The 458,227-nt window shown below is 64.7% G+C and carries 419 protein-coding genes, 2 pseudogenes and 2 riboswitches (1 of these 423 cut by a window edge); of the genes and pseudogenes, 250 read left to right on the forward strand and 171 right to left on the reverse strand.

Going from position 1 to position 458,227, the window contains the following annotated elements; genetic code table 11:
- On the forward strand, positions 1-845 hold an 845-nt coding region (locus tag BM154_RS14525; RefSeq protein WP_074885395.1), incomplete at its 5' end, for a TRAP transporter large permease.
- A gap of 291 nt (positions 846-1,136) precedes the next feature.
- Positions 1,137-3,038, forward strand: a complete 1,902-nt coding sequence (locus BM154_RS14530) for a beta-ketoacyl synthase (RefSeq protein WP_074885398.1) — start codon at positions 1,137-1,139, stop codon at positions 3,036-3,038.
- A gap of 250 nt (positions 3,039-3,288) precedes the next feature.
- Here the strand turns inward: BM154_RS14530 and cysQ are convergent, their stop codons facing one another.
- Both cysQ and nudE read right to left on the reverse strand, forming a co-directional pair.
- Positions 3,289-4,107, reverse strand: coding sequence for a 3'(2'),5'-bisphosphate nucleotidase CysQ (cysQ, locus tag BM154_RS14535; RefSeq protein WP_074885401.1), 819 nt, complete (start codon positions 4,105-4,107; stop codon positions 3,289-3,291).
- Positions 4,104-4,670 (reverse strand): ADP compounds hydrolase NudE, encoded by a 567-nt coding sequence (nudE, locus tag BM154_RS14540; RefSeq protein ID WP_074885402.1) that lies wholly within the window; start codon positions 4,668-4,670, stop codon positions 4,104-4,106. The genes cysQ and nudE overlap by 4 nt, the downstream gene beginning before the upstream one ends.
- A gap of 133 nt (positions 4,671-4,803) precedes the next feature.
- Between nudE and yrfG the strand changes: the two genes are divergently transcribed.
- The 12 genes from yrfG (at position 4,804) to BM154_RS14600 (ending at position 20,014) form a co-directional block, all read left to right on the forward strand.
- On the forward strand, positions 4,804-5,463 hold the full coding sequence (yrfG, locus tag BM154_RS14545) for a GMP/IMP nucleotidase (protein ID WP_074885407.1): 660 nt from the start codon (positions 4,804-4,806) through the stop codon (positions 5,461-5,463).
- Positions 5,464-5,910: 447 nt separating this feature from the next.
- On the forward strand, positions 5,911-7,707 hold the full coding sequence (atzF, locus tag BM154_RS14550; RefSeq protein ID WP_208609451.1) for an allophanate hydrolase: 1,797 nt from the start codon (positions 5,911-5,913) through the stop codon (positions 7,705-7,707).
- A 72-nt stretch (positions 7,708-7,779) separates the two neighbouring features.
- Positions 7,780-11,409, forward strand: a complete 3,630-nt coding sequence (gene uca / locus BM154_RS14555) for an urea carboxylase (protein WP_074885412.1) — start codon at positions 7,780-7,782, stop codon at positions 11,407-11,409.
- A gap of 1 nt (position 11,410) precedes the next feature.
- Positions 11,411-12,133 carry a GntR family transcriptional regulator gene (locus tag BM154_RS14560; protein WP_074885415.1) on the forward strand — a complete coding sequence of 241 codons (723 nt, stop codon included), beginning with the start codon at positions 11,411-11,413 and terminating at the stop codon, positions 12,131-12,133.
- A 61-nt stretch (positions 12,134-12,194) separates the two neighbouring features.
- Positions 12,195-13,460 (forward strand): urea ABC transporter substrate-binding protein, encoded by a 1,266-nt coding sequence (gene urtA / locus BM154_RS14565; protein ID WP_074885419.1) that lies wholly within the window; start codon positions 12,195-12,197, stop codon positions 13,458-13,460.
- Between the two features lie 85 nt (positions 13,461-13,545).
- The gene (urtB, locus tag BM154_RS14570; protein WP_074885422.1) at positions 13,546-15,117 is read left to right on the forward strand and encodes an urea ABC transporter permease subunit UrtB; all 1,572 of its coding nucleotides are present in this window, start codon (positions 13,546-13,548) and stop codon (positions 15,115-15,117) included.
- 112 nt (positions 15,118-15,229) lie between these two features.
- Positions 15,230-16,318, forward strand: coding sequence for an urea ABC transporter permease subunit UrtC (gene urtC / locus BM154_RS14575; protein WP_074885425.1), 1,089 nt, complete (start codon positions 15,230-15,232; stop codon positions 16,316-16,318).
- On the forward strand, positions 16,315-17,154 hold the full coding sequence (gene urtD / locus BM154_RS14580) for an urea ABC transporter ATP-binding protein UrtD (RefSeq protein WP_074885428.1): 840 nt from the start codon (positions 16,315-16,317) through the stop codon (positions 17,152-17,154). Before urtC ends, urtD begins: the two co-directional genes overlap by 4 nt.
- A gap of 103 nt (positions 17,155-17,257) precedes the next feature.
- Positions 17,258-17,956 carry an urea ABC transporter ATP-binding subunit UrtE gene (gene urtE, locus BM154_RS14585; RefSeq protein WP_074887081.1) on the forward strand — a complete coding sequence of 233 codons (699 nt, stop codon included), beginning with the start codon at positions 17,258-17,260 and terminating at the stop codon, positions 17,954-17,956.
- 207 nt (positions 17,957-18,163) lie between these two features.
- On the forward strand, positions 18,164-18,925 hold the full coding sequence (locus BM154_RS14590) for an SDR family NAD(P)-dependent oxidoreductase (RefSeq protein WP_074885431.1): 762 nt from the start codon (positions 18,164-18,166) through the stop codon (positions 18,923-18,925).
- A gap of 46 nt (positions 18,926-18,971) precedes the next feature.
- The gene (locus tag BM154_RS14595; RefSeq protein ID WP_074885434.1) at positions 18,972-19,490 is read left to right on the forward strand and encodes a GNAT family N-acetyltransferase; all 519 of its coding nucleotides are present in this window, start codon (positions 18,972-18,974) and stop codon (positions 19,488-19,490) included.
- Complete coding sequence (locus BM154_RS14600; protein WP_074885438.1) at positions 19,487-20,014, forward strand: GNAT family N-acetyltransferase; 528 nt, start codon at positions 19,487-19,489, stop codon at positions 20,012-20,014. Before BM154_RS14595 ends, BM154_RS14600 begins: the two co-directional genes overlap by 4 nt.
- Here the strand turns inward: BM154_RS14600 and BM154_RS14605 are convergent.
- From BM154_RS14605 to BM154_RS14615, 3 genes are all read right to left on the reverse strand, one after another.
- Entirely contained in the window at positions 20,011-20,277 is a 267-nt protein-coding gene (locus tag BM154_RS14605) for a DksA/TraR family C4-type zinc finger protein (RefSeq protein ID WP_074885441.1), read from the reverse strand. The two genes, BM154_RS14600 and BM154_RS14605, sit on opposite strands and share 4 nt — an antisense overlap.
- 261 nt (positions 20,278-20,538) lie before the next feature.
- Entirely contained in the window at positions 20,539-21,402 is an 864-nt protein-coding gene (locus tag BM154_RS14610; RefSeq protein ID WP_074887084.1) for an isocitrate lyase/PEP mutase family protein, read from the reverse strand.
- 178 nt (positions 21,403-21,580) lie between these two features.
- Positions 21,581-22,333: a substrate-binding periplasmic protein gene (locus BM154_RS14615; protein ID WP_074885444.1), complete on the reverse strand. Its 753-nt coding sequence runs from the start codon at positions 22,331-22,333 to the stop codon at positions 21,581-21,583.
- A gap of 280 nt (positions 22,334-22,613) precedes the next feature.
- On the opposite strand from BM154_RS14615, the gene BM154_RS14620 reads away from it, so the two are divergent.
- The 8 genes from BM154_RS14620 (at position 22,614) to BM154_RS14655 (ending at position 29,618) form a co-directional block, all read left to right on the forward strand.
- The gene (locus BM154_RS14620) at positions 22,614-23,342 is read left to right on the forward strand and encodes a VC0807 family protein (RefSeq protein WP_074885447.1); all 729 of its coding nucleotides are present in this window, start codon (positions 22,614-22,616) and stop codon (positions 23,340-23,342) included.
- Positions 23,343-23,354: 12 nt separating this feature from the next.
- A complete protein-coding gene (locus BM154_RS14625; protein ID WP_074885450.1) occupies positions 23,355-23,795 on the forward strand; it encodes a YqaA family protein in 441 nt (146 codons plus the stop codon).
- A 211-nt stretch (positions 23,796-24,006) separates the two neighbouring features.
- On the forward strand, positions 24,007-24,960 hold the full coding sequence (locus BM154_RS14630) for a lysylphosphatidylglycerol synthase transmembrane domain-containing protein (RefSeq protein ID WP_074885453.1): 954 nt from the start codon (positions 24,007-24,009) through the stop codon (positions 24,958-24,960).
- Positions 24,961-25,027: 67 nt separating this feature from the next.
- Positions 25,028-26,293, forward strand: a complete 1,266-nt coding sequence (locus BM154_RS14635) for an Hsp70 family protein (protein WP_074885456.1) — start codon at positions 25,028-25,030, stop codon at positions 26,291-26,293.
- 78 nt (positions 26,294-26,371) lie between these two features.
- A complete protein-coding gene (locus BM154_RS14640) occupies positions 26,372-27,106 on the forward strand; it encodes a class I SAM-dependent methyltransferase (RefSeq protein WP_074885459.1) in 735 nt (244 codons plus the stop codon).
- A gap of 174 nt (positions 27,107-27,280) precedes the next feature.
- The gene (gene hslV / locus BM154_RS14645; RefSeq protein WP_074885462.1) at positions 27,281-27,817 is read left to right on the forward strand and encodes an ATP-dependent protease subunit HslV; all 537 of its coding nucleotides are present in this window, start codon (positions 27,281-27,283) and stop codon (positions 27,815-27,817) included.
- A 25-nt stretch (positions 27,818-27,842) separates the two neighbouring features.
- Positions 27,843-29,183, forward strand: a complete 1,341-nt coding sequence (hslU, locus tag BM154_RS14650) for an HslU--HslV peptidase ATPase subunit (RefSeq protein WP_074885465.1) — start codon at positions 27,843-27,845, stop codon at positions 29,181-29,183.
- A gap of 63 nt (positions 29,184-29,246) precedes the next feature.
- Positions 29,247-29,618 carry a gamma-butyrobetaine hydroxylase family protein gene (locus BM154_RS14655; RefSeq protein ID WP_074885468.1) on the forward strand — a complete coding sequence of 124 codons (372 nt, stop codon included), beginning with the start codon at positions 29,247-29,249 and terminating at the stop codon, positions 29,616-29,618.
- Positions 29,619-29,720: 102 nt separating this feature from the next.
- Here BM154_RS14655 and BM154_RS14660 read toward each other — a convergent pair whose 3' ends face one another.
- The 10 genes from BM154_RS14660 to BM154_RS14705 all read right to left on the reverse strand — a co-directional run bounded on the left by BM154_RS14660 (position 29,721) and on the right by BM154_RS14705 (position 38,929).
- Positions 29,721-30,512: a phasin family protein gene (locus tag BM154_RS14660; RefSeq protein WP_074885471.1), complete on the reverse strand. Its 792-nt coding sequence runs from the start codon at positions 30,510-30,512 to the stop codon at positions 29,721-29,723.
- A 45-nt stretch (positions 30,513-30,557) separates the two neighbouring features.
- The gene (locus BM154_RS24670; RefSeq protein WP_139225462.1) at positions 30,558-30,884 is read right to left on the reverse strand and encodes a phasin family protein; all 327 of its coding nucleotides are present in this window, start codon (positions 30,882-30,884) and stop codon (positions 30,558-30,560) included.
- 53 nt (positions 30,885-30,937) lie between these two features.
- Positions 30,938-31,984, reverse strand: a complete 1,047-nt coding sequence (locus tag BM154_RS14670) for an AlgP family protein (protein ID WP_074885477.1) — start codon at positions 31,982-31,984, stop codon at positions 30,938-30,940.
- Positions 31,985-32,133: 149 nt separating this feature from the next.
- On the reverse strand, positions 32,134-32,595 hold the full coding sequence (locus tag BM154_RS14675; protein ID WP_074885480.1) for an Rsd/AlgQ family anti-sigma factor: 462 nt from the start codon (positions 32,593-32,595) through the stop codon (positions 32,134-32,136).
- A 278-nt stretch (positions 32,596-32,873) separates the two neighbouring features.
- Positions 32,874-34,142 (reverse strand): heme biosynthesis HemY N-terminal domain-containing protein, encoded by a 1,269-nt coding sequence (locus tag BM154_RS14680; protein WP_074885482.1) that lies wholly within the window; start codon positions 34,140-34,142, stop codon positions 32,874-32,876.
- Positions 34,139-35,284 carry a uroporphyrinogen-III C-methyltransferase gene (locus BM154_RS14685; protein ID WP_074885485.1) on the reverse strand — a complete coding sequence of 382 codons (1,146 nt, stop codon included), beginning with the start codon at positions 35,282-35,284 and terminating at the stop codon, positions 34,139-34,141. The genes BM154_RS14680 and BM154_RS14685 overlap by 4 nt, the downstream gene beginning before the upstream one ends.
- A gap of 16 nt (positions 35,285-35,300) precedes the next feature.
- On the reverse strand, positions 35,301-36,074 hold the full coding sequence (locus tag BM154_RS14690) for a uroporphyrinogen-III synthase (RefSeq protein WP_074885488.1): 774 nt from the start codon (positions 36,072-36,074) through the stop codon (positions 35,301-35,303).
- A complete protein-coding gene (hemC, locus tag BM154_RS14695) occupies positions 36,071-37,009 on the reverse strand; it encodes a hydroxymethylbilane synthase (RefSeq protein ID WP_074885493.1) in 939 nt (312 codons plus the stop codon). The genes BM154_RS14690 and hemC overlap by 4 nt, the downstream gene beginning before the upstream one ends.
- A gap of 100 nt (positions 37,010-37,109) precedes the next feature.
- A complete protein-coding gene (locus BM154_RS14700) occupies positions 37,110-37,856 on the reverse strand; it encodes a LytR/AlgR family response regulator transcription factor (RefSeq protein ID WP_074885503.1) in 747 nt (248 codons plus the stop codon).
- Positions 37,853-38,929 carry a sensor histidine kinase gene (locus BM154_RS14705; protein WP_074885506.1) on the reverse strand — a complete coding sequence of 359 codons (1,077 nt, stop codon included), beginning with the start codon at positions 38,927-38,929 and terminating at the stop codon, positions 37,853-37,855. Before BM154_RS14705 ends, BM154_RS14700 begins: the two co-directional genes overlap by 4 nt.
- Before the next feature lie 219 nt (positions 38,930-39,148).
- On the opposite strand from BM154_RS14705, the gene argH reads away from it, so the two are divergent.
- From argH to BM154_RS14720, 3 genes are read left to right on the forward strand one after another with little or no spacing between them, the layout of a single operon-like run.
- A complete protein-coding gene (gene argH, locus BM154_RS14710; RefSeq protein WP_074887086.1) occupies positions 39,149-40,543 on the forward strand; it encodes an argininosuccinate lyase in 1,395 nt (464 codons plus the stop codon).
- Between the two features lie 35 nt (positions 40,544-40,578).
- Positions 40,579-40,821, forward strand: a complete 243-nt coding sequence (locus tag BM154_RS14715; RefSeq protein WP_074885508.1) for a hypothetical protein — start codon at positions 40,579-40,581, stop codon at positions 40,819-40,821.
- A gap of 19 nt (positions 40,822-40,840) precedes the next feature.
- On the forward strand, positions 40,841-41,320 hold the full coding sequence (locus BM154_RS14720; RefSeq protein WP_074885511.1) for a GNAT family N-acetyltransferase: 480 nt from the start codon (positions 40,841-40,843) through the stop codon (positions 41,318-41,320).
- Here the strand turns inward: BM154_RS14720 and BM154_RS14725 are convergent, their stop codons facing one another.
- The gene (locus BM154_RS14725) at positions 41,321-41,986 is read right to left on the reverse strand and encodes a glutathione S-transferase family protein (protein ID WP_074885514.1); all 666 of its coding nucleotides are present in this window, start codon (positions 41,984-41,986) and stop codon (positions 41,321-41,323) included. It abuts the gene before it with no gap.
- Between the two features lie 201 nt (positions 41,987-42,187).
- Here BM154_RS14725 and BM154_RS14730 point away from each other — a divergent pair, with 201 nt between their 5' ends.
- Positions 42,188-42,430, forward strand: coding sequence for a DUF4282 domain-containing protein (locus tag BM154_RS14730; RefSeq protein ID WP_074885520.1), 243 nt, complete (start codon positions 42,188-42,190; stop codon positions 42,428-42,430).
- A gap of 26 nt (positions 42,431-42,456) precedes the next feature.
- On the opposite strand, the gene BM154_RS14735 is transcribed toward BM154_RS14730, so the two are convergent.
- Complete coding sequence (locus BM154_RS14735) at positions 42,457-43,080, reverse strand: 2-dehydro-3-deoxy-6-phosphogalactonate aldolase (RefSeq protein WP_074885524.1); 624 nt, start codon at positions 43,078-43,080, stop codon at positions 42,457-42,459.
- 59 nt (positions 43,081-43,139) lie between these two features.
- Positions 43,140-43,913: an IclR family transcriptional regulator gene (locus tag BM154_RS14740; protein WP_074885526.1), complete on the reverse strand. Its 774-nt coding sequence runs from the start codon at positions 43,911-43,913 to the stop codon at positions 43,140-43,142.
- A gap of 161 nt (positions 43,914-44,074) precedes the next feature.
- Here BM154_RS14740 and BM154_RS14745 point away from each other — a divergent pair, with 161 nt between their 5' ends.
- The 8 genes from BM154_RS14745 to BM154_RS14780 all read left to right on the forward strand — a co-directional run bounded on the left by BM154_RS14745 (position 44,075) and on the right by BM154_RS14780 (position 56,861).
- Complete coding sequence (locus tag BM154_RS14745; protein WP_074885528.1) at positions 44,075-44,350, forward strand: hypothetical protein; 276 nt, start codon at positions 44,075-44,077, stop codon at positions 44,348-44,350.
- Positions 44,351-44,449: 99 nt separating this feature from the next.
- Positions 44,450-44,695, forward strand: coding sequence for a TIGR02647 family protein (locus tag BM154_RS14750; RefSeq protein ID WP_074885531.1), 246 nt, complete (start codon positions 44,450-44,452; stop codon positions 44,693-44,695).
- A 105-nt stretch (positions 44,696-44,800) separates the two neighbouring features.
- Positions 44,801-47,650 carry a class I adenylate cyclase gene (locus BM154_RS14755; protein WP_074885533.1) on the forward strand — a complete coding sequence of 950 codons (2,850 nt, stop codon included), beginning with the start codon at positions 44,801-44,803 and terminating at the stop codon, positions 47,648-47,650.
- Between the two features lie 77 nt (positions 47,651-47,727).
- A complete protein-coding gene (locus tag BM154_RS14760; protein ID WP_244157184.1) occupies positions 47,728-48,243 on the forward strand; it encodes a sigma-70 family RNA polymerase sigma factor in 516 nt (171 codons plus the stop codon).
- A gap of 90 nt (positions 48,244-48,333) precedes the next feature.
- Positions 48,334-49,320, forward strand: a complete 987-nt coding sequence (locus BM154_RS14765; protein WP_074885536.1) for a FecR family protein — start codon at positions 48,334-48,336, stop codon at positions 49,318-49,320.
- Positions 49,321-49,504: 184 nt separating this feature from the next.
- Complete coding sequence (locus BM154_RS14770) at positions 49,505-52,372, forward strand: TonB-dependent receptor plug domain-containing protein (RefSeq protein WP_167364694.1); 2,868 nt, start codon at positions 49,505-49,507, stop codon at positions 52,370-52,372.
- 14 nt (positions 52,373-52,386) lie between these two features.
- Positions 52,387-55,173, forward strand: a complete 2,787-nt coding sequence (locus BM154_RS14775; protein WP_074885539.1) for a M16 family metallopeptidase — start codon at positions 52,387-52,389, stop codon at positions 55,171-55,173.
- A complete protein-coding gene (locus tag BM154_RS14780; protein WP_074885541.1) occupies positions 55,170-56,861 on the forward strand; it encodes an ABC transporter ATP-binding protein/permease in 1,692 nt (563 codons plus the stop codon). The genes BM154_RS14775 and BM154_RS14780 overlap by 4 nt, the downstream gene beginning before the upstream one ends.
- An 82-nt stretch (positions 56,862-56,943) precedes the next feature.
- Here BM154_RS14780 and rnk read toward each other — a convergent pair whose 3' ends face one another.
- The 3 genes from rnk to cyaY all read right to left on the reverse strand — a co-directional run bounded on the left by rnk (position 56,944) and on the right by cyaY (position 57,995).
- Complete coding sequence (gene rnk, locus BM154_RS14785; protein WP_074885543.1) at positions 56,944-57,351, reverse strand: nucleoside diphosphate kinase regulator; 408 nt, start codon at positions 57,349-57,351, stop codon at positions 56,944-56,946.
- Between the two features lie 118 nt (positions 57,352-57,469).
- On the reverse strand, positions 57,470-57,673 hold the full coding sequence (locus BM154_RS14790; protein ID WP_074885546.1) for a DUF1289 domain-containing protein: 204 nt from the start codon (positions 57,671-57,673) through the stop codon (positions 57,470-57,472).
- The gene (gene cyaY / locus BM154_RS14795; protein ID WP_027903921.1) at positions 57,663-57,995 is read right to left on the reverse strand and encodes an iron donor protein CyaY; all 333 of its coding nucleotides are present in this window, start codon (positions 57,993-57,995) and stop codon (positions 57,663-57,665) included. The genes BM154_RS14790 and cyaY overlap by 11 nt, the downstream gene beginning before the upstream one ends.
- A gap of 181 nt (positions 57,996-58,176) precedes the next feature.
- Here cyaY and lptM point away from each other — a divergent pair, with 181 nt between their 5' ends.
- Genes lptM through BM154_RS14825 form a run of 6 tightly spaced genes read left to right on the forward strand, consistent with a single transcriptional unit; the run spans position 58,177 to position 62,736 of the window.
- Entirely contained in the window at positions 58,177-58,302 is a 126-nt protein-coding gene (gene lptM / locus BM154_RS14800; protein ID WP_074885553.1) for an LPS translocon maturation chaperone LptM, read from the forward strand.
- A 9-nt stretch (positions 58,303-58,311) separates the two neighbouring features.
- Complete coding sequence (lysA, locus tag BM154_RS14805; RefSeq protein ID WP_074885556.1) at positions 58,312-59,559, forward strand: diaminopimelate decarboxylase; 1,248 nt, start codon at positions 58,312-58,314, stop codon at positions 59,557-59,559.
- Positions 59,560-59,564: 5 nt separating this feature from the next.
- Positions 59,565-60,395 carry a diaminopimelate epimerase gene (gene dapF, locus BM154_RS14810; RefSeq protein WP_074885559.1) on the forward strand — a complete coding sequence of 277 codons (831 nt, stop codon included), beginning with the start codon at positions 59,565-59,567 and terminating at the stop codon, positions 60,393-60,395.
- Positions 60,392-61,087 carry a DUF484 family protein gene (locus BM154_RS14815; protein WP_074885564.1) on the forward strand — a complete coding sequence of 232 codons (696 nt, stop codon included), beginning with the start codon at positions 60,392-60,394 and terminating at the stop codon, positions 61,085-61,087. The genes dapF and BM154_RS14815 overlap by 4 nt, the downstream gene beginning before the upstream one ends.
- A 54-nt stretch (positions 61,088-61,141) precedes the next feature.
- Positions 61,142-62,041 (forward strand): tyrosine recombinase XerC, encoded by a 900-nt coding sequence (gene xerC / locus BM154_RS14820; RefSeq protein ID WP_139225463.1) that lies wholly within the window; start codon positions 61,142-61,144, stop codon positions 62,039-62,041.
- Positions 62,038-62,736 carry an HAD family hydrolase gene (locus tag BM154_RS14825; RefSeq protein ID WP_074885567.1) on the forward strand — a complete coding sequence of 233 codons (699 nt, stop codon included), beginning with the start codon at positions 62,038-62,040 and terminating at the stop codon, positions 62,734-62,736. Before xerC ends, BM154_RS14825 begins: the two co-directional genes overlap by 4 nt.
- 279 nt (positions 62,737-63,015) lie before the next feature.
- Here BM154_RS14825 and sutA read toward each other — a convergent pair whose 3' ends face one another.
- From sutA to glnK, 5 genes are all read right to left on the reverse strand, one after another.
- Positions 63,016-63,336, reverse strand: a complete 321-nt coding sequence (gene sutA / locus BM154_RS14830; protein WP_070885922.1) for a transcriptional regulator SutA — start codon at positions 63,334-63,336, stop codon at positions 63,016-63,018.
- A gap of 75 nt (positions 63,337-63,411) precedes the next feature.
- Entirely contained in the window at positions 63,412-63,837 is a 426-nt protein-coding gene (locus BM154_RS14835) for a secondary thiamine-phosphate synthase enzyme YjbQ (RefSeq protein WP_074885568.1), read from the reverse strand.
- Between the two features lie 132 nt (positions 63,838-63,969).
- Positions 63,970-65,223 (reverse strand): ammonium transporter, encoded by a 1,254-nt coding sequence (locus tag BM154_RS14840; RefSeq protein ID WP_074885571.1) that lies wholly within the window; start codon positions 65,221-65,223, stop codon positions 63,970-63,972.
- 118 nt (positions 65,224-65,341) lie between these two features.
- Positions 65,342-66,658, reverse strand: a complete 1,317-nt coding sequence (locus BM154_RS14845; protein WP_074885574.1) for an ammonium transporter — start codon at positions 66,656-66,658, stop codon at positions 65,342-65,344.
- Between the two features lie 40 nt (positions 66,659-66,698).
- A complete protein-coding gene (gene glnK / locus BM154_RS14850; protein ID WP_003096476.1) occupies positions 66,699-67,037 on the reverse strand; it encodes a P-II family nitrogen regulator in 339 nt (112 codons plus the stop codon).
- 390 nt (positions 67,038-67,427) lie between these two features.
- Here glnK and BM154_RS14855 point away from each other — a divergent pair, with 390 nt between their 5' ends.
- The 3 genes from BM154_RS14855 to BM154_RS14865 all read left to right on the forward strand — a co-directional run bounded on the left by BM154_RS14855 (position 67,428) and on the right by BM154_RS14865 (position 71,418).
- Positions 67,428-67,700: an accessory factor UbiK family protein gene (locus BM154_RS14855; protein WP_074885577.1), complete on the forward strand. Its 273-nt coding sequence runs from the start codon at positions 67,428-67,430 to the stop codon at positions 67,698-67,700.
- Between the two features lie 34 nt (positions 67,701-67,734).
- Entirely contained in the window at positions 67,735-69,225 is a 1,491-nt protein-coding gene (locus tag BM154_RS14860) for a YifB family Mg chelatase-like AAA ATPase (RefSeq protein WP_074885578.1), read from the forward strand.
- A gap of 219 nt (positions 69,226-69,444) precedes the next feature.
- Complete coding sequence (locus tag BM154_RS14865; protein WP_074885581.1) at positions 69,445-71,418, forward strand: BCCT family transporter; 1,974 nt, start codon at positions 69,445-69,447, stop codon at positions 71,416-71,418.
- Between the two features lie 207 nt (positions 71,419-71,625).
- Here BM154_RS14865 and BM154_RS14870 read toward each other — a convergent pair whose 3' ends face one another.
- The 7 genes from BM154_RS14870 to BM154_RS14900 form a co-directional block, all read right to left on the reverse strand.
- A complete protein-coding gene (locus BM154_RS14870) occupies positions 71,626-72,501 on the reverse strand; it encodes an ABC transporter permease subunit (RefSeq protein WP_074885583.1) in 876 nt (291 codons plus the stop codon).
- 82 nt (positions 72,502-72,583) lie between these two features.
- On the reverse strand, positions 72,584-73,492 hold the full coding sequence (locus BM154_RS14875) for an ABC transporter permease subunit (protein WP_074885586.1): 909 nt from the start codon (positions 73,490-73,492) through the stop codon (positions 72,584-72,586).
- Positions 73,489-74,643 carry a polyamine ABC transporter ATP-binding protein gene (gene potA, locus BM154_RS14880; RefSeq protein ID WP_074885589.1) on the reverse strand — a complete coding sequence of 385 codons (1,155 nt, stop codon included), beginning with the start codon at positions 74,641-74,643 and terminating at the stop codon, positions 73,489-73,491. Before potA ends, BM154_RS14875 begins: the two co-directional genes overlap by 4 nt.
- 55 nt (positions 74,644-74,698) lie before the next feature.
- On the reverse strand, positions 74,699-75,793 hold the full coding sequence (locus BM154_RS14885; RefSeq protein WP_074885591.1) for a polyamine ABC transporter substrate-binding protein: 1,095 nt from the start codon (positions 75,791-75,793) through the stop codon (positions 74,699-74,701).
- A 152-nt stretch (positions 75,794-75,945) separates the two neighbouring features.
- Positions 75,946-77,046 (reverse strand): polyamine ABC transporter substrate-binding protein, encoded by a 1,101-nt coding sequence (locus tag BM154_RS14890; protein WP_139225464.1) that lies wholly within the window; start codon positions 77,044-77,046, stop codon positions 75,946-75,948.
- Between the two features lie 167 nt (positions 77,047-77,213).
- On the reverse strand, positions 77,214-78,581 hold the full coding sequence (locus BM154_RS14895) for an aspartate aminotransferase family protein (RefSeq protein ID WP_074885594.1): 1,368 nt from the start codon (positions 78,579-78,581) through the stop codon (positions 77,214-77,216).
- Positions 78,582-78,636: 55 nt separating this feature from the next.
- On the reverse strand, positions 78,637-79,995 hold the full coding sequence (locus tag BM154_RS14900) for a glutamine synthetase family protein (RefSeq protein ID WP_074885596.1): 1,359 nt from the start codon (positions 79,993-79,995) through the stop codon (positions 78,637-78,639).
- 817 nt (positions 79,996-80,812) lie between these two features.
- Here BM154_RS14900 and BM154_RS14905 point away from each other — a divergent pair.
- The 5 genes from BM154_RS14905 to aguA all read left to right on the forward strand — a co-directional run bounded on the left by BM154_RS14905 (position 80,813) and on the right by aguA (position 86,248).
- Positions 80,813-82,192, forward strand: coding sequence for a glutamine synthetase family protein (locus BM154_RS14905; protein ID WP_074885598.1), 1,380 nt, complete (start codon positions 80,813-80,815; stop codon positions 82,190-82,192).
- A gap of 113 nt (positions 82,193-82,305) precedes the next feature.
- A complete protein-coding gene (locus tag BM154_RS14910; RefSeq protein ID WP_074885601.1) occupies positions 82,306-83,370 on the forward strand; it encodes a polyamine ABC transporter substrate-binding protein in 1,065 nt (354 codons plus the stop codon).
- Positions 83,371-83,994, forward strand: a complete 624-nt coding sequence (locus BM154_RS14915) for a TetR/AcrR family transcriptional regulator (RefSeq protein WP_074885604.1) — start codon at positions 83,371-83,373, stop codon at positions 83,992-83,994. It begins immediately after the preceding gene.
- 238 nt (positions 83,995-84,232) lie between these two features.
- Positions 84,233-85,111: an N-carbamoylputrescine amidase gene (gene aguB / locus BM154_RS14920; protein WP_074885609.1), complete on the forward strand. Its 879-nt coding sequence runs from the start codon at positions 84,233-84,235 to the stop codon at positions 85,109-85,111.
- A 30-nt stretch (positions 85,112-85,141) separates the two neighbouring features.
- Entirely contained in the window at positions 85,142-86,248 is a 1,107-nt protein-coding gene (aguA, locus tag BM154_RS14925) for an agmatine deiminase (RefSeq protein WP_074885611.1), read from the forward strand.
- Between the two features lie 91 nt (positions 86,249-86,339).
- Here the strand turns inward: aguA and BM154_RS14930 are convergent, their stop codons facing one another.
- The 3 genes from BM154_RS14930 to desA all read right to left on the reverse strand — a co-directional run bounded on the left by BM154_RS14930 (position 86,340) and on the right by desA (position 90,441).
- Positions 86,340-87,710: an OprD family porin gene (locus tag BM154_RS14930; RefSeq protein WP_074885614.1), complete on the reverse strand. Its 1,371-nt coding sequence runs from the start codon at positions 87,708-87,710 to the stop codon at positions 86,340-86,342.
- Positions 87,711-88,133: 423 nt separating this feature from the next.
- Positions 88,134-89,099 carry a GGDEF domain-containing protein gene (locus tag BM154_RS14935; protein ID WP_074885616.1) on the reverse strand — a complete coding sequence of 322 codons (966 nt, stop codon included), beginning with the start codon at positions 89,097-89,099 and terminating at the stop codon, positions 88,134-88,136.
- 157 nt (positions 89,100-89,256) lie between these two features.
- Positions 89,257-90,441, reverse strand: a complete 1,185-nt coding sequence (gene desA / locus BM154_RS14940) for a delta-9 fatty acid desaturase DesA (protein ID WP_074885617.1) — start codon at positions 90,439-90,441, stop codon at positions 89,257-89,259.
- A gap of 164 nt (positions 90,442-90,605) precedes the next feature.
- Here desA and BM154_RS14945 point away from each other — a divergent pair, with 164 nt between their 5' ends.
- Positions 90,606-92,867: a putative bifunctional diguanylate cyclase/phosphodiesterase gene (locus BM154_RS14945; RefSeq protein WP_074885619.1), complete on the forward strand. Its 2,262-nt coding sequence runs from the start codon at positions 90,606-90,608 to the stop codon at positions 92,865-92,867.
- A 25-nt stretch (positions 92,868-92,892) separates the two neighbouring features.
- On the opposite strand, the gene BM154_RS14950 is transcribed toward BM154_RS14945, so the two are convergent.
- Entirely contained in the window at positions 92,893-93,570 is a 678-nt protein-coding gene (locus BM154_RS14950; protein WP_074885621.1) for a glutathione S-transferase N-terminal domain-containing protein, read from the reverse strand.
- Between the two features lie 254 nt (positions 93,571-93,824).
- Between BM154_RS14950 and yccS the strand changes: the two genes are divergently transcribed.
- Together yccS and BM154_RS14960 are read left to right on the forward strand one after the other, a co-directional pair.
- Positions 93,825-96,026, forward strand: a complete 2,202-nt coding sequence (yccS, locus tag BM154_RS14955) for a YccS family putative transporter (RefSeq protein WP_074885624.1) — start codon at positions 93,825-93,827, stop codon at positions 96,024-96,026.
- On the forward strand, positions 96,019-96,501 hold the full coding sequence (locus BM154_RS14960) for a GreA/GreB family elongation factor (protein ID WP_074885627.1): 483 nt from the start codon (positions 96,019-96,021) through the stop codon (positions 96,499-96,501). Before yccS ends, BM154_RS14960 begins: the two co-directional genes overlap by 8 nt.
- Positions 96,502-96,516: 15 nt before the next feature.
- Here BM154_RS14960 and BM154_RS14965 read toward each other — a convergent pair whose 3' ends face one another.
- From BM154_RS14965 to tkt, 9 genes are all read right to left on the reverse strand, one after another.
- Positions 96,517-97,023, reverse strand: coding sequence for a M48 metallopeptidase family protein (locus BM154_RS14965; protein WP_074885630.1), 507 nt, complete (start codon positions 97,021-97,023; stop codon positions 96,517-96,519).
- A gap of 192 nt (positions 97,024-97,215) precedes the next feature.
- Complete coding sequence (locus tag BM154_RS14970) at positions 97,216-98,331, reverse strand: PQQ-dependent sugar dehydrogenase (protein ID WP_074885634.1); 1,116 nt, start codon at positions 98,329-98,331, stop codon at positions 97,216-97,218.
- Positions 98,328-98,774, reverse strand: coding sequence for a hypothetical protein (locus tag BM154_RS14975; RefSeq protein ID WP_074885637.1), 447 nt, complete (start codon positions 98,772-98,774; stop codon positions 98,328-98,330). The genes BM154_RS14970 and BM154_RS14975 overlap by 4 nt, the downstream gene beginning before the upstream one ends.
- A gap of 212 nt (positions 98,775-98,986) precedes the next feature.
- Entirely contained in the window at positions 98,987-100,051 is a 1,065-nt protein-coding gene (fba, locus tag BM154_RS14980; protein ID WP_074885640.1) for a class II fructose-bisphosphate aldolase, read from the reverse strand.
- Positions 100,052-100,150: 99 nt separating this feature from the next.
- Positions 100,151-100,480, reverse strand: coding sequence for an MliC family protein (locus BM154_RS14985; protein WP_074885643.1), 330 nt, complete (start codon positions 100,478-100,480; stop codon positions 100,151-100,153).
- A gap of 12 nt (positions 100,481-100,492) precedes the next feature.
- Positions 100,493-100,687, reverse strand: a complete 195-nt coding sequence (locus BM154_RS14990; protein ID WP_074885645.1) for a hypothetical protein — start codon at positions 100,685-100,687, stop codon at positions 100,493-100,495.
- Between the two features lie 118 nt (positions 100,688-100,805).
- Positions 100,806-101,975 (reverse strand): phosphoglycerate kinase, encoded by a 1,170-nt coding sequence (locus tag BM154_RS14995; protein WP_425272837.1) that lies wholly within the window; start codon positions 101,973-101,975, stop codon positions 100,806-100,808.
- A 4-nt stretch (positions 101,976-101,979) separates the two neighbouring features.
- Complete coding sequence (gene epd / locus BM154_RS15000) at positions 101,980-103,044, reverse strand: erythrose-4-phosphate dehydrogenase (protein ID WP_074885647.1); 1,065 nt, start codon at positions 103,042-103,044, stop codon at positions 101,980-101,982.
- A 115-nt stretch (positions 103,045-103,159) separates the two neighbouring features.
- Entirely contained in the window at positions 103,160-105,160 is a 2,001-nt protein-coding gene (gene tkt, locus BM154_RS15005) for a transketolase (protein ID WP_074885651.1), read from the reverse strand.
- Between the two features lie 241 nt (positions 105,161-105,401).
- Here tkt and BM154_RS15010 point away from each other — a divergent pair, with 241 nt between their 5' ends.
- The gene (locus BM154_RS15010; RefSeq protein WP_074885654.1) at positions 105,402-106,430 is read left to right on the forward strand and encodes an ArsR/SmtB family transcription factor; all 1,029 of its coding nucleotides are present in this window, start codon (positions 105,402-105,404) and stop codon (positions 106,428-106,430) included.
- Positions 106,427-107,617 carry a methionine adenosyltransferase gene (gene metK, locus BM154_RS15015; protein ID WP_074885657.1) on the forward strand — a complete coding sequence of 397 codons (1,191 nt, stop codon included), beginning with the start codon at positions 106,427-106,429 and terminating at the stop codon, positions 107,615-107,617. The genes BM154_RS15010 and metK overlap by 4 nt, the downstream gene beginning before the upstream one ends.
- A gap of 119 nt (positions 107,618-107,736) precedes the next feature.
- Here the strand turns inward: metK and BM154_RS15020 are convergent, their stop codons facing one another.
- Positions 107,737-108,063, reverse strand: coding sequence for a hypothetical protein (locus BM154_RS15020; protein ID WP_074885660.1), 327 nt, complete (start codon positions 108,061-108,063; stop codon positions 107,737-107,739).
- A 198-nt stretch (positions 108,064-108,261) separates the two neighbouring features.
- Here BM154_RS15020 and ligB point away from each other — a divergent pair, with 198 nt between their 5' ends.
- On the forward strand, positions 108,262-109,938 hold the full coding sequence (gene ligB / locus BM154_RS15025) for an NAD-dependent DNA ligase LigB (RefSeq protein ID WP_074885662.1): 1,677 nt from the start codon (positions 108,262-108,264) through the stop codon (positions 109,936-109,938).
- Between the two features lie 47 nt (positions 109,939-109,985).
- Here ligB and BM154_RS15030 read toward each other — a convergent pair whose 3' ends face one another.
- Positions 109,986-110,375, reverse strand: a complete 390-nt coding sequence (locus tag BM154_RS15030) for an acyl-CoA thioesterase (RefSeq protein ID WP_074887098.1) — start codon at positions 110,373-110,375, stop codon at positions 109,986-109,988.
- Positions 110,376-110,646: 271 nt separating this feature from the next.
- A riboswitch (S-adenosyl-L-homocysteine riboswitch) is annotated at positions 110,647-110,798 on the forward strand.
- Between the two features lie 88 nt (positions 110,799-110,886).
- Here BM154_RS15030 and ahcY point away from each other — a divergent pair.
- The 5 genes from ahcY to rhlE2 all read left to right on the forward strand — a co-directional run bounded on the left by ahcY (position 110,887) and on the right by rhlE2 (position 117,762).
- On the forward strand, positions 110,887-112,278 hold the full coding sequence (ahcY, locus tag BM154_RS15035; protein ID WP_074885665.1) for an adenosylhomocysteinase: 1,392 nt from the start codon (positions 110,887-110,889) through the stop codon (positions 112,276-112,278).
- Between the two features lie 55 nt (positions 112,279-112,333).
- Positions 112,334-113,176: a methylenetetrahydrofolate reductase [NAD(P)H] gene (gene metF, locus BM154_RS15040; RefSeq protein WP_074885668.1), complete on the forward strand. Its 843-nt coding sequence runs from the start codon at positions 112,334-112,336 to the stop codon at positions 113,174-113,176.
- A gap of 300 nt (positions 113,177-113,476) precedes the next feature.
- Positions 113,477-114,850 (forward strand): nucleotide 5'-monophosphate nucleosidase PpnN, encoded by a 1,374-nt coding sequence (ppnN, locus tag BM154_RS15045; protein ID WP_074885671.1) that lies wholly within the window; start codon positions 113,477-113,479, stop codon positions 114,848-114,850.
- A gap of 71 nt (positions 114,851-114,921) precedes the next feature.
- On the forward strand, positions 114,922-115,668 hold the full coding sequence (locus BM154_RS15050) for a siderophore-interacting protein (RefSeq protein ID WP_074885674.1): 747 nt from the start codon (positions 114,922-114,924) through the stop codon (positions 115,666-115,668).
- 243 nt (positions 115,669-115,911) lie between these two features.
- The gene (rhlE2, locus tag BM154_RS15055) at positions 115,912-117,762 is read left to right on the forward strand and encodes an RNA helicase RhlE2 (RefSeq protein WP_074885677.1); all 1,851 of its coding nucleotides are present in this window, start codon (positions 115,912-115,914) and stop codon (positions 117,760-117,762) included.
- 93 nt (positions 117,763-117,855) lie between these two features.
- On the opposite strand, the gene BM154_RS15060 is transcribed toward rhlE2, so the two are convergent.
- On the reverse strand, positions 117,856-118,434 hold the full coding sequence (locus BM154_RS15060) for a YceI family protein (RefSeq protein ID WP_074885679.1): 579 nt from the start codon (positions 118,432-118,434) through the stop codon (positions 117,856-117,858).
- A gap of 61 nt (positions 118,435-118,495) precedes the next feature.
- The gene (locus BM154_RS15065; protein ID WP_074885682.1) at positions 118,496-119,041 is read right to left on the reverse strand and encodes a cytochrome b; all 546 of its coding nucleotides are present in this window, start codon (positions 119,039-119,041) and stop codon (positions 118,496-118,498) included.
- 798 nt (positions 119,042-119,839) lie between these two features.
- On the opposite strand from BM154_RS15065, the gene BM154_RS15070 reads away from it, so the two are divergent.
- Positions 119,840-120,820, forward strand: a complete 981-nt coding sequence (locus tag BM154_RS15070) for a sterol desaturase family protein (RefSeq protein ID WP_074885685.1) — start codon at positions 119,840-119,842, stop codon at positions 120,818-120,820.
- A gap of 187 nt (positions 120,821-121,007) precedes the next feature.
- Positions 121,008-121,640, forward strand: a complete 633-nt coding sequence (locus BM154_RS15075) for a nitroreductase family protein (RefSeq protein WP_074885686.1) — start codon at positions 121,008-121,010, stop codon at positions 121,638-121,640.
- A 132-nt stretch (positions 121,641-121,772) separates the two neighbouring features.
- Here BM154_RS15075 and BM154_RS15080 read toward each other — a convergent pair whose 3' ends face one another.
- A complete protein-coding gene (locus BM154_RS15080; RefSeq protein WP_139225465.1) occupies positions 121,773-123,074 on the reverse strand; it encodes a helix-turn-helix domain-containing protein in 1,302 nt (433 codons plus the stop codon).
- A gap of 350 nt (positions 123,075-123,424) precedes the next feature.
- Here BM154_RS15080 and BM154_RS15090 point away from each other — a divergent pair, with 350 nt between their 5' ends.
- The 3 genes from BM154_RS15090 (at position 123,425) to BM154_RS15100 (ending at position 126,270) form a co-directional block, all read left to right on the forward strand.
- On the forward strand, positions 123,425-124,828 hold the full coding sequence (locus tag BM154_RS15090; protein WP_074885695.1) for an adenosylmethionine--8-amino-7-oxononanoate transaminase: 1,404 nt from the start codon (positions 123,425-123,427) through the stop codon (positions 124,826-124,828).
- Positions 124,829-124,911: 83 nt separating this feature from the next.
- On the forward strand, positions 124,912-125,631 hold the full coding sequence (locus BM154_RS15095) for a 16S rRNA (uracil(1498)-N(3))-methyltransferase (protein WP_074885698.1): 720 nt from the start codon (positions 124,912-124,914) through the stop codon (positions 125,629-125,631).
- 114 nt (positions 125,632-125,745) lie between these two features.
- On the forward strand, positions 125,746-126,270 hold the full coding sequence (locus BM154_RS15100; protein WP_074887103.1) for a cytochrome b: 525 nt from the start codon (positions 125,746-125,748) through the stop codon (positions 126,268-126,270).
- A 64-nt stretch (positions 126,271-126,334) separates the two neighbouring features.
- On the opposite strand, the gene BM154_RS15105 is transcribed toward BM154_RS15100, so the two are convergent.
- The 8 genes from BM154_RS15105 to pilG all read right to left on the reverse strand — a co-directional run bounded on the left by BM154_RS15105 (position 126,335) and on the right by pilG (position 139,834).
- Positions 126,335-126,805, reverse strand: coding sequence for a chemotaxis protein CheW (locus BM154_RS15105; RefSeq protein ID WP_074885701.1), 471 nt, complete (start codon positions 126,803-126,805; stop codon positions 126,335-126,337).
- Positions 126,806-126,817: 12 nt separating this feature from the next.
- A complete protein-coding gene (locus BM154_RS15110) occupies positions 126,818-127,876 on the reverse strand; it encodes a chemotaxis protein CheB (RefSeq protein ID WP_074887105.1) in 1,059 nt (352 codons plus the stop codon).
- On the reverse strand, positions 127,873-135,366 hold the full coding sequence (locus BM154_RS15115) for an Hpt domain-containing protein (RefSeq protein WP_074885706.1): 7,494 nt from the start codon (positions 135,364-135,366) through the stop codon (positions 127,873-127,875). The genes BM154_RS15110 and BM154_RS15115 overlap by 4 nt, the downstream gene beginning before the upstream one ends.
- A 14-nt stretch (positions 135,367-135,380) precedes the next feature.
- Positions 135,381-136,229 carry a protein-glutamate O-methyltransferase gene (locus tag BM154_RS15120; RefSeq protein WP_074885709.1) on the reverse strand — a complete coding sequence of 283 codons (849 nt, stop codon included), beginning with the start codon at positions 136,227-136,229 and terminating at the stop codon, positions 135,381-135,383.
- Positions 136,230-136,297: 68 nt separating this feature from the next.
- A complete protein-coding gene (locus BM154_RS15125; RefSeq protein WP_074885712.1) occupies positions 136,298-138,346 on the reverse strand; it encodes a methyl-accepting chemotaxis protein in 2,049 nt (682 codons plus the stop codon).
- 82 nt (positions 138,347-138,428) lie between these two features.
- A complete protein-coding gene (locus BM154_RS15130; RefSeq protein WP_074885715.1) occupies positions 138,429-138,968 on the reverse strand; it encodes a chemotaxis protein CheW in 540 nt (179 codons plus the stop codon).
- Positions 138,969-139,011: 43 nt separating this feature from the next.
- Positions 139,012-139,377 (reverse strand): twitching motility response regulator PilH, encoded by a 366-nt coding sequence (gene pilH / locus BM154_RS15135; protein ID WP_013789448.1) that lies wholly within the window; start codon positions 139,375-139,377, stop codon positions 139,012-139,014.
- A gap of 49 nt (positions 139,378-139,426) precedes the next feature.
- Positions 139,427-139,834: a twitching motility response regulator PilG gene (gene pilG, locus BM154_RS15140; RefSeq protein ID WP_074885718.1), complete on the reverse strand. Its 408-nt coding sequence runs from the start codon at positions 139,832-139,834 to the stop codon at positions 139,427-139,429.
- A gap of 228 nt (positions 139,835-140,062) precedes the next feature.
- On the opposite strand from pilG, the gene gshB reads away from it, so the two are divergent.
- The 7 genes from gshB to BM154_RS15175 all read left to right on the forward strand — a co-directional run bounded on the left by gshB (position 140,063) and on the right by BM154_RS15175 (position 145,929).
- Positions 140,063-141,025, forward strand: coding sequence for a glutathione synthase (gshB, locus tag BM154_RS15145; protein ID WP_074885721.1), 963 nt, complete (start codon positions 140,063-140,065; stop codon positions 141,023-141,025).
- A gap of 102 nt (positions 141,026-141,127) precedes the next feature.
- The gene (locus tag BM154_RS15150; protein ID WP_074885723.1) at positions 141,128-142,024 is read left to right on the forward strand and encodes an energy transducer TonB; all 897 of its coding nucleotides are present in this window, start codon (positions 141,128-141,130) and stop codon (positions 142,022-142,024) included.
- Between the two features lie 69 nt (positions 142,025-142,093).
- Positions 142,094-142,663 (forward strand): YqgE/AlgH family protein, encoded by a 570-nt coding sequence (locus tag BM154_RS15155; protein ID WP_074885726.1) that lies wholly within the window; start codon positions 142,094-142,096, stop codon positions 142,661-142,663.
- Positions 142,663-143,106: a Holliday junction resolvase RuvX gene (gene ruvX / locus BM154_RS15160; RefSeq protein WP_074885728.1), complete on the forward strand. Its 444-nt coding sequence runs from the start codon at positions 142,663-142,665 to the stop codon at positions 143,104-143,106. Before BM154_RS15155 ends, ruvX begins: the two co-directional genes overlap by 1 nt.
- 26 nt (positions 143,107-143,132) lie before the next feature.
- Positions 143,133-143,654: a bifunctional pyr operon transcriptional regulator/uracil phosphoribosyltransferase PyrR gene (gene pyrR / locus BM154_RS15165; protein WP_074885731.1), complete on the forward strand. Its 522-nt coding sequence runs from the start codon at positions 143,133-143,135 to the stop codon at positions 143,652-143,654.
- Positions 143,651-144,658, forward strand: a complete 1,008-nt coding sequence (locus tag BM154_RS15170; RefSeq protein WP_013789441.1) for an aspartate carbamoyltransferase catalytic subunit — start codon at positions 143,651-143,653, stop codon at positions 144,656-144,658. The genes pyrR and BM154_RS15170 overlap by 4 nt, the downstream gene beginning before the upstream one ends.
- Entirely contained in the window at positions 144,658-145,929 is a 1,272-nt protein-coding gene (locus BM154_RS15175) for a dihydroorotase (protein ID WP_074885734.1), read from the forward strand. The genes BM154_RS15170 and BM154_RS15175 overlap by 1 nt, the downstream gene beginning before the upstream one ends.
- Before the next feature lie 116 nt (positions 145,930-146,045).
- Here the strand turns inward: BM154_RS15175 and BM154_RS15180 are convergent, their stop codons facing one another.
- Entirely contained in the window at positions 146,046-146,444 is a 399-nt protein-coding gene (locus BM154_RS15180; RefSeq protein WP_074885737.1) for an NINE protein, read from the reverse strand.
- A 139-nt stretch (positions 146,445-146,583) separates the two neighbouring features.
- Here BM154_RS15180 and BM154_RS15185 point away from each other — a divergent pair, with 139 nt between their 5' ends.
- Together BM154_RS15185 and BM154_RS15190 are read left to right on the forward strand one after the other, a co-directional pair.
- A complete protein-coding gene (locus BM154_RS15185) occupies positions 146,584-147,795 on the forward strand; it encodes a putative DNA modification/repair radical SAM protein (protein ID WP_074885739.1) in 1,212 nt (403 codons plus the stop codon).
- A complete protein-coding gene (locus BM154_RS15190) occupies positions 147,795-148,652 on the forward strand; it encodes a TIGR03915 family putative DNA repair protein (RefSeq protein ID WP_074885742.1) in 858 nt (285 codons plus the stop codon). Before BM154_RS15185 ends, BM154_RS15190 begins: the two co-directional genes overlap by 1 nt.
- Before the next feature lie 90 nt (positions 148,653-148,742).
- Here the strand turns inward: BM154_RS15190 and BM154_RS15195 are convergent, their stop codons facing one another.
- Together BM154_RS15195 and BM154_RS15200 are read right to left on the reverse strand one after the other, a co-directional pair.
- The gene (locus BM154_RS15195) at positions 148,743-149,888 is read right to left on the reverse strand and encodes a PilT/PilU family type 4a pilus ATPase (RefSeq protein ID WP_074885745.1); all 1,146 of its coding nucleotides are present in this window, start codon (positions 149,886-149,888) and stop codon (positions 148,743-148,745) included.
- Between the two features lie 209 nt (positions 149,889-150,097).
- The gene (locus BM154_RS15200) at positions 150,098-151,132 is read right to left on the reverse strand and encodes a type IV pilus twitching motility protein PilT (RefSeq protein ID WP_070885862.1); all 1,035 of its coding nucleotides are present in this window, start codon (positions 151,130-151,132) and stop codon (positions 150,098-150,100) included.
- A 136-nt stretch (positions 151,133-151,268) separates the two neighbouring features.
- Between BM154_RS15200 and BM154_RS15205 the strand changes: the two genes are divergently transcribed.
- From BM154_RS15205 to BM154_RS15255, 11 genes are all read left to right on the forward strand, one after another.
- On the forward strand, positions 151,269-151,955 hold the full coding sequence (locus BM154_RS15205) for a YggS family pyridoxal phosphate-dependent enzyme (protein ID WP_074885749.1): 687 nt from the start codon (positions 151,269-151,271) through the stop codon (positions 151,953-151,955).
- 37 nt (positions 151,956-151,992) lie between these two features.
- Entirely contained in the window at positions 151,993-152,811 is an 819-nt protein-coding gene (gene proC / locus BM154_RS15210) for a pyrroline-5-carboxylate reductase (RefSeq protein WP_074885752.1), read from the forward strand.
- A gap of 11 nt (positions 152,812-152,822) precedes the next feature.
- Positions 152,823-153,413, forward strand: coding sequence for a YggT family protein (locus tag BM154_RS15215; RefSeq protein WP_074885755.1), 591 nt, complete (start codon positions 152,823-152,825; stop codon positions 153,411-153,413).
- 145 nt (positions 153,414-153,558) lie between these two features.
- Positions 153,559-153,855, forward strand: a complete 297-nt coding sequence (locus BM154_RS15220) for a DUF167 domain-containing protein (protein WP_074885758.1) — start codon at positions 153,559-153,561, stop codon at positions 153,853-153,855.
- A 108-nt stretch (positions 153,856-153,963) separates the two neighbouring features.
- Positions 153,964-155,946, forward strand: coding sequence for a dynamin-like GTPase family protein (locus BM154_RS15225; protein ID WP_074885761.1), 1,983 nt, complete (start codon positions 153,964-153,966; stop codon positions 155,944-155,946).
- A 121-nt stretch (positions 155,947-156,067) separates the two neighbouring features.
- Complete coding sequence (metX, locus tag BM154_RS15230; RefSeq protein WP_074885765.1) at positions 156,068-157,207, forward strand: homoserine O-succinyltransferase MetX; 1,140 nt, start codon at positions 156,068-156,070, stop codon at positions 157,205-157,207.
- Between the two features lie 2 nt (positions 157,208-157,209).
- Positions 157,210-157,830 (forward strand): methionine biosynthesis protein MetW, encoded by a 621-nt coding sequence (metW, locus tag BM154_RS15235; protein ID WP_074885767.1) that lies wholly within the window; start codon positions 157,210-157,212, stop codon positions 157,828-157,830.
- 8 nt (positions 157,831-157,838) lie between these two features.
- Positions 157,839-158,243 (forward strand): DUF4426 domain-containing protein, encoded by a 405-nt coding sequence (locus BM154_RS15240; RefSeq protein WP_139225466.1) that lies wholly within the window; start codon positions 157,839-157,841, stop codon positions 158,241-158,243.
- Positions 158,240-158,833, forward strand: a complete 594-nt coding sequence (gene rdgB / locus BM154_RS15245; RefSeq protein WP_074885769.1) for an RdgB/HAM1 family non-canonical purine NTP pyrophosphatase — start codon at positions 158,240-158,242, stop codon at positions 158,831-158,833. Before BM154_RS15240 ends, rdgB begins: the two co-directional genes overlap by 4 nt.
- 84 nt (positions 158,834-158,917) lie before the next feature.
- Positions 158,918-160,072 carry a radical SAM family heme chaperone HemW gene (hemW, locus tag BM154_RS15250; RefSeq protein ID WP_139225467.1) on the forward strand — a complete coding sequence of 385 codons (1,155 nt, stop codon included), beginning with the start codon at positions 158,918-158,920 and terminating at the stop codon, positions 160,070-160,072.
- 79 nt (positions 160,073-160,151) lie between these two features.
- Positions 160,152-160,475, forward strand: coding sequence for a DUF3392 domain-containing protein (locus BM154_RS15255; protein ID WP_070885853.1), 324 nt, complete (start codon positions 160,152-160,154; stop codon positions 160,473-160,475).
- A gap of 7 nt (positions 160,476-160,482) precedes the next feature.
- Here the strand turns inward: BM154_RS15255 and BM154_RS15260 are convergent, their stop codons facing one another.
- The 3 genes from BM154_RS15260 to rph all read right to left on the reverse strand — a co-directional run bounded on the left by BM154_RS15260 (position 160,483) and on the right by rph (position 162,734).
- Positions 160,483-161,481 carry a hypothetical protein gene (locus BM154_RS15260; RefSeq protein ID WP_074885772.1) on the reverse strand — a complete coding sequence of 333 codons (999 nt, stop codon included), beginning with the start codon at positions 161,479-161,481 and terminating at the stop codon, positions 160,483-160,485.
- Positions 161,482-161,613: 132 nt separating this feature from the next.
- Entirely contained in the window at positions 161,614-161,985 is a 372-nt protein-coding gene (locus BM154_RS15265) for a DUF4870 domain-containing protein (RefSeq protein ID WP_074885775.1), read from the reverse strand.
- A gap of 26 nt (positions 161,986-162,011) precedes the next feature.
- A complete protein-coding gene (rph, locus tag BM154_RS15270) occupies positions 162,012-162,734 on the reverse strand; it encodes a ribonuclease PH (protein ID WP_074885778.1) in 723 nt (240 codons plus the stop codon).
- A gap of 161 nt (positions 162,735-162,895) precedes the next feature.
- Here rph and BM154_RS15275 point away from each other — a divergent pair, with 161 nt between their 5' ends.
- The 5 genes from BM154_RS15275 to BM154_RS15295 all read left to right on the forward strand — a co-directional run bounded on the left by BM154_RS15275 (position 162,896) and on the right by BM154_RS15295 (position 167,649).
- The gene (locus tag BM154_RS15275; protein ID WP_074885782.1) at positions 162,896-163,759 is read left to right on the forward strand and encodes a YicC/YloC family endoribonuclease; all 864 of its coding nucleotides are present in this window, start codon (positions 162,896-162,898) and stop codon (positions 163,757-163,759) included.
- A 95-nt stretch (positions 163,760-163,854) separates the two neighbouring features.
- On the forward strand, positions 163,855-164,475 hold the full coding sequence (gene gmk, locus BM154_RS15280; protein WP_074885785.1) for a guanylate kinase: 621 nt from the start codon (positions 163,855-163,857) through the stop codon (positions 164,473-164,475).
- A gap of 178 nt (positions 164,476-164,653) precedes the next feature.
- The gene (gene rpoZ / locus BM154_RS15285; RefSeq protein WP_013789418.1) at positions 164,654-164,917 is read left to right on the forward strand and encodes a DNA-directed RNA polymerase subunit omega; all 264 of its coding nucleotides are present in this window, start codon (positions 164,654-164,656) and stop codon (positions 164,915-164,917) included.
- A gap of 60 nt (positions 164,918-164,977) precedes the next feature.
- On the forward strand, positions 164,978-167,086 hold the full coding sequence (gene spoT, locus BM154_RS15290; RefSeq protein ID WP_074885789.1) for a bifunctional GTP diphosphokinase/guanosine-3',5'-bis pyrophosphate 3'-pyrophosphohydrolase: 2,109 nt from the start codon (positions 164,978-164,980) through the stop codon (positions 167,084-167,086).
- A gap of 182 nt (positions 167,087-167,268) precedes the next feature.
- A complete protein-coding gene (locus BM154_RS15295; protein WP_013789416.1) occupies positions 167,269-167,649 on the forward strand; it encodes a RidA family protein in 381 nt (126 codons plus the stop codon).
- A 39-nt stretch (positions 167,650-167,688) separates the two neighbouring features.
- Here the strand turns inward: BM154_RS15295 and BM154_RS15300 are convergent, their stop codons facing one another.
- On the reverse strand, positions 167,689-168,546 hold the full coding sequence (locus BM154_RS15300; protein WP_074885792.1) for an SDR family oxidoreductase: 858 nt from the start codon (positions 168,544-168,546) through the stop codon (positions 167,689-167,691).
- A gap of 166 nt (positions 168,547-168,712) precedes the next feature.
- On the opposite strand from BM154_RS15300, the gene exbB reads away from it, so the two are divergent.
- The 6 genes from exbB to BM154_RS15330 all read left to right on the forward strand — a co-directional run bounded on the left by exbB (position 168,713) and on the right by BM154_RS15330 (position 175,678).
- Positions 168,713-169,846, forward strand: a complete 1,134-nt coding sequence (gene exbB, locus BM154_RS15305) for a tonB-system energizer ExbB (protein ID WP_074885795.1) — start codon at positions 168,713-168,715, stop codon at positions 169,844-169,846.
- Between the two features lie 4 nt (positions 169,847-169,850).
- Positions 169,851-170,279: a TonB system transport protein ExbD gene (gene exbD, locus BM154_RS15310; RefSeq protein WP_074885798.1), complete on the forward strand. Its 429-nt coding sequence runs from the start codon at positions 169,851-169,853 to the stop codon at positions 170,277-170,279.
- Complete coding sequence (locus BM154_RS15315) at positions 170,276-171,019, forward strand: energy transducer TonB (protein WP_074885801.1); 744 nt, start codon at positions 170,276-170,278, stop codon at positions 171,017-171,019. The genes exbD and BM154_RS15315 overlap by 4 nt, the downstream gene beginning before the upstream one ends.
- A 152-nt stretch (positions 171,020-171,171) precedes the next feature.
- The gene (locus BM154_RS15320) at positions 171,172-172,095 is read left to right on the forward strand and encodes a hydrogen peroxide-inducible genes activator (RefSeq protein WP_074885804.1); all 924 of its coding nucleotides are present in this window, start codon (positions 171,172-171,174) and stop codon (positions 172,093-172,095) included.
- An 8-nt stretch (positions 172,096-172,103) separates the two neighbouring features.
- Positions 172,104-174,179, forward strand: a complete 2,076-nt coding sequence (gene recG, locus BM154_RS15325; RefSeq protein WP_074885806.1) for an ATP-dependent DNA helicase RecG — start codon at positions 172,104-172,106, stop codon at positions 174,177-174,179.
- A 95-nt stretch (positions 174,180-174,274) separates the two neighbouring features.
- Complete coding sequence (locus tag BM154_RS15330; protein WP_074885809.1) at positions 174,275-175,678, forward strand: aminoacyl-tRNA deacylase and HDOD domain-containing protein; 1,404 nt, start codon at positions 174,275-174,277, stop codon at positions 175,676-175,678.
- Positions 175,679-175,718: 40 nt separating this feature from the next.
- On the opposite strand, the gene BM154_RS15335 is transcribed toward BM154_RS15330, so the two are convergent.
- The 4 genes from BM154_RS15335 to BM154_RS15350 form a co-directional block, all read right to left on the reverse strand.
- Positions 175,719-176,108: a helicase gene (locus BM154_RS15335; RefSeq protein WP_074885812.1), complete on the reverse strand. Its 390-nt coding sequence runs from the start codon at positions 176,106-176,108 to the stop codon at positions 175,719-175,721.
- A gap of 163 nt (positions 176,109-176,271) precedes the next feature.
- A complete protein-coding gene (locus BM154_RS15340; RefSeq protein ID WP_013789407.1) occupies positions 176,272-176,544 on the reverse strand; it encodes an HU family DNA-binding protein in 273 nt (90 codons plus the stop codon).
- A gap of 170 nt (positions 176,545-176,714) precedes the next feature.
- On the reverse strand, positions 176,715-177,863 hold the full coding sequence (locus BM154_RS15345) for an FAD-dependent oxidoreductase (RefSeq protein WP_074885815.1): 1,149 nt from the start codon (positions 177,861-177,863) through the stop codon (positions 176,715-176,717).
- A 38-nt stretch (positions 177,864-177,901) separates the two neighbouring features.
- Complete coding sequence (locus tag BM154_RS15350) at positions 177,902-178,069, reverse strand: rubredoxin (RefSeq protein WP_074885818.1); 168 nt, start codon at positions 178,067-178,069, stop codon at positions 177,902-177,904.
- A gap of 144 nt (positions 178,070-178,213) precedes the next feature.
- Here BM154_RS15350 and BM154_RS15355 point away from each other — a divergent pair, with 144 nt between their 5' ends.
- From BM154_RS15355 to BM154_RS15385, 7 genes are all read left to right on the forward strand, one after another.
- Entirely contained in the window at positions 178,214-178,756 is a 543-nt protein-coding gene (locus BM154_RS15355; protein ID WP_074885821.1) for a chorismate--pyruvate lyase family protein, read from the forward strand.
- Between the two features lie 66 nt (positions 178,757-178,822).
- Entirely contained in the window at positions 178,823-179,713 is an 891-nt protein-coding gene (gene ubiA, locus BM154_RS15360) for a 4-hydroxybenzoate octaprenyltransferase (RefSeq protein ID WP_074885824.1), read from the forward strand.
- Positions 179,714-179,809: 96 nt separating this feature from the next.
- Positions 179,810-180,499, forward strand: a complete 690-nt coding sequence (gene phoB, locus BM154_RS15365; RefSeq protein WP_070885833.1) for a phosphate regulon transcriptional regulator PhoB — start codon at positions 179,810-179,812, stop codon at positions 180,497-180,499.
- Positions 180,500-180,551: 52 nt separating this feature from the next.
- Positions 180,552-181,859 carry a phosphate regulon sensor histidine kinase PhoR gene (gene phoR / locus BM154_RS15370; RefSeq protein WP_074885827.1) on the forward strand — a complete coding sequence of 436 codons (1,308 nt, stop codon included), beginning with the start codon at positions 180,552-180,554 and terminating at the stop codon, positions 181,857-181,859.
- A gap of 69 nt (positions 181,860-181,928) precedes the next feature.
- Positions 181,929-183,269: a hemolysin family protein gene (locus tag BM154_RS15375; protein WP_074885829.1), complete on the forward strand. Its 1,341-nt coding sequence runs from the start codon at positions 181,929-181,931 to the stop codon at positions 183,267-183,269.
- Positions 183,270-183,491: 222 nt separating this feature from the next.
- Positions 183,492-184,250, forward strand: coding sequence for a porin family protein (locus BM154_RS15380; RefSeq protein ID WP_074885832.1), 759 nt, complete (start codon positions 183,492-183,494; stop codon positions 184,248-184,250).
- 131 nt (positions 184,251-184,381) lie between these two features.
- The gene (locus BM154_RS15385) at positions 184,382-185,125 is read left to right on the forward strand and encodes an endonuclease/exonuclease/phosphatase family protein (RefSeq protein ID WP_074885835.1); all 744 of its coding nucleotides are present in this window, start codon (positions 184,382-184,384) and stop codon (positions 185,123-185,125) included.
- 35 nt (positions 185,126-185,160) lie between these two features.
- Here the strand turns inward: BM154_RS15385 and BM154_RS15390 are convergent, their stop codons facing one another.
- From BM154_RS15390 to tagH, 17 genes are all read right to left on the reverse strand, one after another.
- Positions 185,161-186,057 carry a peptidoglycan DD-metalloendopeptidase family protein gene (locus BM154_RS15390; RefSeq protein ID WP_074885838.1) on the reverse strand — a complete coding sequence of 299 codons (897 nt, stop codon included), beginning with the start codon at positions 186,055-186,057 and terminating at the stop codon, positions 185,161-185,163.
- 159 nt (positions 186,058-186,216) lie between these two features.
- Complete coding sequence (locus BM154_RS15395) at positions 186,217-188,229, reverse strand: GGDEF domain-containing protein (RefSeq protein WP_074885841.1); 2,013 nt, start codon at positions 188,227-188,229, stop codon at positions 186,217-186,219.
- 2 nt (positions 188,230-188,231) lie between these two features.
- Positions 188,232-189,095: an endonuclease/exonuclease/phosphatase family protein gene (locus BM154_RS15400; RefSeq protein WP_074885844.1), complete on the reverse strand. Its 864-nt coding sequence runs from the start codon at positions 189,093-189,095 to the stop codon at positions 188,232-188,234.
- A gap of 22 nt (positions 189,096-189,117) precedes the next feature.
- Positions 189,118-189,747: a thiol:disulfide interchange protein DsbA/DsbL gene (locus BM154_RS15405; protein ID WP_074885847.1), complete on the reverse strand. Its 630-nt coding sequence runs from the start codon at positions 189,745-189,747 to the stop codon at positions 189,118-189,120.
- Positions 189,748-189,899: 152 nt separating this feature from the next.
- Positions 189,900-190,505 (reverse strand): c-type cytochrome, encoded by a 606-nt coding sequence (locus BM154_RS15410; protein WP_074885851.1) that lies wholly within the window; start codon positions 190,503-190,505, stop codon positions 189,900-189,902.
- A gap of 363 nt (positions 190,506-190,868) precedes the next feature.
- On the reverse strand, positions 190,869-191,747 hold the full coding sequence (tagQ, locus tag BM154_RS15415) for a type VI secretion system-associated lipoprotein TagQ (protein WP_074885854.1): 879 nt from the start codon (positions 191,745-191,747) through the stop codon (positions 190,869-190,871).
- Positions 191,748-191,897: 150 nt separating this feature from the next.
- Positions 191,898-193,598, reverse strand: a complete 1,701-nt coding sequence (locus BM154_RS15420; RefSeq protein ID WP_074885857.1) for a formylglycine-generating enzyme family protein — start codon at positions 193,596-193,598, stop codon at positions 191,898-191,900.
- The gene (locus tag BM154_RS15425; RefSeq protein WP_074885860.1) at positions 193,591-194,787 is read right to left on the reverse strand and encodes an FtsX-like permease family protein; all 1,197 of its coding nucleotides are present in this window, start codon (positions 194,785-194,787) and stop codon (positions 193,591-193,593) included. Before BM154_RS15425 ends, BM154_RS15420 begins: the two co-directional genes overlap by 8 nt.
- Complete coding sequence (locus tag BM154_RS15430) at positions 194,787-195,503, reverse strand: ABC transporter ATP-binding protein (RefSeq protein ID WP_074885863.1); 717 nt, start codon at positions 195,501-195,503, stop codon at positions 194,787-194,789. Before BM154_RS15430 ends, BM154_RS15425 begins: the two co-directional genes overlap by 1 nt.
- Positions 195,503-198,532 carry a serine/threonine-protein kinase gene (locus BM154_RS15435; protein ID WP_074885866.1) on the reverse strand — a complete coding sequence of 1,010 codons (3,030 nt, stop codon included), beginning with the start codon at positions 198,530-198,532 and terminating at the stop codon, positions 195,503-195,505. The genes BM154_RS15430 and BM154_RS15435 overlap by 1 nt, the downstream gene beginning before the upstream one ends.
- Before the next feature lie 83 nt (positions 198,533-198,615).
- Entirely contained in the window at positions 198,616-199,344 is a 729-nt protein-coding gene (locus BM154_RS15440) for a PP2C family protein-serine/threonine phosphatase (protein WP_074885869.1), read from the reverse strand.
- Positions 199,341-200,000 (reverse strand): type VI secretion system-associated protein TagF, encoded by a 660-nt coding sequence (gene tagF, locus BM154_RS15445; protein ID WP_074885872.1) that lies wholly within the window; start codon positions 199,998-200,000, stop codon positions 199,341-199,343. Before tagF ends, BM154_RS15440 begins: the two co-directional genes overlap by 4 nt.
- On the reverse strand, positions 199,997-203,515 hold the full coding sequence (tssM, locus tag BM154_RS15450) for a type VI secretion system membrane subunit TssM (protein WP_074885874.1): 3,519 nt from the start codon (positions 203,513-203,515) through the stop codon (positions 199,997-199,999). The genes tagF and tssM overlap by 4 nt, the downstream gene beginning before the upstream one ends.
- On the reverse strand, positions 203,512-204,861 hold the full coding sequence (locus BM154_RS15455) for a DotU family type VI secretion system protein (protein WP_074885877.1): 1,350 nt from the start codon (positions 204,859-204,861) through the stop codon (positions 203,512-203,514). The genes tssM and BM154_RS15455 overlap by 4 nt, the downstream gene beginning before the upstream one ends.
- Before the next feature lie 6 nt (positions 204,862-204,867).
- Complete coding sequence (gene tssK, locus BM154_RS15460; RefSeq protein WP_074885881.1) at positions 204,868-206,202, reverse strand: type VI secretion system baseplate subunit TssK; 1,335 nt, start codon at positions 206,200-206,202, stop codon at positions 204,868-204,870.
- 14 nt (positions 206,203-206,216) lie between these two features.
- A complete protein-coding gene (gene tssJ / locus BM154_RS15465; protein WP_074885884.1) occupies positions 206,217-206,684 on the reverse strand; it encodes a type VI secretion system lipoprotein TssJ in 468 nt (155 codons plus the stop codon).
- Between the two features lie 55 nt (positions 206,685-206,739).
- Positions 206,740-208,320 (reverse strand): type VI secretion system-associated FHA domain protein TagH, encoded by a 1,581-nt coding sequence (gene tagH, locus BM154_RS15470; protein WP_074885887.1) that lies wholly within the window; start codon positions 208,318-208,320, stop codon positions 206,740-206,742.
- A gap of 353 nt (positions 208,321-208,673) precedes the next feature.
- On the opposite strand from tagH, the gene tssA reads away from it, so the two are divergent.
- The 17 genes and pseudogenes from tssA (at position 208,674) to BM154_RS15555 (ending at position 228,796) form a co-directional block, all read left to right on the forward strand.
- Complete coding sequence (tssA, locus tag BM154_RS15475) at positions 208,674-209,711, forward strand: type VI secretion system protein TssA (RefSeq protein ID WP_074885890.1); 1,038 nt, start codon at positions 208,674-208,676, stop codon at positions 209,709-209,711.
- A gap of 87 nt (positions 209,712-209,798) precedes the next feature.
- On the forward strand, positions 209,799-210,317 hold the full coding sequence (tssB, locus tag BM154_RS15480; protein ID WP_073263152.1) for a type VI secretion system contractile sheath small subunit: 519 nt from the start codon (positions 209,799-209,801) through the stop codon (positions 210,315-210,317).
- A 12-nt stretch (positions 210,318-210,329) separates the two neighbouring features.
- Entirely contained in the window at positions 210,330-211,823 is a 1,494-nt protein-coding gene (gene tssC / locus BM154_RS15485) for a type VI secretion system contractile sheath large subunit (protein WP_027904019.1), read from the forward strand.
- Positions 211,824-211,896: 73 nt separating this feature from the next.
- A complete protein-coding gene (locus BM154_RS15490) occupies positions 211,897-212,385 on the forward strand; it encodes an Hcp family type VI secretion system effector (protein WP_074885894.1) in 489 nt (162 codons plus the stop codon).
- A 169-nt stretch (positions 212,386-212,554) separates the two neighbouring features.
- A complete protein-coding gene (locus BM154_RS15495) occupies positions 212,555-213,355 on the forward strand; it encodes a type VI secretion system accessory protein TagJ (protein WP_074885898.1) in 801 nt (266 codons plus the stop codon).
- Positions 213,343-213,858 carry a type VI secretion system baseplate subunit TssE gene (gene tssE, locus BM154_RS15500; RefSeq protein WP_074885901.1) on the forward strand — a complete coding sequence of 172 codons (516 nt, stop codon included), beginning with the start codon at positions 213,343-213,345 and terminating at the stop codon, positions 213,856-213,858. Before BM154_RS15495 ends, tssE begins: the two co-directional genes overlap by 13 nt.
- Complete coding sequence (gene tssF, locus BM154_RS15505) at positions 213,855-215,714, forward strand: type VI secretion system baseplate subunit TssF (RefSeq protein ID WP_074885904.1); 1,860 nt, start codon at positions 213,855-213,857, stop codon at positions 215,712-215,714. Before tssE ends, tssF begins: the two co-directional genes overlap by 4 nt.
- Positions 215,696-216,709, forward strand: a complete 1,014-nt coding sequence (gene tssG / locus BM154_RS15510) for a type VI secretion system baseplate subunit TssG (protein ID WP_074885907.1) — start codon at positions 215,696-215,698, stop codon at positions 216,707-216,709. Before tssF ends, tssG begins: the two co-directional genes overlap by 19 nt.
- An 11-nt stretch (positions 216,710-216,720) precedes the next feature.
- Positions 216,721-219,420 carry a type VI secretion system ATPase TssH gene (gene tssH, locus BM154_RS15515; RefSeq protein ID WP_074885910.1) on the forward strand — a complete coding sequence of 900 codons (2,700 nt, stop codon included), beginning with the start codon at positions 216,721-216,723 and terminating at the stop codon, positions 219,418-219,420.
- 25 nt (positions 219,421-219,445) lie between these two features.
- Positions 219,446-221,302: pseudogene (locus BM154_RS24440) on the forward strand (type VI secretion system Vgr family protein); the annotation flags it as partial.
- A gap of 853 nt (positions 221,303-222,155) precedes the next feature.
- The gene (locus BM154_RS15525) at positions 222,156-222,716 is read left to right on the forward strand and encodes a hypothetical protein (RefSeq protein WP_139225468.1); all 561 of its coding nucleotides are present in this window, start codon (positions 222,156-222,158) and stop codon (positions 222,714-222,716) included.
- A 21-nt stretch (positions 222,717-222,737) separates the two neighbouring features.
- Positions 222,738-223,850 (forward strand): DUF2169 family type VI secretion system accessory protein, encoded by a 1,113-nt coding sequence (locus BM154_RS15530; RefSeq protein WP_074885917.1) that lies wholly within the window; start codon positions 222,738-222,740, stop codon positions 223,848-223,850.
- Positions 223,840-225,525: a DUF4150 domain-containing protein gene (locus BM154_RS23945; protein WP_074885920.1), complete on the forward strand. Its 1,686-nt coding sequence runs from the start codon at positions 223,840-223,842 to the stop codon at positions 225,523-225,525. Before BM154_RS15530 ends, BM154_RS23945 begins: the two co-directional genes overlap by 11 nt.
- An 18-nt stretch (positions 225,526-225,543) precedes the next feature.
- Positions 225,544-226,299: a PoNe immunity protein domain-containing protein gene (locus BM154_RS15540; RefSeq protein ID WP_074885923.1), complete on the forward strand. Its 756-nt coding sequence runs from the start codon at positions 225,544-225,546 to the stop codon at positions 226,297-226,299.
- Positions 226,300-226,502: 203 nt separating this feature from the next.
- Entirely contained in the window at positions 226,503-227,051 is a 549-nt protein-coding gene (locus BM154_RS15545; RefSeq protein ID WP_074885926.1) for a hypothetical protein, read from the forward strand.
- A gap of 84 nt (positions 227,052-227,135) precedes the next feature.
- Positions 227,136-228,083 (forward strand): hypothetical protein, encoded by a 948-nt coding sequence (locus BM154_RS15550; RefSeq protein WP_074885929.1) that lies wholly within the window; start codon positions 227,136-227,138, stop codon positions 228,081-228,083.
- Between the two features lie 65 nt (positions 228,084-228,148).
- Positions 228,149-228,796, forward strand: coding sequence for an HAD family hydrolase (locus tag BM154_RS15555; RefSeq protein ID WP_074885931.1), 648 nt, complete (start codon positions 228,149-228,151; stop codon positions 228,794-228,796).
- A gap of 13 nt (positions 228,797-228,809) precedes the next feature.
- Here the strand turns inward: BM154_RS15555 and BM154_RS15560 are convergent, their stop codons facing one another.
- The gene (locus BM154_RS15560) at positions 228,810-229,061 is read right to left on the reverse strand and encodes a DUF1161 domain-containing protein (RefSeq protein ID WP_074885934.1); all 252 of its coding nucleotides are present in this window, start codon (positions 229,059-229,061) and stop codon (positions 228,810-228,812) included.
- A 34-nt stretch (positions 229,062-229,095) separates the two neighbouring features.
- Positions 229,096-230,172, reverse strand: coding sequence for an aminopeptidase (locus BM154_RS15565; protein WP_074887113.1), 1,077 nt, complete (start codon positions 230,170-230,172; stop codon positions 229,096-229,098).
- 104 nt (positions 230,173-230,276) lie between these two features.
- Between BM154_RS15565 and BM154_RS15570 the strand changes: the two genes are divergently transcribed.
- Positions 230,277-230,696 (forward strand): PA0061/PA0062 family lipoprotein, encoded by a 420-nt coding sequence (locus BM154_RS15570; protein WP_074885937.1) that lies wholly within the window; start codon positions 230,277-230,279, stop codon positions 230,694-230,696.
- 62 nt (positions 230,697-230,758) lie between these two features.
- On the opposite strand, the gene BM154_RS15575 is transcribed toward BM154_RS15570, so the two are convergent.
- The 4 genes from BM154_RS15575 to BM154_RS15590 form a co-directional block, all read right to left on the reverse strand.
- The gene (locus BM154_RS15575; RefSeq protein ID WP_074885940.1) at positions 230,759-231,184 is read right to left on the reverse strand and encodes an OsmC family protein; all 426 of its coding nucleotides are present in this window, start codon (positions 231,182-231,184) and stop codon (positions 230,759-230,761) included.
- Positions 231,185-231,271: 87 nt separating this feature from the next.
- Positions 231,272-232,267 carry an LLM class flavin-dependent oxidoreductase gene (locus tag BM154_RS15580; protein WP_074885943.1) on the reverse strand — a complete coding sequence of 332 codons (996 nt, stop codon included), beginning with the start codon at positions 232,265-232,267 and terminating at the stop codon, positions 231,272-231,274.
- Between the two features lie 160 nt (positions 232,268-232,427).
- Positions 232,428-232,649, reverse strand: a complete 222-nt coding sequence (locus BM154_RS15585; RefSeq protein ID WP_074885945.1) for a DUF1161 domain-containing protein — start codon at positions 232,647-232,649, stop codon at positions 232,428-232,430.
- Positions 232,650-232,762: 113 nt separating this feature from the next.
- The gene (locus BM154_RS15590; RefSeq protein WP_013789361.1) at positions 232,763-232,978 is read right to left on the reverse strand and encodes a dodecin; all 216 of its coding nucleotides are present in this window, start codon (positions 232,976-232,978) and stop codon (positions 232,763-232,765) included.
- 253 nt (positions 232,979-233,231) lie between these two features.
- Here BM154_RS15590 and BM154_RS15595 point away from each other — a divergent pair, with 253 nt between their 5' ends.
- The 3 genes from BM154_RS15595 (at position 233,232) to BM154_RS15605 (ending at position 237,329) form a co-directional block, all read left to right on the forward strand.
- Positions 233,232-233,747 carry a sigma-70 family RNA polymerase sigma factor gene (locus BM154_RS15595; protein WP_074885947.1) on the forward strand — a complete coding sequence of 172 codons (516 nt, stop codon included), beginning with the start codon at positions 233,232-233,234 and terminating at the stop codon, positions 233,745-233,747.
- A complete protein-coding gene (locus tag BM154_RS15600) occupies positions 233,744-234,703 on the forward strand; it encodes a FecR domain-containing protein (protein ID WP_074885950.1) in 960 nt (319 codons plus the stop codon). The genes BM154_RS15595 and BM154_RS15600 overlap by 4 nt, the downstream gene beginning before the upstream one ends.
- Before the next feature lie 142 nt (positions 234,704-234,845).
- Complete coding sequence (locus tag BM154_RS15605; RefSeq protein WP_083414587.1) at positions 234,846-237,329, forward strand: TonB-dependent siderophore receptor; 2,484 nt, start codon at positions 234,846-234,848, stop codon at positions 237,327-237,329.
- A gap of 109 nt (positions 237,330-237,438) precedes the next feature.
- Here BM154_RS15605 and BM154_RS15610 read toward each other — a convergent pair whose 3' ends face one another.
- Positions 237,439-238,422: an SMI1/KNR4 family protein gene (locus tag BM154_RS15610; protein WP_074885953.1), complete on the reverse strand. Its 984-nt coding sequence runs from the start codon at positions 238,420-238,422 to the stop codon at positions 237,439-237,441.
- A gap of 222 nt (positions 238,423-238,644) precedes the next feature.
- On the opposite strand from BM154_RS15610, the gene BM154_RS15615 reads away from it, so the two are divergent.
- Complete coding sequence (locus BM154_RS15615) at positions 238,645-240,018, forward strand: uracil-xanthine permease family protein (protein ID WP_074885957.1); 1,374 nt, start codon at positions 238,645-238,647, stop codon at positions 240,016-240,018.
- 62 nt (positions 240,019-240,080) lie between these two features.
- Here the strand turns inward: BM154_RS15615 and BM154_RS15620 are convergent, their stop codons facing one another.
- Positions 240,081-240,617 (reverse strand): dihydrofolate reductase, encoded by a 537-nt coding sequence (locus BM154_RS15620; protein ID WP_074885960.1) that lies wholly within the window; start codon positions 240,615-240,617, stop codon positions 240,081-240,083.
- 112 nt (positions 240,618-240,729) lie between these two features.
- Here BM154_RS15620 and BM154_RS15625 point away from each other — a divergent pair, with 112 nt between their 5' ends.
- From BM154_RS15625 to BM154_RS15645, 5 genes are all read left to right on the forward strand, one after another.
- Positions 240,730-241,836: a glycerophosphodiester phosphodiesterase gene (locus BM154_RS15625; RefSeq protein WP_074885963.1), complete on the forward strand. Its 1,107-nt coding sequence runs from the start codon at positions 240,730-240,732 to the stop codon at positions 241,834-241,836.
- A 68-nt stretch (positions 241,837-241,904) separates the two neighbouring features.
- Positions 241,905-243,281 carry a DUF2868 domain-containing protein gene (locus tag BM154_RS15630; RefSeq protein ID WP_074885967.1) on the forward strand — a complete coding sequence of 459 codons (1,377 nt, stop codon included), beginning with the start codon at positions 241,905-241,907 and terminating at the stop codon, positions 243,279-243,281.
- A 45-nt stretch (positions 243,282-243,326) separates the two neighbouring features.
- Positions 243,327-244,712 carry a GTPase/DUF3482 domain-containing protein gene (locus tag BM154_RS15635; RefSeq protein ID WP_074885970.1) on the forward strand — a complete coding sequence of 462 codons (1,386 nt, stop codon included), beginning with the start codon at positions 243,327-243,329 and terminating at the stop codon, positions 244,710-244,712.
- Complete coding sequence (locus BM154_RS15640) at positions 244,709-244,981, forward strand: hypothetical protein (protein WP_074885973.1); 273 nt, start codon at positions 244,709-244,711, stop codon at positions 244,979-244,981. Before BM154_RS15635 ends, BM154_RS15640 begins: the two co-directional genes overlap by 4 nt.
- Before the next feature lie 22 nt (positions 244,982-245,003).
- Complete coding sequence (locus tag BM154_RS15645; RefSeq protein ID WP_074885976.1) at positions 245,004-245,324, forward strand: cupin domain-containing protein; 321 nt, start codon at positions 245,004-245,006, stop codon at positions 245,322-245,324.
- 108 nt (positions 245,325-245,432) lie between these two features.
- Here BM154_RS15645 and BM154_RS15650 read toward each other — a convergent pair whose 3' ends face one another.
- On the reverse strand, positions 245,433-246,314 hold the full coding sequence (locus BM154_RS15650) for a DMT family transporter (RefSeq protein ID WP_074885978.1): 882 nt from the start codon (positions 246,312-246,314) through the stop codon (positions 245,433-245,435).
- A 90-nt stretch (positions 246,315-246,404) separates the two neighbouring features.
- On the opposite strand from BM154_RS15650, the gene BM154_RS15655 reads away from it, so the two are divergent.
- Together BM154_RS15655 and BM154_RS15660 are read left to right on the forward strand one after the other, a co-directional pair.
- Positions 246,405-247,328: a LysR family transcriptional regulator gene (locus BM154_RS15655; RefSeq protein ID WP_074885982.1), complete on the forward strand. Its 924-nt coding sequence runs from the start codon at positions 246,405-246,407 to the stop codon at positions 247,326-247,328.
- Positions 247,325-247,642: a hypothetical protein gene (locus BM154_RS15660; protein ID WP_074885985.1), complete on the forward strand. Its 318-nt coding sequence runs from the start codon at positions 247,325-247,327 to the stop codon at positions 247,640-247,642. Before BM154_RS15655 ends, BM154_RS15660 begins: the two co-directional genes overlap by 4 nt.
- Positions 247,643-247,737: 95 nt before the next feature.
- Here BM154_RS15660 and BM154_RS15665 read toward each other — a convergent pair whose 3' ends face one another.
- The 3 genes and pseudogenes from BM154_RS15665 to BM154_RS15675 all read right to left on the reverse strand — a co-directional run bounded on the left by BM154_RS15665 (position 247,738) and on the right by BM154_RS15675 (position 250,147).
- Positions 247,738-248,532: a thymidylate synthase gene (locus tag BM154_RS15665; RefSeq protein ID WP_074885987.1), complete on the reverse strand. Its 795-nt coding sequence runs from the start codon at positions 248,530-248,532 to the stop codon at positions 247,738-247,740.
- Positions 248,529-249,329 carry a prolipoprotein diacylglyceryl transferase gene (gene lgt / locus BM154_RS15670; RefSeq protein WP_074885990.1) on the reverse strand — a complete coding sequence of 267 codons (801 nt, stop codon included), beginning with the start codon at positions 249,327-249,329 and terminating at the stop codon, positions 248,529-248,531. The genes BM154_RS15665 and lgt overlap by 4 nt, the downstream gene beginning before the upstream one ends.
- 9 nt (positions 249,330-249,338) lie before the next feature.
- Positions 249,339-250,147: pseudogene (locus BM154_RS15675) on the reverse strand (sulfite exporter TauE/SafE family protein).
- Between BM154_RS15675 and BM154_RS15680 the strand changes: the two are divergent.
- Positions 250,146-250,610: a hypothetical protein gene (locus tag BM154_RS15680; protein WP_074885993.1), complete on the forward strand. Its 465-nt coding sequence runs from the start codon at positions 250,146-250,148 to the stop codon at positions 250,608-250,610. The pseudogene BM154_RS15675 and the gene BM154_RS15680 sit on opposite strands and share 2 nt — an antisense overlap.
- Entirely contained in the window at positions 250,601-251,347 is a 747-nt protein-coding gene (locus tag BM154_RS15685) for an NRDE family protein (RefSeq protein WP_074885995.1), read from the forward strand. The genes BM154_RS15680 and BM154_RS15685 overlap by 10 nt, the downstream gene beginning before the upstream one ends.
- Positions 251,348-251,464: 117 nt before the next feature.
- Here BM154_RS15685 and ptsP read toward each other — a convergent pair whose 3' ends face one another.
- On the reverse strand, positions 251,465-253,744 hold the full coding sequence (gene ptsP, locus BM154_RS15690; RefSeq protein ID WP_074885998.1) for a phosphoenolpyruvate--protein phosphotransferase: 2,280 nt from the start codon (positions 253,742-253,744) through the stop codon (positions 251,465-251,467).
- 12 nt (positions 253,745-253,756) lie between these two features.
- Complete coding sequence (locus BM154_RS15695; protein ID WP_013793353.1) at positions 253,757-254,236, reverse strand: RNA pyrophosphohydrolase; 480 nt, start codon at positions 254,234-254,236, stop codon at positions 253,757-253,759.
- A 165-nt stretch (positions 254,237-254,401) separates the two neighbouring features.
- Between BM154_RS15695 and BM154_RS15700 the strand changes: the two genes are divergently transcribed.
- A complete protein-coding gene (locus BM154_RS15700) occupies positions 254,402-255,055 on the forward strand; it encodes a histidinol-phosphatase (protein ID WP_074886001.1) in 654 nt (217 codons plus the stop codon).
- A gap of 64 nt (positions 255,056-255,119) precedes the next feature.
- On the opposite strand, the gene BM154_RS15705 is transcribed toward BM154_RS15700, so the two are convergent.
- The gene (locus BM154_RS15705) at positions 255,120-255,653 is read right to left on the reverse strand and encodes an SgcJ/EcaC family oxidoreductase (protein ID WP_074886006.1); all 534 of its coding nucleotides are present in this window, start codon (positions 255,651-255,653) and stop codon (positions 255,120-255,122) included.
- A gap of 159 nt (positions 255,654-255,812) precedes the next feature.
- Between BM154_RS15705 and BM154_RS15710 the strand changes: the two genes are divergently transcribed.
- Genes BM154_RS15710 through BM154_RS15725 form a run of 4 tightly spaced genes read left to right on the forward strand, consistent with a single transcriptional unit; the run spans position 255,813 to position 260,468 of the window.
- Complete coding sequence (locus BM154_RS15710) at positions 255,813-257,000, forward strand: sensor histidine kinase (RefSeq protein WP_074886009.1); 1,188 nt, start codon at positions 255,813-255,815, stop codon at positions 256,998-257,000.
- Complete coding sequence (locus tag BM154_RS15715; protein ID WP_074886012.1) at positions 256,997-257,677, forward strand: response regulator; 681 nt, start codon at positions 256,997-256,999, stop codon at positions 257,675-257,677. The genes BM154_RS15710 and BM154_RS15715 overlap by 4 nt, the downstream gene beginning before the upstream one ends.
- Positions 257,674-259,998, forward strand: coding sequence for an ATP-binding protein (locus BM154_RS15720; RefSeq protein ID WP_074886015.1), 2,325 nt, complete (start codon positions 257,674-257,676; stop codon positions 259,996-259,998). The genes BM154_RS15715 and BM154_RS15720 overlap by 4 nt, the downstream gene beginning before the upstream one ends.
- Positions 259,995-260,468 carry a response regulator gene (locus BM154_RS15725; RefSeq protein WP_073263255.1) on the forward strand — a complete coding sequence of 158 codons (474 nt, stop codon included), beginning with the start codon at positions 259,995-259,997 and terminating at the stop codon, positions 260,466-260,468. Before BM154_RS15720 ends, BM154_RS15725 begins: the two co-directional genes overlap by 4 nt.
- A gap of 7 nt (positions 260,469-260,475) precedes the next feature.
- On the opposite strand, the gene BM154_RS15730 is transcribed toward BM154_RS15725, so the two are convergent.
- Complete coding sequence (locus BM154_RS15730; RefSeq protein WP_074886017.1) at positions 260,476-260,916, reverse strand: DUF2269 family protein; 441 nt, start codon at positions 260,914-260,916, stop codon at positions 260,476-260,478.
- A 129-nt stretch (positions 260,917-261,045) separates the two neighbouring features.
- On the reverse strand, positions 261,046-262,560 hold the full coding sequence (gene ilvA, locus BM154_RS15735; protein WP_074887118.1) for a threonine ammonia-lyase, biosynthetic: 1,515 nt from the start codon (positions 262,558-262,560) through the stop codon (positions 261,046-261,048).
- A 391-nt stretch (positions 262,561-262,951) separates the two neighbouring features.
- Between ilvA and rpiA the strand changes: the two genes are divergently transcribed.
- Together rpiA and BM154_RS15745 are read left to right on the forward strand one after the other, a co-directional pair.
- Positions 262,952-263,623, forward strand: coding sequence for a ribose-5-phosphate isomerase RpiA (gene rpiA, locus BM154_RS15740; protein ID WP_074886020.1), 672 nt, complete (start codon positions 262,952-262,954; stop codon positions 263,621-263,623).
- A 238-nt stretch (positions 263,624-263,861) separates the two neighbouring features.
- Entirely contained in the window at positions 263,862-265,814 is a 1,953-nt protein-coding gene (locus tag BM154_RS15745; RefSeq protein WP_074886023.1) for an autotransporter domain-containing protein, read from the forward strand.
- A 108-nt stretch (positions 265,815-265,922) separates the two neighbouring features.
- Here BM154_RS15745 and BM154_RS15750 read toward each other — a convergent pair whose 3' ends face one another.
- The 5 genes from BM154_RS15750 to BM154_RS15770 all read right to left on the reverse strand — a co-directional run bounded on the left by BM154_RS15750 (position 265,923) and on the right by BM154_RS15770 (position 270,642).
- On the reverse strand, positions 265,923-266,837 hold the full coding sequence (locus BM154_RS15750; RefSeq protein WP_074886026.1) for an SdiA-regulated domain-containing protein: 915 nt from the start codon (positions 266,835-266,837) through the stop codon (positions 265,923-265,925).
- A gap of 106 nt (positions 266,838-266,943) precedes the next feature.
- Positions 266,944-267,864 carry an SdiA-regulated domain-containing protein gene (locus BM154_RS15755; RefSeq protein ID WP_074886029.1) on the reverse strand — a complete coding sequence of 307 codons (921 nt, stop codon included), beginning with the start codon at positions 267,862-267,864 and terminating at the stop codon, positions 266,944-266,946.
- 99 nt (positions 267,865-267,963) lie between these two features.
- Positions 267,964-268,311 carry a NirD/YgiW/YdeI family stress tolerance protein gene (locus BM154_RS15760; protein ID WP_074886032.1) on the reverse strand — a complete coding sequence of 116 codons (348 nt, stop codon included), beginning with the start codon at positions 268,309-268,311 and terminating at the stop codon, positions 267,964-267,966.
- A 241-nt stretch (positions 268,312-268,552) separates the two neighbouring features.
- Positions 268,553-269,218: a fumarylacetoacetate hydrolase family protein gene (locus BM154_RS15765; protein WP_074886035.1), complete on the reverse strand. Its 666-nt coding sequence runs from the start codon at positions 269,216-269,218 to the stop codon at positions 268,553-268,555.
- Positions 269,219-269,250: 32 nt separating this feature from the next.
- On the reverse strand, positions 269,251-270,642 hold the full coding sequence (locus BM154_RS15770) for an FAD-binding oxidoreductase (RefSeq protein ID WP_074886038.1): 1,392 nt from the start codon (positions 270,640-270,642) through the stop codon (positions 269,251-269,253).
- Between the two features lie 183 nt (positions 270,643-270,825).
- On the opposite strand from BM154_RS15770, the gene serA reads away from it, so the two are divergent.
- Positions 270,826-272,055, forward strand: a complete 1,230-nt coding sequence (serA, locus tag BM154_RS15775; protein WP_074886041.1) for a phosphoglycerate dehydrogenase — start codon at positions 270,826-270,828, stop codon at positions 272,053-272,055.
- 76 nt (positions 272,056-272,131) lie between these two features.
- On the opposite strand, the gene BM154_RS15780 is transcribed toward serA, so the two are convergent.
- Positions 272,132-272,755: a 2OG-Fe(II) oxygenase gene (locus BM154_RS15780; protein ID WP_074886044.1), complete on the reverse strand. Its 624-nt coding sequence runs from the start codon at positions 272,753-272,755 to the stop codon at positions 272,132-272,134.
- Positions 272,756-272,837: 82 nt separating this feature from the next.
- On the opposite strand from BM154_RS15780, the gene BM154_RS15785 reads away from it, so the two are divergent.
- On the forward strand, positions 272,838-273,569 hold the full coding sequence (locus BM154_RS15785; protein WP_074886047.1) for a DUF2059 domain-containing protein: 732 nt from the start codon (positions 272,838-272,840) through the stop codon (positions 273,567-273,569).
- A 2-nt stretch (positions 273,570-273,571) separates the two neighbouring features.
- Here BM154_RS15785 and bipL read toward each other — a convergent pair whose 3' ends face one another.
- Positions 273,572-274,504, reverse strand: coding sequence for a phospholipase BipL (bipL, locus tag BM154_RS15790; protein WP_074887121.1), 933 nt, complete (start codon positions 274,502-274,504; stop codon positions 273,572-273,574).
- 123 nt (positions 274,505-274,627) lie between these two features.
- On the opposite strand from bipL, the gene BM154_RS15795 reads away from it, so the two are divergent.
- Positions 274,628-275,203, forward strand: coding sequence for a DUF6436 domain-containing protein (locus BM154_RS15795; RefSeq protein ID WP_074887124.1), 576 nt, complete (start codon positions 274,628-274,630; stop codon positions 275,201-275,203).
- Positions 275,204-275,347: 144 nt separating this feature from the next.
- Positions 275,348-277,726 carry a penicillin acylase family protein gene (locus BM154_RS15800; protein WP_074886050.1) on the forward strand — a complete coding sequence of 793 codons (2,379 nt, stop codon included), beginning with the start codon at positions 275,348-275,350 and terminating at the stop codon, positions 277,724-277,726.
- Positions 277,727-277,788: 62 nt separating this feature from the next.
- On the opposite strand, the gene rpmG is transcribed toward BM154_RS15800, so the two are convergent.
- Entirely contained in the window at positions 277,789-277,944 is a 156-nt protein-coding gene (gene rpmG / locus BM154_RS15805; RefSeq protein ID WP_013793373.1) for a 50S ribosomal protein L33, read from the reverse strand.
- Between the two features lie 10 nt (positions 277,945-277,954).
- Positions 277,955-278,191, reverse strand: coding sequence for a 50S ribosomal protein L28 (gene rpmB / locus BM154_RS15810; RefSeq protein ID WP_042553582.1), 237 nt, complete (start codon positions 278,189-278,191; stop codon positions 277,955-277,957).
- A 377-nt stretch (positions 278,192-278,568) separates the two neighbouring features.
- On the opposite strand from rpmB, the gene BM154_RS15815 reads away from it, so the two are divergent.
- Both BM154_RS15815 and BM154_RS15820 read left to right on the forward strand, forming a co-directional pair.
- Positions 278,569-280,146, forward strand: a complete 1,578-nt coding sequence (locus tag BM154_RS15815) for an ABC transporter substrate-binding protein (protein ID WP_074886053.1) — start codon at positions 278,569-278,571, stop codon at positions 280,144-280,146.
- A 124-nt stretch (positions 280,147-280,270) separates the two neighbouring features.
- Positions 280,271-281,632: an esterase-like activity of phytase family protein gene (locus tag BM154_RS15820; protein ID WP_139225470.1), complete on the forward strand. Its 1,362-nt coding sequence runs from the start codon at positions 280,271-280,273 to the stop codon at positions 281,630-281,632.
- Between the two features lie 17 nt (positions 281,633-281,649).
- Here BM154_RS15820 and radC read toward each other — a convergent pair whose 3' ends face one another.
- Entirely contained in the window at positions 281,650-282,324 is a 675-nt protein-coding gene (radC, locus tag BM154_RS15825; RefSeq protein ID WP_074886057.1) for a RadC family protein, read from the reverse strand.
- A gap of 165 nt (positions 282,325-282,489) precedes the next feature.
- Between radC and coaBC the strand changes: the two genes are divergently transcribed.
- The 6 genes from coaBC (at position 282,490) to yihA (ending at position 289,467) form a co-directional block, all read left to right on the forward strand.
- The gene (coaBC, locus tag BM154_RS15830) at positions 282,490-283,698 is read left to right on the forward strand and encodes a bifunctional phosphopantothenoylcysteine decarboxylase/phosphopantothenate--cysteine ligase CoaBC (RefSeq protein ID WP_074886060.1); all 1,209 of its coding nucleotides are present in this window, start codon (positions 282,490-282,492) and stop codon (positions 283,696-283,698) included.
- A gap of 31 nt (positions 283,699-283,729) precedes the next feature.
- Complete coding sequence (gene dut, locus BM154_RS15835) at positions 283,730-284,185, forward strand: dUTP diphosphatase (RefSeq protein ID WP_074886063.1); 456 nt, start codon at positions 283,730-283,732, stop codon at positions 284,183-284,185.
- Between the two features lie 29 nt (positions 284,186-284,214).
- Positions 284,215-286,788: a phosphomannomutase/phosphoglucomutase gene (locus tag BM154_RS24605; protein WP_074886066.1), complete on the forward strand. Its 2,574-nt coding sequence runs from the start codon at positions 284,215-284,217 to the stop codon at positions 286,786-286,788.
- A gap of 22 nt (positions 286,789-286,810) precedes the next feature.
- Complete coding sequence (gene argB / locus BM154_RS15845; RefSeq protein WP_074886069.1) at positions 286,811-287,716, forward strand: acetylglutamate kinase; 906 nt, start codon at positions 286,811-286,813, stop codon at positions 287,714-287,716.
- A gap of 123 nt (positions 287,717-287,839) precedes the next feature.
- Complete coding sequence (locus tag BM154_RS15850; RefSeq protein WP_074886071.1) at positions 287,840-288,736, forward strand: D-hexose-6-phosphate mutarotase; 897 nt, start codon at positions 287,840-287,842, stop codon at positions 288,734-288,736.
- A gap of 83 nt (positions 288,737-288,819) precedes the next feature.
- Entirely contained in the window at positions 288,820-289,467 is a 648-nt protein-coding gene (gene yihA / locus BM154_RS15855) for a ribosome biogenesis GTP-binding protein YihA/YsxC (RefSeq protein WP_074886073.1), read from the forward strand.
- A 410-nt stretch (positions 289,468-289,877) separates the two neighbouring features.
- Here the strand turns inward: yihA and polA are convergent, their stop codons facing one another.
- Positions 289,878-292,718 carry a DNA polymerase I gene (gene polA / locus BM154_RS15860; RefSeq protein WP_074886076.1) on the reverse strand — a complete coding sequence of 947 codons (2,841 nt, stop codon included), beginning with the start codon at positions 292,716-292,718 and terminating at the stop codon, positions 289,878-289,880.
- A gap of 75 nt (positions 292,719-292,793) precedes the next feature.
- On the opposite strand from polA, the gene BM154_RS15865 reads away from it, so the two are divergent.
- The 3 genes from BM154_RS15865 (at position 292,794) to BM154_RS15875 (ending at position 294,875) form a co-directional block, all read left to right on the forward strand.
- A complete protein-coding gene (locus BM154_RS15865; RefSeq protein WP_074886079.1) occupies positions 292,794-293,078 on the forward strand; it encodes a DUF2782 domain-containing protein in 285 nt (94 codons plus the stop codon).
- A 12-nt stretch (positions 293,079-293,090) separates the two neighbouring features.
- Entirely contained in the window at positions 293,091-294,041 is a 951-nt protein-coding gene (locus tag BM154_RS15870; RefSeq protein ID WP_074886082.1) for a homoserine kinase, read from the forward strand.
- A gap of 165 nt (positions 294,042-294,206) precedes the next feature.
- Positions 294,207-294,875 (forward strand): TVP38/TMEM64 family protein, encoded by a 669-nt coding sequence (locus BM154_RS15875; protein ID WP_167364695.1) that lies wholly within the window; start codon positions 294,207-294,209, stop codon positions 294,873-294,875.
- A 56-nt stretch (positions 294,876-294,931) separates the two neighbouring features.
- Here the strand turns inward: BM154_RS15875 and znuA are convergent, their stop codons facing one another.
- Positions 294,932-295,897, reverse strand: a complete 966-nt coding sequence (znuA, locus tag BM154_RS15880; protein WP_074887130.1) for a zinc ABC transporter substrate-binding protein ZnuA — start codon at positions 295,895-295,897, stop codon at positions 294,932-294,934.
- A gap of 152 nt (positions 295,898-296,049) precedes the next feature.
- On the opposite strand from znuA, the gene BM154_RS15885 reads away from it, so the two are divergent.
- The 7 genes from BM154_RS15885 (at position 296,050) to BM154_RS15915 (ending at position 301,684) form a co-directional block, all read left to right on the forward strand.
- Positions 296,050-296,550 (forward strand): Fur family transcriptional regulator, encoded by a 501-nt coding sequence (locus BM154_RS15885; protein ID WP_074886088.1) that lies wholly within the window; start codon positions 296,050-296,052, stop codon positions 296,548-296,550.
- Positions 296,547-297,350 carry a zinc ABC transporter ATP-binding protein ZnuC gene (znuC, locus tag BM154_RS15890; protein ID WP_074886091.1) on the forward strand — a complete coding sequence of 268 codons (804 nt, stop codon included), beginning with the start codon at positions 296,547-296,549 and terminating at the stop codon, positions 297,348-297,350. Before BM154_RS15885 ends, znuC begins: the two co-directional genes overlap by 4 nt.
- The gene (znuB, locus tag BM154_RS15895; RefSeq protein WP_074886094.1) at positions 297,343-298,131 is read left to right on the forward strand and encodes a zinc ABC transporter permease subunit ZnuB; all 789 of its coding nucleotides are present in this window, start codon (positions 297,343-297,345) and stop codon (positions 298,129-298,131) included. Before znuC ends, znuB begins: the two co-directional genes overlap by 8 nt.
- An 85-nt stretch (positions 298,132-298,216) precedes the next feature.
- Entirely contained in the window at positions 298,217-299,044 is an 828-nt protein-coding gene (locus tag BM154_RS15900) for a hypothetical protein (RefSeq protein ID WP_074886097.1), read from the forward strand.
- Between the two features lie 133 nt (positions 299,045-299,177).
- Positions 299,178-300,182, forward strand: coding sequence for a methionine ABC transporter ATP-binding protein (locus BM154_RS15905; protein WP_074886099.1), 1,005 nt, complete (start codon positions 299,178-299,180; stop codon positions 300,180-300,182).
- Entirely contained in the window at positions 300,182-300,847 is a 666-nt protein-coding gene (locus BM154_RS15910; RefSeq protein WP_074886105.1) for a methionine ABC transporter permease, read from the forward strand. The genes BM154_RS15905 and BM154_RS15910 overlap by 1 nt, the downstream gene beginning before the upstream one ends.
- A 60-nt stretch (positions 300,848-300,907) precedes the next feature.
- Positions 300,908-301,684 (forward strand): MetQ/NlpA family ABC transporter substrate-binding protein, encoded by a 777-nt coding sequence (locus tag BM154_RS15915; RefSeq protein ID WP_074886108.1) that lies wholly within the window; start codon positions 300,908-300,910, stop codon positions 301,682-301,684.
- Between the two features lie 81 nt (positions 301,685-301,765).
- Here BM154_RS15915 and BM154_RS15920 read toward each other — a convergent pair whose 3' ends face one another.
- The gene (locus tag BM154_RS15920; RefSeq protein WP_074886111.1) at positions 301,766-302,197 is read right to left on the reverse strand and encodes a GFA family protein; all 432 of its coding nucleotides are present in this window, start codon (positions 302,195-302,197) and stop codon (positions 301,766-301,768) included.
- Entirely contained in the window at positions 302,194-303,090 is an 897-nt protein-coding gene (locus tag BM154_RS15925) for a LysR family transcriptional regulator (protein WP_074886114.1), read from the reverse strand. The genes BM154_RS15920 and BM154_RS15925 overlap by 4 nt, the downstream gene beginning before the upstream one ends.
- A gap of 96 nt (positions 303,091-303,186) precedes the next feature.
- On the opposite strand from BM154_RS15925, the gene BM154_RS15930 reads away from it, so the two are divergent.
- Positions 303,187-303,612, forward strand: a complete 426-nt coding sequence (locus BM154_RS15930; protein ID WP_074886117.1) for a VOC family protein — start codon at positions 303,187-303,189, stop codon at positions 303,610-303,612.
- A gap of 41 nt (positions 303,613-303,653) precedes the next feature.
- Here BM154_RS15930 and BM154_RS15935 read toward each other — a convergent pair whose 3' ends face one another.
- The 14 genes from BM154_RS15935 to BM154_RS16000 all read right to left on the reverse strand — a co-directional run bounded on the left by BM154_RS15935 (position 303,654) and on the right by BM154_RS16000 (position 320,895).
- Positions 303,654-304,283 carry an SCO family protein gene (locus tag BM154_RS15935; protein ID WP_074886120.1) on the reverse strand — a complete coding sequence of 210 codons (630 nt, stop codon included), beginning with the start codon at positions 304,281-304,283 and terminating at the stop codon, positions 303,654-303,656.
- Between the two features lie 181 nt (positions 304,284-304,464).
- The gene (locus BM154_RS15940; RefSeq protein WP_074886123.1) at positions 304,465-305,994 is read right to left on the reverse strand and encodes a SulP family inorganic anion transporter; all 1,530 of its coding nucleotides are present in this window, start codon (positions 305,992-305,994) and stop codon (positions 304,465-304,467) included.
- Positions 305,995-306,193: 199 nt separating this feature from the next.
- Positions 306,194-306,925 carry a carbonic anhydrase gene (locus BM154_RS15945; RefSeq protein ID WP_074886127.1) on the reverse strand — a complete coding sequence of 244 codons (732 nt, stop codon included), beginning with the start codon at positions 306,923-306,925 and terminating at the stop codon, positions 306,194-306,196.
- A 351-nt stretch (positions 306,926-307,276) separates the two neighbouring features.
- Positions 307,277-308,941 carry a glucose-6-phosphate isomerase gene (gene pgi / locus BM154_RS15950; RefSeq protein WP_074886130.1) on the reverse strand — a complete coding sequence of 555 codons (1,665 nt, stop codon included), beginning with the start codon at positions 308,939-308,941 and terminating at the stop codon, positions 307,277-307,279.
- A gap of 126 nt (positions 308,942-309,067) precedes the next feature.
- Positions 309,068-310,003, reverse strand: coding sequence for a carbohydrate kinase family protein (locus BM154_RS15955; protein WP_074886133.1), 936 nt, complete (start codon positions 310,001-310,003; stop codon positions 309,068-309,070).
- A gap of 70 nt (positions 310,004-310,073) precedes the next feature.
- Positions 310,074-311,558, reverse strand: a complete 1,485-nt coding sequence (xylB, locus tag BM154_RS15960; RefSeq protein WP_074886136.1) for a xylulokinase — start codon at positions 311,556-311,558, stop codon at positions 310,074-310,076.
- Positions 311,559-311,561: 3 nt separating this feature from the next.
- Positions 311,562-313,037, reverse strand: a complete 1,476-nt coding sequence (locus BM154_RS15965; protein ID WP_074886139.1) for a mannitol dehydrogenase family protein — start codon at positions 313,035-313,037, stop codon at positions 311,562-311,564.
- 17 nt (positions 313,038-313,054) lie between these two features.
- A complete protein-coding gene (locus BM154_RS15970; RefSeq protein ID WP_074886142.1) occupies positions 313,055-314,161 on the reverse strand; it encodes an ABC transporter ATP-binding protein in 1,107 nt (368 codons plus the stop codon).
- 18 nt (positions 314,162-314,179) lie between these two features.
- Positions 314,180-315,013 carry a carbohydrate ABC transporter permease gene (locus BM154_RS15975; protein ID WP_074886145.1) on the reverse strand — a complete coding sequence of 278 codons (834 nt, stop codon included), beginning with the start codon at positions 315,011-315,013 and terminating at the stop codon, positions 314,180-314,182.
- 10 nt (positions 315,014-315,023) lie between these two features.
- The gene (locus BM154_RS15980; RefSeq protein WP_074886148.1) at positions 315,024-315,956 is read right to left on the reverse strand and encodes a carbohydrate ABC transporter permease; all 933 of its coding nucleotides are present in this window, start codon (positions 315,954-315,956) and stop codon (positions 315,024-315,026) included.
- Between the two features lie 108 nt (positions 315,957-316,064).
- Positions 316,065-317,375 carry an ABC transporter substrate-binding protein gene (locus tag BM154_RS15985; RefSeq protein WP_074886150.1) on the reverse strand — a complete coding sequence of 437 codons (1,311 nt, stop codon included), beginning with the start codon at positions 317,373-317,375 and terminating at the stop codon, positions 316,065-316,067.
- A gap of 223 nt (positions 317,376-317,598) precedes the next feature.
- Complete coding sequence (locus BM154_RS15990) at positions 317,599-318,504, reverse strand: helix-turn-helix domain-containing protein (RefSeq protein ID WP_074886152.1); 906 nt, start codon at positions 318,502-318,504, stop codon at positions 317,599-317,601.
- A 326-nt stretch (positions 318,505-318,830) separates the two neighbouring features.
- Positions 318,831-319,553, reverse strand: coding sequence for a carbonic anhydrase (locus BM154_RS15995; RefSeq protein WP_074886154.1), 723 nt, complete (start codon positions 319,551-319,553; stop codon positions 318,831-318,833).
- Between the two features lie 280 nt (positions 319,554-319,833).
- On the reverse strand, positions 319,834-320,895 hold the full coding sequence (locus tag BM154_RS16000) for a PA0069 family radical SAM protein (RefSeq protein WP_074886156.1): 1,062 nt from the start codon (positions 320,893-320,895) through the stop codon (positions 319,834-319,836).
- 150 nt (positions 320,896-321,045) lie between these two features.
- Here BM154_RS16000 and BM154_RS16005 point away from each other — a divergent pair, with 150 nt between their 5' ends.
- The 4 genes from BM154_RS16005 to BM154_RS16020 are packed head-to-tail and all read left to right on the forward strand — an operon-like array spanning position 321,046 to position 327,221.
- Complete coding sequence (locus BM154_RS16005; protein ID WP_074886159.1) at positions 321,046-322,155, forward strand: efflux RND transporter periplasmic adaptor subunit; 1,110 nt, start codon at positions 321,046-321,048, stop codon at positions 322,153-322,155.
- Entirely contained in the window at positions 322,152-323,216 is a 1,065-nt protein-coding gene (locus tag BM154_RS16010) for an efflux RND transporter periplasmic adaptor subunit (protein ID WP_074886161.1), read from the forward strand. Before BM154_RS16005 ends, BM154_RS16010 begins: the two co-directional genes overlap by 4 nt.
- Positions 323,213-326,302: an efflux RND transporter permease subunit gene (locus BM154_RS16015; RefSeq protein ID WP_074886164.1), complete on the forward strand. Its 3,090-nt coding sequence runs from the start codon at positions 323,213-323,215 to the stop codon at positions 326,300-326,302. The genes BM154_RS16010 and BM154_RS16015 overlap by 4 nt, the downstream gene beginning before the upstream one ends.
- A 31-nt stretch (positions 326,303-326,333) precedes the next feature.
- Positions 326,334-327,221: a tetratricopeptide repeat protein gene (locus BM154_RS16020; RefSeq protein ID WP_074886167.1), complete on the forward strand. Its 888-nt coding sequence runs from the start codon at positions 326,334-326,336 to the stop codon at positions 327,219-327,221.
- Here BM154_RS16020 and BM154_RS16025 read toward each other — a convergent pair.
- Positions 327,202-328,965: a sigma-54-dependent Fis family transcriptional regulator gene (locus BM154_RS16025; protein ID WP_074886170.1), complete on the reverse strand. Its 1,764-nt coding sequence runs from the start codon at positions 328,963-328,965 to the stop codon at positions 327,202-327,204. The two genes, BM154_RS16020 and BM154_RS16025, sit on opposite strands and share 20 nt — an antisense overlap.
- Positions 328,966-329,221: 256 nt before the next feature.
- Here BM154_RS16025 and BM154_RS16030 point away from each other — a divergent pair, with 256 nt between their 5' ends.
- Genes BM154_RS16030 through BM154_RS16040 form a run of 3 tightly spaced genes read left to right on the forward strand, consistent with a single transcriptional unit; the run spans position 329,222 to position 332,514 of the window.
- Positions 329,222-330,712 carry a benzaldehyde dehydrogenase gene (locus tag BM154_RS16030; RefSeq protein WP_074886174.1) on the forward strand — a complete coding sequence of 497 codons (1,491 nt, stop codon included), beginning with the start codon at positions 329,222-329,224 and terminating at the stop codon, positions 330,710-330,712.
- A 31-nt stretch (positions 330,713-330,743) separates the two neighbouring features.
- Positions 330,744-331,508 carry a coniferyl-alcohol dehydrogenase gene (locus BM154_RS16035; protein ID WP_074886179.1) on the forward strand — a complete coding sequence of 255 codons (765 nt, stop codon included), beginning with the start codon at positions 330,744-330,746 and terminating at the stop codon, positions 331,506-331,508.
- Positions 331,509-331,566: 58 nt separating this feature from the next.
- On the forward strand, positions 331,567-332,514 hold the full coding sequence (locus BM154_RS16040; protein WP_074886181.1) for a SphA family protein: 948 nt from the start codon (positions 331,567-331,569) through the stop codon (positions 332,512-332,514).
- A 50-nt stretch (positions 332,515-332,564) separates the two neighbouring features.
- On the opposite strand, the gene BM154_RS16045 is transcribed toward BM154_RS16040, so the two are convergent.
- Positions 332,565-332,972, reverse strand: a complete 408-nt coding sequence (locus BM154_RS16045) for a DUF2388 domain-containing protein (protein WP_244157192.1) — start codon at positions 332,970-332,972, stop codon at positions 332,565-332,567.
- A complete protein-coding gene (locus tag BM154_RS16050) occupies positions 332,969-333,970 on the reverse strand; it encodes a bile acid:sodium symporter family protein (protein WP_074886185.1) in 1,002 nt (333 codons plus the stop codon). Before BM154_RS16050 ends, BM154_RS16045 begins: the two co-directional genes overlap by 4 nt.
- Before the next feature lie 98 nt (positions 333,971-334,068).
- On the opposite strand from BM154_RS16050, the gene BM154_RS16055 reads away from it, so the two are divergent.
- Positions 334,069-334,860, forward strand: coding sequence for an AraC family transcriptional regulator (locus BM154_RS16055; protein WP_074886188.1), 792 nt, complete (start codon positions 334,069-334,071; stop codon positions 334,858-334,860).
- A gap of 1 nt (position 334,861) precedes the next feature.
- On the opposite strand, the gene BM154_RS16060 is transcribed toward BM154_RS16055, so the two are convergent.
- The 3 genes from BM154_RS16060 to BM154_RS16070 all read right to left on the reverse strand — a co-directional run bounded on the left by BM154_RS16060 (position 334,862) and on the right by BM154_RS16070 (position 338,223).
- Positions 334,862-335,638, reverse strand: coding sequence for a DUF1835 domain-containing protein (locus tag BM154_RS16060; RefSeq protein ID WP_074886191.1), 777 nt, complete (start codon positions 335,636-335,638; stop codon positions 334,862-334,864).
- A gap of 19 nt (positions 335,639-335,657) precedes the next feature.
- Positions 335,658-336,731 (reverse strand): hypothetical protein, encoded by a 1,074-nt coding sequence (locus BM154_RS16065; RefSeq protein WP_074886194.1) that lies wholly within the window; start codon positions 336,729-336,731, stop codon positions 335,658-335,660.
- Positions 336,732-336,804: 73 nt separating this feature from the next.
- Entirely contained in the window at positions 336,805-338,223 is a 1,419-nt protein-coding gene (locus tag BM154_RS16070; protein ID WP_074886198.1) for an FAD-binding oxidoreductase, read from the reverse strand.
- Positions 338,224-338,861: 638 nt separating this feature from the next.
- On the opposite strand from BM154_RS16070, the gene BM154_RS16075 reads away from it, so the two are divergent.
- From BM154_RS16075 to BM154_RS16085, 3 genes are all read left to right on the forward strand, one after another.
- Positions 338,862-339,830, forward strand: coding sequence for a tripartite tricarboxylate transporter substrate binding protein (locus tag BM154_RS16075; protein WP_074886202.1), 969 nt, complete (start codon positions 338,862-338,864; stop codon positions 339,828-339,830).
- 61 nt (positions 339,831-339,891) lie between these two features.
- Positions 339,892-340,371 carry a tripartite tricarboxylate transporter TctB family protein gene (locus tag BM154_RS16080; protein ID WP_074886205.1) on the forward strand — a complete coding sequence of 160 codons (480 nt, stop codon included), beginning with the start codon at positions 339,892-339,894 and terminating at the stop codon, positions 340,369-340,371.
- 10 nt (positions 340,372-340,381) lie between these two features.
- Positions 340,382-341,908, forward strand: a complete 1,527-nt coding sequence (locus BM154_RS16085; protein WP_013793433.1) for a tripartite tricarboxylate transporter permease — start codon at positions 340,382-340,384, stop codon at positions 341,906-341,908.
- A gap of 63 nt (positions 341,909-341,971) precedes the next feature.
- Here BM154_RS16085 and BM154_RS16090 read toward each other — a convergent pair whose 3' ends face one another.
- Both BM154_RS16090 and prlC read right to left on the reverse strand, forming a co-directional pair.
- Positions 341,972-342,259 (reverse strand): YheV family putative zinc ribbon protein, encoded by a 288-nt coding sequence (locus BM154_RS16090; protein WP_074886208.1) that lies wholly within the window; start codon positions 342,257-342,259, stop codon positions 341,972-341,974.
- Positions 342,256-344,304 (reverse strand): oligopeptidase A, encoded by a 2,049-nt coding sequence (gene prlC / locus BM154_RS16095; protein WP_074886211.1) that lies wholly within the window; start codon positions 344,302-344,304, stop codon positions 342,256-342,258. The genes BM154_RS16090 and prlC overlap by 4 nt, the downstream gene beginning before the upstream one ends.
- 100 nt (positions 344,305-344,404) lie before the next feature.
- Between prlC and BM154_RS16100 the strand changes: the two genes are divergently transcribed.
- The 4 genes from BM154_RS16100 to BM154_RS16115 all read left to right on the forward strand — a co-directional run bounded on the left by BM154_RS16100 (position 344,405) and on the right by BM154_RS16115 (position 346,484).
- Positions 344,405-344,947 (forward strand): gamma carbonic anhydrase family protein, encoded by a 543-nt coding sequence (locus tag BM154_RS16100; protein ID WP_013793436.1) that lies wholly within the window; start codon positions 344,405-344,407, stop codon positions 344,945-344,947.
- Positions 344,948-345,035: 88 nt separating this feature from the next.
- On the forward strand, positions 345,036-345,506 hold the full coding sequence (parS, locus tag BM154_RS16105) for a type II RES/Xre toxin-antitoxin system antitoxin (RefSeq protein ID WP_074886214.1): 471 nt from the start codon (positions 345,036-345,038) through the stop codon (positions 345,504-345,506).
- Positions 345,506-345,967, forward strand: coding sequence for an RES family NAD+ phosphorylase (locus tag BM154_RS16110; protein WP_074886217.1), 462 nt, complete (start codon positions 345,506-345,508; stop codon positions 345,965-345,967). Before parS ends, BM154_RS16110 begins: the two co-directional genes overlap by 1 nt.
- Positions 345,968-345,986: 19 nt before the next feature.
- Entirely contained in the window at positions 345,987-346,484 is a 498-nt protein-coding gene (locus BM154_RS16115; RefSeq protein WP_074886220.1) for a GNAT family N-acetyltransferase, read from the forward strand.
- 388 nt (positions 346,485-346,872) lie between these two features.
- Here BM154_RS16115 and solA read toward each other — a convergent pair whose 3' ends face one another.
- Positions 346,873-348,039 carry an N-methyl-L-tryptophan oxidase gene (gene solA / locus BM154_RS16120; RefSeq protein ID WP_074886223.1) on the reverse strand — a complete coding sequence of 389 codons (1,167 nt, stop codon included), beginning with the start codon at positions 348,037-348,039 and terminating at the stop codon, positions 346,873-346,875.
- Between the two features lie 8 nt (positions 348,040-348,047).
- Positions 348,048-348,707 (reverse strand): HD domain-containing protein, encoded by a 660-nt coding sequence (locus BM154_RS16125; protein ID WP_074887135.1) that lies wholly within the window; start codon positions 348,705-348,707, stop codon positions 348,048-348,050.
- Positions 348,708-348,986: 279 nt separating this feature from the next.
- On the opposite strand from BM154_RS16125, the gene BM154_RS16130 reads away from it, so the two are divergent.
- The 9 genes from BM154_RS16130 to BM154_RS16175 all read left to right on the forward strand — a co-directional run bounded on the left by BM154_RS16130 (position 348,987) and on the right by BM154_RS16175 (position 359,094).
- Entirely contained in the window at positions 348,987-351,212 is a 2,226-nt protein-coding gene (locus BM154_RS16130) for a type VI secretion system Vgr family protein (protein WP_074886226.1), read from the forward strand.
- 25 nt (positions 351,213-351,237) lie between these two features.
- Positions 351,238-351,687: a DUF6484 domain-containing protein gene (locus BM154_RS16135; RefSeq protein ID WP_074886229.1), complete on the forward strand. Its 450-nt coding sequence runs from the start codon at positions 351,238-351,240 to the stop codon at positions 351,685-351,687.
- Positions 351,688-351,696: 9 nt separating this feature from the next.
- Positions 351,697-352,809 carry a DUF2169 family type VI secretion system accessory protein gene (locus tag BM154_RS16140; RefSeq protein ID WP_074886232.1) on the forward strand — a complete coding sequence of 371 codons (1,113 nt, stop codon included), beginning with the start codon at positions 351,697-351,699 and terminating at the stop codon, positions 352,807-352,809.
- Positions 352,806-353,843: a 3-oxoacyl-ACP synthase gene (locus tag BM154_RS16145; RefSeq protein WP_074886235.1), complete on the forward strand. Its 1,038-nt coding sequence runs from the start codon at positions 352,806-352,808 to the stop codon at positions 353,841-353,843. The genes BM154_RS16140 and BM154_RS16145 overlap by 4 nt, the downstream gene beginning before the upstream one ends.
- The gene (locus BM154_RS23590; RefSeq protein WP_083414590.1) at positions 353,843-355,051 is read left to right on the forward strand and encodes a PAAR-like domain-containing protein; all 1,209 of its coding nucleotides are present in this window, start codon (positions 353,843-353,845) and stop codon (positions 355,049-355,051) included. Before BM154_RS16145 ends, BM154_RS23590 begins: the two co-directional genes overlap by 1 nt.
- A 12-nt stretch (positions 355,052-355,063) precedes the next feature.
- Positions 355,064-355,969, forward strand: a complete 906-nt coding sequence (locus tag BM154_RS16160; protein WP_074886239.1) for a beta propeller repeat protein — start codon at positions 355,064-355,066, stop codon at positions 355,967-355,969.
- On the forward strand, positions 355,969-357,204 hold the full coding sequence (locus BM154_RS16165) for a TIGR02270 family protein (RefSeq protein ID WP_074886243.1): 1,236 nt from the start codon (positions 355,969-355,971) through the stop codon (positions 357,202-357,204). The genes BM154_RS16160 and BM154_RS16165 overlap by 1 nt, the downstream gene beginning before the upstream one ends.
- 232 nt (positions 357,205-357,436) lie before the next feature.
- The gene (locus BM154_RS16170; RefSeq protein WP_074886245.1) at positions 357,437-357,907 is read left to right on the forward strand and encodes a DUF6795 domain-containing protein; all 471 of its coding nucleotides are present in this window, start codon (positions 357,437-357,439) and stop codon (positions 357,905-357,907) included.
- A gap of 35 nt (positions 357,908-357,942) precedes the next feature.
- The gene (locus tag BM154_RS16175; protein ID WP_074886247.1) at positions 357,943-359,094 is read left to right on the forward strand and encodes a lipase family protein; all 1,152 of its coding nucleotides are present in this window, start codon (positions 357,943-357,945) and stop codon (positions 359,092-359,094) included.
- A gap of 37 nt (positions 359,095-359,131) precedes the next feature.
- Here BM154_RS16175 and BM154_RS16180 read toward each other — a convergent pair whose 3' ends face one another.
- From BM154_RS16180 to purE, 4 genes are all read right to left on the reverse strand, one after another.
- Positions 359,132-359,665 carry a DUF3299 domain-containing protein gene (locus BM154_RS16180; protein WP_074886249.1) on the reverse strand — a complete coding sequence of 178 codons (534 nt, stop codon included), beginning with the start codon at positions 359,663-359,665 and terminating at the stop codon, positions 359,132-359,134.
- 66 nt (positions 359,666-359,731) lie between these two features.
- On the reverse strand, positions 359,732-359,980 hold the full coding sequence (locus BM154_RS16185; RefSeq protein ID WP_070884944.1) for a GlsB/YeaQ/YmgE family stress response membrane protein: 249 nt from the start codon (positions 359,978-359,980) through the stop codon (positions 359,732-359,734).
- A 99-nt stretch (positions 359,981-360,079) separates the two neighbouring features.
- Complete coding sequence (locus BM154_RS16190; protein ID WP_074886253.1) at positions 360,080-361,165, reverse strand: 5-(carboxyamino)imidazole ribonucleotide synthase; 1,086 nt, start codon at positions 361,163-361,165, stop codon at positions 360,080-360,082.
- A complete protein-coding gene (gene purE, locus BM154_RS16195) occupies positions 361,165-361,656 on the reverse strand; it encodes a 5-(carboxyamino)imidazole ribonucleotide mutase (protein WP_073263433.1) in 492 nt (163 codons plus the stop codon). The genes BM154_RS16190 and purE overlap by 1 nt, the downstream gene beginning before the upstream one ends.
- Positions 361,657-361,907: 251 nt before the next feature.
- Between purE and adhP the strand changes: the two genes are divergently transcribed.
- From adhP to aauR, 9 genes are all read left to right on the forward strand, one after another.
- The gene (adhP, locus tag BM154_RS16200; protein ID WP_074886256.1) at positions 361,908-362,930 is read left to right on the forward strand and encodes an alcohol dehydrogenase AdhP; all 1,023 of its coding nucleotides are present in this window, start codon (positions 361,908-361,910) and stop codon (positions 362,928-362,930) included.
- Positions 362,931-363,018: 88 nt separating this feature from the next.
- The gene (locus tag BM154_RS16205; RefSeq protein WP_074886259.1) at positions 363,019-363,816 is read left to right on the forward strand and encodes a hypothetical protein; all 798 of its coding nucleotides are present in this window, start codon (positions 363,019-363,021) and stop codon (positions 363,814-363,816) included.
- 282 nt (positions 363,817-364,098) lie between these two features.
- Positions 364,099-365,007: a glutamate/aspartate ABC transporter substrate-binding protein gene (locus tag BM154_RS16210; RefSeq protein WP_074886262.1), complete on the forward strand. Its 909-nt coding sequence runs from the start codon at positions 364,099-364,101 to the stop codon at positions 365,005-365,007.
- Between the two features lie 173 nt (positions 365,008-365,180).
- Positions 365,181-365,927, forward strand: coding sequence for an amino acid ABC transporter permease (locus BM154_RS16215; protein ID WP_074886265.1), 747 nt, complete (start codon positions 365,181-365,183; stop codon positions 365,925-365,927).
- Positions 365,924-366,592 (forward strand): amino acid ABC transporter permease, encoded by a 669-nt coding sequence (locus BM154_RS16220; protein WP_177344592.1) that lies wholly within the window; start codon positions 365,924-365,926, stop codon positions 366,590-366,592. Before BM154_RS16215 ends, BM154_RS16220 begins: the two co-directional genes overlap by 4 nt.
- Positions 366,589-367,323 (forward strand): amino acid ABC transporter ATP-binding protein, encoded by a 735-nt coding sequence (locus tag BM154_RS16225; RefSeq protein WP_074886273.1) that lies wholly within the window; start codon positions 366,589-366,591, stop codon positions 367,321-367,323. Before BM154_RS16220 ends, BM154_RS16225 begins: the two co-directional genes overlap by 4 nt.
- 121 nt (positions 367,324-367,444) lie before the next feature.
- A complete protein-coding gene (ggt, locus tag BM154_RS16230) occupies positions 367,445-369,118 on the forward strand; it encodes a gamma-glutamyltransferase (RefSeq protein ID WP_074886276.1) in 1,674 nt (557 codons plus the stop codon).
- A 99-nt stretch (positions 369,119-369,217) separates the two neighbouring features.
- Positions 369,218-371,119, forward strand: coding sequence for a sensor histidine kinase (locus tag BM154_RS16235; protein WP_074886279.1), 1,902 nt, complete (start codon positions 369,218-369,220; stop codon positions 371,117-371,119).
- Entirely contained in the window at positions 371,112-372,434 is a 1,323-nt protein-coding gene (gene aauR / locus BM154_RS16240) for a two-component response regulator AauR (protein ID WP_074886282.1), read from the forward strand. The genes BM154_RS16235 and aauR overlap by 8 nt, the downstream gene beginning before the upstream one ends.
- A gap of 191 nt (positions 372,435-372,625) precedes the next feature.
- Here aauR and BM154_RS16245 read toward each other — a convergent pair whose 3' ends face one another.
- A complete protein-coding gene (locus tag BM154_RS16245) occupies positions 372,626-373,537 on the reverse strand; it encodes a LysR substrate-binding domain-containing protein (RefSeq protein ID WP_074886285.1) in 912 nt (303 codons plus the stop codon).
- Between the two features lie 177 nt (positions 373,538-373,714).
- Here BM154_RS16245 and BM154_RS16250 point away from each other — a divergent pair, with 177 nt between their 5' ends.
- The 3 genes from BM154_RS16250 (at position 373,715) to BM154_RS16260 (ending at position 377,002) form a co-directional block, all read left to right on the forward strand.
- A complete protein-coding gene (locus BM154_RS16250; protein WP_074886288.1) occupies positions 373,715-375,172 on the forward strand; it encodes an aspartate ammonia-lyase in 1,458 nt (485 codons plus the stop codon).
- 125 nt (positions 375,173-375,297) lie between these two features.
- Positions 375,298-376,065 carry a substrate-binding periplasmic protein gene (locus BM154_RS16255; protein WP_074886291.1) on the forward strand — a complete coding sequence of 256 codons (768 nt, stop codon included), beginning with the start codon at positions 375,298-375,300 and terminating at the stop codon, positions 376,063-376,065.
- 169 nt (positions 376,066-376,234) lie between these two features.
- Complete coding sequence (locus tag BM154_RS16260) at positions 376,235-377,002, forward strand: substrate-binding periplasmic protein (RefSeq protein ID WP_083414591.1); 768 nt, start codon at positions 376,235-376,237, stop codon at positions 377,000-377,002.
- A 606-nt stretch (positions 377,003-377,608) separates the two neighbouring features.
- On the opposite strand, the gene BM154_RS16270 is transcribed toward BM154_RS16260, so the two are convergent.
- On the reverse strand, positions 377,609-378,421 hold the full coding sequence (locus BM154_RS16270; protein ID WP_074886297.1) for a helix-turn-helix domain-containing protein: 813 nt from the start codon (positions 378,419-378,421) through the stop codon (positions 377,609-377,611).
- 165 nt (positions 378,422-378,586) lie between these two features.
- Between BM154_RS16270 and BM154_RS16275 the strand changes: the two genes are divergently transcribed.
- Together BM154_RS16275 and BM154_RS16280 are read left to right on the forward strand one after the other, a co-directional pair.
- Positions 378,587-380,035, forward strand: coding sequence for an alanine/glycine:cation symporter family protein (locus BM154_RS16275; protein ID WP_074886300.1), 1,449 nt, complete (start codon positions 378,587-378,589; stop codon positions 380,033-380,035).
- Positions 380,036-380,239: 204 nt separating this feature from the next.
- Complete coding sequence (locus BM154_RS16280; protein ID WP_074886301.1) at positions 380,240-381,229, forward strand: asparaginase; 990 nt, start codon at positions 380,240-380,242, stop codon at positions 381,227-381,229.
- Between the two features lie 38 nt (positions 381,230-381,267).
- On the opposite strand, the gene glsB is transcribed toward BM154_RS16280, so the two are convergent.
- Together glsB and BM154_RS16290 are read right to left on the reverse strand one after the other, a co-directional pair.
- Positions 381,268-382,176, reverse strand: coding sequence for a glutaminase B (gene glsB, locus BM154_RS16285; RefSeq protein ID WP_074886304.1), 909 nt, complete (start codon positions 382,174-382,176; stop codon positions 381,268-381,270).
- An 86-nt stretch (positions 382,177-382,262) separates the two neighbouring features.
- A complete protein-coding gene (locus BM154_RS16290) occupies positions 382,263-383,162 on the reverse strand; it encodes a homocysteine S-methyltransferase family protein (protein WP_074886307.1) in 900 nt (299 codons plus the stop codon).
- Between the two features lie 111 nt (positions 383,163-383,273).
- On the opposite strand from BM154_RS16290, the gene BM154_RS16295 reads away from it, so the two are divergent.
- The 9 genes from BM154_RS16295 to BM154_RS16335 all read left to right on the forward strand — a co-directional run bounded on the left by BM154_RS16295 (position 383,274) and on the right by BM154_RS16335 (position 391,510).
- Positions 383,274-384,095, forward strand: a complete 822-nt coding sequence (locus BM154_RS16295; protein ID WP_074886310.1) for an ABC transporter substrate-binding protein — start codon at positions 383,274-383,276, stop codon at positions 384,093-384,095.
- Complete coding sequence (locus BM154_RS16300; RefSeq protein WP_074886313.1) at positions 384,092-384,928, forward strand: amino acid ABC transporter permease; 837 nt, start codon at positions 384,092-384,094, stop codon at positions 384,926-384,928. The genes BM154_RS16295 and BM154_RS16300 overlap by 4 nt, the downstream gene beginning before the upstream one ends.
- Before the next feature lie 2 nt (positions 384,929-384,930).
- Positions 384,931-385,395, forward strand: a complete 465-nt coding sequence (locus BM154_RS16305) for a hypothetical protein (RefSeq protein WP_074886316.1) — start codon at positions 384,931-384,933, stop codon at positions 385,393-385,395.
- Between the two features lie 73 nt (positions 385,396-385,468).
- Positions 385,469-385,924, forward strand: coding sequence for a GNAT family N-acetyltransferase (locus BM154_RS16310; RefSeq protein ID WP_208609452.1), 456 nt, complete (start codon positions 385,469-385,471; stop codon positions 385,922-385,924).
- A gap of 57 nt (positions 385,925-385,981) precedes the next feature.
- Positions 385,982-386,428 (forward strand): Lrp/AsnC family transcriptional regulator, encoded by a 447-nt coding sequence (locus BM154_RS16315; RefSeq protein WP_074886319.1) that lies wholly within the window; start codon positions 385,982-385,984, stop codon positions 386,426-386,428.
- Between the two features lie 488 nt (positions 386,429-386,916).
- Positions 386,917-388,026, forward strand: a complete 1,110-nt coding sequence (locus BM154_RS16320) for a TRAP transporter substrate-binding protein (protein ID WP_074886322.1) — start codon at positions 386,917-386,919, stop codon at positions 388,024-388,026.
- On the forward strand, positions 388,023-388,541 hold the full coding sequence (locus tag BM154_RS16325) for a TRAP transporter small permease subunit (RefSeq protein WP_074886325.1): 519 nt from the start codon (positions 388,023-388,025) through the stop codon (positions 388,539-388,541). Before BM154_RS16320 ends, BM154_RS16325 begins: the two co-directional genes overlap by 4 nt.
- Entirely contained in the window at positions 388,538-389,863 is a 1,326-nt protein-coding gene (locus BM154_RS16330; RefSeq protein WP_074886329.1) for a TRAP transporter large permease, read from the forward strand. Before BM154_RS16325 ends, BM154_RS16330 begins: the two co-directional genes overlap by 4 nt.
- A 63-nt stretch (positions 389,864-389,926) precedes the next feature.
- Positions 389,927-391,510, forward strand: coding sequence for a gamma-glutamyltransferase family protein (locus BM154_RS16335; protein ID WP_074886332.1), 1,584 nt, complete (start codon positions 389,927-389,929; stop codon positions 391,508-391,510).
- 198 nt (positions 391,511-391,708) lie between these two features.
- Here the strand turns inward: BM154_RS16335 and BM154_RS16340 are convergent, their stop codons facing one another.
- From BM154_RS16340 to BM154_RS16360, 5 genes are all read right to left on the reverse strand, one after another.
- Positions 391,709-393,082, reverse strand: coding sequence for an alanine/glycine:cation symporter family protein (locus BM154_RS16340; RefSeq protein WP_208609453.1), 1,374 nt, complete (start codon positions 393,080-393,082; stop codon positions 391,709-391,711).
- A gap of 305 nt (positions 393,083-393,387) precedes the next feature.
- Positions 393,388-394,224, reverse strand: a complete 837-nt coding sequence (locus BM154_RS16345; RefSeq protein WP_074886336.1) for an alpha/beta hydrolase — start codon at positions 394,222-394,224, stop codon at positions 393,388-393,390.
- Positions 394,218-395,432 carry a YeeE/YedE family protein gene (locus tag BM154_RS16350; RefSeq protein ID WP_074886340.1) on the reverse strand — a complete coding sequence of 405 codons (1,215 nt, stop codon included), beginning with the start codon at positions 395,430-395,432 and terminating at the stop codon, positions 394,218-394,220. The genes BM154_RS16345 and BM154_RS16350 overlap by 7 nt, the downstream gene beginning before the upstream one ends.
- A gap of 824 nt (positions 395,433-396,256) precedes the next feature.
- Entirely contained in the window at positions 396,257-398,068 is a 1,812-nt protein-coding gene (gene oadA / locus BM154_RS16355; protein WP_074886343.1) for a sodium-extruding oxaloacetate decarboxylase subunit alpha, read from the reverse strand.
- A gap of 10 nt (positions 398,069-398,078) precedes the next feature.
- Positions 398,079-399,494, reverse strand: coding sequence for an acetyl-CoA carboxylase biotin carboxylase subunit (locus BM154_RS16360; RefSeq protein WP_074886346.1), 1,416 nt, complete (start codon positions 399,492-399,494; stop codon positions 398,079-398,081).
- A 187-nt stretch (positions 399,495-399,681) separates the two neighbouring features.
- Here BM154_RS16360 and BM154_RS16365 point away from each other — a divergent pair, with 187 nt between their 5' ends.
- Positions 399,682-400,632 (forward strand): LysR family transcriptional regulator, encoded by a 951-nt coding sequence (locus BM154_RS16365; protein ID WP_074887149.1) that lies wholly within the window; start codon positions 399,682-399,684, stop codon positions 400,630-400,632.
- Between the two features lie 45 nt (positions 400,633-400,677).
- Positions 400,678-401,349 (forward strand): GntR family transcriptional regulator, encoded by a 672-nt coding sequence (locus BM154_RS16370; protein WP_074886349.1) that lies wholly within the window; start codon positions 400,678-400,680, stop codon positions 401,347-401,349.
- A gap of 120 nt (positions 401,350-401,469) precedes the next feature.
- Here BM154_RS16370 and BM154_RS16375 read toward each other — a convergent pair whose 3' ends face one another.
- Positions 401,470-403,083: a L,D-transpeptidase family protein gene (locus BM154_RS16375; RefSeq protein WP_083414592.1), complete on the reverse strand. Its 1,614-nt coding sequence runs from the start codon at positions 403,081-403,083 to the stop codon at positions 401,470-401,472.
- 152 nt (positions 403,084-403,235) lie between these two features.
- On the opposite strand from BM154_RS16375, the gene BM154_RS16380 reads away from it, so the two are divergent.
- From BM154_RS16380 to BM154_RS16420, 9 genes are all read left to right on the forward strand, one after another.
- On the forward strand, positions 403,236-403,949 hold the full coding sequence (locus BM154_RS16380) for a murein L,D-transpeptidase catalytic domain family protein (protein ID WP_074886352.1): 714 nt from the start codon (positions 403,236-403,238) through the stop codon (positions 403,947-403,949).
- A 261-nt stretch (positions 403,950-404,210) separates the two neighbouring features.
- Positions 404,211-404,801, forward strand: a complete 591-nt coding sequence (locus tag BM154_RS16385) for an amino acid synthesis family protein (protein ID WP_074886356.1) — start codon at positions 404,211-404,213, stop codon at positions 404,799-404,801.
- A 13-nt stretch (positions 404,802-404,814) separates the two neighbouring features.
- A complete protein-coding gene (locus BM154_RS16390) occupies positions 404,815-405,648 on the forward strand; it encodes an alpha/beta fold hydrolase (RefSeq protein ID WP_074886359.1) in 834 nt (277 codons plus the stop codon).
- Positions 405,645-407,126, forward strand: coding sequence for an aldehyde dehydrogenase (locus BM154_RS16395; RefSeq protein ID WP_074886361.1), 1,482 nt, complete (start codon positions 405,645-405,647; stop codon positions 407,124-407,126). The genes BM154_RS16390 and BM154_RS16395 overlap by 4 nt, the downstream gene beginning before the upstream one ends.
- A gap of 20 nt (positions 407,127-407,146) precedes the next feature.
- Entirely contained in the window at positions 407,147-407,632 is a 486-nt protein-coding gene (locus BM154_RS16400) for a flavin reductase family protein (protein ID WP_074886364.1), read from the forward strand.
- A gap of 258 nt (positions 407,633-407,890) precedes the next feature.
- On the forward strand, positions 407,891-409,342 hold the full coding sequence (locus tag BM154_RS16405) for an NAD-dependent succinate-semialdehyde dehydrogenase (protein ID WP_074886367.1): 1,452 nt from the start codon (positions 407,891-407,893) through the stop codon (positions 409,340-409,342).
- 174 nt (positions 409,343-409,516) lie between these two features.
- Positions 409,517-409,915: a carboxymuconolactone decarboxylase family protein gene (locus BM154_RS16410; protein ID WP_013789224.1), complete on the forward strand. Its 399-nt coding sequence runs from the start codon at positions 409,517-409,519 to the stop codon at positions 409,913-409,915.
- 53 nt (positions 409,916-409,968) lie between these two features.
- Positions 409,969-410,718: a GntR family transcriptional regulator gene (locus tag BM154_RS16415; RefSeq protein ID WP_073263774.1), complete on the forward strand. Its 750-nt coding sequence runs from the start codon at positions 409,969-409,971 to the stop codon at positions 410,716-410,718.
- Between the two features lie 5 nt (positions 410,719-410,723).
- Positions 410,724-411,287, forward strand: coding sequence for an NUDIX hydrolase (locus tag BM154_RS16420; protein WP_074886370.1), 564 nt, complete (start codon positions 410,724-410,726; stop codon positions 411,285-411,287).
- Between the two features lie 481 nt (positions 411,288-411,768).
- On the opposite strand, the gene BM154_RS16430 is transcribed toward BM154_RS16420, so the two are convergent.
- Complete coding sequence (locus BM154_RS16430; protein WP_074886377.1) at positions 411,769-412,740, reverse strand: DMT family transporter; 972 nt, start codon at positions 412,738-412,740, stop codon at positions 411,769-411,771.
- Between the two features lie 103 nt (positions 412,741-412,843).
- On the opposite strand from BM154_RS16430, the gene BM154_RS16435 reads away from it, so the two are divergent.
- The 5 genes from BM154_RS16435 (at position 412,844) to BM154_RS16455 (ending at position 418,100) form a co-directional block, all read left to right on the forward strand.
- Entirely contained in the window at positions 412,844-413,737 is an 894-nt protein-coding gene (locus tag BM154_RS16435; protein WP_074886380.1) for a LysR family transcriptional regulator, read from the forward strand.
- Between the two features lie 183 nt (positions 413,738-413,920).
- A complete protein-coding gene (locus BM154_RS16440; RefSeq protein WP_074886383.1) occupies positions 413,921-414,634 on the forward strand; it encodes a GntR family transcriptional regulator in 714 nt (237 codons plus the stop codon).
- Complete coding sequence (locus BM154_RS16445) at positions 414,631-415,647, forward strand: ADP-ribosylglycohydrolase family protein (protein ID WP_074886386.1); 1,017 nt, start codon at positions 414,631-414,633, stop codon at positions 415,645-415,647. The genes BM154_RS16440 and BM154_RS16445 overlap by 4 nt, the downstream gene beginning before the upstream one ends.
- A gap of 67 nt (positions 415,648-415,714) precedes the next feature.
- Positions 415,715-417,178, forward strand: a complete 1,464-nt coding sequence (locus BM154_RS16450; protein WP_074886389.1) for a purine-cytosine permease family protein — start codon at positions 415,715-415,717, stop codon at positions 417,176-417,178.
- Positions 417,168-418,100, forward strand: coding sequence for a PfkB family carbohydrate kinase (locus BM154_RS16455; RefSeq protein ID WP_074886392.1), 933 nt, complete (start codon positions 417,168-417,170; stop codon positions 418,098-418,100). The genes BM154_RS16450 and BM154_RS16455 overlap by 11 nt, the downstream gene beginning before the upstream one ends.
- Before the next feature lie 62 nt (positions 418,101-418,162).
- Here BM154_RS16455 and BM154_RS16460 read toward each other — a convergent pair whose 3' ends face one another.
- Complete coding sequence (locus BM154_RS16460) at positions 418,163-418,456, reverse strand: DUF1330 domain-containing protein (RefSeq protein WP_074886394.1); 294 nt, start codon at positions 418,454-418,456, stop codon at positions 418,163-418,165.
- A gap of 74 nt (positions 418,457-418,530) precedes the next feature.
- On the opposite strand from BM154_RS16460, the gene ribBA reads away from it, so the two are divergent.
- The 17 genes from ribBA (at position 418,531) to BM154_RS16540 (ending at position 437,467) form a co-directional block, all read left to right on the forward strand.
- Positions 418,531-419,637, forward strand: coding sequence for a bifunctional 3,4-dihydroxy-2-butanone-4-phosphate synthase/GTP cyclohydrolase II (gene ribBA / locus BM154_RS16465; RefSeq protein ID WP_074886397.1), 1,107 nt, complete (start codon positions 418,531-418,533; stop codon positions 419,635-419,637).
- A 221-nt stretch (positions 419,638-419,858) separates the two neighbouring features.
- On the forward strand, positions 419,859-420,884 hold the full coding sequence (locus BM154_RS16470) for an ABC transporter substrate-binding protein (protein ID WP_074886400.1): 1,026 nt from the start codon (positions 419,859-419,861) through the stop codon (positions 420,882-420,884).
- Between the two features lies 1 nt (position 420,885).
- The gene (locus BM154_RS16475) at positions 420,886-421,794 is read left to right on the forward strand and encodes an ABC transporter permease (RefSeq protein WP_074886402.1); all 909 of its coding nucleotides are present in this window, start codon (positions 420,886-420,888) and stop codon (positions 421,792-421,794) included.
- A gap of 6 nt (positions 421,795-421,800) precedes the next feature.
- The gene (locus tag BM154_RS16480; protein WP_074886405.1) at positions 421,801-422,610 is read left to right on the forward strand and encodes an ABC transporter permease; all 810 of its coding nucleotides are present in this window, start codon (positions 421,801-421,803) and stop codon (positions 422,608-422,610) included.
- Positions 422,611-422,627: 17 nt separating this feature from the next.
- Positions 422,628-423,776 carry an ABC transporter ATP-binding protein gene (locus BM154_RS16485; RefSeq protein ID WP_074886408.1) on the forward strand — a complete coding sequence of 383 codons (1,149 nt, stop codon included), beginning with the start codon at positions 422,628-422,630 and terminating at the stop codon, positions 423,774-423,776.
- A gap of 339 nt (positions 423,777-424,115) precedes the next feature.
- On the forward strand, positions 424,116-424,262 hold the full coding sequence (locus BM154_RS23950) for a hypothetical protein (protein WP_208609455.1): 147 nt from the start codon (positions 424,116-424,118) through the stop codon (positions 424,260-424,262).
- A gap of 171 nt (positions 424,263-424,433) precedes the next feature.
- Positions 424,434-425,477 (forward strand): LLM class flavin-dependent oxidoreductase, encoded by a 1,044-nt coding sequence (locus tag BM154_RS16490; RefSeq protein ID WP_074886411.1) that lies wholly within the window; start codon positions 424,434-424,436, stop codon positions 425,475-425,477.
- A gap of 271 nt (positions 425,478-425,748) precedes the next feature.
- Entirely contained in the window at positions 425,749-427,143 is a 1,395-nt protein-coding gene (locus BM154_RS16495) for a purine-cytosine permease family protein (RefSeq protein WP_074886414.1), read from the forward strand.
- 170 nt (positions 427,144-427,313) lie between these two features.
- On the forward strand, positions 427,314-428,753 hold the full coding sequence (cls, locus tag BM154_RS16500) for a cardiolipin synthase (protein ID WP_074886417.1): 1,440 nt from the start codon (positions 427,314-427,316) through the stop codon (positions 428,751-428,753).
- Between the two features lie 282 nt (positions 428,754-429,035).
- The gene (dapA, locus tag BM154_RS16505; RefSeq protein WP_074886420.1) at positions 429,036-429,911 is read left to right on the forward strand and encodes a 4-hydroxy-tetrahydrodipicolinate synthase; all 876 of its coding nucleotides are present in this window, start codon (positions 429,036-429,038) and stop codon (positions 429,909-429,911) included.
- A gap of 14 nt (positions 429,912-429,925) precedes the next feature.
- Positions 429,926-431,086, forward strand: a complete 1,161-nt coding sequence (locus BM154_RS16510) for an iron-containing alcohol dehydrogenase (protein ID WP_074886422.1) — start codon at positions 429,926-429,928, stop codon at positions 431,084-431,086.
- On the forward strand, positions 431,083-432,330 hold the full coding sequence (locus tag BM154_RS16515) for a four-carbon acid sugar kinase family protein (RefSeq protein ID WP_074886425.1): 1,248 nt from the start codon (positions 431,083-431,085) through the stop codon (positions 432,328-432,330). The genes BM154_RS16510 and BM154_RS16515 overlap by 4 nt, the downstream gene beginning before the upstream one ends.
- Entirely contained in the window at positions 432,323-433,345 is a 1,023-nt protein-coding gene (gene pdxA / locus BM154_RS16520; RefSeq protein ID WP_074886427.1) for a 4-hydroxythreonine-4-phosphate dehydrogenase PdxA, read from the forward strand. The genes BM154_RS16515 and pdxA overlap by 8 nt, the downstream gene beginning before the upstream one ends.
- Before the next feature lie 51 nt (positions 433,346-433,396).
- Positions 433,397-434,809 carry a sodium:solute symporter family protein gene (locus BM154_RS16525; protein ID WP_074887152.1) on the forward strand — a complete coding sequence of 471 codons (1,413 nt, stop codon included), beginning with the start codon at positions 433,397-433,399 and terminating at the stop codon, positions 434,807-434,809.
- On the forward strand, positions 434,796-435,920 hold the full coding sequence (locus BM154_RS16530; RefSeq protein ID WP_074886430.1) for a sialidase family protein: 1,125 nt from the start codon (positions 434,796-434,798) through the stop codon (positions 435,918-435,920). The genes BM154_RS16525 and BM154_RS16530 overlap by 14 nt, the downstream gene beginning before the upstream one ends.
- A 46-nt stretch (positions 435,921-435,966) precedes the next feature.
- A complete protein-coding gene (locus tag BM154_RS16535; RefSeq protein ID WP_074886434.1) occupies positions 435,967-436,653 on the forward strand; it encodes an SDR family NAD(P)-dependent oxidoreductase in 687 nt (228 codons plus the stop codon).
- A 52-nt stretch (positions 436,654-436,705) separates the two neighbouring features.
- Positions 436,706-437,467 (forward strand): DeoR/GlpR family DNA-binding transcription regulator, encoded by a 762-nt coding sequence (locus BM154_RS16540; protein WP_074886438.1) that lies wholly within the window; start codon positions 436,706-436,708, stop codon positions 437,465-437,467.
- Between the two features lie 21 nt (positions 437,468-437,488).
- Here the strand turns inward: BM154_RS16540 and BM154_RS16545 are convergent, their stop codons facing one another.
- Together BM154_RS16545 and BM154_RS16550 are read right to left on the reverse strand one after the other, a co-directional pair.
- Complete coding sequence (locus tag BM154_RS16545) at positions 437,489-438,016, reverse strand: DUF3617 domain-containing protein (RefSeq protein WP_074886440.1); 528 nt, start codon at positions 438,014-438,016, stop codon at positions 437,489-437,491.
- An 83-nt stretch (positions 438,017-438,099) separates the two neighbouring features.
- Entirely contained in the window at positions 438,100-438,603 is a 504-nt protein-coding gene (locus BM154_RS16550; RefSeq protein WP_074886442.1) for a GNAT family N-acetyltransferase, read from the reverse strand.
- Positions 438,604-438,807: 204 nt separating this feature from the next.
- On the opposite strand from BM154_RS16550, the gene BM154_RS16555 reads away from it, so the two are divergent.
- Positions 438,808-439,623: an ion transporter gene (locus tag BM154_RS16555; RefSeq protein WP_074886445.1), complete on the forward strand. Its 816-nt coding sequence runs from the start codon at positions 438,808-438,810 to the stop codon at positions 439,621-439,623.
- A 108-nt stretch (positions 439,624-439,731) separates the two neighbouring features.
- Here BM154_RS16555 and BM154_RS16560 read toward each other — a convergent pair whose 3' ends face one another.
- From BM154_RS16560 to cbiE, 8 genes are all read right to left on the reverse strand, one after another.
- The gene (locus BM154_RS16560) at positions 439,732-440,121 is read right to left on the reverse strand and encodes a DUF1850 domain-containing protein (RefSeq protein ID WP_074886448.1); all 390 of its coding nucleotides are present in this window, start codon (positions 440,119-440,121) and stop codon (positions 439,732-439,734) included.
- Entirely contained in the window at positions 440,118-442,181 is a 2,064-nt protein-coding gene (locus BM154_RS16565) for a TRAP transporter permease (RefSeq protein ID WP_074886451.1), read from the reverse strand. The genes BM154_RS16560 and BM154_RS16565 overlap by 4 nt, the downstream gene beginning before the upstream one ends.
- Positions 442,182-442,293: 112 nt before the next feature.
- Positions 442,294-443,250 carry a TAXI family TRAP transporter solute-binding subunit gene (locus tag BM154_RS16570; protein WP_074886454.1) on the reverse strand — a complete coding sequence of 319 codons (957 nt, stop codon included), beginning with the start codon at positions 443,248-443,250 and terminating at the stop codon, positions 442,294-442,296.
- 396 nt (positions 443,251-443,646) lie between these two features.
- Complete coding sequence (locus BM154_RS16575) at positions 443,647-444,990, reverse strand: sigma-54-dependent transcriptional regulator (RefSeq protein ID WP_074886457.1); 1,344 nt, start codon at positions 444,988-444,990, stop codon at positions 443,647-443,649.
- 92 nt (positions 444,991-445,082) lie between these two features.
- Positions 445,083-446,831 (reverse strand): sensor histidine kinase, encoded by a 1,749-nt coding sequence (locus BM154_RS16580; protein WP_074886460.1) that lies wholly within the window; start codon positions 446,829-446,831, stop codon positions 445,083-445,085.
- 136 nt (positions 446,832-446,967) lie between these two features.
- Positions 446,968-447,678, reverse strand: a complete 711-nt coding sequence (locus tag BM154_RS16585) for a (2Fe-2S) ferredoxin domain-containing protein (protein ID WP_074886464.1) — start codon at positions 447,676-447,678, stop codon at positions 446,968-446,970.
- 174 nt (positions 447,679-447,852) lie between these two features.
- Positions 447,853-448,587, reverse strand: coding sequence for a cobalt-precorrin-6A reductase (locus BM154_RS16590; RefSeq protein ID WP_074886467.1), 735 nt, complete (start codon positions 448,585-448,587; stop codon positions 447,853-447,855).
- Positions 448,584-449,789: a precorrin-6y C5,15-methyltransferase (decarboxylating) subunit CbiE gene (gene cbiE, locus BM154_RS16595; protein WP_074886470.1), complete on the reverse strand. Its 1,206-nt coding sequence runs from the start codon at positions 449,787-449,789 to the stop codon at positions 448,584-448,586. Before cbiE ends, BM154_RS16590 begins: the two co-directional genes overlap by 4 nt.
- A 298-nt stretch (positions 449,790-450,087) precedes the next feature.
- Positions 450,088-450,436, forward strand: a riboswitch (cobalamin riboswitch).
- A 96-nt stretch (positions 450,437-450,532) separates the two neighbouring features.
- Here cbiE and cobG point away from each other — a divergent pair.
- From cobG to BM154_RS24675, 6 genes are all read left to right on the forward strand, one after another.
- Positions 450,533-451,888, forward strand: coding sequence for a precorrin-3B synthase (cobG, locus tag BM154_RS16600; RefSeq protein ID WP_074886473.1), 1,356 nt, complete (start codon positions 450,533-450,535; stop codon positions 451,886-451,888).
- Positions 451,885-452,517 carry a precorrin-8X methylmutase gene (locus BM154_RS16605; RefSeq protein ID WP_074886476.1) on the forward strand — a complete coding sequence of 211 codons (633 nt, stop codon included), beginning with the start codon at positions 451,885-451,887 and terminating at the stop codon, positions 452,515-452,517. Before cobG ends, BM154_RS16605 begins: the two co-directional genes overlap by 4 nt.
- Before the next feature lie 23 nt (positions 452,518-452,540).
- The gene (locus BM154_RS16610; RefSeq protein WP_074887155.1) at positions 452,541-453,293 is read left to right on the forward strand and encodes a precorrin-2 C(20)-methyltransferase; all 753 of its coding nucleotides are present in this window, start codon (positions 452,541-452,543) and stop codon (positions 453,291-453,293) included.
- Positions 453,294-453,465: 172 nt separating this feature from the next.
- Complete coding sequence (cobJ, locus tag BM154_RS16615; RefSeq protein ID WP_074886481.1) at positions 453,466-455,124, forward strand: precorrin-3B C(17)-methyltransferase; 1,659 nt, start codon at positions 453,466-453,468, stop codon at positions 455,122-455,124.
- A gap of 13 nt (positions 455,125-455,137) precedes the next feature.
- Entirely contained in the window at positions 455,138-455,467 is a 330-nt protein-coding gene (locus tag BM154_RS16620) for a low molecular weight protein tyrosine phosphatase family protein (RefSeq protein ID WP_074886485.1), read from the forward strand.
- 336 nt (positions 455,468-455,803) lie between these two features.
- Positions 455,804-456,010 (forward strand): hypothetical protein, encoded by a 207-nt coding sequence (locus BM154_RS24675; RefSeq protein WP_249042784.1) that lies wholly within the window; start codon positions 455,804-455,806, stop codon positions 456,008-456,010.
- Here BM154_RS24675 and BM154_RS16630 read toward each other — a convergent pair.
- From BM154_RS16630 to hemF, 3 genes are all read right to left on the reverse strand, one after another.
- Positions 456,003-457,007 carry an Ldh family oxidoreductase gene (locus tag BM154_RS16630; protein WP_074886488.1) on the reverse strand — a complete coding sequence of 335 codons (1,005 nt, stop codon included), beginning with the start codon at positions 457,005-457,007 and terminating at the stop codon, positions 456,003-456,005. The genes BM154_RS24675 and BM154_RS16630 overlap by 8 nt on opposite strands.
- A 129-nt stretch (positions 457,008-457,136) precedes the next feature.
- A complete protein-coding gene (gene aroE / locus BM154_RS16635) occupies positions 457,137-457,961 on the reverse strand; it encodes a shikimate dehydrogenase (RefSeq protein WP_074886489.1) in 825 nt (274 codons plus the stop codon).
- 58 nt (positions 457,962-458,019) lie between these two features.
- Positions 458,020-458,227, reverse strand: the 3' end of a protein-coding gene (hemF, locus tag BM154_RS16640; protein ID WP_074886493.1) for an oxygen-dependent coproporphyrinogen oxidase. The gene runs 713 nt beyond the window's last position; 208 of the gene's 921 nt are visible here — the last part of the coding sequence; its start codon lies off the right edge, out of view — the gene reads right to left on this strand; the stop codon is at positions 458,020-458,022.

Below are 458,227 nucleotides of genomic sequence, written 5' to 3' on the forward strand. Positions count from 1 at the left end.
TGGGCATCCTGATTCCGCCGTCGATCGTCATGGTGGTCTACGCCACCGCGACCGAAACCTCGGTAGGCAAGCTGTTCATGGCCGGCGTGGTGCCGGGGCTGCTGCTGGGCGTGTTCCTGATGATCACCATCTACATCATCGCCCGGGTGAAGAACATGCCGTCGCTGCCGCGTGCCTCGATGGCCGAGATCCTCACCGCCGGGCGCAAGGCCGGCTGGGGCCTGGCGCTGATCGTGATCATTCTCGGCGGTATCTACTCGGGCATGTTCACGCCGACCGAGGCCGCTGCGGTGGCCGCGGTGTACGCGGCGTTCGTGGCGATCTTCATCTACAAGGACATGACCGTCCGCGAGTGCCCGAAGGTGTTCATCGAGGCCGGCAAGCTGAGCGTGGTGCTGATGTTCATCATCGCCAACGCCATGCTGTTCGCCCACGTGCTGACCACCGAGCAGATCCCGCAGTCGATCACCGCCTGGGTCGTCGACCAGGGCTTTTCGCCCATCGAGTTCCTGATCGTGGTGAACATCGTGCTGCTGGTCGCCGGCACCTTCATGGAGCCGTCGGCGATCATCCTGATCCTGGCGCCGATCCTGTTCCCCATCGCCATGCAACTGGGCATCGACCCGATCCACCTGGGCATCATCATGGTGGTGAACATGGAGATCGGCCTGATCACCCCGCCGACCGGGCTCAACCTGTTCGTCACCTCGGCGGTCACCGGCATGCCGCTGACCCGCACGGTACGCGCCGTGTCGCCGTGGCTCTTGGTGATGCTGGCGTTCCTGATCCTGGTGACCTACGTGCCGTTCATTTCCCTGGGGCTGCCGAACTGGCTGGGTATGTAAGCGGCTTGTCTTGAAGTTCATCCCGTGACCCAGAAACCCGGCCCAGTGCCGGGTTTCTGCATTTCTGCCCACTGGCGCACTGCCGCCCCTCATCAGGGCCGTGCCGCGAACGTCGATAACGGGTAACCTTGTATCCAGTCGTGACTTGTGGGTCATGGATCGCGTCAGCATAGGCACCTGAAAAGTCATCATGGCGCCTCCTTTCGACAGGAGAGCGCGCCGCGCCTCGATCCGCTGACCCGGTACGCACTCGACCTGCGTGCCGATCTAAATAGTTTAAGGAGTGTCCGCGTGAAGTCTCGTTTGCCTGTGATCGTCGGTTTTGGTGGCTACAACGCCGCTGGCCGCAGCTCCTTCCACCACGGTTTCCGCCGTACGGTGATCGAATCGCTGGACGAGCAGGCACGTTGCGAAACGCTGGTCGGCCTGGCCGTGATGACCAAACTGGTGAGAGTGGTCGACGGCGCCTATCAGAGCCACGACGGTGAAGCGCTTTCGCCGGCACAAATCGCCAGCCGTTATGCCGAGCAGGTACTGGCCTCCACGCTGGTACGCCGCATCGAGAAACAGCACCTCGACCCCGACGCCGCCCACTGGCACAAGAGCATCGCTGTGGGTGGCGAGAACGGTAGCCTGACCTTCGTCAGCAGCCGCAAGCAACTGCCCGAGCCACTGCCGGCCAACTGGACGGTCGAGGAGCTGAACGGCAACGACGTGCGCGTCACCCTGCATGACAATTGTGAGTTCAAGGTCGACAGCTACCGCGCGCTACCGGTGAAATCCGCCGGCCAACTGCCGACCGGTTTCGAACCCGGCGAGCTGTACAACTCGCGTTTTCACCCACGCGGCCTGCAGATGGCCGTGGTTGGCGTGACCGATGCACTGCGCGCCACGGGCGTGCCATGGCAGACCATCGTCGACCATGTGGCGCCTGACGAGATCGCCGTGTTCGCCGGCAGCATCATGAGCCAGCTCGACGAGAACGGTTTCGGCGGCCTGATGCAGTCGCGCCTCAAGGGCCACCGCGTCAGCTCCAAGCAGTTGGCCCTGGGCCTGAACACCATGCCCGCCGACTTCATCAACGCCTACGTGCTGGGCAGCGTCGGCACCACCGGCAGCGTCACCGGCGCCTGTGCGACCTTCCTGTACAACCTGCAGAAAGGCATCGAGCAGATCAACGCTGGCAAGGCCCGCGTGGTGATCGTCGGCAACAGCGAAGCGCCGATCAACGCCGAGTGCATCGAGGGCTATGGCGCCATGGGCGCCCTGGCCACCGAAGACGGCCTGCGCCTGATCGAAGGAAAAGACGATGTCGATTTCCGCCGCGCCAGCCGCCCGTTCGGCGAAAACTGTGGCTTCACCCTGTCCGAAGCCTGCCAGTTCATCGTGCTGATGGACGACGAGCTGGCCCTGCAGCTGGGTGCCGACATCCACGGTGCCGCCACCGACGTGTTCATCAATGCCGACGGCTTCAAGAAATCCATTTCCGCGCCCGGCCCGGGCAACTACCTCACCGTCGCCAAGGCCGTCGCCGCCGCTGCCCAGCTGGTGGGTATCGACGCCGTGCGCCAGCGCAGCTTCGTGCATGCCCACGGCTCCAGCACCCCGGCCAACCGGGTTACCGAATCCGAACTGCTGGACCGCGTTGCCGCCGCCTTCGCCATCGACAGCTGGCCGGTAGCGGCGGTGAAAGCCTTCGTCGGCCACTCCCTGGCCACCGCCAGCGGCGACCAGGTGATCTCCGCCCTGGGCACCTTCAAGTACGGCATCATCCCTGGCATCAAGACCATCGATGAAGTTGCGCCGGACGTGCACCAGCAGCACCTGAGCATCAGCAACGCCGACCGCCACGACCAGCGCATGGACGTGTGCTTCATCAACTCCAAGGGTTTTGGCGGCAACAACGCCAGCGCCGTGGTGCTCGCTCCCCACGTGGTCGAGCGCATGCTGCGCAAGCGTCATGGCGAGGCCGCATTCGGCGCCTATCAGCAGCGCCGCGAACAGACCCGCGCCACCGCCCAGGCCTACGACGAGCAGGCGACCAAGGGGCAACTGGAGATCATCTACAACTTCGGCAACGACCTGATCGACGATACCGAGATCGCCATCGACGACGCGCAGATCAAGGTGCCGGGCTTCGCCCAGCCGCTCGTCTATAAACAGGATGATCGCTACAGCGACATGCTGGACTGAAAGGCTTTTTAAAAACTACCTGCGTTGCTATCGCTGCGTTAAAAACAGGCTGGATTGCCAGCCCAGTCGGAAAGCCGCTTGCGGCTAACGCGCTTTAGCGCGGCCCGAAGGGCGAGCGAAGCGAGTCATGCTCATGTACAACAGTACAGTCGCTCGCGACCCCGGCCGCTTCCTCGCCTGTTTTTGTGGGGGCGCCTAGCCCTTGCGCTAGCTGCCTCGGCTACGTTTTTAAATAGCCTTTAGCTGCTTATCAACCCAGCGCCTTTGCCTCGTCCACGATCAGCCCACGCCACTCGGCATCCGCCGGCAACGCCAGGAAGAACGGGTTGAGCAGCGACTCGCGGGCTTCATAGCGCAGCGGCTCGCCCTGCAGCGTCAGCACTACACCACCCGCGCCCTCCAGCACGCCCTGCGCCGCCGCGGTGTCCCACTGCGACGTAGGCGCCAGACGCGGGTAGAAGTCGGCGCTGCCTTCGGCCAGCTGGCAGAACTTCAGCGAGCTGCCGACACTGACCCGCTCGATATCACCGAAACGGGCCACCAGCGCGGCCAGCAACTGCTCCTGCAGGGCGCTGCCATGGCGACGGCTGGCGACCACCGTCAGGCCAGTAGCTGGCGCTTCGCGCATGCTGATCGCCTGCTGCTTACCCGGCTCGATACGCCAAGCGCCGAACGCGCGGCCGCCGTGATAGATCACGCCCGTGGCCGGAATGCCGACCACGCCGAACACCACCTCGCCGTGCTCGATCAACGCCACGTTGACGGTGAACTCTTCACTGTCGGCGATGAACTCCTTGGTGCCATCCAGCGGGTCGACCAGCCACCAGCGCGGCCAGCCGGCGCGCTCGCTCAGGGCGATATCGGCGTCTTCCTCTGACAGCACGGGAATGCTCGCATCCAGCGCCAGCAGACCCTCCGCCAGGATACGGTGCGCGGCCAGATCGGCAGCGGTAACCGGCGAGGCATCGGCTTTCTCGACCACCTCCACGCCCTGGCGCCAGAACGGCAGAATGGCCTCGCCGGCGCGCTGCACCAACTTCAGCACGCCAGGCAGCAACGGATGATTCATCGGCTCAGCTCCCCGCGCTGCTCCAGCAGGTCGCGCACCAGGTACAGGGCCGCCAGGGCGCGGCCCTCGCTGAACTGCGGATGCTGGATCAATGCGGACAGTTCGCGCAGGCTGACCTTGTCGACCCGCAAAGGCTCCGGCTCATCGCCGGGCAGGGTTTGCGGGTACAGATCGCGGGCCAACACCACCTGAATCTTCTGGCTCATATAGCCCGGCGACAGACTCAGCTCGGTGAGGTGCTCCAGCTTGCGCGCGCCGAAACCGGCCTCCTCCTGCAGCTCGCGGTTGGCCGCATCGAGCACGTCTTCATCGGGCTCGATCAGCCCCTTGGGCAGGGATATCTCGTACTCGCCGGTGCCGCCGCAATATTCCTCGACGAGCAATACATGCTCATCGTCGGCCATGGCCACGATCATCACCGCACCATGGCCGGTGCCGCGGCCGACCAGCCGCTCATAGGTGCGTTCGGCGCCGTTGCTGAAGCGCAATTGCACTTCCTCGACGCGGAACAGGCGGCTACTGGCGACGATTTCTCGGGCGATGACGGTGGGCTTCTGACGCATGGGTGAGTCCTGCTGCTGGGCTGACCGGAACGGTTATCATACCGCGCCTGCCCCGATTGTCTGCGCCCCCGGCGTAGCATTTGACGACCTGCGGGCACCTTGCAGCCATTTACCGTTTAGAGAGTTAGCCACCATGAACCTGCCCTGGTCCGATATCGACACCGTTTTGCTGGACATGGACGGCACCCTGCTGGACCTGCACTTCGACAACCACTTCTGGCTCGAGCACCTGCCGCAGCGCTACGCCGAACAGCATGGCGTGAGCCGCGCCCTGGCCGATGCCGAGCTGCAGCCACTGTTCACCGAGCATGCCGGCCAGCTGAACTGGTATTGCACGGATTTCTGGAGCCGCGAGCTGAAACTGTCGATCAAGGACCTCAAGCGCGAAGTCGCCGAGCTGATCGCCCTGCGCCCGGACGCCGACACCTTTCTCGCGGCCATCCGCCAGGCCGGCAAACAGGTGGTGATGATCACCAACGCCCACCGCGACTCGCTGTCGCTGAAGCTGGAGCGCATCGAACTGGCGCCCTACTTCGACCGCATGATCAGTTCCCACGACTATGGCTTCCCCAAGGAAGACCAGCAGTTCTGGTCGGCCCTGCAGCAGGACCTGGCCTTCGACCCGGCGCGCAGCCTGTTTATCGACGACAACCTGCCGATCCTGCGCAGCGCCGGGCGCTTTGGCGTGAAACACCTGCTGGCGGTGTACGAGCCGGACAGCCGCAAGGGCGTGAAGGATACCGAGGAGTTCGCGGCGGTGCGGGATTACCGGGATTTGCTGAACGGGCTGTAGATAGAACAGTGGTTACTGAAAGGCAGAAGCGGGCGGTTAGCAGTGCTTTTGTAGGAGAGGCTTCAGCCTCGATTGTGCCTGACTAGGCTTAAAGAGCTCGCGGCTAAAGCCCCTCCCACGAGGTCGCTGTATGTCCGATTTCTCCTTACTCCTGCCCCAGATGTAGGGTGGACAACGCTCTTTTTGTCCACCATCGTGATTGCAAGCCGGTGATGGGTGAAGCGTCAGCTACGCGCCCCGATCCACCCTACGAATGGCTGCTTCTTGCCTTACTCCTGCCCGAGCACCACACCGCACCAAAAGGCCTCGCCTGCGCCCCGCCGCGGTGCGAAAACAAGCCAAAACCTCACAATAGAAATATAAAACTCATATAAATCAATAAGTTAAAAACTGGCACCGCTATTGCTCTAGTGATTTCAACTTGGATACAAGATGGAATCTCAGCGCATGTCCCACGCCTCCCTCGCCTTCACCCTCGCCGACTGGCAACAGGCTTACCGTGACGCCGCCCAACCCGCCGAGTTGCTGCATGGTCTGCTTGCGTCGCTCGATACGGCCGACAACGCCTGGATCAGCCTCGCCAGCGCCGCGCAGCTCGACGCGCAGTTAGGCGACCTGCAGGCGCTGCTCGACCAGGCCGAAGGCCAGCAGAGCAAGCTGCCACTCTACGGCGTGCCCTTCGCCATCAAGGACAATATCGACGCTGCCGGCTGGGCCACTACGGCCGCCTGCCCGGAATTCGCCTACGCGGCCGAAACCGACGCCACAGTGGTCGCTCGCCTGCGCGCTGCCGGGGCTATCCTGATCGGCAAGACCAACCTCGATCAGTTCGCCACCGGCCTGGTCGGCACCCGCTCGCCCCATGGCGCGGTGGTCAACAGCTTCAATGCCGATTACGTCAGCGGCGGCTCCAGCTCCGGTTCGGCCAGCGTGGTGGCCCGCGGCCTGGTGCCGTTCTCCCTGGGCACCGACACCGCCGGCTCGGGCCGCGTACCGGCAGGCTTCAACAATATCGTCGGGCTCAAGCCGACCAAGGGCTGGCTGCCCAACACCGGCCTGGTGCCGGCGTGCCGCACCGTCGACTGCATTTCGATCTTCGCCCTGACGGTGGGCGACGCCGAAACCGTGGCCGGCATCGCCGGTGGCTACGACGCCGCCGATGCCTACTCAAGGCAAAACCCCAACAGCGCGCCGGTCGGCATGAAAGCCGCACCGAGCTTCGCCGTGCCGGACAGCCTGGAGTTCTTTGGCGACACCCTGACCCAGGCCGTGTTCGAGCAGGCGCTGGAGCAGCTGAAAAGCCTTGGCGTGACGCTCAAGACCATCGACTTCAGCCCGTTCCGTCAACTGGCCGAACAGCTCTATTACGGCCCCTGGGTCGCCGAGCGCACGGTTGCGGTAGAAGGTGTCGACCCGGCACATATCGACCCGGTGGTACGCGGCATCGTCGAGAACGGCCACCGGTACAGCGCCTGCGACGCCTACAAGGCCGAGTACCTGCGCGCCGAACTGAGTCGCACCATCAACGACGCGCTGACCGGCTTCGATGCGCTGGTGGTGCCGACTTCGCCGACCATTCGCAGCCTCGCCGAAATGCAGCAGGAGCCGGTGCTGTTCAACAGCCAGTTCGGCACCTACACCAACTTCACCAACCTCGCCGACCTTTCCGCCCTGGCACTGCCGGCCGGCCTGCGCGGCGACGGCCTGCCCGCCGGCATCACCCTGCTCGCCCCGGCCTGGCACGACCGCGCCCTGGCGGCCTTCGGCAATCGCTGGCAGGCCAGCCTGGAGCTGCCACTGGGCGCCACCGGCCGTGCCCTGCCGCCGCAAACCGCTGCCACGGCAATACCGGCTGGCAGCGTACGGGTCGCGGTGGTGGGCGCGCACCTGACCGGCATGCCGCTGAACTTCCAGCTGACCACCCGCGACGCGGTGCTGGTCGAGCAGACCCTGACCTCGCCGCACTACCGCCTCTATGCCCTGGCCGGCACCGTACCGCCGAAACCGGGCCTGGCGCGCAGCAGCGACGGTACCTCGATCATCGTCGAGCTGTGGGACATCCCCCTGGCGCGCTTTGGCGAGTTCGTCGCCGAGATCCCCGCACCGCTGGGCATCGGCAACCTGACCCTGGCCGACGGGCGCAGCGTGAAGGGCTTTATCTGCGAGCCCTGGGCCCTGAGTGACGCCCGCGACATCACCAGCTTCGGCGGTTGGCGCGCCTTTATCGCCAGCACCAAGAAGTGAGCAGCGCCCTCTCCAGCAAAGGAGAGGGCGCGACCAAAGACCTGCCGCCGAATTTGCCTGGAGAAGCAACCCATGTTCCATACCGTACTGATCGCCAACCGTGGCGAGATCGCCGTCCGCGCCATCCGAACCCTCAAGCGCCTGGGTGTGAAGAGCGTGGCGGTGTATTCCGATGCCGACCACAATGCCCAGCACGTGCGTGATGCCGACGTGGCCGTGGCCCTGGGCGGCGACAAGGCCGCCGACAGCTACCTGCGTATCGACAAGATTCTCGCCGCCGCCCGAGAAACCGGCGCCCAGGCGATCTATCCCGGTTACGGTTTCCTGTCGGAGAGCGCCGAGTTCGCCGAGGCGTGCGAGAGCGCCGGCATCGCCTTCGTCGGCCCGACGCCCGCTCAGATCCGCGAATTCGGCCTCAAGCACCGCGCCCGTGAACTGGCCGCCGAGGCCCAGGTGCCAATGGCGCCCGGCACCGGCCTGCTGCACAGCCTCGACGACGCCCTGGCTGCCGCCGAAGGCATCGGCTACCCGATCATGCTCAAGACCACCGCCGGTGGCGGCGGTATCGGCCTGACCCGCTGCGCCGATGCCGTGGCCCTGGCCAGCGCCTACGACAGCGTCAAGCGCATGGGCGAGCAGTTCTTCAGTGACGCCGGCGTTTTCATCGAGCGTTTCGTCGACCAGGCACGACACGTCGAAGTGCAGATCTTCGGCGACGGCAAAGGTCGCGTGGCCGCCCTCGGCGAGCGCGACTGTTCGCTGCAGCGGCGCAACCAGAAAGTGGTCGAGGAAACCCCGGCGCCGAACCTGCCCCAGGCCACCCGCGAACGCCTGCACGCGGCGGCCATTCAGCTCGGCGAGTCGGTGAGCTACCGCAGCGCCGGCACCGTGGAGTTCATCTACGACGCCGCCCGCGACGATTTCTACTTTCTCGAGGTGAACACCCGCCTGCAGGTCGAGCACCCGGTCACCGAGATGGTCACCGGCCTGGACCTGATCGAGTGCATGCTGCGCGTGGCCGCCGGCGACGAGCTCGATTGGGCGGCCCTCAACCGCGCCCCGCAAGGCGCCGCCATCGAAGTGCGCATCTATGCCGAAGACCCGCTGAAGAACTTCCAGCCCAGCCCGGGCGTGCTTACCGACGTGCATTTCCCGGATGACGTACGTGTCGATGGCTGGGTCAGCAGCGGCAGCGAGGTCTCCGCGTTCTATGACCCGATGATCGCCAAGCTGATCGTCCACGCGCCAAGCCGCGATGAGGCCATCGCCAAGTTGCACAAAGCCCTGGGCGAAACCCGCCTGCACGGCATCGCCAGCAACCTCGACTACCTGCGCCAGGTGGTGGCCGAACCGCGCTTCCACAGTGCGCAGATCTGGACGCGCCTGCTCGACACCTTCAGCTACGCGGCCCAGGTAGTCGAAGTGCTGGAGCCCGGCACCTACAGCAGCGTGCAGGATTTCCCGGGCCGCCTCGGCTACTGGGACATCGGCGTGCCGCCGTCCGGCCCTATGGACGATTACGCCTTCCGCCTGGCCAACCGCATCGTCGGCAACCACGAGAGCGCCGCCGGATTGGAATTCACCCTGCAGGGCCCGAGCCTGCGCTTTCACAGCGACGCGCTGATCGCCCTCGCCGGAGCTGACTGTCCGGCCGAACTGGATGGCGAAACGGTGCCCTACTGGGCGCCGATTGCCATCAAGGCCGGCCAGGTGCTCAAGCTCGGCCGCGCGCAAAGTGGCTGCCGCACCTACCTGGCGGTGCGCGGTGGCTTCGACGTGCCGGTGTACCTGGGCAGCCGCTCGACCTTCGCCCTCGGCCAGTTCGGAGGCCATGCCGGGCGCACCCTGCGCGCCGCGGACATGCTGGCCATCTCCCAACCAGGGCTGCCGGCCTGCACCACGCCGGCACCGGTCAGCGAGCCGCAAGCGCTGGCCGACAGCCTGATTCCCGCCTACGGCACCACCTGGAACATCGGCGTGCTCTACGGGCCCCATGGCGCGCCGGACTTTTTCACCCCGGAGGCCATCGAACAGTTCTTCGCCGCCGACTGGCAGGTGCACTACAACTCCAACCGCCTGGGCGTGCGCCTGTCCGGGCCGAAGCCGAGCTGGACCCGCGCCGACGGCGGCGAGGCCGGCCTGCATCCGTCCAACGTGCATGACTGCGAATACGCCATCGGCGCCATCAACTTCACCGGCGACTTCCCGGTGATCCTCACCAAGGACGGCCCCAGCCTCGGCGGTTTCGTCTGCCCGGTGACCATCGCCAAGGCCGAGCTGTGGAAGGTCGGCCAGGTCAAGCCGGGTGACACCCTGCGCTTTCACCCGATCAGCTTCGAACAGGCCCAGGCGCTGGAGCAGGCGCAACTGGCCAGCCTGGAAAGCCTGAGCGCGATCAGCGCCGCGCAACTACCGGCGCCGAGCCTGCAGCCGGTCGACACCGTATCGGCCACCATCCTCGCCGAACTGCCGGCCGACGGCAGCCGCCCGCGCGCCGTGTACCGGCAGGCGGGCGATGCCTACATCCTGCTCGAATACGGCGACAACGTGCTCGACCTGGCGCTGCGCCTGCGCGTGCACCTGTTGATGGAAGCACTCAAGGCCCAGCCGCTCGCCGGCCTGGAAGAACTGGCGCCCGGCGTGCGCTCCCTGCAACTGCGTTATGACAGCCGCGTGCTGCACCAGCAGGCGCTGCTCGACCACCTGCTGGGCCTGGAGTCCAACCTGGGCGACGTGGCAGACCTCAAGGTGCCGACCCGCATCGTCCACCTGCCAATGGCCTTCGAGGACAGCGCCACCCTGGCCGCCGTCACCCGCTACAGCGAGACGGTGCGCAGCCAGGCGCCGTGGCTGCCGAACAACGTCGACTTCATCCAGCGCGCCAATGGCCTGGCCACCCGCGAGGAAGTGCGCGACATCCTGTTCGACGCCAGCTACCTGATTCTCGGCCTCGGCGACGTCTACCTCGACGCCCCCTGCGCCGTGCCGCTCGACCCGCGCCACCGCCTGCTCAGCTCCAAGTACAACCCGGCGCGCACCTACACCGCCGAAGGCACCGTGGGCATCGGTGGCATGTACATGTGCATCTACGGCATGGACTCGCCCGGCGGCTACCAGCTGGTCGGCCGCACCCTGCCGATCTGGAACAAGTTCGTGAAGAACGCCCAGTTCGAGGGCGGCCAGCCGTGGCTGCTGCACTTCTTCGACCAGGTGCGTTTCTACCCGGTCAGCGAGGCCGAGCTGGACGACTTCCGCGAGGCGTTCCGTGAAGGCCGCGCGCAGATAAGGATCGAGCAGAGCACCTTCGATTTCGCCGAGTACCAGGGCTTCCTGGCCGACAACGCGGCGAGCATCAGCGACTTCCAGCGCCAGCAGAAACAGGCCTTCGATGCCGAAGTGCAGCTGTGGCGCGACGACGATGCCGATAGCCACGCCGCGCCAGCTGCCAGCCTGGAGGACGACGAAGCAATCGATGGTCATCTGGTCAGCGCGGACATGTGCGGCAGCGTCTGGAAGGTACTGGTCGAGCCCGGCCAGTACGTCGAGGCCGGTGCCACGCTGCTGGTGGTCGAGGCGATGAAAATGGAGCTGGCCGTGCTCGCGCCCCTGGCCGGCACGGTCAAGGCCGTGCGTTGCCAGCCGGGCAAGGCGGTCACCCCGGGTGACGCACTGCTGGTGCTCGAACCTGGCGAGGCCGCCTGAGATGCAACTGGTCGATCCGATCAGGCGCGGCAAGGAGCGCCCGGAGAACCTCGCCGAGCGCATCTACGGCCAGCTCAAGGACGACATCTTCGAGTTTCGCCTGCTGCCCGGTGATCGCTTCAGCGAAGGCGAAGTCGCCGAGCGCATGGCGGCCAGCCGTACGCCGGTGCGCCAGGCCCTCTATCGCCTGGAGCGCGAGGGTTACCTGGAGGTGTATTTCCGCAGCGGCTGGCAGGTCAAGCCGTTCGACTTCGCCCACTTCGAGGAGCTCTACGACGTGCGCATCGTCCTCGAACAGGCGGCGGTCAGGCGCCTGTGCGACCGCGAGACGGAGGAAACACCCGCCCTGCTGAGCGAGCTGAAACGCATCTGGATGGTGGCGCCCGAACAGCGCCTGGAAGACGGCCGCGAAGTTTCCCGGCTCGACGAGCGCTTCCACTGCCAACTGGTGGAGGCCACCGGCAACCGCGAGATGGCTCGCCTGCACGGCGAGGTCAGCGAAAAGATCCGCATCATCCGGCGCCTGGATTTCACCCAGACGCCGCGGGTGGAAGCCACCTACGACGAACACGCACGGATTCTCGGCGCGATCCTGTCGCGCCGCTGCGAAGAGGCACAGCTGTTGCTCAAGGCCCACATAGAGGTCAGCAAGGCGGAAGTGCGCAAGATCACCCTGCACATGCTGCACAGCGCTCGCGAGCGCGCCGTGCAGGCGCAGGGCTGACGTGATGCCCCTTGATCCACTGCCAACAACACATAACTCGTTTGTTAATGGAGATCGAACTATGCAACGTCGCAGCCTGATCAAGGCCTTCACCCTGTCCGCTTCCATCGTCGCCATGGGCCTGAGCTGGACAGTGCAGGCCGCCGAGACCATCAAGGTCGGCATCCTGCACTCGCTGTCCGGCACCATGGCCATCTCGGAAACCTCCCTGAAAGACATGGCGCTGATGACCATCGACGAGATCAACGCCAAGGGCGGCGTGCTCGGCAAGCAGCTCGAGCCGGTGGTGGTCGACCCGGCATCGAACTGGCCGCTGTTCGCCGAACGTGGCCGCCAGTTGCTGACCCAGGACAAGGTCGCGGTGACCTTCGGCTGCTGGACCAGCGTGTCGCGTAAATCGGTGCTGCCGGTCTACGAGGAACTCAACGGCCTGCTGTTCTACCCCGTGCAGTACGAAGGCGAGGAAATGTCGCCGAACGTGTTCTACACCGGCGCCGCGCCGAACCAACAGGCGATCCCGGCGGTGGAATACCTGCTCAGCGAAGACGGCGGCGGCGCCAAGCGCTTCTTCCTGCTCGGCACCGACTACGTCTACCCGCGCACCACCAACAAGATCCTGCGCGCCTTCCTGCACAGCAAGGGCGTGCAGGACAAGGACATCGAAGAGGTTTACACGCCTTTCGGCCACAGCGATTATCAGACCATCGTCGCCAACATCAAGAAGTTCTCCGCCGGCGGCAAGACCGCGGTGGTGTCTACCGTCAACGGCGACTCCAACGTGCCGTTCTACAAGGAGCTGGCCAACCAGGGCATCGAAGCCACCGACGTGCCGGTGGTGGCCTTCTCGGTCGGCGAGGAAGAGCTGCGCGGCATCGACACCAAGCCGCTGGTCGGCCACCTGGCGGCCTGGAACTACTTCCAGTCCGTGGAGAACCCGGTCAACGAGAAGTTCGTCGCCGACTGGAAGGCCTACGCCAAGGCCAAGAAGCTGCCGAACGCCGACACCGTGGTGACCAACGACCCGATGGAAGCCACCTACGTGGGCATCCACATGTGGGCCCAGGCGGTCGAGAAGGCCGGTACCACCGACGTCGACAAGGTACGCGCCGCCATGGCCGGCCAGGAGTTCGCGGCACCAAGCGGCTTCACCCTGAAGATGGACGAGAAGAACCATCACCTGCACAAGCCGGTGATGATCGGTGAAGTCCAGGACGACGGCCAGTTTTCGGTGGTCTGGGAAACCGAAGGGCCGATCCGCGCCCAGCCGTGGAGCCCGTACATCGAAGGCAACGACAAGAAAGCCGACACCCCGGTGAAATCGAACTGAGCCGAGCCGCAGCGCGGGAGCCGGAGGACAGATGTCCTCCGGCTCCCGCCGCTCCCGTCAGCAACGGGATACCAAGGACATGCCAATGCCTTATGCCTTTGCCCGAATTCTCTTGAGCCTGCTGCTCCTGCTGCCGTTTGCTGCCCAGGCAAACGAAGCCGACGATTTCGTCGCCGCCAGCCCGGCGCAGCAAGCCAAACTGCTGGAGAGCTGGGCCGCCATGCCCACCCTGGAGCGCCAGCCGCTGCTCGATGCGCTGCAGCAGGGCCTCGTGGCCGCCGACAGCGACAAGCGCGCCTTTATCGAAACCGATAATGGCTACCGCGCCGCCGACGGCGATGCCGAGCCGCAAGGCAGCCCGCGCAAACTGCGCCTGAACAATCGCCTGCGCGGGTTGATCGCCAACGCCCAGGCCAGCCACCAGTTGCTCGCCGATGATGCAGCCGTACGCCTGAGCGCCGCCCGGCAATTGCAGAAGAGCGCCCAGCCGGCGCAACTGCCGCTGCTCGCCCAGGCGCAAGCCAAGGAAGACGACGACGCCGTACGCGACGCCCTGAACCTTGCCCTGGCCAATCTGCAACTGGTCGACGCCAACCCGGCGGTACGCCTGGCTGCCGTGCGCCTGCTTGGCGAGACCGGTGAGCCGCTGGCTCGCACCCGCCTGGAAAACCTGCTGCAGCCCGGTGTGGAAAGTGATGCCGGCGTGCGCACCGCCGCCGAAACCAGCCTCGCCCAGGTCAAGCGCAAGCTGCTGATCGGCGAGCTGCTCGGCCAGGCGTTCAGCGGCATGAGCCTGGGCTCGATCCTGCTGCTCGCCGCCCTCGGTCTGGCCATCACCTTCGGCCTGCTCGGGGTGATCAACATGGCCCATGGCGAGATGCTGATGCTCGGCGCCTACTCCACCTACATGGTGCAGATCCTCTTCCAGCGCTTCGCACCCGACGCCCTGGCACTGTATCCGCTGGTCGCCCTGCCGGTGGCCTTCGGCGTGACCGCGGTGATCGGCATGGCCCTGGAGCGCATGGTGATTCGCCACCTCTATGGCCGCCCGCTGGAAACCCTGCTGGCTACCTGGGGCATCAGCCTGATCCTGATCCAGCTGGTGCGCGTACTGTTCGGTGCGCAGAACGTCGAAGTGGCCAACCCCTACTGGCTGTCCGGCGGCATCCAGGTGCTGCCCAACCTGGTGCTACCGTACAACCGCATCGTGATCATCGGCTTCGCCCTGGCCGTGGTGGTGCTCACCTGGCTGCTGCTCAACAAGACTCGCCTGGGCCTCAACGTCAGGGCCGTGACGCAGAACCGCAATATGGCCGCCTGCTGTGGCGTGCCAACCGGTCGCGTGGACATGCTGGCCTTCGGCCTTGGCTCTGGCATTGCCGGCCTCGGCGGCGTGGCGCTGAGCCAGATCGGCAACGTCGGCCCGGACCTCGGCCAGAGCTACATCATCGATTCGTTCCTGGTGGTGGTGCTTGGCGGCGTCGGCCAACTGGCCGGCAGCGTGATGGCGGCCTTCGGCCTGGGTATCGCCAACAAGATCCTCGAGCCGCAAATCGGCGCCGTACTCGGCAAGATCCTTATCCTCGCGCTGATCATTCTGTTTATCCAGAAGCGTCCGCAGGGCCTGTTCGCCTTGAAAGGGAGGGTGATCGATTGAACATCATGACCTGCCACCACGCCGTGGGAGCTGGCCATGCCGGCGACTGCCTCCCCATCATCGTTCGCGCCCATGGCGCGCTCCCACAGGTCGGATTACAGGGGATTAACCGATGAACGCCGCCAACCAAACGTTGCTGGCCCGCGCCAGCCACAGGCTCGGCCCGCAGGTGTCGCTGGCCATCGGCCTGCTGGTGCTCGCCGTACTGGCCGCCATGCCGCTGCTGCATCTGCTGCCCGGCGACCATGCGCTGCACGTTTCCGCCTACAGCCTGACCCTGGTCGGCAAGATCCTCTGCTACTGCATCGTCGCCCTGGCGCTGGATCTGGTCTGGGGCTACGCCGGCCTGTTGTCCCTCGGCCACGGCCTGTTCTTCGCCCTGGGCGGCTACGCCATGGGCATGTACCTGATGCGTGAGGCCGCCGGCGACGGTCTGCCGGCGTTCATGGGCTTTCTCGCCTGGAGCGAGCTGCCCTGGTACTGGTACGGCACCGACAATTTCCTCTGGGCCCTGTGCCTGGTAGTGCTGGCGCCCGGCCTGCTGGCACTGGTGTTCGGCTTCTTCGCCTTTCGCTCGCGAATCAAGGGCGTGTATTTCTCGATCATGACCCAGGCGCTGACCTTCGCCGGCATGCTGCTGTTCTTTCGCAACGAGACCGGTTTCGGCGGCAACAACGGCTTCACCAATTTTCGCAGCATCCTCGGCTTCGAGATTACCGCGGCAGGCACCCGCGCCACGCTGTTCGCGCTCACCGTGCTGCTGCTGGTCGGCAGCCTGTACCTGGGCTGGCGCCTGGCGCGCAGCAAGTTCGGTCGGGTATTGACCGCCCTGCGCGACGCCGAGAACCGCCTGATGTTCTGCGGCTACGATCCGCGCGGCTACAAGCTGTTCATCTGGGTGCTGTCCGCCGTGCTCTGTGGCCTGGCCGGTGCGCTGTACGTGCCCCAGGTGGGCATCATCAACCCCAGCGAAATGGCCCCGACGCAGTCCATCGAAGCCGCCGTGTGGGTGGCCCTCGGCGGGCGCGGCACGTTGATCGGCCCGCTGCTCGGCGCCGGCCTGGTCAACGGCATGAAGAGTTGGTTCACCGTGGCCTTTCCCGAGTACTGGCTGTTCGCCCTCGGCGCGCTGTTCATTGTGGTCACCCTGTTCCTGCCCAAGGGCGTCATCGGCCTGCTCAAACGAGGGGACAAGTCATGAGAAGCGCACCCATCCCCGAGGCGATGATCGATCCGGCTGGCAGCAGCCGCGATGCCATCGGCCTGGGCCAGAGTGCGGGCAGTGGCCTGAACACGCGCCACGGCACCATCCTGACCCTGGAAGATATCAACGTCAGTTTCGACGGCTTCAAGGCACTCACCGACCTGACGCTGTATATCGGCGTTGGCGAGCTGCGCTGCATCATCGGCCCCAACGGTGCCGGCAAGACCACCCTGATGGACGTGATCACCGGCAAGACCCGGCCCAATAGCGGCGTAGCGTTTTTCGGTGAAACCTTCGACCTGACCCAGATGAGCGAGGTCGAGATCGCCCAGGCCGGCATCGGCCGCAAGTTCCAGAAGCCGACGGTGTTCGAGGCCCTGAGCGTGTTCGAGAACCTCGAACTGGCGCAGAAGACCGACAAGTCGGTGTGGGCCAGCCTGCGCGCCAGGCTCAGCGGGGAGCAGCGCGACCGCATCGACGAGGTGCTGGCCACCATTCGCCTGGACGGCTCGCGCCAGCGCCCGGCCGGCCTGCTGTCCCACGGCCAGAAGCAGTTCCTGGAGATCGGCATGCTGCTGGTGCAGGACCCGCAACTGCTGCTGCTCGACGAGCCGGTGGCGGGCATGACCGACGCGGAAACCGAATTCACCGCCGAGCTGTTCAAGTCCCTGGCGCGCAAGCACTCGCTGATGGTGGTCGAGCACGACATGGGCTTCGTCGGCAGCATCGCCGACCACGTCACCGTGCTGCACCAGGGCCGCGTGCTGGCCGAAGGTTCGCTCGACGCCGTGCAGGCCAACGAGAAGGTGATCGAGGTTTATCTGGGACGGTAAAGGATTCGTAGGGTGGATGACGCTTTTTTTCATCCACCAAGGCATCACACGGTGGATCGAGCGTGAGCTACGCCCACCGACCACCTACGCAAAGGACATCGACATGCTGCAAGTCCAACAGCTTCACCAGTACTACGGCGGCAGCCATATCCTGCGCGGCCTGTCGTTCGACGTGAAGGTCGGCGAAGTCACCTGCCTGCTCGGCCGCAACGGCGTGGGCAAGACCACCCTGCTCAAATGCCTGATGGGCCTGCTGCCGGCCAGGGAAGGCAGCGTGCAGTGGGAAGGCAGGACCATCACCGGCTGCAAACCTCATCAACGGGTGCACGCCGGTATCGCCTATGTGCCCCAGGGCCGGGAAATCTTCGGCCGCCTGACGGTGGAAGAGAACCTGCTGATGGGTCTGTCCCGCTTTCCCGGCAGCCAGGCCAAGGAAGTCCCGCCGTTCATTTACGAATTGTTCCCGGTGCTGCTGGAAATGAAACAGCGCCGCGGCGGCGACCTGTCCGGCGGCCAGCAGCAACAGCTGGCCATTGGTCGCGCCCTGGCCAGCCAGCCGCGCCTGCTGATCCTCGACGAGCCCACCGAAGGCATCCAGCCCTCGGTGATCAAGGAAATCGGCGCGGTGATCAGGAAGCTCGCCGCCCGTGGCGACATGGCCATCCTGCTGGTCGAGCAGTTCTACGACTTCGCCGCCGAACTGGCCGACCAGTACCTGGTGATGAGCCGCGGCGAAATCGTTCAGCAGGGCCGTGGCGACACCATGGAAGCCGATGGGGTACGTGGGTTGGTGGCGATCTGAGCGGCAAAAGAGCGCAGCTGTATCTACGCGGTGATCGCTTACGCGGTTATTCTTGCCGTCCGCCACCGCTCAGCCCTCACCTGCGGGCCAACCTGCAGGCGTCCAGGTGGCGATGATCCGCGTCGATGAGCCGGCCCCGGCAATCGACAGCAGCCGCTTCGCATAACGGCTCAGCGATTCTCACTGACGACAGACAAGAGGCAGAACATGACCCAGGTAGTTTTCATCACCGGCGCCACCTCCGGCTTTGGCCGCGCCACCGCTCGCCGTTTCGCCGAAGCAGGTTGGGGCCTGGTGCTCAGCGGCCGCCGCCAGGAGCGCCTGGAAGAACTCAAGGTAGAGCTGGAGAGCAAGGTGCCTGTGCATATCGCCACCCTCGACGTGCGCGATGCCACTGCCGTGCAAGCCCTGGTCGACAGCCTGCCGGCGCCGTTCGACAAGATCCACGCGCTGGTCAACAACGCCGGCCTGGCCCTGGCGCCGGAAGCCGCGCAGAAAGTAGCGCTGCAAGACTGGCACACCATGATCGACACCAATATCACCGGCCTGGTCAACGTCACCCACGCCGTGCTGCCCAAGCTGCTGGAAACCGGCAAGGGCGCCAGCATCATCAACATCGGTTCGGTGGCCGGCGAATGGCCGTACCCGGGTGGCCACGTGTATGGCGCCAGCAAGGCATTCGTCAAACAGTTCAGCTTCAACCTGCGCTGCGACCTGGTGTCCACCGGCGTGCGCGTCACCGACATCGCGCCGGGCATGGCCGAGACCGAGTTCACCCTGGTCCGCACCAAGGGCAACCAGGCTGCCTCCGATGCGCTGTACAGCACCACCACGCCGTTGAGCGCGGAAGATATTGCCGAGCAGATTTTCTACGTCGCCACCCTGCCCGCCCATATCAACATCAACCGCCTGGAAATCATGCCCAGCCGTCAGGCCTGGGGCCCGTTCGCTGTCGACCGCGACAAGTGATCGATCCGGGGCCGGCCTGCTGGCCCCATCCGACAAGAGACGCACCATGCCTGCCGTTATCCGCGACGCCAACACCGATGACCTGCCCGCCCTGCTCGCCATCTACAACGATGCCGTGCTCAATACCACGGCGATCTGGAACGAGCGCCCCGTGGACCTGGTCAACCGCCAGGCCTGGTTCGACGCGCGCGCCGCCCAGGGCTACCCGATTCTGGTGGCGGTCGACGAGGCGCAGCAGGTGCTGGGCTACGCCTCGTTCGGTGACTGGCGGCCCTTCGAGGGCTTCTGCAATACTGTCGAGCACTCCGTGTACGTGCGTCATGATACCCGCGGCCAGGGCCTTGGCCCGCGGCTGATGCAGGCGCTGATCGAACGGGCACGAGAGGTCGGCAAGCATGTGATGGTCGCCGCCATCGAAAGCGGCAACGCTGCCTCGGTACGCCTGCACGAGCGTTTGGGCTTCGCCATCACCGGGCAGATGCCTCAGGTGGGCTGCAAGTTCGGGCGCTGGTTGGATCTGACCTTTATGCAGCTGATCCTCACGCCTGAGCGCAGCATGCCATGACCCTTGGTATTCGCCAGCTCGAGGCGGCCAATTTCGACGCCTGTCGCCAGGGCTTGATCAGCCTGCTGATTGACGCCGTGGCCGATGGGGCCTCCGTAGGGTTTCTGGCCGATATCGACAGCCAGCAGGCCGATGCCTACTTCGCCGAGGTGCACCGGGCGCTGGCCAGCGGTGCCCTGGCGATCTGGGTCGCTGAAGAGGATGGAAGGGTGCTCGGCTCGGTGCAGCTCAGCCTGTGCCTGAAGCCCAATGGCTTGAATCGCGGTGAAGTGCAGAAGCTGCTGGTGCTGAGCAGCGCCCGCCGCCGCGGTATCGCCCGGCTGCTGATGGAGCAGCTCGAAGCCCACGCTGAGCAACTGCAACGCGGCCTGCTCTATCTGGACACCGAAGCCGGCAGCGAGGCCGAACACCTCTATCGCGCCTTGGGCTACACCTGTATCGGCGGCCTGCCCGATTACGCCTGCGGGCCAGGTGGCCAGTACCGGGCTAACGCCATCTACTACAAGACCCTGTTGCGCCCCTAGCGCAGCTGGCTGTCCTTGCTGCCACGCCGGTTGAAACCACCGGCCTTGGCCTGCTCACGGTCTTCCTGCGCCTGGCAGTTGACGCACAGCCGCACGCCTGGGACCGCCTGCCGCCGCGCCTCGGGAATCGGCGCATCGCATTCTTCGCAGTGGGTCAGGCTCTCGCCCTTGGGCAGTTGACTGCGTGCACGCTGCACGGCGTCTTCGATGGTGCTGTCGATCTGTTCCTGCACGGCGCCGTCTTGCGCCCAACCGGTGGCCATAGCATTCTCCCAAGTGAGCGGGCTGTCGAAATCCGCTGCAATGCCGCGAAAAACAGGCGATAAGCGTGATTCACGCGTTGCAGGGGACTTTTTACTTGGACTCGCATCCGAGCCTATTCAACGCAGCAGTTTTTCAACAAGCTGATGGTGATGCTGACTCGAAGATAGGAGCCTGAGGCGGGGCTTGGCAAGGGGCAGCCGACGGCGGACGAATCGGCTCGCGTTGCGCGGCCGCTGTCCGGCGTGGCAGGTGAAGCGAGGTTATTCCTTGACGTTCATGAACTCATCGGCCCAGGCCACGTAGTCTTCGGGTTGGGTGTATTTCTGCGACAGCTCGGAGGCGCTGAGATCACTGCCGACCGCGTTGCGCTGCTCGCGCAGGCAGTCGTAGGTGGCCTTGATAGCGGCGAAGTAGGCGGCATGGCCGTTGACCACGATGCGTACACCCAGCTTGGCGAGGCGCTCGTTGTCGCGCAGCTTGGGGTTGCCGTAGGTCACCAGCATCAGCGGCACGCTGAGGTGCTCGGCAATCTTCTCCAGATGCTCGAAATCCTCGACACCGACCATGCAGATGGCATCGGCACCGGCCTTCTGATAGGCCACGGTACGCTTGATTACCTCATCGACGCTGAGCACCCCGGCGTTGGTGCGGGCGATGATCGCCAGGTCCGGGTCGACCCGCGCCTCCAGGGCCGCACGTACCTTGCCGACGCCTTCGGCGATGCTGATCAGGTCGGTCGACTTGCGGTTGAATTGGGCCGGCAGCAGGGTATCTTCGATGGTCAGCGCGGAGATCCCGGCGCGCTCCAGCTCGACCACGGTGCGCATCACGTTCAGGGCGTTGCCATAGCCATGGTCGGCGTCGGCGATCACCGGCAGGCGGGATACACGATGGATGCGGGTGGCCTGCTCGACGAACTCGCTCAGGGTGATCAGGGCGAAATCCGGTGCGGCCAGTACCTGTAGCGAGGCCACCGAGCCGCCGAGAATGCCGACTTCGAAACCGAGGTCACCGGCGATGCGCGCGGACATCGGGTCGAACACCGAGGCGGTGTGGTAGCAGGCACCAGAAGCCAGCAGGGTGCGAAAGGCACGCCGCAGTTCATGGTGGGAAGCACGTTGCATGTTGGTCATAGGCATTGTCCAAACGTCAAATAAATCGAGTGCCCGACGGCCTTGTCCCTGCCATCTGAAGCGAATTCTTGTGGCGTGCTGCGTCCGATGGGCCAGTTGCCGGCAGCTGCGCAGCTGCCGCGCTCATAAACGGCCTTGAAACCAGCTTCGCAGCAAATTTCCCGCCAACTCAGCGCGGGGCCTGGGGTGGCTCTACATCAGGCAGCCATTGGCGGAAAATCGCCGAAAAACTGCCATCTCGGCGCATTTCCGCCAGTTCCTTCTGCCAAGCGGCAACGATCGCCGGGTCGGTATCACGTGAAAACGCGATGTAATACGACGACTCCATGAACACCATCTGCGGCTGCACGTCAGCCGGCTCCAGCCCTGCCGGGGCGAGCATGTCGCGCAGCAGGATGTCCTCGAGCAGGATCAGGTTGCCGCGGCCATGGGCGAACAAGGTGACCATGGTCTGCGGCGAAGGCACGCCATATAGGTTCTGCAGTCCCTTGGCCTGCAGCGCCTCGTAGCTGTACCACTGCTTGGGCACGGCCAACGGGCCGCTGGCCGCGACATCGGCGAGGCTATCGACCTGCATGCCACGGGATTTCAGCGAATAGAAGCGAACCTTGCCATGCAGGATCGGCCCGACCCACTGGAAGCGCTGTTCACGCTCGGGCGTGCGCACCATGGCGAACAGCGCCACATCCGGCCCACGCTGGGCCAGGGTGTAGGCGCGGGTCCAGGGCATCATCTCGATCTGCGCGTGGGCGCCGGTTCTGGCGATCAGCTCACGCACCACATCGACACCAAAGCCGCGCAGTTCACCCTCTTCCATGAAGGCGGTAGGCGGCCCCGGCTCGGTGAGGATGCGCAGTTCGGCGTTCGCGCGCAGGCACAGCAGCGCGACAAACAGCACACCCCAGCAACGCAACGGGCCCATCTGGCCATCCCCATGAACGCGTGAACAGAATCAGCTACCGGGCAGCAGGTCGGCACCGGTGGGTCGTCGACACTCACCTTGCAGCTAAAGCTGGCAATTTTACCCCAGTGGCTGGCCAATTTCAGCAAGCAGCCGTGCAAAGCCGGCTACAGGCTGGCAGGTCATCCATGCCCGTCGGCGGCTTGCCCGAAGGACTTTGTGGCGATTGCCGCGACAATCGGGCTGGCGCCAGCGCCTCAGGCAGGCGATCATCGGCGCTCGCCCACCAACGCGCATCGACATGACCGACACCACGCAAACGCCCGCCGCACCGCACAAGCCCCGTCCGTTCATCGACCTGCTGATCAGCATCGTGATCCCTTCGCTGATTCTCATGAAGCTCAGTGGCGAAGCACGCCTGGGCCCGGATGGCGCACTGGTGCTGGCCCTGGCATTCCCACTGGGCTGGGGCGCCTTCGAGCTGGTCAAGTACCGCAAATTCAACTTCGTCGCCCTGCTCGGCCTGGTCAGCGTAATCCTCACCGGCGGCATCGGCCTGCTGCACCTGGACAACCAGTGGCTGGCGGTCAAGGAGGCGGCGATTCCCGGGCTGATCGGCATCGCCGTGCTGGTGTCGACGCGTACCCGCTACCCGTTGATCCGTACCCTGCTGTTCAACAAGACGGTGCTCAACGTCGACAAGATCCATGACCGCCTGGAGCAGGGCGGCCACACCCAGCGCTTCGAAGCGCGCCTGCTGCGCGCCACCTACCTGCTCAGCGGCACCTTCTTCTTCTCCTCGGCGATGAACTACGTGCTGGCCAAGTGGATCGTCACCAGCCCGGCCGGCAGCGAGGCGTTCAACGACGAGCTGGGGCGCATGACCCTGCTCAGCTACCCGATGATCGCCATCCCTTCGATGATCATGCTGATGGCCATCTTCTACTACCTGTGGCGTACCATCCACGATCTCACCGGGCTCAAGCTGGAGGAGATCATGGCCAACGCCGAAGCGGACAAGAAACCCTGACCGTCCATCGTCTTGCCGGACATCTACGCCTACCTGGGTCTGTTCAGCGCCGCACTCGCGGCGGCGACCCTGCTGCCATTGCAGTCCGAAGCACTGCTGGTGGCGCTGCTGCTCGGCGGCGCACAGCCAGCCTGGGCGCTGGTACTGGTTGCCAGCCTGGGCAATGTGCTGGGCTCGCTGGTCAACTGGTGGCTTGGCCGCTATCTGCAGCGCTTTCGCGGCCGGCGCTGGTTTCCGGTCAGTGACCGACGCCTGCGGCAGGCGCAACACTGGTATGGTCGTTATGGGCGCTGGTCGCTGCTGTTGAGCTGGCTACCGGTGATCGGCGATCCGCTGACCCTGGTCGCCGGTATCATGCGCGAGCCACTGTGGCGCTTCGCGCTTATCGTCAGCCTCGCGAAAACCCTGCGCTATACCGTGCTGGCCGCAGCCACGCTGGGTTTGGGGCTGTAAAAAGACACACGCGGTAACGGCCTGAAAAACGGTGCCAGTTGAGCAACCGGCCCGCCTCCGGGATACTGCGCACCCTGTACACCCACAACCCGCCGGGTCATACCCGAGGGAAAGGTTCTGAACAATGGGTGCGCCAGCCTATCGAATGCACAATCGACTGTCCGCAAAGACGTGAAACAGGGGATCGCCGTTGCAAGGTACCAAGCCCGCGATGAAACGCAGTGACCTGATCTGGACGCTGATCGGGTTGTGCGCCGTGGTCGCGTCCTGCTTTCTGCTCTATCGCGAAGTGCGCAACATTTCCCTCGACGAGATCGCCGGCAGCCTCAAGGCCATCCCGCACCTGAACTGGATGCTCGCCGCCACCGCCACCCTGGGCGCCTACTCGGCGCTGGCCTGGTACGACCGCATCGCTGTCGCGCACCTGGGCAAGAAGATCTCCTGGCGCTTTATCACCCTGTGCTCCTTCACCACCTATGCCCTGGCCCACAACATCGGCGCCTCGGTGTTCTCCGGCGCCGTGGTGCGCTACCGCGCCTACCGCACCAAGGGCCTGACGCCCCATGAAATCGGTATCCTGATCGTCTTCTGCTCCTTTACCTTCGCCCTCGGCACCCTGCTGGCCAGCGGCTGCGTGCTGGTGCTGCAACCGGATCTGATCCATCGCGTGCTGGACGTCACGCCGCTGGTCTCGGTCGCCGTAGGCGGCTTCCTGCTGCTGTTGGTGGGCCTCTACGTGCTCGGTTCGTGGCTGCAGTTCAAGCCTTGGACCTTCGGTAAGCTGCACGTCGAGTATCCCCGTCTGCCCATCGTTGGCCGCCAGTTGCTGGCCGGCCCCCTGGAGCTGGCCTGCGCAGCGGCGATCATCTACTTCGCTCTGCCCGAAGCCTACAACCCCGGCTACATGGTGGTGCTTGGCGTGTTCCTGGCGTCCTTCTCCCTGGCCCTGCTGTCCCACGCGCCAGGCGGTCTGGGCGTACTGGAAGTCAGCTTCCTGGCGGCCCTGCCGGAGATTCCGGCGCCGGACGTGCTGGCAGCGCTGATCGTGTTCCGCGGCTTCTACCTGCTGCTGCCATTCGCGCTTTCGCTGCTTGTCGTGCTGGGCTTCGAGTGGGGCCAATGGCGCATCCGCCGCGGCGGCGTGCAAAATCCGCCTCTGCCCTGACGAAGCGCCAGCACTGCCCGATCATTTCGCCTAGAATGCGCGGCCGTTTTTTCAGGAGCCGCGCGTCATGTCCCTTTCCACACCTGCCCGCGCCTGCGGTATCGACTTCGGCACCTCCAACTCCACCGTTGGCTGGCTTCGCCCCGGCGGCGAAACGCTGATCCCGCTGGAAGACGGCAAGATCACCCTGCCCTCCGTGGTGTTCTTCAACCTCGAAGAGCGCCGCCCGGTGTACGGCCGCCTGGCCCTGCACGAATACCTGGAAGGCTACGAAGGCCGCCTGATGCGGTCGCTCAAGAGCCTGCTGGGTTCCAAGCTGCTGAAGAGCGAAACCGCGGTGATGGGCAGCGCCCTGCCGTTCAAGGATCTGCTCGGTTTCTTTATCGGCGAGCTTAAAAAACGCGCCGAGGCGGTGGCCGAGCGGCCATTCGAGGCCGTGGTGCTGGGGCGCCCGGTGTTCTTCGTGGACGACGACCCGTTGGCCGACCAGGAAGCCGAGAACACCCTGATCACCGTGGCCCAGAAGCTTGGCTTCAAGGATGTGTCGTTCCAGTACGAGCCGATCGCCGCGGCCTTCGATTACGAATCCACCATCGAGCGGGAAGAGCTGGTGCTGATCGTCGATATCGGGGGTGGTACCTCGGACTTCTCCCTGGTGCGCCTGGCGCCCGAGCGCCGCCAACAGGCCGAGCGCCAAGACGACATCCTGGCCACCGGCGGCGTGCATATCGGCGGCACCGACTTCGACAAGCAGCTCTCGCTGGCCGGGGTGATGCCGCTGTTCGGCTATGGCAGCCGGATGAAGAGCGACGCACCGATGCCGACCAGCATGCACCTCAACCTGGCCACCTGGCACACCATCAACATGGTCTATTCAGCGGCCTCGCAGCGGGCGCTGCAGAGCATGCGCTACGACATCCTCGACCCGACCGGCATCGACCGCCTGTTCAAGCTGATCGAACAACGAGCCGGCCACTGGGTGGCCATGCAGGTGGAGGACAGCAAGATTGCCCTCACCGAACACCAGCAGCACCCCATCGACCTGCAGCGCATCGAGGCCGGCCTGGTCGCCGAGCTGACCCGGGGCTTGCTCGAAGACAGCATCGCACCGCTGCTCGAACGTATCCGCAGCAGCGTCGCTGCGCTGCTCGCTGATGCGGGCGTGGGCCTGGAGCAGGTCGACACTGTGTTCTTCACTGGCGGCTCCAGCGGCGTGCCGGCCCTGCGCCAGAGCGTGGCGGCGCTGCTGCCCAACGCCCGGCACGTGGAAGGCAACACCTTCGGCAGCATCGGCAGCGGCCTGGCCATCGAGGCGAAGAAACGTTACGGCTGACACAGGTCAGCGACGTGGCGGCACCGGTGAGGGTGGAATGCTTTATATTTCCATCCTCACCTCCAGGGAATGGTTGCCATGCACACGCTCGAACGTATCTACCCACTGAAGATGGATGAGCGCCTGGCCGCCGACCAGGCGACCCTGGAACTGCACCTGCAGCGTTACCAGTTCGCCAGCCGCTCGCTGCAGGGCCAGCGCGTGCTCGATATGGCCTGCGGGTGCGGCTACGGCAGTGCGTTGCTGGCCGAACAGCACCCGGACAAACAGATCACCGGGATCGATATCGACCCCGAGGCGATTGCCTACGCCCAGGCGAACTATCAGAAGGCCAACCTGCGCTACCTGTGCGCGAACGCGGAGACCTTCGCTGACGGCGCCGGCTTCGACAGCATCGTCAGCCTGGAAACCATCGAACACCTGCCAAGCCCACAGCGGCTGATCGAGAACTATGCGCGGCTGCTGGCCAAAAACGGCGTGATCGTCGCCTCGGTGCCGACCACCCCGACCCTGGACGGCAACCCCCACCACCTTCACGATTTCAGCCCGCGCAGCTTCTTCGCGCTGTTTCGCCGCCATGGCCTGCAGTCAGGCGAACGCTTCGAGCAGATCCAGCGCTGGGAATTTTCCGGGTTATTCAAGAAGTCGAAGCAAACCGCACGCGAGCACCGCTCCGAGGGCGTCGGCAACGCCGTGCTGGCGTACTACCGCCGGCACCCGCTGTACCTGCTCAAGCGCCTTTTGGCGATCCTGCGCTACGGCCCTAGCAATCGCTACCTGACCTGCAGGTTCAGCGAAAACACAGGCCCGTGAGCGGAACGCACCACCAGCTTCTCTGTGCAATTACCGGGCGCTGTCGCCGCTTGCACCCATGGAGCAGCCCCGGCTGATCCGCTACTTTCCCCGGCGTCGTGGCCATGGGTTGAAGCACGCCCAGGCCATCCCCATATAACAGGTCAACCCCGGAGCTGCCGAAGGAGCACGCCCTTGACCACCATCGTTTCAGTCCGCCGCCACGGCAAAGTCGTCATGGGTGGCGACGGCCAGGTTTCCCTCGGCAATACCGTGATGAAAGGCAACGCCAAGAAGGTTCGGCGTCTTTATCACGGTCAGGTGATCGCCGGCTTTGCCGGTGCCACCGCCGACGCCTTCACCCTGTTCGAACGTTTCGAAGCACAGCTCGAGCGGCATCAGGGCCATCTGGTGCGCGCCGCGGTCGAGCTGGCCAAGGACTGGCGTACCGACCGCTCCCTGAGCCGCCTTGAAGCCATGCTCGCCGTGGCCAACAAGGACGCCTCGCTGATCATCACCGGCAATGGTGACGTGGTCGAACCCGAGCATGGCCTGATCGCCATGGGCTCCGGTGGCGGCTACGCCCAGGCCGCCGCCCTGGCACTGCTGCAAAAAGGTAGCGACGAGCTGGGCGCCCGCGAGATCGCCGAAGCCGCGCTGAACATCGCCGGCTCGATCTGCGTGTTCACCAACCAGAATCTGACCATCGAGGAACTGGACTCGGCCCTTTGAGGCCAGTCCGGACCGGAGCCCGCTCATGTCCATGACACCCCGCGAGATCGTCCACGAACTCAACCGCCACATCATCGGCCAGGACGACGCCAAGCGCGCCGTGGCCATCGCCCTGCGCAACCGCTGGCGGCGCATGCAGCTGCCGGTCGAGTTGCGCGCCGAAGTCACGCCGAAGAACATCCTGATGATCGGCCCCACCGGTGTCGGCAAGACCGAAATCGCCCGGCGCCTGGCCAAGCTGGCCAATGCGCCGTTCCTCAAGGTCGAGGCCACCAAGTTCACCGAAGTGGGTTATGTGGGCCGTGACGTCGAATCGATCATTCGCGACCTGGCCGATGCCGCGCTGAAGATGCTGCGCGAGCAGGAAATAATCCGCGTGCGCCACCGCGCCGAAGACGCCGCCGAAGACCGTATTCTCGATGCCCTGCTGCCACCGGCACGCACCGGGTTCGCCGAGGAAGCGGCATCGGCCAGCGACTCGAATACCCGCCAGCTGTTCCGCAAGCGCCTGCGCGAGGGCCAGCTGGACGACAAGGAAATCGATATCGAAGTGGCCGACAGCCCGGCCGGCATCGAGATCATGACCCCGCCCGGCATGGAGGAGATGACCAGCCAGCTGCAGAACCTGTTCTCCAACATGGGCAAGGGCAAGAAGAAGAGCCGCAAGCTCAAGGTCAAGGATGCGCTGAAGCTTGTGCGTGACGAAGAAGCCGGGCGCCTGGTCAACGAGGAAGAACTCAAGGCCAAGGCCCTGGAAGCGGTCGAGCAGCATGGCATCGTGTTCATCGACGAGATCGACAAGGTGGCCAAACGCGCCAACGCCGGTGGTGCCGACGTGTCCCGCGAAGGCGTGCAGCGCGACCTGCTGCCGCTGATCGAAGGCTGCACCGTCAACACCAAGCTGGGCATGGTCAAGACCGACCATATCCTGTTCATTGCCTCGGGTGCGTTCCACCTCAGCAAACCGAGCGACCTGGTGCCGGAACTGCAGGGTCGTCTGCCGATTCGCGTCGAACTCAAGGCACTGAGCCCGGAAGATTTCGAACGTATCCTCAGCGAACCCCATGCCTCGCTCACCGAGCAATACGTCGCCCTGCTGCAGACCGAAGGCCTGGGCGTGGAATTCGTCGAAGACGGCATCAAGCGCATCGCCGAGATCGCCTGGCAGGTCAACGAGAAGACCGAGAACATCGGGGCTCGTCGCTTGCACACCCTGCTGGAGCGGCTGCTCGAGGAAGTGTCGTTCAGCGCCGGAGACCTGGCGGGTCAGCAAGATGGGGAAGTCATTCGCATCGATGCCGACTACGTCAACAGCCATCTCGGCGAGCTGGCCCAGGACGAAGACCTGTCGCGTTACATTCTCTGATAGCCTGGCACCGCGCGGCGCCCTGGTGCCGCGCGGTCCCTGAAGTCCGGCCTGGAGCCTGCCGTGCTTATCCCCACCGCGATCAAGCTGCACAAGGCCTCGCGCCTGCTGGAACTGCACTACGGCAGCGACAGCTACCAGTTGCCTGCCGAATTCCTGCGCGTGCACTCGCCCTCCGCCGAAGTGCAGGGCCACGGCAAGCCCATCCTGCAGACCGGCAAGCTGAACGTGGCGCTGATCGGCATCGAGCCGGCCGGTAATTACGCGCTCAAACTGACATTCGACGACGGCCACGACAGCGGGCTGTTCACCTGGGACTATCTGCGTCAGCTGGCGCTGCGCCAGGACGAACTGTGGCGCGACTACCTGGCCGCCCTGGCCGCCGCCGGGCAATCCCGCGACCCGGACGAATCGGTCGTGCGGCTGATGCTCTGAGGCCGAGCCTGGAGCGTTCAGGCTACGACGCCGTACACAAAGACCCGAGCAGAAACGACAACGCCCGATCATGATCGGGCGTTGTCGCAATCGCCTAGCGGCTCAGGACTCCGAGCCGCTAGGCGCCGTGCTAGCGGCAGGTGCCGGCGCTGGCGTAGCGGATGCCTTGCGCGCCACCGGCTTCTTCGTCGCAGGCTTGCTGGCAGACTTGGCCTGCGCTTTGGTTGCAGGCTTGGCGGCGGCTTTGCCTGCAGTCTTAACCGGGCTTTTGGCAGCGCTGGCCGGTTTGCCGGAAGCCGCTTTGCCGACCGGCGCCTGCTTGGCCGCTACAGGTTTGCCAGCGGCTGGCTTGGCGGCTGGTTTCACGGCGCTGGTGCCGGCTGTTTTGCTGCCTGCCGGCGCCTTGCTCGCGGTCGCAGCCTTGCTGCTCGGTTTGGTTGCTACGGCCTTGGCGGCCGGTTTGCTAGCCGCCTGGCTGGAGCCTGCCGTGAGCTTCTCGAGCTGGCGGGTCAGCAAGTCGACCTTGTCGTTAAGGGCCTTGACCTCACTGCGGCTCGGCACACCCAGCCGGGAGATGGCACTGTTGAGACGCTTGTCGAATGCTTCTTCGAACTCGCCCCACTTGCCGATGGCCCTGTCCTTGACCTCGTCGACGCGCGAACGGGTGCTGGTAGCGGACGAGTCGACCGGCGCATCGGTCTGTTTATCGGCATTGCTCTTGGCGGCCTTCTCGGCCTTTTCGCCATCCTTGACCAGGGTATCGAACAGCTTGGTGCCGTCCTTGCTGACCTTGGAGTATGCGCCCAAGCCGGCCAACCAGATCTGCCGCGAGTACTTCTCGACCTCGCCGATCCAGGAGCTGGCCTGTTTCTCGGATTTCTTTTTAACAGCCATCCTGACTCTCCTCATTGGATACGCGCGACAGCTCAAACAATGCGCTCAGCTGATCCAGCCTAGCAGACAGGCTTTTGATGGCCTGTCGGACGGACTGCCAAGACTCTTCACTGCGCCAGCCACGCGTGAATCGAAGGCCTGCTCGATCTTTGCGATACGGGCGGCGACCTGGTTCTTCACAACGGACACTCTGCTTGTGGCTTCGTCGATCTGGCCGTTGGCCACCTCGACCTGTCCATTGACCCGTTTGCTGCCCGGCTGTTCCGCGCAGAAACGGCCCGTAGCACACGAACTCACAAGGCAACAGGAATAGTCGGGCCTATCGGCGCAGGGTGAGAACGGCAGGCAAGGCAGGGCGCCATGAAAACGCACCGAGGGAGGAGAAGCCCGCGAGCGTGACCACTCGCAGGCTCAGCATGCCTGAATCAGTTGCTGGCTGGCGGCGTTGCGCCGTTGGCAGTACTGCTGGCAGGCGCCGACGCAGCGGCAGGCTCGCTCGCCGCTGGTTTGCTCGCCTCGGGCTTGGCGGCAGGCTTGGCGGCTGCCGGTTTAGCGGCGGGCTTGGCCGCCGGCTTGCTGGCCGTAGGCTTACCGGTGGCCTTGGCCGCCGGCTTGGCAGCAACCGCTTTGGCCGCCTGGCTAGCAGGCTTCGCGGCAGCTTTTGCGGCTGGCTTGGCCGTCGGTTTGGCTGCAGCCTTCACCGCCGGTTTGGCCGCCGCCGACTTGGCAGCCGCTTGAGTAGCCGGTTTGCCGGCAGGCTTAACCGCAGCCTTGGCCGCCGGCTTGGCAGTAGCGGCTTTTGCGGTCGCCTTGGCCGCTGGCTTGGCAGCCGCCGGCTTAGCCATGGCCGTGGCTGCAACGGTTTTCGCAGCAGGCTTGGCAGCGGGCTTGCTGGTAGCCGCTTTTGCAGCGGTTTGAGCGGCCGGTTTGGCTGCTGGTTTCACCGCGGTCTTGACCGCCGGCTTGGCTATAGCGGGTTTCGCAACAGCCTTGGCAGCTGGTCTGGCAGCGGCCGGCTTGACCGGCACCTTGGCGGCAACCGGCTTGGCATCGGCTTTTTCGCGGCTGGACAACGCCTTGCCGGCCGCCTCACGCACCTTGCCAACCCCCTGGGCCAGTTTCAGGCTTTCCTGGGCATCGCGCTTGAGCTGCACGATGTACTGGCGGGTCTCGGTCTGGCGAGCCTGCAGCGCATCGAGCAGGCTTTCCAGTTCGTCCACTGCGGCCCTGGCCTTGGACTGCGCCTTGGCCTTGCCGTCGGCAACTGCCGACTGCAGCTTGCCACGCGCCTTGTGCAGTTTTTCCTGCGCGCTACCCCGCTGCTTTTCCAGCTTGGCGAGGATCTTCTCAGCGTCTACCAGGGCTTGCGAGCAGGCATTTTCAAGGTGCTCGAGCAAACTGCCAGAAAGCTGCTGCAGCAAGTGCAACGGGGTGGTAACCGATTTCTTCTTCGAGTTTTTTGTGGCCGGCATGACGCGCCTCCAGGCGGATGGGATTAAAGCCATACTAGGTGGGTGAAATTTGCGCCCGCCCGAGGCGCTTTGCAAGCACCCGTGCAGCGTTGCAAATAGCATGGCGGGGCTGAAAACGACGACGCCGCGAACAGGCGCGGCGTCGGGGCTCATACAGTGGCGGCGCTGGCCTGCTGTTTATGGGCGGTGTGCAGCACTTCGATCAGGCAGTCTTCGAGTTCGAAGCGCTCGTGGAGCATCTGGCCCAGATGCTTGAGTTCGCGGCTTAGCGCATCGACATCGCCACAATCGCCGCCATCGCAACGGTCATTGAAGGCCAGGGCCGCCTCGGTGATCACCTCGATTCGCGGGTAGATCTGCTTGGCCAAATCCAGGCCGCGCTGATCACCGAATGCCCGCGCCTCGTCGGTGAGCTGCTGATAGACCTCGAAATGCCCCGCGGAGACGTAGTCGACGAGGTACTCGCAGAACCGCTGTACCACCGTCTTGTCGCTAACGTCATCAATGGCCGCATAGGCCTTGATCAGTTCCGCACGTTCCTGCAGCCAACGATCGATCATCAGGTGCACGCCGCCCCACCGCTCCTGCGCATTCTGGCAACTTTCGAGCATGGTGATCCGCTCCCTTATGAGTAAGTCCTGTAGGTATCGGGCACCGACGCTCACTCTGTCGTCGCCACGAATCGGAAATTTGGCTGGCAGCATCCCACTGACCGCACGTCACTGCGAGCCAGGGCCGGGCAGCGACGGCAACGCACTACGAGTCGTGCAGCCGAGCCCCGACACTAGCATGATTCCGATGGCAGTCCGACCCCTGATTTCTTCTCAGCTTATCCCCGCGGCGACGGTCCTCAGCTACGCGGCTCAGGCCGATGCCACAGGGATATCGTTCAGTCGCCAGCGGGCGGGCGCTGAGCGGCCGGCACCGGGGGCGTGGCGACGACCTGGCCACTCAGACGCCGGTCGAGCAGCCCCAGGCCTTCTTGAAACAAGCGGTTACTGCGTTCCACTTCGCCCAGTTGGGCCAGCAGCCGCGCCAACTCGGCACAGGTTTCCGGATGGCGTTCGAGGGTCAGGCTGGCTTCGAAGTAATCACGCGCCTTGCCCCATAGCTGGTTATGCAGGCTCAGCCGACCGAGGGTGAGCAACAATCCGGCATCATCGGGATGCTGCTTCAGCCACCCTTCTGCGGCCTGCAACTGCCGAGCCGAGTCACGGCCACGCAACAATCCGTAGAGCCGTGCCAGACGGCTGTCGTACTCACGGTTCAACGCCTTGTGAAGCAGCTCCTCGGCACCTGGCTCGGCGCCGAGTGCACGCAGGCGATCGGCGTATACGGCGAGTAGTTCCGGCTCGCCACGCAGACTGGGTGAGAGGCGCTCCCAGGCCTGCGCCAGCGACGGTAGCGCACCTTCATCGGCCGCATTGAAATCCACACCGAGCAGGTACTCGCGCCAGGCGCGTCGCTCCAAGGCCATCAGCTCGGCAGGCGCCATTGCCTTTTCCTTGCGCAATACCGGCAGCAGCTTGAGCAGCGACTGCCAGTCACCACGACTGGCATAGAGTTGCTGCAACTGACGCAGTACCTGCGGGTTGTGCGGATGACGCTCGTGCATCACCTGCAGCGTTTCCTCCGCGCTGTCGATCTCCCCGCGCGCCAGTTGCAGCTCGGCATGGGTCAGGGCAATGGCCAGCTCGGCGTTGGGCTGACGCTGCAGCGCCTCTTCCAGCAAGGCGTCGCTTTCCTGGTAATGCTCGAGGTTGTGGGCCGCGCGCGCAGCGCCCAGGTAGTGGATCAAGGGGCGCGGCTCGTTGCGGGCGATACGGCTCAGGTGGGCCTGGGCCTTGCTCCAGCGGCCTTCGATCAGCTCCTGGAAACCATGCTCGGAGGCGCGGCGTACCCGCCGCTCGCGATGCAGCCGCGACCAGGGATTGATCAGTCCCACCGAGGTCAGCAGGGCACGAATCAGCAGTCGCAGCAGCCACAGCGCCAGGCAGACGGCGACGATCAACAGCACGAACGCCCACAGCGTCGATTCGTAGCGAAAGCCCTTGTAGGCGAGCAGCACATAGCCCTGGTGTTCGGCAACCGCCAGACCAAGCAACGCCAGCCCACCGATCACCAGCGCGGTGAGCACCAGCAGGTAGACGCGCTTCATGGGCGCTCCTCCCCATCGCCATCGGCCTGTTCGCTGGGCGCATTCTTGAGACGCTCACGTGCCGATTGCTTGTGCTCGATATAGGCCTCAACGGCGTCCAGCGACTGGTTCAGCTCCGGCGCCTTGACCTCGATCGGCTGGTCGACCAATTCGCCAACGCGGGCGCGCAGGGCGCGGCTGTCGGGGTTGTCGCGATTGAAATTGGCATCCAGCACCTCGGCGGCCTGCTGCAGTGCCTGCCGATAGACCTGGGTCTGCCCATGCAACGCTGCCCACTGCGCCTGCTCGAGCGCCAGGCTCAACGCCAGGCGTACCTGGGTCAGGCTCTGCCCGGCCAGCAGCGGACGCACGTTCTGATCGGCATTGAAATCGAGGCGGAAATACTGCGACAGCTTGTGCAGGGTCTGCCCCCACCAGGTACCCGGCTCGCTTTCGGCGGCCAGCTCGCCAAGCACGCCGCCGTCGGCGACGAACTTCGGATTGAGGGAATTGAGCTGCGCAGCTTGTTCGCGCAGTGCGCCAAGCTGCAGGAACAGCCCGGTGCGATCGGGGTTGTCGGTGGCGCGTAGCGCTTCCAGGCTCTTCGCCAATTGCTCACGGGCGGCGAAGGCCGCCGGGTCATCCTGATCACGGAGGATTTCATCGGCGGCCTGCACCAGCGCGGTGGCGCTGTTGATGTCCTGCAGGGCAGACAGGCGCAGGCTGGCCAGACGCAGCAGGTGCTCGGCCTCGGCCAGGCGCCAGTCCTGGCGGCTGGCGCCCAGCACGGTTTCCAGGCGGCGATTGAGCAATTGCTGGTCGCCCTGCAACTGGGCCACCAGCCGACGACGCTCCTCGAGTTCCTGCAGGCTCGGCAACTGCTCGAAGCGCCCGTTCAGGCTTTCGGTGCGCTGCGACAAGGCCTGGGCCTGGCTGCGCGTCTGCTCGAGCTGGGCCGACTGCTGCTGTGTCTGCTGTTGCAGGGTGTGCAACTGCCAGGCACTCCAGCCACCGACGCCGACACCGATGGCGCCCACCAACAGGGCCACGGCGGCAATCGCCGAGCCGCGCGCCGCCGGTTTGCCCTCGGCAGCGGCTGGGGACGATTCGAGGGCGGGTTGCACAGGCTGCTCCTGCTCTTTCGGGGAAGTCGCTTCGCTCACGTATCCATCCTTTGCTTCAAGAGTCGGGCGAAGCCTGCGCACGCAAGGCCGCCAACAACGCCGCGGTATCGGCACCACGGCAATCCACAACATCAATCGCTCCGAGCTCGCGCGCCATCTCGGCGACTCGCGGGCTGGGCACGAACAAGGGTAGCTGCGCCAGCTCAGGCCAGTCATCTGCCGCCAGTTGGCGCAGATGCGTCAAGCCCTGCCCACTGCTGACCACCAGGCCATTCAAGCGTTCCACCTGTATCAGCCGCTGCAGCGTACCAGCGGGGTAGGCAGGAAGCACACGGCGGTAAACCGGCAGATAGTCCACCTCGACCCCCTGCTCCCGCAAGCGCTCGGCGAGCAGGGTGCGGCCATCCTCGCCGCGAATGATCAGCACCCGGGGAAACAACGCGGCGCGCAGTGGAGCCTGCAATTCAGGCAATTCCAGCAGAGCCTCGCTGTCGTCACCCCGGCCTGGCCAGAAAACCGTCAGCCCATAGTCGGCGAGGATCTGCCCGGTGCCGGCGCCCACACTGAACCAGGGCTGATCGGTAAGTGGCTGCGGCCAGTAACGGTCCAGCAACTCGAGGCCGTAGCGGGCGGCTGGCTTGCTTACCACGATCACGGCGGTGTAACGGTGCAGGTCGCAAATGGTCGCACTGTGCTGCGGCGTTTCCGGCAGCGGCTCGATACCCAGCAGGGGCAGGCAGGCGCCATGCATACCTTGTTCAGCGAGCGCCTGGGCCAGCGCCTGGCACTCCTGCTCGGGCCGGGTCAGCAGCAGGCGCCAGCCACTCACTCGGCAGCGGCCTCGCCATAGATGGCCTTGAGGATGTCGCCGGCGCCCTGGGCCAGCAGCGCCTCGGCGACCTCGATGCCGAGGCGTTCGGCATCCTGCGCAGCGCCACGCTGCTCGGCGCGCAGCAGGCGGCTGCCGTCCGGCTCGCCAACCAGCCCCCGCAGCCACAGTTGCTCGCCTTCGAGGATCGCGTAGCAGGCGATAGGCACCTGGCAGCCGCCATTGAGACGCTTGTTCATGGCCCGCTCGGCGGTGACGCGCAGGGCCGTCTCGGCGTGATTGAGCGGCGCCAGCAGCTGCTGCAACTGGGCATCGCCAACCCGGCACTCGATTCCCACCGCACCCTGACCGCCGGCCGGCAGGCTGTGCTCGACGCCTATGGAATCACGGATGCGATCCTCGAAGCCGAGACGAATCAGCCCCGCCGCAGCTAGAATGATCGCGTCGTACTCGCCGGCATCCAGCTTGGCCAGGCGAGTGTTGACGTTGCCACGCAGGAAATGGATCTTCAGATCGGGGCGGCGGGCCAGCAACTGGGCCTGGCGGCGCAGGCTGGAGGTGCCGACCACGCTGCCGGCAGGCAGCGCATCGAGGCTCTCGTAGGTGTTGGAGACGAAGGCGTCGCGCGGGTCTTCGCGCTCGCAGATGCAGAACAGGCCAAGGCCTTGGGGAAAATCCATCGGCACGTCTTTCATCGAGTGCACGGCGATGTCGGCCTGATCTTCCAGCAGCGCAGTTTCCAGCTCCTTGACGAACAGGCCCTTGCCGCCGATCTTTGCCAAGGGCGCATCAAGCAGCTTGTCGCCGCGGCTGACCATAGGCACCAGGCTCACCTGCAACCCCGGATGGGCATGTTCGAGACGGGCCTTGACGTGTTCGGCCTGCCAAAGGGCCAGGGCACTCTTGCGGGTAGCGATGCGAATTTCGCGGGGCATGTGGACGTTCCAGAAAACCAGTTGCCGCGAATCATAACAGGCTCACGGGTTGCCGGCCCGAAGCCGGCTGCGACCCTTCGCCCTACTCGCGGCGTGGCAACTAGATCTGGTTCATCAACTTGCGCACACCCGCGACATGGCGACGGCTGACCACCAGCGCATCGCCATTGAGCCCCCGGAGATAGAGCTGGAAGTGGCCCAGCGGGGTGCGTTGCAAGCGTTCGATGCGCTCGCGGGCGACCAGGGCATTGCGGTGAATGCGCACGAAGCGGTCACCGAATTCGTCCTCCAGGGCCTTGAGGGGTTCGTCGAGCAGCACCTCGCCGCCCTCGTGGCGTAGCGTCACGTACTTGTGATCGGCGATGAAGTAGATCACCTGATCGAGCGGAATCAACTCGATGCCTTTGCGGGTCCGCGCGCTGATATGGCTGCGCGGCCCGACGCCGCTTTCCGCCGCCGGCCGGGTGAGCGCGGCCAGCTGCACGCGATTGAGACGCTCGGCTTTTTTCAGCGCATCTTCCAGATGCTCCGGGCGCACCGGCTTGACCAGATAGCCCACGGCACTGACCTGAAAGGCTTCCACCGCGAATTCGTCGTGGGCCGTGCAGAAGATCACCGCGGGCGGTGCCTCGCGCTCGCAGAGGCGGGCAGCCGCCTGCAGGCCGTCGAGGCCCGGCATGCGGATGTCGAGCAACACTACGTCGGGCTTGAGGCTCTCGACCAGAGCCAGTGCCTCTTCGCCATTGCTCGCAGAGGGCTCGACCACGCGATAACCCTCCAGTGCAGTCACCATTCGACTGAGGCGCTCTCGGGCAAGGGGTTCGTCATCAACGATCAAGACATTCATAATGATCTGGCTTCCTGCATGGGTCTTGCACATGGGTAGCGGAGACGGGTGTAGTGGAGGCCATCGCGGCGTTCCACACTCAGATTGGCCTGCGCGCCGAAAAGTGCCGCAAGCCGCGCATCGATGTTGGCCAGCGCTTGCTGCGTACCGCGCGAGGCCATGGGCGTACCGCCCTCCTCATAGGGATTGCAGACGCTGAGATGGAATACACCATCGTTGTATGTGGCTGATATCTGCACCAGTCCCCCTTCGATACGTGGCTGAATACCGTAGATCAGAGCATTCTCCAGCAGCGGCTGCAGGGTCAGCTGGGGAATGGGTAAGTCAGCGGGGACATCGTCAACCTCCCACTGCAACTGTAGTCGTTCACCAAGCCGATATTGCTCGATCGACAGGTACCGCCGTGCCAGTTCCAGTTCCTCGCTCCAACTGACGAGGCTACCGGGCTTGGCCAGGCTTGCCCGGAATAGGTCGGAGAGATCCAGCACCGCCTGTTCCGCCCTGGCAGAATCTGTGACAACCAGGCTCGCGATGCTGTTCAAACTGTTGAACAGGAAGTGCGGGCGGATGCGTGCCTGCAGCGACTCGATGCGCGCGCGCAGCTCGGCCTGCTCCTGACGCCGCCACTGGCTCTGCAGGTAGAAATAGCGCAGCAACAGCGCCGACATGATCAGGCTGATCAGCGCATGGCGCAGGTACAGGTTGACTTCGCCCTCATGGGGCAGCGGCCCGCCCAGGTCGTAATAGTCGGCGACTGCCGTGCAGCCCAGCGTCAGGCCCACCACCAGCGCGCAACAGGCCGCGCCTGCCCACATGGCGGGCAACCGCGCGAGCAGAGGCCTGAGGCGGCACAGCAGCGCCGAGGACAACAGCACGATCCACTGCACGAACAGCGAGGTCAGCGCCAGGCGTACCCAGTCGAAGCCGGGCAGCATCGGCTCGGCAAGCACCAGTACCAGCACCAGCAACTCGGCGAGCAACACGGTGCTGAGAAGCGCTTCGGGCTGGCACAGTTCGGGCACGAAAAAATCGTTCGGCGTCTTGGGGGGCGAGGTCTTGCGGGTGGCGTTCATCGATGCAGTTTCGGTGCGTGTTTGGCAACCGGCAAGAGAGCCCGAGGCGACCAGGCGAAATAAGCCGCGTAAACGCGCGGCGACGGGATCAAACTGTGACCCACACGACACTTGCGCCGGCCGCTGCGCACCCGGCCCGGTCTGCTATCATCGGCACACTTTTCCGCCATGGCGGGCAGCCTCGACCCGTCCGAATACGCCTACAGCCGAGTCATATTCATGAGCCAAGAAAAAACCAACCAGTCCTGGGGCGGCCGCTTCAGCGAGCCCGTCGACGCCTTCGTCGCCCGCTTCACTGCCTCGGTGGAATTCGACAAGCGCCTGTACCGCCACGACATCATGGGCTCCATCGCCCACGCCAGCATGCTGGCCAAGGTCGGTGTGCTCACCGATGCCGAGCGCGACGCGATCAAGGGCGGCCTCAAGCAGATCCAGGGCGAGATCGAAGCCGGCACCTTCGACTGGCGCGTCGACCTGGAAGACGTGCACATGAACATCGAGGCGCGCCTGACCGACCGCATCGGCGTGACCGGCAAGAAGCTGCACACCGGCCGCTCGCGCAACGACCAGGTGGCCACCGACATTCGCCTGTGGCTGCGTGACGAGATCGACCTGATCCTCGCCGAAATCACCCGCCTGCAGCTCGGCCTGCTGGAGCAGGCCGAGCGTGAAGCGGAAACCATCATGCCCGGCTTCACCCACCTGCAGACCGCCCAGCCGGTGACCTTCGGCCACCACCTGCTGGCCTGGTTCGAGATGCTCAGCCGCGACTACGAGCGCCTGGTCGACTGCCGCAAGCGCACCAACCGCATGCCCCTGGGCAGCGCTGCGCTGGCCGGCACCACCTACCCGATCGCCCGCGAGATCACCGCCGAGCTGCTGGGCTTCGACGCCGTGGGTGGCAACTCCCTGGACGGCGTGTCGGATCGCGATTTCGCCATCGAATTCTGCGCCGCCGCCTCCGTCGCCATGATGCACCTGTCGCGTTTCTCCGAAGAGCTGGTGCTGTGGACCAGCGCCCAGTTCCAGTTCATCGACCTGCCGGATCGTTTCTGCACCGGCTCCTCGATCATGCCGCAGAAGAAAAACCCCGACGTGCCCGAGCTGGTACGCGGCAAGACCGGCCGCGTGTTCGGCGCCCTCACCGGCCTGCTGACCCTGATGAAAGGCCAGCCGCTGGCCTATAACAAGGACAACCAGGAAGACAAGGAACCGCTGTTCGACGCCGCCGACACCCTGCGCGATTCGCTGCGTGCCTTCGCCGACATGATTCCGGCGATCAAACCCAAGCACGCCATCATGCGTGAAGCGGCGCTGCGCGGGTTCTCCACCGCCACCGATCTGGCCGACTACCTGGTGCGCAAGGGACTGCCGTTCCGCGACTGCCACGAGATCGTCGGCCACGCCGTGAAATACGGCGTGGACAGCGGCAAGGACCTGGCCGAGATGAGCCTCGAAGAACTGCGCCAGTTCAGCGAGCAGATCGACCAGGACGTGTTCGCCGTGCTGACCCTGGAAGGCTCTGTGAACGCCCGCAACCATATCGGCGGCACCGCACCGGCCCAGGTGCGGGCGGCGGTGGCGCGCGGGCGGGAGCTGCTGGCCAGCCGCTAAGTGCACCTTGGTGAGAAACGGGAAAAGGAGTTCCCATGTCCGAATTATTGCTGCGTGGCTTGGCACTGCTCGCCGAGTGGGTACTCGAGGTGGTAGTCGGCTACATCCTGTACATCACCGGCTGGCTAGCCCTGCGCCTGCTGACACTGGGCCGCTACCCGGCCCTGCCACTGCGCGTGGACGATCCAATGGGCTCACGTACGTCCTGGGTCGCCGCGCTCGGCTTCTTTTGCCTCGTGGGTTTGCCATTAGCCTGGCTGACCATCACCTATAGCTGAAACCTCAATGAGAAATCCCATGGCCCTCACCATTCGCCCCGCCGTGCGCGCCGACGCCGCCCTGATCCTGCGTTTCATCACCGACCTGGCCATCTACGAGAAGGCCGAGCACGAGGTGAAGACCGACGTCGTCGGCATCGAAACCAGCCTGTTCGCCGAGGGCAGCACCGCCCACGGCCTGATCTGCGAACTGGATGGCGAGCCGATCGGCTACGCGGTGTATTTCTTCAACTACTCGACCTGGCTGGGAAAACACGGTCTGTACCTGGAAGACCTCTACGTCACACCCGAGCAGCGCGGCGTCGGCGCCGGCAAGGCGCTGCTGCGCCACCTGGCGAAACTGGCGGTAGCGCGCGGTTGCGGGCGCTTCGAGTGGTCGGTGCTGGACTGGAACAAGCCGGCCATCGACTTCTACGAATCGATCGGCGCCAAGCCGCAGAACGAGTGGATCGGCTATCGCCTGACCGGCGAAGCCCTGACGAGCTTCGCCGCTGGCTGATCAGCCGCCGAAGCGGGCCTTCATGTGGGCCAGGAACGGCCCCATCAGCGCGTCCTTGTCGGCCGCGATGCGCTGCACGTTGGGGTTCTCGGCAAAGCGCTCGAGCAGCGTCTTGGCCTTGGGGAAATCGCCCAGCAGGTCGATGGCAAACAGCTTGTGCGCTACGGCAGCAGCCAGGTCGACGCTGTACAGGAAGTACAGATCGGCAATGCTCAGGCTGTCGCCCGCCACATAAGGCGCAAACTTGCCCAGGCGCTTGAGGGCGTCGATCCCGCCAAGTAGTTCCTCGCGGCTCTTGGCCTGGATTGCCCGATCTACCTGCAAGCCAAAGAACGCCTGGGCGTAACAGGCGCGCGCCGGCAGTTCGATATACAGCTCGATGTGCCTGGCCAGCTCGCGCACCCGCGCTTGCTCGTAGGCGCCCTTGGGCAGCAGCGCCGGGCCCTGGCCCAGCGCCTCAATATATTCGAGAATCGCCGACGTTTCGCTGATGTAACCATGCTCGCATTCCAGCACCGGCACCTTGCCGCGCGGGCTGATCGCCAGGAAGGCCTCGTCGCGGGAGGCGAAAACCTGTACTTCCTCGAACGGCAGTCCTTTTTCCAGCAGCGCGAATTTGACCATGTTGTAGTAGTTGCTGACGGCGAAACCATGGAGCCTGAGCATGGATACGTTTCCTCTGGTAGGCAGACCGGGCTCGGTCAGGACAACACGCTAGCGGCATTCGCCAGGCCCCGCCAGTGGCATTTCGGCCAACTGGCCGCAGCCCCTGGGGACTGCTACCCTGCGCCCCGCCCGAGGTACGGGTTGCGCCCGGCGGGTGCAAGCGACCGGGCATTTGCCAACCCATGGACTGGAGATACCCCCATGAAGAACCTGTTCTTCTTCGACGCGATGCTCACCCCGAAAATCATCACTTTCGTCTACTGGCTGATGCTGCTCAGCGTGGCAGTGAGCAGCGTGACGATGATGTTCGGCGCCTATGGCAGTTTCCTCGGCGGCCTGGGCACGCTGATCGGCGGCGCCATAGGCGCACGCATCGGCTGTGAGCTGATGATCGTGCTGTTCAAGATCCATGAGAACCTGCAGAGAATCGCCAACCGCCCCTGACCCCGGCGCGCGACAGGCGAGTCGGCTCAGCGCCGGATCGCCTGCCAGGCAGCGACAAAGGCGGCAGCGTTGTCAACGACTTCGCTGACGCCCATGCCGGGCTTGTACAACGCCGAGCCCAGGCCGAAGCCACTGGCCCCGGCCTGCACGTACTCTGCCATGCTGCCCGGCGTGATGCCGCCCACCGGCAACAATGCGATTTCCTTGGCGAACACCGCTCGCCAGGCCTTGACGATCAGCGGATTGAACTGCTCGGCCGGGAACAGCTTGAGCACATGGGCGCCCGCCTCCAGTGCGGCGAATCCCTCACTTGGCGTTGCCACTCCCGGCGCGCTGAACAGCCCGGCGGCGCGGCTCGCCTGGATCACCTGGGTGCTGCAGTTGGGCGAGACGATCAGCCGGCCGCCGGCCTGCGCCACCTCCTCGACCTGTCGGGTGCTGAGCACGGTGCCTGCGCCGATCAGGGCGCGATCACCCAATTCGGCTGCCAGCAGGCTGATGCTGTGCAGCGGGTCGGGCGAGTTCAAGGGAATCTCGATCGCTCGAAAGCCGGCCTCGTAGAGCGCCAGCCCCACGGGTACGATTTCCTGAGGGGTTACGCCGCGCAGGATGGCGATCAGCGGCAGCTGCTGCAGGTATGAATCGGACATTGCAGGCCCTCCTTGGGGCGTGATGGTGTCCTGGCGACAGGCATCGCCAGACAGTTCAGTCATGACGCTCGCCAGCCCAGCTCGGCCGAGATGGCGTTCGCACAGGCAACCACTTCGGGCACCAGGGCCTGCAAGCGCACTTCCGGCATGTAGGGCACGGCACTGGCGACGCTCAGGGCGGCGACGATCTGCCCACCGGGTTCACGTATTGGCGCCGCGACGCAGCGAATGCCCAGCTCGTTCTCCTCGAGATCGAAGCTGAAGCCACCGCGGGCGTAATCACTCATCTGCTCGCGGAAATGCGCCCAGGACGAGGCGTCGTCCTGCTGGCCGCCCTGCCGGTAGAGCGCCAGCCATTCGTTTTCCGGCAGGTCGAGCATCAGCGACTTGCCGATACCGGTCAGCGCCAGTGGCATGCGCAGGCCGATGCGCGAGCGCATTTCCAGGCCACGGCTGCCCGGCAACTTGTCGATGTACAACACCTCGGCGCCATCGCGCACCCCGAGGTGCACGGTGTCCTGGGTGTGGCGCGCCAATTGTTCGAGGTGCGGTTGCGCCCGCTTCGCCAGCGGCATTTGCGCGCGAGCCTGGTAGCCGAGTTCGATGAGCCTGGGGCCAAGCTGATAGCCGCCGCTGCTGCCACCCAGGGCGCGCAGGTAACCGGCCTGCACCAGCGCGGCGATCAGTCGATGGGTGGTACTGCGTGTACAGCCGATGGTCGCGCCGATATCGGCCAGGCTTCTGGCGCCATGGGCCACGGCATCGAGGACGGCGAGCCCGCGAAATAGTGCCTGGGCGCCCGCCGGGGCCGACTTGTCATGATCTTCTAGCATGGGGTTCTCCAGGCCACTGAATGTAGCTGCGCTCCACCCGATTCTCAATATGAGAAATCCAATCCCATATTTTGGGATAGCATGTAAAGTGCCAATTGTGCATGGTCAGCATCCAGCAGCCCTGTCTACACTGGTCACCTTCCACAGCCCTGGACTGCCCCATGAGCACCACCGACGAGCACGACGACGAAACCTTCACCGAACACACCCTGGTTCAGGCCATCGAGAATCAGCTGGAATCCGGCGAGCCGGCGTTCGCCCAGGCGGTGCTGAACAAGCTGACGCTGGTTGGCCATGAACGTGAGGAAAGCGTGCAGATGATGGCCATGGTGCTGGCTCACGAAGTGGATGCCATGCTGCGTGAGGATCGCCCCTTCGATGCCGAGCGTTACGAACAGCTGCTGCGCGCCTTGCCGACGCTCCCCGAGGAACACTGACCTCGGCGAACTGCCGTGCGCTTGACTACACTGGTTCTGCGGGATGCTCCCGCGCTCCACGGCCCACGCCGTACACGACAACAACAGGCAGGAGTCACCATGGTCTTTAATGCCGATCTGGTCGCTGAACTGGAAATCCTTTTGCTGTTCAACCTGGACAACGGCCAGGAGGGCCTGAAGATTCACCATGATGCCGCCTCTTCCGCGGTCGCCGCTGCCGAGCGCCTGCATGAGAAAGCGTTGATCACCCTACCCGATGGCGGCTATCTGACCCGCCTCGGTCATGAAGCCGCCGAACACGCGCAAAGCCTGAAAACCATCCTCACCACCGCCCAGGCGCGCTGAGCCCCTGATCGTGCCTGCCGCATCAGGCGGCAGGCCCTCTCGGCGCCCATTGCTAGCGGGTGTGCAGCACCTGTAGGCTTGCTCATCACCCGGCCGAGCCCGAGCATGACGCGCCACCTTCCCCTGCGACCCGATATCGATGACGGCATCGACCGCAAGGTGCTGACCCAGCTGCGCGCGCGCTTCATGCGCATCAATCATGGCCGCCGGCAGCGCGCCATGCAGGCCTTGTCGAGCCGCCAGCAGCGGGTGCTGACGCTGTTGCCACTGCTGTTTCATGTCAATCATCCGCTGCTGCCCGGTTATGTGTCCGCACAGACCCCGGCCGGGCTTGCCAGCTTCGAGCCGAGCACCGAACTGCTGGCCGAGGCCCAGCGCCTGACCCGCTCGTTCGCCTACAAGCCCCCCCGCGCTCCGGCGCCAACGCCGATCCACGGCCTGTTCCTGATGGGCAGCCTGGGCACCGTCGCCCAGGCCGAGCAGAGCGACATGGACCTGTGGGTCTGCCACGACGGCGCGCTCGACAGTCAGGCCCGCGACGCACTGCGGCGCAAATGCGATCTGCTGCAGAGCTGGGCGGCCAGCCAGGGCGCCGAGGCCCACTTCTTCCTGATCGACCCCGAACGCTTTCGTAGCGGTGCCCGCGAGGCTCGCTTGACCTCGGACGACTGCGGCACCACCCAGCACTTCCTGCTGCTCGACGAGTTCTACCGCACCGCGATCTGGCTGGGCGGCCGCATGCCAATCTGGTGGCTGGTGCCGGCCGCCGACGAGCATCGCTACGCACAGGTCACCGACACCCTGCTGAGCAAGCGCTTCATCCGTGCGGACGATGTGCTCGACCTCGGCCACCTGGCCAGGGTGCCGGCCGGCGAGTTTATCGGCGCCGGCATGTGGCAGCTGTTCAAGGGTATCGAGTCACCCTACAAATCCGCGCTCAAGCTGCTGCTCGTCGAGGTGTACGCCAGCGAACATCCGCAGGTCCGCTGCCTGTCGCTGCGTTTCAAGCAGGCGGTCTACGACGGCCAGCTCGACCTCGACGAACTGGACCCCTACGTGCTGGTCTACCGCCGGTTGGAGGAATACCTGCAGGCACGCGGCGAAACCGAGCGCCTCGAACTGGTAAGGCGCTGCCTGTACCTCAAGGTCAACAAGAAGGTCAGCAAGCCGCCACGCCATCGCGAAAAGAGCTGGCAGCGCCTGCTGCTCGAGCGCCTGACCGGTGAATGGGGCTGGGGCGAGCGTCAGTTGATCCTGCTCGACAGCCGCAGCCAGTGGAAGGTCCGCCAGGTCAGTGCCGAGCGCCAGGTGCTGGTCAACGAGCTCAACTACAGCTACCGCTTCCTGTCGACGTTCGCCCGCAGCCGCCCCGCCGACGTGGCGGCAGATAGCCGTGACCTGGCGGTGCTGGGCCGACGCCTGTATGCCGCCTTCGAACGCCGGGCCGGCAAGGTGGAATTCATCAACCCTGGCATCGCCCCGGATCTGGGCGAAGACACCCTGACACTGGTGCACAACCCTATGCCCAGGGGTGAGCGCTGGGCGCTGTTCAGTGGCAGCCTGGGCGCCCAGGAATGGAGGGACTTCGCGCCACTGCGCCAGGCCCGTAGCCTGATCGAACTGCTCGCCTGGTGCCATCGCAACGGCGTCATCGACAGCGGTACCCACCTGTCGCTACACCCAGGCGCCAGCGACCTCAGCGAGGTCGAGCTCAGCCAACTGCTGGGTTGTCTCGCCCAGGGCCTGCCGATGCCACTGGCGAGCGCGGCCGAGGCCGCCCTTGCCCGGCCTCGCCGCCCCAGCGAGGAACTGCTGCTGATCAACGTCGGTGTCGATCCACTCAAGCAGCACAGCCAGATGAACGTGCACATGACCAGCGAACGCACCGACCCTCTGGGCTATTCGGGGGTGCGCGACAATCTGGTGCTGACCCTCGACCGCATCACCCTCAACAGCTGGAATGAGCTGCTGGTCGAGCGTTACGAAGGGCCCAGCGCCCTGCTCGATTGCCTGAGCGCTGTGCTCAACGCGCTACCCGCCCACGGCCAGCGCCCCAACTTGAGGGTCAACTGCTATTGCCGCAACCGCGCGGTGGCCATCGTCGAGCGCATCGAGGGGCTGCTGAGCGAGTTGATTGAGCACCTCGACAGCGGCGAGAAGCGACGGTATCTGCTGCAGATCGCCCGCGGCTACCACCTGCTCGAGCTGGCGCCTGGCAACGTCCGTCATACAGCACTGGCGGACCTGCCTGCACTGCTCGAACACCTCGCCCAGGATCGCAACGACTACAGCTCGCTGCAGGTCGACCGCAACGCCCTGGAAGGCGAGGACCTGACGCTGATCCTGGAGGCCGGGCGCCCGGCCTGTATCCAGGTGTTCTACCGCCTGCACGAAAGCGATGACCAGGCACAGGTTACCGTGCTGGACGAGTGCGGCGTGATCTGGCGAATCCAGGCGCCGTTCCACAACGAAAGCAGCCTGCTGACGCCGCTGCACCGTTTTCTGCAATCGCTGCTGTATCGACGCGACGCCGCACAAGCCCTCGAACAACCGCAGCAACCACCGGAGCTCGCCTACTACCAGGTTCTGCCGGCCGCACCATTTCGTGCGCAACGCCTGGAGCCCAGGCCGGCCCCGGTAAGCGAGGTCAGCCAACGATTCTATGACGTGCAGGCCATCGTCGAGCCGGGCAACGGCGCGCGGGCCTACATCAGCCTGTTCTGCAACCACCGGGAATTTTCCGAGCTTGAGCACGGCGAGCAGCTGTTCGCCACTGTGGCCCGGCACATCCTCGCCCAGCGCGGCGAGGAACAGCCCTACCCCTGCTACATCACCGACCTGGACCTTTCCGCCCTGCTTGGCGACAGGCAACCCTCGGCAGTGCATTATCTGCGCTACAAGGCCAGCCTCGAGGAGGCGCTGAACGGCGCACTGGCCGCCCCCAGATCTTATTGATAACAATTCTCACAATGAGCTACCATGCTCGCTCGCTGTCGCACGCCCGCTGTGCACGGCTTGCGGCAGTGCCAATCGTGTCCCTAGCAACCAACCCCAAACTCGACCTGTACCTCTTCCACCGCCCCGCCCTGGTGGACTACGCCGCCTCGCTGCTCAGTTGCCGCGCCCAGGCCGAAGATGTGGTGCAGGAGGCCTGGCTGCGCTTCAGCAGTCGCGACAGCGTCAACGCCGTGATCGACCAGCCAGTGGGCTATCTCTACCGGATCGTCCGCAACCTGGCATTCGACCTGAGCCGCCGGGACGCGACCGAGCGCCGCCAGCCCGATAGCGACGAGTTGCTCGAGACGCTGTCCGACGACAAACCGGGGCCCGAGCAACAGGCCAGCACCAGCGCCGAGCTGCGCATAGTCAACGCCGCTCTGGCTGAACTACCGCCCCGCGTGCAACGTGCCTTCGCCATGCACCGGCTGGAAGGCCACACGCTGCAGCAGATCGCCGCCACCCTGAATATTTCCGTCGGTCTGGCGCACCAATTGGTGCACCAGGCGCTGTGTCATTGCGCCGATCGCCTGGAGCAGGCCAGTGGCTGAGCTGAAAATCCGCGGCGCTGAGCCGTCCTTTGCTCGCAAGGGCGCGTGTGTGCGACCCTTGCCCACCTTTCAGGACGATCCGAAACGACCATGACCGGCAACCTCACCCACACCGCACTGGATTGGCTGCTGCGCATCCAGCAGCGCCCCGAGGATGCCGCGTTGCGCACCGAGCTGGCCGCCTGGCTGGCCATCGACACCCGTCATGTCGAGGCCTACCGCCAGGCCGAGCGGGTCTGGCAACTGACCGGCTTGAACGAGGCAGCGGCAACCCCACCTCCCGCCGAAACACCCCGCATACCAGCCGCCCCCATCGCTGCAGCAGCGGTTCCCGCCATACGTCCGCAACGCCTGCGCAGGCGACGCTGGCCGGCCCTGTTGGCGGGCTCGCTGGCCGCCTGTTTCATACTGTGGGTGGCCCCTGATGCCTATCTCGGCTACCAGAGCGACTACCGCACGGATCTTGGTGAGCAGCGCAGCATCGAACTGGACGACGGCAGCCGCGTGCAGCTCGACAGCCAGTCGGCGATCAGCGTCGAGTTCGACAGCAGCCGCCGCGAAGTACGTCTGCTCAGCGGCCAGGCGTTCTTCGAGGTAACCCCGGACCAGAGCCGGCCCTTCAGGGTCGATGCGAACAACCTGCAGATCACCGTCACCGGTACGGCGTTCAACGTGGCCGTGCGCGCCAGCCAACTGACCGTCGCAGTGCAACACGGCTCGGTGCGGGTGGCCGAGGGCAACCACACATTGGCCGAAGCGCTGCACGCAGGCGACCGGCTGCAGTGGCGCAGCAGCGACCAGGTGACTCGCGACAAACTCCCGCTCAGCCAGATAGCCGTCTGGCAGCAAGGCCGTCTGGTGGTGCGCGACGCCCGCATCGCCGATGTGCTCGATGAATTGCGCCCTTACCTGCCTGGCAAGCTGGCATTGCGCGACGACAGGCTGGGCGCCAAACGCATCACCGGTGTCTATGACCTGCGCGACCCCGACGCCGCCCTGCGCGCCATCCTCCAGCCCTACCAGGGGCAAGTCAGCACCTGGACGCCCTGGCTCAGGGTCGTCGAACGCCAGCCCTGAGCCCCTTTCGCGCGGCTTTTTCCAATCTCGTAAAAATAATTCGAATTTCTCTGAAAATTTTCAGCGCCGACACGTCATTGCCTCGAACACGAATCGATACGGATTCGCATTAGCTTTCAGCTGGGCCTCTGGCCCGTTCGGGGAAGGTATGAACAAGCAGTCGCGGTCGCCCGGAAATCACGTCATGCATGCCAGGACCCTGGGCAGAGCCATCAGCCTGGGCCTGCTCGGCCTGTGCGGCGCGCTGCCGGTCAGCGTCAGTACCGCCATGGCGCAAGAGGCTTCAAGCGCACTGCTGCAGCAACAACATACCTTCGACATCCCATCCCAGCCCCTGGCCGACGCCTTGATCGCCTTCGCTCAGCAGAGCGGCCTGCAGGTCAGCGCTGACCAGCAGCTGGTCGGTCACCTGCGCAGCAAGACAGTCAAGGGGCAGATGAGCAACGAACAGGCGCTGTCGCGCTTGCTGGAAGGCAGTGACGTCGGCTGGGACTATCAGCAGGAGCTGCTGACATTCTTCCAGGTGGCCAGCCAGCAGGATGTGCTGGAGCTGGGCAATACCGTAGTGATGGGAAAATCGGAGAGCGCTTACCAGGGCGAGGCACTCATTGATCGCCGCTTGATCGAGAACTTTGCCGGCGCCAACGGCGACATGACCAGCATGTTGAAAATGCACCCCAGCGTGCGTTTCGACACCACCCAGCAAAGCTCCAACACTCCGGGGGAAATCAACCCGGCGGACATCAGCATCAACGGCGCCAAGTTCTATCAGAACAACTTCATGGTCGATGGCGTGAGCATCAACAACGACCTGGACCCGGGCGCCAGCTCCGGCTCACGCAACGATGTGAATGGCCAGTACAACCTGCCGAGCAACGCATTCGGCATTGCCCTGGATGCCGATCTGCTCGAAGAGGTGCGCGTATACGACTCAAACGTCTCGGCCAAGTACGGGCGCTTCAATGGCGGTGTGGTCGACGCCATCACTCGCCGGCCAACGGAGGAATTCCATGGCAAGGTCTCGGCGCAGATGACCCGATCCGAGTGGACCGAATACCACATCAACAACGATCAGATCAGCGATGAGGAGTTCGAGCGCTCCAGCGACTACGCCAACCAGCCAGAATTCAGGAAACTGAGCACCCGGGTGATGCTCGAAGGTCACCTGACCGAAAACTTCGGCCTGATCGGCAACTTCGTTCGCAAGACGTCGGAGATTCCCCTCTACGCCTACCCCGGCGGCTACGCCAGTGCTGGCGACGCGCTCAAGCATAACCAGAAGCGCATCATCGAGAACAAGATGATCAAGGCCTACTGGACGCCCAACGAGCGCCTGGACCTGTCGCTGGCCCTGGTCGATGCGCCTGCCGAAGGTACCTACTTCAAGGCCAACCAGCGCAACTCCGGCTTTCGCATCGACCAGGGCGGGCAGACAGCGACCCTGAGGGCGGTGTGGACAGGTGACGCTCTGACCTACACCCACCAGTTCGCCTACAAGACGGTGCAAAGCTCCCGGGACGCCGACAGCAGTATTCACAAACAGTGGCGGTGGTCTGCCGACAAGAACTGGGGCAACCCCTACCGTAACGGCAAGCTCTTCGACGGCTCGACCAGCGTCGAAGGCGGTATGGGCGATCTCGAACAGCGCCAGACCGGCCTTGAATACAACCTGGACGTGCAGGCATTGCCGTTCGAGTTCATCAACACCAGCCATACCTTGGGCTTCGGCCTGGAAATCAGACGTCAGAAAGCCAGTTATGAGGTGCTGGAAGACACACTCGGCGCTTCGGTCCTACGCCGTAGCTCGGCCACGGGCGGGACCAGCTGTGTCACGGCGAGCGGCCTGCTGGACAGCGACTATTGCTCGGTCAGCACCAGTGCGACCGGTGTTGCCGAGCGCCAATACTTCGGACTGCTCAACAGCGTACGTGCCGGCAAGGTGGAAGCCGAGCAGATCGACTACGCGCTCTACCTGCAGGATGACATCCAGATCGGCAATCTCAAACTGCGCCCAGGCGTGCGATTCGATGCCGACAACTACATGGAAAAGAAGACCATCGCACCGCGCTTCGCTGCCAGTTACGACTTCTTTGGAGACCAAAGCAGCGTGCTGACGACGGGCGTCAACCGCTACTACGGCCGCAACCTGTTCAAGTACCGGCTGGCCGATGGCCGCGAATCGCTGCGTTGGCGTGCCACTCGCCTTGGCAGCACCACGAACACCATCCGCGATTTCGGGCCCTGGACCAACTTCGGCGTCGACGAGAGCGCCTTCCGCAAGATCGATATCCCTTATGACGACGAGTGGATGGTCGGCTTCGCCCAGCAGACGCTGGGCATGCAGTTCGAGCTCAAATACGTGCACCGCGAAGGTAGGGATCAGGTGGTGCGCAGCCGCGCCAACTACCTGGGACTCGAAGCGGGCAATGACGTCGATAGCATCGCCAACTATTACACCTACACCAATGCCGGTAAAAGCCGTAGCGAGACCGTCACCCTGACCATGAGCCCCCTCGAGACGCTGCACTTCGCCGGCACCGCCACCAGCTTCATGCTGGGCATGGACTGGAACCGCACCGAAAGCGCGCAAAGCAATTACGACAATATCCTCAACGAGGATCGCCTCAACGACGAGGACGTCTACTTCGACGGCAGCCTGATGCCCTACAGCGAATTGCCCGCCAGCAACTTCAACCGCCCCTGGACGATTCGCCTCAATACCGTTACCAGCATCCCGCGCCTGAACCTGACCTGGACCAACTTCCTGCGCTACCGCGGCCCCTACGACCAGATATTCCGCGCCAACCCGGAAGACATCCTCATCGATGGCGCCACGTATGAAAACTACGAAGTACGTGAGGTGCCTGCCGCACCGACCTGGGACACCAGGCTCAAGTGGACGCTGCCCCTCGGCGGCAGCCAGTCGACCTACGTTGCCGTGGACATCACCAACGTGACCGACAAGGTCAATACCATCGCCAGCGACACCGCCGGCACCATCAGCTACGAGACCGGCCGCCAGTACTGGCTAGAAGTCGGCTACCAATTCTAAGAAGGCGCGCGCCCATGCATCCCGTGAAAGTCCTCCTCACAGCATTGGCAGCGTTGCTGCTCGGTGCCTGCACCTCCCTGCCCGCTGGCGACGCGCCGCTGCAGTGGCACCCCATTGTCACCCGTGGCGAGCTGCCCAATGGCCTGCGCTACAACCTGATCCGCACCGATGAGCAGAAAGGCCGGCTGGATATGCGCCTGACGGTGCACGCTGGCTCCGTGGATGAGGCCGACGACCAGGTCGGTGTCGCCCATCTGCTCGAGCACCTGGCCTTCTACAGCCACGGCCGTGAAACGCTCGATGTGCGCCAGCGCCTGCAAAAAGCCGGCTGGCAGCAGGGCCGCAACTTCAATGCGGTGACCAGCTACGAGCGCACCCAGTACCTGCTCAGCCCGCCCAATGGCGTCAAGAGCACCGAGCTGGCGCTACAGACCCTGGCGGACATGGCCTTCGCCGCCGACTTCAGCGCAGAGGACCTGCAACGCGAGCGCCCGATCGTCATCGAGGAATGGCGTGGCGGCCTGGGCGTGGCGCAGCGCATGAATGCCAAGCGCACTGCCGCCCAGCGCACCGGCTCGCGTTACCCCGCGCACCGCACCATCGGCAATCGCCAGGCTATCGAACAGGCGCAGTTGGCGGCGCTGCAGGCATTCCAGCAGCGTTGGTACGTGCCCAACAACATGGTGCTGAACATCGTTGGCGACCTTGACCCGCAGCAGATGGCCCAGCAGATAGAAAAGTATTTTGCGCAGGCACCGCGCGGCACGCTGCCGGCGCGCGAGCATCTGGAGCTGCCACTGGATGGGCAACTCAAGATATTTCGCGTGCAGGACAGCCAGAGCGGCAGCAATCAGGTCGCCTTGCTGTTTCGCTTCCGCCAACTGGATGTTCGTGAGCAAACCAAGGCCGGCGGACGAGACCGTCTGCTCGATCGCCTGGCGCTGACCGCCCTGTCTCGACAGCTGCGCCTTCAACCGCTGGACGAAGGGGTTGGCAGCCTGACCGCGGTGAAGACCCAGATTGGCCGACGCACCGGCGTGCTGGCAGTGGCTGCCAGCGTAAACGGTCAGCACCATGAACAAGCCCTGCAAACGCTGCTGCGCGAGCTCGAACGCATACGTCAGCATCCACTGCACGACGAACAGGTGCAGGCCGCCAAGGAAGATGTACGGCAGATTGCCGAGCGTATGCTGAGCGAGCCTACACCGCGAGACTTCGACAGCTGGGTGCGCCACCTCAACGATGCCACGCTAGGCGAACGCGTGCTGCAGGATCCCCGAGCCATCGCTCGCAACAGCCTCGACAATCTCGACAGCATCAGCAGCCGCGATCTGCATCAGCGCATCATCGCCTGGCTCGACAGTCCGGATCAGGTATTGCAACTCAGCGCACCCGGCGGCAGACCACTGACACTGCCCGACGTAGAACAGGTGCAACAGCAAACCCGCCACTGGGCAGCGGCGCGCCTGGACGCTCCACAAGCGCCCCAGCTGCAGGCGGAGATCGTCGTTCCCGAACTGTCGAGCAGCGCGCCGGCCGGCACCATCGTCAGCAGCCGTCGCTTCGACAAGGAACAGGTCGAGCACTGGCAATTGAGCAACGGCGACCGCGTAGTGTGGCTGCGCGCAGCCGGAGCCGATGGCAAAGCGCAGTTGCGCGTCGATTCCAGCGCAGGTTTTCTATACGCGGGCACACCATCCTGGCACGCACAGATCGCCAGCCAGCTGGCCCTGCAGATGCCCCCGCAAGGCTGGAGCGACGAGCAGTTCGGGGCCTGGAAGCGCCGTGACAAGATACAGTTATCCTTCACCCAGGGGCCGCAACGCCTGGAGGCGCAAGGCAGTGCCGAGCCGGCAACGCTGGCCAGCCTGCTGGCGCTGTACCAGGCCCGGCAGACCCGCAGCACCCTGGATGAAGACGCTTTCCGCGAAAGCCTGAACGAGCTGCGTGAACGCATGCTGCGCCAGCGTGACAACGTGCGCAGCGAGCAAGACGCTGCCTGGCGGCGGCTCAAACAGGGCCAGGACGACTGGCAGAAACCCACCCTGCAGGCGGTCGATGCGCTGAGCCGGCGGATGCTCGAGGAGCAATGGCGCCGCCAGGCAGCCGCACCGGTCACCTACTACCTGATGACGGACGTCCCGGCCGCCGAACTGCGCGCGCTGGTCACGCGCTACCTGGCCGGCATCCCCCGCGGGGAGCCGCTGATCAGCCACGCCAGCCCTCGCCAGCCCGGGCAACGCCGGGCCTCTCTGCATATCGCCCGTGAACCACGCGCCAGCCTTTATGCCAGCAGTTTCCAACCGCATCCCTGGAGCCCGGCGGAGGCGGTGCGGGTTGCCGCGTTGCGCGAAATCGCCAACGGTTTGCTCAAGCAACGCCTACGCGGCGAAGCCGGCGGTATCTACAGCCTGAAGTTCGACAGCGAACTGAGCGCCGACCACCAGCGCATCGACAGCGAGCTGCGCTTCAGCAGTGATCCACAGCGCGCCGATGAGCTTTGGCAGCTGGCTCGCCAGACCCTGGACAGGCTGCCGGAGGCCATCGATGACCAGCGCGTAGCCTCGCTGCGCCGCGAACTGGCCCGTCAGGAAGCCCGCCGCCAAGCAGACCCTGCAACCCAGCTGCATCGGCTGATCCTCAGCGAGAGAGCCTGGCAGGACCCGCGCTACCTCAGCGAACAGCACCAGTTGCCTGCCGCCTTGCAGCCGGCAGCCTTGAAGCGCCTGGCGCGTCAGCTGTTCCCACAGGCCAATGAAGTGCGCCTGCAACTGTTGCCTGCGGCGGATGTGGAATCATGAAAACCCTGGGTCTTTTCTTCGCACTCGCCCGCCCTTTCTGGGGCAGCCGCGCCGGCTGGCCTGGCTGGGCGCTGCTGGCGCTGGCATTGGCCATGGGTGCGGGCCTGGTGCAGGTCAACGTATACATCAATGAATGGAGCAAGACCTTCTACGACACCCTGGCGACCTTCGACGGCAACGCCCTGCTTGGCCTGATGGGCCAGTACGCCATCGCCATCGGCGTGCTGATCGGCGCCATCGTCGCCAAGGACTGGTTCAACAAGGCGCTGATGCTGCGCTGGCGCCAGCACCTCAACGACCATCTGCTGGAGCGCTGGCTGGGCGAGCGTCGTTACTACCGTCTGGGCCTTGGCGGCGAGCCGGACCACCCGGATCAGCGTATCGCCGAGGATGCCTACCTGCTGACGGAAAAGACCGTTGGCATCGTCGTCTCGCTGTTTATAAACAGCCTGCAGATCGGCGCCTTCTTCAGCATCCTCTGGCAGCTGTCCGGTACCCAAACCTTCACCATCGCCGGCCGTGAGCTGAGCATCGACGGCTATCTGGTCTGGGCCGCGGTTCTCTATACCCTTGTCGGCACCCTGCTCACCCACTGGCTGGGCCATCCATTGCACGGCCTGAACTACGAGCGCCAGCGCAGCGAGGCGGCCTTTCGTGCCGACCTGCTGCGCAAGCGCGAGCATGCCGAGCAGATCGCCCTGTATGCCGGCGAAGACGCCGAGCGAAAAAGCCTGGAACGGCGCTTCGCCGCCATCGCCGACAACTGGCGCGGGCTGATGCGCCGGGAACTGAAGCTGGGGATATTCACCGCCGGCTACAGCCGCGTCAGCAATATCGTGCCAGTCTTTATCGCGCTGCCGATGTTTCTCGCCAAGACAGTCACCCTAGGCGGGCTCATGCAGATTCGCAGCGCCTTCACTGCGGTTCAGGGCTCGCTGAGCTGGTTCATCTTCTCCTACCGAGACCTGGCCGAATGGAGCGCCACGGTGCAGCGCCTGGGCCAGTTCCAGCAGGCCATGGAGCGCCTGCAGCCTATCGAGCTTCATCACGGTGAAACCCTCAGCACCTGCGGGCTGGACGTGCTGCGGCCCAACGGCGAGCCGCTGCTGTGCGGTCTGGCAATGCAGGCGCGCCCTGGTGAATGGCTGCGCCTGGCCGGCGCCAGTGGCCTGGGCAAGACCACCCTGCTACGCACCCTGATGGGTCTCTGGCCGCACCACCGCGGCAGCTGGCAATTGCCCGGCGGTCGCAGCCTGCTGCTGCCACAGAAACCCTACCTGGCCAGCGGCCGACTCGACGAGGCGCTGGCCTACCCGGCGGCGCAGGTACCAGACACGCTGCAATTGATTGGCGCCCTGCAGGATGTTGGCCTCGGCCACCTGGCTGCAGAACTGGAGCGCGAAGCCGAGTGGAGCCGGCAACTCTCCGGCGGTGAACAGCAGCGCCTGGCCATGGCCCGTGCCCTGCTCTACCAGCCCGACACCCTGTATCTCGATGAGGCGACCAACCAGCTCGATGAACAGGCCGCCTGCGGGCTTCTCATGCGGCTGCGCGAGCGCCTGCCGAGTTGCACACTGATCGGCGTCAGCCACCAGCCGGCGGTGCAGCGCCTGTTCGAGCGCAGTATCGATCTGCACGCATGTGGAGTGGCATGCAGGCCGTCGGCACAGGCTCTGGCCACGGCTTGAGCGGATTGCCGAGCCCCGCTGCGCGGGCCCGGATCACGGAGAACCGACTCGGCAGCGGGATCAGCGCCGAGTCGGCTGAAGCTCAGCGGGCGTATTCGCCGGCGGCTTCTGGCTGGTATTCGACTTCCAGCAGGGTCAGCTTGAGCTGCTTGCCGCCCGGCACCGGCCAGTCGATGTGCTGGCCGACACTCAGGCCCAGCAGCGCGGTGCCAACGGGAGCGAGAACCGAGACCTTGCCTTCGCCACCAGCGTCCTGGGGATAGACCAGGGTCAGGTGATAGTCCTTGCCGCTGCTTTCTTCGCGGCAATGCACACGAGAATTCATGGTCACCACGCCGGCCGGCACCTGGTCATGACCGACCACCTCGGCACGGTCCAGCTCGGTTTGCAAGGCTTCGGCAGCCGGGCCGAAATCATCCAGGCTGTCGAGCAACTGCTCCAGGCGCTGCAGGTCGAGGCGGGTAATGGTGATGGACGGTGTACTGGCCATGGTGCGGGCATATCTCCTTTGCTGGACGCCAAAAAAGCAAAACCCCATCGAAACGACGGGGTTTTTGCAGGAATTTGAGCTGACCGTAACACAGCCACCCAAATAAACAAGAGCAGGGTCAGCCAAGCGCCAGGCGCTGCTCGGCCAGCGCACGGATCACCCGGCGGCGTTCATCGTCGGCATTGCCCCACTCGAGGATTTCCGCCAGCAGGCGCCCACAGCCCAGGCAACGCTCGGCCTGGTTCAGGCAGCAGCGGCGTCGGCAGGGCGAGGCCACCGGGGACACCTGCGGGTCGGGCTCGCAGGTAGTTTCAGATCTCATCGAACTCCAACTCGGCACCGGCCTGTTCGGCAACGATCCGCTCGAGCATCTCGCTAAGCAACTCGTCGCTGCTGTCGCAGATCCAGCGCTGGTTGTCCTCGTCGTAGTCGAAGTGGAAACCGCCGGAGCGGGCCGCCAGCCACAGCTGCCGCAGCGCCGGCTGGCGGCTGAAGATCAGTTGCGAGCCGTTGTCGAAGCGCACCGTCAGCACGCCAGCGGAATTTTCCAGATCGATGTCCAGGTCGCTGTCGTCGAAGATGTCTTCCAGCGCCTGCTGCACTGCATCGACCAGGTCGTGGAAACGGGCTTCGCTCAAACTCATTGCACTTACCTCATGAAAGATTCGGCACCATCGGAGCGCCACAAAACGCGGGCACGCCGTTGTCCATACGCGCCAGCGGGCCAGGGCAAAGCCCCGCCGGACGGGAACCCCGGCGCATAGGCAACATGCCGGGGGGTCGGTATACTCGGTGGCAATTATGCTTTATTACAAGGATTTGACCATGAAGCGGCTGTTCACTGCCCTCATCGCGCTCGTCGCCGTTACCACCCTGCTCGGCGGCTGCGGCCAGAAAGGCCCGCTGTACCTGCCGGATGATAACCAGTCCGCCTCCTCGCAAGACAGATAAGGGCCGCCCATGAACACCTTCGAATACCGCGACGGTTCGCTGTTCGCGGAAGGTGTGGCGTTGTCCGCCATTGCCCAGCGCTTCGGCACGCCCACCTACGTCTATTCGCGCGCTCACATCGAGGCGCAGTACCGCGCCTACGCCGATGCGCTGGTCGGCATGCCGCACCTGGTGTGCTTCGCCGTCAAGGCCAACTCCAACATCGGCGTGCTGAACGTTCTGGCGCGCCTGGGTGCCGGCTTCGACATCGTCTCCAGTGGTGAACTGGAGCGCGTATTGGCCGCCGGTGGCGAACCGAGCCGTATCGTGTTCTCCGGCGTCGGCAAGAGCCGCGACGACATGCGCCGCGCCCTGGAAGTCGGCGTGCACTGTTTCAACGTCGAGTCGGGCGTCGAGCTGGAGCGCCTGCAGAAGGTGGCCGCCGAAATGGACGTCAAGGCGCCCGTCTCGCTGCGGGTCAACCCGGACGTGGACGCCGGCACCCACCCGTATATCTCCACCGGCCTCAAGGAGAACAAGTTCGGTATCGATATCGAGCAGGCCGAGGCGGTCTACGCCCGCGCCGCCGAGCTGCCGAACCTTGAGGTGATCGGCGTCGATTGCCATATCGGCTCGCAACTGACCACTCTGGAACCCTTTCTCGATGCCCTGGATCGCCTGCTGCTGCTGGTCGACAAGCTGGCCACGCGCGGCATCGTCATCAAGCATCTGGATCTGGGTGGCGGCCTCGGCGTGCAGTACCGCGACGAGCAGCCACCGCAGATCGGCGACTACATCGCCGCCGTACGCAAACGCCTGGAGGGCCGTGACCTGGCCCTGGTATTCGAGCCGGGTCGCTTCATCGTCGCCAATGGTGGCGTGCTGCTGACCCAGGTGGAATACCTCAAGCACACCGAACACAAGGACTTCGCGATCATCGATGCGGCGATGAACGACCTGATCCGCCCGGCCCTCTACCAGGCCTGGATGGAGGTGTCGCCGGTGCAGCCCCGTGAAGGCGAAGCGCGCAGTTACGACCTGGTCGGGCCGATCTGCGAGACCGGTGATTTCCTGGCCAAGGATCGTCAGTTGGTGCTCAAGGAAGGCGATCTGCTGGCGGTGCGCTCGGCCGGCGCCTACGGCTTCGTGATGAGTTCGAACTACAACACCCGCGGCCGCGCCGCCGAGGTGATGGTCGACGGCGAGCAGGCTTTCGAAGTGCGTCGCCGCGAAACCCTGGACGAGCTCTTTGCGGGCGAAAGCCGCCTGCCGGAGTGATGCCCATGTTATTGCGCTTTACCAAGATGCATGGCCTGGGCAACGATTTCATGGTTCTCGACCTGGTCAGCCAGCATGCCCACATCCAGCCCAAGCATGCCAAGCAGTGGGGCGACCGGCACACCGGCATCGGCTTCGACCAGTTGCTGCTGGTCGAACCGCCGCAGCACCCGGACGTGGACTTCCGCTACCGCATCTTCAATGCCGACGGCAGCGAAGTGGAACAGTGCGGCAACGGCGCGCGCTGCTTCGCCCGCTTCGTGCTGGACAAGCGCCTGACGGTGAAGAAGAGCATCCGCGTGGAAACCAAGGGCGGCATCATCGAGCTCAACGTGCGCGCCGATGGGCTGATCACCGTGGACATGGGCGCACCGCGCCTGGCACCCGAACAGATCCCCTTCCAGGCCGACGCCGAAGCGTTGAGCTATGCCGTCGAGGTCGATGGCCAGAGCCACGAGCTGGCCGCGGTATCCATGGGCAACCCCCATGCGGTGCTACGCGTCGATAACGTCGACAGCGCGCCGGTGCACGAGCTGGGCGCGAAGCTGGAATACCATCCGCGCTTCCCGCAGCGGGTCAACGTCGGTTTCCTGCAGGTCGTCGATCGTCAGCACGGCCGCTTGCGCGTCTGGGAACGCGGTGCCGGGGAAACTCAGGCCTGCGGTACCGGCGCCTGCGCCGCCGCCGTCGCGGCGATCCGCCAGGGCTGGATGGACTCGCCGGTACAGCTGGAGCTGCCGGGTGGCAAGCTGCACATCGAGTGGGCAGGCCCCGGCCAGCCCGTTATGATGACCGGCCCCGCCGTGCGCGTGTACGAAGGACAGGTTCGCCTATGACTGACCAGCAGGATTCGCCCAAGCCCCTGGACTCGGAAACGGTCGCCGCCTACCTGCGCCTGCACCCCGAGTTCTTTATCGACCATGACGAGCTGATTCCCGAGCTGCGCATTCCGCATCAGCGCGGTGATACCGTGTCGCTGGTCGAGCGCCAGGTCAAACTGCTGCGCGAGCGCAACATCGAGATGCGCCAGCGCCTGTCGCACCTGATGGAGGTCGCCCGTGACAACGACCGGCTGTTCGACAAGACCCGGCGCCTGGTGCTCGACCTGATGGATGCCAGCAGCCTCGAAGAAGTCGTCAGTTGCGTGGAAGACAGCCTGCGCCGGGAGTTCCAGGTGCCCTTCGTGGGACTGATCCTGTTCAGCGAAACGCCGCTGCCAGTCGGCCGCAGCGTCAGCAGCGCAGAAGCCCACCAGGCGATCGGCGGCCTGCTGGCTGGCGGCAAGACCATCTGCGGCGTGCTGCGCGAGCACGAACTGAACTTCCTGTTCGGTGAAGCCGCCGCGGACGTCGGCTCGGCGGCGGTGGTCGGCTTGTCCCATCAGGGCCTGCACGGCGTGCTGGCGATCGGCAGCGCCGACTCGCAGCACTACAAGAGTTCCCTGGGCACCCTGTTCCTCGGCTATATCGCCGAAGTGCTGTCGCGGGTACTGCCACGCTTCTCGGCACCGCTGCGCTCGGTCAGGTAGCACGCCGTCCATAGGGCGCGGACATCGCGCCCTCGTGTCATGGAGCTGCCTCTCATGCTCACCGCCCATCTCGATGCCTACCTCGAACACCTGCGCAGCGAACGGCAGGTGTCGGCCCATACCCTGGATGGCTATCGACGCGACCTCAACAAACTGCTCGCCTATTGCGAGCGGGAAGGCCTGGCGGACTGGGCGGCACTGGATATTTCCCGCCTGCGCCGTCAGGTCGCGCGCCTGCACAAGGAAGGCCAGTCGGCCCGCAGCCTGGCGCGCCTGCTCTCGGCCACCCGCGGCCTGTATCGCTACCTGATCCGCGAAGGCCACTGCCAACATGACCCGGCCAGCGGCCTGACGCCACCCAAGGGCGAGCGCAGGTTGCCCAGGGTGCTGGACGTCGATCGGGCCACGCAACTGCTCGATGGTGCCCAGGAAGACGACTTCATCGCTCGCCGCGATCACGCCATGCTCGAGCTGTTCTACTCCTCGGGCCTGCGCCTCTCGGAGCTGGTCGCGCTGAACCTGGACGGTCTCGACCTGGCTGCCGGGCTGGTGCGCGTTACCGGCAAGGGCAACAAGGTGCGCGAGCTGCCAGTGGGCAGCAAGGCCCGCGAAGCACTGCAAGAGTGGCTGCCATTGCGAGCCCTGGCCAACCCGGCCGATGGCGCACTATTCATCAGCCGCCAGGGCCGCCGCATCGGCGCCCGTGCGGTGCAACTGCGGGTACGCCAGGCCGGCGTCAGCGAACTGGGCCAACACATTCACCCACATATGCTGCGCCATTCGTTCGCCAGCCATATGCTCGAATCGTCCCAGGACCTGCGCGCGGTACAGGAGCTGCTTGGCCACGCCGATATCGCCACCACCCAGGTCTACACCCACCTGGACTTCCAGCACCTGAGCAAGGTCTACGACAGCGCTCATCCAAGAGCCAAGCGCAAGGAGCAGGACTCATGAGCATTCGCCTGATCACCTTCGACCTCGACGACACCCTGTGGGACAACCGCCCGGTGATCCTCGGCGCCGAGACGGCCATGCGCGAGTGGATCAGCGCCCATGCGCCGCGCCTGGCAGAGCAGCCAGTGGATCACCTGGGACAGGTGCGCGGTCGCCTGCTGGAGGCCGAGCCCAACCTGAGATACCGCCTGAGTGAGCTGCGCCGGCGTACCCTGCGCCAGGCGCTGGAAGGCGTCGGCCATGCCCCCGAGGAAGCCGCGCAGCTGGCCGAGGGCGCCTTCCAGGCGATGCTCGAGGCACGCCATGCCATTACTTTCTTCAGCGACACGGTGACCACGCTCGAGCTGCTGGCCAACCAGTACAGCCTGGGCGTGATCACCAACGGCAACGCCGACGTGCGCCGCCTCGGCCTGGCCGACTACTTCAGTTTCATCCTCTGCGCCGAGGAGCTGGGCGTCGGCAAACCCGACCGCGAGCCGTTCGAGCAAGCACTCGCCCGCTCCGGAATGCGCGCCGAGCAGGCTGTGCATGTCGGCGACCACCCCGGCGACGATATCGCCGGTGCCCAGGCGGCCGGCTGGCGTGCGGTGTGGTTCAACCCCCATGGCAAGGCCTGGTCTGGCGAGCAAGAAGCCGACGCGCAGATCCGCAGCCTCGGCGAGTTGCCGGCGCTGCTGCAGCGCTGGGCCCAATGACGTGAGAAGAGTGAGCGAAGCGTAATCGGCTGATTTCGGCACTGATGTGCATCGGGTCGTCTAGCCTACGTAACGGTGCTGTAGCGGGAACCGTTCGATGGACACTTGGTGGGAGCGGCTTCAGCCGCCATCAACGTTGAAGGCAAACACAGTCGGCTAGAGCCGCTCCCAGATTGAAAGCTCAATCGGCTGGGTGTCTTGCGCTAAACAAGACAGCCGCCACAAACGCAAAAGCCCGCCTTTCCAGGCGGGCTTTTGCATGCAGATCCGGCGTTCGCGTCAGATGGGGCGACTGCCGTACTTGCTATCGGGCTTCTTGGGCGGATCGGAGACCACATTGGGCTCCACTTCCTGCACCTTGCCACCGCGGGACAGGAACTCTTCCATGGCGCGCGCCAAGGCATCGCGTTCCTTCTGTTTGGCTTCTACGCTGGGCAGCTCTTCGACTTCTACAGCCTTCTTGGCTTTGCCCTTGGCAGGCGCCGCGCTATCGGACTCGCTGTCGTCGTCGGCAACATCACCATCGGCGGCCGCCAGCTCCTCGCCATCGTCCTCGTCCGCGCCTTCCAGCTCGTCTTGTTCCAGTTCTTCGTCGCTCATGTTCAGCCTCATGACTTGCGAAAAGCAGGTTGGTTATAGTCCAGTCGTCCGCGGTTGCCGAACGCCTGGGAAAATTCAATTGGTCGAACCCTGCAGGGTTGCCAGCACGCGGCGCGCACCGCCGTGTTCACGGTGCTCGCCGAGGTATATCCCCTGCCAGGTTCCCAGTGCCAGGCGCCCGCTACTCACGGGCAGCTGTAACTGGACACCCAGCAGGCTCGACTTGAAGTGCGCCGGCAGATCGTCCGGGCCTTCGTCGCAGTGCTCGTAACCTGCCCCATCCTCGGGGACGAGGCGGCGGAAAAAGCGCTCGAAGTCACGGCGTACTGCGGGGTCTGCATTCTCGTTGACCGTCAGGGACGCGGACGTGTGCTGCAGCCACAGGTGTAACAGACCCACCCTGTAGCTCGCCAGTTCCGGTAATGAATCCAGCAATTCGTCGGTCACGAGGTGAAAGCCCCGCGGCCGTGAACGCAGGGTAATCAGCCGTTGCTGCCACATGCTCGTCGCCCCCGTTTTTCAACGCGCGCATTCTAGCGTGCCGGACAAAAAAGCAAAGGGCGCCTGAGCGCCCTTTGCCGGTGTTCAACATCATTTTTAGTGATGACGCTTCGGGCTCGGCGCCCGAGGCCATCACTTGTTGCTGGTGAACTCGGGGTAGGCTTCCATCCCGCACTCGACCAGATCGACGCCGTCGTATTCCTCTTCCTCGGATACGCGCAGGCCAACGACCGCCTTGATGATGCTCCAGACGATCAGGCTGGCGATGAACACCCAGGCGAAGATGCAGGCGATGCCCAGCAGCTGTGCACCCAGGCTGGCCTGCGGGTTGGTCAGGCACACCGCCAGGGTGCCCCAGATGCCCGCCGCGCCATGCACGGAGATGGCGCCGACCGGATCGTCGACCCTGATCTTGTCGAAGCCGAGGATGGCGAACACCACCAGCACGCCGCCCACGCCGCCGATCAGGGTGGCCTGCAGCGCGGTCGGGGTCAGCGGCTCGGCGGTGATCGATACCAACCCGGCCAGCGCACCATTGATGGCCATGGTCAGGTCGGCCTTGCCGAACAGGATGCGCGCCACGATCAGTGCCGCGATCAGGCCGCCGGCAGCAGCCATATTGGTATTGACGAACACCTGGGCCACGGCGTTGGCGTCCTCGATGGTGCTCATCTTCAACTGCGAGCCCCCATTGAAGCCGAACCAGCCCATCCACAGGATGAACATGCCCAGGGTCGCCAGCGGCAGGTTGGCGCCGGGAATGGCGTTGACCTGACCATTGGCGCCGTATTTTCCCTTGCGCGCACCGAGCAGCAGCACACCGGCCAGGGCTGCTGCTGCACCGGCCATGTGCACCACGCTGGAGCCGGCGAAATCGAGGAAACCGGCGGCATCGAGGAAACCGCCGCCCCATTTCCAGAAGCCCTGTACCGGGTAGATGACCGCGGTCATCACCACCGCGAAGGCGATGAACGACCACAACTTCATGCGCTCGGCCACGGCGCCGGAGACGATCGACATGCAGGTGGCGGCGAACACGATCTGGAAGAAGAAGTCCGAGCGGGCGGCGTAGTACGGGGCATCTTCGCCACCGGCCAGTACCGACTCGACGCTGTTCTCGTCACCGATCAGAAAACCGAAGCTCGGCAGGATGCCGCCCTCGGGGCTGGAATACATGATGTAGTAGCCGATCAGCAGATACATGATGCAGGCGATGGCGAACAGCGCCACGTTCTTGGCGAGAATCTCGGTGGTGTTCTTGGCGCGTACCAGGCCTGCTTCGAGCATGGCGAAGCCGGCGGCCATCCACATGACGAGGGCGCCACAGATCAGGAAATAGAAGGTATCGAAACCATACTGCAGAGCAGTCAGTGCTGTGTTGTCCATTTTTTTATCACCTCTGGCCGTTGCGCCCGGGAGTGCGCTGTGCGGTCGAGGCGCCCGGGTTGGCTCCGGGCGCACTCCGTGTGCTGTCGGCCCGCCACAGAAAGCGGGCCGCTGGTACTTACAGGATGTAGCCGCGCTCGTTGTGCTGAGCCAGGTCGAGGCCGACCGACTCGTCTTCATCGCTGACCCGCAGGCCCATCACGGCATCGATGACCTTGAGGATCACGAAGGTGACGATACCGGTGTAGATCACGGTGACGGCCACGCCCTTGAACTGGATCCACAGTTGCAGGCCGATGTTCTCGACCTCACCAAAGCCGCCCAGCGCCGGTGCGGCGAAGATGCCGGTCAGCAGCGCGCCGACGATGCCGCCCACGCCGTGCACGCCAAACACGTCCAGCGAGTCGTCGTAGCCCAGCTTGCGCTTGAGGCTGGTGGCGCAGAAGAAGCAGATCACGCCGGCCGACAGGCCGATGATCATCGCGCCCATCGGGCCGACGGTACCGGCCGCCGGGGTGATGCCGATCAGGCCGGCGACCACGCCCGAGGCGATGCCCAGTGCGCTGGGTTTGCCGTGGGTGATCCACTCGGCGAACATCCAGCCCAGCGCCGCGGCAGCGGTGGCGATCTGGGTGACCAGCATGGCCATGCCAGCGGTCTGGTCGGCGGCGGCAGCGGAGCCGGCGTTGAAGCCGAACCAGCCGACCCACAGCATCGCTGCTCCGATCAGGGTGTAGCCCAGGTTGTGCGGCGCCATGGCCACGCTCGGGTAACCCTTGCGTTTGCCCAGCACGATGCACGCCACCAGGCCAGCGATGCCGGCGTTGATGTGCACCACGGTGCCGCCAGCGAAGTCGAGCACGCCCCAGTCCCACATCAGGGCCCCGTCGCCGCCCCAGACCATGTGCGCGATCGGCGCGTAGACCAGGGTGAACCAGACGGTCATGAACACCAGCATCGCCGAGAACTTCATGCGCTCGGCAAAGGCACCGACGATCAGCGCCGGCGTGATGATGGCGAAGGTCATCTGGAAGGTGATGAACACGCTTTCCGGGAAGGCCGCGGTCAGCGATTCCTTGGTCAGGTTGCCGAGGAACATGTTGCCCAGGCCGCCCACGAAGGAGCTGAAGTTGGTGACACCGGCTTCCATCCCGGTGGTGTCGAACGCCAGGCTGTAACCGTAGGCGAACCACAGCAGGCTCATCAGCGCGGTGATGGCGAAGCACTGCATCATCACCGACAGGACGTTCTTGGAACGCACCATGCCGGCGTAGAACAGCGCCAGGCCTGGAATGGTCATGAACAGCACCAGGGCGGTGGCGGTCAGCATCCAGGCGGTATCACCGGAATTCAGCGTTTTTTCCTGAGCCATGACCAGGCTCGGGGAAAACAGAGACGAAAGGGCTCCAAGCCCTGCGATTTTTCGCAGAGTCATGATTTAACTCCTGGGACGATTTGGGGGTGGGGGCGGAGCTTTAGATCGCGTCGGTATCGGTTTCGCCGGTACGGATGCGGATCGCCTGTTCCAGGTTTACGACGAAAATCTTGCCGTCACCGATCTTGCCGGTGTTGGCAGCCTTGGTGATGGCCTCGATGACGCGGTCCAGCTGATCGTCAGCAATGGCGACGTCGATCTTCACCTTGGGCAGGAAGTCGACGACATATTCAGCGCCGCGGTACAGCTCGGTATGGCCCTTCTGGCGGCCGAAGCCTTTCACTTCGGTGACGGTGATGCCTTGCACACCGATTTCCGACAGCGATTCGCGGACGTCGTCCAGCTTGAACGGCTTGATGATGGCAGTGACTAGTTTCATGAAACTCTCTCCCGTGTAAGGTGGACTTGCCCCAGGAATTGTTACCCCGGGCCAAGTCTAAGCTCAGTGTCTGGCTTTTGTATGCATCGGTTGCCAAGACGGGCTGACCAACTGCTGGCGACGAACCCTTGCCGCCCGTTCGCTACAACCGAACCGCATCGGTGCATGGGTCATGAGGCTCTAAGCAGAAATCTTGCCAATACCCGAAAAGCGCAGCTTTTCAGGCGTTTACCGGCCTGCCGGCGGCTGTGATCAACTTCACTCCCTGGACGCCGCACCAGAAGGGCGCCAAACCGCACCGCGAGGCGCACACTATTGGTGCGAATCAGGCTCGTCTGACGTAAGAAATCAGCGTGCTACACTGCCGCCATCCCATTCTGGAAGGTTCCCATGCTGCCACCCAAAGTGTTGCTCGATGCCCTTAGCAGCCAGGCAAGTCGCCTGCTCAGCGGTGATAATCCGCTGCCGCGAAGTGAAATCGAAAGCCAGCTCAAGGCGCTGCTGCAGAGCAGTTTCAGCAAGCTGGATCTGGTCAGCCGCGAAGAGTTCGACAGCCAGATGGTTGTACTGGCCCGCACCCGAGCGCGTCTCGAAGCCCTGGAGGCCAAGGTCACGGAACTCGAATCGCGCAACGCAACGACGCAGCACGCGCCGGTCGAGTAGCCCGCTCGGCCAGCAGGCAATCAAGGAGTGATTGATGTCATTGGCCATTGTCCATAGCCGCGCCCAGGTCGGCGTCGATGCGCCCAGCGTTACCGTCGAAGCCCATCTGGCCAACGGCCTGCCTTCTCTGGCTTTGGTCGGTCTGCCGGAAACCGCGGTCAAGGAATCCAAGGACCGGGTGCGCAGTGCCATCCTCAACTGCGCCCTCGATTTCCCTCCACGGCGCATTACCCTCAACCTGGCGCCGGCCGATCTGCCGAAGGACGGCGGCCGCTTCGACCTGGCCATCGCCCTTGGCATTCTAGCGGCCAGCGGCCAGCTACCCGCCGAATCCCTCACCAGCCTCGAGTGCCTTGGCGAGCTCGCGCTGTCGGGCTCGATTCGCCCGGTGCAGGGCGTACTTCCCGCCGCGCTGGCCGCCAGACAGGCTGGGCGTACGCTGGTCATTCCCCGGGAAAATGCCGAGGAAGCCAGCCTGGCCACAGGCCTGACGGTACTGGCGGTCGACCACCTGCTCGAGCTGGTCGCGCACCTCAACGGCCAGACGCCACTGGCGCCCTATCAGGCGCAAGGCCTGCTGCGCCATACTCAGCCGTACCCGGACCTCGCCGAAGTGCAGGGCCAGGTTGCCGCCAAACGTGCCCTGCTGGTCGCCGCCGCTGGCGGCCATAACCTGTTGCTGAGCGGGCCACCCGGCACCGGCAAGACCCTCCTGGCGAGCCGCCTGCCCGGCCTGCTGCCACCGCTGACCGAGGAGGAAGCCCTGCAAGTCGCCGCGATCCGCTCGGTGGCCAGCCACACGCCGCTGCAGAGCTGGCCACAGCGCCCTTTCAGGCACCCGCACCACAGCGCGTCCGGCCCGGCCCTGGTGGGCGGTGGCAGCCGCCCGCAGCCAGGGGAAATCACCCTGGCCCACCACGGCGTCCTGTTTCTGGACGAATTGCCCGAGTTCGACCGCCGAGTGCTCGAAGTGCTACGCGAGCCACTGGAAAGTGGCCAGATCGTCATTGCCCGCGCCCGCGACAAGGTCAGTTTCCCCGCCCGTTTCCAGCTGGTGGCGGCCATGAACCCCTGCCCCTGCGGCTTTCTCGGCGATCCCAGCGGCCGCTGTCGCTGCAGCGCGGAGCAGATCCAGCGCTACCGCGGCAAGCTGTCCGGGCCGCTGCTCGACCGTATTGACCTGCATATCACCGTGGCCCGCGAGAGCACTCAGCTCGATGCCTCGCCGGATAACGGCGACAACAGTGCTGCCGCCGCCGACCGGGTCGCTGCAGCACGGGACATCCAGTTGCACCGGCAGGGCATTGCCAATGCCTTTCTCGACCTGCCCGGGCTACGCGCCCACTGTGCGCTCAGCGATGCCGATCGCCAGTGGCTGGAGCACGCCTGCGAGCGCCTCACCCTGTCGCTGCGCTCGGCGCACCGCGTGCTGAAAGTGGCGCGAACCCTGGCTGACCTGCAGGCGCAGGAACAGATCAGCCGCCAGCATCTGGCCGAGGCCCTGCAGTACCGCACCAGCCTGTGAGCCTGCACAAATAAGCTGAACAAAACGGCTGATGGCTTATCGATAGCAGGCACAGCCAAGAACCCGACTATCGGTGATGCTACAATCGCGGCCTCCGCTTTTGGCGGCCATCCGAAAAACCGAGTCGCTTCTCCATCCCACCATCTGCCCACTCCAGCTTAAGCTGAGTCACTGGATGCGCTGGTCATGGACTGACTCCGACCAAGGAGAGCTAGCTCAATGGGGGCAAATCTGTCTTCCCGCTCCACCCTCAACCCGCCGGTTTTCTTCGGCTCGACCTTTCTGATCGCCTGCCTGGTGATCTATAGCACGGCATTCAAGGACAACGCCCAGAGCGTATTCGGCGACACTCAGGCCTGGATCATCGAGAACGCCAGCTGGGTCTATATCCTTGCCGTGGCGTTGATCCTGATGTTCGTGGTGTTTCTCGCCATGAGCCGCTTCGGCGACATCAAGCTCGGCCCGGACCACAGCGAGCCCGAATACAACAACACCACCTGGTTCTCCATGCTGTTCTGCGCCGGCATGGGCATCGGTCTGATGTTCTTCGGCGTGGCCGAACCGGTGATGCACTTCATCGACCCACCGGTGGGCGACCCGCAGACCGTCACCGCAGCGAAGGAAGCGATGAAGCTGACCTTCTTCCACTGGGGCCTGCACGCCTGGGCGATCTATGCCATCGTCGCGCTGATCCTGGCCTACTTCGCCTTTCGTCATAACCTGCCGCTGACGCTGCGCTCGGCCCTCTACCCGCTGATTGGCGACCGCATCTACGGGCCGATCGGCCATGCGGTGGACATCTTCGCGGTCATCGGCACGGTGCTTGGCGTGGCCACCTCACTGGGCTACGGCGTGCTGCAGATCAATACCGGCCTGAACCACCTGTATGGCCTGCCAACCACCACCACGGTGCAGATCGGCCTGCTGATCGCCACCATGCTGCTGGCCACCATCTCCGTGGTCAGCGGCCTGGACAAGGGCATTCGGCGTCTCTCCGAGCTGAACATGCTACTGGCCGTGGGCCTGCTGCTGATCGTGCTGGTGCTCGGCCCGACCGTGTTCATCATGCAGACCTTCGTGCAGAACACCGGCGGCTATCTGTCGGAGATCGTCAGCAAGACCTTCAACCTCTACGCCTACGAGCCGACCGACTGGATCGGTGGCTGGACCCTGTTCTACTGGGGCTGGTGGCTGTCCTGGTCGCCCTTCGTGGGCCTGTTCATCGCCCGTATTTCCCGTGGTCGCACCATCCGCCAGTTCATCAGTGGCGTGCTGGTGGTTCCCGCCGGTTTCACCCTGCTGTGGATGACCGTATTTGGCGACACCGCGATCCACATGATCCTGGTCGACGGTGTCACCGACCTGGCCGAGGCGGTGAACAAGGACAGTTCCCTGGCGCTGTTCGCCTTCCTCGAACATTTTCCGATGTCGATGATCCTCTCGCAGATCGCGGTGCTGATGATCGTGGTGTTCTTCGTCACCTCGGCAGATTCCGGCGCCATGGTGGTGGACATGCTGGCCTCCGGGGGGCACGACCAGACACCGGTCTGGCAACGCATCTTCTGGGCCGCGCTGATGGCGGTGGTAGCGGCCTCGCTGCTGCTGGCCGACGGCCTCAAGGCGTTGCAGACCGCGACCATCGCCAGCGCGCTGCCCTTCGTGATCGCCCTGATGGCCTCGATGTGGGGCCTGTTGCGTGCGCTGCAGATCGATGCCGCCAAGCGCAACCTGCGTGACCAGGTGTCGCTCAGCCCCCGTGGAGCCTCGAGCCCTGGTGGCTGGCAACGGCGCCTGCGCAGCATGGTGATGCTGCCACGCCGTTCCCACGTCAACCGTTTCATCGCCGAAACTGTTCTGCCCGCCTGCCAGCAGGTGGCCGAGGAAATGCGCAAGCAGGGCCGTGAAGCACAGGTCGAAAGCGGCGACGACGGTCGCGTGACGCTGTCGGTCAGCCATGGCGCCGAAGCGGACTTCCAGTATCAGGTACGCCCTCGCGCCCTGATCCAGCCGAGTTTCGCCCTGCGTGATACTCGCGATGACTCCAGCGAGGAGCGCAAGTACTTCCGCGCCGAGGTTCACCTCAACGAAGGTGGCCAGGACTATGACGTGATGGGCTGGAACCGCGAAGAGGTGATCGGCGACATTCTCGATCAGTACGAACGCCACATGCACTTCCTGCACCTGACGCGCTGAGCTTCTGCGCCAACAACAACGCCCGGGCCGTGATAGCCCGGGCGTTGTTGTTTGTGGCTGAGCGCAAGACTCGACCAAAGCACAGCAGCTGGCCAGACAGCCACGCCGCTACTGCGGATACCCGACCGATCAGCCCCCCTATCTGACAGACAAAACAATGCCCGCCCTGCTTGCGCAGTCGGCGGGCACTGTCGTAGCCCAGCTGTTTCAGTGGGCCGGCTTGGCCTCCGGCCGAGCACCGATGGCATTCTGGCTTTCTTCCATGACCTGCTGGATCGCCTTGCGACGACGTTCCTCGGCGCGGTGAGTGAAGAACCACACCAGGAAAGTGGCCAGCGACACGGCCAGCAGGATCAGGCTGGCGATCGCGTTGATCGCCGGCGTCACGCCCAGGCGCACCTTGGAGAACACCTCCATGGGCAATGTGGTGGCGCCAGGGCCGGACACGAAGCTGGCCAGCACCAGATCATCCAGAGACAGGGCGAAGGACATCATGCCGCCAGCCATCAGCGAGGGCGCGATCATCGGGATGGTGATCAGGAAGAACACCTTCCACGGCCGCGCGCCGAGATCCATGGCGGCTTCCTCGATGGACAGGTCCAGCTCGCGCAGGCGCGCCGACACCACCACCGCCACGTAGGCCGAGCAGAAGGTGGTATGGGCGATCCAGATGGTCATCATGCCGCGCTCCGCCGGCCAGCCGATCAGTTGCGCCATGGCCACGAACAGCAGCAGCAGCGACAGGCCGGTGATCACTTCCGGCATCACCAGCGGCGCGGTGACCAGACCGCCGAACAGGGTGCGTCCCTTGAAGCGGCTGATGCGGGTCAGCACGAAGGCCGCCAGTGTACCCAGCGCCACCGCGGCGATTGCCGTGTAGCAGGCGATCTCCAGGGAGCGCCATACGGCGCCCATCAACTGGCGATCGTCGAGCAGGCTCCAGTACCACTTGGTCGACCAGCCGCCCCACACCGTCACCAGCCGCGAGGCGTTGAACGAGTAGATCACCAGGATGACCATTGGCAGGTAGATGAACGCCAGGCCGACCCACAGCATCAGCGTGGAGAATCGGAAATTCTTCATACCCGGCCCTCCAGCTCTTTAGCTCGGCCTGTGGTTGAAGAGCCGGTTGAACAGAATGATCCTTGACGCGTGCTATGCAGAGTCATACGCGCCCCTCCAGCTCTTTCGCTTGGTTACGGTTGAACAGAATGATCGGCACCAAGAGGATCGCCAGCATCACCACCGCCAGCGCCGAGGCCACCGGCCAGTCGCGGTTGTTGAAGAATTCCTGCCACAGCACCTTGCCGATCATCAGGGTTTCCGGCCCGCCAAGCAGCTCGGGGATCACGAACTCGCCGACCACCGGGATGAACACCAGCATGCAGCCGGCGATGATGCCGTTCTTGGACAGCGGCACGGTAATCTTCCAGAAGCTGTTGAAGTTGCTCGAGCCCAGATCCGAGGCGGCTTCGAGCAGGCTCTGGTCGTGCTTCACCAGGTTGGCGAACAGCGGCAGGATCATGAACGGCAGGTACGAGTAGACGATACCGATGTACACCGCGGTGTTGGTGTTGAGGATCTGCAGCGGTGCGTCGATAAGGCCGATGCTCTGCAGGAAGCCGTTGAGCAGGCCGTTGTTGCTGAGAATGCCCATCCAGGCGTAGACGCGGATCAGGATCGCCGTCCAGGTCGGCATCATCACCAGCAGCAGCAGGACCGTCTGGGTTTCCTTCTTGGCGCGGGCGATGGCATAGGCCATCGGGTAGCCGATCAGCAGACAGGCCAGGGTGCTGAAAAAGGCGATCTTCAGCGAACCCAGGTAGGCAGCCAGGTACAACTCGTCTTCGGTAAGGAAGATGTAGTTGCCCAGGTTCAGTACCACCTGCAGGGTATTGTCCACCCAGGTGTAGATTTCCGTGTACGGCGGGATCGCCACGTCGGCTTCGGCGAAGCTGATCTTCAGCACGATCACGAACGGCAGCAGGAAGAACAGGAACAGCCAGATGAACGGAATGCCGATCACCAGGTGTCGGCCGTTAGGCATACGCTTGGTCAGGCTGCTCATCTTCATGATTGCAATACCACGCCGCTGTCGTCTTCCCAGAACACCACCACGGGCTCATCCCAGGTCGGCCGCTTGCCGCGGCGCTCGGCGTTGGCGATGAAGCACTGCACGATCTGCCCGGCGGTCAGCTTGACGTAGTACACCGAGTGGCCGCCCAGGTAGGCGATGTCGTGCACGATGCCGTGGCTCCAGTTGTAGTCCGGGTGCTCGTGATCGGCCGGCAACTGGGTGGCCATCAGCAGCTTTTCCGGGCGCAGGGCGTAGGTGACCTGGGTCTCCTGGGCGCGGGTGCTGATGCCGTGGCCGATGTAGATCGGCTTGTCCAACTGCGGGCAGTCGATCACCGCATGATCGGTATCGTCATGGACGATCTGCCCGTCGAACAGGTTGACGTTGCCGATGAACTCGCAGACCAGGCGGCTGGCCGGCGTCTCGTAAACGTCGATGGGACTGCCGATCTGGGCGATCCAGCCCAGGTGCATGATGGCGATGCGCTGGGCCATGGTCATGGCCTCTTCCTGGTCGTGGGTGACCATCACGCAGGTCACGCCCACGCGCTCGATGATCTCCACCAGTTCGAGCTGCATTTGCGAACGCAGCTTCTTGTCCAGCGCACCCATGGGCTCGTCGAGCAGCAACAGTTTGGGCCGCTTGGCCAGGGAGCGGGCCAGGGCCACGCGCTGGCGCTGGCCGCCGGAAAGCTGGTGGGGCTTGCGCTTGGCGTACTGGGTCATGTGCACCAGCTTGAGCATCTCGGCCACGCGCTCGTCGATCTCGGCCTTGGACATCTTGTCCTGCTTGAGGCCGAAGGCGATGTTGTCAGCCACACTCATGTGCGGGAACAGCGCGTAGGACTGGAACATCATGTTGATCGGCCGATCGTAGGGCGGCAGTTCGGTAATGTCCTGGCCGTCGAGGAAGATGCGCCCCTCGGTGGGCCGTTCGAAACCGGCTAGCATGCGCAGCAAGGTCGACTTGCCCGAGCCAGAGCCACCGAGCAGGGCGAAGATCTCGCCCTTGTTGATGGTCAGCGAGACGTCGTCGACCGCGACGGTTTCGTCGAACTTCTTGGTCACGCGCTCGATCTTGACCAGCACCTCTTTGGGTTGCTGGCTGCCCTCGATGACCTTCTTATAGGTACTGGAAGCAACTGCCATTACCAAACTCCCGCAGCAAAAATGGCGCCCGGCGAGGGCCGGGCGCTAAAGGTTGTCATCTTCCGGACTTGATCTTCGTCCAGCTTCGCGTCATCAGGCGCTGCGCCTTGGGCGGCAGTTCGGCCATCACGTACAACTTGTCCAGCACGGCCTGTGGTGGGTACACCGACTCGTCCTGGCGAATGTCCTGGTCCATCAGCTCCCCCGCCTTGACGTTGGGGTTGGCGTAGCCGACATAGTCACTGACCCCGGCGATCACTTGTGGATCGAGGAGGTAGTTGATGAAGGCATGGGCCTGCTCGACATTGCTGGCATCCTTGGGGATGGCGAGCATGTCGAACCACAGGTTGGCGCCTTCCTTGGGAATCGCATAGGCGATTTCGACGCCCTTTCCGGCCTCCGCGGCACGGTCCGATGCCTGCAAGACATCACCGGAGTAGCCGAACGCCACGCAGATGTTGCCGTTGGCCAGATCCGAGATGTATTTCGAGGAGTGGAAGTAGCTCACGTAGGGGCGCACCTCCATCAGCTTGGCTTCGGCCTTGGCGTAGTCATCGGCGCTCTGGCTGTTGGGATCCAGGCCCAGGTAGTTGAGCACCGAGGGGATCATCTCGTCCGCCGAATCCATGAAGGACACGCCGCAGCTGGCGAGCTTCTTCATGTTCTGCGGTTCGAACAGCACGGCCCAGGAGTCGATCTTGTCGACGCCAAGCACTTCCTTGACCTTGGCGACGTTGTAGCCGATGCCGTTGGTGCCCCACAGATAAGGCACCGCATACTGGTTGCCCGGGTCGTTGGTTTCCAGCTGCTTGAGCAGCGCCGGGTCGAGGTTGTTCCAGTTCGGCAGCTTGCCCCGGTCGAGCTTCTGGAACGCGCCCGCCTTGATCTGCTTGCCGAGAAAATGATTGGACGGCACCACTACGTCGTAGCCGCTACGGCCAGCGAGCAGTTTGCCCTCCAGGGTTTCGTTGGAGTCGAAGACGTCGTAGACCGGTTTGATGCCCGTGTCCTTCTGGAACGCGGCCAGGGTGTCCTCGCCGATGTAGTCGCTCCAATTGTAGATATGCACGGTACCGTCGGCATGTGCCAGGGTTGCCAAGCCAACCGAAAGCGCGGTCGTTGTCAGGATCTTGCCCAGGGGAAAATGCACAGGTCGTCCTCTTCTTGTGGCGCATCACCCGCAGGTGACGTATCGCGGTTCGGGGGAGCGCCACGACAGCAGCGCGGCGCTCGACGGGCGGCGATCCGCCCCTTTGCCCATGAGCGCAGACCGCGGCGCCAGGCACCGCGGTCATCAGGCGATCAGCGACCGGACTTGATCTTCGTCCAGCTGCGGGTCATGGCGCGCTGAGCGGCCGGCGGCAGGTCCGGGAAGGCGTAAAGCTTGCCCATGGTTTCCTGCGTCGGGTACACGCCCGGGTCGTTACGAATGGCGTCATCGACCAGCGGCGTGGCTTTTGCGTTGCCGTTGGGGAAGTGCACTTCGTTGGTGATCTCGGCCATGATTTCCGGCTTCATCAGGAAGTTCATGAAGGCATAGGCCGACTCGACGTTTTCCGCGTCGGCAGGGATGGCCACCATGTCGAAGAAGGTACCGGCGCCTTCCTTGGGAATGTTGTAGGACACCTTGACCTTGCCACCGGCTTCTTCGGCGCGCGACTTGGCCTGGTAGATGTCACCCGAATAACCTACGGCAACGCAGAGGTTGCCATTGGCCAGGTCGGAGATGTACTTGGACGAGTGGAAATAAGTGATCGAAGGACGAATCTTCAGGAACAGCGCCTCGGCTTCCTTGAGCTGCTTCGGATCGGTGCTGGTCGGCTCATAACCCAGGTACTGCAGCGCGATCGGCAGGATCTCGGTTGGCGAATCGAGGAATGACACGCCGCAGGCCTTCAGCTTCTCGACGTTCTCGGGCTTGAACAGCAGGTCCCAGGAGTCCACCGGGGCATTTTCACCCAGCGCCGCCTTGACCTTCTCCGGGTTGAAGCCGATGCCGATCGAGCCCCACATGTAGGGAAAGGCGTACTGGTTGCCCGGATCGCTGACCTCGACGGTTTTCAGCAGGTTCTTGTCGAGGTTTTCCCAGTTCGGCAGCTTGGACTTGTCCAGCGGCTGGTAGACCTTGGCCTTGATGTGCTTGGCCAGGAAGTTGTTGGACGGCACCACGATGTCGTAACCCGACTTGCCGGCGAACAGCTTGGCTTCCAAGGTTTCGTTGGAGTCGAAAACGTCATAGGTGACCTTGATGCCGGTCTCCTTGGTGAACTTGGCCACGGTGTCCGCGGCGATGTAGTCCGACCAGTTGTAGACGTTCAATACCTTGCCATCTGCCTGCGCCATACCGGCCACGGCGCCGGCCAGCGTCACCGCCAGCAGAGTCTTGCCGAAAGTCTTGATCATGCGGTTCAGCTCCCTAATGTGATGTCGATTACCGGGCCGCCGTTCTTCGCGGCTGGGCCCGTTTTTTTGGCCGGCAAGTCTGGCGATAACGGCCCCATCGCTCAAGCCCTGACAGGCAATTGATTACACCCGACTGTCGCTGCATCCGAAAAGCCTTGCAGCGGCCGTCAGGTCAGTAAAGCACGGGCAGTGAGGTCCAGGCATTTACGGGCCTTTTCCACCAGCTCGTCGATCTCGCTCTTGCTGATCACCAGCGGCGGCGAAATGATCATGGTGTCGCCAACGGCGCGCATGATCAGGCCATTGTCGAAACAGTGACCGCGGCAGATCATACCCACCGATTTGTCACTCGGATAACGCGCGCGGGTCGCCTTGTCCTTCACCAGTTCGATGGCGCCCAGCATGCCCACGCCGCGCACCTCGCCGACCAATGGATGATCGGCCAGCTCGCGCAGTCGTTTCTGCAAATACGGTGCCGTTTCTTCTCTGACCCGCTCGATGATCTTTTCTTCGCGCAGAATTCGAATGTTCTCCAGCGCCACTGCTGCCGCCACCGGGTGCCCGGAATAGGTGAAGCCGTGGTTGAAATCGCCGCCCTCGTTGAGCACCTGGACGATCTCGTCACGCACCACCAGGCCGCCCATCGGCACGTAGCCGGAGGTCAGGCCCTTGGCGATGGTCATCATGTCCGGCGTGTTGCCGTAGAAGTCGCTGCCAAACCACTCACCGGTACGCCCGAAACCACAGATCACCTCATCGGCGACGAAGAGGATGTCGTGCTTGGCGAGAATCTCGCGCACCCGTGGCCAGTAGCTGTCCGGGGGAATGATCACCCCACCGGCGCCCTGGATCGGCTCGGCGATAAAGGCGGCGACCTTGTCTTCACCGACCTCGAGAATCTTCTTCTCCAGCTCATCGGCTGCCCAGATACCAAAGGCCTCCGGGGTCATCTCGCCGCCCTCGCCAAACCAGTACGGCTGGGCGATGTGCACGATGCCGGGGATCGGCAGGTCGCCCTGCTCGTGCATGCCCTTCATGCCGCCCAGGCTGGCGCCGGCGACGGTGGAGCCGTGATAGCCGTTCTCGCGGGCGATTACCACCTTCTTGTTCGGCTTGCCCTTGAGCGCCCAGTAGTGGCGAACCATGCGTAGCATGGTGTCGTTGCCTTCCGAGCCGGAGCCGGTGAAGAACACATGGTTCATGCCGGCCGGCGTCACCTCGGCAAGCGCCTTGGCCAGTTCCAGCACCGGCGGGTGGGCGGTCTGGAAGAAGGTGTTGTAGAACGGCAGCTCGCGCATCTGCTTGCTCGCCGCCTCGACCAGTTCCTCACGCCCGTAGCCGATGGCCAGGCACCAGAGCCCGGCCATGCCATCGAGGATCTTGTTGCCTTCGCTGTCCCACAGGTGCACACCTTCACCGCGGGTGATGATGCGTGGGCCCTTCTCGGCCAGTTGCTTGAAATCGCTGAAAGGCGCCAGGTGGTGATCGCGGCTCATGGCCTGCCACTGCTGGGTATTCGAATTGTTTGCCGTCATGTTCACCTCTTTATGAATGCAGGGCCGTGCGGATCGCGCGCCAGCCCCGGCTGGATCAGACCGAGAGCAGCAGGAACTCGCGTTCCCAGGAACTGATCACCCGCTTGAAGTTCTCGTGCTCGGCACGCTTGACCGCCACATAGCCGCTGACGAACTTGTGGCCCAGGTACTGCTCGACCACCTGGCAGGTTTCCATGCGCTCCAGTGCCGCTTCCAGGGTCAGCGGCAGGCGCAGGTTGCGGCGTTCGTAGCCACGCCCTACCACCGGCGCGCTGGGCTCGATGCCTTCGACCATACCGATGTAGCCACACAGCAGGCTGGCGGCCAGGGCCAGGTAGGGGTTGGCGTCGGCGCCGGCCAGGCGGTTTTCCACCCGGCGGTTCTGCGGCGTGGCGTCCGGCACGCGCAGGCCGACGGTGCGGTTTTCCTCGCCCCATTCGACGTTCACCGGTGCCGAGGTATCGGGCAGGAAGCGGCGGAACGAGTTGACGTTGGGCGCGAACAGCGGCAGCAGCTCCGGGATGTACTTTTGCAGGCCGCCGATGTGGTGCATGAACAGCTGGCTCATCGAGCCATCTTCGTTGGAGAAGATGTTCTTGCCAGTCTTCAGATCGATGATGCTCTGGTGCAGGTGCATGGCGCTGCCCGGCTCATCGGTGATCGGCTTGGCCATGAAGGTCGCAGCCACGTCGTGCTTGAGCGCCGCTTCGCGCATGGTGCGCTTGAACACCAGGATCTGGTCGGCCAGGTGCAGGGCTTCGCCGTGACGGAAGTTGATCTCCATCTGCGCCGGGCCTTCCTCGTGGATCAAGGTATCCAGGTCCAGGCCCTGCAGTTCGCACCAGTCGTACATGTCTTCGAACAGCGGGTCGAATTCGTTGGCCGCATCGATCGAGAAGCTCTGCCGGCCGGTTTCCGGACGCCCCGAGCGGCCCATCGGCGCCACCAGCGGGAAGTCCGGGTCGCTGTTGCGTTTGGTCAGGTAGAACTCCATCTCCGGTGCCACGATGGGCTGCCAGCCTTTTTCGGCATACAGACGCAGCACTTTCTTGAGGATGTTGCGCGGCGACAATTCGATAGGATTGCCCAGCTTGTCGTAGGTGTCGTGGATCACCTGGGCGGTGGGCTCGATGGCCCAGGGCACAATGAACACGGCGTTCTCATCCGGCCGGCAGAACATGTCGATGTCGGCTGGGTCGAGCAGGTCGTAGTACACATCGTCTTCGACGTAATCGCCGGTGACGGTCTGCAGCAGTACGCTCTCGGGCAGGCGCATGCCTTTTTCATCGAGGAATTTGTTGGTCGGCGAGATCTTGCCCCGGGCAATCCCCGTCAGGTCGCTGACCAGACATTCGACTTCGGTGATCTTGCGTTCTTTCAACCAGCTGGAGAGCTGGTCCAATTTGGTGCTCATAGAGACCTCAGGTTTTTTGAAACCGGCATCCTCGGCCGGCTCGACATGCCCCATACCCTGGCCAAGGCTTGTTGCCTGTCGCCAGCGCAGGGGATAATCCAGGCTGTCACACAGCTATGGGCACGGCGGGCCCCGCGCGCGCCCAGCCAAGGGCATCATGCACGCGCAACGCTGCGTCACCACATCGCCCAAGACTGTAACCGACCTTTGTTGCACTCGACAGACCCAGATCCCTTTGCAAGCCGCGCGCCGTTAGCGCAGAGCCTTTGCAGAGCCGCTCGGATTGCTGCAGGCAAACGCGATGGCTGCACACGCAAGGAGGAGCCAGACGAGAAAAAAGCATAGACGTGGAAGACAGCGGAAGGCTGACGGAGTGTGCAGATTTTCGAGCGAGGCGATTTACCCGGGGCTTGCAGCCGACATGCCCTGCGAACGCCTGCCCCAAAGCCGCCAGAGAACACCGCGTAGTCTTGAGCGCAGCCGGCGATGCCGCGGCCTGCGCGATACTGGCAATGACGCCGGGGAGCGACATGCAGCTCATGAAACACCCGTATTGTTGGATTATTTGGGGTTTGTCCCGAGCTTATCCTTGTTCATTTTTTTACACAACCCGGCGATCTCAGCCGGGAAAGTCGGCTGAGCACCACCGGAAACGCTGCAACAGCTTTCGCTGGAAATGCCCTGAAACGCCCTAGAAATGGCCACCGCGCATCCAATTGGGGCAGCATTGACCTGTCTTGACAGTGTCTGGCGTTTGGGATTGACTCCCGGTGTGTCAGCAATTGATTGATATTTTTAACAACATAGGTGTTGCATCATGTCGGTACCCCCGCGTGCCGTTCAGCTCAATGAAGCGAACGCGTTCCTCAAGGAACATCCTGAGGTTCAGTTCGTCGACCTTCTGATTGCAGATATGAATGGTGTCGTGCGCGGCAAGCGCATCGAGCGCGCCAGCCTCCACAAGGTGTACGAAAAAGGCATCAACCTGCCGGCTTCACTGTTCGCCCTGGACATCAATGGCGCCACCGTCGAAAGCACAGGCCTGGGCCTGGACATCGGCGACGCCGACCGTATCTGCTTCCCCATCCCCGATACCCTGTGCAAGGAACCCTGGCAGAAGCGCCCCACCGCGCAACTGCTGATGACCATGCACGAACTGGACGGCAGCCCCTTCTTTGCCGACCCCCGTGAGGTATTGCGTCAGGTGGTGCAGAAGTTCGACGAACTCGGCCTGACCATCTGCGCGGCCTTCGAACTGGAGTTCTACCTGATCGATCAGGAGAATGTGAACGGCCGCCCGCAGCCACCGCGCTCGCCAATCTCCGGCAAGCGCCCGCACTCGACCCAGGTCTACCTGATCGACGATCTCGACGAATACGTCGACTGCCTGCAGGACATGCTCGAAGCTGCCAAGGAACAGGCGCTACCGGCCGATGCCATCGTCAAGGAAAGTGCGCCGGCGCAGTTCGAGGTCAACCTGCATCACACCAAGGATGCCATCAAGGCCTGTGATCACGCGCTGCTGCTCAAACGCCTGATCAAGAACATCGCCTACGACCACGAGATGGACTCGACCTTCATGGCCAAGCCCTATCCGGGCCAGGCAGGCAATGGCCTGCACGTGCATATCTCGCTGCTCGACAAGAAAACCGGGAAGAACATCTTCGCCACCGACGACCCCGAACAGCATGCGCCGCTGCGCCATGCCATCGCCGGGATCCTCGACACCATGCCCGCGTCGATGGCCTTCCTGTGCCCTAACGTCAACTCCTACCGCCGTTTCGGCGCGCAGTTCTACGTGCCCAACGCGCCGAGCTGGGGCCTGGATAACCGCACCGTGGCGGTACGTGTACCGACCGGCAGCAGCGATGCGATCCGCATCGAACACCGGGTGGCCGGTGCCGATGCCAACCCGTACCTGATGATGGCGGCGATCCTCGCCGGCATTCACCACGGCCTGACCAATCAGCTGGACCCCGGCGCGCCGATCGAGGGCAACTCCTACGAACAGCTGGAGCAGAGCCTGCCGAACAACCTGCGCGATGCCTTGCGCGAGCTGGACGACAGCGAGGTGCTCAACAAGTACATCAGCCCCGATTACATCGATATCTTCGTCGCCTGCAAGGAAGCCGAGCTACAGGAATTCGAGACGACCATTTCCGACCTCGAATACAACTGGTACTTGCACACCGTGTGACCTGCAAACGCCGGCGAGAGCCGGCGTTTTCACAGGCGCCGCTGACCGGACTCGGCGAGCCCGCGCGCCTGAGGCCCACTCACCTGCCACCACTGCCAATCAGGATGACCGCCATGATTCGCCGTTTCGCCCTTCTGTTGCTGGCCCTCGCTCCGGTATCGGCAATGGCCGCCAGCGGCGACAGCATTCGCGTCTACAACTGGAACGACTACATAGCCCCCGAGGTGCTGGAACGCTTCCAGCAGGAAACCGGCATAACGGTCGACTACCGCACCTTCAGCACTGCAGAAGAACTTGCCGCCGTACTGGCCAGCGCAGAGCCGATCGATATCGCGGTGGTCACCCATAACACGCTGCCTCAGCTGATCAGTGCAGGCCGCCTGCAACCACTGGATTTGCCGCAGTTGAGCAATCGCCGGCATCTGGATCAGGACCTGCTGAAGAAACTGGCCGCCGTCGACGCCGATAATCGCCATGCCATTCCATACCTGTGGGGTGCGGTCGGCCTGGCGATCAACCAGCCAAAGGCTGAAGCAGCCTATGGAGGGCCACTGCCGCACAGCTGGAGCCTGTTCTTCGACCCAGCCCAGAGCGCCCGGCTGGCAAGTTGTGGCATCAGTTCCCTGGATGCACCGGCGGAGGTGCTGTCGGTGCTGTTCAACTACCAGGGGCGCAGCCTGGCACGCGCCGCCCCGGCGCGGATCAAGCGCGCGGGCGAGCTGCTGTTGCAGGTGCGGCCGAACCTACGCTATGTAGACAGCGAGCGCTATATCGACGACCTCGACAATGGCCGCCTGTGCATGGCCATCGCCTGGGCGGGTGATGCCCTGAGCGCGGCCAGAAAAGGCCAGCCAGTGACCTTCATGATTCCCGACGAGGGCTCGGTGCTGTTCATCGACAATCTGGTGATCCCAAGCAACGCCCCGCGTGCGGATCTGGCCAATCGGTTTATCGACTACCTGATGCGCCCGGAAGTGGCCGCCCAGATCACCCGCGAAACCCTGTACCCCAGCGGCAACGCCGACGCCAGACAGTTTCTCGACGAACGCCTGAGCAACGAGCCCGCCCTATACCCCGACGCCGAACTGAAGCGCCGCCTGCATGTGCTGGAAACCCTGCCCGCCAAGCAGGCCGAGGTACGCGACGCAGCCTGGCAGCGCTTTCGCGAGGGCAGCTGATTGACTACCCGCAAACCCCGCGCCAGCAGCCAGGCGCGTATCGAACAGATCCTCAACGCGGCCCGCACCTTGCTCGCCGAGCAGGGCGTCGGGGCGTTGTCGATATATACCGTGGCGCAACGGGCGGCCATCGCACCCTCGTCGATCTATCATTTTTTCCCCAGCGTGCCGGCCCTGCTCCAGGCCCTGACAGCGGATGTGCACCGCGCCTTCCGCGCCTGCCTGGAGGAGCCCGTCGAGGCGGGCGCGCTGCATAGCTGGCGGGATCTTTCGCGGATCATCGAACAGCGCATGCTGACCCTTTACGCCGACGACGCGGCCGCCCGCCAACTGATTCTCGCCCAGCATGGCCTCGGTGAAGTGACCCAGGCCGACCGTCAACACGACATCGAACTGAGCCAGCAGGCCCGGGCGCTATTCGATCGTTATTTCGAGCTGCCTGCCCTGCCGGACGATATGGACGTATTCGCCCTGGCCATGGAGCTGGGTGATCGCGTCTACGCGCGCTCGATCCACCAGCACGGTGAAATCACCCCGCGTTTTGCCGAAGAAGGCCTGCGCGTCTTCGAGGCTTACCTGGGCCTCTATCTGCCGCCTTTTTTGCCCAAGCGTGCCGTTCGCTGAGCAAAACGACGGGCTCAGCAGCGACTACCTGAAGGCCCGTTGGAAGGGGCCATATCTCCGGCCAATACAAATATTTATCCGCTATACAAGCATGAGATAGCAAAATCCTTTTTTACAGCGAACTTTAAAAGCCGATATTTATCGACTATAACGTCACATACCATTCCATCGTGCCGCACTTGCAGGCACCGACGGCCAGGGTCAATCTGTGCTGCTCCACGCTCTCAGGAGGTCGTTCATGTCCCGCACTGTTACCGTGGCCACCACGCAAATGGCCTGCTCCTGGGATAGCGCGAGCAACATTGCCAATGCCGACAGGCAGGTACGCGAGGCTGCCGCCAGTGGTGCGCAGATCATCCTGCTGCAGGCACTGTTCGAAACACCCTATTTCTGCCAGAAGCCCAACGCGGATTACCTGCAACTGGCTACCGAGGTGCACGACAACTCGGCCATCAGGCATTTCCAGGCGCTCGCCGGGGAATTGCAGGTGGTACTGCCAATCAGCTTCTACGAGCTGGCCGGGCGGGCACGCTTCAACAGCGTCGCCGTGCTCGATGCCGACGGCAGCAACCTCGGTATCTATCGCAAAAGCCATATCCCTGATGGCCCCGGTTATCACGAAAAGTATTACTTCAATCCGGGAGACACCGGCTTCAAGGTGTGGAATACCCGTTATGCCACAATCGGTGTCGGCATCTGCTGGGATCAATGGTTTCCCGAGAGCGCGCGGGCCATGGCCCTGCTGGGCGCCGAAATGCTGTTTTACCCAACCTCCATTGGCAGCGAGCCCCACGATGCCAGCATCGTCTCGCGCGACCACTGGCAGCGTGTGCAACAGGGCCATGCCGGGGCCAACCTGATGCCGCTGATCGCCAGCAACCGCATCGGCCTGGAAGAGCAGGATGGCTACAGCATCGGCTTTTACGGCTCATCGTTCATCGCCAACCAGTTTGGCGAGAAGGTCGAGGAGCTCGGCGAGGGCGAGCAAGGCGTGCGGGTGCACAGCTTCGACCTCGACAAGCTGGAGCAGGTGCGTAGCGCCTGGGGCACATTCCGGGATCGCCGCCCCGAGCTCTACGCTCCCCTGAAAACCCTGGACGGCTCACTCGCCTCCTGAACCACAGATCTCGCGCCAAGGAGCTATCCAATGACCACGCTGACCTCCACGCCCCGTGCCGACGGCTTTCGCATGCCGGCTGAATGGGAACCCCATAGCCAGACATGGATGGTCTGGCCAGAGCGCCCGGACAACTGGCGCCTGGGCGGCAAGCCCGCTCAGCACGCATTCGCAGCGGTTGCCAGGGCGATCGCCGAATTCGAGCCGGTGACCGTTTGCGCATCGGCCGCGCAGTACGAAAATGCCTGCGCACACCTGCAGCACGAGCGCATCCGCGTTGTGGAAATGACCACCGACGACGCCTGGGTGCGTGACACCGGCCCGACCTTCGTGACCAGCGCCCAGGGCGAACTGCGCGGCGTGGACTGGGGCTTCAATGCCTGGGGCGGCTTCGAAGGCGGGCTGTATTTCCCCTGGCTGCGCGACGATCAGGTGGCCAGCAAGATTCTCAGCATCGAAGGCTGCGACCGCTACCGCACCGAAGGCTTCGTGCTCGAAGGCGGCTCGATACATGTCGATGGTGAAGGCACCCTGATCACCACCGAGGAATGCCTGCTCAACCATAACCGCAACCCGCACCTGAATCGCGAACAGATCGAAGCGATGCTGGCCGATCACCTGGCCATCGATACCGTGATCTGGCTGCCCCATGGCCTGTACAACGACGAAACCGACGGCCACGTGGACAACTTCTGCTGCTACGTGCGCCCGGGCGAAGTGCTGCTGGCCTGGACCGATGATCCGGAGAACCCCAACTACACCCGCTGCCAGGCGGCCATGGCCGTGCTGGAAGATGTCCGCGATGCCAAAGGCCGCAAGCTGACCGTGCACAAGATGCCGATCCCGGGCCCGCTTTACGCCACGGAAGAAGAATGCGCTGGCGTCGATCGCGTACTCGGCAGCCAGGAGCGTAGCCCGCAGGTGCGTCTGGCCGGCTCCTACGTGAACTTCCTGATCGTCAACGGCGGCATCGTGGCGCCCCGTTTCGACGACCCCAAGGATCCGGAAGCCAAGGCCATTCTAGAACGCCTGTTCCCCGAGCACCGCGTAGTCATGGTTCCGGGCCGGGAAATCCTGCTCGGCGGCGGCAATATTCACTGCATCACCCAGCAGCAGCCGGCCACCAGCACGCGCTGAGAGCAACACTCGGCAGAAAAGCAAAAGCCCGGAACCAGTCCGGGCTTTTGCATTTAATGGGCCGCCGCGTAGTGCGGCTCATTAGGCCGCCTTAGAGCAGCGGGATGCTGTAGCTGACGATCAGGCGGTTCTGATCGGTATCAGCGGCAGCCTCACTGCGCAGGGAAGCGTTACGCCAGGCGAAGCCCAGGCCTTTCATGGCACCTTCCTGCAGCACGTAGCTGACGGTCAGGTCGCGTTCCCACTCTTTCAGGTCACCGTCAGCCGACTTGATATTGTCGCCTTTCATGTACAGCACGTTGGCGGTCAGGCCAGGCACGCCGATCTTGCCGAAATCGTAGCCGTACTGGGTGATCCAGGTACGCTCGCCAGCGCGACCGAAGTTGGTGATCTGACGATCTGTAATCAGGTAAGTGGTGGCACCACCCTGACCCGGGATAGAGCCCTGGTTCAGCTGGGTGAAGTTGCTGTCACCGGAAACCTGCTGATAGCCGGCGCTCAACGCGTGGCCTTCCAGGCTGTAGGTAAACATGGCGCTCCAAGTACGGTTATCGACCTCGCCGAAATCGGAGTTGCCACGACCACCGTTCCAGTATCCACTGCCGATGTAGCCATCGGCACGACCAGCAGCACTACCATTCTTGCCATCAGAACTGGTGTCGAAGTAACGCAGGTCGGATTTCAGCGAGCCAGCGCCCAGCGCCAGGGTATGGGTCAGACCCAAAAAGTGCTGCTTGTAGAAGTCATCCAGGTTGCCGTAGTAGTACTGAACCAGCAGATCCTTGTTGATCTTGTAGTCAGCGCCGCCGTAGTAGAACTTGTTGCTGTCGGCACCTGCACCGGCGCCAGCGATAGCCAGCGAGTCGGCGTTACTGGAGGTACGGCCTTTGGCATGCTCCAGCTGACCGGCAACCAGGGTCAGGTTGTCGATTTCGTTGGAAGTGATCTGCGCGCCCTCGAAGGTCTGCGGGATCAGACGGCCATCGTTGAAGGTCACGACCGGCAGCTTCGGCTGCAGGGTGCCGACATGAGCTACGGTCTTGGAGAAACGGATCTTGCCGGTCAGACCCATGCTGCTGAACTCATCACGGGCACTGCCGTCACTTTCCAGCGGGAACAGGGCGCTCGGAGTACGATCTTGCCCAGCTTTGCCTGCACGGCCGCCACCGTCCAGACGCACACCCAGCAGGCCGATTGCGTCAACACCAACGCCTACGGTGCCCTCAGTGAAACCCGACTGCAGGTTCAGCTGGAATGCCTGACCCCACTCACGAACCTGACCGCTATGGGCAGCGCCAACGCCTACATCACCCTGGCTTTCACGGTTGTCGTTGTCGAAGTAGAAGTTACGCAGGTCCAGCTTGGCCGTGCTGTCTTCAATAAAGGCAGCGTTGGCAACGTTGCCCAGGGTCAGGCCCAGAGTGCCGGCGGCTACGGCCAGCGCCAGGGAAGCTTTTTTCATCGTGATCTCTCCAGTGTTCTGTTCTTTTATGGGTGCTGCACATCGGTCTGGAGGATGCCGCCTTCTAGGCGCGCAGCCAGCCGAATTCGGGTACGGCCGTCAGCTACCAGGCAGCCGGAAGGCGCCACAGGTACTCGGACGGCAATACGAAAACTTAAGGGTAAAGGTGAATCAGTTTGGTCTGCTTGAAGCGACAGGCAAAGGACATCGTTCGACTCTCGGCATTATTATTTTCAGCCACTGCTGGGCCGCTGCTGGTTGAATTTAGCACAGCAGGTTATGTGCCATGGACGACCAAAGTCGCATAACAGCCAACATTTCAATATGTTACTGGGAAAGAGAGAAGAAGTGGTGCTCGCTCATCAGCAAAAATGAGCGATTATCCGCCCAGGCGACGGCGAAAAAAGGCGAATTTCCGCCAGATCAGCTGGTTACGATCTGATTCTTGCCCTGTCGCTTGGCCTGATACATCGCCGCATCTGCCCGCGCATAGAGCACATCGAGGCCCGGGTCGCCACTGCGCAAGGTGGTCAGGCCCTGACTGACGGTAATGCCGAAAGTGGTGCCTTCGTGGTTGAACGACAGTCGCTGGATCTCGCGCTGCAGGCGCTGGGCGATCTGCGCGGCCAGTTCCGGCTCACAGCCCGGAAACAACGCGGCAAATTCCTCGCCACCGATTCGTCCGAACAGATCGCCCCGACGCAAGACTGAGCTGGCGCAATTGGCCAGCTGCTGCAGCACCTGATCGCCGACCTGGTGACCGTAGCTGTCGTTGATGTGCTTGAAGTCATCCAGGTCCAGAAGCAGAAAGGCCAGCGGCTGTCCATGGGTGCGGGCCAGCTCGAATTCGCTCTGCGCGCACTCGAAGAAGTGCCGGCGATTGCTGCTCTGGGTCAGCACGTCAGTGGTCGCTAGGCGATGCAACTCACCTTCAAGCTGCTTTTTCTCGGTGATGTCTTCGGCAATGCCGAAGATGATCGGCGTCGCCTGGCTCTCGCTCTGCCGGCCGATGAAGCATTTGTCGCTGAGCCAGCGGATCTCGCCATCGGCGCGGATGATTCGATATTCGCGAGCTTCGACAGCGCCGGTTTCCAGCACCTTGGCCATGCTCTCGGCAGCATATTCCAGGTCGTCCGGGTAAATGCTGTTAAGCCACTCGCCATAATCAGCCAGCAACAAACCGGCCGACCGACCGAATACCAGCTCGTATGCCGGGCTGACATAGATGATCTGCTGAGACTCCCAGTCGAATGCCCAGAGCACCGCGTTCACGCTGCCCAACAAGGTACTGAACAATTGCTCACGCTCGCGCAGGCGGGTGCCCTCGGCACGGCTGTGCAGCAATGCGAGGGTCAGCTCCTCCAGGTCGAGCGCAGCGAGTTCATCCATATACCGATCCAGAAGCTTGGCCCTTTAAGCAGATTAGGGTTGCCAGCGAGATCGAAAAAGCCCGCCGAATGGCGGGCTTTCAGAGGGGCAACCAGGTCAAAGCTATGACCGTGGGTGCAGTCGACGGTTCACCGCCCAACCAGCTTTGTGCGCTGGATCACACTGCCGTAGGGCGCAGGGAATAGGTCTTCAGTTGCTCGGCGAAGTCGCGTAGCGACTGGATGCCACTGGCCTCGGCATCCTGCACCCAGTGCTTGATAGCCTCGAGCATGTCATGACCATTGGCGCTGGTTCGTGCCCAGATCATTTGCAGTGCCAGGCGCTTCTCGTAAATCACCTTGAGCGCCTGGCTGTGCGCCAACATGGCATCGATATGCACTTGTTGCTTGTCCTGCAGCAGGCTCGGCTCGCGCGACAACAGGCGCTTGGCACGCCGGAACTGGTGGCGTACCGATTCGTCGGCCTTGGCCAGCTCCTGCTTGACCAGCGGGCCGATCACCAATTTGCGGTACTGGGCCATGATCTGGAAGCGGTTGTTGAGAATCGCCATGGCGGTATCCATGTCCAGAATGCCCTTGCCAGGCACCCGATGGGCGATCGGCGCAACACGCTGCACCTTCGCCAGGCGCAGAAAGCTGAACAGCTGGATCCACGCCCAGCCCATATCGAACTCCCAGCGCTTGACCGACAGCTTGGCCGAGTTGGGATAGGTGTGATGGTTGTTGTGCAGCTCCTCACCACCCACGATGATGCCCCAGGGCACCAGATTGGTGGCCGCATCACGGCATTCGAAGTTGCGATAGCCAATGGCATGGCCGAGGCCGTTGATGACGCCGGCGGCCCAGAAGGGAATCCAGATCATCTGCACGGCCCAGACGGTAAGTCCCAGGGCACCGAACAGCAGCACGTCGATGACCAGCATCAGTGACACGCCGCCGATCGGGAACCGCGAGTAGACATTGCGCTCGATCCAGTCGTCGGGGCAGTTCTTGCCATATATACGCAGGGTATCCTGGTTCTTCGCCTCTTCGGCGTACAACTCGGCGCCCTGCCGCATTACCGTGCCCAACCCTTTGATCACCGGGCTGTGCGGGTCTTCGGCGGTTTCGCATTTGGCGTGATGCTTGCGGTGAATTGCCGTCCACTCGCGGGTATTCATGCCTGTGGTCATCCACAGCCAGAAACGGAAGAAGTGCTTGAGCGCAGGGTTCAGCTCCAGGGAACGGTGCGCCGAGTAACGGTGCAGATAGACCGTGACCGCCACGATGGTGACGTGTGTCATCAGCAGGGTGACGATGATGAGTTGCCAGACAGGCAAATCGAGAAAACCGTTGTACCACATGGGCAGAGGTACCTCTTGCAGAGAAAAAGCGACGCGGCTTGAATGCCGCTCCACCATTATCAACATCAACTGCTGGAAAACCACTTGGTCTTTTGGCTAAGGATGTTACAAGGGTAATCCCAGCCAAGTTCCGCACACGAGACAAGCAAACCGTAAATTTGCCTATGAACACTCGCCAGGGCGCATTGCGCCTGACTTTGACCTACCTGGTGGCGGCAGCCCTGTGGATCGTTGCGAGCGACATGCTGCTGGCATCGCTCGACCTGACGGCCCGACAGACGGAGCAGGCCCATGTGTGGAAAGGCCTGGTATTCGTCCTGCTGACCGGCGCACTGCTGTACGTGACGATCAGCCGACACCTGCATCGCCAGGTACGCATCGGTAAGGCACTACGCGCCAGCGAAGAGCGCCTCAGCCTGGCCCTGTCAGCCACTGAGGACGGACTCTGGGACTGGGACTTGCGCCGCCAGAGCATCTATTACTCGCCGGGTTATCACGCACTGCTGGGCCTGGCAGACGGCGACCTGGGCACCGGCCGCGATCAGTGGCAGCAATTGCTGCATCCTGACGATCGCCCCGCCTATCAACGGGCGCTGCATACGCTGATGCAGGCAAGCCAGGACACCCCCTACGAGAACAGCTACCGCCTGCGTCACCGTGACGGCAGCTACCGCTGGGTCATGTCGCGCGGGCGCTTGCAGGTTGACGGCCAGGGGCGACCCGAGCGGTTCATCGGCACGGTCAGGGATATCACCCAGCGCCGGGCCGACGCCGACAGCCTGCGCCAGGCGGCCGCTGTATTCGAGTCGACCCAGGAAGGCGTGCTGGTCACCGATACCAGGCAGACCATCGTGCACATCAACCCGGCGTTCAGCCGAATCACCGGCTACAGCGAAGCGGAAATTCTCGGCAAGCATCCTACCCTGCTGAAATCCGGCCGCCACGACGCCGCGTTCTACCAGAACCTCTGGCACACCCTGCAGACTCAGGGGATCTGGAGCGGAGAGGTGTGGAACCGCCGCAAGAACGGCGAAATCTACCCACAATGGCAGTGCATTCGCGCCATTCACGGCGACCACGGCCTGCTCAGCCACTACGTTGCGGTGTTCTCCGACATCAGCGTGCTCAAGCATTCCCAGCGCGAACTCGACCACCTCGCCCATCATGACCCCCTCAGCAACTTGCCCAATCGACTGCTGTTCAGCGAACGGGTCGAGCATGCCCTGCAGCGCGCCGAGCGCGACGCGGATCGCGGCGCCGTACTGGTGGTGGATCTGGATCACTTCAAGCACATCAACGAAAGCCTTGGCCATAACGTCGGCGACCTGCTGCTCAAGGCCACCGGCGAGCGCCTTGCCAGGCAACTCGGCAGCGGCAGCACCCTGGCGCGCCTGGGCGGCGACGAGTTCGCCATCCTCGCCGAGGACTGCGCGCAGGCCGAGCAGGCGGCGCACCTGGCGCAGGCACTGATCGACTGCCTGCACGCACCGTTCCTGCTCGATGGTCAGGAGCTGTTCATCTCGGCCAGCGCAGGTATCTGCCTGTACCCGGAGGACGCGCGCACGGTCGATGAGGTGCTGCGCAACGTCGACTCGGCACTGTTCAAGGCCAAGAGCAGCGGCCGCGAGGGCTTTGCCTTCTATGATCAGGAACAGACCGAGTATGCCCGCCAGCGTGTGGAACTGATCGCCGGCCTGCGCCATGCCCTCGAGAACGGCGAACTGCGGGTGCACTACCAGCCCCTGCATTGTCTGGGCGACAATCGCATGATCGGTGTCGAGGCGCTGGTGCGCTGGCAGCATCCGCAGCGCGGCCTGGTCCCGCCAGGCGAGTTCATTCCGGTTGCCGAAGACAGCGGCATGATCAGCGCCATCGATGCCTGGGTACTCGAAGAAGCGTGCAGGCAGATGGTCGCCTGGCGCAGTGCCGGGCGCAGCCTGCAGTTCGTTGCCGTGAATATTTCCAGCCGCCTGTTCAGCCGCGGCGAACTCGATCAACGGGTCGCCCAGGTACTGACCGACACCGGCCTCCCCGCTGACTGCTTGGAGCTGGAAGTCACCGAAAGCGCGGTGATGGACGACCCGGATCAGGCCCAGGCCCTGTTGGAACGCCTGCGCAGCCTCGGCGTGCGCCTGGCCATCGATGATTTTGGCACCGGCTACAGCTCCCTCGCCCGCCTCAAACGCCTGCCGGTGCACAAGCTCAAGCTCGACCAGAGCTTTGTCGCCGGCCTGCCCCACGACAAGGATGACCTGGCAATCACCCACGCAGTCATTGCCCTTGCCCATAACATGGACATGAAGGTACTCGCCGAAGGCGTGGAGCGTAGCGAACAGCTGGAGCACCTGCGCCAGCTGGGCTGCGACTACGTGCAGGGCTATCTGCTCGGCCGCCCATTAGCGGCCGCAGACCTGCACTTGGGGTGACAGACGCCACCCCAGGTTCGGCACCTCAGAACAGTGCCTTGCGCGCCTCGCTGGTCAGCACTTCTTCGGGGCGCTGACCAATGGCCTCGGCGACCTGATAAGCCCGTTGCACCGCCGGACGCTTGCCCATGCGCGCCAGCCAGGCGGCCATATTTGGGAAATCCTCCAGACGCTGGCGCTGCAACTCCCAGCCCTTGGCCCAGGGATAAATGGCCATGTCGGCAATCGAATAGTCACCGGCCACGTATTCGCGCCCCTCGAGCTGGCGATCCAGTACGCCGTACAAGCGCGCGGTTTCCTTCACGTAGCGGTCGATCGCATAGGGGATCTGCTCCGGGGCGAAACGCACGAAGTGATGGTTTTGCCCGGCCATCGGCCCCAATCCGCCCATCTGCCAGTGCAACCACTGCTGAACCTGCACACGCAAGCGCGGCTGCAGCGGCATGAAGCGGCCGACCTTGTCGGCCAGGTATTCGAGAATCGCCCCGGACTCGAACACCGAGATCGGCTCACCGCCATCGCTGGGGTTATTGTCGACGATGGCTGGAATCCGGTTGTTCGGGGCGATTTTCAGGAATGCCGGTTCGAACTGCTGGCCCGTACCGATATTCACCGGATGCACGTTGTAATCCAGACCGCTTTCCTCGAGAAAGATACTGATCTTGTGGCCGTTGGGGGTCGTCCAGTAATGGAGGTCGATCATGGGGCGCTCCTGTCGAATCACGGCGGCCGCTTGCCGGCGCCGATGGGCAATGGATAGATCTTGGAGCCAGGCGGCGCATACAGAGTTCAGCCGCGGTGACCCGCCGCGCAGGGCCGGCGTCCAGCATCGGCTGCGTAATGCACGCCCCCAGCAACGAAAGCGCCTCTCGCACTGAACGATGCAGGCGAGGCACAATCGAAACGCCGCGCTGAACTGCGTGTCAGTCATTTTCCCCGCTAAAGGTCGCGACCCGGATGCTGTCCCCCTCCTTGCGCCACTCGCTGCGCCGCCTCTGGGCACTGGACAAGTTCAGCTACAGCCTGCGGGTGTTCATCGCCCTCAGTGGTGCCCTGGCGCTGTGCTGGCATCAGGGCTGGATGCACAGCCTGATTCCGCTGTTCCTCGGGGTGATTGCTAGTGCCCTGGCAGAAACCGACGACAGCTGGCAGGGCCGGCTCACCGCCCTGCTGGTGACCCTGGGCTGCTTCAGCGCCGCGGCCTATACGGTCGAATTCCTGTTTCCCTACCCCTGGCTGTTTGTCAGCGCCCTGGCGCTGTCAGCGTTTTTTCTGACCATGCTCGGCGCCCTCGGCGAGCGTTTCGCCACCCTCGGCTCGGCCACGCTGATTCTGGCGGTATACAGCATGATCGGCGTGGAGCAGCGCGGCGGCGTCGCCGGCCTGTGGCTGGAGCCCTTGCTGCTGGTCGCGGGGGCCGCCTGGTATGGGGTGCTGTCGGTGCTCTGGCATGCGCTGTTCGCCCACCAGCCGGTGCAACAGAGTCTGGCCCGGCTGTTCCGCGAACTGGGCCTGTACCTGAAGCTCAAGGCCGCGCTGTTCGAACCCCTGCGCCAGCTGGACGTGGAATCCCGGCGCCTGGCGCTGGCCAAGCAGAATGGCCGGGTGGTGGCAGCCCTCAACGCCACCAAGGAAATCATCCTGCACCGGGTCGGCAACGGCCGCCCCGGCCCCAAGGTCAGCCGCTACCTGAAGCTGTATTTTCTCGCCCAGGACATCCATGAGCGCGCCAGTTCCTCGCACTATCCCTACAACGCCCTGGCCGAAGCCTTCTTCCACAGCGACGTGATGTTTCGCTGCCAGCGCCTGCTGCGCCTGCACGGCAAGGCCTGCCATGCCCTGGCCCAGGCCATCGAGCTGCGCCAGCCATTCGAATATGGCGAGCACTACAGCCATGCCCAGGCCGACTTGCAGGCATCCTTGGAACATCTGCGCATCCAGAGCAACCCGGCCTGGAAACACCTGCTGCGCTCACTCGGTGCGCTAGCCGGCAACCTCGGCACCCTCGACCGCCTGCTGAGTAGCGCCAGCAACCCCGATGCCCTGGCCGAGGAGCAGGACAGCACCCTGCTCGACCGCGAACCGCAATCACTGCGTGACGTCTGGGAGCGCATCCGCCTGCAGCTCACGCCTACCTCACTGCTGTTCCGCCATGCCCTGCGCCTGTCCATCGCTCTGGCTGCCGGTTATGGCGTGCTGCACTGGATCCACCCGACCCAGGGCTACTGGATTCTGCTCACCACCCTGTTCGTCTGCCAACCCAACTACGGCGCCACCCGCCTGAAGCTGGTGCAGCGCATCATCGGCACCGTGCTGGGGCTGCTGCTGGGCTGGGCGCTGATCGATCTGTTCCCGGCCCAGTTGATCCAGGCGTTCTTCGCCGTCGCCGCCGGCGTGGTGTTCTTCGCCACCCGCTCGGGTCGCTACACCGTGGCCACGGCGGCGATCACCCTGCTGGTGCTGTTCTGCTTCAACCAAGTGGGTGACGGCTACGGGCTAATCCTGCCGCGCCTGTTCGATACCCTGCTTGGCAGCCTGATCGCTGGCCTGGCGGTGTTCCTAATTCTGCCGGACTGGCAGGGCCGCCGGCTCAATCGCGTGGTGGCCAATACCCTGAGCTGCAACAGCACCTACCTGCGGCAGATCATGCGCCAGTACGCCGAAGGCAAGCGCGACGACCTCGCCTATCGCTTGGCCCGGCGCAACGCCCACAACGCCGATGCGGCGCTGTCGACCACTCTGGGCAACATGCTGATGGAGCCCGGGCACTTTCGGAAGGAGGCGGATATCGGCTTCCGCTTTCTGGTGCTCTCGCACACCCTGCTCAGCTACCTGTCGGGCCTTGGCGCGCACCGTGGCGAGGCGCTGCTGGCCGATGAACAGAACGAGCTGCCAGCCAGCGCCCTGCGCCTGGCCGACAGCCTCGACGAAATCGCCCGCGGCTTGAACGAGCAGACGCCGGTGGCCATCCAGAGCGATCACGAGGAGCACCTCGCCAGTTGCCTGGAGCAGATGCCGGATGATCTGGATGATACCCAGCGACTGGTGCAGACCCAGCTCTCGCTCATCGCCCGGCAGCTGGGCCCACTGCGCACGCTGGCGGCACACCTGCTCAAGAACCGCGAGAAATCACGCACGGAGCCTGAGTCCCATGGATAAGCAACCTATCGTGCAGCAGGTCGTCGAGCGGCTTGGCGTCGAGCTGCAGGCGGCTGAACAGGCCGCGCGGGTCGCCCATGAGACGGCCACCCACGAAGAGAATATCGCCGAGAACAAGTACGACACGCTCGGGCTTGAGGCGGCCTATCTGGCTGCCGGGCAAGCGCGCCGCGTGGAAGAGATAGGCCAGCGGCTGCGCGTCTGGCGTCAGCTGCAGGTGCGCGCCTACGACGACGCCCAAGGCATTCGACTGACCAGCCTGGTGTTACTGGCAGACGACAGCGATCAGCAGCAATGGCTGTTTCTCGGCCCGGAGGGGGCGGCGATCAAGGTGCAGGTCGAGCAGCGCACGATTCTGGTGCTCAGCCCCGATGCGCCGCTAGGCCAGCGCCTGCTCGGGCGGCGCGTCGGTGACGAGATCGAGCTGAACGTTGCCGGCCGCTCACAGCATCACGAGATCATTGAGGCGTACTGAACCGCACCTGCGGCATCACGTCGGCGTATTCGACTGCAGGTCGCGCCAGGTCAGGTACAGGCGCAGGTCGAACTCCAGTTGCTGATAGTCCGGCAGCATGTATTCGCAGAGTTTGTAGAACGCCTTGTTGTGATCGCTTTCCTTCAGGTGCGCCAGCTCGTGCACCACGATCATCTGCAGGAACTGCGGCGCCGCCTCGCGAAACAGCGAGGCGACACGAATCTCCTTCTTGGCCTTGAGTTTGCCACCCTGCACCCGCGAAACCGTGGTGTGCAGGCCGAGGGCGCGGTGCGTCAGGTCGAGGCGATTGTCGAACAGCACCTTGTCGATGGCCGGCGCATTCTTCAGATGCGCCTGCTTGAGCGCCATCACGTAGGCATACAGCGCCTTGTCACTCTGCACCCCATGGCGGCCCCCATAGCGCTGCGCCAGGTAATCGCCCAGGCGCTCGCCGGCGATCAGCTGACGCACCTGCTCCTGGAGCGAGGCGGGGTAACCCTGAAGGTATTTGAGCGGCGTCATGCGGGTTCACGCTGGAAGAGCTGGCGGCAGATTATGCCTCAACGTAGGGTCTGTTACCGTTTCAACGCGAGCCGCGTTGCCGCGATGCGGCGTTTCTCGCCGGCTCATTTAGCCCACTAAACTTCGCGGCTCGTGCCTTGCCTCGCGGTAAAAGAGAATCCGGCGCGGACGTGCGTGAAACAGAAACAGACCCTAGAGCGGCACGACCCGCAGCAGCTTGCCGTCTTCGCTGTCGGTCAACAGATACAGCGCACCATCCGGGCCGTCGTACACGCCACGTATGCGTTCTTCGAGTTCCTGGAAGAGAATGTCCTCGCCCGCCAGCCGCCCGTTGTCGAGTCGCACCCGACGCACGCTCTTTTCCGCCAGGGTGGAGACGAACAGGTCACCCTTCCAGTGCGGGAAACGTTCACCGGTATAGAGCGCCAAGCCGGACGGCGCCACCGAAGGCGTCCAGTGCAGCTCCGGCGCAAGGTAGCCGGGCAGTTCGGTAAAGGGCGTGACCATCGCGCCGGTGTAATCGACGCCAAAGGAGGTAAGGGGCCAGCCGTAGTTGCCGCCGGGCTGCAGCAGATTCAGCTCGTCGCCGCCCTTGGGCCCATGCTCGTGGCTGTACAGGCGCTTGCGTCGGCTGTCGTAGACGATGCCCTGCACGTTGCGGTGCCCCAGGCTGTAGATCTCCTCGGCGGCCCCCGGCTGGCCCCGCAGCGGGTTGTCCGGCGGGATGCTGCCATCGCGATTCAGGCGCACCGTCTTGCCCAGGTGATTGGCTGGATTCTGCGCCTGCTCGCGCCAATCGAAACCGTCCCCCAGAGTCAGCACCAGGGTGTCGTCGGGCAAAAAGGCGATTCGTCCGCCGTAGTGGGAAGCACCCGCCTTGGCGGGCTGGGCGGTGAACAGCACCTGGAAATCGCGAAGCTCGCCATCGACCAGGCGGGCGCGGGCCAGCCGGGTGTTGTTGGCGTCGAGCTGGCCATGGGCATAACTCAGGTAGATCCACGGATCGCTGGCGAAATGCGGGTCCAGCGCCACCTCCATGAGGCCCGCCTGTGTGGCCACGAAGGGCGTTGGCAAGCCGCCGATCGGCTTGGCCTGCAACCTGCCCTGGGCATCGATCAGGCGCAGCTGCCCGGTGCGCTCGGTGACCAGCATGCGGCCGTCGGGCAAGAACGCCATGGCCCAGGGATGCTCCAGGCCCTCGGTGACGGTTTCGATACGGTAATCGGCGTGGGCCAGCGCACCGGCGCTCAACCCCAGTGCCAGCAATACAGCTTTCAACGACACTCCTTTGATTGCAGAGAGGATCATCGGCGCGCAGCGCCGCTGAAACGTGCGAATACCAGCCCACCCAGGCTGCCACAGAGCATCAGCGCCAGGGTGCCGGACAGCGAGCGATTGGCGCCGATCAGCGTCGGCATGGGCGCCACGGCATTGGCTGCGAGCAACGCCAGCCATACCGCCAAGGCTCCAGCAAGTATGAATGCCAGCCAACGCAGCACGCCCCCGGCAGGCGCCGCCCAGGCAGTCAGTGGCAAGGCAACGATGAATGCGGCGATCACCAGCGCGGCAAGGGTAGGGCTGAAACCGAGCAGATCGTGCGCCGTGGTCTGCAGGCGTACCGCCGGGGAGATACTGGCACCGAGCTGTTGCAGCGCGGCAAGGTTGAATTGGGTCTGGACGATGCTGCCGAACAGGGTGGCGACGAACACGGCCAAACCGAATGGCAGCCAGAGGCGAGTGTTTGGGGGCATGGGGGCCGACATCCTGAAACGCGTGGCGGCAGTATGGCGCAGCGCCCATGGGATGGCGGGAGAGGAAGTTTTACATGGTTTTTCCTAGATATGAAAAGCCATGCGTCCCCTGGCCGCGCGCACGCGACAGGGAGAGCTGCAGGCGGCGGAGACGAAAAAGCCGCTTGCCCATGACAGGCAAGCGGCTTTCAGGCGGTGCTTGAACGCGGTTATCAGTTGACCTTCGCGGTCAGCTCACCCTTGGCGTAACGCTGGAACATGCCTTCCAGGGAGATCGGCTTGATCTTGGAAGCGTTGCCGGCGGTGCCGAAGGCTTCGTAGCGGGCGATGCAGACGTCACGCATGGCTTCCACGGTCTTGGCGAAGTATTTGCGTGGGTCGAACTCGGCCGGGTTCTGCGCCATGAAACGACGGATCGCACCGGTGGAGGCCAGACGCAGATCGGTGTCGATGTTGACCTTGCGCACGCCGTGCTTGATGCCTTCAACGATCTCTTCGACCGGCACGCCGTAGGTTTCCTTGATGTCGCCACCGTACTCGTTGATGATCGCCAGCCAATCCTGCGGCACCGAGCTGGAGCCGTGCATCACCAGGTGGGTGTTGGGGATGCGCTTGTGGATCGCCTTGATGCGCTCGATCGACAGCACGTCGCCGGTCGGTGGCTTGGTGAACTTGTAGGCGCCGTGGCTGGTGCCGATGGCGATGGCCAGGGCGTCGACCTGGGTCTTCTTGACGAAGTCAGCGGCTTCTTCCGGGTCGGTCAGCAGTTGGCTGTGATCGAGCACGCCTTCGGCGCCAACGCCGTCTTCTTCACCGGCCATGCCGGTTTCCAGGCTACCCAGGCAGCCCAGCTCACCCTCGACCGAAACGCCGCAGGCGTGGGCGAAGGCCACGGTCTGCTGGGTAACACGCACGTTGTACTCGTAGTCGGCCGGGGTCTTGCCGTCTTCCTTCAGCGAGCCGTCCATCATCACCGAGCTGAAACCCAGCTGGATGGAGCGCTGGCAGACATCCGGGCTGGTGCCGTGGTCCTGGTGCATGCACACCGGGATATGCGGGAATTCTTCGATCGCAGCGAGGATCAAGTGGCGCAGGAACGGCGCACCGGCGTATTTGCGGGCACCGGCGGAGGCCTGGACGATGACCGGCGAATCGGTCTTGTCGGCGGCTTCCATGATGGCGCGCATCTGCTCGAGGTTGTTGACGTTGAAGGCCGGCACGCCGTAGCCGAATTCGGCGGCGTGGTCGAGCATCTGGCGCATGCTGATAAGTGCCATGTTTTGCTATCTCCCGATAGGGCTCGTTAATCGTGCAAGCCTGCCGCAGTGGCAGGCGCTATTCAAGTCTGCGAGCGGGCGTGCCTGCTCGCCAGTCATTCAGGGCGCCTTGCAACCGCGCCCGAGCAAATCGTCATTGGCAGTGCGGTAGACCAGGCCTTCCTCACCCTTGGCGTGGAAAGACAGCGTACCGTCGCTGTACAGCTCGCCGGAGCCTGAGGGCTCCAGGCTCAGGCGATGGACAACATCGCTGCCGCCCATGCGCACATCGACCTGTTCGTGCCCCGGGTCGGCGTAGCGCCAGAACACTTCGGCCTGGCTGTCACAGACCCAGCGATTCCACTGCTGGCTATCGGCGTAGTCCTTGCCGGCACAGCCGGCAAGCATGGCCAGGCCGAGCAACACGGCTGCGCATTTATAACGGTTCATCGCACTCTCCTTCTAGCAGTTCTGCTCGCCCACGGGCGGCGTCGAGTCACCGGTACTATGCCCCTCGATGCGCTGATCCTCACGGGTGGTCGGCAGGTCGATTTCCGCCGGGCTCAACACGTTGCAGGCTTCATCGCGCGGCGATCCACCCCAGGCACAACCGCCCAGGACGACACACAGGCTCAATACCATGGTCAGGTTACGCATCGGTCACTCCTTGCTGGCTGATTTCCATACAAGGTAAAGACCACCGCCGCCTGCCAAGGTTTAGGGTCTGTACGCAACTGCCGCTTTGGCGCCGCGTACCGACCCAAGCGTCCCTCGTTTACTCGGCTGCGCGCTTCTGGAGGATTTCTACCGCCGGCAGCACCTTGCCTTCGACGAACTCGAGGAAGGCACCGCCACCGGTGGAGATGTAGGAGATGCGCGCGGCGACATCGTACTTGTCGATGGCCGCCAGGGTGTCGCCACCACCGGCAATGGAGAACGCCGGGCTTTCAGCGATCGCCAGGGCCAGGGCCTTGGTACCTTCGCCGAACTGATCGAATTCGAACACCCCGACCGGACCGTTCCACAGGATGGTCTTCGACGCTTTCAACAGTTCGGCGAACTGCTTGGCGGTCTGCGGGCCGATGTCGAGAATCATGTCGTCGTCGGCTACATCGGCGACCGCCTTGACGGTCGCGGCAGCGGACTCGGAAAACTCCTTGGCGACCACCACATCGACCGGCAGCGGCACGCTGACTTTGGCGGCGATGGCCTTGGCGGTGTCGACCAGATCAGCCTCGTACAGCGACTTGCCGACCGGGTAACCGGCAGCGGCCAGGAAGGTGTTGGCGATACCGCCGCCAACGATCAGCTGATCGCAGATGCTGCTCAGGCTGTTGAGCACGTCCAGCTTGGTCGACACCTTGGAGCCGGCGACGATCGCCGCCATCGGCTTGGCCGGAGCGCCCAGGGCCTTGCCCAGGGCGTCCAGTTCGGCAGCCAGCAGCGGGCCGGCCGCGGCAACCTTGGCGAACTTGGCCACACCGTGGGTCGAGCCCTCGGCGCGGTGGGCGGTGCCAAAGGCGTCCATCACGAACACGTCGCACAGGGCGGCGTATTGCTGGGCCAGCTCGTCGGCGTTCTTCTTCTCACCCTTGTTGAAGCGTACGTTCTCGAACAGCACCAGTTCGCCAGCGCTCAGCTCGACACCGCCCAGGTAGTCCTTGACCAGCGGCACGTCACGGCCCAGGGCTTTGCTCAGGTAGGCCGCCACCGGTGCCAGGCTGTTCTCTTCACTGAATTCGCCTTCGGTCGGGCGACCGAGGTGCGAACAGACCATCACCGCCGCGCCTTTTTCCAGGGCCAGCTTGATGGTCGGCAGCGCGGCGAGAATGCGCGCATCACTCTTCACAACGCCGTCCTTGACCGGCACGTTGAGGTCTTCACGGATCAGCACGCGCTTACCTTGCAGATCAAGGTCGGCCATTTTCGCGATGTTCAGGGTCATTGAATCAGTCCTTAACAGGGGCTGGTGATAAGTGAGCGGCGGCATCGAGATAATGCACGGCCATGTCGAGCATACGATTGGCGAAACCCCATTCGTTGTCGAACCAGGCCAGCAGGTTGACCAGGCGAGGCCCGGAAACCCGCGTCTGACTGCCGTCGACGATGGCCGAATGGGGATCATGGTTGAAGTCGCAGCTGGCGTGGGGCAACTCGGTGTACGCCAGCAGGCCCTGCAGCGGCCCCAGTTCGGCAGCCTTGCGCAGGATCCGGTTGATCTCTTCGGCACTGGTGTCGCGGGCGGTCTGCAAGGTGATATCCAGGCAGGACACGTTGACCGTCGGCACCCGAATGGCTTTGGCCTGAATTCGCCCGGCAAGTTCCGGCAGCAACCGCTCGATGCCCCGGGCCAGGCCGGTGGAAACCGGGATCACCGACTGGAAGGCCGAGCGGGTACGACGCAGATCCTCGTCGTGATAGGCATCGATCACCGGCTGGTCGTTCATCGCCGAGTGGATGGTGGTGATGGAAATGTATTCCAGCCCCACCGCCTCGTTGAGCAGCTTGAGCAGCGGCACGCCGCAATTGGTGGTGCACGAGGCGTTGGAAACCAAGCGCTCGCTGCCGGTCAGGCATTGCTGATTGACGCCGTACACCACCGTGGCGTCGACATCGCCATCGCTGGCCATTGGCTGCGACAACAATACCCGCGGTGCACCCGCCTGCAGGAACCGCTCGGCCTGCTCACGCGTGGTGTATTGCCCGGAACATTCGAGCAGCAGGTCGATACCCAGCGCACGCCAGTCGATACCCTCGGGCTCGCGCTGGCGCAGCACCTTGAGCGGCTTGCCATTGATATGCAGATGATCACCCGCGACCTTCACCTCGCCGGGGAAACGCCCATGGGTGGAGTCGAAACGGGTCAGGTATTCGATGCTGGCCTGGTCGGCCAGGTCATTGAGTGCGACGATTTCCAGCCGTGCCGCGCCTGCCCGCTCGTGCAGCGCGCGCAGCACGCAGCGGCCGATGCGGCCATAGCCGTTCAGGGCAACGCGGTAAGGGCGATGGGACATCGGCTATCTCGGATGAACCGTAAGGTGGAACGCGGGAGCGAGCCACCGGTTGGCCTAGCGAGGCACTGGGCGCGTTGGCTACGCGCCCAGTGCCATCCTACGGCGTCGTTGCCGCTCAGGCGTCGAGCAGCTCTTCGGCAGTACCGACGATGTTCTCGACGGTAAAGCCGAAGTGCTCGAACAGCTGGCCGGCAGGCGCCGATTCACCGTAGGTTTCCATGCCGATCACCCGGCCTTCGAGGCCAACGTACTTGTACCAGAAGTCCGCGTGGGCAGCTTCGATGGCGATCCGCGCGGTGACCTGCAGCGGCAGTACGGACTGTTTGTAGCCAGCATCCTGCTGGTCGAACACGTTGGTGGACGGCATCGACACCACGCGAACCTTGCGGCCCTGCTCGCTCAGCTTGTCGGCCGCCTGGATGGCCAGGCCGACCTCCGAGCCGGTGGCGATGAGGATCAGTTCCGGCTCGCCGGCGCAGTCTTTCAGCACGTAGCCGCCACGGCTGATGGCCGCTTCGGTTTCGTGGTCGCGCAGGTTATGCGGCAGGTTCTGGCGCGAGAAGATCAGTGCGCTCGGGCCGTCCTTGCGCTCGACCGAGTGCTTCCAGGCCACCGCGGCTTCGACGGTATCCGCCGGGCGCCAGGTGTCCAGGTTCGGCGTGGTGCGCAGGCTGGTCAGTTGCTCGACCGGCTGGTGGGTCGGGCCGTCTTCACCAAGACCGATGGAGTCGTGGGTGAACACGTAGAGCACGCGCAGCTTCATCAGCGCCGACATGCGCACCGCGTTGCGGGCGTACTCCATGAACATCAGGAAGGTCGCGCCGTAGGGAATCAGGCCGCCGTGCAGGGCGACGCCGTTCATGATCGCGCTCATGCCGAACTCGCGCACGCCGTAGTACATGTAGTTGCCCGAGGCATCCTCGGCGACCACCGGCTTGCAGCCCTTCCACAGGGTCAGGTTGGAACCGGCCAGGTCAGCCGAGCCGCCGAGCAGTTCCGGCAACAGCGGGCCGAAGGCATTCAGGCAGTTCTGGCTGGCCTTGCGGCTGGCGATGGTTTCACCCTTCTCGGCGACGGCGCGGATGAACTCGCTGGCCTTGGCGGAAAAGTCGGCAGGCAACTCGCCGGCCATGCGGCGGATGAATTCGTTGGCCAGCTCCGGGTAGGCGGCGGAATAGGCGGCAAAGCGTTGATCCCATTCGGCTTCGGCAGCCAGGCCGGCTTCCTTGGCATCCCATTCGGCATAGATGTCGGCCGGGACTTCGAATGGTGCGTGGTTCCAATTGAGCGCGGCGCGGGTTAGGGCGATTTCGTCATGGCCCAGGGCCGCGCCGTGGGACTCTTCCTTGCCCTGCTTGTTCGGCGAACCGAAACCGATGATGGTCTTGCAGCAGATCAGCGTCGGACGGTCGCTGGACTTGCGCGCGGTGTCGATGGCCATCTTGATTTCTTCGGCATCGTGGCCGTCGACATTGCGGATCACCTGCCAGCCGTAGGCTTCGAAGCGCGCCGGGGTGTCGTCGGTGAACCAGCCGTGCACTTCACCGTCGATGGAAATACCGTTGTCATCGTAGAAGGCGATCAGCTTGCCCAGGCCCAGGGTGCCGGCCAGGGAGCAGACTTCATGGCTGATGCCTTCCATCATGCAACCGTCGCCCAGGAAGGCGTAGGTGTAGTGATCGACGATGTCGTGGCCGTCGCGGTTGAACTGCGCCGCCATGATTTTTTCGGCGAGGGCGAAGCCCACGGCGTTGGCGATGCCCTGGCCGAGCGGGCCGGTAGTGGTCTCGACGCCAGGCGCATAGCCATACTCCGGGTGGCCCGGGGTCTTGCTGTGCAGCTGACGGAAGTTCTTCAGGTCGTCGATGGACAGGTCGTAGCCGGTCAGGTGCAGCAGCGAATAGATCAGCATCGAGCCATGGCCGTTGGACAGTACGAAGCGGTCACGGTCGGCGAATTTCGGGTTGGCCGGGTTGTGCTTGAGGTAGTCACGCCACAGCACTTCGGCGATATCCGCCATCCCCATGGGGGCACCGGGGTGGCCGCTGTTGGCTTTTTGCACGGCATCCATGCTCAGGGCACGAATGGCATTGGCACGCTCACGACGGCTGGGCATCGCTAATCTCCTGCGGGTGGCTGCCTTGGAGGCAGCAGGGGTCGAAAAAGGCGGCCATTTTCGCCCAGCGAGCGCCGCCGGGGCAATGACAGATGGTCTGTCCGCGACAATATTGCAGCGCTTTTTATCCATAGCGGCGCCTGCGCCAAGCAAAAAGCCGCCGCGAACACAGCAACCGCAATATCAAAACTTTTTGATATTGCGGTTGCTGGCTGAAAAATGACCGACTAGACTGCGGCCCATGACCCAGCGCGCGCCTTCGCTCGACTTCGAGCCCACCGATCTGCTGTCCGCCCTGTGCAAGGCCGCGGGCGATGGGCTGCGCCTGAACGTTCTGCGCGCCCTGAGCAACGACTCGTTCGGCGTGCTGGAACTGGCGCAGATCTTCGCCATCGGCCAGTCGGGCATGAGCCATCACCTCAAGGTACTGGCCCAGGCCGGCCTGGTGGCGACACGCCGGGAAGGCAACGCGATCTTCTATCGCCGCGCCCTGGCCCAGGCCGAAAGCGTGGGCGGCACCCTGCATGCCGCGCTGCTGCAGGAAGTCGACAGCCTGCTGCTGCCTGCCGAGGTGCGCCAGCGTATCGCCCAGGTACACCAGCAGCGCGCCGCTGCCAGCCGCGACTTCTTCGCCCGTAGCGCCGAACGCTTTCAGGCCCAGCAGGACCTGATCGCCGGCCTTCCGCAGTACCGCGACAGCGTGCTCGCCCTGCTCGACTCGCTGGATTTGCCAGCACAGACCAGCGCACTGGAGATCGGCCCTGGTGACGGCGGCTTCCTGCCGGAACTGGCGCGTCGCTTCGCCCAGGTCATGGCCCTCGACAACAGTGAGGCGATGCTCGAGCTGGCACGCCTGCGCTGCCAGCAGGAAGGCCTTGGCAACGTCCAGCTGCAGCTGGCCGACGCGCTGCTCGACAGCTATCCCAGCGCCGACTGCGTGGTGCTGAACATGGTGCTGCATCACTTCGCCGCGCCAGCCCAGGCCCTGCGCAAGCTGGCCGATCAGGTGAACCCGGGCGGCAGCCTGCTGATCACTGAACTGTGCAGCCATGACCAGAGTTGGGCTCGCGACACCTGCGGCGATCTCTGGCTAGGCTTCGAACAGGACGATCTCGCCCATTGGGCAATTGCCGCCGGCCTGACCCCGGGTGAAAGCCTGTATGTCGGCCTGCGCAATGGTTTTCAAATTCAGGTGCGGCATTTCCAGCGCACCCTTCCACTCACGCACGCGGCCGAGAGGCCCCCACTCGCCAGGACAATCGATAGATGAGCGAATACTCCCTGTTTACCTCCGAGTCCGTGTCCGAAGGGCACCCGGACAAGATCGCCGACCAGATTTCCGATGCCGTGCTCGACGCCATCATCACCCAGGACAAGCATGCCCGGGTGGCAGTGGAAACCCTGGTCAAGACCGGCGTGGCGATCATCGCCGGTGAAGTGACCACCAGCGCCTGGGTCGACCTTGAGCAGATCGTCCGCGACGTGATCTGCAACATCGGCTACACCAGCTCCGACGTCGGCTTCGACGGTGCCACCTGCGGCGTGATGAACATCATTGGCAAGCAGTCCCCGGACATCAACCAGGGTGTCGACCGTGCCAAGCCGGAAGACCAGGGCGCTGGCGACCAGGGCCTGATGTTCGGCTACGCCAGCAACGAGACCGACGTGCTGATGCCGGCGCCGATCCGTTTCTCCCACGCCCTGGTCGAGCGCCAGGCCGAGGCCCGCAAGTCCGGCCTGCTGCCGTGGCTGCGCCCGGATGCAAAATCCCAGGTCACCTGCCGCTACGAAGACGGCAAGGTGGTCGGTATCGACGCCGTGGTGCTGTCCACCCAGCACAACCCGGATGTGTCCCTGAACGACCTGCGCGAAGCGGTGATGGAGCTGGTGATCAAGCACAGCCTGCCGGCCGAATTGCTGCACAAGGACACCCAGTTCCACATCAACCCGACCGGCAACTTCGTGATCGGCGGCCCGGTGGGCGACTGCGGCCTGACCGGCCGCAAGATCATCGTCGACAGCTACGGCGGCATGGCCCGCCACGGCGGCGGCGCCTTCTCCGGCAAGGACCCGTCCAAGGTTGACCGCTCGGCCGCCTACGCCGGCCGCTACGTGGCCAAGAACATCGTCGCCGCCGGCCTGGCCGAGCGCTGCGAGATCCAGGTGTCCTACGCCATCGGCGTGGCCCAGCCGACCTCCATCTCGATCAACACCTTCGGCACCAACAAGGTGGCCGAAGAGACCATCATCAAGCTGGTGCGCGAGGTGTTCGACCTGCGCCCGTACGCCATCACCAAGATGCTTGACCTGCTGCACCCGATGTACCAGCCGACCGCCGCCTATGGCCATTTCGGCCGCGAGCCACAGCAGTTGACCGTTGGCGACGACAGCTTCACCAGCTTCACCTGGGAAAAGACCGACAAGGTCGCCGACCTGCGCGCCGCTGCCGGCCTGTAAGCCAGGACAAGTCATCACGGGGTAGCTCTTCAGGGCTGCCTTGGTGACAGATGCAAAAAAGCCTCCGTGGGCGTCGAGCTCACGGAGGCTTTTTCATACCCGCAAAGCGGGCCGCACAATTACTTGCCGAACAGCGAACCCAGACCTTTCAGGGTCTCGGCTGCAGCGGCAATGTTCTCGGCTTTGCTATCGCCCTGAGTTTGCGCAACGGTCTCGCTGGAAGAGGCAGCGTTGGCGCCGAGTTGATCACAGCCGCCCTCGACCTGCGCAATGGCATCCTCGGCCTGTTTGTTGCCGAGCAGGCCGGCCAGCTGTTTGACCTGGGCAATTTTCTCGGCGTTGGCCGACATCTTTTGCTGACACTTGAGCTGATTGTCTCCAGCCGCATGGGCGAAAGAACTGGCGGCAACCAGGGCAGCGGAGCACAACAGGATAGAAATACGCATGAGACTCTAGACCTCCAGAGATGAGGCCCGGCTGTAGATCCCGCCGCCGGGCAAGTCCATTTGGTGTACGGGGCGCGGACTGTAGCACCAGACATCTATGGTAACAAACCGCCACCATCTGAAAATGTCGGCCAGCCCCCACTTTTGCCAACACCAGCTAGCCTGGAAACTCGATACCCGAGCATGGATGCTCCGCCCATGAAAGCCTGGATCGCCGCCTGCGTTTTCTTGTTACTGCCTGCCCTAGCCCTCGCCGATGACTGCCCTGCGCAGACGCCAGCCGGTAGCCGTCAACTCACGGAGCTGGCCGAACAGGTCGCGCGCTGGGATGACGCCTATCATCGCCAGGGCCGCTCACTGGTCAGCGACGAACTCTACGATCAGGCCCGTGCCCGCCTGGAGCGCTGGCAGCGTTGCCACGCCCGGCCGTCCGAAGCCAACCCCTTGCGCGGGGCACAAGGCCCCGTCCAGCATCCCGTGGCCCAGACCGGGCTAGGCAAATTGGCCGACGAGCGCGCTGTCACTCAGTGGATGGCCAACCGTGACGACCTGTGGATTCAGCCGAAGGTGGACGGTGTAGCGGTCAGCCTACTCTACGTGAGCGGCCATCTTCGGCGGGTGGTCAGCCGTGGCGACGGCACGAGCGGCCAGGACTGGATGCCTCAGGCCGCGCAGATCAGTGCCATTCCCAAGCAACTGCACGAGCGTGGCACAGTCATCCTGCAAGGCGAGCTCTACCTGCGCCGCCCCGGCCACGTGCAGGCAACCCAAGGCAGCGCCGCGGCGCGCAGCACGGTGGCAGGACTGATGGCCCGCCAGGCGCTGCAACAGGATCAGGCCGCCAGCATCGGCCTGTTCGTCTGGGACTGGCCCAACGGCCCTGGCGCCATGCATGAGCGACTGGAACGCCTGGCCGCACTGGGCTTCGAAGACAGCCGCACCTACAGCCGGCAGGTCGACAGCCCGGCAGATGCCGCGCGCTGGCGCGAGCACTGGCTGCGCAGCCCGATACCCTTCGCCACCGATGGCGTGGTGCTGCGCCAGGGTCAGCGGCCGAGCGGTGACCGCTGGCGTGCCGAGCCGCCGCATTGGGCAATAGCCTGGAAGTATCCGGCCAGTGAAGCGCTCGCGCTGGTCGAGGCGGTCGAATTCAGCATTGGTCGTACCGGGCGCATCACCCCGTTGCTGCGCCTGCAGCCGGTAAAGCTCGATGACCGCACCATCCGGGTGGTCAGCGCGGGCTTACTGCAACGCTGGCGGCAACTGGACATTCGCCCCGGCGACCAGATCGCCATCCGCCTGGCCGGGCAGACCATTCCCAAGCTGGAAAGCGTGGTACTGCGAAGCGCCGTGCGCGCTGCGCTGGAGATTCCCGGTGAGGATGACTACCACGCCCTGAGCTGCCTACGCGTCTCGCCTGCGTGCGCCAGCCAGTTCCACGCCCGCCTCACCTGGCTCAGCGGCAAGCAGGCACTGAATCTGTCGGGAATCGGCGCTGGCACCTGGCAGAAACTGCTCGCGGCGCAGCATATCGATGGTCTGCTCGACTGGCTGGATCTTGATGAAGCGCAACTGTTGGCGGTACCGGGCATTGGCCCGCAAGGCGCCACGGCGATCAGCGAGCGCTTCGCCGAAGCCCGGCAGCGACCGTTTCACGATTGGCTGCGGGCATTGGGCGTGCCCATGAACCCGGACAGCCTGGCGGCACAGAGCTGGATGCAGTTGCACCAGCGTAGCCGCAGAGACTGGCAGGCAATACCCGGTATCGGCCCGACCCGCGCGGCGCAGCTGCAGGCATTTTTCCAGCACGAGGAGATGGTGGCGCTCGCCGAGCGGCTGGGTGAAGCAGGCGTCGCCGGCTTCCAGGCAAGATAGACAGCCTGGCGCGCCTTGCGAGACCACGACCACTACAGCAGCGGGCCTCAGTCCTTGAACTGGTCCTTGATGTAGGTGATCTCGGTCTTGCCGTGGGGCGCCGGCTGGCCATCCTCGCCGAGGTTGACGAAAACCATCCTGTCGATGGTCAGGATGCTCTTGCGGGTGATCTTGTTGCGCACTTCACAGCGCAAGGTGATCGAGGTGCGGCCGAAGTCGGTAGCGGTGATACCGAGCTCGATGATGTCGCTCTGCCGCGCCGAGGCGACGAAGTTGATCTCGGAAATCAGCTTGGTCACCACGCGCTGGCTACCCAGCTGGATGATCGCGTAGATCGCTGCCTCCTCGTCGATCCACTTCAGCAGGCTGCCGCCGAACAGGGTGCCATTGGGGTTGAGGTCTTCGGGCTTCACCCATTTGCGTGTGTGGAAGTTCATGCGCACTCCTTTGTCGTTCAGGTCGGCGGCCATGATGGCAAACATCGGCGAGCGGATCATGGCCGCGTTATCGATAATGGTTATCGACACTGCCTATGGGATGGGGGTTCAGCTTTGCCGTGCAGGCGGCCCGGCCATTGTTCTCCCGCGCCTGTCGGCAACCCCCGCTGACCGCACGCCGAGGCGATGGAAAGCCTTGGGCTCGCGCTTCGGCGCGGCTATAATCGCCGGGCTATAAAACGCTTCGGTGGCATCCGGGCGTTCCCGCCACCTGTCCGAGGGGCGCTGCAGCAACCTGAAAGATCTGTTTCGAATCCCAAGCCCCGCATCCAGCAATGCTTCGCGGCAGATTCGAATCAGACTTCCAGGCTGTCAGGCTCGGATGGGGCGTTACCCAAAACGCATCAACGGCGCCCAATCGGACTGCGTGAAAACGTGACAGCCACGGCCTGCAGGCCTGCGCAGCGGTTTTCACCATCTGATCACAGATCAACGATTGGAGAGCTTTTGCATGAGCGCTTTTAACGACTACAAGGTCGCTGACATTTCCCTGGCCGACTGGGGCCGCCGCGAGCTGATCATCGCCGAATCCGAGATGCCGGCACTGATGGGCCTGCGCCGCAAGTACGCCGCCAGCCAGCCGCTGAAAGGCGCCAGGATCCTCGGCTGCATCCACATGACCATCCAGACCGGCGTGCTGATCGAGACGCTGACCGCCCTGGGCGCCGAAGTGCGCTGGTCGTCTTGCAACATCTTCTCCACCCAGGATCAGGCCGCTGCCGCCATCGCCGCTGCCGGCATCCCGGTATTCGCCTGGAAGGGCGAGACCGAGCAGGAGTACGAGTGGTGCATCGAGCAGACCATCCTCAAGGACGGCCAGCCATGGGACGCCAACATGGTGCTCGACGACGGCGGTGACCTGACCGAGATCCTGCACAAGAAATACCCGCAGATGCTCGAGCGCATCCACGGCGTCACCGAAGAAACCACCACCGGCGTGCACCGCCTGCTCGACATGCTCAAGGCCGGCACCCTGAAGGTCCCGGCGATCAACGTCAACGACGCGGTCACCAAGAGCAAGAACGACAACAAGTATGGCTGCCGTCACAGCCTCAACGACGCTATCAAGCGCGGCACCGACCACCTGCTGTCGGGCAAGCAGGCGCTGGTCATCGGCTACGGCGACGTGGGCAAGGGCTCGGCCGCTTCGCTGCGTCAGGAAGGCATGATCGTCAAGGTTTCCGAGATCGACCCGATCTGCGCCATGCAGGCCTGCATGGATGGCTACGAGCTGGTATCGCCGTACATCGACGGCCGCAATGATGGCACCGACGCCTGCATCGACAAGGCGCTGCTGGCCAAGATCGACCTGATCGTCACCACCACCGGCAACGCCAACGTGTGTGACGCCGGCATGCTCAAGGCCCTGAAGAAGCGCGCCGTGGTCTGCAACATCGGTCACTTCGACAACGAAATCGACACCGCCTTCATGCGCAAGAACTGGGCATGGGAAGAGGTCAAGCCGCAGGTGCACAAGATCCACCGCACCGGCGCCGGCAGTTTCGACGCCGCCAACGACGACTACCTGATCCTGCTGGCCGAAGGCCGCCTGGTGAACCTGGGCAATGCCACCGGCCACCCGAGCCGCATCATGGACGGCTCGTTCGCCAACCAGGTGCTGGCGCAGATCTTCCTGTTTGAACAGAAGTTCGCTGACCTCTCCGCCGAGAAGAAAGCCGAGCGCCTGACCGTCGAAGTGCTGCCCAAAAAGCTGGACGAAGAAGTCGCCCTGGAAATGGTCAAGGGCTTCGGTGGCGTCGTCACCCAGCTGACCAAGCAGCAGGCCGACTACATCGGCGTGACCGTCGAAGGTCCGTTCAAGCCGGACAGCTACCGCTACTGATAGGCGGTACGCGGCGCAGGCAGAGGTCTGCGCCGCGTAGCCCGAAGGAATCTCCATGTCCCAGAAACACCCCAATGTCAGCTTCGAGTTCTTCCCGACGAAGACCGATGCCGGACACGAGAAACTGCTCAATACCGCGCGAGAGCTGGCCGCCTACAACCCGGACTTCTTCTCCTGCACCTACGGCGCTGGTGGTTCTACCCGCGACCGGACCCTCAATACCGTGCTGCAGCTCGATGGCGAAGTGAAGGTGCCGACCGCACCGCACCTGTCGTGCGTGGGCGACAGCAAGGCCGAGTTGATCGAACTGCTCAACCTGTACAAGAGCAAGGGCATCAACCGTATCGTCGCCCTGCGCGGCGACCTGCCGTCAGGCATGGGCATGTCCAGCGGTGAGCTGCGTCACGCCAATGATCTGGTCGAGCTGATTCGCGCCGAAACCGGTGATCACTTCCATATCGAAGTGGCGGCCTACCCGGAGATGCATCCGCAGGCCCGCAACTTCGAGGACGATATCGCCAACTTCGTGCGCAAGGCCAAGGCCGGCGCCAACAGTGCGATCACCCAGTACTTCTTCAACGCCGACTGTTACTTCTATTTCGTCGAGCGCGTGCGCAAGCTGGGCGTCGACATCCCGGTGATCCCGGGCATCATGCCGATCACCAACTACAGCAAGCTGGCACGCTTCTCCGATGCCTGTGGTGCCGAGTTGCCGCGCTGGGTGCGCAAGCAGTTGGAAGCCTATGGCGACGACACCCAGAGCATCCAGCGTTTCGGCGAAGAGATGATCACCGGCCTGTGCGAACAGCTGATCGCTGGCGGCGCACCGGGCCTGCATTTCTATACCCTCAACCAGGCCGCCCCCAGCCTGGCGGTGTGGAAGAACCTGCAGGGCTGATTGGCAGCGCCCAGCCGGCCGTGCACTGGATGGCTGCACGCCCCACGGCTGGCCAGGCTGCAGGGCCGCGAAAGGCAGAACTTTCGCGGCCCTTTCCCCTCCTAACAGGCGACGAAAATCCGCTGCGCCAACCAGCCGGAACAACCTGTTATCGGTGTACCCGTTGACCCGAGCCACCGTGCTGGTCGACAGTACAGCCCCCCGGATGCTCCATCAGGGCGCATGACCGCCGGGACGAATTCATCAATGCGCGATCAGCCAGGATCGGCTCGAGTTGTCGCGTTACCACGGGATGCCTGCATGCTCACTCGCCAGAAAATCAACGCCTCGGTGTCGCCGAAAGGCAGCCTGGAAACCCTCTCCCAGCGTGAAGTCCAGCAACTGCGCGAGACCGGCTCGGGCAGCGTCTATGCGCTGTTTCGCCAGTGCGCCCTGGCGATTCTCAACACCGGCTCGCACAGCGACAACGCCAAGACCATCCTCGAGGCCTACCCGGACTTCGAAGTGAAGATTCACCAGCAGGATCGCGGCATCCGCCTGGAGCTGATCAACGCCCCGGCCGACGCCTTCGTTGATGGCGAGATGATCGCCAGCACCCGCGAGATGCTGTTCAGCGCCCTGCGCGACATCGTCTACACCCAGAGCGAGCTGGAGAACAAGCGGGTCGACGTGGAGAGCTCCAGCGGCCTCACCGACTATGTCTTCCACCTGCTGCGCAACGCCCGCACCCTGCGCGCCGGCGCCGAGCCGAAGATGGTGGTGTGCTGGGGTGGCCACTCGATCAGCACCGAAGAATACAAGTACACCAAGAAAGTCGGCCATGAACTGGGCCTGCGTGCCCTGGACGTGTGCACCGGCTGCGGCCCGGGGGTGATGAAGGGGCCGATGAAGGGTGCCACCATCTCCCACGCCAAGCAGCGCATCCTCGGTGCCCGCTACCTGGGGTTGACCGAACCGGGGATCATCGCCGCCGAGGCGCCGAACCCGATCGTCAACGAGCTGGTGATCCTGCCGGACATCGAGAAGCGCCTGGAAGCCTTCGTGCGCGTCGGCCACGGCATCATCATCTTTCCGGGCGGCGCCGGTACGGCGGAGGAATTCCTCTACCTGCTCGGCATCCTCATGCACCCGGACAACGCCGAGCTGCCCTTCCCACTGGTACTCACCGGGCCGAAGAGCGCCGAGCCGTACCTGCGCCAGCTGCATGACTTCATCGGTGCAACCCTGGGCCGTGAAGCGCAGAACCGCTACGTGCTGATCCCCAATGACCCGGCCGAAGTGGCGCGCCATATGGCAGCCGGCATCAAGGCCGTGAAGCAGTTCCGCCGCGAACGCCATGACGCCTTCCACTTCAACTGGCTGCTGAAGATCGACGAAAGCTTCCAGCACCCGTTCGAGCCGACCCATGAAGCCATGGCGAGCCTCAACCTGACCCGCGAACAACCAGTTCACGAGCTGGCTGCCAACCTGCGCCGCGCCTTCTCCGGGATCGTCGCCGGTAACGTCAAGGCCCATGGCATCCAGTTGATCGAGGAGCACGGCCCCTACGAGCTGCGCGGCGACAAGACCATCATGCAGCCGCTCGATCGCCTGCTGCAGGCCTTCGTCGAACAGCACCGCATGAAACTGCCGGGCGGCACGGCCTACGTACCGTGCTACCGGGTGGTCAGCTAAGCCGCTGGGCAGCGGGGAACCTGCGTTCCCTGCCGCCCATGGCGATCTCAATCGTCGCCCAGGAGTCCACGATGGCACGTCCCGCTCCCCGTACCCTGCAGGTCATCGCCTCGACCTTCATCACCCCGCACATGCTGCGCGTCACCTTCGGCGGTGCGCAGATCGACAGTTTTCCCGACGACCAGGAAAGCGCCTACATCAAGCTGATGTTCCCCGCGCCAGACGGCGACAGGGATCTGGTGCGCACCTACACCGTGCGCCGGCAGCGCGCCGACCAGTTCGACGTCGACTTCGTGCTGCACGACGATGCCGGTCCCGCCTCCCAGTGGGCCAAGGCCGCCAGGCCCGGCGACAGCATCCTGGTCGGTGGGCCGGGGCCGAAGAAGCTGGTCGACAACAGCGCCGACTGGTTTCTGGTGATCGGCGACATGACCGCCCTGCCGGCGATCAGCGTGAACCTCGAACAGCTGCCGGCCGATGCCCGTGGCCACGCCGTCATCGAGGTGATCGACGCCGAGGATATCCAGGCGCTGAGCCATCCTGCCGGCATCGAACTGCACTGGCTGGTCAACCCGCATCCCGGCGAGGAAAGCCAACTGCTGGTCGATCATGTACGCCAGCTCCAGTGGCTGCCAGGTCGCCCGAGCGTCTGGGCCGCCTGCGAGTTCAGCGGCATGCGCGCGCTACGTCAGCACCTCAAGCAGGATCGCCAGGTCGAGCGCCAGGATCTGTACATCTCCAGCTACTGGAAACTGGGCAGCAGCGAGGATCAGCACAAGGCCGCCAAACGCGAGGACGCCGAAGCTCAGGGCGATTGACCGCCTGCGTCAACCGCTGCGAGCGGCTTGAGCTGGCGGGCGTCGGCCGCCAGCCGGGTGCCGATCAGCGGCAAGTTGTGCCCATCGCCGCCAATCCTGTTACACTCGGGCCTTCCCGCCAGGCTTGCGCCCGGATGCTAACCCCCAGTGGTCAGCAGTACCGGTCGGGATTGCGCGCCCCACGCGTGATTCAAGCCAGGCACGACACCTATAGGGCCACGCCCTCACTAGACAGGATTTCACATGTCCTTTGCCTCCCTCGGTCTCTCCGAGGCTTTAGTCCGCGCGGTCGAAGCTGCCGGCTACACGCAACCCACTCCGGTGCAACAGCGGGCCATCCCCGCCGCGTTGCAAGGTCGCGACCTGATGGTGGCGGCCCAGACGGGTACAGGTAAGACGGGCGGCTTTGCCCTGCCGATTCTCGAGCGACTGTTCCCCAACGGTCACCCGGATCGCGAACAACGCCACGGTCCCAAGCAGCCTCGCGTGCTGGTGCTCACTCCCACCCGCGAACTGGCTGCCCAGGTGCATGACAGCTTCAAGCTGTATGCCCGCGATCTGAAATTCGTCAGCGCCTGCATCTTTGGCGGCGTTGGCATGAACCCGCAGGTGCAGGCCCTGGCCAAGGGCGTCGACGTACTGGTGGCCTGCCCGGGCCGCCTGCTCGACCTGGCCGGCCAAGGCAGCGTCGACCTGTCCCACGTGGAAATCCTCGTGCTGGACGAAGCCGACCGCATGCTTGACATGGGCTTCATCCATGACGTGAAGAAAGTCCTCGCCCGCCTGCCGTCCAAGCGCCAGAACCTACTGTTCTCGGCGACATTTTCCAAGGACATCACCGACCTGGCCGGCAAGCTGCTGCATGACCCCGAGCGCATCGAAGTCACGCCGCCCAATACCACGGTCGAGCGCATCGAGCAGCGCGTATTCCGCCTGCAGGCCAGCCACAAACGTGCCCTGCTCGCTCACCTGGTCACCGCTGGCGCCTGGGAACAGGTGCTGGTGTTCACCCGGACCAAGCATGGCGCCAACCGCCTGGCCGAGTACCTGGACAAGCATGGCCTGACCGCCGTGGCGATCCATGGCAACAAGAGCCAGAACGCGCGCACCAAGGCACTGGCCGACTTCAAGGCCAACAAGGTACGCATCCTGGTCGCCACCGATATTGCCGCCCGTGGCCTGGACATCGACCAGCTGCCGCACGTGGTCAACTTCGAGCTGCCCAATGTCGAGGAAGACTACGTGCACCGCATTGGCCGTACCGGTCGTGCCGGGCGTAGCGGCGAAGCGATCTCCCTGGTCGCACCGGACGAGGAGAAGCTGCTCAAGAGCATCGAGCGGATGACCAAGCAGAAGATCCCGGACGGTGATCTGCTGGGCTTCGATGCAAGCAAGGTCGAAGCCGAGCGCCCGGAAGTGCGCGAGCCGCAGAAGCCGCGCCAACCGCGTGGTGCCAAGCCTGACGGCGAACGCCAGAATGGTGGCCGCCGTGACAAAGGCAAGGATGGCGGCAAGGGGAAAACCCAGCCCCAGGCCAAAGCCAAGCCAGCGCGCGGCCAGCAGCCACGCAGCCAGGCGCGCCCAGCACCTGCTGCTGGCGCTCCCGCCCTGCCGCCGGATCGTGCGCCGGACGAATTCCGCGATGACGATATCGACAACTTCGGCAACCGGGTCGACTACGTCCCGCCGCAGAACAAGCCGCAAGGCCGTGGTCGTCGCCAGGGCAGCGGGCAGAGTGCTGGCGGTGGCGCCGGTCAGGCTCCCCGTGGCCAGGGCAAAGGCCCGCGTACCGGCGGCGGTGGCGCGGCTGCCAATGGCGGCAGCAAGCGTCAGGGTCAAGGTGGCGGTCGCAACCGCGGCGGCGACAACCGTGGCCGTGGCGCACGTGACAACGTCACCACCTCGCTGAATCGCGATGAATTGCCACGTCGTGAAGGCCCGCGCCGGGACGCACCCGAGAAGCAGCCGATCATCATGCACAAGGCGTCGCGCAGTGATCGCCTGCCGACCGCCGAACAGCTCGACCAGCTGCCAAGCAGCCGCCCACGCGGCGAAAAGCCGGCACTGCTGACCCGCAACCGCGACAGCGAGTGATGGCTGATTGAACACCCAGGCCTGCGGCCTGGGTGTTCAACCGCTCAAAAAAACGCCGGCTCAAAGCCGGCGTTTTTGTTTCTGGGGCAAGGCTTACTTGCGCACGCCTTCCACGGAGATGATCAGTTCGACTTCCTGCGAAGCCGGGCCCAGGTCCTTCTCGATATTGAAGTCTTTCAGCTTCAGCTTGGTGCTGCCCTCGAAGCCGGCACGGTAGCCGCCCCATGGGTCATCGCCCTGGCCGATGAACTTGGCGGCGATCACCACCGGCTTGGTTACCCCGTTGAGGGTCAGGTCACCGGTGATGTCAGCCGTGTCCTTGCCGGTCGACTTGACCGAAGTGGACTTGAAGGTAGCCGTCGGATTCTTGCTGACGTTGAGGAAGTCGGCACTGCGGATGTGCTTGTCACGCTCGGCGTGGTTGGTGTCGACGCTCTCGGTCTTCAGGGTCACGTTGACCTTGCTGGCTTCCGGGTTCTTCTCGTCAAAGGTGAAGGAGCCGTCGAAGTCCTTGAAGGTACCGTACAGCCAGCTGTAGCCGAGGTGGCTGATCTTGAAATTGACGAAGGCATGCTGGCCTTCTTTGTCGATGGCGTAGTCGGCAGCCATTGCCTGGCCTGCGCTCAGCAGGGCAGTACCCAGCGCCAGTGCAGCGAAAGTCTTCTTCAACATAAGTACTCCTTGTGAGATGAAATGAACGGCATTGCAGGGCGATGCCGAAACAGCTGAAAAATCAGCGGCCGAAAATGCGCAGCAAGGTGCGATCACGATCGATGAAGTGGTGCTTCAACGCAGCCAGACCATGCAGAACCGCAAAGATCACGATAGCCCAGGCCAGGTATTCATGGACCAGACCGGCAACATCGCCCTGGTTGGGAAGGCTGGTCACGCTTGCCGGCACCTCGAACCAGCCGAACACGCTGATACCGCGGCCATCGGCGGTGGAGATCAGGTAGCCGGAGGTCATCAGCACGAACAGCCCCAGGTACAGGAAGCCGTGTCCGAGCTTGCTGGCCACGCGCGTCAGCCGACCGTGCTCGGCCAGTGCCGGCGGTGGCGGGCTGGCCAGGCGCCACAGCAGACGCGCCAGCATGACCATGAACAGCAGGATGCCGATGCTCTTGTGGATGTTCGGCGCCGTCTGATACCAGCTGCTGTAGTAGCTCAGCCCCACCATCCAGAAGCCGAGGGCGAACAACCCGAATACCGCAATGGCCACCAGCCAGTGCAGGGAAACGCTGATGAGACCGTAACGAAAGGTAGAATTACGCCACTGCATGGCAAGCTTCCTAATCAGGATTCAACAGAGATTAACGGCAAACAGATCGATTGAAAGCGGAAAGTTTCGCTATCACCCATCGAGAGAAGCGATATTCGACCTGGCGCGAGTTGGATGATAGTGCCGCTTACGCATTCCCGGCAGCAGCGCGGCAGAGATTGCGCGACAGCGGCAAGAGTCGATCATTTGCCGCTCAAACCACGCGACCACTTCACCCCACCTATCCGCTGATAACGGCCGTCTCTCCTTGTCGACATCAGTTGGTCTCTCCTTCGAACCGCCGCCTGGATTGCCAGGGGAGCTCATACCTGATTTGCGAACGGGACGAATGTCTTCATTGGCCCAGGCAGGGCCATGCCTACCCGTAGGCTGGAAGATCGTTGAGCCACGGCGCCTCCCAGTAGCACCGGCTTCGAAACCGCATCGCCTGGGTTGCCTATCAGCGGCGCAGTGGGCCGGGCAGAACGCCAAGACGCCAATGACGGTTGCAATGACCGCCCCGCGCCCGCCTCGGGCGACTGATACGCCGGGCGCCATCCAATGGCCTGGCCCATCCTCACCCGCGCAGCATCCCGCTGATTCCAATGGCTTTTTCTGCTGATCGCTCAGCGCCGGAGAAGCCGTTACGTACCGTTAATTAACCGTTATCCAACTTGTCCGAGGTGGCCCTCCCGAGCAGCATCGAGGCAGCCCGGCGAGCATGCCGTCCGACGGGATTGCAAGGAGGAGCGCAAGAGAAAGCGGGGCTGTCCATGGCCTCAAAACAAGAACAAGACAAGAAATGGCGAGGTAATAACCATGACGATGTACAGCATCTGGGAATCAATTGTCGGCTTCTATGAGCCGACATTGGAAATAGTGAGCTTGTGGGCTCTGGGACTTCCCCTTTTCGTTACCGTGATCGCGGTGATGTTCATCCTCTCGCAAAAGTGGCAGGGGCCCCTGACCATACGCACGCTGGCCAACGCCGCCTTTCCCAAGGAGCAATACGATCACGCGTCATCGCGCGTGGACATGTGGAACGGCATCATCCTGTTGTTGCTCGGCTTTCCCCTCGTTGGCGTGATTGCCATCAACGGCATCGCCATCGCTGACAATGTGGGCGCTTATTTCAATACAGCGTTCGGCGCCCGAGATCCCGTTATCACCTCCACCTGGTTGCTCGTCGCCGTCCAGTTCCTGGTGTATTTCATGAGCGTCGACTTCGTGGGGTACTGGGTGCATCGCTGGTGCCATACCAATGCCCATCTGTGGCATCTGCACAAACCCCACCACACCGCCGAGACACTCACGCCCTGGACGCTGTTCCGACAGCACCCGATCGAGTTCTTTGGCCTGAACATCATTCCTGCCGTTGTGGGCGGGGCCTTTACCGGGTTGGTGCTGTACGCGACCGGCAGCCAGGTTCACCCGGGCATGGTGGCTGCCGTCACCACGACGGCTTACATCGCCTTTTTCGTCATCGACGTGTTCTCCCACGTCCATATGCCGATTTCCTACGGGTGGCTGAACAGGATCGTTCTGGCTCCGGTCATGCACAACCTTCATCACAGCATGGAGCCCCATCATTGGGACAAGAACAATGCAGTGATCTTGACGCTCTGGGACTGGATGTTCGGCACCCTCTACCTACCCAAGAAAGGTGAAACCTGGCGCTGGGGATGCAACGAGGACGAATACGGCGCGAACAACCCGCACAAGACCCTCAAGGGCTTCTATTTCGACCCATTCGTGACGCTCTGGCGGCACTTGAGAGACGGCAAGAGCCCCAACCCATGAAGTGCCCGCGCACCTGAAGAACCGGCCCCTGCGAACAGGCGAAGCGATGCGCGTGAGCGAAGGCTGCGGGCCTGTTCCCGGGGGCAGGCCGCCGCTGCCCACCAGCCAGAAGACTCAACGCTTGTGGCCATCAGCATCCAGCCACGCCTGATCTGGCCCAGTGATATCAATTGAAAGGAAAATCAACATGGCATTGAAAGACCAACTGCATTGGCGCTACGCAACAAAGAGCTACAACGGCCGCCAGGTGGAATCGGAAAAGATCGACGCGATCCTCGAAGCCGTACGCCTGGCTCCCAGCAGTTCCGGGCTGCAGCCGTTCAAGGTATGGGTCATCAGCAACGAGGCATTGAAAGCGCAGTTGCAGCCGATCTGCGCCAATCAGCAGCAGATCAGCCAATCCTCTCACCTGCTGGTTTTCGCTGCCTGGGACGAATACACGCCTGAACGGGTCAACGAATTCTTCGAATACAGCAACGGTATACGCAACCTGCCAGCAAGCGTCACCGACGACTACCGGCTGTCGCTGCTCGACTCTTTCGCCAGCATGAGCAGGGAGCAGCACTATTTCCACGCCTCCAAACAGTGCTACATCGCCCTGGGATTCGCCTTGCTGGCAGCGGCTGAACTGCACGTGGATGCCACGCCCATGGAGGGTTTTGACAACCAGGCGGTCGATGCGCTGCTGAACCTTGCCGAACAAGGCCTGGGCAGTTGCGTTCTGTTGGCCCTGGGCTATCGCGATAGCGAAAGCGATTGGTTGGTGACGCTCGAAAAGGTCCGACGCGCCAGGCAGGATCTCTTGGTGGAGATCCGATAGGCTGCACCCAAGTGATTGCAAATGCCTGCGCGAATCGAGCAGGTAGGCAGCAGGCTCTGCGGTTCTTCTCGGCACCTGCAAGCACCTGGAGTGGCTGCCTCACTGCGGCGAGGGGCCTGATCAGTCGCCCCGCTATTGAGCAGGCGCATCAGCATTGCGCGATTCCGGCACGGCCTCGCCACCGGAAGACCGCGCCTCTTTGCCACGCCACATCTGCTCGACGTCGAGGGGACGGGCGATCAGGAGTTTCCCCGATATATTCGAAGGGCCGAATGTGCGTACTTCATAAAGCGCCTCGAAGGCCTCGCTATCACCCAGACGGGCCTCCAGGCGGCCGAGCTCGGCAACATTCGCCGCAAGGTGCCCGGCCTCGACGAGCGCGGGATCCATGACCCCTGCAACCACGACGACATGGTTGCCTGCAGGGCCCGGGAAGCGCGCAAGATACGCATAATCACGGCGCATGATGCCCTGCATGGAGGGCTCGTCCCAGTCGGCCTGGAAACGCTCGCCGCTCGCCTTGTCCACAAGGGTGTCACCGCTCGGCGACAGGGAAAAGCCGGAAATATCGAAGAACGGCTCCTGCAAATCGCCAAGAGTGTCGAGCAACCCGACATAAACGATGTCGTGGTTGCTCAGCATCTCGTTGGTAAAACGTGATGTCGTCACGCTTTTGATCAGGCTGGCATTGCCGGGCCGGGTCAGGGCCACGATCGGTGCCACCGCAGCCAGGGCAGGTGCCAGGCTGTTGGGCAGGTGATAAGCATTCATGTCGACATAGCGCTGGCCCTGGGGCTCGCTCTGCTTGAACCGATCGAGCGCTTCACTGGACACGATACCGGGGTCGGCAATCATGCGCATGACCGCGCCGTCAGCACCGCGCTCGCCAAACACATAGAAGTCACCGGAGACGATCAATACCGGCGCAGGGCTGTCTGTCAGGCCACGCCACAGAATGCTTTGGGTACCTGGGTCATTGGCAGATGCGGCCGTCCACCAGAGCCAGCCCGCGGCATTTAGCACCAGCAAAAGCGCCGCGCCCGCGAGATACCGCCAACCGAGGACACTTCGCCGCGAATGATCGAGGCGTCCATCCGCCTCGTCGGGAACGACCACGACCAGGCGATACTCACCACGGGGCAGGACCAGCCGCTCCCCCCGCTCATCTGCCGGTGCCGCCTCCAGTTTCTTTCGCAGCCGGTGAACATGCACGCGCACCGTTGCATCGACAGCAAGATCCGCATCGCTGGTACGACCAAACACGACGCGGGCAATCTCGATCTCCTTGGTGGCAGTCGCCGTCAGCGATCGTTCGAGGAGAAACTCGAAGAGGCGAATCATCCGGCGCGATTTGCCGAGCAGCCCGCTTTCTAAAATTCGTTGTGCGTGGGCGGCGAGTCGCTGCTCTTCGCCCCCATCCTGCAGCTCATCCATTTCACGCCCCTGCTGCTCGTGATGGCATTGAACATGCGCCAATGGCCCGTTGCTCGACTTATGTTGCCGAGATCACGATCCGCTGTTCCCCGCTCCGGATTGACGGGACAGCCCCAAGCATAGGCGCCAGGCCAGGTACATCCGTATCCCAAATCGGCACATGGCGGTGCTTGCCGGGAAGCGACCTGGCCGCTGGCCGCCATAACCGCTCACGTCCGAGGGCATTCCTGCACGTGGCGGTACCACGCGGCTCCTATCAACCGCCCGGCCTGCTCGCTGCCGCGGCAAATGCGCCGATCAAGGCGAACCTTCTGATAGGCTTGCCCGCTGACCACTGGGAGAGCGACTCGATGAGTAACCAACACTGGATGCAGCGTGACCTGGACGTCCTCTGGCACCCCTGTACACAGATGAAGGACCACGAGCGCCTGCCGCTGATTCCGATTCGCCGCGGCGAAGGCGTGTGGCTGGAAGACTTCGAGGGCAAGCGCTACCTGGATGCCGTCAGCTCCTGGTGGGTCAACGTGTTCGGCCATGCCAACCCGCGCATCGGCGAGCGCATCAAAGAGCAGGTCGATCAGCTCGAGCACGTGATGCTGGCCGGTTTCAGCCACCAGCCGGTGGTCGAGCTGTCCGAACGCCTGGTGAAGATCACACCGCCGGGGCTGAGCCGGGTGTTCTACGCCGACAACGGTTCTTCCGGGATCGAAGTGGCGCTGAAGATGAGCTTCCACTACTGGCTAAACAGCGGCCAGCCTGCCAAGAAACGCTTCGTGACCCTGACCAACAGCTACCATGGTGAAACCGTGGCGGCCATGTCGGTGGGTGACGTCGCGCTGTTCACCGACACCTACAAGGCATTGCTGCTCGACACCCTCAAGGTACCCAGCCCGGACTGCTACCTGCGCCCGGACGGGGTGAGCTGGGAAGCGCATTCGCGCACGATGTTCGCCGCCATGGAGCAGACCCTGGCCGAGCACCATCACGAAGTGGCGGCGGTGATCGTCGAGCCGTTGATCCAGGGTGCCGGCGGCATGCGCATGTACCATCCCATCTACCTGACGCTGCTGCGCGAGGCCTGCGACCGCTACGGCGTGCACCTGATCCATGACGAGATCGCCGTCGGCTTCGGGCGCACCGGCACGATGTTCGCCTGCGAGCAGGCCGGCATCACCCCGGACTTTCTGGTGCTGTCCAAGGCGCTCACCGGCGGCTACCTGCCGATGGCCGCGGTGCTGACCACCGATGACGTCTACGCCGCCTTCTACGACGAGTACGCCACCCTGCGCGCCTTCCTGCACTCGCACACCTACACCGGCAACCCGCTGGCCTGCGCCGCCGCCCTGGCGACCCTGGACATCTTCGAAGAGGACGGCGTGATCGAGGCCAACAAGCGCTTGGCCAAGCGCATGGCCAGTGCCACCGCGCACCTGGTCGATCACCCGCATGTGGCCGAGGTGCGCCAGACCGGCATGGCGCTGGCCATCGAGATGGTCCAGGACAAGGCCGGCAAGGTCGCCTACCCCTGGCAGGAGCGCCGCGGCCTCAAGGTGTACCAGCACGCCCTGAGCCGCGGCGCCTTGCTGCGGCCGCTGGGCAGCGTGGTGTACTTCCTGCCGCCCTATGTGATCAGCGAGGAGCAGATCGATTTTCTCGCCGACGTCGCCAGCGAAGGCATCGACCTGGCCACCCGCACCTCGGTCAGCGTGCCGGTTGGCGACACCCGCTATCCAGGTTTCCGCGACCCGGGCTAAAGGCCGCAGCAAGCCTCTGGTAACAGCAGGGGCGCCAGGTGCTTTAAACTTGGCGCTTCAACTTGCCGCTTGTACCTGCCCTTATGCGCCTTTCCCGTTTCTTTATCGATGCTCCACTCTCTCTCGGCCAACACCAACTGCCCGAAGCCCAGGCCCATTACATCGGCCGGGTACTGCGTCATGCGGCGGGCGACGCGGTGCAACTGTTCGATGGCAGCGGCCAGGAGTTTCTCGGCGAGCTGATCGAGGTGGGCAAAAAGACCGTACGCGTCGAGTTGCGCGAACAATTCGCCGGGCAGGCCGAGTCGCCGCTGCACATCCATCTGGGCCAGGGGCTGTCGCGCGGCGAGCGCATGGACTGGGCAATCCAGAAGGCCACCGAACTCGGCGCCCAGGTGATCAGCCCGATCATCGGTGCGCGCTGCGAGGTACGCCTGAAGGACGAGCGCACCGACAAGCGCATGGCCCACTGGCGCCAGGTGGCGATCAGCGCCTGCGAGCAATGCGGTCGCTCGGTGATCCCGCTGATCAATCCCCCCATCGCGCTGGGCGACTGGCTGCAGCAAGCCCAGGCGGATCTCAAGCTGGTGCTGCACCCGGTCGCCGAGCCGCTGAGCAGCCATGCCAAACCCACCTCGCTGGCCTTTCTGATCGGGCCGGAAGGCGGCCTTACCGACGCCGAGGTCGAGCAGGCCAAACACACCGGCTTCCATGCCGCGCGCCTTGGCCCCCGGGTGCTACGCACCGAAACCGCGCCGGTTGCCGGCCTGGCGGTGGCACAGCACCTGTGGGGCGACTTCTAGGATCCGCCCGGCAGGCCGTCGCGCACGAATGTCGCCCAGGCCAAAGGAAAACCCTGACCGATTGGCTATCATCAGTCCATGGACGCCCCTGCAGGCCGTGATGAGAGCCCGACCATGAATGACCGTTATTCGAGCGCCCAGATCCTGCTTCACTGGCTCAGCGCGCTGCTGGTCATCTGCACCCTGTCGCTGCCCTACGCCCAGGATTGGCTTGCCGATTGGCTAGGCGGCACGGGAGGCGTATTCACCCTGCACAAATCTTTGGGGCTGACGATCCTGTTGGTCACCTCGCTGCGCCTGCTGGTACGTGCTCGCCACGGCGCACCGCAGTTGCTGGCCGATGACGCCCGCTGGCAGCGCACAGCGGCCAAGCTGGCCCATGCCGCCCTGTATGTGCTGTTGCTGTCGATGCCGCTGAGCGGCCTGCTGTTCGGCAAACGCCCGCTGGAGCTGTTCTGGTTGCTGACGATCGATCCACTGGCGGTTTCCGACACCACCCGCGCACTGGCGCGCCAGTATCACTTGACGGCCAAGTACCTGCTGTTCGCGCTGATTCTGGGCCACGCCGGCATGGCGCTCTGGCACCATTATCGACTGCGCGACGGTGTGCTCAGGGCGATGCTGCCGCGGCGCAGCTGAAACCTGAATCGGCGCAAGCGGCTACAACTGAGCTCTCGATCCCAGCGTACCGAGCCGATGCCGATCAGATCAGCTCGGCATCGGCGAGCAACTGCTCCAGCCCTTCCAGATCAGGGATCCGCAGTACCGCGTCATCCACCTTCACGGCAGCCAGCTCCAGCGGCGCAAGCGCCGCGTCAGCCCGAGGAAGATCCTCGCTGACCCGCAGGGAACGAGGAATGCCTTGTACCAGCAGGGCAATGAACTTCACGTTGGCGCGGCCGCCCAGGGCATTGAGAATCGCGATGCGAGCACCGTCGCCCACCACGGCCGCGCCGCCACTGGCCGCCTCGAAGCACAGCAGTGGCAGGTTCAGGTCGCGCCAGGCCACCTGGCCGAGAAACCAGTCCGGCATACCGGCCATGGCCGGCGGCGCCCGATAGGGAATCAGCTCGGCCACCGCTACGTTGGGCAGCAGCAAGGTACGATCGGCCAGCGGCACGACCAGACCAGTCAGGCTGCTGACGCTGTTCTGGGTAACGACGGCTTGGCTCATGAAAACATCCTGTCAGACAACTAACGGGGTAGAAAAAGAAGGCCGACCACTGGCGCACTGCTCGGCGAGGTGCTCGACGAGCGCCGCTGCCAGCTCTCGCGGATCGGCGGTAAAGCTGCTGTAACCGCCCTCACGCAAGCTGTCGGGCATGCTCGAGCAGGCGCAACTGTCAGCTCGCTGCGTCCAGATCATCCCGCCCTGGCGCTTCACGTAGGCGGCGGCGGCACTGCCATCACTGCCCATGCCACTGAAGGCGATCACGCCACTGTTGCCAGCGTAGCGCTGGGCCAGGTTGAGCATCATCTGGTCGATCGACGGGCTGTAGGGTTCCGGCCAGGGCCGCTGGGTGACGTGCATGGCGCCGTCATCGGCAAAGCTCAGCTCGTTGCTGATCGGCACCACCACCACCTCGCCACAGCGCAGGGTGTCACCATCACGTACGGTGCCGACCCGCCACTGGCTATGGCGGCCAACGGCCTGGGGCAAGGTGGCCTCGAAGCTGGGGTCGATGTGCTGGGCATACAGAAAGGCCACCGGCAGGCCACCTGGCAGCGCGTCGAGAAACGCCTTCACTGCCGCCGGCCCGCCCAGCGAGGCCGCCAGCAGCCACACCTGCCGCGCCGGCTCACCGGCCTGCAACGGCGTATTGGCCAACACCGCCGGCAAATCGATACGACCGGGGCGCTGCGCCTCGGCCAGCACGGCCTCCAGGCCACCGCCGCTGGTGGCCAGGGCGGGATCGCCGACCAGTTTCTTCAGTTTGCCGACCAGGCGCCGCTCCCAGCGCGGGTAGTGCTCGGAGCTACGCTCCGGCGCATGGCCCTCGCCAAACAGCACCGGCACCTCGGCATCCGCCATCAGGGTATCGATCAGCGGTAGCTCATCGGACTGCATCAGGTCGACCAGCCACAGGTCCGCTTCACAAGCCTGCAGCGCCGCGTCGTCGAGACGCCCGGGGTCGCTGTTGAGTACCACCTGATAACCATTGCTGCTCAGGGCCTGCTGCAGCACATGGCGCTGCAGCGAGGTGTCGGCGATCACGGCGATACGCGCTGCGCTGGATTGGCTCATGATCGCTTGGTCCATTTCTCGATGGAGCCCAGCAACAGCGACTCCTGGTACGGCTTGCCGAGGTACTCGTTGACGCCGATGCTCATCGCCCGCTCACGGTGTTTCTCACCGGTACGCGAGGTGATCATGATGATCGGCAGGTCCTTGAGGCCTTCGTCGTGGCGAATCAGGTTGGCGACCTCGAAGCCGTCCATGCGCGGCATTTCGATGTCCAGCAACATGATATCGGGGCGATGCTCCTGCAACTGGGCGATGGCGTCGACCCCGTCCTTGGCGGTGAGCACGTTCATGCCGTTGCGCTCCAGCAACCGGCTGGTGACCTTGCGCACGGTAACCGAGTCGTCCACCACCATGACCAGGGTCGGGCGTTCGACCTCGGTCTCGGGCACGCTGCCGGCATCAGCCGACAGCCGCGGCCGCACCTGGTACTGCAGATGTGCATGCAGTTCGCGAATGGTTGCCAGCAGGTCGAGAATCACCACCACGCGGCCATCGCCGAGGATGGTCGCGCCGGAAATCCCCGGCACGGTGGCGAACTGCGGGCCGAGGCTCTTCACCACGATCTCCCGCGAGCCGGCCAGCGAATCCACCTGCACCGCGACCGCATGCTCGTTGGAGCGCACCAGAATCACCGGCAGCGGCAGGCTCTGCCCGACCAACTTGGGATGCTGGCCGTTGTTGAGCAGGTCACCCAGGTAGCGCAGCTCATAGGCTTGCCCGGCGTATTCGAAACGCGGCGCATCGGGGCCGTAATAGCTTTCCAGCTCGTACGCCGAAACGCGCACGATACCTTCGATGGTATTGAGCGGAATGGCGTACAGGTCCTCGCCGGACAGCACCATCAGTGCGCGGTTGACCGACACGGTGAACGGCAGGCGAATACGGAAGGTGGTGCCCTCGCCGATCACCGAGTCGATGCTCATCGAGCCACCGAGCTGTTTGACCTCGGCATTGACCACGTCCATGCCGACGCCACGCCCGGAAATCTGCGTGACCTTCTCGGCGGTGGAGAAACCGGCCTCGAGAATGAACTGCAGGATCTCATGCTCGCCGAGGTCGGCGCCGGCGTCCATCAGGCCGCGCTCGATGGCCTTGCGGCGCACCGCATCGAGGTTGATGCCGGCACCGTCGTCGCTCAGGGTCAGCACGATATCGCCGCCCTCACGCCCCAGTTCCAGGCGAATGCTGCCCTGCTCCGGCTTGCCGGCCTTGCTCCGTACTGCAGCGCCTTCGATACCGTGGTCGACGGCGTTACGCAGCATGTGTTCGAGCGGCGCGACGATGCGCTCGAGCACCGTACGATCCATCTCCCCATCGGCGTTGCCAACGGTGAACTCGACCTGCTTGCCCAGCTCGCTGGCGACCTGGCGCACGATACGCCGCAGGCGTGGCACCAAGCGGTCGAAGGGCACCATGCGCGTGCGCATCAGGCCTTCCTGCAACTCGGTATTGACCCGCGCCTGCTGCAACAGCAGGGTTTCCGCATCGCGGTTGCGCGAGGCCAGGGTTTCCTTGAGGTCCAGCAGGTCGGAGGCCGACTCGAACAGGGCCCGCGACAGTTGTTGCAGCTGGGAGTGGCGGTCCATCTCCAGCGGGTCGAACTCTTCGTAACCGGCGCGCTCGGCCTCGGCCTGGTAGCGGCTGAGAATCTGCGCCTGGGTTTCGGTATCCAGGCGGCGCAGCTGATCGCGCACGCGGTCGATGGTGGCTTCCATCTCGCTCAGGGTGAAGCCGAAGTCGCTGACCTGCTGCTCGACACGACCGCGGAAGATCGAGGTTTCGCCGGCCAGGTTGACCAGTCCCTCGAGCAGATCGGCCGGCACCTTGACCAGTTCCTGCGGGGCACGCCGTGCGGCAGCCTCTTCGGCAGCCACTTCGGCGCGTTGCACGAACGGCAGCACGCGGTTCTCCACCGCGGCCGCCGGCAGCTCGCTGGCGGCGACGATGGACGTCAGCGCACGCGCTACGGGCTGCTCGGGCTCGGCCGGGCGCTCGTCCTGGGGTTGTTGTTGCAGGCGCGTACGCAGCTCGTCGAGACTCTTCTGCAGGCCTTCGAAACCGGACTGCACGTCGAGGAACAGGCTGTCCGGCCAGGGCGCACCCTGGACCTGGGCTTCGGTCAGGTGCTGCTCCAGGTCATGGCTCTGGTCACCGAGCTGCTTCTGGCCCGCCAGCCGCGCACCGCCCTTGAGGGTGTGCAGGATACGCAGCAGGTCATCGATGCAGCTGGCGTCATCGCGACGTTCTTCCCAGCGACCGATGCCGGCCTCCATGGCTTCGAGCAGATCGTCGGCTTCCTCGAGGAAAATATCGAGGATCTCGTCGCTTTCAGCATCGAAGGCGTCATCCGGCGCAGCACTCAGCGGCACCGCCCGGGGCATGCTGAGCTGCTCGTCGGGGTTGGCACGCAAGCGGCGAATGGTCTCGATCAGCTCGTCACCATCCGGCACCTGGCGCTGCGAGCGCACGGCGTCGAGCATTTCGGCAAGGCGGTCGTGGCAGGCATGCAGCAGTTCGAACAGCATCGGGCTGGGGCGCAGACGACCATTGCCGAGGTCCTCGTAGAGGAACTCCAATTCGTGGGCCAGATCGCCGATCTCGCGGATCTCCGCCATCCGCGCACCACCCTTGAGGGTGTGCAGATCGCGCTGCAGCGACTCCAGATCGAGGCTGTTGTCGACGTCATCCATCCAGTGCGTCAGCGCTGCGCCGGCGCTGTCGATGATGTCGAAGCCCTCCTCGAGAAAGATCTCCACCAGTTCGGGGTCACGGTCGCCATGCGCAGCAAGCTCATTACGCGCTTCGGCCGGCTCGACCGGCGCGACGATGGCTGCTGGGACGGGCGCCTCGGGCTCCGGTTCCGGTTCCGGTTCCGGTTCCAGCCACGCTTGCTCGACCGGCTCGGGTATTACCGGCGCCTCGGGCTCGGCGTGCTGCTCGTCCTGGCCGCCGCGCTGGCGGAACTGGCGAATGACCGTGACCAGTTCATCGGCAGGCTGGGCCGGCTGATGCGCCTGCAGGCTGGCAAGCATGCCAAGCAGCAGCCCATGGCCCTGCTGCAGGCTGTCGGTTGCAAAGGCTGAAACGCCGTAGCGGCGGTCCACCAGGCCTTCGTACAGGGCTTCGAGCTCGTGGGCCAATTCACTGATAGGCGTCACACCGGCCATATTGGCACCGCCCTTGAGCGTGTGCATGTCGCGTTGCAACGACGACAGCAGCGTACGGTTGTCCGGCTCGGCCAGCCAACGCTGCAGATTGCCGGCGGCGCTGTCGAGGATGTCCACCGCCTCTTCGAGGAAGATCGACTCCAGTTCGTTATCGTCCGACCCGGCGACTTCAACCGGCTCGTCGAGTGGCTCTTCAGCGTCATCCAGCGCTTCCAGGGCGCGGGTCGCCTCTTCCAGCTCGACTACCTGCAGGCCCGGCACCTCGCCGGACAGCAGTGCCAACTTGGCCGGATCCAACGCTTCGTCGAACAGCGCGCGCAGGGCGGCCACGCGTTCGGGGCTGGCACTGACCTCAAGGCCGGCAGCCACCTGATCCATCATGCTGACCAAGGCTTCGTGGGCCTGCTCGGCCTCATCGAAAAAGCGTTCGCTGACCGCCAGGGTGCCGTCTTCCACGGCGCCATAGACGTCCAGCAAGGCCTCGCACAGCTCGTCGATCTGCGGCAGCTCGGCCATTTCCGCGCCGCGACCGAGGGTGGTCAATTCTTCCAGCAGGGTGTTCAGTTCCTGGCGCTCGGACGGCTGCGCGCGCCAGCGGCGCAGCAGGTCTTCGGCATCGAGCAGGATATCCATGCCTTCGGCAAGGAAGATACTGATCAGCTGCGGGTCGCGGCTCTCGCCATGCTCATCCTGGCGCTGGCTCTGGGCGTGTTCGAGGCGTTGCTGATGCAGTTGCTGAACACGCTCCAAAAATTCTTCGGTACCCGGAATCGGTCGCAGCGGATCGCTTTCCAGCTGGGCCAGGCCCTGGCGGAACAAGGCCTGGGCTTCGACCAGGACCTCGGCTTCGGCGAGATCCAGCGGCAGCAAGTTGACCTTGAACTCCTTGACCATCTTCTCCAGAGGCGCGGCCACTTCGGCCATCGGCAGAATGCCGGCCATGTAGGCGCTGCCCTTGAGGGTGTGCAGGGCGCGCTGCAGGTCATCGGTCACCGGCTGCGGCAGTTCACGGGCGCAATCATCGAGAAAGGCCGCCAGGGTGTCGAGATGGGTTTCCGCCTCGTTGCGGAAAATCTCCAGCAACTGCGGGTCCAGTCCTGCAGCATCTTCGTTTGCCGGTGCGGCAGCCTCGATCTCGCCCGCGGGCTCGGCTACCGCAGCAGCCGGGGCGTCATGCTTTGGGAGGCTCAGGCCCTTGGCCAGGGCGTGGGCGTCGGCCGCCAGGCGGTCGACATCATCACGCTGGCGCTGGGCCTGGGCGGCGAACTCGTCGACCAGCTCGGGCGTGAGCGCGACGACCTGATTGATCACCTGCTTGACCTCGTCACCGGGCTGGATGCTGCGGTCGAGCACGCGGTTGAGCAGGTTCTCGATCGACCAGGCCAGCTCGCCGATGACCAGCGCACGCACCATGCGGCCACTGCCCTTGAGGGTGTGGAAGGCCCGGCGAATCTCGGTCAGCGCCTCGCGGTCGTCGGTGTCGGCACACCAGCGCGGCAGGAATTCGCCGATGGTTTCCAGCACCTCGCCGGCTTCTTCGATAAAGACCTCCCGCAGTTCCTCGTCGATAGGCTCTTCATCGGCAGGCGGCGGCAGCAGGCTGGGCGGGACATCCGCTGCCGGCGGGTTGATCGCCTGCACCGGTGCGGCCATCACGTCGGCCATGGACAGCGGTTTTTCGCCTACCGGCTCCTCGACTGCGGGCGCCTCGGGCAAACCGGGCAGCTCGACTTCCGGCAGTTGCAGATCGTCCAGGTCGACTTCGTTCCACTGCGGCTCGTCGCTGCCATCCAGGTCGAGCGACTCAAGTTCCAGGGGCTGTTCTTCGAAGCCCTGGTTCGGCAGGTCGAGGGCCGGCAGCTCGGCAGCGGTCGGTTCGGCATCAACGGGTTCGAGATCACCTTGCAGCTCGTCGAGCGACCACAGCTCGTCCTCGGCGCGGCTGAGCGGCTCTGGCGCGGCGGCCGGCTGGTCGTCGAGATCGAAGGACCAGGTGTCGTCGGCAATGGAAGCCGGCTGTTCGGCAACCGGTAAAATCTTCGGTTCGCCAAGCTCCAGCGGCTCGGCGGAGAGCAGGAAGCCGTCGTCCTGCTGCGTGGTAACGGGGGTGTCCTCCAGCAGCTCGCCGTCATCCAGCGACCAGGCATCATCGGCCACGGCGGCCTTGGCATCGGCGTAGGAGTCGTCGTCCAGCTCGCTCAGGTCAAGTGCGTAGGGATCAGCCGCGGCATCGGCTTGCCCAAGCGTCGGCGCCTCTGGTTGCTCGTCGGCCAGCGACCAGCTGTCGGCCTCGACCGAGTCGACCAACGTCTCGCTCGCCTGCTCGCCCGGCTCGATTACCTCGGTGTGCAGTTCAGGCAGCTCGGCTGGCTGAGAAGCCTGAGGCTCGGCGGTTTGTTCATCCTGGCCCCAGTGCGTATCGGCCACGTCGGTAGCCGGGTCGACGGGATCACTGGCCGGCTCCAGTTGCTCGAAAGCGGGCTCATCCAGCACGGGCAGTTCATCGGCGACCGGCGCGGCCGCTGCATCCGCCCCGGCGCTGTCGACAGCGGGAGCAGCAAGCACGTCGATGTCGTGCAGCGGATCATCCAGCGGCGCCGGCTCGTCCTCAAGGGGGGCGTCGAGAATCGAAGGCTTTTCCTGCAGCGGATAACCCAGCGCGCCGAGGCTTTCCTCGGCGACGTCGAGAATCAGGTCACCCTGGGTGGCGTGGTCTTCGGAAAGGCGCTCCAGGTAGTACTCGACGCTGGTGATGGCATCGGCCAGGGTGTCGAGGTTCTGCCAGTTCGGCACCGCCTTGCGGGCCAGCAGCTGCTCCTGGATATAGCGGTTGCAGGCATTGAGCAGCGCGGCGGCACGTTCCAGCGGGATCATAGCCAGGCCGCCACGTACCTGGGTCAGCAGTTCCGGCACGCGGGCCAGATGATCGTGGTTCCACTGCGAGGCGATGAACTCGATGATCGCGTCCTTGGCCTGTTCCAGACCGGTGCGCGCTTCCTTGATCACCAGCTGGTGGATCTGCCCGACATCGGTGGTGGGCAGGTGGCTTTCTTCGCGCTTGTTGCCGTCATTCTGGCCGACCATGCCGGTCAGCGTCGCTTCGACATAAAGCAGCGCGCCGGCTATATCCATCAGTACCGCGTCGCTTGGCGACTGGGTGCCTTCGGTGAGGGCGCGCACCACGTCGAGCTGGTCGACGATGACCTTGCGCGGTTGGGCGAAGCCGAGCACGGCCAGGGTATCGGCGATCTGCTTGAGCGGCACCGAGAGGGCCTGCAGCTCGTTGACCTGGGCGCGGTCGCTGCGCACGAACAGGTCGAGGCTGTCCTTGACCCGCACCAACTCTTCACAGAGGGCGCCCACCACCGAACGCATGGCATCACGGTCTGGGCCGGCCAGGCGCGCCCGCTCTTCGTCGACCACTTCATGGTCGGGCAGCGCTTCGTCGAGGTTGTAGCGCTCGCGCAGCACCCTGTTGCGCGGCGACTGCGCCGACGCCTTGGCAACGTAGAACAGCAGGTTCTTGGTGAGTTCGTCCGGCGCGCGCTGGTTGATGCCATCGGCGCCCTGCTCGGTCAGGCGCTTGAGCTCCTTGTCGACCTGGCGCAGCAAGGTACGCACCGAGGTGCCGTTGGCGATGCTGCCATTGGACAGCCCCTCGACGACGCCCGAGGCGATCTGCCAGAGCGACTCGAGTGGTGCGTTCTTGCACAGGGTTTCCAGGCGCGCGAATACCCGCGCCATGTAACCGAGGTTGGTGTCCATGTCCTGCTGGCGAATGACGCCGACCAGCGCTACCTGCAGCATCTGCCGCAACTTGCGCAGCAGCGCCGGCAATTCGGCGGTGCGCAGCTGGGTCAGCGACTCGGCCGACAGCGCCGCGTTACGGGCGGACAGATCCGGGGAGAACAGGCTGGTTTCCGACAACAGCTTCTCGCCCCGCGCCGCGCGCAGGTCGTTGAGCAGCGGCAGCACCACCATGGGCAGATCACGGCGCGCGGTCTGGATGCGATCCAGGTACACCGGCAGCTGCAGGATCGCCTGCATCAGCACTTCCAGGGCTTCGCCCTGGTTGGCCACGCGACCGTCGATCAGCGCCTGGGACAGGTGCTCCATTTCCTCGGCAAGCAGCGCTGCGCCGAAGAACTCGACCATCTGCAGGGTGCCGTGAACCTGATGCACGTAGGTCTGGCAAAAACGCATGCGCGTCGAATCCTGCGGATTCTCGACGAACGCCTCCAGTGCCTGTCGCGCCTGCTTCAGGGTTTCCGCGATTTCGCCCTTGACCCACTCCAGGGCGACATAGTCGTGCCGATCACCCATACACACTCCGTTTCTTAGCCCTTGCGGGTATACGCCAGCACTCGCTCATCGGCCACCGGAAGCATGTCCGGGTGCTGCCAGCCGACCACCTCGCCCACCCCGATCACCAGCAAGCCACCCGGCGCCAGGCACTCGGCCAGGCGGTTGAGGATCTCGCGGCGTCGCCAGCGGCGAAAATAGATCAGCAAGTTCTGACAAAAAATAACGTCCATGCCGGTCATTGGCGCCTTGTCCAACTCCAGCACGTTGAGCCTGGCGCAGCACACCCGTGCGGCCAGTTCCGGCAAAACCTTGAAACGTCCATCGACCTGCCGCGCGAAATAGCGTGCGCGCAACTCGTCATCCAGCGGTTGCAGCCTGCGTTCGTCATAGAGGCCTTCCCGGGCCTTGGCCAGGGCACTGCGGCTGATATCGGTGCCCGTGACACCGAACCGCCCTTCAGGGCCCAGCACCTCACTGGCGCCAATGGCCAGGGAGTAGGGTTCCTCACCACTGGAGCACCCCACGCTCCAGATCGCCAGGGGCTTTTCCAGCCCGCGCTCGCCGCGCCGGGCCAGGTAAGCCTGATACACCTCGAACGACGCCGGATGCCGGTAGAAGCGGGTTTCCTGTACGGTCAGCCGATCCAGCAGGTTCGCCCACTCCACGGCGCCGCGCGGGCCATCGGTGACCTGCCGGTAATAACTGGCGTAGTCGGCGATGCCCAGTTCGCGCATGCGCGTGCTCAGGTTGGTCTGCAGGAATACCCGACGCTGTTCGTTGATCACCATGCCCAGGCGCGACTCCAGCAGCTGCTGCCAGTCGCGAAACTCCGTGGCGGACATGTCCACCACCGGCTGCAACGCCCAGACGCCTGACTGCATGTGCAAACCCTCGCTCGAGCACGCGACTGCCGCCTGGTGCATCGTTCAATGCGCCAGACGGCAGCTGATCACGCCTGCTCGCCGTCGTTTGGCAGGTTGAAACCGGACACCGAATTGCGCATTTCACTGGCCATCTTGGCCAGGTTACCAATGCTCTTGGCGGTGGCGGTGGTACCCGACGAGGTCTGCGAGGTGATCTCCTGAATCACGTTCATGGTGTTGGAGATGTGACCCGCGGACGAGGCCTGCTGACGCGCGGCGTTGGAAATGTTCTGGATGAGCGCGGCGAGGGTCTTGGATACCTTCTCGATCTCTTCCAGGGCCACACCGGCGTCCTGCGCCAGGCGTGCACCACGCACCACCTCGGAAGTGGTCTGCTCCATGGAGATGACCGCTTCGTTGGTGTCGGTCTGAATGGTCTTTACCAGCGCCTCGATCTGCTTGGTCGCACCCGAGGAACGCTCCGCAAGACGCTGTACCTCGTCCGCTACCACGGCGAAGCCGCGGCCTGCGTCACCGGCCATGGAGGCCTGGATCGCGGCGTTCAGTGCAAGGATGTTGGTCTGGTCGGCAATGTCGTTAATGAGGCTAACGATGTCACCGATCTCCTGGGACGATTCACCGAGGCGCTTGATTCGCTTCGAGGTGTCCTGGATCTGCTCACGGATGTTATCCATGCCGGTGATGGTGTTGTGTACGACTTCGTTGCCCTTGTTGGCAATGGCTACGGAACGCTCCGCTACCGCGGAGGATTCCGAGGCGTTCGCCGATACCTGGTCAATCGACACGGCCATTTCGTTGATCGCCGCGGAGGCGCCGGCAATTTCCTGGGCCTGGTGCTCGGAAGCCTCGGCCAGGTGCATGGCGGTGGCCTGGGTTTCCTGGGCGGCGCCAGCCACCTGCACGGCGGTCATGTTGATCGTCGCGACCAGGTCGCGCAGCTGGTCGATGGAGTAGTTGATGGAGTCGGCGATGGCACCGGTGAAGTCCTCGGTAACCGTCGCCGCCACCGTCAGGTCACCGTCGGCGAGGTCGGCGATCTCATCGAGCAGACGCAGAATCGCGGTCTGGTTACGTTCGTTCTTCTCGGCGGTTTCGGCCAGTCGACGGTTGGTCTCCTGCACCATCAGCAGGCCGATGATCAGAATCGAGCCCAGCGCCAGAGCGCCCAGCACATAACCGGCGATGGTGTTCAGCGAACGGCCGGCGGCCAGTCCTTCGAACCCCTCGGACAGGCTAGACGCCTTGTGCAGCAGGGTCTGCGACACGGTGAAGATAGTGTTGGCCGACTCACGGACCTGGAACAGCTCCGGCGAGGTTTCGAGGATCTCGTCCACGGAACCGGAAATGAATTCGAACAGCTCGGAAATCTCCGCCAGACGCTCCAGGGCTTCCTGGTCGCTGACCTTGGTGATTTCCATGGCCGCATTGCCTTCCTGCATGGCGCTCAGTACACGACCGAACAGGCTGGCGTCGCGGCCGAACATGTCGGCAGCCTGCACCGAATCCTGGTCACCGGCGAGCACCTTGTTAACCGAACCGAGAATCCGTTCGGCCAGCAGCGACTGACGCTGGGCAACCGAGACCTGGGCAGCCGGCGCACCGCTTTCCAGCAGGATGTCGACGACCTCTTCGTACTCGACCTGTAGCTGCGGAATGGTTTCCGCCAGGGTGGCGGCAACCTGGTGCAGCGACAGCACGGTCTGCTCGCTGGCCAGGATGGCATCGGCGTTCTGACGCAGGGTGTCCCAGTCCTGCTGCACGGCGGCTATCTGCGGCTGCACCGAGGCAGGCGCGGCGGGCAGGCCGGTCTGCGGATCGCCATCGGTCATGTAGGCCCAGCGCGTCTGGAAGTCGTTGCGCGCGTCGCGCAGCAGGGCGAAGGCTTCGGCCTTGCCCGCCGCCGATTCGGTGGCATCCTTGGCGATACGCTGGGACAGCACGCGCAGCTCGCCGGCATGGCCGAGGTACTCGGTGTCGTAGTTACTCTGCGTATTCATGTACGCGAAGTTGGCGAACAGCATCACGATCGAAACGATCAGGACGACGAACAGCCCCGCCACGAGTGCGCCGACCCGTGTCCCCGCCAGCACGTTGTTGGAGATTACTTTCTTCATTATCTGGCCCCCGCCTGGACCCTACCGCACTTCGAATTCCATCTAACGTCAGAAGGCTGGCTACGCCGCCCCCACCGAAAAGCTATCTGTATGCCACGTCGATAAACTCTGGAGCCTGGGCCAGCGCGTGAGGGCTGAACACCAACCAGGGCTGTTCGCGCTGGAACACACCGTGAATGAATGGCGCGATGGGCGCCTCGAGCACCGGCAACTGCTCGGAAAAGGTATCCACCGCAAAATGCTGCATACCGAACACCTCGTCGACCGTCAGGCCCGCGAAGATGTCCTGATGATCGACCACCAGCACCCGCCGCTGCTTGCGCAGGGGCGACAGCTCGCCGCCGAAGAAGCCACACAGGTCCATCACCGGCAGCAATCGTCCACGCACGTTGGCCACCCCCTTGACCCAGCTTTTCACGCCGGGCAGCAGGGTATGCCGTGGTTCGTGCAACACCTCACCGACCTCACCCATCGGTGCGACGAAAAACCGCTCGCCCATGCGAAAGCCAATACCGCTCCAGGTCTGCACCGCCACCTGCTGCGACGGCAAGCCTGCGGCCATCGCTCGGCAACGCTGCTCGATGTCGAGAAGGATCTGAAAGGGGGTGCGTGCCTCTGACATGCCTGTCGTGACCTTCTTGTTATGTCGTGTCGTGCTGCGCGGCTTAGCCTGCGAGCACCGCGTTGAGTGTTTTCAGCAGCGTAGCTTCGTCCACCGGCTTGGTCAGGTAATCCTTGGCGCCCTGGCGCTTGCCCCAGACCTTGTCGGTTTCCTGGTCCTTGGTGGTGACGATGATCACCGGGATGTGACTGGTTTCGGCATCCTTGGTCAGTTGCCGGGTAGCCTGGAAGCCATTGAGCCCAGGCATGACGATATCCATCAGCACCACATCGGGTTTTTCCTGGCGTGCCAGGGCGACGCCGTCGGCGCCATTTTCGGCCTTGAGTACCTGATGCCCGTGTTTTTCCAGCATGGCGGTCAGCTTGTACATTTCGGTCGGCGAGTCATCAACAATCAGAATTCGAGCCATGATGTTTCCCAATACATGAAGAAGAGGCGGTTATAGCGACAGCCGGGCGTCAGGACGCTTGCTCGACCGGAGAGAACTCCGGCACGTGGGCCTTGATCGCGCCGAGCAGCTCTTCCTTGCTGAATGGCTTGGTCAGGTATTGATCAGAACCGACGATGCGCCCCTTGGCCTTGTCGAACAGACCGTCCTTGGACGACAGCATGATAACTGGCGTGGACTTGAAGGCACTGTTGTTCTTGATCAATGCGCAGGTCTGATAGCCATCGAGACGCGGCATCATGATGTCGACGAAGATGATGTTCGGACGGGTGTCGGCGATCTTCGCCAGGGCATCGAAGCCATCCACAGCGGTGATCACATCACAGCCCACCTTTTTCAGCAGGGTTTCCGCTGTACGACGAATCGTCTTCGAATCGTCGATCACCATCACCCTCAAGCCTTCCGAATGCTGTTCCATGTCTGCCCTGCCACCACTACGGTGAGTCGTTGTATTACGCCATATCCAGTGCGCCGGAGGCCCTGAAACCAATGGCCCCGGCCCATCGCTGGGCCTTTTTAGCACACTCTCCACATGCAAGCCATCGGCCTGGTCGCCCTTGACCACCGGCCCCGTCAGCGCCACCCTTGGCGCCCATCCCTGCTACCTTCGCGGCTGCTTCGCACCGCCCTCTACGGAGATACCTCAATGAGCGTTCGGCTCGGCATCGTCATGGATCCCATCGCACAGATCGCCTACAAGAAGGACAGCTCGCTGGCCATGCTGCTGGCTGCCCAGGCACGCGGCTGGAGCCTCTTCTATATGGAGCAGAAGGATCTCTACCAGGCCGCCGGTGTGGCTCGCGGCCGTACCCGCCCGCTCAAGGTGTTCGCCAATCCCCAGCACTGGTTCGAGTGCGGCGAAGAGCAGGACATGCCCCTGGCCGAACTGGATGTGATCCTGATGCGCAAGGATCCGCCCTTCGATAACGAATTCGTCTATTCAACCTACCTGCTCGAACAGGCCGAGGAAGCCGGGACCCTGGTGGTCAACCGCCCCCAGAGCCTGCGCGACTGCAACGAGAAGTTCTTTGCCACGCGCTTCCCGCAGTTCACGCCGGAAACCATCGTTAGCCGCAGACCCGACATTCTGCGCGATTTCGCGCGACAGCACCGTGACATCATTCTCAAACCCCTCGATGGAATGGGCGGATCGATGATCTTTCGTCACCGCGAAGGCGACCCCAACCTCTCGGTGATCCTCGAAGCCCTCACCGCCCACGGCAGCCAGCAGATCATGGCGCAACGTTACCTGCCGGCCATCGTCGACGGCGACAAGCGCATTCTGATGATAGACGGTGAACCGGTGCCCTACTGCCTGGCGCGCATTCCGGCCAGCGGCGAAACCCGTGGCAACCTGGCCGCCGGTGGCCGCGGCGAAGCGCGACCGCTAACCGAACGTGATCGCGAGATCGCTGCAGCGGTGGGCCCGAGCCTGCGCGAGCGCGGCCTGCTGTTCGTCGGCCTGGACGTGATCGGCGACCGCCTTACCGAGATCAATGTCACCAGCCCGACCTGCATTCGTGAGATCGATGCGGCCTTCGACACGCGCATCGGCGAACAGCTGATGGACAAGATTGCCGAAAAGCTCAATGCGCGGAGTGCTTCATAGACTTTTGCACATCGCCTCGGCAGACTGCGCGGCAACCCAGGGTCTGCTGACGTTTCAGCACGCCCGTGCCGAACCGCTGACAGACCCTGACGACAGATAGTGATGAACGCCACAGCCACCCCACCCGATCTCACCCCCTCCGGCGTTCGCCCGGCGGATCGGCTGGGGTTCACCCTGTTCCTGGCGGCGGTGCTGCACGCCGCGCTGATTCTCGGCGTGGGCTTTACCTTTGCCGAGCCCGGGCAGATCAGCAAGACCCTGGAAATCACCCTGTCCACCTTCAAGAGCGATGAAAAGCCCAAGGAGGCGGATTTCCTCGCCCAGGACAACCAGCAGGGCAGCGGCACCCTCGACAAGAAGGCGGCACCGACCACCACCGAGCAAGCGCCTTTCCAGGACACCGAAGTGCGCAAGGTGACGCCCGCCGCCGCGCCGCCGCCACCGGCGGTGAAGCCCGAGGCCCCCAAAGCCGCAGTGACCACCCGCGCGCCCCAGGCGCAAAAGGCGCCGGCCAAGCGCGAGGAAACCAAGCCGACGCCGCCGAGCCCGGAGGCGCCATCCTTCGACAGCGCGCAACTGTCCGCCGAGATCGCCAGCCTGGAAGCCGAGCTGTCCGATCAGGTGCAGCAGTATGCCAAGCGGCCGAAGATCCACCGCCTCAACGCTGCCTCAACGATGCGCGACAAGGGCGCCTGGTACAAGGACGAGTGGCGCAAGAAGGTCGAGCGCATCGGCAACCTCAACTACCCGGACGACGCGCGGCGCCGGCAGATCCACGGCAGCCTGCGCCTGTTGGTGTCGATCAACCGCGACGGCAGCCTGTATGAAGTGATGGTGCTGGAATCCTCCGGCGAGCAGGTGCTCGACCAGGCCGCCATGCGCATCGTCCGTCTGGCCGCGCCCTATGCTCCCTTCACCGGCGACCTGGCCGACATCGACCGCCTGGAGATCATCCGCACCTGGCGCTTCGAACGCGGCGACCGCCTGTCGAGCAATTGACAGGGCCTAGCGTTCCTTGGCCGTACATGCAGCTTGTAGCTTGCGCCGCGCAGCTTCAAACTAGCGGCCATGAAAGACGCCAGCCCGAGCATTCTCAAGCATCATTTTCTGATCGCCATGCCGCACATGGACGATCCGAATTTCGCGCACACGGTCATCTACCTGATCGATCACAACGATCAGGGCGCCATGGGGCTGGTGATCAATCGCCCCAACGGCCTGAACCTGGCAGACGTGCTCGAGCAGTTGCGCCCCGATAGCCAGCCTGCGGTGCTCTGCCAGAGCCTGCCGATCTTCAGCGGTGGCCCGGTACAGACCGATCGCGGCTTCGTGCTGCATCCCAAAGGCCCACATTTCCAGGCCACCGTGGACCTCGGTGAACTGAGCCTGTCGACCTCCCAGGACGTATTGTTCGCCATTGCCGAAGGCCACGGCCCGGCCAATCATCTGATTGCCCTCGGCTATGCCGGCTGGGGCGCCGGCCAGCTGGAGGCAGAGCTGGCCGACAATGCCTGGCTGAGCTGCCCGGCAGACCAGGCAATTCTCTTCGAGACGCCCTACGACCAGCGCCTCGGCGCTGCCGCGGCGCTGCTCGGCATCGACCTCAACCTGCTTACCGCCCAGGCGGGGCACGCCTGATGGCCGAAGTCGATAAACAATCCCTGCGCCTGTTGCTTGGCTTCGACTACGGCACCAAGCAGATCGGCGTCGCCGTCGGCCAGCCTATCACCGGTTCGGCCCGCGAACTGTGCATCCTCAAGGCACAGAATGGCGTGCCGGACTGGCAGAAGGTCGAGGCGCTGATCAAGGAATGGCAACCCGATGCCATCGTCGTTGGCCTGCCGCTGAACATGGACGGCACACCGAGCGACATGAGCGAGCGCGCCGAGAAGTTCGCCCGCCGCCTCAATGGCCGTTTCAACCTGCCGGTCTTCACCCACGACGAACGCCTGACCACCTACGCCGCCAAGGGCGAGCGCCTGCAACAGGGGCAGACCGGCGGTTACCGCCAGCGCCCGGTCGACGCCCTGGCTGCCGCCCTGTTGCTGCAGGGCTGGCTGGAAGAAAACAGCCCGGGCTGAGCAGTCCCGGCCACAAGGAGCTTTAGATGAGCCTACCCAACCCCGCCGAACTACTGCCGCAGATGGCCGCCTCGTTGAACAGCCACCTGAACCGCCGGCAGATCGCCACGCCACGCTTCATCGGCATCCGCACCGGCGGCGTGTGGGTGGCTCAGGCGCTGCTGGAGCAACTGGGCCGTGACGAGCCGCTGGGCGTGCTGGACGTCTCCTTCTACCGCGACGACTTCACCCAGAACGGCCTGCACCCCCAGGTGCAACCGTCCGAACTGCCGTTCGAGATCGAAGGCCAGCACCTGGTGCTGATCGACGACGTACTGATGAGTGGACGCACCATCCGCGCGGCGCTGAACGAATTGTTCGACTATGGCCGCCCAGCCAGCGTGACCCTGGTCAGCCTGCTCGACCTGGATGCCCGCGAGTTGCCGATTCGCCCCGACGTGGTCGGCGCGACGCTGTCGCTGGCAGCCGATCAGCGGGTAAAATTGTCCGGCCCCGCGCCCTTCACCCTCGAACTCCAGACGCTTTCCGACCAAGGCCGTCCGCAATGACCGCACTCGATGCCAAGCGCCCGCTGCAACTGAACGACCAGGGCCAGTTGCGCCATTTCCTGTCCCTCGACGGCCTGCCCCGCGAGCTGCTGACGGAAATCCTCGACACCGCCGACTCCTTCCTGGAAGTCGGCGCACGCGCCGTGAAGAAGGTCCCGCTGCTGCGCGGCAAGACCGTGTGCAACGTGTTCTTCGAGAACTCCACGCGTACCCGCACCACCTTTGAGCTGGCAGCCCAGCGCCTGTCGGCCGACGTGATCAGCCTCAACGTGTCGACCAGTTCGACCAGCAAGGGCGAGACGCTGTTCGACACCCTGCGCAACCTGGAAGCCATGGCCGCCGACATCTTCGTGGTGCGCCATGCCGGCTCCGGCGCCGCGCACTTCATCGCCGAGCACGTTTGCCCGAACTTGGCGATCATCAACGGTGGCGACGGCCGCCATGCGCACCCGACCCAGGGCATGCTCGACATGCTGACCATCCGTCGCCACAAGGGCAGCTTCGAGAACCTTTCGGTGGCCATCGTCGGCGACATCCTGCATTCGCGGGTGGCGCGCTCCAACATGCTGGCACTGAAAACCCTCGGCTGCCCGGACATCCGCGTGATCGCGCCGAAGACCCTGCTGCCCATCGGCCTGGAAGAAAGCTACGGCGTGCGGGTGTTCAGCGACGCCAATGAAGGCCTCAAGGATGTCGACGTGGTGATCATGCTGCGCCTGCAGCGCGAGCGCATGACCGGCGGCCTGCTGCCCAGCGAGGGCGAGTTCTACCGCCTGTTCGGCCTGACCGAACAGCGCCTGAAGCTGGCCAAGCCCGACGCCCTGGTCATGCACCCGGGGCCGATCAACCGTGGCGTGGAGATCGAGTCGGCGGTGGCCGACGGCCCGCAGTCGGTGATCCTCAACCAGGTCACCTACGGCATCGCCATCCGCATGGCCGTGCTGTCCATGGCCATGAGCGGCCAGAACGCGCAACGCCAACTCAACGCTGAGGAGCACAACTGATGCGAACCCGTATCCTCGGCGCCCGCGTCATCGACCCGAGCAGCGGCCTCGATCAGGTCGCCGATCTGTATATAGAAGGCGGCAAGCTGAGCGCTATCGGCCAGGCCCCGGCGGGCTTCGAAGCCGAGCAGACCCTGGAAGCCAGCGGCCTGGTCGCCGCGCCCGGCCTGGTCGACCTGTCCGTCGCCCTGCGCGAACCCGGCTACAGCCGCAAGGGCAGTATCGCCAGCGAAACCCTGGCCGCCGCGGCCGGCGGCGTCACCAGCTTGTGCTGCCCACCGATCACCAAACCGGTACTGGACACCTCGGCAGTGGCCGAACTGATCCTCGACCGCGCCCGCGAAGCCGGGCATGCCAAGGTGTTCCCCATCGGTGCCCTGAGCAAGGGGCTCGACGGCGAGCAGCTTGCCGAACTGGTCGCCCTGCGCGATGCCGGCTGCGTGGCGTTCGGCAACGGCCTGAACAACTTCCGCAACGCGCGCACCCTGCGCCGCGCCCTGGAATACGCCGCCACTTTCGACCTTACGGTGATCTTCCACTCCCAGGATCATTACCTCGCCGAAGGCGGCCTGGCCCATGAAGGCGCCACGGCCAGTTTCCTCGGCCTGTCGGGCATCCCGGAAACCGCCGAGACCGTGGCCCTGGCCCGCGACCTGCTGCTGGTCGAGCAGAGCGGCGTGCGCGCGCACTTCAGCCAGCTGACCAGTGCCCGTGGCGCCCAGTTGATCGCCGATGCCCAGGCCCGCGGCCTGCCGGTGACCGCCGACGTGGCGCTGTACCAGCTGATCCTCACCGACGAAGCGCTGATCGACTTCTCCAGCCTCTACCACGTGCAGCCGCCGCTGCGCACCCGTGCCGATCGCGACGGTCTGCGCGAAGCGGTGAAGAGCGGCGTGATCAGCGCCATCTCCAGCCATCATCAGCCCCACGAGCTCGACGCCAAACTGGCGCCGTTCGGTGAAACCGAACCCGGTATGAGTGGTGTGCAACTGCTGCTGCCGCTGGCCATGACCCTGGTACAGGACGGCCTGCTCGATCTGCCGACCCTGCTCGCACGCCTGAGCAGCGGCCCGGCCCAGGCGCTACGCCTGCCGGCAGGTCAGCTCAAAGCTGGCCATGCGGCAGATATTCTGCTGTTCGATCCGCAAGCCTCCACCGTGGCCGGTGAGAGCTGGTACTCCAAGGGCCGCAACAGCCCGTTCCTCGGCCACTGCCTGCCGGGTCAGGTGCGTTACACCCTGGTGGACGGGCATATCAGCTTCCAAGGCTGATCTACCACCGGCTCATGTGGGAGCGGGCCATGCCCGCGAAATAATCCGCATCAACCAGGCATCCCTATCGCCCCACAAGGGCCGGCAGCGATGCCTGGCTTCACCTTCCAGCAACCTTATCCGATACGTGCATTCTCGATCGACACCTGATTGTTCAGCGTCCACAGGTCGTAGAGCACGCCGACCAGAAACAGCCCGCCGGTCAGCAGGTAGAGAATCCCGGTGATCCACTTGCCCTGGTACATGCGGTGCGCGCCGAAGATGCCCAGAAAGGTCAGCAGGATCCAGGCGACGTTGTAGTCGATCCGCCCGGAGGTGAAACGCAGGTCCGCCTCGCGATCCATCGCCGGAATCAGGAACAGGTCGATGATCCAGCCAATGAACAGCAGGCCCAGGGTGAAGAACCAGATGGTGCCGGTCACCGGCTTGCCGTAATAGAAGCGGTGCGCTCCCAGGAAGCCGAAGATCCACAGCAGGTAGCCGATGATCTTGCTGTGGGTATCAGGACGCTGCATCAGATTCTCCAGAAAGAAAGGTTGATTCACTTCGATCCATGACGGCGGCGCTGGTTTCGCCTTTCACCGACGAGACGACCTTGCGGGCGCCTGAAGCCTGCCCGATACTGTACATAAATACAGCTATCGAATCGTACCCATGGAATTGATCGAAAAGCTTACCGTACTTGCCGACGCCGCCAAATACGATGTGTCCTGCGCCAGCAGCGGTGCTCCCAAGCGCAGCTCGAAAGGCCAGAGCGGCATGGGCGCCACTGATGGCATGGGCATCTGCCACAGTTTCACGCCCGACGGGCGCTGTGTCGCACTGCTGAAGATCCTGCTGACCAACTTCTGCCTGTACGACTGCCAGTACTGCGTCAACCGTCGCTCCAGTGACGTGCCCCGCGCGCGCTTCACACCCGAGGAAGTGGTCACCCTGACCCTGGATTTTTACCGCCGCAACTGCATCAGCGGGCTATTTCTCAGCTCCGGCATCATTCGCTCGGCGGACTACACCATGGAGCAGCTCAACCGGGTCGCCAAGCTGCTGCGCGAGGAGCATGAGTTTCGCGGCTACATCCACCTCAAGACCATCCCTGACGCCTCGCCGGAGTTGATCGCCGAAGCCGGCCGCTATGCCGATCGCCTCAGCGTGAATATCGAGTTGCCCACCGAAACCAGCCTGATCCGCCTGGCGCCGGAAAAGAGCGTGGCGCCGATCAAGCAGGCCATGGGCACCATCCGTAATGGCGTGGATGAGGCCGACAGCGAGAAGCGCGCGCCGGCCTTCGCACCGGCCGGGCAAAGCACGCAGATGATCGTCGGTGCCGACACCACCGACGACAGCACCATCCTGCACACCGCCCAGTCGCTGTACGGTGACTTTCGTCTCAAGCGCGTCTACTACTCGGCGTTCAGCCCAATTCCGGGAAGCCCCAATACCGTCCCCTTCGAGGCACCGCCGCTATTGCGCGAGCACCGCCTGTATCAGGCGGACTTTCTGATGCGCGGCTACGGCTTCAAGGCCACCGAGTTGCTCGACGGCCCCGGTAACCTGGCCCTGGATATCGATCCCAAGCTGGCCTGGGCGCTGAACAACCGCCAGCACTTCCCCGTCGATCTGAACCGCGCCGACGTCACACTGATCGCCCGCATTCCCGGCATCGGCGTGCTCAGCGCCCAGCGCCTGGTCGCACTGCGCCGCCAGAAGCGCATCCGTTTTGCGGACGTCGGCCGCCTGCGCTGCGTGCTGGAAAAAGCCAAACCATTCATCGTCACCCAGGATTACCGCCCGGCTCAGGCGACCCGTGAATCCCTGGTGCTGCGCCAACAATTGAGCGAAGCGCCGCAACAGATGGGGCTCTGGTGATGCACGCGGTGCACTTCGACGGCAGCTTCGCCGGCTGGCGGGATGCTGCCCGAGCGCAATTGCGCCAAGGCATGGCGCCGCATCAACTGAGCTGGGTGCAGGACAGCCAGGAAAACCAGGATCTCTTCGCCGGGCTGGAAGCGCCTCAACCCGCCGCGGCTGCCGACCGACCCGTACGGGTTCCGCGCGCCCTGATCGAACAACTGGAAAGCGCCGCTCGTTTTCGCTGTGCGCAGCGCTGGGCCTTGCTGTACCGCATTCTCTGGCGCGTCGCCAACGGTGACCATGCCGCCATGCTGGCGGGCGATATCGACGGCAGCGAACTGCACGCCCGCCTCAAGGCGGTGCGTCGTGAAGCGCACCACCTGCATGCCTTCCTGCGCTTCAAACCGCGGGATGCGACTGCAGGAGGGCCGGAACTGGTGGCGTGGCACGAACCGGCCCACGACATCCTGGCCAGCGCCTCGGGGCATTTCGCCGAGCGCCTCGGCCGGCAGACCTGGCTGATCGCCACGCCGGACGATGGCGTGTACTGGGACGGTGAGAAACTGCAGCACGCCAACCCCTGCCCGCCGGAGTGGCAACGCCTGGCCCAGGGCACCGACGACCGCAACGAAGCGATGTGGCTGGCCTACTACGGCAGCACCTTCAACCCGGCGCGGCTCAACCGCAGCGTGCTGGAAACCAATATGCCGGTGCGCTTCTGGCGCAACCTGCCGGAAGGCCCGCTGATTCCCCGCCTGATGAGCCAGGCCCGGGCCGGCGCCCAGGTCGATGGCCAGGCCGAGGCGGTGGCAGCCCGGCCTGGAAAGCGTATCAGCGCGGACGCCGAGAAAGTGCTGCCGGTGCGGCAATGAACCGCACAGGGTTGCTGCGCGCTATCAGCAAGGCAACAGAAAACCCGCCGAAGCGGGTTTGTTCTTATCGGCCACCGAGGTAACCAGCGCTCAACGAAAGCGCCGACCCTGATCTTCGTCGCTGATTTCCAATGACAGCCCCTGGGACACGGTGGTCAGGTGTTCGCCATCGGTTTCCGAGCCGAGCTTGATCATCAGGCGCAGGTCGTTGGCCGAGTCGGCATACAGCAGGGCGTCTTCGTAGGTGATCTCGCCCTGGCTGTAGAGGTTGTAGAGCGCCTGGTCGAAGGTCTGCATGCCGTGCTCGGTGGAGCGCTTCATCAGCGCCTTGAGCTCGTGCACCTCGCCCTTGCGGATCAGGTCGGCGGCCAGCGGCGTGTTGATCAGCACCTCGATCACCGCACGGCGGCCCTTGCCATCGGGCGTGGGGATCAGCTGCTGGGCGACGATGGCCTTGAGGTTGAGCGACAGATCCATCCACACCTGGTTCTGCCGATCGGCCGGGAAGAAGTTGATGATCCGGTCCAGCGCCTGGTTGGCGTTGTTGGCGTGCAGGGTAGCCAGGCACAGGTGGCCGGTTTCGGCGAAGGCCACGGCGTGATCCATGGTCTCGCGGGTGCGCACCTCGCCGATCAGGATCACGTCGGGCGCCTGGCGCAGGGTGTTTTTCAGGGCGATTTCGAAGGAGTCGGTGTCGATGCCCACTTCACGCTGGGTGACGATGCAGTTCTGGTGCTGGTGGATGTACTCGATCGGGTCTTCGATGGAGATGATATGGCCGCTGCTGTTCTTGTTGCGGTAGCCGATCATTGCCGCCAGCGAGGTGGACTTGCCGGTACCGGTGGCACCGACGAACAGCACCAGGCCGCGCTTGGTTAGCGCCAGCTTCTTGAGGATTTCCGGCAGCTTGAGGTCATCGAGCGTCGGGATGTTGGTCTCGATACGGCGCAGCACCATGCCAGCCAGGTTGCGCTGGTAGAAGGCGCTGACCCGGAAGCGGCCGATACCCCGGGCGCTGATGGCGAAGTTGCACTCATGGTTCTCGGCGAAATCGCGGCGCTGCTGCTCGTTCATCACCCCGTGCACGGTTTCGCGGGTCATTTCCGGCGAAAGTGGCGTCTTGGTCACCGGCATGATCTTGCCGTTGACCTTCATCGACGGCGGCACGCCAGCGGTGATGAACAGGTCGGAACCACCTTTCTCGACCATCAGGCGCAACAGTTTCTCGAATTCCATGGATGCTTACCTAAATGCGCTGGCGCGATGTTCAATTGCCGGCGGGTGTATACCCGCCTGCCGGGCCAAGAATCTGTTCACGATCTTGCGAGCTAGAGCGATACAAGGCAAAAACAAGCGAGGAAGCGGAGTTTACAAGTGGTAAATGAGCATTCCGAGCTTGTTTTTAACGCAGTAGCGCCGACGCGCAGCTGATCGTGAATAGATTCTCAGAAGTTTTCGGGGGTCTTGGCTTTTTCTCTAGCACTTTCGCGGCTGACCAGGCCTTTGGACACCAGCCTTTTCAGGCACGCATCCAGGGTTTCCATGCCCAGCGCACCGCCGGTCTGGATGGCCGAGTACATCTGTGCCACCTTGTCTTCGCGGATCAGGTTACGGATCGCCGGGGTGCCGATCATGATTTCATGGGCCGCTACCCGGCCGCCGCCGATCTTTTTCAGCAGGGTCTGGGAAATTACCGCCTGCAGGGATTCGGAGAGCATGGAGCGAACCATGGATTTCTCTTCGGCCGGGAACACGTCGACCACCCGGTCGATGGTCTTGGCGGCGGAGGTGGTGTGCAGGGTGCCGAACACCAGGTGACCGGTTTCCGCAGCGGTCAGCGCCAGGCGGATGGTTTCCAGGTCGCGCATCTCACCGACCAGGATGATGTCCGGGTCTTCACGCAGCGCCGAGCGCAGGGCTTCGGAGAAGCCGTGGGTATCACGGTGCACTTCACGCTGGTTGATCAGGCATTTCTTCGATTCATGAACGAATTCGATCGGGTCTTCGACGGTAAGAATGTGGTGGTACTTGTTGCTGTTGATGTAGTCGAGCATTGCCGCCAGGGTGGTGGATTTGCCCGAACCGGTCGGCCCGGTCACCAGCACCAGCCCGCGCGGCACGTCGGAGATCTTCTTGAAGATCTCGCCCATGCCTAAGTCTTCCATGCTCAGCACTTTCGACGGAATGGTCCGGAATACCGCGCCACTGCCGCGGTTCTGGTTGAAGGCGTTGACCCGGAAGCGCGCCACGCCGGGCACCTCGAAGGAGAAGTCGGTCTCCAGGAACTCTTCGAAGTCCTTGCGCTGCTTGTCGTTCATGATGTCGTAGATCAGCGCGTGCACCTGCTTGTGATCCAGAGCAGGCAGGTTGATCCGGCGCACATCGCCGTCGACCCGGATCATCGGCGGCAAGCCTGCTGAAAGGTGCAGGTCCGACGCGCCTTGCTTGGCGCTGAAGGCCAGCAGCTCGGTGATATCCATGGGACTCCCTAATGACGGTAGAATGCCGCGTAACTTAAGGATGGGGGCCTTGGGGGATCACCAGGCGGCTGCGCGAGCACGCCCTTGGCAGACCACCGTGGGGCCCGCAGAAACGCTCAGGCGGCAGGCGCAGGTAATGTCCACGATAGCAGAGAATATTGCAAAGGTCGGTGTGCGGATCCGTGAGGCGGCGCAAGCCTCGCAGCGGGATTTTTCATCCATTGGCCTGCTTGCCGTAAGCAAGACCAAGCCCGCCGCGGCCATTCGTGAAGCGCACGCGGCCGGTCTGCAGGATTTTGGCGAGAATTACCTGCAGGAAGCACTGGACAAGCAGACGCTGCTCGCCGACCTGCCGCTGACCTGGCATTTCATCGGCCCTATCCAGTCCAACAAGACCCGCCCCATCGCCGAGCACTTCGCCTGGGTGCATTCGGTGGACCGCCTGAAGATCGCCGAACGCCTGAGTGCCCAGCGCCCGGCCGAGCTGCCGCCGCTGAACATCTGCCTGCAGGTCAACGTCAGCGGCGAAGCCAGCAAGTCCGGCTGCCACCCGGACGAACTCATGGCGCTGGCACAGGCGGTTACAAGACTGCCCAACCTGCGCCTGCGCGGATTGATGACAATTCCCGAGCCCACCGACGACGTGGCCCAGCAGCGTGCGGCATTCGCCCGCCTGCGCGCCTTGCGGGACGGCCTGAACCTCGATCTCGACACCCTGTCCATGGGCATGAGCCACGACCTCGAAGCGGCCATCGCCGAGGGCGCCACCTGGGTGCGCATCGGTACCGCGCTGTTCGGCGAACGCGACTATGGCAAGGCCTGAATCCCCCGATTTCGACTATCCCGATAGGAACCCCACCATGACCACTCCCCGCATCGCCTTTATCGGCGCCGGCAACATGGCTGCCAGCCTGATCGGCGGGCTGCTCGCCCAGGGCGTACCGGCCAGCACCATTCGCGCCAGCGACCGTGGCGCCGAGCAGCGCGAGAAGATCGCCGCCGAGCACGGTGTCGAGGTGGTAGCCAGCAATGCCGAGGCCTGCCGTGACGCGGAGGTGATCGTACTGGCGGTCAAGCCGCAGGTGATGAAGGACGTCTGTGTCGATCTGGCGCCCCACCTGCAGGCCGGCCAGTTGATCGTCTCCATCGCCGCCGGCATCACCAGCGCCAGCCTGGAAAACTGGCTGGGCAAGCGCGCCATCGTGCGCTGCATGCCCAACACGCCGTCGCTGCTGCGCCTGGGCGCCAGCGGCCTGTATGCCAATGCGCAGGTCAGCGCCGAACAACGCCAGCAGGCCGAACAGTTGCTGGGCGCTGTCGGCATGGCGGTGTGGCTGGACGAGGAAAAACTGATCGACGCGGTCACGGCCGTGTCCGGCAGCGGCCCGGCCTACTTCTTCCTGCTGATCGAGGCAATGACCGCCAGCGGCGAGAAGCTCGGCCTACCTCGCGACGTCGCTGCCAAACTGACGCTGCAAACCGCCCTGGGCGCCGCGCAGATGGCGTTGAACAGCGACGTCGATGCCGCCGAGCTGCGCCGCCGCGTCACCTCGCCGGCCGGCACCACCGAAGCGGCCATCAAGACATTCCAGGCTGGCGGCTTCGCAGCCCTGGTCGAGCAGGCCGTCAACGCCGCCGACGGGCGCTCGGCCGAGCTGGCCGAACAACTGGGTCAATAAGGAGACAATCAATGATCGGTCTGAACACCGCAGCCATTTACATCCTGCAGACCATCGGCAGCTTCTACCTGCTGATCGTGCTGCTGCGCTTCATCCTGCAACTGGTCCGCGCGGACTTCTATAACCCGCTCAGCCAGTTCATCGTGCGCGCCACCCACCCTTTGCTCAAGCCGCTGCGCCGCATCATCCCCAGCATCGGCGGCCTCGACCTGGCCTCGCTGGTGCTGGCGCTGATCGTGCAGTTCGTGTTGATGGCCCTGACCCTGATGTTGATGGGCGTCGGCGTCGGCGATCCGCTGCTGATCCTGGTGTGGTCGATCATTGGCGTCACCGCCCTGCTGCTCAAGGTGTTCTTCTTCGCCCTGATCATCAGCGTGATCCTCTCCTGGGTCGCCCAGGGCACCCATAACCCGGCGGCCCTGCTGGTCAACCAGATCTGCGAACCGCTGCTGGCACCGATCCGCCGCATCCTGCCCAACCTGGGCGGCCTGGACCTGTCGCCGATCGTGGCATTCCTGATCCTCAACCTGATCGACATGCTGGTGATCCGCAACCTGGCGATCAGCACCGGTATGTTCAGCGGCCTGAGTCTGGCGATCTAAGCTCTCATGATCTGCTGCGCGTCGGCCCTACTGCGTTAAAAACAGGCTCGGACTGCTCATTTACAACTCGTAAACTCCGCGTCCTCGCCTGTTTTTGCCTTGTAGGGCTCTAGCTCGCGAGATCATGAACAGGTTCTAGAAATCGATGAGTTTCTACCGCTGGGACGGCGATGCGCTAATACTCGACTGCCACCTGCAGCCCAAGGCGAGCAACGATGCCTTCGCCGGGCTGCACGGTGAACGCCTGAAGATCCGCCTCACCGCCCCGCCGGTGGACGGCAAGGCCAATGCCCACCTGCTGGCCTTTCTGGCCGAAGCCTTCGGCGTCGCCAAGAGCCAGGTCACTCTGCTAAACGGCCAGCAAAGCCGCCAGAAGCGCGTGCGCATCCAGGCACCCGCCACATTGCCGGCCGAACTCGGCCTGACCGCTCGCCCGTCCTGAACGACCATCAGGTGCCATTGCGACACAGTGCCATTGACGTGGCCCTGTGCCCTCGCATAATGCTCGGCAGCCCGCATCAACGCCGATGCCCTGTCAGGGAACCCACCAATGAGCATGGAACGTCTCAGTGAGCAGGTCGATGCCTATGTCGCCTGGAAGCGCGAACTGGTCCGCGAGATCACCCGCTACCGCAGTTGGCTGGCCCATAACCGGTTGAGCAGCGAAGGCGTGGAGGCGCGCCTGGAGCGAGCGTTGCGCCTGCTGCGCACTGACCACATCACCCTGGCGTTCGTCGGCGAGTTCTCCCGCGGCAAGACCGAGCTGATCAACAGCCTGTTCTTCTCCGAATACGGCCAGCGCCTGCTGCCGTCCCAGGCTGGGCGCACCACCATGTGCCCCACGGAAATTCTCTTCGATCCGGGCTCCGAGCAGCCGTACATCCGCCTGCTGCCGATCGAGACGCGGATCGCCGAGGCCAGCGTGGCGCAGTTCAAGCGCACGCCGCGCCATTGGGTGAGTATCACCCTGGACACCCGCGACCCGGAAAGCATGGCCAAGGCCTTCGCACAGGTCGCCGCCAGCAAGGCCATGCCGGTGGAGAAGGCCATCAGCCTGGGCTTTCACCCGGACAACCTGGAAAGCACCGACAAATCCGGCCAGGTGCTGGTGCCGGCCTGGCGCCATGCCATCGTCAACTTCGATCACCCGCTACTGCGCCAGGGCCTGCGCATTCTCGACACGCCGGGCCTCAACGCCCTGGGCTGCGAGCCGGAGCTGACCCTGTCGATGCTGCCCAGCGCCCAGGCGGTGATCTTCCTGCTGTCCGCCGATACCGGGGTCACCGCCAGCGACCTGGATATCTGGCAGCAACACGTGCAGCCGCTCGACGAAGAGCGCCAGGGCTGCCTGTACGCGGTGCTGAACAAGATCGACGTGCTGTGGGACGACCTGGCCGGCGATACCTTCGTCGCCAATGCCATCGAGCGGGTGCGCATGCAGGCGGCCCGTCACCTGGGCATCGCGGCCCGGGACATTCTGCCGTTGTCGGCCAAACAGGCATTGCTCGCCAAGGTGCGCAAGGATCCGGCGCTGCTGGCACGCAGCCAGATGGCCGAGCTCGAGACGCTGCTCTGCGAGCGCATCGTCGCGCAAAAGGAACAGCTGCTCGAAGAGCGCGTGGTGCGCCAGGTGCTGGCCATGCTCAACAACAGCCAGCACGTGCTCGGTCTGCGCCTGGCCAAGGTCAACGAGCAGTTGCAGCTGCTCGACGGCCGTCGCCAGGACAACGGCCAGATGCTCATGGAGCTGACCAGCCGTACCAAGGACGACCACACCCTGCACCACAAGCGCCTGGTGGCGCTGCGCACCAATCAGCGCTTGCTGCGTAACCAGGGCGAACGCCTGAAGACCTCGGCCCAGGCAGAGAAACTCGAGGCGCACCTTGCCCAGTTGCGCCGCCAGCTCAACGGCGCCTGGACGACGCTGGGCATCAACCAGTCGATTCTGAATTTCTTCACCGCCGTCGAGGATGACCTGCACAGCCTGGCCCACGACGCCGACATGGCCAACCGCATGGTCGAGGCCATCTACCGCCGGCACAACGAGGAAAACCCGCTGCAGGCGGTCGATGCACCACGCTTCGAGCTGACCGACTACGTGCGCGAGCTGCGCCATCTGCAGAAGAAGGCCGACCGTTTCCGCCTGGGCCTCAAAGCGCTGCTGACCGAACAGCGCAGCCTCAGCCGGCGCTTCTTCGCCACCCTGGTGCAGGAAGTCATCGGCCTGCACCGCCGGCTGCGCCGCGATGCCGAGCGCTGGGCCGACGAGGCACTGATGCCGCTGATGCAGCACAGCCTGGAGCACAAGCAGTTGCTGGAGGGCCACATGCTGCGCCTCAAGGCCCTGGCCCAGGACACCCAGCACGGTCGCCAGCGCCACCAGCAACTGGCCCAGTATGCCGAGGAGCTCAAGGGGCAGCTGGCCCAGGCCGGCGACATGCTGCGCGTGATGCGCCGGCCGGCGCCCATCCAGCGCCAGGCCAAGGTGGTCACCCTCAAGGGCATGCCGCGCCCGGTCGGCAATGCCGAATAGCCCCCAGATGCCGCCGCTAGTGGGCTCGGCTAGCGCGGCCAGCAGTTTCCTTGCCGCTGACAGGCGCGCTCTTTAGACTGCTGCACTTTCCTACATCCCTTTTCTTAGCCGAGCAGAGTCGATGTCGACTGTTTTTCCTCAAGACTCCGTTGGCCTGGTAACGCCGCAGATCGCCCGTTTTGCCGAGCCACTGGCGCTGGCCTGCGGGCGCAGCCTGGCCGATTACCAGCTGACCTACGAAACCTACGGCGAGCTCAACGCCAGCGCCAGCAACGCGGTGCTGATCTGCCACGCGCTGTCCGGCCATCATCATGCCGCTGGCTACCACAGCGCCGACGACCGCAAGCCGGGCTGGTGGGACAGCTGCATCGGCCCGGGCAAGCCGATCGATACCAACAAGTTTTTCGTCGTCAGCCTCAACAACCTCGGCGGCTGCAACGGCTCGACCGGCCCGTCGGACCTCAACCCGGCGACCGGCAAACCGTTCGGCGCCGACTTTCCGGTGATGACCGTGGAAGACTGGGTCAACAGCCAGGCGCGCCTGGCCGACCTGCTGGACATCGGGCAGTGGGCAGCGGTGATCGGCGGCAGCCTGGGCGGCATGCAGGCCATGCAGTGGACGATCAGCTACCCCGACCGCGTGCGCCACTGCCTGGCCATCGCCTCGGCGCCGAAACTGTCGGCGCAGAACATCGCCTTCAACGAAGTGGCGCGCCAGGCGATTCTCACCGACCCAGAATTCCACGGCGGGCACTTCCAGGACCAGGGGGTGATTCCCAAGCGCGGCCTGATGTTGGCGCGCATGGTCGGCCACATCACCTACCTGTCCGATGACGCCATGGGCGAGAAATTCGGCCGTGGCCTGAAGAACGAAAAGCTCAACTACGACTTCCACAGCGTGGAATTCCAGGTCGAGAGCTACCTGCGCTACCAGGGCGAAGAGTTCTCCGGGCGCTTCGATGCCAATACCTATCTGCTGATGACCAAGGCGCTGGATTACTTCGACCCGGCCGCCGAACACGATGGCGACCTGGCCAAAACCCTGGCCAAGGCCAAGGCGGATTTCTGCGTGATGTCATTCACCACCGACTGGCGCTTTTCGCCGGCCCGCTCGCGGGAGATCGTCGACGCCCTGCTCGCCGCTCGCAAGAACGTCTGCTACCTGGAAATCGACGCACCCCAGGGCCACGACGCTTTCCTGATGCCGATTCCCCGCTATCTGCAGGGTTTTGCCAGCTACATGAAACGGATCGAGGTGTAAGCATGCGAGCCGACCTAGAGATCATCCAGGAATGGATTCCAGCCGGCAGCCGCGTCCTCGACCTGGGCTGCGGCGACGGCGAACTGCTCGCCTGGCTGGGCGCCAACAAGCAGGTCACCGGCTACGGCCTGGAGATCGACGCGGACAAGATCGCCCAGTGCATCGGCAAGGGCGTCAACGTCATCGAGCAGAACCTCGACGAGGGCCTGGGCAACTTCGCCAGCGACAGCTTCGACGTGGTGGTCATGACCCAGTCGCTGCAAGCGCTGCACTTTCCCGACAAGGTGCTGGCCGAGATGCTGCGCGTCGGCAAGACCTGCATCATCACCTTTCCCAACTTCGGCCACTGGCGCTGCCGCTGGTACCTGGCCAGCAAGGGCCGCATGCCGGTGTCGGACTTCCTGCCCTACACCTGGTACAACACGCCGAACATCCACTTCTGCACCTTCGAAGACTTCGAACGCCTGTGCCATCAGCAGAGCGCCCGGGTGCTCGACCGCTTGGCCGTGGACCGCGAGCACCGGCATGGCTGGGCCAGCCGCAGCTGGCCAAACCTGTTTGGCGAGATCGGCATCTACCGCATCAGCGGCCACAACGCGCACGACGTGCGCATCGCCAACTAGGCCACCCCATGCGCCTGTTCGCCATGTTGATCGTGCTGACCGTGAGCCTGTCGGCCACTGCCGCTGAACGCATGCAGCGCCTTGGCGATCTGCAGGTGCATTACAGCGCCTTCAACGCCAACTACCTGCAACCGCAGATCGCCCAGGCCAGCGGCCTGGTGCGCAGCGCCAAGCTGGGGGTGTTGAATATCAGCGTGCTGCGCGGCGGCAAGCCGACGGCAGCAGAGATCAGCGGCGAGGTGAAGAACGTGCTGGGCCATGGCCAGGCGCTGACCTTCGTCGAACAGCGCGAGGGCGAATTCGTTTCCTACCTGGCGCAGTTTCCCATCGAATCCCGTGAAGTGCTGCTGTTCAACCTGCAGGTGAACGGCCAGCGCCTGGACTTCAACCAGGAACTCTTTCCGGAGCCATGATGCCTTTTCCAGAACTCGTCCTCGCCAGCCACAACGCCGGCAAACTCAAGGAACTGCAAGCCATGCTCGGCGACCGTGTGCGCCTGCGCTCGGTTGGTGAGTTCAGCCAGGTGGAACCGGAGGAAACCGGCCTGTCGTTCGTCGAGAATGCCATCCTCAAGGCCCGCAACGCCTCGCGCCTGTCCGGCCTGCCGGCGCTGGCCGACGACTCCGGCCTGGCGGTGGACTTTCTCGGCGGCGCGCCGGGCATCTACTCGGCCCGCTACGCCGATGGCCAGGGCGACGCCGCCAACAACGCCAAGCTGCTGGCCGCCCTCAAGGAGGTGCCGGACGCCGAGCGCGGCGCCCAGTTCGTCTGCTGCCTGGCCCTGGTACGGCATGCCGACGACCCGCTGCCGATCCTCTGCGAAGGCCTGTGGCACGGTCGCATCCTCCACGAAGCCCGTGGCGAGCACGGTTTCGGCTACGACCCGCTGTTCTGGGTCGAGGAGCGCCAGTGCTCCAGCGCCGAACTGTCACCGGCCGACAAGAACCAGCTCAGCCACCGCGCCATTGCCATGCAGTTGCTCAAGCAGCGTCTGGGTTTATAAGCGGTTCCAAATGGGGCGTTTCGTCCACGCGCTTTGGCAGTTTGCCCAACTCGTGCCACGATAGCGCCCCGCAACCACCCTGCCGTGATCCAAAAGCCCGTGTTCCAGCTGCCCCCTTTGGCCCTGTACGTCCATATTCCCTGGTGCGTGCGCAAGTGCCCCTACTGCGACTTCAACTCCCACGCCGCCGGCCCCAATCTGCCGGAAGAGGCCTACGTCGATGCGCTGCTCGCCGACCTCGACAGTGATCTGCAGCAGGCTTATGGCCGGCCGCTGACCTCGATCTTCTTTGGCGGCGGCACACCCAGCCTGTTTTCTGCCAAGGCCCTTGGCCGCCTGCTGGAAGGCGTGGAGCGACGCATCCCGTTCGCCGGCGATATCGAGATCACCCTGGAGGCCAACCCGGGCACCTTCGAGCAGGAGAAATTCGCCGCGTACCGACGCCTTGGCATCAATCGCCTGTCGATCGGCGTGCAGAGCTTCCAGGCGGAAAAACTCAAGGCCCTGGGGCGTATCCATGATGGCGATGAAGCCGTGCGCGCCGCCGACATGGCCCGCGCCGCCGGCTTCGACAATTTCAATCTGGACCTGATGCACGGCCTGCCGGATCAGTCCCTGGACGACGCCCTGGGCGACCTGCGCATCGCCATCGCCCAGGCACCTGCGCACCTGTCCTGGTATCAGCTGACGGTGGAACCCAACACGGTGTTCTGGAACCAGCCACCGGTGCTGCCCGAAGACGACACCCTGTGGGACATCCAGGAAGCCGGCCAGGCCCTGCTTGCCGAACACGGCTATGCCCAGTACGAAGTCTCGGCCTACGCCCAGCCCGAGCGCATGGCGCGGCACAATCTGAACTACTGGACCTTTGGCGACTTTCTCGGCATTGGCGCCGGCGCCCACGGCAAGCTGAGCACGCCGGACGGGCGCATCAGCCGTACCTGGAAAACCCGCCTGCCCAAGGATTACCTCGACCCCGCCAAGCGATACAGCGCTGGCGAGCGCGTCCTCACCGTCGATGAGCTGCCGTTCGAGTTCCTCATCAATGTGCTGCGCCTGAGCGATGGTTGCGCCGCTGAGCTGTTCAGCCAGCGCACCGGCCTGCCCCTCGACCACCTGGCAGAGGCGCGCGCTCAGGTCGAGCAACGCGGCATGCTGCACAAGGACCCGACACGCCTGGCAGCGACCCGAGAAGGCCAGCTGTTTCTCAATGATCTGCTGCAGTACTTTCTGCCCTGAATCACCGGTGCCCGCGAACCAAAGCCGCGTCGGATGATCCCAGGCAGCAGGATTCAATCGTCATGCCAGAGGAGCAACCATGGATTATGTGCTGGACCTGATCGCCACCGTGTCACGCTGGAGCCGTGGCCATCTCAGCGAGATTTCCCTGGGGCTCATGGCCACCCTGCTGGTGCTGTTCGGCCCGGCGATCAACGCCTGGATACAGGGCCGCATCGGCAGCCTTAACTTCGTGCTGCGCACCCTGATATTCGTCGCGGTCTGCGTGGTCGGCTACGGCCTGGCGCTGGTCTACCTGACGCCCCTGCTGACCCAGTTGCTCGGCCATTTCAACAACTACACCCTGGCACCGGTGTTGCTGGTGGTGATGTTCCTGATCGGCGTACTGGCCGATCGCAGCTAGGCAGGCATCACGGCGCGACCTTGAACCAGTCGATCACGCCCACGTCCCCATTGCGGTGAGTGCCCAGCACCTCACCATCGGCAGTCTGCTCCACCGACAGGTCGGCTTCGAGGGGCTTACCGTCACGCTGATCGACAGCGGGCGCCTCGGCGATTGGGCTGAACAGCAGATTGCCGTGAAACGCCCGCACCCGAGTACCTGCCGGGTAATGCATGCTGCCCAACTGCAAGGGCTCCACCAGCTCGCCCTGCCAATCCTGCAGCTGGCCATAAGGACCATCGAGCCACAGATTCCATAGGCGTAGGTTCAGGCCCTGAAAACGCACGGGTGCATCCCCGGGCTCCAGCTGCCAGCGACGATTTTCCACGGCGTGCACTGCCATCGGTTGTGCCCAGGTAACACCGGCCACCTCGCTTCCAGGCGCCAGCGTGCAACTTTCCAGCTGCCATACCTTGGGGTTGAAGCGCTCAGCGGATGAATATCGGAAGGTGACAGCGGCCTCTGCCGAGCAAAGCCAACCACCCAGCCGGGCCGCCTCAACCAGCTTTGCCTCGCCGGTTGTGTCGCCCAGCTCAAGGCTGCGCACGGCGGCGCCGCGTACCACAGCGGGCTCGCCATCGAACTGCGCGCGCTGCAGGCTTTGCAAACCACCGGGCAGCGTGTCGCCGCTGAGGTTCCTGAACGGTTCCAGGCGCTCGATGCGCACTTGCGTGCCAGCCGGCAACAGCAAATCACCGAGCACCTGCTCGGAATTCAGGCGAGGGTTGAGCGCACGCTGGTCGAGCCAGTGATTGAACTGCCAGCGCACGAACTCGAAGGTCGGCAAGCTACCTGCGGCGAGAAACACGCCAAGCAACCCGAACCACCAGCCGCGCGCGAAGATGAAGCGTCTGGCACGTTGATTCAGCAACGCGACGATCAAACCGGCCAACACCGCAGCGCAAATCACCGAGACCAGCAGGAACAGCGATCCGAGCATCATGGCCAGAGGGTTGATGGGGATCATGGGCGTCCTTGTGAGCGCAATAAGGCAATTTCGCCGCAGAGCTTAAAAGTCGCCCACAATCGAATCAACACCTGGTTACACTTCAACAAAAAAGCCAGCAATGAGCTGGCTTTTTCTTCGATCAGGCGCTGATCATTTAATCAACCGTAGGCAGAACGGGTATCGGTAGGGCTTTCCCTCACCGGCCTTGATGCCGCCGATGATGGTCAGCACCACGGTGCCGATGCACAACAGGCCCATCAGCAGGAAGCCGATCAGCACCAGCATCAGCAGCAGGCAGACAATGCCGGCGATGGCCACGGTCAGCTGGAAGTTGAGCGCTTCCTTGCCCTGTTCGTCGATAAAGGCGTGCTGCTCCTTCTTGATCTGCCAAACCACCAGCGGACCGATCAGGTTGCCGAAGGGGAACACGAAGCCGAGGGCGGCGGCGAAGTGGCAGATCATCGCCCACTGACGCGCGTCCTTGTCGGGCTCGGCAGGCGTTACAGTGTCACGTTCATCCATCACGGCTCTCCTCGGTCAAAGGCCGGTCATTCGGCCAGTGCAGCCTGCTGCAGGGCGAACAGCTCGCCCATGCCCTGTTGCGCCAGGGCCAGCATGGCATTCAGTTCAGCGGGCTGGAAAGGCGCGCCTTCGGCAGTGCCCTGCACCTCGATGAAGCCCCCGGTGCTGGTCATCACCACGTTGAGGTCGGTCTCGGCCGCGGAGTCTTCCAGGTAATCCAGGTCGAGTACCGGCTCACCCTGGTAGATGCCCACGGAAACGGCAGCGATCATCTGCTTGAGCGGGTCGCCGCCTTTCAGGCCGCCACGTTTCTTCATCACCTTCAGGGCATCGACCAGCGCCACCATGGCACCGGTGATCGATGCGGTGCGGGTGCCGCCGTCGGCCTGGATCACGTCGCAGTCGACATACAGGGTATTTTCGCCCAGTTTGCTCATGTCCAGCGCGGCGCGCAGCGAGCGACCGATAAGCCGCTGGATTTCCAGGGTCCGACCGCCCTGCTTGCCCTTGCTGGCTTCACGCTGGTTACGGTCGCCGGTGGCGCGCGGCAGCATGCCGTACTCGGCGGTCACCCAACCCTGGCCCTGGCCTTTCAGAAAGCGCGGTACGCCCTGCTCGACGCTGACGGTGCAAATCACCTTGGTATCACCGAACTCCACCAGCACCGAACCCTCGGCATGCTTGGTGTAGTTGCGAGTGATGCGGATCGAACGCAACTGATCGGCGGCGCGGCCACTGGGACGTTTCATCAAAATACCTGCTCTCGAGTAGAATCTGCCGCGCATTATAGGGGCTGTTGCCACCGGGCCGCGACCGCGACCGCCCGATGGCGCCGCGCGGCGTTTGGGAGCCACCGGCGCACTGCGCTACAATCGTCACCTTTGCCCCGCCGCAACCTGAGGTAAGCCGCATGATCCACAGCATGACAGCCTTCGCCCGCACCGAGCAGGCAGGTGCCAACGGCACCCTGAGCTGGGAGCTGCGTTCGGTCAACCACCGCTACCTCGAGCCCCATCTGCGCCTGCCGGAAGCCTTCCGCGACCTCGAAGGCGCGGTCCGCGAAGCACTGCGTCAGGGCCTGTCGCGCGGCAAGGTGGAATGCACCCTGCGCTTTAGCGAAGAGAGCACCGGCAAGCCACTGCAGGTCGATCGCGAACGGGCCACCCAACTGATTGCCGCCGCTGAAACCGTCGCGACCCTGATCAAGCAGCCCGCGCCGCTGAACCCGCTGGAAGTGCTGGGCTGGCCCGGCGTGCTGGTGGCCGATGGCAGCGACCCGCAAGCGCTCAACAAGGCTGCGCTGGCGCTGTTCGGCGACGCCCTCGACGAACTGAAGAATGGCCGCGGCCGCGAAGGCGCCGAGCTGGCCAAGCTGCTCAATGAACGCCTCGACAGCATGCTTGAGGAGGTGGCCGCCCTGCGTGAGCTGGTGCCGCAAATGCTCGAAGCGCAACGCCAGAAGATCCTCGAGCGTTGCCGCGAAATGCAGGCCGAGCTCGACCCGCAGCGACTGGAGCAGGAGCTGGTGATGCTCGCCCAGAAGAGTGATGTGGCCGAAGAGCTGGACCGCCTCAACACCCACGTCAGCGAAGTGCGCCGCGTGCTGAAAGCCGGCGGCGCGGCAGGCCGCCGCCTGGATTTCCTCATGCAGGAACTCAACCGCGAAGCCAACACCCTCGGCTCCAAGGCGTTTGACCCGCGCAGCACCCAGGCCGCGGTCAACCTCAAGGTGCTGATCGAGCAGATGCGCGAGCAGGTGCAGAACATCGAGTAAGGCCGTAAAAATTCGCTGCCTCGCTGAGGTTTTTTGCAAGCCAGATAGAGGCGCCGAGGCGCCTTTCCGAATTCAATCCGTTTCAGGACAGATCCATGAGCACCACCAGCGGCACGCTGTACATCATTTCCGCCCCCTCGGGCGCCGGCAAGAGCAGCCTGGTGAACGCGCTGATCGACAGCGAGCCGCACATTCGCGTGTCGGTGTCGCACACCACCCGCGCCATGCGCCCAGGTGAAGCTAACGGCGTGCATTACCACTTCGTGGATCACGCGCAGTTCACCGCCATGCTCGAGCGCGGCGAATTTCTCGAGCATGCGCAAGTGTTCGACAATTTCTACGGCACCTCGCAGCGCGCGCTGGAGAAGACCCTGGCCGAAGGTATCGACCTGATCCTGGAGATCGACTGGCAAGGCGCCCAGCAGGTGCGCCGCCTGATGCCCAAGGCGAAGTCGATCTTTATCCTGCCGCCAACGCGCGAAGCGCTGCGCCACCGCCTGACCAGCCGCGGCCAGGACAGCGGCGAGATCATCGAGCGCCGCATGCGCGAAGCGGTCAGCGAAATGAGCCATTATGTCGAATACGATTACCTGGTGATCAACGATGACTTTTCCCACGCGCTCAGCGACCTGAAAGCGATCTTCCGCGCCAACCAGTTGCTGCAGCCGTCGCAACAGGAGCGCCATCTGGGCTTGCTGAACGAACTGCTGGCCTAGGCCACGGGCGCATGAACGGCTGAAAACCGTCCTTTGGGCGGCGAAAATCCCCTCTTGCGCCGCGAACTTGTGCCTCTCGGCGAGTTTCGCTTCCCTTAATGCTGGCGTTTTTCTAGACTATTCAGTCCGCTCGCCCATTCGGGCCCAGCTAATTTTTGCATTCGCTACGAGGAACACCATGGCCCGCGTTACCGTTGAAGACTGCCTGGACAACGTCGATAACCGCTTCGAGCTGGTCATGCTCGCCACCAAGCGCGCTCGTCAGATCGCCACCGGCGGCAAAGAGCCGAAAGTGGCGTGGGAAAACGACAAGCCGACCGTGGTCGCCCTGCGTGAAATCGCCAGTGGCCTGGTAGACGCCGAAATCGTCGCCCAGGAAGACATCATCGAAGAAGAACCGCTGTTCGCAGCCTTCGAGGAAGAGGCCAACGAGCCTCTGTAAGCCTATGCCCGGTCGAAAGCGTTCTTCGCAGGTGCAGCATGCGCGCCAGGGGAGTTTCCCATGGCGGGCATAGACGCTCTTGCCGACAGGCTTTCGGGCTATCTGGGCGCCGAACAGGTCAATCTGGTTCGGCGCGCCTACTTCTACGCCGAGCAGGCCCACGACGGGCAACGTCGCCGTAGCGGTGAAGCCTACGTGACCCACCCGCTGGCCGTGGCCAGCATCCTCGCCGACATGCACATGGACCATCAGAGCCTGATGGCCGCCATGCTGCATGACGTGATCGAAGACACCGGCATTGCCAAGGAAGCCCTGCACGCGCAGTTTGGCGAATCCGTGGCGGAGCTGGTCGACGGTGTCAGCAAGCTGACCCAGATGAACTTCGAGACCAAGGCCGAGGCCCAGGCCGAGAACTTCCAGAAGATGGCCATGGCTATGGCGCGCGACATTCGCGTGATCCTGGTCAAGCTGGCCGACCGCCTGCACAACATGCGCACCCTGGAAGTGCTGTCCGGCGAGAAGCGCCGGCGCATCGCCAAGGAAACCCTGGAGATCTACGCCCCCATCGCCAACCGGTTGGGCATGCACAGCATGCGCGTGGAATTCGAGGACCTGGGTTTCAAGGCCATGCACCCGATGCGCTCCGAGCGCATCCGCGCCGCCGTGCGCCGTGCCCGCGGCAACCGCAAGGAAATCGTCACGCGCATCGAGGAATCGCTGCTGCACTGCCTCGAACGCGAAGGCCTGAGCGGTGAGGTGGTGGGCCGCGAGAAGCATCTGTACAGCATCTACCAGAAGATGCGTGGCAAGCGCCGGGCCTTCAACGAGATCATGGACGTCTACGCCTTTCGCATTGTGGTCGACAAGGTCGATACCTGCTATCGCGTGCTTGGCGCCGTGCACAACCTGTACAAGCCGCTGCCCGGCCGTTTCAAGGACTACATCGCGATTCCCAAGGCCAACGGCTACCAGTCGCTGCACACCACGCTGTTCGGCATGCACGGGGTGCCCATCGAGATCCAGATCCGCACCCGCGAGATGGAAGAGATGGCCAACAACGGCATTGCCGCGCACTGGCTGTACAAGTCCAACGAGGACGAAACGCCAAAGGGCAACCACGCCCGTGCGCGCCAGTGGGTCAAGGGCGTGCTGGAGATGCAGCAGCGCGCCGGCAACTCCCTGGAGTTCATCGAGAGCGTGAAGATCGACCTGTTCCCGGACGAGGTCTACGTGTTCACGCCCAAGGGCCGCATCATGGAGCTGCCCAAAGGCTCCACGGCCGTGGACTTCGCCTATGCAGTGCACACCGATGTCGGCAATACCTGCATCGCCTGCCGTATCAACCGGCGCCTTGCGCCGTTGTCCCAGGCCCTGGAAAGCGGCTCCACGGTGGAAATCGTCAGCGCCCCGGGCGCCCGCCCCAACCCGGCCTGGCTGAATTTCGTGGTCACCGGCAAGGCGCGCACCCATATCCGCCACGCCCTCAAGCTACAGCGCCGCTCGGAGTCGGTAAACCTTGGCGAGCGCCTGCTCAACAAGGTGCTGGCCAGCTTCGAGAGCCACCTGGAAAAGGTGCCTGCCGAACGCCAGCTGGCGGTGCTCAACGAATATCGCCTGGAAACCTTCGACGACCTGCTCGAAGACATCGGCCTGGGCAACCGCATGGCCTACGTGGTGGCGCGGCGCCTGCTGGCCAGTGACGGCGAGGAACTGCCCAACGCCGAAGGCCCCCTGGCGATTCGCGGCACCGAGGGCCTGGTACTCAGCTACGCCAAATGCTGTACGCCGATTCCGGGCGACCCGATCGTCGGCCATCTCTCGGCCGGCAAAGGCATGGTGGTGCACCTGGACACCTGCCGCAATATCAGCGAAGTGCGCCACAACCCGGAGAAATGCATCCAGCTGGCCTGGGCCAAGGATGTGACGGGCGAGTTCAATGTCGAACTGCGCGTCGAGCTGGAGCATCAGCGCGGCCTCATCGCCCTGCTGGCCGGCAGCGTCAACGCCGCCGACGGCAACATCGAGAAGATCAGCATGGACGAGCGCGACGGCCGCGTCAGCGTGGTCCAGCTGGTGGTCAGCGTGCATGATCGCGTGCACCTGGCCCGGGTGATCAAGAAGCTGCGCACCCTGCCGGGCGTCATGCGCATCACCCGCATGAAGGCGTGACCTAGCGCGCCGCTGCAGCCTTCGAAGCCAGCTCTCCTACTCGTCGATACCGCTACCTGGAAGCGTCACCGCTTATCCCAAAGGCGCAACGACGCCCGTCGTGGCTTGAGGCGGCGAACGCCAGCCTGTAGCCTGCCTGCGTCCGTCTTGCAGCCTGAGGCTGCCCTATCAAGGAGTTCTCCATGAGCAAGAGCGTCATCAACAGCGACAAGGCCCCGGCCGCCATCGGCACCTACTCCCAGGCCATCAAGGCCGGCAATACCGTCTACCTGTCCGGGCAGATCCCCCTGGATCCCAAGACCATGGAGCTGGTGGAAGGCTTCGAAGCCCAGACCGTGCAGGTCTTCGAGAACCTCAAGTCGGTGATCGAAGCCGCTGGTGGCTCGTTCAAGGACGTCGTGAAGCTGAACATCTTTCTCACCGACCTTTCCCACTTCGCCACCGTCAACGAAGTCATGGGCCGTTACTTCCAGCAGCCCTACCCGGCACGCGCCGCCATTGGCGTGGCTGCCCTGCCGAAAGGCGCCCAGGTGGAAATGGACGGTATCCTGGTCATCGACTGACCTGGCGCATGCCCGGAGCCGCGCCTCCGGGCCCCACCGTCAGCTCCTGCGCAGCACCGCCGCATAGCCCTCACGAAAACTGGGGTACTGCGGCGACCAGCCCAACGCCCGGGCGCGGGCGTTGCTGCAGCGCTTGCTACCCGAACGGCGCACCGCCGAATCCTCCGCCCAGTGCTCGACCCCGAGCTGCTGGCGCAACCAGCCAACCACCTCATGCAGCGGCGCCGGCTCGTCGTCCACGCCGATATAGCAGTCGTCCAGCGCCCTGCCTGCCTGATCGGCCTGCAGCAGAAAGGCCAGTAACCCGGCGGCGTCATCGACATGAATCCGATTGCCATATAGCGGCGGTTCGACCGCTACGCGATAGCCCATGCGCACCTGCTTGAGCAGCCACTCACGACCCGGCCCGTAGATCCCGGTCAGGCGCACCACCGTAGCAGGCACGTCACCGCCCAGGGCCAGTTGCTCTGCCTCGCGCATGATCCGCCCCGAATAGCTCTGGGCCTCCGCTGGCGAAGCCTCATCGACCCAGCCGCCATCGACCTGGGCATATACGCCACTGCTGGACACGAACAGCAGCCGCTTGGGGCGCTGCCCGCGAGCCTGCAGCCAGCTCAGCACATGCCGCAGCCCGTCGACATAGGCGCGTCGGTAACCCGGTTCGTCATGCTCGGTGGCAGCGGCGCTGTACACCAGGTAATCCAGCTCGCCCTGGGGCCACTGGTCGGGGCAATCCGCCTGATGCAGGTCGCCGGCCACCGGCAGGATGCCCTCGGGCAGTTCCGACACGCTGCGGCGCATGCCGTAGACCTGCCAGCCCGCATCGCGCAGACGTACGGCCAGTCGGCCTCCCACATCACCGCAGCCAGCGATCAGCGCACTCACAGCTTTACTCATCCGATCCTCTCTCAGCCTGGCAAGCACTCAAAAAGCGCCTTGCAAAAGTAATAAAGTTACACTAACGCTTTCATGAACAAGAATTACTTGCAATAATGCTTAGCCTTTTTTTCCGCGCGCCAACATGGCCGCGCAGGTCACGCCCTCACATTTAGGTCCGGCAAGCATGAACTCTATAGCCCATAGCGCCAAGCCAACTCACGTCGCCGTTCGGCCGCAACGCCTCGGCGCCTTCCTCGCCCTGCTGCTCAGCCTGACGCTGGCTCCGGCGGCGGGCTTTGCTGATCAGTCGGCGCCGGCACAGCCGGCGTCCAACGCCCAACCCGCTGCTGGCACCAGCGCGCAGCAGCCCGCCGCGCAGGCAGATGCAGCACCGGCCGTACCAGCAGTCGACCCGCGCCTCATGGAAGAAATGCAGGCCAGAATCGACGCGCTTGGTCCTGACGCTACCCCTGAGCAGGTGAACCAGACTCGCGACCAGTTTCTTCTGGAAAAGGGTGCGTCTCAGGAAACCATCGACAAGCTTCGCGAATTCAGCAATTCCCTTGAGCGCCTCGCTGCTGACAATGACCCCGCCGCCGAAGCAGAAGCTGTCTTCCATGACCTGTCGCCCTGGGGCATGTATCAGGGCGCCGACGTGGTGGTCAAAAGCGTGATGATCGGCCTGGTACTGGCATCGATCCTGACCTGGACCATCTGGATCGCCAAGACCATCGAGCTGGTTACCGCGCGCCGCCGCCTGCGCCGTGAGATCGTCGAGCTCAAAGGCGCCCGCAATCTGGCCCAGGCCAGCGACCAGGCCCGTGCCAAGCACAGCTTCAGCGAAATTCTCATCGAGGACGCCCGCGAAGAACTGAAGCTCTCGGCCAGCAGCCGTGAGAAGGAAGGCATCAAGGAGCGCGTCAGCTTCCGCCTCGAGCGCCTGGTCGGCGCTTGCGGTCGTGACATGAGCAAGGGCACCGGCGTGCTGGCCACCATCGGCTCCACCGCGCCCTTCGTCGGTCTGTTCGGTACCGTGTGGGGCATCATGAACAGCTTCATCGGCATCGCCAAAACCCAGACCACCAACCTTGCAGTGGTCGCCCCCGGCATCGCCGAAGCCCTGCTGGCCACCGCCCTGGGCCTGGTCGCGGCGATTCCAGCGGTGATCATCTACAACGCCTTCTCGCGCTCGATCAGTGCCTACAAGGCCCAGGTCGCCGATGCCTCGGCCCAGGTGCTGCTGCTGGTCAGCCGCGACCTGGACATGCAGCCGGGTCCTGATCGTGCCCAGGCGCCTCACGTGGTCAAGGTGGGTTAAGGCCATGGGGCTTCATCTCAACGAAAACGGCGGCGACGATCTCCAGGAAAACCACGAGATCAACGTCACGCCCTTCATCGACGTGATGCTGGTGCTGCTGATCATCTTCATGGTCGCCGCGCCACTGGCCACCGTCGACGTGAAGATCGACCTGCCCGCTTCCAGCGCCAAGCCGGCGCCGCGGCCGGACAAGCCGATCTACCTGAGCATCAAGGAAGACAACAAGCTGTTCCTCGACAACGACGAGGTGCAGCCGGCCATGCTCGGCGCAGCGCTGGACAAGCTGACCAACAACGACAAGGAAAAGACCATCTTCGTGCGCGGTGACAAGGGCGTCGAATATGGCGACCTGATGGAAGTCATGGACACCCTGCGCGGCACCGGTTACCTGAAGATCGGCCTGGTGGGCCTGGAGACGGTCGGCGCGCAATGAAGAAATCCAGCCGCACGTTCTCCTGGGTCGCCAGCCTGGTCATTGTGGTGGGGCTGCACGTCGGCCTGTTCCTCTGGGCAATGTACTGGCAGCCCCAGGCGACGCCCATCGAACTGCCGCCACCGGCGGCGATGATCGTCGAACTGGAGCCACTGCCGCCAGCCGCGCCCAAGCCTGCGCCACCACCACCGCCGGAAGTGGTGCCGGAGGAGCCCGAGCCGCAGCCGAAGATCGCCGAGGCGCCGAAGCCGACGCTGGCGGTCACGCCGCCCAAGCCGAAGCCCAAACCCAAGCCGCCGAAGCCCAAGCAGCCCGAGCCAAAGCCACCGGAGCCCCAGGAGCAGCCACCGCAAGAGGCGCCGCCGGCACCACCAGCGCCAGCCGAAGCCAAGCCGGCAGCACCGCAGCAGGCACCGGTCAGCGCGCCAAGCAAGGCCGAGAAAACCTGGCAGAGCGAATTGCTGGCCCACCTGGCCAAGTACAAGCGCTACCCGGAGGATGCCCGCCGCCGTGGGCTGGAAGGCGTGAACCGCCTGCGCTTCGTGGTCGATGCAGACGGCAAGGTGCTGTCCTACACGCTGGTAGGCAAGTCCAGCAGCGCGTCCCTGGATCGGGCGACATTGCAGATGATCCGTCGTGCGCAGCCGTTGCCCAAACCGCCAGCGGAAGTGTTGAACAACGGCAGCATCGAGATCGTCGCGCCCTTCATCTACTCCCTGGATCGCGGGCGCGGTCGTTGACCGCCCGCTGAGGCTGCCCCGCTCGACACTCGGGGCAGCTGTCAGCCTGCGCTCGCGCGCCGCCGTGCGCCGACACACATTAGGTCATGGCGAACGGTTGGTTCCATTGAAGACAGCGGCTATGCTTGGCGGCATCTCAATGGATTAAGACTATGACTCTCACCGAACTGCGCTATATCGTGACGCTCGCCCAGGAACAGCACTTTGGCCGGGCCGCCGAACGCTGCCACGTCAGCCAGCCCACGCTGTCGGTTGGCGTGAAAAAGCTCGAAGACGAGCTCGGCGTGCTGATCTTCGAGCGCAGCAAGAGCGCGGTGCGGCTGACACCGGTCGGCGAAGGCATCGTCACCCAGGCGCAGAAGGTCCTGGAACAGGCCCAGGGCATTCGCGAACTGGCCCAGGCAGGCAAGAACCAGCTAGCGGCACCCTTGAAGATCGGCGCCATCTATACCGTCGGCCCCTACCTGTTCCCCCATCTGATCCCGCAGCTGCACCGCGTGGCCACCCAGATGCCGCTGTACATCGAGGAAAACTTCACCCACGTGCTGCGCGACAAGCTGCGCACCGGCGAGCTGGACGCGATCATCGTCGCCCTGCCGTTCCAGGAAGCGGACGTGCTGACCCTGCCGCTGTATGACGAGCCCTTCTATGCCCTGCTGCCGGCGGATCATCCGTGGACGGCCATGCAGACCATCGACACCAAGCTGCTCAACGACAAGAGCCTGCTGCTGCTCGGTGAGGGCCACTGCTTTCGCGATCAGGTGCTGGAAGCCTGCCCGACGCTGCGCAAGGGCGAGGAACACGCCAAGCACACCACGGTGGAATCCAGCTCCCTGGAGACCATTCGCCATATGGTCGCCTCGGGCCTGGGCGTGTCGATCCTGCCGTTCTCGGCCGTCGACAGCCACCACTATGCGCCCGGGGTGATCGAAGTGCGCCCGCTCAGCCCGCCGGCACCGTTCCGCACCGTGGCCATCGCCTGGCGCGCCAGCTTCCCGCGCCCCAAGGCCATCGAAGTGCTGGCCGACTCCATTCGCCTGTGCTCGGTCGCCAAGCCACAGCCACGTAACGCCTGAGGACCGCGATGAGCGAGCTGTCGACGGTCTCCGTCACCGACCTCAAGGGCGTCGGCGCGGCCCTGGCGGAAAAGCTCGCCAAGGTCGGCCTGGAAACCCTGCAGGACATCCTCTTCCACCTGCCGCTGCGCTACCAGGACCGCACCCGCATCGTGCCCATCGGCGCCCTGCGCCCCGGGCAGGACGCGGTGGTGGAAGGCACCGTGTCCGGCGCCGATGTAGTGATGGGCAAGCGCCGCAGCCTGCTAGTGCGCCTGAATGACGGCAGCGGCACGCTGAGCCTGCGCTTCTACCATTTCAGCAATGCCCAGAAGGAAGGCCTCAAGCGTGGTACCCAGGTGCGCTGCTACGGCGAGATCCGCCCCGGCTCGTCGGGCCTGGAAATCTATCATCCCGAATACCGCGCGCTGACCGGCGACGAACCGCCGGCGGTGGAACAGACGCTCACACCGATCTACCCGACCACCGAAGGGCTGACCCAGCAGCGCCTGCGCCAACTCAGCGAGCAGGCCCTGGCCCGCCTTGGCCCACACAGCCTGCCCGACTGGCTGCCTCGCGAGTTGGCCAGGGAATACGAACTGGCGCCGCTGGACCAGGCGATTCGCTACCTGCATCGCCCGCCACCGGACGCCGACCTGGAAGAGCTCGCCGAGGGGCGCCACTGGGCCCAGCACCGGCTGGCCTTCGAGGAGCTGCTGACCCACCAGCTGTCGATGCAACGCCTGCGCGAAAGCGCCCGCGCGCAGCAGGCGCCTGCGCTGCCGGCCGCGCAGAAGCTGCCCAGGCAGTTTCTCGACAACCTCGGTTTCACACCCACCGGCGCCCAGCAACGGGTCGGCGCGGAGATCGCCTATGACCTGAGCCAGCACGAACCGATGTTGCGTCTGGTACAGGGCGATGTCGGTGCCGGCAAGACGGTGGTGGCCGCCTTTGCGGCGCTGCAGGCCATCGAGGCCGGCTACCAGGTGGCGCTGATGGCGCCCACCGAGATTCTCGCCGAGCAGCACTTCATCAACTTCACCCGCTGGCTCCAGCCCCTGGGGCTGGAAACCGCCTGGCTGGCCGGCAAGCTCAAGGGCAAGGCACGCGCCGCGGCGCTCGAGCAGATCGCCGCCGGCGCGCCCATGGTGGTCGGCACCCATGCGCTGTTCCAGGACGAAGTGCGCTTTCGCAACCTGGCCCTGGCGATCATCGACGAACAGCACCGTTTCGGCGTGCAACAGCGCCTGGCGCTGCGCCAGAAGGGCGTAGGCGGCCGGCTCAGCCCGCACCAGCTGATCATGACCGCTACGCCTATCCCGCGCACCCTGGCGATGAGCGCCTACGCCGACCTGGATACCTCGATCCTCGACGAGCTGCCGCCCGGGCGCACCCCGGTGAACACAGTGCTGGTCGCCGACAGCCGCCGCTTCGAGGTGGTCGAGCGGGTACGTTCGGCCTGTAACGAAGGTCGCCAGGCCTACTGGGTATGCACCCTGATCGAGGAATCCGAGGAGCTGACCTGCCAGGCGGCGCAGACCACTTACGAGGATTTGTCGGCCGCGCTGGTCGGCCAGCGGGTCGGGCTGATCCACGGGCGCATGAAGCCGGCCGAGAAGGCCGCGGTGATGGATCAGTTCAAGCAGGGGCAGCTGCAGCTGCTGGTGGCCACCACGGTGATCGAGGTGGGCGTCGACGTGCCCAACGCCAGCCTGATGATTATCGAAAACCCCGAACGCCTCGGCCTGGCACAGTTGCACCAGCTGCGCGGCCGGGTGGGCCGTGGCAGCGCAGCCAGCCATTGCGTGCTGCTCTACCACCCGCCGCTGTCGCAGATCGGCCGCGAGCGGCTGGGCATCATGCGCGAAACCTGTGACGGCTTCATCATCGCGGAAAAGGATCTGGAGCTGCGCGGCCCCGGCGAAATGCTCGGCACTCGACAAACCGGCCTGTTGCAGTTCAAGGTAGCCGATCTGATGCGTGACGCCGACCTGCTGCCGGCGGTCCGCGATGCCGCCCAGGCCCTGCAGGAACAATGGCCGCAGCATGTCAGCCCGCTGCTGGAGCGTTGGCTGCGCCACGGGCAACAATATGGGCAAGTGTGAGCGAGACACGGGACGATGGTCGACTCAAGCGGTTACCTCGTCAGCTTGCTGGTTATACTTGGGACGTTGCGTTCCCTTTGAAGACGGAATACGTCATGACTGAAGTAGCCATCGCCGACACCTCCCCCCAACCGCCTCAGGTGATTCGTCAGCTGCTGGACAAACTCGGTGTGACTTATCAGGTACGCCACGAGCTGTCCGGCACGCCGGCTGCCCAGCGTGTGCAGACCGTGTTGCTCGAGGACGCCGTGGGCGCGCTGCTGGTGCTGTTTCCGCAAAACCAGCTGCTCGACCTCAATCGCCTGGCCGAGCTGACCGGCCGCAAGCTCACCGCGGTCAAGCCCGAACGCCTGACGCGCATGTTGAGCAAGCATGATCTGGCCGTGCTGCCGGGCATTCCCGCGCTGACCAGCTCACCCTGCCTGTACGACGAACGTCTGCTCGAGGTGCCGAGCCTGTACATCCAGTCCGGGCAGCCGGGCGTGCTGCTGGAAATCGCCACCGAGAACTTCAAGGGCTTGCTGGGCAAGGCCAGCGCCGCACGCTTCGGCGAGCCGGCAAGCAAGGTGCGCCCCAACTTCACCCGCCCAGAGGATGATCGCCAGGAAATCAGCCAGGCGGTGCAGGCATTCACGGCCAGGCGCATCCAGCAGCGCCTGGAAGAAACCATCGAGATTCCGCCACTGGCCGAGACGGCGCAGAAGATCATCAAGCTGCGGGTCGACCCCAATGCCACGGTCGACGACATCACCGGTGTGGTGGAAACCGACCCGGCACTGGCCGCCCAGGTGGTCAGTTGGGCGGCCTCGCCCTACTACGCGGCGCCCGGCAAGATCCGCTCGGTGGAAGACGCCATCGTACGCGTGCTCGGCTTCGACCTGGTGGTCAACCTGGCCCTGGGGCTGGCCCTCGGCAAGACCCTCAGCCTGCCCAAGGATCAGCCCCAGCAGGCCACGCCCTATTGGCAACAGGCGATCTACACCGCCGCGGTCATCGAGGGTCTGACCCGCGCCATGCCGCGGGCGCAGCGCCCGGAAGCGGGGCTGACCTATCTGGCCGGGTTGCTGCACAACTTCGGCAACCTGGTGCTGGCCCACGTGTTCCCACCGCACTTCTCGTTGATCTGCCGGCATCTGGAGGTCAACCCGCACCTGCCGCACAGCTATATCGAGCAGCACCTGCTGGGTATCAGCCGCGAGCAGATCGGTTCCTGGCTGATGCGCTACTGGGACATGCCTGAAGAGCTGGCGGTTGCCCTGCGCTTCCAGCACGACCCCAGCTACAGCGGCAACCACGCCACCTACCCGAACCTGGTTTACCTGGCGGTCAGCCTGCTCAACAGCCGGGGAATCGGTATCGGCCCTGCACGCGAGATTCCGCAGAGCCTGCTGGAGAACCTCGGCATCAGCCGGGAAAAGGCCGAGGAAGCGTTGAACAAGGTGCTCGCCGCCGAAGTCGCGCTGCGCGATCTCGCCACGCAGTATGGCCCGCTGAACTGAGCCGACCGCCCTGCCCCGCCGCGAGTGGGGCGCGATAGCCTCAGGCTGCTTTCTTGGCTGACGCGCGCTTGGGTCGCAGGTACTTGGTCAGGCCCTGGAACCAGATCACCAGGGCCGGGTTGCCCTGAATCTGGATGTCCTTGTTCTGGATGCCCTGCATAAACGCCAGCTGCTTGTTGGCCGCCGTCAACGTGGCATAGCCGTAGGCACCGTCCTTGAAGCCAATGGCAAAGGCCGGCTCGTTGGCCGCACCACGCTTGCTGGTGATGCGCTGGTTGTTGACGATGAAATGGCGAGCGACCTTGCCGTCCAGGGTGTGCAGCTGGAATACCAGATCGCGACCTTCGAGCTGTTGGCGGAATGCGGGATTGTCGCGGCTCGCCTTGGCCATCAGACGGCCCAGCATCCACAGAAGAAAACGAAATTTCATGGTATGGCCTGTTCGCGAAAATGAGGAAGCCACCCATTGTAAACGGCCCCTCAGGAGCCTGACAGCAGGCGTGCTGATGCGCGTGAGGGGTAGAGGTCTGCTGAGATTTCAGCGCCGCGGCGCAACGGGTGCGTTGCGCTGAAACCTCAGCAGACCCTGGAGCTCAGTTGATCGAGTCCTTGAGGGCCTTGCCCGGCTTGAAGGCGACGGTATTGCTGGCCTTGATCTTGACGGGCTGCCCAGTCTGCGGGTTTTTCCCGGTACGAGCGCCACGGTGGCGCTGCACGAAGGTGCCGAAGCCGACCAGTGTCACACTGTCCTTGCGGTTCAGAGCCCCGGTGATTTCTTCGAGAACGGCATTGAGTACACGATTGGCCTGATCTTTGGTCAGATCAGCTTTTTCCGCGATTGCGGCGGCGAGTTCCGGTTTACGCATGATTGCCTCATTTACGGTTTGTTGTTGTTGTGTTCCGCGCCTTGGCGCCAATGCGCGCCGACAGCTCTACGCTGCGGCCAGGCCCTGGGGAGAATGGCATGCTCCGGGGGCCTTCGCCAGCCCTGCACCTGGCTAAATCCGGCATTTTTGTCGAGCAGGCGACAGATCGCTCAGCCCAGCAGCGTCGGCAGCTGCCGGTTGAGCGCCAATCGCTCCTGCACCGCAGAGCCGGTCAAGGCGTAGCCCAGCAGGGCGCCGCGGGCATCGTGGCACAGGGCACGGATGTCGGCGCCACTGCCCTCGACCGTCCAGCGCCCCTCGCGACCACGCGGCGGCGGCGACACCACCAATGGGCAGGCAGGGGTCTTCACGGTGACCGGCATGGCGCCATAGGCCACCTCGCTCGGTGCGCCGCTCAGGGTCTTGGCCAGGGCACGCGCGCAGGCCATCAGCGGCATGACATAGAGCAGGTTGAGACCATCGACTTCAGCGCAATCGCCCAGGGCATAGACATGCGCATGGGAGGTACGCAGCAGGCGGTCGACCACCACCCCACGGTTGACTGCCAAACCCGCGGCGGCAGCGAGCTCGATACGCGGACGCAGGCCGACGGCGGAGACCACCGCATCGCAGGCAATCGTCTGGCCATCGGACAGGTGCACCTCCAGTCCATTAGCTGCGTACTGCAGACGGTTCAGCACCGGCCCCAGGTGCAGGCGCACGCCCAGCGCTTCGAGGCCGCCCTGCACGGCGGCGGCGGCTTCGACCGGCAGCAGAGCGGGCATCAGTTGCTCGCACGGCGCGACCATCTCGACCGCATAGCCACCCAGGGAAAGGTCATTGGCGAACTCGCAACCAATCAGCCCGGCGCCCAGAATCAGCACCTTGCGCTTGCCCTCGACGGCCTGGCGAAAGCGCCCATAGCCCTGCAGGTCGTTGACCGTGAACAGCTGGTCGGCGGCGTCGCCCTCGATCGGCACGCTGAGCACCTCGGCGCCCCAGGCCAATACCAGGTCGCGGTAAACCAGCGACTCCTCGCCGATCCACAGACGCCGGTGGCCGGGGTCGATACCGGTGACCCGGGTATGCGTCCATACCTGGGCCTGGAGCTGTTCGGCCATGGCTCCCGGCTCGGCCATGCACAGACCATCGGCATCCTTGTTCTTGCCAAAGCCGGTGGACAACATGGGCTTGGAATACGAGCGCCCGTCGTCGGCGGTGATCAGCAGCAACGGCGTCTCGCTGTCCAGCTTGCGAAACTCGCGGGCCAGGTTGTAACCGGCCAGGCCGGTGCCGATGATGACGACGGGATCACTCATTGCTTGCTCCTGTTACGACGGTTGATGCGCGCGCGGGCTTAGTTGATTTCGATCATCTCGAAGTCCATCTTGCCCACGCCACAATCGGGGCACAGCCAATCCTCGGGCACATCTTCCCAGCGGGTACCGGGCTCGATGCCGTCATCGGGCCAGCCTTCACGCTCGTCATAGATCAGTCCGCAGACCACACATTGCCACTTCTTCATACAGGCTCTCCGGCGCTACTCACGGTTATTGCGCGGGCACGCTACCGCAAATGTCGCGCTAGCGCCAAGCGGGCGCGACGAATGCCCGAGGACCCGCAACGCCCATGGTAGACTCTGCGCTCCGCCCCATCGCGAACCTGCACCGTGCACTGTCCCGCCTCTCAGACACCCGACTGGCTCGCTCGCGAGCTGCTGCCAAGCGTGCCCTCGGCCAGCGTTTGCGACTGGCTGTTCAACGAAGACTCCCTGACCCGGCGGCTGACCGAGCTGTCGAACGGCGGTTTCAGCGTCACGCCGCTGCGCGAAGGCTGGCTGGCGCTGCGTGACGACGAATGCGCGCTGCTGGACGTACCGCCGGGCAGTCTTGGCTGGGTGCGCGAGGTCTACCTGCGTGGCAACGGTCAGCCCTGGGTATTCGCCCGCAGCGTGGCCGCCCGGCAGGCACTGCAGGGCTCGGGCCTGGACCTTCAGCAACTGGGCAGCCGCTCCCTGGGCGAGCTGCTGTTCAGCGACCAGGCCTTTACCCGTGGCGAGCTGCAGACGTGCCGCTATCCCAGCGCCTGGCTGCCGGCAGAAGCCATGGCCGACGGGTTGTGGGCGCGACGCTCGTGCTTTAGCCGTGGCCCGCTGGCGGTGCTGGTCGCCGAGGTGTTTCTGGCCGATTTCTGGCCGGCGGCAGGCTGCTGAACCTGCCGCCTGGCACTGCCGGCATGGCGCCGTATAATCCGCGCACCGCGCCAGGAGATCCGCCCGATGTACATTCGTCTGCTGCAATCGCTCAATCGCCTGCACCCACGAGCCTGGGACTTCCTGCAGCTGATGCGCATGGACAAACCCATCGGCATCTACCTGTTGCTGTGGCCGACGCTGTGGGCGCTGTGGATCGCTGCCGAAGGGGTGCCGAGCATCAAGAACCTGGTGATCTTCGTGACTGGCGTGGTGCTGATGCGCGCAGCCGGCTGCGTGATCAACGATTACGCCGACCGTAACTTCGACGGCCACGTCAGCCGCACTCAATTGCGCCCCCTGGCCAGCGGCAGGGTCACCGCCCGCGAAGCGCTGATCCTCTTCGCCGTGCTGGTGGCCCTTAGCTTCGCCCTGGTGCTGCTGACCAACGCCACCACCATATGGCTGTCGTTCGGCGCCCTGGCCGTGGCGGCGCTGTATCCGTTCATGAAACGCTACACCTATTACCCACAGGTGGTGCTCGGCACCGCGTTCTCCTGGGGCATGCCGATGGCCTTCACCGCCGAGACCGGCGAGCTGCCGGCGGCGGCCTGGCTGCTGCTGCTGGCCAACGTGATCTGGACCGTGGCCTACGACACCTATTACGCCATGGCCGACCGCGAGGACGACCTGAAGATCGGCGTGAAATCCACGGCGATCCTCTTTGGCGATGCCGACCGGGTGATCATCTTCGGCCTGCAGGGCCTGACCCTGCTGTGCCTGCTGCTGGCCGGCGGGCGCTTCGAACTGGGCCTGTACTTCTACCTGGGCCTGCTGGTAGCCGCCGGCTGTTTCACCTGGGAGTTTCACCTGACCCGCCGGCGCGAGCCGATGGTCTGCTTCCAGGCCTTCCTGCACAACCACTGGGCCGGCCTGGCGATCTTCCTCGGTATCGTGCTCGACTACGCGATGCGCTGAGCATCCGCAGTGCCCTGCCCCACGGCTGTCATATCGCTGCAATAATTCCGTTATCTAATGCGCCGCATGACAGTTGAATGAACCGAGGCTCAACCCATGGTTGGCAAGAACATCCTGATCGTCGATGACGAAGCGCCGATCCGCGAAATGATCGTGGTGGCGCTGGAAATGGCCGGATACGAGTGCCTGGAAGCGGAAAACACCGGGCAGGCCCACGCCATCATCGTCGACCGCAAACCCGACCTGATCCTGCTCGACTGGATGCTGCCCGGCACCTCCGGCATCGAGCTGGCCCGACGCCTGAAACGTGACGAACTGACCGGCGACATTCCGATCATCATGCTCACCGCCAAAGGCGAAGAGGACAACAAGATCCAGGGGCTGGAGGTCGGTGCCGACGACTACATCACCAAGCCGTTTTCGCCCCGCGAGCTGGTCGCCCGCCTCAAGGCCGTGTTGCGCCGCGCCGGCCCCAGCGACAGCGAAGGTCCGATCGAAGTGGGCGGCCTGCTGCTCGATCCGATCAGCCACCGGGTGACCATCGATGGCAAGCCAGCGGAAATGGGCCCCACCGAGTACCGCCTGCTGCAGTTCTTCATGACCCACCAGGAACGCGCTTACACCCGCGGCCAGTTGCTCGACCAGGTATGGGGCGGCAACGTCTACGTCGAGGAGCGTACCGTCGACGTACACATCCGCCGCCTGCGCAAGGCGCTGGGCGAAGCCTATGAAAATCTGGTGCAGACGGTACGCGGTACCGGTTATCGTTTCTCCACCAAAGGCTGAGCGCTAGCCTGAAACGCACCATGACAGGGATCGGCTGGCGGATGAGCGAAACGTGACGAGCAACTGGCGTGGCGCCATAACCCGCCGTTTGGTGCTGCTGATCACCGCCTGCCTGTTCGCTGGCGTGATCACCGGCGAATATGCCTGGGCCATCGCCATCGGCCTGGCCGCCCACCTGCTCTGGAACCTCAGCCAGCTGCTGCGCCTGCATGCCTGGCTCAAGGATCACCAGCCCGACGAACCACCGCCCGATGGCTATGGCCTGTGGGGTGAGGTGTTCGACAGTATCTACCACCTGCAGCGGCGCAATCAGCGGGCACGTGGCCGCCTGCAGGCAGTGATCGATCGGGTGCAGGAGTCCACCGCGGCGCTGCGCGATGCGGTGATCATGCTCGACAGCCAGGGCAATCTGGAATGGTGGAACCAGGCATCGGAAACCCTGCTGGGCCTGAAAACGCCCCAGGACAGCGGACAGTCGATCACCAATCTGGTGCGAGATCCGCGCTTCAAGGATTATTTCGAGCGGGGCATCTTTCTCGAACCCCTCGACCTGCCGTCGCCGGTCAACCCGCGCAGGCAGCTGCAGCTCAACCTCACCCGCTACGGTAATCAGGAGCACCTGATGCTGGTGCGCGATGTCACCCGCCTCCACCAGCTCGAGCAGATGCGCAAGGATTTCGTCGCCAACGTCTCCCACGAGCTGCGCACGCCCCTGACGGTGATTTCCGGCTACCTGGAAACCCTGCTCGACAACGTCGACGAGATCAACCCACGCTGGCGCCGCGCCCTGCAGCAGATGCAGCAGCAAGGCTCGCGCATGCAGGGCCTGCTCAATGACCTGCTGCTGCTGGCCAAGCTGGAAGCCACCGACTACCCCTCCGACAACCAGCCGGTAGCGGTCGAAGCGCTGCTGAAGTTGATCAAGGCCGATGCCCAGGCACTGTCCGCCGAGCGTAACCACCGCATCAGCCTGGAGGCCGACGCCGACCTCAAACTCAAGGGCAGCGAGTCGGAACTGCGCAGCGCGTTTTCCAACCTGGTGTTCAATGCCGTCAAATACACCCAGGCCGAGGGCGAGATCCGCATTCGCTGGTGGCAGGACGCACAGGGTGCCCATCTCTCGGTACAGGACAGCGGCCCCGGCATCGAGGCCAAGCACCTGCCGCGCCTGACCGAACGCTTCTACCGGGTCGACTCCAGCCGCGCCAGCCATACCGGTGGCACCGGCCTGGGCCTGGCCATCGTCAAGCATGTGCTGTTGCGCCACCGCGGCAGGCTGGAGATCACTAGCGTGGTTGGCAAGGGCAGCCTGTTCACCTGCCATTTCCAGCCGGCGCAGATCGCCGCGCCGCCCCGCTGAATAGGGTGCTATTGCAAAGCGCCCGCCCAGGCCCCACCCTTTAGCAACATCCGGTCACACGAACCCCTTATGGATCCCTCTACGAGCGTCTCCTTTTCCAGTTATTTCGCTGACATGGGCCTGGTGCTGTTCGCCCTGTTTCTGGTGCTGCTCAACGGCTTTTTCGTGGCCGCCGAGTTCGCCATGGTCAAGCTGCGGTCTACCAAGGTCGAGGCCCTGGCCAAGAAGAACGGCTGGCGCGGGCATATCCTGCGCACCGTGCACAGCCAGCTCGATGCCTACCTGTCCGCCTGCCAGCTGGGTATCACCCTGGCCTCACTGGGCCTCGGCTGGGTGGGCGAACCGGCCTTCGCCCATCTGCTCGAACCGCTGCTGATCTCGGTCGGTATCGAGTCGCAGAAGCTGATCCACGGTATCGCCTTCTTCACCGCGTTCTTCATCATTTCCTACCTGCACATCGTGATCGGCGAACTGGCCCCGAAATCCTGGGCGATCCGCAAGCCGGAACTGCTGTCGCTGTGGACGGCGGCGCCGCTGTACCTGTTCTACTGGGCCATGTACCCGGCGATCTTCCTGCTCAATGCCAGCGCCAACGCCATCCTGCGTATCGCCGGTCAGGATCAGCCGGCTGGCCACCATGAACACCATTACAGCCGCGATGAGCTCAAACTGATCCTGCATTCCAGCCGCGCCAGCGACCCGAGCGACCAGGACATGCGGGTACTCGCCTCGGCGGTGGAGCTAGGCGAGCTGGAAGTGGTCGACTGGGCCAACTCCCGCGAAGACCTTGTCTACCTTGAACTCAATGCCACGCTGGACGAAGTGTTCAGCGTATTTCGCCGCCACAAGTACAGCCGCTATCCGATCTACGACGACGCCGCTGGCGAGTTCGTCGGCGTGCTGCACATCAAGGATCTGCTGCTGCACCTGTCGCTGCTGGAGATGCTGCCCTCGACCCTGCGCCTGGCCGAACTGATGCACCCGCTGGAAAAGGTCAACCGCAACCTGCCGCTCTCCGAACTGCTTGAGCAATTCCGCAAGGGCGGTGCGCACTTTGCACTGGTCGAGGAAGCCGACGGCAAGGTGATCGGCTACCTGACCATGGAAGACGTGCTCGAAGCCCTGGTCGGCGACATCCAGGACGAACACCGCAAGGCCGAGCGCGGCATCCTCGCCTACCAGCCCGGCAAGCTGCTGGTGCGTGGCGATACTCCGCTGTTCAAGCTCGAACGGCTGCTTGGCATCGATCTGGATCATATCGAGGCCGAGACCTTGGCTGGGCTGATCTACGAAACCCTCAAGCGCGTGCCTGAGGAGGAGGAGTCCTTGGAAGTCGCGGGCCTGCGCCTGATCGTCAAGAAGATGAAGGGCCCGAAGATCGTTCTTGCCAAGGTCATCAAGTTGGAATGAGTTGCCTGCACCTGCTCGTCAATGCCCCTGCCTCACCCTTTCCAGGAAGTTGACCGATCGGTCACTTAATCGCACCGACCTCCCCAGGGGCGCGCTCCCGAAATAATCACTTACGACCGCTCGTCGGCTTTGTCGAATAGCGTCTGGAGCCGGGCAGTCCACCGCGTGCGTCGATTGGATCGGCGCACGCCTTCACACGTACAGACTGCCAAGGATACTGCCATGCGACTCTATGCAATCACCTCGAAAACCGCCCTCGCCCTCTGCCTGGCCGGCGCGTCCCAGGCTTACGCCGACTCCATCACCGACCCGATCTCCACCATTGGCGTGATCGGCTCGCACAACCAGTACAAGTTGAGCACCTTTGGTGATAGCGACAAGGAACGTCTGAATCAAGGCGGTCTGTTCTACAACTTCGGCAACAAGCTGACCGGCCATGAAGGCTTCATCTATCAGGCGGGTATCGAAGCCCAGTACCGCGAAAAGGATGACGACGAGTACAAGGCGGCCCGCGCCGACCTCGACCTGGGCCTGCGCGCGGCACTGAGCACCAACAACTACATCGACTTCGTCGTTGGCGGTGGCTACGACTGGGGGCGTATCGAGCAGGACGACGTCGGCCCGTTCGACACCAACGTCAAGCTGACCAGCAAGGCGCCGTTCGCCAAGGCCGGTGTCGGTTACAACTACCTGACCCCGGACTACACCGTGCGCCTGGAAGCCGGTGCACGCTACTCGCTCGACGCTGAAGCCGAGCTGAAAGTCAGCGGCGAAGGCAGCGACACCGTTGACCTCAAGGACAAGGCCAACCCGTACGCCGAACTGACCGTGCTGTGGAACAAGGGCATCAACAACCTGCCGATCAGCACCAGCCTGTACTACACCCGCACCAACTACAAGGTCGACAGCGACAGCGTGCTGGCGGAAAACAGCAAGCTCAAGCAGGAGCAGGTTGGCCTGAAGGTAGGCCTGGCGTTCTGATAACGCCGCGCTAACCGAATCGCCCGGCTTGCCGGGCGATTTGCATAGAGGCCGCCGCTGACTGGCGTCAGGTATACTGCGCCCGCCGTTTCAGCGCTCAACCCATCCCTCCTCTCCTTACAGCATTCCCCATGTCGCTCAGCATCGCCTCCATCAATATCGAACGTTCCAGACACTTGCCACGCGTCGCCGCCTTTATCGAGCGTGAACGCCCGCAGCTGCTCTGCCTGCAGGAACTCTGCGAGCGCGACATCCCGTTCTTCGAAGCCTTGATGGGCGGCACCATGGCCTTCGCGCCCATGGCACGCTACCCCGAGGACGGCCCCGCCAATGTGGTGGGTGTCGGCTTGCTGGCCCGCGGTGAACAACTGGCGGAGGTAAGTGCCGAGTACTACTCGGGCAGCCCCGAGCGCATTCAGGAGATGGCCTTCGTCACCCTCGAGGGCAGGCGCATGGCCGATCCGCTGAGCATTGCCGAAGTGATGCTCAGTGCCACGGTCGAGGGTTTTCGCATCGCCGTCACCCATCTCAACGTCACCCCGCTCGGCACCTCCACGCCCTACCAGCGCGAGAGTGCCGGCAAGCTGATCGCCCTGGCCCAGGCGCAAGCCACGGAAGCAGGCGGCCTGCTGCTGACCGGCGACTTCAACGCGCCGCGCGGGCGCGCCACCTTCGACCTGATCGCCGAACACTTCATCGACGGTGTGCCAGGCCATTACACCAGCAGCATCGACGGCTCGCTGCACCGTGCCGGAGAGATTCCGTTCATGGTCGATGGGCTGTTCCATACGCCGGGTTATCGGCTGGAAGACGCCAGGCTGACGACCGGGGTGTCCGACCATTGCGCGCTGAGCTGTCGCTTGCGCAAGGCCTGATCGGCAGCGCGACCTGCTAGCGGAAACCGGCCAGCCTAATCGCCGCCGACGGCAAAATTGGGCAGGCTGTCGACCGGCTGGGCGAACTCGAAGGGAATCGACTCCAGCGCCATGCCCACGTTGCGCTGCACCACGAAGTGCAGGTGCGGGCCGGTGCTGTTACCGGTATTGCCGGAACGGCCGATCGGCGCGCCGACCGCGACGCGCTGGCCTTCACGCACGTTCACCGAGCCCTGCATCAGGTGCAGATAGACGCCCATGGTGCCGTCGTCATGCAGGATGCGCACGAAGTTGCCGGAGGGGTTGTTGCCACGCCCGCTCTGGGCATTCTCGGTCTTCACCACCACCCCGGAGCGGGCGGCGACGATCGGCGTGCCTTCGGGCATGGCGATGTCCAGGGCATAGCGGCCCTTGGGCGTGAAATGGCTGTACTGGCCATTGGCGCCCTGGGTCAGGCGAAACGGCCCACCGCGCCAGGGCAACGGATACGCCTGGTTGATCGGCAACAGCCGCGGATCGCCAAGGGCGTAGTTGAGTTTCGGGGTATAGCGCAGCGGCTTGGCAGGGTCCAGCGGCGCCAGGGTGGCCAGACGAATTTCGCTGCGCGGCGGCAGCACCCAGTTGATCGGCTTGCCAGGGGCGCCGCTGACGTTGCTCAATTGCTCCAGCTTGAGCTCCACCTGCACCGGTGCGTACAGGTCGTTGCGCACCAGCAGGGTCTCGCCGGCTGCATGCTTGCGGGTCTCCAGCTTCACCTGGTTGTCGAGCTTCTCGACCATGCGGTCGCTGAACACGAACACCTTCGCACCGGGCGCCGCCTGGTCACTATAGGTGACCACGCCATTGGCATCGGTGTACTTGTAGACGGTCAATGCACTCGCCTGACAGGCGAACGCAGCGAGTCCCAGGAGAAGTGAGAGGCGCCCTAGCATAGGAGTCGATCTGGTTATTAAGTGTTCGGCAGGGCAAGACTAACAGCGTCTCGATGGCCCGGCGACTGCCGGCGCGGCGCTTTGCGACAACCGGCACACGCCAGCCGGACCTGCTGCACATAACCTCGAAGTGCCCCGGCGCCAGGCCTGCCGTCGCCCTCAGCCCACCTCGATTCGATTGCGCCCACTGCGTTTGGCGCGGTACAGAGCCTGGTCGGCACGCTCGAATACCTGCTCGCTGCGCTCGGCACTGCCGAACGAGCTGATGCCGCCCGACAAGCTAATGGTCACCCGCTCGCCCTTGAAGTGGAACGGACAGTTCTCGATCGCCGAACGCAGCGTATCGAGCAGCTTCAGCCCGCCCTCCATGGGCGTTGAGGGAATCAGCAGAACGAACTCCTCGCCGCCGAAGCGAGCGATGAAGTCGGTCTTGCGCAAGCGCTTGAACAGCTCGCCGGCGATGATCTTCAGCACCTTGTCGCCGGCCAGGTGGCCGTAGTCATCGTTGATGCGCTTGAAGTGGTCGATATCCAGCACCGCCAGCAACAGCTCACCGCCATAGCGCTGCAGACGCGCCAGTTCCATGTCCAGGCGTTCGGTCCAGGCCGCACGGTTGGGCAGGCCGGTCAATGGGTCGATCAGCGCCTTCTGCCGCTGCTCTTCGAGGTGATCGCGAAAACCCTTGGCCTCCAGCTCCATGCTGGCCACCCGGTCGACCAATATCTGCAAGCGCTCCCCCACCTGCTGTTCACGGGCATCGCGCTGCTGCTGGTACTGCGCCATGGTGCCCAGCAGACCACTGAGGCGGCTCTCCACCAGCCCCTTGAGGCTGTCGAGGTCGGTGGCCTGCTGCACGCTGCTCTGCAGCCCGTCGACCTGCTGGCGCAACTCGCTATCCAGGCTACGGGCGGCCTCGGCGGAGTCGCTGTAGCCGGTCTGTACGTCCTGCAGGCTGCCCTGGAACGCGGCAAGTCGCTCGTTGAGCTGCTTGAGGTAGCCTTCGAACTCGCGCTGGCCCACATCGGCGATCGCCAGCATCAGCACACCGAGGTCATCAAGCACCGGAACCAGCTCGTACATGTTCAGGCCAGCAGTGATGCGCTGGCGCAACGCTTCGGCCTGGCCCTGATGACGCTCTGGCAGGGGTAGCTCCTCCAACAGGCTGAGCAGGCTGCTTTCGACATGGCCGGCAATGGCGCTGTAACCGGGCTCAGGCGCCGGTGGCAGGGCATATGCCGGGTCGGCCTGGCCGAGCCCATCGGCAACGCTGGCCGGCGGCGCATCCTCCGCGGCGGGCTCCACGCCCGTAGGCACTGGCGCAACGGGCTCGGACGCTGCCTGGGTCTGGGCCTGAGGCATCAGCAATGCCGAGGGCAGCGGCAGGCTGTCCAGCAACACGCTGCCCGATACGGCACGACTGGTAGCGGCAACCGCCTCTGGCGCGGCTGCCGGGGCTGGCAGAGGCGCCGGTACGGGGGAGGCTTCGGCAGGTACCGCGGGCAGCTCGGAGGCCGTTGGTGGTTGTCGCTCCGCCTCGGGTGCCCCGGGCTCGGCTGGCAGCAGCTCGGCGCTCGCGGCGGGTGCCGCCGCGGCCTGCTCGACGCCTGCCTGCGGCGCGCCGGGCTCGGTGCTGTCCGCCGAACTGGCACTGTCGCGACTGCCGAACAGGCGCTCGATAAAGCCGGGCCGTTCAACCTGCTCGGCCCCCAGGGCCTGCAACGCCTGTTGCTGCAGCTGGCTCAGTTCGGCCAGCAGAGCGGGCATCTCGCGGGCTTGCCGGGCACGCTGCTCGACCTGTTTGGCGTAACGTTTGAGCGGTTTGCGCACCGCACTTGGCAAATCCATTTTCAGCAGTTGCGCCACCAGGCTGGCCAGGCCGCTGGCAACCTGCTCGACACGCTGCTGGCGGCGCTGCTCGGAATCCAGGACGGTCTTTTCCAGGCGTGGAATCAGTGCGCTGAGGCCGGCATCCATGTCGTCACGACGCAGGATCTCGCGCAGATCGTGCATGCATTGATCGACCGCCTTGTCAGCGCCCTCGGCCGCCAGGCTGCTGCGCACCAGACCCCGGCGCAGCAGGTCGATACGCATGTCCCAGCGGCGCTCGAGCTTTTCCTGCTGCTCGATATTGGCAAGGTACTTCTCGCGCCAGCGTTTGGCGTCGTCGGCCATGCTCAGGGCTCCTGTACACAAGGCGTCAACGGTGGCGTGAGGGCATTGGGCAAGCGGATCTCCACGGCCACCGGCAGGTGGTCGGAGATCGGCTGCGCCAGCACCTGGAAACGCTCGAGCTCGAGGCCCGGGCTGAGCAGAATATGATCGAGGCAACGCTGCGGGCGCCAGCTCGGAAAGGTCGCCTCGACCTGCGGCGCAAGCAAGCCGAGATCGCGCAGCGGCGAATGCTCGAGCAGGTCGATGGCGTGGGTGTTCATGTCGCCCATGAGGATCTGATGGCGATAGCCGCCGATCAGCTCACGGATGTAGGCCAGTTGCCGGGTGCGGGTACGCGCACCCAGCGCCAGGTGCATCATCACCACGGCGATGGCGTCGTCGCCCTCGCCGATGCGCAGCAGGATCGCCCCGCGGCCAGCCGGGCCGGGCAGTGGGTGATCTTCCAGCAGGGTCGGCCGCAAGCGGCTGAGCAGCCCGTTGCTGTGCTGGGCGAAACGCCCCAGGTTGCGGTTGAGCTGCTGATACCAGTAGGGAAAGGCGCCCATGCGCGCCAGGTGCTCGACCTGGTTGACGAACCCGGAACGCACACTGCCGCCATCGGCCTCCTGCAGGGCCACGATGTCGTAGTCGCCGAGCAGGTCGCCGATGCGCTGCAGGTTGCCGGCACGCCCTTGATGGGGCAGCAGGTGCTGCCAGCCGCGGGTCAGGTAGTGGTGGTAGCGCTCGGTACTGATACCGACCTGAATGTTGAAGCTGAGCAGGCGCAAGCGCCCGTCCTGCGGCCATTCCCTGTCCGGGCTACAGTCAGGGTTGACCTGTGGATCACACAGGCCAGCCTGACGGGGCATCGAGCGGCGACGCAGCATGGCAGGCGCTCCGGTAGATCGATTACTTGGCGGCGCGCTCTTTGGCGATCAGGTGATCGGCGACCTGCAGGGTCTGCTCCGGGCCACCCGAGCTGGAGATGTCGAAGCGGTACTTGCCGTTGACGATCATCACCGGTACGCCGTTGATCTGGTACGCCATGGCCAGCTTCTTGGCCTTTTCCATCTGGCTCTTCACGCCAAAGGAGTTGTAGGCCTTGAGGAAGGCCTCACGGTCGATGTCCTGAGTGACCAGGAAATCGGCCATTTCTTCCGGCGTGGCCAACTTGCGGCCTTCCTTGTGGATGGCGCGGAACACGGCGTCGTGCACCTTGTGCTCGACCTTCATGCTTTCCAGGGTGATGAACATCTGCCCATGGGCGTTCCACAGGCCGCCGAACAGGGCGGGAATGCGCACGAAGTTGACGTCGGACGGCAGCTTCTCGACCCAGGGGTTGAGGGTCGGCTCGAACTGGTAGCAGTGCGGGCAGCCATACCAGAACAGCTCGACGACTTCGATCTTGCCCGGCTTGGAAATCGGTACCGGGTTGCTCAGCTCGACGTACTGCTTGCCGGCCTCGATATCGTCGGCGTGGGCGGTGACGCCGAACAGGCTGGCAGTGGCCAGAACCGCGGAAAGGATCAGATTACGCATGCATGACTCCTAACGATGAAGGTGCTGCGGACAGCTCTGGTTCGACTGGTCGCCACCCGGCAGGTTCCTGACATTGTAGCGGGCTCGCCAGCGAAAAAGGGTGGCCATCGCCACCCTTTTTCTTCACCGGTAGGCAAATGCCGATCAGCGCCTCAATGCAGGCCCTGAACGTAGCTCGACAGCGCCTCGATATCCTTGTTACTGAGCTTGGCGGCGATGTCGCGCATGATCATCGCGTCGCCATCATTGCTGCGCTCGCCTTCACGGAAGGCGGTCAGCTGCTTGGCGACATACTGTGCGTGCTGGCCACCCAGGTGCGGATAGCCAGCCGTGGCGATACCGCTGCCGTCGGGCGCATGGCACCCGCTGCAGGCGGGCATCCCCTCCGCCAGCTTGCCGCCGCGAAACAACGCCTGGCCACGCTCGACCAGCGCCGCATCGGCCGTGCCCACGCCGATCTTCTGGCTGGCGAAGTAGGCCGCGACGTCAGCCATGTCCTGTTCGCTGAGCGGCTCGAGCATGCCGGTCATTTCCACCACCGGACGGGCCCCGGACTTGATGTCCTGCATTTGCTTGAGCAAGTAACGCTCACCTTGCCCCGCCAGCTTGGGGAAGTTGGCAAGCGCGCTGTTGCCATCGACACCATGACAGGCCCCGCAAACCACTGCCTTGGCCTGCCCTGCGGCCGGATCACCCGCAGCCTGGGCGGCCCCAACCAGGCCCAGCGCCAGCAGCAGACTCACTATTGTCTTGTTCATCAGCTCATCCAAACGGCTAAGAGAAGTGTTATGAACCGGGGCGCTCCGCCCGCCATGTCATGCACGGCAGTGCGGACATACTCAAGCCGCGCGTTTCTGCACGAACCTCGGGGCGGCATGGGTGGGACAACGCGCTGATCGGCACGCCACCACGCCCGGCACCCTAACAGCCTGGTTACCCACTCGGCACCCGCCATGATTGCCCAGCACGGCATGCGCGATAATGACCGGCATCAATCACCGGTGCAGATTACCGGTGCAGATTACCGGTGCAAAACCTCCGCCCGCCCGATGTGACGCCGAGGCCAGATACAGCAGGCATAAAAAAACCGCGCCAGGCGCGGTTTTTTTGCGGAGCGCGGGTCAGGCCTTGCAGCTGGCCGGTGCCCAGTCGCCCATATCCGGGTTGTTGCACACGTCGCTGATCAGCGTACGGCCACGGCTGGCCACCTGCTGGCTTTCCTTCTGCTTGGCCTGGGCCTTTTGCAACGATTGCTCGGTGGTGATGACTTCCTTGGTGACCTTGGCAGTCGGCTTCGGCTGCTTGGCGGCGGCCACCTTGGTGACTTCCTTGCGCTCGACACCCACGGTCTGCAGGTCTTTCTCGTAGGCTTGGGTGTAGGTGTTGACGTTCTCGCCGGTGCGGCCGTCGACCTTGGCCAGCAGCGCGTTGGTCTCGTTCAGGCCGCTGACGATTTCGGCCAGGCGCTTGCGGCCATCGGCGTCGCTGATCTTGTTGGCCTTGCGGTCAGCGCGCAGCTGGGTGAACGCCTGCTGGTAGCAGCTCTGCGCGGCGGAGGCGTAACGGATGTTACGGTCGATGTTCTGGTTGTTGGCGTTGATGTCGGTGGCGTAAGAAGCCAGGCGCGCATTGTCATCGCTGATCTGCTGCTGACGCTGGTTGTAGTACGCCAGGGCGCCACCGGCCAGGGCGCCACCGGCAGCACCGATGGCGGCATTGCGGCCACGCTTCTCGTCATCGACCAGCGCACCACCGAGAGCGCCCATCAGGCCGCCGGTAACGGCGCCGATGGCGACGCTGCGGCTCATTGCTTCGTCGGAGCTGCGCAGCTGGGTGACCGGCTCGTAGCACTGCGGGAAGAATTCGGCCTTGGTGGTCGAGGCGACCTGGGAACTAGGCGAGCCGGCGCAACCGACCAGCAGCACGCTGGTGCAGGTCACGGCAGAAAGCAGCGCAGTGCGTATCGAAGAAAAAGCGGGAGCCTTGTTGAAAGTTTGCATCGTCGTCGATCTCGTACTTGAGTGAGCGTTTATTCCATTCAGGCGGGGCCGGGTGACACCGCCTGCGTTTTCACGGCGACAGCCGTGGAGTTGCCACATCGACACCGGCCGCTCGCCAGTGCCTGAATCCGTAACGGCTGGGCGACCCGATCAGGGTGCCAGCAATTGCTTGAGAATCACATCCGCATCAGCCTTGCGGTTCTTGCGGTATTCACCCACGTGGCGCACGAACAGCGTAGCTCGGGTTACCAGGCTCTTGCCCAGTACCGGTTTGCGCGCCAGCTCTTCCTTGGTGCGCTGGAACTGCGCCTGGATAACCGCGTTGCTGTAGCGCGTGCCGTTGGCCAGGTTGTCGATGTAGATCGCCAGCGCACCGTCCAGCGCGCTCTGCCCATTGGCCATGGCCGCTTCGAACAGTTTCGCCGAGGCTTCGTCCTTCGCGCTGCGAGCCTCATCACGGCTCTTGCGAAGATTGGTCAGGCGAATGTTGTAATTGTTGATCGTTTCGGCCACCAGGGCGGCCGACTGGATCAGGTTGCCGGCGGCATCCTCACGCTGCTTGGCGATCAGCGAGACGCTGCGCTTGAGCTCCTCGTTGACGATCGCCAGGCGGTCGCGCAGTTGCGGATCGTCGCTGTTGGCAATCAGCCCATCGAGCAGTTTGGTGGCGTCCTGGTCTTCGTCGATCTCATCGGTAAGCGTGCTGACTCGTCCTTCGTCCTTCCATTGCGCAAACAGTTCCTTGTATCGCGAACGGGGCGCCGACAGCGCGCCAATCGACACGCGAAAACCGGTGGTTTCGTTGCGCTGCTCGGTGCCATCAGCGCCGAACAACGGGTACTCGCGGCGCATGCCGGTGAACAGGGTCATCTCCCCTTCCAGATAATTGCCGCCCTTGACCACGAAGCCGCCGTAGGTGCCCTGGCGGCGCCCGGCATGCACCAGCTGGAAGGACTCCTGGACCATCTCCGCGGCATTGCCGATGACATCGAACAGGCCGACCGGGTTGGGCTTCTTCAGGCCGATGGGCAATAAGCGCGCGTTCTGCCCGGTGCCGCCGGCAACCTGGTTGAACACCGCCCAGTCGCCCAGCGGGCCGTCGCTGTCACTGCCCTCGACAGGCCGAGGAAACAGCCGTGCTTCGAGTTGCTGGCGGCTCACCGCGTGGCCGCCGCGGGCGGCGTATTCCCATTCCACTTCGGTGGGCAGGCGCACGAAGGCCTGGCCGCCGTCCTCACCCTTGCCGCTGCGCCCGCTGATCGGCAACAGGTCGCGATGGTGCTTCAGCAGCCAGGCGCTATACACCGCAGCGAAACGCTCGGCGTCGAACCGCGACAGGTTGACCTTGGGCAGCCGCCCGGCCATTCCGGCGGGCGCCTCGCAGGCCGGTGGTTCGCCTTCGCCGGCCAGGGACGGTGCCTGAGCCATCACCAGATCGTACTGGCGCTGGGTCACCTCGTACTTGCCGATGAAGTACAGCATCGGCTTGAGCGGGGTCACGCCGTCGGCCTTGGGCAGCTCGCCACGCACCTTGGCCTGCCAGTCCTTGGACAGGTCACTGAGGGTGAACTGGCCGTTGATGTAGTCGCGCCGGTAGCCGGAAATGAACGACTGCTGGTAACCCGGCTCGCCTTCGCTGAAGGGGTAGCCGAGGGTGACCTCGTGGTCGTCCAGCGATCCCTTGGCCAGCACGTAGACATGCCGGAATACCATTTGCCCATCACAGGGCAGCGGCAGGCTGACGTCACCCTCGAGCGGCTTGGGGTTGTAGAGCGGATCGGCATCGGGCTCGGCCCAGGCAGCACCGGCCAGGCATGAGAGAACCAGGGTGGCGCTGAGCACCTTATACATGACGCAATCCTTCCGAGGCTTCCAGATGAGCCGCCCGCCAGCCACCGGCAGCGGCAGCGAGCACGCAGCACAGCAAAGTGGCCAATGCCGCCAACAGATAATGGGAAAACAATAGTCGACAAGCATATTCGCCGGACGCCGACTGGAACAACAGGTTCAGCCCGCTGGCGGCCAGGCCGTACAGCAGCGCCGAGAGCAACAGGCTGGCGATGCCGGTATAGAGTGCCTGCAGCACCACGAAGGCGACCAGCGCCACGGCCGGGAACCCCAGCAGGCGCAAGACCGCCAGCTCATGCCGCTTGCGCGCCACCGCGCCCAGGGTGCCGGCGGCCAGCGCGGCGAAAGCGCCAGCCAGGGACAGACAGGCCACCGACCAGAACACCCATGCCAGGTTGCGGCTCAGCGCCCGCACCTGAGCGACGGCCTCGGCCTGGGTGGCGACCGCCTGGTGCGACTGCTGGAAATACTGGCGAAGGCTTTCCACCCCCTCCAGATCACGGGCGTAGAGGCGGAAACTCGGGTAGACCCGCTCGCGCTGCACCTCGGGCCGTTCGCCCGGCCAGCCGAAGGCAGGCACCGCCAGGCCGTCGCGATAATCTTCGGCGGCCTCCAGCAGGCTCAGGGAGGCAAACAGCGCGTCCCGGGAAAAGGCCGTCACCGGCAGCACCGCCTGCACCCGCAGGCTGGCCTGGGCCACTTGCGGCTGGCCGCCCACCCGGCGGCCGAAGCCGGCCTGCAGCACGTCACCGGCCGCCACGCCGAGCTTTTCCGCCGCACTCTGGCTGAGCAATACGGCATGGATATCCGCTGGCGCTGGCCGGCCATCGAGCAGCGGATCGCCGTCCGCGGTCGGCAGCATTTCCACGCTGAGCATCTGCGCAGGGCCCTGCAGGTCGGCGGTCGCGGCGATCTGCCGGGTACGCGGAATCACGAAACCGACATCCTCGCGCAGGGCCAGCGCCTCGATGCTTTTCAGGCTGTAGCGGGCGCCACCCAAGGGGATGATCTCGCGCACCGCGGGATCACGCTCCAGGCGCTCGGTCAGCGTGGTGACCAGGCCGAACTTGAGGCCGAACAGCACCAGCAACGGCGCGATGACCGCCGCCAGGGCAAGGATCGCGCACCAGGACAGCCGCGCGTCGCAGCGATAATCCTGCCAGGCCAGACGGGCGAACAGCGCCAGGCGCATCAACCGTGCTCCGTCAGGCGCGCGGTGACCAGACCGTCGCGCTGCTGCTCGACTTGCAACTGCATGGCGGTCAGGCCGTAACGCTCAGCCAGTGCCCGATCATGGGTGGAGATCACCAGGCACAGATCACGGGCCGCCGCCTGCTCCACCAGCAGCTGCATCACCCGCTCGGCGTTCAACGGATCAAGGGAAGCGGTCGGCTCGTCGGCCAGCACGATGGCCGGGCGATGGGCCAGAGCGCGAGCGATGCTCACGCGCTGGCGCTGCCCGACCGACAGGCGCCCCGGCAGGCGGTCGAGCAGATCGGCGATGCCCAATTGCTCGGCCAGTTGCTCGACCACACCCGCAACGGGCAGGCCTAGCAACTCGCGGGGCAGCTGGATGTTGCCGCGCACGCTCAGAAAGCCGAGCAGCCCGCCGGTCTGCAATACGTAGCCAAAGGCTTGGGCACGCAGCGCGGCCAGCTCGTCATGCCTGCCTTGTTGCCACAGCGCGGCAAGATCGAGGCACTGTCCGCCGTCGTCCCAGCGCTGGACGCCGCCGGGGTCGGGCGACAGCACCAGCGCCAGCAAATCGAGCAGCGTGCTCTTGCCGCTGCCACTGGCACCGATCAGGGCGATGCGGCGCCCGGCGCGCAGCTGCAGCGCCGGGATTTCCAGGCGATAGCGCTGCCCGTCGGCGCCGCGGGTCTTGCTGATCGCCTCGAGGCTGAGCATCAGGGCAACGTCGACAACGGCACGCGATACAGCGCGTCGCCGGGAGCGGCGTCGCCGAAGCGTACCCAGTTGGCCGTGTCGTTGTGGAAGGTTTCGTAGAGGCGGATCTTGGAGTCCAGCTCGTCGATGAAGTCTTCCTGTTCGGCGACGCTGAGCGACAGCCACAGGTCCTGGCTCATGTTCAGCACCTTGCTGCGGTACGGCAGGCCGTCCAGGTACTCGCCGAGCACGCCGCTCTGCGCCAGGTTGCCGCCCTTGACCAGGGCCGAGGGGTCGCGGCTCATGTGCGCACTGGCGCTGGCGATTTCCTGGAAGAAGTCCTTGGGCGAACTCTGCGTGCGCCGCGCCGCGTCGACCACCATGCGCAGCGACTGCTGCAGGTCGTTGAGCTGCAGCTTGGTGAGCAGCACGCAGACCTGGAAGGCCGGCAGGGCCGGGTCGGTAATGTCGCGGTCGCTGGTCCAGGCGGTGACCAACTGGGGCGCGCGGGCCTGGCTCTGGTGGCCGAGGAAGTCCATGTGCATGGCGTAGCCGACCGCCGCCGACTTGTCGGCGATGCTCGCGCCACCCTTGGGTTCGGGCAGGCTGCTATCGGTACGCACCTGATGCACCAGGTCGGCGAAGGCACTGCCGATCTGCGAGACGCTCTGCCCGAAGGCATTCACGTCACCACCGGCCACCGGCACGTAGAGGTCGCCGATACGCGGGTTGGGGTCGGCGGTCAGGCTGCGGTACTGCTGCTCGGCGAAGCCATGGTTGCGCTTGCCGGCCGGGGTTTTCAGGTGCAGGGCGTAGATCTTGATCTGCTTGCGCAGGGCCGCCTCGCGCACTTCGGCCTCGTTCATCTGGGTCAGGCCCAGCGGGTCGCTCTTGCGCAGCGCACCGGCATCACTGACCAGCAGGATCAGGCGGCCGCCATAGCCATTCCAGTCCATGCCGTCGACGGCCTGCATGACACCGGCAAAGGCGTCTTCGTTGAAGTCGTGACTGGACACATCGGTGGCCTTGATCTGCTGCGCCAGCTGCAGGAAGCGCTCGGGGTCGCGGCCCTGCTCCAGACTCACCAGGGTCTTGGCGGTGTATTCCAGGCCCGGGGTCTTGCTGGTGTTGCTGCGGAAACCGACCATGCCGAAGCTGACGCTGTCCAGGTCGCCCCGCGCGGAGATCTGCCCCTGCAGCTCGTGCACCACATCGCGCACGCGGTCGATGTAGGGCTGCATCGATACCGAGGTATCGACCACCAGCACGATGGCCGTTTTGAAGCCTTCCGGCATCGCCGCAGGCGCACTGTCGGGCTGGGCTTGCGGGGCACTGCCCGGATCGATGGAGGCGACGTTGAGCAGCTGCAGCGGCTGGCCGTTGGCGTCGAAGGTTTCCTCGGAGTCGAAGATCGGCAACAGGTAGAACTGGTCCTGGGGTACGGCGCTGCCGCCCGGCTCGACCGCCACCACGTTATGGCCGGTGCCCTTGAGCGCCTCGCGCAGGGCTTCGCGGGCGCGCGCCGGCTCGGCCAGCAGCTGCTCCAGGGCGGAGGCATCACGCACGAACATCACCGGCGCACGACCGGAGCGCTCGGTGAACTTGAGCACCAGACTCTGTTTCCAGTCGCTCACCGCATTGGCCGGCAGCCAGCCATCACGACGGCCATCGGTGGAGGCGCCGATCTGCAGCCAGGGCTGGCCGTCGATGTCCTGGCGGGCGTAGACGTAGAACACCGAGAACGCCGGCATGTCCTTGCCACCGCTGCCGCCAGCCGCATCTGCTAGCTTGGCGCCCGGCTTGGTCAGTACGCGCTGGAACAGGGTCTTCTTGCCGGCCATCAGCAGTGGGCGATCACCGCCGTCGCTGTCGGCCGCCGCCGAGATGGGCCCGGCCTCGCCACTGGGCTGGGCCTGGGACTGCGATTGGCTCTGGGCCGGCTGGCCGGCCACCGGCGGCGCAGCAGTTCCCGTTGCATCCGAGCCGAACAGCCAGTAGCCGCAACCTGCCAGCAACAGCACGCCCGCCAGCGAGGCGCCGAGGATCAGCGGCTTCCTGCTGGAGCCTGCATTGCCCTGGCGTACAGAAGATGCCAGCGGCGAGGGCTGCGGCCGTGGCGCCGCCGTGGATTCGGCGGCAGGCGCCAGGGTCGGAATCTCCACGGAAACCGGAGCCAGCGGGGGCACACTGGCTTCGCTTGGCGCATCCCCGCCCGCAGGCAGCACCAGCGGCTGGAACAGGGTGGCGTCGTCAGCCGGCGCCTGCAGGCGATCCAGGGCGGCGATCAGCTCGGCGGCGTCGGCGAAGCGCTCCTTGGGATCCTTGGCCAGCAGGCGCTCGAGAATCGGCTGGTAGCGGCCATGCACCATGGGCAATGCCGGCAGCGGCTCGGTCAGGTGCGCCAGCGCCGTGGACAGCGAATCGCTGCCGGTATAGGGCAGCTTGCCGGTGAGAATTTCATAGAGCACCACGCCCAGGGCGTAGAGGTCGGCGCGACCATCGATGTCCAGCCCGCGGGCCTGCTCGGGGCTCATGTAGCTGGGCGTGCCAACGGCGAAACCGGCCTGGGTGAACTGGGTGCGGTCATCCAGCGCCTTGGCGATACCGAAGTCGCTGAGCACCGCGGTGCCGTCGGCGCGGAACAGGATGTTGGCCGGCTTCACATCGCGGTGCACCATGCCTTGCGCGTGGGCATAGCCCAGGGCCGAGGCGATCTGGCGGATCCACAACAGCCCCTGGTCGATGCTCAGGCCAGCGGCGATGCGCTCCTTGAGCGTGCCGTTGGGCAGGTATTCCATGGCCATGTAGTAGAGGCTGCCAACATTGCCGATGTCGTGGATGGTCACGGTGTTGGGATGCGACAGCCGCGCCAGGGTCTTGCCCTCGCGCAGGAAGCGTTCGCAGAAGGTCGGGTCGGCCGCCAGGGAGGCGGCCATCACCTTGAGCGCCACCTTGCGGTCGAGGGAACGCTGGGTCGCCAGGTAGACCACGGCCATCGCGCCATCGCCCAGCTCGCGTTCGATGTCGTAACCCGGTATTTGCATGTCCATGCTATTCGGTCTTCCGAGGCCAGCCCGGGAATCCCGGGCGCAGCAGCTGTCTGGATGGTGAGTGGAGCAGACGCCGTGGCGGCCTAACCGGCCTTGATCACCACGGCGGTAATATTATCCGGCGCGCCCCGGGTCAAGCCAAGGTGCACCAGGCTACGCACCACCTGGTAAGGGTCTTCGTGACCCAGCACTTCACGCAATTCGTGATCTTCGACCGTCTTGTTCAGGCCGTCACTGCAGAGCAGGAAGGTGTCGCCGGGACGCACATCCAGCCTGGTGGTTTCCAGTTCCAGCTCATCCTGCACGCCGAGGGCGCGGGTGACGATGTTGCCCATCGGGTGGCTGCGCGCCGCCTCGTCGTCGAGCAGGCCGCTGTCGACCAGCTCCTGCACGTAGCTGTGGTCACGGCTGATCGGCTGCAGGTCGCCATTGCGCAGCCGGTACAGGCGGCTGTCACCGGCCCACAGGCACAGCGCTTCGTCGCCCCGTGCAGCCAGCACCACCACGGTGCTGCCCATGGTCGCGCCGCCGCGCTTCTGCGCCTCGACGCGCACCTGCCCGTTGACCTGATCCAGGGTGTCGATGATCGCCCCGCGGTAGGTGTCGAGCACCGCGCTGGGCGGCAGGGCGCGCAGGCTGTCGATGATCAGGCTGCTGACGAAGTCGCCGCTGGCATGCCCGCCCATACCGTCGGCGACGGCCCACAGGCCATTTTCCGGGGCGTCCAGGCAGGCGTCCTCATTGATTTTGCGCACCATGCCGACATGGGTATGGCTGGCCGACCGGTAGCGGGTGACGGTCGACGGGGTCATGGCTGACCTCCCGCAGACTCGCTGAGCAACCTGCAGAACGCCTCGGCCGGCGGCAACCCGGCGAAGCGCACCAGCCCCGGCGCCACGCGCTCGGAACCATTGCCCCACCACAGGCTGGCGCCACTGCAGGTCTGCTGCATCAGGGCCAGACCGCGGCCCTGGGGGTTGTCCACAGACCAGATAGCGGCGCCGCTGGCATCCCAGCGCGGCCCGTTGCAGGTCGCCAATTGCGGGCTGCCCAGGGCTTCGACGCCGCGCTCGAACGCGTCGGCGTCGGCCTCCTCCGCCAGCGTCGACAGCAGCAGCCCTTCGGCGCGCTCGAACCAATCGTCAGTACCGCTGACCAGTTGGCCGATATCGGTATCCGCCGGCAACGGCAACGCGATGGTCAGCGGAAAATAGCGCCCTACCCGGTCGACGCTGGGCATCATCACCCCGCACGCCGGCTCCGTGCCGAGCAGGCCGGGCGCCACGGCAAAGCGCCACAGCGGGCTGACCAGGTAGGCGTCCAGCCAGGCCTCGCCAAGGGTCTGCTGGCTGGCTGCCAGCCCCGCCGCCAGCCAGTTATCCCAGGCCTCGACAAACGCCGGACTCAAACCGCGATGAATGAAATCTCCCCGTACGGCCAGTTTGCCGTAGAAACCTGGTGTGCTCACAAACGCTCCGGCAGGCTGAAACCGCTCACCACCTGGCGGCGGAATGGATTGAAGGCGCTGCTGGCGCGCAGCTCGCTGGAAATACTCGCGTTGTCCACGCGCATGCGCAGGGTGAAGCGATCCGGCGAGTTGCCCTGGGCCAGGTCCGACTGATCGAGCAGGCGGAACCAGGCCCACGGACCTTCCAGGGTGATGCCAGAGCGGCCAGTGACCGACGCCGGCGAAATGTTCAGGCGCACCACACCCGTGCCATTGGCGCTCGGCCACTGCATGGCGACCGGGCGCGCCGGGCCATGGTCGTAAGTGAACTGCTGGCCGTCGAGATCGAGCTGGAATTGCTCGATGCTGGAGTCCATCGCCACCGGGCGCAGCTCGAAGCGCACCATCGGTTGGGTACCGCCGGAGCGGAAGAAGGCCTCGCGGATGCTCGCCGCACGCTGGAAAGTCTGCAGCACGCCACTGCCAATGCCGAGCTTTTGCGCGGCACCCGGCTGCCAGCGCCAGGTGCTGGCCGAGGTGTCCACGTAGGGTTGCAGGTAGCGCCGGAAATAACTGTCGAGCACCCCGCCCTGGCCGAAAAAGTGACCGAAGTCGTCCAGGGTCGCGTCGCGGCTGCTGCCGCGATCCAGCGGATAGCGTCCAGCCAGGGACTGACGATAGACGCTGACCACTTCGCTCATCCAGGCCGCGTTGAGCTGGTTGCGGATGCCACCCATCATGGTGCCGGTGGTCGAGCCGACCACCGACTTGAGGAAGCCCTGCACCACTGGTGGCTGGCGCTCAGCGCTCAGGCGCACCTGATCGGCGGCGGCGGTGGTCTGGTTGCGCGACTCGCCCAGCAGCGCATCGCCACTGGCGCCGCTCATGGCGCTAACCTGCACGTACAGCGCGTTGAGATCCTGCAGCAGCGCATCGATGGCCGGCGGCTGGCCTTCGGCATCCTCGACCAGGCTGTTGAGTTCGGCGAAATGCGCGGTGATCGGGTCCATCTCGGTGGCCAGCACCTGGGCTGCGCCCTCTTCCGACTGCCCCACCAGCGAGCCGAGCTGCTGCTTGAGGCGATCGACGGTGTCACCGCCACGCTCCTTGAGCTTCTCGGCGACCAGGCGCTCTTCCTTCTGCAGGTCGGTTTCCTTGGCCACCGCCTGCAGCAGTTTTTTCAGCGGCGACGTCGGGCCCGACAGCACGCGCAGCACATCCGCAGCCTGGGCCACGCTGGTCACCGGCACGAAGTCGATATCGGCGAGCAGCGCATCCCACTGGCGCATGTAGTCCTGCACGTAGAGACGGCGCACCTCCAGGGCCAGGGCCGCGGCGTTCTGCCCGTCGTCCAGGCTGCGACCAAGCACCCACTGCTCCTCGGCCAGCGTACCGGCCTGGCTGACACTGCCGACCAGGAACGCCTCGCGGTAACCACGCTGGGTGTAGAAGCCACTGAGCGGCTCGTTCAGCGGCTTGCCGCTCTTGCGGGTGAACACCAGCGCGGCATCACGCCCCGCAGCGTCGCTGATACGGAAGTCCGGGATGCCGTCGGGCAGCTTCTGGCGCTTGACCCGGTCATAGGCGCGCTGGGCCACGGACAGGCGCTGCAGCTGGCGGCGCACGTCCTCGATCAGCTGCTCGTCAAGGCGTACCACCGGCGGCTGGCGGTCATACAGCGCTGCCAGGTGCGCGTTGAGCGCTTCACGCTGTTCGGGCAACAGATCGCGCGGCAGGCTGCGGTCCCAATCCAGGGCGATCCAGGCCTTGATGAAGTCGGCGTCGTAGCGTTCGGCCTCACCGAGCATCAGGTAGGCCTTGAGCCCTTCGTAGAGGAAGTCCGAATTGCCGCCGGCACGCAGTTGCTCTTCCAGGCGCGCCAGCACCCGCGGCGCCATGACGGCGATCAGCAGCTTGCGGTAGACACTGGAGGCTTCGCTGTCGAGCATGTCGCCCTGGTACAGGCCGAAACCTTCGGCCCAGCCTGGCGCATCACCACTGACATTGCGGATGGCGTTGAGCAGCGGCTGCACCGCCAGCACTTCGCGCTGCGCCGGGCTGAGCGCCTGCAGCTCGCCACGCAGCGGCTGCACGCGGGCATCCACGGCGGCGATATAGGCCTGGTTGGCGCGGAAGCTGGCGAACCACACCGCTGCGGTGCCGAGCACCAGCACCACGGTCGCGGCGATCACCCCGCGGGCCAGCCAGCGCTTCTGCCGCTCGACCTTGGGGTTGGCGCCGACCAGGCCGCGCTCGCCGAATACCACGTCACGCAGCAGCCGCTCGATGAAGTAGCTGCGCCCGGTGCCGGTCTGGCGGGCCAGGTGCTGGCGGTCCAGGCTCATGCTCTGCGCCATGGCGCCGATCAGCCGGTCGATCGGGCTGCCTTCCTGGGTGCCGCTGGTCAGGTACACACCGCGCAGCAGCACCCGCTCCTCGTAGGGGTTGGGCTTGAACACGCCGTCGAGAAAGCCCGCCAGCGCTTCACGCAGCGCCGCGAACTGTTGCGGGAAGCCGTAGATCAGATCACGGCGCGCCGGATCGCGCTCCTGCTGCAGGCGCTCGACCAGGCGCTCGTTGAGGCGCGCTTCCAGGGCATCGAACTCGCTGCGAAATACCTGCAACGGGCCCTCGGCGCTCTTGCCGTCATCCAGGCTGAAGGTCATGCCCCAGACCTGGGCGCGCTCTTCCTTGCTCAGGCCCTCAAAGAACTCCATGAAGCCGGGCACCAGGTCCAGCTTGGTGAGCATCACGTACACCGGGAAGCGTACGCCAAGCTGGGTATACAGCTCCTGCACCCGGGAGCGGATGGCCACCGCATGGGCCGCCCGCTCGCCTTCACTGCCGAGCAGCAGGTCGGAGAGACTGATGGCCACGAAGGCGCCATCGATAGGCCGGCGCGAGCGCTGCTTCTTGAGCAGGTCGAGAAAGCCCAGCCAGGCGGCCTTGTCGACCGCCGCATGGCTGTCCTGGGTGGTATAGCGACCGGCGGTGTCGAGCAGCACCGCTTCGTCAGCGAACCACCAGTCGCAGTTGCGCGTACCACCCACGCCACGCACGGCGCCGGCACCCATCTGCTCGGCGAGGGGGAAACGCAGCCCGGAGTTGGCCAGCGCGGTGGTCTTGCCGGAACCGGGCGGGCCGATGATCACGTACCACGGCAATTCGTAGAGGTTGCGCCGCTCACCGCCGCCGAGCTTGGCGCGCTTGAGCAGGCCCAGGGCCTCATCCATGCGCTGGCGCAGGGTGGCCAGCTCCTCGGCGGTGGCCACACTGGTGGGGTCCGGCGCCACTTCCACCAGGCCCTGCATGACCCTGGCGGCATTACGCCGTGCCTGGATGATGCGCATCAGCCGCCAGGCCGCCCACAGGGCGAACAGCAGGATGATCAGCGTCCAGCGCACCGTGCTGCCGGCCAGCGGTTCGAAACCGCCGATGGCGATCAACGGGCCAACGAACCAGATCACCAATGCCAGCGCGATCAGGCCCAATACCGGCATGACCCAACGGGCCATGAAACCGAAAAACGCCTTCACTCGACGCCCTCCGCAAAGACTGTGATTTCGACCCGGCGGTTACGCGCGCGGCCCTCTGCCGTATCGTTCGACGCCACCGCCTCGGTGTCGCTACGCCCCTCGGCGCGGAAACGCGCGGGTTGGCCGGTCTTGGCCGCCAGCACGTCCATCACCTGCTGGGCCCGGTCCTGGGACAGCTTCCAGTTGGACGGATAGCGCAGCGTGGCGATTGGCCGGTTGTCGCTGTGCCCCGTGACCAGCACCTGACCGTTGACCTTGCGAATCGCCTCGGCGATGCGCAGCAGCAGCGGCTGGAAGTCATCGGCAATGGTTGCACTGCCGGAGGCGAACAACTGGTCACCGCGGATGGTCACCACGGAGCGGTCGACAGCGTCTTCCACGGCGACCTTCTGCGCGCGGATTTCCTCGGCCAGAAAGCCTGCCAGGCGTGGGCGCTCGACGATCCGTGGCTGCTGCGCCGGGCGGTCGATGGTCTGCACAGGCACGTCGCCCAGGGCGTGCAGGTTGCGGAACACCGGCTCGGCTTCGGCTGCCAATTTCATGCGCAAGCCGAACAGCAGCAACAGCAGGATCGCCAGGCCGATGGCCACCGCCACCCAGGGCGGCAGGAACTGGCGCAGGCGATCACGGGCAACCACCAGGCCGCGCCAATGCGGCGACAATTCGCGCTCGATCTCGCCGCGGGTACTACGGATGGTCGCCGCCACTCGCTCACGCAGGGCGTCGAGCTGGCTGCGGCCGTCCTGCATGACCCGGTAGCGACCTTCCATGCCGAGGCTGATGCACAGGTACAAAAGCTCCATCAGGTTGAGGCGCTGGCGCGGGTTCTGCAGGCAGTGATCGAGCAGCTGAAAGACCTTCTCGCCGCCCCAGGCTTCGTTGTGCAGGGTGATCAGCAGACTCTGCTTGCTCCAGTCGCTGGCGCTACCCCAGGGCGTGCTGAGCACGGCTTCGTCCAGGGCGGTACAGAGTACGTAGCGCGCCAGCATCACTTCGTCCTGAGCGACACCGGCGGCGCGGGCCTTGTCCTCGAACTGGCGCAGGTAGCCGAGCAACTGGGCGCGCAGGCTGGCCGGCGCGGGATGGGCAATGGTGCTGCGCAGGCGCGTTAGCAGCGCCAGCATTGGTCCGGCCGCGGCTTCGATAGGGTTCAGGCCCAGGCCACGGGCCGCCAGCGGCGGCGCGCTGGGCATCGCCGGCGGCGGTGAGCCGGCATGCGCCGGGCGCGCGGGCTCGGCAGCACGGCCACCGGGGCGCGGCATGATCATGGTGCGGTCGTTGCTCGCCGGGTCGCTGCCCTTGCCGGGCTGGCCGGGCAAGGCGCCAAATGGATCGTCGATGGTCATCGCGCGTCAGCCTCGGATGGCCCAGAAGGCCAGGTTCAGGCCCGGGAACTGGCCTGCAATATGGAAAGCGAAACCGCCGGAATGGATCAGCTGCTTCCAGTGGTCGCTGCCCCGGTCCAGTTCGAAATAGTTGGAGCCGGCGTGGTACGGCAGCTGGCGCGGCGCCACCGGCAGCGGCAGCAGGCCGATGCCCGGCAGTTGCAGGTTGACCAGGTCGCGGATGTGCTCGACCGAGCCGATCTTGGCCTGCTGTGGAAAATGCCCACGCAGGCTCTCACCCGGCACGTCGGCACGCACCACGAGGATGAAACTGGCCGAGTCGAGCAGCGACTTGTCGGCGAGCATCGCCACGTGCACGCCGTAGGATTTCTCGACGATAGGGATGGGGATCGCCCGGCTGTCGATGACCATCGACAGCGCCTGACGCAGCGCCAGCATCACCGGCGCGAAGGTGGTGGTCAGGTCGTCGTGCTCGTACACCGGGTACTCGCCCGGGCGCCGTTCTGCCGCGGTAAAGGTGGCGAACTCACCGGCCAGCGCCACCAGCTCGCGGTACAGCACCTCCGGGTGCAACGGCGTGATGCGCGCCAGATGGGCGACCAGCGGCTGGGCGCGGTTGACCAGCTGCAGCAGCAGGAAATCGGCGATTTCCGAGGCACCACCTGCGCCGGAAGCCACCACTCGCCCGGCCAGGGCCTCACCACGCTGGTGCAGCAGGCCGAGCAGCTCGTTGCGAAACCCGGACAAGGGCCGCGAGGCACTGACATCGAGCAGCGGCGGGATGTAGCTGTCGTCGAGCAACAGGCTGCGGTCTTCGCGTTTCTCAACCACGCGCACCACACCGATGGCCGCGTGTTCGTCGAGGCCGTCGCGCTCGGTGATCAGGCGCAATGCCAGGGAGCCGATCGCCACGGGCGCGCGGCTTTCCAGCGAGGAATTGTCGTCACGCACTTCATGCACGCTGCTTTCGTAGCGCGCCGAACCCAGGCTTTCGCCCGCTTCCACGGTGTCCCGGATCCCCGCACGGCGCAGCGGCAGCGCCAGGTAGACGACGCCGTCGCGCAGGTTCTCGTCGATATTCAGCGGCGCTGGCGCGGCATCGTTCTCGGGAATGTTGAAGGGTGTGCCGTCCGGCAGCAGGCCGCGCGCCGAGAGGATCGCCAGCTTGCCTTGGGCCAGCAATGCACTGTCCACCAGCAACTGGGAAAAGCCCCAGGCACCAGGCTGCACGGCATGGCTACGGCTTTCCACCAGGGTTTCGATGTAGCGATCCTGCTGCTGGAAGTGCTGCGGCCGCAGGAACATCCCCTCCGACCAAACCACACGATTGTTCCAGGACATGAACGGGTCTCCAGTCACTCAAGAGGGGTCAGCGGCGCGGCGCTGATGGCATAGGCGTCCAGCTGCAGGCGCAGGGCGCTTGCCTGATGGGCAGGAATTTCGATGACCTGGCGCCAGATCGAACGGTCGAGGGCGCGATAGGCCACCACCACGCCGAGGTGGCGAGTGGCATCATCGAGGGTCAGCGATTTGCGCTGGGTTTCGCCGGGGCGCACCACGAAACGCTCGGTTTCGATCAGCTCGCCGGCCAGGGTGGCGTCGGCGCGGTCGACCAGGGAAAAGAAGTCGGCACGGGAAAAGGTCGAGGCATTGCGCAGCTGGTAGACCTGTACCCAGACCGGCGACGCGGTGCCGGCAGGCGCCGGGTTGAGGTCGCGGCTGGCCTGCAACTCCAGTTGGACGGTGGTGGGAGCTGGCTCCCCGGGGCCCGACGCACAGGCACCTAGCAACAGAAAGACCAACAGTGTCAGAATCCTTGGCATAACGCTTCCTCGATGGTTACCGCTGGCCCGCCACGACGCGGCGGGCCACAGGGCCTCAACGGCCCCTCAATCTCGTAATGTGTTCTTCGTAGGCACGGCTGAACTCACGACCGAACAGCTCCTGGAAACCGTCTTCGGCCTCCTGGGAAATGGTCGCGTACAGCTCGGTGAACAGCTCCCAGTAATGGGCGCGCCGGCCATTGGGCAACAGCGCCGAGAGCCCGCTCGGCTTGTTCAGACGCCCCTCCAGCTCGCGCGGTTCAAAGCGTGCGAGCAAATACTTGATGGCCGCCTGCACCCCGGCCATCAGCGCCAGCTGATGGGCCCGCAGGTCATCGAAGCTCTCGCCCACTGCCTGGTCCGGCGGCATGAATGCCTGGTTGTCGTGGCGCAGCAGCATCAACAACGCTTCGTCGACATTGGGGGCGAACTTCAGCGGGTTGTTCTGGATCGGCTGAATCATGGTCTGCGCCATGCGGAACTCGCCCTTGAGGCTGGCGCGGGCGCGCAGCACGTCGATCAACCCCTCGACCATCAGCCGGTAACTGCGGCCAATGGCCTCCATCTGCGCCGCGGCCGCGGCACGATCCAGGCGCAGGTGCTGCAGGCCGGCGCCACGCAGAAAGGCCTCCATCAGCTCACCATCGTCAACGGCAGTCGGCGCTGCAGGTGCAGGTGCAGGTGCAGGTGCAGGTGCAGGTGCAGGTGCAGGTGCAGGTGCAGGTGCAGGCTGGGGTTTCGCCACCGGCTCGGCAACAGGCGGCGGTTGAAGCGGCTGTACCGTCGGTTGCTCCACAGCGAACGCGGGAATTTCCACCGCTGGCATCGGCGCCAGGTCGGCAAAAGGATCCGGGATCGGCGCAGCCTCGGCTTGCGGCGGTTCGGCGAAAGGGTCAGGAGCCTGCAGCGCCTCCACCCTGGGCGGCGCGGCAAAGGGATCGGGAATCGGGGCAGGAACCGGCGCTGCCTGCAAGTCGGCGAACGGATCCCAGTCTGCCGGGATCACCGAGGCCGGCGCTGCTTCAGGCACCACCGCAGGTGCAGGCTGCGTCGGACGAGGCGGTCGGAAGTCATGCTGCTGCGCCGGCACGTGATCGGCAACCGACGGCGCCACGGCAGGCGGCGGGCTGAGAAAATCGAACAGATCCGGCTTGGTGTCGAATGGTGAATCGCGGCGCGGCGCCGGCGCGGCGGGAGCGGGATTGACCGGCGGCATCTCCAGCGGCTGGGCACTGCGGCTGAGCAGCGCCTCGAAACTGTTGAACGGGTCGTCGGCCATACCGGATGCTGGCGAAGCAGAAGGCGCAACGCTGATGCCACTAATCTGCACGCGAATCTCGTACTCGCCGATCTTCAGCACCTCACCATCTTCCAGCGGTTCGCTGCTGCCACGGCGCAGGCGCGTGCCGGCATTCTGCAGGATCACGCCGTTGGTGCTGGTGTCGGTGATGTAGTAGATACCGTCGCGATACTGGATCACGCAGTGCTGGCTGGACACCAGGCGCTCGGGGTCAGGCAGTACCCAGTCGTTGCCGGCGCTACGCCCGATTTTCAGCTCACCCCGATCGAGCTCGACCTCGGCACGTTGCCCGGGCGTCAGCTTGTGATAGGTGGTGATGACCAGACGCAGCGGCATTGCGGCTCCTTGCAGTGCGGTAAAAAGACCATGCTCTTCGAGCGATGTCGATATGCCAAACGCCCTATTTTTTGCCCTTGGCCGATAGGGTTCAATGCCCAGACGGGCATATATCTCTAAACGGTTGTGAGTCACTGCACAGAAGACGCAAATACTGTGCATCGCGACAGTTTCTACCGCCTAGGCCTCGCTTGACAATGATCTGAGCGCACTCGGAGAATGGCCGCGGCTAGCAGCGGACCCCGCGCCAGTAGTGGCACTTAGCCTTATCGCGCCACGAACTCTGGTTGCAGGGAAGCCCGCCAACAAGGATTCATTTCGATTTTTCAGGCCTGACATGGAGAGCACCTGACGTGGTGGATGTGTCGCACTTGCTCAATGCGGTATCCGACGACAACCCGTGCGGGGACGACCTCGAATACGATGCCGACTTCCTCGAACTGGAACGCCTGGCGATCGGCCAGCCGGAACGCCAGATGGGCCAGTCGGTCATCGCCGCCGAACCGCCGGACTGGCGCCAGGTGCGCGAGCGCGCCAGCGAGCTGTTCGCACGCAGCAAGGACCTGCGCCTGGCCAGCCTCTACCTGCAGAGCGCCATCGCCCTCGACGGTCTGAACGGGCTGGCCCAGGGCCTGATCCTGGTACGCGAGCTGCTCACCCAGTACTGGGAAGGCGTCTACCCGCAGCTCGACGCCGACGATGACAACGACCCGACCATCCGCATCAACGCGCTCAATGCCCTGAGCGCCGAGCCGGTGATCGTGCTGCTGCGCGAGGCGAGCATCACCCGCTCCCGCGCCTTTGGCGCCGTGAGCATTCGCGCCGCCCTGAACGCCGCCGACCTGCAGCGCTTCTCCAGCGAAACCCTGTCGCCCGAGCAACTGCGCGGTGCGTTTCTCGACGCCGACGCCGAGCTGCTCGACAGCACCCGCGTCGCACTCGACGAAGCGGCCGCCGCGCTGGCCGATATCGAAGGGCTGCTCAGCGAGCGGGTCGGCTCGGCGCAAAGCGCCAACCTGGAATCGCTCAAGCAGGTACTGCGCCACGCCCGGCAGATTTTCAATGACCAGGCGCCGGCAGCCAACGACGACTCGCAATATGGCGACGTTACAGTCCCGTACAGCGAGCCCGCCGACAGCGACGCGAGCACGCAGCCGGTAGCCCGTCAGGCGCCCGCCGCACCGGGTCGTATCGCCAGTCGTGACGACGTGCTGCGCACCCTCGATCGCCTGCTCGAATATTACGCCCAGCACGAACCTTCCAGCCCGGTTCCGGTCTTACTGACGCGCGCGCAGAAGCTGGTCACCGCGGATTTCGCGGAAATCGTGCGCAACCTGATTCCCGACGGTATGTCGCAGTTCGAAAACCTGCGTGGCCCCGAATACGACTAACGTGCGGCGGATATTCAGGGAAGCCCCACGCACACAGCTACCGGCCATTGGCCGCAGAAGCCAGTGCCCATGCACAGGAGGAGCAACATGAGCAACACCACCAGCAGCCAAAAATTCATCGCGCGCAACCGCGCCCCACGGGTGCAAATCGAGTACGACGTAGAGCTGTACGGCGCCGAGAAAAAGGTGCAGTTGCCCTTCGTCATGGGCGTGATGGCCGACCTCGCCGGCAAGCCTGCCGAGCCCCAGGCCGCCGTTGCCGACCGCAAGTTCCTGGAAATCGACGCCGACAACTTCGACTCGCGCCTCAAGGCCATGAAGCCGCGCGCGGCCTTCCACGTGCCCAACGCGCTGACCGGTGAAGGCAACCTGAGCCTGGACATCACCTTCGAGAGCATGGACGACTTCAGCCCGGCGGCCATCGCCCGCAAGGTCGACTCGCTCAACCAGCTGCTCGAAGCCCGTACTCAGCTCGCCAACCTGCTGACCTACATGGATGGCAAGACCGGTGCCGAAGAGCTGATCATCAAGGCGATCAAGGATCCGGCCCTGCTGCAGGCCCTGGCCAGCGCACCCAAGCCCCAAGACAACGAGCCGCAAGCCTAAGAGGACGCCCCGATGAGCCAACAGACCCAGGCGTCCGAACAGTCGCTCGCCACCTCCGAACAGACCAGCGAATTCGCCTCGCTGCTGCTGCAGGAATTCAAGCCCAAGACCGAGCGCGCCCGTGAAGCGGTGGAAACCGCGGTGCGCACCCTGGCCGAACATGCCCTGAGCAAGACCGACCTGATCTCCGACGACGCCATCAAGTCGGTCGAATCGATCATCGCCGCGATCGACGCCAAGCTCACCGCCCAGGTCAACCTGATCATGCACCACCCGGACTTCCAGCAGCTGGAAAGCGCCTGGCGTGGCCTGCACTACCTGGTCAACAACACCGAGACCGATGAGCAGCTGAAGATTCGCGTGCTCAACATCTCCAAGCCGGAACTGCACAAGACCCTGAAGAAATTCAAGGGTACCGCCTGGGATCAGAGCCCGATCTTCAAGAAGCTCTACGAAGAAGAATACGGCCAGTTCGGGGGCGAACCCTACGGCTGCCTGGTGGGCGACTACTACTTCGACCAGTCGCCTCCGGACGTGGAACTGCTCGGCGAGATCGCCAAGATCTCCGCGGCCATGCACTCGCCGTTCATTTCCGCGGCCTCGCCGACGGTCATGGGCATGGGTTCCTGGCAGGAGCTGTCCAACCCGCGCGACCTGACCAAGATCTTCACCACGCCCGAGTACGCCGGCTGGCGCTCGCTGCGTGACTCCGAGGATTCGCGATATATTGGGCTGACCATGCCGCGCTTCCTGGCGCGCCAGCCCTACGGGGCGAAGACCGATCCGGTCGAAGAGTTCGCCTTCGAGGAAGAAACCGACGGCGCCGACAGCAGCAAGTACACCTGGGCCAACTCGGCGTACGCCATGGCGGTCAACATCAACCGCTCGTTCAAGCTCTACGGCTGGTGCTCGCGCATCCGCGGCGTGGAGTCGGGCGGTGAAGTGCCGAACCTGCCGGCGCACACCTTCCCCACCGACGACGGTGGCGTGGACATGAAGTGCCCGACCGAGATCGCCATCTCCGATCGCCGCGAAGCGGAACTGGCGAAGAACGGTTTCATGCCGCTGCTGCACAAGAAGAACACCGACCTGGCTGCTTTCATCGGCGCCCAGTCGCTGCACAAGCCGGCTGAATACGACGACCCGGACGCCACCGCCAACGCCAACCTGGCTGCGCGCTTGCCGTACCTGTTCGCCACCTGCCGCTTCGCGCATTACCTGAAGTGCATCGTGCGCGACAAGATCGGCTCGTTCAAAGAGCGCGACGAGATGCAGCGCTGGTTGCAGGACTGGATCCTTAACTACGTCGACGGTGATCCGGCGCACTCCACCGAAACTACCAAGGCTCAGCACCCGCTGGCCGAAGCGGAAGTGGTGGTCGAGGAAATCGAGGGCAACCCCGGTTATTACAGCTCCAAGTTCTATCTGCGCCCGCACTACCAGCTCGAAGGGCTGACCGTGTCGCTGCGCCTGGTATCCAAACTGCCTTCGGCCAAGGGGGCCTGAGGCTCGTCACTGTGGCGCCCGCTTTCGCGGGCGTAGCTGAAACAGAGTGGCAAAAGCCACGAAAGGAGAAATGATGGCTGTTGATATGTTCATCAAGATTGGCGACGTCAAAGGCGAGTCCAAGGACAAGACCCATGGCGACGAAATCGACGTGCTGGCCTGGAGCTGGGGCATGAGCCAATCCGGCTCGATGCATGTAGGCGGTGGCGGCGGTGCCGGCAAGGTCAACATTCAGGATCTGTCGCTGACCAAGTACGTCGACAAGTCCAGCCCCAACCTGATGATGGCCTGCTCCAGCGGCAAGCATTATCCGGAAGCCAAGCTGACCATCCGCAAGGCCGGTGGCGACTCTCAGGTCGAGTACCTGATCATCACCCTCAAGGAAGTACTGGTATCGTCCATCAGCACCGGCGGTAGCGGTGGCGAAGATCGCCTGACGGAAAACGTCACCCTGAACTTCGCTCAGGTGCTGGTCGACTATCAGCCGCAGAAAGCCGACGGCGCCAAAGACGGCGGCCCGGTCAAGTACGGCTGGAATATCCGCCAGAACGTCAAGGTGTAAACATCCGCTCGATGTTTGGGCACACGGCGATGCCCGGCACTACGCCGGGCATCGCCGGTTTTGATCAGAACGAATTTTTCGCTGGCGCGTCGCCCACTGCCAACGCAGGCACGGCGCGCCGAGGAATCACCGCACCACTGCGGTGACAGCGCCAGTACAGGGACCGACGATGACTGCCGAACACTACCTGCGTGAAGCACGCCTCGATGAGGCACTGAAGGCACTGCAGGATCAGGTGCGGGCACAGCCCGCCAAGGCGCAGTTGCGGGTATTCCTGTTCCAGCTGCTGGCGGTGATGGGCCAGTGGAGCCGCGCGCAGAACCAGCTAAAGGTCGCCGGCGACCTGGACGCCGCCTGCCTGCCCATGGTGCAGACCTACAGCACCGCACTCAATTGCGAAGCGCTGCGCGAGCAGGTGTTCGCCGGCAAGACCACGCCGGTGGTACTTGGCCAGCCTGCGAACTGGGTGGCGCCACTGATCCTCGCCTTGGAGCAGGATGCCCAGGGCAACGCCGATGCCGCCCAGAGCCTGCGCGACCAGGCCTTCGAAGCCGCCGCTGCGGTACCCGGCAAGCTCGACGACACTCCCTTCGCCTGGCTGGCCGATGCCGACCCGCGCCTGGGGCCGGTGCTCGAACTGATTGTCAATGGCCGCTACGTCTGGCTGCCGATGGAAAACATCGCCAGCCTCAATGTCGAAGCCCCCAGCGATCTGCGTGACCTGGTCTGGCTACCGGCCCAGGTGACCCTGACCAACGGCGGCAGCACCGTGGCGCTGATTCCCAGCCGCTACCCGGGCAGCCACGCGAGCGCCGACGGTGCACTGCGCCTGGCGCGCAAGACCGAATGGCAGGACAACGGGCTGCCGCTCGGCCAGCGCCTGCTGGCCTTCGAGGGTGGCGAACAGGCGCTGTTCGATATTCGTTCACTGAGCTTCGAGCACGGGAATGACGCGGCATGGCCGACCTGAAACGCCAGGACCGCCTGCAACCGGCCCTGCTCGATCGCCTGCTCGACGAAGACCCGGCAAACCCCGCGGAAAGCGTCGACAAGCGCGTGCTGAGCCTCACCCAGTTGCGCGCCTCGGTGCTGCGCGACCTGGCCTGGCTGTTCAACACCATCGCACCGCTGACGAGCGATGACGAGGCCCTCACCCGCGCCGGCAGTTCGGTGGTCAACTTCGGCCTGCCGCCCCTGGCCGGGCATAGTGCCTCAAGCATCGACATCCCGGCGGTGGAACGCCTGTTGACCAAGGCGATTGCCGACTTCGAGCCGCGCATCGTGCGCTCGTCGCTGCGCGTGCGCGCTCGTCAGGAAGCCGAGGAAATGAGCCACAACTCGCTGAGCTTCGAGATCGAGGGTGACCTGTGGGCACACCCGATGCCGCTGCGCCTGCTGCTGACCACCGAGCTGGACCTGGAAACCGGGCACGTTCAGGTATTGCCCGCCGACGCCTCAAGGAAACGCCGATGAACCCGCGCCTGCTCGGCTATTACAACCAGGAGCTGCAACACATCCGCGAGAGCGCCGAGGAGTTCGCCCGCGAATTCCCGAAGATCGCCAGCCGCTTGAGCCTGTCCGGCGTCGAATGCGCCGACCCCTACGTGGAACGCCTGCTCGAAGGCTTCGCCTACCTGACCGCGCGAGTGCAGCTCAAACTCGACGCCGAATACCCTACCTTCACCCACAACCTGCTGGAAATCGCCTACCCGCACTACCTGGCACCGACCCCGTCGATGACCGTAGTGCAGCTGTGCGCCGATCCCAACGAAGGCTCGCTGAGCAGCGGTTTCACCCTCGAACGCGGCGCCTCGCTGCGCGGCGCACTGGGCAGCGAAGCGCAGACCGCCTGCGAATACCGCACCTGCCAGCCGGTCACCCTATGGCCGCTGGAGGTGACTCAGGCCAGCTATTTCGGCAACCCGACCACCCAGCTCGGCCGCATCGCCGCCAGCGAACCTGGCGCCAAGGCAGCCGTGCGCCTGCGCCTTCGCACCGGCGCCGGCCTGCCTTTCAATGCCCTGGACCTGGATACCCTGACATTCTTCCTGCACGGCGCCGACGAGCAGCCGTTCCGCCTTTACGAACAGCTGATGGGTAACGTCTGCGCCTTGTTCGTGCGCGCCGTGGACGGCTCCTGGGTCGAACGCCTGCCGCCGGACAGCCTGCGCCCGCGCGGCTTCGACGACAGCGAAGCGGCACTGCCAGTGGTGCCCAGGGCATTCCAGGGCTACCGGCTGCTGCAAGAATACTTCGCCCTGCCCAACCGCTTTCTGTTCGTCGAGCTGACCGGGCTCAAACGCGCCGTGCAGCGCAACAGCAGCCAGGAACTGGAGATCGTGGTGCTGTTCAACCGCCTCGACAACAGCCTGGAAAACAGCATCGGTGCCGAGCAATTCCGGTTGTTCTGCACCCCGGCGATCAACCTGTTCGCCCGCCGCGCCGACCGCATTCACCTGAGCGATCGCGTACACGAGCACCAGATCATCGCCGACCGCACCCGCCCACAGGATTTCGAGATCCACTCGATCACCGAAGTCAGTGGCCATGGCAGCGGCCCCGAGCAGCCCTTCCAGCCGTTCTACGCAGTACGCGACCCGTCGCGCTACGGCCGTGAACAGGCCTGGTACAGCCTGCGCCGCGAACCCCGGGTACTGTCCAGCAAGCAGCGGCGCAACGGCCCACGCTCCACCTATATCGGCAGCGAAACCTTCATCTCCCTGGTCGACGCCAACCAGGCGCCCTACCGCCACGACCTGCGCCAGCTGGGCATCGGCGCGCTGTGCACCAACCGCGATCTGCCGCTGTCGATGCCGATCGGTGGCACGCGCAGCGATTTCACCCTGGAAGACAGCGCCCCGGTGGTCGCCGTGCGCTGCCTGGCCGGCCCCAGCCGCCCGCGTGCCAGTCGCGCCCACGATGCCAGCGCCTGGCGCCTGATCAGCCAGCTGTCGCTCAACTACCTGTCGCTCAGCGAACAGGGCCAGGGCGCCGCCGCCCTGCGTGAACTGCTGCGCCTCTACGGCGATGTCGGCGACAACGCCCTGCAACTGCAGATCGACGGCCTGCGCAAGGTCAGCGCCCAGCCATGCACGCGGCGCCTGCCGATGCCGGGGCCGATCGTCTTCGGGCGTGGCCTGGAGATCGGCCTGGAGTTCGACGAGAACGCCTTTCGCGGTACCGGCGTGTTCCTGCTCGGTTCGGTGCTGGAGCGCTTCCTGACCCGTTACGTGTCGATCAACAGCTTCACCGAGACGGTGCTGCGCACCACCGAGCGCGGCGAAGTAATGCGTTGGAGGGCCAAGCCCGGATGTCGACCGACGCTGTGAACACCCTGGCGGCGATGGCCGAGGCGCCCTGGAACTACGATTTCTTCCAGGCCATGCGGCGCATCGAGTGCGAATACCCGGAACGCCCGCGCCTGGGCCATTCCGTACGCCTGGTCGACGACCCACTGCGCCTCGGCCAGAAGCCGGACTGCGGCTTCGCCCCTTCGACCCTGGCCAGCGTCATCCACGACAGCACCGGCATACCGCGCATCGAGCAGTTCTTCTTCGGCCTTACCGGCCCCAACGGGCCATTGCCGATTCACCTGACCGAGCACGCCCGCGAGCGCCAGCGCCACCACGGCGACGCCACCTTCAAGCGCTTTCTCGACGTATTCAATCATCGCCTGCTGACCCTGTTCTACCGCGCCTGGGCCGAGGCCCGGCCGACGGTGGCCCAGGATCGCGCCGCTGACGACTACTGGTCGCCACGCCTTGGCGCACTGTCCGGCCGCGGCATGGAGAGTCTGCTCGACCAGGGCCCGATCCCTGATGCCGCGCGCTATTACTTCACCGGGCACCTGGCCGCCCAGACCCGCTACCCCGACGGCCTGCAGGCCATCCTCGCCGAGTACTTCGGCGTGCCGGTGGCGCTCGAGGAATACGTCGGCCAATGGCTGCCGCTGCCCGAGTACAGCCGCCTGGGCGCCAGCACCTGCACGCTCGGCATGGATCTGTGCCTGGGCACCCACGTGTGGGACCGGCAGCACAAATTTCGCCTGCGTATCGGCCCCTTGAGCCTGACGCAGTACCGGCGTTTTCTGCCTGATCAGCCGCTGCTCGCCGAGCTGGCGGCCTGGGTGGCCGAATACGTCGGCATGGAACTGGACTGGGACACCAACCTGGTGCTCAAACAGGAGGAGGTGCCGCCCGCATCACTGGATGGCGGCTGCCGACTCGGCTTCGATACCTGGCTTGGAAAACCGAGCGAGGATGCAAAGGATCTGCTGCTGGACCGACACCACGTCGTCACCCAGCCGCTCACTACCCCGAATTAGAGGACAGGAAAATGGGTGAAATCAGTCGCGCCGCGTTGTTCGGCAAGCTCAACAGCGTCGCCTACAAGGCCATCGAAGCCGCCACGGTATTCTGCAAGTTGCGTGGCAATCCCTACGTCGAGCTGAGCCATTGGCTGCACCAGATCCTGCAGCTGCAGGATTCCGACCTGCACCAGATCATCCGCCAGTTCAGCATCGAGCCGGCGCGCCTGGCCAAGGACATCACCGAAGCCTTGGATCGTCTGCCGCGTGGCTCCACCTCGATCACCGACCTGTCCTCCCATGTCGAGGAAGCGGTCGAGCGCGGCTGGGTGTACGGCAGCCTGATGTTCGGCGAAAGCCAGGTGCGCAGCGGCTACCTGATCGTCGGCATCCTCAAGACGCCGAGCCTGCGCAATGCGCTGCTGGCCATCTCCCGGGAGTTCGAGAAACTCAAGGTCGAGACCCTTACAGAGCGCTTCGACGAGATCGTAGGCGCCTCGCCGGAGAACGCCCTGAGCGCCACCGATGGCTTCCAGGCGAGTGCCCCGGGCGAAGCAAGCGGCGCCATCGCACCCAGTGCCATGGGCAAGCAGGAAGCGCTCAAGCGTTTCACCGTCGACCTCACCGAGCAGGCGCGCAGCGGCAAGCTCGACCCCATCGTCGGCCGTGACGACGAGATCCGCCAGCTGGTCGATATCCTCATGCGGCGCCGGCAGAACAACCCGATCCTTACCGGTGAAGCCGGCGTCGGCAAGACCGCGGTGGTCGAAGGTTTCGCCCTGCGCATCGTCGCCGGCGACGTGCCGCCGAGCCTCAAGGACGTCGAGCTGCGCAGCCTGGACGTTGGCCTGCTGCAAGCCGGCGCCAGCATGAAGGGTGAATTCGAGCAGCGCCTGCGCCAGGTCATCGAGGACGTGCAGAGCTCGCCCAAGCCGATCATCCTGTTCATCGACGAAGCCCATACCCTGGTCGGCGCCGGCGGCGCGGCCGGCACCGGCGATGCCGCCAACCTGCTCAAGCCGGCGCTGGCCCGCGGTACCCTGCGCACCGTGGCCGCCACTACCTGGGCCGAGTACAAGAAACACATCGAGAAGGATCCGGCCCTGACTCGCCGTTTCCAGGTGGTGCAGGTCGACGAGCCTTCCGAGCATCGCGCCATCCTGATGATGCGCGGCGTCGCCGCGACCATGGAAAAGCACCACCAGGTGCAGATCCTCGACGAAGCCCTGGAAGCCTCGGTCAAGCTGTCGCACCGCTACATCCCGGCGCGCCAGCTGCCGGACAAGTCTGTGAGCCTGCTCGACACCGCCTGCGCCCGCGTGGCGATCAGTCTGCACGCGGTGCCGGCCGAGGTGGATGACAGCCGTCGGCGCATCGAGGCACTGGAAACCGAGCTGGCCATCATCGGCCGCGAACAAGCCATCGGCGTGAACATCGGCAGCCGCCTGCTCGACGTCGACGCGGCCCTGGCCGAAGAGCGCCTGCGCCTGGTTACCCTGGAGACCCGCTGGGCCGACGAGAAGGCGCTGGTCGACGAGCTGCTGGCCACCCGCGCCAGCCTGCGTGCCGCCGCCGAACCGGTGGACGACACCAGCCGCGAGGCCGGCGAGGCGCGCCTGAGCGACGAGGAGCACGCCGCCCTGCGCAGCAAGCTCGCAGACCTGCAGAGCCGCTTGAGCGCCTTGCAGGGCGAAGACCCGCTGATCCTGCCGACCGTCGATTACCAGGCGGTGGCGTCGGTGGTCGCCGACTGGACCGGCATTCCGGTCGGGCGCATGGCCCGCAACGAGATCGAAACCGTTCTCAAGCTGGATGCGCACCTGAAGAAACGCATCATCGGCCAGGACCACGCTCTGGAAATGATCGCCAAGCGCATCCAGACTTCCCGCGCCGGGCTCGACAACCCCAACAAGCCGATCGGCGTGTTCATGCTCGCCGGCACCTCCGGCGTGGGCAAGACCGAAACCGCCCTGGCCCTGGCCGAAGCCCTCTACGGCGGCGAGCAGAACGTCATCACCATCAACATGAGCGAGTTCCAGGAAGCCCATACGGTGTCCACCCTCAAGGGCGCCCCACCGGGCTACATCGGCTACGGCGAGGGCGGCGTGCTGACCGAAGCGGTGCGCCGCCGCCCTTATAGCGTGGTGCTGCTCGACGAGGTCGAGAAGGCCCACCCGGACGTCCACGAGATCTTCTTCCAGGTATTCGACAAGGGCGTGATGGAGGACGGCGAAGGCCGCCAGATCGACTTCAAGAACACCCTGATCCTGCTCACCACCAACGCCGGCACCGAGATGATCGCCGGGTTGTGCAGCGACCCCGAGCTGATGCCCGAGCCCGAAGGCATCGCCAAGGCGCTGCGCGAGCCGCTGCTGAAGATCTTCCCGCCGGCCCTGCTCGGCCGCCTGGTGACCATCCCCTACTACCCGCTGTCGGACGACATGCTCAAGGCCATCACCCGCCTGCAGCTGGAGCGCATCAAGAAGCGCATCGAAAGCACCCACAAGGTGCCGTTCAGCTACGACGATGCGGTGGTCGACCTGGTGGTGTCGCGCTGCACCGAGAACGAGAGCGGTGGCCGGCAGATCGACGCGATCCTCACCAACAGCATGCTGCCGGACATGAGCCGCGAGTTCCTCGGCCGCCTGCTCGAAGGCAAGCCGCTCGCCGGCGTGCAGGTGAGCGTGCAGAACCAGGATCTGCATTACCAGTTCGAACAGGTGCAATAACGCCCGCCGCGCGAGAGGACGCTTGATGGCAATTACTCAGGATGCACGCATGGCCATCGTCACCAGCCCGCTGGGTGGTGACGTGCTGGTGCTGCGCCGCATGGAAGGCCGGGATGAGCTCAGCCGGCCATTCGCCTACGAGTTGGCGCTGATATCCGAGGATCACTCGCTACCGCTCAACGCCTTGCTCGGCAAGCCGATGGGCCTGACCGTGCAACTGGCCGACGGCAGCGACCGTTATTTTCACGGTATCGCCGCGCGCTGCAGCCAGGCAGCCGGTAGCGGGCAATTCGCCAGCTACCGGGTCACCCTCAAGCCCTGGTTGTGGCTGCTATCGAGAACCTCCGACTGCCGGATCTTCCAGAACAAGACGGTGCCCGACATCGTCAAGCAGGTGTTTCGCGACCTGGGCTTCTCCGACTTCGAAGACGCGCTGACGCGCACCTACCGCGAGTGGGACTACTGCGTTCAGTACCGTGAAACCAGCCTGGACTTCGTCAGCCGGCTGCTCGAGCAGGAAGGGATCTACTACTACTTCCGCCACGAGCAGGCCCGCCATGTGCTGGTGCTGTGCGACGCCTACGGTGCCCATCGAGCAGCACCGGGCTACGCCAGCGTACCGTTCTTCCCCCTGGAAGATCAGATGCGCGAGCGCGATCACATCTACGACTGGCACCTCGACCACGAGGTACAACCCGGTTCGCTGGAGCTCAACGACTACGACTTCCAGCGCCCCAGCGCCCGCCTGGAAGTGCGCTCTATCGTCTCGCGCCCGCACAGCAACGCCGGTCATCCGCTGTTCGACTACCCCGGCGAATACGTGCAGAGCAAGGACGGCGAGCAATACGCGCGCAACCGTATCGAGGCCATCCAGACCCAGTACGAGCGCATTCAGCTGCGTACCAACGCCCGCGGCATCGGCTCCGGCCACCTGTTCAGCATGACCGGTTACCCGCGCGCCGATCAGAACCGCGAATACCTGACCGTCAGTGCCGACTACCAGATCGTTCAGGAAGCCTTCGAGAACAACACCCATGATGAACCGCTGCAATTCGACAGCCGCCTCGACTGCATCGATGCCAGCCAGGTGTTCCGCCCACTACCGCTGACCGTGCAGCCCATCGTGCAGGGCCCGCAGACGGCATTGGTGGTCGGCCCCCAGGGTGAGGAAATCTGGACCGACCAATACGGCCGCGTGAAGGTGCATTTCTACTGGGACCGCCACGACCAGTCCAACGAGAACAGCTCGTGCTGGATTCGCGTGTCGCAGAACTGGGCGGGCAAGAACTGGGGCGCGATCCAGATTCCGCGTATCGGCCAGGAGGTGATCGTCAGCTTCCTGGAAGGCGACCCCGACCGGCCGATCATCACCGGCCGCGTCTACAACGCCGAACAGACGGTGCCCTACGACCTTCCGGCCAACGCCACCCAGAGCGGCATCAAGAGCCGCTCGAGCAAGGGCGGCACGCCCGCTCAGTTCAATGAAATCCGCATGGAGGACAAGAAGGGCGAAGAACAGCTGTACATCCATGCCGAACGCAACCAGGACATCGTCGTCGAGCAGGACGAGACCCATGCCGTCGGCCGTGATCGCAGCAAGTCCATCGGCCGTGACGAGACCGTCGACGTGGGCGCCAATCGCACCAAGAAGATCGCCCGCAACGAGCGTTACAGCATTGGCCACAACAAGACGGTCAACATCGGTCGCTTCAAGGTCGAAAGCATCGGCATGGCGAAGATGACCAACGTCGGCCTGGGCTATAACCGCAACGTCGGCATGGCCATGTTCTCGGCCGTGGGCATGAACCGCACCGACTTCGTCGGCAAGACCTGGGCCGTGTCGGCCGGCGACAAGATCGAATTCAAGGTCGGCAGCTCACAACTGACGCTGACGCCGGATGCCATCTACCTCAGCGCCAAGGACATCCACTTCAAGGCGCAGGAGTACCTGCACGCCGATGCGCCTTCGGACATCCTGCTCAACTCGGGCACTGCACAACCTGCCCCCGAGCACAGCGGCAAGCTGGAGCCTGGCGCCCAGGTGGGCGCGCTGGCGGCCATCGCCGGGGTCGTGCGCGGGCTCGGCTCACAAGCAGGCCCAACGGCCCAGGGCAATGACAAGCGCCCAGGGGCCGAAGCCCAGGGCAGCCTTTCGCTGAGAAGCAGCACGCCCGCGGCTCAGACGCCCACTGCGGTGACCACCGGGCTGGGAGATGCGGTGGATCGCCTCGCCGCGCAATCACTCTCGCTGCAGAAAGATCTGCGCACGCTGCAAGAAGACGGCTGGGATATCGAGTATGGCCCTGCCGGCGAAGGCACCTTCGTCACGCAGGAGGGGGATATCAGCAAGATCGTCATCGATGGCGACATGCGCAGCTCTCCCGAAACGGTGACGCAGTTACTGGCCCATGAAGTGGGGCATGCCACCAACCCGTACGAGGAAGACCTGTCCTCCAAGACGGCATATGTCAATGGCGCACTCAAGGACGAAGGTGCGGCGGTGCTGAACAATATCAAGGTGCAGCGCGAAATCATCGCCAGCGGCGGTCCCGACATCGGCATCAACGGTTCGCCGACCAACCATGCCGGCTACAACGCCGCCTATGATCAGCTGCTCAGCAACGGCAATAGCGAGGCTGCACGCGCGGCGGTCGGCCGTCTGTGGGGCAGCGAAACCTCATCGGTCAAGGTCGACGGCCAGTACGTCACGTACAACGACTACTACGGCAGCTGGTATGACGACAACGTCGGCAAGTAAGCGGTTTTTTTTCAGGCTCTTTGCCTATTTGCTGGTAGCGAGCACAACGGCCTGCTCCACAACGAACGAGAACGAACGGATGAACCAAGCCTCCTTCACGCTCTGGCAAACCATCGAGCAACTGGCGCAACAAGCGCCACTGACCAAGGCCAAGATCGAGCAGACGCTCGGCAGCCCTCTGCAGCTGGACAAGCAGGATAAGCATCGCACTCGCTGGGTGGGCGGCGAAGTGGCCCTGCTGGACAACGTGCGCATTGCGCAGACCGGCTTCACCGTGCTCACCAAGGAGCATGCTGCCCGCCAGAGTACCGTCGGCCTGTTTCTGAGCGGTGCCTGCATCGGCCGCGATGATATCGAAGCGCAGTATGGTGAACTGCTTCTGGTCTCGGCTCCGCGTGGCCGCTCGCTAAACGAAACAAGCGTTTGGGAGAGCGTGCGTCCCTGGGGCCAGCTGCGCTTTGCATTCAAGCAGAATAACCCCGAGTGCCTGCACAGCGTGTCGCTCGTCACCGCGCCATCGATACCCGACCAATCCTGACCCCGGGCGAACGGACGCAACGTGCAGATCGATAACCGCAGCGGCTTTCCCCATGCCTGGTTCGAGAAGACCGGCCCAGGCGGTGTCGTCTACGACGTGCTGGTGCTGCGCGGTACCTTCGCGCTGAGCGGTGGTTATCAACCGCTGCAACGGGCCGATGTACAGGCCCCCATCGTCTATGCAGACGAATACAATGGCCACCCCGAGGCCAATCCCCTGCAGAGCGTGCTGCGCTGCGAAGGCGATCTGCTGCTGTTCAAACCGGCCAGCGATATCTACGTCACCGGTACGGCGCGCAGTGAAGGCGGAGTCGCTCAGGCAGGCTGGCTCGCCGGTATCCGCGTGGGCACTCGGCGCAAGCTGCTGCAACTGCATGGCCCACGGCGCTTCGAACGCCAGGGACAGGCATGGCGCCTAAGCAGCGCCGAGGCCGTGACCCAGGTGCCCCTCGACTACCGCTATGCCTTCGGCGGCTGCTACAGCGTGATGACCAGCCAGCCGGGCGAGGCGGAGCGGGTGTATAACCCCGAGAATCCAGCCGGGTGCGGCTGGCTGCCCACAGAGGCCGACCTGCAAGCCGTGTCGCCCGAAGCGCAGGCGCAGATACGCCAATGGCTCGAAGGCGTAAGCGAACTGCCGGCGCCGCAGATCGAGGATGTCGAGGCGCCCATCGTCAGCCCCTATGACGCTCTGCCGCCGCAAGGCCTCGCACCCCTCGCCCGCTGGAGCCAGGCACGCCTGCAATACGCCGGCACCTACGACGAGCACTGGCAGCGTGAGCGCTACCCGCTGCTGCCAGATGATTTCGACGAGCGTTTTTACCAGGCTGCACCGCCTGACCTGATCCAGCCCGGCTACCTCAGCGGCGACGAATTCATCTCCCTGCTCGGCATGCTGCCCGAGGGCCTGACCCATTTCCGCCTGCCAGGTGTGCTGGCGCTGGCATCCCTGACCACCACCAGTGGCCATTGCCAGCAAGGGCCGCTGGTGCTCGACACCGTGGCCATCGACCTGGATGCGCGGCAGGTCTCACTGATCTGGCGCGGCACATTCGAGCGTGGCGAGCCCTGGCGACGGCTGGCGGTTGGTACGCTGGACGTTCCCTTGGTGCAGGAAGACGTGCATGGCGCTTGATATCGACATCGTCGCGGGCCCGCACCACAACGCCAACCTGTTTCGTAAGAACTTCGGTATCGACAACGCTGAGCAAGCTGCAAACGCGTTGAACAATCTGGATAGCCTGTATGCCCGTGGCGGCCACCCCTGGGAAGCCTTCACTGCCAGCAACGGCGAGTACTTTCCAGGCCAGCGGGAGAGCTTCGACAAGACTGCAAGACAGGTCAAGGAGCTGTACGAAAAAGGCATTTTCAAGGACGGTGAACTGGCCGAATCGAAGCCGACAAAAGACGGCAAGGATCTGCTAGGCAACGCCCGCCACGCCGCCAACGACAGCCACGAGTGGAAAGCGGTCTGCTCGGTGCCCGACTTCTGCAAGGTCGGCAATGCCGTGGTGCCGTTCGACAGCTTCGCCACCATCGGCAACCAAACTCAGTCGTCGCCCGACGTCAAAGCTCAGGGCGTGCCGGTATACCGGGTCGGCGACCTACACAAGGGCGTTCAGGGGGATGCCGGCTCCCATGTGGTGGCCGGTACCTCGCTGGGCGGCGGCTACGTCAAGTTTCTCAGCGGCCAGAACGACGTCAAGGTCAACGGCATACCGCTGGTGCGCCAGGACAGCGCCTGTCTGGTCAACTGCAACGGTGCAGGCATCGGCGGCGCGCTGGGCAAGGTCGTCACCACCCAGCGCAGCGCGGATAGCCAAGCGGGAGCACCCGACAAAGAAGCCAACCCGGAACTGCAGGCGCTGCTCGCCGCAGAAGCCGACGAGCGCTCGCTGTGGGAGAAGACCAAGGACTTCGGCTCCGGCGCCTGGAGCAGCACCAAGCGTATCGCCGAAGCGAGTGCAGACAATCCATTGGATACCGGCGTCGGCGTACTGAAGGGCATCGGCAATCTGCCCACCGACCTGTGGAACCTGGGCGTCGTGGCCAGCAAATACACATCTGTCGCCGGTATCCCCCCAGTTGCCGTGCGTGCCAACGCCATGGAAAAGGCAGCTGTTGCTGCCCATCAGGCTGGCGATCTGGCCAAGGCCAATGAGCTCGCCCGGCAGGCGAGCCAGATGATGAGCTCAGGCTATGCCGATGATCTGTTCGAGCTGACCAGCGATGCGCAAAGGGGCGGTGCGATCGCCTCCATGGCTATACCGTTCGGAGCAGCGGCAAAGGGCGCAGGTGCGCTCGGCAAAGCAGCACGCGGCGCGCGTGCTATCGATGAGGCGGCCGATATCGCAAAGGCCGGAGATGCGGCGAAGGCGAAAGGACCAGGTGTACATATCAAGGCGGCAAGCGGGGAAAGAGCCGCGCATGACGTCATGCTGAGCAAGGGTTATGAGCCGTTAGGTAAGACAGACGGGAAGTACAAGCCAGGACAGAACGGTATCGACGGCGTGTATAAAAACCCGGCTCCTCCGCCAGATTATGTAATTACCGAAGTCAAATATGGCTCTTCAAAACTTAGTAAAGCTCTGGCCGATGGTACAAATCAGATGGATGATGCCTGGGTTATGAAACGCCTCGATAGCGCAGTAGGCAAAGAGCAAGCGGATCTGATCCGAGATGCAATGGATGCCGGCACCGTTCAAAAGGTTCTGCTTAGGGTGGATGAGGCCGGCAACGTAACACCAAGACTTATTGACAGTTCGGGTAATGTGATCCGGGGCAACGCCGGGAAAGTACCGGAATTTTGAGCTTAGAGGAACGGACAGATGCAACGCGACACATTAAAGAATGAAGAGTACTTCAACAAATGGATTTCATATGACCGGGAAAGAATGCGGCAGAAGCAGGATCGTCTCGACTCTGGAGGAATACCGCTTCCCTATGGGAAGGTAACCGCAGCTGCCGACTTGTGGAATAAGGCGCTCGGGGTAACCGTAATGGGCTACTCACGCGGCGACAAGATTGCTGACCTAGCGAGTGATGTGAGCAACCTACTCGTTATGCGGGAACAGCTACAAGCCATGTGTAATGCACTTCCTGAAGACCAACAGCAGAAACGCTTTCAGTTTGAGAAGCTGTCTTTCGACAATTACCTTGATTTCCTATGGTGGCTTTCTCTGGCGTTCTGCACCGGAATGGAAGCTGCCTACATAGAACGTGCCCTTGCTTTGATCGACAATGCCAATCAAGACGCGCTACTGGATCGTATCGCAGTGAAACTCGGTGATAGCCAGCGTAACCTCTCCAACGACCTACTCTTCCCCAAGCAATACGATCTATTGCTGCGAGCACTCGATGCTGCGCCTAAAGAGCAGCCAGGGCTGATCAAGAAGTTTCTCGATGGCTGGTACAAAGGCAATAAGAGTCTCGCTGCTTGGTACGATACCCATAAAGGCGAGGACACCGGCTATGTCGGCTACTGGTGTTTTGAAGCAGCACTGGTTGTGAAATTATTTGGTATTGAAGATTCATCATTCCGTACACATAAACATTACCCAGCAGACCTGGTTCATCTTGATTGAGCATTGGAACTTTCGCTCTTTTTTCAACACTCAAAAAGCCCTGACTGCGTCGAATTATCGGTTCCAATCCATACAGAATGCGATTCAGACTGGGCCTTGCTGGGATGCCAAAAAGCTTTTCTCGGGTAGCACAATGCCCCAGCATTGACCGACGCTACCACGCTTACCTAGAGGTGTACCGTAAGCCCGTTACACTCACAACCATGAAAAAACCACGCTCCAGCTTTCTCACCGTCATTTCCATCTTTGCCATCGCCGCCGCCGTGATCGGCGGTTTCTGCCTGATCGGCTTGGCCTTTTATCTGTTCTTCAATGGTGCGATCTTCATCGACGGGGTCGCCAGCGCCGCGATATTGCTGGTGTTCAGCGCCATTGCCTGGAAGGCCCGCATCACCTGGGCGAAGCCGATGGCGGCGGCGATGCTGATTGCCATCACCGCCTATGTCGGCATGTTCCTCGATGCCCGCGGTAACACGCTCTACAACAAACCGCTGGAGTGGCTGTTCGCCCCGGCTGGCGCGCAATTGGAGACCCGGGAGATCGTCACCCACGGCGGCGGCAGCACCGGGGTGAATTACGACTTCCGCTTCGTCGATGCCAGCGGCCACAAGGTGGATGAGCTGAGCAGCTGGATAGTGGTGCCGTTTCGCTTCGTCGAGTATCTGCTGATCCTGTCGGCCTTCATGTGGCCGCTCACCTGGCTGCGTGGCCGATTCGGTCGCTCGCAATGGCTGCCGCCGCCGTCTCGCTGAAATGGCCGCACGCACTAGCCGCTGCTCTGCACCCTCCTTTCACCCTACCCTGCTGGCGCCGCGTTGCCGCAAAAGGACATCACCATGAGCAACCCCTCCCCCGTCATCGGCCAGGCCGAGCGTCGACGTTCGTCACGCCTGCCCATGCGCCTGCTGTTCACGGCGCTGGCGTGCTGTACGGCGAGCCTGATGATCCACTGGCTGATCATGTGGCTGACGCTGGAGCCGGAGTATTTCCAGGCCTATCTGAACAACCTGTGGCAGCTGGCGGCCTATTGGCTCAGCGCCCTGGCGGTCGACGGCTGCAGTGCACTACTGCTCGCCCGCTATTACCTGCAACGTCACGATGTGGTTGATGTGAGTCGCCCGGCGCGGCTCATCGCGCTGTTCGTCGGCCTCTACCTGGTGGCCATCTTCGTGGTCGGCCTGCTCTACAACCTGTTGTGGGCGCAGGTCTCTCCCTGGTTGTATGAAAATGCCCGCAGCATCTCGCCCACCTTGCTCATGCTGCCGCTGAACCTGGTGTCCTTCATGCTGGCAACCCTGCTGCCGCTGTGGCTGAGCCTGCACCTGATGCGCCGCACGGGCCAGTTCCAGACCGGGCTCACCCGAGTGAGCCGTGGCGAAACCGCATTGGCCTTCGGCCTGCTGTTCATCGTGCTGTACACCAAGCTGCTGACGCTGCTGCCCTCCACCGCCATCAGCCCCTACGGCATGGAGTGGATGCTGGGACTCAGCAGTGCCATCGGCCTGGTATACGGCCTGGTGGCGCTGATCGCTGCCCACCGCTCCCTGCCGGCGCAGTTACCGCAGCTGGCGGTAGGCCGCTTGTTGGCGAGCGTACTGGCGTGCATGGTGAGCTGGCTGCTGGTGGCCGGCGTGCTGGGCTTCGTGTTGCTGGTGGCGCTGTATGCCGGCTCGGAAATTCTGGTGTTGGTGCTGATGGTGCTGTTCGGCCTCCTGCTGCTGGCGCTGCTGTGGCCGCTGACCCACCTGAGCCTGCGCTGGATCTACCGCCCGCTGCCCGCCTGAGTTGCCGGAGCACCTTGCGGTGCGGGACAATCCGCACCGATTCAGGCCAGTGGATAACTCCCAACATGCAGCAGCGCACCGTTCTCTTCGACCTCGACGGCACCCTCACCGACCCGCGTGAAGGCATCACCCGTTCGGTGCAATATGCGTTGTCGAAACTGGACATCCACGAGCCCGACCTGGTCGCGCTGGAGCATTTTATCGGCCCACCGCTGCTGCAATGCTTCATGCACACCTACAGCCTCAGCGAAGCGCGCGCCTGGGAAGCGGTGAATCACTACCGTGACCGCTTCCGCGAGGTCGGACTGTACGAAAACCAGGTGTTCGACGGGGTGATCGAGATCCTGCAGCTGCTGCAGGCGCAGGGCCGCACCCTGTACATCGCCACCAGCAAACCCACGGTATTCGCCACCGAGATTGCCCGGCACTTCGATTTCGCTCGGTACTTCAAGGCCATCTATGGCAGCGAACTGGACGGCACGCGTACCAACAAGGTGGAGCTGATCGCCCACCTGCTCGAACAGGAAGGCCTGGAGGCGGCCGACACGCTGATGATTGGCGACCGCAAGCATGACCTGATCGGCGCCCGCAGCAACGGCGTGCAGGCAGTGGCGGTCGGTTACGGATTTGGCAGTTTGGAAGAGCTGAGCAGTGAGCGCCCGGCTCACCACGTGCAGACGCTGGCACAGCTGCACCAGGCGTTCGCCGGCTGAAGAAGTAGCAGCCCTACATCATGCGCGAGCCAGTCAGGTCGTTGCGCTGGTAGATCACCTTGCGGCTGCCGCCGTCACAGGTGCCGATGACCATGGCGTCGTCCTCGACCTCTTCGTTGGGCACGATCTCCAGGGTATAGCTGGCTACGCCCGCGGCCTGGATCTTCACCTCGATTTCCTGCTTGAGTTCCTCGCACGACTTGGGTGCCGCCCAGGCACCGCTGCTTACGCCCAGCACCAGCATCACTGCCATCCATCTTCTCATCACGACCATCCTCTGCGTGTAGTTGGTTCAGACCCTAATCTGGGACAGCGTCCAGCGCTTGCAGTTGTATAAGCCGTTGCGTTTGCGGCAAAGCGCCCAACTCGGCGACACGTCGGTAGAATGCCGGCCAGTCGCCATTCACCTCGGCAAACAGGTTGGCGAACGCCGCAACCCACTGGTCGTAGAGACCGAAGGGCAGCAGCTTGGCATTGTTCAAGGGGCCATCGATCCAGCCGTCGTAGTAACCGACGCCGTTCCATTGGTTGGTGCGCAGCTGCCGGTACTCGGCACGCAGGCGCTCGAACTCGGCCTGCTTGCCGGCGCGCATCGCCTCGGCATCCAGGCCACTGGCGTAGAGCTTTTCCAGGCGCCCACGGCTGGCCAGTACCAGCTCGCTGAACTGCTCGCGCGGCTGCACGCCGAGTGTCTTGGCGGCCGGCAGGCCACGTGCGGCGCGCCATTGCCGCAGCCCCTCCTGCTCGACGAAGGTGGCATAGGACTCGTTGAACGCCGTGTCGCCGGCCAGGTAATACTGCTGGTGCGCCAGCTCATGGAAGATCACTGCGACCAATCGCTCATCGCTCCAGCGCAGCATGGTGTTGAGGATCGGGTCATCGAACCAGCCCAGGGTCGAATAGGCTTCCACGCCGCCCAGGTAGGTATCCAAACCCTGGGCCTCGAGCAGGGCCGCAGCGCCACGGGCCCGGTTCTGCTGATAGAAGCCGCGGTAGGCTACGCAGCCGGCAATGGGGAAACAGTGCAGCTGCGGTTGCAGCGAGAATTCCTCGGTGGCGAACAGGTTCCACACCACGAACGGCCGCTGGAGATCGGCATACAACCGATAGCTGCGATTGTCCGGCAACCGGAGCTGCTCGCTGGCAAAGCGTCGCGCCTGCTGGGAGAGCACCAGCCGCTGGCGCAGTTGCGCATCGGTGGCCGGATCATCGATCAGCTCCTGCACCGGTTGCCGCGCGTTAAGCAATTGCAGCTGGCCACGGGCCAGTTGCCCATAGTAATCGACGGTACTGCAGCCGCTCAGCAGCAGCGCCAGCAGGGGAACCGCAACGCGGCGCGACAGGTCGACAAGAAGAGAGGTGCACTGCTCGAGCATGGCCATCGTCATGTAAGGAGTAAGCGCCTCATCCTACCGCGAAGTCGCGGCAGCTTTGCGCGATACTGCTGCATGTGCAGAACCCGCTTACTGGAGACTCTTCGATGCGCCAGCCCCTCCTGCTTGCCAGCCTGCTGCTCCTAGGTGCCTGCGCGTCGCCGCTGCCACCCGCCGACCCGAACATGGCCTGGATCGACCTTAAGGGTGAAGGTATCGACCTGCTGATGGCCGAGCGGCTGGATCGCCAGCGCGTCAATGACGGCCGCTACTTTCAGGTGACCCCTGGGGCTCATGAGCTGGATATGCGCTATCGCTTCGAGATCGCCGGCGGCGGTGGCTCGTCGATGGTATCCGAGCCACAGGAGCTGACCTGTGATGTGCGCATTCGCTATGACGACTTCAAGGCTGGTCAGCGCTATCGCGTCGAGGCCCGCTCGGCGGCAATGCGTGCCCAGGCGGTGCTCTACGATGCCGACCGCAACGAATTGGCGCAGGGCAAGAATATGCGCTGCGGCAGTTTTTGATCTAAAGGGATGAAAACGACTGAGCCGCGCAAGGCGGCTCAGGTATGGCAGGCAGGAGCCGATCAGGCTTCCAGTACCACTTCCAGGGTGATTTCAGCGTTGAGTACCTTGGATACCGGGCAACCGGTCTTGGCGGTTTCCACCGCTTTTTCGAAAGCGGCGCGGTCAGCACCCGGAATCTTGGCCTTGAGCGACAGGTGCACGGCGGTGATGGCGAAGCCGCCATCCTGCTTGTCCAGGGTCACTTCAGCTTTGGTATCGATGCTCTCGGCGGTCATGCCCGCTTCGCCCAGCTCCTTGGAAAGCGCCATGGAGAAACAGCCGGCATGGGCCGCGCCGATCAACTCTTCCGGGTTGGTGCCGGGCTTGTCTTCGAAGCGCGTATTGAAGCCGTAGGGCTGCTCGGAGAGCACGCCACTCTGGGTGGAAATGGTGCCCTTGCCGTCTTTGATGCCACCCTGCCAGTGGGCCGATGCTGTCTTCTTCATCTCTGTGCTCCTGTTGATGAGGGATACAGAGTTCAGAGAGACAGTAGCCAGGCAAGTTCGAGTTTTTTGCCCCAAAGGGGGCCTCGCTCAGCGCAGGCTGGCGAGGATGTCGAAGGCGTGCAGGCGGTCGGCGAAATCATAGTGGTCGCAGGTGAAGATCAGCTCGTCCGCCTCGGTCTGCTCCAGCAAAACCTCCAGGCGCGCACGGATCTTCTGCGGCCCGCCGATCACTGCCATACCGAGGAAGCTGCCCACGGCATCGCGCTCATGGGGCAGCCACAAGCCGTCCATCGACTCCACCGGAGGGCGCTGCACCAGGCTCTGGCCACGGATCAGCGAGAGGATGCGCTGGTAGGCGGAGGTCGCCAGGTACTGCGCCTGCTCATCGGTATCGGCAGCCAGCAGCGGGACACCAAGCATCACGTAGGGCTTGTCGAGCACCTCGGAGGGCGTGAAGGCATTGCGGTAGACCCGGATCGCTTCGTGCACGTAACGCGGCGCGAAGTGCGAGGCAAAGGCGTAGGGCAAACCACGCTCACCGGCCAGTTGGGCGCTGAACAGGCTGGAGCCCAGCAACCAGATTGGCACGTTGGTACCGGTGCCGGGCACCGCGATAACGCGTTGATCCGCGGTACGCGGGCCGAGGTAGCGCTGCAACTCGGCAACGTCCTGGGGAAAATCGTCAGCGCTACCGGAGCGTTCGCGGCGCAGGGCATGGGCGGTGAATTGGTCGGCGCCGGGCGCGCGCCCCAGGCCCAGTTCGATACGGCCCGGATACAGGGTCGCCAGGGTGCCGAACTGCTCGGCGACCACCAGGGGCGCATGGTTGGGCAGCATCACCCCACCCGAGCCAAGGCGAATACGCGAGGTGCCGGCCGCCAGGTAGCCGAGCAACACGGCGGTCGCCGAGCTGGCGATACCGTCCATGTTGTGGTGTTCGGCGACCCAGAAGCGCTGGAAGTCCAGCGATTCGACGTGTCTGGCCAGCGCCAGGGAGTTGTGCAGCGCCTGCTGCGGGCTGCCGGTGTCGCGGATCGGCGCCAGATCGAGAACGGAGAATGGAAGTTTCGCCAATGCAGACATAAGAGAATCCTTGCTGATGGACAACGCCGAGGCCTTATCCGAGTAAAACAGTAGGTCTTATCCTACGCCTGCCAATCGATCCAGGCCACCTCGTGGCAAATTGCAGGCAGTAAAAAGCCGGCATCGCAAAAGGCTGCGTGCCGGCTTTCTACCATCGTCATCAGTTGCGCTGGTAGACGATTTCCTTGCTACCGGCAGCGCAGGTGCCGACCACCTGGCGATCGGTCACGCTGCCTTTGTCGACGATTTCCAGGGTGTAGGACGAAACACCATTGGCCTGGATCTTCGCATCGATCTCACCCTTGAGTTCCTCGCAGTCCTTGGCCGCGAAGGCCGAACCAGCGAGCGCCATCAGGCCTGCTGCAAACAACACTTTCTTCATCACAAACGCTCCCTCGTAGCAGTGAACACATCCGGGCGCCATTGACGTGGCCCGACTCAATAAAGCCGCAGATTGCCGGTATGGCAAGCCCCTGCGACCACCAAGGCCCGCGATCAGCTATTGGCGATGCGGAAACCAACCTTCAGGGTCACCTGGTAGTGGGCCACTGCGCCATCGGCAATGTGACCGCGGGTTTCGGTTATCTCGAACCACTCCAGATGGCGGATGCTCTTGCTTGCTTCGGCCAGTGCATTGTTGATGGCATCTTCGATACTCGAGGTGGACGAACCAACCAGTTCGACCTTCTTGTAAGTGTGATGATCCGACATATCCACCTCCAGGGCTGGTTAAAACAAATGGGCCGTGTGCCCTTAATCAATCAGTCCTCGGCGGACGCGGCTAGTTCAGGTTTTCGATTGCGCCGAGCTGGCAGCCGGCAAGCTGCCCGGGCGCGGGCCTCGGCAAAACCTCGCCCAGCCACCGTTCAGGCATTTGCGATCGACCCTGTTCCCAAATTCGAGCCGCCCTCCTACAATCGCGATCAATTCTTATCCGCACTGGCGCACGCCAAGGGAGTTTTTGGTGTCCAGCGCTCCGCCCCCAGCAACGCCGCACAGCGTCGATACCCTCTACCGCGATCATCACGGCTGGCTGCACGGCTGGCTGCGCAAGCGCCTGGGCGACCGTGAACAGGCGGCGGATATCGCCCAGGACACCTTTCTGCGTCTGCTGCTCAGCGGCCGCCTGCCGAGTCTCGATGAAGGCCGCAGCTACCTGACCCAGATCGCCCGCAACCTGCTCATCGACCAGTGGCGTCGGCAGCGGATCGAACGCGCCTACCTCGACAGCATCGCTCACCTTGCCGAGCCCGAGTCGCCGTCATTGGAGACCCGCGCGCTGGTCATCGAGACCCTGCTGCAGATCGATGCAATGCTCGACGCCATGCCCGCCAAGGTACGTGAAGCCTTCCTGCTGTCGCAGTTCGAGGGGCTGACCTATCCACAGATCGCACAACAGTTGCAGGTCAGCGTCAGCTCGGTGCAGAAATACATGCTGCGCGCCATCGCGGCCTGTTATCAGGTGCTGTACGGCGAATGAAAGGGGTCAGCGATGCGCCTATATCGCCGGCCATTGTCGAGCAGGCCAGCCACTGGCTGATGCTGCACTGGGGCGGCGAGCTGGATGCCGAGCAACGCCAGCGCTTCGCTGAGTGGCAGGCCTGCGACCCCGAACACCGGCGTGCCTGGCAACGCCTGGAGCGCCTGCAAGGGACCCTGGCTGACGTTCCCGCCCATACCGCCAGCGCCGTGCTGCGTGAACTGCCCGAGGCACGACGTCGCCAGGCTCTGAAATTGCTCGGCCTGGCGCTACTCGCTGGCGGCAGCGGCTACCTGGCCCAGACCCAGCTACCCTGGCGCGAGGCCATGGCCGACCTGCGCAGCGGCACCGGCGAGCGCCTGCAGCAGGCGCTCGCCGATGGCAGCCGGCTGGCGCTGAACAGCGACAGCGCGGTGAATGTCCGCTTCAGCGAAACGGAGCGACGCATTCATCTGTTCAAGGGGGAACTGCTGCTGGAGAGCGGCCACGACGCCGCGCATCGCCCGCTGATCGTCGAGACCGCCGCTGGAGAAATCCAGGCCCTTGGCACGCGCTTCTCGGTGTATGAAATCGACGGCGGCAGCCGCGTCGAACTCTACGACGGCGAACTGGAGCTGCGCCCGCGTAACGCTTCGCCATCACGTCTGCAGGCTGGCCAGCAACGCTGGTTCAGCGCAGAACGAAGCACTGCCATCGGCCAGGCAGACCGCAATGCCATCGCCTGGACCAAAGGCCGCCTTGTCGCCGAACGCATGCCGCTGGGCCGGTTCCTCACTGAACTGGCCCGCCACCGGCCCGGCGTGCTGCGCTGCGATCCGGCGGTGGCCGGGCTGCCACTGACCGGCGTGTTCCCGCTGGCCGACACCGATCGGGTACTCACCGCCCTGCAGCAATCGCTGCCTGTGCGCGTGGATCGGGTCACCCGCTACTGGATCACCGTACGCGCCCTGGGATAACCCCCGATAAGCGCGGCAACGACCTGCACGGGCTACGCGGGTGCGATCAGCAAATAATTTCCAGAAACCATTGTCGCTTTCGCCCGCTCGCTCGGGATACCTCCTGAACCCAATGAAGACGCATTCTCAGAGGATATCCAGAATGCCGTACCTGCCCGCATCCCAATGCTCGACGCTGAGCCTGTCGATCAGCCGAGCCCTGCTCACCGGCCTGCTGGTCACCAGCCCGCTGCTGATCGCTGCCAGCGCTCAGGCGCAATCGGCCGCCACTGAACAGACCCGCGCCTATGCCATCCCCGCGGGCGATCTCGACGGAGCGCTGAACCGCTTCGCCAGCGACGCGGACATCCTGCTGTCGGTGGATTCGCGGCTGACCACCGGCAAACGCAGCCCCGGACTCAACGGCAGCTATTCGGTGGACGCCGGGCTGGCGCGGTTGCTGGCAGGCACCGGCCTGCGCCCGCTCAAGGCCGGCAACAACTACGCCCTGGAAGTCGAGCAGGACAACGCCAGCTCCCTGGAGCTGGGCGCGACCAGCATCAACGCCAGCGGTATGGGCGATATCACCGAGGGCAGCGGCTCCTACACTACGGGTGCGGTGACCATCGGCAAGGGCCAGCACTCGCTGCGTGAAACACCGCAATCGGTCACGGTGATGACCCGCAAGATGCTCGACGACCAGCGCCTCAACACCATCGAACAGGTGATGGAAAAGACCCCGGGCATCACCGTGTACGACTCGCCCATGGGCGGCAAGTACTTCTACTCCCGCGGCTTCCGCATGACCGGGCAGTATCAGTACGACGGCGTGCCGCTGGACATCGGCAGCAGTTATGCACAAGCCGACAGCTTCTCCAGCGACATGGCCATCTATGACCGTGTCGAAGTGCTGCGCGGTGCAGCGGGGATGATGAAAGGCGCTGGCGGCACGGCGGGTGGCGTCAATTTCGTGCGCAAGCGCGGCCAGTACACCCCCCATACTCAGTTGTCTCTCTCTGCCGGCACCTGGGACAACTACCGCGCCCAGGTCGATACCGGCGGCCCGCTCAATGAAGCCGGCACCCTTCGCGGCCGGGCCGTGGCGACCCAGCAAAGTCGCCACTACTTCTACGACGTCGCCAAGCGCAAGGATCAGGTCTATTACGGCGCCGTGGATTTCGACCTGAGCGCCGACACCACGTTCGGCCTGGGCGTCGCCTACGAAGACCTGGACGCAACGCCCTGCTGGGGCGGCATGCCACGCTACGCCGATGGCAACGACCTGAAGCTCAGCCGCTCGACCTGCCTGAACCCTGCCTGGAACAACCAGCGCAGCAAGCGCACCACACTGTTCGGTGATCTGAAGCACCCGCTCAACGACAATTGGGCGCTCAAGGTGGCGGGTGTCTGGTCGCGCAATACCCAGGACATGGAATACGCCTTTCCCAGTGGCTCGGTGCCGGTGGGCACCAGCAGCTCAAACACCCTGGTACTGGGCAGCATCTATGATTACGACCAGGTGGACTACGGCCTCGATGCCTATGTCGACGGTACGTTCGACGCCCTGGGCCAGCAGCACGAACTGGTGGTTGGCGCCAACACCAGCCGCTCCCACAAGGACGACTTCTTCGCCGTGGCGGCCCTGCCTCAGCGCCAGAACGTGCTCGACCCGGATCATCATCTACCGCAACCAGATGAAAGCTACTACCTGGCCAACGCCTCGCGCGGCGGCCCGCTGGACATTCGCATCAAGCAGTACGGCGTCTACTCGACCGCTCGCTTGAAGCTGGCCGAGCCACTGACCTTGGTATTTGGCGGCCGCGTCAGCTGGTACAAATCCGAAACCGACTCCATCGCTTACTTTCGCGGTGTCGGCACCCCGGCCAATTCGCAAACCACCGAAACCGGGCAGGTCACGCCATTCGCCGGCCTGCTGCTCGACCTCAACGACAACCTGACGGCCTACGCCAGCTACACGGACATCTTCACGCCCCAGGGCAACCTCAAGACCATCGATGGCAGCACCCTGAAACCGCTGATCGGCAAGAGCTATGAGCTGGGCATCAAGAGCGAGTGGTACGAAGGCCGTTTGAACAGCTCATTCAGCCTGTTCCGCACCCTCCAGGAAGACGCCGCCCAGACCGACCCGAACTGTGCCGACGGCAGCTGTTCGCAAAACTCAGGCAAGGTGCGCGCCCAAGGCTTCGAAGCGGAAATCAGCGGTGAAGTCATCGACCGCCTGCAACTGCTGGCCGGCTACACCTACACCCAGACCAAGGTGCTGGAGGATGCCGACCCGAACCAGAATGGCGTGTCGTACAACTCCTACGTGCCGCGGCATCTGCTGCGCGTATGGGCCGATTACAGCCTCAACGGGCCACTGGAGCGTTTCACCGTGGGCGCCGGCTTCAACGCCCAGAGCGACAACTACCGCACCTCGCCGATCAGCGGCAATAACATCTCCCAAGCGGGCTACACCATCTGGAACGGCCGCATCGGTTACCGCGTCGATGACACCTGGTCGCTGGCCCTCAACGGCAACAACCTGTTCGACAAGCGCTACTACACCACCGTGGGCACCGAAGGCTTCGGCAACTTCTACGGCGAGCCGCGCAATTTCATGCTGTCGGTCAAGGCGGACTTCTAGGCCGCCTTGTAGCCGCAACACCCAGCCTGCGGCGTTATTGCACCCGCAGGGCGGGATGTATGTCGGCTAATCCCGGCCAGCCGCGCAATCGGCGCCCAAGGGCCGCTGGCTACTGCCCAGCGGCGCCGAGAACTTGCTGCAGCTGCTTGATCACCCGCGCCTGGTGCGCTTCGCTGAGCCCGATGCCGTGGTGGCTCTCGACCAGCTCTCGGGCATCGAGGCGCGCCTTGAACCAGTCCTCGACGAAGCCCGGCGCGTAGCCGCCGGTGCTGAAGCCGCGGCCCCCAAAGGCGATCAGCGGCGGGTAGGCCTCCAAATAGTCCTGGCGCCGCTCAACGCGGTGGCGATGCTGATAGACCCAGAACTGCACGTCGTACAGCAGGTAGGACAGGGGGTCGCCATGCAGGGCGAAATAGCCTTTCTCTTCGAGCAACTGCAGAGCAATCGCTCGGATGGCCTCGCCGATTCGCGGGAACGGCGGGAAGTCGTCCAGCAGCGGCGCGAGCACCTCGGAAAACTCGCCCTCGGTTACCCGGCGCCGGTCTTCCTGGAAATCCTCCTCGGCGGTATCGAACACCTCCTCGCTGACCAGGCCGCGCACGAAAGTCTCGAAATTCCTGGCCAGCAAGGTGATCCGGTAATCACCTTCCTGGTCGACGTGCACCACCTGCGGCTCGCCGTCCGGACCGCAGGCGCGGTAATCGAGGGCGACCATGTCGTGGCCGGCGGACGGGCAATCGCAAATGTACACGCCGATGTCCGGATAGCCCCACTGCTCGATCATGAAGCGGCTGCCCAGCTCGCCCGCCAGGGAGTAGCGCTTGTTCCGCCCGATACTGAGGAAACTGGTGATCGCCACGTGATCCTCGGCCCAGGAGGTGGCCTCCTCGGTCGGGAAGCAGCACGCGTGGGGAGTGCCGCCATTGTGCCGGCGCATGAAGGCGACATAGCTGGCGGGCAGCCGGTAGCCGAGCTGCGCTTCGGTTTCGGCGATCAACGCATCGCTCGGCACCAGGTCGGTGATGGTGTTGCGGGCGTAGACGCTGTCGTCCCAGAACGCCTGCAGGTCGATGTCGTCCGGAAAGCCGCTCATGCCTTGCCCGTCCGCGCTGCGCGCCAGCGGCGGGCGGTGTCGAATGTGCTGTTCATGGCTGCTCCTCGATCTGTTGGCCGTTCTGCTCGGCCCTCAGACTGACCCTGCCCGGGCAAGGTTCGCAAGCCTGCGGCTGCGATCTTTCCCACGGCCTGCCGAATGCCACTTGGGCTTGCCCCGCCCAGGCAGTAGAATCCGCCGCTTTTCCAGGCGGCGACGACCATGCAACCAGGTGATTCCCAGCGTAACGGCGAACTGATCTATGGCCTCGAAGACCGCCCGCGTCCGCTGGTGGCCATCCTCGCCGCACTGCAGCACCTGCTGGCGATCATCGTGCCGATCGTCACCCCCGGCCTGCTGATCTGCCAGGCGCTGGGCGTGTCGGCTCGCGACACCAACCTGATCGTGTCCATGAGCCTGGTGATTTCCGGCATCGCCACCTTTGTCCAATGCCGCCGCTTCGGCCCCCTGGGCGCCGGGTTGCTGGTGGTGCAGGGCACCAGCTTCAACTTCGTCGGCCCGCTGATCGCCGGCGGCGCGCTGATGGTCAAACAGGGCACGCCGGTGGAGGGCGTGATGGCGGCGATCTTCGGCGTGGTGATTGCCGGCTCATTCGTCGAGATCGGCATCTCGCGCATCCTGCCGTTCGTGAAGAAGCTGATCACCCCGCTGGTGACTGGCATCGTGGTGCTGATGATCGGCCTGACGCTGATCAAGGTCGGCCTGATCAGCATGGGCGGTGGCTACGGCGCCATGGCCAACGGCACCTTCGCCAACGGCGAGAACCTGCTGCTGTCCGGCGTGGTGCTGGCGGTGATCGTGGTGCTCAACCGCATCCCGGTGGTGTGGATGCGCAGCTGCGCGATCGTCATCGCCCTGCTGGTCGGTTACGCCCTGGCCGGCTACCTGGGTCGCCTGGACTTCACCGGCATGCACCAGGCCGAGCTGTTCCAGGTACCGACGCCGCTGCACTTCGGCCTGGGCTTCTCGTGGAGCCTGTTCATCCCGATGCTGGTGATCTACCTGGTGACCTCCCTGGAAGCCATCGGCGACGTTACCGCCACCAGCAAGGTGTCCAAGCAGCCGGTGGAAGGCCCGCTGTGGATGCAGCGCATCAAGGGCGGCGTGCTGGTCAATGGGGTCAACTCGTTGCTGGCCGGCGTGTTCAACACCTTTCCCAGCTCGATCTTCGCGCAAAACAACGGGGTGATTCAGCTGACCGGTATCGCCAGCCGCCACATCGGCGTGTGGATCGCCCTGATGCTGGTGGTGCTCGGCCTGTTCCCCGCCGTGGCCGGGGTCATCCAGGCGGTGCCGGAGCCGGTGCTGGGCGGTGCGGCGATGGTGATGTTCGGCGCCGTGGCGGCCTCGGGCATCAACATCCTCGCCGGCATCGACCTGGATCGCCGCGCCCTGCTGATCATCGCCGTGTCCCTGGCCCTCGGCCTTGGCGTGTCGCAGGTACCGGAGTTCCTCGCCCACATGCCGGCGGCGCTGCGCAACGTGCTGGAATCCGGGGTGGCCACCGGCGGCATCTGCGCGCTGCTGCTCAACTGGTTCCTGCCGGACAGCCCGGCCAAGGCCGAGGAACACTGAGCGCTGCCTGGAACACGAAAAAGGGCCGCTGCTGCGGCCCTTTTTCATTTGGCGGCGTTGCCTCACAAAGACGCTTGAGCGCGCGTCCAGGTCTCGAAACGGTGGGCGGGCGCCGGCTCGTTGGCGGGCTGCTCATCGCACTCGACGCGCTGCCATTGCGCCTCGTCGAAGGCTGGAAACCAGGCGTCGCCCTCGGGCTGCAACGCCACGCGGGTCAGGTACAGGCGGTCGGCGATCGGCAGCGCCTGCTCGTACAGCTGGGCACCGCCGATCAGCATCACCTCGTCGACACCCTGCTCGCGGGCCCAGGCCTCGGCACGCTCGCGGGCGGCGTCGAGCGTGGCGAACACCTCGGCGCCCTCGAGCTGCAGGCCGACCTGGCGGCTGACCACCAGATTGAGCCGGCCCGGCAACGGGCGACCGAGGGAGTCCCAGGTCTTGCGACCCATGATGATCGGCTTGCCGAGGGTCTTGGCTTTGAAGTGCTTGAGGTCGGCCGGCAGGTGCCAGGGCAGTTGATTGTCGCGGCCAATCACGCGGTTCTCGGCGAGAGCGGCGATCAGGCAGAGGGGGAGTCGATTCGTCATGGCGGCGAGCATAGCAGAGCGGGCTAGCGGCCGGCATACCTTGCCGCGCTGTCATCGTCACGCCATGGTTGTCGGTGCAGGCTGTTGGCAAACCATCAGCCAACACGCTCAGGAGAGATGCCCGATGCCCCTACGCCAGTTCCGTCTGCTACTGCTCAGCGTCCTGCTCGCCCTGCCCTTCAGCGCCAGCGCGCAAGAACCGGCAGCCCCCTCTGCCAAGCGCGCCGACCACGGCAAACCGCTGATCATCGCCCACCGCGGCGCCAGCGGTTACCTGCCCGAACACACCCTGGCAGCCTATGCGGTAGCCATCCTGCAGGGCGCCGACTATATCGAGCCCGACCTGGTGATGAGCAAGGACGGCCAGCTGTTCGCCCGCCACGATAACGAGCTGGGCCTGACCACCGACGTGGCCCGGCACCCGGAGTTCGCCGAGCGCAAACGCAAGGCCACCATCGACAGCGTCGAGCTCGACGGCTGGTTCAGCGAGGACTTCACCGCCGCCGAACTCAAGCGCCTGCGCGCCATCGAGCGGATTCCTGACGTTCGCCCGGGCAACACCCGCCTGGATCGCCAGTTCGAGATCCCGACCCTGCAGGAAATCATCGATCTGGTGAAGGCGCTGCAGGTCAGCCAGGGCCGCGAGATCGGCCTGTATATCGAAACCAAGCACCCCGCGCACTTCCAGCAGCTCGGCCTGGCCATGGAAAAGCCCCTGGTGGAGACTCTGGCCCGCAACGGCTATGCCGACGCAGAGGCGCCGGTGTTTATCCAGTCCTTCGAAGTGAGCAACCTGAAAGCGCTGCGCCAGCTCAGTTCGCTGCGCCTGGTGCAGTTGTACGGCAAGGGCCAGCCCCAGGATCAGGTCGAGTTGGGCAACCCGCTGACCTATGAACAGATGGCCACGTCCGCCGGCCTGAAGGCAGTCGCCGCGTACGCCAACGGCGTCGGCCCGGACAAGGGCTACGTCATCCCGTGCAAAGCGGACGGCAGCCTGGGCGAGCCGACGCGCTTCGTCGCCGACGCCCACGCCGCCGGCCTGCTGGTGCACCCCTATACCTTCCGCGCCGAAAACCAGTTCCTGCCCACTGACCTGCAACGGGGCAGCGACCCGGCCGCGCGTGGCGATATCGACGCCGAGCTGCGCGCCTTCCTGGCCACCGGCATCGATGGGCTGTTCATCGACCAGCCGGACATCGCCGTGCGCCTGCGCGAGGCTGCCACACACTAGCTGCGAGCTGTTGTCATTCACCACGCAGCGGGTATGCTCCCGGAGACTGACACTCACCAGGAGATCGCGTGTCCCTACCCAAGCTGCAACGCCTCTGGCTCTGCGAGGCCGTGCGCCTGCGCGAAGAGCATGCCGGCCTGCTCGAAGACAGCGAAGCCAACCGCCGTGCCCAGGCAGCCGGCGGCGACCTGGCCACCCGTATCGAACAGCGTGCCCTGCACCTGGCCGAACGCGATGGCCAGGTGCAGGCGCAGCGCCATTGGCTCCAGGGTGCGCGCCTGGCCCTGCTGCTGCTCGGCCTGCTGGCCCTGGCCAGCGGCGCCGGTCTGGCGGTAGCCGCCCTGGGTGACGGACAGACGCCGGTCAACGTGTTCTGGGCCCTGGGCAGCCTGCTCGGCCTGCATATTCTGATGCTGCTGGGCTGGTTGCTCGGCCTGCTGTTCGGTGGCGGCCATGGTGCGGTGCTGGGGCGCCTGTGGCTGTGGCTCAGCGAGAAACTGGCCCGCGATGCCAGTGCGCTGCACACCGGTCCCGCGCTGGTTCTGCTGCTGCGCCGCCAGCGCCTCAACCGCTGGCTGGTCGGCATGGCCGTGCACGGCCTGTGGCTGGTGGCGCTGACCACCGCCCTGGTGATGCTGTTGGCGCTGCTCTCCACCCGTCGCTACGGCTTCGTGTGGGAAACCACCCTGCTGGGCGGCGATACCTTCGTTGCCCTGACCCAGGCCCTGGGTGCATTGCCAGGCCTGCTCGGCTTTCCTGTGCCCGATGCCGCCACCATCCGCGCCAGCGGCGACAGCCCGCTGCCCCTGGAGGCGGCTCGCCATGCCTGGGCCGGCTGGCTGATCGGCGTACTGGTGATCTACGGGCTGCTGCCACGTCTGCTGCTGGGCCTGGTGTGCCTGGTGCGTTGGCGGGCAGGCACCGCGCGGCTGACCCTGGATCTGTCGCAGCCCGGCTACGACCTCTTGCGCGACCGCCTGCAGCCCAACAGCGAACGCCTGGGCGTATGCGATGCCGAGCCGGCGCAGCTGTATCAGGTGCAGTCCGCCGCGGGCGTCGACACCAGCAGCGGTGCACTGCTGGTCGCCATCGAACTGGATGACCGCCGCCCCTGGCCCCCGGTGCTGCCCAAATCGGTGGCCGACGCCGGCATCATCGACAGCCGCGAACAGCGCCGCCAATTGCTCGACCAGCTGACCCGCTTTCCGCCCGCGCGCCTGGCCATTGCCTGTGACCCACGACGCTCACCGGATCGCGGCAGCCTGGCGCTGCTCGCCGAGCTGGCCCGCTGCGCCGGCGCAACCCGCATCTGGCTGCTGCAGCCGCCGCAAGGCGAAACCCTCGACAGCGAGCGCCTGGGCGACTGGCACAGGGCGCTGGACGAACTGCAACTGGCCCACCGCGAAAGCTCGCCCCTGACCTGGCTGGAGACTGGCCATGACTGATAGCAACCGCCGCGCGAATGGGCCGCTCGCCAGGGGTTATCGCCCATGAGCCAGCCGCTGAAGCTCGCCGTGGTCGGCCACACCAACGTCGGCAAGACCTCGCTGCTGCGCACCCTGACCCGGGACGTCGGCTTTGGCGAGGTGTCCCATCGCCCCAGCACCACCCGCCACGTCGAAGGCGCGCGCCTGTCGGTAGACGGCCAGCCGCTGCTGGAGCTGTACGACACGCCGGGCCTGGAAGATGCCATCGCCCTGCTCGACTACCTCGATGGGCTGGACCGCCCAGGCGAGCGCCTCGACGGCCCGGCGCGGCTGGCGCGCTTCATGGACGGCAGTGAGGCGCGCCAGCGCTTCGAACAGGAAGCCAAGGTGCTGCGCCAGTTGCAGGCCTCCGATGCCGGCCTGTACGTGATCGACGCCCGCGAGCCGGTGCTGGCCAAGTACCGCGACGAGCTGAACGTGCTGGCCATGTGTGGCCGCCCGCTGCTGCCGGTGCTGAATTTCGTGGCCAGCGCCAACCACCGCGAGGACGACTGGCGCGAAGCCCTGGCACGTCTGGGGTTGCACGCCCTGGTGCGTTTCGACAGCGTGGCGCCGCCGCTCGATGGTGAGCGCCGCCTGTATGAAAGCCTGGCGCTGATGCACGAGAAATCGCGCTCGCAACTGCAACGCCTGATCGACGATCACGAAGCCCAGCGGGTGGCCCGCCACCGCAGCGCCAAGCGCCTGATCGCCGAGCTGCTGGTCGACTGCGCCGCCTGCCGGCGCAGCGTCGCCAACCAGCCCGAGCTGGAAAAGAGCGCCATCGAGGATTTGCGCGCCCAGGTGCGCCAGCGTGAACAGCGCTGCGTGGAAGCCCTGCTGCGCCTGTACGCCTTTCGCCGCGAAGACGCCCGGGCCGACGATCTGCCCCTGCTGGACGGTCGCTGGGGCGACGACCTGTTCAACCCGGAAACCATCAAGCAACTGGGCATTCGCCTGGGCGGCGGCGCGGCTGCCGGGGCAGCAGCCGGGGCGGGCGTAGACCTGCTGGTCGGCGGCCTGACCCTGGGCACCGCGGCACTGGCCGGCGCATTGCTCGGCGGCGGCGCGCAGACCCTGCGCAACTACGGCGCGCGCCTCAAGGGCAAGCTGCAGGGCCAGCGCGAGCTGACTGTCGACGACGCCGTGCTGCGCCTGCTCGCCCTGCGCCAGGAGCACCTGCTGGCCGCGCTGGATCAGCGCGGTCATGCGGCGGTGGAAGCGGTACGCCTCGGCACGCTGCAGGACAGCCAATGGCGCGAAGGCAAGCTGCCGGGCGCCCTGCGCGTCGCCCGTGCGCGGCCGGAGTGGTCGTCGCTGAACCCGGGCGCGCGCGTCGATCAGGTCGAACGCCAGGAACAGGTCGAACGCCTGGCCAGGGAAATCGATGCGGCGCCGACTGCGAAATGAGCCTGTGCAGCGAACTGGCCGCCATCCTCGAACGCGAACTGCGCTTGGGCAACAGCCTCGGCCAGGCGCCCCATCGCGCCGGCTGGCCGCAGGCGGATTCACTGTTCGCCGCCCTGCGCCAGGACTTCAAGAGCGACCTGAGCCAGTTGCCGCCATCGGTACAACACGGCCACTGCAACGACCCGCACTACGGCTGGTACGAAGAGCTCTACTGCCGTGAACACCACCATCTACTGGTCGCCGGCGTGCCCAAACCCGGCCGCCGCTGATCCCTGATTGCGAGCCTCGAACATGCCGGTTGCCAACCTGTTCCATGACAGCGAACCACCCGCCCAGGGCGAGCGCTTCGACACCCTGCTCAGCCATCGCAACCTGCAGATCGAGCGGATCCTCAGCTCGTCACGCATCGAGTCGGTGGATTACCTGCAGGAGCAGGACGAGTGGGTGCTGCTGGCCCGCGGCGAAGCGCGCATGACGGTGGCCGGTGAAGCGCTCGAGCTCACCGCCGGCGATCATCTGTTTCTGCCCGCCGGCACACCGCACCGCGTGGAGCACACCAGTGAAGGCGCGCTGTGGTTGGCCATCCACCTGCATCCTGGCAATGGCGTTTAACTGTGGGAGCGCGCCATGCGCGCGACAATTGGTGGGTATCGCCCTGTAGGGTGGAAGACGCTTCACCTACGCGGCCCGACCCTTCCACCACTAAATAACCACCACAACTCAGCGCCTGAGCAGGCTCGTCCACAGCGTCGCCGCGACGATCAGAAAGCCACCGATCCACGCCTGCACGCTCAACTGTTCGCTAAGCCAGAGCACCGCGAACAGCGCACCGAACAGCGGCTCGCTGCCCATCAGCAGCGACACCCGGGTCGGACTGCTGCGGCGCAGTGCGTAGTTCTGCACGAAGAACGCGAACAGCGTGGCGAACAGCACCAGATACAAGGTGCCGATCCAGAACGCTGGCTCTGTCGGCAGGGCAGGCAAACCGCCTGGCAGGACGATCACGCCGAGCAGCAGGCAGCCAATCCCGATCACCCCGGTCTGCACCGCGGTCAGCGCCAGGGCCGGTACCTGGGTATGGGCGGTCAGCCGCCCGGTCAGGCATACCAGCACGGCGCGCAGCAGCGCTGCCATCAGCATCAGCCCGTCGCCGAGGTTGAATTGCAGGTCGACGCCGCCGCTGAGCAGCCAGGTACCGAACAGCGACAGCGCCACTGCCGGCAGCAAGCGCGAATCGGGGCGGCGGTCGAGCATCAGCCATTCCACGAAGGGGGTGATGACCACGCACAGGCTGATCAGAAATGCCGCATTGCTGGCCGAGGTGTGCAGCACGCCATAGGTTTCGCACAGGAAGATCGCCAGCATCACGCTGCCCAGCGGGATGCCAGGTGCCCAGGCCTGGCGGCCTTCACCGCGCAGTTGTGGCAGCAGGATCAGGAAGGTCAGGCAGAAACGCACGGCGAGAAAGCCCAGCACCGGGTAGAACACCAGCGCTTCCTTGGCCACACCATAGCTTGTACCCCAGACCATGGCGACCAGCAGCAACAGCACGTCACTGGCCTGCAGCAGGCGCGAAGGGGAACGGCTAACCAGGGTGGACATAGGGGTACTTCCTGTAATCGGTAAGGAGCGCATTGTCCATTGCGTCCCTCAGCGTGATAATCCATCAACCCCGAACAAGACCTGTTCCCCATGCGCACGAATCTCACACCACAGCTGCTCCCCTATCTGGCCATCTTCGTACGCGTGGTCGAGGCCGGCAGCTTCTCTGCCACGGCTCGCCAGCAGGGCAGCACGGCGTCGGCGGTGAGCCGGCAGATCGCCCACCTCGAGCAGACGCTCGGCGTGCGCCTGCTGGAGCGCACCACGCGGCGCCTGCGCCTGAGCGAAGCCGGCAGCGAAGTGTTCGAGCGCTGCAAGGACATGATCGACGCCGCCCAGGCCGCCCTGGATGTCGGTGAGCGGCTGATGACCCGGCCCAGCGGCCAGGTGCGGTTGAGCGTGCCCAAGGCCTTTGGACGATTTCTGGTTTCGCCACTGATGCACGACTTTCTGCAGCGCTACCCGGATGTGGACGTCAGCCTCAACCTCAGCGATCGCAGCCCGGACCTGATCAGCGACCGTTTCGACCTGCTGGTGTGCATCGGTGATCAGCCACCGGCCAACCTCGCCGGCCGCCCGCTTTGCCACATCCAGCAGGTGCTCTGCGCCAGCCCGAGGTATCTGCAGCAACACGGCACGCCCCAGCACCCGGGCGAACTGGTGCACCACGCCTGCCTGTACCTGGACGAAACACCGGAGGACCACCGCTGGCATTTCAGTAATGGGCCGGAGCAGGCCGTAGTGACGGTGAGCGGCCGCTTCGCCAGCAACCACAGTGAAGTACGCCTGCATGCCGTGCTTGCCCACATGGGCATCACCTGCCTGCCGCATTTCACCGCCGCCGCCGCGCTGGCCAGTGGCGAGCTGGTACGGGTGCTGCCGCAGTGGCGCTACACCGGCTCGTACCAGGGCACCGCCTGGATTCTCTACCACCCGACCCGCCACCTGCCGCCCAAACTGCGGGTGCTGATCGACCACCTGGCCGAGGGCCTTGGCAGGGAGTCCGCACCATGAAGCGTCTATTGCAATGGTTGCAGCGGCGACGCCTGGAACGTCAGCCGATAGACACGAGTCAGCACGTCACCCTGGAAAATATCGATACGGAGGTCGGCAACCACATCTTGGCCACCCTCAAGGCCGAGGGTTGGCGACAGGTCGAGCAGTTCAGCCCGCTGGCCATCCAGAAGGGTATCGATTACGACAGCTACCGCCTGCGCCGCGGCCTGGATGAGCTGCGGCTGGAGTGGGACAACTGGTTCGAGTGGAAAATCAGCGGACCGAGTGAGCTCGTCGAAGAAATCGCCGAGCGTTTCTCGCTACGAAAATGAGCGATTAGATCCCCGGGTTACGCCTTCGGCTAACCCAGGCTACGGCTTTGCTTAACGTAGCCTGCGGTTGAGCGCAGCGATACCCAGGAACAAGCTCAGACCGCGACCGGCGCCTTGATATGCGGGTGCGCTTCGTAGCCGACCAGCTCGAAGTCCTCGAACCTGAAGGCGAACAGGTCCTTCACCTCGGGGTTAAGCTTCATGGTCGGCAGCGGCAGCGGCTCGCGGGTCAGCTGCAGGTCGGCCTGCTCCAGGTGGTTGGCGTACAGGTGGCAGTCACCACCGGTCCAGATGAACTCGCCCGGCTGCAGGCCGCAGACCTGCGCGACCATCAACGTCAGCAGCGCATAGCTGGCGATGTTGAACGGCACGCCGAGGAAGATATCGGCCGAGCGCTGGTACAGCTGGCAGCTCAGCTTGCCGTCGGCCACGTAGAACTGGAACAGCGCGTGGCACGGCGGCAGGGCCATCTGCTCGACCAGCGCCGGGTTCCAGGCCGAGACGATCAGGCGGCGCGAGTCAGGGTTCTTCCTGATCATCTCGATCAGCTTGCTGATCTGGTCGACCGACTCGCCGTTCGGCGCCGGCCAGTTGCGCCACTGGTAGCCGTATACCGGGCCGAGGTCGCCGTTCTCGTCGGCCCACTCGTCCCAGATGCGTACGCCATTGTCCTTCAGGTACTTGATGTTGGTGTCGCCCTGCAGGAACCACAGCAACTCGTGAATGATCGACTTGAGGTGGCACTTCTTGGTGGTCACCAGGGGAAAACCGTCGGCCAGGTCGAAGCGCATCTGGTGGGCGAACACGCTGTAGGTACCGGTGCCGGTACGGTCCTGCTTGAAGGTGCCGTTGTCGCGCACGTGGCGCATCAGGTCGAGATACTGTTTCATCGCACCACCTCCACAGTGGCCTGGCGCTTGTAGGCATAGACCATCAGGCCCAGGCCGGCGAGCACCATCGGTACGCAGAGCACCTGGCCCATGGTCAGCCAGCCCCACGCCAGGTAACCGAGCTGGGCGTCCGGCACGCGGACGAACTCGACGATGAAGCGGAAGATGCCGTAGCACACCGCGAACAGGCCGGAGACGGCCATGGTCGGGCGCGGTTTGCGCGAGTAGAACCAGAGGATGGTGAACAGCGCCACGCCTTCCAGGGCGAACTGGTACAGCTGCGACGGATGGCGCGGCTCCGGCCCGCCGGTCGGGAAGACCATGGCCCAGGGCACGTCGCTGACCTTGCCCCACAACTCGGCATTGATGAAGTTGCCGATACGCCCGGCGCCCAGGCCGATCGGCACCAGCGGGGCGATGAAATCCATCAGCTCGAAGAAGCTCTTGCCGTTGCGCCTGGCGAACCACAGGGTGGCCAGCATCACGCCGAGCAGGCCGCCATGGAACGACATGCCGCCCTTCCACACTTCGAGGATCAGCAGCGGATTAGCGATATAGGCCGGCAGGTCGTAGAACAGCACGTAGCCCAGGCGCCCACCGACGATCACCCCCATCGCCACCCAGAACACCAGGTCGGAGAGTTTCTCCTTGCTCCAGGTCGGGTCGAAGGCGTGCAAGCGCCGCGAGGCGAGGAACCAGGCACCGCCGATACCCACCAGGTACATCAGGCCGTACCAGTGAATCTGCAGGAAGCCCAGGTCGAGGGCGACCGGGTCAATATTCGGGTAGGGCAGCATCAGGATTCCTCACAACAGAAAATTCAGGCCGACGATAAACAGCAGCAATGCGAACAGACGCTTGAGCACGCGCGGCGACAGACGATGGGCCAGCCGAGCGCCGGTGCGCGCGAAGAACACGCTGGTCAGGGCGATGCCCAGCAGCGCCGGAAGGTAAACGTAACCCAAGCTCCAGTCTGGTAGACGCGCGTCGCCCCACCCCAGCCACAGATAACTCAAGGCGCCCGCTGCAGCGATCGGCCAGCCACAGGCCGACGAGGTCGCCACCGCCTGCTGCACCGACACACCACGCCAGGTCAGGAACGGCACGGTCAACGAGCCACCGCCAATGCCGATGATCGCCGAAGCCCAGCCAATCACGCTACCAGCAAAGCCGAGGCCGGCCTTGCCGGGGACCTCGCGGCTGGCTTTGGGCTTGAGGTCCAGCGCCAGCTGCAAGGCCACGCAAGGGCGAACACACCAATGATCTTCTGCAGCACCAGGCCGTCGATGGACTCGGCCGTCAGCGCGCCGAGTGCCGAGCCCAGCACGATACCCACGGTCAGCCAGACGAACAGCCCCCAGCGTACCGCGCCGCGGCTGTGATGCTCACGCACGGCGTTGACCGAGGTGAACAGAATGGTCGCCAGCGAGGTACCTACCGCCATATGGGTCAGTACCGAGGCATCGAAACCCTGAGCCGTGAAGGCGAAGATCAGTACCGGCACGATGATCATGCCGCCACCGACGCCAAACAGCCCGGCCAGCAGGCCTGCGGCAGCACCGAGCAGAATGTAGAGAAGGAAGATCATGACGTGCTCTGCGAAGCGATGCGGCATGGTAGCGGAAGCGGGCCATGCACTCTACTTCACGACGATTGGTGGCTTTGCGTACAGTGGCACTTTCCATGGACGAGAAACCGCTGTGTTCAACACACTCTATTTGCGCATCGCCTGCGATCAGTTGCACATCATCCACCTGGAAAGCGGCAATGAGCTGCAACTGCGTGCGGAGCCGCCATTCAGCAACCTGCGCCTGCTGGTGGCCGACTTCGGCGTCGCGGATCGCCTGATCAAAGAGGCGGTCACAGCGGTGATCCGCAAACGCTTCATGCGTCTAAGCCTGCCGCCGCGCTTGGTCATGCATCCACTGGAACGGCTTGAAGGCGGCCTCTCGCAGGTCGAAGAACGCATATTGCTGGAGCTCGGCAAAGGCAGTGGTGCCAGCAAGGTCGTGGTACATGTCGGCGCACCACTCGACGCAACTGGCGTACGCGCCTGCTTCAAAAAGTCATGTGCCTGATCGTCCTTGCCTGGCGCCCAGGCCATTCGTTACCGCTGCTGGTCGCTGCCAACCGCGATGAGTTCTACGCACGGCCCGCTGCCACCATGGCCGAGTGGCCGGATGCGCCCGGCCTGATCGCCGGCCGCGATCTGCAGGCTGGCGGCACCTGGCTGGGCATTGGCCCAGGTGGCCGCTTTGCCGCCCTCACCAATATTCGTGACCCGCGCCTGACTCAAGGCACGCGCTCGCGGGGCGAACTGCCGTTGCACTTTCTGCAAGGTGATCAGAGCCCAGAAGTTTTTCTGAACGAGCTGCGCCACGAGGCGGCTGAATACAGCGGCTTCAACCTGCTGGTCGGCGATAGCCAGGCACTGTGGCATTTCAATTCGCAGAGCGGCGAGGCCAGGGCACTGCCGCCCGGCATCCATGGTGTTTCCAATGCGGGCCTGGATACGCCCTGGCCAAAACTGCAGCAGGCCAGGGCGGCATTTGCCGACACCCTCGAGACAGCCGATGAAGCGTCGCTGTTCGCGCTGCTGGCTGACCCCAGAAGACCTGACGACACGGCACTTCCGCATACGGGTGTGGGCCTGGATCTCGAACGACTGCTCGGCAGCGTATTTATCGCCAGCCCGACCTATGGCACCCGCGCCAGCACGCTGCTGTACACCTACGCCGATGGAACGCGGCGGATTATCGAGCGCAGTTTCGGCCCTGAAGGTATGCCGATTGGTGAGGTGCGGTTCGAGCGCTAGAGGGGGCGAGAGCTGTCGCTAACCTGTTTTGTGGGAACGGGCGGGGACGCCTAGTCCATGCCCGTGATGCTTTCGCGGGCGTGGCCCGCTCCACAGGTAAACCGCCAACTCCCGCCGTTAAGCCTGAATATCCGACGCCGGGTTTATCATCCGGCCCAGGCCAAGGTTACGCAGGGCCAGTTGCAGGGTGCTGTGGATGACCTGCGGATTGTCGATTCGCATCGCCTGGCCGAGCAGGTCCTTGGCCTTGCTCAGGCTGATCTGGCGCAGCAGCCACTTAACCTTCGGCAGGTTGGTGGCGTTCATCGACAGGCTGTCGAAGCCCATCGCCATCAGCAGCACGGCAGCGCTCGGGTCGCCGGCCATTTCGCCGCAGATGCTCACCGGTTTGCCTTCGGCGTGGGAGTCCTCGACCACCTTGGTCAGCGCCTGCAGCACCGCCGGGTGAAGGAAGTCGTAGAGGTCGGCCACCCGCGGGTTGTTGCGGTCCACGGCCAGCAGGTACTGGGTCAGGTCGTTGGAGCCGACCGACAGGAAGTCCACCTGGCGGGCCAGGTCGCGGGTCTGGTAGACCGCCGCGGGAATCTCGATCATCACGCCAATCGGCGGCAGGGGTACATCCGTGCCTTCGTCACGCACTTCGCCCCAGGCACGGTGAATCAGGTGCAGGGATTCTTCCAGCTCCTGGATGCCGGAAATCATCGGCAGCAGGATGCGCAGGTTGTTCAGGCCCTCGCTGGCCTTGAGCATGGCGCGCACCTGCACCAGGAAGATTTCCGGGTGGTCGAGGGTCACGCGGATACCGCGCCAACCCAGGAAGGGGTTCTCTTCCTTGATCGGGAAATAGCTCAAGCCCTTGTCGCCGCCGACATCCAGGGTGCGCATGGTCACCGGCAGCGGATGGAAGGCGGCCAGCTGTTCGCGATAGATGGCCAGCTGTTCCTTCTCGCTGGGAAAGCGATCCTTGATCATGAACGGCACTTCGGTGCGGTACAGACCAACGCCCTCGGCACCGCGCTCCTGGGCGCGCACCACATCGGCGAGCAGGCCGGTATTGACCCACAGCGGCATGTGATGCCCGTCGAGGGTCTCGCAAGGCAGCGCACGCAGGGCGTCGAGGCCCTTGGTGAGCTGGCGGTCTTCCTCGACCACGTCGGCGTACTGCTTGCGCAGGATCTCGCTGGGGTTGGTGAACACCTCGCCGTGGTAGCCATCGACGATCAGCTGGATGCCGTCGATCTTCGAATACGGCAGTTCCACCGCGCCCATCACCGTGGGAATGCCCATGGCGCGGGCGAAGATCGCCACGTGGGAGTTGCCCGAACCCTGCACCGACACCAGGCCGACCAGCTTGCCTTCCGGCACCTCACCGAGCATCGCCGGCGACAGTTCTTCGGCGACCAGGATGCAGTTGTCCGGGTACACCAGGGTCTGCTGACGGGCCTGCTGCAGGTAGGCGAGCAGGCGGCGCCCCAGGTCGCGCACGTCCGAGGCACGCTCGCGCAGGTAGGCGTCGTCCATCAGCTCGAAACGATTGATGTGCTCGCTGACTACGTGGCGCAGGGCGCCCTGGGCCCACTGGCCGGTCTTGATGACCTTGACCACCTCGTTACCGAGGGCCGCGTCTTCGAGCATCATCTGGTAGACGTCGAACAGCGCGCGCTCTTCGGGGCGCAGCTGGGTCGCCATGCGCTCGGAAAGGTTACGCATGTCGGCGCGCACGCCCTCCAGAGCGTTCTGGAACAGTTTCAATTCGGCATCGATATCATCGATGCTCTTGTCCGGCACCACTTCCAGGTCGGCTGGCGGTAGCACCACCACGGCGGTACCGACCGCCGCACCGGGCGAACCCGGCACGCCGACGAACTTGGCTTCCTGAATGCCCTTGCCCTGCTTGCCCAGGCCGCGGATCGAACCGGTGGCCTCGGCATGGGCGATCACCCCGGCGAGCTGCGCGCTCATGGTGACCAGAAAGGCTTCCTCACCTTCGTCGAACTGGCGGCGCTCCTTCTGCTGCACGACGAGCACACCCATCACCCGACGGTGGTGGATGATCGGTGAGCCGAGGAAGGAGGCATAACGCTCCTCACCGGTTTCGGCGAAGTAGCGGTAACGGGGGTGTTCGGAGGCGTTTTCGAGGTTCAGCGGCTCTTCACGGGTGCCGACCAGGCCGACCAGACCCTCGTTGGGCGCCATGCTGACCTTGCCGATCGAGCGCTTGTTGAGGCCATCGGTGGCCATCAGCACGAAACGGTTGCTCTCCGGGTCGAGCAGGTACACCGAGCACACCTGGGTGCCCATGGTCTCCTTGACGCGCTGCACGATGATGCCCAGCGCCGCTTTGAGATCCTTGGCGGCGTTCACTTCCTGGACGATCTTGCGCAGCGTGTTGAGCATGCCTGATCCTGCCTAATCCCGTGCCAGCAGGCGCGGTGCGAGTTCCTTGAGTGCGCGACGGTAGACTTCGCGCTTGAATGTAACCACCTGCCCCAACGGGTACCAATAACTGACCCAGCGCCAGCCGTCGAACTCGGGCTTGCCGGTCAGGTCCATACGCACCCGTTGCTCGTCGGAGGTCAGGCGCAGCAGGAACCACTTCTGTTTCTGGCCGATGCACAGCGGCTGGCTGTGCGTGCGCACCAGGCGCTGCGGCAGACGATACCTCAACCAGCCCCGGGTGCAGGCGAGAATTTTCACGTCCTGCTCTTCCAGGCCCACTTCTTCGTTCAGTTCGCGGTACAACGCTTCTTCCGGCGACTCGCGGTCATTGATACCGCCTTGCGGGAACTGCCAGGCATCCTGGTTAATTCGACGCGCCCAAAGCACCTGGCCGACATCATTGGTGAGAATGATGCCGACGTTGGGGCGAAAACCATCAGGATCGATCACGGCACACAACCTCGTAAACGCATGTCACCGCATTGTTCCACAAAGCTCGCGACAGCGGCAACGCGCTCGGGCGGGACTGCACGGCGGCCCGTCGCGCGGTTTTCCCCGGGCCGGCAAAGCCGCTATTCTGGCCGCCTCCATGGCCCTGTATGAAGAGGTGATTCTGTGCGTTTGGCTTTATTCGATCTCGACAACACCCTGCTTGGCGGCGACAGCGACCATGCCTGGGGCGACTGGCTGTGCGAACGCGGGATCCTCGACGGTGCCACCTACAAGGCGCGCAACGATGCCTTCTACCAGGATTACCTGGCCGGGCGCCTGAACATCACCGACTACCTGAACTTCACCCTGGATATCTTCGGCCGCACCGAGATGGCCCAGCTCGACGCCTGGCACCGCGAGTTCATGGCCGAATGCATCGAACCGATCATTCTGCCCAAGGCCCTGGCGCTGCTCGACAGGCACCGCGCCGCTGGCGACAAGCTGGTGATCATCACCGCCACCAACCGTTTCGTGACGGCGCCGATTGCCGCCCGCCTGGGCGTCGACACCCTGCTAGCCACCGAGTGCGAAATGGTCGACGGCCGCTACACCGGTCGTACCACCGACGTGCCGTGCTTCAAGGAAGGCAAGGTCACCCGCCTCAATCGCTGGATGCAGGAAAACGGCTTCACTCTGGACGGTTCGACCTTCTACAGCGACTCGATGAACGACCTGCCGCTACTCGAGCAGGTCAGCTATCCGGTAGCCGTCGACCCGGATCCCAAGCTGATGGCCGAGGCAGAGGATCGCAACTGGCCGATCATGTCGCTGCGCTGAGAGTTATCGCGCAAAAAAAAGCCGGCGCACAGGGCGCCGGCTTTTTTGCATTTGCACCATGCGTTTACAGGTGCTTGGCCTTGCTGGCCACCGAGGTCGGCACCACCTCGGGCATGGCCGAAGAGTGGTGGTTGAGGATCTTCCACTGCCCGTCCACCAGGGTGTAGACGAAGGTGTAGCGCGCCTGCACGTCGGACTTCTCGCCGGCGGCATCGGTCAGGTGGAAGGTGTAGACGCCGCTGTCCAGAGCGGTGGTCGGGCTCAGGCGACGGATTTCCCGGTAGTTGATCTCGCCCACCGGTTTGAGCGCCAGGAAGTGCTCGAAGTAGTCGCGAATTTCCGCCGAGCTGGCGCGCACGCGGTTGGATACGGTCGGCTGCAGCACGGCATCGGCGCTGTACAGGCTGACCACCTTGGCCACGTCACCGCTCTGCAGCGCCTGGTTCCACTGATCGAACAACCCGGCCACTTCACGATCGGCCGCTGCGGCCGGCGCGCTCGCCAGGCTGTCATAGCGATAAGGCTTTTGCTCGGGAGCGGCCAGCAGCGGGGTACTGACGCAGAACAGCAGGGCGGCGGCGATGGCGTGCACTTTCATGATCGTTTCCTGTTTTGGTTGACGACACCACTGTGCCCTGCGCCCTCGGGGTCGCCATCGGCTGGTTGGCGGCATCGGCGTATGCCGATCGGCAGATGGGCGAGCAGCGGGCAGAGTCGATTTAATGGGATGATTGCCACCTGATCCGCGCCGCTTGCGCTGGAGAGCCCCATGCACAACGACGACAGCAGTGCCCTGGCCTTGCGCAGCCAGTACCGACAATGTGAAAGCCGGGCGGCGCGCCTGAGCCTGCTGGTCGACACCGGCCGCCAACTGGGGGCGCTGCCGCCCCGGGAGATGGCCTTGCGCGTGCTGCAACGGGCCTGCGCCTTCTGCGCCCTGGACAGCGGCGTGGTGGTTTGCGAACTGGCCGGCGAGCGCCAGGTGCTGGCCGAGCATGGCGCCCTTTCCAGCGAACAACGGCTAGCGCTGCTGGCGCTGAGCGACAGCGATACGCCCCAGGCCCAGTGCCTGCTCATCGACAAGGGCGGGCTGCAGCTGGTCATTCGCCTGCCGCTGGCCACGGCCCAGGGCCACAGCTTTGGCAGCGTGCTGCTGGCCAGCGCGGTGCGAATCAATCCGCCGGACGACGAGGATCTCGAGTCCCTGCAGCTGCTCGCCACCCTGTTCGCCGCCCACCTGGAAACCCAGCGCCTGCATGGCGACCTGCTCGCCCGCGAGCGCACCATGTCGGAACTGGTGCACCGCCTGCTCAATGCCCAGGAAGACGAGCGCCGGCGCGTGGCCTACGACCTGCATGACGGCCTCGCCCAGACCCTGGCCGGGTTGCACCAGCGCCTGCAGGGTTTCGCCAGCCAGTGCAGCGTGCTGCCCGATGCCCAGCAGCGGGAACTGGGCACCATTCTCGAACTGGCCCAACGCTGCGTACGCGAGGGTCGCCAGGCCATCAATGGCCTGCGCCCGCAACTGCTCGATGACTTCGGCCTGCTTCACGCCCTCGACAAGGAGGCCGACCGCCTGCGTGACGCCGGCCACCGGGTGAAGTGGCTGCAACGCAGTGAAGCACGGCTGCCGGCCAATGTGGAAATCACCCTGTTTCGCATCGCCCAGGAAGGCATCAACAACATTCTCAAGCATGCCGGGCCGTGCAGCGTGCGCATCGGCCTGAGCAGCAGCGACTCGGGCGCGCACCTGCACATCGAGGATGACGGCCGGGGTTTCGAGGCACCGCGCTACAGGCCGATCACCGGCAACAGCGGCCTGGGCCTGGCCGCCATGGGCGAACGCGCCAGCCTGCTGGGCGGCCACCTGCAGTGCCAGAGCGAGCCAGGGCGCGGCACCCGGCTGCTGGCCCAGGTGCCCCACGCCGAGGAGATCGCGCCATGACGACGCCCCTGCGCCTGGTACTGGCCGATGACCACGAGGTGACCCGCGCCGGCTTCGTGGCCATGCTCGGCGGTTGCGACGAGTTCGCGGTGGTCGGCCAGGCCGCCGACGGCGACAGCGCGCTGCAGCTGTGCGAGCGCCTGCAGCCGGATATCGCCATTCTCGACATCCGCATGCCCGGCCTCAACGGCCTGGGCGCCGCACGCCTGCTGCAACAGCGCATGCCGCACCTGAAGGTGGTGATGTTCACCATGTACGACAGCCCCGAGCACCTGGAGGCTGCCATCGGCGCGGGCGCCGTGGGCTACCTGCTCAAGGACGCCACCCGTGACGAGGTGATCGCCGCGTTGCGCCGCGTGGCCGCCGGGGAGGAGGCGCTGAACAGCGCCGTCAGCGCCCGCCTGCTCAGGCGCATCGCCGACCGCAGCAACGCCGGCACGCCGCCCACCGACACCCTTACCAACCGCGAGCGGCAGGTACTGGGCCTGGTGGCGGGCGGCTTCAGCAATCGCGAGATCGGCGAGAAGCTGGGCATCAGCGCCGGCACCGTGAAGACCCATGTCGAGCGAGTGATCGCCAAGCTCGGCGTGGCCGACCGCACCCAGGCGGCGGTGCGCGGCATCGCCCTGGGCCTGGTCGCCCAGCCGGCGGCCGACTGGCCGGGCGCCGCGCCATGATGCGACGTATCGACAACGCCTGGGCCGACCTGCCGCTGCGGGGCAAGGCATTGGTCGGCATCTCGCTGCCCCTGGTGATCCTGCTGATCTCCCTGGTACTGATCTACATCACCGAGCGGCAAACAGCCGAGGCCGAAGAGGACGTGCGCCGGGTGCTGCAGGTCCAGGGCGATATCCAGGCCGTGCAGACCCTGCTGGCCGAGGGCGCGGCCAGCGTGCGCGGCTACCTGCTGACGCGCAGCGACGACTTTCTGCCCGCCTACCAGCAGACCGAGCCGCGCATCGAGGCGGCCCTGGCGCGCCTGGACGCCAATATCCGTGATGCCGAGGTGCGCCAGCGCCTGGAACGCATCCGCCCGCTGATCAGCAACCAGCTCCACGGTCTGGATGTGCTGCGCAACGTCGACCTGCGCCAGGACCAGGAGCAGATCGCCGCCGTGCTCGACGAAAGCAAGCGCATGCTCGATACCCTGCGCAACCAGATCGACGCCATGCGCGTGCGCGAAGACGCCCTGCTCGCCGACCGCACCGCCAATGCCGCGGACAACCGCCAGCGCATGCTGCTGGCCACCCTGCTGGCCGCCGGCTGCGGCCTGTTCGGCGCGATCGTCGCGGTGCTGCTGCTCTCCAGCGGTATCGTCAGCCGCGTCCAGCGGGTGCAACGCAGCGCCCGCCACCTGGCACTCGGCAACCCGCTGCAGCCGCGGCATCACGAGCGCGACGAGATCGGCCGTCTGGGCGCCAGCCTGGAGGAAGCCAGCCAGCTACTGGCCCAGCGCGAACGTGCCCTGCGCGACAACGAGGAGCGCCTGCGCCTGATCATCGAAGGCGTGCGCGACTACGGCATCTTCGCCCTCGACCCACAGGGCCACGTCACCACCTGGAACGCCGGCGCCGAGCGGATCAAGGGCTACAGCGAAACGGAAATCATCGGCCGCCACTTCTCGTTGTTCTACCCACCCGAGCAGCGTCCGCACCACCCGCTGTATGCGCTGCAGGTCGCCGCCGAAAAGGGTCGCTACGAGGAAGAAGCCTGGCGCCAGCGCCGCGACGGCTCGCGTTTCTGGGCCAGCGTGGTGATCACCGCCCAGCACGATGCCAGCGGCACGCTGCGCGGCTTTTCCAAGGTCACCCGCGACATCACCGACCGCCGCGCTGCCGATATCGCCCTGCGCGCCGCCCGCGAGGAAGCCGAGAACGCCAGCCAGGCGAAAAGCGAGTTCCTGTCGCGCATGAGCCACGAGCTGCGCACCCCGCTCAACTCGATCCTCGGCTTCGCCCAGCTGCTCGACCTGGAATCGCCCAGGCCGCAGGTCACCCATATCCTGCGCGCCGGCCAGCACCTGCTCACGCTGATCAACGAAGTACTCGACATCGCCCGCATCGAGGCTGGCCGGCTGCCCATGAGCCCGGAAGCCATCGACCTGCACGGCGTGGTGCACGAGGCGCTGACGCTGATTTCACCGCTGGCCGACGAAGCCGGCATCCGCCTGCGCCCATTGCCGCCGAGCACTTCGCCGGCTGGCGTGATGGCCGACCGGCAGCGGCTGATCCAGGTGCTGCTCAACCTGCTGTCCAACGCGGTGAAGTACAACCGCCCCGGTGGCGAGGTGCACCTGGACATCGAGGTGCAAGGCGAGCGCCTGGCCCTGGCAGTCAACGACAGCGGTGCGGGTATCGCCCCGGCGGATCTGCAGCGGCTGTTCCGCCCCTTCGAGCGCTTAGGCGCCGACCAGCACAGCGAAGGCACCGGCCTCGGTCTGGCCCTGAGCCGCAACCTGCTGCAGGCCATGGACGGCACATTGGAGGTGATCAGCGTGGTCGGCACCGGCAGCCGCTTCGTAGTGACACTACCGTCGGCGCAGGTCGAGCCCCAGGCCAGCCACGACGACCCCTGGCGCCCTGCGCCGTTGCCGGCTCCGCTGAACACGCTGGAAAGCGGCAGCTTGAAACGCGTTTTGTGCATCGAGGACAACCTGTCCAGCCAGGCATTGATCGAAACCCTGTTGCAGCGCCGGCCGGGCGTGCAGCTGCTGTCGAGCATGCAGGGCCAGCTGGGCCTCGACCTGGCGCGCCAGCACCTGCCGCGGGTGATCCTGCTGGACATCAACCTGCCGGACATGACCGGCATCGAGGTGCTCAAGCGCCTGCGCGCCGACCCGCTGACCGCCACCATCGCCGTGCTGATGATCACCGCCGACGCCAGCACCGCGGCCAGGCGTGCCATGCAGCAGGCCGGCGCCACGGCGATCCTCACCAAGCCCATTCACGTGCCGACCTTTCTGGCCTTTCTCGACCAGCACCTGCCGGAGCCCGCATGAGCGACGACTATCGCATCCTGATCATCGACGATCAGCGCCCCAATCTGGACCTGATGGAGCAACTGCTGGCCCGCGAAGGCCTGCACAACGTGCTCAGCAGCACCCAGCCGACCCGCGCGCTGGAGCTGTACAACAGCTTCGAGCCGGATCTGGTGATTCTCGACCTGCACATGCCGGATTTCGACGGCTTCGCGCTGATGGAGCAGCTCAACCGGCGCATTCCGCACAACGACTACGTGCCGCTGCTGGTGCTGACCGCCGACGTCACCCGCGCTACGCGCCTGCGCGCCCTGGCCCTTGGCGCGCGGGACTTCATCAGCAAGCCGCTGGACGCCCTGGAAACCATGCTGCGGGTCTGGAACCTGCTGGAAACCCGCGCGCTGTACAAAGCGCTGCGAGCACGGTTGACCGAGCCGCAACTCGAAGCGCTGCTGCAACCGTTGGTGGCGCAGCGCCAGGGCCGCCGTTAGAGGTGCCCTAGACGGGCTTGGCGCCCATCACCGCCATGATTACCACCAGCAGCACGACGATCAGCGCGGCGTAGGCCACCACGAAGCGCAGTGACTTGGCCGGCACTGCGCCGTCCACTTGAGCCTGCCAGGCGCCCAGGCGGCCGAGCAGCAACAGGCCGACGATCATCAGCACGCCGAACAGGCTGCTGCCCAGCAGCAGCCACAACTGGCTCAGCGGCCAGCCGGCCAGGTTGACCATCCACCAGCCGGTCACCGGCAGGCTCAACGCCAGCACGGCGAACACCGGCAGGCTGATGGTGCGGGTGCGCTGCAATTTGCGTTGCAGCACCGCCTTGTCGCCACCACGCCAGGCTTTCCAGAGCATGAAGGCATGGGCCAGCACGCCCAGCAGCAGGAGAATGCCGGGCAGCGCATGGAGGACTCTGATCAGCAGATAATGCTCCATCACGGTGTTTCCTTTGTTTTTTTACATTCAGGCCTGGTTATCGCTGCGCTCAACCCAGGCTACCGGTAGGAACGTTCGTAGCCTGGGTGAAGCGACGCGATTCCCGGAAAGATCACTTACGCGAAACGACTAGCCAAGAAACAGCTTGTAGGCCGGGTTGTCGGTTTCATCCCAGTACGGATAGCCAATGGCATCCAGCGCCGGCGTGAGCAGGTGGCGCTCGTCTTCCGGTACCTGCAGGGCCGCCATTACGCGGCCATCGGCCGCGCCGTGGTTGCGGTAGTGGAACAGGGTGATGTTCCAGCGCCCGCCGAGCTTGTTGAGGAAGTTGAACAGCGCGCCCGGCCGCTCGGGAAACTCGAAGCGGAACACGCACTCGTCCGGCACCGCCGCGGCATGGCCGCCCACGGTGTGGCGGATATGCAGCTTGGCCAGTTCGTTGTCGGTCAGGTCGAGTACCGGGAAGCCCTGGCCACGCAGGTTTTCCACCAGCGCCGCACGGGGGTCGTTCTCCGGGTGGGTCTGCACGCCGACGAAGATGTGCGCCTCGCCGTCCTGGTGGTAGCGGTAGTTGAATTCGGTGATCTGCCGCTTGCCGATTGCCTCGCAGAACGCCTTGAAGCTGCCCGGGCGCTCCGGGATGGTCACGGCGATGATCGCCTCGCGCTTTTCCCCCAGCTCGGCACGCTCGGCCACATGGCGCAGGCGGTCGAAGTTGACGTTGGCGCCCGAGTCGATGCCCACCAGGGTCTTGCCGGCGACACCTTCGCGCTCGACGTATTTCTTGATCCCGGCCACGGCCAATGCGCCGGCCGGTTCGGTGATCGAGCGGGTATCGTCGTAGATATCCTTGATCGCCGCGCAGATCTCGTCGGTGCTGACGGTGATCACCTCGTCGACGTGGTCCTTGCAGATCTCGAAGGTGTGCTGGCCGATCTGCGCCACCGCCACGCCATCGGCGAACAGCCCGACCTGGGGCAGCACCACGCGCTCCCCTGCGGCCAGCGCCTGCTGCAGGCAATTGGAGTCGTCCGGCTCCACGCCAATGACCTTCACCTCGGGACGCAGGTACTTGATGTAGGCGGCGATTCCGGCGATCAGGCCGCCGCCGCCGACCGGCACGAATACCGCATCGAGGCGCCCCTGGTGCTGACGGAGGATTTCCATCGCCACGGTGCCCTGGCCGGCGATCACCAGGGGGTCGTCGTAGGGATGGATATAGGTGTAGCCCTTTTCCTCGACCAGCTTCAGCGAGTGGGCCAGGGCCTCGGGGAAGGCATCGCCATGCAGCACCACCTTGCCGCCCCGCGAACGCACGCCCTGCACCTTGAGCTCGGGGGTGGTGCGCGGCATGACGATGGTCGCCTTCACGCCCATGTGCTTGGCGGCCAGGGCCAGGCCCTGGGCGTGGTTGCCGGCCGAGGCGGTGACCACGCCGCGGGCCAGTTCCTCGGGCGAGAGCTGCGCCAGCTTGTTGTAGGCGCCACGAATCTTGAACGAGTACACCGGCTGCAGATCCTCGCGCTTGAGCAGAATCTGATTGCCCAGACGTTCGGAAAGCTGGCGGGCGGGTTGCAGCGGGGTTTCCACGGCAACGTCATAGACACGGGAGGTCAGGGTCTTCTTGACGTACTGTTCGAGCATGGCGGGCATCGCAGGCGGCTTCGAGAGGGGAACCCCGGAGTCTAACATCAGGGGCTGCCGTCGTTTCAGCACAAGCCGCGTTGCGGCGGAAAATTTCACCGGGTTGCAGAGGGCCACAACGGCGGCGATTTTCAAGCTCTGCGGCGAGGCACGGTGAAATCTCCCCCCACAACCCAAGGGCCGGGCCCATTTTCCCGTGATGCTGCGTTGCTCGCCGACTCATTTGGACGGCCAAACTTCGCGGCTCGCGCCTTGCCTCACGAAAAACGGTCTCCGGCGCGGTCGCGCTGAAACGACAGCAGCCCTTACCATCCGCCGAGCGACCATACGAATTCCGGGGTTTTGCCGGCTATAATCGCGACCTCGTTTCCTTCCTTCTCGTGGAACCCGCATGACCCAGGATCAGCTCAAACAAGCCGTGGCCCAGGCCGCCGTCGACTTCATCCTTCCCAAGCTCGACGCCAAGAGCGTGATCGGGGTCGGCACCGGCTCCACCGCCAACTGTTTCATTGACGCCCTGGCCAAGCACAAGCTGGAGTTCGACGGCGCCGTGGCCAGCTCCGAAGCTACCGCTGCGCGGCTCAAGGGCCATGGCATCCCGGTGTACGAACTGAATACCGTCAGCGACCTGGAGTTCTATGTCGACGGCGCCGACGAAAGCGACGAGCGCCTGAACCTGATCAAGGGCGGCGGCGCGGCCCTGACCCGCGAGAAGATCGTCGCCGCGGTGGCGCGTACCTTTATCTGCATCGCCGACGGCAGCAAGCTGGTGCCGGTGCTCGGCGCCTTCCCGCTGCCAGTGGAAGTGATCCCCATGGCGCGCAGCCACGTGGCTCGCCAGCTGGTCAAGCTCGGCGGCGACCCGGTGTATCGCGAAGGCGTTCTGACCGACAACGGCAACGTGATCCTCGACGTGCACAACATGAGCATCACCGACCCGGTGAAGCTGGAAGCGGACATCAACGCCATCGTCGGCGTGGTCACCAACGGCCTGTTCGCCGCCCGCCCGGCCGACCTGCTGCTGCTCGGCACCGCAGAAGGCGTGAAGACGCTCAAGCGCTGAACCCCGCGGGCGGATGACCAGCATCCGCCCCACCATCTGCCGTTGCGCACCAAGTGGGTGCCGGCCTGCCAGATAGCTGCTCACGCCTGCCAGCGCTGCAGCGGCTGTTATCCGCCGTGACTTACAGGCAGGCGACACTTGCGCCTCTGTACTGCGCCATTTTCCTACCGGTTCGGATTTCCGGCCCACATACTGCTCTGCGCTGAATGCCACACAACAACAGCATAAGGAGCATGATGTGATCAAACCTCTCATCCTGGGTATGGGCCTGGCAGGCACGCTGTTACCCACCCTGGCCACGGCCTACCAATACGGCGAGTACGCCGGCGGCACCGTCGACACGCTGATCAACGACTACCCGGGCCGCTACCGTGGCACCGTCAGTTTCGCGGGTGCGACCGACTGGATGGAACAGCGCCTGTCGGCGTCCGGCTATGACGGCTACCGGCAGGACTTCACTTGGGCAGGCAACCGCAGCTCGCAGAACGTGATCGTCGAGGCAGCCGGTATTACCGGTAAGAACCTGGTGGTCGGCGCCCACTTCGACACCTTCTTCGGCCGCCCTACCCTGCAGGGCCTGGACGACAACGCCTCGGGTGCTGGCGTGCTGACGGAAATCGCCCGCAACCTGGCCGGCCTGTCGTTCGAGGATGGCGTGACCTTTATCGGCTTCGGTGCCGAGGAGGAAGGACTGCGCGGCTCACGCGCCTACGTCGCCTCCCTGGATGCCGAGGCGCGCGCCCGCCTGACCGGCATGATCAACATCGACAGCCTGATCACCGGCGACATGATGTACGCCCACGCCGGCGCGGACAGCGTTGCCGCACCGCAACTGGCCGCCCTGCGTGAACACACGTTGCGCATCGCTCAGGAGCTGGGTATCGACCTGCACACCAACCCCGGCCTGAATGCCGGTTATCCGGCCGGCACCGGCTGCTGCAGCGACGCTGAGAGCTTCGAGGGCCTGGGCATCCCGGTGCTCTTCGTCGAGGCGACCAACTGGAACATCGGCGCCCTCGACGGCTATGACCAGACCACCAACCCGGCCATTCCCGGCGGGGCCACCTGGCACGATCCGGCCCTCGACAACCAGACCGTGCTGGCCGGCGCCTTCGGCGCAGAGCGTATAGCGCAGCGCCTGCGTGACTATTCACGCCTGCTGACGCGCCTGGTGCTGGAAGCCACCAATACCGACCTGCGCTATTCGGCGCTATCCGGCGGGGCCATGCTCGGCACCCTGGAAGACACCCTGAAGCGCCAGCAGCAGACCCACCAACAACTGCTGGAGCGTCGCTGGCAAACCCTGCGCGTCACCCCACGCGAGGTCGGCAGCGTCGACGGCGCTGTCGGGGTGGAGGGTCAATGGCAGCCCAGCGGCGGCTTCGACGGCCCATTGGAGCAGCGCTCCCGCCAGGCCACCGCCTACCTGTTCGGCGATGCCCAACTCAGCGAATGGCTGAACCTGGGTGCCGGCCTGAGTTTCATCCGCGGCCAGGATGACCTGCAACATGGTGGCAAGGTAGAGAGCGACACCTGGCAGGCCGGTCTGTATGCGCTACTGAGCAACGCCGGGCCGCTGTGGCTGAGTGCTGACCTCAGCGCCGGTCGTACCCGCTTCGACCTGGATCGCTCGGTGTTCATCCAGGGCAACGCCGGCGGTCCCGCGCTGCTCGACCAGAAGCTTGCCGGCGAAACCGATGCCACGTTCTGGGGCGCAGGCTTGCTGGGCGGCTATGACCTGCCGTTCGGCGACTGGCTTACCGGCCCCCAGGTGGGCCTCGACTACCGCCACTACAGGCTCGACGGTTTCAGCGAAAGGTCCACGCAACGCACCGCCCTAAGCGTCAAGGATGATCGCTTTGACTCGCTGGAGTTGAGCCTCGGCTGGCAGGTACGCGGCAACGTCGCACTGGACCGTGCGATGCGCCTGCAGCCTTATGCCAGCCTGGTCTGGATCGAGGAGCTGGGCGATGGCATGAGCGAGGACTTCACCGTGACCAGCCTGGCCGATGGTTCGGCGCGCCGGGTGAGCAACGGTCGGGAGAACGACAAGCACTTCGCCCGCGCGCGTCTCGGCACGCAACTGGCCATCAGCGAGGCTTTCGCCGTCTACGCCGAAGCCAACACGCGCCTGCGGCATGCCGACGGCGATCAGGCCAGCTATAGCCTGGGCCTGCAGTACCTGTTCTGAGGCAGCGCGCCAAGGGGGTAACGGGGCCATGCCCGTTGCCGCTCGCGACTGACGAAGGCGTGAAGGCGCTAAGCGCTGAGGCTGCAGCGGAAAAGGCCGAGTGAGCGATCACCCGGCCTTTTTTTCGAAGGTGTAGAACAGGTTGGGCTCGCTGATCAGGTAGATCACGCCCTGCTCGTCCATGGCGATACCTTCGGCCTGCGGCACGGACTCCTTGAGGCCTTGCTGGCCGCCGACCAGTGACAGACTGCTGACCGGTTCGCCCTGCGTATCCATTTCCACCAGCAGGCGCGAATCATCGGACAGCGCCAGCAGGTGGCCGGTACGGGCATCGTATTGCAGGCTGGACAGATCACGCACGAACAACCCTTCATCGCGCTCACGGTCATCGATGATGCGAATCGCCGACGGACTGCTCGGATCGAGATGCGGGAAGCCATGCACCTCGTAAATACGCAACGGAGCGCGCTCCTTGGCAACGAACAGCCGTTTGCCGGCCAGATCATAGGCCAGCCCCTCGAACCCCTTGTTCTTGGCCTCCATTTCCAGGCCCAGCGACAGCTGCTGGCCGTCGGCAGCATCGACCTGGGTGGTGGCGTCATCGATACGCACCTCGACCAGCCGCTGTGGGCGTTCATCGGCGATCACCAGGACGCCGGGCGCAACGTACTCCACGGCTTCCGGGTCGCCGAAGCCGACCAGGCCGATCTCGCGTAGCACCTTGCCGTCGAGCGACAATTCGATCAGCCGGGCATTCTGGTTGGTGACGGTAAACAGGCTTTTGCGGACCGGATCGTAGGTCAGCGCCGACACATCGTCGACCAGCCCTTCGATGACCTTGGCCTCACGGCTCACCTGATAGCCATCGAGCCACAGCGCATTGGCCGGTGCCTGCCCAGGCTGTTGCACGTTGAACCAGGCACGCTCGAATACCCGGAACTCCTGCCCCCAGATAGCCAGCAGCAGTGCCGCGACCAGTGCCATTAGCACCAACAGGGCCTTGAGAGAAACCAGACGACGCATACCCGCTCACTCATGAAGAAAATAAACACGGCCACTCCGCCTGGAGCGCCCTTCGACCGGCGAAGCTAACAGCCCTCGTCGCGCTTCACCAGCGCGGCGACTCGTCTCAATCGGTCTTGCCGCCCTTGCTGAACACATAGAAGAGGTTGGGCTCGCTGGTCATGTACAGCACGCCCTGATCATCCATGGTGATGCCCTCGGCCTGCGGCACCGATTTCTTCAGGCCCTGCTGCCCTTGCAGCAGCGACAGGCTGCTGATCGGCTTGCCGGCTTCATCCAGCTCGACGACCAGGCGCGACTCATCGGACAGCGCCAGCAGGTGGCCGGTCAGGCTGTCGTAATGCAGGCTGGAGAGATCACGCACGAAGATGCCGGCATCGCGCTTGCGGTCGTCGCGAATCTGCACGGGGTTCGGGGTGGCCGGATCGAGGTTGGGAAACCCCTGCACCTCGTATATGCGCATGGGGTCGCGCTCCTTGGCCACGAACAGCCGCTGGCCTTTCAGGTCGTAGGCCAGGCCTTCGAAGCCCTTGTTCTTGGTGCCCATCTCCAGACCCAGCGACATCTGTTGTCCCTCGGCGGCATCGATGGAGGTGGTGGCATCATCGATGCGTACCTTGACCAGCCGCTGCGCGCGCTCGTCGGCGATGACGAAACGCCCGGGTGCCACGTATTCGACGGCTTCCGGGTCGCCGAAACCGATCAGCTCGATCTGCCGCAACACCTTGCCGTCCAGCGACAGCTCGATCAGCTTGGGATGTTGGTTGGTGACCGTGAACAGGCTTTTGCGCTGCGGATCGTAGGTCAACGCCGACACGTCATCCTCCAACCCTTGGATGCGCTGCGCCTCGATCACCACCTTGTAGTCGCTCAGCCACAGCGAATGGGCGGGCGCTTCGGCCGGCTGGCTGACGTTGAACCAGGCCCTTTCGAACAGGCGAAACTGCACAGCGACGGCGATCAGTGCAGCCGACAGGGCAAGCACCAGCAGCAGAAGTAATCCCTTGATCGAAATCAGGCGGCCCATGGCGACTCACATATGCAACGACAGAAATGACAACGCCGCCCCTCGATGCGTCGAGAGGCGGCCATTCAATGCGGTGACGGGAAGCTAACAGCGTGGCGGTTATTTCACCAGTTCGACGATATCGACGTCGATTTCACGGCTGGTCAGATCCTTGTCGACTTCACCGGTCAGCTTGACGGTGGCCTTCTCGGAAATGGCTTGTGGCGGCCAGTCTTCGTTGTCGATCTCGACATGGATGGTGCCGGTGGCGTCCTTGAACTCATAGAGTTCGTCCTGCAGGCGCTTGACGATCTGACCTTGCAGCACGACCGGGGTATCGTCGCCGGCTTTCAGCGCCTGCTCGACCGTGGTGACCTGGGCGACTTCACCCGGGCCGGTGTAGCCGGCAGCCAGAGCGGCGGTGGAGAACAGCGGAGCGAGCAGCAGTGCGAGTACGGGAGCTTTCATGGGGATGACCCTCTATCTGTAGATGACGGGGTCAGGTTAAGTCGCTCAGCTGAAGCGAGGCTTAAAGGCGGCTTAAGCGAAACTTAATTGGAATATCGATCGCTAAGAGGCTCGCCAAGCAATGTGGGAGCGGGCCGCGCCCGCGACAGATCCTGCAAGCGGGGCTCCGTGGGAGCGTGCAAAAACGCCTAATCCATGCCCCATCGCGGGCATGGCCCGCTCCCACAAAATTACTTAGCTCTTACAGCACCCGGCTGGCAAAGCTGGAGTGCCCGACCAGGTCCAGCACCAGCTCGTCGCCCTTGTTCAGCGGGCCGACGCCAGCCGGCGTACCGGTGAGGATCACATCGCCGGGTTGCAGATTGAAGTGGCCAGCCATTTCCTGGATCACCGGCACGATCGGGAAGATCATCTCGGCGCTGCTGCCGTCCTGACGGACTTCGCCGTTGATGGTCAGGCGGATGCCGATAGCCGTCAGGTCGGCCACCGTATCACCCGGCACGAAGGGCGCCAGCACGCAGGCACCATCGAACGATTTGGCGATTTCCCACGGATGGCCCTTGTCCTTGAGCCTGCTCTGCACGTCGCGCAGGGTCAGATCCAGCGCTGGCGCGAACCCGGAGATGGCGTCGAGCACTTCTTCTTCATTGGGCGTGCGTGACAACGGCTTGCCGATCAGCACGGCGATTTCCACTTCGTAGTGCACCGAACCGCGATCCTCGGGAATGCTGAAGCCGCCTTCGAGGGGCACCACGCAACTGCCGGGCTTGATAAACAGCATCGGCTCGGTCGGCAGTGGGTTGTTGAGTTCCTTGGCGTGCTCGGCGTAGTTGCGGCCCACGCATACCACCTTACCCAGGGGGAAGTGGATACGGGTGCCATCGATGTACTGATGCTGGTAGCTCATGGTCGCTCCTTGTTTGTGCAGCCGGCGAGGGTTCAGGCGAAGATCTTGCCAGGATTCATGATGCCGTTGGGGTCGAAGACCGCCTTGAGCGCTTTCATGTAGGCGATTTCCGCTGGCGAACGGCTGTACTCCAGGTAATCGCGCTTGGTCATGCCCACGCCGTGCTCGGCAGAGATCGAACCGTTGTACTTTTCGACGGTCTCGAACACCCACTTGTTGACGGTGGCGCACTTGGCAAAGAACTCTTCCTTGCTCAGCGCTGCCGGCTTGAGGATGTTCAGGTGCAGGTTGCCGTCGCCGATATGGCCGTACCAGAGCACCTCGAAGTCCGGATAGTTGCCGGTGACGATGGCATCGATATCGGCGAGGAACGCCGGCACCTGGCTGACCGTCACCGAGATGTCGTTCTTGTACGGCGTCCAGTGGCTGATGGTCTCGGAGATGTATTCGCGCAGCTTCCACAGGTTCTGCAGCTGCTGCTCGCTCTGGCTCATCACCCCGTCGATTACCCAGCCCTGCTCGACGCAATGTTCGAAGGTGGCCAGGGCGGCATTGGCCACGTCCTCATTGACCGCTTCGAACTCCAGCAGGGCATAGAACGGGGTGCGGCTTTCGAAAGGCGCAGGAACGTCACCGCGCTCGAGGATCTTGTCCAGGCATTTGTCGGAAAAGAACTCGAAGGCGGTCAGGTCGAGCTTGCCATGGAAGGCGTGCAGCACCGGCATGATCGAGTCGAAATCCGGGGTACCGAGCACCATGGCGGTGAGGTTGCGCGGCGCGCGATCCAGACGCATGGTCGCCTCGACCACGAAGCCCAGGGTGCCTTCGGCGCCGATGAACAACTGGCGCAGATCGTAACCGGTGGCGTTCTTGATCAGGTCCTTGTTCAGTTCCAGCAGCTCACCGCTACCGGTGACCACCTTCAGGCCCGCGACCCAGTTGCGGGTCAGGCCGTAGCGAATGACCTTGATGCCGCCGGCATTGGTACCGATGTTGCCGCCGATCTGGCTGGAGCCGGCGGAGGCGAAATCCACCGGGTAGTACAGGCCCTGGTCTTCGGCGAACTGCTGCAGGGCGGCGGTGACCACGCCTGGCTGGCAGACCACGGTGCGGTTGGATTGATCGAAATCGAGGATCTGGTTCATGTAGTCGAACGACACCACTACCTCGCCGTTGGCCGCAACCGCCCCTGCCGACAGGCCGGTACGACCGCCAGAAGGCACCAGCGCGATCCGGTGGGCGTTGGCCCAGCGCACGATGGCCTGCACCTGCTCGATGGTCTTGGGAAACACGATGGCACTGGGGGCCGGTGCGTATTGCTTGGTCCAGTCCTTGCCGTAGGTTTCCAGGGAGGCGGCATCGGTCAGCACCTTACCGGGCTCGACCAGGGTTTTGAGTTCTTCAATCGGCAGGAGATCGGTCATTTCAACTCTCGAAACATTCATGGTCGCCCTGAGAACCGTTCAGGTCGCAACCGAGCAAGGAAAAGGGAAGCCATGCTAGCATATGCCCCCCGCAAATCGCGCTTCACAGCGATCTGCCGGCCCATTGGCGCAGGCGCCGATACTTCTCCTGACACTTAATTTAGTGGGGCAACAGGTACTCCGATGAGCACGACCTCTCTCGACAAGAGCAAGATCAAGTTCCTTCTTCTCGAAGGTGTCCACCAGAATGCAGTGGATACCCTGAAGGCGTCCGGCTACACCAACATCGAGTACCTCAAGACTGCGCTGTCCGGCGAGGAGCTGAAGGCCAAGATTGCCGACGCCCATTTCATCGGCATCCGTTCGCGTACCCAGCTGACCGAAGAGGTTTTCGACTGCGCCAAGAAACTGGTGGCGGTCGGCTGCTTCTGCATCGGCACCAACCAGGTCAACCTGGACGCCGCCCGCGAGCGCGGTATCGCGGTGTTCAACGCGCCCTACTCCAACACCCGTTCGGTCGCCGAGCTGGTACTGGCCCAGGCCATCCTGCTGCTGCGCGGCATCCCCGAGAAGAACGCCTCCTGCCACCGCGGCGGCTGGATCAAGTCGGCGGCCAATTCCTTCGAAATCCGTGGCAAAAAGCTGGGCATCGTCGGCTACGGCTCGATCGGCACCCAGCTCTCTGTACTCGCCGAAGCCTTGGGGATGCAGGTGTTCTTCTACGACGTGGTAACCAAGCTGCCGCTGGGCAATGCCCAGCAGATTGGCAAGCTGCATGACCTGCTCGGCCTGTGCGACATCGTCTCCCTGCACGTGCCCGAGCTGCCGTCCACTCAGTGGATGATCGGCGAGGCAGAGATCCGCGCCATGAAGAAGGGCGGCATCCTGATCAACGCCGCTCGCGGCACCGTGGTCGAGCTCGACCACCTGGCCGCCGCGATCAAGGACGAGCACCTGATCGGGGCCGCCATCGATGTGTTCCCGGTCGAGCCCAAGTCCAATGACGACATCTTCGAAAGCCCGCTGCGCGGCCTGGATCGCGTGATCCTGACTCCGCACATCGGCGGTTCCACCGCCGAGGCCCAGGCCAACATCGGCCTGGAAGTGGCCGAGAAGCTGGTCAAGTACAGCGACAACGGCACCTCGGTATCCTCGGTCAACTTCCCGGAAGTGGCCCTGCCGGCGCACCCGGGCAAGCACCGCCTGCTGCACGTCCACGCCAACGTGCCGGGGGTGATGAGCGAGATCAACAAGGTATTCGCCGACAACGGCATCAACATCTCCGGCCAGTACCTGCAGACCAACGACAAGGTCGGCTACGTGGTCATCGACGTCGATGCCGACTACTCGGATCTGGCCCTGGAAAAACTGCAGCAGGTCAACGGCACCATCCGCAGCCGCGTACTGTTCTAAGCAGAGCGCTGCAACGGAAAAGGGAGGCTTCGGCCTCCCTTTTTCGTTCCTGCGATTTGGCACCGAACGCCAGAGCTCAGAGCACCCCGTCACCCCGGCGGCGGAACCAGCCGGTCAAGGACAGGCGATCGCGGCTGGCCGGCAGCACTTCGTGGGGCACATCGGCGGACAGGAACACCACCAGCGTGCCGGCTTCCGGCAACACGTCGCGCACCTGGCCATCGGCGAGGTACAGGCGCAGCATGCCGCCATCCTCGGCCTGCCAGCCGTCGTTGAGGTAGAGCACGGCCGACACCGCACGGCGATCGTCGTCGCGGAAGCGATCCAGGTGCTTGAGGTAGAAACCACCCGGCGGGTAGAAGGCGAAATGGCTCTCGTAGTCCACCAGCCCCATATACAGGCTCTGGTTGATCGCCACGCGCAAGTCGTCGAGCAGTTGCAGGTAACCGTCACAGGCCGGCGACTGCCCGGCCTCCAGCCACTGGATATGATCGCTGCGCGTACCTTCGCGCACCGCCACCGCATGGCCGCGGCCGGTGCCCGCCGGCGCCAGGGTGCCCTGGGCGATACGCTGGCGGCACTCCTCGGCCAACTGCCGGGTCAGAGATTGTGGGGCGAACCCGGTTTGCAACGACCATCCGAATTCGGCAAGGTCATCGATGATGCGGCTCAGCAGCGAATCGGAGATATCTGTCGTCATGCCGGGATTCTACCCTGTGTCGCGTACACCTCGACAAGCTCCACCTGGCTGCCGAAAATAGCCGCCCCAGACAGGAGTCCTTATGCGCGCGTTGTGTTGTCTATTGCTGTTGCTCCTGAGCCTTGCCGCTTTGGCAGACCCCCATGCCGAACTCTATGAAAAAGCCGGCTGGCCGCAGCAGCGTGCGCATTTCAGCGATGCCCTGAGCGCTGCCCAGGCGCGCTACAGCAAGAGCCTGCCGCCGGCGGTCTACCAGGCCCTGGTCAACAACAGCAACCAGCGTTTCGCTGCCCGCGCCATGGACGAGCGCGCCGAGCGCAGCCTGCGCGCCAACCTGCCCGACCCGGCCCCGGCCCTGCGCTTCTTCGAATCGCCCCTGGGTCGCAAGATCGTCAGCGCCGAACTGCTCGCCACCCGCCCCGATCAACTGGCCGAGTACGCCGACGGCCTGCCGCTCAGCAAGGCGGACGCCACCCGCCGCCTTCTGATCCGCCATCTGGCCCAGGCCTTGCCGGCCAGCGAAGCCGGTGCGGAGATCAGCCTGGCCCTGGCCGGCGTGGCGGCCGACAGCCTCAGCCAGATGATCCCCGGCCTGCTTGGCGGGGGCAGCGCCCAGGGTCTGCTCGACGGCCAGCGCCAGCGACTGATGGCGCAGATCGACAAGGACCTGGACAACACCCTGCTGCACGTCTACCGCGGGCTGTCCGATCCCGAGCTGGAGGAATTCGTGACCTTCGCGCAATCCCCCCAAGGCGCCGCCTACTACAAGGCGGCCCTGGCGGCGATCCGTGCCGGCCTGGCGGTTGGCCAGTAGGCTCAGCGCAACTGCTCGCCGAGATAGTCGAAATAGCGCTGGCGTAGCGGCGCCACCTCGTTGGCAAGGTGATGACGCGCTTCGGGGAGCCGAAAGATCCGCGGCGTGCTGAACTTGTTCTCGAGCACCCTCAGGTTGTGTTGCCAATCCACCGTCATGTCCGCCTCGCCCTGAATGATCAACGGGCTGCGCGTGCTGCGCGGCGCCTGTTCGATGCGCGGCACCCACTGGCTCAGCGCACCGACCCAGACGGTGGGCACCACCTTGGGCTGCAGCGGATCGCGGTTGCGCAGGAACTCGAGAAATTCCGGATCGCTGGAGTTGTCGCTGAAGCGCCGGGGAATCTCCTGCACGAAGCGGCGCAACAGGCGGTAGCTGAGCTGCGACCAGTTCCAGCGGCGCGGCCGCACCAGCGGCGCCAGCAGGATGGTTTCGCCAACCTCAGCCAGCGGCTTGTCGTTGAGCAGGTAGTCGATCAGGATCGCCCCGCCAGTGCTTTGCCCGCACAGGTGCCAGGGCGTCGGCAGCCCCAACGCATCGGCCTGCTGCAAGGCTGCACGCAACACGGCCTGGTACTCGGCGAAATCGTTGATGCTGGCGCGCGGCCCGCTGGACAGGCCATGCCCCGGCAGGTCTACGGCGAGTACCGCGAAGCCGGCCTCCAGGCCCCATTCGATGACATGTCGATACAGCCCGCTGTGGTCGTAATAGCCGTGCAACAACAGCAGGGTGGCGCGCGGCGCAAGCGGCTTCCAGAGCTGGGCGGCGATGCGGTAGCCATCCACCTCGAAACAGCCAAGCCGGCTCTCGACCGCCTCGCGCGGCACGAAGCCGTAGAATTGCCGATAGGCCAGTTCCGCAGCCGACAGTGGCGCGGCGCTGGCCAGCGGGCGCAGGCTGGCGACCAGTGGTTCGGGTTGGAAGGTTTCGGACATCGGCACCATCGACTCTCATTGATTCACGGCAGCATCACCCGGGTGGGCAGCCGCTACAGTGACGATCTTCTGCTGCCAGGCTCGCCGTGGCAAGCCACCGAATCGCCTACGGAAGCTGCCGGCATGGCCCATTCCCGCCGCAACACCCCCCTCGCCTGCCTGGTCGCGGTACTCGGGCTAATCGTCATGCTCGCCGCCTTCTGGTGGTTCCAGGCCCATTACCTGCGTGCATTCGATGAGCGTACCGCGCTGTTTACCGGCGGCGAGCTGCACCTGCCAGAGCAGTTGGCAGGGCCGGGCAAGATTCGCCTGGTGCATTTCTGGGACCCTGCCTGCCCCTGCAACGTCGGCAACCAGCAACACCTCGGCGAATTGCTGGAGCGCTACAACGGGCGCGGCGTGCAGTTCTATTCGGTGCGCAAGCCCGGCAGCCAGGGGCAATTGCCGCAGGCGTTACGCGCACTGCAGCCCATCGATGGATTGACCGGCAGCCAGCAGCTACCGGCCAGCCCGGCCGTGGCGATCTGGGACCAGCACGGCGAGCTGGCCTACTTCGGTCCCTATAGCACTGGCGTTACCTGCACCTCCGGCAACAGCTTCGTCGAGCCACTGCTCGATGCGTTACTCGACGGACGAAAGGTGCTGGCGGACAACAACCTGGCGAGTGGCTGCTTCTGCGACTGGTCAGCACGCCGCTGAATACCATCTGGCGACCTGCCGGGGTGCCGCCGTTACCGGTCAGCAGGCCAGCGCCGACGCTGCCATGCCCCTGACTGGCAGCCAGCTTGCGATCCACGCCAATTGCCCGCAGCATGTCAGGCCGCGCGCAACCTGGACGCCAGCATGAAACGCATCCTCATCACCCTGGCTGTCGTCCTGCTGGCGGCAGCGGCCGGCGGCGCCTGGTACCTACACAGCAAGCAGCCGACGCGTGACGGCGAGCTGGCGCTGCAGCACCTTGGCGCACCGGTGCAGGTACGCTATGACGAGCGCGGCGTGCCGCATATCGAGGCGCAGAACGAAGCGGACCTGTACCGCGCCCTGGGTTTCGTGCAGGCCCAGGATCGCCTGTTCCAGATGGAGATGCTGCGCCGTCTGGCCCGAGGAGAGCTGGCCGAGGTGCTCGGCGCCAAGCTGCTGCCCACCGACCGCCTGTTCCGCACCCTGGGGATCCGTGAACGGGCCGACCAGCAGGCCCGCGAGCTGGACCCCGACAGCCCTCACGGCAAGGCGCTGGCCGCTTACCTGGACGGCATCAACCAGTATCAGGACAGCCGCCCGGCGCCGCTGGAGTTCGACCTGCTGGGCATCGAGAAGCGCCCCTTCAGCGCCGCCGACACCCTGTCCATCGCCGGCTACCTGGCTTACAGCTTTGCCGCGGCATTGCGCAGCGAGCCATTGCTGACGCGCATTCGCGATGAGCTGGGCAACGACTACCTGCAGATCTTCGATACCGAATGGCATCCAGAAGGCGTGCTTGAAAGCCCACTCGGCAACAACGACTTGCAGCTGCTCGACCGGATCGCCGCGCTGAGCGATCAGGCCCTCGCCGACAGCGGCTTGCCGCAGTTCGAGGGCAGCAACGCCTGGGCGGTTTCCGGCGCGCGCACCGCCAGCGGCAAGCCGCTGCTGGCAGGCGACCCGCACATTCGCTTTTCGGCGCCATCGGTATGGTACGAAGCGCACCTCAAATACCCGGGCTTCGAGCTCTACGGCCATCACCAGCCGGCAACCCCGGTGGCCTTTCTCGGCCACAACCGGGATTTCGCCTGGAGCCTGACCATGTTCCAGAACGACGACATGGATCTGATCGCCGAACGCAGCAACCCCGAGAATCCCGGGCAGGTCTGGTACCAGGGCAGCTGGGTCGACCTGCAGCAGCGCCAGGAAGTCATCCAGGTCAAGGACGGTGACCCGGTCACCCTCAGGCTGCGCCGCTCGCCCCACGGCCCGATCATCAATGACGCCCTGGGCGACAGCGCCGGTACCACGCCGATCGCCATGTGGTGGACCTTTCTGGAAACCGACAATCCGCTGCTCGACGCCTTCTACCGCCTCAATCGTGCAGATACCCTGGCAAAGGGCCGGGCCGCCGCCGAGCGCATCCATGCGCCGGGGCTCAACCTGGTATGGGCCAACGCCGGCGGCGACATCGCCTGGTGGGCGGCGGCCAAGTTGCCGATACGGCCAGCCGGGGTGAACCCGGCATTCATCCTAGACGGCAGCAGCGGCGCCGCCGACAAGCGCGGTTTCTACCCGTTCAGCGCCAATCCCCAGGAGGAAAACCCAACCCGCGGCTATATCGTCTCGGCCAATTTCCAGCCGCTGACGGCCAGCGGCATCCAGATTCCGGGCTACTACAACCCGCCGGAACGCGGCCAGCGCCTGAACCAGCGCCTGGCCGACCAGGCCGTGCGCTGGGACCTGAACAACAGCCAGGCGCTGCAGCTGGAAACCGCCACCGCCTACGGGCCCCGGCTGCTGGCGCCGATACTCGACGACCTGCGCGCGGCGGCAACGGACGAGCAGCAGCGAGCGCTGGTCGAGGCACTGGCCGCCTGGCGCGGCGACCACCCCCTGGATTCGGTGCAGGCAACCCTGTTCAACCAGCTCACCTATGAGCTGAGCCGCGTGGTCATGGCCCCGCGCCTTGGCGCGCCGGCCTTCGAGCAACTGCTGGCGACCCGGATGATCGACAGCGCACTGCCGCGCCTGACCGCCAATGCGCAGTCGCCCTGGTGGACGCCTGCCGACGGCCAGCCACGCAGCCGCGCCGAGGCGGTGGCAGAGGCCTGGCAGGCCAGCCTGCAGCACCTGCGCGCCACCCTGGGCGAAGATCCCGGGCAATGGCAGTGGGGCCGTGCCCATACCCTTACCCACCCGCATCCGCTGGGCGTGCAATGGCCGCTGGATGCGCTGCTCAACGTCGGCCCACTGCCTGCACCCGGCGGCCACGAGATGCCCAACAACCTGTCGCACCGCATTGGCGCCGCCCCCTGGCCGGTGGGCTACGGGCCCTCGACGCGGCGCCTGGTCGACCTGGCCGACGCCGGCACCAGCCTGGGCATCAATCCGCTGGGCCAGAGCGGTGTGCCGTTCGACCGCCACTACCGCGACCAGGCCGAACCTTTCATACAAGGCGAGTACCTGCCGCAGCACTTGAGCCCCGAGGACGTCACCGCCCACACCCGCAGCACGCTGACCCTGCAACCTGCCCGCTGAGGCGATGAATTGCAGGCATGAAAAAGCCCGCCATAGGGCGGGCTTTCGAGGCAGCCGATCAATTACTTGATCTTGGCTTCCTTGTACGCAACGTGCTTACGGACGACCGGATCGTATTTCTTGATCTCGATCTTGTCCGGGGTGGTGCGCTTGTTCTTGTCGGTGGTGTAGAAGTGGCCGGTACCGGCGCTGGACACCAAACGGATCAGTTCACGCATGACAGTCTCCTTAGACCTTTTCGCCGCGAGCACGAAGCTCGGCCAGAACTACGTCAATACCACGCTTGTCGATGATACGCATACCTTTTGCGGTAAGACGCAGACGCACGAAGCGGTTCTCAGACTCGACCCAGAAGCGGTGATGCTGCAGGTTCGGCAGGAAACGACGACGGGTTTTGTTGTTTGCGTGGGAAATGTTATTCCCGGTTACCGGACCCTTACCGGTAACTTGACAGACTCTCGACATACCTCAGCCCTCTAAAACCACATGCCCAACCCGGCATGGGTTGGCCGCTTAATCTCTGTTTTTCGGCGCTGGGCGCCGCGTTTCTTCAGGGTCTTACCGGTGATAGATCGCGATCAAGCAACCGGGCCCCTAGAAAAGAGCGCTGCTTTATACCAGAAAGCCCCCAGCGCAACAAGCGCGAACGCAGTTTAAATGCCGGGCTTTCGGGCGCTGCGCCCCAGGCGGTGGGCATGGGCGCGAAAGACCGCTCGTCGCCCTATTTCGTTGTTAGCCTGCATCTTATCGTTTAGGGTCTGTCCACGCGATAACGCGACCCTTCTCCCAGCCTTCTCACCACCGGCCCGCCGGATGCGCGCCGTCATGTTCAGGAGATCACCATGCGCCTTGCCCTGTTGCCGCTGCTTGTCGCCCCGTTGTTCGCTCAGGCCGCGACCCTGAGCGTCTGTAGCGAAGCCAGCCCCGATGGTTTCGATGTGGTGCAGTACAATTCCCTGACCACCACCAACGCCTCGGCCGATGTGCTGATGAACCGCCTGGTGGAGTTCGACGCCGCCAGCGGCAAGCTGCAGCCGAGCCTGGCCAGCAACTGGACGATCTCCGACGACGGCCTGACCTACACCTTCACCCTGCGCCCGGACGTACTATTTCACCGCACCGACTACTTCAAGCCCACTCGCCGGACGCTGGAAGCCGATGACGTGCTGTTCAGCTTCCAGCGCATGCTCGATAGCAATCACCCCTGGCACAAGACCGCCACCAGCGGCTATCCCCATGCCCAGTCCATGCAGTGGCCCGAGCTGATCAAGGCAGTGGAAAAGGTCGACGCCCACACCGTGCGTATCACCCTGAACAAGCCGGATGCGACCTTTCTCGCCACCCTGAGCATGGGCTTCGCCTCCATTTATTCCGCCGAATACGCCGACCAGCTGCTCAAGGCCGGCACGCCGGAGAAGCTCAACAGCCAGCCGATCGGCACCGGCCCCTTCGTGTTCCGCCGCTTCCAGAAGGATGCCGCGGTACGCTACACCGCCAACGTCGACTACTTCGCCGGCAAGCCCAAGGTCGACGCCCTGGTGTACGCCATCACCCCGGATGCCAACGTGCGCCTGCAGCGCCTGCGCCGTGGCGAATGCCAGATCGCCCTGTCGCCCAAACCGGTCGATGTCGAGGCGGCGCGCAAGGATGCCAACCTGAACACGGTGAAGACCGCCGCCTTCATGACCGCCTTCGTGGCCATCAACAGCCAACACCCACCGCTGGACAAGCCCGCCGTGCGCCAGGCCATCAACCTGGCCTTCGACAAGAGCAGCTATATCAAGGCGGTGTTCGAGAACAGCGCCGAGCCGGCCAACGGCCCCTATCCGCCGAATACCTGGAGCTACGCCAGCGACCTGCCGGGCTACCCCCACGATCCGCAGAAGGCCCGCGAGCTGCTCAAGCAAGCCGGGCTGGCCGATGGTTTCAGCACCACCATCTGGACGCGCCCCTCGGGCAGCCTGCTCAACCCCAACCCCAGCCTGGGTGCCCAATTGCTGCAGGCCGACCTGGCCGAAATCGGCATCAAGGCGCAGATCCGCGTGATCGAGTGGGGCGAGCTGATCCGTCGCGCCAAGGCCGGCGAGCATGACCTGCTGTTCATGGGCTGGGCCGGCGACAACGGCGATCCGGACAATTTCCTCACGCCGCAGTTTTCCTGCGCCTCGGTGGAGTCCGGGCTGAACTTCGCGCGCTTCTGCGACGCCAAGCTCGACAAGCTGGTCGCTGACGGCAAGGCGCTCAGCGACCAGGCCAAGCGCAGCGCCCTGTATCAGGACGCCCAGGCGATCATCCAGCGGCAGGCACTGTGGCTGCCCCTGGCCCACCCGACCGCTTACGCACTGACCCGCAAGGGCGTCGAGGGCTATAGCGTGAGCCCCTTCGGCCGGCAGGACTTCTCCCAGGTCAGCGTGCCGTGACCCAAGCGCGCTGCCCTCCATGGCTGAGGGCAGCCCGCTGCCGAGAAAGCATGCCGGTGGCTGTCACCGGCATGACATACGGCTGCCGCACCCTGTTGGTTTTAACCGCAGGGAATCATCTGCCATGCGTCGCCTCCTTCGCCTTCACACGCTTCTCGCCGGTACGGCCTGCTGGGCCTCGTTCGCCATTGCCCAGGACAGCACCACCGCTTATCCCGCCACACTGGCTGGCCATGCGCTAATGCCGGCGGCGAGCTTCATTCAACCACCCGCCGATGCGCCGGCGGATTTCGCCATCAGCGGCAAATTTTCCAACGGCCAGCGCAACGAACAGGTCGGCAGCCTCGAAGGCCTGTCGGCCAATCGTCCCACCGGTATGTCGTTGCCGTTCGAGGGCCAGCCGCTGCAGGGCCACTCCGGCATCAAGCACATGCCCGATGGCAGTTTCTGGCTGCTCACCGACAACGGCTTCGGCACCAAGGCCAACTCTGCCGACGCGATGCTCCATCTCAGCCACTACACCATCGACTTCAAGACGGGCGCATTCAAGCGCCTGGCCACGGTGTTTCTCAGCGACCCGGACAAGAAAGTGCCGTTTCGCATCGTCCACGAAGGCACGCCCACGCGCTACCTGAGCGGCGCGGACTTCGATCCGGAAAGCTTTCAGCTGATCGGCGATTCCATCTGGATCGGCGATGAGTTCGGCCCCTACCTGATCAAGACCGATCTCAAGGGCCGCGTACAGGCGGTGTTCGACGTCGAGGCCGATGGCAAGCCGGTGCGCTCACCCGACAACCCCGCCGTCACCACCCCAGCCTGGCCAGCCGACGCGATGAGCTTCCAGGTGCGCCGCTCCAAGGGCCTGGAAGGCATGGCCGCCGCCAAGGACGGCAGCAAGCTCTATGCACTGCTCGAAGGCCCGCTATGGGACGCAGCCAGCAAAGGCGCCGAGCAGCGCGATGGCAAGAGCGTGCTGCGCGTACTGGAATTCGACGTTGCCAGCGAGGCCTGGACGGGCCGTCACTGGTTCTACCCGCTGGAGCAACCCGGCCACGCCATCGGCGATTTCAACATGATCGACGCCACCAGCGGCCTGGTCATCGAGCGCGACAACGGCGAAGGCACGGCGGACAAGGCCTGCCCGGCTGGAGAGAAGGGCACCACCTGCTTCTCGGATATCGCCCGTTTCAAGCGCGTCTACAAGGTTGCCTTCGATGACAGCAACGTCGGCCAGGCGGTGCGCAAGGTCGGCCATATCGACCTACTCGCCATCCAGGATCCCCAGGGCATCGCCCGCAAGCCGCTGAACGGTGGCGTGCTGACCTTTCCGTTCTTCACCATCGAGAACGTCGATATCGTCGATGATCGCCATATCGTGGTCGGCAACGACAACAACCTGCCGTTCTCCAGCAGCCGCGAACCGAACAAGGCCGATGACAACGAAGTGGTACTGCTGGAAGTCGGCGAGCTACTGAAGGCTCGTTGACGGATAAGGCGGCGACGCTACATCCAGCCATGCTCGGCCATCGACAGCGGCTCGCCGTCGCCGATGATGAAATGGTCGAGGATGCGCACCTCGACCAGCGCCAACGCCTCCTTCAAACGCTGGGTCAGCACCTTGTCGGCCTGGCTCGGCTCGGCGACGCCGGACGGGTGATTATGGGTGAGGATCAGCGCTGCGGCATTGTGGGCCAGGGCGCGCTTGACCACCTGGCGCGGGTAGACACTGGCGCTGTCGATGGAACCCTGGAACAACGCTTCGAAGGCCAGCACGCGGTGCTTGGCATCGAGAAACAGGCAACCGAACACTTCGTGGGGCTCATGGCGCAGCAGCGCCTTGAGGTAATCGCGCACCGCCTGGGGGCTTTCCAGCGCCGAGTCGCGGCGCAGCTGTTCGGCCAGGTGGCGACGGCCCATTTCCAGCACCGCCTGCAACTGGGCGAACTTGGCCGGGCCGAGCCCCAGGCGTTGGCTGAACGACGGCAGGTCGGCCTGCAACAATGCGCGCAGGCTGCCGAAATCGGCGAGCAGGTGGCGGGCCAGGTCCACCGCGCTCTGCCCCGCCACGCCAGTACGCAGGAAGATCGCCAACAGCTCGGCGTCGGTCAGGCTGGCAGCACCCTGGGCCAGCAGTTTTTCCCGCGGGCGCTCTGCCGCGGGCCACTCGCGAATACTCATAAGACGCTCCCTGTCCCCCTATCTGCCACTGGCGGCAGGCTCGCCAGGTGTGCCGCTGCCGCGCTGCTGCCGCTGTGCTATCGTAGCGCGGTTTTTCGCAGGGGGTCGGGCCTGGGGAGGTGCCGACAACCCGCGTCTGTAACTCCATACGACAAAGGCAGAGTTATGCAGCGGCTGTATCGCAAGCGCATCATCCTCGGCGTGGGTGGCGGCATCGCCGCGTACAAGAGCGCCGAGCTGGTTCGTCGCCTCAAGGACCAGGGCGCCGAGGTGCGCGTGGTCATGACCCAGGGTGGTCGCGAATTCATCACCCCGCTGACCCTGCAGGCGCTGTCCGGCCACCCGGTGCACCTGGATCTGCTCGACCCGGCAGCCGAAGCCGCCATGGGCCATATCGAACTGGCGCGCTGGGCCGACCTGGTGCTGATCGCCCCGGCCACTGCCGACCTGATGGCGCGCCTGGCCCAGGGCGTGGCCGATGACCTGCTGACCACCCTGGTACTGGCCACCGACGCCCCGGTGGCCCTGGCGCCTGCCATGAACCAGGCGATGTGGCGCGACCCGGCGACCCTGGCCAACGTCGAGCTGCTGCGCAGCCGCGGCCTGAAACTGTTCGGCCCGGCATCGGGCAGCCAGGCCTGCGGCGACGTCGGCCTGGGCCGCATGCTCGAGGCTGACGACCTGGCGCAGCTGGCGGCCGACTGCTTCGAGCACCTGGCGCTGACCGGCAAGCACGTGCTGATCACCGCCGGCCCGACTCAGGAAAACATCGACCCGGTGCGTTACATCACCAACCACAGCTCCGGCAAGATGGGCTTCGCCCTGGCCGAGGCTGCCGCGGAAGCCGGCGCCAAGGTCACCCTGATCAGCGGCCCGGTGCATCTGGCAACGCCCGACCGGGTCAACCGCATCGACGTGGTTAGCGCCCGCGACATGCTCGCTGCCTGCGAAGCGGCGATGCCCTGCGACATCCTGATTGCCGCCGCCGCCGTCGCCGACTATCGCCCGGAAGTTGTCGCCCAGCACAAATTGAAGAAAGACCCCAACAGCGGCGATGGCCTGCTGTTGCAGATGGTGCGCAACCCGGACATCCTCGCCACTCTGGCGCACCGTGACGACCGCCCGTTCAGCGTTGGCTTCGCCGCCGAGACCGAGAACCTGCTGGAGTACGCTTCGCGCAAGCTCAAGGACAAGAACCTCGACCTGATCGTCGCCAACGATGTGGCCAACCCGAGCATCGGCTTCAACAGCGAGGACAACGCGATCACCATCATCGATCGTGGGCTGCAGCAGATCAGCTTCGCGCAGACCAGCAAGGGCAAGATCGCCCGCCAGCTGGTGAGCTTCATCGCCGCGCAGCAACCCAAATCCTGACATTCACCCGCACGGAAATCCTGACCGCCCCATGCACGCCCTACAAGCCAAGATCCTCGACCCCCGCCTCGGCAGCGAATTTCCCATGCCCGCCTACGCCACCCCCGGTTCGGCCGGCCTGGATCTGCGCGCCATGCTCAAGGAAGACCTGACCCTGGAGCCGGGCCAGACCGTGCTGATCCCCACCGGCCTGGCCATCCACGTCGCCGACCCAGGGCTGGCCGCGCTGATCCTGCCGCGTTCGGGCCTGGGCCACAAACATGGCATCGTGCTGGGCAACCTGGTCGGCCTGATCGACTCCGATTACCAGGGCGAGCTGATGGTGTCGTGCTGGAACCGCGGCAACACCACCTTCAAGATGGCCGTTGGCGAGCGTATCGCCCAGCTGGTGCTGGTACCGGTCATCCAGGCGCGCTTCGAAGTGGTCGAGGAATTCGACGACAGCGAGCGCGGCGCCGGTGGATTCGGCCATTCGGGTACCAAGTGATTCCCTTCTAGTTCGCCAGGAGACGTCGGATGAAAGGCTTCAAACGCGCGCCCACGGAAGAACGCCCCGGCGACTCGCAACCCGCCTCTCGTGACCAGGCCAAGGCCTCGGCCGACCTGCTGCCTGGCGTGATCGCCGCCGCCCTTGGCGTGGCCCTGGCCGGCGCCATCCTGTGGTTTACCGCGGTGAGCCCGGCGCAAGAGTTGCAGCAGCAACAGCTCAGCCAGGCCTGGGGCAGCAGCCAGGCCGCCAGCCTGCAGCAGGCCCTCAAGCAGCTCAGCGCCGACACCCTGGCCGCGGCGCACAACCCGGCGTTGTCGCAGGCCCTGCAGAGTGGCGACGATGCCCAGTTGCGCACTGCCGAGAACGGCCTGCGCTACTGGAACGGCGTGGTCGATGCCCAGCTCAACCTGCCAGGCCAGGCAGTCCCGGACAGCTCCCGCGCCGCGCCGATGAACTTCGCCGCGCTGGACCTGCTGCGCCGCCTGGAAGCAGGTCAGGCGCCAGCCGTGGAAGCCTATAAGGTCGGTGAACGCTGGCTGGCCTACAGCGTTGCGCCGGTGCGTCAGGACGATAAGCAGCCCATGGTTGGCACCTTGCTGCTGGCCGTCGACCTCAACCGCCTGCTCGGCAATCTGCCGCCACTGCCGGCCGATGTCGGACAGATTCAACTGGTGCAGCGTTTCGATGCCGGCGCCGCCCAGGTGCTGGCCCAGCGTGGCCAGGCCGAGGGCACGGCCCAGCCGTTCGCCACCGGCAATCCGCACTGGACGCTGAACTTCACGCCTGGCGCGGGCCTCGGTGCCGCGGGCCTGTCGCCCACCCTGCTGGGGCTCGCCCTGCTGGTCGCCCTGGTCGGAGCCCTGGCAGGGCTGTATCTGGTCAGGCGCAGCCTGCAGCAGCGCCTGGATCGCGATACCGCGCAATTGGCCGAACTGGTAAAAGAACTCTCCGCGGGCAAAGCCGTCAAAGCCTTCAGCTTGAGCCTGCCCGCCCTGCACAACCTGGCACAAAGCCTGAGCCGACTGCCCCGTCGCGCCCAGGAACCCGTGGCGAACCGCCCGGAGCCCGTCGCCAGTGAAACACCCGGTAGTCGCGTCGCAGCCAAGCCAGCGGAGTTCGTGAATCCGCTGTTTCAAGACACCGATATTCTCGATATCGACATCCTCGACGACGACCAGGATCTCCTGGGACTGGAGCAGACACCGATCATGACCGCGCCGCAAGCCCCGAAACTCCCAGCAGACATCTTCCGAGCCTATGACATTCGCGGTGTGGTGGGCGCCGGCCTGACCCCGGAAACCGCCTACTGGATCGGCCGCGCCATCGGCTCCCAGAGCCTGGCCGAAGGCGAGGCGAACGTTTCCGTTGGCCGCGACGGGCGTCTGTCCGGCCCGAGCCTGGTGGAACAACTGATTCAGGGCCTGGCCGACAGCGGCTGCCAGGTCAGCGATGTCGGCATGGTGCCGACCCCGGTGGTCTACTACGCGGCCCACGTGCTGGCCGGCAAGACCGCGGTAATGCTCACCGGCAGTCACAACCCGCCGGACTACAACGGCTTCAAGATCGTCATCGCCGGCGATACCCTGGCCAACGAGCAGATCCAGGCCCTCAAGACCCGTATCGACACCAACGACCTGAGCAGCGGTGAAGGCAGCGTCGAACGTGTCGACCTGCTGCCGCGCTACCTGGAGCAGATCCGCAGCGATATCGCCATGGCCAAGCCGCTGCGCGTGGTGGTCGATTGCGGCAACGGCGCCGCCGGGGTGATTGCCCCGCAGCTGATCGAGGCCCTGGGTTGCACCGTGATCCCGCTGTACTGCGAGGTCGACGGCAACTTCCCCAACCACCACCCGGATCCGGGCAAGCCCGAGAACCTGGTCGACCTGATCGCCAAGGTCAAGGAACACAACGCCGATATCGGCCTGGCCTTCGACGGCGATGGCGACCGCGTTGGGGTGGTCACCAACACCGGCACCATTGTCTACCCGGACCGCCTGCTGATGTTGTTCGCCAAGGACGTGGTATCGCGTAACCCCGGCGCCGACATCATCTTCGACGTCAAATGCACCCGCCGCCTGACCCCGCTGATCAGCGGCTACGGTGGCCGCCCGGTGATGTGGAAGACCGGCCACTCGCTGATCAAGAAGAAGATGAAGGAAACCGGCGCCCTGCTGGCCGGCGAGATGAGCGGCCACGTGTTCTTCAAGGAACGCTGGTTCGGTTTCGACGACGGCATCTACGCCGCCGCACGCCTGCTGGAGATCCTCAGCCAGGACAAACGCAGCGCCGAGCAGGTATTCGCCGCCTTCCCGAACGACGTGTCGACCCCGGAAATCAACGTGCAGGTCACCGAGCAGACCAAGTTCCCGATCATCGAGCGCCTGCAGCGTGAAGGTCAGTGGGGCGAAGGCAGTGTGACCAACCTCGACGGTGTGCGCGTCGATTACCCCAAAGGCTGGGGCCTGGTGCGCGCCTCCAACACCACGCCGGTACTGGTGCTGCGCTTCGAAGCGGAAAGCCAGGCCGAGCTGGAGCGGATTCAGGAACTGTTCCGCGCGCAGATGCACAACGTTGCCCCCGACGTCCAACTACCGTTCTGATCCGCCAGCACTGGAGCCCCGCATGACCCTAGAGCGTGAAGCCGCCACCAACGTCGCCAAGGTGCTGTCCGAAGCACTGCCGTACATCCGTCGCTTCGTTGGCAAGACCCTGGTGATCAAGTACGGCGGCAACGCCATGGAAAGTGATGACCTGAAGGAAGGCTTCGCCCGCGACATCGTGTTGATGAAGGCGGTGGGCATCAACCCGGTGGTGGTTCATGGCGGCGGCCCGCAGATCGGCGACCTGCTCAAGCGCCTGAGCATCGAAAGCCACTTTATCGATGGCATGCGCGTGACCGACGCGGCGACCATGGACGTGGTGGAGATGGTGCTTGGTGGCCAGGTCAACAAGGACATCGTCAACCTGATCAACCGCCATGGCGGCAGCGCCATTGGCCTGACGGGCAAGGATGCCGAGCTGATCCGTGCGCGCAAGCTCACCGTCAGCCGCCAGACGCCGGAGATGACCCAGCCGGAAATCATCGATATCGGTCATGTCGGCGAAGTCACCGGGGTGAATACCGACCTGCTGAACATGCTCGCCAAGGGCGACTTCATTCCGGTGATCGCGCCCATTGGCGTCGGCCCGAAAGGTGAGTCGTACAACATCAACGCCGACCTGGTGGCCGGCAAGGTGGCCGAGGCGCTGAAAGCCGAGAAGCTGATGCTGCTGACCAACATCGCCGGCCTGATGGACAAGCAGGGCGAAGTGTTGACCGGCCTGAGCACCGAGCAGGTCAACGAACTGATCGCCGACGGCACCATCTACGGCGGCATGCTGCCAAAGATCAAATGTGCGCTGGAAGCGGTACAGGGTGGCGTGACCAGCTCGCACATCATCGACGGCCGGGTGCCGAATGCGGTGCTGCTGGAGATCTTCACCGATATCGGTAATGGCACCATGATCAGCAACCGCAAGCGTCCTTGATCGCGGTTCGTAAAGTGCCTGGCAACGCAAAACGCCCGTTTCGACGGGCGTTTTTCATGGCTCTGGCGAACCTCGCCGCCGCGTCGTGGCCCAACAGCCAATCTCTACAGGAGCAGCACATCCATGAGCACCTCCAATGAACGCATCCAGCTGGGCGACCTGACCTGCTGGCGCATCCAGCATGCCGGTGCCGAGCTGTTGGTCAGCGAACAGGGCGCGCAGATTCTTCGCTACCAGCCGGCCACGGGCAAGCCGCTTATCTGGCTCAGCGACGAGGCGGCCTATCAAACCGGAAAGAGCGTACGTGGCGGTGTGCCGGTGTGCTGGCCGTGGTTCGGCGACCTGCAGCGCAACCCCGACGCCATCCGCTCTGCCTACACGCGCCCTGAACAGGCGCCAGCCCACGGCCTGGTACGCGACCGCGACTGGCAACTGATCGGCCTGAATACCGAAGAAGATGGCGTGACCCTGTCGTTGGCCTTCGACACCGCCGCCCAACCAATCGCCGAATGGCCCCATGCCGCCGAACTGCAGCTCGATATCCACCTCGGTGAGCGCCTGAAACTAAGCCTGACCACCCGCAACCTGGGCGACGGCGAGCTGCCGATCAGCCAGGCGCTGCACACCTACTTCGCGGTCAGCGATATCCACAAGGTGCAGATCGATGGCCTGGACGCCTGCCGCTACGTCGACACCCTGCATGACTGGAACAAAGTACGCCAGAAAGGCCCGGTGACCTTCAGCGGAGAAACCGACCGCATCTACCTCGACACGCCGCAACAGCTGAACATCGTCGACCCGGTCTGGAAGCGGCGCATTGTCATGCGCAGCGAAGGCTCGGCCTCGGCGGTGGTGTGGAACCCGTGGATCGACAAGGCCAGGCGTCTCTCGCAATTTGCCGACGACGCCTGGCAGGGCATGCTCTGCATCGAGCACGCCAACGTGCTGGACGACTCGCTGATCCTCGCACCGGGGGCCGAATACCGCCTAGACGTGACGCTGTGGTCGCAAGCGCTTTGAGGTGACGTGCACAGGCTGAGCGGGTCAGCAAGCCCCCAGCCTGTTAGACTGCCGCGATGCACGCCCCTCCACCGGATACCTCGATGCACGCAAAGAACCCAGCAATCGGCTTGTGTCAGCAAGCCACCTTTCTGATCAGCGCCGCCAAGGTCGACCAGTGCCCGGATGACCAGGGCTATGAAGTCGCCTTCGCCGGGCGTTCCAACGCCGGCAAGTCCAGCGCGCTGAACACCCTGACCCACGCCAGCCTGGCGCGCACCTCGAAAACCCCGGGGCGCACCCAGTTGCTGAACTTCTTCCGCCTGGACGACGAGCGCCGCCTGGTCGACCTGCCCGGTTACGGCTACGCCAAGGTGCCGATTCCGCTCAAGCAGCACTGGCAGAAGCACCTTGAAGCCTACCTGGGCAGCCGCGAGAGCCTGCGCGGGCTGATCCTGATGATGGACATCCGCCACCCGCTGACCGAGTTCGACCGCATGATGCTCGATTGGTCCGGCGCCAGCGGTATGCCCATGCACATCCTGCTGACCAAGGCCGACAAGCTGGCCTTTGGTGCGGCGAAGACCACGCTGCTCAAGGTGCAGCAGGAAATCCGCAAGGGTTGGGGCGAGCATGTCAGCATCCAGCTGTTTTCGGCGCCCAAGCGCATCGGCGTGGAAGACGCGCAGACCGTGCTGGGTCACTGGCTGGGGCTGATCGGCGACGAGCAGAGCGACGAAGTGGCTGAGTAATCCTTAGCTCCAAGCCGGTTTGTCGAACCAAACGCCCCGCCCATGCGGGGCGTTTTGCATCCGCTGGAGTTGCGCTTGAGCGCTAAGGGACTAGCCTGCTGGTAGGGGAAATCGTGCGTCGCAAAGGCCCGACACTTTCCTGCAGGCAAAAAAAACCCCGAACTTCGTATGGGGAGGGAGAAGATCGGGGTTTAAGGGTCTGAACCGCTAGGGCGGGGCTCAGATGTCTGCCAACACTTAACACAACAAAGGAGCATCGAAGGGCTTTATGGGCCATTCACAAACTCTGACCGGGTGGACAGAAGTAAAGTTCAGCGGTGCTTAGATTCCTTTGTTTGGTCTTTATTCCAATTAAGACCGCACGGTACTAACTGATAACGGGACGCAGCTGCGTCCCTTTTCGTCCCCGGTCAGTGCGCTTCATCCCAGTTGTTGCCGACGCCGACCTCGACCAATAGCGGCACATCGAGCTTTACGGTTTCACCCATCAGCGGGCGGATCTGCGCACTGACCTGCTCGACCAGATCCTCGCGCACTTCCAGTACCAGTTCATCGTGTACTTGCAGGATCACCCGGGCGTCCAGGCCGGATTCGCTCAGCCACTCATCCACCGCCACCATGGCCTTCTTGATGATGTCCGCCGCGGTACCCTGCATCGGCGCGTTGATCGCCGTACGCTCGGCACCGGCGCGCTCCTGGGGCCGGCTGGACTTGATCGCAGGCAGGTACAGGCGACGACCGAACAGGGTCTCCACGTAGCCCTGCTCGGCGGCCTGGCGACGGGTGCGGTCCATGTACTCGCGCACACCGGGGTAACGGGCGAAGTAGGTTTCGATGTAGGCCTTGGCGGTCTTGCCGTCGACGCCGATGTCCTTGGCCAGCTTCTGCGCGCCCATGCCATAGATCAGGCCGAAGTTGATGGCCTTGGCGCTGCGCCGCTGGTCATTGCTGACCTGATCGAGCTCGACCTTGAACACTTCCGCGGCAGTCGCGGTGTGCACGTCGAGGTTGTCGCGAAAGGCGTTCATCAGCCCTTCGTCCCGGGACAGGTGGGCCATGATGCGCAGCTCGATCTGCGAATAGTCCGCGGCCACCAGCTTGTAGCCCTTCGGCGCCACGAACGCCTGGCGAATACGCCGGCCCTCGGCGCTGCGGATCGGGATGTTCTGCAGGTTCGGGTCACTGGACGACAGCCGCCCGGTGGACGCCACGGCCTGTTGATAACTGGTGTGGATGCGCCCGGTGCGCGGGTTGATCTGCTCCGGCAGGCGATCGGTGTAGGTGCTCTTGAGCTTGCTCAGGCTGCGGTACTGCATCAGCACCTTGGGCAGCTCGTAATCCTGCTCGGCAAGCTCGGCGAGCACCGCTTCGGCGGTGGAGGCCTGGCCCTTGGCGGTCTTGCTGAGGATCGGCAAGCCGAGCTTTTCATAGAGGATGGCGCCGAGCTGCTTGGGCGAGCCGAGGTTGAACTCCTCGCCGGCCACTTCGAAGGCCTGGCGCTCCAGGGCCACCAGCTTCTCGCCCAGTTCCTGGCTATGCTCGCCGAGCAGCTTGGCGTCGACCAGCGCGCCATTGCGCTCGATGCGCGCCAGCACCGGTATCAGCGGGATCTCGATATCGCGCAGCACGCCCGCCACGCTGGGCACCTGCTCCAGGCGCGCCCACAGGTTGTGATGCAAGCGCAGGGTCACGTCGGCATCTTCGGCGGCGTAAGGGCCGGCCTGCTCCAGGGCGATCTGGTCGAAGGTCAGCTGCTTGGCGCCCTTGCCGGCGATGTCCTCGAAACGAATGGTGCTGTGGCCCAGGTACTTGAGCGACAGGCTGTCCATGTCGTGGCGGGTGGCGGTGGAATCCAGCACGTAGGATTCGAGCATGGTGTCGAACGCCACGCCCTGCACGTTGATCGGCGTAGTGGCATTGGCCAGTACGTTGATGTCGTACTTGGCGTGCTGGCCGACCTTGGCCTTGTTCGGGTCTTCGAGAATCGGCTTGAGCGCGCGCAGCACGGCGTCACGATCGAGCTGCTGTGGCACGCCCATGTAGCTGTGCGCGACCGGCACGTACACCGCTTCGCCCGGCTTGACCGCGAATGACAGACCAACCAGTTGCGCCTGCTGGGCGTCGATGCTGGTGGTTTCGGTGTCGAAGGCGATCAGCTCGGCCTGTGCCAGGTTCTCCAGCAGGGTGTCGAAATCGCCCTGTTCGAGAATGGTGCGGTACTCGCCCGCGACCACCGATGGCTGGTCTTCGGCAGTAGCAGGCGTGGCGGCGGCCTGAACCGCCGGCACCTCGCCCGCTGCAGCGCTGAACAAATCACCCTCAGGCGGCGCCAGCTCGGAGCGGGCCGCCTTGGCCTTGGGCGTCGCGCCCTTGTTCTGACGCAGCAGTTCGTCCAGCCAGCCCTTGAACTCCAGCTGCTCGTAGAGGGCGGAGAGGGTGTCGATATCCGGCTCGCCGGGGTGCAGCCTGGCGTAATCCAGGTCCAGCGGCACGTCCAGCTTGATGGTCGCCAGCTGGTAGGAGAGGTAGGCCATCTCGCGATGCTCCTCGAGCTTGGCCGGCAGGCCCTTGGCGCCGCGGATCGGCAGGCCCGGCACCTTGTCGAGGTTGGCGTAGATCACGTCTAGGCCGCCGCCGACACCGACCAGCAGGCCCAGGGCGGTCTTCTCGCCGACGCCCGGCACGCCGGGGATGTTGTCGATCTTGTCGCCCATCAGCGCCAGGTAATCGATGATCAGCTCGGGGCCGACGCCGAACTTCTCCCTCACGCCTTCGATGTCGTAGACGCTGCCGGTCATGGTGTTGACCAGGGTGACGTGCTTGCACACCAGCTGCGCCATGTCCTTGTCGCCAGTGGAGATCACCACGTCGCGGCCTTCGGCCGCGCTCTGCCGGGCCAGGGTGCCGATCACGTCGTCGGCCTCCACGCCCTCCACGCACAGCAGCGGCAAGCCGAGCGCCCGCACGCTGGCGTGCAGCGGCTCGACCTGCAGACGCAGTTCGTCGGGCATTGGCGGGCGGTTGGCCTTGTAGTCGGCGAACAGCTCGTCGCGGAAGGTGCCGCCCTTGGCGTCGAAGACCACCGCAAAGGGGCTATCCGGGTACTGACGGCGCAGGCTGCGCAGCATGTTCAGCACGCCTTTCACCGCACCGGTGGGCAAGCCTTTGGAGTTGGTCAGGGGTGGCAGGGCATGGAAGGCGCGGTACAGATAAGAAGAACCGTCGACCAGGACGAGGGGAGCTTGGCTCATGAGGGCAATCAACCTTTTCGGCGGGCGTGGCGCTAGAATACAAAGCACCGTTGATATCAAAGGGACAAGGTTACCATGGGACCATTCAATCGCCTGATCCTGCTTGCCGTGCTGGCAACCGTGCCGTTCGCCGCGCAGGCCAGTGATGCGCCCTCGGCCGAGCCCGATGTAACCATCCGCCAGGACGGCGACCGCACCGTGGAGGAGTATCGGGTCAACGGCTTCCTCTACGCCATCAAGGTCACCCCCAAGGGTGGCAAACCCTATTTCCTGGTACGGGCCGACGGCAGCGACGGCAATTTCGTGCGTTCCGATTCGCCGGATATGTTGATTCCGGCCTGGGAAATCTTCAGCTGGTAAGGCAGTCAATTCATGTCGGTGTTCACCCCGCTGCAACGTCCGCAACTGGAAACCTTTCTCGCGCCCTACGGGCTCGGCCGTCTGCTCGACTTCCAGGGCATCGAGGCCGGTAGCGAGAACAGCAACTTCTTCGTCAGCCTGGAACAGGGCGAGTTCGTGCTGACCTTGGTCGAGCGCGGGCCCAGCGAGGATCTGCCGTTCTTTATCGAGCTGCTCGATATTCTCCATGATGCCGGGCTGCCGGTGCCCTACGCGCTGCGTACCGACAGCAACGAAGCACTGCGCAGCCTGGCCGGCAAGCCGGCCTTGTTGCAGCCGCGGCTGAGCGGCAAGCACGTAAGTGACGTCAATGCCCAGCATTGCCACGAGGTGGGCGAGCTGCTGGCGCGCATTCACCTGGCGACCCGCGACCACCCGCTGCAGCGCAAGAGTGACCGCGGCCTGGAGTGGATGCTGCGCGAGGGCAAGGTGCTGGCCACGCACCAGACGCCGGAGGCGACGCGGCTGCTCAATGACGCCCTGGCGGAGATCGCTGCCCTGCAGGAGCAGGTGCGCAAACTGCCGCGCGCCAACCTGCACGCCGATCTGTTCCGCGACAACTGCATGTTCGAAGGCAGCCACCTGAGCGGGGTGATCGACTTCTACAACGCCTGCTCGGGGCCGATGCTCTATGACCTGGCGATCACCGTGAACGACTGGTGCTCGGACGAACAAGGCCACCTGGATGAAGGGCGTGCCCGGGCGCTGCTCGGTGCCTATGCCGGCCTGCGCCGGTTCACCGCCGCGGAAGCCGAGATCTGGCCGGCCATGCTGCGTATCGCCTGTGTGCGTTTCTGGCTATCGCGCCTGATCGCCGCCGAGGCTTTTGCCGGGCAGGACGTGCTGATCCACGACCCGGGCGAGTTCCAGCGCCGCCTGGCCGCCAGGCAGCAGGTCGACCTGGCCCTGCCGTTCGCGCTGTAGCCGGACGCAGGATGTGACGAAATGGTGGCGCCTTGGCCGGGCGTCACCCTTGTCCCCTTCGAACTCTTGCCCCTATGCTGCGGCTCTTATCGCCTGCGGAGGGTGCGCATCGCGCCTGCGGCAGGCCGTCATCATGGGCTAGCCAGCTGCACGACAAGGGCCACCATGCGATCACCCTCGCCCCAGCACCCTCGGCGCACGACGCCTGTCATCTGGGCTCGGCGTGTACTGGCCGCGCTCACCTTGCTGGTGCTCGCCGTGCTGATCTGGAATGCCTGGGATCACCAGGCCTTCATCGCCTGGCGCGAAGAGGCCGGCGTGGTGCCCTTCTTTCTGGCCATGGCCCTGCTGCCGGCACTGGGCGTGCCGATCACGCCGTTCTTCATCGTCGCCGGCGCGACCTTCGGCACCTACGTGGGCCTTGCCGGCAGCGCCGTCGCCCTGTCGGGCAACCTGGTGCTCTGCTACTGGATCGCCCGCAGCGGCCTGCGCCCCTGGCTCGCCCGGCTGCTGGCGCGCACGCGCTATGAGATTCCCGATTTCGAAAAGGATGAAGGCGCGCTACGTTTCGCCCTGCTGGTCAAGCTGGCCCCGGGCGTGCCGATCTTCATCAAGCACTACCTGCTGGGCATGGCCGGCGTACCGTTCTGGATCTACTTTGCAGTCTCGGGGTTGATCACCGGAATCTACGCCGTTGGCTTCGTGGTGCTCGGCGAGTCGCTGCTCGAACATGACCTGGGCAACGGCGCCATAGCGCTCGCCGTGCTGGCCGCGGCGGGATTGGCGATCTACCTGTGGCGCCGGCGCATGGCCAACCGCCGAGGCAGCCAGTGACCGGCCGGCTGAATCCGCCGCAGTGATGCCGCTGGCCAGGCCGGCCAGCGCCTCGCTCAGAGCTTGCCCAGGCAGCCGCTGAAACCGTCGGCCAGGGTTTGCAGCATGTGCTGGTAACCGTCGGCGCTGACCGGCGCGGCAGCGCCCATGGCATCCAGCTCGGCCAGGGTTGCCGGTAGCCCGGCGGTCAGCGTTTCGGCCAGGCGCGGGCGCAGCGGCGGCTCGCTGAACACGCAGCTCGGCCCGACTTCCTGCAAACGCGCGCGCATGGCCGCCACATGACGGGCGCCCGGCTGCACTTCGCTGGCGACGCTGAACACGCCGACATGCTTGAGGCCGTAGGCGGCCTCGAAATAATCGAAGGCTTCGTGGAACACGAAATACGGCTTGTCTGCCAGCGGCTTGAGCTGCGCCTGCAAGCTCGGCTCCAGGGCATCCAGGCGCTTGCCGAACGATGCCAGGTTGGCCTGGTAACGCGCCGCGTTGGCCGGGTCGGCCTTGGCGAGATCCGCCGCCATGCGTGCAGCGATCACCCGGGCATTGGCCGACGACAGCCACAGGTGGGCGTCCAGGCTGCCGGGGCGATGGTCATGGTCGTGCTCGTCAGGCGCCGCCTGGGCCTGCGCCTCATGGCCATGATCGTGATCGTGATCGTGATCGTGGCCATGCTCCTCGCCGAAATGCCGCAATGTCATGCCCGGCAGGCTCTGCACGGCCACGCTGGGCTTCTCGCGGGTGGCCAGCACACGGGGCATGAAGCTCTCCATGTCCGGGCCGATCCAGTACAGCAAGTCCACTTCCTGTACCCGGCGCATGTCGGAGGGTCGCAATGCGTAATGGTGCGGCGACGCGCCAGCCGGCAACAGCACTTCGGGCTCGCCCACGCCGTCCTGCACCGCGGCGGCGATCAGTTGCAGGGGTTTGATGCTGGTCAGCACGCGCACCTCGGCCTGGGCGGCGCCTGCGGCAAACAGCAGGAGGGCGAACATCAGCGAAAACGGGCAAAGCAGGCGCGGCAACATAGGCGAGGCGTCGGTCACAAGCGAAATGGAGTAATACAATAACATCTCTTTACGCGCCTCGTCGAAGCGCACCGACGGGCCGGCCGGCTGATGCGTGGCGTCGGGCGGGCAATGCGTAATAGAATAACGTCCTACGTTTCGAGGCCCACGCCATGTACAAACCCGCCAGCGTCGTGCCACCCCTGGCGTCACGCCCCCATGACCACTCCCATTGCGTCAGCCATGCGCTGGCCGAAGCCGAGGCCATCTGCGCACGCCAGGGCCTGCGCCTGACCGCCCTGCGCAAGCGCGTGCTGGAACTGGTCTGGGCCAGCCACAAACCGCTGGGCGCCTACGACATTCTCGGCGTGCTCAGCGAGGAGGACGGCCGCCGCGCCGCGCCCCCCACTGTCTACCGCGCCCTGGATTTTCTGCTGGAAAACGGCCTCGTGCACCGCATCGCCTCGCTCAACGCCTTCGTCGGCTGCAGCCACCCGGCCCATGCGCACCAGAGCCAGTTCCTGATCTGCCGCAGTTGCAACGCCGCCGTGGAGCTGGAGCAGACCACCATCAGCGACGCCATCGTGCGCGGCGCCAAGGGTGTCGGCTTCGCGGTGGAAAGCCAGACCGTGGAAGTCGTCGGCCTGTGCGCCGGCTGCCAAGGCAAGCAATGAGCGACGCGCTGATACGCCTCGCGGGCGTGACCGTCGGCTTCGCCGGGCAGACCGTGCTCGACAAGGTCGAACTGACCATCAAACCAGGGGAGATCGTTACCCTGATCGGCCCCAACGGCGCCGGCAAGACCACCCTGGTGCGCGCCGTGCTCGGCCTGCTCAGCGCGGACAGCGGTACGGTGTGGCGCAAGCCCAAGCTGCGCATCGGCTACATGCCGCAGAAGCTGCATGTCGACCCGACCCTGCCGCTCAGCGTGCTGCGCTTCCTGCGCCTGGTGCCGGGCGTGGATCGTGCCCGTGCCCAGGCCGCGCTGGCCGAGGTGGGGGCCAGCCAGGTGCTCGACAGCCCGCTGCAGGGCATCTCCGGTGGCGAACTGCAGCGCGTGCTGCTGGCCCGTGCGCTGCTGCGCGAACCCCAGCTGCTGGTGCTCGACGAGCCGGTGCAGGGCGTCGACGTGGCCGGCCAGGCCGAGCTGTACCGGCTGATCACCCGCCTGCGCGACCGTCATGGCTGCGGCGTGCTGATGGTTTCCCATGACCTGCACCTGGTGATGAGCACCACCGACCAGGTGGTCTGCCTGAACCGCCACGTATGCTGCTCGGGTCATCCGGAGCAGGTCAGCTTCGACCCGGCCTTCGTCGAGCTGTTCGGTCGCGACGCCCAGAGCCTGGCCGTCTATCACCACCACCATGACCACGAACACGACCTCACTGGTGGCGTGGTCAGCGACAAACCGGGCCTGACCATTCATGGCCAGGTGCGCCCCCACGTACACGGAGATGGCTGCAAGCATGGCTGATTTTCTGCTCAACGCCCTGCTCGCCGGCCTCGCCCTGGCCCTGGTCGCCGGCCCCCTGGGCTCCTTCGTGGTGTGGCGGCGCATGGCCTATTTCGGCGACACCCTGTCCCATGCCGCCCTGCTCGGCGTGGCGCTGGGCCTGATGCTGGACGTCAATCCGACCTTCGCGGTGACCGTCGGCTGCGTGCTGCTGGCGATCCTGCTGGTCACCCTGCAGACCCGCCAGCCGCTGGCCAGCGACACCCTGCTCGGCATTCTCGCCCACAGCACCCTGTCGCTGGGCCTGGTGGTGCTGAGCTTCATGCGCGACGTGCGCATCGACCTGATGGGTTACCTGTTTGGCGACCTGCTGGCGGTAAGCCCCACTGATCTCGCCTGGATTCTCGCCGGCAGCGCCCTGGTGCTGGTGCTGCTGGTGCTGATGTGGCGGCCGCTGCTGGCGATCACCGTGCACGAGGAGCTGGCCCGGGTCGAAGGCTTGCCGGTGGCGGCGATCCGTCTGGGCCTGATGCTGCTGATCGCCATCGTCATCGCGGTGGCCATGAAGATCGTCGGCGTGCTGCTGATCACCTCGTTGCTGATCATTCCCGCCGCCGCCGCCCAGCGCCATGCCCGCACGCCCGAGCAGATGGCCTTTGGTGCCAGTCTGCTGGGCATCATTGCGGTGTGTTGTGGTCTGAGCCTGTCGTGGTTCAAGGACACGCCTGCCGGGCCGTCGATCGTGGTGTCGGCCGCCAGCCTGTTCCTGCTGAGCTTTTTGCTGCCGCGCCGCAAGGCCTGAACCACTCGCCGTGATGGCACATTTGGTGGCCCGCCGGCCGCCGTGTAGAATTGCGTATTTTTTGCACAAACCGAGACCCGCAGCCATGACATCGTTCCCTTTACGCTGCGCTGCCCTGGCCGTGCTGGCTCTGCTGACCGTTGGCTGCCAGAGCCAGCAGGTAGCCGAGCCGGCGCCAGCCCCGGCTGCAGCAGCGACGGCGCCGGGCGCCCAGGAGCAGTTCGACGCACACCTGGCCGCCGGCCAACTGACCGAGGCCGAAACCCAGCTCGAGGCTCTGCAGGCAAACAGCGACCCCGCAGCACTGCTGCAGGCCCAGCGCCAGCTCTCCGAGGCCTACCTGCAGGCAGGCCAGAAGGCCCTGGAAGCCGGCGACCTGGACAAGGCCGCCAAATCCCTGGCCCACGCGCGCACCCTGATGCCCAAGGCACCGGCCCTGACCACCGGGCTGGATGGTGCCATCGGCAAGGCCCGCCAAGCCGAACTCAGCGCCGTCGAGCAAGCCCGTCAGGCCGGTGAACAGGCCCAGGCGGCACGCCAGGAGCAGCTGCGCCTGCTGCGCCAGGCTGCCGAAGCCCAAGCCGCCGCCAGCCGCGCGGCCGATGGCGCACCGGCGCAGGGGCCGGCGCAACTGATCGACCCGGCGGCCAAGCGCAGCGACGTCAGCCTGGCGATGCTCGACAGCCGCGACGAGGCGGCGCTGTTCGAGCGCCTGGATGCCGTGGCCGCCGATGTGGTGGCCTTCGACCGCAGCGTGCATATCCAGGTGCGCAGCGCCGAGGATCTGCGCCGTGTCACGGCGCTGCTCGAGGCGCGGGTGATGAAGCTCGACCCGACCTTCAAACTTGCGCTCAGCCATGCCGTCAAACCGGTTCAGGTGCCGCGCTTGGTCTTGCGCCCGCGGGGTCAGTGAGATCGCTGTAGTTATAGCTTTTTAGATATAAACATAGGCCTACAAAGATTTTTGAGGCCTAAAGAGCGCCGGGTAAACTGGCCATCCATTTCATGCCTACCCGGCAAAACGAAGAACCCAAAAGGTTTAACGCGTGATCGACTTTCATCAGGTTCACAAGGCGTACCGCGTCAGTGGCCGCGATATCCCCGCCTTGCAACCCTGCGACCTGCACATCGAACGTGGCGAAGTGTTCGGCATAATCGGCCACTCCGGCGCGGGCAAGAGCACTCTGCTGCGCCTGATCAACCGCCTCGAGGAGCCCTCCGGCGGGCGCATCGATATCGATGGCGTGGACGTTACCGCCCTGGGCGCCGACGGCCTGCGAAAATTCCGCCAGCAAGTGGGCATGATCTTCCAGCACTTCAACCTGCTGTCATCCAAGACCGTTGCCGCCAACGTCGGCATGCCGCTGAAACTGGCCGGCGTACCGGCCCGGGAAATCGACCAGCGCGTCGCCGCGCTGCTCGAGCGCGTAGGCCTCCAGGACCACGCCAACAAGTACCCGGCGCAGCTCTCCGGCGGCCAGAAGCAGCGCGTCGGCATCGCCCGCGCCCTGGCCACGCGGCCGAAGATTCTGCTCTGCGACGAGGCCACCAGCGCCCTCGATCCGCAAACCACCGCCTCGGTGCTGCAGCTCTTGGCCGAGATCAACCGCGAGCTGGGCCTGACCATCGTGCTGATCACCCATGAGATGGACGTGATTCGCCGGGTCTGCGACCGCGTGGCGGTCATGGACGCCGGGGTGATCGTCGAGTCGGGGCCGGTCGCCGAGGTGTTTCTGCATCCGCAGCACGCCACCACCAAGCGTTTCGTGCAGGAAGCCGAGCATGTCGACGAGAACGACCAGCGCGACGACTTCGCCCATGTGCAGGGGCGCATCCTGCGCCTGACCTTTATCGGCGAGTCCACCTATTCGCCCGTTCTCGGCCAGGTGGCCCGGGAAACCGGGATCGACTACAGCATCCTTGCCGGGCGTATCGACCGCATCAAGGACACGCCCTACGGCCAGCTGACCCTGGCGCTGACCGGCGGCGACATCGACGCCGCCCTGGCCCGCTTCGAAGCGGCTGACGTGCACCTGGAGGTCCTCCGTTGATGGAAACCCTGCTCCCCAACGTCGACTGGCTGGAAATCTGGCAGGCCAGCCTCGATACCCTGAATATGCTCGGCGGCTCGATGCTGTTCACCGTGCTGTTCGGCCTGCCCCTCGGGGTGATGCTGTTTCTCACCGGCCCGCGGCAGATGTTCGAACAGAAGGGCCTCTACGCGGTGATCTCGCTGGTGGTCAACGTGTTGCGCTCGGTGCCGTTCGTGATCCTGCTGATCCTGCTGATCCCGGTCACGGTGGTGATTACCGGCACCTCACTGGGCGTCGCCGGAGCCATCCCGCCGCTGGTGGTCGGTGCCACGCCGTTCTTCGCGCGCCTGGTGGAAACCGCCCTGCGCGAGGTCGATCGCGGCATCATCGAGGCGACCCAGGCGATGGGTGCCAGCACCCGGCAGATCATCTTCAATGCCCTGCTGCCCGAGGCCCTGCCGGGTATCCTGGCGGCCATCACCGTCACCGCCATCACTCTGGTGTCCTACACCGCGATGAGCGGCCTGATCGGCGGCGGCGGCCTCGGCGACCTGGCGGTGCGTTACGGCTACCAGCGTTACCAGCCGGACGTGATGTTCGTGACCGTGGCGCTGCTGGTGGTGCTCGTACAGATTCTGCAAACCATCGGCGACCGCCTGGTGGTGCATTTTTCCCGTAAATAAAACAGCTGGAAGGGCCAGCGGCAGCGTGCCGCCACGCCATCTCACTTCAAGGAGTCAACGATGAAAAAACTGCTCACTGCCCTGGCTGTCGTCGCAGCCTTCTCCAGCGCCGCCCAGGCTGAAACCCTGCGCGTCGCCGCCTCGGCCGTCCCGCACGCCGAGATCCTCAATTTCGTCAAACCGGCCCTGGCCAAGGAAGGCGTGGAGCTGGACGTCAAGGTCTTCACCGACTACGTGCAGCCCAACGTACAGGTCGCCGAGAAGCGCCTGGACGCCAACTTCTTCCAGCACCAGCCGTACCTGGACGAGTTCAACAAGAGCCGTGGCACCAGCCTGGTCAGCGTAGGTGGCGTGCACGTCGAGCCGTTTGGCGCCTACTCCAGCAAGATCAAGGACCTCAAAGAGCTGCCGCAAGGCGCCAACGTGGTAATCCCCAACGACGCCACCAACGGCGGCCGCGCCCTGCTGCTGCTGCAGAAGGCTGGCGTGATCACTCTGAAGGATCCGAGCAACATCCTCTCCACCCCGAAGGACATCGCCGAGAACCCGAAGGGCATCAAGGTGCGTGAGCTGGAAGCCGCGACCCTGCCGCGCGTGCTGACCCAGGTCGACCTGGCGCTGATCAACACCAACTACGCCCTGGAAGCCAAGCTGAACCCGACCGAGGACGCCCTGGCCATCGAAGGCAGCGACTCGCCGTACGTCAACATCCTGGTGACCCGTGAAGACAACAAGGACAGCCCGGCCGTGCAGAAGCTGGTCAAGGCCCTGCACAGCGATGAAGTGAAAACCTTCATCCTGGAAAAATACAAAGGCGCGGTGGTTCCGGCATTCTGATTGCCGCTATTACTCCTGCTGCAGTCGATGCCGCGTAGCCCCTGGACTACGCGGCATTTTCATTTCCGCGACCGGGCACCCTCACTCGGCAGGGATAAACCGCAGCACGCCGGCCAGCCTGGAACCCGAGCTGCCGGGATTGTCCTTGGGATGGGCGATGCCGTCGCTGACCGGCACCTCGGCGAAATCGAACGGGCTGACGCCTTCGAGGCAGGCGGCATTGACGCCGTACTGATCCGGGTTGGAACGGCGCTGATGGTGGGTGTAGATGCCGCAGCGCGAGCAGAAGAAGTGCTGGGCGCTTTTGGTATTGAAGCGATAGACCGTCAGCAGGTCTTCACCCTGCAGGATACGCAAGTCGGCCAGTTCGGCCGACACCGCCACCGCCCCTCGCATGCGGCAATAAGAGCAGTTGCAGCGCCGTGCGCTGTGCAGACCATCGCTGAGCGTCACCTGAAAGCGCACGCCGCCGCAGTGACAGGCACCGTTGATCTCGCCGATATCCTTGTTCATCCGTCACACCTCCGCTCGACTGAGACTTGATCATAGGCGGGATCGGCCAGGCATTGCAGCAGCCAGTCCATCGCGGGCTGGCGCTGGGCGCGGCGCAGGATCGCCACCAGCTCGCGGTGGAAGGTCAGCTCGCCCAGTTCCAGCACACGCAGCGTCTGTGGCCGCTGGCACCACAGGCCGGCGCAAGGGATCAGCGACACGCCCAGGCCGCACTCGACCATGCGCACGATGGCTTCCAGCTCGTCCAGCTCCAGGGCCTCGTGGGGCGTCAGCCGTTGTTCGCGCAAGAAGCGTTCGACCTGGCGACCGCCGAAGGAGCGCCGGTCGTAGCGCACGAAGGGCTGTTCGCGCAGCAGCTGCAGGGGGTCATCGCCGGTCATGCCGGGCGGTGCGATCAGCACGAAGGGCTCGCGGGCCAGTTCGATCTGCAGCAGCTCCTTGGGCACCTCGAACGGCGGGCGGATCAGCACCGCCAGGTCCAGCTCGCCGGCATCCACCTGGCCGAGCAGGTCGAGGGAAACGCCGGGCACCAGTTTCAACTCAACCCGCGCGGCCTGGGTGCGAAAACGCACCAGCGCTTCGGGCAGAAGCCCGGTCTGCACGCTGGCAATCGCACCGATCCTCAGTTCGCCCTGCCATTCCTCGAGCGCAGTGGGCAGAGCCATCTGCGCATACAGGCCAAGCATCTGCTCGGCCAGCGGCAAGGCGTGGCGCCCGCCCGCGCTGAGCACCGCACTGCGCCCACTGCGGTCGAACAGGCGCACACCGAGGCTCTGTTCCAGCACGCGCATCTGCGCGCTGACGGCCGACTGGGTCAGGCCGACGCGCAGCCCGGCAGCAGCAAAAGTGCCGTAGCGCGCCACAGCGACGAAGGTCTTCAATTCACGAATCATTGATCGATTTCTTTTGAGCTCGACGGCAAGGATATTCGCTTTTAATCAATATTCTTGCATCTAGAATCGACCGATACCGACCTGAGGAGCGCTTACATGGCATTGTCCCCGTTTCACCTGGCTATCCCCGTCTACGATCTGGCCGCCGCTCGGCATTTCTATGGCGAGGTGTTCGGCTGCGCCGAAGGCCGCAGCAGCGATCACTGGGTGGATTTCGATTTCTTCGGCCACCAGTTGGTGATCCACGAAGCCCCGAAGATGCCGCACCAGGAATCGGCCATCAGCAACCCGGTGGACGGCCACGACGTGCCGGTGCCGCACTTCGGGGTGATTCTCGACTGGTCAACCTGGGAAGCCCTGGCCAAGCGCCTGCAGGCGCGCGAAACGGCATTCGTGATCGAGCCCTACATCCGTTTCAAGGGCCAGGTCGGCGAGCAGGCCACCATGTTCCTCCTCGACCCCTGCGGCAACGCCCTGGAATTCAAGGCGTTCAAGGACATGAGTCAGCTGTTCGCCAAGTGATCGTCGGCAGCAAGAAAATGGGACCCGATGGGTCCCATTTTTTATTCGCTGCCGACCAGCCGCGGTAGCTGCGCGGCCAGCTTGTCGATATTGATCGGCGCGCGGATAAAGCCGCGCTGGGTGCCGTCCGGGCCGATCACGGCCAGGTTGCCGCTGTGGTCGACAGTGTAGTTTTCCTTGCTGGTATCGGCCGGAATATAGGGAATGCTCACCGCGTTGGAGAGCGCCTGGATGGTGTCCGGCTCGCCGGTCAGGCCCATGAAGCCGGCATTGAAGTAACCCAGGTACTTCTTCATCTGCTCCGGCGTGTCACGGGCCGGGTCGACGCTCACCAGCACGATACGCAGGTTGTTCCATGCCTGTTCCGGGATCTGCGTGCGCAGCTGACGCAATTGCGCCAGGGTCGCCGGGCAGATGTCCGGGCAGAAGGTGTAGCCGAAGAACAACAGGCTCCACTGGCCCTTGAGCTGGCCGGTGGAAAAGGTCTGGCCGTCCTGGTCGAGGAAATCCAGGGCAGGAACCTGACGCTGCTGGGGCAGCATGACGATGCCGGCGTCGAGCAGCGCCGCGGCGTCGTTGGACTTGCCGCGCAGGGCCTGGTTGACGATCAGGCCGAGCACCAGGGCCACGGCGGCGATAAGGACGAATACGATGATGTGCTTGCGGGTCATGGCGGCCACGATGATCAGGGTGAAAGGTATCGCCCTGTGTGACCCGATCCGCCCGCTAAGGGGCGCGCGAAGATCGGCCAAGCGGCGATGCGCAGCCGCAGAAGGTACCAGATACGCGGCGCCAGGTGGCCGTTAACGCCTGCGGCCGGCTGTCACGCTGACAACCGGCCGGGCGTACCCTTCAGGCCGCGGCGCGGCGCATGCTCAGCGCCCGCCCCTCGAGGCGGCGGGTCAGACCATGGCGCTCGATCAGCAGCGCACCACCCTGCTGCTCGGCGGCACGGCCCCAGTCATCGAGCAGCTCCATGCAGGCATGATCGACATAGCTGAGGTTGTCGAGCGGCACGTGCAGGCGAGTGGTCGGCGCGATGCCTTCCAGCACGCTGGCCAGGTGCGGCACCTTGAGGAAGGTCGCCGAGCCGGTCAGGCGCAGTTCCGCTTCGTCAGGGCCGATCTCACTGAGGCTGACTTTCAGGCGCGAGGCCTTGCCGGCGAGCTTGACCAGAGTCAGGGCGAAGCCGATCAGCACGCCGGTCAGCAGGTCGACGGCAACGATGCCCAGGGCGGTGGCGGCATAGATGAACACCGGGGCGCGCCCATAACGGCCGAGGCTGCGGATGGCCTTGATATCGACCAGTTTGAAGCCGGTGTAGACCAGCACGCCGCCCAGGCAGGCGACCGGGATGCTCTGCAGCACCGCCGGCAGCAGCATGACGAAGGCCAGCAGCCAGGCACCATGGAAGATGGTCGACATGCGGGTGCGGGCGCCGGCCTGGACGTTGGCCGAGCTGCGCACGATCACCCCGGTCATCGGCAGTGCGCCCAGTACGCCGCAGAGCATGTTGCCGATGCCCTGGGCGGACAGCTCACGGTCCAGGTTGGAACGCGGGCCAGTGTGCATGCGGTCCACCGCTGCGGCCGACAGCAGGGTTTCGGCACTCGCGATAAAGGCCACCACCACCGCGGCCAGAATGATCTGCGGGTTGGCCAGGTTGAACAGGTCAGCCGGTTGTATCCAGTCGATGGCATCGCTCAGGTTTGCCGGCACCTCGACCCGCGCCACACCCAGGCCCAGCCACAGGCTGATCAGGGTCATCAGCGTCACGCCGATCAGCGCGCCGGGCAGAAAGCGCAGGCCATGGGGCCGTAGCTTGTCCCACAGGAACATGCAGCTGATGGTGCCGAAGCCCAGCAACGCCGCTGCCAGGGCACTGCCGCCGCCCAGGCCGGGGATGGCCTGGCGCAGGGTATCGGGGAACGCCAGCAGATTGTCCAGGCCGGAGGCCTGGGGCTTGACGTCGAACATCACGTGAAACTGCGAAAGCACGATAAGGATGCCGATACCGGCGAGCATGCCGTATACCACTGCAGGGGCCGTGACGCGGAACCAGCAACCCAGGCGCAGGCGCCCGGCGACCAGCTGCAGCAGGCCGGCGAGCAAGAGAATCGGCCCGAGCATGGCGATGCCATGGGTGCGCACCAGTTCGAATACCAGTACCGCCAGACCGGCAGCCGGGCCGCTGACCTGCAGGGGCGAGCCGGCCAGCCAGCCGACCACCAGGCCACCGATGATGCCGGTGATCAGGCCCTTGGCCGGGGGCATGCCGGAGGCGATGGCGATGCCCATGCACAGCGGCAGGGCGACGAGAAAGACCACGATGGATGCCAATGCATCCCGTGGTAGAGCGGCTTTGAATGAAGCGAGGGTCATGGTGCGGTCTCCTGCAGATCCGGCGCACGAAAGGTCATGACGATGAGCGAGGGCTCACCATCAGCAGGTGTAAGGCAGTCAAAACCCAAGAGGCCTGTTGCAGGGCAAACCAGCAACAAGCCCGAAAACGGCTGTCGATTGTGGGCGGTTAATCCGCGGGTCGATTCATGGCCACCGGGTGACGTCCTGTCGTAAGTGATCACGAGGCCAGGTAGCGGGCTCGCGGGCTGGCACTGGGGGTGGTTTCTCCATCGAGGGGCAGGAACTCGCCACGCTCGGCGTCATACGCCTTGATGGTGCAGTTCTCGATGTCGTAGACCCAGCCATGAATGAACAGCTGACCGCTGGCCAGGCGCGCCGCGACCGATGGGTGGGTGCGCAGGTGATCGAGTTGCGCCACCACGTTCTCTTCGGTCAGTACGCCCAGGGTGGAGTGGTCGGCGCAGCCACAGTTATCGGCCACCACGGTCTTGGCCACTTCGGCGTGCCGCAGCCAGGCCTTGACCGTTGGCATGCGCTCGATGCTCTGCGGGTTGAGCACCGCTTTCATGGCGCCGCAGTCGGAGTGCCCGCAGATGATGATGTGCTGTACGCCCAGGCCCAGCACCGCGTATTCGATGGCGGTGGAAACACCACCGTTCATTTGCCCGTAAGGCGGCACCACGTTGCCAACGTTACGGGTCACGAACAGCGAACCAGGGTCGCTCTGGGTGATCAGTTCGGGAACGATGCGCGAGTCCGCACAGGTGATGAACATCGCCTGGGGGCTCTGCTGGCGGGCCAGCTTGCTGAACAGCTCGCGCTGGTTGGGGAAAACATCGTTGCGGAAGCGCTGAAAGCCATCAAGCAGGGTCTGCAGGGCATCTTCCGCGGGCTGCTTGCCGGCTGGAGTGGGTGTGGCGGATCGGATGGGACGAATGCGCTCGCTCATGGTGCCTCCTGGTTTTTCAGTCGTGATATTGACTTGCCATCTAATGGCAGTTTGCTTCGTGACCAATTAGTCACATCGCAGACGAAGTTACCTATCCAGGCTTAAACCAACCTTAATCGCAAGAAGTGTGGAAGCTATCGGCGGGTGATTTGTAACCACATGCCACTGGGCCACTTTCAACCGGCTTTGCCGGCCGCTTTTGGCAGGGGCTGGATACAGACTCATCTAAAAGGCTGCGGGTGTCCATTGTGTTACAGCGCAGCGCCCTTCATCGCCGGTGAGCAGGGAGCGGCAGGAGCAAAGGCGCAGTAAAGACAGCCCCTGCACATGGTGGCGTGCAGGGGCTGGGGCTCAGCCGCGGTGGCGGCCGCGGAAGAAGTCGATCAGGCCCTGGGTGGAGCCGTCTTCCGCCGTTGCATCATCGCTGCCGACCATGCGCGAGTAGACGCCCTTGCCCAGTTCCTTGCCGAGCTCCACGCCCCATTGGTCGAAGGCGTTGTTGCCCCAGATGACGCTCTGCACGAACACCTTGTGCTCGTACATGGCGATCAACGCGCCGAGGCGACGGGGGCTGACGCGCTCCATCACCAGGGTGTTGCTCGGCCGGTTGCCGGGAATCACCTTGTGCGGAGCCAGGCGCTGCACGTCTTCCTCGCTCATGCCCTTGGCGCGCAGCTCGGCCTCGGCCTCCTCGCGGGACTTGCCGAGCATCAGCGCCTGGCTCTGCGACAGGCAGTTGGCGTACAGCCACTGATGGTGGTCGGCCACCGGGTTGTAGCTGCTCACCGGCACGATGAAGTCCGCCGGGATCAGCTGGGTGCCCTGGTGCAGCAACTGGTGGTAGGCGTGCTGGCCGTTGCAGCCGACGCCGCCCCAGATCACCGGCCCGGTGGCGGTGCTGACCGGCTGGCCATCGCCGCGCACGCTCTTGCCGTTGGACTCCATGTCCAGCTGCTGCAGGTGCTTGGTGATGTTGCGCAGGTAGTGGTCGTACGGCAGGATCGCGTGGCTCTGGGCATTCCAGAAATTGCCGTACCACACGCCCAGCAGGGCCAGCAGCACCGGCATGTTTTCCTCGAACGGCGCGGTCTTGAAATGCTCGTCCATGCGGTAGGCACCGGACAGCAGTTCCTTGAAGTTGGACATGCCGATCGACAGCGCGATCGGCAGGCCGATGGCCGACCACAGCGAATAGCGGCCGCCGACCCAATCCCACATCGGGAAGATGTTTTCCTCGCGGATACCGAAACTCACCGCCGCCTCGCGGTTGCTCGACACGGCAATGAAGTGCCGGTACAGCTCGGCCTCCGAACCGCCCTGGGCCAGGTACCAACCGCGCGCCGCCTGGGCGTTCTTCAGGGTTTCCAGGGTGCCGAAGGACTTCGACGAGACGATGAACAGGGTGGTTTCGGCACGCAGCTTGGCCACCAGCTCGTGGAACTCGCTGCCGTCGATATTGGCCAGGTAGTGGCAGCGCACGCCGCGCTGGGCGAACGGCAGCAGCGCCTCGGAAACCAGCTGCGGGCCAAGGAAGGAGCCGCCGATACCGATGTTCACCACGTCGGTGATCGGCTTCTCGGTATAGCCGCGCCACAGGCCGTTGTGGATGCGCCCGACCAGCTCGGTCATCTGCTGCAGCACGCGCTGCACCTCGGGAATGATGTCGACACCGTCGACCTCCACCTTGTCGCCCAATGGACGGCGCAGGGCAGTGTGCAAGGCCGGGCGCTGCTCGGTGTTGTTGAGAAGTTCACCGTCGAACAGTGCGCGGATGCCCTTTTCCAGCCCCACTTCACGGGCCAGGTTGACCAGCAGCTCGCGGGTCTCGGTGTTGATCAGGTTTTTCGAATAGTCCAGGAACAGCCCGCAGCCGCTCAGGCTGAAGGTCTCGAAACGCTGCGGGTCGGCGGCGAAGGCCTGGCGCATGCTGAAGCTGGCGAGGCGCTCGCGGTGGGCGACCAGAGCCTGCCAGCTCGGCAGTTGGGTGACATCCAGCGATGAAGAAAGGTACGGCATGAAGACTCCTTGGTTCGGGCCAGCCTCCTGGCCCTGCGAATTCGATTGCATGCCGTTGAATGCGCGGCGATGGCAAATACAGCGTTGAAAATTGCCTGAAGCGCCTCGTGTCCCCTCAACGGCCTCCTACTGCTCCAGCTCATGCCGGTACGGCAGTTGCGGGCCAACCCGCGAACAGGTCAGCGCCGCCGCCTTTACGGCGAAATCGAGCATCGCAGCGAGCGCTTCGCGCGACAATGCCGCCAGGCCAGCCGGGCTGTCCAGCCCATGCTGCACCAGGTAGGCAATGATCGCCGCCTGGAAGGTGTCCCCCGCCCCCACCGTGTCCTGCGTGACCACCTGGCGGGCCGGTACCGACCAGTGCCCGTGCTGCCGGCTGAACACACTCGCCCCGGCGTTGCCGCGGGTCAGGAACACCACCTGGCAGCGCCCGGCCAACCAGCGCTCGATGCTCGTCAACGGTGAGACGCCGGGATAGAGCAGCTCCAGGTCCTCCTCGCTGACCTTGATCAGATGCGCGTGGGCGGCAAAAGATTCAATTCGCTGCCGCCAGCGTTCGATATCGGGTGCCGGATTGAGGCGCACGTTGGGATCCAGGCTGATCAGCCGCCGCTCGCTCTCGCGCTCGACCAGCGCCAGCAGGGTGTCGCCAACCGGCGCCACCACCAGGGAATAGGAGCCCACATGCAGGCCGGTCACCTGCTCATCCAGCGCTGGCAGGTGCTCGACCAGCAGCTGGCGATCGGCGCAGCCGTCGCCGCGAAACATGTACTGCGGCGAGCCCTGGGCATCCAGGGCGACCATGGCCATGGTGGTCGGCGCCTCGCTGGCGACCAGGTAACGGTCGCTGACGCCCTCCTCGGCCAGTACCTGGCGCAGGCGCTGGCCAAGGTAGTCGCTGGAAATGCCGCCGAATAGCGCCGACTCGACGCCGAGGCGGCGCAAGCCGACGGCGACATTGAACGGCGAACCGCCGGCCAGGGCCTTGAAATTCAGCTCGCTGTTGCGTTCACCGGGATTGCAGAAGAAATCGAACAGGGCTTCGCCGCATACCAGATACATGGGTTCTCCGCGTCACGGAACAGGCGCATTCGCGCAGGGAAAGGGCCGGCGGCAGCGCCACCGGATCGGATTATTGCAGCCGGCGCACCTGCTCACGATAGCGCTGGTAGACGCCCTCGTAGGCGCGGCTGCGCAGTTCGTCGGGCTCGGCACCGCGGCTGGGGTCGAGGGTGACGCAGCGCTCGCACAGTTCCGCCAGGCTAAGCGCCTCGCCATGCTGGTGACTCACGCACCAGGCCGCCTGGATCGCCGCGCCCAGCGCTGCTGCTTCGGTGTGCTGCGGGCAGGCCACCGGAGCGCCCATGATGTCGGCGACGATCTGCCGCCACGCCGCGCTTTTCGCGCCGCCGCCGATCAGGCGGATGGCATCGCTGCGAATGCCGCTGTCGCGCAGCAGGTCGAGGCCGTAGCGCAGGCCGAAGGTAGTGCCCTCCACCACCGCACGGCAGAGGTTGGCGCGGGTCAGGTTGTCCGCCGTCAGGCCATGCAGGCTGGCGGTGGCCTGGGGCAATGCCGGCACCCGTTCGCCGTTGAGGAACGGCAGCATCAGTACGCCCCCGGCACCGATTGGCGCCTCGCCGACCAGGACGCCGAAGGTCTCGACATCCAGGCCCAACAGGTCGCGGATCGCGCCGCTGGCGTTGGTCAGGTTCATGGTGCAGATCAGCGGCAGCCAGCCACCGGAGGACGAGCAGAAGGTCGCCACCTGCGGGTGCGGGCTGACCTGTGGTTGCTCGGCATAGGCATACACCGTGCCCGAGGTGCCGAGGCTCATGGTGATCGCACCCGGCGCGATATTGCCGGTGCCGATGGCGCCCAGCATGTTGTCGCCACCGCCGCTGGCCACCAGCGCTCTGGGGTTGAGGCCCAGGCGCTCGGCGACCTGCGGGCGGATCGGGCCGACACAGCGCTGCGACTCGATCAGCTCCGGCAGGGCCCGCACCAGGGCGCCTTGCGGATCGATCAGCTCCAGCAGCTCGGTGTCCCAGTTGCGCGTACGCACGTTGAAATAACCGCTACCGGAGGCATCACCGAATTCGGCGCAGGCGCGCCCGGTCAGCCAGTAGTTGAGGTAGTCGTGGGGCAACAGGATATGGGCGATGCGGGCGAACACCTCGGGGTAATGGTCGCGGGTCCACAGCAGCTTCGACACCGTGTAGCCCGGTGCAATGGCCACGCCCAGCCGCTCCAGGGAGCCACTGTCACCGCCGAGAAACTCCAGCAGGTGGGCGTTCTCGACAGCCGACTCGGTGTCGCACCACAGCTTGGCCGGGCGCAATACCTCACCCTTGGCATCGAGCAGCACCAGGCCGTGCTGCTGGCCGGACACGCCAATGCCGAGGATCTCGCTGCCCGCCACCCCGGCCTGCTGCAGGGCCTGGGCGGTGGCCTGCTCGAAGGCCAGCAGCCAGTCGGCCGGATCCTGCTCGCGGCGCCCATTGGGGCCACTGATCAGCCGGTGCGCGGCGCTGCCCTCGCCAAGCACCTTGCCGCTGTGGATATCGAGGATCAGCGCCTTGGTGCCCTGGGTGCCGCAATCGATGCCGAGGTACATGGTTCAGTCACCCAGGAGGGTCTGCAGGGTGCGCGTTACGCCCAGCTTGCGCAGGCTGTCGTAGCACAGCTCGAAGGCGGTGACGAAGGCCGCCGATTGCGGGATGGCGGTGCCGAAGATCACCTCGACGCCGAGCACCCGCTCGCGCACCTTGTCGTCATCGGCCACCAGCGCCTGACAGAACTCGGCGCGCGGGTCGGGGATGCGGTAGCGGGTGCCCTGCTCGTCGACACCCTTGAGGTACAGCGCCCAGGCCGCGACCACCAGGGCGGCGCGCTCCAGGGGCCGACCGTCCTCGATCAGGCGGTTGAGGGTCGGCACGATGAACTTGGGAAACTTTGACGAGCCATCCGAGCACACACGCTCGAGCTGGTCGGCGATGGCCTGGTTGGAGAAGCGCTCGATCAGCGTGGCCTTGTAGTCGTCTAGGTCGATGCCCGGCACCGGTGCCAGCTGCGGGGTAACGTCCAGGTCCATGAAGGTACGCACGTAGCGCTCCAACAAGGGGTCGTTCATGGCTTCATGGACGAACCGATAGCCTTTGAGAAAGCCCAGGTAGGTCAGCGCCAGGTGGCTGCCGTTGAGCAGCTTGATCTTCATCTCCTCGTAGGGCGTGACGTCGCCGGTGAACTGCACGCCAACCTTCTCCCAGGCCGGCCGGCCATTGACGAACTTGTCTTCCAGCACCCATTGCAGGAAGGGCTCGCAGACCACCGGCCAGGCATCCTCGACGCCATGGCGCTCGGCCAGCTCGGCGCGGTGGGCATCGCTGGTCATCGGCGTGATGCGGTCGACCATGGCGTTTGGAAAGCTCACGTGGGCGTCGATCCAGGTCGCCAGCTCGTGGTCGGCGAGGTGGGCGAAGGCCAGCAACGCCTTGCGGGTCACCGCGCCGTTGTGGGGCAGGTTATCGCAGGACATCAGGGTGAACGCCGGAGTGCCGGCAGCGCGGCGTTTGGCCAGGGCCGCACAGAGAAAACCGAATACGCTGCGCGGCGCTTGCGGGTGCGCCAGGTCGTGCTGAATGTCCGGCAGGTGGGCCATGAACTCGCCCGTGCTGTCATCGATGCAGTAGCCGCCTTCGGTGATGGTCAGGGAGACGATGCGGATCGCCGGGTCGGCCAGCTTGTCGATCAGCGCCGCCGGCGAGTCCTCGGCCAGCAACATGCCGTTGATGGCGCCGACCACACGCACCTCCAGGCCAGGCTCGTCGCCCAGTACCAGCATGGTGTAGAGGTGATCCTGGGCGGCCAGCGCCTGCTGCATGGCGCGGTCTTCGCGGCGCAGGCCGACGCCGCAGATGCCCCATTCGCGGGCTTCGCCGCGGTTGAGCAACGCTTCGGTGTAGATCGCCTGGTGGGCGCGGTGGAAGCCGCCGACGCCGATATGGGCGATGCCCTGGCGCACGGTCGAGGGGTCGTAAACCGGTACTTCGACTTCCGGGGCCAGTGCAGCGAGATTCTTGCGATTCAGTTTCATGGGGCGATTCCTGCGCGTCAGGCGGCCTGGCCGGCCTGGATGCGTTTGTCGATGGCCAGGCCATCGGCGTTGAAGACGTGGCAGTGGGCCGGGTCGAAATCCAGCGCCAGGGCTTCGCCGTAGGCCGGCGAGAAGTCGCCGCGCACCCGCACGGTGAGGTCTTCCTCGCCGACGCGCACGTGGCAGAAGGTGTCGCTGCCCAGGCGCTCGCTGACATCGGCGGTGGCCTGCAAACGGCCCTGCCCGGCCGGCACCACGTTGAGGTGTTCGGGGCGGATGCCCAGGGTGACCGGGTCGCCGTTGCGCAGGCCGGTGCCGGCCAGGGGCAGGTCCAGCGCGGCGCCACAGGTCAGGCGCAGCTGGCAGCGGCCGCCGTCGACGCCCTCCACCTGGCCGCGCAGGAAGCCCATTTTCGGCGTGCCGAGAAAGCCGGCGACGAACAGGTTGACCGGGTGATTGTAGAGCTCCAGCGGCGAGCCGACCTGCTCGACGCGACCACCATTGAGTACCACCACCTTGTCGGCCAGGGTCATGGCCTCGACCTGGTCGTGGGTCACGTAGATCATCGTCGCCTTGAGCTCCTTGTGCAGGCGCGCCAGTTCCAGGCGAGTCTGCACGCGCAGGGCGGCGTCGAGGTTGGACAAGGGTTCATCGAACAGGAAGATCTTAGGGTTGCGCACGATGGCGCGGCCGATGGCCACGCGCTGGCGCTGGCCGCCGGAGAGCTGCTTGGGCTTGCGCTCCAGCAAAGCGCCCAGCTCGAGGATGCGCGCGGCGTTGGCGACCTTCTCCTCGACCTCCGCCTTGCCGACCCGGGCCAGATCGAGGGCAAAGGACAGGTTCTTGCGCACCGTCATGTGCGGGTACAGGGCGTAGGTCTGAAAGACCATCGCCAGGTCACGCTTGGCCGGCGCGGTGTCGGTGATATCGACGCCATCGAGGGTGATGGTGCCGCTGGAGACTTCCTCCAGCCCTGCGATCAGGCGCAGCAGCGTGGACTTGCCACAGCCGGACGGGCCGACGAATACCACGAATTCACGGTTCTCGATATCCAGGTCGATGCCCTTGATGATCGCCGTGCCGTCGAAGCCTTTTTTCAGGTTGCGGATTTTCAAATCAGCCATGGCTCTTGATCCTTCTTGTTATTTCACAGCGCCGAACGACAGACCACGCACCAGCTGCTTCTGGCTGATCCAGCCGAAGATCAGGATGGGTGCGCAAGCGAGGGTCGAAACGGCGGAAAGCTTGGCCCAGAACAGGCCTTCGGGACTGGAGTAGGAGGCCACCAGCGCGGTCAGCGGCGCGGCGGCGGAGCTGGTCAGGTTGAGCGACCAGAACGCCTCGTTCCAGCACAGGATCAGCGACAGCAGCATGGTCGAGGCCAGGCCGCCGCGGGCGATGGGCAGCAGCACGCGAACGATTTCCTGCCAGGTGGTGGCGCCATCGAGGCGCGCCGCTTCGAGGATCTCGCCGGGGATGTCCTTGAAGTAGGTGTACACCATCCACACCACGATCGGCAGGTTGATCAGGGTGTAGATGACGATCAGCGCCAGGCGCGAGTCGAGCAGGCCCAACTGCTTGGCCAAGAGATAAATCGGCACCAGCACGCCCACCGGCGGCAGCATCTTGGTGGACAGCATCCACAGCAGCGTGCCCTTGGTGCGCTTGGTCTCGAAGAACGCCATCGAGTAGGCCGCCGGCACCGCGATGAGCATGCACAACAAGGTCGCCGAGAAGGAGATCAGCACCGAGTTCCAGGCGTAAGCGAAGTAGTCGCTGCGCTCGTTGATGTGCAGGTAGTTCTCGAAGGTCGGGGTGAAGATGAACTGCGGTGGCGTGGCGAAGGCATCCAGCTCGGTCTTCAGGCTGGTCAGCACCATCCAGAAGATCGGAAAGAAGATCAGCGCGGCCACGGCCCAGGCCAGCGTGCCGACCAGCACGCTTTGCAGGCGACGGGATTGCTTCAGGGTCAGCATCTCGGAGCCCTCACTGTTTATCGGTCAGGTTCTTGCCGATCATGCGGATCAGCACGATGGCGGCGATGTTGGCGATGACCACGGCGATCAGCCCGCCGGCGGAGGCCATGCCCACGTCGAACTGCAGCAGCGCCTGGGTGTAGATCAGGTAGGCCAGGTTGGTCGACTCGTAACCCGGGCCGCCGCTGGTGGTGGTGTAGATCTCGGCGAAGACCGAGAGCAGGAAGATGGTTTCGATCATCACCACCACGGCGATCGGCCGTGCCAGGTGCGGCAGGGTCAGGTGCCAGAAGATCGCCAGCGGGCCGGCGCCGTCGAGGCGCGCGGCCTCCTTCTGCTCCTGGTCGAGGGACTGCATGGCGGTCATCAGGATGAGGATGGCGAACGGCAGCCACTGCCACGACACAATAAGGATGATCGAGAACAGCGGGTGGTGCGCCAGCCAGTCCACCGGCTGGGCGCCGAAGAACTGCCATACGGCGGCGAGGATCCCCGACACCGGGTGGAAGATCAGGTTCTTCCACAGCAGCGCGCTGACCGTCGGCATGATGAAGAACGGCGAGATCAGCAGCACCCGCACGATGCCCCGACCGAAGAACTCACTGGCCTCCAGCAGTGCGGAGATCAGCACACCGAACACCACGCTGATCAGCAGCACGCTGCCGACCAGCAGCAAGGTGTTGCCGGCGCCGGACAGGAAGGCGGCATCGGTGACGAAGTATTCGAAATTTTCCAGGCCGACGAAGTCGTTTTCGCCGGGGTACAGCAGGTTGTAGCGGATCAGCGAGAAGTAGATGGTCATGCCCAGGGGCACGATCATCCAGATCAGCAGCAGAACCACCGAGGGGCTGACTAGGAACCAGCCGGGCTCCAGGCGCTTGCGCCGTGTGGCGACGGCTTCGCCCGCCGCGGACGCGCGGGAGTCGAGGGTTGTGTTATCCATGGGGGCTCCGCAATGAGCGGTTGGGTATGACGGATCGGGCCGAGTGACCCAGGCGTTGTCTGATTGCCCGCGGTGGACCGCTGCAGTGCGGCCCACCATCGGGTGTGCTTACTTCGGATACCCGGCGCGTTTCATTTCCCGCTCGGTGCTCTGCTGGGCGGCCTGCAGCGCCTGCTCGGGCTGCATCTGCCCGGTCAGCGCGGCGGCGAATAGCTTGCCGACCGCAGTGCCTACGGCCTGGAACTCGGGAATAGTCACCAGCTGGATGCCCACGTACGGTACCGGCTTGGCGCTGGGGTTGGCCGGGTCGGCCTTCTTCAGCGAGTCGAGGGTCACCTTGGCAAACGGCGCGGCCTTCATGTAGGCATCGCTGTAGGTCGAGGCGCGAGTGCCTGGTGGTACGTTGGCAACGCCATCCTTCTCGGCGACCAGCTCACCGTAGGCCTTGGACGTGGCCCAGGCGCTGAAGGTCTTGGCGGCATCCTTGGACTTGGAGCTGGTGGGGATCGCCAGCGCCCAGGAATACAGCCAGGAGGCGCCCTTGTCGGTGACCTGGGTCGGTGCGAAGGTGAAGCCCACCGAGTCGGCCACCTTGCTCTGGGATTTGTCGGTGACGAACGAGCCAGCCACGCTGGCATCGACCCACATGGCGCACTTGCCGCTGTTGAACAGCGCCAGGTTCTCGTTGAAGCCGTTGCTCGAGGCACCCGGCGGTCCGTATTTCTTCATGGTGTCGACGTAGAAGTTCAGCGCGTTCTTCCACTCGCTGCCGGTGAATTCCGGCTTCCACTGCTCGTCGAACCAGCGTGCGCCGTAGGCGTTGGCGATGGTGGTGATCAGCGCCATGTTCTCGCCCCAGCCTGCCTTGCCGCGCAGGCAGATACCGTACTGGCCTTTGTCCGGCTGATGCAGTTTGCCGGCGAATTCGGCCATCTGCTCCCAGGTCGGCTGCTCGGGCATCTCTAGTCCCGCCTGCTCGAACAGATCCTTGCGGTAGTAGGTGATCGAGGCCTCGGCGTAGAACGGCAGCGCATAGAGCTGCCCCTTGGCCGACAGGCCTTCGCGCACGGAGGGGAACACGTCGTCGAGGGCGTAGTCGGCGGGCAAGTCCTTCATCGGCTCCAGCCAGCCCTTCTCGCCCCACAGCGCCGCTTCGTACATGCCGATGGTCAGCACGTCGAACTGGCCGCCCTGGGTGGCGATATCGGTGGTCAGGCGCTGGCGCAGCACGTTCTCTTCGAGCACCACCCACTTGAGCTTGATGTCCGGGTGCTGTTCTTCGAAGGTCTTGGCCAGGCGCTGCATGCGGATCATGTCGCTGTTGTTGACCGTGGCGATGGTCACGGTCTCGGCAGCCTGGGCGCCAACGGTGAGCGACAGGCAGGAAGCGGCTACAAGTACTTTGAGCGTATGGTTCATGGTCTTGAACTCCTCTCCCTGGCCCGGTGAGCCTCGGGAGACGTTATTGTTTTTGTGGGCCGACCCGGATTACACCCCTACGGCCAGACGTGAACAACGCCTCGACTGCACTGTAACCGATACTTTTTTGCACTGAGAATGCAGCGCTCAATGGCGATGCAACGTCCACGGCAGCTCAAGAACGGGCCTCCGGCGGTCTTCGCGGCGAATGAGAGCAGCGGATTCAGTACAGGTTTTGCGCGGTGACCCGCTGGGTGACCAGCCGTCGGTAACCGCTGGGCGTCATGCCCTTGAGCTGCTGGAAGCGCCGGTTGAAGTTGGAGATGTTGTTGAAACCGGACTCGAAACACACCTCGGTCACCGGCTTGTCGCTCTGGGTCAGCAGCTCGCAGGACTTGCTGACCCGCATGCGATTGACGAATTCGACGAAGCCGCGCCCGGTGGCCTGCTTGAAGAAACGCGAAAAATAGGTGGGCGTCATGCCCAGGTACTCGGCCACTTCTTCCTGGCTCAGCTCCTGGGCGTAGCGCTGGAAGATGTAGTCCACCGCGCGATTGATGCGGTCGACATGGTGCTCGTCGGCCAGTTGCGCGGCAGTGCGGTCGGAGAGCAGCTGGTACGCCTCGCAGCCGGCCAGCAGCTCCATGAGGATGAAGAAATGCCCCAGCCGGGTCATGCCCTGGGAATCGGCGATGCGCTGCAGCAACTGGCGCGCCTCGGCGATGGTGTGCGGGCAGCGGAACTCGATGCCGTACTGGGCGCGGGCCAGCAGCGGCTGCAGGTCCTTGAGTTCGGCGAACACCGCGGTGCCGCTTTCCAGCACCTCGTCGGTGAAGTTGACCAGCATGTCGCGCTCGGCCACCGCCTCGCCCGGCGCCATCTGGCTGATCCAGTTGTGCGGCAGGTTGGGGCCGGTGAGAAACAGGGTGTCGGGGGAGAAATTACCGATGTAGTCGCCGATGAACACCTTGCCGGCGCTGGCGACGATCAGGTGCAGCTCGTATTCCTTGTGGAAATGCCAACGCACCAGGGGGCTGGGAAAGCCGTGCTGGCGATAGATCAGCGAATGACCCTCGTGGTCATCCATCAGCTCATAGGAAGGATCTGGCGTTCTCTGCGATCGGGTCATGGCGGGCCGGCATCGTCTTGTTCTTGTCGGTGATTGCCGGTGGGCCGCGCCTCGTGCGCAGGCCAACCGACCGACTAAAGACCCTAGCACAGTCCCGCGGGTTCGCCTGCTGAGCGCTGTTGGAGAGGAGGGTCACAGACTGAAGCCGTGAGAGCGGAACCAAGCCGTAGGATGGGTGAAACCCATCAATTGCTGATGGGTTGCATCTGCGCGGCCCGACCCATCCTACGACTGCTTTTGTGGGAGCGGGCCATGCCCGCGATTCGCGCGCATGGACTGGGCGTCCCCGCACGCTCCCACAGTTCGTAAGGCCAGACGCCGCAGGATCAGCCCTGTGGATAGCGCGGGCGTGGCGTGGCCATCGGCAGCGGGCCGTCACCGATCCGCCGGAACTCACCGGCCTCGGCGTCGTAGGCCTTGATCTCGCTGCTTTCGATGTCATACACCCAGCCATGGATGAACAACTGGCCGGCCGCCAGGCGCGAGGCCACCGACGGGTGGGTGCGCAGGTGGTCGAGCTGGGCCACCACGTTTTCCTCGGTGAGCACACCCAGGGTGGTGTGGTCGGCGCAGCCGCAGTTGTCGGCAACCACCGTCTTGGCCACTTCGGCGTGGCGCAGCCAGGCCTTGACCGTGGGCATGCGTTCCAGGGTTTCCGGGTCGAGCACGGCTTTCATCGCGCCGCAGTCGGAATGGCCGCAGACGATGATGTGCTGCACGCCCAGGGCGGCGACGGCGTATTCGATGGCGGTGGATACGCCGCCGTTCATTTGCCCGTAGGGCGGCACCACGTTGCCGACGTTACGGGTCACGAACAGGTCGCCCGGCTCGCTCTGGGTGATCAGCTCGGGAACGATACGCGAATCGGCGCAGGTGATGAACATGGCGCGTGGCGACTGGGCATGGGCCAGCTTCTTGAACAGCGCCTGCTGCTGCGGGAACACATCCTGGCGAAAGCGCAGAAAGCCCTCGACCAGATGATCCAGCGCCTCGGCGGCCGAGGCCGCGTTCTTGGTTTTGCTATCGGCAGGACGACGATTACCAGGCATAGCGTTACCTCGTTAACGAATGGAAGACCAAGCGTGCGACAGCGCACAGCTTCCCAGCCGGCAGGACTGCCGGCAAGAGATCGGAGGATTGGACTGTGGCAAAACCCTTCGAGACACGTTGGCGCGATAAATCGTCGTGCAGCCGGTGATATCGCCGGTGCTTTCGCCGTGTCGTACGCCATGCCGACAATCCCGACCTAGGTATCGCTGCGCTCAACGCCAGGCTACAGGAGCGCGAGCCCAGCTCGCCGTGCCCAGCGAAACCGGGGCACCGACTCGCTCAGAACAAGCCCATCTGCTGGCCCGGCGGCGCAAACTGCGAACAATCCAGCACCGCCCGCTTGCTGCCGTCGTAGCCATAGCGACGGCGCGCCAGGCGAAAGCGCTGGGCCAGCAATTCGGCGAAGTGGCCCTCGCCCTTCATTCGCGCGCCAAAGCGGCTGTCGTAGTTCTGCCCGCCACGGGACTGGCGGATCAGGCTCATCACGTGCTCGGCGCGGTCGGGGAAATGACTCTGCAGCCATTCCTCGAACAACCCGGCGATCTCCAGCGGTAAACGCAACAGCACGTAGCCGGCCGAGCTGGCCCCGGCCTCGCGGCCGGCTTCGAGCAGGCGCTCGAGCTCCATGTCGTTGATCATCGGAATCATCGGCGCGGCCATCAAACCGACCGGCACACCGTGCTCGTGCAGGGTTTTCATCGCCCGCAGCCGGGCCTTGGGGGCGGCGGTGCGCGGCTCCATGATGCGTTTGAGCTCGTCGTCCAGGGTGGTGATGCTGAATGCGATGCTCACCAGGTTGAGGCTGGCCAGCTCTTCGAGCAGATCCAGGTCGCGCAGGATCAACGCGCTCTTGGTGATGATGCTTACCGGGTGGCGGTAGCGCAGCAGGATCTCCAGGGCCTGGCGGGTCAGCTGGTGTTCACGCTCGATGGGCTGGTAGCCGTCGGTGTTGATGCCCAGGGCGATGGGCGCCGGCACGTAGCCCGGCTTGCTCAGTTGCTCCTCGAGGCGCTCGGCCAGGTTGGTCTTGGCGATCAGCTTGGTTTCGAAGTCGATGCCCGGCGACAGGTCCCAGTAGGCGTGGCTGGGCCGGGCAAAGCAGTAGATGCAGCCGTGCTCGCAGCCGCGGTAGGGGTTCACCGAACGGTCGAAGCCGACATCCGGCGAATTGTTGCGGCTGATCACCGTCTTCGCCCGTTCATGGCGCACCTCGGTGACGAAGGTCAGCGGCGTCTGTTCCTGATACCAGCCGTCGTCCTCGGCATCGCTGGTGGTCGGTGCGAAACGGTTGTGCGGTTTGCTGGCGGTGCCGCGCCCGCGCGGCGCTGAGGTCGGGTTCATGGTGCAGGCTCGATAACTGTATATAAATACAGTATTAGGATTTGCATCCCCAACACAAGCCACGCTCGTCGCGCGAGTAGCCTGAACCGTTCGTCGCCTGGTGCGGTCGCATCTGCACACACTTTCGCGCCTTGCCGTGCCGGAGCCTCCATGCCGCCCGTATCGATCTCTGCCCTGCCTCGCCCTGTCGTGGCCTTGCTGGCTATCGCGCTGCTGGCTGGCTGCGCCGACGAGCAGCCGCCTGCGCCAGCGAGCCCGCGGGTCAAGGTGGCGACGGTCAGCCAGGTCGATTATGCGGCGGACGCCACCATCACCGGCGATATCCAGGCACGCATTCAGACCGATCTGTCGTTCCGTGTAGGCGGCAAGATCACCGAACGGCTGGTGGACGTCGGCGATACGGTGAAGGCCGGCCAGGTGCTGGCCCGCCTTGACCCGCAGGACCAGCGCAACGCGGTGCGCTCCGCCGAGGCGGCGGTCGAGGCGGCCCAGGCCCAGGCCAAGCTCAGCGCCGCCAACCTGTGGCGCCAGCAGCAATTGCTGCCCAAGGGCTACACCAGCCGCAGCGAATACGACAGCGCCCTGGCCAGCGACCGCGGCGCACGCAACAGCCTGGCTGCCGCCCAGGCGCAATTGGCCGATGCCCGCGAGCAGGCCGGCTACACCGAACTACGCGCCGACAGCGACGGGGTGATCACCGCCCGCCAGGCCGAGGTTGGCCAGGTGGTACAGGCCGCTACGCCGATCTTCGGCCTGGCCCGCGAGGGCGAGCGCGATGCGGTGTTCAACGTCTTCGAAGCGCTGCTGGTCGAGCCCGGCCAGCCGCTGCGCGTCAGCCTGCTGGACAACCCCGAGGTGAGCGCCAGCGGCACGGTGCGCGAGGTCAACCCCCAGGTGTCGGCACAGAGCGGTACGGTGCAGGTCAAGGTTGGCCTGGAGCAGGTGCCGGAGGCGATGACCCTGGGCTCTACCGTCAGTGCTCACGTCAGCAATCCGGCGGTGCGCAGCGTCGAGTTGCCTTGGTCAGCGCTGACCAAAGCCGAAAGCGAGCCGGCGGTGTGGCGCCTGGGTGGCGATGACATCGTGCAGCTGCACCCTGTGCAGGTTGGCCGCTACCTGACCGACAAGGTGATCATCCGCGCCGGCCTGCAGGACGGTGACCGCGTAGTGGTGGCCGGCGGGCAGCTGCTGCATCCGGGCCAGAAGGTGGAAATTGCCGAAGCCCGTGAGCAGAAGCAGCCCCAGGAGCAGCAGCCATGAACCGTGCTATCCCTCTCGTGCTGATCACCGCGCTGCTCGCCGGCTGTGCCGAGGACGAAAAACCCGCGCCGATCCGCCCGGTGCTCTACACCGAGGTGCAACAGCAGAACGAGCAGATTCTCGGCCGTTTCGCCGGCAATATCGAGGCGCGGGTGCAGAGCACCCTGGGCTTTCGTGTCGGCGGCCGGGTCGCCCGCCGCCTGGTGGATGCCGGGGCCGAAGTGAAGGCCGGCACCACCCTGGCGACCCTCGACCCCACCGACCAGCAGAACGCCCTGCGCGCCAGCGAAGGCGACCAGGCACGCGCTCAAGCGCAGTGGATCAATGCCCAGGCCAATGCCCGCCGTCAGCAGGAACTGTTCGACCGGGGGGTCGGCGCCAAGGCCAACCTGGAGCAGGCGCAGACCGAACTGAGCAACGCCCGCAGCAACCGCGAGCAGGCCGAAGCGGCCACCCGCCAGGCCCGCGACCGTGTGGACTACGGCACCCTGAAAAGCGACTTCGATGCGGTGGTCACCGCCTGGCACGTGGAGGCCGGCCAGGTGGTCGGCGCCGGCCAGGAGGTGGTCACCCTGGCCCGCCCGGACGTGCGCGAAGCGGTGTTCGACCTGCCCGTGGAGCTGGCTGACGGTCTGGACGATCAGGTGCAGTTCAACGTTGCCTCGCAGCTCGACCCGAGCATCGCCACCCGTGGTCGGCTGCGCGAACTGGCGCCGCGCGCCGACGCCGCCACCCGCACCCGCCGCGCCCGCCTGACCCTGGAAGACACGCCGCCCGGCCTGCGCCTGGGCACCGCCGTGGCCATCAGCCTGACCCGCGCCCAGCAGCCGCGCAGCCTGCTGCCAGCCGCCGCCGTGCAGGAAGTCGACGGCCAGAGCCGCGTATGGGTGATCGACAGCAAAGCCAGGACCGTTCACCCGCGCAACGTGCAGGTGGTCGGCCGCGAAGGCGAACAGATCAGCGTCGAGGGCCTTGCGGCCGGCGACAAGGTAGTCAGCGCCGGCCTGAGCGAACTCAAGGACGGCCAGCAGATCCGCATCGACGAGGGCGTCGCACCATGACCCAGCAGACGCCGCGCAAGAACGGCTTCAACCTCTCGGACTGGGCGCTGCGCCACCAGTCGTTCGTCTGGTACCTGATGTTCGTGTCGCTGCTGATGGGCGTGATCTCCTACATGAACCTGGGCCGTGAGGAAGACCCGGCGTTCACCATCAAGACCATGGTCATCCAGACCCGCTGGCCTGGCGCCACGGTCGATGAAACCCTCAGCCAGGTCACCGACCGCATCGAGAAGAAGCTCGAGGAGCTGGACTCGCTGGACTACGTGAAGAGCTACACGCGCCCCGGCGAATCAACGGTGATGGTGTTCCTGCGCGACACCACCAAGGCCGATGAAATCGACGGCATCTGGTACCAGGTGCGCAAGAAGATCGACGACATTCGCGGCGAGTTTCCCCAGGGCTTGCAGGGCCCGTCGTTCAACGACGAATTCGGCGACGTGTTCGGCTCCATCTACGCCTTCACCGGCGACGGCCTGAGCATGCGCCAGCTGCGCGACTACGTGGAGCAGGTGCGCGCCGAGATCCGCAGCGTGCCGGACCTGGGCAAGGTGCAGATGGTCGGCCAGCAGAACGAGGTGTTCTACCTCAACTTCTCGACCCGCAAGCTGGCCGCCCTGGGCATCGACCAGAGCCAGGTGATCCAGAGCCTGCAGGCGCAGAACGCGGTGACGCCCTCCGGGGTGATCGAGGCCGGGCCGGAGCGGATTTCCGTGCGCACCAGCGGCCAGTTCGCCTCGGAAGCCGACCTGCGCAGCGTCAACCTGCGCCTCGACGACCGCTTCTACCGGCTGACCGACATCGCCGAAATCACCCGTGGCTACGTCGACCCGCCGCAGGCACTGTTCCGCTACAACGGCAAGCCGGCCATCGGCCTGGCCATCGCCATGCGCGACGGCGGCAATATCCAGACCTTCGGCAAGGCCCTGCATGCGCGCATGGACGAGATGACCGCCGAGCTGCCGGTGGGCGTTGGCGTGCACGTGGTGTCCGACCAGGCCGAAGTGGTGGAAGAAGCCGTCAGCGGCTTTACCCGCGCGCTGTTCGAGGCGGTGCTGATCGTCATGCTGGTGAGCTTCGTCAGCCTCGGCATTCGCGCCGGCCTGGTGGTCGCCTGCTCGATCCCGCTGGTGCTGGCCATGGTGTTCATGTTCATGGAATACAGCGGCATCACCATGCAGCGCATTTCCCTCGGCGCGCTGATCATCGCCCTGGGGCTGATGGTCGACGATGCGATGATCACCGTCGAGGTGATGGTCACGCGGCTGGAGAAAGGTGATTCGCTACACGACGCCGGCACCTTCGCCTACACCTCCACGGCCTTTCCGATGCTCACCGGCACCCTGGTGACGGTGGCCGGCTTCGTGCCCATCGGCCTCAACTCCAGCTCGGCGGGCGAGTACACCTTCACCCTGTTCGCGGTGATCGCCGTGGCGCTGCTGCTGTCCTGGCTGGTGGCCGTGGTGTTCGCCCCGGTGATCGCCGTGCACATCCTGCCCAAGCGCCTGCAGGCCAAGGAAAAAGGCCCGGGCCGCATCGCCCGCGCCTTCGACAGCGGCCTGCTGCTGGCCATGCGGCACCGCTGGTGGACCATCGGCCTGACCATCGCCCTGTTCGCCGCCTCCCTGGGCGGGATGACCCTGGTGCAGAGCCAGTTCTTCCCGGCCTCTGATCGCCCGGAGATTCTCGTCGACCTCAACCTGCCGCAGAACGCCTCGATCAACGAGACCCGCGCCCAGGTCGACCGCCTCGAGGCCAGCTTGCAGGGCGACGAAGACATCGCCCGCTGGAGCACCTACATCGGCCAGGGCGCCCTGCGCTTCTACCTGCCACTGGACCAGCAGCTGCAGAACCCCTTCTACGCCCAACTGGTGATCGTCGCCAAGGACATCGACGCCCGTGATCGCCTGGTAGCCAAGCTCAACAAGCGCCTGCGTGAAGACTTCGTCGGCATCGGCAGCTTCGTGCAGCCGCTGGAAATGGGCCCGCCGGTGGGCCGGCCGATCCAGTACCGGATCAGCGGCGCGGACGTCGACCAGGTTCGCAAGCACGCCCTGGAGCTGGCCACCCTGCTCGACAAGAACCCGGACATCGGCGAGATGGTTTACGACTGGAACGAGCCGGGCAAGGTGCTGCGCATCGATGTCGCCCAGGACAAGGCGCGGCAGTTCGGGCTGTCCTCCGAAGACGTCGCCAATCTGCTCAACGGCATCGTCAGCGGCACCACGGTCACTCAGGTCAAGGACGACATCTACCTGATCGACGTGATCGGCCGCGCCGAAGACAGCGAACGCAGCTCGCCGCAGACCCTGGAAAACCTGCAGATCGTCAATCCCAATGGCGTGGCGATTCCGCTGCGCGCCTTCGCCACCGTCGGTTACGAGCTGGAGCAGCCGCTGGTATGGCGCCGTGACCGCAAGCCGACCATCACCCTCAAGGCCGCGGTGGTCAGCGATATCCAGCCCACCGACCTGGTCGCCGACCTGGCGCCGGACATCCAGAAGTTCTCGGATGAATTACCCACTGGTTACAGCGTCGCCACCGGCGGCACCGTGGAGGAAAGCGGCAAGGCCCAGGGGCCGATTGCCAGCGTGCTGCCGCTGATGTTGTTCCTGATGGCCACATTCCTGATGATCCAGCTGCACAGCGTGGCGAAGACCTTCCTGGTGTTCAGCGTGGCGCCCCTGGGCCTGATCGGCGTGGTGCTGGCCCTGGTGCCGACCGGCACGCCGCTGGGTTTCGTGGCGATTCTCGGCGTGCTGGCGCTGATCGGCATCATCATCCGCAACTCGGTGATTCTGGTGACCCAGATCGACGAGTTCGAGCGCGCCGGCGACTCACCCTGGCAAGCGGTGATCGACGCCACCCACCACCGTCGCCGGCCGATCCTGCTGACCGCCGCCGCCGCCAGCCTGGGCATGATCCCCATCGCCCGCGAAGTGTTCTGGGGGCCGATGGCCTACGCCATGATCGGCGGCATCTTCAGCGCCACCCTGCTGACCCTGCTGTTCCTGCCGGCGCTGTATGTGGCCTGGTATCGGATCGAGGAGCCGTCTCAAGAGCAGCAGCAGGATCGAGCAGTGCACTAAACTGCCGCCATCTCGATTTTCGGAGCAGCCCATGCCCTTGAAACTGCCCGCACGTGTCAACGAAGTAAGCCTAGATCGCGACAATGGGCCGGGAAGCATTCCCGGCTTCGTGCCTTTCGCCGAGCACGCCCTGGGCAACGGTGACACCTATGGCTTGTACTGGCCGGTCGGCCTGGAAGGTAGCGAGCCACTGGTAGTCGAAACCTTTCACGACGAGGGCCGCCTGGTTCCGGCATTCTCCAGCCTGGACACCTTCCTGACGGCCTCCCATGGCTTGGACGATGAGGACGGCTATCTGGAGCATCCGGATTTCAGCCAGGACCCCGACGCCCCGCAGGCAGCCTATGAGCAGGCGCGCCACCTGCTCGGTAAGCAGGCCGTGAATGACGCCATCGAATTGCTCGAGCGCACCCTGCAGCGGCTGCCGGAATACGCGGATGCCGCAGCGCTACTGGTCGGCCAATATCTTCGCCAGGGCCGGCATGACGAGGCCTGCCGTCTTGCTGTACGTAGCGTGCTGGCGCCGCCCTGCTTCGGCAGTGGCCAGGCGGTGGAGCGCATCTGGCAGTGGCTCGCCCGTCAAACCCAGGGCCCTGCGGACCTGGCTCAGGACCCACTTTGGCAAGGCCGAAAAGCCTTCAGCAACATCCCTGCGGGTGGCAGCAAGCATAACGATCTCTACCCGGTAATCGACGCTGTGATCGAGGCATACCTCGAAGCGGGCGATACCGTCAGCGCCCTGCTGTTGCTGCAAGCCCAGGCGCAGTACATGAGGGGTGAAACCGTCTCGCTGCAACAACGCTATGGCTTCGACCACAACGCCCAATGGGAAAGGCAGATAGCCTTGAGCGCGAACTTGCCGAATGGGCCCGGCATCTCTAAGCGAGAGACGACCAGGCCTACCCCCGCGCCCGCTTGAGCCGATAGGCGAACTGCGCCCGACTCAGCCCCAGCATGCGGGCCGCGGCAGCGAGGTTGCCGGCGCTGCGCTGCAACGCCTGTTCCAGCAACTGGTTTTCCACGGCCTCCAGCGACAGGCTGGCGTCGGGCAGGTCGGGGCAGCCGAGCCGCGTCAGCAGGTCCACCTCGCCAGGGTGCTCCTGATGCTGCACCAGGCGCCCCTGCTGCAGCAGCGAATAGAACTCGGCGGGCAGCTCTTCGTCGCGAAACAGATGATAGAGGTCGATGGGCGCGCCTTCGTTGCTGGCGATCACGCCGCGCTCGATCAGGTTCTGCAGCTCGCGGATATTGCCGGGAAAGCTGTAGTTGAGCAGCGCCTTCAGGCCGCGCATGGTCAACCCGACCGGCGTGCGCCCGTAGCGCTCGCAATAACGGCGCATGAAGAAATCCACCAGCAGCGGGATGTCGTCGCGCCGCTCGCGCAGCGGCGGGATAAGGATCGGGTAGACGTTGAGGCGGTAGTACAGGTCCTCGCGAAACTCGCCACGGCGCACCGCCGCGCGCAGGTCGACGTTGGTGGCGGCGATCACCCGTACGTCGACGTTGATCACCGAAGTACCGCCGACCCGCTCGATCTCGCGCTCCTGCAGGGCGCGCAGCAGCTTGCCCTGGCCCGGCAGGCTCAGGCAGGCCACCTCGTCGAGAAACAGCGTGCCGCCCTGGGCGCGTTCGAAGCGCCCGGGCCGTGAGTGGCTGGCACCGGTGTAGGCGCCGCGCTCGACGCCGAACAGCTCGGCCTCGATCAGGCTTTCGGCAATGGCCGCGCAGTTGAGGGCCACGAACGGCCCGTCGCGGCGCTCGCTCATGCGGTGCAGGTTGCTGGCGAACAGTTCCTTGCCGACCCCGGACTCACCGCCGAACAACACCGTGGCCGGCGTGCGCGACACCCGTTGCAGTGACTGGAAGGCGGCGTTGAAGGCAGCCGAAGCGCCGATCATGCGGCCCTCGTCGGCTTCCCCTGCGCTGGGCGGCAGCGGCTGATAGGGCGCGCGCTCCATTCGGCTATGTTCGCTCTCCTCGGCCGAGGCGTTCAGGTAGCGCAGATCTTCGTCCACATCGCCCCACAGTTCGGCGGTCTTGCCCAGCACGCGGCACACCTGGTGGCCCATGGCCCGGCACTCCACCTCGCGAAACACCACCAGGCGGCCGAACAGGCCGCTGACGTAGCCGGTGGCGTAACCCAGCTCCATCCAGCAGGCCGGATCGTTGCCGATGCCGTAGGCGGCGATGTGCTCGTCGTCCTCGTGGGCGTGATGCCAGAGGAACTCGCCGTCGTAATGGCCGCGGTCGACATCGAATTCGAAGTGCAGCGGCTCGACCTTGACCATGCCTTCGAGCCCATGCAGGCGGATGCCGGCGGCGAAGATCGAGGCCGGCTCGGCGTCCGCCCAGCGCTGCTGCACCAGACGCGCATCGCGGGCACCAGACAGGTAACCCGCGCGGGTCAGCAGGCCGCGAGCGCGCTGCAGACCGAGGCTATCGATCAGCTCGCGGCGCAATGCGCCCAGCGCCTCGCAATGCAACAACACCATGCGCTGGTCGTTGAGCCAGATGCGCCCGTCGCCCGGCGAGAAGAACAGGCATTCGGTGAGATCGCGCAGCGTCGGGGAATTCTCCCAGTCCAGCGCATCGCTGGCGCCGCGGTAATGGGGCGTCTCGATGGCCTGCAGGGCATCCAGGGAAATGCGACGCGGGTCGACCATGGGCGGCTCCTCACTTACGCAATTCATCACACGGACAAGGCGAAAATTCCCGGCGATTTGCTCATTTGCTCACTCCAGAGCGCATGAAATGAATGCCTGGCCAGCCACCCCAACCTGATGAATGCATGCAGGTTATTGAAATTGTTATGGATTCTCGGCGTGGCCCAAAGCAGCCACATGGCCGGGCACGCTCCTTGCGATAGCTGCCAATGCCATCGGCACATCACTGAAAACAACAATACTCCAAGGAGACACCATGTCTCGACTGCCACGATCAGAATCGAACGCTGCCTTGCTGGATGAACAGGTGTGGGAGGCCAAGCTGTTTTCCGGCACCTGGCGCACGCCACTGGCTGGCGAGCGCAACGCCGTCATCGAGCCGGCCACCGGTGAATGCCTGGCCACGACTGGCCAGGCCCGGGCCGAGGATGTTGGCCTGGCCACCGCTGCCGCCGCCGCCCAGCAGCCGGCATGGGAGGCCGTAGCACCGCGCCAGCGTGCCGATATCTTCCTGCGCGCCGCCCAGTTGCTGCAGGCCCAGGCCGACGAGTGCGCGCTGTTCATCGCCCGCGAAACCGGCGGCATCCTGCCCAAGGCCCAACACGAGGTGCGCGAGGCGGTGCTGTTCCTGCAGCTCGCCGCGGGCCAGGTGATGCAGCCCCACGGCCTGGTGCTGCCGAGCAACAGCGGCACCCTGTCCTACGCGCGGCGCCTGCCCCATGGGGTGGTCGGGGTGATCTCACCGTTCAACTTCCCGCTGATCCTGTCGATCCGCGCGGTGGCCCCGGCCCTGGCGGCCGGCAACGCAGTGGTGCTCAAGCCCGACCCGCAGACGCCGATCGCCGGTGGCTTTCTGATTGCCCGCCTGTTCGAGCTGGCCGGGCTGCCCGAAGGGGTGCTGCACGTGCTGCCCGGCGGCGCCGATGCTGGCGCGGCGCTGTGCAGCGACCCGCACGTGCGGATGATCGCCTTCACCGGCTCCACCGCCGCCGGCCGCAAGGTGGCGGAAACCGCCGGCCGCCACCTGAAAAAGGTCGCCCTGGAACTGGGCGGCAAGAACCCGCTGATCATCCTCGACGACGCCGATCTGGAACGCGCCCTGAGCTGCGCCAGCTGGGGCGCCTTTCTGCACCAGGGGCAGATCTGCATGGCCAGCGGGCTGATCCTGGTGCACGAGTCGCTGCATGAGCGCTTCGTCGAAGGGCTGGTCGAGCGCACCCGGCGCCTGCGCCTGGGCGACCCGGCCGGCGGCGACCTCGAGCTTGGCCCGATGATCAACGAGAACCAGCTAGTACGCACCCACCAACTGGTGCTCGACAGTGTGGTGGCCGGTGCCCACCTGCAGGTGGGCGGCCAGTACGACGGCCTGTTCTACCAGCCCACCGTGCTCAGCCACCTGGCGCCGGGCATGCCGGCCTTCGATACCGAGATGTTCGGCCCGGTGGCCTGCGTGGCCAGTTTCGCCAGCGACGAGCAAGCCATCGACCTGGCCAACCGCACCGAGTACGGCCTCGCCGCGGCGGTGATCTCCCGCTCGGTGGGCCGCGCCATGGCGATCGGCGCCCAGCTGCGCGCCGGCATGCTGCACATCAACGACCAGACGGTGAACGACGACGGCGTAAACCCGTTCGGCGGCCGTGGCAATTCCGGCAACGGCGGCAGCATGAGCGGCCCGGCCAACTGGGACGAGTTCACCCAGTGGCAGTGGGTGACGGTCAAGGACACGCCGCCGCAATACCCCTTCTGATTTGCCCACAACAAGAACGAGAGGACGCACCATGAAATTGCACGACAAGACCCTGATCGTGACCGGCGCCGCTTCCGGTATCGGCGCCGAAGTGGCCCGCCTGGCGCGCTGTGCCGGCGCCCGGGTGATCGCTCTGGATCGCCACGAACCGCAGATCAGCGTACACGCCTACCACGCGGTGGATTTGGGCGACCCGGCGAGTATCGACCAGGTGATCGCCCGCCTGCCCGAGCGTATCGACGGCCTGTGCAACATCGCCGGCGTGCCGGGCACAGCGCCGGCCGAGCTGGTCGGCCGGGTCAACTACCTGGGCCTGCGCCACCTCAGCGAAGGCCTGCTGCCGCGCCTCGCTGGCGGCTGCATCGTCAACGCCGCGTCGATTCTCGGCGCCGAGTGGCCACAACGCCTCGAGGCGCACAAGGCTCTTGCCGCGGCCGCGGGCTTCGAGGCCGGCAGCACCTGGCTCGACGCCAACCCGGTCGAGCAGGCCACCTGTTACCAGTACTTCAAGGAGGCGCTGATCGTCTGGTCGTACCAGAACGCCTCGCCCTGGTCCCGCGAGCACGACGTGCGCCTCAATTGCGTGGCACCCGGCCCGGTGTTCACGCCGATCCTCGGTGACTTCGTGCAGATGCTCAGCGACGAGCGCCTGGAGCGCGATGGCCGCCATATGAAGCGCCCGGCCCTGGCTGACGAAGTGGCCGCCGTGGTGCTGTTCCTCTGCTCGGATGCGGCGCGCTGGGTGTGTGGCGCCAACATCCCGGTCGATGGCGGGCTGGCAGCCAGTTACGTGTAAGCCTCACCGAGACCACCACGCGATCTGCGACAAGAACAACAAGACAAGGATCCTCACCATGCATGCATCACGTCTCTCGGCTCTAGGCCTCGGCCTGGCTGCCCTGGCGGGCACCGCCCAGGCCTACGACCTGCCTTCCGTCAACCTAGGCTCCACCAGCTTCTACGACGGCTCGCCGCTGCCCGGCGGGCCGGGCGGCTACGTAGTCGAGTACCTGATCTACGGCAAGGCGTCGCGCTTCAATGACCAGCGCGGCGACAAGCTGCCGCTGCCCAGGCAGGAGATCGAGACCTTCGCGCCGGTGACCCAGTACATCCACCTGGGCCAGCCACTGGCCAATGGCTGGATGCCCGGCGCCACGGTGATCCTGCCGTGGCTGGCCCACGCCGAGGTGGACGACGGCCTCGACAACGCCGCGCTCAGCTCCCGCGAGGGTCTGGGCGACATGGTGCTGGGCGCGTTCCTGCAATCGCCGCTGACCACCCGCGCCGACGGCTCGCCGCTGTTCGCCCAGCGCATCGAGGCCGAGGTGATCCTGCCCACCGGTGCCTACGACCGTGACAAGTCGGTCAACCCCGGCAGCAACTTCTGGTCGTTCAACCCCTACTACGCGGCGACCTACTGGTTCACCCCCAGGTGGTCGGTCAGCGGCCGCTTCTGGTACCTGTGGAACGCCAAGAACCGTGACCCGTCGACGGCCTTCGGTGATGTTTCCAGCACCCAGGCCGGTCAGGCGCTGCACGCCAACTTCGCCACCCAGTACGCACTCAACGATAAACTGAGCGTCGGTCTGAGCGGTTACTGGCTCAAGCAGATCAGTGATACCGAGGTCGATGGCCGCGACGTCAGCGGCCGCCGCGAGCAGGTCTGGGCAATCGGCCCGGGCCTCACCTATGCGTTCTCCAGGGAGAACATCCTGACCGCCAACAGCTACTTCGAGCAGAACGCCGAGAACCGCACAGAGGGCAACAAGTTCGTGCTCAGCTTCGTGCACAAACTGTTCTAGCGCTGCAACGCAGGCGAGGCACTCATGCCTCGCCTGCGTTGCAGTCGCGCTCAAGGTGTCGAGCGCGGCTGGTAGGCCAGCAAGGCTTCTGCCAACTGCATGTCGCTGTAGGAGGCCAGCTCGCTACGCTGCTGCAGCGCGACCAGCGCCGCCTCCAGCATTGCGCCGCGGATCTGCCCGGCACTGCCGACGAAGGCCGCTGCATCGTCCCGAGCCAGCTTCAACTTCTGGTCGAGGCTGCTGCTTTCTTTGGAGAGCTCCCCGGCCAGCTCGGTGCCCTCTCCCGGCTTGGTAGTGGTGAGGAACGGCACCAGGGTCGACAGCACGCCGTAGTAAGTGCTGCCCAGCAGCGGATCTTCATCGAGCTCCGGCGTGACCCGTACCCAGGCGTGTGCCGGCAGCGTCGGCAACAAGGCGATCAACAGCAGCGAAGCCGTGAGAAAAGGGCGCTGATTCAATTCACGGCAACCTTGTTGTCACTCGACGCAGCGGGCTCGGCCCGCCGTGCGTAGCGCTGGGCGATCACCGCGCAGACCATCAGCTGGATCTGGTGGAAGATCATCATCGGCAGGATCATCAGGCCGATGCTGCTACCGGCAAACAGCACCTGAGCCATCGGCACGCCGGTGGCCAGGCTCTTTTTCGAGCCGCAGAACAGGATGGTGATGCGGTCTTCCATGTTGAAGCCGCACCATTTGCCGAGTAGCGCGGTGATGCCCAGCGACAGGGCCAGCAGCAGGCAGCAGGCGCCGATGAGCATGCCGAGGGTCGGCCAGGACACCTCGTTCCACAGGCCACCGACCACCGCCGCGCTGAAGGCGGTGTAGACCACCAGCAGGATCGAACTCTGATCGACGTACTTGAGCCAGTTCTTGTTGCGGCCCACCCAGGCGCCAATCCAGCGCCGGGCGATCTGGCCGAGGATGAAGGGCACCAGCAGTTGCAGGGTGATCTTGCCGATGGCGTCCAGGGTCGAACCGCCGCTGCCATGCACGTCCATCAGCAGCGCTACCAGCAGCGGAGTAAGGAAGATACCGAACAGGCTGGAGGCCGCCGCACTGCAGATCGCCGCCGGGATGTTGCCGCGCGCCAGAGAGGTGAAGGCAATGGCAGACTGTACGGTGGCCGGCAGGGCGCACAGGTAGAGCATGCCCAGGTACAACTCGGTGCCGATCATCGGCGACAGCAACGGCTTGAGCGCCAGGCCGAGCAACGGAAAGAGGATGAAGGTGCAGCTGAACACCAGCAGGTGCAACCGCCAGTGGCCGGCACCGGCCAGGATCGCCTCACGGGACAGCTTGGCGCCATGCAGGAAGAACAGCAAGGCGATGGCCAGGTTGGTGATCCAGCCGAATACCACCGCGGCCTGGCCGCTGACCGGGAGGAAGGTGGCAGCAAGCACGACGGCGATCAGTACCAGGGTGAAGTTGTCAGGCAGTAAACGGGAACGGGCCATGGGCAGGACTCCAGGCAGGCGGCGGCAGACAGTTGCCACATAAAGGCGGCCACTCTACCCTGAGCCGTCATTGCCGACTAACGCCATAAAGCCAGATCATGTCGCCTAACGGACAAACCAGTATTGCCGAACGCCCTATTCCCCATCTGGAGCGCTTGCCCCGTCCGCTCTACGCGCGTAACGAATCACTGCCTCGCCAGACCGGCACGCCGCGCCACAGCCATCCCTGGGTGCAGTTGACCTATGCCATTCAGGGTGTGCTGCACGTGCACACCGCGGCCGGCAGTTTCGTCGCGCCGCCGCAGCGGGCGATCTGGATACCCGCCGGCCTGGAACACGAAGTGCTCAGCTCGGCGAACACCGAAATGCGCAGCCTCTACCTGCAGGACGACAACGCCGAGTGCACAGCGCAAACCTGCCGCGTGCTGGGCGTGGATGCGCTGACCCGTGAGTTGATCCGCAGCTTCTGCGAGCTACCGGTGGAGTATGACGAAAGCGGGCCGGACGGCCGCTTGGCTCAGGTGCTGCTCGACCGCCTGCGGGCGGCGCCCGAGGTGCACCTGTCGCTGCCGTGGCCAGGCGATGCGCGCCTGCGCACCTTGTGCAGCCAGTTGCAGAAAAAACCAGACGACGACCGCACCCTGGCCGCCTGGGGCGAACGGCTCGGCGTGTCGGAAAAGACCCTCAGCCGCCTGTTTCTGCGCGACACCGGCCTGACCTTTCGGGCCTGGCGGCAACGCCTGCGCCTGCTCGGTGCGCTGACGCCGCTGGAGCGCGGCGAGCGGGTCACCGATGTCGCCCTGCTCTGCGGCTACGACTCCACCTCGGCCTTCATCGCCGCCTTTCGCCAGCAGTTCGGCGCCACGCCCGGCGAGTTCTTCAGCGGGTGAATCAGCTGCTACGGCGTACCTGCAGGCCCGCATAACCGTGCTCGCCCGGCTCACCGCCGAGCACTAGCTGGCCGCTGTCGGCCAGCTCGCGGGCGCGCCAGAACAGGAAGTAATCGCTGGCGAAGAAGCCATCGCAGCGCGCCATCACCTCGGCCATGACCCGCGCCAAGGGTTGTGGCTCGGCGCGGGCATGGCGTAACAGCGCCGCGTCGATGGCCTGGTAATCCTCGGCGCTGAACGCGCCTGCCTGCCAGCGATGAATCGACCCGCCATCGGCAACCGCGGCACGCCACTGCGACGCCAGCGCGGCGAGGCGTTCAGGCCCGACCGGCTGCGGGTTGGCCAGCTCCAGCAGCGCCTGCGGTGCATGCATGGCCACTGCCTTGCGGCTCTGCACCCAGCTATTGCCGGTGCCACAGGCTACTTCGATCAGGGCGACGCCGCTGCCTTCGAGGGCATGGGCCACCCGCGCCAGCAGCAGTTGCTCGCTGGCACTGTCGCCATGCCAGACGGTAACCGGCCGCTCCTGATGGGCCAGATCGGCGAGCCACCGCGCGTCGGCGGGCAGGTCCGCTGCGAAATCCGGTACCGGCGTCACGCCTGCCGGCCACACCGCGCCCCAGAACGCCACGCGGGCCGCACAGGGCACGGTGTCGACATCGCCCAGCGGGCCGACGGCAAGGTCGTCGCGCAGTACGCGCAAGCCAGCGGCGGCCTCCTCGCCGATCACATGGCTGACGCCGGCGACGGCATTGTCACCACAGACCAGATGCCACATAAGTCCTCCTCGTCGAACGCTACGGGGTGAGTTTCACGGCCAGCGGCGGTTTCTCGCCCTGCTGCCAGGTGCCGGCCAAGCTGCCATCGGCCTGGAATTCGAGTTCGAAGCGGGCCGGTGGTTCGCCGCTTTCGTGGAGGGTGAGGAAGTCCCGCTGGAACTCGCCGCCCAGTTCGATCTGCCTGGCGTGCTTGTCGTAGAAGTAGCTGGCGGACAGGCTGTGGTCGCTATACAGCTGCTCGAGCACCAGGGTGATCGGGTAACGCCCGATGCTGCCGTGGTAAACGCCCTGCGCCGTGCTGTTCGCTGGCAGAGCGCAATCGTTGCGTTTTTCCAGCAGCAGGCAGCGGCCGTAGGGGCTGAGCTCGGCGCTCAGAGACTGATAGCTGACGCTGTTGGGGAAATCGCCCAGCTCGTCCAGCGCGCGGCTGGCGTGGTTGGCGCAGGTCTCGCCGATCACGGTCAGGCTGTCAGCACCCAGTTGCAGGCGGTCGTAGCCGAGGCTGGCGTCACGGCGCGTGTCGAGGCATTCGGTGTACATGGCGCGCTGGTCTTCCAGCCACTGCTCATCGTCAGTCAACGTGCCAGGTTTTTCCGGCTTGCTCGGCGGCATGGCCTTGAGAAAATCCTCCAGGCGCTTTACCCGCTGCGCCTGCAGTTCGCCCTGAAGACGCAGCAGCCCCTCGGGGCTGAGCAATTGTGGCAAGCCGATGGGGCGGCCGCTGGCCAGATCGAAATTGTAGCCCCGCGAACCCTGGCTGCTGTAGGCAGCGGTGTATTCACCGTCGATGTTCAGCGACAGATAACCCGGCCCCTGGCCGATGACCTGGTAATCGAGGCTGTTCACGCCCCAGTGCTCGCCCTCCTTGGGCTGCACCTTCTCGAAGGGTGATTTGGCGAAGCGCCCCGGCAGCGCCTGCAACTCGCGCGCGTGCAGGAAGGTGTTGATCCGGGCGGTGGCCGGGCTGTCGCCGACCAGCAGCGGGAAACGGTAGGTTTCCCAATCGCTGCGCTTGTCGGTGAGATCGTCGATACGCACATCAGCCAGCGCAGGCAGGGCGATTGCAAGCAGGGGCAAGAGCAGCAGGCGCACGAAAAACGTCCTTATTCCGGTCACGGGAGGCCGGCAGTATCCGCCACGCCCGGCGTGAACTCCAGGCGCCGGATCAGAGCAGCTTGCCGGGGTTCATCAGACCGGTAGGATCCAGCGTCTGCTTGAGGCTGCGCATCAGCTCCAGCTCCAGCGGGTCCTTGTAGCGCCGCGCCGCCTCGCGCTTGGCCTGGCCGAGGCCATGCTCGGCGCTGATGCTGCCGGCGAAGGCCTGGGTCACGTCGTAGATCAGGTACATGATCGCCTCGGCCTGGGCCCTGAAGGGTTCATCCTCGCTGCCCACCGGTTTGCTGATGTTGTAATGCAGGTTGCCGTCGCCGACATGGCCGTAGCAGACGATGCGCACACCCGGAAACGCCTGCTGCAGGCGCTCGTCCGCCTGTGCGATGAAGGCGGCAATGGAGCTGACCGGCACGCTGATGTCGTGCTTGAGGCTAGGCCCCTCGTGGTTCTGCGCTTCGGAAATGCCCTCACGCAGCTTCCACAACGCCGAGACCTGCGCCTCGCTGCTGGCCACCACGGCGTCCAGCGCCTCGCCCTGCTCGAAGGCGGCACCGAGGCCGGTTTCCAGCATGGCGTTGAGCGGCGCCTCGGGCAGCGTGTCACTGAGTTCGATCAACACGTACCAGGGATGCTCCTCGACGAAGGGATCGCTGCAACCCGGTACGTGGCGCAGCACGAACGCCACGCTTTGTCGCGACATCAGCTCGAACCCGGTCAGCCGATCGCCGCACAACGCGCGCATACGGCCGATCAGCGCCACCGCCGCCTGCGGGCTGGGCAGTGCGACCCAGGCCGTGGTGCGGCTGCGCACCGCCGGGTAGAGCTTGAGCACCGCCGCGGTGATGATGCCCAGGGTGCCTTCGCTGCCGATGAACAGGTGTTTGAGGTCATAGCCGGTGTTGTCCTTGCGCAGGCCGCGCAAGCCGTTCCAGAGGCGCCCGTCGGGCAGCACCACTTCGACGCCCAGGGTCAGGTCGCGCATGTTGCCGTAGCGCAGCACGGCGGTGCCGCCGGCGTTGGTCGCCAGGTTGCCGCCGATGGTGCAGCTGCCTTCGGCGCCCAGCGACAGGGGAAACTGGCGGCCCACCGCAGCGGCGGCTTCCTGCACCTGCTGAAGCACCACGCCGGCCTCGACGGTGATGGTCTCGTTGCCCGCATCGACGTCGCGAATCCGGGTCAGGCGGGTCAGCGACAGCACCACCTGGTGCCCCGAGTCGTCGGGGATCGACCCACCACACAGGCCGGTATTGCCGCCCTGTGGCACCAGCGGCACACCGGCCTGGTAGCAGGCGCGAACCACTGCAGCGACTTCTTCGGCGGAGGCCGGCCGCACCACCAGCGCGGCGCGCCCGCGATAGGCGTTACGCCAGTCGCTGAGGTAGGCCTGCATGGCGGCCGGGTCATCGATCAGGCCGGCCGGGCCGACGATCTCGCCGAGGGTCCGTAGCAGTTCGGCTGGCAGGTGGCTCATGCAAAGGTACTCCGCAGAGAATGGATGGCCGTTGACTCGACAATGCGAACTTGGCGGCCGGGGAGAGAGACCGCTTTACGCAGGCCTCGACAGATGAACTCAGGCTGGCGGCAATACATGGCAAGACTTATCGAGCCGCCCGTAAAGTTCGCCGAGCAAGTTACTGGCGCCGATCAATCATAAGTCATCGTATAACAAAATTTAAATCGGCAAAATTCCGCTCATTAACGAAACATAAATCGGCAAAAATCCGCCCACTTAATAAGCAACATTTAAAACGACATATAAGAAAGATAATGAAACATTTAATAAACCAGTTATTAATCAGTAACTTATGCAAATGAAACATTAAGAATCGGGTTATCGAAAGATGCTTTGTTGACAGGCCGAACGGCGCGGACAATCATCCCCTTGTCGTCATACGACAACGTACGACACCAACTAATAATAATCATAGGATCCGTTCTCGCCATGAGTAACCGCAGCAGTCCAGACCGGCACTAACGCCGCCTCGCCATCCCCAATCGCCATATGACTTACCTGCTGATTAATTATTGGGCGGGTTGGGCTTCCTATTAAGTGCGCGCTGAAAACAAGCCATCGAGTTGTTCAGGCGTGGCGTTATCGGAGAACTTCCAATGAATAAAATTCTGTCCGCGACCTTGCTGTCCGCTGCCCTGTTGACCACTTCCGCCACCAGCTTCGCCCAGGAGCCGAACTGGCCGACACGTGCGGTGCAGGTGGTGGTACCGGCCAACGCCGGCGGTGACACCGACTTCAATGCCCGCATGATGGCCAAGTACTTCACCCAGATCACCGGCAAGCCGATGGTGATCACCAACATGGGCGGCGGTGGCGGTACCGTAGCGGCGTCCCATGTGAAGGAATCGGCTGCCGATGGCCACACCATCCTGTTCACCCACACCGGCCAGTTGATCGTCAACGAAGTCGCCGGCCTCAGTGAAGACAGCTATGACGCCTTCGACATTTCCTGCATCGCCGGCGTCGACAAGGCATCGATCTTCGTGGCCTCCAAGCAGTCGGGCATCGACAGCGTCGAGAAACTGATCGCCCAGGCCAAGGAAAAGCCCAAGAGCATCTCCTACGGCACCGAGATGGGTAACTTCTCCCACCTGCAGGGCCTGATGTTCGAGAAGCGCACCGGTACCGAGCTGCGCTACATCGACACCGGCACCGTGGCCGAGCGCATCGTCGCGCTGCTGGGCGGGCGCATCGACATGGGCGCGATCAGCTACGGCGCGCTGCAGGACTATATCCAGAGCGGCGCGATGAACGCCCTGGCGCAACCCAACGAGGAGCGCAACCCGCTGGTCGGCGACATCCCCACCTTCCGCGAGAAGGACGTCGACCTGATCGTCGAGAAGCCCTACGTGGTCGCCTTTCCCAAAGGCACCGACGCCGCCATCGTCGCCAAGATGGCCGAGGTGATGCAGAAGATCACCAAGATCCCCAGCTACGGCGAGGAACTGGCCAAGACCTACAAGCAGCCGGTGGCCTACTACGGCACGGACGACGCCATCGCCATGCTCAAGGAACACCGCGAGGAGTTCATGCAGTTCAAGGACGCCCTGCGGCAATCGAACTGACCCCGGCAGCCGCAAGCCCACGCTTGCGGCTTTTTCATTCCCCGATCCATAGGAGTTCGCTGTGGATGCTTTCAAGCGAAAAGAGCTGATCACCGGCGGCTTCATGCTGGCCGCCGGCATCGCTTACCTGCTGGCCACCATGAGCCTGCCGCGCAAGTCGTTCATCGACGCCGCGTTCGTGCCCTATGTGCTGGCGATCTTCATGTGCGGGCTGGGCGTGCTGCAGCTGGTATTCGGCTTTCGCAACGCGCCGGCCGCCGATGCCCCGGCCGACGACAAGAAGGGCGAGGTCTCCGAGTACGGCACGGTGATCAAGACCCTGGCGCTGATCGCCGCCTACATCGCCACCCTGGAGCCCATCGGCTTTCCCATCGTCACGGCGATCTACCTGTACCTGCAGTTCATCGTGCTGACGCCCCACGGCCAGAAGATCGGCCACCTGACCTACGCGATCACGGCGATCGTCTCGGCCATCGTCATCTACCTCATCTTCCGCCAGGGCTTCGATCTGATGCTGCCCTCCGGCGTGCTGAACATCTAGGAGGCGCGCCATGCTCGACCTGATGACACACGGCTTCGCCGCCGTCTTCTCGCTGCAGATCTTCATCCTCATCACCATCGGTGTGGTGGTCGGCATCATCTTCGGCGCCGTGCCGGGCCTGTCTGCGACCATGGCCGTGGCGCTGTGCCTGCCGCTGACCTTCACCATGGGCCCGGCCGCCGGCCTGTCGCTGCTGGTGGCGCTCTACGTGGGGGCGATTTCCGGCAGCCTGATCCCGTCGATCCTGCTGAAGATTCCCGGTACGCCCTCATCGATCGCCACGGTGTTCGATGGCGGGCCGATGATGGAAAAGGGTGAAGGCTTCAAGGCCCTCGGCATCGGTATCGTGTTCTCGTTCCTGGGCACCTTCTTCGGGATCGGCGCGCTGATGTTCATCGCCCCGATGCTGGCCAAGGTGGCGCTCAGCTTCGGCCCCCACGAATACTTCGCCATCGCTATCTTCTCGCTGACCCTGATCGCCACGCTATCCACCGGCTCGCTGACCAAGGGCGTGTTCTCCGGCGCCCTGGGCTTCGCCTTCTCCACCGTCGGCATCGCCCCGGTGGATGCGATTCGCCGCTTCACCTTCGACCAGTCCAACCTCAACGGCGGCTTCGCCATGCTGGCGGTGATGATCGGCATGTTCGCCGTCGCCGAGGTGATTCGCTTGGCCGAGACCGGGCGCCACGCCGGCATGACCAAGGTCAAGCCGCTGGACATGTCCAAGGTGCGCGGCTTCGGCTTCTCGCTGAAGGAATTCGTCGGCCAGCTGCGCAACGCCTTCCGCTCGGCGATGATCGGCCTGGGCATCGGCGTGCTGCCGGGCGTGGGTTCGGGCACCTCGAACATCATTTCCTACATCGTGGCGAAGAAGCGCGCCAAGGACCCGGACTCCTACGGCAAGGGCAACCCTGGCGGCGTGGTGGCCAGCGAAACCTGCAACAGCGCGGCCATCGGTGGCGCCATGGTGCCGCTGCTGACCCTTGGCATTCCGGGTGACACGGTGACCGCCATGCTGCTCGGCGGCTTCCTGATCCACGGCATCCAGCCCGGCCCGCTGCTGTTCATCACCCAGGGGCCGCTGGTGTACACCATCTTCGCCGCGCTGATCCTGGCCACGGTGATCATGCTGGTGCTGGAGTTCTACGGCCTGCGCATCTTCATCAAGCTGCTGTCGGTACCCAAGCACATCCTGCTGCCGATCATCCTGGTGCTCTGCGTGGTCGGGGCCTTCGGCCTCAACAGCCGCCTGTTCGATGCCTGGAGCATCCTGCTGTTCGGCATCCTCGGCTACGGCTTCATCAAGGCCGGCATGCCGGCGCCGCCGTTCATCATCGGTTTCATCCTCGGGCCGATGGCCGAGACCAACCTGCGCCGCGGGCTGATGCTTTCCGACGGCAGCTTCACCGCCTTCCTGACCAGCCCGATCTCGGCGCTGTTCCTCGGCTTGGCGGCGCTGTCGGTACTCTGGCACGCCTACAGCCTGCTGCGCGCCAGGAAGGACAAGAAACCTGCCGAGGCGTTATCGACGAGTTGATCGCCCACTCCTGAAACGAAACAAGCGCCCTGGGGCGCTTGTTTCGCTTCCGCGAGATGAAACCTATTCGGGCTTCTTCAGCTTCGGATTGGGAAAGAACTGCACGGCCTTGACCTTGGGATCCGCCGGTTTCTTCGGCGTCAGGCCGCTGATGTTGACGCGGGTCGGCAGCTCCCTGACCACCGAGTTGCCACGCTCGTCCAGGGTGTCGGCGTAACCGCACTGCACGCACTCGCGATGCGGCACGCCGTCGACGTTCCACATCTTGATGCTGTCCATCTCGCTGCACGCCGGGCACACGGCACCGGCGATGAAACGCTTGGGCGTGACTTCTACAGGGGCGTCGCTCATGCCGCCTCCGCACTCAGGCCGAGATGGCGTAGCAACGCGTCGATGCTCGGCTCACGGCCGCGGAAATCGACGAACAGCACCATCGGCGCCTGGGAACCACCGCGCGCCAGGATCGCCTCGCGGAATGCGCGACCGGTCTGCGGGTTGAGCACGCCCTCTTCCTCGAACTTCGAGAAGGCATCGGCGCTCAGCACCTCGGCCCACTTGTAGCTGTAGTAACCGGCCGCGTAACCGCCGGCGAAGATGTGCGCGAAGCTGTTGGGGAAGCGGTTATAGGCCGGCGGACGCAGCACCGAGACCTCGTCGCGGATGCCTTCGAGCACCTCCAGCACGCTGCGGCCATCACCATGGGTGGCGTGCAGTTCGAAGTCGAACAGCGAGAACTCCAGCTGACGCACCATCATCAGGCCGGACTGGAAGTTCTTGGCGGCGAGCATCTTGTCGAGCAGGTCCTGAGGCAGCGGCTCGCCGGTCTGGTAATGGCCGGAGATCAGTGCCAGGCCCTCGGGCTCCCAGCACCAGTTCTCCATGAACTGGCTCGGCAGCTCCACGGCGTCCCAGGCCACACCGTTGATGCCGGACACGCCGACATGCTCGACGCGGGTCAGCAGGTGATGCAGGCCATGGCCGAACTCGTGGAACAGCGTGGTGACCTCGTCATGGGTCAGCAGCGCCGGCTTGCCGGCCGACGCGGGGGTGAAGTTGCACACCAGGTTGGCCACCGGGCTGACCAGCTCGCCGCTCAATGCACGGCGCTTGTCACGGGCACCGTCCATCCAGGCACCGCCACGCTTGTTGGCGCGGGCGTAGAGGTCGAAGAAGAAACGCCCGACGTGCTGGCCGTTCTCGGAAATCTCGAACAGGCGCACATCCGGGTGCCAGGTGTCGAAGTCATGCAGCTCCTTGATCTGGATGCCGTAGAGCTTCTCGACAATGGCGAACAGGCCGCTCAACACCTTGTCGATGGGGAAGTAGGCACGCAGGATTTCCTGGGAAATGCTATAGCGCTGCTCACGCAGCTTCTCGCTGTAGTAGCCCACGTCCCAGCTCTGCAGGTCGTTGCAGCCCTGCTCGGCGGCGAACGCACGCAGCTCGCTCAGGTCCTGCTCGGCGAACGGCTTGCTGCGTACCGCCAGGTCGCGCAGGAAACTCAGCACCTGCTCGGTGGACTCGGCCATCTTGCTGGCCAGGCTCAGCTCGGAGTAGTTGGCGAAGCCCAACAGGCGCGCCAGCTCCTGGCGCAGCTGGAGAATCTCGGCCATCACCGGGCCGTTGTCGTTCTGCCCGGCGTTAGGGCCCTGGTCCGAGGCGCGGGTGCAATAAGCCGCGTACAGCTCTTCGCGCAGCGCGCGGTTGTCGGCGTAGGTCATCACCGCGTAGTAGCTGGGGAATTCCAGGGTGATCAGCCAGCCCTGCAGGTTCTTGGCTTCGGCGGCCTGCTGCATCTGCGCCTTGGCCGACTCGGTGATGCCGGCCAGCAGGCTTTCGTCCTCGATGTGCTTGGTCCAGGCCTGGGTGGCGTCCAGCAGCTGGTTGGAGAAGCGGCTGCCCAGCTCGGACAGCTTCATCTGGATCTCGCCGTAGCGCTTCTGCTGCTCGGGCGGCAGGTCGATACCGGACAGGCGGAAATCACGCAGGGCCTGTTCGAGAATGGTCTTCTGCGCCACGTCGAAGCCGGCAGCCTCGGGGCTGGCGGCCAGCGACTCGTAGGCCTGGAACAGGGCGCGGTTCTGGCCCATTTCCGTCCAGTATTCCGACAGCTTCGGCAGGCACGCCTCGTAGGCGGCACGCAGCTCGGGGTTGTTGCGCACGGCATTGAGGTGGCTGACCGGGCTCCAGGCGCGGCCCAGCTTGGCGCCCTGCTCGTCGAGCGCGTCGATCAGGCTTTCCCAGCGCGGCGCATCGCCCTGGCTGGCCAGCACCTTGGCGACCACGCTGCGGCTCTCGGCGAGAATGGCATCCACCGCCGGCTCTACATGCTCGGGCTTGATGGTCGAATACGGCGGCAGGTCGAAATCTTGCAGCAGGGGATTGTTCGCACTCACGTCGGGTACCTGTGGTGGAATGAATTAGAAACACTGACCAGTGATATGGCGGTCATCTTAATTACAATCAACCCCCGACGTAACTTCAGAGGTTTCTATCGTGGCGATTCGTACGTATCAGGGCACAAAACCGACGCTCGGTGATCGGGTGTTCGTCGATAGCTCGGCGGTGGTCATCGGCGACGTGGAAATCGGCGAGGACAGTTCGGTGTGGCCGCTGACCGTGATCCGCGGCGACATGCACCGCATCCGCATCGGCAAGCGCACCAGCGTGCAGGACGGCAGCGTGCTGCACATCACCCACGCCGGGCCGTTCAACCCGGATGGTTTTCCACTGATCATCGGTGACGAAGTGACCATCGGCCACAAGGTGATGCTGCACGGCTGCACTCTGGGCAGCCGCATCCTGGTCGGCATGGGCAGCACGGTGATGGACGGCGCGGTGGTCGAGGATGACGTGATCATCGGCGCCGGTAGCCTGGTGCCACCGGGCAAGGTGCTGGAGAGCGGTTTCCTGTACGTCGGCAGCCCGGTGAAACAGGCACGCCCATTGACCGACAAGGAGCGCAACTTCTTCAGCTACACCGCCGGCAACTACGTGAAACTCAAGGACCAGCACATCGCCGAAGGCTACGATCACTAGCTGCCATCCGCCAGTTGGACGTGCAAGCGCGGGCAAAAAGGAGTAACCTTCATTTGACGTTTATTTTTATTCAAATGAAGGAGGCAGCATGACCGTTACCGCAATGCGTCAGGCCAAAGAGGGCAAGGACGACCACTCGCCCGTGGTCGCTGCCTTCTGGGATTTCAGCGCCGGCCGGGAAAAGCTCAGCGAAGCCGAGCGCCTGCAGCAGATCAGGGACGGCTTCGCTGCCGACCTGGTGCAGGCCGTCAAGGCGACCTTCACCCTGCCCGAGCGCAGCCTGGAAATTCTCCTCAACGCCTCGATCTCGACCCTCGAACGCCGCCGCCGCGAGCGCAAGGTACTCGACCCGGTCGCCTCGGAGCGCCTGGATCGAATCGCCATGGTCTGCCAACTGGCTGAAGACGTATTCGAAAGCCGCCAGGCCGCTGCAGAGTGGATGTCCCGCGCCAATCGTTCGCTCGGCGGGCAGGCGCCGATCATGCTCTGCGAGACGGAAATCGGCGCCAAGCAGGTACGTCGGGTGCTCAATGCGCTCGACTGGGGTGGCGCGGCCTGATGCGCGCCTGGCGCGTGGCCAAGGCCAAGCGGGCGACCGATTTGTCCGGGCGTGGCGCGGCCATCGAAGGCGGGCGCTGGAACGAGCAGGATATCGCCGCGGTGTACATGGGCCTCAGCCCCGGCATCTGCTGCCTGGAAACCTTCGTCCACGCCGAAGGCCCGCCAGCGATGCCGATGAAGATCACCTGTTTCGAGCTGCCGGACGACGCGGATCTCTACTGGGAGCCCGCTGCCGGCGAACTGCCAGACGGCTGGAACGCGCTGCCGGTGGATCGCCCGAGCATGGACTTTGGCAGCGCCTGGCTACGCGAGGTCAGCCACCTCGGCCTGATCGTGCCATCGGCGGTGCTGCCGCTGGAGCGCAACCTGGTAATCAACCCGCTGCACCCCGCCGTCAGCCGTATCCAAATCGTCGACACCTACGATTTCACCTACGACCCACGCATGTTCAAGGCGTGAACGACCTCCAGGAAGCCGTGTGAATATTCGCCCTCTTACCGAAGCCGATTTCGATCAGGTCTGGCCCATCATTCGCGATGTGGTCCAGGGCCAGGAAACCTACGCCTATGACCCGGCCATGGACCGCGAAACGGCCTGGAAAACCTGGGTCGAGCTGCCCCGCGCCACCTATGTGGCCGAACAGGACGGGCAGATCCTCGGCACCTATTACATCAAGGCCAACGCCGCAGGGCCGGGCGACCACGTGTGCAACTGCGGCTACATGACCTCGCCGGCGGCGCGTGGCAAGGGCGTGGCGAGCGCGCTGTGCCAGCACTCACTGCAGGTCGCCCGCGAGCTGGGCTTTCAGGCCATGCAGTTCAACTCCGTGGTGGCCAGCAACACGGTCGCCGTGGCCCTCTGGCAGAAGCACGGCTTCACCATCGTCGGCACCCTGTCCAAGGCGTACCGCCACCGCACACTGGGCCTGGTGGATTGCCATGTGATGTACCGCTGGCTGGCGGACAATGATCTTTAGCCGCTGGGTGCCTGCGATGGCCGCAACGTGGCGAAAGCGGACGTAAGACCTCTATCTGTGGGAGCGGGCCATGCCCGCGAAAATAATGGACATAGCCCGTCCCTCCAGAATGAGCCCGCCAGCATTACCGAGTTGCCTGTGCGCTCGGTTCCGCTCTGACGAGCGGGTTTCTTTTGGCATTGCCCCAAAAGTAACCAAAAGGTCTAGCCCCGCCATCCGGCCCCAGCTTCGCTGGGGTTCCCTCGCTCCATCATTGCTCCGGGGGCCGGCCTGAAGGGGCGATTGGCGTCATCAGTTACTTTTGCACAAGAGAAACATAAAAAAGCCAAAACGCTGGATGTCCGCTTCTGCCTTGCTGCAGTCGATAAGCCAGTAGCTCTCGAGCAAGTTATGACCTGAAGCGCGCCAGCGAGAATGCCGACAGGTCAACGGTGCCCGGCTCGTTGCAATGCTGCATGGCCAGCGCCTCACCGATACCGGCGGAATGCTTGAAGCCGTGCCCCGAACAGGCTGACACCAGGGTCACGTTGGCCATCTGCGGATGGGCATCGATGATGAAGTTGAAATCCGGGGTAATGGTGTAGGTGCACACCTTGGACTTCAGCACCCGCCGGGAAACGCCCAGCAGCCGGCCAGCCACGTGGGTGTCGTACAGGGCATCGATATCCGCCTGGCTGACACGGCGATCCACGGTATCCGGGTCGCAGCCCTCGAGGTATTGTTCGGTGGCGATCTTGATGGCGTTCTCGCCCGGCAACGGCGGAAAGCCGTAACAACTGTCGGTATCGGCCGCGCCGTGCAGCAGGATGTACACCGGCGAGTCGGCGGCAAAGCGCTCGGGCTCGTCCAGTTCGAACCACACCAGTTGCTGGCGACAGACCTTGAGCAGGCCGTCGACCGACGCACCCAACAGCTTGCCCGTCCACATACCGGCGCAGACGATGGCTTTGCCCGCCGTCAGCGTGCCACTGCTCGTGCGCAGCCGAACGCCTCCGGTATCCGACTCGATAGCCTCGACCGGCGTATTGCTGTGCAAGACCGCGCCCAGTGCCTCGGCCAGCCGCAGCTGTACCTCAATGGCCAGCTCGGGGCGCACGTAACCGGCACCCGGTTCGTAATAGCCGGTGGCCGCATCGCCGAAGCTGCCGAACTGCGGAAACCGCGCGCGAACTTGATCGGCATCCAGCAGGCTGTGCTCGATGCCGAAACGCGCGGCCAGCGCCGCCGTTTCGCCGCCGAAGTCCGCCGTGCCATGGCCGCGGGTCGGTTCCCTGCTGCTGCTGAGCATCAGCATGCCGCAAGCCTCGAACAGCGCTTCGCCGCTCTGCGCCTCCAGCTCACGCCAGATGCGTTGGGAGTTGAGCGCCAGCGGCACATAGGCGGCGCCCTCGCCCACTGCCTGGCGGGTGATACGCGTGTCACCGTGGCTGGAGCCCTGGTCATGGGGCGGCGCGTAACGGTCCACGCCAGCCACGCGCACACCGCGCTTGGCCAACTGATAGAGGGTGGCGGCGCCCATGGCGCCCAGGCCGATCACGATAACGTCGTAGTGCATGGGATTCTCTACTGCTCGAAGGGCTGGGTTTCGTCGCGAAAAGCCTCGAGGAAGGCGACCATCCGCCCATGCCGCTGCTGCGCCAAACGCGCGCCAGCCACAGTCTGAAAGCCGGAGGCCAGGCCCAGCAGCTTGGTGTGGAAATGATCCAGGGCGAAACGCTGATCATCCAGCGGGCGATGCCGGGCATCGATATCCTCGGCATCGTAGAGCGCGCTGCCCAGGCGCCCGGACACATGGAAACAACGCGCCACGCCGATCAGGCCGATGGCATCCAGGCGGTCGGCGTCCTGCAGGATGCGCGCCTCCAGGCTGGTGGGCATGATGGCGGCGGAAAAACTGTGCGCCTCGATGGCATGGCACACGGCGGCGATGCGCTCGCTCGGCCAGCCGAGGTCAGCGAGCAATTCACTGGCGCGCGCAGCGGACAATCGCGAAGCGCTGGAGCGCAGGGGCGAATTCTTTTCCACCGCCACACAGTCGTGCAGCAACACGGCTGCCAGCAGCAGTTCGAGGTCACCGCCCTCTTCACGCTGCAGTCGTCGCACATTGGCCCAGACCCGCTGCAGGTGCGACATATCATGGGCGCCGTCGTCGCTCGACGGCGCGCAGCAGGCCAACAATTGATCGGCAAGCTCGGCGTAGGGGGCAAAGCAATTCAGGTTCATCGACAGGGCGCCATCGGCCAAAGCCGCACCTTAGGGCCAGGCGCCAGCGCTCGCAAGCCGCACGATGAGATATGGCGCCTTGCCATTACTGGACAAGCTCATAGGGCTTGCGCCACCTTTGGCAGCTTCGCCGAGCAGCCTGGCGGCACGCCACAGCCGTATCGGCCCATCGATTTTCGACAGACCCGCCTATTTGAGCGCACATTCCAAACGGCGTCTCAGCAGATAACCGTGTTCCCGGTTATCTTTGGCACAGGATGGCATCGCAGGGATACGCACATGGCAATCACACAACAGTCGCGCATGGCCAAGGTCAATAGCCCGCTCGGCGACAACGTGCTGGTGATGGAACGCCTGGCCGGCAACGAATCCCTGGGCCGCCTGTTTCACTACGAGCTGAGCCTGGCGTCGGAAAATTCCTCGCTGAAACTCAATGCCCTGCTCGGCAAGCCCATGGGCCTGGCGGTACAACTGGCCGACGGCAGCGACCGCTACTTCCACGGCATCGTCGCGCGCTGCAGCCAGACCGCCCACCGTGGCCAGTTCGCCAGCTACCAGGTCACCCTCAAGCCCTGGCTGTGGCTGCTGTCGCGCACCTCCGACTGCCGTATCTTCCAGAGCAAGACGGTGCCGGACATCGTCAAGCAGGTGTTCCGCGACCTGGGCTTTTCCGACTTCGAGGACGCCCTCACCCGCTCCTACCGTGAATGGGACTACTGCGTGCAGTACCGCGAAACCAGCTTCGATTTCGTCAGCCGGCTGATGGAGCAGGAAGGTATCTACTACTACTTCCGCCATGAGCAGGAGCGCCACGTGCTGGTGCTCTGCGACGCCTACGGCGCCCACAGCACGGCACCCGGTTACGCGCGCGTGCCCTTCTACCCGCTCGACGACCAGATGCGCGAGCGTGACCACATTCACGACTGGCACCTGGCCCACGAAGTGCAGCCCGGCTCCCTGGCGCTCAACGACTACGACTTCCAGCGCCCCAGCGCACGCCTGGAAGTACGCTCCAGCATCGCCCGCGAGCACGCCAACGCCGACTATCCGCTCTACGACTACCCGGGCGAATACGTGCAGAGCAAGGACGGCGAGCAGTACGCGCGCAATCGCATCGAGGCCATCCAGGCGCAGCACGAGCAGATCCGCCTGAAGGGCAATGCCCGCGGCCTGGGCAGCGGGCACCTGTTCAACCTTACCGATTACCCGCGCGACGACCAGAACCGCGAGTACCTGATCGTCGACAGCGAATACACCATCACCCAGGACCTGTACGAGAGCGGCCGCGACAGCGAAAACTTCCAGTTCGACAGCAGCCTGACCTGCATCGACGCCAGCCAGGTATTCCGCCCGCTACCGCGGACCGTGCAGCCCATCGTGCAGGGCCCGCAGACGGCCATGGTGGTCGGCCCCAAGGGTGAGGAAATCTGGACCGACCAGTACGGCCGCGTGAAGGTGCACTTCTACTGGGACCGCCACGATCAGTCCAACGAGAACAGCTCCTGCTGGATTCGCGTGTCGCAGAACTGGGCCGGCAAGAACTGGGGCTCTATCCAGATTCCGCGTATCGGCCAGGAAGTCATCGTCAGCTTTCTGGAAGGTGACCCCGACCGGCCGATCATCACCGGCCGCGTCTACAACGCCGAACAGACGGTGCCCTACGACTTGCCCGCCAATGCCACGCAAAGCGGCACCAAGAGCCGCTCGAGCAAGGGCGGCACGCCAGCCAACTTTAACGAAATCCGCATGGAGGACAAGAAGGGCGAAGAGCAGTTGTTCATCCATGCCGAGAAGAACCAGGACATCGAGGTCGAGAACGACGAGACCCACTGGGTCGGCCACGACCGCACCAAGACCATCGACAACGACGAGACGGTGCACGTCAAACACGACCGCACCGAGACGGTGGACAACAACGAGACCATCACCATCGGCGTCGACCGTACCGAAAAGGTCGGCAACAACGAGTCCATCACCATCGGTGTTAACCGCACCGAAAATGTGGGCAGCAACGAATCGATCAGCATTGGTGCCAACCGTACCGAGAGCGTCGGCAGTAACGAGACCATCAGCATCGGTGCCAACCGCACCGAGAGCGTGGGCAGCAACGAAACCATCAGCATCGGTGCCAACCGCACCGAAAGCGTGGGTAACAACGAGCGCATCACCATCGGCGCCGACCGCACCGAGCTGGTCACCGCAAACGAAAGCGTGTTCATCGGCGCCAACCAGACCACCGCCGTCGGCGGCAGCGAATCGCGCTACGTGCGTGGCGAGCGCAACACCCGCATCGGCAAGGACGACACCCTAAACGTCGGCAAGAACTTCGTACTCAAGGCCGGCGACTCGATCACCCTGCAGACCGGCGCCGCCAGCATCACCATGAAAAAGGACGGCACCATCGTCATCCGTGGCAAGAACATCAGCGTCGACGGCTCCGGGGCGATCAACGTCAAGGCCGCCAAGAACATCGTGATGAAAGGCCAGAAGATCCTGCAAAACTAGGCCGCGATCAGCGCCAGGAGCCCCCATGACTGTCCAGCACCACACTCCCGCCGCCGCCACTCGCCTGGACGGCGTGGTCATCGGCGTACTGCTCGATGTGCCGAAAGCCTCCAGCCCAGTGGTGGCCTTTGCCGGCTGTCCGTTGGAGACCGGCATCGCCGCGACCACCACCACGGCCCTCAGCCGCGAGGACATCGGCGCCCAGGTAGCGCTGATGTTCGTTGGTGGCGACCCGACCCAGCCACTGGTGATCGGTCGCATCCAGCGCCTGCCGCAGGCAGCGGGGCCGGCGGCCGTCGCGCATCTGGACGGCGAGCGCCTGGAATTCAGCGCCGAGCGCGAGATCGTGCTGCGCTGCGGCAAGGCCAGCATCACCCTGACCCGCGAAGGCAAGGTGCTGATCAAGGGCGCCTATCTATCCAGCCGCTCCAGCGGCGTGAACCGCATCAAGGGCGGTTCGGTGCAGATCAACTAAGAGCCGCCCATGGAACTGCTCAACGCCACCCGGATGGTGGCCGCCTACAATCAGGGCCTGGACGCCGATGGCCGCGAATACCTGGTGGTCATCGTCAAGGGCACCTTCGACCTGCCGGTAGATGGCAGCGTGGCGCGCCTGCTCGATGAGCAGCAGCCGCTGCTGATGAGCGATACCTTCGCCGGTGACCCGGCACTCTCGGCGCCACTGCGCGAGTTCGACTTCGCGCCGTTCAAGCCTTACTGCGACGTGCTGGTCAGCGGCAGCGCCCATGCGCCGGGCGGCCGCCCGGTCAGCCAGCTGACCGTGGGCATCCGCGTCGGCCGGGTCAGCAAGGCATTCAGCGTGTACGGCCCGCGGCATTGGCAGCCCGGCGCCCTGGGCACCAGCGCCGGCGCGCCACAGCCCTTCGTGCGCCAGGACATTTCCTACGCCAGCGCCTTCGGCGGCAACCACCCGGCACCCGGCAACCCCGAGCAGTTGCTGTGCAACCTGCGCAACCCGGCCGGCCAGGGCTGGTACCCACGCAGCCTGGGCGGTGGCACCGTGGTCGGCATGCCGATGCCCAATACCGAAAAGCTCGGCCAGCCCGTGGATGCGCCCCATGGCGATTTCGAACCCATGGCCCTCGGCCCGCTGGGCAAGCACTGGCAGGCGCGCGTCGGCTTCGCCGGCACCTACGACCAGGCCTGGCAGGACGAGCAGTTTCCCTTCCTGCCCAGAGACTTCGACGAGCGCTACTTCCAGGCGGCCCCGGCCGATCAGCAGACCGACTACCTCAAGGGTGGCGAAGACGTCTTCCTGCTCGGCCTGCTGCCCACCGAGCGCGCCGGCTTCCGGGTGCCCAGCGTGCGCATGCCGGTAACCTATTTCCTCAGCACCGGTGGCCATGAAACGGCGCAGGCGGTCATCGACACCCTGCTGGTCGACACCGACGCCAACCGTGTGGAAATCACCTGGCGCACGCGCCGGCCACTCAAGCGCAGCCTGTTCGAGATCGCTCAGGTGCTGGTGGGCGAGAAATCCCGGGGCTGGTGGCGCGCCCGCGAACTGGGCAAGGACTACTATCCGTCGCTGGCCGCGTTGAGCCGCAGCCGTTCGACCGAGGATGACCTGTCATGAGTGCCCTCAGCATCCTCTCCAGCGGCATGCTCAGCGCCGTAGGCCTGAGCGCGCCAGCCAGCTGCGCGGCGATCCGCTGTGCCCTCGACAACTTTCAGGAAACCCGCTTCATCGACGCCGGCGGCGAATGGCAGGTCGCTGCCAGCGTGCCGCTGGAGGAGCCGTGGCGCGGGCGTACCAAGCTGGTGAAGATGGCTGCCCGTGCCATCGCCGAAAGCCTGACGGGCGTGCCGGGCATCGATTGCGCCGCCACGCCGCTGCTGCTCGGCGTTGCCGAACTGGATCGCCCAGGGCGTAGCGACGGCCTGGACACCAGCCTGCTACGCGATATCGAGTGCGAGTTGGGCGTGCGCTTTCATGAAGCTTCCACGCTGATCCCGCGGGGCCGGGTCAGCGCCGGCGTGGCGCTGCTCAATGCACGCCGGCTGATCCACGAAGGCGGCCACCGCCACGTGCTGATCGCCGGGGTCGACTCCTTTCTCAACGCCGCCACCCTGTCCGCCTTCGAGCAGCGCCAGCGGCTGCTCACCAGCCGCCATTCCAATGGTTTCATTCCCGGCGAAGGTGCGGCAGCGGTGGTGGTCGGCGCGCCCGTGCGCCAGGACGCCGAGCAACTGATCTGCATGGGGCTGGGCTTTGGCGTCGAGAAGGCCAGCGTGGAAGCCGACGATATCCCGCTGCGCGCCGACGGCCTGGTGCAGGCCACCCAGGCGGCGCTCAAGGACGGCAACTGCCGTATGGAGCAGATGGACTACCGGCTGACCGACAACTCCGGCGAGCAGTACTACTTCAAGGAAGCCGCCCTGGCGCTGAGTCGCACGCTGCGGGTGGTCAAGGAGGAGTTCGACATCTGGCACCCCGCCGACTGCATCGGCGAATGCGGCGCGGCCATCGGCCCGGCCATGCTGGCGGTGGCATTGGCCGCCTCGCGCAAGGGTTACAGCCTGGGCTCGAACATCGTCTATCAACTGGGCAACGATGCCGGCGAGCGCGCCGTGGCGTTGCTGCGTTACCAACGGGTAGGAGCAGCCTGATGGCCAACGAGGTCTATGCCAACAACCGGGAGATTTCCTGCAAGGCAGCCAGCGGCAAATCCATCGCCGCCTTTCCCGACGTCTGCTTCACCCCGCCGCAAACGCCGCCGATGCCCCTGGGCATCCCGATCCCGTACCCCAACACCGGGCTGTCCAAGGACACCACCAAGGGCACGCGCACCATCCGCATCACCCGCAAGGAAGTGATGCTCAAGAACAAGAGCTACTACAAGACCAGCTACGGCGACGAGCCTGGCCGCGCCCCGAAGAAAGGCATCATCACCAGCAAGATCAAGGGCAAGGTGTACTTCACCTCCTGGTCGATGGACGTCAAGTTCGAAGGCAAGAACGTGGTGCGGCATATGGATTTGACGACTCATAACCATGGGTCGATGCCTGGGAATACGCCGACCTGGCCTTATCTGGATCAGATGGCGGTGAGCAAGGGTGAAGGGCCGTGCAAGGAAGACATCAAGAAAGAGAAAGATGCGTGCAAGGAATACACCCCTCATGGGGATGGGGACCCATGCCCGCCGACCACGGAACTGGTGAAAGCCAAAAAAGCGCGGGCGCTTACCGCTAAGGGCTCCCCTGCCAGGGCCCAGGCCAATACGTCCGTTAAAAGCGCCTACGAGCAACTCGCCAGTAAGAATCGAGCCAACAAATGCCTGCAGGCTCGGCGCTGCATGCTAACGCCCTACAAACCCAAAGGCCGCGGCAAAACCCGCCAGCCGGGCTGTTGCCCTGGCCAAACAGGCCACCATCTCATAGAAGCTTCAGCGTTCCTTGAGCCAGGTACCCGCAAAGAAGGCGGTTCCTTAAGAGCGCAATTCAAAAACTCGAAATATGACCTTGATCGAGCACCCTGCGTGTGTGCAGAAGGCCCTGACAATACGACCGCGACCCACGGCTTGATGCACACCTACCAAGGTGTCAGAGCAAAAAAACTTGCTCCAGATGGCACATGGACCTTGCGCCAGGCCACCGAATGCGGCGCGGCATCAGTGAATATGGTCTTTCAGAGTGGATGTGATCAGCAGTGCCTGGAGTCGCAACTCAATGCCTACCATTCCAGTCCGGAAGTGGGCGTAAAACCAGATACGAAAATACCGTCTTCACCCAGTGGTAAAACCGACAGCGCAGTTGCTGAGCTGGCTTGGTCGAGTTACGACCGCGCCAAACAGAGCACCCGCATGAGCCGCCGGTAATGAGGAAATAGAATGACTACTTTCAATTTCAAAAGCATCGGATACCGTTTTCGCGGTGGCGCTGTTCGCTATAACGATCTTTCGTATGCTTTATGTATTGATCCCGGTTTGGCAGAGGAACAGCTACCCCACACTGCGTTCTATGCCCTTGATGCCGGCGATTGGTGCATGTTTGATATCGGTCGCTGGAACGCTCATTCGATCTGCGTTACCCAAACGCCAAAAGACCAAGCCATCGCGCTAGGCGAGCACGGCAATATTCGCGTGATAGGCAACAACGACGATTACGATGAGCAGATAGCCTGTCCGGGCGTAACGCTGAGTATCATGCGAGAGATACGCAATATCGGTGGTTTTGCCTATGTCTGCGGCATGGATCGTCAGGTTTTCAAACGAGAAAGCCCAGGCAATTGGATCGTTCTACACGGCGATATGCCTAAGCAACCGGCCAAGGACATGGTTTTCGGGTTCGAATCCATTCATGGCTACAATGAGCAAAATATCTACGCCGTCGGCTGGTATGGCGAAATCTGGCATTTCGACGGTAAAACCTGGAAGAACTGCGCCAGCCCTACCAACATAAACCTCACTCGGGTGTGCTGTGCCGACGATGGCTGGGTTTATGCCTGCGGCATGCATGGCATTCTTTTGAAGGGTAAAAACGATCAATGGGAAACCATCGATCATGAGGCAACCGATTCGGATCTATGGGATCTTGAGTGGTTCGCGGGCAAGCTTTATATCTCTACACTCCACGCACTGTACTGGCTCAATGGAGGCCAGCTTGAGCTGGTCGACTTCGGTGTTTTGATCCCCAATAGTTGCCACAGCTTGAGTAGTGCAGATGGGCTGCTCTGGTCCATCGGGGAAAATGACATCCTGGCCTTCGACGGCACTTCGTGGACCCGAGTCGAGTAATGATCGCCATCATCCTCGACCAGCACGCCGAAGAAGCCGCCTTTCTAGCCGGCCTGCGCAGCTACGCCATTAGCGCGCCGCATTATGACCTGGCCCATCTCGGCGATCTGGACGAGCGGATCGAGGCCCATCTCGATGGTCTGCAGATCGCCGGCCTCAAGGGGCTTCATCTGTTGCTGGAGCAACTCACCCCTCACGCCCAAGGCGAGGTATTCGCCACGGCTGCGCTGGCGCTGCGGCTGGGCAACGAGAGCGCACTGGAAACCCTGTATCAGCACCTGCATGCCAACCCCGAGGGCGAGGCGTTTCTTGTCGCCGCATTGGGCTGGCTGGAGTGGCACGAGGTCTCCAAGCTGATCGAGCGCGACCTCAATGCCACTGACGCCCAGCGTCGCCGGATCGCCCTGACGGCCCATGCCCTGCACGGCAAGGATCCCGGCCCGGCGCTGCTGTCGGCCCTCGGCCACGGTGATGCCAGCGTACTGGCTGCCGCGGCTCGGCTGGCTGGCACTCTGCGGCGTCGCGATCTGCTGCAGCCGCTGCGTCAGCACCGCCTCCACGGCGACGATGACGTCCGCTTCTGGAGCAACTCGGCCAGTGTCCAGATGGGTGATCAGGAAGCGCTCGGCAACCTGCGCCTGTTCGCCGAACAGCCGGGTGAACGGCGCCGGCCTGCGCTCGAGGTGCTGCTCGCCTGGCAACCGCGGGAGGCCAGCGTCGCCTGGTTGCGCGGCCTGATGCAGAGCGAGGCGCACCGCCATATGGCGATCCAGGCCATCGGCCTGCTCGGTGATCCGCAGACCATAGCCTGGCTGATCCGCCAGATGCACGAACTGCCCACGGCCCGCGCTGCGGGCGAAGCATTCAGCCTGATCACTGGCGCCGACCTCGCGGAACTCGACCTGGAATTGAGCGTCTATCCCGACTACGACGAAGGCCCTACCGATGATCCGTCCGACGCCAACGTCGCCATGGACCCGGACATCGACCTGCCCTGGCCCGATCCGCAGCAGGTCGAGCAATGGTGGCAAGGTCAGCAGCACAGCTTGCAGCCAGGCACCGGGTATCTGCTGGGCCAGCCGTTCAGCGAAAGACAGTGCATGGCCGTGCTGCGCAGCGGTACACAGCGGCAGAGACGTGCAGCGGCCAGTTTGCTCGCGCGCTACCAGCCGACCAGCGTTCTGTTTGCAACGGATGCGCCGGCGCGCCGGCAAAAGCGATTGCTGGGCTGCTGAGCCCAGGCGATCAACGACACAAGGAGAGTGCGAACATGCTCAAGAAATCCCAGCTGGCCCCGTCGCTATACTGCAGCGCCAGCCATGGGCAGAAATCCCGCTCGAAGAAACCGCCTGCTCACAGGCATGACTACTTCATCAGTCTGCGCATAGCGCCGCTGATTTCGCCTTGCCGCAGCAATCAACGTGCGGCACGTCCCGAAACGCTCAGCCATTCGGCGAGGGAACGACCTTGAACCGTAAAACACTTTCCTGCTGCGCATTGCTGCTTATCGGACTACTCACACAGGGTTACGCCATGGCTTTTTCCAAGACGCTTTATCTGTTCTCCGAGGTCGAGGGCACCGTGTTGCTCGATGGCAAGCCCGCGCAAGGCGTGGAGATCGAGCAGGAATATCACTGGCACTGGAAGAACGAGCACCGCAAGAACAGGGTGCAAAGCGATGCACAAGGTCGCTTCCATTTTCCGGCCGTGACGGCCAAGTCACTGACCGCCGGTTTCATGCCTCACGAGCCGGTGATCGGCCAGCGCATCACGCTGCGCTTCCAGGGCAAGGAACACAAAGGCTGGGTGTTCACCAAGCACAACTACGACGATCAGGGCGAGGTGAAGGACCGGCCGCTGAAGTTCACCTGCGAGCTGAACAGCGAGCCCGTCGCTCATCCTGAAACAGAAACATTTGGCATCTGCGTTCTTCAATAACGCCTGCCCTCTCACCAGACCAGAAGGATCCGGTTGTGAACCCACTGAGCCCCAAACAATCTGCCCAGATCGCCACCCACGTTTATACCGTCAAGGATGCCGTCATGTCGTCCATGGGCGGGGTGGAAGACGAAGCTGCCCGTCTCGGCTTGAGCAACTCCTTTGATTTCTCCAATTTGCAAATGGCCAGCGGAACCAGCGGGGCCGTTTTCCGTACCCGGACCGGCTTCGCCTATGCGGTGCATGGCGTGGGCGGGCGGCAGGGGGAGATGCTGCTGGCGTTTCGTGGCACTGACAGCATCGCCGACGCCCTGACCGATGCGAATGCCGGTCTGCAGCGCGGCCCGAGTACCTGGCCTGTGCATGCCGGATTCAATGAGACCTTCTCGTCCCTGCGCAAAGATCTCGAGGGTTTCATGCGCGGACGCAACCCCAGCACCGTGCACTGTGTCGGCCATAGCCTGGGCGGCGCGCTGGCTACCCTGGCGGCGGACCACCTCAGCGAATTGGGCGTGGCAGGGATCAAACTCTATACTTTCGGTTCGCCGCGCACCGGTGTAGGCGGCTTTGCCCGCCATCTCAGCGGCAAGCTTGGCGCCACCAATATCCATCGGGTGTATCACAGTGCCGACCCGGTGAGCATGGTGCCGATCTTTCCATTCAGCCACGTACCGGTCAGCGGCAATGTCTGCATGATTCCCTGGAAGGGCGCGCAGATCAGCCCCAATGCACACCGCATGACCCAGTACCTGCCCGCCATTGGCGACGCTACCTGGACAGGGCTGTATCGCAATCCGGAACCGCCTCTTGATCGGGAAATCGACATTTGGCTGGAAAGCGCCAGCTACGGCCCGACCATGTTTTCCGCAGCAACGCTGTGGATGATATCCAAGGCCATGCAGTACCTGCTCAAGAAGGCGGCCAATATCGTCGTCGGCAGCGCGATCACCCTGAGCATGACGGTGCTCGATCAGATTGCCGGCGTTCTGGTGCAGGGTGCTCAGATCTGCAAGGACATCAGCGATTCGATCCGCGCGCTGATCGTGAAGATCTTCAACTTTCTGGGCCGTGCAGTGCCCGCGACGATTGAAGTGACCACCTTCTTCCTGCGCTGGGTGCTCAATCTGCTCGCCAGGGCCGTGGTGGACATGGCACGCCAGGCCATGCAGCTGGTCGTACGCTCCTGAGTAAAAAAAGCGGCGCCCTCAAGGCGCCGCTTTCCCATCACAGATCGTTTTCCTCGACCATTCTCGCGCTGCTGGCATCCAGCGCATAGGCCGCATCGGCCAGATCGTTGCTGACGGACTCGATCTTCAATGTGCCATTGACCCATAGCGGCTCGTAGATATCGTCCAGGGCGATGCCCTTGGGGTAGCGCACCAGCACCAGTTGGTTGGGCGGCGGTGGCGGGACGTGGATGCAGGCGCCCGGGTAGGGCACCAGAAAGAACAGCGTGCTGCGCCCGGCGTTGTCGGTTTCCAGCGGGACTGGATAGCCGCCGAGGCGGATCTTCTTGCCGTTCATGGCCGGCACCGTCTTGGCCGAATACATGACGGCGGGCAAACCTTTTTCCTGTTGCTTCAAACCGCCCTTGCTGTCGAAGGTGCCGGCCCCTTCCGGACCGTTGTGGGTGATCTCCGGCATCTGCTCCAGGGCACGCTGATCCTCTTCGGGCATCAGCTCCAGCCAGTCGGTTTCAGGGAGTTCGGCGCGGGCGAAGCCGCTCAGCAACAGCAGGACCAACAGCAGGTAACGCATCGACGGGACTCACGGTGGTAATGGCCAACAGGGAGTAGCCAGGCGTCGATGCGTCAGGCTACCGGTTTAGCGTTTCTTGGTGATCATGCCGTAGATCACCAGCAGAATGATCGCACCGACCACCGCGCCGATGAAACCAGCGCCTTCACCTGCCTGGTAGATACCCAGGGCCTGGCCACCGTAGGTGGCAGCGATGGAACCACCGATACCCAGCAGGATGGTCATGATCCAGCCCATGCTGTCATCGCCAGGCTTGAGGAAACGGGCAATCAAACCCACGATCAGGCCGATTAGAATAGTGCCGATAATACCCATGACGCCCTCCAGAATTGAAAAAGGCGCCGCACTGCTGCGGCGCCTTTCATCTGACGAGAGCGGCGGCGCAGAGGTTCAACCTGCCTCGCCCGCGCCTGTCTAGCCTGCGGCGATAAGCGCCTGCACCTCGGCGATACGGCTGTCGAGGGTCGCTCGGTCCGCGCAACGCAGGGTGGCGTGGCCGACCTTGCGACCGGCCTTGAAGGCCTTGCCGTAGTGGTGCAGGTGGCAATCGTCGATGGCCGCCACCTTATCCACAGCGGGTACGCTGCCGATGAAGTTGAGCATGGCGCTCTCGCCGACCTTGGCGGTCGAGCCCAGCGGCAGGCCAGCAACGGCGCGCAGGTGGTTCTCGAACTGGCTGCACTCGGCGCCTTCGATGGTCCAGTGCCCGGAGTTGTGCACCCGTGGAGCGATCTCGTTGGCCTTGAGGCCGCCATCGACTTCGAAGAACTCGAAGGCCAGTACGCCCACGTAATCGAGCTGCTTGAGCACGCGGCCGACGTAATCTTCGGCCAGCGCCTGCAGCGGATGGTCGGTGCTGGCGATCGACAGGCTGAGAATGCCGCTGTCGTGGGTGTTGTGCACCAGCGGGTAGAAGCGCGTCTCGCCATCACGGCCACGCACGGCCACCAGCGACACTTCACCCGTGAACGGCACGAAGCCTTCGAGAATGCACGGCACGCTGCCCAGCTCGGCGAAGGCGCCGCTGACGTCTTCGGGCGCGCGCAGCACCTTCTGACCCTTGCCGTCGTAGCCCAGGGTGCGGGTCTTCATCACCGCCGGCAGGCCGATGCTGGCCACTGCGGCATCCAGGTCAGCCTGGGACTGGATATCGGCGAACTCGGGCGTCGGGATGCCGAGATCCTTGAACATCGACTTCTCGAACCAGCGATCACGGGCGATGCGCAGCGCTTCGGCGCCCGGGTAGACCGGCACGAACTGCGACAGGAAGGCCACGGTTTCCGCCGGCACGCTCTCGAACTCGAAGGTCACCAGGTCGACCTCGTCGGCCAGCTGGCGCAGGTGATCCTGATCACCGTAGTCGGCACGGATATGCTCGCCCAGCGCCTGTGCACAGGCATCGGGGGCCGGGTCGAGAAATGCGAAATTCATCCCCAGCGGGGTACCCGCGAGGGCCAACATGCGGCCGAGCTGGCCGCCGCCGATTACGCCGATCTTCATTACTGCGCCCTCGGGTCCGGGTTTTCCAGCACGGTGTTGGTCTGCTCGTCGCGGAACTGCTTGAGCGCCGCATGGAACTGCGGGTGCTGGTGACCGAGGATACTGGCCGCCAGCAGCGCGGCATTGATGGCACCGGCCTTGCCGATGGCCAGGGTAGCCACCGGAATACCGGCCGGCATCTGCACGATGGACAGCAGCGAATCGACGCCCGAGAGCATGGACGACTGCACCGGCACGCCAAGTACCGGCAGGTGCGTCTTGGCGGCGCACATGCCCGGCAGGTGAGCGGCACCGCCGGCACCGGCGATGATCACCTGGATGCCACGACCTTCGGCTTCTTCGGCGTACTGGAACAGCAGATCCGGGGTGCGGTGGGCGGACACCACCTTCACCTCATTGGGGATGCCCAGCTTGTCGAGCATCTCGACGGTATGGCTCAGGGTGCTCCAATCGGATTTGGAACCCATGATTACGCCAACCAGTGCGCTCATCGTCTTGCCTCTCTACGTCTCGGGCGCAGGGCGCCATGTCGATGGATCGGGCGCCTGGCGCCTCGGCATAAACCAAAAGCCACGCGAGGGCGTGGCTTGTAGAAACCGGCAATTATACTGCAGCCGTGCACAAATCGATAATCGACCGCCCGTCGGCCCCTGGTGCATTACCCGCTGCAGTTGTCCTGAAGCAATGCCCGGCTCGCCGAGCCTTGCATACTGGTGGTTCTCATCGAGAGGAGGATCGCGCCATGCAGCAGACCATGAAAGCAGCCGTCGTCCATGCCTTTGGCGAGCCGTTGCGGCTCGAAGAGGTGAAGGTTCCCCTGCCCGGCCCCGGGCAGATATTGGTGAAGATCGAGGCGGCGGGCGTCTGCCACACCGACCTGCACGCCGCCGACGGCGACTGGCCGGTGAAGCCCAGCCTGCCGTTCATTCCCGGCCATGAAAGCGTCGGCTATGTCGCTGCGGTCGGTGCCGGGGTAACCCGGGTGCGTGAGGGCGACCGGGTCGGCGTACCCTGGCTGTATACCGCCTGCGGCTGCTGCGAGCACTGTCTGACGGGCTGGGAAACCCTGTGCGCCGAGCAGCAGAACACCGGCTACTCGGTCAACGGCAGCTACGCCGATTACGTGCTGGCCGATCCCAACTATGTGGGCATCCTGCCGAAGAGCGTCGAGTTCGCCGAGATCGCGCCGATTCTCTGCGCCGGCGTCACCGTCTACAAAGGCCTGAAAGTGACCGGCGCCCGGCCCGGCCAGTGGGTGGCGATTTCCGGTATCGGCGGCCTGGGTCACGTGGCCGTGCAGTACGCTCGCGCCATGGGACTGCACGTGGCCGCCATCGACGTGGACGACGCCAAGCTGGCGCTGGCCAAAAAGCTCGGCGCCAGCCTGACCATCAATGCCCGCCAGGAAAACCCGGCCGAGATCATTCAGCGCGACATTGGCGGCGCCCATGGCGTACTGGTCACCGCGGTGTCGAACAGCGCCTTCGGCCAGGCGATCGGCATGGCCCGGCGTGGCGGCACCGTTGCCCTGGTGGGCCTGCCGCCGGGCGACTTCCCGACGCCGATCTTCGATGTGGTGCTCAAGGCCATCAGCATCACCGGTTCCATCGTAGGTACCCGCGCGGATCTGCAGGAAGCCCTGGACTTCGCCGGCGAAGGGGTGGTCAAGGCGACCATCCACCGTGACCGCCTGGACAACGTCAACGGCGTGCTCGAACAGCTGCGTGCCGGGCAGATCGAAGGCCGGGTGGTGATGCAGTTCTGAGCAGGGCGTTTGCCAGCGGGAACGGGCTCACAGTGCCCGCTGTCAGACGCCGTTAGAATCGCTCCATCACCCACCAAAGGACTACGCCATGACACGGCTGTCGCTGCTTATCGCCTCAACCTTCCTGACCTTCAACGCCAGCGCCCTGGAACTGGCGAAATACCCCAAAACCTTCGCCGCCGACAAGGGCATCAGTGTCGTCGTCGCCCCCAGCAGCGACGAGAAGCAGGCCCTGGTGCAGATCAGCGGCATCAACCATCCGCTCGATGAAGTGGTGCTGCTGACCGACGTCAACGCGCGCAGCCAGGACGAAAGCGACTACGCGACCACCCTCGATGGCAGCGCCTACGTGCTGATAGGCCAGCGCCAGGAGTGGGGCGGCGAGTCCTACCAGCTGTACCTGCCGGGCAACCGTGAGCCGCTGTACCTGAGCTTTGACGAAAAGGCCAGCAAGGCGGTCAAACCGACTGAGCTGCTGGCACTGTACGAGAAGCAGAAAAAGGATGGTGTGCAGGACAAGCTGGCCAAGTTCGACCGAGAGAAGCGCCAGCAGTACCACGTCGAACGCCTGCAGCAGATGGATGCCGAGGCCTCGACCAGCTGCGGTACCACCCTGAAGACCGACGTGAACTGGCAGGCCTTGGATGAGCAGCTGCTCAAGGAGCTGAGCGTATCCGGCTATTGCGGCGAGGTGGTCAACCAGATGAACAACCTGTGCAGCAGCTCGCCGGCCTTCAAGGAGCAGGCTGCCAAGCTGAACACCGTCGAATGCAGCTTCGGCAAGGAAATGAAGATTCGCGAACAGGGCAATCACATCCTGTTCAGCACCGAGCGCGACGCGGCCAACCAAGGTGACTTCATCAACGCCTTCCTGCGTAATCGCTGAGCGAACTGTGCCGGGCGGCCTTGGCGAGGCCGCCTCTTTTCATTCGGAATTCCGAACGCCGGGCGGTCGAAAAACCGAACATCCGAATCGGCAACGGCCGCAAGGCCGCTGATGGAAATATAAATTCCCTTATCTATCAATTAGTTGGCATTACCAAGAGGCTATGAGCGGGCCTGGCACACATCCTGCTCCCATCCATGTAGGAAAGCGATAGCCCTTCCACATGGCGGCACGTACCTCGTCGTACGTCCCCAATAACAACAACACCGAGGAAATCGACCCATGCGTATCGTCCCCCGCGTACTGGCTGCAGCCGTTGCCGCCACCCTGATGTCCAGCCCGGTATTCGCCGCCGAACTGACCGGCACTCTCAAGAAGATCAAGGACTCGGGCACCATCACCCTGGGCCACCGCGACTCGTCCATCCCCTTCTCCTACTATGGCGACACCTCCAAGCAGCCGGTTGGCTATTCCCATGACCTGCAACTGAAGGTTGTCGAGGAGCTGAAAAAGGAACTGGAGCTGCCTGACCTGAAGGTGCGTTACAACCTGGTGACCTCCCAGACCCGTATTCCGCTGGTACAGAACGGCACCGTGGACCTGGAGTGCGGCTCCACCACCAACAACGTCGAGCGCCAGCGCCAGGTCGACTTCTCCGTCGGCATCTTCGAAGTGGGCACCCGCCTGCTGACCAAGAAAAGCAGCGGCGTGAACGACTTCGAAGACCTCAAGGGCAAGAACGTGGTGACCACCGCCGGCACCACCTCCGAGCGCCTGCTCAAGTCCATGAACGCCGAGAAGAAGATGGGCATGAACGTGATTTCCGCCAAGGATCACGGCGAGTCCTTCCTGATGCTCGAATCCAACCGCGCAGTCGCCTTCATGATGGACGACGCCCTGCTCGCTGGCGAAATGGCCAAGGCCAAGAAGCCGGATGACTGGCATGTAGTCGGCACCCCGCAGTCCTTCGAAATCTACGGCTGCATGGTTCGCAAGGGCGACGAAGGCTTCAAGAAAGTGGTCGACAAGGCCATCACCGACACCTTCGCCTCGGGCGAGATCAACGACATCTACAACAAGTGGTTCCAGCAGCCTGTTCCGCCAAAAGGCCTGAACCTCAACTTCCCCATGAGCGACGAGCTGAAAAAGCTGATCGCCGAGCCCACCGACAAATCTGTAGAGCAGATCTGACGGCGTGATGCCGCGCCCCTTTCACAAGAAGGGGCGTAGCGGGAACCCGGAGGGGCCGCAGGCCTCTCCACCCATTTCCTGACGAAGCCAAAAAACCGTTCGCTCCTGCGGACACGGGCGACTGTTGCCCGCCACCTGGCTTCGTCGCGTCAACTCACCTGAGGGGAAACCCGATGAACTACAACTGGGACTGGGGCATTTTCTTCAAGTCCACCGGCATTGGCGACGAGATCTACCTGGAGTGGTTTCTCACCGGCCTGGGCTGGACCATCGCCATCGCCCTGGTCGGCTGGCTGATCGCCCTGTCGCTTGGCTCGCTGCTCGGTGTGATGCGCACCGTGCCGAACCGCCTGATCTCCGGGATCGCCACCACCTACGTGGAGATCTTCCGTAACGTACCGCTGCTGGTGCAGCTGTTCCTCTGGTACTTCCTGGTGCCGGACCTGCTGCCCGAGCCGCTGGAAATCTGGTTCAAACAGGACCTCAACCCGGCGACCTCGGCGTATCTGTCGGTGGTGGTGTGCCTCGGCCTGTTCACCGCGGCGCGGGTCTGCGAGCAGGTGCGCACCGGTATCCAGGCGCTGCCGGCCGGCCAGACCGCCGCGGCCTACGCCATGGGTTTCCGCCTGCCGCAGATCTACCGCAACGTGCTGCTGCCCCAGGCCTACCGGATCATCATTCCGCCATTAACCAGTGAGTTTCTGAACATCTTCAAGAACTCCTCGGTGGCCTCGCTGATCGGCCTGATGGAGCTGCTCGCACAGACCAAGCAGACCGCCGAGTTCAGCGCCAACCTGTTCGAAGCCTTCACCCTGGCGACGCTGATCTACTTCACCCTGAACATGAGCCTGATGATGATCATGCGCATGGTCGAGCGTAAGGTCGCGGTGCCGGGCCTGATTTCCGTGGGAGGCAAATGATGGACTTCAGTCAGATCATTCCCGCTCTGCCAGGCCTCTGGGAAGGCATGGCCATGACCCTGCAGCTGATGGTCATGGGCGTTATCGGTGGCGTGATTCTCGGCACCCTGCTGGCGCTGATGCGCCTGTCGAGCAACGTGCTGCTGTCCAAACTGGCAGCCACCTACGTCAACTACTTCCGCTCGATCCCGCTGCTGCTGGTGATCACCTGGTTCTACTTCGCGGTGCCATTCATCCTGCGCTGGATCACCGGTGAGGACACCCCCGTGGGCGCATTCGCGTCCTGCCTGGTGGCCTTCATCATGTTCGAGGCGGCGTACTTCTGCGAAATCGTCCGTGCCGGCATCCAGTCCATTCCCAAGGGCCAGATGGGCGCCGCCCAGGCACTGGGCATGAGCTACGGCCAGACCATGCGCCTGATCATCCTGCCCCAGGCATTTCGCAAGATGACTCCGCTGCTGCTGCAGCAGAGCATCATCCTGTTCCAGGACACCTCGCTGGTATACACCGTCGGCCTGATGGACTTCCTCAATGCTGCCCGCTCGCGCGGCGACATTCTGGGTCAGCCCCATGAATTCCTGATCTTCGCCGGCCTGGTCTACTTCACCATCAGCTTCGCTGCCTCGCAGCTGGTCAAGCTCCTGCAAAAAAGGTTAGCCGTATGATTTCCATCAAGAACGTCAACAAGTGGTATGGGGACTTCCAGGTGCTGACCGACTGCACCACGGACGTCAAGAAGGGCGAAGTGGTGGTTGTTTGCGGGCCGTCCGGCTCGGGCAAGTCGACCCTGATCAAATGCGTCAACGCCCTGGAGCCGTTCCAGAAGGGTGACATCGTGGTCGACGGCACCTCGATTGCCGACAAAAAGACCAACCTGCCGAAACTGCGTTCGCGGGTCGGCATGGTGTTCCAGCACTTCGAGCTGTTCCCGCACCTGACCATCACCGAGAACCTGACCATCGCGCAGATCAAGGTGCTGGGCCGCAGCAAGCAGGAAGCTACCGAGAAGGGCCTGCAGTTGCTCGACCGCGTGGGCCTCAAGGAACACGCCCACAAGCACCCCGGCCAGCTCTCCGGCGGCCAGCAGCAGCGCGTGGCAATTGCCCGTGCGCTGGCCATGGATCCGATCGTCATGCTGTTCGACGAACCGACCTCGGCGCTGGATCCGGAAATGGTCAACGAAGTGCTCGACGTGATGGTGCAGCTGGCCCACGAAGGCATGACCATGATGTGCGTGACCCACGAGATGGGCTTCGCCCGCAAGGTCGCCGACCGGGTGATCTTCATGGACGCCGGCAAGATCGTCGAGGACTGCCCCAAGGAAGAGTTCTTCGGCGACATCAGCGCCCGCTCCGACCGCGCCCAGCAGTTCCTCGCCAAGATCCTCCAGCACTGATGCACCAGGCCCGCCGTCACCCCGATGGCGGGCCTTCGGGGCTCAATGAGAAGCCTGCGAACGCAGGTACTTCCGTACACAGCCTAGACTCGACAAGCACAATAAAAATCGAGGACTCATCATGCGCCTGTTGCACTTCACAACCCTGACCCTCAGCGTGGCGATTGCCGCGGGCAGCAATGCCGTGCTGGCTGCCAGCCTGGATGGCGGCGCGGTCGCCGCGCCCGACCAGTACGCGGCCAAGGTGGCCGCCCAGGTGCTCAAGAGCGGCGGCAATGCGGTGGACGCCGCGGTTGCCACCGCCTTTACCCTGGCCGTTACCTACCCCGAGGCCGGCAATATCGGCGGCGGCGGCTTCATGACCCTGTTCATGGACGGCAAGCCGTACTTTCTCGACTACCGGGAAACCGCGCCAAAGGCGGCCAGCAAGACCATGTACCTGGACGACAAGGGCGAGGTGATCGAGAACCTCAGCCTGGTCGGCGCCAAGGCCGCCGGCGTACCGGGCACGGTGCTGGGCCTGTGGGAGGCCCACAAACGCTTCGGCAAGCTGCCGTGGAGCGAGCTGCTGACGCCTGCCATCGGCTACGCCAACAGCGGCTTCAAGGTCGCCGACCAGCAGTTCCAGTACCGCGAAGACGCCATTGGTTTGTTCAACGGCCAGACCAACTTCACCGACTACTTCGGCACCATGCGCCCCGGCGAGCTGTTCAAGCAGCCGCAGATGGCACAGACCCTCGAACGCATCGCCGCCAATGGGCCGGATGAATTCTACAAGGGCCAGACTGCCGACCTGCTGGTCGCCCAGATGCAGCGCGATGGCGGACTGATCACCAAGCAGGACCTGGCCGACTACCGTGCCAAATGGCGCGAGCCGATGCGCGTCGACTGGCAGGGCAACAGCCTCTACACCGCGCCGCTGCCCAGCTCAGGCGGCATCGCCCTGGCCCAACTGATCGGCATCAAGGAACAGCGCGCCGCCGACTTCAAGGGCGTCGAGCTGAACTCCGCGCGCTATATCCACCTGCTGGCGGAGATCGAGAAACGCGTGTTCGCTGACCGCGCCGACTACCTGGGCGACCCGGACTTCTCCAAGGTGCCGGTCGCCAAGCTGATCGATGCCGACTACCTCAAGCGCCGCGCTGCCGAGGTCAACCCCACTACCATCTCGCCGACCGAGCAGGTGCGCCCGGGCCTGGAGCCGCACCAGACCACGCACTTCTCCATCGTCGACGCCGACGGCAACGCGGTCAGCAACACCTATACCCTGAACTGGGACTACGGCAGCGGCGTGGTGGTCGAGGGCGCAGGCTTCCTGCTCAACGACGAGATGGACGACTTCAGCTCCAAGCCGGGCGTGGCCAACGCCTTCGGCGTGGTGGGCAGTGATGCCAACGCCATCGAGCCGGGCAAGCGCATGCTGTCCTCGATGAGCCCGAGCATCGTCACCCGCGACGGCAAGGTCAGCCTGGTGCTGGGCACGCCTGGCGGCTCGCGGATCTTCACCTCGATCTTCCAGGTCCTCAACAACGTCTACGACTTCAAGCTGCCGCTGGAAAAGGCCGTGGCCGCCCAGCGCGTCCATCACCAACTACTGCCCAAGGACACCATCTACTACGACGCCCACGCGCCGCTCACCGGCAAGGTTGCCGACGAGTTGAAAGCCATGGGCTACGTGCTCGAGGACCAGGGCTGGAACATGGGCGATATCCAGGCCATCCGGGTCGACGGCGCCAAGCTGGAAACCGCCTCTGATCCGCGCGGGCGCGGCGTCGGCCTGGTGGTAAAGCCCTGAGCCCCGTGTCATGACCCGCCCCCCACGGTGCCGCTGCACCTGCGGCGCCGAGCCGCCTCCCGCGCCGCTGCGCGGGCTGGCCCGGCCACGGTGACTGTGATGCAATGCGCCTCCGCCAACCTGCACCGAGTGCCGCCCGCCTTGTCCGCCAAACCGCGTTACGTCCGCCACCTGTCGCTGACCCTGCTGATGCTGACGCTGGTGGCCGCCTGCGGTTACGCCGGCTACTACCTGAGCGAGAAAGCGGGCATCCGCAGCCTGGTAGAAAGCGGCGAGCGTCAGCTCGAACTCAATGCCAGGGCGGTGGAAAGCGAGATCAACAAGTACACCTACCTGCCCAGCCTGCTGGAACTCGAGTCCAACGTCAGCCGCCTGCTGCTGACACCGGACGCCTACCGCCGCCAGCGCGTCAACGACTACCTCGAGGGCCTCAACCGGCGCAGCGGCAGCCTGGCCATCTACGTGATGGACACCGACGGCCGGGTGCTGGCCACCAGTAACTGGCGCCAGGCGGACAGCTACCTGGGCGAGGACCTGTCGTTCCGTGCCTACTTCCAGGACGCCTTGCTGGGCGAGCAGGGACGCTTCTACGGCATCGGCAGCACCACCGGCGAGCCGGGCTATTACCTGTCCCACGGCCTCAAGGCCAATGGCCGGATCATTGGCGTGGCGGTGGTCAAGGTACGCCTCGACCCGCTGGAGCAGCGCTGGCAACGGGCGCGCCTGGAGGCCTATGTCAGCGACGAGAATGGCATCATCATCCTCTCCAGCGATCCGGCGCGGCGGCTCAAGGCAGTGCGCCCGCTCAAGGCCGATACCAAGGAGCGCCTGGCGCGCAGCCTGCAGTACCACTGGTCGTCGCTCGACGAGTTGATCCCGATGGCGCGCACGCCGCTGGCGTCCGGCGTCGAACAGGTCAGTTTCGCGGGCCACAATGGGCAGGATGCCAGCGAGGTCACCCACTACCTCGCCCAGAGCCGCCCTCTGGAAGACACACCCTGGCACCTGACCCTGCTCAGCCCCCTCCAGGACTTGCGCCGCGAAGCCATCAGCCACGGCATGCTGGCCGCTGCCGGCTTCGCCCTGCTGGCCTTTCTGCTGATCGCCTGGAACGAGCGGCGCAAGGTGATCGCCACCCGCCTCGCCGCCCGTGAGGCCCTGCAACTGGCCAACAGCGAGCTGGAGCGCAAGATCGCCGAGCGCACCGCCGACCTGCGTGCCAGCAACGACCGCCTCAAGGCGCAGATCCGTGAACGCCGCCAGGCCGAGGAAACCCTGCGCCTGGCCCAGGATGAACTGGTACAGGCCGGCAAGCTGGCGGTCATCGGACAGATGTCCACCAGCATCGCCCACGAGCTCAACCAGCCCCTGGCGGCGCTACGCACGCTATCCGGCAATACCGTGCGCTTCCTGTCCCGCGGCGCCTACGACGTGGCCACCACCAACCTGCAGACCATCAACGAGCTGGTCGACCGCATGGGCAAGATCACCGGCAGCTTGCGTGCCTTTGCGCGGCGTTCCAACGATGGCGGCGAAGCCTGCCTGAGCAAGGCGGTGGACGCGGCGCTGCAGGTGGTGCAGCCACGCCTGGAGCGTACCCCGCTGAATATCCATTACCAGTTCGAAGACGCCCGCCTGGCGATCAACCAGACGCGCCTGGAGCAGATCCTGGTCAACCTGATCGCCAATGCCGCCGACGCGATGAGCGTCCAGACCGATCGCCAGCTGTGGCTGCAGGGCAGCGTCGAAGGTGAGCGTTACCGCCTGCGCGTGGTGGACAACGGCCCCGGCATCGCCCCCGAGGACCGTACCCACCTGTTCGAACCCTTCTTTACCACCAAGCCCGGCGAGCAGGGCCTGGGGCTCGGCCTGACGCTGTCGGCCAGCCTCGCCGCAGCGGCTGGCGGCAGCCTCAGCGCCGACCATCCGCCCCAGGGCGGTACCGCCTTCGAACTCAACCTGCCCCAGGTTGCCGCTGTCATGGAGACACCCGATGAATGATGACCTCACCGTGCTGATCGTCGAGGACGACCCCCACGTGCTGCTCGGCTGCCAGCAGGCCCTGGCGCTGGAGGACATCCCCTGCGAAGGCGTGGGCAGTGCCGAACAGGCCCTGCAGCGCATCGATGGGGATTTCGCCGGCATCGTCATCAGCGATATCCGCCTGCCGGGCATGGATGGCCTGCAACTGCTCGGCGAACTCAAGCGCCGCGACCCCAGCCTGCCGGTGGTGCTGATCACCGGCCACGGTGACATCAGCATGGCGGTAGGCGCCATGCGCGACGGCGCCTACGACTTCATGGAAAAGCCGTTCTCGCCGGAGCGCCTGGTGGATGTCGCCCGCCGCGCCCTGGAGCAGCGCAGCCTGGCCCGCGAAGTGTCGTCGCTGCGCCGCCAGCTGGCCGGCAAGCAGGCCCTGGAGCATCGCCTGATCGGACGCTCGCCGGCCATGCAGCAACTGCGCGAACTGATCGCCAACGTTGCCGATACCTCAGCCAACGTGCTGATCGAAGGAGAAACAGGCACCGGCAAGGAGCTGGTCGCCCGCTGCCTGCACGACTTCAGCCGCCGGCAGAATAAAGCCTTCGTGGCGCTGAACTGCGGCGGCCTGCCGGAGAATCTGTTCGAGAGCGAGATTTTCGGCCACGAGGCCCATGCCTTTACCGGCGCTGGCAAGCGACGCATCGGCAAGATCGAACATGCCAATGGCGGCAGCCTGTTTCTCGACGAGATCGAGAGCATGCCGCTCAACCTGCAGATCAAGTTGCTGCGCGTGCTGCAGGAGCACAGCCTGGAGCGCCTGGGCTCGAACCAGCCGATTGACGTCGATTGCCGGGTGATCGCCGCCACCAAGGCCGACCTGGACGAGGCCGGCAAGAGCGGGCTGTTTCGCAGCGACCTCTACTACCGCCTCAACGTGGTGACCCTGGAGTTGCCGCCACTGCGCGAGCGCCGCGAAGACATCGCCCTGCTGTTCGAGCACTTCCTGCAGCTCTCGGCCCTGCGCTTCGACCGCACCGCGCCCGAACTGGACCGCCATACCCTGGCGGCCCTGCTGGCCCATGACTGGCCCGGCAACGTGCGCGAGCTGCGCAACGTCGCCGAACGCTTTGCCCTCGGCCTGCCGGCCTTCAAGAAGAGCGGCGCCCACGAAGGCAATGCCGCGACCTTTGCCGAAGCCGTGGAAGCCTTCGAACGCAACCTGCTGGTCGACGCCCTCGAGCAGCATGCCGGCAACCTCAGCCAGGCCGCCCAGGCTCTGGGCATGGCCAAGACCACCTTGTTCGACAAGGTGAAGAAGTACGGGCTGGGTTGAGATTATTGTGGGAGCGGGCCATGCCTGCGAAAAAATATCCACAGCCCTTAAAGCCTGAAACACAGTACTAAGTAGATCGGCGATCTGGTGTGGGAACGGCTTATTGTTCTAGATCGTTCGCGGGCATGGACTGGGCGTCCCCGCCCGCCCCCACAGGTCAATACCCATCATGGCTGCCACCAGGGCACATCCTAACCCTCGTCGCGCCCCACGCCGCCTTCGAGCTTGCGCCACAGCAGGCGCACCGCCGCCTTGCGCGACATGCTCCAGCGGTACAGGCGGATCTCCAGCGGGATGTGCCAGTGCTCCTTGCCGCACACCACCAACTCGCCCCGCGCCAGCTCGGCGTTCATCGACAGCCGCGGTACCCAGGCCACTCCCAGGCCTTGCAGGGCCATGGCCTTGAGGCTGTCGGCCATGGCCGTTTCGTGCACGGTGGTCGAGCGTAGCGCGCGCTGGCGCAGCAGCAGGTTCACCGAACGGCCCAGGTAGGTGCCGGCGCTGTAGGCCAGCAACGGCACGCTCTGCCCGGCGTCCAGATCGAACAGTGGCGCGCCCTGCTCGTCCACGGCGCACACCGGCAGCATCTCGCTGACGCCCAGGGGCAGCGACGGAAACAGATCGGGGGCCAGTTGCACGGCGGCGTCCTGGTCGTGGTAGGCGAGGATCAGATCGCAGGTGCCCTCACGCAGCGAGTGCACCGCCTCGCCGACGTTGGTCGCCACCAGCCGGGTGGTCAGCGGCAGGCCGTCCCGGCGCAGGCGGGCGATCCATTCCGGAAAGAAGCCGAACACCAGGGAGTGGGCGGCGGCGATCTGCAGCGCCTCGCCCTGCTGCCCCTCGAGGTGATGCAGGTGGCGCACCACTTCGCCAAGCTGCTCGACCATGCTGCGCGCGGTGAGCAGAAACAGCTGGCCGGACTCGGTCAGCTCGACCGGTGTGCGCGAGCGGTTGACCAGGGTCAGGCCAAGCGCCGCCTCGAGACTCTGGATGCGGCGGCTGAAGGCCGGCTGGGTTACGAAGCGCTTTTGCGCGGCGGCGGAAAAGCTGCGGGTGGCGGCCAGAGTGACGAAGTCTTCCAGCCATTTGGTTTCCAGATTCATGGGCGTCCTCGACTCGTGCAGCGCTATGCACACGTTTGGTGCAAGGTTTTGGTCACAGCGACATTATGCCGATTGTGCATAGGTCAGCAAACAACAGCATTGGCCCCTAATAACCCGAAACCCTTATTCTTTGGCCCATCGCGGTATCTTCCGCCCTACCAAGAGAATCGAGACATCATGTCCGCTGCTGCATCGTTCCGCGTCGAAAAAGACCTGCTAGGCACCCTCGAAGTCCCGGCAGAAGCCTATTACGGCATCCAGACCCTGCGTGCGCTGAACAACTTCCGCCTGTCCGGCGTGCCCCTGGCCCACTACCCGAAACTGGTGGTGGCCCTGGCGATGGTCAAGCAGGCCGCCGCCGACGCCAACCGTGAGCTGGGCCACCTGCCCACCGAAAAACACGCGGCGATCAGCGAAGCCTGCGCACGCATCATCCGCGGCGATTTCCACGAGCAGTTCGTGGTCGACATGATTCAGGGCGGTGCCGGCACCTCGACCAACATGAACGCCAACGAGGTGATCGCCAACATCGCCCTGGAAGCCATGGGCCATGCCAAGGGTGAGTACAAGCACCTGCACCCCAACAACGACGTGAACATGGCGCAGTCCACCAACGACGCCTACCCGACTGCCATCCGCCTGGGCCTGCTGCTCGGCCACGACACCCTGCTGGCCAGCCTCGACAGCCTGATCCAGTCGTTCGCGGCCAAAGGCGAAGAGTTCAGCCACGTCCTGAAGATGGGCCGCACCCAGCTGCAGGACGCCGTGCCGATGACCCTCGGTCAGGAATTCCGCGCTTTCGCCACCACCCTTGGTGAAGACCTGGCACGCCTGCGCAGCCTGGCGCCGGAACTGCTCACCGAAGTGAACCTGGGCGGGACCGCCATCGGTACCGGCATCAACGCCGACCCGGGCTACCAGCACCTCGCCGTACAACGCCTGGCACTGATCAGCGGCCAACCGCTGGTACCGGCTGCCGACCTGATCGAAGCGACTTCCGACATGGGCGCCTTCGTGCTGTTCTCCGGCATGCTCAAGCGCACCGCGGTCAAGCTGTCGAAGATCTGCAACGACCTGCGTCTACTGTCCAGCGGCCCGCGTACTGGTATCAACGAGATCAACCTGCCGGCACGTCAGCCGGGCAGCTCGATCATGCCCGGCAAGGTCAACCCGGTGATCCCGGAAGCGGTCAACCAAGTGGCCTTTGAAATCATCGGCAACGACCTGGCACTGACCATGGCAGCCGAAGGCGGCCAGCTGCAGCTCAACGTCATGGAGCCGCTGATCGCCTACAAGATCTTCGACTCGATCCGCCTGCTGCAGCGCGCCATGGACATGCTGCGCGAGCATTGCATCAACGGCATCACTGCCAACGAAGCCCACTGCCGCGCGCTGATGGAAAATTCCATCGGCCTGATCACCGCGCTCAACCCCTACATCGGCTACGAGAACTCTACCCGCATCGCCAAGGAAGCGCTGGTCAGCGGCCGCGGCGTGCTGGAGCTGGTACGCGAGGAGCGGCTGCTGGACGACATCACCCTGGCCGAGATCCTGCGCCCGGAAAACATGATCGCTCCGCATCAACTCAAGCCCCTGACCCCGCCGGTCAAAGAGGCCGTCGAACAGCAGCGCTAAGCGTTTACAGACCCGAAGCCCCGTACCGCTCAGCGCTACGGGGCTTCGCTTTATTCAAGGACCGATTGCCGTTTGCCCGCGCGCAGGATAAAAGGGCGGCAGTCCTAATAAAGAGAAGTCGCCCCATGACCGTCAAAACCGCATGGCTGCTGTGCTTGCTGTCCCTTACAGGTGCCGTCGTACTCTCCGCCCAGGCCGAATTGCCGCCTGGCTACCAGGTCGTGTTACAAACGGAAAATTTTCCACCGTTCAACATGGCCGACAACGACAAGAACTTCGCCCGTGACGCCAACATCCAGGGCGTCAGCACCACCATCGTGCGCGAGATGTTCAAACGTGCCGGCATCGACTACACCCTGACCCTGCGCTTCCCCTGGAGCAGGGTCTACGACGCCACCCTGGCCAATGCCAACCACGGCCTGTTCTCCACCTCGATGAACGAGGCGCGTCGCCCGCTGTTCAAGTGGGTCGGCCCGATCGCCAAGGTCGAGCGGGTGCTGCTCGCCGCTCCTGGCTCCACCATCCCCAACCTGACCGGCCTCGAGCAGGCGCGCCAGTACCGCATCGGCAGCTACAAGGATAGCGCCGCCGCCCAGGCTCTGGAAAAGGCCGGCCTGGAGCCGAACAACGCACTGCGTGACCAGGAGAACCTCGCCAAGCTCACCAGCGGCAAGATCGACCTGTGGGGCACTACCGATCCGGTGTGGCGTTACCAGGCGCGCCAGGCGGGGGTCAGCGGTCTGCGCAACGTGCTGACCTTCGACCGTGCCGACCTCTACCTGGCACTCAACCTCGATACGCCGGACGAGGTGGTTTCGCGCCTGCAACAGGCGCTGGACCAGATGAAGACCGAAGGCTACGGCACCTGCAACAAGCACCCGGAGCTGTGCTGATCGCGGCGCACCGGCGACCCGCCTAACGCCCTCAGACTGCGTAGGCAATGGGCTGGACAAGGCAAAAGCCCCAGACCGGTTCACAGTCTGGGGCTTTGCTCATAGCGACTCATTGCCGTTTGTGCAAAGGCACGCTAAAAGAGCAGCGGCCTAACAAGGAGCCGTTCCGATGAGTGTCAATGCCGCATGGTTTGCCGGCCTGCTTGCCGTTTCCAGCCTATTCGCTCTGCCCGCCCAGGCCGAGTTGCCGCCCGACTACAAGGTGGTGCTGCAAACCGAAAACTTCCCGCCCTTCAATATGGCCGAAGGCGAGAAGAACTTCGCGCGTGACGCCAACATCCAGGGCGTCAGCACCACCATCGTGCGCGAGATGTTCAAACGCGCCGGCATTGGCTACACCATGACCCTGCGCTTCCCGTGGAGCCGGGTGTACGACGACACCCTGGCCCGCGCCAACTACGGCCTGTTCTCCACCGCGATGAGCGAAGCGCGCCGCCCGCTGTTCAAGTGGGTCGGCCCGATCGCCAAGGTCGAAGGCGTGCTGCTCGCCGCGCCAGGCGCCAAGATCGAAAACCTGTCGAGCCTCGAGCAGGCCAGCCAATACCGCATCGGCAGTTACAAGGACGGCGCGGTCAGCCAGGCCCTGGAGCGCGCCGGCCTGCAGCCGAGCAATGCCCTGCGCGACCAGGAAAACATTGCCAAACTCACCGGCGGCAAGATCGACCTGTGGGCCACCACCGATCCGGTATGGCGCTACCACGCCAACCAGGCTGGGGTAACCGGCCTGCGCACGGTGCTGGTCATCGACCGCTCGGACATGTACCTGGCGCTCAACCTGGAAACCCCGGACGAAGTAGTCACCCGCCTGCAGCAGGCGCTCGACCAGATGAAGAATGAAGGCTACGGCACCTGCAGCAAGCACCCGGAGCTATGCTGATAGCCACAACAAAGCCACTCATTTACAGATAAAAGACGGAAGCAACTCTTCGCCGCTTTTGCTTTTTGATGTTTCTCCTGCACGGCAATAGCAGGCGACATCCATTGCCCCTTCAGGAGGCCGAATGGAATCGCTGTGTAGGGGGACGAGCCGCACGGATGCGGCGAGAGGCCTGATGGGCCATGGATGGCCCTTCCAGGCCGGCCCCCGGAACGACGATGCAATGAGGGAACCCCAGCGCAGCTGGGGCCGGATGTCGGGGCTAGACCTTTTGGTTACTTTTGGGGCGATGCCAAAAGTAACCCGCTCGTCAGAGCGGAACTGAGCGCGCAAACAAGGCGGTAATGCGGCAGATTGGTATCGGAGCAGGCTACGTCCTGGTTTTCGCGGGCATGTCCCGCTCCCACAGCCAATGCAACAGTCCGGCGCTTGATCCGCCCATCATCCCGGCCGCGACGGTGGATGGAAAAAGCGCCATCCACCGTAAGGGTTTGGCTAGGAGTGAATAGCTCGCGGCTAAAGCGGATCGCCGCCACGCCCCTCCTACGGATTACGCAGACACCCGCTCCCGCCTCGAAGCGACCCTTCGGCACTTCGCCATCCCACTCACTCCACCTCGAACAACCCATCGCGCACCGGCGCATGGGCCAGGCGCTGGCGGATGTCCTCGTCGATGCGCGGATCGTCCGGCTGGTAGAGCATCACCTGGCGGTAGGTGCTGATGCGGTTGATCTCGGTGCCGAGAAACTCCCAGACCACCCGGGTGCACGCCGGGGTACGACGGTCGCCGCTGGACACGCCGGTCTTCAGGCCATTGAGACGGGTGATGCGGCTCTTGAAGCTGGGGATCAGGATGGTCTGGCTCATCTCGTTGACGGTCAGCGACTCGTAATCGATGAGAAACAGGCGGTCCTGCAACTGGAAAGCCGCGCCCAGGTAGCGGCAACGCGCCGAGTCTTCGGCCAGGCCGCCGGTGGATAACACCTGCCGCTCCTGGCGCTCGAACAAAAAGTTACCGCCCTCCTCGCGCATGTGCACCAGCGACAGCAGGATGGTGCCCGGCACCGACATGCAGTTGGCGTACTCGAAGTAATACCCGCAATAGCGCGACAGGTCACCAGAGCTTTCACGCAGTGGCTGTAACAACGCGTGTAACGGGTCCTGCTCGGCAGGCGCGCCGATCTGCGTGCCACGGGCCCCGATCAGTCGGGCGAACTGCTCCCCCGGCAAGCCCAGTTCATAGCCCTCGACTCCGAAGAAGTCCCCAATTCTCTTGAGGTTATAGGCCGTGGGTTGGCTTTCTCCGGACAGGTACTTGTTGAACTGGGCGCGGTTGATGCCAACCTTGCGGCACACCTCCGCAATCGAGCGGTAGTGGCTGCAGAGCAGCCGAAGATTCTCACCGAGGTGACTGGACATGAGCGGCTCAGATGATGCGAGTGACGCCAGTATAGCATCAGGTCGCGCCACCTAGGATCGATCCGCGAAATTGTTCCGGGGGCCACCTTGCTCAAACATTAGCCACCGCAACTCGCGTCAGCGTTCGCCTGCGAACAATCACAATAAGAATCGAGGATTCTCATCATGCTCGAAGTATTGAACGACTTCCTTTCCGGGAAAGTGTTGATCGTGCTTATCGTCGGCCTGGGTAGCTACTTCACCCTGCGCTCGCGCTTCGTCCAGTTCCGCCATTTCATCCACATGTTCAGCGTGTTCAAGGAATCGCTGCGCAGCGGTGGTGGCCAGCTCAGCTCGTTCCAGGCCCTGATGCTCAGCCTCGCCGGCCGCGTCGGCGCCGGTAACATCGCCGGTGTCGGCATCGCGGTGACCCTGGGTGGCCCGGGCGCCGTGTTCTGGATGTGGGTGACCGCACTGGTCGGCATGTCCAGCAGCTTTTTCGAATGTACCCTGGCCCAGGTCTACAAGCGCAGCGACGGTGACGGCCTGTACCGCGGCGGCCCGGCCTACTACATCCAGCACGGCCTGAAGCTTCGCTGGATGGCGATGACCTTCGCCGTACTGCTGCTGGTCACCTACGGCTTCGCCTTCAACGGCCTGCAGTCGTACACCGTGACCCACTCGCTGCAAAACGCCTTCGACATTCCGGTGCAGTACAGCGGTATCGCCCTGGCGGTGCTGCTGGGCCTGGTGTTCATCGGCGGTATCAAGCGCATCGCTTCGGTTTCCGACCTGCTGGTGCCGATCAAGACCCTGCTCTACATCGCCGTGACCATCTACGTCATCGCCATCCAGATCGAGCACGTGCCGGCCATGCTGGCGACCATCGTCAAGAGTGCCTTCGGCCTTGAGCCAGCATTCGCCGGCCTGCTCGGCAGCGCCATCGTGATGGGTGTGAAGCGCGGCGTGTTCGCCAACGAAGCCGGCCTGGGCAGCGCCCCGAACGTGGCCGCCGTGGCCTCGGTCAAGCACCCGGCCGCACAGGGCGTGGTTCAGGCGTTCAGCGTGTTCCTCGACACCTTCGTGATCTGCACCTGCACCGCGCTGCTGATCCTGCTGTCAGGCTTCTACACCCCGGGCTTCGAAGGTGACGGCATCGTTCTCACCCAGAACTCCCTGGCTGCAGTGGTCGGTGACTGGGGCCGCACCTTCATCAGCGTCGCCCTGAGCCTGTTCGTGTTCACCTGCATCCTCTACAACTACTACCTCGGCGAAAACGCCCTGCAGTTCATGGTCGGTCGCAGCAAGGTTGCCCTGCTGGCTTACCGCGGCCTGGTACTGGCGCTGATCTGCTGGGGTTCGATGCAGAACCTGGGCACCGTGTTCGCCTTCGCCGACATCACCATGACCTGCCTGGCGTTCGTCAACCTGACCGCCCTGGCCATGCTGATCAAGGTAGGCCTACGCGTGATGAAGGACTACGACGAGCAGCGCAAGGCCGGCATCGCCCAGCCGGTGTTCGATGGCTCCAAGTTCGCTGACCTGGACCTGGATCGCGACTCCTGGCCGACCGCCAAAGCAACCGCTGACGCTCAACCGCAGAGCGCGCCGGAATTGCTGCCGACTCAACGCTGAGTCGTCCAGCCTGATCGGGTGGCGCCGCGCACCACCCCGATCCTGCCGCCTCCCGGCGGCTCCTCTTCCCCCTTGCCGATGCCCTTGCCCGATGGCGAGCCGGGATCGGCTTGGCCTGAGGATTGCTTTGCAGGTCTTTCACGAGTGGCAATCAGCTGTATCCTGCCCCCTTTCCATACCCATTCTTTCAATAAGGAAAAAGGCATGCCTGCCGTACAAAAACTCCTTGTGCTGTATACCGGCGGCACCATTGGCATGCAGGCCAGCGCAAACGGCCTGGCACCGGCTTCCGGCTTCGAGGCGCGCTTGCGTGCGCAGCAGACCGAGCAACGCGAACAACTGCCGACCTGGGTATTTCGTGAGCTGCTGCCACTGATCGACAGCGCCAACATGAGCCAGGCCAACTGGCTGGCGATGGTCGCAGCGATCCGCCAGGGCGTGGAGCAGGACGGCTGCGACGGTGTGCTGGTGCTGCACGGCACCGATACCCTGGCCTACAGTGCCGCCGCCCTGAGCTTCCTGCTGCTGGGCCTGCCGGTGCCGGTGGTGCTGACCGGCTCGATGCTGCCGGCCGGCGCCGAGCAGAGCGACGCCTGGCCCAATCTGTTCGGTGCCATGCAGGCCCTGCACGACGGCGTGGCGGCGGGCGTACACCTGTACTTCAACGGCGCGCTGATGCATGGCGCCCGGGTCAGCAAGCTGAGCAGCGAGGCCTTCGATGCCTTCCAGGTGGTGCCGCGCCTGCGCCAGGGTGAGCGCCTTGCCGAGCTGCCGGCGCATATCGACTTCCGCCAGCCCCGCCAGGCGGTCAACCTGCTCAGCCTGCCGCTGGTGCCGGGCCTGCGCGCCAGCCACCTGCGCGCCCTGCTGGACAGCGGCGTACAGGGCCTGCTGCTGGAATGCTATGGCAGCGGCACCGGGCCGTCGGACAATGCCGAGCTGCTCGACGTGCTGCGCGAAGCCCACGGGCGCGGCGTGGTGCTGGCGGCGATCAGCCAGTGCGCGCGCGGGCACGTGGAGTTCGGCGTTTATGCAGCCGGCAGCCAGCTGGCTTCGGTAGGGCTGATCTCGGCGGGCGGCATGACCCGCGAGGCGGCCCTGGGCAAGCTGTTCGCCCTGCTCGGTGCCGGCCTGGCGCAGGACGAGGTGGAACGCCTGTTCAGCCTCGACCTGTGTGGAGAATGTGCGGAGTAATACCCGCCGGGATCGAAGAGTGCTTCGATCGCGCTCCCTCAGAACACCGACCAGCCGATCCGCTCGCTGAGCACTTCCAGCGTTGCCATGCCGGCCAGGGAATTGCCCGCCTTGTTCAGTTCCGGCGACCACACACAAATGGTGTACTGGCCCGGCACGACGGCGACAATGCCGCCGCCCACCCCACTCTTGCCCGGCAAGCCGACGCGGTAGGCGAAGTTGCCAGCCTCGTCGTAAAGGCCGCTGGTGGCCATGATCGAATTGACCTGCTGGGTCTGGCGTACGCTGAGAATCTGCTCGCCGCTGTGCTTGCAGAAGCCATCGTTGGCCAGAAAACAGAAGGCCTTGGCCAGGTCGACGCAGCTCATGCTCAGCGCGCAGTGGCTGAAATAGCCGCGCAGCACCTTCTCCACGTCATTGTGGAAATTGCCGAACGACTGCATCAGGTAGGCCATTGCGGCATTGCGCGCGCGGTGCTGGTACTCCGACTCGGCGATGCGGTTATCCACAGCCACATGGGGGTTGCCGGAGAGCCGCCGCACGAAATCGCGCATCGACAGCACCGGCGCGGCGAAGCGCGACTGGTTGATGTCGCTGATCACCAGCGCCCCGGCATTGATGAAGGGGTTACGCGGCCGGCCGCTCTCCAGCTCCAGTTGCAGCAGCGAGTTGAATGGCTGCCCGGAGGGCTCATGGCCGAGGCGCTGCCAGATGGCCTCGCCGCTGTGCTGAATGGCCTGCACCAGGCTGAACACCTTGGAAATACTCTGGATCGAGAACGGCGTTTGCGCGTCGCCGGCGGTGAACAGCTCGCCATCGTTACCGTAGACGCCGATCCCCAGCTGATCGGCGGCCACGTCAGCCAGCGCCGGTATGTAATCGGCCACCTTGCCTTGGCCGATCAGCGGCCTGACCTGATCGAGGATTTCATTGAGCAACGCTTGCATGTTCGGACTCGCGATGGTGCTCGGCAAGGCGCCGGAGCGATCCTGACTAGACGTCGTGATCGCCCCGTGGAGCACATGCCGGCAGGTCAGTTCAGGCGCTGCGCCAGCACCGCGATATGCTCCGGGCCGATGCCGCAGCAGCCACCCAGGTGGCTGGCGCCCCGCGCGCGCCAGTCGGCAACCCAGCGCAGGTAGCCTGGCGGGTCGAGATCCTCGCGCAGCGGGTCGAGGCCATCGTTGGCGGTGGCTTCTTCGGGCTGCGGTGGGAAGGCATTCGCGTAGGCGCCGATGGCGATGTTCGCACCGAGGCTGGCGAAAGTTTCGCGGGCCGCGTCGATGGCATCACCGATCACTTCCGGCTGGCTGCAGTTGAACAGCAGCACCTCGACGCCCAGTTCGGCCGCCGCGCGAGCCGCGTCGGCCACCGGCTCGCCCGAGCGCAGACGCGGCACCTCGTCGGTGTCTTCGTCACGCAGGGTGAACGACAGCCAGAACGGCTTGCCGTCCTTTGGCAGGTGGGCGTGAATGGCCCGCGCCTCGGCAATGGCGCTCTGGGTTTCCGCCAGCCACAGGTCGACATGGGGCGCCAGGCCCTCGAGCAGCGGGGTCAGAACTTCGGTGACCCGCGCAGGCTCGAACAGATCGGGGCGGTAGGAGCCGAACAGCGGCGGCAGCGAGCCGGCGACCCGAACGTCACCGCCGGCCTTGTCCGCCGCACTGCGGGCCAATTGCCCGGCACGCTCGGCCAGGGCGCGGCCTTCGGCAGCGAAGCGCTGCTCACCGACATGAAAGGGCACCACGGCGTAGCTGTTGCTGGTGATCACCTGGCTGCCGCTGGCGATGTATGCCGCATGTACGGCCTCGACCTGCTCCGGCGCCTCGCTCAGCGCCAGCGCCGACCACTCCGGCTGGCGAAACGGCGCGCCGCGGCGCTGCAGCTCCCGGCCCATGCCGCCATCCAGCAGAGTCAGAGATCGCCCGCTCATATAAGCTCCAGTCATATCAATATGCATTCAATTCATTTGGATGCACTTATTTATAACTATTTAATACGTACCAACTGCCTCTCACAACCTTTTTCGCCCTCAAGGATTCCAGTGAAAACAACGCTCCTCGCCGCCCTCGGCCTGACCTTCGCCTCCGTCTGCAACCTGGCCCTGGCCGGCCCGACCCTCGAGCGCGTCGAGAAGAACGGCGAACTGGTCAACGTGCTGATGGAGAACTACCCGCCGTTCTCCTTTCTGAATGAACAGAATCAGCTCGATGGCTTCGACGTCGATGTCGCCAAGGCCGTGGCCGACAAGCTGGGCGTCAAGCTGCGCCTGGAAACGCCGTCCTGGGACGTGATCGCCGCGGGCCGCTGGAATGGCCGCTACGACATCTGCATCTGCTCGATGACGCCCAGCCAGGCGCGCGCCCAGGTGTTCGACTTCCCGGTGACCTACTACGCATCGCCGGCGGTGATCGTGGTCAACGCCAGCGACGAGCGCATCCACTCGGCCAAGGATCTGTCCGGCCTCAAGGTCGGCGTCACCAGCGCCTCCTCCTACGAGGGTTACCTGAACAAGGATCTGGTGATCGAAGGCGCCGAAGACAAGCCGCTGGTCTACCCGTTCGAAGCCGTACAGGTCGCGCCCTACGACAACGATACCGTGGCCTTCCATGACCTGGCCCTGGGCGCCGGCGTACGCCTGGACGCCATCCTCACCAACCTGGTGACCGCCCAGCCGCGCATCGATCAGGACAAACGCTTCAAGCTGGCGGGTGACGCGCTGTACGCAGAACCCAACGCCGTGGCCATCGAGAAGGACGACGCCGAGTGGCGCGCCAAGGTCGAGAGCGTCTTCGCAGAGCTGCGCCAGGACGGTACCCTGGCGGCCATCTCCAAGAAGTGGATCGGTTCCGATATCAGCCAATGACACCACCTCCTGAAACCCCTCGCCCGCCTCCCATGGCGGGCGAGTCGTTGCTGCAGCGCCTGTTCGGCTTTCGTACCCGCCTGTACCTCACCTGGGCGACCCTGTTCGCCCTGTGCGTGGCATTTTTCCTGAGCTTCGACCTGAAGTTCTCGATCATCCTCGACAAGCTGCCCAACCTGCTCGGCGCAAGCCTGGCACCCAACGGCTTCCTGCAGGGCGCGGCGCTGACCCTGTTCCTGTGCTTCTGCTCGATCTGGGCGTCCCTGGCGCTGGGCTTCGTCACCGCCCTGGCGCGCCTGTCGAGAAGTGCCGTGGCCTTTGGCATCGCCAGCTTCTACGCCTCGTTCTTTCGCGGCACGCCGCTGCTGATCCAGATTCTGCTGATCTACCTGGGCCTGCCGCAGCTGGGCCTGGTGCCCGGCGCGATCACCGCAGGGATCATCGCCCTGTCGCTGAACTACGGCGCCTACCTGAGCGAGATCTTTCGCGCCGGCCTGATCGGCGTCGCGCCAGGCCAGCGCGAAGCCTCCCTGGCCCTGGGCCTCAAGCCGGTGGTGATCTTCTGGTGGGTGACCCTGCCCCAAGCGATGCGCACCATCATCCCGCCGACCACCAGCCAGTTCATCTCGATGCTCAAGGACTCGTCGCTGATCTCGGTGATGGGCGTCTGGGAGGTGATGTTCCTGGCCCAATCCTACGGGCGCTCGTCGTACCGCTACATCGAAATGCTGACCACCGCGGCGGTGATCTACTGGCTGCTGTCGATCGGCCTGGAGCTGATCCAGGCGCGGCTTGAACGGCATTACGGCAAGGCCTATCTGAACGGACGCTAAGCATGCAGATCCCTGCCGCCGCTATTGAACGCCTGCTGCGCATCGACTGGTTCGCCAATATCGGCAAGCCTGCATCGCTTGCCGGCGTGCGCCAGATCGACCATGGCGAGCTGGGCTCATCGCTGACCAGCGATGCCTGGGAAGCCACCACGCTGGAGGCGCGCAACGCCATCACCGCACGCCTGGCCCGCCTGCATCCGAGCCGGTATCAGGCCTGGAACGACCTGGCCGGCCAGGCCAAGACCGCCCTGCGGCCCATCTGGCAAAAGCTGCCGGTCGCCCTCGCCGATGACGCCGCGCTCGCCGACCTGCAATGGATCCTGCACGCCTATCTGATGGAAGCCGCCTACAGCCGGCAGCTCGCCGCGCCGCTGTTCTTCGCCAGTCTGGTCCGCGTGTACGAGGCCGGACATGTCCCTTGCGGCTGGGACGGCGAATGGCCCGCCGGGCGTCTGGTCATCTGCTAAGCACCCTGCGCGCTTGCGATGAACACCGGCACGCCGCAGGATGACGGTCGATCGACTTTCAGGAGAGCTGCCGATGACCGTTCGTATTCCCGTGGAAATCCGCGCCGTCAGCGCCGCTGATCACGCCGCCTGGCTGCCGCTCTGGCAGGGCTACCAGCGCTTCTACATGACCGAGATCGATGCCGCGACCAGCGACCTGACCTGGCAGCGCTTCCTTGACCCGGGCGAACCGATGTTCGCCGCTCTGGCCTGGCGCGACGGCGAGGCCATCGGCCTGGTGCACTGGATCTACCACCGCTCCTGTTGGACCACTGGCGACTACTGCTACCTGCAGGACCTGTTCATCGGCAAGGACGTGCGCGGCAACGGCGTCGGTCGCCAGCTGATCGAACACGTCTACGCCGAGGCCGCACAGGCAGGTTGCTCGCGGGTGCACTGGCTGACCCACGAAACCAACGCCAAGGCCAAGCTGCTCTACGAGCGCATCGGCGAACGCTCGGGCTTCGAGCAGTACCGCAAGCTGCTCTGAGCGAAGGCTGGCACACAATCCGCATCTCTGTCGGCTCAACCACCGACAGAGTGAGCCATGAACAAACTCGACAATGCGCTGCTGAATATCCTGATCAAGGATTCACGCACCTCCTTCGCCGATATCGCCCGCCAGTTGAACATTTCCCGCGCCCATGCCCGTAGCCGGGTGAAGGCGCTGGTGGAGACCGGGGTGATCGAGAAATTCACCGCGGTGGTCAACCCGGAGAAACTCGGCAAGGGCATCTCCACCTTCGTCGACCTGACCGTGGCCCCGCACGCCATCGAGGCCGTCGCCGAACGGCTCTCGGCCACCCGCGAAGTGGTCAGCCTGTACATCATGAGCGACCTGAAAAGCTTGCATATCCACACCCTGACCGACAGTTACGAGACCTTCGACGCCTTCGTGCGCCAGCACATCTTCAACCACCCGGAGATTCTTACGGTGGATTGCAAGGCGCTGATGACCCGGGTCAAGCATCGCCGTGGCGGTGCCCGGCTATAAGCCGGAAACCGTCGTTAATCGAACCCTGTGGGAGCGGGCAGGTACGCCTAGCCCGTGCCCGTGATTTCGCGCGCATGGCGCGCTCCCCCAAGAGCGGCTCGCTGCCGTTACGGCAGCGACGGTGGCTACCGTCAGCGGCGAAGGCTGCGTTAAAAGCGTGCCGGCGGCGCGTTTTGGTGCACAACTGACATTCGGCCGCTCACCGCGCCCCGGCTTACCGCTATGAACCTGAGCAACCGCCGCGACCTGTCAAATGTTCAGTAATCAGGGTTCTGGTTGCCGTTTCGTCAGCGCTGCGCCTGCAGTCACGCTTGTTTTTTGTGCGCCGAGCCATCCCGGCGAAAACCTCAAGCCTGAATAAATATCTTAAGGATCAACGAGTTAAAAATAATTTCTCCTGGCATGACAGTTGCTCAAGGCATCTGGCAGCGACTTTACATCCGGCAGGCGCAAGCCCGCCGCCATGGCCAGAGCGACAGGAGAATCCCATGAGCCTCAATCGACGCAAATTCATTGGCGCCGGCGCCCTTGCAGCCGGCGCGGGCCTGGCACTGGGTGCCAGCGGCGTGGCCGGTGCCGCGGTGAGCAGCAAGACCTTCAACTGGAAGATGACCAACGCCTACGCGCCGGGCTCGCCCTTCTACGTGCAGGGCCCGGGCAGCCCCACCGACTTCTGCAAACGTGTCGAGGACATGTCCGGCGGGCGCCTGAAGATCCAGCACTTCGCGGCTGGCGAGCTGATCCCGGCACTGGAGGGCTTCGACGCGGTGGCCAGCGGCATGGTGGAAATGAACGCCGCCAACGCCTTCTTCTGGGCCGGCAAGATTCCCGCCGCACAATTCTTCACCGCCGTGCCGTTCGGCATGAACACCCAGGGCATGAACGCCTGGCTGTACAACGGTGGCGGCCTGAAGCTCTGGGAAGAGCTGTACGAGCCCCATGGCCTGGTGCCGATGCCCATGGGCAACACCGGTACGCAGATGACCGGCTGGTTCCGCCAGCCCCTGGAGAACGTCGACAGCCTCAAGGGCCTGAAGATGCGTATCGCCGGCCTGGCCGGCAAGGTCTACAGCGAACTGGGCGTGGCCGTGCGCCTGCTGCCGGGCGGCGAGATCTTTCCGGCGCTGGAGCGTGGGGTGATCGACGCCGCCGAGTTCGTCGGCCCCTATCAGGATCGCCGCATGGGCCTGCACAAGGCGGCCAAGAACTACTACACCACCGGCTGGCACGAGCCGACCAACGTCACCGAGCTGATCATCAACAAACAGGCCTGGGACAGCCTGCCCGCCGACCTGCAGGCCATCGTGAGGGTCTGCGCCCAGGCCTGCAACGCCGACAGCTGGTCCTGGTGCGACGCGGTCAACGCCGAGGCCCTGCAGGATCTGGTGGGCAACCAGGGGGTGATCGCCCGGCCACTGCCAGGCGACATCATCAAGCGCCTGCATGAGGTCACCCGCGACACCCTGTCGAGCATGGCGGCGGGCGATCCGGCGACCAGGAAGATCTACGAGCACTTCTTCGCCTTCCGCAAGCAGTACCTCTTCTGGGCCTCGGTCGGCGAGAAGGCGTTCATGGACATCGGGCTGGACGCGTCATGATGGCCCTCGTCACTCTCATCGAAGGGCTGGTCGAGGCTCTGGGCTCCCTTGCCCGGGCCTGCGTACTGCTGCTGGTGCTGCTGGTGTCGTTCGACGTGCTGATGCGCTACCTGTTCGACTTCAGCCCCGTCGCCTTGCAGGAACTGGAGTGGTACCTGATCTCGCCCATCGCCCTGCTCGGCATCGCCTACACCCTCAAGCACCGCCAGGACGTGCGTGTCGATTTTCTCTACGAGAAATTCAGCGTGAAGACCAAGGCTGCCGTCGACCTGTTCAGCGGCATCGCCACCGCGGCCATCGGTTTCTACATCGCCCACCTGGCGTTCAAGTACAGCATGCAGTCCTACCACATGGGTGAAGGCTCGCCTGACCCGGGCGGCCTGCCCTATCGCTTTCTGGTCAAGGCTTTCCTGCCCCTGGGTTTCGGCCTGTTCGGTTTGCAGGGGGTGGCCGATAGCCTGCGCGCGTTGTGCGTGCTGCTGCAGCCCGCCTCCGCCCGGGAGGTGCGCGCATGAGCCCCAACGAATGGCTGGCCATCGCCATGGTGTTCGGCTTCTTCGCCATGATGATGGCGGGCGTGCCGGTGGCCATTTCCCTGGCCGTGTCCGGCTTCGTCGCCGGCATGGTCGGCTTCGGCCCGATGCTCTTCGCTCTGCTGCCGGCGCGCATGTTCGGGGTGGTCAGCAACTACACGCTGCTGGCGATACCCCTGTTCACCTTCATGGGGGTGATGCTGGAGAAATCCCGGGTCGCCGAGGACATGCTCGACACCATCGGCCGCGCCATGGGCGGCCTGAACGGCGGCATGGGCCTGGCGATCATTCTGGTCGGCGTACTGCTGGGCGCCTCCACCGGTATCGTCGGCGCCACGGTGGTGACCATCGGTTTGCTGACCCTGCCCACGCTGCTGCGCCGTGGCTACAACAAGACCGTGGCCTGCGGCACCATCTGCGCCTCCGGCACCCTGGGGCAGATCATTCCGCCGAGCCTGGTGCTGATCCTGCTGGCCGACATCCTCGGCCAGTCGGTGGGCTCGATCTTCGCTGCGGCCTTCATTCCCAGCCTGGTGCTGGCGCTGATCTACGTCGCCTACATGCTGCTGCTCGGCTGGCTGCGCCCGGATTGGGTGCCGGCGATTCCTGCCGAGGAACGCGCCCTGACCAGCCGCAAGCAATTGCTCAAGGACATGGCACGCAGCGTGCTGCCACCGCTGCTGCTGGTGATGGCGGTGCTCGGCTCGATCATCGGCGGCGTCGCCGCGCCCACCGAGGCGGCCTCCATGGGTGCCCTCGGCGCCCTGCTGATCGCCGCGCTTTCAGGCCGGCTGAGCTGGCCGACGCTCAAGGCCACGCTGCACGGCACCCTGACCATCAGCGCGATGATCTTCCTGATCCTGCTCTGCTCGCAGCCCTTCTCCCTGGCCTTCCGTGGCCTGGGTGGCGAAGCCCTGGTGCACGAGCTGTTCACCCTGCTACCGGGTGGCGAACTGGGGGCGATCCTGTTCCTGATGGCGGTGCTGTTCGTGCTCGGCTTCTTCCTCGAGTGGATCGAGATTTCCTATATCGCCCTGCCGATGTTCCTGCCGGTGTTCATCGCCTACGACACCGACCTGGTGTGGCTGGGCATTCTGGTCGCCCTGAACCTGCAGATGTCCTTTCTCACTCCGCCCTTCGGCTGGGCGCTGTTCTTTCTCAAGGGCGTGGCGCCGCCGGGGATCACCACCAAGGACATCTACATCGGCGCGCTGCCTTACGTGTTCCTGCAGATGCTCGCCGTGGCCGTGGTGTTCTACTTCCCGCAACTGGCCACCTGGCTGCCCAAGGCCATCGGTTGGTAGTACATCGAACCCGGGCCGCGCCGGCCATGATCGCGGCCTGACAACAACAAGGAATTCGCACCCATGCTCAAGAGCACCCACGCCACCGGCGGCCTGTTCGTCGCTCCCCACCATCTTGCCGCCCAGGCCGGGCGCGACGTGCTCAAGGCCGGCGGCAGCGCCGTGGAAGCGATGGTCGCCGCGGCGGCCACCATCGCCGTGGTCTACCCGCACATGAACGCCATTGGCGGCGACGGCTTCTGGCTGATCCACGAGCCGGGCAAGCGGCCCATCGCCATCGATGCCTGCGGCAGCAGTGCGGCCCTGGCCAACCGCGATTTCTATGCCGGCCACACGCAGATTCCCAGCCGTGGCCCCTTGGCCGCGCTGACCGTGGCCGGTACCGTCGGTGGCTGGGCCGAGGCGCTGACGCAGACCGCTCACTGGCAGCCGCAAAAGGCCCTGCCCGAGCTGCTCGCCGATGCCATCGGCCATGCCCGCCGCGGCGTAGTGATCAGCCGCAGCCAGGCGCAACTGACCCGGGGCAAACTGGCGGAACTGCAGGATGTGCCGGGCTTTGCCGAGGTTTATCTGCCCGGCGGTCAGCCGCCACGCGAAGGCGAGCTGCTGCACCAGCCCGCCCTGGCCGACACCCTGCAGCGCCTGGCCGACGCCGGCCTGGATGACTTCTACCGCGGTGAGCTGGCCGAACGCATGGCCGCCGATCTCGAACGCCTGGGCAGCCCGCTGCGCCTGGCCGACCTGCAGGGCTACCGGGCCCGTACCGTCGCACCGCTGAGCGTGCGCCTGCACGACGCCACCCTCTACAACATGCCGCCGCCGACCCAGGGCCTGGCCTCGCTGCTGATCCTCGGCATCTTCGACAAGCTCGACGTCCAGCAGGCCGAAGGCTTCGCCCATGTGCACGGGCTGGTGGAGTCGACCAAGCAGGCCTTTCTGATCCGCGACCGCGTGGTGACCGACCCCGGCCGCGTGCCGGAGGATCCACAGGGCCTGCTGGCCGACGCCAACCTGCAGCACCTGGCAGCCGCCATCGACCCGCAACGGGCACTGGCCTGGCCACAACCGGCCCAGCCGGGCGACACCATCTGGATGGGCTGCATCGACGATCAGGGCCGCGCCGTCAGCTTTATCCAGAGCGTGTATTGGGAATTCGGCTCCGGCGTGGTGCTGCCGTCCACTGGCGTGGCCTGGCAGAACCGCGGGATCAGTTTCTCTCTGGACCCGACCGCGCTGCAGGCTCTGGAGCCGGGGCGCAAACCGTTCCACACCCTCAACCCGGCCCTGGCGTTGTTCGACGATGGCCGCACCCTGAGCTACGGCACCATGGGTGGCGAAGGCCAGCCGCAGACCCAGGCGGCGATTCTCAGCCGCTACCGCCTGGGCAGCGACCTGCAGGCCGCGGTCAGCGCGCCGCGCTGGCTGCTCGGCCGCACCTGGGGCGACGTCAGCACCACGCTCAAGCTGGAAAGCCGCTTCCCCAGCGAACTGGTCGAAGAGCTGCGTAAAGCGGGGCATATCGTCGAGCAACTGGACGAAGCCTTCAGCGACACCATGGGCCACGCCGGCGCGCTGCTGCGGCATCCCAACGGCTTGCTGGAAGGCGCCGCCGACCCGCGCAGCGACGGCAGCGTTTGTGGCTTGTAAACCTGAGCCGCAGAACGAAAACGCCCCGCTAGTGCGGGGCGTTTTCATTGGCGAGCGAGGTATCAGGTCTTCCAGCCTCGTAGGGTGGGCGTCGCTTTTCACGTCCACCGCAACGGTGGATCGATGAAGCGTGATCCACCCTGCAGTCTGTGGGCGCGCGCCCGCACTGAGTCGCAGAAAGCCGGCAGCGCTCGCTGATCAGTCCTCGGTCTTCCAGTTCTTGCGGCTCATGTAGTCGCGGGTTTCCTTGACCACGATACCGGAGAGCAGCAAGAGGCCGATGAGGTTAGGCAGCGCCATCAGGCCGTTGGCGATATCGGAAAAGGTCCACACCACCTCCAGCGATGTCACGGCGCCGACGAACACCACCACCGAGAAGATCAGCCGGTACGGCATCACCGCCACCCGGCCCATCAGCCGCTCCATGCAGCGCTCACCGTAGTACGACCAGCCGAGAATGGTGGTGAAGGCATACACCAGTACGCCGATGGTCACCGTGTAGATGCCCCAGCCGCCACCCAGGCCCTGCTCCAGCGCCCAGGCGGTCATCGGCGCACCCTTGAGGCCTTCCTGGGTCCAGGCGCCGGTGACAATGATCGCCAGCGCGGTGAAGGTGACCATCACCAGGGTGTCGAGAAAGGTCTGGGTCATCGACACCATGGCCTGGCGCACCGGTTTGTCGGTCTTTGCCGCCGCCGCCGCGATGGCGCCGGTACCCAGGCCCGACTCGTTGGAGAAGATACCGCGGGCCACGCCCATCTGCACCGCGAGAATGATGCTCGAACCGAGGAAGCCACCGGCCGCGGCGCTACCGCTGAAGGCATCGGTGAAAATCAGTGCGATGGCGTCCGGCAGGCGATCGGCGAACACCACCAGCACGGCGACGTTGCTGATGATGTACAGCACGATCATCACCGGCACCACGCCCGCGGCGAAGCGACCGATGCTCTTGATGCCGCCGATGATCACCACCGCCGTGCCGACCGCCAGCACCAGGCCGCTGAGGGTCGGCGAGATGCCCCAGGTGTCCTGCAACTGATGGGCGGCGGTGTTGGCCTGCACCATGTTGCCGATGCCGAAGGAGGCCACCGCGCCAAAGATCGCGAAGGCGACGCCCAGTGTCTTGCCCAGGGTGCCGCCGACGCCATGGGTGAGGTAGTACATCGGCCCGCCGCTCTGCTCGCCCCTGGCATCGGTGACACGGTACTTCACGCCCAGCAATGCTTCGGAGTACTTGGTGGCCATGCCCACCAGGCCGGTCATCCACATCCAGAACAGTGCACCGGGCCCGCCGATGCCGATGGCGGTCGCCACCCCGGCGATATTGCCGACTCCGATGGTCGCCGCCAGCGCGGTGGCCAGGGCCTGGTAGTGGGAGACGTCCCCGGGTACGTCGCCTTTTTCCTTGCGCTTGACAAAGGCCAGCCAGAAGGCATGGCCCAGCACGCGGAACTGGATGCCGCGCAGGCGGACGGTCAGGTACAGGCCGGTCAGCAACAGCAGGGGTATCAGCAGAAACGGCCCCCAGATAAAGCTGCTGATGGCCGTGAGCAAAGCGAGAAATTGGTCCATGGCGGTGTCCTTGTCTTGCTGTCCAGTGCGGCTCGTGGCCGGCAGGAACGGCGCCCAGGCCGGTAGAGCCGAAGCGCCGAGCGAGTGAACGCAAACGCGTCCGTGCAAACATCGGAGGTCTGTCACAGGCCCCAAGGGCGTAACAAAATGTCAGGCGAATCAATCGATTGCAACGCGGGTGATTGGTGCCAGAAGGGCAAGGCTATAACAACTTGGCCGTCAATGGCCGGAAAAAGCGTGCCATTCAGTTGCCTGGTTTGAATCGAGTCAGGTGTTCGGCGCGCCAGGGCGCCAGCCAGCGGGGATCAGTTACCGCACTGAAGCGGCCGAGATTGCCAGTGCGCCCATGCCTGCCCCCAGCCTGCGTGGTGCGATACCTGCGGCAGCTGGACCACCTGCACGCAGCGCGCTTCGCCGAGGCCGCCCAGGTAGTGATGCAGCACCGCGACCGGCACCACGCCATCCCCGTCGCCGGCCAGGTGACGCTGGGTAACGCTCCGCAGCCGCTCGCGGTAATCCAGCGGCTCCAGTGAGCCCTCGAGCGGGCTCAGTTGCAGCAGGCCCGCCCAGTAACGGGGGCTGAGATTGCCGGCGAGGGTCTGCACGCTGGTGACGTCATCGCGCCGCGCGGCCAGCAACAACGCCAGTGCGGCGCCGCCGGAATAGCCAACCAGTTCGAACGTCTGGTTGCCATAACGCGCCTTGATCAGGTCGAGCGCCTGATCGAGGCTGCCCAGCACCTCCTCACTGAAGCGCCGACTTGTCCACAGGCTGTTGCTGCAACCGGGTGCCGTGACGAACTGGCAGGGCCGCGCCAGGTACAGGCTGGGTGTCGGATCACCGAATGCCAGGCGTGCCACCAGCAGATCACGCGGGGACGGGTCGAGACTGGGCTGCAAGCGCGTCGCCCAGGCATGACCATCACCTTCGAGATAAACACGCATACGCGCCGCAACCGGCACATGGGCCGGCGCACCGAGCAGCAACGGAAAAGGCTTGGTGTCGAGGGTCTGTAATCGCCGATCGTGCTGGCCGGCCAGTTCGCCGAGCCGCTGTTGCGGAGACTGGCAGCCGCCCAGGGCAAGGGCCAGCAGCACGCCGAAAAGCAGCGCGGCTGACCTTGCCGGGCGGGTGATCAGCATCCGGTCAGCTTCGCCTCGCGGCGTTCGCCCGGGAAGAAGAACGGCCGCAGGCGCACACCCACACCGTTACCGACGAATGCAGCGACCAGCCACAACCAGCCGTGCAGGCTGCCGGAGGCGATGCCGCTGAAGTAGGCGCCGATGTTGCAGCCATAGGCCAGGCGCGAGCCGTAGCCAAGCAGCAGGCCGCCGATCACCGCCGCGACCAGCGAACGCAACGGAATGTTCAGGTTCGGTGCGAAACGCCCGGCCAGGCCAGCGGCCAGCAGCGCGCCGATGACGATGCCGATATCCATCACTGTGGTGATGTCTTCCCACAGCGGCGCAGCCAGCGCCTGGGCATTGGCCGGCTGCTGCCAGAACGCCCAGGCGGAAACGTCGACGCCGGTACCCTGCAGCACCTTGGCGCCCCACAGCGCGAACGCCGAGGTGATGCCCCAGGGGCGACCGGCCAACGCCAGGGTGGCGAAGTTGAGCAGCGCCAGCAACACCGCGCCCCAGATCAGCGGCCAGGGGCCACGCAGGAAACGCTGCCAGCCCTGGTGCTCGCTTGGCGCCGCCCGCTCCAGGCTGCCGTGACGACGCAGCTCCAGGCGGGCGCTGATTGCCGCGATGGCGGCGAACAGGGCCAGGCTGACCACCAGCGCGGGCACCAGGCCCAGGCTGCTGACGATGGAGGTCGGCGGCAGGCTCGGCAGCGCGGCCCACCAGTCCAGGTGATGGGTCGCGCCAACCCCACCGATGATGAAGAACAGCAGCGTCACCAGCATTCGCGCATTGCCGCCGCCGACGGTGAACAGCGTGCCGGAGGCACAACCACCACCGAGCTGCATGCCGATGCCGAAGATGAACGCGCCGACGATCACCGAGGTGCCCGCCGGGGCCACCAGCCCTTTGACCGGCGTACCAAACAGGGTGCCCGCCGACAGCGCCGGGAAGAACAGCAGCACGGCAATGGCCAGCATCACCATCTGCGCCCGCAGGCCCGCGCCGCGGCGCTCGTTGAGCAGCACGCGCCAGGCCGAGGTGAAGCCGAACGCTGCGTGATAGAGCACCAGGCCCAACGCGCCGCCGACGATGAACAGCAATGCCTGGCGGCCACTGACCGCAAAGGTAAGGGCCAAGGCGCCAGCCAGCAGCAGCGCCACGGCAACCAGCGGCGTACCCGGACGGTGGGCCGGCGCCGCAGCAGGAATCGACAAACTCATATAGACCTTCGAATGACCAATTGAAACGGTCGGCTATTCTAGCCCGCCCCGGCTGTCCCGGTATGCCGATGCTTAGAACGATTACTGAAAAGGTTATGCCATCGGGCGATTCACGATCTTTATGCGCACGAAGCGGCATTACAAGGCAGAAGCGGACGGTGGGCAGAGCCTTTGTGGGAGAGGCTTTAGCCTCGAGCTCTTTACGTCCCACACGCTATGCGTGAGCTGTGGTTTGCCAGCTTTATCGCGTTGCGGATACGTTCGGTTCCGCTCTGTCGAGCGGGCTTCTTTTGGCATCGCCCCAAAAGAAACCAAAAGGTCTAGCCCCGGCATACGGCCCCAGCTGCGCTGGGGTTCCCTCGCTCCATCATTGTTCCGAGGGCCCGCCGCGAAGGGCCGTCCCTGGCCCATCGCGGCTCTCGCGACATCCATGTCGCTCAACCCTCTCCACAACGATTCCGCTCGGCCTACTGAAGGGGCGATTGGTGTCGTCTGATAATTCTGTGGCATGAGGAACACCTTAAAGGCGAAGCGGCCGACCGGCCGCTCCCGCCATTTAGCTGCCAAAATCGACGAACCTGGGCTGAAAGATTATTGGCAGGTTCTCCGAGCACTCCGTCATGGGCAATCGGCGGCATGAGAGGTCAAACTGAATGCATCGTGGGAGGGCGCCATGCGCCCGAAAGCTTCGCGGGCATGGACTAGGCGTCTCCACCCGCTCCCACAGGTTCGAGAAGACTCGGCCTCCCCGACCGCTCCTACGAGATCAGGGCCGCCAGACAAAAAAAGGGGCCTTGCGGCCCCCAGAGGTTAATCGGTAACGGTCAGGCTTCGACTTCGATCAGCACTTCGCCCGGGTTGACGCGGTCGCCCTTGGCCACGTGCACGGCCTTGACCGTGCCAGCGATCGGCGCCTGCACTTCGGTTTCCATCTTCATCGCTTCGGTGATCAGCACCGCCTGGCCGGCCTTGACGGTGTCGCCCTCCTTGACCAGCACGTCGACGATATTGCCCGGCATGCTGGTGCTCACGTCGCCCGGCGCGCTGGCGCTGCGCCGCTTGCTGCCGGTGCCACCGGCCACGTAGTCGTTGAGCGCCTCGAACACCACTTCCTCGGGCATGCCGTCGATGGACAGGTAGAAGTGCCGCTTGCCCTCGCCCTTCACGCCGACGCCGGTGATGTCCACGCGGTAGCTCTCGCCGTGCACGTCGATGATGAACTCGGTCGGCACGCCCGCGCCGCCGACGGCTGCCACACCGCTGCCATCGGGAATCGGCAGCAGCACTTCGGGCTGCAGGGCGCCGGCTTCACGCTCTTCGAGAAACTTGCGGCCGATGTCCGGGAACATGGCGAAGGTCAGCACGTCCTCTTCGGACTTGGCCAGCTCGCCGATCTGCCCGCGCAGCTTGTCCATCTCCGGCTTGAGCAGGTCGGCCGGGCGCACGTCGATGACCTCTTCGCTGCCGATGGCCTGCTTGCGCAGCCTCTCGTTGACCTTGCCCGGCGCCTGGCCGTAGCCGCCCTGCAGGTAGAGCTTCACCTCGTTGGTGATGGTCTTGTAGCGCTCACCGGCCAGCACGTTGAAGAACGCCTGGGTACCGACGATCTGCGAGGTCGGCGTGACCAGTGGCGGGAAGCCGAGGTCTTCGCGCACCCGCGGGATCTCCGCCAGCACTTCGTTCATGCGGTTCAGCGCGCCCTGCTCCTTGAGCTGGTTGGCCAGGTTGGAAATCATCCCGCCCGGCACCTGGTTGACCTGTACGCGGGTGTCCACGGCGGTGAACTCGCTTTCGAACTGGTGGTACTTCTTGCGCACCGCATGGAAGTACATGCCGATCTCCTGGATCAGCGACAGGTCCAGGCCGGTGTCGTATTCGCTGCCCTTGAGCGCGGCGACCATCGACTCGGTACCCGGGTGGCTGGTGCCCCAGGCGAAGCTGGAGATGGCCGTGTCGATATGGTCGGCGCCGGCCTCGATGGCCTTGAGCTGGCACATCGAGCCCAGGCCCGCCGTGTCGTGGCTGTGGATAAATACCGGCAGGTCGATCTCGGCCTTCAACGCCTTGACCAGTTCGGCCGTGGCATAAGGCGTGAGCAGCCCGGCCATGTCCTTGATGGCGATGGAGTCGATGCCCATGGCCTGCATGGCCTTGCCCTGGGCGACGAAGGCCGCCACGGTGTGCACCGGGCTGGTGGTGTAGGCGATGGTGCCCTGGGCGTGCTTGCCGCTGGCCTTCACCGCCTCGATGGCCACCTGCAGGTTACGCACGTCGTTCATGGCGTCGAAGATGCGGAACACGTCGATGCCGCTCTCTGCAGCCTTGGCGACGAAGGCGCGCACCACGTCATCGCTGTAGTGGCGGTAGCCGAGCAGGTTCTGGCCGCGCAGGAGCATCTGCAGACGGGTATTGGGCAATGCGGCACGCAATTGGCGCAGGCGCTCCCAAGGGTCTTCCTTGAGGAAACGCACGCAGGCGTCGAAGGTCGCGCCGCCCCAGACCTCCAGCGACCAGTAGCCGACCTTGTCGAGCTTGTCGCAGATCGGCAGCATGTCTTCGGTGCGCATGCGGGTGGCCAGCAGGGACTGGTGAGCGTCGCGCAGGATGGTGTCGGTAACCGTGATCTTTCTTGTCATGGTGCGTTCCTCACAGGCCGGCATGGGCGGCGATGGCGGCGGCGATGGCCAGGGCCAGTTCGCCCGGCTTGCGTTTGATCGAGTAGTTCAACAGCTCGGGGTGGTTGTCGACGAAGCTGGTGTTGAAGCGCCCACTGCGGAATTCGTCGTTGGCGAGAATCTGCTGGTAGTAGGTGGCGGTGGTCTTCACGCCCTGCACGCGCATGTCGTCCAGCGCCCGGGAGCCACGGGCCAGGGCCTCCTCCCAGGTCAGCGCCCAGACGATCAGCTTCAGGCACATGGAGTCGTAGTACGGCGGAATGGTGTAGCCGGTGTAGATCGCCGTGTCGGTGCGCACACCGGGGCCGCCAGGGGCGTAGTAGCGGGTGATCTTGCCGAACGAGGGCAGGAAGTTGTTGCGCGGATCCTCGGCGTTGATGCGGAACTGCAGGGCGAAGCCGCGGTACTGGATGTCTTCCTGCTTGATGGAGAGCGGCAGGCCCGAGGCGATGCGAATCTGCTCGCGGACGATGTCGATACCGGTGATTTCCTCGGTGATGGTGTGCTCCACCTGCACCCGGGTATTCATCTCCATGAAGTACACCTCGCCCTCGGCGAGCAGGAACTCCACGGTACCGGCGTTCTCGTAACCGACCGCCTGGGCGGCGCGCACGGCGAGGTCGCCGATGTAGGCGCGCTGCTCCGGGGTGAGCTGCGGGCTGGGGGCGATCTCGATGAGCTTCTGGTTGCGACGCTGGATCGAGCAGTCACGCTCGTACAGGTGCACGGTGTTGCCGAAGCTGTCAGCGAGGATCTGCGCCTCGATGTGCTTGGGGTTGACGATGCACTTCTCCAGGAACACCTCGGCGCTGCCAAAGGCCTTGGTCGCCTCGGAAATCACCCGCGGGAATGCCTGCTCAAGCTCCTCGCGGCTGTTGCAGCGGCGAATGCCGCGGCCCCCACCACCGGAGGTGGCCTTGAGCATCACCGGGTAGCCGATGCGGTCGCCTTCGCGCAATGCTTCGGCGACATCCGCCACGTTACCCTCGGTGCCCGGCGTCACCGGCACGCCGGCCTTGATCATGCTGCGCCGCGCTTCGGTCTTGTCACCCATGCGGCGGATGACCTCGGCACTCGGGCCGATGAACTTGATGCCGCGCTCGGCGCAGATTTCCGCCAGCTCGGCATTTTCGGAGAGAAAGCCATAGCCGGGGTGCAGGGCATCACAACCGGTTTCCACCGCCAGGTTCACCAGCTTGCGCGGGTTGAGGTAGCCGGCCAGCGGGTCGTCACCGATGCCGTAGGCCTCATCGGCACGTTTGACGTGCAGCGCCTGGCGGTCGGCATCTGAATAGATGGCCACCGACCGGATGTTCATTTCGGCACAGGCCCGCACGATGCGCACCGCAATCTCGCCACGGTTGGCGATCAGGATTTTCTTGATCACGAGCCAGCATCCTCGATCACGTGAACAGGCAACCCATTGAGGGTCGAGATATGACCGGATATGTCCGCCCGATCTTGTAACCAACCCTACGCCGCTGTAACAATTAACCAAAATCAATATTTGTTGGGTTCTGCATAAGTAAAAACTTATGCTCTGCGAACAACAAACCACCCAAGTGGTGAAGAAAATTCGCAAGTCATTGTTACGCATGACCTTTCGGCAACTGCAGGTATTTCGTTCGGTGTGTGTCAACCGTTCCTACAGCCGCGCCGCCGAGGAAATGTCGTTGACCCAGCCTGCTGTCAGTCTGCAGATTCGTCAGCTCGAAGAGCTGCTCGACCAGCCGCTGTTCGATTACGTCGGCAAGAAGCTGTATCTGACCGACGCGGCGGAAGCCCTGCAGCGGGCCAGCGAGGATATCTTCGGGCGCCTGGAGAGCCTCGACATGCAACTGGCCGACCTCAAGGGCTCGCTGCAGGGGCAGCTGAGCCTGGCTATCGAATCCAGCGCCAAGTATTTCGTGCCCCACCTGTTCGCCGCCTTTCGCCGCGAACACCCGGAAGTCAGCCTGCAGCTCACGGTGGTCAACCACACCCAGGCGGTGAGGCGGTTGAGCGCCAACCGCGACGACCTGTTGATCATGTCCCAGGTGCCATCGGATATGGCCCTGGAATTTCTGCCCTTTCTCAACAACCCGATAATCGCCGTGGCGCCTCCGGACCACCCACTTAGCCAGGCCGAGACCCTGCAATTGCAGGATCTGTGCGACTGGCCGCTGCTGGTACGCGAGCCGGGTTCGGGCACCCGCCGCGCCTGCGAGGAGTACTGCCACCAGAAGCGCGCGCACTTCGCGCAGATCCAGGAAGTCGGCTCCATGGAGGGCCAGCGCGAGGGCGTGCTGGCCGGCCTGGGCCTGGCGCTGATCCCCCGCCACGCGGTGCGCCGCGAGCTGCAGCTGGGCCTGCTGCGCGAGCTGCCGGTGGCCGAACTGCCACTGCTGCGCAGCTGGTGCGTGCTGCATCCGCGCGGCAAGTACCTGTCGCCGGTGGCCCAGGCGTTCTTCGACTTCGTGCGCAACCAGCGCACTCAGATCGGTGCACTGGCCGAGCAGTTCAGTGGCGTGGGCAATTCGCTGTAGGGCTTTCGTATATGATGCCCAGGGTTCTCGACCGGCAGGTGCCAATTGCCCTTATCCCCTGAAAATGCGCCCAATCTGGGTGTCGTGCCGTCCACGTCGGAGGTGATCACCCGGCACCTGCGCGACGCCATCGTCGCCGGCCGTTTCGCCGAGGACGAGCCGATCCGCCAGGACGAGATCGCCCGGCTGTTCAACGTCAGCAAGATCCCCGTGCGCGAGGCGCTCAAGCGTCTGGAAGCCGAGGGCCTGGTGGTGTTCCAGCGCAACCGCGGGGCGATGGTCACGCGTATCGCCGAGGCGGAGCTGGCGCAGATGTTCGAGGTGCGCATCCTGCTCGAGGACAAGGCGCTGCGCCTGGCGATCCCCAATATGACCGACGCGACCTTCGCCGAGTCCGAGCGAATTTGCGAAGCGTTTGTCGGCGAGCACGACGTCGGCCGCTGGGCTGCACTCAACTGGGCGCTGCACGCCTGCCTTTACGAGCCGGCGCAGCGGCCCTATCTGGTAAACCTGATCCGCTCGATCCACGACAAGCTGGAGCGCTACCTGCGCCTGCAGATGAGCCTGTCCGAGGGCAAGGATCGCGCCGACGTGGAACACCGCGAGATCATCGCCGCCTGCCAGGCCAGGGATGTGGAACGCGCCGCGGCGCTGCTGGAGCAGCACATTACCGGGGTGTGCCGCAGCCTGTTCGAGCATCTGCCTGGGCGAAAGTGAATCGGCGGGCATTGTGATAACCCCCTGTAGGAGCGCGCCATGCGCGCGAAAAATCGCGGGCATGGCCTAGGCGTCCCCGCCCGCTCCCACTGAGGGAAATACCAGCGCGGCCTTGCTACCCTAAATCCGGTTCGACGCCTCCAGCGCCTTGAGCAACCTTGCGTCATGGCCGTAGATGTCCGGGCGGAACTGCACCGTCCCGTCAGCGCCGACCTGGGCCGTCCAATAGGCCATCAGGATCGGTACCGGCTGCGGTAGATCGGCGCGCAATGTACGGCCGCTGTCCCACTGCCTGGCAATGCGCGCGCGCTCGGTAGGCGAGGCGCCGGCAAGCAGTTGATCGACCAGTTCGGTGACTCGCTCGACGCGCACGCAGCCCGAGCTGAACAGCCGCGGCAGGTTGTCGAACAGACGTTGGCTCGGCGTGTCGTGCAGGTACACCGAAAAGGGATTGGGAAAACGGATTGCCACCTTGCCCAGCGGGCTATGAGCGCCGGCAGACTGGCGGATCATCACCCGACCGGGCCGCTCCCAGTCGACGCCCCGCGGGTCCACCGGATTGCCTTCGTAGTCGATCACCTGCATATGGTTGGCGGCCAGGTAGCCAGCGGCGTCACGGCGCAGCTCGGGCAGCTTGTCCTCCTTCAGGATGGTCGGTGGAATGGTCCAGGTCGGATTGAGCGTCAGGTGAGTGATGCGCGAGCGCAGCAACGGCGTCGGCCTTGCGGGCCTGCCGACCTGGGTGCGCGCCTGCCAGGCGACGGCATGGTCACGCAGGAACATCACCTCGGCACCGGCCACGTCGATCAGCACGCTGGTCGGCTCGATCTCGTGGGACAGCCAGCGCAGGCGCTCCAGGTTGATGCGGATCTGATCCATGCGCTCGCTGGCCGACCGGTTCAGCTCGGCCAGGGTCCCGGGGCCGACCACGCCGTCGGGCTTGAGCAGGTGGTTGCGCTGGAAGGCCTTGACCGCCTCCACCAGCGCCGTGGAGTACACCGAGCCTTGCTCGGCGACCAGTGCCGGCGCGCCCTGGGACAGGTCGCCATGCAACTGCAGGCGTTGCTCCAGCAAGGGCACCCGGCCATCCACGGCGCCGGGCTTGAGCAGGGTGCCGCCGGGAATCGCCAGCCACTGTGGCAACTCCTGGCGGCGTAGCTCGGCGTAGCGCTGGCGTAACTGCTGGTAGGGGCCGAAATCCGGCCGCGCCTGCTCGAAGGCCTGCGCCGGATCACTCAGCCCAGCCTGGGCAATCGCCAGCAACGGCGCCTGGCTCTGCGGCACAGCCATGCCCTCCGGCTCCCACAGTGGCTCCACCTTGGCCTGCTCCAGGCGCCCGTAGGCAAGGTCCTGCAATGCCTGCAGATAGGCCGTGGTGGCGAGCACCTCGACACAGGCCGCAAGGCGCGGCGACGGGTCGTCGACCGCCGCCAGTTCGCGCAGCGGCTCGAGATGATAAGCGCGCGGCTCCAGGCCGTCGTCAGCCAATGCCTCCAGTTGGGTGAACAACACGGGCAGATTGTCCCTGTTCCACACCGGCTGGGCGCCACGTAGCAGGTAGAACGGCTCCAGCCACTCGCGATCCTTGGCGGACAATTCAAGCACCGGCGTTACGCACCCCAAACCGGGCTCGGCGAGTTGCTCTTGCAGCGGGCTGGGTGGCGGCGCATCAGCCAGCGCCAAGGGCGCCGTCAGGGCCAGAGCCCAGGCAGCGATTGAAGAAGGAGAAAACAAGGCGCCGCTCCAATTTACGACAGAGTGAATGACAGCCCGTCGGAATCGCCCGCGGGACTGGGAACTTCGGCTGCTAGAATCGCGGGCTTTGTTGTGCCCGCATCGCCTGGCGAAGGCGCGCGCCATCGATGGCCAAACCTCAGAGACTTGAAATGATGACCACGATTCAGCGAATTTGCTTAGCCTTTCTTTGCCTGGCGCTGCCCGTTCCGTCGGTGATGGCCGCCACCCTGGCACCCGATCCGCTGCTGGAGGGGCTGTCTGCACAAGCTCCGGCGCTCGATCGCAAGGTCCTCAACCACGCCCTCGACGCGATGCGCTGCGCCATCAACAATGGTGCCGTACCTGCCCGGCGCCTGGCCGTGATCGACTTCTCCAAACCTTCTAGCGAACGCCGCCTGTGGATCTTCGACCTGACCAGCAAGCGCGTCCTGCTGCACGATCTGGTCGCCCATGGCCAACAGTCCGGCGACAACTTCGCCACGCGCTTTTCCAACCGCGAAGGCAGCCACCAATCGAGCATCGGCCTGTTCCGCACCAGCGAAAGCTATACCGGCAAACACGGTTACTCGCTGCGCATGGACGGCCTGGAGCCCGGCTTCAATGACCTCGCCCGCCAGCGCGCCATCGTCATCCACCCCGCTGACTACGTAAACCCGGCCTGGATCAAGACCCAAGGCCGCATCGGCCGCAGCCAGGGCTGCCCGGCGGTACGCCCGGAAGTCGCGCGCATGGTGGTAGACAGCCTCAAGGGTGGGCAATTCATGTTTTCGTACTACCCGGACAAGCGCTGGCTGCAGTCCTCGGCCTTTATCAACTGCAAACCAGCGCTGGTCGCGGGGATCCTCAACGCCCGGGAAGGTTGAGCCTTCCGGCAAGCCCCTTCATCGCCGCGGCGTTGCAGGCCGAGACTCGCCAAGCGCTGGATGGGCGAAGCATCGCCCATGCCCTGCAATGCAGCCTCGCCAGCATTGCCCTTCGAACTGACTAAAAAACACCTTTGAACTCCTGTTGGCACATCCGCGGATGCCTGCCAAAGCGGCGTCGCGCCTGGCTTTCGGCAATGCTTGCATATTGTGTATTCTGGTATACCATAATACCCAACACCAACCAGCCGAGGAGCTGCCATGAGTTTCGAGATTCGCAAGATCGTCAGCTACATAGAGGAAACCCTGATCGAAGGCGGCAAGGCGACTGACAAGCCGGTCACCATGGTCGGCCTGGCCGTGGTGATCAAGAACCCCTGGGTTGGCAATGGCTTCGTCGAAGACCTCAAGCCGCAGATCAAGGCCAACTGCTCCGCCCTCGGTGAGCTGATGGTCGCGCGCCTGACCGCCGCCATCGGCGGCGCCGACAAGATCGAAGCCTATGGCAAGGCTGCCGTGGTCGGTGCCGACGGCGAAATCGAGCATGCGTCGGCGGTTATCCACACCCTGCGTTTCGGCAACCACTACCGCGAGGCGGTACAGGCCAAGAGCTACCTGTCGTTCACCAACAAGCGTGGCGGCCCGGGCACCTCGATCCAGATCCCGATGATGCACAAGGACGACGAAGGCCTGCGTTCGCACTACATCACCCTGGAGATGCAGATCGAAGACGCCCCGCGCGCCGACGAAATCGTCGTGGTCCTGGGCGCTGCCAACGGTGGCCGTCTGCACCCGCGTATCGGCAACCGTTACATCGATCTGGAAGAACTGGCGGCCGAGAAGGCGCAGTAATCGGGAGCAGGCCATGATTCGGCACCTCGCTGAACGTACCCCCGCCGGCACCAGTTACCGGGTGATCGGCCAGGGCCAACCCGTGGTATTGATCCACGGCGTGGGCCTGAACAAAGACATGTGGGGCGGCCAGGTCGTCGGCCTGGCCCAGCATTTCCAGGTCATCGTCTACGACATGCTCGGCCATGGCGACAGCCCGCGCCCGGCCGTGGACACCGACCTGGCCGGTTACGCCGACCAGCTGCGCGAACTGCTCGACCACCTCGGCCTGGCGCAGGCCATGGTGATCGGTTTCTCCATGGGCGGCCTGGTGGCCCGTGCCTTCGCGCTGCATTACCCGCAGCGCATCGCCGCCCTGGTGGTGCTCAACAGCGTGTTCAACCGCAGCCCCGAGCAGCGCGCCGGGGTCATCGAGCGTACTGCCCAGGCCGCCGAACATGGCCCGGACGCCAACGCCGAAGCAGCGCTGTCGCGCTGGTTCAGCCGTGAGTACCAGGCCGCCAACCCGGCGCAGATCGCCGCCATTCGCCAGACCCTGGCCGGCAACGATGCCCAGGGTTACCTGACCACCTATACGCTGTTCGCCACCCAGGACATGTACCGCGCCGACGACCTGGCCGAGATCCAGGTGCCGACGCTGATCGCCACCGGCGAACTCGACCCGGGCTCGACGCCGCAGATGGCCAAACAGCTGGCGCAGTGCATTCCCGGCGCACGCGCCGTGGTGCTGGCCGAGCAACGGCATATGATGCCGGTAGAATCGCCGCGCCTGGTCAACCAGATGCTGCTGGAGTTTCTCGAGCAAGCCTGCCCGCTGCAAGACACCGCCAAGGGGATCGTTGCATGACACTCGCACGCTATCAGATGTGCATTGACGGCCAGTGGGTCGACGCACAATCGGGCAACACTTTCGAGAGCCTCGACCCGGCTCGCGCACAAGCCTGGGCCGTGCTCCCGGATGCCGGCGCCGAGGATGTCGAGCGCGCCGTGCAGGCCGCCCAGGCGGCCTTCGACAACCCGGCCTGGCGCGGCCTCAGCGCCACTGCGCGGGGCAAGCTGCTGCGTAGCCTGGGTGACCTGATCGCCGATAACAAGGAAGCCCTGGCCCAGCTGGAGAGCCGCGACAACGGCAAGCTGATCCGCGAGACCCGCGGCCAGGTCGGCTATCTGCCGGAGTTCTTCCACTACACCGCGGGGCTGGCCGACAAGCTCGAAGGCGGCACCCTGCCCCTCGACAAGCCGGACATGTTCGCCTACACCACCCACGAGCCGATTGGCGTGGTGGCCGGGATCATCCCCTGGAACAGCCCGCTGTACCTGACCGCGATCAAGCTCGCCCCGGCCCTGGCCGCCGGCAACACCATCGTGCTCAAGCCGTCGGAACACGCCTCGGCGACCATTCTCGAACTGGCCCGCCTGGCCCTCGAAGCCGGTTTCCCGGCCGGGGTGGTCAACGTGGTCACCGGCTACGGGCCGACCACCGGCGCGGCGCTGACCAGCCACCCGCTGGTACGCAAGATCGCCTTCACCGGCGGCGCGGCCACTGCCCGCCATGTGGTGCGCGCCAGCGCCGAGAACTTCGCCAAGCTGTCGCTGGAGCTGGGCGGCAAGTCGCCGAACATCATCTTCGCCGATGCCGACCTGGACAGCGCCGTGAATGGTGTGGTCGCCGGCATCTATGCCGCCTCCGGGCAGAGTTGCGTGGCCGGCTCGCGCCTGCTGGTGCAGGACAGCATCTACGACCAGTTCGTCGAGCGCCTGGTCGAGCGTGCCAAGCGCATCCGCATCGGCAACCCCCAGGACGACGCCAGCGAGATGGGCCCCATGGCCACTGCCCAGCAACTGGCAGTGGTCGAAGGCCTGGTCGCCACAGCCGTGGCCGAAGGTGCGAAACTGCGCCTGGGTGGCAAACGGCCGCAGGTCGACGGTGAAGGCTGGTACTACGAGCCGACCCTGTTCGAATGCGACCGCCACTCGATGACCATCATGCAGGAAGAGGTCTTCGGCCCGGTCGCCTCGGTGATTCGTTTCAAGGACGAAGCCGACGCCCTGGCCATGGCCAACGACTCGCAGTTCGGCCTCGCCGCCGGCATCTGGACCCGCGACCTGGGTCGCGCCCACCGCATGGCCAAAGGCGTGCGCTCGGGCATCATCTGGGTCAACACCTACCGCGCCGTATCGGCCATGGCGCCGATCGGCGGTTTCAAGAACAGCGGCTACGGCCGTGAAAGCGGCATCGATTCGGTGCTGGCCTACACCGAGTTGAAAACGGTGTGGATCAACCTGTCGCAAGCGCCCATGCCCGACCCGTTCGTGATGCGCTGAGCGCATCGAGGAAAAGCAAAATGATCGAACCCGGACTGTACAAATCCGTCATGGCCGCCTTCCCTTCCGGGGTGACCATCGTCACCACCCTGGGCCCCGATGGCGGCATCGTCGGCATCACCGCCAGCGCCTTCAGCGCGCTGTCCATCGACCCGGCGCTGGTGCTGTTCTGCCCCAACTACAGCTCCGATTCCTACCCGGTGCTGCGCGACAGCAAGCGCTTCGCCATCCACCTGCTGTCCGCCGAGCAGCAGAAGGAAGCCTACGCCTTCGCCGGCAAGGGCAAGGACAAGGCCGCCGGTATCGAGTGGACGCTCAGCGAGCTGGGCAACCCGCTGCTCGATAACGCCGCGGCGATCATCGAGTGCGAGCTGTGGCGCGAATACGACGGTGGCGACCACGCCATCATGGTCGGCGCGGTGAAGAACCTGATCCTGCCCGAGGAAGCCCCGGTGCCGATGATCTATCACCGCGGCAAGCTCGGCGCCCTGCCGGCATTCGCTTAATACCGACACAACTTCGCGAGCTAGAGCCCTGCAAGGCGCAACGACCAACGGGAGTAGCAGCCAAAGGCTGACCCGAAGGGCGAGCGCCAGCGAGTAAAACAGGCGAGAAAGCGGCCGGGGTCGCGGCCGACTGTACTTTTGTACATGAGCATTTCGAGCCTGGTTTTAACGCCGCAGGGCCGACGCGCAGCAAGTTGTAGCCTTCTTTGGCCGTGCTCACCCACCCTCGAGCACGGCCTGTTTTGTTCTGGAGCCGCCATGACGCCCGAAGCCTCGCGCCTGTTTCGCCAGCACGCCTACCTCGATGGCCAGTGGCTGGCCGCCGATGACGGCGGCAGCCAAGCTATCTTCAACCCCGCCAATGGCGAGGAGATCGGCCGTGTTCCCAACATGGGCAGCGCCGAAGCACAACGCGCCATCGCCGCCGCCAACGCTGCCTGGCCGGCCTGGCGCGCACGCAGTGCCAAGGAGCGCAGCACCATCCTCAAGCGCTGGCATGGGCTGATCCTGGAAAACGCCGACGCGCTGGCCGAGGTCCTCACCCTCGAGCAGGGCAAGCCGCTGGCCGAAGCCCGTGGCGAGATTCTCTACGCCGCCAGTTTCATCGAATGGTTCGCCGAGGAAGCCAAGCGCATCTACGGCGACACCATTCCCAGCCACAAGCCCGATGCGCGCATCGTGGTGACCAAGGAGCCGATTGGCGTGGTCGCCGCGATCACGCCGTGGAATTTCCCGGCGGCGATGATCACCCGCAAGGTCGGCCCGGCGCTATCCGCAGGCTGCCCGTGCATCGTCAAGCCGGCCCCGGAAACGCCGTTCTCGGCCCTGGCCCTGGCCGTGCTGGCCGAAGAAGCCGGGCTGCCCGCCGGCCTGCTCAACGTGATCACCGGTGATGCGGTGGCCATCGGCAACGCGCTGTGCGCCAGCGCCGAAGTGCGCAAGCTGTCGTTCACCGGCTCCACGCCGATCGGCAAGCTGCTCATGCAACAGTGCGCCAGCACCCTGAAGAAGGTCTCGCTGGAGCTGGGCGGCAATGCGCCGTTCATCGTCTTCGATGACGCCGACCTGGAGCGTGCCGTGGAAGGCGCCATGCTCGCCAAGTACCGCAACGCCGGGCAAACCTGCGTGTGCGTGAACCGTTTTCTGGTCCAGGACGGTATCCACGATGCCTTCGTCGCCCGCCTGGCCGAGCGCGTAGGTGAGCTGAAGGTCGCCGATGGCTTCAGCGACGGCGCACAGCAAGGCCCGCTGATCAACGATCGCGCTGTGGACAAGGTCGCCGATCACGTCGCCGATGCGCTGGGTAAAGGCGCCCGCCTGGTCTGCGGCGGCGAGCGCCATGCGCTGGGTCACGGTTTCTTCCAGCCCACGGTACTCGCCGAGGTGACCTGCGAGATGAAGGTCGCCCGCGACGAAACCTTCGGCCCCCTGGCGGCGGTGTTCCGCTTCAGCGACGAGGCCGAGGCGATCCGCATGGCCAACGACACCGAGTTCGGCCTGGCCGCCTATTGCTACACCCGCGACCTGGGCCGCGCCTGGCGGATGAGCGAAGCGCTGGAATATGGCATGGTCGGCATCAACGAAGGGCTGATCTCCACGGAAGTGGCGCCCTTCGGCGGCATCAAGTCCTCCGGCCTGGGCCGCGAAGGCTCGCACTACGGCATCGACGACTACCTGGAAATCAAATACACCCTGATGGGTGGGCTGTAAGCGGGCGACCATGTGGCGGGCACGCAACTTGTAGGAAAGGCTTTAGCCTCGAGCTCTTTGCTTGCATTGATAAAAAGCTCGGGGCTAAAGCGGATCGCCGCCCGGCCCCTCCTGCATTCTCCGACCGCTTCTGCCTTCCAGCAGCCTCATCGCCAGTCAACCGGGAGAACCGACATGAGCAACGACAAGTACGAAAAGGGCCTGAAGATTCGCACCCAGGTGCTGGGCGAGGCCTACGTGAAGCGCTCGGTGGAAAACGCCGACGACTTCAACCGCCCGCTGCAGGAGCTGGTCACCGAATACTGCTGGGGGCACGTGTGGGGCCGGGAAGGCTTATCGATGCAGGAACGCAGCATGATAAACTTGGCCATGATTTCCGCGCTCAATCGCCCGCACGAACTGAAGCTGCACATTCGCGGCGCCCTGCGTAACGGCCTCAGCCGTGAGCAGATCCGCGAGATCCTGCTGCAGGTCGGCATCTACTGTGGCGTGCCTGCCGCGGTCGACAGCTTCCGTATCGCCCGTGAAGCATTTGCCGAAGCGGATGCGGAGCAGCAGCAACCCGAGGCATAAGCGGCCAAGGCAATGCGATGAGTGCGCCCATACCTATAACGCGAGCACCAACCATGAAACGCCAGCCGATCGACGACAGCTTCAAGGTCAACCGTAATCCCGTGACCCTGCGGGAAATCGTTCTGGACAAGCTGCGCAGCGCCATCATGAATTTCCAACTGCTGCCCGGCGACCGTCTGGTGGAGCGCGACCTCTGCGATCGCCTGGGCGTCAGCCGCACCTCGGTGCGCGAGGCGCTGCGTCACCTGGAGTCCGAAGGCCTGGTGGAATTCGCCGACGCCAAGGGCCCACGGGTGGCGATCATCACCCTGGAAGATGCCTGCGACCTCTACGAGCTGCGCTGCGCGCTGGAAGGCATGATCGTCCAGCTGTTCACCCTGCGCGCCCGCGCCAAGGACATCCGCGCCCTGGAACGCGCCCTGGAAAACAACCGCCAGACTCTCGAAGAAGGCGAGCTGCCGGACGTGCTGGAGTCGGTGCAGGAGTTCTACAACGTACTGCTCGAGGGCTGTGGCAACGAAGCGGCGGCCACCCAGCTGCGCCAGCTGCAGGCGCGTATCAGCTACCTGCGCGCCACCTCGGTGTCGCAGAGCAACCGCCGCAGCACCAGCAACCAGGAAATGGAGCGGATGGTCGAGGCGATCAAGAGCGGAGACCCGATCGCCGCCCACCAGGCCTCGGTGGATCACGTGCGCGCCGCGGCCAAGGTCGCCCTGGAGTACCTGGAAGCCAAGCAGGAAGGTGCCAAGGCCCGCGATATCGTCGCGCCCATCGGCCTCAAAGACCCGCGCATCGGACGCTGACCGCCATGCCCAGCCCGCGCTTCTGTACCCAATGCGGCAGCGCGACGCTGGAGCGCCGCCGCCCGGCCGGCGACGACCACCACCGCCTGGTGTGCAGCGGTTGCGGGCATATCCACTACGAAAACCCGAAGATCATCACCGGCTGCATCATCGAGCAGGACGGCCGCTACCTGCTCTGCCAACGCGCCATCGCCCCGCGTATCGGCACTTGGACGCTGCCGGCCGGCTTCATGGAAAACGGCGAAACCACGGAAGAAGCGGCGCTGCGCGAGGTCCGTGAGGAAGCCGGCGTGGTGGCGGAAATCACCTGCCCCTACTCGATCTTCAGCGTGCCCGCGATCAGCGAGGTGTACCTGATCTTCCGCGCCAGGCTGCTGCACGACACCGGCTACTTCGGCAGCGAAACCTCGGCCCGGCGCTTCTTCGCCCCCGAGGACATTCCCTGGGAGCAGATCTACTACCCGGCCATCCGGCAGATTCTGGAGCGCTACATCGCCGAGCGCGAGACGGGCAGCTACGGCATCTACATGGGTAGCGACGATACCGGCAAGGTGCATTTCATCCGCTAGCGCGTTGTACTGTTATGTGGCGAAAGCGGACGTAAGACCTCTATCTGTGGGAGCGGGCCATGCCCGCGAAAATAATGGACATAGCCCATCCCTCCAGAATGAGCCAGCCAGCATTACCGAGTTGCCTTTGCGCTCGGTTCCGCTCTGGCGAGCGGGTTTCTTTTGGCATCGCCCGGATGGCCGGCCCCGCCAAAAGAAACCAAAAGGTCTAGCCCCGACATCCGGCCCCGGCTTCGCCGGGGTTCCCTCGCTTCATCATTGTTCCGAGGGCACACCGCGAAGGGCCATCCTTGGCCCATCGCGGCTCTCGCGACATCCATGTCGCTCAAGGCTGCCCGCCCGGCCCTCTCCACAACGATTCCACTCGGCCTCCTGAAGGGGCGATTGGCGTCATCAGTTACTTTTGCGCAAGAAAGACATTACAAAGCCAGCGATGACCGTCCGCTTCTGCCTTGTAGCAGCCCTTCCCCCACGGCACCGCTCAACCCACCGAACTCGGCTTGCCCGCCCCCGCCACTTCTGCAACCACGGCCTTCTTGGCCGCGCCCGGCTTGAGCTGCCAGATACCGAACATCACCAGCGCCAGCCCGGCCATCTGATACGGCGAGATGGCTTCGCCGAGCAGCGCCCAGGCTGCGAAGATGGTCAGCACCGGGCCAAGATTGCCGACGGCGGCGGTATGGGTGGTGCCGATGCGCTGGATCGCCAGGGCCATCCAGTACACCGGCAGCACCGTGGAGATCAGTGCCATCAGCGCGGCGCAAAGCCATACCTGAGCCGGCTGTGCCAGCAGGCTGCCGAGTGGCTCGGTAACGGCGAAGTGCGCCAGCACCATCAGCGACGATGCGCTGCCCGCCAGCCCAGCCAGGCGCATCGAGCCCAGGCGCTTCACCATCACCCCGGTGCCCAGGTAGTACAGCGCGTAGGTCACGGCACTGGCGAACACCCAGAGCGAGCCGATGATCACCTGGCTGCCCATGTCGGTGGCGCCAATGTCGTGGATCAGCGCCACGCCAAGCCCCAGGTAACAGACCGCCATCGCCAGCAGCGTGCGGCGGCTGGGGCGTTCGCGAAAGGCGATCATCTGGAACACCAGCACCAGGGTCGGGTAGGTGAACAGGATCAGCCGCTCCAGACCCGCGCTGATGTACTGCAGCCCATAGAAATCGAACAGGCTCGACAGGTAATAGCCGAACAGCGCCAGCACCACCACGCGGGCGCCATCGGCCAGCGTGAAGCGCCCACCGACGCCGCTGCGGCTCAACCAGACCAGCCAAAGGAACAGCGGCAGGGCGAGGGTCATGCGCATCGCCAACAGGGTGATCGCCTCCACGGGGGCGGCGGCGTAGGCCAGCTTGACGAAAATCGCCTTCATGCTGAAACCGGCGGCGGCGAGGACGGCGAACAGACTGCCGTTACCGGCGCAGCGTTGGAAAAAGGCGGATGGCTTCATTTTCGGCCTGGATCTGGGGCAGGGAATGGTTATTCTGAGCCGAATGGCGCCAGCCAAGAATCGGTATTTCCCTAAGGCTGCCTTCTGTTTTGGAGAACCCCTTTTGCATTTCGACCTCGTGGATGTGCGCCTGCTGGTCGCCATTGCTTCGACCGGCAGCCTCAGCAAGGCCGCGGCCACCTTTCCGGTAGCGGTGTCGGCCGCCAGCACCCGGCTGCGGCAATTGGAGGAGCGCTGCCAGGTCACCCTGTTCACCCGCGCCGCCCATGGCATGACGCCAACTCCGGCCGGGCGTCTGGTGCTCGAGGGATGCCAGCGGGTTGTCAACGAAACCCAGCGTCTGCGGGATACCCTGCAGGAGCTGGCCGGCCAGCAACGAGTAGTGCTCAAACTGTGCGCCTCTACGGTAGCCAACAGCACCTTTCTGCCGGCAGCGCTCGGTCCCTTTCTGGCCGACTACCCGGAAGTGGACCTGCAACTGACCGAAGGCAGCAGCCGCTCCATCCTGCGTGACGTGCAGGCTGGCGAGATAGACCTGGGCGTCTATGACGGCAACCAGCCAACCGGCGGGCTGCTGTCCTTGCCGTTTCGCCATGATCGCCTGGTGCTGCTGGTACCCCAGGGGCATGCCCTGGCCGGCCGCCGGCTGGGGCTGGTGGAGGCGCTGGGTTTTCCCTATATCGGCCTGCCCGGCGAACGGGCGATGCAGCGCTTCATCGAGGACAAGGCCATTGCCGCCGGCATCGCCCTGCGCGTGCGGGTGCGGGCGCCGAGCTTCGATGCCATCGCCCAGCTGGTCGCCCAGGGCGCCGGCATCGCCATGCTGCCCGAAGCCGCCGCATCGCGGCTGGCCCAAGAACTGCCACTGACCCTGGTCGGCATCGCCGACAGCTGGGCCAGCCGTGAACTGCGCCTGTGCATCCGGGACTGGCAGAGCCTGCCCTCCCATGCCCGGCTACTGGTGAGCTACCTCTCCGGCGTTGCTCACCCAGGCTGAACCAGGCTTGCGGCCGACCGCGCACTCGCCCCCTACCTCGGCGCGTGGCTCGCCGCCGTGCTTCGGCAATGGGCGTACCCCACCCCGAATCAGCGCGCCCCTGAACGACGCGACGGCAGCCCAAGACGCGCCACCGTCGAAAAGCGCTTGCGAACGGGGCGTTCTGCAGGTACTAATTTGTACATGATTAGACAGGTTCGATTCGACAAGAAAACCCGTGTAGTGCGTGCCCTGGCCGAGCGCATCGAGCAAGGCGTGCTGGGCAACGGCGAGCGGCTGCCTGGCGAACACGAGCTGGCCGCGGCATTTGCCGTCAGCCGCGGCACGCTGCGCGAAGCGCTTTCCGAGCTCAAGCGGCGCAACTACATCGGTACCCAGCCGGGCGTCGGTTCCGTGGTCACCTACGACGGCGTGCCCCTGCACCAGGGTGGCGGCTGGGCGCAGGCGCTCGCCGCTGGCGGTGCCCAGGTGCAAACCGAGTTGCTGGGCATCAGCAGTGTGGAGCGCGAGGAGTTTGCCGAGCGCTTCGGCCGCGCGCGCTTCATGCTGGTCGAGCGTCGCCGGCGGGCCGCCGATGGCAGCCTGGTATCCCTGGAGCGTGCACTGATTCCGGCCTGCGATGGCCTGGAGAATCTCGCCGAGGAAGGCCTGCTGGACGATTCGTTGACCGCTACGCTGGCCGTCCACGGTTATCAGGCCGGGCGCGGCAAGCAGTGGATCGGCGCCGCGCCCCTCGATGATGAGGCGGCCAGCCAGTTGCAACGCGCCCCGGGCAGCGTCTTCCTCAGGGTGGTCAGGGAAACCTTCGATAGCCGCGGCCGCTTCATGGAGCGCGTCGAGAGCTACCTGGACCCGCTGCACTTTCAACTTCATCTCGAGTTCGGGGACGCCCAGTGAACCAGCTTTCCACCGCGCAAGACCGCGCCCTCGGCGCCTTCCACGGGCTGGCACTGGGCGACGCGCTCGGCATGCCGACCCAGTCGCTGTCACGCGAGCAGATCCGCGCACGCTACGGCCGTATCGAAGGCCTGATCGCTGCCGATGCCGATCAACCCATCGCGCCGAACATGCCGGCGGGCGCCATTACCGACGATACCGAGCAGGCGATACTGGTAGGCGAACTGCTGGATGCCGGCCAGGGCCGTATCGAACCCGCCGTGCTCGCACGAAGCCTGATCGACTGGGAGGCGGCCATGCGCGCCAAGGGCTCCCAGGACCTGCTCGGCCCCTCGACCAAGCGCGCCATCGAGATGATTCTTGCCGGCGCCAGCCCGGAACAGGCCGGGCGCTTCGGCACCACCAATGGCGCGGCGATGCGCATTGCCCCGGTGGGCATCGCCGCCGACGTGCGTGACCCCGAGCGTTTCATGCAGCAGGTGCTGCAGGCCTGCCAGGTAACCCACAACACCGGCCTGGGCATCGCCAGCGCGGCTGCCGTGGCGGCGGTGGTATCGGCAGGTATCAATGGCGACAACCTGGCCAGTGCCCTGGACAGCGGAATCGCAGCGGCTCGCCAAGGCCAGCAGCTCGGCCATTGGGTGGCCGGCGGCGATATCGCCGCACGCATCGAGTGGACAGCGCGACTCTGCGCCGACGCCGCCCCCGAAGCACTGCCCGACTTGATCTACGAGGTGATCGGCACCTCGGTGGCCTCCCAGGAATCGGTGGTCGCCGCGTTCGCCCTGGCACGCGCCGTGGCCAACGACCAGCTGGCGCCGTACCAGGCCCTGTGCATGGCCGCCAGCCTGGGTGGCGACACCGACACCATCGCCGCCGTGCTTGGCGCCATGCTCGGCGCCGCCTTTGGCCTGGACGCGTGGCCGCGGGAGGCGCTGGCGCAGGTCTGCACGGTCAGCCAGATCGACCTGGCGCCCCTGACCCACAGGCTGCTGGCCTTGCGAACGCTCTGAACCCCATGGGTGGCCGCCCATGCGGTCACCCAGCCCTGCCAACAACAACTATCGCAGGAGTTACGCCATGCGCGCATCCGAACAGGTGGGCCAGCTGGAAACCCGCGGCATCGAGCCGGTACCCGAGCATGAGTGCAACGGGCACCCGTTGCAGCTGTTCTGGGTCTGGTTCGCGGCCAATATCAGCATCCTCGGCTTGCCGCTGGGCGCCACCCTGATCGCCTTTCAGGGCCTGTCGATCTGGCAGGCGCTGGTCGTCGCCATCCTCGGGGCCGGCGGCTCCTTCGCCATCGTCGGGCTGCTGTCGATCGCCGGTCGCCGAGGTCGCGCGCCGAGCCTGACGCTGTCGCGGGCGATCTTTGGCATGCGCGGCAATATCGGCCCGACCCTGGTGTCGCTCGGCTCGCGCCTGGGCTGGGAGACGGTCAACACCACCACGGCGGCCTTCGTGCTGCTGTCGCTGGTGTCGATCATTCAGGGCACGCCCGTCGAGGCCAAGTCCGCCCCCTTTCTCACCCTGCTGTTCATCGGCCTGTTCGTGCTGCTGACCCTGTGCGTCTCCGGCCTTGGCCATGCCACCCTGCTGGTGATCCAGAAGTGGGCGACCTGGGTATTCGGCGCGCTGAACCTGGTGGTAGGCGGCTTTCTTGCCCTGCATATCGACTGGGCACTGGTGTGGGCAGCCACTCCGGCGCCAATGTCCGCCGTGCTGATCGGCGTCGGTACCATGGCCGCCGGCACCGGCATCGGCTGGGCCAATGCCGGGGCCGACATGTCGCGCTACCAGCACAGGAGCGTTCGCGCGGCCGGGCTGGTGGCCTCCGCGGCCTTTGGCGCGGGGATCCCGCTGGTGCTGCTGATCACCCTCGGTGGCCTGATCTCGGTGGGCAACGACCACCTGGCCTCGGCGACCGACCCCATCGTGGCGATTCGCGAACTGTTGCCGACCTGGATGGCCGTGCCCTACCTGATCACCGCTTTCGGCGGCCTGCTGCTGTCCAACAACCTGTCGGTGTATTCCGCGGGCCTCACCACCCTGACCCTCGGCCTCAAGGTCAAGCGGGTCTACGCCGTGGTGGTGGATATCGTGGTGATCTTTATCGGCTCGATCTACTTCATGCTGATCGCCGAGAGCTTCTACGGGCCGTTCATCACCTTCATCTCCATGCTGGCCGTGCCGATCACCGCCTGGGTGGGTATCTTCCTGGTCGACCTGCGCCATCGTCAGCGCTATGAACCGGCCGACCTGATGAACGTCAGCCCGAGCAGCGCCTACTGGTACGCCGGTGGCGTGGAGTGGCGCGCGCTGGGTGCCTGGGCGCTGGCGATCGTGCTGGGCTTCAGCTTCACCACGGTGAAGATCGGCGCCGACAACGTGCTGTTCCAGGGCTGGCTGGCCGATTCCTGGTTCGGCCAGAACGGTCTGGGCTGGATCGTCACCTTCGTCGTCGCCGGCGGCCTCTATGGGCTGCTGGGCGGCTGCCGTGACCGCCGCGCCGCCGTGACTCATGAGGCCGTCCATGGCCGCTAGGTTGCTGTACACCGGCCAGGTGATCGTCGATCTGGTGATGGGCGTCAGCGCTCTGCCAGCCGCGGGCCAGGATGTATTGGCCAGCAGCGCCGCCTTCGAAGTGGGCGGTGGCTTCAACGTGATGGCGGCTGCCGCACGTAACGGCCTGAGCACCTGCTACCTGGGCCGTCACGGCGTTGGCCGCTTCGGCGACATGGCGCGTCAGGCCATGCAGGCGGAAGGCATCGAATGCCGCCTGGCGCCAAGTGGCGGCGGTGATACCGGCCTGTGCGTTGCCCTGACCGATGCCAGCGCCGAGCGCTCGTTCGTCACCCACGTCGGTGCCGAAGGCGTGCTGCAAGCCGAGGACCTGCAGCAAGAAACCGCCACGGCCACAGACTGGGTAATGGTCAGCGGCTACAGCCTGCTGCATGCCGGCAAGGCAGCCGCGCTGCTGGCCTGGCTGCAGCAGGGCGGCGCGGCCGGCGCCCTGGTCTTCGACCCCGGCCCGCTGGCCTGCAACCCGGATATCCCGGGCGCCGAGCAGTTGCTGGAGCGCCTGGCGATATGGAGCAGCAATCGAGAGGAGGCCCTGCAGTTCACCGCTACCGACAGCCTGGAGCAGGCCCTGCAGCGCCTGACGGCGCGGCTGCCGGAAAATGCACTGGTGATTCTGCGCGACGGCCCGCGGGGCTGTTGGCTGGCCCGGGGTGACTGGCGCCTGCAGGTGCCGGGCTTTGCCGTAGAAGCGGTGGACACCAATGGCGCCGGCGATGCCCATATCGGCGTATTCCTGGCCAGCCTGGCCGCCGGATTGCCCGAGCCAACCGCCGCCGCGCACGCCAATGCCGCGGCAGCCATTGCGGTCACCCGCCACGGCCCGGCGACCTGCCCGTCAGCGGGTGAACTCGAAGCCTTTGTGGCCAAGCAGGCCATGGGCTGACGCAAGCCCGTCTCGATCTTCAGCTGATCGAAGGCGGGCCGCGCTGGCTCAGCCCTGCCGGGTCAGGGCGCCATGCCCTCGACGATGATCACTTCCGAACGCGCCGCACCAACGCGGTAGCTGCTCGCCTCCTGGTACGCCGCAGAGCGGTAGCACGCCAGCGCCTGCTCGTACGATTCGAACTCGATCACCACGCTACGCTGAGGCGTATCACGCCCCTCCTGCGCCTCCGAGCGCCCACCACGGGCGAGAAACTTCCCACCAAAGGCAGCGAACACGGCCGGCGCGCGTTTGGTGTATTCGACGTAGCGCTCGGGGTCGGTTACGTCCACGTGCGCGATCCAGTAACCCTTCATGTGGCGACTCCTTTAACTTGATTACGTATTACGGTATACCATAATTCAAAATTATCCGACCTGCGAGAACCGCCATGCCCTTCCATCCCATCCGTGAACTCATCGATGATTTTCGCCAGGGCAAGATGGTCTTGCTGGTGGACGACGAAGACCGCGAGAACGAAGGCGATCTGCTGCTCGCTGCTGAATTCTGCACGCCCCAGGCGATCAACTTCATGGCGCGCGAAGCCCGCGGGCTGATCTGCCTGACCCTCACCGACGAGCACTGCCAGCGCCTCGGCCTGGAACAGATGGTGCCCAGCAACGGTAGCGTATTTTCCACCGCCTTCACCGTTTCCATCGAAGCGGCCAGCGGCATCAGCACCGGCATTTCCGCCGCCGACCGTGCCCACACGGTGCTGACCGCCGTGGCGCCGGGCGCAACGGCAGCCGATCTGGTGCAGCCTGGGCATATCTTCCCGCTGCGCGCCAAGGAAGGTGGCGTGCTGACCCGTGCCGGGCATACCGAAGCCGGCTGCGACCTGGCCCGGCTGGCCGGCGTGACGCCCGCCGCGGTGATCGTCGAGGTGATGAACGAGGACGGCAGCATGGCTCGCCGCCCCGAGCTGGAAGCCTTCGCCGCCCTGCACGGCATCAAGATCGGCACCATCGCCGACCTGATCCAGTACCGACTGAGCACCGAACACACCATTACACGCATTGGCGAGCGCGAGCTGCCCACCGTGCACGGTGAGTTCCGCCTGATTACCTATGAAGACCGCATCGCCGGTGGCGTGCACATGGCCATGGTGATGGGCGACATCCGCCACGACCAGCCGACCCTGGTGCGCGTGCATGCCATCGACCCACTGCGCGACCTGGTCGGCGCCGAGTATTCCGGGCCGCGCAGCTGGACGCTGTGGGCCGCCCTGGAGCGCATCGCCGCGGATGGCCAGGGCGTGGTCGTGGTGCTGGCCAATCACGAATCCTCCCAGGCGCTGCTCGAGCGCGTACCACAACTGACCCAACCGCAACGGCCGTTCAACCGTGGGCAGAGCCGGGTGTATTCGGAGGTCGGTACCGGGGCACAGATTCTCCAGGATCTCGGTGTCGGCAAGCTGCGTCACCTGGGCCCGCCGCTCAAGTACGCGGGTCTTGCCGGCTACGAGCTGGAAGTGGTGGAAACCGTACCCTTCGAGTGACGGATGAGCGGCTGTACAAACGCTGCAAGCGGTATGGCAAATTGCTTGCGGAAAGTTTGGAATACCATAATATGATATCCCTAATGCCAGCCACATTATCGTGTGTCCCGCCGGGCCACCCCGTCTGCAGCACCGGTGATGGCCGCCATTGAAGATCCACTGCTCCGGTTAAGCGGGCAAACGCTCGCTTGCGCACAAACACAACAAAGAGGGCAAGCAAGATGGTGTTTATCAAAGGTGTTACCTCGGTGCTCGCCGCGAGTATTCTGAGTGCTGCAATCACCACCACCGCCTCGGCGGAAACCGTCAATTTCGTCAGCTGGGGCGGTACCACCCAGGATGCGCAGAAAGCCGCCTGGGCCGACCCCTTCAGCCGTGACAGCAAGATCACCGTGGTGCAGGACGGCCCCACCGACTACGGCAAGCTCAAGGCGATGGTCGAGAGCGGCAACGTGCAGTGGGACGTGGTCGACGTGGAAGCCGACTTCGCCCTGCGCGCCGCCGCCGAAGGCCTGCTCGAGCCGCTGGACTTCAACGTCATCAAGCGCGATCGCATCGACCCGCGCTTCGTCAACGACCACGGCGTCGGTTCGTTCTTCTTCTCCTTCGTGCTCGGCTACAACGAGGGTGCGGTCGGCGGCAAGAAGCCCGAGGACTGGAGCGCGCTGTTCGACATCGCCACCTACCCCGGCAAACGCGCCCTGTACAAATGGCCGAGTCCCGGCGTGCTGGAACTGGCCCTGCTGGCCGATGGCGTAGAAAAGGACAAGCTGTACCCGCTGGACCTGGACCGCGCCTTCAAGAAACTCGACACCATCAAGAAAGACATCGTCTGGTGGGGCGGCGGCGCACAGTCGCAGCAACTGCTGGCCTCGGGTGAAGCGAGCATCGGGCAGTTCTGGAATGGCCGTATCCACGCGCTGCAGGAAGACGGCGCACCGGTCGCGGCGAGCTGGAAGCAGAACCTGGTGATGGCCGACATGCTGGTCATCCCCAAAGGCGCCAAGAACAAGGAGGCGGCCATGAAGTTCCTGGCTCATTCCAGCAGCGCCAAGGGCCAGGCCGACTTCTCCAACCTGACCGCATATGCGCCGGTCAACCTGGACAGCGTGGCACGCCTGGACTCGGTGCTGGCAGAGAACCTGCCGACCGCCCACGAGGCTGACCAGATCACCCTGGACTACGCCTACTGGGCCAAGAACGGCGCGCAGATCGCCACCCGCTGGAACGAATGGCTGGTGAAGTGAGATGACCGCGCCCCGCACCCCCGAGGTCGGTGCAGCAGACCGTCAGCGTGGCAACGCTGACGGCAACCCGGAACGGGCGGCGCGCTGGCGCGGTGCCCCGTACCTGCTGCCGGCCCTGCTGTTTCTCGGATTATTCTTCCTGGTGCCGCTGGTCAGCCTGCTGCTGCGCGGCGTGCTGGAACCGGAGCCAGGCCTGGGCAACTACGCCCAACTGTTCGCCAACTCGGCCTACTCCAAGGTGTTGTTCAACACCTTCGCGGTAGCCGGGCTGGTCACCCTGTTCAGCCTGCTGCTGGGCTTTCCCCTGGCCTGGGCGATCACCCTGATGCCCAGTGGCTGGGGCCGCTGGCTGCTGAATATCGTGCTGCTGTCGATGTGGACCAGCCTGCTGGCGCGCACCTACTCGTGGCTGGTGCTGCTGCAATCTTCGGGGGTGGTCAACAAGTTCCTGATGGGCATCGGCATCATCGATCAACCCCTGGAGATGGTGCACAACCTGACCGGCGTGGTGATCGGCATGAGCTACATCATGATCCCCTTCATCGTGCTGCCGCTGCAGGCGACCATGAGCGCCATCGACCCGATGGTGTTGCAGGCCGGCTCGATCTGCGGCGCCAGCCCGTGGCGCAACTTCTTCAAGGTGTTCATTCCGCTGTGTCGGCCGGGCATCTTCAGCGGCGCTCTGATGGTCTTCGTGATGTCCCTCGGTTACTACGTGACCCCGGCGCTGCTCGGCGGCGCGCAGAACATGATGCTGCCCGAATTCATCATCCAGCAGGTGCAGTCGTTCCTCAACTGGGGCATTGCCAGCGCGGCCGCAGCCTTGCTGATCCTCATCACCCTGGCGCTGTTCTACGTCTACCTGAAGCTGCAACCGGAATCGCCGGTCGCTTCCAGCACTGCGAGGTAAGCCGCCATGTTGCTGTCACCCAATGCCATGGGTCGTGGCCTGCGCTACGGCCTGACCGCGACCACCGCGCTGATTGCCGTGTTCCTGCTGCTGCCGATCCTGTTCATCGTGCTGCTGTCGTTCGGCTCTTCGCAGTGGCTGGTTTTCCCGCCACCGGGCTGGACGCTGAAGTGGTACGGGCAGTTCTTTTCCAACGCCCAGTGGATGGACTCGGCCCTGGTCAGCCTCAAGGTGGCCATGCTGACCACCCTGTGCGCCCTGGCCATCGGCCTGCCCAGTGCCTTCGCCCTGGTGCGCGGCAAGTTCCCGGGTCGTGAGCTGCTGTACGCGCTGTTCACCCTGCCGATGATCGTGCCGCTGGTGATCATCGCCGTGGCCGTGTACGCGTTGTTCCTCAAGCTCGGCTACACCGGCACGCTGTTCGCCTTCGTGGTCAGCCACGTGATCGTCGCGCTGCCGTTCACCATCATCTCGATCATCAACTCGCTGAAGCTGTTCGACCAGTCCATCGAGGATGCCGCGGTGATCTGCGGCGCCACGCACCTGCAGGCCATCGTCAAGGTGACCTTCCCGGCGATTCGCCCGGGCCTGGTCTCCGGTGGGCTGTTCGCCTTTCTGGTGTCGTGGGACGAGGTGGTGCTCAGCGTGATGATGGCCAGCCCCGGCCTGCAGACGCTACCGGTGAAGATGTGGACGACGCTGCGCCAGGATCTCACTCCGGTGATCGCCGTCGCCTCGACGCTGCTGATCGCCCTTTCCCTGCTGGTCATGATCATCGCCGCCATTGCACGCCGGCGCGCCGAAGCCAAAGGCTGAGCGCCGAGGAGAACCCCATGAGTGCCGTCATCCAAGAACAACAGGCGCCCCAGACCCTGGTCAGCCTGCGCAACCTGAACAAGCACTACGGCGACTTCACCGCTGTGGATAACATTTCCCTGGATATCCAGGACGGCGAGTTCCTTACCTTCCTCGGCTCCAGCGGCTCGGGCAAGAGCACCACGCTGTCGATGCTGGCCGGCTTCGAGACGCCCAGCTCGGGGGAAATCCTCGTGGAGGGCAAATCCCTGGTCAACGTGCCGCCGCACAAGCGCGATATCGGCATGGTATTCCAGCGCTATTCGCTGTTCCCGCACCTCAACGTGCGCGACAACATCGCCTTCCCCCTGGGCATCCGCAAGCTCAGCGCCGACGAGCAGAAGCGCAAGGTCGACGCCATGCTCAAGCTGGTGCAACTGGAAGCCTTCGCCCACCGTCGCCCGTCGCAGATGTCCGGCGGCCAGCAGCAGCGCGTGGCCATCGCCCGGGCGCTGGTCTACGAGCCGCGCATCTTGCTGATGGACGAACCCCTCGGCGCCCTGGACAAGAAGCTGCGCGAGGATCTGCAGGACGAGCTGCGCCACCTGCACCGGCGCCTGGGCATCACCATCGTCTATGTGACCCACGACCAGGAAGAGGCGATGCGCCTGTCCCAGCGCATCGCCATCTTCAGCCACGGCAGGATCGTCGGCCTGGGCACCGGCTACGACCTCTACCAGAATCCTCCGAACGCCTTCGTAGCCTCGTTCCTCGGCAATTCCAACTTCCTGCGGGCCAAGGTAAGCGGACAGGCCGCGGTGCAGTTCGAGCAGCAGGGCCTGGCGATCACGCCGACCGCCAACCTGAAGAACGAGCAAGACGTGCTGCTGATGCTGCGCCCGGAAAAAGCCCAGGTGCTGCCGTTGGACGTCGCTGCACAGACGCCACTGCCAGCCGGCTGGAACGAGATCGCCGTGCAGGTCAGCGAAGTGGTATTCCTCGGTGAAAGCCTGACCTGCCACGTGGTCACGCCGGGCGGCTGCCACCTGACCCTGAAAGCCATGGGCAGCGGCCTGCAACCGCTGCAACCCGGCGCCCAGGCCAAGGTGCGCTGGGCGGCCAGCGAGGCCTGCCTGTACGACAGCTGGAACGAGAGTGATCTGAGCAAGGGTGCTGGGGCGCACTGAGTGGTTATGCGATCTGCCTTTGTAAGGCAGTCGGCATAGCCGACGCCTAAACCTGTGGGAGCGGGCGGGGACGCCTAGTCCATGCCCGCTCCCACAAGTGGTTATCCCTGGCAGCCCCTGGGGTGGGCGACACCTCCCCGTCCACTGCTCCAAAGTCGCAAGGCCCCAACCGTTACACCGCCCCCGGCCGAGTGGTACCGCTTTTCCCACACAACACCTGCGCGCCCAGCCCATTACATTGCCGCCGCCCGCTCCAGCGCCTCCGGCAATCTGGAGCACATCTTGCAATGTGCCATCACAATACGGGGTCGCGGCATGTGGCCGGGCCGGTAACCAGAAGTGTCTTTATCGTCGGTCAACCTCGGTGCCTCGGCGCTGCTCGACCCCAAGCTCGCAAAAAACCAGCCGGGCGCCCGCAATGCCGGGCAGACCACCCTCAACTTCAAATACTGGCGCCTCAACGGCGAGCGCATCGCTGAGCGCTGATATGCCTGGCAGGCCGCCAGGAACTGACGCTTTTCGACAAGAGGGCCTCTGGTACTCGCCAAAGTATTTTATATTATGGTATACCATAGACCACAAGCCATCTGATCCTGCAGGCGGCCAGTCCCGACAGCGCCTCGCGCCTGGGGCCTTACAAGAATCGAGGAAAGCGACATGAAATTCTCTTTGTTCGTCCACATGGAACGCTACGACCAGGAAGTCGGCCACCGTGAGCTCTTCGATCAGTTGACCGAGCTCACCCTGTTGGCCGAGGCCGGCGGCTTCAGCACCGTGTGGGTTGGCGAGCACCACGCCATGGAATACACCATCTCGCCAAGCCCGATGCCGATCCTTGCCTATCTGGCGGCCCGTACCAGCACCATTCGCCTCGGCGCCGGCACCATCATCGCGCCGTTCTGGAACCCGATCCGCGTAGCCGGTGAGTGCGCCCTGCTCGACGTGATCAGCAACGGTCGCATGGAAGTGGGTCTTGCCCGCGGTGCCTACCAGTACGAGTTCGACCGCATGGCCGGTGGCATGCCGGCCAGCGATGGCGGCAAGTACCTGCGCGAGATGGTGCCGGTGGTCAAGGCGCTGTGGAAAGGCGACTACGCCCACGACGGCGAGATCTGGAAATTCCCCACCAGCACCTCGTCGCCCAAGCCGCTGCAGCAGCCGCTACCGCCCGTGTGGATCGCCGCCCGCGACCCGGACTCGCACAACTTCGCAGTGGCCAACGGCTGCAACGTGATGGTCACGCCGCTGATGAAAGGCGACGAGGAAGTGGTCGACCTGAACAACAAGTTCAACACCGCCCTGGCCAACAACCCTGGCGTGCCGCGCCCACAACTGATGGTGCTGCGCCACACCCACGTGCACCTGGCCGACGACCCGGAAGGCTGGAAGGTAGGCGCCGCGGCAATCTCGCGTTTCTACCGCACCTTCGATGCCTGGTTCGGCAACAAGACCACCCCGGTCGACGGCCTGCTGGACCCGAGCCCTGAAGAGAAATTCAAGGAGCGCCCGGAGTTCGAGCTGGAGAACATCCGCAAGAACACCATGATCGGCACGCCCGAGGAAATCATCGCGCGCATTCGTCACTACCAGGAGCTGGGCGTCGACGAATTCAGCTTCTGGGCCGACAACAGCCTGCCCTACGCCGAGAAGAAAAAGTCCCTGGAGCTTTTCATCCAGCACGTGGTGCCAGCCTTCCGCTGAGCCCCGCCACCGCTGCACCGGCCACGCCGGGCAGCGGTTTTCGCCAACCTGGCGATACGCAAAACCCTATCCGAATAAAGACAAGAAGTAGGTTTCCCATGGTGTTCCGCACAGCCCTGCTGCTCCACCCCTCCCCGTTCTCCGCCGCCTGCAAGCTGCCCCGCAGCAGGCGCAGCTGACTCGTTCAGCCACCCCACGCATCTATACCAACGGCCTGCCCCGCCCCACGCGGCGCTGCATGCCGTCGCCACCTTGCGCAGGAGAACCGTCCATGTCCCAGCAAGAGCTCGTTGAAAGCAACAGTGTCGGCCAGGTGGCCGACGCCGACCGTCATGGCCGCGTCCGTGACCTGTTCACCCTGTGGTTCAGCACCAATATCGCGCCACTGCCCATCGTCACCGGTGCCATGGCCGTACAGGTGTTCCACCTCAACCTCGGCTGGGCGATCTGCGCCATCCTGGTCGGCCACCTGCTCGGCGGCATCGTGCTCGGCCTGGCTTCGGCCCAGGGCCCGCAGATGGGCCTGCCGCAGATGCTGCAGAGCCGCGGTCAGTTCGGCCGCTATGGCGCGCTGCTGGTAGTGGTGATCGCCGCCGTGCTGTACATCGGCTTCTTCATCTCCAACTGCGTTTTGGCCGGCAAATCCATCCATAGCGTGGCGCCGGATCTGCCCCTGCCTGCCGCCGTGCTGATCGGCGCCTGCGCCGCGACGCTGATCGGCATCCTCGGCTACAACTTCATCCACACCCTCAACCGTATCGGCACCTGGGTGATGGGCATCGGCCTGCTCGCCGGCTTCATCGCCCTGTTCGCCAACGGCCTGCCGGCGGACTTCGCCAGCCGTGGCGGCTTCAACCTGGCCGGCTGGCTGGCCATGGCCTCGCTGGGCGCCATCTGGCAGATCTCCTTCGCGCCCTACACCTCGGACTACTCGCGCTACCTGCCACGCGACGTGGGCATCTGGAAGCCCTTTATCGCCACTTACTGCGGCGCCGTGCTGGGCACTTCACTGTGCTTCATCTTCGGCACCCTGGTGGCGCTGTCGGTAAGCGCCGAGACCGATACCATGGAAGCGGTCAAGCAGAGTACCGGCGTGTTCGGCCCGGTGCTGATGCTGCTGTTCATCCTCAGCATCATCAGCCACAACGCCCTGAACCTTTACGGCGCGGTGCTGGCGCTGATCACCTCGGTACAGACCTTCGCCGCCGACTGGGCACCGAGCCGCCAGGCCCGCGTGGCGCTCTCGGCGATCCTGCTGGTGGCCTGCTGCGTGGTCGCGGTGAGCGCACCAGCGGACTTCATCTCGCGCTTCATGCAGCTGATCCTGGCGATGATGATCGTGCTGGTGCCCTGGGCGGTGATCAACCTTGCCGATTTTTACCTGGTGCAAAAGCAGCGCTACCACATCCCTTCGCTGTTCGACGCCGGCGGCGGCATCTATGGGCGCTTCAACCCCAACGCGGTGAGCGCCTATGCCATCGGCATCCTGGTGCAGCTGCCGTTCGCGGTCACGCCGATCTACACCGGGCCCATGGCCAGCAAACTGGACGGTGCCGACCTGTCCTGGCTGGTGGCGATCGTCGTCACCCTGCCGCTCTACCTGCTGCTGTCACGCCGCGATACGGTCTACCGGCGCAAGCAGATCTCGGCGCTGTCGCGGGCCTGATGGGTATAGTTGGCAAAGCCCCGCCGCTTGCGGTGCGGGGCTTGCGCTCATTCGCCCGAGTCGAGCCAGGCACGCTGCCGCGAAGTTTCACGTGGAACGCTGATTTCTATCGGTGACGTCCCATCGATAGCGTGGTCTATGCTGGCACTGCAGCCAACAAACGAACGGCAATGGAATTCGGCATCGAGCATTTCTTCGGTTACCTGATCGCGGCGATCCATGGGCTCGGTGCGCTCGCCGCCGTGCACGCGATCCTCACCGTGCGCACCGCCCAAGGCGCCATCGCCTGGGCACTGTCGCTGTTCTTCATGCCCTACCTGACCCTGCTGCCCTACGTGATCTTCGGACGCAGCCGCTTCTACGCCTATATCGAGGCGCGCCGGATAGTCGACAAGCAGATGCACAAGGCCATGGCCTCGCTGGACTGGCGCCCCTGGGTGCAGGAGGCCATCGCCGCTGGTGAGTCAGAGGCTTACGGACAGCTGCGCGCGCTGCCGCGCCTGGGGCGCATGCCCTGCCTGGCGGGCAACCAGGTCAGCCTGCTGATCGATGGCAAGGCCACCTTCGAGGCGATCTTCCAGGCGATTGCCGAAGCGCATCAGGTGATCCTCATCCAGTTCTTCATCGTGCATGACGACAAGCTTGGCCGCCGCCTGCAGGAAGCCCTGCTCGAGCGCGCGGCGGCTGGCGTGCAGGTTTATTTTCTCTACGACGCGGTCGGCAGCCACGCCCTGCCGCGCCGCTATATCAAGTGCCTGCGCGAAGGCGGTGTGCACATGCACGCCTTCCCCACCGGCGGCGGCGTGCTCAATCGCTTTCAGCTGAATTTCCGCAACCATCGCAAGATCGTGGTGGTCGATGGCGGGCGCGGCTTTCTCGGCGGCCACAACGTTGGTGATGAATACCTGGGCGAGAAACCGCGCCTGTCACCCTGGCGCGACACCCACGTCGAGGTACATGGCCCGGCCGTGGCCTGCCTGCAGGAGTCCTTTGCCGAGGACTGGTTCTGGGCGACGCGCAAGCTGCCGCCACTGCTGCTACCCGAGCGCTACCCGGACGAAGGCATGCTCTGCCAGGTGATCAGCAGCGGCCCGGCCGACGCCCAGGAAACCTGCTCGCTGCTGTTCGTGGAAATGCTCAACGCCGCCCGCGAGCGCATCTGGCTGACCAGCCCCTACTTCATCCCCGACGAGGCGCTGTTCGCCGCCCTGCGCCTGGCCGTGCTGCGCGGCGTGGACGTGCGCATCCTGCTGCCCTCACGGCCGGATCACCGCATCGTCTATGCGGCCTCCAACCTGTTCGCCCTGGAAGCGCTGCGCGCCGGCGTACGGATCTTCCGCTACCTGCCGGGCTTCCTGCACCAGAAGGTCGCGCTGATCGATGGCGACATCGGCGTGGTCGGCAGCGCCAACCTGGACAACCGCTCGTTCCGCCTCAACTTCGAAATCACCCTGGTAACGGTCGACCCGGAGTTCGCCCGCCAGGTCGAAGCGATGCTGCTGGAAGACTTCAGCCAGTCCCGCGAACTGATCGGCGCCGACCGCCGCGAAGTGCATCGCCTGCAACAGCTCGGTATGCGCGTAGCGCGGTTGATTTCGCCGATTCTCTGAAACGCGGGGTCACTGCCTCCGGCGGTTAACGAACCCGAGCCTCCATGCGCGCTCTCAGTTGGCGCTACGCCACGGTCGTCGAGTAAATCTCCCAGGACCTTTCCGGGTGACCGCGATCAAGGTCACGTCCGAGCACCGCTCAACTCGATCAAAACACCTTTCTAAACGAATGATTCGCTCAAAAAATCGCGACAAGAGCCGATGTCCTCATTAAACATTTGATCGATTCAATCAATAGTGATATCAATACTGACCAAAACAATCATAAAGACAGGATAAACCATGAAATTCCACGGTATCGTCCCTGCCCTCGTCACACCCTTCAATGCGGCCCAGGAGGCCGATGAACCGGCGCTTGCCGTGCTTATCGAGAGCCTTATCGCTGCAGGCGTGCACGGCCTGTTCGTGCTGGGCACCAATGGCGAGTTCTTCGCGCTCTCCGACGCCGAGAAAGTGCGCATTGCCAAACTGACCGTCGAGCTCGCCGCCGGCCGCGTGCCGGTTATCGCTGGCACTGGCGCCTTCGCCACTCGCGATGTGATCGAACTGAACAAGAAGATGAGCGATGTGGGCGTTCAGGCCCTGTCGGTCATCACGCCGTTCTTCAATGCCGTCAGCCAGAGCGAACTGATCAATCACTACCAGCGCATCGGCGACGCCTCCGACCTGCCGATCATGCTCTACAACATCCCCGCCAAGACCGGCATGTCGATCGGCATCGGCGCGGTTGCCGCGCTTTCCCAGCACCCGCAGATCAAGGGCATCAAGGACAGCGCCGGCAACTTCGACGCCCTGGTGCAGATGATGCGCTACCGCAGCGACGACTTCGCGGTGTTCGCCGGCACCGACTCGCTCATCTACTGGAACCTGCTGGCCGGCGGTGACGGCGCGGTGGCGGCCACTGCCAACGCCGTACCCCATGTGGTGATGGAGATCTGGAACCAGTTCCAGGCCGGCAACCACGAAGCCGCCCGCGCCGCCCAGGAAGCCCTGCGCCCGCTGCGCGACGCCTTTGCCCTGGGCACCATGCCGTCCGTGCTGAAGAAGGCTACGGACCTGCTCAACGTGCCGGTCGGCCCCTGCCGCGCCCCCGTTGCCGCCCTTGATGAACAGACCGTGCACAAGCTCGAAGGCTTGCTGGCCGTCTACCAACGCTGAGCCGGAGGACCACCATGTATCACTTCCAGACCGTCAAACACGTCGTCCACGGCCCCGACAGCCTCAATAGCCTGGCCGACAAACTGGCGCTGCTCGACAAACCACTGCAGCGCGTGGTGCTGGTCACCCAGAACGCCATGCACCAGTTGGGCGTCACCGAGCGCGTGGTCGCCCAGCTAGAGGCCAAATCCATCGCCGTCACCGTGGTCGATGACGTCGAGATCGAGCCGACCCTGGAGAATATCGAAGGCGTATTCCGCCGCGCCGTGGCCCCTGCAGCACCCGATGCGCTGATCGCCATCGGCGGCGGCAGCGTGCTGGACGCCGCCAAGCTGTTCGCCGTGCTGCTCACCAACGACATGCCGCTACGCGACATGCTCGGCATCGACAAGGTGCCCAATGCCGGCGCGCCCATGGTGCTGGTGCCAACCACCTCGGGCACCGGGTCGGAAGTCACTCCCAACGCCATCGTCACCCTGCCGGACGAAGAGCTGAAGATCGGCGTGGTCAGCCGTCACCTGCTGCCGACCCTGGTGATTCTCGATGCCACCCTGACCCTTGGATTGCCCAAGCCGATCACCGCCGCCACCGGCATGGACGCCTTCACCCACTCGCTGGAGTCGTTCATTTCCACCAAGGCCAACCCCATCAGCGACACCTTTGCCCTGGAGTCGATGCGATTGATCGCCGGCAGCATCGTCGAGGCCTATCAGCAGCCCGGCTCGGTGCAGGCGCGCAGCGACATGCTGCTCGGCTCGATGTACGGCGGCCTGGCGCTGACCGCCGCCGGCACCGCTGCCGTGCACGCCCTGGCCTACCCGCTGGGCGGCAAGTTCCACGTCACCCACGGGGTGGCCAACGCCATGCTGCTGCCCCACGTGATGGCCTTCAACATGGATGCCTGCGCGCCACGCCTCAAGCGCGCTGCCTGCGTCTGCGGCCTGGCGCAAGATACGGACAGTGATGAAGTGGCCGCGCGCAAACTGATCGAGCAGATCAGCGCCTGGACCGCCACCCTGGAGATTCCCCAGAACCTGCGCGACTTCGGCGTGGCCGAGGAGCACCTGGCGGACATGGCCGTGGCGGCCTCCAAGGTCACCCGCCTGATGGTCAACAATCCCAAAGCACTCAGCCTGGACGACATCCAGCAGCTGTACCGGCGCCTGCTGCCATGAAACGCCCGCTGCTGGTGATCGCCGACGACCTGTCCGGCGCCGCCGATTGTGCGGCCGGCTTCGCACGCCACGTGGCCACCGAAGTGCTGCTGGACCCGCATGCCGAGCACCGCGCCCAGCCGGTGACCGCGATCGACCTGGACACCCGTCGTCTGCCGGCAGGCCAGGCCGCGCAGCGTAATCGCGCCGTGCTGGAAACCAGCACCTTGGCCAGCCACGGGCTGTACAAGAAGGTCGACTCGACCCTGCGCGGCAACCTGCTCAGCGAAGTTGCCGCGCTGCTGGGCAAGGGCATGGCCCTGGTCGCCCCCGCTTTCCCGGCCATGGGCCGTACCACCCTGGGGAGCGTGCAGTACGTCGAGGGCGTTGCCGTCGATCAGAGCGATGTCTGGCGCAACGAAGGCCTGTGCGGCACCGCCAATCTGCTCGAACTGTTCGCCAGCGAGGGCCTGCAGTGCGCCGCCCTCACCCTCGAACAGGTACGCAGCGCCAAAGTGGCTGATTTGCTGGCGCAGCATCTGCAAAGCGGCACTCGGGTGCTGGTCTGCGATGCCGAACGCGATGCCGACCTGCAGGCGCTGGCCCTGGCCTCGGTCGAGCACGCCGATCAGCTGTTCTGGGTCGGTTCGGCCGGCCTCGCCCAGCACTTGCCCGCTGCGCTGGGGCTCGCATCGCGCACCGCGCCACCGCTGCCCCAGGCCGCGCTGCCGGTGCTGACAGTGGTCGGCAGCATGTCCCGGCATTCCCAGGCTCAAGCTGAGGTACTCGCCGAGCGCAGCGGCCAGCTCTGGCAACGCATCGAACCACAACTGTTACTGGCGGCCGATGCGGTGGATCAGCGCGACGCATTGAGCGCTCGCCTGGCTGCTCAAGTGGCGGGCGGCAAAGACCTGTTGATCAGCCTCGAGCAGCGCGACCGCGATCCAGCCCAAGCGACATTGCTGGGCGCGCCCCTGGCGCAGGTGCTGCTGCCGGCCATCGCCAAAGCCGGCGCCCTGATCGCCACCGGCGGCGAAACCGCCCGCGCCCTCCTTACCGCTGCTGGCATCGACAGCCTGCAGCTCTACGGCGAACTGGCCCCCGGCGTGGTGCTGTCCAGCGCCCGCCAGCAGGGCCGCGAGCTGGCCATCGTCACCAAGGCCGGTGGCTTCGGCCAGCCGGACACCCTTTACCAGGCCTGGGCTCGCCTGCACGGCGCCAGCCATTCCCTGCCCCTCTCCGAGAAGGAAGCCCACCATGTCTGAACGCCCCGTAATCGGCATCACCCTGGGCGATGCTGCCGGCGTCGGCCCGGAAATCATCATGAAGTCCCTGGCCCATGACAGCGTCTACGCCATGTGCCGACCGCTGGTCATCGGCGACGCCCGGCGCCTGGCCGATGCCAACCGCATCGTCGGCGGCAGCCTCGAGGTCAACGCCATCGAGCATCCGCGTCAGGCACAGTTCCAGCCCGGCGTGGTGGACTGCATCGACCTCGACCTGATCCCTGACGACCTGCCATACGGCCAGCTCTCGGCGATCGCCGGCGACGCGGCCTTCCGTTACATCGAGCGCACCGTGCAGCTCACCGAAGCCGGTGAGCTCGACGCCATCTGCACCGCGCCGCTGAACAAGGAAGCCTTGCACGCCGGTGGGCATATCTTTCCCGGCCACACCGAAATGCTCGCCCACCTGACCGGCATCGAAGAGGTGTCGATGATGCTGATGACGCCGACCCTGCGCGTCATCCACGTCACCACCCACATCGGCATCATCGACGCCATCGCCCGCATCGAGCCGGGTCTGGTGCGCCGCACCATCGAGCGTGCCCACGAGACCCTGGTACGCGCCGGCATCGACAACCCGCTGATCGCGGTGTGCGGCATCAACCCCCACGCCGGCGAGAACGGCCTGTTCGGCTACGGCGAGGAGGCCACCAAGATCCAGCCGGCCATCGACGAGCTGCGCGCCCGCGGCTGGCGTGTGGAAGGCCCACTGCCGGCCGACACCCTGTTCTTCCGCGCCGGCCGTGGCGACTTCGACGCGGTGGTCGCCATGTACCACGACCAGGGCCACGGCCCGGTGAAGGTCATGGGCCTGGAGGCCGGGGTCAACGTCACCATCGGCCTGCCGGTGATCCGCACCTCGGTCGACCACGGCACCGCTTTCGACATCGCCGGCAAGGGTATCGCCGATGAACGCAGCCTGATCGAGGCGCTGCGCCAGGCCGTGGAGCTGGCCACCCGTAAACGCAAGCAGCCGACTCCTGCCCACGCCTGAGTCATCCGAACTTCCTCACCAAGCCCTAGACAAGAACAATCGGAGCGAATGATGGAAACCTTCAACACCCAAGGCACGTTTATCATCATCAGCATGGTGGTCGTCTATATCCTGTTCACTTCCTGGCTGACGATGCGCATTCGCAGCAAGAACACCGAACAGTACATGGTCGCCTCGCGCAGCATGCCGGCCTTCATCGTCGGCATGCTGATGATGTCCGAATACATCGGCGCCAAATCCACCATCGGCACCGCCCAGGCGGCGTTCGAGAGCGGCATGGCCGCGGCCTGGGCAGTGGTCGCCGCCGCCATCGGCTTTCCGCTATTCGCCATCCTGATGGCCAGGAAGCTCTACAGCTCCGGTGAATACACCATCTCCGGCTTCATCGAGCGCCGTTACGGCTACGGCGCCAAGATGATGGTCTCGGTGATCATGATCTACGCCCTGCTGCTGGTGAACGTGGGTAACTACGTCAGCGGCGCGGCGGCCATTGCCACGGTGATGCACATCAACCTGCCCACCGCCGCCTTCATTACCGCCATCGTCAGCACCCTCTACTACGCCTTCGGCGGCATGAAGAGCGTGGCTTACATCAGCGTGCTGCATACCGTCGTCAAATATGCCGGGGTGATGATCGTGCTGTGGATCGCCCTCAAGCTGGCCGGCGGTTTCGATCAGGTTCACCAGAGCCTGCCAGCGCACTACTTCACCTGGGACGGCGCCATCGGCGGCTCCAAGGTGCTGGCCTGGATCATCGGCACCGTGGGCGCGATTTTCTCCACCCAGTACATCATGCAGGCGATCAGCACCACCAAGAGCGCCAAGTCCGCACGCAACGCCGCGCTGTGGGCTGGCCTGATGTGCCTGCCGATCTCCATCGCCCTGGGCGTGATTGGCGTGGTCTCCAAGTACCTGCACCCGGATATGGACAGCCTCTATGCCCTGCCGGTATTCCTGCAGTCGATGAGCCCATGGATGGCCGGTGTGGTCACCATCTCCCTGGTCGCCTCGGTGTTCGTCGGCGTCAGCGCCGTGGCCCTGGCCATCACCTCGCTGGTGGTGCGCGACTTCTACGTGCCAATCTGCAAGCCCAACGCCGAGCGCGAATTCCGCATGACCAAGGTGATCAGTCTGATCGTCGGTTTCGTGCCCCTGGTGTTCGTGTTCGCCGCGCCGGAAATTCTCAACCTGTCGTTCTTCACCCGCGCCTTGCGCCTGTCGATCACCGTCATCGCTCTGGTGGCCATCTACCTGCCGCTGTTCGCCACCGGCCGCGGCGCCACCTGGGGCCTGGGTGCCGCCACGGTCACCACCAGCGTGTGGTACCTGATGGGCAACCCGTACGGCATCGATAACATGTACATCGCCCTGATCACCCCGGCCGTGGTGATCTGCATCGAGCGCCTGCTGCCGCGCAGCAAGGCCGACGCCAACGCTTCGGAGGTTTCCAATGCCAACTCTTGAACAGCGCCACGACGCCTACCTGCCCACGCCCTATGCCCAGAACCATGCCGCCAATCTGCATGAGCTGGCCGACGGCACCCTTCTGTGCACCTGGTTCGCCGGCACCCAGGAAGGCATGGCCGACATCTTCGTCCTGCTTTCGCGCCGCGACTCGGCCACCGGCGTGTGGAGCGAGCCGCAAAAGATGTCCGAAGACGCCAGCCGCTCGGAGCAGAATCCCATCCTGTTCCAGGCGCCGAATGGCCCGCTTTGGTTGATCTGGACCGCCCAGGTTTCCGGCAACCAGGAAACCGCCATCGTACGCCGTCGCCTGTCCGAGGACGGCGGCCTGACCTGGGGCTCGATCGAGACGCTGTTCGACGAGGTGGGCACCTTCGTGCGCCACCCGCCGGCGGTGCTGAGCAACGGCGACTGGGTTTTTCCGGTGTGGTACTGCATCACCCAACCGGGCGAGAAATGGATCGGCAACCATGACGTCAGCGCAGTGATGATCAGCAGCGACCAGGGCCGCACCTGGAGCCGTCACGACGTACCGCAGAGCACCGGCGCCGTGCACATGAACGTCCATCAACTGAGCGACGACAGCCTGCTGGGCCTGTTCCGCAGCCGCTGGGCCGACAGCATCTATGCCAGCCGCTCGACCGATCTGGGCCGCACCTGGAGCGTACCGAGGCCCACGGAATTGCCGAACAACAACTCGTCGATCCAGTACATCCGCCTGGTCAGCGGCGAACTGGCGCTGGTCTACAACCCGATCAACGCCGAGGGCATCGAGCAGCGCCGCGCCTCGCTGTACGACGAGATCGAGGACGAGGGCGACGAGCGCGTCACGCCGACCGTCAACGCCGACGGTCGCGGCGCCGTATGGGGCATCCCCCGCGCGCCCATGAGCCTGGCGATCTCCCGAGATGAAGGGCGCAGCTGGCCGCTGCGCCTGGACATCGAGTTGGGAGACGGTTTCTGCATGACCAACAACTCCCAGGAGAAGCTCAACCGCGAATTCTCCTACCCAAGCATCATCCAGGCCCGCGACGGCAGCCTGCACGTGGCCTTCACCTACTTCCGGCAGAAGATCAAACACGTGCATATTCCCCTGGCGGCCATCCGCTAGAGCCAACGGGCGCCCTGATGGCGCCCCTTTTGCGTGGAGAATCCAGATGAGTGAAGACCGCCGCTGCGCCCTGGTCACCGGGGTCAGCTCGGGCATTGGCGAGGCCATTGCCCTGCGCCTGCTCGAAGACGGCTGGCAGGTGATCGGCATGAGCCGACGCGCGCCGAGCCTGCAACACACGAACCTCAGTTTCGTCGCTGCCGACCTGGCCGACAACGCCTCGCTGGCCAGCGCCCTGGCCGATATCCCGGCACTGGACGCCATCGTCCATGCCGCCGGTTTCATGCGCACCGCGCCCTTGGGTGAACTGCGCGACGAGGACGGCGCGGCCATGTGGCAGGTGCACGTCAGCGCCGCCACGCAACTGGTCAACGGCCTGCTCGGCCGCCTGCGCGCGCCGGGACGCATCGTGCTGGTCGGCAGTCGCACCATGAACGGTGCTGCTGGCCGCAGTCAGTACGCCGCCACCAAGGCCGCGTTGATCGGCCTGGTGCGCTCCTGGGCCATCGAGCTGGCGCCCAGGGGCATCACCGTCAACCTGGTCGCCCCGGGCGCCACCGAAACGCCGATGCTGATCGACCCGGCCCGCCAGGGCACGCCGCCGCGCCAGCCGCCCATCGGGCGTTTCATCCAGCCCCGTGAAGTGGCGGCCATGACCGCTTTTCTACTCGGCTCCGACGCCGGCGCCATCACTGGTCAGCAACTGGTGATATGCGGCGGTGCCTCGTTGTGAGCTGGCCAGGCGGTAGTGATAGAGTGCAACCGCCTATCCCTGAAGGATCGCCATGAAAGTCGCCAAACGCCGCCAGGCCATTCTCGAGCTGGTGCTCTCCAACAACGGCAACGTCAACGTCGAAACCCTGTGCAGCTCGCTCGGCGTGTCCGAGGCCACGGTGCGCCGCGACCTGTCCTCGCTCGCCGAACAGGGCATGATCATGCGCACCTACGGCGGCGCCGCGCATATCGGCAAGCACGCCCCGGAAGCCTCGCTGGAAGAGCGCAGCAGCCACTCCAGCCTGGAGAAGGAGCGCATCGCCCGCGCCGCCCTGGCCCATGTGCAGGACAACGATACCGTGCTGCTCGACGGCGGCACCTCGACCGCCAGCCTGGCCCGGCTGCTGCGCGAGCGCACCGGCCTGCACGTGATCACCAACAACCTGCTGGCATTGGAGTCGTTGCACGAGCTGCCGCAAGGGCGAGTGACGGTATTGGGCGGCGACTTGCGCCCCGGCAGCATGGCCACCTTCGGCCCCGCGGCCATGGCGATGCTGGAGCGTCTGAGCGCCGACAAGGTGTTCGTCAGCGCCGATGGCGTGGTCGCCGGGCGCGGCTTGTGCGAGGCGAGCGCCAGCCAGTCTTATCTGAAAGATTTGATGATCCGCCAGGCGGCGGAGGTATTCGTGCTGGCCGATGCCAGCAAGCTGGGCCGCGACCAGCAGCAGTACTGGACGCCACTGAACACCCGCTGGACGCTGATCACCACCGGTAGTGCCGAACAGCTGGCCGATTTCGACAATGATCCGCGGGTGATCCAGCAGCGACTGTAAGTCGCTGCCAGAAGCTTCGCGTTACTGACGCGGCTTCAACGCGCCGCAGTCAGCCGACACCCAGCGCGCCTCGGACTCCATGCTGCCCTGCTGGCGGCCGGCGCCGCTGTCGAAATCACCGCTGACCTTGGAGGTGAACGACTTGTCGTCGAGGAAATGCGCCTCGCCCTGACCGCGGCCCTGCGGGCAGGTGAAGTTGAATACCCAGCGGTCGTTATCGCGCGAGGTGATCTGCTGGCTGCAGTTGGGGTCCTGCAGAGGGATGTTCTGTGCATCGACCTGGGCCTGGCTGATGCAGTACTGCACGCCCTTTTCGCCGAGCTGGATGCCCTGCTGGGCCATGGCCCGCTCCATCATTTCACGCTGGGCCTGGGGCAGGCTCTTGAACTGCTGCAGCATCACGTCGCTGCTCGGCAGGGTCTTGCCGCCGAGCTGCATGTTCTTCGAGGTTATTTCCCAGAGACCGGGCTGGATCTGCTGCTGGGCAGACGCCATGAATGGCAGCGCCAGCAGGCAGAGAGGCAGCAACTTCACACTAAGCTTTGGCATGTAGAACTCCGTTCAGTGACCGCGACGCGGCTCGCTCGATATCTGACAGCGCAGCCGCCAGGATGTCTCGACGCAATGCCGCTTTAGCCCTCACGTTCCTGGCGATAGAGCTCCAGGCCTCGCGCCTGATAATTGGCCAACGCACTGGGGTGATCGAGGCTGCAGGTGTGCACCCAAACCCTTTTCGTGCCGGGCCAGGCCCAAGCAGACTGCAGCGCGTGGGTCAGCAGCGGGCCACCGAAACCCTGGCCGAAGAAAGCCGCGGCCAGGCCGAAATAGAGAATCTCTACGGCGCCCTCGGCATCGCGCTGCAGTTCGTAGTAACCGGCGATGGCGCCCCCGTGGTAGGCCACCCAGGTGCGGTGATCGTCGCGCTCGATCGCTTCGCGCCACTGGGCGTCCGACCAGGACAGCTTGTCCGTCCACGCCCAGGGCTCGCCGACCAACTGGTAGAGAAAGCGGTTGAGCTGGAACTGCTTGATCCGGCACTCGACCACCTGCAGGTCATCGGGCAGGGGTTTGCCGCGCAGCTGCTCGGGGCTGTGCATGTCCAGGTAATAGGTGATGTTGTCGCCCTGCTCGCTCATGCCGTGATCCGTCGTGTTGGTCAGGGCCACCTGGCCCAGGCAAAGAGCGCAGGCTAATGACCCGCGATGGATTCGGCAATCCGGTGGCCCGAGGCAGGCTACACATCTGGTGAAAAAGCAGTCTGCAAACCAGGCGCCCAGTGCTTTCTTCCGTCACCATGCTTATTTACCCTCGACAGCCCGACAGTCGCCGCCGAACTCGCCATGAACGACACCAGCTCGAACCCGCCCACCAGCGTCTGGCGCCAGCAACTGGCCGCGGTCATGGATGGCAAGCCCGTGCAGCGCCTGATCACCGTACTGATCCTGATCAACGCGGCGATTCTCGGCATGCTCACCTCGAAGCAAATCGTCGCCGAGTGGGGCTGGCTGCTGGTGCCTGTGGATATGTTCATCCTGGCGGTGTTCGTGGCCGAGCTGGCGCTGCGTTTCGCGGCCCGGGGCATTGGCCTGTTGCGCGATCCGTGGGCGGTGTTCGACTGCATCGTGGTAGGCATCGCCCTGGTGCCGGCCAGCGGGCCGTTCAGCGTGCTGCGGGCATTGCGCGTGTTGCGGGTGCTGCGCCTGGTGTCGATCAACCCGAACATGCGCAAGGTGGTGCAGGCGCTGCTGGCTTCGCTGCCGGGCATGGGCAGCATCATCATGCTGATGGGGCTGATCTTCTACGTGTCGGCGGTGATGGCCACGCAGCTGTTCGGCGAGCGCTTTCCCGAGTGGTTCGGCTCGCTGACCGCCAGCCTGTATTCGCTGTTCCAGATGATGACCCTGGACAGCTGGTCGAGCGGCACCGTGCGGCCGATCATGGAGGTCTACCCACTGGCCTGGCTGTTCTTCATCCCCTACGTGCTGATCGCCACCTTCATGATGCTCAACCTGTTTATCGCGGTACTGGTCAACGCCATGGAGGATGCCAAAGGGCCGGATGCCGAAGCCGAGGCGCGGGTACAGCGCGAGGAGATGATTCTTCAGGAATTGAAGGCCCTGCGGGCGGAGTTGGGGGAGATGCGCCGTGGCCGGTGAGCAGCGCTTCTGTGGGAGAGGCTTTAGCCTCGATTTTGCCTAGCTAGGCGCAAAGAGCTCGCGGCTAAAGCCCCTCCCACTAGGTCGCTGGATGTCCGCTTCTGCCTTTCACCTGGCCCACTCACAGCTCCACAACTCCACCGCCGGCTGACTCGCCCTAGGCGGCCCGAGCCACTCGCTGAAAGGCTTGCAGCCCTTGGCATCGCACAGCTGGTAGTCGCCCGCCTCGGGCGTGCGCCCCAGGCGTAGCGGTTGCAGCGGCGGCAGCTGGCGTTGGTAATGCCAGGCGCCATCACGCAGTTCGGCGCCATCCGGGATCTCCATACCGGCGCCGCTACCGCGTACCCGCGCCTCGCCAAGCAGCAGCCCGGCCGGCGTGACGCGGTAATCCTCTTCCCAGCGGATCTTCTCGATCGTGTGGCTCCAGGCCAGGGTGAAGGCCGGGGCGGGCACCTGCGCCCACACCACCCCGGCCAGGCCCATGCACAATCCGATCAAGCGGCCGCCAGAGACGGCTGGCGACGGGCACGTAGCACATGCAGGGCGATCACCGCGGCGGCGATCAGGAAGCCGATTTCATCGGTGGTCACGCTGTACAGCCCGAGCAGGTCATAGCTGAACACCGAGGCCGGAATCACCAGCGAAGCACCGGCAGCGAACACCAGCAGCCGCTCCCATGCACGCATCGGCGCCGAGAAATAGCCGACCACCGCCATGCCCCACAAGCCAACGGCGAACACCGACTTGATCAACATGTAGAGGATCGCGCCCCAGTCGTCGCCCTGCATCAGCAGCGCCGGGTCATACACCGCCATGAACGGCACCACGAAGCCGCACGCGGCGATGCGCACCGACCACAGGCTGATCTTCAGGCCGTTCTCCTTGGCGATCGAACCGGCGGCGAAGCAGGCCAGCGCCACCGGGGGCGTGAGGTCTGCCATCAGGCCGAAATAGAAGACGAACATGTGCGACACGATCAGCGGCACGCCCAGTTCCAGCAGCGCCGGCGCGGCGATGGCGCTGGTGATGATGTAGTTGGGAATGGTCGGGATACCCATGCCGAGGACCAGGCAGGTGAGCATGGTCAACACCAGCGACAGGAACAGGTTGTCCTTGCCGATAGCCATGATGTAACCGGCGAAGGTGGTGGCGATGCCGGTCAGCGACACCACACCGATGATCACCCCCACCAGGATGCACGCCACCGCCACCGGGATCGCATGGCGCGCCCCTTCGGCCAGGGCCCACACGCAGGCGCGCAGGGTTTCTCGCCCGCCCTTGACGTAGAAGCAGCCGGCGACCAGCACCGCGATCACGCCGAACACCACGCCGATGCCGAATTTGAGGAACGCGGAACTGACCAGCCCCAGGGCGATCCAGAAGGCGATCTTCAACCACAGGTTGCTGGCGCGCATGACGATCGCCGTGCCCAGGATCACGATGGCGGTCAGGGCCAGGCCCACGGTGCCGGAGAACATCGGCGTGAAGCCGGCGAACAACAGGTACACCAGCACACCCAGCGGAATCAGCAGGTACCAGCGCTGCTTGATGGCCGCGAACGGATCCGGGCATTCCTCTTTCGGCAGGCCGGTCAGCTTCAGGCGCTGGGCCTCCAAGTGCACGGTCCAGAAGATCGAGCCGAACCAAAGCAGCGCCGGGATCAGCGCCGCCTTGGCGATCTCCACGTACGGCACGTTGATGGTCTCGGCCATGATGAACGCCACCGCGCCCATGATCGGCGGCATGATCTGGCTGCCCATGCTGGCCGAGGCCTCCACTGCGGCGGCGAAGGTGCCCTTGTAGCCGAAGCGCTTCATCAGCGGGATGGTGAACTGGCCGGTGGTGACCACGTTGGCGACCCCCGAACCGGTGATGGTGCCCATCAGCGCCGAGGTCACCACCGAAACCTTGGCCGGGCCGCCGGTCTTGTGGCCGAACATGCCCATGGCGAAATCGGTGAACAGCCGGATCATTCCCGCCTGCTCCAGGAACGCGCCAAACAGGATGAACAGGAAGATATAGGTACCCGACACATAGGTAGGCGTGCCGTAGAACCCTTCGGTACCGAACGACAGCTGGTTGATGATCTGGTCGAAGTCGTAGCCACGGTGCGCCAGATCGCCCGGCAGATGCTCACCAAACAGACCATAGGCCAGGAAGCAACCGCAGATGACCGGCAGGGCCAGGCCCATGACCCGGCGCGCCGCCTCGAACACCAGCACCAGCAGCGTCACCCCGACCACCATGTCGAAGCTGGTGAGGTCGCCCGAGCGCTGGACCAGGTCCGCCTCGAAGTACCACTGGTAAAGCGCCGTGCCCAATCCCGCCAGGCCCAGCACCCAGGCCAGCGGCATCCATGGCCGGCCCTGGCCACGCATGGGGAAGCACAGATAGACCATCAGCAACACGAAGCCGACGTGCCCGGCGCGCAGCACCTGGCTGGAGAACGGATGGAAGGCGGCCCCGATGATCTGGTAGACCGAAAACAGGATCGCGACGTAGAACACGGCCTTGGGCCACTGACCGGGATTGCCGGTCAGACCTGGATGATCGCTCATGGATAGATTCTCGATGCAGCTGCAATAACGGCGGGCCACTGCCTAGGAGCATGGCCAAGCCGACCCGACAGGTGCGCGGGCAGCGCGTACCGCTGCCCGCTGTGCCTGCGTGTTACTTGAGTACGCCGGCTTCCTTGTAGAAGCGCTCGGCCCCCGGGTGCAGCGGAATCGGCAGGCCTTCGGTGGCGGTTTCCAGCTTGATGTCATTGGCCGCGGAGTGCGCGGTGCGCAGGCGAGGGAGGTTGTCGTAGAGCAGCTTGGTCATCTGATAGGCCACCTCATCGGAAACCTTCTCGTGGCTGACCAGCAGGTTGACGATGGCCGCGGTCGGTACGTCCTGATCCTGGCCGTCGTAGGTGCCGGCCGGGATGACCTTGGCCTGGTAGGCCTGGCTGTCGATCTTCGCCACGACCTCTTCGGGGATGGCGACGAAGGTGATCGGTACCATCGACGCCAGGTCACGAATGGCCGCCATGCCCAGGCCGGAAGACTGCAGGGTGGCGTCCAGCTGGCGGTTCTTGATCAGTTCGACCGACTCGGCGTACGGCATGAATTCGACGCGGCCCATGTCCTTGTAGCTCAGGCCAGCGGCCTTGAAGATGGCACGGGCATTGAGCTCGGTGCCGGATTTCGGCGCCCCTACGGAAATGCGTTTGCCCTTGAGGTCTTCCAGGGTCTTGATCCCGGATTCCTTGCTGGCAACGATCTGGATGTAATTGGGGTAGGTGGCGGCGATGGCGCGAATACGCGTCAGCGGTGCCTTGAAGCCGGCGTCTTCCACGCCGTTCCAGGCGTCTTCGACCGAGTCGCCCAGGGCAAAGGCGATCTCGCCCCGTCCGGACTGCAGCAGGTTGAGGTTCTCGACCGAGGCCTTGGTGGCCTGTACCGAGGTTTTCGCGCCCTCGATACCGCTGCCATACAGCTGCGACATGGCCACGCCAATCGGGTAGTACACCCCGCTGGTCCCGCCGGTAAGCACGTTGATGAAGGTCGGTGCGGCAAGTACCGCGGTGCTGGCAGTGAAGGCCGCGGCAGCGGCGAACAGGGTGACGCGCTTGGTCAGTCGCATGGTGTATCTCCGTGATTATTCTTGTCAGAGAGCCGGTTCTGGATGTCCGGGTACCAGCAGCCTTAGCAGGCGCCGTGCCAGCGATAAAAAGCCGCGAGCCAGAGCGCTTGCGGGTTGATGACCAGAGAGAAAGCAGCGAAAGGTCGCCTATTCCGCGAGCGGCAATCGGCAGTATTCCGCTTATGCGAGTGGAGCGGAGATGATGTGCACGCACTACCTGTGGGAGCGCGCCATGCGCGCGAAAAATCGCAGGCATGGACTGGGCGTCCCCACCCGCTCCCACATTAGATTGGGGATTGCCGATAGCACCCCTTACGAAGCTTCTACCGCTGACGAAGCAAACCGTAGGGTGGGCTTCAGCCCACCAGTGAGGATGTAAGGCCTATCAGTCGCGGTTCAATCCTCGTCGCTACTACCCGCAGGTCGATAAGTGCTGCGCTGCAAGCCATGGCGCTGCATCTTTTCGTTGAGGGTGCGGCGCGGCAGTTGCAGCAGCTCCATGGTCTGCAGGATGCTGCCGCGACAACGTAGCAGCGCGTTGTGCAGGCACTGCGCCTCGAACGCTTCCATCTGCCCGGCGAGCGATTGGCTGGCCTCCTCGGAGGAGGCGTCACCGAGGCCCAAGGCATGGCGCTCGGCGGCGTTGATCAGCTCGCGCACGTTGCCCGGCCATTCATGACCGAGCAGCCTGGCCAGCTCGGCGGGCGTCAGCGGCTCCAGAGTGCGACCGTGGCGCTGGGCGGCCTCTTCGGCGAAGTGCTCGAACAGCAGCGAAATGTCTTCGCGGCGCTCGCGCAGCGGCGGAATCTGCAGGGTGGCGACATTCAGCCGATAGAGCAGATCCTCGCGGAAGCGCCCGGCCTTCACTTCGTCGAGCGGGTCCGGCTTCACCGCACTGATCACCCGCAGGTCGACCCGGATGCTGCGGTTGGAACCCAGCCGTTCCAGGGTCTTTTCCTGCAGCACGCGCAGCAGCTTGACCTGCTGCGCCAGCGGCAGGCTTTCCACCTCGTCGAGAAACAGCGTGCCGCCGTCGGCGTGTTCGATACGGCCGATACGCTTGCTCTGGGCGCCGGTAAAGGCGCCACTCTCATGGCCGAACAGCTCGCTCTCGAACAGGTGCTCGGGAATCGCCGCACAGTTGAGCGCCACGAAGGGCTTGTCGGCGCGCTCGCTGAAGTCGTGCAGGCAGCGCGCCACGCGCTCCTTGCCGGAACCGGTCTCGCCGCGGATCAGCACGTTCACCGAGGTGCCAGCGAGGTCGAGAATCTGCCGGCGCAGCCGCTCCATGGGCCGCGACACGCCGAGCAGCTGCGCGGCGATGCCATCCTTGAGGGCGAACTGCTGGCGCAGGGCGCGGTTCTCGCAGATCAGACGGCGCTTTTCCAGTGCGCGGCGCACGGTGTCGAGCAGACGATCCGGGGTGAATGGCTTTTCGATGAAGTCATAGGCGCCCTGCTTGAGCGCCTGCACGGCCATCGGCACGTCGCCATGGCCGGTGATCATGATCACCGGCAGGTCGCGGTCGAGTTCGACCACCCGCTCCAGCAGCTGCAAGCCATCGGTGCCGGGCATGCGCACATCACTGATCAGCACGCCGGGAAAGTCGCCATCGAGCAGGGCCAGCGCCTGGACGGCCGTGGCGCAGGTCTGCACGCTGAATCCGGACAGCTCCAGCCACTGTTGCGCCGCCTCGCGGATCGCCTCTTCATCGTCGACGACGATTACCTGAGCGCCCATGAAAACCTCCTTATTATTAGATCGCGCAGTGTAGCGCCGGCTACTCCAGCGGTACCTGCCGGGTCGTTACACGAAATGCCAAGCCCGCCAGCTCAGCCGGCACGCGGCAGTCGCATCACGAAAATCGCCCCCTCCGGGCTATTGCGCGCCTCCAGGCTGCCGCCCAGATCGCGCACGATGCCGTAGGAAATCGCCAGGCCCAGGCCCAGGCCCTCGCCCACCGGCTTGGTGGTGAAGAACGGCTCGAAGACGTTGCCCAGGTGCTCTTCGGCAATCCCGCCACCGGTATCACTGACCTGCAGTACGCAGCTGTCGCCTTGCAGTTCGATCAGCACGCCCAGGCTTCGCTGCGGGCTATCGACCATGGCATCCAGCGCGTTATTGAGCAGGTTGAGCACCACCTGTTCGAGGCGAATGGCATCGCCGGAGGCCCGCGCCTCGCTACGCACTTCACGGTGCAGCTCGACCTGCTCACTGCGCAATCGTGGCGCCAGCAGCAACAGCGCCTGCTCCAGCACATCACTGAGCATCAGGCGTTCGTTGAGCCCCGCCGGGCTCTTGCGGGCGAAGGTTTTCAGGTGGCCGGTCAGGCTGGCCATGCGCTGCAGCAGGCCGTCGATGCGCGTCAAGCCGGCGCGCACATCCGCAGCACGACCGTTGTCGAGTAGCAGGCCGAGGCTGCCCAGGTGCATCTGGATGGCCGTCAGTGGCTGGTTGATCTCATGGGCCATGGCCGCCGACATCTGCCCCAGGGCGGCCATCTTGGCCGCATGCACCAAGCCCTCTTGGGCTTCACGCAGCTCGGCGGTACGCAGCGTCACCTCGCGTTCGAGGTTCTCACGGATGCTCGCCTGCAGGCGCTGGTTCTTGCGGCGCTGCAGCAGAAACAGCACCAGGAACACCAGGGTCAGCCATATACCGGCGGCGGCCAGGCGGTAGCTGCGCGCGGTATCACCAAGGCTGCTCTCCTCTATCAACAGGTGCAGCGTCCAGGCTTCACTGGCCAGTTCCTGACGCTGCCAGAGATAACTCTGCCGGCCATCGGGGCCGTCGATATTCATCCAGTCGGCATTGCCTTCGAAGTACGGGCCAGGTTCCTTGGAGAGCACGTCAAGCGGGCGCTCGGCGTACTTGCGCACTTCCACCAGCTCGGCGTGATCGAGTTCATCGAGCTCTTCCAGGGCCAGGAAACGCCAGGCCGGGCGGCTGCTGAGAATCACCACACCGTAGCTGTCGGCAACCAGCAATACGCCGGGCTGGCCAACCCACTCGCGCTGTAGCTCCTCCAGTTCGAGCTTGACCACCAGCACGCCGATCACCGCGCCCTTGTCGTCGTACACCGCGTGGGAGAGGAAGTAGCCAGGTACACCGGTGGTCACCCCGACCGCGAAGTAGCGGCCGGCGGTACGGTGCAGTGCATCCTGGAAATAGGGGCGAAAACTGTAGTTGCTGCCGACGAAGCTGCTCCACTCGTTCCAGTTGCTGGCCGCCAGGGTATGGCCACTGCGGTCGATCAGGTAGAGAACACTGGCACCTGCGGCGGCGTTGAGCAGCTCGAAACGGCGATTGAGCTTGTCGCGCAGCTGCGGATCATCCGGCGCTTGCAGCAAGGCCTGGATGTCGCCGTCCATCGACAGCAGCTGCGGCACCGAGCGGAAGCGGTCGACCAGCGTCTGGATCGATTGCGCATACAGCTGCAGCTGGCCGTGGGCTTCGCTGCTGCGATCCTCCCAGGCACGCTGCTCGGCATAGCGGCTGGCCAACCACAGGCTGGCGGCCAGGCCGATGATCACCAGCAGCACGATGGCGACGGTGCGATAACGCAGAAACAGGGCGGTCATGCATGACTCGAATTTTTATGATGCCAGCATGTTAGCCCGAAACGCGTGCTGGTCGAGCCGCCGATGTAGCCTGGTTCGGGATGCCTGGGCTACCCGAGCATCGGTACACACGTGCCCAGGCCGGAGACGGTACCGATCAGGGCCGCAGCATCATCAGCTCGGGTACCGAACGGCCAGCAACGAACTGTTCGTCGACCAGGCGGATAACGTCTGCTTCGCTGCGTACCTGGTACCAATGGCCCTGTGGATAAACCGTCAGGGTCGGGCCCTGATCGCAGGGGAACTGGCACTGCGTCCGGGTGATATGAACACCGCCTTCGCACTCCAGCTTGCCCGCTGCCTTGACCTTTTCGCGCAGCATTTTCCACAGCGGCAGCGCGCCACGGCGGGTACAGCGCGGGCCGTTGCAGAGCAATACGCGGTACTGGTGAGCGGGAATCTTCGACCAGGCGTGGCTGCCGGGCAGCGCCGGCACATCGACGCAGCTCAGGTGCAGTTCAGGGCGCTCGATCAGCGCACAGGCGGCTGCGGCCACATCGGCACCGAGCTGGCCGAACAGGCTGGTCACGAACACACGCTCGGGATCGGTCCTGGCCGCCAGCTCGCTGCGCAGCCAGTCGACATGCTGGCTGCTGCTCTGCGGCTCCAGGTCGATCACCAGCAGCGTGCCGCGGCCCTCGCCTAGGCGCTGCCAGAGGCTGTCGTAACCGGCGCCGGTATCGACGATATCGGCCAGCGCCGCAGCGCCACGCAGTTCGACCAAGCGGGCACGAAACAGCTCGGCGAACGAGCCGTCGAGCAGATCAGGGCCCGCGAGTAGCACCTGGGCGTAGGGCGTGGCAGTCATGGTCGGGCTCCGCAAAAAGTGCGGCAGTTTAACAGCGTCGTGACGGACAGGGTTTCGTGGCCCGGCTGAACACGGTTTCGTAGCTGGGGTCGAGCGAAGCGATACCCAGAAGGGCTTCTGGATTCGCGTATCTATCGCAATTGCTCCCCGGGTTTCGCTGTGCTCTACCATGGGCTACGGGTTGGTTACGCCACTTTCGTGCAGTGCCTGCCACAGCGCCTCGGGCTCGGCGAACTCACGTTCCACCGCCGGCAACACTGGCCGTTGCAGCACCAGCACCGGCACGCCACGTTCGCGGGCGACCTGCAGCTTGTGCTCGGTGGCGGCGCTGCCGCTGTTCTTGCTGACCAGCACGTCGCAGTTCAGCCGCTCGAACAGCGCGCGCTCGTCCTCCAGGCTGAACGGCCCGCGTGCACCGATCACTTCGGCCCGCTCGCTGGCCGGCTGGCTTTGCAGGCAGCGCACCGTCCAGTGTTGATGGGCAGGAATCTCGTGCAAGTGCTCCAGCGGCTCACGGCCCAGGGTGAACAGCGGCCGCTGGAAATCGCCCAGTGCGGTGATCAGCGATGGCCAGTCGAATACCTCGCGCCAGTCATCACCCGGTGAGGCCGTCCAGCCCGGACGCCGCAGCGCCCAGCAGGGGACGCCGGCCTGCCCTGCAGCGCGTGCCGCGTTATGGCTGATCTGCGCGGCATAGGGGTGGGTGGCATCGACCAGCAAATCGATGCTCTCCCTGTGGATGAAATCAGCCAGCCCTTCGGCACCGCCAAAGCCGCCAACGCGGACCTGGCAGGCGAGATCCTCGGGCACCTTGCCCAGCCCGGCGAGGCTGTAGATATGCTGGCTGCCAAGGCGGCGGGCGAGATTCAGCGCTTCACCGATGCCGCCGAGCAAGAGGATGCGGCTCATCGCGGCTTGCGGACCTCGAGCAGGGTGATCGGCAGGGCGCCGCGCCAGGTGTCGAAGCCGCCCAGGGGTTTGGCCTGGGCCACCTCGATACGGGTCAGCTCGCCGCCGTGCTCGCCGCGAAAGGCGATCAGCGCGGCCTCGCTCTGCAGCGTCACGGCATTGGCGACCAGCCGTCCGCCGGGCTTGAGCGCCTGCCAGCAGCTAGACAACACGCCTGGCACGGTGACGCCGCCACCGATAAAGATCGCATCCGGCGCCGCCAACCCCTCCAGCGCCTCGGGCGCACGCCCGGCCACCAGTTGCAGGCCCGGCACGCCAAGGGCATCACGGTTATGGGTGATATGTGCTTGGCGCCCCTGATCGGCCTCGACGGCGATGGCGCGGCAGCTGGGGTGGGCGCGCAGCCACTCGATGCCGATGGAGCCGCAGCCGGCGCCGACATCCCAGAGCAGCTCGCCAGGCGATGGCGCCAGGCGCGACAGGGTGATCGCCCGCACGTCGCGTTTGGTCAGTTGGCCGTCGTGGCGGTAGGCATCGTCCGGCAGGCCGGGGGTCAGCGGCAGGCAGCGAGCATCTTCACCGGCCAGGCACTCGATGGCCACCAGGTTGAGATCCGCCGCGCGCGCCAGCGACCAGCCGTCGGCCAGCCCATCGATACGCCGCTCATGCTCGCCACCCAGGTGCTCGAACACGTTTAGCCGGCTGGGGCCGAAACCCCGCTCACGCAGCAGTTCGGCGATGGCTGCGGGGCTCTCACCATCGTTGCTCAGTACCAGCAGGCGGGCGCCAGGATGAATCTGCGCCTGCAACGCCGCCAGCGGCCGGGCCACCAGCGACACCACCGGCGTGTTCTGCAGCGGCCAACCCAAGCGCGACGCAGCCAGGGACACGGACGACGGTGCCGGCAGGATGCGCAGCTCGTCCTGCGCCAGTTCACGGGCCAGGCTGACGCCGACGCCAAACAACATCGGGTCGCCGCTGGCCAGCACACAGACCGGCGTACCGCGGCGCTCGAGCACCGGTGTCAGGGAAAATGGCTTCGGCCAGGGCAGGCGCGTGGCACGGATGCAATGCGGCAACAGCGCCAGCTGGCGCTCGCTGCCGACCACCTGCTCGGCCGCCAGCAGCGCATGCCGCGCCGCCTTGCCGAGGCCGGCGTAGCCGTCTTCACCAATGCCCACGACGGTCAGCCAGGGTGTCATGCGTTTTTCCTCATTAATCAGAACTACCCGTACTCATTCGCCATAAAGGACCAGGGTGCTTTCCGTAGGGTGGACAATGCTCTTCTTGTCCACCTTTGCAATGCTGGAACGGTGGACGGATGGAGCGTCGTCCACCCTACGTCCGCATGGGAATGCCGCTCAGGACGCTCCGTGTCCGCTGCTGAACCTGTGCGCCTAGTGGACAAAAACAGCGTTGTCCACCCTACTCAGGCCGGCGATTCGTAGGGCATGGCTACCATCCGACGACACGGCTTTTCATCCCGGCAGGCAAAGCGGGCATAATAGCGCCTCTGTCGGTGCCCAGCGGCTACATGTGAGCAAAAGCGGGCCTAAGAGGGAACACGAGAAAAGCGGTTCAATAGCTAGCGAGCTAGAGCCCTGCAAGGTAGAAATTGGCGAGGAAGCGGAGTGTACTTCTGTACATGAGCAGTCCGACCGGGCTGGCGCTCCAGTCAGGTTCTGCCTTGCAGGACCGACGCGCAGCAGCTATTGGGCAGCTTTTCCGCCGTGGCTGCCCCCGCAACTGTAGCAGCGAGCGCCTTGCCAATCGCCACTGGGAAACCGGGAAGGCCGGCCAAGCGCGATGACCTGCAAGCCAGGAGACCTGCCGACCGATTCAGTCGCATGAGCCCACACCGGGCGGGGTGTCCCGGTGATAGAAGCGCAATCTTCTCTGGCCTATCCTCGAACGGATGCCCATGTGACCCGACCCCGGTGATCCGTTGAAACAGGCTTTTTGCATTCCATCCCCTGCTGTTCGCCCCTCGGCCTGTCCGGGGTTGCTGCGTATCGTGCAGGCTAAGGATGGCGGCATCTGCCGCATCAAGCTGCCTTGTGGGCGCCTCGACGTCGACCAGGCCGAACGCATCGCCAGGGCTGCGCTACAGCATGCCGGCGGGGTGATCGAAGCCACCAACCGCGGCAACCTGCAGATTCGTGGTATCCGCGCCGGCAATGAAGATCCGTTGATCGATGAGTTGCTGGACGCCGGCCTAGGCCCCAGCACGCCCGGCGCCGATGACGTGCGCAACCTGATGGTCAGCCCGGCCGCTGGGGTCGATCCGCAGGCGCTTGTGGATATTTCGCCGCTGGCCGCCGAGCTGCTGGCGACGCTGGAAAACACCCCACGCCTGCATGCCCTGTCGCCAAAATTCGCCCTGCTGCTCGACGGTGGTGAGCGCCTGGCGATGCTCGAACACCCCCACGATATCTGGCTCTGCGCCTTGCCCCTCGAAGAGGGGATCGGCTATGCCTTCGGTCTGGCCGGTTGCCCGCCCGTGCGGGCCGAGGATGCCCCGGCCCTGGCCATCGTGCCCGCTGCCCAGGCCCATGCGCTGATCATCGCCCTGCTTGACCTGTTCCTGGAGCTGGCCACGCCCGAGCAGACACGTATGCGCCATCTGCTGGAAAACCATTCGCCTGCCGACCTGCTGCAGCGCCTGCAGGAGCGGCTGGGAGATGCGCTGCTGCCGGCAGGCGAGTGGCGCCGTGCCCCGGCGCAAGGCAATGCCCATCTTGGCGTCCATGCCCAGCGCCAGCCGGGTCTGGTGCATATCGGCGCCGCCACCGTGCTGGGTCGGCTGGCTGCCAGACAGTTGCTCGGCCTGGCGGATCTCGCGCGCCGTTATGGCGATGGCAAACTGCGCCTGACGCCCTGGCAAAGCGTGCTCCTGGCCAATATTGCCGAGACGGCCGCCGATGCGGTTATCCACAGTCTGCATGCCCTCGGCCTGCTGACCGATGCCAACGAACCGCTGGCTCGTATCATCGCCTGCACCGGCGCCAGCGGCTGCGCCAAGGGTCTGGCCGACACCAAGGCCGATGCCCTGCGCCTGGGCGAACTGCTCACTGCTGGCAACGAGCAGCCAGGCATTCACCTGACGGGCTGCAGCCGCTCCTGCGCCGCTGCCCACCGCGCGCCCTTTACCCTTCTGGCGGTCGCCGAAGGTCGTTACGACCTGTTCGCCCGCCAGCCCCTCGGCAACGGCTTCGGCCAGTTGCTGGGCCACCACCTGACACCTGACGACGCCGCCGAACTGCTGGCCTCGCTCACCGCTACCCGGAGTTTCACCCGATGACCGATTACATCCGCGATGGTCAGGAGATCTATCGCAACTCCTTCGCCATCATTCGTGCCGAGGCCGACCTGAGCGGTATTCCGGCTGATCTGGAGAAGCTCGCGGTGCGGGTCATCCACGCCTGCGGCATGGTCGACGTGGTGCAGGATCTGCGTTTCTCACCCGGTGCCGGGGCGGCCGGGCGCCAGGCCCTGGCCAATGGTGCGCCGATTCTTTGCGACGCCCGTATGGTCGCCGAGGGCGTGACCCGCACGCGCCTGCAGGGCGCCAACCCGGTGATCTGCACCCTCAACGATGCCGGCGTGCCGGAGCTGGCCAAGAAGCTCGGCAACACCCGCTCGGCGGTGGCCCTGGAGCACTGGCGCGAGCACCTCGAAGGCGCGGTGGTGGTGATCGGCAATGCGCCGACGGCGCTGTTCTATCTGCTCGATATGCTCGCCGCCGGCGCGCCCAAACCGGCGTTGATTCTCGGCTTCCCGGTCGGCTTCGTCGGCGCCGCCGAATCCAAGGATCTGCTCGCCGCCACCTACGCCGAACACGGCGTGCCCTACGTGATCGTCCAGGGCCGCCGCGGTGGCAGCGCCATGGCCGCGGCGGCGATCAACGCCCTGGCCACGGAGGTCGAGTGATGACCGGCATGGACCGCCCCGGTATGGACCGCCCCGACAAAGGCCGCCTGCTCGGCCTGGGCGTTGGCCCGGGCGACCCGGAGCTGATTACCGTCAAGGCCCTGCGCCTGCTCAAGGCGTCGCCGGTGGTCGGCTACTTCGTGGCCAAGGCCAAGGCCAACGTCGGCCAGGGCGGCAACGCCTTCGGCATCATCGAGGCGCACCTGGACGACAATCAGCAGCGCCTGCCGCTGGTTTACCCGGTGACCACCGAGAAGCTCGAACCGCCGCTGACCTACGAAGGCGTGATCAGCGACTTCTACGACACCTGCGCGGTGCAGATCGCCACGCACCTGGACGCCGGCCGCGACGTGGCGGTGATCTGCGAGGGCGACCCGTTCTTCTACGGCTCCTACATGTACCTGCACGACCGCCTGGCCGAGCGCTACGAGGCCGAGGTGATCCCCGGCGTGTGCTCGATGCTCGGCAGCGCCGCGGTGCTCGGCGTGCCGCTGGTGTACCGCAACCAGAGCCTGTCGGTGCTCTCCGGCGTGCTGCCCGAGGATGAGCTGCGCGAGCGCCTGCGTAGCGCCGAAGCCGCCGTGGTGATGAAGCTCGGGCGCAACTTCGAGAAGGTGCGCCGCGTGCTGCAGAGCCTGGGCCTGCACGACCGTGCCCACTACGTCGAGCGCGCGACCATGGCCAACCAGCGCATCGTGCCGCTCGATGACGTCGAGCCAATGGCCTCGCCGTATTTTTCGATGATCGTGGTGCCGGGCGAAAAGTGGCGCGGTTGAAAGAAGCCAGGACTCCTGCAGGAGCGTTGCCCTCGGCGCGAATCGCTAGTGGCTGCACCGCCATGTGCGTGTTGCCCGTGCCATTCGCCGCGGGGGCGCGGCTCCTGCAGGCTCTCTTTCACTGGTGCATGCAGCCTGCCCTCTTGCCCTCGCCACGGACAATTAAATTTCCATGACCTCTTCACCCGCCATCGTCATCCTCGGCCCCTCCGCCCTGGCCACCGCCCGGCGCATCCAGGCACTTTATCCACAGGCGGTGATCCATGGCCTGAGCGGCCGGGTCGAGGCCGATCAGGCCTATGACGACTTCGGCGATACCCTGCGCAGCCTGTATCGTAGCGACACGCCGCTCATCGCCCTGTGCGCTGCCGGTATCGTGATCCGCAGCCTGGCGCCGCTGCTCGCCAACAAGGGCGCCGAGCCACCGGTGCTGGCCGTGGCCGAAGACGGCAGCGCCGTGGTACCGCTGCTCGGCGGCCTGGGTGGGGTCAACCGTATGGCCCGGGAGATCGCCGCTGAACTGCAGGTCAGCGCGGCCATCACCACCAGTGGTGAGCTGCGCTTCGGCACCTGCCTGCTCGACCCGCCGAGCGGCTACGTGCTGGCCGATATCGAGCAGGGCAAACGCTTCGTCTCCGACCTGCTCGGCGGCGAAAGCCTGCGCATCGACGGTGACGCGCCATGGCTGGAGCAGGGCAAGCTGCCGATGGCCGAGGATGCCGGGCGCACCCTGCATATCACCACGGCGCAACGCACGGCCCGGCCCGATGAACTGCTGATCCATCCACGCACGCTGCTGGCCTTGGTCGACAGCGCGGACGACCTCGCTGCGCGAATCGGCCAGGCGTTCGAACAGGCAGGCCTGGCACAGAAATCCCTCGCCGCCCTGCTTGCCCCCGCTGCCCTGATGACCGACAGGGGGCTGGCCCAGGCGGCTCTTGAACTGGGCGTGCCACTGCGTTTCATCACCCCTGGCAGCGCACTGCCTGGCGTGGTCGAGCAGCACGACGGCCTGCAGCTGCTACAGGCCGCGTCGCCCGAAGCTGCGCAAACCATCGGCCGCCCACGCGGGCGCCTGAGCGTGATCGGCCTGGGCCCCGGCGCCGCCGAGCATATGACCCCAGCCGTGCGCCGCGCCCTGGATGAAGCCCAGGATCTGCTCGGCTACGAAACCTACGTGCGCATGGCCGAGCCGCTGCGCGATGATCAGGTGCGCCATTGCAGCGACAACCGCGAGGAACTGCAGCGCGCCCGTCACGCCTTCGAGCTGGCTGCCAGCGGCCGCCGCGTGGTGGTGATTTCCTCCGGCGACCCCGGCGTATTCGCCATGGCCGCGGCGGTGCTGGAAGCTCTCGAAGAGATCGCTGCACCCGCCGAGTGGCACGCCGTCGAGCTGCAAGTGCTGCCCGGCGTCTCCGCGGCCCTGGCCACCGCAGCCAAGGCCGGGGCGCCGCTGGGCCATGACTTCTGCCTGATCTCCCTGTCGGACAACCTCAAGCCCTGGGCGGTGATCGAAAACCGCCTCGACCACGCCGGCGCGGCCGACCTCGCCATGGCCTTCTACAACCCGATCTCCAAGGCCCGCCCCTGGCAGCTCGGCCGCGCCCTGGACATCGTCCGCACCCATCGCACGCCCGACACCGTGGTGGTGCTCGGCCGCGATATCGGCCGCCCGGCAGAGGCGCTGCGCGTGCTCAGCCTCGGCGAGCTGACGCCGGAGATGGTCGACATGCGCACCCTGGTGATCATCGGCTCCAGCCAGACCCGGCGCTTCCCACGCGGCGACGGCGGCGAATGGGTGTACACGCCGCGCAGTTATCCACAGCAGTGAACGAGCACCGGCCATGACCAACGTTCTGTTCGTCTGCAGCCGCAACCAATGGCGCAGCCCAACTGCCGAGACGGTTTGGCGCAAGCAGCCAGGACTCAGCGTGCGCTCGGCGGGCACCAGCCCGAAGGCACGCCGAACGGTAAGCGCCAGCGATATTCAGTGGGCCGATGTGGTGATCGTCATGGAGCACAAGCACAAGAGCCGGCTGATGGCAGATTTCAACCGGCTGCTGACCCATAAGCCGCTGCACGTGCTGGATATTCCGGACGAGTACCGCTACATGGACGCCGAACTGGTGGAAATGCTTGAGCAAAGCGTCGCCACATGCCTTGCTCTGGACTGACGGAAGCGTCCGTCCGAAGCGCCTTTACACCACCTTTACATCGGCCTGACGGCGCCTTGCACACGCACTCCGATAATCGATGCCGCCCGCCATCTGGCGTGGTCATCGCCTTCTGGAGCCCATGATGAACGCAAGTTTTCCCCGTTCCGCCATCGCCGCACTGTTGCTCGCAGCACTATCCCTGAGCGCGCTGGCGGGGCCCGGCGGGCCAGGTGGTGGCCCTGGGGGCCCGGTAGCTATCACTGGCACGGCGGCCCAGGGCCAGGCTGGGGCGGACCGGGCCCACGGCATGGCCATGGTCTGCCGGAATCCGCCCGTGAACTATGGATTGGCAGCGTGCTGTACTTCGTGGCGGCCGGCACCTACTACATGTGGAACGCCGACCTGCAGGCCCGCGACCGTTACGAATGCCACAGCTGGGCAGTCAGCCAGAGCGGTTTCGATCCGGCTACCGCAGTCAGCGCGCCAGCCGTCAGCGCCATCGACTACTACCGCCGCGCACTGGGCGCATGCCTGAGCGGGCGCGGCTACAGCATCAACTGAGCAGTGCCTTGAGGTCGTCGTAGAGCGCCTGGGGGATCTGCACACCGTCGACCAGGCTACGGGCACGGGCGTCGTAGCGGCGCTGCGAAGGCAGCCGCGCGCCCTGCCCTTCGATGCCGTCGAACAGCGCCTCGGCCCTTGCCAGGTGCTGATCGGCAGCCGCACCGAGAAAGCGCTGTGGGTCGAGGGCGATGATCAGCTCGCCGTGGTACGGCGACGACTTGCTGCCAGCGTCGTAGGCCAGCGACTCGGCGCTGGTCAGATCACCGATCAGCGGCCCGGCGATCAGCTCCACCATGGCCGCCAGTGCCGAGCCCTTGTGCCCGCCAAAGGTCAGCATGGCGCCGTTCATCACCGCCTCGGCGTCGGTGCTCGGTTGGCCACTGGCATCGATGCCCCAGCCTTCCGGAATCGATTTGCCGGCACGGCGGTGTAGCTCGATATCGCCACGGGCGATGGCGCTGGTGGCGAAGTCGAAGATGAACGGATGCTTGCCGGCGCGCGGCCAGCCAAAGGCGATCGGGTTGGTGCCGAAGATCGGCTTGCTGCCACCAGCCGGCGCGACCCAGGCATGGCTGGGGTTACAGGCCAGGGCCACCAGCCCGGCTTCGGTGAGCTGCTCGATTTCCACCCACAATGCGGAAAAATGCACACAGCGGTTTATCGCCAAGGCCGCGATGCCGTTGGCCCTGGTCTTTTCGGCCAGCACCGGCAACCCCGCCTGAAAGGCCAGTTGCGAGAAGCCGCCGCGGGCATCCACGCGCACGATCGACGGTGCCTGGTCGATCACCTCGGGCTCGGCATCGGCCACCACCTTGCCGGCCTTCAGCGAACTGACGCAGCCCAGCACACGGTACAGACCGTGAGAGGCGCAGCCATCGCGCTCACCCGCCAGCACGGTGGCGGTCACCGCCTGGGCCTGCGCTTCGCTGAAACCGGCATGGCGCAGGATGGACAGGGACAAGTTGTGGGCTTCGTCCAAGGTCAGTCGAATCATCGTGGGCTCCTGTGGCGGCGATAAGATCAGTGGCGTATACGGCCTTATACCTTGGCGTCGCGACCGCCGGCTGGCTTGATCGCTTTGCCCCACGTCGATGACGAATTCGGCACAGCCCCGTAGGCTGGATCAGCCTGCCGCCAGTTGCCGACGCAGTTCGGCGAGCACCGGGGCGCTGTCCGGGCGTACACCGCGCCACAGGTGGAATGCCTCGACGGCCTGCTCGACCAGCATGCCGAGGCCGTCCAGGGTGCGCGCGGCGCCCTGCTCGGCGGCCCAGCGGTTGAACGCGGTGGGGCCGGCGCCGTACATCATGTCGTAGCAGCAGGTGTGGCCAGGCTGGATCAGGCTGGCGGCAATCGGCGGCAGTTCGCCGGCCAGGCTGGCCGAGGTGCCGTTTACGATCAGGTCCACCGGCGCATCGATCCAGTCGAAACCGCTGGCCACCACCGGGCCGAGGTCGGCGAACTGGCGGGCCAGCTGCTCGGCCTTGTCCACCGTGCGGTTGGCGATTACCAGGCTCTGCGGCTGCTCGGCCAGAAAGGGTTCGAGAATGCCACGTACCGCGCCACCGGCGCCGAGCAGCAGAATGCGCTTGCCGCGCAAGTCGATGCCGGCGTTCACCGTCAGGTCGCGCACCAGGCCGGCGCCGTCGGTGTTGTCGCCGAGCAGCCTGCCGTCGTCGAGTTTCTTCAGGGTATTCACCGCACCGGCACGGCGGGCGCGCTCGCTCAGGCTGTCGGCCAGGGCGAAAGCCTGCTCCTTGAACGGCACGGTCACGTTGGCCCCGCGACCCTCGGCGAAAAAGGCGCGGGCGTAGCCTTCGAAATCCTCCAGCGGCGCCAGCAGCGCCTCGTAGCTGAGCTGCTGACCGGTCTGCTCGGCGAACAGCCGGTGGATCAGCGGCGACTTGCTGTGGCCGATGGGGTTGCCGAATACACCGTAGCGATCCATTAGAGTTCCCGCGCGTAAAAGCCAAAAGCGGCAAGCCTGCAGCTTTTAGCGGTGCGCTTCAAGCCTGCTGCAGGCCGAGCCAGTCGCGGTCGGTGAGGAAATACTCGGTCAGGCGCGCTTCCTCGCTGCCCGGATCGGGCTTCCAGTCATAGCCCCAGCGCACCTGGGGCGGCAGCGACATGAGGATCGACTCGGTACGCCCGCCCGACTGCAGGCCGAACAGCGTGCCGCGGTCGAACACCAGGTTGAACTCCACGTAGCGGCCG

It is taken from the genome of Phytopseudomonas argentinensis (assembly GCF_900113905.1).
In the GTDB taxonomy this organism is placed as follows: domain Bacteria; phylum Pseudomonadota; class Gammaproteobacteria; order Pseudomonadales; family Pseudomonadaceae; genus Aquipseudomonas; species Aquipseudomonas argentinensis.

Excerpts from the sequence above, each read along its gene's own strand:
- cysQ (WP_074885401.1), bottom strand. The coding sequence starts at position 4,107 with ATGAATCATCCGTTGCTGCCTGGCGTGCTGAAGTTGGTGCAGCGCGCC.
- nudE (WP_074885402.1), bottom strand. The coding sequence starts at position 4,670 with ATGCGTCAGAAGCCCACCGTCATCGCCCGAGAAATCGTCGCCAGTAGC.
- yrfG (WP_074885407.1), top strand. The coding sequence starts at position 4,804 with ATGAACCTGCCCTGGTCCGATATCGACACCGTTTTGCTGGACATGGAC.
- atzF (WP_208609451.1), top strand. The coding sequence starts at position 5,911 with ATGTCCCACGCCTCCCTCGCCTTCACCCTCGCCGACTGGCAACAGGCT.
- uca (WP_074885412.1), top strand. The coding sequence starts at position 7,780 with ATGTTCCATACCGTACTGATCGCCAACCGTGGCGAGATCGCCGTCCGC.
- BM154_RS14560 (WP_074885415.1), top strand. The coding sequence starts at position 11,411 with ATGCAACTGGTCGATCCGATCAGGCGCGGCAAGGAGCGCCCGGAGAAC.
- urtA (WP_074885419.1), top strand. The coding sequence starts at position 12,195 with ATGCAACGTCGCAGCCTGATCAAGGCCTTCACCCTGTCCGCTTCCATC.
- urtB (WP_074885422.1), top strand. The coding sequence starts at position 13,546 with ATGCCTTATGCCTTTGCCCGAATTCTCTTGAGCCTGCTGCTCCTGCTG.
- urtC (WP_074885425.1), top strand. The coding sequence starts at position 15,230 with ATGAACGCCGCCAACCAAACGTTGCTGGCCCGCGCCAGCCACAGGCTC.
- urtD (WP_074885428.1), top strand. The coding sequence starts at position 16,315 with ATGAGAAGCGCACCCATCCCCGAGGCGATGATCGATCCGGCTGGCAGC.
- urtE (WP_074887081.1), top strand. The coding sequence starts at position 17,258 with ATGCTGCAAGTCCAACAGCTTCACCAGTACTACGGCGGCAGCCATATC.
- BM154_RS14590 (WP_074885431.1), top strand. The coding sequence starts at position 18,164 with ATGACCCAGGTAGTTTTCATCACCGGCGCCACCTCCGGCTTTGGCCGC.
- BM154_RS14595 (WP_074885434.1), top strand. The coding sequence starts at position 18,972 with ATGCCTGCCGTTATCCGCGACGCCAACACCGATGACCTGCCCGCCCTG.
- BM154_RS14600 (WP_074885438.1), top strand. The coding sequence starts at position 19,487 with ATGACCCTTGGTATTCGCCAGCTCGAGGCGGCCAATTTCGACGCCTGT.
- BM154_RS14605 (WP_074885441.1), bottom strand. The coding sequence starts at position 20,277 with ATGGCCACCGGTTGGGCGCAAGACGGCGCCGTGCAGGAACAGATCGAC.
- BM154_RS14610 (WP_074887084.1), bottom strand. The coding sequence starts at position 21,402 with ATGCAACGTGCTTCCCACCATGAACTGCGGCGTGCCTTTCGCACCCTG.
- BM154_RS14615 (WP_074885444.1), bottom strand. The coding sequence starts at position 22,333 with ATGGGCCCGTTGCGTTGCTGGGGTGTGCTGTTTGTCGCGCTGCTGTGC.
- BM154_RS14620 (WP_074885447.1), top strand. The coding sequence starts at position 22,614 with ATGACCGACACCACGCAAACGCCCGCCGCACCGCACAAGCCCCGTCCG.
- BM154_RS14630 (WP_074885453.1), top strand. The coding sequence starts at position 24,007 with ATGAAACGCAGTGACCTGATCTGGACGCTGATCGGGTTGTGCGCCGTG.
- BM154_RS14635 (WP_074885456.1), top strand. The coding sequence starts at position 25,028 with ATGTCCCTTTCCACACCTGCCCGCGCCTGCGGTATCGACTTCGGCACC.
- BM154_RS14640 (WP_074885459.1), top strand. The coding sequence starts at position 26,372 with ATGCACACGCTCGAACGTATCTACCCACTGAAGATGGATGAGCGCCTG.
- hslU (WP_074885465.1), top strand. The coding sequence starts at position 27,843 with ATGTCCATGACACCCCGCGAGATCGTCCACGAACTCAACCGCCACATC.
- BM154_RS14660 (WP_074885471.1), bottom strand. The coding sequence starts at position 30,512 with ATGGCTGTTAAAAAGAAATCCGAGAAACAGGCCAGCTCCTGGATCGGC.
- BM154_RS14670 (WP_074885477.1), bottom strand. The coding sequence starts at position 31,984 with ATGCCGGCCACAAAAAACTCGAAGAAGAAATCGGTTACCACCCCGTTG.
- BM154_RS14675 (WP_074885480.1), bottom strand. The coding sequence starts at position 32,595 with ATGCTCGAAAGTTGCCAGAATGCGCAGGAGCGGTGGGGCGGCGTGCAC.
- BM154_RS14680 (WP_074885482.1), bottom strand. The coding sequence starts at position 34,142 with ATGAAGCGCGTCTACCTGCTGGTGCTCACCGCGCTGGTGATCGGTGGG.
- hemC (WP_074885493.1), bottom strand. The coding sequence starts at position 37,009 with ATGCCCCGCGAAATTCGCATCGCTACCCGCAAGAGTGCCCTGGCCCTT.
- BM154_RS14700 (WP_074885503.1), bottom strand. The coding sequence starts at position 37,856 with ATGAATGTCTTGATCGTTGATGACGAACCCCTTGCCCGAGAGCGCCTC.
- BM154_RS14705 (WP_074885506.1), bottom strand. The coding sequence starts at position 38,929 with ATGAACGCCACCCGCAAGACCTCGCCCCCCAAGACGCCGAACGATTTT.
- argH (WP_074887086.1), top strand. The coding sequence starts at position 39,149 with ATGAGCCAAGAAAAAACCAACCAGTCCTGGGGCGGCCGCTTCAGCGAG.
- BM154_RS14715 (WP_074885508.1), top strand. The coding sequence starts at position 40,579 with ATGTCCGAATTATTGCTGCGTGGCTTGGCACTGCTCGCCGAGTGGGTA.
- BM154_RS14720 (WP_074885511.1), top strand. The coding sequence starts at position 40,841 with ATGGCCCTCACCATTCGCCCCGCCGTGCGCGCCGACGCCGCCCTGATC.
- BM154_RS14725 (WP_074885514.1), bottom strand. The coding sequence starts at position 41,986 with ATGCTCAGGCTCCATGGTTTCGCCGTCAGCAACTACTACAACATGGTC.
- BM154_RS14730 (WP_074885520.1), top strand. The coding sequence starts at position 42,188 with ATGAAGAACCTGTTCTTCTTCGACGCGATGCTCACCCCGAAAATCATC.
- BM154_RS14735 (WP_074885524.1), bottom strand. The coding sequence starts at position 43,080 with ATGTCCGATTCATACCTGCAGCAGCTGCCGCTGATCGCCATCCTGCGC.
- BM154_RS14740 (WP_074885526.1), bottom strand. The coding sequence starts at position 43,913 with ATGCTAGAAGATCATGACAAGTCGGCCCCGGCGGGCGCCCAGGCACTA.
- BM154_RS14745 (WP_074885528.1), top strand. The coding sequence starts at position 44,075 with ATGAGCACCACCGACGAGCACGACGACGAAACCTTCACCGAACACACC.
- BM154_RS14750 (WP_074885531.1), top strand. The coding sequence starts at position 44,450 with ATGGTCTTTAATGCCGATCTGGTCGCTGAACTGGAAATCCTTTTGCTG.
- BM154_RS14755 (WP_074885533.1), top strand. The coding sequence starts at position 44,801 with ATGACGCGCCACCTTCCCCTGCGACCCGATATCGATGACGGCATCGAC.
- BM154_RS14765 (WP_074885536.1), top strand. The coding sequence starts at position 48,334 with ATGACCGGCAACCTCACCCACACCGCACTGGATTGGCTGCTGCGCATC.
- BM154_RS14770 (WP_167364694.1), top strand. The coding sequence starts at position 49,505 with ATGCATGCCAGGACCCTGGGCAGAGCCATCAGCCTGGGCCTGCTCGGC.
- BM154_RS14775 (WP_074885539.1), top strand. The coding sequence starts at position 52,387 with ATGCATCCCGTGAAAGTCCTCCTCACAGCATTGGCAGCGTTGCTGCTC.
- BM154_RS14780 (WP_074885541.1), top strand. The coding sequence starts at position 55,170 with ATGAAAACCCTGGGTCTTTTCTTCGCACTCGCCCGCCCTTTCTGGGGC.
- rnk (WP_074885543.1), bottom strand. The coding sequence starts at position 57,351 with ATGGCCAGTACACCGTCCATCACCATTACCCGCCTCGACCTGCAGCGC.
- BM154_RS14790 (WP_074885546.1), bottom strand. The coding sequence starts at position 57,673 with ATGAGATCTGAAACTACCTGCGAGCCCGACCCGCAGGTGTCCCCGGTG.
- cyaY (WP_027903921.1), bottom strand. The coding sequence starts at position 57,995 with ATGAGTTTGAGCGAAGCCCGTTTCCACGACCTGGTCGATGCAGTGCAG.
- lptM (WP_074885553.1), top strand. The coding sequence starts at position 58,177 with ATGAAGCGGCTGTTCACTGCCCTCATCGCGCTCGTCGCCGTTACCACC.
- lysA (WP_074885556.1), top strand. The coding sequence starts at position 58,312 with ATGAACACCTTCGAATACCGCGACGGTTCGCTGTTCGCGGAAGGTGTG.
- dapF (WP_074885559.1), top strand. The coding sequence starts at position 59,565 with ATGTTATTGCGCTTTACCAAGATGCATGGCCTGGGCAACGATTTCATG.
- BM154_RS14815 (WP_074885564.1), top strand. The coding sequence starts at position 60,392 with ATGACTGACCAGCAGGATTCGCCCAAGCCCCTGGACTCGGAAACGGTC.
- xerC (WP_139225463.1), top strand. The coding sequence starts at position 61,142 with ATGCTCACCGCCCATCTCGATGCCTACCTCGAACACCTGCGCAGCGAA.
- BM154_RS14825 (WP_074885567.1), top strand. The coding sequence starts at position 62,038 with ATGAGCATTCGCCTGATCACCTTCGACCTCGACGACACCCTGTGGGAC.
- sutA (WP_070885922.1), bottom strand. The coding sequence starts at position 63,336 with ATGAGCGACGAAGAACTGGAACAAGACGAGCTGGAAGGCGCGGACGAG.
- BM154_RS14835 (WP_074885568.1), bottom strand. The coding sequence starts at position 63,837 with ATGTGGCAGCAACGGCTGATTACCCTGCGTTCACGGCCGCGGGGCTTT.
- BM154_RS14840 (WP_074885571.1), bottom strand. The coding sequence starts at position 65,223 with ATGGACAACACAGCACTGACTGCTCTGCAGTATGGTTTCGATACCTTC.
- BM154_RS14845 (WP_074885574.1), bottom strand. The coding sequence starts at position 66,658 with ATGACTCTGCGAAAAATCGCAGGGCTTGGAGCCCTTTCGTCTCTGTTT.
- glnK (WP_003096476.1), bottom strand. The coding sequence starts at position 67,037 with ATGAAACTAGTCACTGCCATCATCAAGCCGTTCAAGCTGGACGACGTC.
- BM154_RS14855 (WP_074885577.1), top strand. The coding sequence starts at position 67,428 with ATGCTGCCACCCAAAGTGTTGCTCGATGCCCTTAGCAGCCAGGCAAGT.
- BM154_RS14860 (WP_074885578.1), top strand. The coding sequence starts at position 67,735 with ATGTCATTGGCCATTGTCCATAGCCGCGCCCAGGTCGGCGTCGATGCG.
- BM154_RS14865 (WP_074885581.1), top strand. The coding sequence starts at position 69,445 with ATGGGGGCAAATCTGTCTTCCCGCTCCACCCTCAACCCGCCGGTTTTC.
- BM154_RS14870 (WP_074885583.1), bottom strand. The coding sequence starts at position 72,501 with ATGAAGAATTTCCGATTCTCCACGCTGATGCTGTGGGTCGGCCTGGCG.
- BM154_RS14875 (WP_074885586.1), bottom strand. The coding sequence starts at position 73,492 with ATGAAGATGAGCAGCCTGACCAAGCGTATGCCTAACGGCCGACACCTG.
- potA (WP_074885589.1), bottom strand. The coding sequence starts at position 74,643 with ATGGCAGTTGCTTCCAGTACCTATAAGAAGGTCATCGAGGGCAGCCAG.
- BM154_RS14890 (WP_139225464.1), bottom strand. The coding sequence starts at position 77,046 with ATGATCAAGACTTTCGGCAAGACTCTGCTGGCGGTGACGCTGGCCGGC.
- BM154_RS14895 (WP_074885594.1), bottom strand. The coding sequence starts at position 78,581 with ATGACGGCAAACAATTCGAATACCCAGCAGTGGCAGGCCATGAGCCGC.
- BM154_RS14900 (WP_074885596.1), bottom strand. The coding sequence starts at position 79,995 with ATGAGCACCAAATTGGACCAGCTCTCCAGCTGGTTGAAAGAACGCAAG.
- BM154_RS14905 (WP_074885598.1), top strand. The coding sequence starts at position 80,813 with ATGTCGGTACCCCCGCGTGCCGTTCAGCTCAATGAAGCGAACGCGTTC.
- BM154_RS14910 (WP_074885601.1), top strand. The coding sequence starts at position 82,306 with ATGATTCGCCGTTTCGCCCTTCTGTTGCTGGCCCTCGCTCCGGTATCG.
- aguB (WP_074885609.1), top strand. The coding sequence starts at position 84,233 with ATGTCCCGCACTGTTACCGTGGCCACCACGCAAATGGCCTGCTCCTGG.
- aguA (WP_074885611.1), top strand. The coding sequence starts at position 85,142 with ATGACCACGCTGACCTCCACGCCCCGTGCCGACGGCTTTCGCATGCCG.
- BM154_RS14930 (WP_074885614.1), bottom strand. The coding sequence starts at position 87,710 with ATGAAAAAAGCTTCCCTGGCGCTGGCCGTAGCCGCCGGCACTCTGGGC.
- BM154_RS14935 (WP_074885616.1), bottom strand. The coding sequence starts at position 89,099 with ATGGATGAACTCGCTGCGCTCGACCTGGAGGAGCTGACCCTCGCATTG.
- desA (WP_074885617.1), bottom strand. The coding sequence starts at position 90,441 with ATGTGGTACAACGGTTTTCTCGATTTGCCTGTCTGGCAACTCATCATC.
- BM154_RS14945 (WP_074885619.1), top strand. The coding sequence starts at position 90,606 with ATGAACACTCGCCAGGGCGCATTGCGCCTGACTTTGACCTACCTGGTG.
- BM154_RS14950 (WP_074885621.1), bottom strand. The coding sequence starts at position 93,570 with ATGATCGACCTCCATTACTGGACGACCCCCAACGGCCACAAGATCAGT.
- yccS (WP_074885624.1), top strand. The coding sequence starts at position 93,825 with ATGCTGTCCCCCTCCTTGCGCCACTCGCTGCGCCGCCTCTGGGCACTG.
- BM154_RS14960 (WP_074885627.1), top strand. The coding sequence starts at position 96,019 with ATGGATAAGCAACCTATCGTGCAGCAGGTCGTCGAGCGGCTTGGCGTC.
- BM154_RS14965 (WP_074885630.1), bottom strand. The coding sequence starts at position 97,023 with ATGACGCCGCTCAAATACCTTCAGGGTTACCCCGCCTCGCTCCAGGAG.
- BM154_RS14970 (WP_074885634.1), bottom strand. The coding sequence starts at position 98,331 with ATGATCCTCTCTGCAATCAAAGGAGTGTCGTTGAAAGCTGTATTGCTG.
- BM154_RS14975 (WP_074885637.1), bottom strand. The coding sequence starts at position 98,774 with ATGCCCCCAAACACTCGCCTCTGGCTGCCATTCGGTTTGGCCGTGTTC.
- fba (WP_074885640.1), bottom strand. The coding sequence starts at position 100,051 with ATGGCACTTATCAGCATGCGCCAGATGCTCGACCACGCCGCCGAATTC.
- BM154_RS14985 (WP_074885643.1), bottom strand. The coding sequence starts at position 100,480 with ATGAACCGTTATAAATGCGCAGCCGTGTTGCTCGGCCTGGCCATGCTT.
- BM154_RS14990 (WP_074885645.1), bottom strand. The coding sequence starts at position 100,687 with ATGCGTAACCTGACCATGGTATTGAGCCTGTGTGTCGTCCTGGGCGGT.
- BM154_RS14995 (WP_425272837.1), bottom strand. The coding sequence starts at position 101,975 with ATGACCCTGAACATCGCGAAAATGGCCGACCTTGATCTGCAAGGTAAG.
- epd (WP_074885647.1), bottom strand. The coding sequence starts at position 103,044 with ATGTCCCATCGCCCTTACCGCGTTGCCCTGAACGGCTATGGCCGCATC.
- tkt (WP_074885651.1), bottom strand. The coding sequence starts at position 105,160 with ATGCCCAGCCGTCGTGAGCGTGCCAATGCCATTCGTGCCCTGAGCATG.
- BM154_RS15010 (WP_074885654.1), top strand. The coding sequence starts at position 105,402 with ATGACCCAGCGCGCGCCTTCGCTCGACTTCGAGCCCACCGATCTGCTG.
- metK (WP_074885657.1), top strand. The coding sequence starts at position 106,427 with ATGAGCGAATACTCCCTGTTTACCTCCGAGTCCGTGTCCGAAGGGCAC.
- BM154_RS15020 (WP_074885660.1), bottom strand. The coding sequence starts at position 108,063 with ATGCGTATTTCTATCCTGTTGTGCTCCGCTGCCCTGGTTGCCGCCAGT.
- ligB (WP_074885662.1), top strand. The coding sequence starts at position 108,262 with ATGAAAGCCTGGATCGCCGCCTGCGTTTTCTTGTTACTGCCTGCCCTA.
- BM154_RS15030 (WP_074887098.1), bottom strand. The coding sequence starts at position 110,375 with ATGAACTTCCACACACGCAAATGGGTGAAGCCCGAAGACCTCAACCCC.
- ahcY (WP_074885665.1), top strand. The coding sequence starts at position 110,887 with ATGAGCGCTTTTAACGACTACAAGGTCGCTGACATTTCCCTGGCCGAC.
- metF (WP_074885668.1), top strand. The coding sequence starts at position 112,334 with ATGTCCCAGAAACACCCCAATGTCAGCTTCGAGTTCTTCCCGACGAAG.
- ppnN (WP_074885671.1), top strand. The coding sequence starts at position 113,477 with ATGCTCACTCGCCAGAAAATCAACGCCTCGGTGTCGCCGAAAGGCAGC.
- BM154_RS15050 (WP_074885674.1), top strand. The coding sequence starts at position 114,922 with ATGGCACGTCCCGCTCCCCGTACCCTGCAGGTCATCGCCTCGACCTTC.
- rhlE2 (WP_074885677.1), top strand. The coding sequence starts at position 115,912 with ATGTCCTTTGCCTCCCTCGGTCTCTCCGAGGCTTTAGTCCGCGCGGTC.
- BM154_RS15060 (WP_074885679.1), bottom strand. The coding sequence starts at position 118,434 with ATGTTGAAGAAGACTTTCGCTGCACTGGCGCTGGGTACTGCCCTGCTG.
- BM154_RS15065 (WP_074885682.1), bottom strand. The coding sequence starts at position 119,041 with ATGCAGTGGCGTAATTCTACCTTTCGTTACGGTCTCATCAGCGTTTCC.
- BM154_RS15070 (WP_074885685.1), top strand. The coding sequence starts at position 119,840 with ATGACGATGTACAGCATCTGGGAATCAATTGTCGGCTTCTATGAGCCG.
- BM154_RS15075 (WP_074885686.1), top strand. The coding sequence starts at position 121,008 with ATGGCATTGAAAGACCAACTGCATTGGCGCTACGCAACAAAGAGCTAC.
- BM154_RS15080 (WP_139225465.1), bottom strand. The coding sequence starts at position 123,074 with ATGGATGAGCTGCAGGATGGGGGCGAAGAGCAGCGACTCGCCGCCCAC.
- BM154_RS15090 (WP_074885695.1), top strand. The coding sequence starts at position 123,425 with ATGAGTAACCAACACTGGATGCAGCGTGACCTGGACGTCCTCTGGCAC.
- BM154_RS15095 (WP_074885698.1), top strand. The coding sequence starts at position 124,912 with ATGCGCCTTTCCCGTTTCTTTATCGATGCTCCACTCTCTCTCGGCCAA.
- BM154_RS15100 (WP_074887103.1), top strand. The coding sequence starts at position 125,746 with ATGAATGACCGTTATTCGAGCGCCCAGATCCTGCTTCACTGGCTCAGC.
- BM154_RS15105 (WP_074885701.1), bottom strand. The coding sequence starts at position 126,805 with ATGAGCCAAGCCGTCGTTACCCAGAACAGCGTCAGCAGCCTGACTGGT.
- BM154_RS15110 (WP_074887105.1), bottom strand. The coding sequence starts at position 127,876 with ATGAGCCAATCCAGCGCAGCGCGTATCGCCGTGATCGCCGACACCTCG.
- BM154_RS15115 (WP_074885706.1), bottom strand. The coding sequence starts at position 135,366 with ATGGGTGATCGGCACGACTATGTCGCCCTGGAGTGGGTCAAGGGCGAA.
- BM154_RS15120 (WP_074885709.1), bottom strand. The coding sequence starts at position 136,229 with ATGCAGTCAGGCGTCTGGGCGTTGCAGCCGGTGGTGGACATGTCCGCC.
- BM154_RS15125 (WP_074885712.1), bottom strand. The coding sequence starts at position 138,346 with ATGAAGAAAGTAATCTCCAACAACGTGCTGGCGGGGACACGGGTCGGC.
- BM154_RS15130 (WP_074885715.1), bottom strand. The coding sequence starts at position 138,968 with ATGTCAGAGGCACGCACCCCCTTTCAGATCCTTCTCGACATCGAGCAG.
- pilH (WP_013789448.1), bottom strand. The coding sequence starts at position 139,377 with ATGGCTCGAATTCTGATTGTTGATGACTCGCCGACCGAAATGTACAAG.
- pilG (WP_074885718.1), bottom strand. The coding sequence starts at position 139,834 with ATGGAACAGCATTCGGAAGGCTTGAGGGTGATGGTGATCGACGATTCG.
- gshB (WP_074885721.1), top strand. The coding sequence starts at position 140,063 with ATGAGCGTTCGGCTCGGCATCGTCATGGATCCCATCGCACAGATCGCC.
- BM154_RS15150 (WP_074885723.1), top strand. The coding sequence starts at position 141,128 with ATGAACGCCACAGCCACCCCACCCGATCTCACCCCCTCCGGCGTTCGC.
- BM154_RS15155 (WP_074885726.1), top strand. The coding sequence starts at position 142,094 with ATGAAAGACGCCAGCCCGAGCATTCTCAAGCATCATTTTCTGATCGCC.
- ruvX (WP_074885728.1), top strand. The coding sequence starts at position 142,663 with ATGGCCGAAGTCGATAAACAATCCCTGCGCCTGTTGCTTGGCTTCGAC.
- pyrR (WP_074885731.1), top strand. The coding sequence starts at position 143,133 with ATGAGCCTACCCAACCCCGCCGAACTACTGCCGCAGATGGCCGCCTCG.
- BM154_RS15170 (WP_013789441.1), top strand. The coding sequence starts at position 143,651 with ATGACCGCACTCGATGCCAAGCGCCCGCTGCAACTGAACGACCAGGGC.
- BM154_RS15175 (WP_074885734.1), top strand. The coding sequence starts at position 144,658 with ATGCGAACCCGTATCCTCGGCGCCCGCGTCATCGACCCGAGCAGCGGC.
- BM154_RS15180 (WP_074885737.1), bottom strand. The coding sequence starts at position 146,444 with ATGCAGCGTCCTGATACCCACAGCAAGATCATCGGCTACCTGCTGTGG.
- BM154_RS15185 (WP_074885739.1), top strand. The coding sequence starts at position 146,584 with ATGGAATTGATCGAAAAGCTTACCGTACTTGCCGACGCCGCCAAATAC.
- BM154_RS15190 (WP_074885742.1), top strand. The coding sequence starts at position 147,795 with ATGCACGCGGTGCACTTCGACGGCAGCTTCGCCGGCTGGCGGGATGCT.
- BM154_RS15195 (WP_074885745.1), bottom strand. The coding sequence starts at position 149,888 with ATGGAATTCGAGAAACTGTTGCGCCTGATGGTCGAGAAAGGTGGTTCC.
- BM154_RS15200 (WP_070885862.1), bottom strand. The coding sequence starts at position 151,132 with ATGGATATCACCGAGCTGCTGGCCTTCAGCGCCAAGCAAGGCGCGTCG.
- BM154_RS15205 (WP_074885749.1), top strand. The coding sequence starts at position 151,269 with ATGTCCACGATAGCAGAGAATATTGCAAAGGTCGGTGTGCGGATCCGT.
- proC (WP_074885752.1), top strand. The coding sequence starts at position 151,993 with ATGACCACTCCCCGCATCGCCTTTATCGGCGCCGGCAACATGGCTGCC.
- BM154_RS15215 (WP_074885755.1), top strand. The coding sequence starts at position 152,823 with ATGATCGGTCTGAACACCGCAGCCATTTACATCCTGCAGACCATCGGC.
- BM154_RS15220 (WP_074885758.1), top strand. The coding sequence starts at position 153,559 with ATGAGTTTCTACCGCTGGGACGGCGATGCGCTAATACTCGACTGCCAC.
- BM154_RS15225 (WP_074885761.1), top strand. The coding sequence starts at position 153,964 with ATGAGCATGGAACGTCTCAGTGAGCAGGTCGATGCCTATGTCGCCTGG.
- metX (WP_074885765.1), top strand. The coding sequence starts at position 156,068 with ATGTCGACTGTTTTTCCTCAAGACTCCGTTGGCCTGGTAACGCCGCAG.
- metW (WP_074885767.1), top strand. The coding sequence starts at position 157,210 with ATGCGAGCCGACCTAGAGATCATCCAGGAATGGATTCCAGCCGGCAGC.
- BM154_RS15240 (WP_139225466.1), top strand. The coding sequence starts at position 157,839 with ATGCGCCTGTTCGCCATGTTGATCGTGCTGACCGTGAGCCTGTCGGCC.
- rdgB (WP_074885769.1), top strand. The coding sequence starts at position 158,240 with ATGATGCCTTTTCCAGAACTCGTCCTCGCCAGCCACAACGCCGGCAAA.
- BM154_RS15255 (WP_070885853.1), top strand. The coding sequence starts at position 160,152 with ATGGATTATGTGCTGGACCTGATCGCCACCGTGTCACGCTGGAGCCGT.
- BM154_RS15260 (WP_074885772.1), bottom strand. The coding sequence starts at position 161,481 with ATGATCCCCATCAACCCTCTGGCCATGATGCTCGGATCGCTGTTCCTG.
- BM154_RS15265 (WP_074885775.1), bottom strand. The coding sequence starts at position 161,985 with ATGGATGAACGTGACACTGTAACGCCTGCCGAGCCCGACAAGGACGCG.
- rph (WP_074885778.1), bottom strand. The coding sequence starts at position 162,734 with ATGAAACGTCCCAGTGGCCGCGCCGCCGATCAGTTGCGTTCGATCCGC.
- BM154_RS15275 (WP_074885782.1), top strand. The coding sequence starts at position 162,896 with ATGATCCACAGCATGACAGCCTTCGCCCGCACCGAGCAGGCAGGTGCC.
- gmk (WP_074885785.1), top strand. The coding sequence starts at position 163,855 with ATGAGCACCACCAGCGGCACGCTGTACATCATTTCCGCCCCCTCGGGC.
- rpoZ (WP_013789418.1), top strand. The coding sequence starts at position 164,654 with ATGGCCCGCGTTACCGTTGAAGACTGCCTGGACAACGTCGATAACCGC.
- spoT (WP_074885789.1), top strand. The coding sequence starts at position 164,978 with ATGGCGGGCATAGACGCTCTTGCCGACAGGCTTTCGGGCTATCTGGGC.
- BM154_RS15295 (WP_013789416.1), top strand. The coding sequence starts at position 167,269 with ATGAGCAAGAGCGTCATCAACAGCGACAAGGCCCCGGCCGCCATCGGC.
- BM154_RS15300 (WP_074885792.1), bottom strand. The coding sequence starts at position 168,546 with ATGAGTAAAGCTGTGAGTGCGCTGATCGCTGGCTGCGGTGATGTGGGA.
- exbB (WP_074885795.1), top strand. The coding sequence starts at position 168,713 with ATGAACTCTATAGCCCATAGCGCCAAGCCAACTCACGTCGCCGTTCGG.
- exbD (WP_074885798.1), top strand. The coding sequence starts at position 169,851 with ATGGGGCTTCATCTCAACGAAAACGGCGGCGACGATCTCCAGGAAAAC.
- BM154_RS15315 (WP_074885801.1), top strand. The coding sequence starts at position 170,276 with ATGAAGAAATCCAGCCGCACGTTCTCCTGGGTCGCCAGCCTGGTCATT.
- BM154_RS15320 (WP_074885804.1), top strand. The coding sequence starts at position 171,172 with ATGACTCTCACCGAACTGCGCTATATCGTGACGCTCGCCCAGGAACAG.
- recG (WP_074885806.1), top strand. The coding sequence starts at position 172,104 with ATGAGCGAGCTGTCGACGGTCTCCGTCACCGACCTCAAGGGCGTCGGC.
- BM154_RS15330 (WP_074885809.1), top strand. The coding sequence starts at position 174,275 with ATGACTGAAGTAGCCATCGCCGACACCTCCCCCCAACCGCCTCAGGTG.
- BM154_RS15335 (WP_074885812.1), bottom strand. The coding sequence starts at position 176,108 with ATGAAATTTCGTTTTCTTCTGTGGATGCTGGGCCGTCTGATGGCCAAG.
- BM154_RS15340 (WP_013789407.1), bottom strand. The coding sequence starts at position 176,544 with ATGCGTAAACCGGAACTCGCCGCCGCAATCGCGGAAAAAGCTGATCTG.
- BM154_RS15345 (WP_074885815.1), bottom strand. The coding sequence starts at position 177,863 with ATGAGTGATCCCGTCGTCATCATCGGCACCGGCCTGGCCGGTTACAAC.
- BM154_RS15350 (WP_074885818.1), bottom strand. The coding sequence starts at position 178,069 with ATGAAGAAGTGGCAATGTGTGGTCTGCGGACTGATCTATGACGAGCGT.
- ubiA (WP_074885824.1), top strand. The coding sequence starts at position 178,823 with ATGTACATTCGTCTGCTGCAATCGCTCAATCGCCTGCACCCACGAGCC.
- phoB (WP_070885833.1), top strand. The coding sequence starts at position 179,810 with ATGGTTGGCAAGAACATCCTGATCGTCGATGACGAAGCGCCGATCCGC.
- BM154_RS15375 (WP_074885829.1), top strand. The coding sequence starts at position 181,929 with ATGGATCCCTCTACGAGCGTCTCCTTTTCCAGTTATTTCGCTGACATG.
- BM154_RS15380 (WP_074885832.1), top strand. The coding sequence starts at position 183,492 with ATGCGACTCTATGCAATCACCTCGAAAACCGCCCTCGCCCTCTGCCTG.
- BM154_RS15385 (WP_074885835.1), top strand. The coding sequence starts at position 184,382 with ATGTCGCTCAGCATCGCCTCCATCAATATCGAACGTTCCAGACACTTG.
- BM154_RS15390 (WP_074885838.1), bottom strand. The coding sequence starts at position 186,057 with ATGCTAGGGCGCCTCTCACTTCTCCTGGGACTCGCTGCGTTCGCCTGT.
- BM154_RS15395 (WP_074885841.1), bottom strand. The coding sequence starts at position 188,229 with ATGGCCGACGACGCCAAACGCTGGCGCGAGAAGTACCTTGCCAATATC.
- BM154_RS15400 (WP_074885844.1), bottom strand. The coding sequence starts at position 189,095 with ATGCTGCGTCGCCGCTCGATGCCCCGTCAGGCTGGCCTGTGTGATCCA.
- BM154_RS15405 (WP_074885847.1), bottom strand. The coding sequence starts at position 189,747 with ATGCGTAATCTGATCCTTTCCGCGGTTCTGGCCACTGCCAGCCTGTTC.
- BM154_RS15410 (WP_074885851.1), bottom strand. The coding sequence starts at position 190,505 with ATGAACAAGACAATAGTGAGTCTGCTGCTGGCGCTGGGCCTGGTTGGG.
- tagQ (WP_074885854.1), bottom strand. The coding sequence starts at position 191,747 with ATGCAAACTTTCAACAAGGCTCCCGCTTTTTCTTCGATACGCACTGCG.
- BM154_RS15420 (WP_074885857.1), bottom strand. The coding sequence starts at position 193,598 with ATGTATAAGGTGCTCAGCGCCACCCTGGTTCTCTCATGCCTGGCCGGT.
- BM154_RS15425 (WP_074885860.1), bottom strand. The coding sequence starts at position 194,787 with ATGCGCCTGGCGCTGTTCGCCCGTCTGGCCTGGCAGGATTATCGCTGC.
- BM154_RS15430 (WP_074885863.1), bottom strand. The coding sequence starts at position 195,503 with ATGCTCAGCCTCGAGGCGATCAGCAAGACCCGCGGCGCCGACGGGCAG.
- BM154_RS15435 (WP_074885866.1), bottom strand. The coding sequence starts at position 198,532 with ATGGACATGCAAATACCGGGTTACGACATCGAACGCGAGCTGGGCGAT.
- BM154_RS15440 (WP_074885869.1), bottom strand. The coding sequence starts at position 199,344 with ATGACCCCGTCGACCGTCACCCGCTACCGGTCGGCCAGCCATACCCAT.
- BM154_RS15455 (WP_074885877.1), bottom strand. The coding sequence starts at position 204,861 with ATGACCATCGACGATCCATTTGGCGCCTTGCCCGGCCAGCCCGGCAAG.
- tssK (WP_074885881.1), bottom strand. The coding sequence starts at position 206,202 with ATGTCCTGGAACAATCGTGTGGTTTGGTCGGAGGGGATGTTCCTGCGG.
- tssJ (WP_074885884.1), bottom strand. The coding sequence starts at position 206,684 with ATGCCAAGGATTCTGACACTGTTGGTCTTTCTGTTGCTAGGTGCCTGT.
- tagH (WP_074885887.1), bottom strand. The coding sequence starts at position 208,320 with ATGCCGCTGCGTCTGGTCATCACCACCTATCACAAGCTGACGCCCGGG.
- tssB (WP_073263152.1), top strand. The coding sequence starts at position 209,799 with ATGAGCAACACCACCAGCAGCCAAAAATTCATCGCGCGCAACCGCGCC.
- tssC (WP_027904019.1), top strand. The coding sequence starts at position 210,330 with ATGAGCCAACAGACCCAGGCGTCCGAACAGTCGCTCGCCACCTCCGAA.
- BM154_RS15490 (WP_074885894.1), top strand. The coding sequence starts at position 211,897 with ATGGCTGTTGATATGTTCATCAAGATTGGCGACGTCAAAGGCGAGTCC.
- BM154_RS15495 (WP_074885898.1), top strand. The coding sequence starts at position 212,555 with ATGACTGCCGAACACTACCTGCGTGAAGCACGCCTCGATGAGGCACTG.
- tssE (WP_074885901.1), top strand. The coding sequence starts at position 213,343 with ATGGCCGACCTGAAACGCCAGGACCGCCTGCAACCGGCCCTGCTCGAT.
- tssF (WP_074885904.1), top strand. The coding sequence starts at position 213,855 with ATGAACCCGCGCCTGCTCGGCTATTACAACCAGGAGCTGCAACACATC.
- tssG (WP_074885907.1), top strand. The coding sequence starts at position 215,696 with ATGTCGACCGACGCTGTGAACACCCTGGCGGCGATGGCCGAGGCGCCC.
- tssH (WP_074885910.1), top strand. The coding sequence starts at position 216,721 with ATGGGTGAAATCAGTCGCGCCGCGTTGTTCGGCAAGCTCAACAGCGTC.
- BM154_RS15525 (WP_139225468.1), top strand. The coding sequence starts at position 222,156 with ATGACGACAACGTCGGCAAGTAAGCGGTTTTTTTTCAGGCTCTTTGCC.
- BM154_RS23945 (WP_074885920.1), top strand. The coding sequence starts at position 223,840 with ATGGCGCTTGATATCGACATCGTCGCGGGCCCGCACCACAACGCCAAC.
- BM154_RS15540 (WP_074885923.1), top strand. The coding sequence starts at position 225,544 with ATGCAACGCGACACATTAAAGAATGAAGAGTACTTCAACAAATGGATT.
- BM154_RS15545 (WP_074885926.1), top strand. The coding sequence starts at position 226,503 with ATGAAAAAACCACGCTCCAGCTTTCTCACCGTCATTTCCATCTTTGCC.
- BM154_RS15550 (WP_074885929.1), top strand. The coding sequence starts at position 227,136 with ATGAGCAACCCCTCCCCCGTCATCGGCCAGGCCGAGCGTCGACGTTCG.
- BM154_RS15555 (WP_074885931.1), top strand. The coding sequence starts at position 228,149 with ATGCAGCAGCGCACCGTTCTCTTCGACCTCGACGGCACCCTCACCGAC.
- BM154_RS15560 (WP_074885934.1), bottom strand. The coding sequence starts at position 229,061 with ATGAGAAGATGGATGGCAGTGATGCTGGTGCTGGGCGTAAGCAGCGGT.
- BM154_RS15565 (WP_074887113.1), bottom strand. The coding sequence starts at position 230,172 with ATGCTCGAGCAGTGCACCTCTCTTCTTGTCGACCTGTCGCGCCGCGTT.
- BM154_RS15570 (WP_074885937.1), top strand. The coding sequence starts at position 230,277 with ATGCGCCAGCCCCTCCTGCTTGCCAGCCTGCTGCTCCTAGGTGCCTGC.
- BM154_RS15575 (WP_074885940.1), bottom strand. The coding sequence starts at position 231,184 with ATGAAGAAGACAGCATCGGCCCACTGGCAGGGTGGCATCAAAGACGGC.
- BM154_RS15580 (WP_074885943.1), bottom strand. The coding sequence starts at position 232,267 with ATGTCTGCATTGGCGAAACTTCCATTCTCCGTTCTCGATCTGGCGCCG.
- BM154_RS15585 (WP_074885945.1), bottom strand. The coding sequence starts at position 232,649 with ATGAAGAAAGTGTTGTTTGCAGCAGGCCTGATGGCGCTCGCTGGTTCG.
- BM154_RS15590 (WP_013789361.1), bottom strand. The coding sequence starts at position 232,978 with ATGTCGGATCATCACACTTACAAGAAGGTCGAACTGGTTGGTTCGTCC.
- BM154_RS15600 (WP_074885950.1), top strand. The coding sequence starts at position 233,744 with ATGAAAGGGGTCAGCGATGCGCCTATATCGCCGGCCATTGTCGAGCAG.
- BM154_RS15605 (WP_083414587.1), top strand. The coding sequence starts at position 234,846 with ATGCCGTACCTGCCCGCATCCCAATGCTCGACGCTGAGCCTGTCGATC.
- BM154_RS15610 (WP_074885953.1), bottom strand. The coding sequence starts at position 238,422 with ATGAGCGGCTTTCCGGACGACATCGACCTGCAGGCGTTCTGGGACGAC.
- BM154_RS15615 (WP_074885957.1), top strand. The coding sequence starts at position 238,645 with ATGCAACCAGGTGATTCCCAGCGTAACGGCGAACTGATCTATGGCCTC.
- BM154_RS15620 (WP_074885960.1), bottom strand. The coding sequence starts at position 240,617 with ATGCTCGCCGCCATGACGAATCGACTCCCCCTCTGCCTGATCGCCGCT.
- BM154_RS15625 (WP_074885963.1), top strand. The coding sequence starts at position 240,730 with ATGCCCCTACGCCAGTTCCGTCTGCTACTGCTCAGCGTCCTGCTCGCC.
- BM154_RS15635 (WP_074885970.1), top strand. The coding sequence starts at position 243,327 with ATGAGCCAGCCGCTGAAGCTCGCCGTGGTCGGCCACACCAACGTCGGC.
- BM154_RS15640 (WP_074885973.1), top strand. The coding sequence starts at position 244,709 with ATGAGCCTGTGCAGCGAACTGGCCGCCATCCTCGAACGCGAACTGCGC.
- BM154_RS15645 (WP_074885976.1), top strand. The coding sequence starts at position 245,004 with ATGCCGGTTGCCAACCTGTTCCATGACAGCGAACCACCCGCCCAGGGC.
- BM154_RS15650 (WP_074885978.1), bottom strand. The coding sequence starts at position 246,314 with ATGTCCACCCTGGTTAGCCGTTCCCCTTCGCGCCTGCTGCAGGCCAGT.
- BM154_RS15655 (WP_074885982.1), top strand. The coding sequence starts at position 246,405 with ATGCGCACGAATCTCACACCACAGCTGCTCCCCTATCTGGCCATCTTC.
- BM154_RS15660 (WP_074885985.1), top strand. The coding sequence starts at position 247,325 with ATGAAGCGTCTATTGCAATGGTTGCAGCGGCGACGCCTGGAACGTCAG.
- BM154_RS15665 (WP_074885987.1), bottom strand. The coding sequence starts at position 248,532 with ATGAAACAGTATCTCGACCTGATGCGCCACGTGCGCGACAACGGCACC.
- lgt (WP_074885990.1), bottom strand. The coding sequence starts at position 249,329 with ATGCTGCCCTACCCGAATATTGACCCGGTCGCCCTCGACCTGGGCTTC.
- BM154_RS15680 (WP_074885993.1), top strand. The coding sequence starts at position 250,146 with ATGGTAGCGGAAGCGGGCCATGCACTCTACTTCACGACGATTGGTGGC.
- BM154_RS15685 (WP_074885995.1), top strand. The coding sequence starts at position 250,601 with ATGTGCCTGATCGTCCTTGCCTGGCGCCCAGGCCATTCGTTACCGCTG.
- ptsP (WP_074885998.1), bottom strand. The coding sequence starts at position 253,744 with ATGCTCAACACGCTGCGCAAGATCGTCCAGGAAGTGAACGCCGCCAAG.
- BM154_RS15705 (WP_074886006.1), bottom strand. The coding sequence starts at position 255,653 with ATGAAAGTGCACGCCATCGCCGCCGCCCTGCTGTTCTGCGTCAGTACC.
- BM154_RS15715 (WP_074886012.1), top strand. The coding sequence starts at position 256,997 with ATGACGACGCCCCTGCGCCTGGTACTGGCCGATGACCACGAGGTGACC.
- BM154_RS15720 (WP_074886015.1), top strand. The coding sequence starts at position 257,674 with ATGATGCGACGTATCGACAACGCCTGGGCCGACCTGCCGCTGCGGGGC.
- BM154_RS15725 (WP_073263255.1), top strand. The coding sequence starts at position 259,995 with ATGAGCGACGACTATCGCATCCTGATCATCGACGATCAGCGCCCCAAT.
- BM154_RS15730 (WP_074886017.1), bottom strand. The coding sequence starts at position 260,916 with ATGGAGCATTATCTGCTGATCAGAGTCCTCCATGCGCTGCCCGGCATT.
- ilvA (WP_074887118.1), bottom strand. The coding sequence starts at position 262,560 with ATGCTCGAACAGTACGTCAAGAAGACCCTGACCTCCCGTGTCTATGAC.
- rpiA (WP_074886020.1), top strand. The coding sequence starts at position 262,952 with ATGACCCAGGATCAGCTCAAACAAGCCGTGGCCCAGGCCGCCGTCGAC.
- BM154_RS15750 (WP_074886026.1), bottom strand. The coding sequence starts at position 266,837 with ATGCGTCGTCTGGTTTCTCTCAAGGCCCTGTTGGTGCTAATGGCACTG.
- BM154_RS15755 (WP_074886029.1), bottom strand. The coding sequence starts at position 267,864 with ATGGGCCGCCTGATTTCGATCAAGGGATTACTTCTGCTGCTGGTGCTT.
- BM154_RS15760 (WP_074886032.1), bottom strand. The coding sequence starts at position 268,311 with ATGAAAGCTCCCGTACTCGCACTGCTGCTCGCTCCGCTGTTCTCCACC.
- BM154_RS15765 (WP_074886035.1), bottom strand. The coding sequence starts at position 269,218 with ATGAGCTACCAGCATCAGTACATCGATGGCACCCGTATCCACTTCCCC.
- BM154_RS15770 (WP_074886038.1), bottom strand. The coding sequence starts at position 270,642 with ATGACCGATCTCCTGCCGATTGAAGAACTCAAAACCCTGGTCGAGCCC.
- serA (WP_074886041.1), top strand. The coding sequence starts at position 270,826 with ATGAGCACGACCTCTCTCGACAAGAGCAAGATCAAGTTCCTTCTTCTC.
- BM154_RS15780 (WP_074886044.1), bottom strand. The coding sequence starts at position 272,755 with ATGACGACAGATATCTCCGATTCGCTGCTGAGCCGCATCATCGATGAC.
- BM154_RS15785 (WP_074886047.1), top strand. The coding sequence starts at position 272,838 with ATGCGCGCGTTGTGTTGTCTATTGCTGTTGCTCCTGAGCCTTGCCGCT.
- bipL (WP_074887121.1), bottom strand. The coding sequence starts at position 274,504 with ATGTCCGAAACCTTCCAACCCGAACCACTGGTCGCCAGCCTGCGCCCG.
- BM154_RS15795 (WP_074887124.1), top strand. The coding sequence starts at position 274,628 with ATGGCCCATTCCCGCCGCAACACCCCCCTCGCCTGCCTGGTCGCGGTA.
- BM154_RS15800 (WP_074886050.1), top strand. The coding sequence starts at position 275,348 with ATGAAACGCATCCTCATCACCCTGGCTGTCGTCCTGCTGGCGGCAGCG.
- rpmG (WP_013793373.1), bottom strand. The coding sequence starts at position 277,944 with ATGCGTGAACTGATCCGTTTGGTGTCCAGCGCCGGTACCGGCCACTTC.
- rpmB (WP_042553582.1), bottom strand. The coding sequence starts at position 278,191 with ATGTCGAGAGTCTGTCAAGTTACCGGTAAGGGTCCGGTAACCGGGAAT.
- BM154_RS15815 (WP_074886053.1), top strand. The coding sequence starts at position 278,569 with ATGCGCCTTGCCCTGTTGCCGCTGCTTGTCGCCCCGTTGTTCGCTCAG.
- BM154_RS15820 (WP_139225470.1), top strand. The coding sequence starts at position 280,271 with ATGCGTCGCCTCCTTCGCCTTCACACGCTTCTCGCCGGTACGGCCTGC.
- radC (WP_074886057.1), bottom strand. The coding sequence starts at position 282,324 with ATGAGTATTCGCGAGTGGCCCGCGGCAGAGCGCCCGCGGGAAAAACTG.
- coaBC (WP_074886060.1), top strand. The coding sequence starts at position 282,490 with ATGCAGCGGCTGTATCGCAAGCGCATCATCCTCGGCGTGGGTGGCGGC.
- dut (WP_074886063.1), top strand. The coding sequence starts at position 283,730 with ATGCACGCCCTACAAGCCAAGATCCTCGACCCCCGCCTCGGCAGCGAA.
- BM154_RS24605 (WP_074886066.1), top strand. The coding sequence starts at position 284,215 with ATGAAAGGCTTCAAACGCGCGCCCACGGAAGAACGCCCCGGCGACTCG.
- argB (WP_074886069.1), top strand. The coding sequence starts at position 286,811 with ATGACCCTAGAGCGTGAAGCCGCCACCAACGTCGCCAAGGTGCTGTCC.
- BM154_RS15850 (WP_074886071.1), top strand. The coding sequence starts at position 287,840 with ATGAGCACCTCCAATGAACGCATCCAGCTGGGCGACCTGACCTGCTGG.
- yihA (WP_074886073.1), top strand. The coding sequence starts at position 288,820 with ATGCACGCAAAGAACCCAGCAATCGGCTTGTGTCAGCAAGCCACCTTT.
- polA (WP_074886076.1), bottom strand. The coding sequence starts at position 292,718 with ATGAGCCAAGCTCCCCTCGTCCTGGTCGACGGTTCTTCTTATCTGTAC.
- BM154_RS15865 (WP_074886079.1), top strand. The coding sequence starts at position 292,794 with ATGGGACCATTCAATCGCCTGATCCTGCTTGCCGTGCTGGCAACCGTG.
- BM154_RS15870 (WP_074886082.1), top strand. The coding sequence starts at position 293,091 with ATGTCGGTGTTCACCCCGCTGCAACGTCCGCAACTGGAAACCTTTCTC.
- BM154_RS15875 (WP_167364695.1), top strand. The coding sequence starts at position 294,207 with ATGCGATCACCCTCGCCCCAGCACCCTCGGCGCACGACGCCTGTCATC.
- znuA (WP_074887130.1), bottom strand. The coding sequence starts at position 295,897 with ATGTTGCCGCGCCTGCTTTGCCCGTTTTCGCTGATGTTCGCCCTCCTG.
- BM154_RS15885 (WP_074886088.1), top strand. The coding sequence starts at position 296,050 with ATGTACAAACCCGCCAGCGTCGTGCCACCCCTGGCGTCACGCCCCCAT.
- znuC (WP_074886091.1), top strand. The coding sequence starts at position 296,547 with ATGAGCGACGCGCTGATACGCCTCGCGGGCGTGACCGTCGGCTTCGCC.
- znuB (WP_074886094.1), top strand. The coding sequence starts at position 297,343 with ATGGCTGATTTTCTGCTCAACGCCCTGCTCGCCGGCCTCGCCCTGGCC.
- BM154_RS15900 (WP_074886097.1), top strand. The coding sequence starts at position 298,217 with ATGACATCGTTCCCTTTACGCTGCGCTGCCCTGGCCGTGCTGGCTCTG.
- BM154_RS15910 (WP_074886105.1), top strand. The coding sequence starts at position 300,182 with ATGGAAACCCTGCTCCCCAACGTCGACTGGCTGGAAATCTGGCAGGCC.
- BM154_RS15915 (WP_074886108.1), top strand. The coding sequence starts at position 300,908 with ATGAAAAAACTGCTCACTGCCCTGGCTGTCGTCGCAGCCTTCTCCAGC.
- BM154_RS15920 (WP_074886111.1), bottom strand. The coding sequence starts at position 302,197 with ATGAACAAGGATATCGGCGAGATCAACGGTGCCTGTCACTGCGGCGGC.
- BM154_RS15925 (WP_074886114.1), bottom strand. The coding sequence starts at position 303,090 with ATGATTCGTGAATTGAAGACCTTCGTCGCTGTGGCGCGCTACGGCACT.
- BM154_RS15930 (WP_074886117.1), top strand. The coding sequence starts at position 303,187 with ATGGCATTGTCCCCGTTTCACCTGGCTATCCCCGTCTACGATCTGGCC.
- BM154_RS15935 (WP_074886120.1), bottom strand. The coding sequence starts at position 304,283 with ATGACCCGCAAGCACATCATCGTATTCGTCCTTATCGCCGCCGTGGCC.
- BM154_RS15940 (WP_074886123.1), bottom strand. The coding sequence starts at position 305,994 with ATGACCCTCGCTTCATTCAAAGCCGCTCTACCACGGGATGCATTGGCA.
- BM154_RS15945 (WP_074886127.1), bottom strand. The coding sequence starts at position 306,925 with ATGAGCGAGCGCATTCGTCCCATCCGATCCGCCACACCCACTCCAGCC.
- pgi (WP_074886130.1), bottom strand. The coding sequence starts at position 308,941 with ATGCCGTACCTTTCTTCATCGCTGGATGTCACCCAACTGCCGAGCTGG.
- BM154_RS15955 (WP_074886133.1), bottom strand. The coding sequence starts at position 310,003 with ATGTATCTGGTATGCGGCGAAGCCCTGTTCGATTTCTTCTGCAATCCC.
- xylB (WP_074886136.1), bottom strand. The coding sequence starts at position 311,558 with ATGTACCTCGGCATCGATTGCGGCACCCAGGGCACCAAGGCGCTGATC.
- BM154_RS15965 (WP_074886139.1), bottom strand. The coding sequence starts at position 313,037 with ATGAAACTGAATCGCAAGAATCTCGCTGCACTGGCCCCGGAAGTCGAA.
- BM154_RS15970 (WP_074886142.1), bottom strand. The coding sequence starts at position 314,161 with ATGGCTGATTTGAAAATCCGCAACCTGAAAAAAGGCTTCGACGGCACG.
- BM154_RS15975 (WP_074886145.1), bottom strand. The coding sequence starts at position 315,013 with ATGCTGACCCTGAAGCAATCCCGTCGCCTGCAAAGCGTGCTGGTCGGC.
- BM154_RS15980 (WP_074886148.1), bottom strand. The coding sequence starts at position 315,956 with ATGGATAACACAACCCTCGACTCCCGCGCGTCCGCGGCGGGCGAAGCC.
- BM154_RS15985 (WP_074886150.1), bottom strand. The coding sequence starts at position 317,375 with ATGAACCATACGCTCAAAGTACTTGTAGCCGCTTCCTGCCTGTCGCTC.
- BM154_RS15990 (WP_074886152.1), bottom strand. The coding sequence starts at position 318,504 with ATGACCCGATCGCAGAGAACGCCAGATCCTTCCTATGAGCTGATGGAT.
- BM154_RS15995 (WP_074886154.1), bottom strand. The coding sequence starts at position 319,553 with ATGCCTGGTAATCGTCGTCCTGCCGATAGCAAAACCAAGAACGCGGCC.
- BM154_RS16000 (WP_074886156.1), bottom strand. The coding sequence starts at position 320,895 with ATGAACCCGACCTCAGCGCCGCGCGGGCGCGGCACCGCCAGCAAACCG.
- BM154_RS16005 (WP_074886159.1), top strand. The coding sequence starts at position 321,046 with ATGCCGCCCGTATCGATCTCTGCCCTGCCTCGCCCTGTCGTGGCCTTG.
- BM154_RS16010 (WP_074886161.1), top strand. The coding sequence starts at position 322,152 with ATGAACCGTGCTATCCCTCTCGTGCTGATCACCGCGCTGCTCGCCGGC.
- BM154_RS16015 (WP_074886164.1), top strand. The coding sequence starts at position 323,213 with ATGACCCAGCAGACGCCGCGCAAGAACGGCTTCAACCTCTCGGACTGG.
- BM154_RS16020 (WP_074886167.1), top strand. The coding sequence starts at position 326,334 with ATGCCCTTGAAACTGCCCGCACGTGTCAACGAAGTAAGCCTAGATCGC.
- BM154_RS16025 (WP_074886170.1), bottom strand. The coding sequence starts at position 328,965 with ATGGTCGACCCGCGTCGCATTTCCCTGGATGCCCTGCAGGCCATCGAG.
- BM154_RS16030 (WP_074886174.1), top strand. The coding sequence starts at position 329,222 with ATGTCTCGACTGCCACGATCAGAATCGAACGCTGCCTTGCTGGATGAA.
- BM154_RS16035 (WP_074886179.1), top strand. The coding sequence starts at position 330,744 with ATGAAATTGCACGACAAGACCCTGATCGTGACCGGCGCCGCTTCCGGT.
- BM154_RS16040 (WP_074886181.1), top strand. The coding sequence starts at position 331,567 with ATGCATGCATCACGTCTCTCGGCTCTAGGCCTCGGCCTGGCTGCCCTG.
- BM154_RS16050 (WP_074886185.1), bottom strand. The coding sequence starts at position 333,970 with ATGGCCCGTTCCCGTTTACTGCCTGACAACTTCACCCTGGTACTGATC.
- BM154_RS16055 (WP_074886188.1), top strand. The coding sequence starts at position 334,069 with ATGTCGCCTAACGGACAAACCAGTATTGCCGAACGCCCTATTCCCCAT.
- BM154_RS16060 (WP_074886191.1), bottom strand. The coding sequence starts at position 335,638 with ATGTGGCATCTGGTCTGTGGTGACAATGCCGTCGCCGGCGTCAGCCAT.
- BM154_RS16070 (WP_074886198.1), bottom strand. The coding sequence starts at position 338,223 with ATGAGCCACCTGCCAGCCGAACTGCTACGGACCCTCGGCGAGATCGTC.
- BM154_RS16075 (WP_074886202.1), top strand. The coding sequence starts at position 338,862 with ATGAATAAAATTCTGTCCGCGACCTTGCTGTCCGCTGCCCTGTTGACC.
- BM154_RS16085 (WP_013793433.1), top strand. The coding sequence starts at position 340,382 with ATGCTCGACCTGATGACACACGGCTTCGCCGCCGTCTTCTCGCTGCAG.
- BM154_RS16090 (WP_074886208.1), bottom strand. The coding sequence starts at position 342,259 with ATGAGCGACGCCCCTGTAGAAGTCACGCCCAAGCGTTTCATCGCCGGT.
- parS (WP_074886214.1), top strand. The coding sequence starts at position 345,036 with ATGACCGTTACCGCAATGCGTCAGGCCAAAGAGGGCAAGGACGACCAC.
- BM154_RS16110 (WP_074886217.1), top strand. The coding sequence starts at position 345,506 with ATGCGCGCCTGGCGCGTGGCCAAGGCCAAGCGGGCGACCGATTTGTCC.
- solA (WP_074886223.1), bottom strand. The coding sequence starts at position 348,039 with ATGCACTACGACGTTATCGTGATCGGCCTGGGCGCCATGGGCGCCGCC.
- BM154_RS16125 (WP_074887135.1), bottom strand. The coding sequence starts at position 348,707 with ATGAACCTGAATTGCTTTGCCCCCTACGCCGAGCTTGCCGATCAATTG.
- BM154_RS16130 (WP_074886226.1), top strand. The coding sequence starts at position 348,987 with ATGGCAATCACACAACAGTCGCGCATGGCCAAGGTCAATAGCCCGCTC.
- BM154_RS16135 (WP_074886229.1), top strand. The coding sequence starts at position 351,238 with ATGACTGTCCAGCACCACACTCCCGCCGCCGCCACTCGCCTGGACGGC.
- BM154_RS16140 (WP_074886232.1), top strand. The coding sequence starts at position 351,697 with ATGGAACTGCTCAACGCCACCCGGATGGTGGCCGCCTACAATCAGGGC.
- BM154_RS16145 (WP_074886235.1), top strand. The coding sequence starts at position 352,806 with ATGAGTGCCCTCAGCATCCTCTCCAGCGGCATGCTCAGCGCCGTAGGC.
- BM154_RS23590 (WP_083414590.1), top strand. The coding sequence starts at position 353,843 with ATGGCCAACGAGGTCTATGCCAACAACCGGGAGATTTCCTGCAAGGCA.
- BM154_RS16160 (WP_074886239.1), top strand. The coding sequence starts at position 355,064 with ATGACTACTTTCAATTTCAAAAGCATCGGATACCGTTTTCGCGGTGGC.
- BM154_RS16165 (WP_074886243.1), top strand. The coding sequence starts at position 355,969 with ATGATCGCCATCATCCTCGACCAGCACGCCGAAGAAGCCGCCTTTCTA.
- BM154_RS16180 (WP_074886249.1), bottom strand. The coding sequence starts at position 359,665 with ATGCGTTACCTGCTGTTGGTCCTGCTGTTGCTGAGCGGCTTCGCCCGC.
- BM154_RS16185 (WP_070884944.1), bottom strand. The coding sequence starts at position 359,980 with ATGGGTATTATCGGCACTATTCTAATCGGCCTGATCGTGGGTTTGATT.
- BM154_RS16190 (WP_074886253.1), bottom strand. The coding sequence starts at position 361,165 with ATGAAGATCGGCGTAATCGGCGGCGGCCAGCTCGGCCGCATGTTGGCC.
- purE (WP_073263433.1), bottom strand. The coding sequence starts at position 361,656 with ATGAGCGCACTGGTTGGCGTAATCATGGGTTCCAAATCCGATTGGAGC.
- adhP (WP_074886256.1), top strand. The coding sequence starts at position 361,908 with ATGCAGCAGACCATGAAAGCAGCCGTCGTCCATGCCTTTGGCGAGCCG.
- BM154_RS16205 (WP_074886259.1), top strand. The coding sequence starts at position 363,019 with ATGACACGGCTGTCGCTGCTTATCGCCTCAACCTTCCTGACCTTCAAC.
- BM154_RS16210 (WP_074886262.1), top strand. The coding sequence starts at position 364,099 with ATGCGTATCGTCCCCCGCGTACTGGCTGCAGCCGTTGCCGCCACCCTG.
- BM154_RS16215 (WP_074886265.1), top strand. The coding sequence starts at position 365,181 with ATGAACTACAACTGGGACTGGGGCATTTTCTTCAAGTCCACCGGCATT.
- BM154_RS16220 (WP_177344592.1), top strand. The coding sequence starts at position 365,924 with ATGATGGACTTCAGTCAGATCATTCCCGCTCTGCCAGGCCTCTGGGAA.
- BM154_RS16225 (WP_074886273.1), top strand. The coding sequence starts at position 366,589 with ATGATTTCCATCAAGAACGTCAACAAGTGGTATGGGGACTTCCAGGTG.
- ggt (WP_074886276.1), top strand. The coding sequence starts at position 367,445 with ATGCGCCTGTTGCACTTCACAACCCTGACCCTCAGCGTGGCGATTGCC.
- BM154_RS16235 (WP_074886279.1), top strand. The coding sequence starts at position 369,218 with ATGCAATGCGCCTCCGCCAACCTGCACCGAGTGCCGCCCGCCTTGTCC.
- aauR (WP_074886282.1), top strand. The coding sequence starts at position 371,112 with ATGAATGATGACCTCACCGTGCTGATCGTCGAGGACGACCCCCACGTG.
- BM154_RS16245 (WP_074886285.1), bottom strand. The coding sequence starts at position 373,537 with ATGAATCTGGAAACCAAATGGCTGGAAGACTTCGTCACTCTGGCCGCC.
- BM154_RS16250 (WP_074886288.1), top strand. The coding sequence starts at position 373,715 with ATGTCCGCTGCTGCATCGTTCCGCGTCGAAAAAGACCTGCTAGGCACC.
- BM154_RS16255 (WP_074886291.1), top strand. The coding sequence starts at position 375,298 with ATGACCGTCAAAACCGCATGGCTGCTGTGCTTGCTGTCCCTTACAGGT.
- BM154_RS16260 (WP_083414591.1), top strand. The coding sequence starts at position 376,235 with ATGAGTGTCAATGCCGCATGGTTTGCCGGCCTGCTTGCCGTTTCCAGC.
- BM154_RS16270 (WP_074886297.1), bottom strand. The coding sequence starts at position 378,421 with ATGTCCAGTCACCTCGGTGAGAATCTTCGGCTGCTCTGCAGCCACTAC.
- BM154_RS16275 (WP_074886300.1), top strand. The coding sequence starts at position 378,587 with ATGCTCGAAGTATTGAACGACTTCCTTTCCGGGAAAGTGTTGATCGTG.
- BM154_RS16280 (WP_074886301.1), top strand. The coding sequence starts at position 380,240 with ATGCCTGCCGTACAAAAACTCCTTGTGCTGTATACCGGCGGCACCATT.
- glsB (WP_074886304.1), bottom strand. The coding sequence starts at position 382,176 with ATGCAAGCGTTGCTCAATGAAATCCTCGATCAGGTCAGGCCGCTGATC.
- BM154_RS16290 (WP_074886307.1), bottom strand. The coding sequence starts at position 383,162 with ATGAGCGGGCGATCTCTGACTCTGCTGGATGGCGGCATGGGCCGGGAG.
- BM154_RS16300 (WP_074886313.1), top strand. The coding sequence starts at position 384,092 with ATGACACCACCTCCTGAAACCCCTCGCCCGCCTCCCATGGCGGGCGAG.
- BM154_RS16305 (WP_074886316.1), top strand. The coding sequence starts at position 384,931 with ATGCAGATCCCTGCCGCCGCTATTGAACGCCTGCTGCGCATCGACTGG.
- BM154_RS16310 (WP_208609452.1), top strand. The coding sequence starts at position 385,469 with ATGACCGTTCGTATTCCCGTGGAAATCCGCGCCGTCAGCGCCGCTGAT.
- BM154_RS16315 (WP_074886319.1), top strand. The coding sequence starts at position 385,982 with ATGAACAAACTCGACAATGCGCTGCTGAATATCCTGATCAAGGATTCA.
- BM154_RS16320 (WP_074886322.1), top strand. The coding sequence starts at position 386,917 with ATGAGCCTCAATCGACGCAAATTCATTGGCGCCGGCGCCCTTGCAGCC.
- BM154_RS16325 (WP_074886325.1), top strand. The coding sequence starts at position 388,023 with ATGATGGCCCTCGTCACTCTCATCGAAGGGCTGGTCGAGGCTCTGGGC.
- BM154_RS16330 (WP_074886329.1), top strand. The coding sequence starts at position 388,538 with ATGAGCCCCAACGAATGGCTGGCCATCGCCATGGTGTTCGGCTTCTTC.
- BM154_RS16335 (WP_074886332.1), top strand. The coding sequence starts at position 389,927 with ATGCTCAAGAGCACCCACGCCACCGGCGGCCTGTTCGTCGCTCCCCAC.
- BM154_RS16340 (WP_208609453.1), bottom strand. The coding sequence starts at position 393,082 with ATGGACCAATTTCTCGCTTTGCTCACGGCCATCAGCAGCTTTATCTGG.
- BM154_RS16345 (WP_074886336.1), bottom strand. The coding sequence starts at position 394,224 with ATGCTGATCACCCGCCCGGCAAGGTCAGCCGCGCTGCTTTTCGGCGTG.
- BM154_RS16350 (WP_074886340.1), bottom strand. The coding sequence starts at position 395,432 with ATGAGTTTGTCGATTCCTGCTGCGGCGCCGGCCCACCGTCCGGGTACG.
- oadA (WP_074886343.1), bottom strand. The coding sequence starts at position 398,068 with ATGACAAGAAAGATCACGGTTACCGACACCATCCTGCGCGACGCTCAC.
- BM154_RS16380 (WP_074886352.1), top strand. The coding sequence starts at position 403,236 with ATGATGACCACGATTCAGCGAATTTGCTTAGCCTTTCTTTGCCTGGCG.
- BM154_RS16385 (WP_074886356.1), top strand. The coding sequence starts at position 404,211 with ATGAGTTTCGAGATTCGCAAGATCGTCAGCTACATAGAGGAAACCCTG.
- BM154_RS16390 (WP_074886359.1), top strand. The coding sequence starts at position 404,815 with ATGATTCGGCACCTCGCTGAACGTACCCCCGCCGGCACCAGTTACCGG.
- BM154_RS16395 (WP_074886361.1), top strand. The coding sequence starts at position 405,645 with ATGACACTCGCACGCTATCAGATGTGCATTGACGGCCAGTGGGTCGAC.
- BM154_RS16400 (WP_074886364.1), top strand. The coding sequence starts at position 407,147 with ATGATCGAACCCGGACTGTACAAATCCGTCATGGCCGCCTTCCCTTCC.
- BM154_RS16405 (WP_074886367.1), top strand. The coding sequence starts at position 407,891 with ATGACGCCCGAAGCCTCGCGCCTGTTTCGCCAGCACGCCTACCTCGAT.
- BM154_RS16410 (WP_013789224.1), top strand. The coding sequence starts at position 409,517 with ATGAGCAACGACAAGTACGAAAAGGGCCTGAAGATTCGCACCCAGGTG.
- BM154_RS16415 (WP_073263774.1), top strand. The coding sequence starts at position 409,969 with ATGAAACGCCAGCCGATCGACGACAGCTTCAAGGTCAACCGTAATCCC.
- BM154_RS16420 (WP_074886370.1), top strand. The coding sequence starts at position 410,724 with ATGCCCAGCCCGCGCTTCTGTACCCAATGCGGCAGCGCGACGCTGGAG.
- BM154_RS16430 (WP_074886377.1), bottom strand. The coding sequence starts at position 412,740 with ATGAAGCCATCCGCCTTTTTCCAACGCTGCGCCGGTAACGGCAGTCTG.
- BM154_RS16440 (WP_074886383.1), top strand. The coding sequence starts at position 413,921 with ATGATTAGACAGGTTCGATTCGACAAGAAAACCCGTGTAGTGCGTGCC.
- BM154_RS16450 (WP_074886389.1), top strand. The coding sequence starts at position 415,715 with ATGCGCGCATCCGAACAGGTGGGCCAGCTGGAAACCCGCGGCATCGAG.
- BM154_RS16455 (WP_074886392.1), top strand. The coding sequence starts at position 417,168 with ATGGCCGCTAGGTTGCTGTACACCGGCCAGGTGATCGTCGATCTGGTG.
- BM154_RS16460 (WP_074886394.1), bottom strand. The coding sequence starts at position 418,456 with ATGAAGGGTTACTGGATCGCGCACGTGGACGTAACCGACCCCGAGCGC.
- ribBA (WP_074886397.1), top strand. The coding sequence starts at position 418,531 with ATGCCCTTCCATCCCATCCGTGAACTCATCGATGATTTTCGCCAGGGC.
- BM154_RS16470 (WP_074886400.1), top strand. The coding sequence starts at position 419,859 with ATGGTGTTTATCAAAGGTGTTACCTCGGTGCTCGCCGCGAGTATTCTG.
- BM154_RS16475 (WP_074886402.1), top strand. The coding sequence starts at position 420,886 with ATGACCGCGCCCCGCACCCCCGAGGTCGGTGCAGCAGACCGTCAGCGT.
- BM154_RS16480 (WP_074886405.1), top strand. The coding sequence starts at position 421,801 with ATGTTGCTGTCACCCAATGCCATGGGTCGTGGCCTGCGCTACGGCCTG.
- BM154_RS16485 (WP_074886408.1), top strand. The coding sequence starts at position 422,628 with ATGAGTGCCGTCATCCAAGAACAACAGGCGCCCCAGACCCTGGTCAGC.
- BM154_RS16490 (WP_074886411.1), top strand. The coding sequence starts at position 424,434 with ATGAAATTCTCTTTGTTCGTCCACATGGAACGCTACGACCAGGAAGTC.
- BM154_RS16495 (WP_074886414.1), top strand. The coding sequence starts at position 425,749 with ATGTCCCAGCAAGAGCTCGTTGAAAGCAACAGTGTCGGCCAGGTGGCC.
- cls (WP_074886417.1), top strand. The coding sequence starts at position 427,314 with ATGGAATTCGGCATCGAGCATTTCTTCGGTTACCTGATCGCGGCGATC.
- dapA (WP_074886420.1), top strand. The coding sequence starts at position 429,036 with ATGAAATTCCACGGTATCGTCCCTGCCCTCGTCACACCCTTCAATGCG.
- BM154_RS16510 (WP_074886422.1), top strand. The coding sequence starts at position 429,926 with ATGTATCACTTCCAGACCGTCAAACACGTCGTCCACGGCCCCGACAGC.
- BM154_RS16515 (WP_074886425.1), top strand. The coding sequence starts at position 431,083 with ATGAAACGCCCGCTGCTGGTGATCGCCGACGACCTGTCCGGCGCCGCC.
- pdxA (WP_074886427.1), top strand. The coding sequence starts at position 432,323 with ATGTCTGAACGCCCCGTAATCGGCATCACCCTGGGCGATGCTGCCGGC.
- BM154_RS16525 (WP_074887152.1), top strand. The coding sequence starts at position 433,397 with ATGGAAACCTTCAACACCCAAGGCACGTTTATCATCATCAGCATGGTG.
- BM154_RS16530 (WP_074886430.1), top strand. The coding sequence starts at position 434,796 with ATGCCAACTCTTGAACAGCGCCACGACGCCTACCTGCCCACGCCCTAT.
- BM154_RS16535 (WP_074886434.1), top strand. The coding sequence starts at position 435,967 with ATGAGTGAAGACCGCCGCTGCGCCCTGGTCACCGGGGTCAGCTCGGGC.
- BM154_RS16540 (WP_074886438.1), top strand. The coding sequence starts at position 436,706 with ATGAAAGTCGCCAAACGCCGCCAGGCCATTCTCGAGCTGGTGCTCTCC.
- BM154_RS16545 (WP_074886440.1), bottom strand. The coding sequence starts at position 438,016 with ATGCCAAAGCTTAGTGTGAAGTTGCTGCCTCTCTGCCTGCTGGCGCTG.
- BM154_RS16550 (WP_074886442.1), bottom strand. The coding sequence starts at position 438,603 with ATGAGCGAGCAGGGCGACAACATCACCTATTACCTGGACATGCACAGC.
- BM154_RS16555 (WP_074886445.1), top strand. The coding sequence starts at position 438,808 with ATGAACGACACCAGCTCGAACCCGCCCACCAGCGTCTGGCGCCAGCAA.
- BM154_RS16565 (WP_074886451.1), bottom strand. The coding sequence starts at position 442,181 with ATGAGCGATCATCCAGGTCTGACCGGCAATCCCGGTCAGTGGCCCAAG.
- BM154_RS16570 (WP_074886454.1), bottom strand. The coding sequence starts at position 443,250 with ATGCGACTGACCAAGCGCGTCACCCTGTTCGCCGCTGCCGCGGCCTTC.
- BM154_RS16575 (WP_074886457.1), bottom strand. The coding sequence starts at position 444,990 with ATGGGCGCTCAGGTAATCGTCGTCGACGATGAAGAGGCGATCCGCGAG.
- BM154_RS16580 (WP_074886460.1), bottom strand. The coding sequence starts at position 446,831 with ATGACCGCCCTGTTTCTGCGTTATCGCACCGTCGCCATCGTGCTGCTG.
- BM154_RS16585 (WP_074886464.1), bottom strand. The coding sequence starts at position 447,678 with ATGACTGCCACGCCCTACGCCCAGGTGCTACTCGCGGGCCCTGATCTG.
- BM154_RS16590 (WP_074886467.1), bottom strand. The coding sequence starts at position 448,587 with ATGAGCCGCATCCTCTTGCTCGGCGGCATCGGTGAAGCGCTGAATCTC.
- cbiE (WP_074886470.1), bottom strand. The coding sequence starts at position 449,789 with ATGACACCCTGGCTGACCGTCGTGGGCATTGGTGAAGACGGCTACGCC.
- BM154_RS16605 (WP_074886476.1), top strand. The coding sequence starts at position 451,885 with ATGACCGATTACATCCGCGATGGTCAGGAGATCTATCGCAACTCCTTC.
- BM154_RS16610 (WP_074887155.1), top strand. The coding sequence starts at position 452,541 with ATGGACCGCCCCGACAAAGGCCGCCTGCTCGGCCTGGGCGTTGGCCCG.
- cobJ (WP_074886481.1), top strand. The coding sequence starts at position 453,466 with ATGACCTCTTCACCCGCCATCGTCATCCTCGGCCCCTCCGCCCTGGCC.
- BM154_RS16620 (WP_074886485.1), top strand. The coding sequence starts at position 455,138 with ATGACCAACGTTCTGTTCGTCTGCAGCCGCAACCAATGGCGCAGCCCA.
- BM154_RS16630 (WP_074886488.1), bottom strand. The coding sequence starts at position 457,007 with ATGATTCGACTGACCTTGGACGAAGCCCACAACTTGTCCCTGTCCATC.
- aroE (WP_074886489.1), bottom strand. The coding sequence starts at position 457,961 with ATGGATCGCTACGGTGTATTCGGCAACCCCATCGGCCACAGCAAGTCG.